The sequence below is a fragment of the Actinomycetospora sp. ABD4_176 genome (assembly GCF_056311855.1).
Genome location: NZ_CM149974.1, coordinates 4,462,364 through 4,912,200, shown reverse-complemented (window position 1 = coordinate 4,912,200; position 449,837 = coordinate 4,462,364). Strand labels below are relative to the sequence as shown.

The window sequence follows — 449,837 nt, the reverse complement described above, 5'->3', positions numbered from 1 at the left end:
CCCACCCGCAGCGTGCCGCCGATGCCCGACAGGTTCGACCCCCCATGGCAGCCCGCGATCCCCGGCCCGCGCAGCGACAGCGGGTCCCAGGTGTGCTCGTAGGACGGGTCACCGCCCGCCTCCAGGCGCAGCGGCTGCCCCTGCACGACGGTCGCGCGGTCCGGGGAGTCGACGAGGAACGTGGCGCAGTGGTTGTACGACCCGTCGGCGGTCAGGTCCGGGTCGACGTGCACCCGGTAGTCCCGCCCGCCGTGGTCGAGGGTGCGCACCGGGAAGGACGGATCGACGCTGATGTCCTCGATGTCGAGGTAGGTCTTGCGCGCCCGCGTGTCGAACGGCTGGTAGCGCGCGGACGCCGCGAGCGGCAGGTTCCACGGCGAGTCCCACGCGAAGGGCGCCCGGTGGAGGTCACGCGGGGCGCGCTCCGTCTCCGGGCTCGTCGGGAGCGCCGTCGCCGGCACGGCGAGCCCCACCAGCGCGACCACCACCAGCACGAGCACACCCCGGCCGCGACCGCGACCCCGGCCCCAGCCCCGCCGCCGTCCGCGTCCCCACCAGCGCATCACCGTGACCGCTCCCCGCATCGTGACCATCAGTGCGATCGCTCGTCCGATCGAGCGCACCGCTGAGCGACGCGAGACAACCACTCGGCGCAGTTGTCCGACAACTACCGAGACGGATGAGATGGATGAGAAACGTGTGACGCGTGGGGCAGAACCGAACGGGTCAGTCTTCCCGCGGCGGGATCACCCGGACGCCGGGGTCGACGACGACCCAACGACCCCCGCCCGCCTCCACTGCGGGCAGGCGGGTGCGCATCTCGTCGAGCAGGTCGGTGACGAAGAGGACGACCTCGTCCGGCGAGCGCCGCTCGACCTCCTCGGGCCCGACGATCGGCACGGCGACGCCGGGGACGCGCCGGCCCCACTTGCCCGGCGAGCCGTCGGCGACCGCCGGCAGGAGCTCGGGCCCGACGCCCGCGCGGTTGAGCAGCGGCACCGCGCGCGACGCGGCGGCGTAGCCGAGGACGGTGCGGCCGGCCTCGCGCCGGCCGGCGAGGTGCTCGCGCAGGGTGTCGGCGCTGGCGGCCGCGGCCGCCTCGAGCCCGCCGACCACGGCCGGGTCGCGCACGCCGACACGCTCCTCGCGATCGGTCTGGACGCGCACCGAGACGTCGTCGCGCGGGCCCGCCACGCCGCGGCGCCGGGCCGCGAGCAGCACCGTGCCGCCGTAGAGGTCGAACAGGAGGGCGTGAGTGACCTCGAAGCCCACCTCGGCGAGCATCGCGGTGAGCACGGGCGTCGAGTAGTAGGCGAAGTGCCCGTGGCGCAGCGCGTTCCAGCCGCCGTCGCCGACGATGGCGGCGAGCGTGTGGAACTGGACCACGAGCACGCCCTCGGGGGCCACGGCCCCGGCGCGCACGGCGAGGCCGGCGCGCTGGTCCTCCTCGTGCATCAGGCCGAAGCAGTCGACGACCACGTCGGCCGGCTGCCCGGGCGCCGCCTCGGCGAGCCCGGCGCCCGCGAGCAGGTCGAGCCAGGAGCCGCCGTGCGGGCTGCCGAACTCGGTCACCGTGCCGCCGCCCGCCGGCAGGAGGCCCGCGGCCTCGACCCGGGCGACGGCGTCGCGCGCCTGGTCGACGAGCGCCTGCGGCTCGGCGCCGCGCGGCTCGTCGGGCGTCGTCGGGTCCTCGGCGAGCTGGGCGAGCCCGCAGGCGCGGCAGAGCCACATGCGCAGCGGGTGCACCGGGTCCGGGCCCGGGTCGTCGGCCGCCGGGAAGAGGTCCGCGGGCGGCTGGTCGCCGAGGTCGAGGACGACGTCGCCCTCCCCCGACCCGCACCACCGGCAGGTCGGGTCGGCGCGGTGGGTGTCGGACATCGGGGTGGCCACGGTGCCTCTTCTATCCGGGTGCCCGCCGGCGCCCGCGCGCGGGGTGGGAAGGTGCGGCGGTGGAGGTCATCACGAGCACGATCGACGGGGTCCTGCTGTTCGTCCCCACCCCCCACCGCGACGACCGGGGGCTGTTCGTCCGCACCTTCGACACCGCGATCGCGCGCGAGCACGGCGTGGACCTCGGCCCCGAGGCCCAGGACAGCCAGTCGCGCTCGCGGCAGGGGACGATCCGCGGGATGCACGGCCGGCGCGGGCGGGGCGAGGCGAAGCTGGTGCGCGTCGCCCACGGCGCGGTCCAGGACGTCCTCGTCGACGCGCGCCCCGACTCCCCGACGTTCGGCACGGTCGCCTCCTACCGCCTCGACGACGAGGAGTTCCGGCACCTCTACGTCCCGCGCGGGCTGCTGCACGGTTTCCAGGCGCTCACCGGGGTCGCCGACGTCTGCTACCGCATCGACCGCCCCCACGCGCCCGGCGAGGACGTCGCCGTCGCCCACGACGACCCGGATCTCGCCATCTCGTGGCCCCTCCCGGTCACCGCGATCTCGGAGCGCGACCGCACAGCGGGTACATGGCGCGACCTGATCGAGGCGACGTGATCACTCGCACCGTGCGTGCTCGCCGTGTCTTGTTTGCGCTACCGTGACCGAACCGTGGCGAGATGTCGCCGAACGGAGCAACCCCACACTGCCGAACGGTCCGCCCCAGGGTCTAACATCCGCGCCGTGACCAGTCCGGTGGAACGCGCTGCGGAGGCCCGCGAGGGCGCGGGCGCCACGAGCCCGCGGCGAGCTGCGACCGCGCCGGTGAGAACGCACCCGAGGACCCCCTCAGCGATGACCCCGCCGCCGGCCTCCGCCACACCCGCCCCGCGCGCGCCCTCGCCCTCGGAGAACGACCCGGCCCCCACGCGGACCGTGGTCGTCGCGGCGTCCACGCCCGCGCCGACGTTCAGCTTCCTCACCACGGCCTACCGCACCGAGGACGTCCTCGGGCGGATGATCGAGTCGGTGTTCGCCCAGACGTCGGCGGACTGGGAGCTCGTCGTGGTCGACAACGGGTGGTCCGACCCGATCGCCGACGTCGTGCGGCCCTACCTGTCCGACGGGCGCATCACGTTCGTCCGCCAGGAGAACCGCGGCGCGGCCGGCGGCACGATGTCCGCCGCCGCCGAGGCCCGCGGCCGCTTCCTCGTGCCGCTGAACTCTGACGACGGCATCGAGCCCGAGTTCTGCCGCCGGATGGCCGACGTCCTCGAGCACGACCCGGACGTCGCCGCCGTCACCTGCGACGCCCACCTGTTCGTCGACCCCGGCGAGCAGCGGATGGTGCGCACCTACCTGCGCAGCTCCGGCCTGCGCCGCCGCCCCGACCCGACGCGCCCGCTCACCGTCGCCGACGTCATCGGCGGGCCGAGCCCCTACTACGGCGCCGCGATCCGCCGCGACGTGTGGGAGAGCCTCGGCGGGCTGGCATCGGACACGCCGATGGTCGACGACCTCGCGTTCTGGCTGCGGGCCCTCGTCGCGGGCCACGACGTCCGGATGATCCCGGACGTCCTCGGCCGCTTCCGGATCGAGCGGAACTCGGTGAGCCGCCCGACCGAGGCCGACCGCGCCGAGGAGTTCGAGGTGCAGCGCGAGCGCGCCCTCATCCGCGCGGTGGAGATGTCCGGCGACCCCGAGGCCCAGGCGGCGCTCGACCGCGTGCTGCGCAAGCTGCGCTACGTCCAGGCGCTGCGCCGGGCGCGCTTCGCGTTCCGGGCCGGCGACGTCGAGGAGGCCCGCGGGCACGTCGGCGAGGCGTTCGCCCAGCAGCGCACCGCCCGCAGCGGGGGGCTCCTCCTCGCGCTGCGCCTCGCGCCCGGCCTGCTGCGTCGCCTGCACCCCGCCAAGCAGGCCGTGACGGCGCGGCTCGACGAGGTCCGCCGGCTCGGGCTGCGCAAGGCCTCCCGGGCGCGCCGCGACCGCAAGGCCCCATGAGGTTCCTGGTCCTGACCAACCGGCGTCTGGACTCCCGCCAGAGCGGCTACGACCTGCGTGTCGTCAACCTCTGCGCGCACCTCCCCGGCGACGTGCACCTCGTCGTGGCGCCGTACCAGGCGGCCGGCACCGCGCGGAGCGGGCTGCCCGTCGAGGGCGTGTTCAGCTCCGTGGAGGAGCTGCCGCCCCTCCAGGGACGCGTGACGGGCTGGCGCCGGCACCTGCGGCTGTCCAACGCCCACTTCCTGGCGACGACCCGTCCCGCGGCCTTCGCCGCCGCCCGCGCGCGGCTGGCCGAGATCGTGCGGGAGAAGGAGATCACGCACCTGCTGGTGTTCGGCGGCGACGTCGCCGAGATCGCCGACGGGATCGACGTGCCGCGCACGGTGCTCGACGTCTGCGACAGCACCGGGCTGACCGCCCGCCGCGCGCTGGCGGGCGTGGCGCGCCGGGCCCGCCGGCTGCAGGGGCGCCTCGACGTCGCCCGCAAGAGCCGCACCGAGGCACGCTTCCCCGACCGGTTCGGCCTGGTCACGGCCATCAGCGACGCCGACGCCCGCGCCGTCGAGGGCGGCCGGCACCCCGCGGGGACCGTGCGCACGGTGCCCAACGGCATCGACGACGGCTACGTCGGCGAGGTGCCGCCCGCCGGCGACCGCCGCGCCGTCGTGTTCTGGGGCAACCTCGCGTTCGGCCCCAACCACGAGGCGCTGTGGTTCTTCGTGCACGACGTCTTCCTGCCCCACCTGCAGCACCGCGGCGTGGAGCTCGTCATCGCCGGCGGCGGCCCGCCGTCCTGGCTCACAGAGCTCGCGCAGCGCGAGGCGGGGATCCGCCTGCTCGGCTACGTCGAGGACCTGCCGGCGGCGATCGCGCCGTACCCGGTGATGGTCAACCCGATGCGGACCGGCAGCGGGCTGAAGAACAAGGTGCTCGAGGCGTTCGCGCTGGGCCGGGTCGTGGTCACCACGCACCGCGGCGTCGAGGCCATGCCGGAGGTGCGTGACGGCGAGCACGTCGTGTGCGCCGAGGACGCCGCGGGCTTCGCGCAGGCCGTGCTGGACGTCCTCGACGACCCCGAGCGCGCGGAGAAGCTGCGCCGCGCCGCTCACGACCTCGTCCTCCGGCACTACCGCTGGAGCGCCGTCGGCGCCCGGTGGCGCGCCCTCGTCACCGGCGAGCCGACCGCCCGCTGACGCCCCTCGACGAGCGGGCTCCGGCGCGGTGGCGCCGGAGCCCGCTCCCGGGGTCAGCTGGGGCGGAGGCTCTCGTCGAGGGAGCCGGCGGCCTGGCGGTCCCGGAGCACGGCGAGGCGGGTGAAGCGCCGGTCGAACGCCTCCTGGGTGAGCCCGCGGGCGCGGTACTCGCGGACGAGCTCCTCGGCGCCGTCGGCCACCGACCACGCGGGGCGGAAGTCGGGGAGGAACTTGCCGATCTTGGTGAAGTCGACGCGGTAGGAGCGCGGGTCACCGCCGGTCTCGCCGGTGATGACGAGCTCGGCCTCGGGCACCGCGACCTTGACGGCGTCGGCGATGTCGCGGACCTGCACGTTGTTCTCCGTCGAGCCCACGTTGAACGCCTGCGCGCGCACGGTGTCGGCCGGGGCCGCCAGGGCCGCGACGACGGCGCCGCCGATGTCGCGGGCGTGGGCCAGCGGACGCCAGGGCGTGCCGTCGCTCATGACGAGGATGCGGTTCGACAGCAGCGCGTGGCCGACGAGGTTGTTGAGCACGATGTCGGCCCGCAGCCGCGGCGAGAACCCGAACGCGGTGGCGTTGCGCATCGAGACCGGCACGAAGTCCTCGTCGGCCATGTCGACGAGGTCGGCCTCGACGCGGACCTTCGACTCGGCGTAGGGGGTCACCGGCCGCATCGGCGCCTCCTCGTCGAGCACGTCCTCGGTGCCCGACGCGCCGTACACCGAGCAGGTCGAGGCGTAGACGAAGCGGCCCACCCCGGCCTCCTTGGCCAGGCGCGCGAGGCGGGTGGAGGCGTGGTGGTTGATGTCGTAGGTGTGCTGGGGCGCCAGCGCGCCCAGCGGGTCGTTCGACAGCGCCGCGAGGTGCACGACGGCGTCGAACCCGGCGAGCTGCTCGGCGGTGACGTCGCGCAGGTCGACGGCCAGCGCCGGCGGCTCGGGGACGGGCAGCTCGCCGAGCACGCAGTCGGCGTAGAGGCCCGAGTCGAGGCCGGTGACCTCGTGCCCCGCCTCGGTGAGCTGCGGCGCCATGAGGGTGCCGAGGTAGCCCTGGTGGCCGGTGAGCAGGACGCGCATCGCGGCGGTCCCTCCTTCGTGTGACTTCTGGGGACGCTAGACAGACGGTACGGGTGCCCCGAGCAGCGCCCGCGTCAGGTGGAACCCCTCCGCGTAGCGCACGCCCGCCTGCACCCCGCGCACGCGCGCGAGGCCCCGGAACGTCTCCTCGTCGAACCAGGCGCGGACCACCTGGGACGGGTAGTGCTCGTGCAGCAGGCGGACCTTCTCCGCGACCACGTCGGCCTCGAGGGGCATGAGCAGCGCCGGCTGTACCAGGTCCGGCTCGGCTTTGAGGATCTCGTAGCCGAGCGTCAGGTGGTCGCGGAACACGGTGGGCACGAGGCGGGCGAGCTCGCGGTGGTCCTGGTGGTCGTCACCGCGATGCCCGGCGAGCACGAGGTCGGGCTCGCAGGTGCGCCGGAACGCCTCGAGCTGCTCCTTGCACCACTCCCAGTGCGTCGGGAGCCGGCCGTCGGGCATGTCGAGGACGGTGACGGCGAGGTCCGCGCCCGGGCAGAACGCCGCCAGCGCGGCACGCTCCTCGTCCTCGCGGGGCGTGCCGCCGCCGGACAGGACGAGCGCGCGCACCCGCAGCCCGGGTCGGGCCCGGCAGAGGGTCAGGACGGTGCCGCCCGCGCCGATCGGGACGTCGTCGCAGTGCGCGGCGAGCAGGACCAGCTCGTCGAGCGCCCCGGGGAGCAGCGCGCGCACGGCTCAGCGGCCGAGGACCTCGTCGACGAGGCCCTCCAGCGGCGTGCGCTCCGGCTCGCGCTCCCACACCATCCACGGCCGGGTGCCGGCGCGGTACGCGGCCTCGAGGGCGTTGCGCTCCTTGAGGGTGTCCGCGGGCTGCCAGAAGCCGTCGTAGGTGTAGGAGAGCAGCTTGCCCTCCTTCGCCAGCGTCGTGCAGGCGTCGCCGACGAGGTCGCCGTTCTCCGGGATGTAGTCGATCGTCTCGGGCCGCAGCGCGAAGTACCCGCCGTTCTCGCGGATCCGCATGTCGGTCACCGGGTAGATCGAGTTGACCCGCTCGCTCCCGTCGATGTCGACGATGTGGAACACCGCCTGCGGCGGTACGGCGAGCAGCGACGCCGTCGCGTCCGAGGCCTTGAACCGGTCGATCATGTCGTCGAGCGGGGCGTCGGTGAGCACGTCGGCGTAGTTGGCGAGGAACATCTCCTCGTCCGCCACCAGGTGGCGCACCCGGCGAAGGCGCTCGCCGATCGGCGACTCCAGCCCGGTGTGGACGAAGTGGATCGTCCAGTCGGCGATGTCCGAGCCGAGCAGCTCGACCTCGCCCTGCCGCATGACGAAGTCGTTCGACTCGGTCTCGTGGTAGTCGAGGAAGTAGTTCTTGACGTGGTGGGCTCCGTAGCCCAGGCAGAGGATGAACTCCTTGTGCCCGAAGTGCGCGTAGTAGCGCATCACGTGCCAGATGAGCGGGCGGGGCCCGACCATCTGCATCGGCTTCGGCGCATCGGAGTCACCGTTGCGCATCCGCATGCCGTAGCCACCGCAGAAGAGGACGACCTTCACGATCGGAGGACCTTGCCAGACCCGGGCTCGACCACCTGCAGCGAGGGGATGGGGAAGACGAGTGAACCGCCCCAGTCCGCCACGTGGGCCAGCTGGGCGGTGATCTCCTCGCGGAGGTTCCACGGCAGCACCAGCACGTGGTCCGGGCGGTCGGCGTCGATCCGCTCCGGCGCGTGGATCGGGATGCGCGTGCCCGGCGTGTACCGGCCGTGCTTGTAGGGGTTGCGGTCGACGGTGTACGCGAGCAGGTCCGGGCGGATGCCGCAGTAGTTCAGCAGCGTGTTGCCCTTGCCCGGCGCGCCGTAGCCGACGACCGACTTCCCGGCGTCCGCGGCGTCGATGAGGAACCGCACGAGGTCGTTGCGGATGCGCGAGACCTCCCCGGCGAAGCCGGCGTGGCCCTCGACCGTGTCGAGCCCGGCCGCGGTCTCCTCGGCGAGCACGTCGGCGACGGCCGCCGAGGGCCCCTGACCCAGCTCGGTGGGCCGCGCCCAGCACCGGATCGACCCGCCGTGGGTCGGCAGCAGCTCGACGTCGACGAGCTCGAGCCCGCCCGAGCGCAGCGCCTTCTGCGCGGTCGCGAGCGTGTAGTACTGGAAGTGCTCGTGGTAGATCGTGTCGAACTGCCGGTACCGCATCAGCGTGAGCAGGTGCTGCACCTCGATCGACACCCAGCCGTCGTCGGCGACCATCGCCCGCAGGCCGCGGGTGAAGCCCACGACGTCGGGGATGTGCGCGTAGACGTTGTTCGCGACGACGAGCGCGGCCGGGCCGTGCTCGGCGCGGACCGCCGCCCCCGTCTCCGGGGAGAGGAACGCGGTGATCGTCGGCACGCCCTTCTCCCGGGCGGCCTGGCCGACGTTGGCGCTGGGCTCCACGCCGACGGCGCGCATCCCGTCGGCGACGACGTGCGCGAGCAGGTAGCCGTCGTTGCTCGCCGCCTCGACCACCAGCGAGTCGCGCGTCAGACCCGCGCGCTCGGTGGCGGCGGTGACGAAGCGGCGCGCGTGCTCGACCCACGACGTCGAGAACGACGAGAAGTACGCGTACTCGGTGAACGTCTCGTCCGGGTCGATCAGGGGCGGGATCTGCACGAGCAGGCACGAGCGACAGACCCGCGGGTGGAGCGGGAACGTCGGCTCGGGGGCCTCGAGCGCCTCCTCGGTGAGGAAGAGCTCGCAGGGCGGGGTGGCCCCGAGGTCGACGAAGCTCGCCAGGTCGGCGGATCCGCAGAGCCGACAGATGATCTTGTCCAAGGCTTCCGTCTCAGTAGGCGCCGTCGCCGCGGAACACCGCGGAGACCGTCTTCCACATGATCACCAGGTCCATCGCCGGCGACCAGTTCTCCACGTAGCGCAGGTCCAGCCGGACCGACTCCTCCCAGGACAGGTCGGAGCGTCCGCTGACCTGCCAGAGCCCGGTCATGCCGGGGCGCACGAGGAACTTGCGCTTCGCCGCGTCGGTGTACGACTCGATCTCGCCGGGCAGCGGCGGGCGCGGCCCGACCAGCGACATCGAGCCACCGAGGACGTTGAGCAGCTGCGGGAGCTCGTCGAGCGAGTAGCGGCGCAGCAGCTGCCCGATACGGGTGACGCGGGGGTCCCGGCGCAGCTTGAACAGCGGCCCGGAGCCGTCGTTCGTGCCGGCGAGCAGCGCGTCGCGCATCTTGTCCGCGTCCGGCACCATCGACCGGAACTTGATCATCTTGAAGGTCTTGCCGCGCTGCCCGACGCGGGTCTGGCGGTAGAACACCGGGCCGCCGTCGAGCTTGACGACGAACGCGATGACGGCGAAGACCGGGAGCAGGACCAGCAGGATCGCCGCGGTGGTGACGCGGTCGAACATGAGCTTGAAGACCCGCGGCACGCCCGAGAGGCGCGGCTCGGTCAGGCGCAGCAGCGGCAGGCCGTCGACGGGCGCGACGTGCAGGCGCGGCCCGGCGACCTCCATGAGGCCCGGGTCGACGACCAGCTCGGAGCCGGTGCCCTCGAGGTCCCACGCGAGGCGCTGCAGGCGCTTCGGGCTCCAGCCGGGCGTCGGGGCGACGGCGACGACGCCGTAGCGCCCGCTGCCCACGCTGGTCGACAGGTCGTCGAGGTCGCCGATGACGGGCACGCCGGCGACGTGGCCCTGGCCCTCCTCGCCGAGACCGGTCGGCGTGCAGGCCGCCACGACGACCCAGCCCATGTGCGGCACGCGGCGGGTGCGCTCGATGAGGTCGCGCAGGGCCTGCTCGGTGCCGACCGCGAGGACCGGCAGCATCCCGCGGCCGCGCTTGCGGGCCTGGTGCAGCCAGCGGCGCAGCAGGTAGCGGCCGGCCATGGCGCCGAGGCCCGCGACCGGCAGCACGCCGAACACCCAGGGGCGCACGCCCAGACGCTCGACCGCGAGGCCGCCGAGGCCCAGCACGATCGCCGCGGAGACGAACGCGCGGATCAGGCGGCTCCACTCCTCGGCGCCCTGGCCGAGGGTGCGGGGGTCCCAGGCCCGGCAGGCCACCAGCGCGAGCGGCACGAGGACCGCCGTGCCGGCCGCCAGGTTCCAGGGGTCCGAGGCCTGCGGGCCCGTGCCGTCACCGAAGCCGATGAGCGCGCCCAGCAGGATGCAGACGGCCAGGGTGGCGAGGTCGGAGGCGGCCACGGCGAGCGCGAACTTGCGCTGCCAGCTGGTGGCCGTCGCGACGCTGCCCGGCTGGCCCGGGCCCTCGTCCTCCCAGATGCGGACGAAGCCGGGCGCGGTCGGGGCCGGCTCGACGAAGACGTCGCGGCCCTGCGCGGCCAGCTCGGCGTCCCGCGCGGCGGCGGCCTCGCGGGCGATCGCGTCGCGGGTGGCCGCGTCCGTCACCGGGTCCATCGCCGTCCCCGGGTGCATCTCCGCGGGCGGTAGCCCGCCCAACGGCACCTCGCTCCGTGCGACGTCCGGCATCGGCGGGTCGGTGGGCACGGGCCCCCCGGCGGGCACGTCGGCCCGCTCCGCCTCGACTCGTCCGTTCCTCACGTGGTCGCCCCCGCGTCGTCGATCGCGCGGGGAGAACGCTCTCCCCGCGACACCTCGTCGGCCATGGACACCTCTCCGAGACGTGGGACGTCCCGGAACCGATCCGGTTGCCTCCGTGACCGCGCGGATTCCGGGACCCCGCTCGGACCCCCCGCCGTGCAGCGATCAACGAGGGCGTCGCCGCGGAGGTCACGCTCCGGACCCTTTCGTGGCTCGGCCGGACGGGTCGGCAGCGTGGCTACCGATCCGCCCGCGAGCACGGTACGTGCCGAGCTCCGCGGCCCGGACGGCGGCCGAGGGCCGCGGGACCGGCGCCGGTGGGCCGAACGGGATCGGGGCCTCGCCGGGCGCCGTCGCTGGCCGTGATGACGCAGCTCACGACCCCGCGGGCCTCGACACCAACGCGGGGCTCACCGTGGCGATCGGTATCGTCGGTGACGACGAGCCGACGACGAGTCGCAGCACCGGGCCCCTCGGGGCCCTCCCCGCACGGCACCGCGGTGCCCGCCGGCCCCGCCGGCTCCGGGGCCTGTCGGACCATCCAGGACGAGGAGAGCAGTCGATGCCCAACGACGTCGTCAGCCGACGACCGCACCGTCCGCGGCGCGGTGGTCCGGCCGTCGTCCTGGCGCTCGTGTCGCTGCTGATCCCGCTGCTCGTGGCGCCGGCCGCCTCGGCGGAGACGGCGCCTGCGGCCCCGCCCCCGACCTCGGACCGCCCGCTCTGGGTGCTGCCCGAGACCGGGAACATGCTCGCCGCGTTCAACCGCAACGACTACGACGAGCAGGACGGCGAGCCCGAGCAGGTCGCCGCACCCGGCGAGCCCGGCCGCCAGGCCATCGAGTTCACCCTCGAGGGCGGTGACCAGCGCTCGGAGATGCGGCCGCGCATCCCCGACCAGCGCGAGGGCGACGTGCAGTACTACACGTACGGGGCGCGTCTCGCCGAGGACTTCCCGGTCGACGCGCGCACCTGGCAGCTGCTCTTCCAGTGGCACCACTTCGGCGACTCCGGCTCGCCGCCGGTGGCGGTCGAGGTCCGGGAGGGCCGGCTCATGCTCGCCGCCGAGGGCGAGGACCTGCAGGACCTCGGGCCGGTGCGCGGCGGGGACCGCGTCGACCTCACCATGCGGATCGCGTTCTCCCGCGACCCCGATCGCGGCACCGTCGACGTCTGGCGCGACGGCCGCCCGGTGCTGCAGGACTACCGCCCGCCGGGCGGCACCCTGCTCGACGAGGGCAACTACATGAAGGTCGGCCTGTACCGGGACACCGACGTCGACGAGGAGGGCCGGGTCTACGTCGACGACCTGCGCATCGGCCCGACCCTGGCCTCGGTGCAGCGGCCCGGCTCGGCGTCGTCGGCGATCCCGAGCGGGTCGGACCCGACCGACCGCCCGACGTCGTCGACGTCCGGCACCTCGGACGTCGCGCCGTGGCTGGCGGGCGTGCTGCTGGTCGTCGTCGGCGGGGCGGCCCTGCTCGCGATGACGCGGGGACGCGCCCGGCGCTGAGCGCGGCGCGGACCGCGAGGCCCCGCCCAGGTCCGCGTGTCACCATGGTCACCGTCGCCGCTGCGGTGACGGTCCGCCGTGGTGTAAGGGCAACACCTCGGATTTTGGTTCCGATGATCCTGGTTCGAATCCAGGCGGCGGAGCAGTCCTCCCGGCCGTTCCCGGGTCGCTCGGCCGTGTCACCGGGCCGTCTCTACGCTTGCTCGCCATGAGCACGCACAGGACCGGGGATGCGGCCGCCGCCGACCCCGGGGCCGTTCCCGCCTACGTCCTCGGCGGGTACGAGGCCGGGCTGGCCGTGGTCGGGTCGCTGGGCCGCGCGGGGGTGCCCGTGGTGTCGGTGGTCACCTCGCCGCGCGAGTCGACCCGGCACTCCCGGTACACCTCCGCCTGCGTCACCGTCCCCGACCCCGCCGACCGGACCGCCGACCACGTCGAGGCCCTCCTGCGGCTCGCCGACACCCACGGTCCGGGCGTCGTCGTGCCGACCACCGACGAGGGTCTCGAGGCCGTCGCCGCCCACCGTGACGTGCTCGCCGCGCGGCACACCGTGGCGTGCGCGGACGACGTCGTCGCCCAGCGCTTCCTCGACAAGCGCCTCACCAGCGAGATCGCCGACCGCGTCGGCGTCGAGGCGCCGCGCACCGTCTCGCCGGGCACGCCCGACGAGCTCGACGCGCTCGCCGACCACCTGCGCTTCCCCTGCCTGGTCAAGCCGGCCGAGAGCTACCGCTACAACCGCGCCTTCGGCGTCAAGATGAAGCGCGTCCACACCACCGACGAGCTGCGCGTCGCGTGGGGCGAGGCGCACGCGCTGGGCATCGGCACGATGGTCCAGGAGCTCATCCCGGGCCCGGAGACCGGCGGCGTCAACTACAACGCCTACGTCGTCGACGGCGAGGTCCGCGTCGACATGACCTCCCGCAAGCTGCGCCTGTCCCCGCCCGAGTTCGGCTACCCGTGCGCGGTCGTCAGCGCCCGCGTCCCCGAGGTCGTCGAGCCGGGCCGCGCGATCCTCGCCGCGATGGGCGTCGAGGGCTTCGCCAACGTCGAGTTCAAGCAGGACGAGCGCGACGGGCGCTACAAGCTCATGGAGGTCAACGGGCGGCCGAACATGTCGGGCCGCCTCGCGCCGCGCTGCGGTGTCGACTTCCCGCTGCTGACCTACCGCCACCTCGTGTACGGCGAGCTGCCCGTCGCGACGCCGTGGCGCGAGGGGGTGCACTGGGTCAACGAGTTCAAGGACCCGTCGATCCTGCTCGAGCGCTGGCGCGGCGGCCGGCTGCGGTGGCTCGGCGGCACGAGGCCGTACGTCTCGTCGCGGGTGTTCGCGACGTTCGACGCCCGCGACCCCGGGCCGTTCGTGGCGCGCACCCGCCGGCGCCTCGGGCCGGACGCCGCGCCCGCACGGCCGGGCGCCGGGGTGCACTGAGGTCGCGCCGGGACCCTCAGCGCTCCGAGGCCCGCGGCAGGACGTCGGTCGGCCGCTCGCGGGGGTCGAACGCGCGCGGGTCGGGCCCCGGGTCGGCGAGGACGTCGGCCCACGCGTCCACGGCCAGGGCGACGCCGAGCACGACGGCCACCGCGACGCCGAGGGCGCCCAGGGTGTCGGTCGGGTAGTGGTAGCCGCGCACCACGAGCCCGGTGCAGACGGCGACGACGAGGCCCGCGAGCCCGGTGACGGCGAGCAGGCGCACCGCCCGGGGCAGCGCGCGGAGGCCCAGCACCAGCACCCCGCACGTCACCGCCAGCGAGGCGACCGAGGTCGTGTGGCCGCTGGGGAAGGCGAGCTCGCCCCCGCGCGTGCGCTCGACCAGCGGCTTGAGCACCAGCGACGTCGTGACCATCGCCGTCGGCGGGCCGGCGAGCACCAGCCCGAGGCCGCGCCCGCCCCGCAGCACCCACGCCAGCGGCGCGAGGACGAGCAGGGCGACGGCCACCGGCAGCGGCCCGCCCAGGGCGGCGAAGGCCTGCGCGAGCAGCCGCCACGCCCCGTGCTGGGCGTCGACCAGGCCCGCGAGCGAGCGGTCGGTGCGCCCGCCGGTCGTGGCCCCGGCGTAGCGCCACGCGAGGACGGCGGTGACCAGCGCCGCCGCCAGCGCGATCACCGCCACGCGGCCGCGGGCGCCGAGCCGCACGAGGCGGGAGCACCGGTCGGGGAGGGTCGTGGGCCCCGCGAGGGCGGGGGTCAGCACGGGAGTCGTGCCCGTCGTCGAGCGCGCCATGGCGGGACAGGATGCCCGATGATGTCGACCGGCCCGGGCCGGGTCCGGGGGGGCTCCCCGGGACGGGGCAGACTGACGTCCCGACGATCGGCGCTCCGTCAACCCCGTGGCCGCGCCAACCGCTCGATCGTCCGAACCGGCTCCCCGCGGGAGGGAGCCGGTGCGGCGCCGGAGGTGGGTCATGCCCGCGGATCACGGTCGAGCACGCACCCAGGTGCTCCCGCTGGCGCACGACGCCCACGCGGAGGCCCACGCGGAGGCCCGCGCCGCCCTCCTCGAACGGACGTCCGCCGCGGTCCGGACGGCCGGCCTCGTCCCCTCCCCCGACCCCGCCGGCAGCACGCGGGAGCTCGCCGCGGTGCTCGACACCCCCGCCGCCCGCGCCGCCGCGCCGGGCACGCGCGCGCTCCTGCTGCGCCAGAGCCTCGTCGCCCGGGTGCTGCTCGCCGCCGCGCCGGGCTCCGCGCCCGTCCCGCCGGCGGTTCTCGATGAGCAGCTCGACGAGCTCCTCGCCCTGGTCACCGAGCACGGGCTGTCGCTGTTCGGGGCCGACGCGCAGATGCTGCGGGCCCGGCGCGCCCTGCTCGTCGACGACGAGGACGCGGCGCTCACCGCGGTGGCCACGGGCCTCGCCCACCTCGAGGAGCCGGTCCTCGTCGACCACGCCCCGACCGCCGCCGAGCACCGCCACAACGTGCGCTGCGCCCGTCGCCTCGCCGCGGGCACGCTGGTCACGCTCGGCCTGCACGACCTCGCGGGCACGCTCGTCGACCAGGCCTGGGGGCCCGCGGCGACCGACGGCGACGGCACCTCCCCGTGCGGCTACGACCGCGTACGCCTGGGCGTGTCGTGGGGCCTGCGCCTCGAGCGCGCCGGGCGTCCCGGCGGCGACCGCCTCGCCGCGGCGGCGGCCGTCGCGGCCGGCCTGCGCCCCGCGGCGCCCGAGCAACAGCCCCTGCTCGTCGCGGCCGCGGTGCTCGCCGACCCCGCCCGCGGGCCCGCCGCCGCCGGCGCCGATCGCGACCGCGCCCGCCGCGACGCCGCGGTGCTCGGGCGCGGGGATCCGGTGCCCTCCCAGCACGACCGGCTGCTCGTCGAGCTCGCCCGCTCGCGGGCCCTGGAGCGCGCCGGCGAGGACGACGCCGCGGTCGGGGTGCTCGCCGCCCGCCGGGCCCGCCCGCCGCGGGGCGAGGCGAGCCTCATGCTGTCGGTGACCCGGGAGCTCGCGCGGCTGCGCACCCGCGTCGCGGTCGACGGGCGGGCCCGCCGGGCGGCCGAGGCGGCGCTGGGCGACTACGTCGCCGACCTCGAGGCCGAGCTGTGGGCCCTGCACCGGGCCCGCGCGCTGTCGCTGCGCACGGGCCTGGCCCACGACCGGCTGCGCCGCGAGCACGGCCAGGTCACCGCCCTCGCCCTCGCCGACCCGCTGACCGGCCTGCCCAACCGCCGCGCGCTGGACCGGCACCTGGAGGAGGTGCTGGGGAGGCGCGGCGGCGAGGCGACGCCGGTGGGGGTCGCGGTCGCCATGGTCGACGTCGACCGCTTCAAGCAGATCAACGACACGGCGTCCCACGCCCGCGGCGACGAGGTGCTGCGCGGCGTGGCGACGGCGCTGCGGTCGTCGCTGCGCGCCCCGGACCTGGTGGCGCGCTACGGCGGCGACGAGTTCGTCGTCGTGCTGCCCGACACCGCGGTCGGCGACGCGGCCGCCGCGCTGGGCCGGGCCCGCGCGGCGGTGACGGCGCTGCCGGACGCCGGCGCGGTGGGCGGGCCGGTGACGCTGTCGATCGGCGTGGTCGCGGCCCGCGACGGCGAGGGCCCCGCCGACGTCCTCGCCCGCGCCGACGCCGCGATGTACGCGGCCAAGCGCGCGGGGGGCGACGCCGTGCGCACCCACGACGCCTCCGGCGCGGGTGCCCGTCCGTGAGCCGCCCACCGGCACCCGTGGGGAGGCCCGCCCGGACCCGTCCCGTTGCACGCCCCGCCCGGGCGCCCGGAGCGCGGTCGTAGGATCAGGGCCGACGAGCCCCGGACCCGGGGCCGACCCGCCACCCGAGTGGGAGTCACGCCAGCGATGCCGCCGAGCCCGACCGCGAGCCCGACCGCCGTCGTCGTCCTCGCCGCCGGTGAGGGCACCCGGATGCACTCCGCGACGCCGAAGGTGCTCCACCCCGTGGGCGGGCGCAGCCTGCTCGGCCACGCGGTCCACGCGGCCGCGGGCGCGACGCCCGAGCACCTGGTCGTCGTCGTCGGGCACGAGCGCGAGCAGGTCGGCACCCACACCCTCGGGCTCGCCGCCGAGCTCGACCGCGAGGTCCTCACCGCCGTCCAGGACCGCCGCCGCGGCACCGGCCACGCCGTGTCCTGCGGCATCGGGCGGCTACCCGCCGACCTCACCGGCACGGTGCTGGTCTCCTACGGCGACGTCCCGCTGCTCGACGCCGCGACGCTGCGCGCCCTGGTCGCCGAGCACGCCGACGGCGGCTACGCGGTCACCCTGCTGACCGCCGAGCTCGACGACCCCCGGGGCTACGGCCGAGTGGTCCGCCACGACGGCCAGGTCACCGCGATCGTCGAGCACCGCGACGCCACGCTCGACCAGCTCGCGATCAACGAGGTCAACTCCGGGGTCTACGCCTTCGACCTGGCCTTCCTGCGCGAGGCGCTCCGCCGGCTGACCACCCACAACGCCCAGGGCGAGCTCTACCTCACCGACGTCGTGGAGATCGCCGCCGGCGAGGGCCGCGGGGTCGGCGCGGTCGAGACCGCCGACCCGTGGCTCGTCGCGGGCGTCAACGACCGGGTCCAGATGGCCGACCTCGGCGCCGAGCTCAACCGCCGCCTGCTGGAGCGCTGGATGCGCGCGGGCGTCACGGTGGTCGACCCGCGCTCAACCTGGGTCGACGTCGGCGTCCGCCTCGAGCGCGACGTCACGCTGCACCCCGGCACCCAGCTGCACGGCTCGACGACCGTCGCCGAGGGCGCCGCGATCGGCCCGGACACCACGCTGACCGACGTGATCGTCGGCGCGCGGGCCACCGTCGTGCGCACGCACGGGTCGTCGTCGCGCGTCGGCCCCGAGACGTCGGTGGGGCCGTTCGCCTACCTGCGCCCCGGCGTGGAGCTCGACGCCCGCGGCAAGATCGGCACGTTCGTCGAGGTGAAGAACGCCCACATCGGCGAGGGCAGCAAGGTCCCGCACCTGACCTACGTCGGCGACGCCGAGATCGGCGAGGGCAGCAACATCGGGGCGTCGTCGGTGTTCGTCAACTACGACGGCGTCACCAAGCACCGTACGGTCGTGGGGTCCCACGTCCGCACCGGCTCGGACAACACGTTCGTCGCGCCGGTGTCGGTCGGGGACGGCGCCTACACCGGAGCGGGCACCGTGGTGCGCGAGGACGTCCCGCCCGGGGCGCTCGCCGTGTCCTCGGGCCCGCAGCGCAACGTCGAGGGCTGGGTGGCGCGCAAGCGGCCCGGGACGGCGGCGGCCCAGGCGGCCGAGGCCGCGCAGAAGGCGGCGGACGCCGAGGAGCAGACCATGCAGGAGGACCCGTGACCGTGAGCATGTCGTCGACGCCGAAGAAGAGCCTCATGCTCTTCTCGGGACGGGCCCACCCCGAGCTCGCCGAGGAGATCGCCAAGGAGCTCGACGTCACGATCACCCCGCAGCAGGCGTACGACTTCGCCAACGGGGAGATCTTCGTCCGCTTCGAGGAGTCGGTCCGCGGCTCCGACGCGTTCGTGATCCAGAGCCACACCTCCCCGATCAACCAGTGGATCGTGGAGCAGCTCATCATGATCGACGCCCTCAAGCGGGCGTCGGCCAAGCGGATCACCGCCGTCGTGCCGTTCTACGGCTACGCCCGCCAGGACAAGAAGCACCGCGGCCGCGAGCCCATCTCGGCCCGGCTCGTCGCGGACATGCTCAAAACCGCCGGCGCGCACCGGATCATGACGATCGACCTGCACACCGACCAGATCCAGGGCTTCTTCGACGGCCCCGTCGACCACCTGCTGGCCAACAAGGTCCTCGCCGAGCACCTGCGCGACACCTACGCCGACCACGACCTCGCCGTCGTCGCCCCGGACTCCGGTCGCGTGCGCGTCGCGGAGAAGTGGGCGGACATGATGGGCGGCGTCCCGCTGGCCTTCATCCACAAGACGCGCGACAAGACGCGGCCCAACGAGGTCGCCGCCAACCGGGTGGTCGGCGACGTCGCCGGCCGCTGCTGCATCCTCGTCGACGACATGATCGACACCGGTGGCACGATCGCCAAGGCCACCGAGGCGCTGCTCGCCGACGGCGCGTCGGACGTCGTCATCGCCGCCACCCACGGGGTGCTGTCGGGCCCGGCGGTCGAGCGGCTCTCGACCTGCGGGGCGCGCGAGGTGATCATCACCAACACGCTGCCCATCCCGGACGAGAAGCGGTTCCCCCAGCTCACGGTGCTCTCCATCGCGCCGGTCATCGCCCGGGCCGTGCGCGAGGTCTTCGAGGACGGGTCGGTGACGAACCTCTTCGACGGCAACGCCTAGGGCGGCGGCGCGTAGCGTGCCGGCGTGGCGTTCTGGACCGAGCACGTCGTCCCGCGGATCGTCGACATCGCACTCGGCGGCGAGGAGGTCCGCGCCCTGCGCGAGCGCGCCGTCGCCCGAGCCCGCGGCGAGGTCGTCGAGCTCGGCTTCGGCAGCGGGCCGACGCTGCCGCTCTACCCCGCGGCCGTGACGTCGGTGCGCGCGGTCGAGCCGTCGGCCGTGGCCCGCCGGCGCAGTGCCGGGCGGATCGCGGCGGCGGGGATCCCGGTCGAGTACGTGGGCCTCGACGCGTCCGACCCCTCGGCCCACCTCGATCTCCCCGACGGCTCCGCCGACACCGTCGTCAGCACCTTCACGCTGTGCACCATCCCCGACGTCGACCGCGCGCTGCGCGAGGTCCGCCGGGTCCTGCGCCCGGGCGGGCAGATGCTCTTCCTCGAGCACGGCCTGTCCCCCGAGCCCCGCACCGCCCGCTGGCAGCACCGGCTCGACGGGCTGCAGCAGCGCCCGCCGGCGGGTGCCACCTGACCCGGCCCGTCGACGTCCTCGTCCGCGACGCCGGCCTGACGGTGACCGACGTCGCGCACCCGAGCCTGCGCGCGCCGGGCCCGATGTCCTACCTGTACCTCGGCGCCGCGACCCCGTGATCGGCCCCCGACCGCGGTGATCACCAGGCGGAAACGCACCTCCGCAGGCCCTCTACGCGGGCGTTTCCGCCTGGTGATCACCCGCAGCGGGCCGGCGGGCGAGGATCGCCGCCTGCGGCAGGGCGGCGGCGCGGCTGTCGGGCACGGGCTCGCGGACGAGGCGGGCGGTGACCGCGAACCCCGCCTCCTCGAGCAGCGTGGCGAGGGCGTCGGGGCGCAGGCGGCGGAAGTCGAGGTCGACGCGGTGGCCGAAGGCCTCGTCGTGGTGCGAGACGTCGTCGCCGACCTGGAACCCGATCAGCAGGTGCCCGCCGGGGCGCAGCGCCCGGTGGAACCCGGCGAGGACACCGGGCAGCTGGTCGGGCGGCACGTGGATGAGCGAGTACCAGGCGACGATGCCGCCGAGGTCGGCGAGGCCCCTGACGTCCAGGTCCGCGAGGTCGCCGACGTCGAAGACGAGCTCGGGGTGCTCGCGGCGGGCGAGGGCGACCATGCCCGGCGACAGGTCGATCCCGCGGACGTGCAGGCCCAGGTCGCGCAGGTGGGCGGTGACGCCGCCGGGCCCGCTCCCGGCGTCGACGACGTCGGCGTCGGGACCGACGAGCTCGGCGAAGGCGGCGAGCAGCGCGCGGTCGAGGGGCGCGCGGGCGAGCTCGTCCGAGAAGGTCGCGGTGTAGGGCTCGGCGATGGCGTCGTAGCCGGCCCGCGTCGCCGCCCGGTCCGCCGGCTCACCCACGACCCCGCCCACGATCCGGCAGCGTAGGGCCGCCCGGTATCGTGGACCGCGCACTTCGGCGAGGGCCGGTCACGACGACCGGCCGTGATCGACGCGGTGCGGCCTCCCGGTCGTCCGGGTCCCGGCCGCGCGCGGCGCGCCGACCAGGAACGACAGCAGGAGAGATCAGCATGGCCGACGAGATCCGCATCGCCGCCGAGGCCCGCACCGAGTTCGGCAAGGGCGCCGCGCGCCGGACGCGTCGTGCCGGCAAGGTCCCCGGTGTGCTCTACGGGCACGGCACCGACCCCGTGCACCTCGCCTTCGACACCGTCGAGTTCGCCGCGGTGATGCGCGAGAACGGTCGCAACGCGCTGCTCACCGTCACCGGGCTCGGCGGGCAGCCGCAGCTGGCGCTGACCAAGAGCATCGCCCGCGACCCCATCAAGGGCTTCTTCGAGCACGTCGACCTCGTGCTCGTCCGCCGCGGCGAGAAGGTCCAGGTCGACGTCCCCGTCGTCACGATGGGCGAGCCCGCCGCCGGCACGCTGGTGTTCCAGAACGAGGACACGCTCACCGTCGAGGCCGACGCGACCAACATCCCCGAGGAGATCACGGTCGTCATCGAGGACGCCGAGATGAACACCCAGTTCCTCGCCGGCGAGATCCGCCTCCCCGACGGCTCCGAGCTGGTCTCCGACCCCGAGCTCCTCGTCGTCAACGTCACCGAGGCCCCCACCGAGGACGCCATGGAGGAGGAGATCGACACCGAGGGCGCCGGCGTCGAGGAGGACACCCCCGAGGCGGAGGCCGCCGAGACCGGCGAGTCCTCCGAGGCCGCCTCCGGCGACCAGCCCGCCGAGGGCTCCACCGGGTCCTCCGACGAGAGCTGACGCGCGTCCGTGAGCTCCCCCGCTGCCCGGCCCGACGGCCCCCTGCTGGTCGTCGGGCTGGGCAACCCGGGCCCCGACTACGAGGGCACCCGCCACAACGTCGGGTTCCTGGTGGCCGACGTCCTCGCGGGGCGGGTCGGCGCCCGGTTCTCGGCGCACAAGCGCTCCGGCGCCGACGTCGCCGAGGGCCGGCTGGCCGGCCGCCGCCTCGTGCTCGCCAAGCCCCGCGGCTACATGAACCTCTCGGGCGGGCCGGTCGCCGGCGCTGCCCGCTTCTTCTCCGTCGCGCCGACCGACGTGATCGTCGTCCACGACGACCTCGACCTCGAGTTCGGCGTCGTGCGCCTCAAGCGCGGCGGCGGCGAGGGCGGCCACAACGGGCTGCGCTCGATCTCGAAGTCGCTCGCGACCAAGGACTACCTGCGGGTCCGCTTCGGCATCGGCCGCCCGCCGGGGCGTCAGGACCCCGCCGACTACGTGCTCAAGCGCTGGTCGTCGGCCGAGCGCAAGGAGCTCGACGTCTCCGTCGAGCTGGCCGCCGACGCCGTCGAGGCGCTGGCCGCCGAGGGCCTGGAACCGGCGCAGAACCGCTTCCACTAGCCCTCCGCCGGCGGCGTCGACGGCAGGCTAGTCGACGGCGTTCTCCAGCCACGCCTCCTCCAGCTGCTCGCGCTCGCTGACCAGCGCGCGCAGCTCGGCGTCGAGGGCGAGGAGCCGGTCGGGGTCGGTGGCCGCGGCGGCGAGCTTCTCGTGCAGCGTCGTCTCCTCGGTGGCGATGCGCTCCAGGCGCCGCTCGATGCGCGCGACCTCCTTGCGCGCGGCCCGCCGGTCGGCCTCGGAGGGCCCGGCCGGTTCCGAGCGAAGGGGCCCCTCGCTCGATCTCCTCGAGCGAGGGTGCCCTTCGCTCGACTCCTCGAGCGCCGCCCGCCGCCGCAGGTACTCCTCGATCCCGCCCGGCAGGTCGGTGATGCGCCCGTCACCGAAGAGCGCGACGACGCGGTCGCAGACCCGCTCGGTGAGGTAGCGGTCGTGGCTGACGACGACGAGCGTGCCGGGCCAGCCGTCGAGGAGGTCCTCGAGCTGCTGGAGGGTGTCGACGTCGAGGTCGTTGGTGGGCTCGTCGAGCAGCAGGACGTTCGGCTCGGTCATGAGCAGGCGCACGAGCTGCAACCGGCGCCGCTCGCCGCCGGAGAGCTCGGAGACCGGGGTCCACTGCCGCGACGCCGGGAAGCCGAAGCGCTCGGCGAGCTGGGAGGCGGTCTGCTCGTACCTGCCGATCGTCACGCGCTCGGCGATGTCCTCGACGGCCTGGAGCACGCGACGGTGCAGCGGCAGATCGGCCAGGTCCTGCGACAGGTGCGCGAGCCGCACGGTGGTGCCCTGGACGCGCTGCCCGCCGTCGAGGGGACGCTCGCCGCCGACCGCGCGCAGCAGCGTCGTCTTCCCCGAGCCGTTGATCCCGACGATGCCGACGCGCTCGCCGGGCGCGATGCGCCAGGTCTGCCGGTCGACGAGCGTGCGGTCGCCGACGCGCAGGGTCGCGTCCTCGAGCTCGACGACCGTGCGGCCCATCCGGTGCTTGGCCATCGTCACGAGCTCGACGGTGTCGCGCGGCTCGGGGACGTCGGCGATCAGCGCCTCGGCGGCCTCGACGCGGTAGCGCGGCTTCGACGTGCGCGCCTGCGGGCCGCGGCGCAGCCACGCGAGCTCCTTGCGGGCGAGGTTGCGGCGGCGCTGCTCGGCGGCGTCGGCGAGGCGGGCACGCTCGGCGCGGGCGAAGATCCAGTCGCCGTAGCCGCCCTCGTACTGCTCGACGTGCCCGTCGACGACCTCCCAGGTCCGCGAGGCGACGGTGTCGAGGAACCAGCGGTCGTGGGTGACGACGACGAGCGCGGTGCGCCGGGCGAGCAGGTGCTCGGCCAGCCAGCCGACGCCCTCGACGTCGAGGTGGTTGGTGGGCTCGTCGAGCACGAGGAGGTCGAGGTCCTGCACGAGCGCCGCGCACAGCGCGATCCGCTGCCGCTCGCCGCCGGACAGCCCGTCGACCGGGGCGTCGAGGCCGCGGTCGCCGCCGGGACGTAGGCCCTCGACGACGGCGCGGCTGCGCGGGTCGGCGGCCCACTCGTGGTCGGGCACAGACCTCGCCCCGAACGCCGGCCCGAGCACGGCCTCCCGCACCGTCTCTCCGGACAGCCGCGTCTGCTGGCTGACCAGCGCCATCCGCAGCCCGCCGACCGGGCTGCGGCGCCCGCTGTCGGGCGCCAGCACCCCGCCCAGCACCGACACCAGCGTCGACTTCCCGCCGCCGTTGCGGCCGACGACGCCGATCCGGTCGCCGGTGTCGACGCCGAGGGACACGCCGTCGAGCACCGGCTTCGGGCCGCCGAAGCCGATCGACACCGACTCGAGGTTGACGAGGTTGGGCACGTTTCCAGTCTCCCGGGGACGCGAACGGGGTGTTCGCGCGCATAGAAGCAGCGAGATACCCGTTCGCTGCGGACAGGGCGGGGGCGGGGCGGGTCAGGCGTAGGCGCCGGGACCGGGGTCGACGGGGCGCGGGGGCGGGCCGGTGGAGCCCCCGTTGCCGTCGACCACCCGGGCGCCGGGGACGGGCCCGTGGGCGACGCGCACGGTGCGGCACACCCCGGCACCGGCGAGCTCGGCGGCCACGCGCACCGCGGCGTCGTGACCGTCGCACAGGAACACGCACGTCGGCCCGGAGCCGGACACGACGCCCGCGAGCGCGCCCGCGTCCACCCCGGCACGCAGGGTGCGACGCAGGCCCGGGTCGAGGCTGACGGCCGCCGCCTGCAGGTCGTTGCCGAGCAGCAGCGCCAGCGAGCGGGCCTCCCCCGACGCGAGCGCCTCGAGGACCGGCTCGACGTCGCCCACCCGCCGCGGCGCCTCGGGGCGGGCGCGCAGCCGGTCGAGCTCGCCGAACACGGTCGGCGTGGACAGGCCGTGGTCGGCGACCGCGACGACCCAGTGGAACGTGTGCCGCGAGAGCACCGGCACGAGGCGCTCGCCGCGCCCGGTGCCCAGCGCCGTCCCGCCGTGCAGGGCGAACGCGACGTCCGAGCCGACCTCGGCGGCGACCTCCATGAGCGCCTCCCGGCCGAGGTCGAGGCGCCAGAGCCCGGCCGTCGCCAGCAGGGCGCCCGCGGCGTCCGCGCTGCCGCCGGCCATGCCGCCCGCGACCGGGATCGCCTTGCGCAGCCCGACGCGGACGTCGGGGGTGCGGTCGACCCGCCGGCCCAGGGCCTCGACGGCGCGCCACGCGAGGTTGGTGGTGTCGGCGGGGACCTCGGAGACGTCGACGCCGTCGATGGCGCTGACCGAGACCCCGGGCTCGATGGCACCGGGCACCGCGGAGGTCACCGTGACCTCGTCGGTCATGCTCAGCGCCTGGAAGACGGTGACGAGGTCGTGGTAGCCGTCGGCGCGCAGGTCGCCGACGGCCAGGTGAAGATTGATCTTGGCCGGGACGCGGGCGGTGACCGGCGGTCCGACGGCGGAGAGCACCCGTCCAGCGTACGGATCGGGGCCGCGCGCTCAGGGCGCCGGCACCTCGGGGCGGGCGCGCGCGATCGCGGTGAACGCGGTCACGTCGAGCGACTCCCCGCGCGCGCCCGGGTCCACCCCGGCCGCCCGGAGCACCGCCTCCGCGGCCGGCGCCGACCCCGCCCATCCGGCGAGCGCGGCCCGCAGCGACTTCCGGCGCTGGGCGAACGCGGCGTCCACGACGGCGAACACCGCGCGGCGCTCGACGTCGCCCGCGGCCTCCTCGGCGTGCCGGGTGAACGCCACGAGCCCCGAGTCGACGCCCGGCACCGGCCAGAACACCGCGCGCGGGACCGGGCCGGCGCGCCGCGCGTCGGCGTACCAGGCGAGCTTGACCGACGGCGCGCCGTAGGCCTTCTCCCCCGGCCGCGCGGCGAGGCGCTCGGCGACCTCGGCCTGGACCATGACCAGCCCCCGGCGCAGGCCCGGCAGCGCGGCGAGCAGGTGCAGCACGACGGGCACGGCGACGTTGTAGGGCAGGTTCGCGACGAGCACGTCCGGGGCGAGCGGCAGGTCGCCGGGCCCGAGCCGCAGCGCGTCGGCGGTGACGACGCGCAGGTCCCGGCCGGGCGCGCGCTCGGCGGCCGTCGCCGGGAGCCGGTCCGCGAGGACCGGGTCGATCTCCACCGCGACGACGCCGGCCGCCGCCTCGAGCAGCGGCAGCGTCAGCGACCCGAGGCCCGGGCCGACCTCGAGCACGACGTCGTCCGGGCCCACCCCCGCGAGGCGGACGATGCGGCGCACGGTGTTGGCGTCGTGCACGAAGTTCTGGCCCAGGCGCTTGGTCGGGCGCAGGTCCAGCTCGGCCGCCAGGGCCCGCACGTCGGCGGGCCCGAGCAGGCGGGCCGGGGTCGTCACGGGTCCATCCTGACGCCCGGGCACGTGCCCGGGGGCGGCGGGCGCTACTTGCGGCCGCAGACGGGCCAGGCGCCGTAGCCGCCGCGGTCGGCGCGGACGCGCTCGGCGACGGCGATCTGCTCCTCGCGGCTGGCCTGGTGCGGCAGCGAGGCGAACTCGTCGCCGTCGTACGCGCGCCAGGTCGAGCGGTCGAACTGCAGGCCGCCGTAGTAGCCGTTCCCGGTGTTGATCGACCAGTCGCCGGTCGACTCGCACTGGGCGATGCGGTCCCACTTGCCGCGGCCGACCGACGGCGCCGAGCTCTCCGGCTTGGTGCCGCGGCGGACGACGCCGCCGACGGGCTGGCGGGTCACCTGCGACTCGCCGATCTGCGTCCGGCCGGTCTCCTGGCCGTTGGTCGCGTTGACCGACCAGGTGACGATCTCCTCGCCGGCCTGGCCGGGCTCCTCGACGCGGGTCTCGCCCTGCTCGAGGTCCGGGTCGTCGACCGTGCGCATCGGCGGCGCGATCGGGCGGGTCTCGGTGACCTGGTTGACCGTGTTGCGCGTGACCGTGACCGTCGAGCCGTTGGCGAGGCCGTCGCCGCCCGCGAGCACGTCGGTGGGGCTCAGCGCGAGGCCGTTCTGCGCGAGCAGCTCGGGGCCGGTGAGCGCGGTGGTCGTGATCTGACGGGGGGCGTTGCCGCCGTCGACGAGTGTGACCGTCTTCGGCGTGCGCACGTCCAGGTTCATCCCGTTGACGGGGATGTTCGCCGTCAGCGGCGCGGAGCTCGCGAGGCCGTCGGTCGGCAGGCCCAGCTGCGCGAGCGCGTCGGCGACGGTGCGGGCGGTGGTCGTGATGGTCTGGGGGCGACCGTCGACCATCAGCGCGACGTCGCGCGAGCGGTTGATGACGAGCCGGTCGCCGTCGTTGACCTCGGCGTTCGGGCCGGGGGCGAGCTGGTCGCCCGGGCCGAGCTCGATGTCGCCGCTGTCGAGGGCGCCGGCGACGTCGGAGGAGAAGGTGTGCACGACCTGGTCGACACCGTCGACCGTGACCGTCACCTCCTTGTCCAGCGCCACCGCGGTGCTGCCGCCGGCCGCGACCGCGAGCAGGGCGACGGCCACGCCGCCCTTGACCGCGACGGCGCGGCGCCGGGTGTCGGTGCCCAGGCGCTCCGGGTCGTCGAGCGCGGTGAGCCCGGCGGGCGCGGCGTCGCGCAGGCCCGCCTGCTCGGCCGAGCCATCCGTGTCCTGCTCGCCGGTGAACGACTCGAGGTCGCTCCACTCGTCGGGGTCGCCGAGGGCGATGGGGCCGCTCGCGGGGGACTGCACCGGCAGCGGTCCGGTGATGGCGTCGAACCAGCCCGGGGTCCGGTCCCCGTACGCGCCGTACGCCGAGTGGTAGCCCGTGTCGTGCCCGAGCTCGTGGGCGGCGTCGTAGCCGTAGTCCGGGGCGTACTCGGGGGTGTACTCCGAGCCCTGGTCCCAGCCCTGGTCCCAGCCCTGGTCGTACCAGCCCTGGTCGTAGCCGTCGACGATCGGCAGCCCGGCGGTGTCCGACTCGCCGATGTCCGCGTGGCCGGAGTGGCCGCGGCCGCGGGTCGTGGTGTCCGCGCTCATCGGGCGTCCGCCACGGCGGTCGCGAGCGGGCTGCACGAGGAGGACCTCAGGGCGAGCAGGCAGTGCACAGGCACAGGGGGAGTCCACTTCGTCCGTACATCCGGGCAGGAGCCGCGCCCTGGGGAAGCCGCCACGACCTCGTGGCGCCCTCCCTGTGGTGGCGACCTGGGGAAGTCCCCACCACGCGGGCCTCGGGGGTGGCTCCACCCCGGCGAGTCACAGCACGGTAACGAGTTGGGTGTCGCCACCATCAAGCCGACACGACCGTGTTGCGCCGAACGGCACGTCGACGACGACGAGCGTGGCTACTCGGTGCTCTCTCGTGCGACGGAGCGTGAAGGTTGAGGCTGTTCGGCCAACCGGAAGGCCCGCCTGGCGTTGTCGGCGCTGATCCGGGCCAACCGCTCCGCCGGCTCGTCACGCAGCTCCGCGAGCGCGCGCACCGTGTGGGGGACGACGTAGGGCTCGTTCGGCCGACCGCGGTACGGGTGCGGAGTCAGGAACGGGGCGTCGGTCTCGACGAGCACCAGCTCGACGGGCATCCACTGCGCCGCTCGGCGCAGCTCGGCGGCGTTCGCGTTCCGGAAGGTCGCCGTGCCCGACAGCGACGCGTACCAGCCCTCGTCGGCGCAGACGCGGGCCAGTTCCGGGCCGCCGGAGAAGCAGTGGAAGACGGTGACGGGCGGCGCCCCTTCGGCGCGCAGGACGTCGAGGATCGGGTCGTGCGCGTCGCGGTCGTGCACCACCAGCGGGAGCCCGGTGCGCTTGGCGAGGTCGATGTGCCAGGCGAAGGCCTCGCGCTGGACGTCGAGCGGGGCGCAGTCCTCGCGGCGCGTCGTCCAGTAGTCGTCCATCCCGGACTCGCCGACCGCGACGACGCGCGGGCGCGCCGTCAGCTCCGACAGGGCGCGGCGCGCGTCGTCGGTGAGGTCGTTCGAGCGCGTGGGGTGCAGGCCGACGGCGGCGAACACGCGCGGGTCGGTGTCGGCCGCCCACGCCGCCCAGCGCGCCGAGTCGAGGTCGTCGGCCGTGGTGACCATCGCCTCGACCCCGGCGGCCGTGGCGCGGTCGAGGACCTGCGCGAGGACCTCGGGCTCGGTCGCTCCGCACGCGTCGAGGTGCGTGTGGGCGTCGACCACCCCGGGCCCGATCGGCTCGGGCACCGGCGGCGGGACGCGGTCCTTACTCACTCGTCCCGATCGGCGCCCACGAGGGACCGGTCTCACCGAGGCTCGGGTCGAGCTTGGCGAACAGCGGCGTCGGGCGGGCCAGCGGCCGGCCGACCGGGATCGGCGTCGACGCCCAGCGCGCCTGCTCGCGCGCGTAGTCGCCGGTGAGCACCGAATGGCTCGTGCCGAGCTCCCCGGACGTCCCCGCGTCCTCGCGGTGCGGCTGCTCCGCCCACACCCCGGTGCCGCCGAGGGCCTCGTGGACCTTCTGCGCCGCGTGCGGCAGGAACGGCGTGAGCAGCGTGTTCGCGTCCTGCACGACCTGCAGCGCGGTGTGCAGGATCGTGTCGCGGCGTGCCGGGTCGTCCTTGCGCTTCCAGGGCTCCTGGTGGCTGAGGTAGGCGTTGGCCTCCCCCACCACGCGCATCGCCTCGCTGATCGCCTGCTTGAACCGCGAGTGCGCGAGGTGCCCCCCGACGACGTCGAACGCGGCCCGCGACTGCGCGAGCAGCGCCTCGTCGGCCGGGTCCGGCGACGTCGGCTCCGGGACCGCGCCGACGTTCTTCGCCGCCATCGACACCGAGCGGTTGACGAGGTTGCCCCACTCGTTGGCGAGCTCGAAGTTGGTGCGCCGGACGAACTCGTCCCAGGTGAAGTCGGCGTCCTGGTTCTCCGGGCCCGCGACCGCGATGAAGTAGCGCAGCGCGTCGGGGCCGAACTCGCGCAGGAAGTCGCCGACGTAGATGACGGTGCCGCGGCTGGTGGAGAACTTCGAGCCGCTCATCGTCAGGAACTCGGAGCTGACGACCTCGGTGGGCAGGTTCAGGTGCCCGAACGAGCCGACCTGGCCGCCTCGTCCATCGGCAGGGTCGCCCTCGCCGTTGTGGCCGAGCAGGATCGCGGGCCACATCACCGAGTGGAAGGTGATGTTGTCCTTGCCCATGAAGTAGTAGGCCTGCGCGTCGGGGTCGCACCACCACTGCTTCCACGCGTCCGGGTCGCCGGTGCGCTGGGCCCACTCGACCGACGCCGACAGGTAGCCGATGACGGCGTCGAACCAGACGTAGAAGCGCTTCATCGGCGCGTCGTGCCAGCCCTCGAGCGGGATGCGCACGCCCCAGTCGAGGTCGCGGCTGATCGCGCGGGGCTTGAGGTCCTCGGCGAGCCGGCGGCTGAAGTTCAGGACGTTGGGCCGCCAGTGCGTGCGGGTGTCGAGCCAGGACGCGAGCGACTTCGAGAACGCCGGCAGGTCGAACAGCAGGTGCTCGGTCTCGACGAACTGCGGGGTCTCGCCGTTGATCCGGCTGCGCGGGTTGATGAGGTCGGCGGGGTCGAGCTGGTTGCCGCAGTTGTCGCACTGGTCGCCGCGCGCGCTCGGGTAGCCGCAGATCGGGCAGGTGCCCTCGATGTACCGGTCGGGCAGCGTGCGGCCGGTGGACGGGCTGAGCGCGCCGAGCGTGGACTCGGTGCGCACGTAGCCGTTGTTGCACAGCGCGGTGAAGAGGTCCTGGGTGACGCGGTGGTGGTTGTCGGTGCTCGTGCGCGTGAACAGGTCGTACGACAGGCCGAGCCCGACGAGGTCGTCCTGGATCACCCGCGAGTACCGGTCGACGAGCTCCCGCGGGGTCGTGCCCTCGGCGTCGGCCTGCACCTGGATCGGCGTGCCGTGCTCGTCGGTGCCCGAGACCATGAGCACCCGGTTGCCGACCATCCGCTGGTAGCGCGAGAAGACGTCGGAGGGCACACCGAACCCGGACACGTGGCCGATGTGCCGGGGGCCGTTGGCGTAGGGCCACGCCACGGCGGTCAGCACGGGGACGCTCATGTCTCCATCCTCCACGGGGCCGCCACCGCGATGGTCACCGGTGCGCTGCGCGCAGGTGAGCACAGCCAAGTGCTCGAGCACTTCTTTCTGCTCACGAGCGCGGAGCGCACCTAGCTAGGGCATCGCCCCGAACTGCCGGTCCCCGGCGTCGCCGAGGCCCGGGACGATGTAGCCGTGCTCGTTGAGCCGCTCGTCGATCGCGGCGGTGTGGACGGGCACGGTCGGGTGCGCCCGCGCCAGGCGCTCGACGCCCTCGGGCGCGGCGAGCAGGCAGATGGCGCGGACGGCGTCGGCGCCGCGGGCGGCGAGCAGGTCGATCGTGTAGGCCATCGACCCGCCGGTCGCGAGCATCGGGTCGAGCACGAACACCGGGCGCCCGGCGAGGCTCGCGGGCAGCGACTCCATGTACGGCGTCGGGCGCAGCGTCTGCTCGTCGCGCGCGACGCCCACGAACCCCATGACCGCGCCGGGCACCTGGGCGTGCGCCGCCTCGGCCATGCCCAGCCCGGCGCGCAGCACCGGGACGAGGACCGGCGGGTTCGCGAGCTGGGCGCCGGTCGTCGTCGCCACCGGGGTCCGCACCTCGAGCGGCGTCGTCGCGGCGTCGCGCATCGCCTCGTAGACCACCATCGCGGTCAGCTCGCGCACCGCGGCGCGGAACGTGGCGCGGTCGGTGGTCTCGTCGCGCAGGGTCGTCATCCGGACGTCGACGAGCGGGTGGCGCAGGACCTGCGGCTCAGCCATGGGCGCGCAGGCTAGCGACGAGCTCGGCGACCACCCGGCCCAGCTCCGCGCCCGCGTCCTCCTGCAGGAAGTGGCCCGCGTCGGCGATCAGCGGGTGCTCGCGGCCGGCGGCCCCGGGCACGTGGCGCTGCAGGATCGGCGACATCGCGCCGGTGATCGGGTCCGAGTCGCCGAACGCGCACACGAACGGGCGCTCGTAGCGCCCGAGGGCGTCCCAGGCCTCGCGGTTGGGGCCGTTCTCGGGGTCGTCGGGACGGGTCGGGACGAGCAGCGGCATCGCGCGCGGCCCCGCCTTGTAGCTCTCGTCGGGGAACGGGGCGTCGTACGCGGCGCGCTCGGCGTCCCCCAGCCCCCGCGCGCAGCCCGACGCGACGAGGCGCCCGACGTCGAGCTGCTCGGCCGTCTCCACCGCGCGCCGGAACCGCCACCACACCTCGGGCATGTCGCGGTCGCCGGTCGGCAGGCCGGTGTTCGCGGCGACGACGGCGGCCCAGCGCTCGGGCTGCGCGGCCACCAGCCGCAGCCCGATCAGCCCGCCCCAGTCCTGCCCGAGCAGCACGGCGTCGCGCAGGCCCAGCGCGTCGACGGCCTGCTGCGTCCAGGCGACGTGGCGGGCGTAGCTGTGGTCGGCGACGCGCGCGGGCTTGTCGGAGCGCCCGAACCCCACCAGGTCGATCGCGACGGCGCGTGCACCCGCGGCGGCCACCGTGGCCATGACGTCGCGGTAGAGGAACGACCACGACGGCTCGCCGTGCAGCATCAGCACGACCGGGCCGTCGTCCGGCCCGCCCGCGTAGGTCGCGACGCGCACCGCCGCGCCGCCGTCGGGGTCGTCGACCTCGACGTAGCTCGGGGCGGGCAGGGCCGTGAGGTCGGCGAAGCGGTCGTCCGGGGTGCGGAGCAGGTCCATGCCCGGCAGGGTGTCACGCGGTCGACCGGTACGAGCAGGTCACAGCCGTCGTCATAGGGTGCGCCGCGCACCCCCCACACCCCCGCTCGCGGAGGCCGCCGGCATGGCGCAGGACATCATCCCGATCACGCTGGCGCTCACCGCGGGCGACCTCGTCACGCTCTGGGCTCCGCGGTGGCGCCAGGACGGCGAGGAGTGGGAGGCGTTCCTCGGCGACGACGACGCGCTCTTCGCGTTCGCCGACGCCGCCGACCTCGCCGCGTGGGTCGCGGGCGCCGAGGAGTCCGGCCAGGAGCACGACCTGGCCGACCACCCGGCCTGGCCCGTGGTCGTCAAGCTCTCGGTCGACGAGCTGACCCCCGAGGACGTGCAGCGCTACGACGTCGTCGGCGTCCCCGAGCTGGTGGCCGGCGACCCCGACACCTGGACCCTCGACGACCTCGCCGAGGTCGCCGCGATGTGCCGGTCGCTGGCCGACGTCTGCGACCTCGAGGTCGTGCACGAGGTGCTCGACGCGACACCGGCCTTCGCCGCGCTGACCGCCGGTACGCCCGCCTTCGCCGGCCGCGACGGGCAGGCGCTGTGGGCCGAGCTGGCCGAGGTCGTCGACGAGCGCTGGGACGAGGTCGTCGACGCGCTCGACGCCATGGTCACCACGCCCGAGGTCGACGAGGAGCGCGCCGCCCGCCTGCGCGCGACCGCCACGCCGGTGGCCACCGAGGGCGGGGATCTCGACCCCGACGACACCGACGGCGAGGAGGCCGCGCCGGCGGAGAACGCGGAGGGCGACGCCGCGGACCCGGCGGCCGTCGCCGACGACCCGAAGGACGCCCCGGACGACGCCCCCTCCGATCTGCGCGAGGACACCACGGGCGAGTCGCTGCGCACCGACCTCGTCGACGCCGCCGAGGAGCCCGAGGAGGGCTTCTGGGAGGAGGTCGGCATCGACCCGATCGGCATCACCACGCCCGACGGCGAGGTGATCACGCTGCGGTGCTACCTCGACGACGAGCCGGTGTTCCTCGGCCGCGCCGGGACGATCGAGGCCTTCTCCTCCGCGCGCGCCCTGCGGACCTGGATCGCCGGCGAGGGCGCCGACGACCACGACCTCGCCGCCGTCGCGACCTGGGAGGAGGTCGTGTCCGCCGCGACCGGTGGGGACCTCGAGATCGAGGTGGCGCCGGAGAACCGCTACGTGCTCGCCGGGCTCGCCGACGACATCGGCGAGGGCCCCGACGTCGTCGACGCCGAGCAGCTCGAGCTCGCCGTCGAGCTCATCACCGACGCCGCGTACTGGGCCGGCGACAGCCGCACCCGCGAGGCGCTCGCGCCGTCGGAGAGCCTGGGCTGGCTCGTGTCGTTCGTCGTGCGCCCGGACCCGACCCGTCTGACGCCCTCGCCGCCCTTCGACCGCGAGGCCGCGGCGTGGCGCGCCCTGGAGGACCGCTTCCTGGGACGTCTGCGGCGGCACTGAACCCCAGCGCACCCCTGGTGCTCGTGTGGTGGACGGCAGCCTGCCTGTCCATCACCCGGATGGGGTGGCCCCTCGGGGGGTGTTTACGCTTCGGCGCTGCCGAGTCCGGCCGTCCCCGGGGCCGGAACCGACGCAGAGAGTGGGCGCCGTGATCGACAACAGCCAGACCATGTCCTTCGACCGCATGCGCAGCATGCTGGTGCGGGCGGCCGAGGTCCGGGACAGCGAGCAGCAGCAGATCTTCGACTCGCTGGACGAGATCCACGGCCGCCTCGCGGCCCTCGACGGGCTGGGCGCGATCCGCAAGCGCCTCTCCGACGTGCCCGACCGCACCGAGATGAGCGTGCTCGCCGAGCGTCTCGACGAGACCGTCGCGAAGCTCGACAGCCAGGAGTCCTCGGTGGCCTCGCTGGCCCGCCTGGTGGAGGGCCTCGTCGACCGGGTGGCCGACCGCCTCGCCACCCCCTTCGCCCAGCTCGACGGCCGTCTGGACGGCGTCACCGGCCGCTTCGAGGGCGTCGCGGGCCGCATGGACGGGCTCGAGGACCGCATCTCCGGGCTGCACAAGCGCCTCGACGACCTCGACAACCGCCTCGACCGCCACGAGATGCGCCTCGACGGGCTGCCCGCCGCGGTGACCGGCCCGGTGCGCGAGCGCGTCGACGCCGTCGACGCCGGCCTGCGCGACCGTCTCGAGGACCTCGCCAAGGGCGTGTCCGAGGAGCTCACCGGCACCCGCGAGGCCGCGCGCACCGACGCCACGACCACCCGCACCGAGACCGCGGAGCAGGTCGGCGAGGTCACCCGCCGCCTCGAGCAGCTGACCAGCCGCCTCGACCAGGTCGGCACCCGCATCGACGGCGTCGAGTCCGGCCTCGGCGACCGCGTCGGCGCCCTGTCGACGTCGGTGGAGAACGGCCTCGACCGCCTCGACGGGACCCTGGTCAACCGCCCGGACCACGAGGCCGTCGTCGCCCTGGTCCGCCAGGCCAACGAGGAGTCCGAGCGCCGCAACGCCGGGCACCTCGACGAGGCCATGGCCACCTTCGCCGAGATCATCCTCGGCCCGGGCGGCGGCTCATCCGGCTCGATGCCCGCCCCGCGACCGACCACCCGCCGCGGCAGCCGCAAGCCGGCCGCGCGCGACACCCAGGTCAACGGCGCCGAGCTGCCGACGGAGAACACCGGCGCCGAGGGCTGAACGCCCGTCCGGGTGTCCTGCCCGGCCCGTCGCCCGCGGGCCGGGCGGGACCGGCGTCTACTGTCGCCCCGGTGCGTTCCCGACGGCCGCTCGCGCTCCTGACGGTGCTGGCGGCGCTCCTCCTCGGCGCCCTGCCGGGCCTGGCCGGCACCGCGAGCCCGGCGAACGCCGCCCCGGCGGGCGTCGACTGCCCGTTCGGCACCGCGCCCGGTCCGCCGGTCGACGACTCGGAGGTCCCGCAGCCCGGGCAGGCCGAGCCCGCCCCGCTCCCCGTCCCCGACCCGCCCGTCGGCGGCCCGGCGATGGGCGCCTGCGGCGACGTGGTCGCCCCGGGCGCCCCGGCCGCGCCCGCGGTCGGCGTCGAGTCCTACGTGCTCGCCGACCTCGACTCCGGCGCCGTCCTCGCCGCCCGCAACCCGCACGCGCGGCTGCGCCCGGCGTCGCTCATGAAGACGCTCACCGGCCTGCTCGTGGCCCGGCGTCTCCCGCTCGACGAGACGATCACCGGGACGCAGGAGGACGCCGACCAGGAGGGCACGCGGGTCGGCATCGGCGCCGGCGGGCAGTACACGATCCGCCAGGTCTTCGACGCGATGATGATGGCGTCGGGCAACGACGCCGCCCACGCGCTGGCGGTCCGGCTGACCGGCAGCGTCCCGGCCACCGTCGACCTCATGAACGCCACCGCCCGCGAGATCGGCGCGCTCGACACCCGTGCGGCCACGCCGTCGGGGCTCGACGGCCCGGGGATGCAGACCTCGGCCTACGACCTCGCCTCGATCTTCCGCGTCGCCATGCGCGAGGAGCCGTTCGCCCAGGCCGTCGCCACCCGGCGCATCCCGTTCCCGGGCTACGCCGACAACCCGGCGTTCGAGGTCGTCAACGACAACAAGCTCCTGACCACCGGCTACCCCGGCTACATCGGCGGGAAGACCGGGTTCACCGACGACGCCCGGCACACGTTCATCGGCGCCGCGGAGCAGAACGGGCGGCGGCTGGTGGTGGTGCTCATGCGCGGCGAGCAGCGCCCGGTGCCGATGTACGAGCAGGCGCAGGTCCTGCTCGACCACGGCTTCGCGCTGCCCGATCCCCGCGGCATCGGCACGCTGACCGACGAGCAGGCGGCCGACCCGGAGCTCGCGTCACCGCCGGACGGGCAGGACGGCGACGAGGACACCGTCGCGCCCTCGTCCGGTGCGGCCTCGTCGTCCTGGGGCACGCCGCTGCTGCTGGTCGCGGTCGTCGCCGGTGTCGGGGGGCTCGTCGCGCTGCGCGCCGGACGCCGATGAGCACCGGCGCGGACGGGCCGCCGGACGAGCCCCTCGGCGAGGCGTTCACGCGGATGGCGCGCGGGCGCCCCGACCGGCCGGCGGTCACCGACGACACCGCGACGTGGACGTTCGCGGGGCTCGAGGCCCACGCCGACCGGTGGGCGCACGAGCTCGCCGGTCGCGGCGTGGGCCCCGGCGACTTCGTCTCGATCGCGCTGCCCAACGTCGCCGAGCACTACGCCCTGACGCTCGCGGCGTGGAAGCTCGGCGCGGTCCCGCAGCCCGTGTCGCACCGCCTCGCGCCCGGCGAGCTCGCCGCCGTGCTCGACGTCGTGCGCCCGCCGGTCGTGGTCGGCCTCGCCCCCGGCACCGACGTCGCCGCGCCGGAGGGCACCGACGTCCTCCCGCTCGGGCACCGCCCCGAGGGTCCCGGCACCCCGCCGCCGCCCGCGCTCGCCCCGCCCGCGTGGAAGGCGCCGACGTCGGGCGGGTCCACCGGGCGACCCAAGGTCATCGTCGCCGGCGAGCCGGGCACGACCGGGTCCGTCACCACCCGCGCGCCGGTCTACCGCATCGAGCCCGACGGCGTGCTGCTGTGCACGGCGCCGCTGTTCCACAACGCGCCGTACCTGTTCTCGCTGCTCGGGCTCATGACCGGCAACCACGTCGTGCTCATGGGCCGCTTCGACGCCGCCCGGGCCCTGGAGCTGGCCGAGCAGCACGCCGCGACCTGGATCTACGCGGTGCCCACGATGATGGGGCGCATGGTGCGCCGGCCCCACCTCCCGGAGCTGCCCGCCCTGCGCACCCTCTTCCACATCGGCGCGCCGTGCCCGCCCGCGGTGAAGCGCGCGGTGATCGACTGGCTCGGCCCCGACCGCGTGCTCGAGGGCTACGCCGCCAGGGAGGCGCAGGCGCGCACGACGATCACGGGCCGGGAGTGGCTCGCGCACCCCGGCTCCGTCGGGCGGGTCAGCGGCGGCGAGATCGAGGCCCGCACCCTCGACGGGACGCGGCGCTGCGCGGTCGACGAGGTCGGCGAGCTGTGGCTGCGCCCCGAGCCCGGCCCGGTGACCTACCGCTACGTCGGCGCGGAGCCCCGCACCCGGCCGGGCGGGTGGGAGTCGCTCGGCGACATGGGCCGGTTCGACGCCGAGGGCTACCTCTACCTGGCCGACCGGGCCGGCGACATGATCGTCGTCGGCGGGCAGAACGTGTACCCCGCCGAGGTCGAGGCCGCGGTCCTCGAGCACCCGGCGGTGGTGTCGTGCGTCGTCGTCGCCGCGCCCGACGACGACCTGGGCTCGGTGCCCCACGCGGTCGTGCAGACCGATCGGGAGGTCACCGACGCCGACCTCGACGCCCACGCCGCCGCGCGGCTGTCCCGGGCCAAGCGGCCACGGGTGTGGCGACGCTCGGAGGGACCGCTGCGCGACGACGCGGGCAAGGTACGGCGGTCGTCCTACCAGCAGTGATCAGCGGTACTCGAGCGACCCGTCGTCGAGATCGGCCGCGGGCAGCGTGTGCCGCTCCTCGGCGTACTCGTGCATGTGCGTCCACGGCGCGCGGTCGCCCTGCTTGAACATCTTGTGCTGGCTGCGCATGACGTACCCGGAGTTGAAGTTCTCCGGGTCCGACCACGGCCGGATCTCCATGTCGGCGTCCTCGGGCCGCAGCCTCGGCGTCACCGTCGTCGCCCCCTTGGCCTCCATGTGGGCCATCAGGCGGCACACCAGGTCGGAGACGAGGTCGGCGCGCAGCGTCCAGCTGTGCCGGAAGTAGCCGAAGACGTAGGCCATGTTCGGGATGCCCGAGATCATGATCCCGCGCCAGGTGATCTGCTGCGAGACGTCGACCGGCTCGTCGTCGACGGTGAAGGGGATGTCGCCCAGCGCACTGAGGTTGAACCCGGTGGCGGACACGACGATGTCGGCCTCGAGCTCCTCGCCCGACGAGGTCCGGATGCCGGTCTCGGTGAAGGTGTCGATGGTGTCGGTGACCACCGACGCCCGACCCTCCTTGATGGCGGTGAAGATGTCGCCGTCGGGCACGACCGCGATCCGCTGCTGCCACGGGCGGTAGCCCGGGTTGAAGTCCTTCTCGACGTCGTAGCCCTCGGGGAGGTACGGCCGCATCTCCCCGAGCAGGAACTGCCGCGCCTCCTCCGGGGTCTCCAGGCACATCCGGGTCAGCTCGTTGAACTGCTCGATGTAGGCCCGGCGGAGGATCTCGTGCGTCCAGTCCTCGGGGATGTCGAGCGCCCGCAGCTGCACCGCGAGCTCGTGGGTCTTCGGCACCGCGGCCACGAACGTCGGCGTGCGCTGCAGCATCGTCACGTGCGCGGCCTTCTCGGCCATCGCCGGGACGACCGTCGCCGCCGTCGCGCCGCTGCCGATGACGACGACGCGCTTGCCCTCCCAGTCGAGGTCCTCGGGCCAGGTCTGGGGGTGGACGATGACCCCCCCGTTGGCGACGAAGTCCTCCGTCCCCGGCCACTCGGGGCGGTAGGGGTCCTGGTGGTTGTAGTAGCCCTGGCACATCCACAGGAAGCCGCAGGTCATCCGGACGCTCTCGCCGGTGTCGTCGCGGTACACGTCGAGGGTCCAGCGGTGCTCGGACGACGACCAGGACGCCGCGGTCACCTCGTGCCGGTAGCGGATCGCGGCCTTGAGGTCGTCCTCCTCGATGACCTCGTCGAGGTAGTTGGTGATCTCCTCGGAGGTGGCGATGGACGGGCCGCGCCACGGCTTGTGGGCGTAGCCGTAGGTGAACAGGTCGGAGTCCGACCGGGCGCCGGGGAAGCGGTGGGTCCACCACGTCCCGCCCCGTCCGGGCATCTTCTCGAGGATGGCGAAGGTCTTGTCGGGGAAGCGCTCGCGCAGGTGGTGGCCGGCGTCGATGCCGGAGACGCCGGCCCCGATGACGAGGACGTCGACGTGCTCGACGCCGTCGGCCCCGGTGGCCGCGCCCGCGGGCGCGTTCTCGGTGATGGTCACGGGTGCTCCTCTCAGGCGCTGACGGTGGTGCTCAGGACGGGACGCATGGCGGCGACGGCGTCGTCGACCATCCGGGCGCCCGACGGCGTGGCGCCGAGCGTCCAGAGGAAGCCGTGGATCATGCCGTCGTAGCGGATGGCGGTGACGTCGTTGCCGGCCTCGCGCAGGCGGCGGGAGTAGGCCTCGCCCTCGTCGCGCAGCGGGTCGAACTCGGCGGTCGCGACGAACGCCGGCGGCAGGTTGCTCAGGTCCTGCGCGCGCAGCGGGAAGGTGTAGGGGTCGTCGCTGGGATCGGTGGCGCCGAGGTAGTGCGCCCAGAACCACTGCATCGTGGCGCGGCCGAGCAGGTAGCCCTCGCCGTTGTCGGTGATCGAGGGGCTCGTCCAGTCGAAGTCGACGACGGGGTAGATGAGCAGCTGGAAGGCGATCGCCGGGCCGCCGCGGTCGCGCGCGGCGAGGCTGACCGCCGCGGCGAGGTGACCGCCGGCGGAGTCGCCGCCGACCGCGAGGCGCGACGCGTCGACGCCCAGCTCGTCGGCGTGCTCGGCGACCCACTGCGTGGCCGCGTAGCAGTCCTCGAACGCCGCGGGCTGCACGTGCTCGGGGGCGAGGCGGTAGTCGACCGACACCACCGTGACGCCCGCGGCGTTGGCGATCTGCCGGCACGGGCGGTCGACGGTCTCGATGTCGCCGATGACCCAGCCGCCGCCGTGGAAGTACACGAGCACCCCGTGCGGCAGGTCCCCGTGCGGCGTGTAGATCCGCACCGGGATGTCGCCGGCCGGGCCCGGGATGGCGCGGTCGCTGACCGTCGCGACGTCCTCGGCCGGCGGCTGGAGGTCGACGAACGCGGCCGTCGCCTGGCGCGCCTGGGGCACGGTCATGCACTCGATCGGCGGCATGCCCTGCTCGACGAGGGCGTCGAGCAGTGCTTGGGCCTCGGGATGGACGGGCACGGGGGCCTCCTGGGGGATCGACGACGTCGGCCCCCTCACCGTGACGGAGCACACACGCGCCGCGCCTCGTCCCCGGGGCACGAAGGCCGCGCGCGGATTTGTCCCCGCCCGGTCGGTCGCCGTCGGCCACCCCGCGTGTGCTGGTCGCCACTCTCCCGGACGGCTACCGTCGCGCGGGAGGGCCGACAGCGGCGGTCGGGACTCCGGGTACTGATCGCAGGGTGGTGGTCGCGGAGTGGTGACGATCGAGCCGTCGGCGAGCCCGGCCCGTGCCGGCGCCGCGGCAGACGTCACGGACGTCGCAGGCGAGGTCGCCGAGGTGGCGGCCGCGCTCGCCCCGCGCCGCGGCGAGGTCAGCGACTCGATCAGCGACGTGCTCGCCACCCGGATCGACGACCTGCGCGGCGACCCCGCCCTGCGCGACCTGCTCGGCGCGAGCGTCGAGGGCAACGTCGAGACGATCCTGCACCTTCTGCGCCACGATCTCGACCCGCGCGCCGTCGAGCCGCCGGCCGCGGCCGTCGCGTACGCGCAGCGGCTCGCGCAGCACGAGGTACCGGTCAACGCGCTGATCCGCGCCTACCGCGTCGGGCAGTCGCACCTCATGGAGTGGGCGTTCGCCGAGGCCACCCGCCGGGCCGGGGACGTGGCCGCCGCCGCCTCGCAGCGCATCGTGCTCGTGGTCATGGAGTACGTCGACCACGTCACCCAGCACGTCGTCGCGGCCTACGAGGCCGAGCGCGAGCGCGGGCGTCGCAGCCGGCACGCGCTGCGGGTGGCGCGGGTGCGCGACGTGCTCGCCGGCCGGGCCGCGAGCTCTCCCGACGACCGGCTCGCGGTGGAGTCGACGCTGGGCTACCGCTTCTCGGCGGTGCACCTGGGGCTCGTGGTGTGGCGCGACCCGGGCGAGCGCGCCGGGGCCGACGGCGCCGGCTTCGGGACGTTCGAGCGCGTGGCGCTGGACGTCGGCACCGCGCTGGGTGCCGCGGGCCGCCCGCTCGTGGTGCCGTGGGACGCCGACAGCGCCTGGGCGTGGCTGCCGTGCCGGGACGACGCGGCGCCGTCGCGGGAGCTCGTCGCCGGGGTCCTCGCCCGCCACGATCCCGGGCTGCGCGTCGCGGCCGGGTCGCCGGCGGGCGGCGTCGATGGCTTCCGCACCACCCACGAGCAGGCACGACGGGCCCGCGACGTCGCGCTCGCCGGCGGCGGGGAGCCGCCGGCGGTCACGGTGTTCGACGAGGTCGGCGCAGTGGCCCTGCTCTGCGCCGACCGCGACGGCGCCCTGGCCTGGGTGCGCCGGGTGCTCGGCCCGCTCGCCGACCCGGACCCGGGGGTGGAGCGGCTGCGCGAGACGCTGCGGGTGTTCCTCGCGACCGGGGGCAGCCTCGCGAGCACCGCCAAGCGCCTGCAGGTGCACCGGAACACCGTCAAGTACCGCGTGGGGCGCGCCCACGAGGTCCGCGGCCGGCCCCTGGGCGACGACCGCATCGACGTCGAGCTCGCGCTGCTCGCCTGCGCGTGGCTGGGGCCGGCAGCGCCGGCGGAGTAGGCACGAGCCCCTTCCGGGCCCGCGTGACCTTGCCTCTCCTCAGCCGACGACGCCGCGATACTCGTCCTGAGTGTCGGATCGGCGTGTCAGACTGCGCTCATGCCGACGGTGCTCGAGCGCGAGATGTACTCGGAGGCCGAGGCTGCTCGGCTGCTCCGGGTGTCGCAGAGCACGCTCAACTACTGGCTCGAGGGCGGCGAGCGTCGAGGCCGCACCTACCAGCCCGTGATCCGGCTCGAGCCTCGCGGTGGTCGTGCCCCGGTCACGTGGGCCGAGTTCGTCGAGGCGGGCCTCCTACGGATGTACCGGGTCGAGCAGCGCGTCCCGATGGCCGAACTCCGCGCCTTCATCGACGTGCTCCGGCAGGAGTACGGGGTGCCGTACCCGCTGGCGGACAGACGCCCGTTCGTCAACGAGCGTCAGCTCGTCATCGAGGCGCAGGACCGGGCGAACCTGGCTCCCGAGTTCTGTCTCGTCGCGGTCGTCCGCAACCAGACGCTTCTCACGCCTCCGGCCGAGGAGTTCTTCGCGCGAGTGGGATGGGACGGCGACGTCGCGTCATCGTGGCGGCCGCACGCCGACCGTCGCTCGCCGGTCAGGATGGATCCGGCACTGCGCTTCGGGAAACCTGCCGTCGGCGGCGTCAGCACGCAGGTGCTCTGGGAGCACGTCGATGCAGGTGAGAGCCTCGATGACGTCGCCGACAGCTTCGACCTGTCCATCGACGAGGTGCGGTGGGCACTGAGCTACGAGACGGCCGACCGAGCGTCGTAGGTGACCGACAAGCCGGCGAGCATCCGTTACTACTTGGATGCCGACGTGCTCGGTCTGGCCAAGGTGTTGGTCCGGTTGCGGTCGGACGTCACGTTTCCGGGTGACCCTGGTGGCACGGTGCACCGGCGACAGCGGCCGCCCTGCCCGATCACGGCGCCGGCGGCCCCGGACGATGTGTGGATACCTGAGGTAGCGCGGCACGGGTGGCTCATCATCACTCGCGACAGCGCGATCCAGGACAACCGGCGAGAGATCGACGCAGTCCGCGACAACGCAGCTCGCATGGTGGCGTTGGGTGGGAAGGAGGCCCGAGACACCTTCACCCAGCTCGAGGTGGTCATGTGCCAGTGGCGTCGGATCGAGGCGTTGATCGCCGAGCCGGGACCGTTCATCTACATAGCCACCAGGACGAGTCTCAGGGCCGTCGGCCTGGCTTGATCGTCGACAGAGGGCAGCCCTACTGCTCGTCGCGGCGGCGCCGTCCCCCGTAACCGAGGCCCAGCACCCCGAGCAGCGCGCCCGCCCCGAGCAGGCCGACCGCGGCCCGCGGGCCGGGCGTGCGCCCGACCGTCACCGCCGGCCGGACGACGAACGGGGCCGGCTCGGGCAGCTCCTCGCGCTCGTTCTCCTTGAGCGTCGCGGCCCAGGCGGTGACGAAGAGGATGAACCGCGAGACGAAGTTCGCGAACACCAGCAGACCGATGATCGGGCCGAACGCCGCGCCCGCGGGCGAGCTGGTGACGCTCGAGATGTAGACCGTCATGACCTGCTGCAGGATCACGAACCCGACCGCGGCGAGCAGGGCCGCCCGCGCGGCCGAGCGCAGCGTGACCGGCTCGCGGGGCAGGCGGGCGATCACCCAGAGGAAGACCAGCCAGTTCGCCGCCAGGGTGATGGCGAGACCGGCGAGGAAGAACAGGACGCTCGCCCAGGTCTCGTCGGCCAGCCCGAGGAACTCCAGGATCGTGGTCGACAGGCCCGTCCCGATCGCGGTGATGGCGAACGACAGGGCGAACGCGAGCCCGAGGCCGATCATGGCGAACAGGTCGCCGAGGTACTTCTTGACGATCGTCGGCGGCTCGCCGCGCTGGTCCCACTGCTCGGAGAGGGCCTCGCGCAGATTGCCCATCCACCCGAGCCCGGAGAACAGGGCACCGAGCAGACCGATGATGCCGACCGCGTTGCGCTGGGCGATGGCCTGCTCGATGACGTCGTTGATCAGGTCGTTGAGCCCCGGCGGGACGGCGTCGGTGATGCTCTGCTGGATCTGCGTCAGCAGCGCCTCGTTGTTGGCCAGCACGAACGCCGCGGCGGCGAAGGCCACCATGAGGATCGGGACGAGCGCGAGGATCGAGAAGAACGTGATGGCCGCGGCGTAGTGGTCGCCGTGCTTCTCGGTGTAGCGGCTCGCGGCGCGGACGAGGTGGTCGAGCCAGGGGTAGCGGGCGCGCAGCTTCTCCAGCTGTGTGGGCTCGCTCGACGTGTCCGTGTCGGCCGTACCGGCCGTGCTGGCGGTGCTGCTCATCGCGCGCGCGTCCCCTCGCGGTCCCCGACTGGCCGCGGACCGGCGGGCCCGCGCGCGGGATAGCTACCCCGGGTGGCGGCCCCCCACGCGCGGTCACGTGCCCCTGGCGGGCGGTTGTCCGTACGGCCGCGGGTCGAACTGCCCGTTGCGGGCCCGGAAGGAGCGGGCGGTGCCGGGCCAGAGCAGGGTGAGCCGCCCGCTGGCCTCGTCGACGTACCAGCTGCGGCACCCGCCCTGCAGCCACACGGTCTCGGCGCCCATCGCGTCGATCTCGCGGGTGTAGGCCTCCTCGGCGGCCGCGGTGACCTCGAGCGGCGTGCCGTCGCCGGCGGCGAGGTGGTCGAGCGCGCCGAGGACGTGGTCGATCTGGGTCTCGATCATGTAGACGGCGGAGTTGTGCCCGAGGCTCGCGTTCGGGCCGTTGAGCACGAACATGTTGGGGAAGCCGTGCACGGCGGTGGAGGCGTGCGCGGTCATGCCGTCGGCCCAGCGGTCGGCGAGAAGCCCGTGGCGGCCCTCGATGCGCTGCGCGAAGGGCAGCCGGGTCGTCCAGAAGCCGGTGGCGAGCACGAGGGCGTCGAGCGGGTGGTGGGCGCCGGACGCGGCGATCGCGGTCGACTTCTCGACGCGCTGCAGGGCGCTGGGCTCGAGGGTCACGTCGTCGCGGCCGAGTGCCGGGTAGAGGTCGTCGGAGATGACGATGCGCTTGCACCCGATCTCGTACTCGGGGCGCAGCCGGGCGCGCAGCCGCTCGTCCGGGACCTGCGCGGTCAGGTGCGCGAGGGCGCGGTCGCGCAGCCGGTCGATGTCGGGACGCACGCGGCGGCGGGCGCCGATGGCGCGCTCGGCCTCGTCGAACAGCTCCTCGCGCAGCGCCCGCTCGGCGCCCGGATCGAGGGCGAAGGTGCGGCGCTCCTGGGCGGAGTAGGCGCGGTCGCCGCGCGGCACCACCCAGGGCGGGGTGCGCTGGAAGACGACGAGGTGGGAGGCGCTGCCGGCCAGCGCGGGCACGATCTGCGCGGCCGAGGCACCAGTGCCGACCACGCCGACGCGGCGCCCGGTCAGCGCGGCGGCGCCGTCCCAGCGCGCGGAGTGGAACACCGGCCCGTCGAACGCCGAGAGCCCCGGGATCTCGGGGATGCGGGGCTCGGACAGGCGCCCGGCCGCGACGACCAGCACCCGGGCGCGGTAGGTCCCCGCCGACGTCGCGATCCGCCAGCGGCTGCCGTCCCATCGGGCGCGCTGCATGTCGGTGCCGAGGCGCAGGTGCGGGTCGAGGCCCTCGTCGCGGGCGCACTCCCGCAGGTAGGAGTGGATCTCCGCGCCGGGCGCGAACACCCGCGACCAGTCGGGCTTGGGCCGGAACGAGAACGAGTAGAGGTGCGAGGGGACGTCGCAGGCGACGCCGGGGTAGCGGTTGTCGCGCCACGTGCCGCCGACGCCGTGGGCCCGCTCGAGGACGACGAACGACTCGCGCCGCCGCCGGGCGAGGCGGATGCCCAGGCCGATCCCGGCGAACCCGGCCCCGACCACCGCGACGTCGACGTCGACGTCGACCGTTCCGGTCACGGCGTCACGGGGTGGTCGGCCACGCCCCGAACGTACGCCGCAGCGTCGCGGGCGTCAGAGCAGGACGATGAGCCCGAGCACCAGGAGGGCGGCCAGGACGACCAGCGCGAACCACAGCCGCGCCCGGCTCGTCGCGCGCTCCACCTCGGCGGCGACCGCCGACCGGCGTCCGGCCTGCGGCGACCCCACGCCGTGCTGCGTGCCGCTCGCGGCGTCGTGGAACGACTCCCCCGCCATGCCCGTGCCCCCGACCATGCTTCGACGCTAGCCGGGGATCCCCGCGCGCAACACCGCCTGCCGGTCGGCGGGCGCGTCGTCGTAGAGGGTCGTGCGCTGGCGCGGCGTGCGTCCGAGCGCGGCGGCGAGCTCCTCGACCTGCGCCAGAGTGAGCTGGCGGCCCGCCTCCGCCCCGGCCGCGGGGTCGAGGGCGCCGTCGAGCAGCAGCCCGCCGGCGTCGTCGGCACCCCCGCGCAGCACGGCGGTCGTGAGCTCGGGCCCGAGCTTGGGCCAGGCCGCCTGCACGTGGTCGATCCGCCCGTGCAGCACCAGCCGCGCCACCGCGTAGAGCGCGCGGGTCTCCCGCGCATCGGGGTTGTTCCGCGTGCGAGCGATGCGGCTTCGCTGGCGTTCAACGCCAGGATCGCCACATCCTCGATCCGCGACACGCCGCAGCTCGGGTGGCAGCAGCTCCAGCGGCAGCGCCTCCGGCTGGATCGGCATGGGGATGAACTCGGTGAACCCGCCGGTCCGGTCCTGGATCGCGGCGAGCGCGCGCAGGTGCGCGACCTGCTGCGCCGGGGTCTCGACGTGCCCGTAGACCATCGTCGCCGTGGAGCGCAGCCCGACCGCGTGCGCGGTGGTGACGAGCTCGGTCCAGCGCGCGGCGGGGATGTCGGTGCCGCCGGTGAGCAGGGCCCGGACGTCGTCGTCGAGGATGCGCGCCGCAGTGCCCGGCACCGACCCGAGCCCGGCCTCGCGCGCGGCGAAGAGGAAGTCGCGGGCGTCGAGCCGCAGGCGCGCCGCGCCGTCGGCGACCTCCGCGGGCCGGAACGCGTGCAGGTGCAGCGGCACCCGGCCGGTGATCAGCGCGACGAGGTCGAGCGGCGCGCGGTGCGGCACGTCCGGCGGCAGCGGGCCCTGGACGCAGATCTCCGTGGCCCCGAGCGTCCAGGCCTCGTCGACGAGCGCGGAGGCGTGGGCGGGGTCGCGGACGACGGCGGTGTCGAGGTTGCGGTTCGCGACGAAGGTCAGCTGGTCGCCGACGACGTCGCGCCGCACGCCGTCGGCGAGCGCGCACAGCGCCTCGAGCTCCTCGCCGTCGGCACCGAGCAGGTCGACGTAGGCGTCGTCGGACAGGCCGGCGGGGGTCGCCTCGGCGCGCGCGAGGTGCGGGCGCAGGCTCACCGTGCCGCTGCCGGCCGGCGCACCCGGGCCAGGCCGTCGGGGTCGGCGAGTGCGATCACGGGGTCGACGAGGTCGGGGTGCAGCCAGCGGTCGGGGTCGCGGGCGTAGCGCGGGTAGACGGTCAACCTCGGGGTGAGGGTGAACCCCGCCGCGGCGGTGACGTCGCGCAGCGCGTCGAGCCCGGGCCAGGGGCGCTCGGGGTTGACGTGGTCGGGCGTCACCGGGGAGACGCCGCCCCAGTCGTCGATGCCCGCGCGCAGCAGCAGCGCCTGGTCCTGGGCCGCGCTCGCGCTGTCGTCCAGGTCGCCCGCGAGGTTCGGCGGCGCCTGGACACTGACACCGAGTGGCATGATCAGCCGGGCCACGGCGACCGCCGCGACGAACGCGTCGAACTCGGCGTCGGGCTCTCCGCGCATGGCCGTGTCGGGCTTGGCGCGGAAGTTCTGGACGATCACCTCCTGCAGGTGCTCGCCCCGCCGTGCCGACTCCGCGAGCACGAGCAGCGACTGCGCCCGCTCGGCCCGGTGCTCGCCGATGCCGACGAGGATCCCGCTGGTGAAGGGCACGCGCGCGCGACCGGCGTCGTCGACGACGCGGCGGCGCAGCGCGGGCTCCTTGTCCGGCGAGCCGTAGTGCGCGCCGCCCGGCCGCGACCACAGCCGCGTCGCCGTCGTCTCGAGCATCATCCCCATCGACGGCGAGACCGCGCGGAGGCGCTGCAGCTCGACGAGGTCCATGACGCCGGGGTTGAGGTGCGGGAGCATGCCGGTCTCGTGCAGGACGGCCCGGGCGGACTGCTCGACGTGCTCGAGCGTCGTGCCCAGTCCCCGCGCGCCGAGCCACTCGCGAGCCGCCGACCAGCGCCCCTCGGGCCGGTCGCCGAGGGTGAACAGCACCTCGGTGCAGCCCTGCGCGGCGCCGGCGCGGGCGATGTCGAGCACCTCGTCGCGCTCGAGGTAGGCCGCGGGCAGGCGCCCCGGGACCGTCGCGAACGTGCAGTAGTGACAGCGGTCGCGGCACAGCCGGGTCAGCGGCACGAAGACCTTGGGGCTGTAGGTGACGACGCCCGGACGGCCCTCGGCGAGGAGGTGCGCATCGCGGCGGGCGGCGGCGAGCCCGAGCAGCGCATCGAGCTCCTCGCCCCGCGCCGCGAGCAGCGTCGTCGCGTCGAGGAGCGTGGCGGGGTCCTGCGGGTCGTCGGCGAGCGCGCCGTCCGCGGCCCGTCCGAGCGCGACCCGGACGTCGGTGCGCGACGGCTCCGCCGGCTCCGGCAGCTCCACCAGCCCGCGCGGCAGCGGCGCGGGTTCCGGGAGATCGGCGAGGAAGACCACGTCCCGAACCTACGCGTGCGAGCGATGCGGCATCGCCCGCACGGGACGCCAGGATCGCCACATTGTCGCCCGTGCGACACGCCGGCCGGCGGCCCCGCTGGTCCAGGGTGGGCGTCGTGGAGCCCCGGAGCCGCGCGCTGGCCGCGCTGTGCGTCACCGAGGTCGTGAGCTGGGGCGTCCTCTACTACGCGTTCCCGGTGCTCGTGGGGTCCATCAGCGCCGACACCGGCTGGTCGGTCGCGGCCGCCACGGGCGCGTTCTCGGTCGGCGCCCTCGTGTCGGCCGGCGCCGGCATCGTCGTCGGGCGGCTGATCGACCGCCGCGGCCCGCGTGTGGTGATGACCACCGGCTCCGTCGTCGGCGTCCTCGCGACCGTCGCCGTCGCCACGGCCCCGACCCTGCCGCTGTTCTACGCGGCCTGGGCGCTCGCGGGTCTCGCCCAGGCCGCGACGTTCTACCCGCCGGCCTTCGCCGCGCTCACCGGCTGGTACGGCGACGAGCGGGTGCGCGCGCTGACGACAGTGACCCTCGTCGCCGGCTTCTCGAGCACGGTCTTCGCGCCCCTGACCGCCGTCCTGCTCGACCCGCTCGGCTGGCGCGGGGTGTTCGGAGTGCTCGCCGTGGTGCTCGCCGTCGTCGCCGTCCCCCTGCACGCCGCCTTCCTCACCCCGCCGTGGCGGGCGCACGACCGGGCCGCCGGCGGGCCGAGCGACGCCGACCACGCCCGCGACGTCCTGCGCAGCCCGCGCTTCGCCGTCGTCACGACGGTGATGACGGTCGGCGCGTTCGGCCTCTACGCGACCACGATCAACCTCGTCGCGCTGCTCGTCGGGCGTGGCCTGGACCTGGGCACGGCGGCGCTCGCGCTGGGGCTCACCGGCGTCGGGCAGGTGGCGGGGCGGCTGGCGTTCGTCCCGCTGGTCCGGCACTCGACGGCGCGCACGCGCGTCGCGGGCGTCCTGCTGCTGGGCAGTGCCGGTGTGCTGGCGCTGGCGATGGTGCCCGGGCCGACGGTGCTGCTCGCCGCGCTCGCGGTCGTCGCCGGCGCGGGGCGCGGGCTGCACACGCTGCTGCAGGCCTCGACCGTCGCCGACCGCTGGGGCACCCGCGCGTTCGGCCGGGTCAACGGCGTCTTCTCCGCGCCCGTGACGCTCGCGGTCGCGCTGGCCCCGGCCGGCGGGGTGGCCGTCGCGACGGCCGTCGGCGGCTTCCCGGCGGCGTTCCTCGTGCTCGGGCTCGCGACGGTGCTGGCCGCGCTGGTCGGGCTCGCCGCCTGACCGCGCCGGGTCACAGCGTCGCGAGGTGGGCGGCGACGGCGGCGTCGAGGCGCTCGGCGTCGCCGGTGGCGAGGAGGTCGAGCAGGGCCCCGCGCAGCACGGCGAGCAGCAGCACGCGCCGGGCCGGGTCGTCGACGGCCTGGTGCGCGGCGAGCAGGGCGTCCCAGTCGGCGACGGTCTGCGCGGCGAACCCCGCCCACGGGCCGTCGCCGGTGTCGGTCACCGAGTGCGTGTAGGCCTCGAGCCACAGCCGCAGGAGCGCGCGGTGCTCCGGCGCGGCGAGCCACGCCCACACCCGCGCCCCGACCTCGGCGAGCTCCCCGCCCTCGCCGACGGCGTCGACGACCGCGAGCTGGTCGGTGCGCGAGCGCGCGAGCAGGGCGCGGACCAGCCCGTCCTTGCTGCCGAAGAGGAACAGCAGCACGCGGGGGCTCGACCCGATGGCCTCGGCCAGCGGGCGCAGGCTCATCCCCGCCCACCCGTGCTCGAGCACCCACGCGTACGCGGCCTCGAGCAGCTCCTGTTGCCGTGCCGAACCGTTCCCCGTCACCCCGGCAGTGTGCTTCACTGAAACAGTCGTTTCAGTGAGGAGGTCGTGATGGGCGAGGTGGCGATCCGGGAGCTGGGCCGGCCCGGGGACCTGGGCTGGGTGCTCATGGCCCACGGCGAGCTCTACGCCTCCGAGTACGGGTGGGCGATCGACGCGGTGACGGCGCCGATCGTCGCCCGGTTCGCCACCGGTGCCGTGCCGGGGCGCGACGCCGGGTGGATCGCGGAGCTCGACGGCGTGCGCGTCGGCAGCGTGCTGTGCGTGCGCGACGACGAGGCAACGGCGCGCCTGCGGCTGCTGCTGGTCGACCCCGCCGCGCGCGGGCACGGCGTCGGGCGCCGGCTCGTGGCGCGGTGCGTCGACTTCGCCCGCGACAGCGGCGCCGCCCGCCTGGTGCTGTGGACCAACGAGCCCCTCGCGGCCGCGCGGCACCTCTACCTCGAGGCCGGCTTCGTCCTGACCGGCGAGGAGGTCCACACGGAGTTCGGGGGCGAGGTGCGGGGCCAGTCGTACGAGCTCGCACTCGTCTGACCCCTTGACCGGACTCTCCAGTCCTGTTCTTATATCAAACCGATGGGTTGAACAGACTGGAGGACTCCACCATGAACGCCGCGACCGTCACCACCGCCACCGCGCGCCCCCGCGCCGTCCGCTGGGCCCTCGGCGTGCTCCAGGTCCTGCTGGCCGCCGTCTACCTCTTCTCCGCGGCTGGCAAGATCTCGCTCGAGCCGACGGTCGTCGCCGGCTTCGCGATGATGGGGATCGGCGGGGCCGGCACCGTCGCCCTCGGCGTCGTCGAGCTCGCGGCGGCCATCGGTTTGCTCGTCCCCCGGCTCGCCGGCCTCGCCGCCACCGGGTGCGTCGCCCTGATGACCGGTGCCGTGATCATCACCGCCATCACGCTGGGCGGCGCGATGATCCTCGTCCCGGCGGTCGTGCTCGTGCTCGTCGCGGTCGTCGCCTGGGTGCGCCGCCACGAGACCGTCGCCCTGCTCCGGAACCCGCGCGCGGTCCTGTTCGCACGGTGATCCCGCCGGTCCTCGGCGCCCGACCTCGCTCGCGGGGCGGGCACTGCGGCGTGTCGTCCTCGCGAGGATGTGGCGATCCTGGTGACCAGCGCCAGCGATGCCGCATCGCTGGTACGGGGGGCGAGGTCAGGGCCGCAGCGACGACCCCGACCCGCCCCGGCTCTCCGGCACGCCGTCGTGCGACGGGACGTCCGCGTCGGTCCGGGTGTCGGTCGGGGTGTCGGCGGGGCTGTCGGTGGGGCTGTCGGCCGGCGGGTCCGACCCGTTGCCGAGCGCGTCCTCGACCGGCCGCACCCCGGTCGGCTCCTCGTGGTGCTCCAGCGTCTCGTCCTCGGCGACCTCGTCCGGCGCCTCCGCGCGCTCCCCGGTCCGGACGTCGATCTGCTGGCCGATGTAGCGCAGGATCTCCGCGATCACGGCTGCCACCGGCACCGCGAGGAACGCTCCGGCGATGCCGGCGAGGCTCGAGCCCGCGGTCACGGCGAGGATGACCAGCGCCGCGTTGAGCCCGAGGCCCCGGCCCTGCACGAGCGGCTGGAGCAGGTTCCCCTCGATCTGCTGCACGGCGAGGATGAGGATCAGCACCCCGATGGCGGTGCCGAGACCCTGCACGACCAGCGCGATGAGCACGGACAGCGCACCGGCCACGAGGGCGCCGACGATCGGGATGAACGCGCCGAAGAACGTCAGCACGGCGAGCGGCAGCGCCAGCGGCACCCCGAAGATGACCAGACCGATGCCGATGAACACGGCGTCGACGAGGCCGATGAGCGCCTGGCTGCGGATGAACCCGCCGAGGCTGCGCCAGCTGCGGCGGCCGACCTCGGCGAGGTGCCCGCCCGACGTCGGGCCCGCCACGCGCTGCAGCCAGGGCAGGAACTTCGGGCCGTCCTTGACGAACAGGAACGCGAGGACGACCGCCAGCACCGCGTTGATGACGCCGTTGGCGACCGTGGTGACGCCGGTGAGGACGCCGGTGGCGATCTGGCCGGCGCTCTGCTGCAGACGGTCGGTCGCCATCTGCACGTAGCCACCGATCTGGCTCGCGCCCAGGTTGAACGGCGGGCCCTGCAGCCAGCTCTGGATCTGCTGGATGCCCTGCGACGCGCCCTGGACGATCGCCGGTGCCTGCCCCGCCACGGCCGGCGCGATGAGCGCGACGATCCCGCCGAGGACGCCGAGCCCCAGCACGAGCACCAGCGCGGTGGCCAGCGCGGCCGGCACCCGGCGGCGGCGCAGGAACGTCACCGGCGGCTCGATCACGGTCGCGATGACGAGCCCGAGGAACACCGGGAAGACGATCGACCAGAGCCAGATCGCCATCAGCCCGAGCAGCGTCAGGGCGGCCGCGACCAGCAGGAACCGCAGGCTCCACCGCGCGGTCCAGGCGAGGCCCTCCCCGATGACGTGACCGCGCGTGGGCTGGTGCCCTCGCGCGATGTCCCGCGACGCGGGTGCCTCGTCCATGGACGTGAGTCTCCCAGCGATCGAGGTCCTCCGGGGATGCGGTGACGTCGCGCGGCGGCGCAGGGTCGTGGTCGGCGCCGGGGTGCCCAGCCGCCGCTCGCCCTACCCGTCGGTGGTCGTCCCGCCCGCCCTGCACGGCCGCGGAGACACGTCGGGCCCCTCCCCGACGTGCGGGGAGGGGCCCGAGCGGGCTGTCTGCGGGCGCTAGTTCGCGACGGCCTTCTGGAGGCCCTCGTCGATGGCGTCGAGGAAGTCCTGGGTGTTGAGGTAGTCGGCGTCCTTGCCGACGAGCAGCGCCAGGTCCTTGGTCATCTTGCCGCTCTCGATGGTGTTCACGCAGACGTCCTCCATCTTCTGCGCGAAGTCGACGAGGGCGTCGTTGCCGTCCAGCTTGCCCCGCTGCGACAGCCCGCGGCTCCAGGCGAAGATCGACGCGACCGGGTTGGTCGAGGTCTCCTTGCCCTGCTGGTGCTGGCGGAAGTGGCGGGTCACGGTGCCGTGGGCGGCCTCGGCCTCGACCGTGCCGTCGGGCGTCATGAGCACCGAGGTCATGAGGCCGAGCGAGCCGAAGCCCTGCGCGACGATGTCGGACTGCACGTCGCCGTCGTAGTTCTTGCAGGCCCAGACGTACCCGCCCTCCCACTTCAGGGCGGCGGCGACCATGTCGTCGATGAGGCGGTGCTCGTAGGTGAGGCCGGCCTTCTCGAAGTCGGCCTTGAACTCCGACTCGAAGATCTCCTCGAAGGTGTCGCGGAACATGCCGTCGTACGCCTTGAGGATGGTGTTCTTGGTCGACATGTAGACCGGGTAGTTGCGGTCCAGCCCGTAGCGCAGGGAGGCGCGGGCGAAGTCGACGATCGAGTCCTTGTAGTTGTACATGCCCAGCGCGACGCCCCCGTCCTCCGGGAACTTCGCGACCTGGAACTCCATCGGCTCGCCCTCGCCGTCGGGCGTGTAGCTGATGGTGACCGTGCCGGGACCGGGGACCTTGAAGTCCTGGGCCAGGTACTGGTCGCCGTGGGCGTGACGGCCGACGACGATCGGCTTCGTCCAGTGCGGGACGTAGCGCGGGATGTTCTGGCAGACGATCGGCTCGCGGAAGATGACGCCGCCGAGGATGTTGCGGATCGTGCCGTTGGGCGAGCGGTACATCCGCTTGAGGCCGAACTCCTCGACCCGCGCCTCGTCCGGCGTGATCGTCGCGCACTTGACGCCGACGCCGTGCTTCTTGATCGCGTTGGCCGCGTCGACGGTGACCTGGTCGTCGGTCTCGTCGCGGTGCTCGATGCCCAGGTCGTAGTACTCGAGGTCGATGTCGAGGTACGGGTGGATCAGCTTGTCCTTGATGAACTGCCAGATGATCCGGGTCATCTCGTCACCGTCGAGCTCGACGACGGTGCCCTCTACCTTGATCTTCGCCACGACTCGGGAGACCTCCTCCTGGGGCACCGACCACCGGCGCCCGGCTGACCTGACCGCACGCTATCAACGCGTCCGGCGACGACGACGGGTGAGGAATACCCCGGTGGGCGGTGTCACCGGCACGTCACCGGTAGGCCAGCGGGCCCCCGCTGATCGTCAGGGAGACGGCGATCATGACCAGCCCGAACAGCACGTAGGTGACGATGTCGACGCGCCGGCTGCGGACCGCGAGCAGGCCCGCCGCGGTGCGGGTGAGGCTCGCGCGCAGGACCCCGGCGAGCAGCAGCGCGAGGCCCAGCTCGGTGGTCCCCTCGCGCCAGTGCTGCAGGCCGATCCGGCCGAACGCGACGGCCACGACGACCATCACCGCGAGGAACGGCAGGTGCCCGCGGATCTTGCGCAGGGTCTCGGCGCGGGTGCGGCGCGGCCGCGCGTGACGGCCCGCCGGGAGCATCTCGGTGGGGCTCTCGTCGGGCGGGGGCGCCGGGGCGACGGGGGCGGGCAGCGGGGCCGGCTCCGACATCGACGTCGACGCGGCCGGACGCGCCGCCGGCGGCCCCTGCGGCGGCGGCGTGGGGGGCGCGGGCGTCTGCGGCGGCGGGCCCGGGCGGGGTGTCACGAAGGTCATCCGGTGCTCATCCGGTGCTCACCCGCTCACCCGCTCCGCGCGCTCGACGACGTTGGTGAGCAGCATCCCGCGCGTCATCGGGCCGACGCCGCCGGGGACCGGCGCGAGGAACGAGGCCACCTCGCCGACCTCGGGGGCGACGTCACCGACCAGCCCGTTCTCGCCGCGCGTGATGCCGACGTCGAGCACCGCCGCGCCGGGCTTGACCATGTCCGCGGTGACGAGCCCGGGCACCCCGGCCGCCGCGACGACGACGTCGGCGGCCCGCAGCTCCGCGGCGACGTCCTTGGTGCCGGTGTGGCACAGGGTCACGGTGGCGTTGACCGAGCGCAGCGTCAGCAGCAGCCCCAACGGGCGCCCGACCGTCACGCCGCGGCCGAGGACGGTGACCTTCGCGCCGTCGAGCGGCACGTCGTAGCGGCGCAGCAGCTCCACCACGCCGCGCGGGGTGCACGGCAGCGGGCCCGGCTCCTGGAGGACGAGCCGACCGAGGTTGGTGGGGTGGAGCCCGTCGGCGTCCTTGTCGGGGTCGATGCGCTCGAGCACCGCACCCGAGTCCAGGCCCCGGGGCAGCGGGAGCTGGACGATGTAACCGGTGCACGCCGGGTCGGCGTTGAGCTCGTCGATCGCGCGCTCGACGTCGGCCTGGGTGGCGTCGGCGGGCAGGTCGCGACGGATCGAGTCGATGCCGACCTTCGCGCAGTCGCTGTGCTTGGCCTTGACGTAGGAGTGCGACCCCGGGTCGTCGCCGACCAGCACGGTGCCGAGGCCGGGTGTGCGGCCCGCGGCCGTGAGCTTCTCCACCCGTCCGCGCAGGTCCTCGAGGATCGCGGCGAGGGTGGCCTTCCCGTCCAGCTTGGTCGCGGTCACGACCTCATGATGGCAGGCCGGACCCCGTGCCCCGCGGAGCCGACCGCCCCGCCGGCCCGGACCGTCGCCGCGACCCCGGCCGAAACAGCGGCCACGGCGCCGACGCCACCCCCGCCGCGACCAGCGTGAGCACCGCGCCGAGGATCGTCGTGGCCCCCGGGGTGCCCGCCGACGACGGGATCGCGAGGTCGATCGCCAGCGAGCCCACGATCTGCCCCGCGACCGCGCCGAGCGAGAGCAGCAGGACCCCGATCTGCCCGACGATCCACGCGCTCAGCCCGATGAAGACCGCCCCGAACGGCCCGCCGAGGTAGAGGTACCAGGCGCTCGGGAAGGGGTGCGGCGGGCCGAGCAGCAGCACCGCGACGATCCCGGCGACCACCAGCGCGGCGAGCCCGACGACGAAGTTGATCGTGGCGGCGGGCAGCACCGACGCGACGACGGAATCGCGCTCGCCCGGCGGGACGGGGTCCTCGGCAGGGTCCTCGCCGGGGTCCTCGGCGGTCCCGCGCACCCCGCTCGCCGCGGCGGCGACCTGCCCGTTCAGCGCCTGCTGCGTGGCGATCGCGACCCCGGCGGCGAGCGGGAGCAGCGCCAGCACCACCGGCGCCTCGGTACTGACCGACGGCGCCACCGACAGCGCGACCGCCCCGAGCATGAGGACCGCGCCGAGCACGCGCGGCGGCGTCGTGCGCCGGGGGCCCGCCGGGCCGAGCCCGGCGCGGTCGACGACGAGGCCGCCGCTGGACTGGCCGGCGACGACGGCGATGGTGAACAGCGCGGTGCCGAGCACGTGCGCGGTGAGGCCCTGCCCGGCGACGAGCAGCGCCCCGCCCAGCCCGCCGAGCAGCTGCCAGGGCCGCAGCGTGCCGCGGCGCCGGGCGGCCCGGACCCGCCGGAGCCCGCGCCGCCCCGCGGGCAGCAGCGCGAGGAGGACGAGCAGCAGGACCAGGCCGAGACCGAACGACACGACCGCGGCGAGCACCCCGTCGCCGAGGGCCACGCCGAGCTCGGCGTTGATCCGCGCCTGGGCGACGATGAACCCGCCCGTGACGAAGGCACCGGCGAGCCCGAGGGCGGTGCGAGGAGCGGCCACGGTCCCGGGAACCTAGCGCCTGGTGATCATCCGGGTGGTCGCCGAGTTCGCCGCGGCGACCGCGCCGGCGTAGATGCCGTGCTGGACGAAGCTCGTCACCAGCAGCCGGCGCTCCCATCGCCAGGGCGGCGGGGTGTCGCCGAGCACCGGGAACAGGCCGAGGGCCATCACCTGGCTGCCGGCGAAGAACGCCAGTCCCGGGCCCGGCTCGCGGGCCAGGAGGTGCTGGAGGCCGACGTGGGCCGTGCCGACCGCCGAGCCGTAGCCCCAGTGCACGACCCAGAACAGCGCCCGGCGGCCCTCCGCCGTCCGCGGGGCCCAGCCGATGGCGTGGCGCAGCAGCGTCGACGCCGCGATGACGACGTGCTCGCTGTCGTCGTAGTCGAGGATGATCTCGATCTCGGACGGGTCGATGCCCTGCCGGCGGGCGTATCGCCGCCGCCGGAGCGCGGCCGCGGCGGCCATCGCCCCGGTGCCGGCGGCGCCCCCGAGCACGCCCCGGGCGATCTCGCGCAGCACCGGCGCGCCCCTCCGTCGACCCATGGACGCCCATCGTGCCCTGGATCGGTTCACGATGCGGTCGGGCAGGCGCCCCCTCCGGTCGTGCCCGTCCGTTCGACCGGTGCCCCTCGTGACGTGTCCCACAGCAGACTCGACCGCGCACCGGGTCCACGACGTTGCGCTCCGTGGCGCATCGAGGGGGGCGAGTCCCGATCGCGCGGTCCCGGGCGGACACGGAGGAGCTGGGGATGAGCACGATCGACGAGCGACCCACCGCCGCCCACGCGGCACCCGACACCGACGCCGACGAGGCGGCCGCGGCGGCCGCCGCCAACCCGGCGCTGGTGGGCGTACCCACCTTCGTCATCGGGTCGGTGGCCCTCGGCCTCTACCTCGTCGGGTTCACCGGGGCTTCGAGCACGGCGCTCGTGGGCATGCTCCCGATCCTGTTCATGTGCACCGGCATCGGGCAGCTCATCGCGACGTTCTGGGCGATCCGCACCGGGGCCGGGCCCGTCGCCGCGATCTTCGGCATCTTCGCGGGCTTCTGGTTGAGCTTCGCCGTGCTGGCGACGTCGCTGGGCGCCGACTGGTTCGGGCCGACGTCCACCGACACCGCCGTCGCCACCGGGGCCCAGGAGACCTTCCTGCTGTCGTGGCTGGTCGGCATCGTCGTGCTCACCCTCGCCTCGCTGCGCCTGCCGTCGATCTTCACGCTGCTGTTCGTGCTGGTCGACGCCGCGCTGCTGCTCGTGCTGCTGGGCACGGCCAACGGCTCGACCGGGCTGCTCTTCGGCGGCGGGATCGCGGTGTTCGCGTTCGCCCTGGTCGGCGTCTACCTCTTCGTCGACGCCCTCGGCCAGGCCACCGGCGGCGAGGCCCTCCCGATGGGCAAGCCGCTCATCGGCGGCTGACCGCGGCCCGCGGGTCACCGGAAGTCCCGCGAGCTCGAGGGGACGCGCAGGTCGAGGCGTTCGACGCGGTCGGCGATGAGGTTGACCACGCTCGGGGCGTCGTGGGCCCGCTCGACGCGCCCGCGGATCACGAGCGCGGCGCTGGTGCGGGCCACCACCCGGTGGCGCGCCCACAGGCCCTCCGAGCAGACGACGTTGAGCATGCCCGTCTCGTCCTCGAGGTTGAGGAACGTGGTGCCGCCCGCGGTGGCGGGGCGCTGGCGGTGGGTCACGACCCCGCCGACCTCGATGCGCTCGCCCTCGGGCACGCGGGCGACGGCGGCCACCGACAGCGCGCCGCGCTCGTCGAGCGCGGCGCGCAGGTGGGTCACCGGGTGGCTGTCGGGGGTCAGCCCGGTGGCCCACACGTCGGCGACGGTGAGCTCGACCGCGCTCATGCCCGGCAGCGCGGGCGCCTCGATCCCGACGGCGGTGTCGGGCAGGCGGTCGTGGCGCACGCCGTCGCGCACGACCCCGACCCCGGCCGCCGCGGCGCCGGCCGCCCAGAGCGCCTCGCGGCGGTCGAGCCCGAAGCACCCCAGGGCCCCGGCCGTCGCGAGGGCCTCGACGTGGGCGGTGGTGAGCTCGGCGCGCCGGGCGAGGTCGGCGACGTCGCGGTAGGGACCCCGCTCCCGGCGCTCGGCCACGATGCGGGCGGCCACCTCGTCGCCGAGCCCACGCACCCCGGCCAGCCCGAGGCGCACGGCGACCCCGCCGGTGCTGTCGGGGTGCGGCTCGAGACCGGGGGTGTCGGCGGCGACGAGGACGTCCGGGCCGAGCACCACCACCCCGTGCCGGCGGGCGTCGGCGGTGAGCGACTGTGGCGAGTAGAAGCCCATCGGCTGGGCGCGCAGCAGCGCCGCGCAGAAGGCGGCCGGGTAGTAGAGCTTGTACCAGGCGCTGACGTAGACCAGCGACGCGAAGCTGATCGAGTGGCTCTCCGGGAAGCCGAAGTTCGCGAACGCCTTGGTCTTGGAGAAGATCGTGTCCGCGAGGTCGCCGGTGATCCCGTTGGCCGCCATGCCCTCGTAGAACCGCGCGCGCATCCGCTCGATCCGCTCGCTGGAGCGCTTGGCCGACAGCGCCCGGCGCAGCTCGTCGGCCTCGGCGGCGGAGAAGCCGGCGACGTCGACCGCGAGCTGCATGAGCTGCTCCTGGAACAGCGGCACCCCGAGGGTCTTCTCCAGCGCGGGCTCGCAGAGCGGGTGGTCGTAGACGATGCGCTCCAGCCCGTTGCGGCGCCGGATGTAGGGGTGCACCGACCCGCCCTGGATCGGCCCGGGGCGGATGAGCGCGACCTCGACGACCAGGTCGTAGAACTCGCGGGGCCGCAGCCGCGGCAGCGTCGCCATCTGCGCCCGGGACTCGACCTGGAACACGCCCACCGAGTCGCCCTCGGCGAGCATGGCGAACACCGCCGGGTCGGTGGCCTGCAGGTCGTGCAGCTTCACCCGCACCCCGTGGTGCTCGGCGACGAGGTCCGCGGCGTAGTGCAGCACCGAGAGCATCCCGAGCCCCAGCAGGTCGATCTTGACCAGGCCCACCGCCGCCGCGTCGTCCTTGTCCCACTGGATGACGCTGCGCCCCGGCATCCGCCCCCACTCGACGGGCACCACCTGGTCGACGGGCCGGTCGCAGATGACCATGCCGCCGGAGTGGATGCCGAGGTGGCGCGGGAAGCCCGCGATCTGCTCGGCGAGCGACGCCACCGCCGGCGGCATCTCGGGCACCTGCCCGGCGAGCTCGGCGCCTGGGCCCCACCGGTCGATCTGCTTGCTCCACGCGTCCTGCTGGCCCTGCGCGAACCCGAGCGCGCGGGCCGCGTCGCGCACCGCCGAGCGCGGCCGGTAGGTGATGACGTTGGCGACCTGCGCGGCCCGGTCGCGCCCGTAGCGCGCGTAGACGTACTGGATGGCCTCCTCGCGGCGGTCGGACTCGATGTCGAGGTCGATGTCGGGGTAGCCGTCGCGCTCCGGGGACAGGAAGCGCTCGAACAGCAGGTTCATCGCGACGGCGTCGACGTGGGTGATGCCCAGCGCGAAGCAGACCGCCGAGTTGGCCGCCGACCCCCGGCCCTGGCAGTAGATGTCGTGGTCGACGCAGAACTGGACGATGTCGGCGACGATGAGGAAGTAGCCGGGGAAGCCCTGGCGCTCGATGACGTCGAGCTCGTGGTCGATCACCTCGAACGCCCGGGGCGAGCGCAGCCGGTCGCCGTAGCGGACCGCCGCCCCCATCCACGTCAGCCGGCGCAGCCAGCTCGCCTCCGTCTCGCCCTCGGGCACCGCGAACGGCGGCAGCTCGGGCGCCAGCAGCTCGAGGCCGAACGCGCACTCGCGGCCCAGCCGCGCGGCGTGGGCGACGGCCTGCGGGTGGCGGGCGAACCGCTGCGCCATCTCCGCCCCGGAGCGCAGGTGCGCCGGGCCCGGCGGCAGCCAGCCCTCGGCGTCGTCGAGGCTGCGCCGCGCCCGCACCGCGCCGAGCGCGGCCGCGAGCCGCGCGCGGTCCGGCGTCGCGTAGTGGGCGCCGGTGGTGGCCACGGTGTGCAGCCCCCGCCCCCGGTCGGCGCGCCCGGCGAGCTCGGCGAGCGCCGCGTTGCGCTCGGTGTCGTCCGGGAGGCCCTGGTCGGTGAGCTCGACCGCGACGTTCTCGGCCCCGAACAGCGCGACCAGCCGGTCGATCTCGCGGGCCGCGCCGCCGGCGCCCTCGGCGGCCAGGGCCCGGCGCACCGACCCCTTGCGGCAGCCCGTCAGCACCTGGACGTGGCCGCCGAGCGTCGCCGCGACCCGCTCCGGGTCGTAGACCGGGCGGCCCTTCTCGCCGTGGGTGTGCATCTGCCCCTCGGTGATCGCCCGCGAGATCGCCCGGTAGCCGTCGGGGTCGCGGGCGAGGACGAGCAGGTGGTCGCCCTCGGGATCGGGCACGCCGTTCTGCGGGGCGGTCAGGCCCAGCGAGAGCTCCGCGCCGTAGACCGTCGGGACCCCCAGCTCCTGGGCGGCCTCGGCGAAGCGGACCACGCCGTACATGCCGTCGTGGTCGGTGAGCGCGATCGCCTCGAGCCCCAGCCGCGCGGCCTCCTCGACCAGCTCCTCGGGGTGCGACGCCCCGTCGAGGAAGCTGAAGTTGGAGTGCACGTGCAGCTCGGCGTAGGGGACGGTCAGGCCCGCGTCCCCGCCCCGCGACCGCGGCGGCGGGCGGTAGGGCGCGCGGTGGCGCGACCAGGCCGGGCTGTCGCCCCCGTCGCCGAGGAACTGCTCGTCGCGCGGCGGGCGGATCCGTCCCGGGCCGTCGACCCGCTCGCCGTCGTCGAACGCCAGCGGGTCGCGGACGAACCCGTCCGGGACCTCCCATTCCGACGGCCGCTCCGGCGGCCAGGGGCCGACGTGCCCCTCGTGCGACTCGTCCCGGTGGCTCCCCCGACCCCGCGGACCGGCACTGCCCCCCTGACCGGCACTGCCTCCCCGGCCCTGGATCGCGTCGCGCGAGCCGTTGCCCCGCCCCTGCATGCTGGGGTTGTCGGCCGGGCGCCCGGACAGCAGGCGCTCCATCTCCGACCAGTCGACCGGTGGGTTACTCCAGCCCACGACCGCTCCTCCCCGCACCTGAGCGAGCAGCCGTAGCACCTCTACCCGAAGTGCTACGTTGCTCGACTGTGGAGCACATCGGACAGCGTGAGCTACGGAACGACAGCGGTGAGGTGATGCGCCGGGTCGAACAGGGCGAGAGCTTCACCATCACCCGCCACGGGCGTCCCGTCGCCGACCTCGTCCCGCACGCCCGCTCGGAGCCCGGTCCCGACCGGACCCTGGACGACCTCCAGGAGGTGTTCCGATCGCTCCCGGCGATCGACCGGCAGCGGTGGGAGGCCGAGCGGACCGAGGCCGACGGCGTCCTCGGTGACGACGCCATCGACGCCGGGGCGGGCGGGACGGGAGGGCGATGACGCGGCGGGTCGTTCTCGACACGTCCGCGGTCATCGACCTGGGGCGGTGGGAAGCGGCCGAGCTCGGGTCTGCCGTCCCGGTGGTCACCGCCGTCACCGTCGCCGAGATGGCCTTCGGTCTCGACGTCGACGACCTCGTGGAGCGCCGGGCCCGCTCCGACCGCTTCTACGCCGTGCTGCGCGAGATGGCGGTGCTCCCCTTCGACCTCGCCGGCGCACGGCTCTACGGCACGCTCGCCGCCACCGTGCGTCGAGCGGGCCGCAACCCCCGGCCGCGCCGGATGGATCTGCAGATCGCGGCGTCCGCCGGCGCCCACGACATCCCCCTCGTCACGCGGAACCCCGCCGACTTCGCCGGTCTCGAACGCCTCGTCGAGGTCGTCGCGGTGTGAGCGGTCAGTCATCAGATCCCCTCCACCGCCCAGCGGCCGTCGCGGTGGACCAGCAGCAGGCCCCGGCCGACCGCGTCGGCGCCGGAGGCGACCGGGTCGGGCGCCAGGTCGGCCGCCGGGTCGGGCTCGGGCTCGCGGCCGGCGGCGAGCTCGTCGGCGTCGGTGCTGCAGACCACCTGGATGCGCACGCTGCCCTCGGCCCCGACCTCGGCCACGGCACGCGGGTCCCACCAGCGTCCGGGGTCGGGCCACGGGCCGCCCCAGGCGCGGACCGGCGCGGTGGGGGCGGCCGGGTCGGCGCCGAGCGCCACGTGCGCGGGCGGCGCGGTGAGCCGGCCACGGGCGGCGCGGCGCACCGGCGCACCGTCGGCGTCGAACACCCGCGCCGGCAGCGGCTCGGGCGGGACCCGGGCCGGCGAGGGCGCGGGGAGCGCGCCGGGCCAGGGCGCCTCCGTGTCGGTCGCCGGGGTGCGCTCGTCGCCCCAGGGGACCAGCCGGACCCGCTCCCCCGGCCCGCGCCCGCCACCGGCGACCCCGGTGAGCACCTCCTCGGGACCGAGCAGGCCCTGGACCCGCACGAGCGCACGCCCGGCCCGCTCGTCGGCGACCCCGACCTCGCCCCAGAGCCCGAGCTGCAGGCGCCCGGCCTCGACGACCTCCTCGGGCACCAGGCGCAGCACGACGAGTCCGCCGTCGGGACCGCCCGGACCGCCCTGGCCCGGACCGCCCCGCCCCCGCCGCGACAGCCAGCCCTCGAGCTGCCAGCGCACGCGGTCGGCGGTGCCGTGCGGGGTCAGCGGCTCGGCGCAGCGCCACACCCGGGCCAGCTCCTCGCCCTCGGTGGTGCGTGCCTGCACCCCGAGACGCGTGCACGCGAGCCCCGCCCGCCCCAGCGCCTCGTGCAGCCGCTCGGCCAGCGAGCGGGCGGCGAAGGCGGCGGCGTCGACCCGGTCGACCGGGGGGTCGAGCGGGAGCTCCACGGTGAGCTCGTCGGGGATGCGCCGCCGTGAGGGCGGGCGCTCGTCGAGCCCGCGGGCCAGCCGGTGGGCCCGCACCGCGCCCGCGTCGAAGCGCGAGGCCACGTCGGTGGCCGACAGGTCGGCGAAGGCCCCGAGCGTGCGCAGCCCGAGCCGGCGCAGCAGCCCGATCAGCTCCGCGCGGGCGGCGCTGGCGTCGTCGTCGGCGCCGGCGGTATCGGGCTCGACCCCCGGTTCGAGCTCGAGCTCGGTGACCGGGAGGGGCGCGAGGAACCCCGGGCTCTCCCCCGGCGGCACGAGCAGCGAGCGGCGCGCGGCGAGCCCCGCCGCGAACAGGCCGTCGGCCACCCCGACCTGGCACTCGACGCGGGTGCGCCCCGCCACGTGGTCGACCAGGCGCTCGGCCACCACCTCCTCGCCGCCGAAGTACCGTGCCGGCCCGCGCGCCGAGAGCGCGACCAGCCCCGGGCGGACCACCTCGACCCCGGGCGCCAGCTCCTCGACCGCCGCCGCGACCGGCTCGAAGCAGCGGGCGTCGCGCTCGGGATCGCGGGCGAGGACCGCGAGGTCCGGGCAGCGGGCCTGGGCCTCGCGCCGCCGCAGCCCCCGGCGGACCCCCTGGGCGCGCGCCGTCGCCGAGCAGGCCACCACCCGGTGCGCCGCGAGGACCGCCGCGGGCCGGGCGGGCGGCAGCCCCGCGTCGGCGGCACCCGCCACCACCGGCCAGTCGGGACACCACAGCGCGAGCACCCGCGCCGGCGCGCTCACCCCGCTCACCCCGCAGCCCCGATGCGGGCGGGCGTCGGGAGGGGCTCGTCGATCCGCTCGCCCGCCCGTCGCGGCGGGCCGGTGAGCGGCGCCCCGATCGGCAGCTCGCCGTCCGGCAGGCACGTCCCGGCCGGCCCGGGCAGCAGCAGCGGCTCCTCCTGCTCGCCGGGGCGGCCCCGGGCGGCGCAGCGGACGCGGACCCGCCGCGAGCGCAGGCGTCCCGTGCCGTCGCCCCCGAGCCCGGCCCAGGCACTGCCCTCGGCGCGCAGCTCGACCTCCGCCCCCGGCCACGCGCCCGCCGCCCCGACCGGCACCAGCACCGCGCCCCGCTGACGGACCCGGGCCCCGAGCCGCTGCCGCTCGCCCGCCGGCCACCGCACACCGGGCAGCGTGGTGTCGAGCACGACCACGTCGACCCCGTCGACCAGCGCCGCCACCACCGCCGCCGGACGGAGGCCGGGCCGGGGCACCAGTGCCGTGCGCGCCAGGTCGAGCCCCGCCTCCGCGGCCGCCTGGACCCCCAGGTCCGGCAGCCCGACCACCGCGCACCACGACCCCGCCCGCGACGCCTCGGCCAGCAGCGCGAGGAGCAACGACGTCGACCCGCACACCGCGACCGCCGACCCGCGCCGCAGCCCGCCGTGGGGCAGCAGCCCGGCCAGCGGGGCGCTCACCGGCAGCACCGCGCTGCCCTCACGGTCGACACGGTCGACCGGCACCGGCTCCACCGGTGGCGGGACCGGCCCCGGGCTCGGCTCCGGACGCTCCTCCACCGGCGCCGGGCCCCCACGTCCGGACCGCCGCCCCCGCAGCTCCGAGGCCCGCACCACCCCGAGGTCGGACCACCGCCGCGACGGGGAACCCTGTTCGTCGAGCAACGACGACGCACCGCCCATGAGCGCCCTCCTCGAACACGTGTTCGAACGACGAAGAGAACGCTAACCCACACCCCCGACAACCGCCGAGTCCCCGGGCGAGGGTCACCCCGGCGCGGGCAACCGCAGCGGACCGAGCTCCCAGCGCCCGTCGCCCTGGAGCTCGAGGCGGGTGTCGTGGAAGGCCTCGAGGCTGCTGCGGTGGCCCACGCTGACCACGATCAGCTCCGGCAGCTCCCGGCGCAGCAGCGTGTAGAGCTCGTGCTCCAGCCCCTCGTCGAGCGCCGCCGTGGCCTCGTCGAGGAACACGACGTCCGGACGGGCGAGCAACAGCCGGGCGAAGCCGAGACGCTGCTGCTCACCGGGCGAGAGCTCGCGCCACCACACGCGCTCCTCGCCGAGCCGGTCGACCAGCTGGCCCAGGGCCACCTCGCGCAGCACGGCCGCGACCCGGTCGTCGTCGACGTCCTCGGGTCGCTCCGGATAGGCCACGCCGGTGCGCAGGTCGCCGAGGGGCACGTAGGGCTGCTGCGAGAGGAACACGGCGCCGGGACCCCTCGGCCGGGCGACGTCGCCGGCCGCGAACGGCCACAGACCGGCCAGACTGCGCAGCAGGGTCGTCTTCCCGGACCCGGACCGTCCGGTGACGAGGAGCCGGTCGCCCGGACCGAGGTCGAGGTCCAGGCCCTCGACGAGGACCTCTCCGTCGGGCCGGCGCACGGTCAGGTCGCGCACGACGACCCCGTCCCGCCGCTCGGTCACGCCGACCTCGGGGAGCTCGCGCGCGTCGGCGTCCGCGTCGAGCAGGCCGGTCAGGCGATCGAGCACCGCGCGGTAGGCCGCGAACTCGTCGTAGGCGTTGCGGAAGAACGACAACCCGTCGTGCACCTGACCGAAGGCGCTCGCGGTCTGCTGCACGTCGCCGAGGGTGATGGCCTGGGCGAAGAAGCGCGGCGCCTGGATGATGATCGGGAAGACCTGCGAGATCTGGGTGACCGCCAGGTTGAAGCCCTGGAACCGCAGGTTCCGCCGCACGATCCGCCAGAAGTTGGCGATGACGGCGGCGAAGCGGGCGTCGAGCGTGCGCTTCTCCGGCTCCTCGCCGCGCAGGAAGGCGATGTTCTCGGCGTTGTCGCGCACCCGCACGAGGCCGTACCGGTAGTTCGCGCCGAGCCCCTCGTTGAGGAAGTTGAGCCTGATCAGCGGCCTGCCGATGCGGAACGCGATGACCGTCGCGACGATCACGTACAGGAACGCGAGGAAGGTCATCGCCCGCGGGATCTCCACCCCCGCGATCGACAGCGGGCCGGACAGTTCCCAGAGCACGAACGTGAACGACGCGACCGAGAGCACCGCGTTCACCGCGCCCGACGACCCCACGGAGAGGGAGACCGAGGTGCTGGCGAAGGAGGTGATGTCCTCCTGGATGCGCTGGTCGGGGTTGTCGACCTGGTGGGACGTGAACCGCGACCGGTGATAGGCCCGCCCGGCGAGCCAGTCGCCCAGCAGCCGCTCGTTGAGCCACTCCCGCAGCCGGATGACGAAGGTCTGGCCCAGGTAGTAGGCCACCAGGACCTGCGCCACGAAGACGGTGGCGAGGACCGCGAAGACGCCCACGGCGGCCCAGAAGCTGCCGGCGTCGAGCTCCTGCAGCGCGGTGTAGAGCGCGTTGCTGTTGTAGGAGAGCAGGACGTTGAGCCGCACCGAGACGACGACCAGCGCCAGGAGCGCGAGCGCGAGCAGGGTCGGGCGCCACCCGTCCTCTCCGCCGGGCCGCAGCCACGGCCCCACGAGGCGCCGGACCTGCCGTCCCCACGTGGTCGTCCGGCCGAGGACCACGCCCACGATCGCGACGACCACGACGGTCGCCACGAAGACCGCGGCGATCCAGATCAAGGAGCCGAGCCACTCCTGGCCCCAGTCGATCCCGCCCACCCGCGCCCCCTCGCCAGCCGGAAGATCGGCGCAGCGTAGCGACGGTGCCGAGTGGTCCCCGGAGCGGTCCGCCCCGGTCGCCGACGGATCATCGGACGGGCAGAGTCGCCCCCATGACCGAGCGCATCCTCGTCACCGGAGCCGCCGGGCAGATCGGCGGCTACCTGCGCGCACGCCTCGCCCGACCCGGCCGGATCCTGCGCCTGCTCGACGTGCAGGAGCTCCGGGACCCGGGCGACGCCGAGGAGGTCGTCACCGCGTCGGTCACCGACCTCGACGCGGTGGCCGCGGCCTGTCGGGACGTCGACGCCGTCGTCCACCTCGGCGGGTACGCGGGCGAGGAGGCGTGGGAGGACATCCTCGCGGTCAACGTCCACGGCACCTACGCGGTGTTCGAGGCCGCGCGCCGGGCCGGGGTGCCGCGGGTGGTCTTCGCGAGCAGCAACCACGCCGTCGGCTTCCACCACGCCGTCGGCTTCCACCCCGCCGTCGACCCCGTCCCCGACGACCTCCCGCCCCGGCCCGACACCTTCTACGGCGTGAGCAAGGTGGCCGGGGAGGCGCTCGGCAGCCTCTACCACGACCGGCACGGCCTCGACGTGGTCTGCCTGCGGATCGGGACGTGCCGTGAGGCCCCGACCGACGCCCGTGCGCTCGCGACCTGGCTCTCCCCCGACGACTGCGGCCGGCTCGTCGAGGCCGCGCTGACCTGCCGCGCGCCCGGGTTCCGCGTGGTGTGGGGCGTCTCGGCCAACACCCGCCGGCGGTGGGCGCTCGCGGGCGCGCACGAGATCGGGTACCGCCCACAGGACGACGCCGAGGTGTTCGCGGCGGAGGTCGGCGACCGCGTCGCCGACACGGACGGCTACGTCGGCGGCGAGTTCTGCGGCCCCGCCGACGCCCCCGCCTGAGCCACGATCTCCTCCTCGACCCGGATCGCCTCCGCCATCAGCAGGTCGGCCAGCCGCACGAGGAAGCCCTCGTCGAGGCCGTGCTCCCGCGCCCGCGCCGCGGCCTGGCGCTCCACCTCGGCCGCCCGCCCGGGCTGGAACACGGCCATGCCGGCCCGCGCCTTGACCGCGCCGACGCGCTCGATGCACCGCATCCGCGCGCGGACGAGGTCGTAGAGGGCGGCGTCGATCCCGTCGAGCTCCGCTCGCAGCGACCCGAGCTCGTCCGCAGCGGTCACGGTTCCCACCCTTCTCGACGCAGAGTGATGACGACTGGCGCGGAGCGCCCTACGGTACCTCTCATGGCCCTGTCAACGGCTACGTTGCGTGCCGCGACGCCGTTCCTCCCCGTCGCCGCGGGCCTGTTCTGCATCCAGCTCGACTTCTTCTCGCTGGGGCTGGCGCTCCCGACCATGGCCGACGACCTGGGCACGACGGTCACCGACCTGCAGTGGCTGCTCAGCGGCTACATGATCGCTCTCGGCGCCCTGCTGATCCCGGCGGGACGGCTCGGCGAGATGCTCGGGCGCCGCGAGGTCGTGCTCACCGGGATCGCGGTGTTCGGGCTGAGCTCGCTGGTGTGCGGCCTGACGAGCTCGGTGCCGGTGCTCATCGGCGCCCGCGTGGCCCAGGGCGTCGGCGCGGCCCTGATCATGCCGTCGAGCTTCGCGCTGGTCACCAACGCCACGAGCGAGCGGGAGCGGCCCGGGGGTCACCGGGGTGCTGCTCGGCATCTCCGGTGTGGGCACGGCTCTCGGGCCCGTCGTCGGCGGCGTCCTGTCCTCCACGGTGGGCTGGCGCTGGGTGTTCCTCGTCAACGTGCCGGTGGCGCTGGTGGCGCTCTGGGGCGGGCGCCGGATGCGCACCTCGCGCGACGAGGAGGCCGGGCGCGACCTGCGCACCCTCGACTGGTGGGGCGTCGTCACCGTCGTCGGCGGGCTGGTCGCGGTCAGCGTGGCCATCGACGACGTCGGCGCCGAGGGCTGGACGAACCCGGCGACGTGGGGACCGCTGCTCGGCGGCGCGGTGCTCCTCGTCGCCTTCGCGGTCCGCGAGCGCCACGCCCCCGCCCCGCTCGTGCGGCCCTCGCTCGTGCGCCACCGGGTGTTCGTGCTGCTCTGCGCGGCCGGGACCCTGGCCAACGTCGGCACCGTGGCCTACGTCGTCGCCGCGACCATCGACCTGCAGACGCTGCGGGGTCTGTCCGCGGCCGCGGCCGGGCTCGTGTTCGTGGCGTCGTCGATCGGGCTCGCCGTGACCGGGCCGCTGTCCGGTTGGCTGACGACGAAGGTCCCGCCCGGCCTCGTCATGGCGGTCTCGGTGCTGGCGGGCGCGCCCGCGCTCGTGCTGCTCGCCCTCGCCGAGCCGCTACCGCTCGTCGTCGTCGCGCTCGGCCTGTGCGGGCTGACCACCGGCATGGGCTACGGGCTCGGCCCCCTGGCGGTGCAGAACGTCCTGCCCCCGCAGCGCTCGGCCGAGGGCACCGGCGTCGTGCTCACCTCGCTGATCTGCGTCGGCGGCATCGGCATCGTCGCGGTCACGGCGGTCATCGAGGCCGTGGGACCGCATCCCCCGACGCCCGCCGGCCTGGCGCTCACCCTCGTGGCGGTCGCGGCGCTCCTGCTCGTCGCCGGGGTGGCGACGCTCATCAGCCAGTGGCCGCGCCGCCACGCCGCCACGCCCACCGATCCCGTACCCGCCTGAGGAGGACGCCCGTGGCCAGTGTCGAGGCCGAGCGCTTCGCCGACATGCTGCGGCAGGCGCCGCGCATGGCCGAGATGCCGCTGGACCAGCAACGACAGGCCGGCGAGCACGCCGAGGACCTGAGCGCGGCGCCGACGGACGTCACCTACGAGACCGTCGCCGGGGACGGCGTCGCCGGGGTGTGGGCGACGGGCCCGACGCACACCGGCACCGTGCTCTACCTGTTCGGCGGCGGGCACGTCATCACCTCGCCCGCGGCGCGCCACAAGTTCGCCGGCCACCTCGCCCGCGCCCTCGACGCCCGCGTCCTGCTGCTCGACTACCCCCTCGCACCCGAACACCCGTACCCGCAGGACGTGGACGCCGCGGTCGGGGCCGCCCGGTGGCTGCTGGAGCGCCACGGCGTCGCGGCCGACCGGCTCGTCCTCGCCGGGGAGTCGTCGGGGGGCGGGCTCGTGCTCGAGACGCTCCTCGCCGCCGCCCGCGCCGGGCTCCCGCGCCCCGCCGCGGCCTACCTGATGTCGCCCTGGGCGGATCTTCGGTGCCGGTCCGCCTCCTTCGACCAGCGCAGCGAGGTCGACCTCGAGTGCAGCCGCGGCAGCCTGCGCCGGATGGCCGGGCAGTACCTCGCCGGCCACGACCCCGCCGACCCGGCCGCATCGCCCGCCCTGGCGCCGCCCGCCGAGGTCGCCGCGGCGTGGCCGCCGCTGCTCGTTCAGGTCGGCAGCCACGAGGTGCTGCTCGACGACGCGCTGGCCGTGGCGCGCGCCGCGGCGCTGGGCGACGTCCCGGTGACGCTGGACGTCTGGCCGGAGATGCAGCACTTCTTCCAGCTCGGCGTCGGCGTCTACCCCGAGGCGGCCGCGGCGCTCGACCGGGCCGGGGCCTGGCTGCGGGAGCTGCTCGCGCGCTAGTGGGCGAAGTGGCGCGTGCCGGTGAGGTACATGGTCACGCCGGCCCGCTGCGCCGCCTCGACCACCTGCTCGTCGCGCACCGACCCGCCGGGCTGGACGACGGCCGCGACGCCCGCCTCGGCGAGCACCTCGAACCCGTCCGGGAACGGGAAGAACGCGTCCGAGGCGGCCACGGCGCCGCGCACGCGGTCGCCGGCGCGGGTGACCGCGAGCCGGGCGGCGTCGACGCGGTTGACCTGGCCCATGCCGACGCCGACGGTGGCGCCGTCGTGGGCCAGCAGGATCGCGTTCGACTTCACCGCGCGGCAGGCCCGCCACGCGAACGCGAGGTCGGCGAGCACGGCCTCGGAGGCCGGCTCCCCGCACGCCAGCGTCCAGGCCGCCGGGTCGTCGCCGGGCGCGTCGACCGCGTCGCGCTGCTGGACGAGCAGGCCCCCGGAGATCGGGCGCTGCTCGACCGGCGAGGGCGCCCACGTGGCGGTCAGCACGCGGATGTTCTTCTTGCGGGTGAGCAAGTCGACCGCGCCGTCGGCGTAGGACGGGGCGACGATCACCTCGGTGAAGATCTCCGCGACGGTCTCGGCCATCGCCACGCTGACCTCGGTGTTCGCGGCGATGACGCCCCCGAACGCGCTGGTGGGGTCGCAGGCGTGGGCCTTGCGGTGCACCGCGGCCACGTCGTCATCGCCCGTCGCCACCGCGATCCCGCACGGGTTGGCGTGCTTGATGACGGCCACGCACACCCCGTCGTGGTCGTGCGCGGCGCGCCAGGCGGCGTCGGTGTCGACGTAGTTGTTGTACGACATCTCCTTGCCGTGCAGCTGCGTCGCGCCGGCGACGCCGGAGGCCACCTCCGGGTCGCCGTAGAGCGCGGCGGCCTGGTGCGGGTTCTCGCCGTAGCGCAGCACGGCGCGGCGCCGGGCGGTGGTGCCCACCCAGCCCGGGAACGGCGAGCCCGGCACCGACGGGTCCGGGTCGGAGGTCAGCACGTTGCCCATCCACGACGCCACCGCGACGTCGTAGGACGCGGTGTGGCGGAACGCCTCGGCGGCCAGAACGCGCCGGTCGGCCAGCGTCACCCCACCCGCCGCGACCTGCTCGAGCACCCACGTGTAGCGCGTCGGGTCGGTGACGACGGCGACCGACTCGTGGTTCTTCGCGGCCGCGCGGATCATCGCCGGGCCGCCGATGTCGATCTGCTCGACGCAGTCGTCGGGCGAGGCGCCGGATGCGACGGTCTGGGTGAACGGGTAGAGGTTGACCACGAGCAGGTCGAACGGCGCGATGTCCAGCGACTCGAGCGCCTCGGTGTGCGTGGGCAGCCGCATGTCGGCGAGCAGGCCCGCGTGCACGCGCGGGTGCAGCGTCTTGACCCGCCCGTCGAGGACCTCCGGGAACCCGGTGACCTCCTCCACCCGCGTCACCGGCACGCCCGCGTCCTCGATGCGACCGGCCGTCGACCCGGTGGAGACCACCTCGACGCCCGCCGCGTGCAGCCCGGTGGCGAGGTCGAGCAGGCCCGCCTTGTCGAACACGCTGACCAGCGCGCGACGGACGGGACGCCGGCCCTCGACGCCGGCGGTGGGCTGGGCCTCGGTGGCAGTGGCGGTGGCGGTCGCCGAGTTCATGGCATCCTCACTCCTCGTCCGGTGACGGTGGCGCCGTGGCGGGCGAGCGCGGCCACGGTCTCGACGAGCATCCGGCGCTCGACCACCTTGATGCGCTCGTGCAGCGTGTCCTCGGTGTCGTCCGGCTCGACCCCGACGGCCTCCTGGGCCAGGACCGGCCCGGTGTCGACACCGGCGTCGACCAGGTGCACGGTCGCACCGGTGACCTTCACCCCGTAGTCGACGGTGTCGCGCACGGGGTGGGCGCCGGGGAACGCCGGCAGCAGGGCCGGGTGCGTGTTGATGGTGCGGCCGCCGAAGCGGGCCAGGAAGGCCTCGCCGAGCAGCCGGGCGAAGCCCGCGGAGACGACGAGGTCGGGCTCGGCGGCCGCGACGGCGTCGGCCAGCGCGGCGTCCCAGACGACGCGGTCGCCGTACTCGGCCGGCCGGACCACGGCGATGTCCACGCCCGCGGCCGTCGCCCGGTCCAGCGCGCCGACGCCGGCGCGGTCGGAGACGACGGCGACGACCCGCGCCGGGTAGTCCGGGCCCTCGCACGCGTCGAGCAGGGCCTGCAGCAGGCTCCCCGACCCGGAGGCGAGGACGACGACGCGGGCGGGCACGGGCAGTCGCAGCCGGTGCGGCTCGGTGGTGGTCAGCGCTGCTCCCGGGCCGATGCGGATGTCCCGCCCAGGTTAGCGGCGGCCGTCGTCACCAGCAGCAATGCCCTCGGTGCGTCCGGACCCGCCCTCGGTCCCGCCCGCCGGCTCCTCCTCGGACGCCGGGTCCGGCTCCTCGTCCGGCTCCTCGTCCGGGGTCTCGTCCGGGGTTCCATCCGTGGTCGCCTCCGGGGTCGCCCGCGGCTGCCGTCGCGCCTGCGGGCGCGACCGCCGCCCGGTGCTCGGCGCCGTCCCGACCGGCACCGCGAGCAGGGCGACGACGAGCCCGGGCACGAGCACCCACGCCAGCACCGCCAGCGCGACCGGGCCGGCGGGCACGGTGACCGGGTCGAACGGGCCCGCCCCGAGCCGCCCGCCGGACAAGGCCGCGGCCAGCCCGAGCAGCAGCGCCGCGGAGAGGGCCGCGACGACCACCGAGCGCACCCGCGTCGCGACGTCTGGGGCCGTCGGCGCGAGGCGCCAGCCGACGAGGCTCCCGACGGCGAGCGGGACGGCGAACGCGAGCCCGGCCCAGGTCGGCGGCGGGCTCTGCGGGAGGACGGCGGCCAGCGGGATCGGGGGGAGCAGGCCCGAGCTGATCGCCGTCGGCGTCGCCGAGGCGGCCCCGATCGACACCCCGGGCCCGATCAGCCAGGACACCGCCCCGACGACCGCGTTCGGCACGTAGGCGAGCGTGAGCAGCGTCAGCCCGGCGCCGCTGCCCGCCTCCGGCGCGACGTCGGCGAACACGTCGGCCACCGCGGCCGCGTCCGCGAGCAGGGCCGCGAGCAGGAGCCCGGCGCCGGCGGTGACCAGGGCCGCCGCGGCGAGGAGCCCGCCACAGAGCCCGTGACGAGCCCAGTGCGGCAGCCGGCGCGGCAGGGCGAGCAGGCCGCACGGGCGCGCCACCCCGGCGACGGCCGCGAGCCCGGCGAGCACCCCGCACACCACGCCGGCGAGCCCGGGCGAGGCGTCGACCACCGTCTCCGGCGTGAGCAGCGCGGCCGCCAGCACCCCGATGACCGCGTGCGCCGCGGCGGCCGTCGCCACGACCGGCACCCCGACCCCGTGCAGCAGGCCGGCGGGCCGCCCGCCGCCGTCGAGGCGCGCCACCGCGCCCCGCGCGACGGCGGCCACCAGGACCGCGAGCAGCGCCGCGGGCGCCAGGGGCAGCACGCCCAGCGGGACGCCGGTGACCTGCAGCGGGACCAGGTGCGCGACCAGCCACAACGGGATCCCGACGGCCAGCGCCTGGCCCAGGCCGGGCTCGCCGCCCGGGGTGGTGCCCGACGCGAGCGCGGCGACGACGCCGGCCACCACCACGGCGATGCCGTAGCAGGTCAGCGGCGGCAGGAGCGCCACGCGCGCGAGGACCGGCACCCAGGCGGGGGCGCCCTTCGCGTCGCTCTCCGTCCCGCCGGCACCGGCGGCGTCACGCCGGCCGCCGGGCCGGCCCCCGCGCCGCGAGGGGCTGGTCCGCACGGTCACGACCCGACCCTGTCAGGCGACGCGTCCCGCCCGGCGCTCCCACGCCGGGCGCGGCGCGGTCAGCGCGGGGAGCCCCACTCACCGCGCCGGTCGTCGGACGACGGGCCCTCGGCGCCCTCGCGGGGACGGCCGGGGTCCTCGCCGGACTGGTGGGCGCCTCGCTGTTCGCCTCGCTGTTCGCCACGGTGCTCGGCACGGTGCTCGCCGCCCGGCGCCGGGGCCACCGGACCGTTCGACGGGCTCGACGAGGCGCCGCCCGACGGGGCGCCCCAGCCCGTGGACGGGATGCCGTAACCGGGCGTCGACGACCCGCCCGGCGCGCCCGCGGCACTCGCGGGGGAACCCTGCGGCGGGGTGCTCGGCCCGGCGTCGGCCGAGGACGCGCCGGGCGTCCCCGACGGCGCGCCCTCGGTCGTGCTGGTCACGGCGTCGTCGCCCCCCGGCCGGTCCGGGCGGGAGGTCCCGGCTCCGCCGTCACCACCCTGACCGGCGGCCGTGGCGCCCGGCACGACCTGCGTCGTGGCCGCCGCGGACCCGTAGCCGGCGCCGAAGGGACCGGCCTGCTGGCCCGGTCCCTGCTGACCACCGGGACCCGGCTGACCCTGCCCGCCGCCGAGCCCGCCCTGGCCCCGCGGGGCGGCGAACGGCCCGGAGCCGGGTCCCGGAGTGCCCGCGCCGGGGGCGCCCGCGCCCGGAGTGCCGTAGCCCGGCTGCTGGTGCGCGCCCGGCGAGGACATGCCACCCGACGGCGGGCCGGCCGGACCGCCCCACGGGCCGGCCGCGCCCGGCGGGTTCCCCGGCGAGCCGGCCGCCGCGCCGTGCTGCGCCACCGCTCCCTGACCGGCCGGCGCGCCGAAGCCCGACGACGCGGGCCGGCCGGCCGGGGCGGCGACGACGCCCGTGCTGAACAGCACCGCCACGACCGCCGCGATCGCGGCGAGCACCGCGAGGACCACCTGCACGATGAGCAGGGAGTCGGCGTACGCGAGCAGCGGGAGCATCGCCAGCGCCCCGGTGACGGCGACGACCGCGCCGGGCACGAGCGTCTGCGGTCCCCGCGGGAGCAGCGAGGCCGCGGTGAGCAGGCCGCCGGCGACCACCAGCGGCATGTAGAACAGCGACCCGAAGGCCGCGCTGAGATCGGAGGCCACGCCCGACGCCTCGGCGGAGCCGAAGAACCCGAGGATGTAGGCCAGCAGCGCGAGCGCGCCCGCGGCGAGCGCGACCCCTCGCTCGGCCCCGGAGGCCCCGGAGGTCCCGCGGGGCGCGCCGCCCCGGGACGTCGGACCGGTGCCGGCGTCGCCGCCCTGGCCACCGAGGTCGTGCGCCGGCGTCACCGTCGTCGCGGCGGCGGGGAAGCCCCCGGTGCCCGGTCCGCCCTGGCCCCAGCCCGCCTGCTGACCCGGGCCGTAGCCCTGGCCGGCGCCCTGGCCGTAGCCCTGCCCGGCGCCCTGGCCGTAGCCCTGCCCCGGTGCCTGGCCCGGCCCCTGTCCCTGGCCCGGCGCCGGGCCGCCGTAGCCGGAGTACCCGCCCTGACCCGGCGCGCCGTGGGGCTGCTGGCCGGCGCCGGCCCAGGAGGACCCCCCGTAGGGCGAGCCGCCGCCGGCGCCCCAGCCGCCGGGGCCGGTCTGGCCCGGCCACTGGCCGGACGGGCCGCCCGGGGGCGGGCCCTGCGTCGGTGAGCTCATGAGGTGTCCTCCCGGGACGACGGCGTCGGCGGTGGCGCGGTGGGGTCGGCCGGGTCGTCAGCCCCGGTCGACCAGCGAGCGCGCGAGGTCCGCGGTCTCGGTCGGCGTCTTGCCCACCTTGACGCCCGCGGCCTCGAGTGCGGACTTCTTGGCCTGCGCGGTCCCCGCGGAGCCGGAGACGATGGCGCCGGCGTGGCCCATCGTCTTGCCCTCGGGAGCCGTGAACCCCGCAACGTAGCCGACGACGGGCTTGGTCACGTTGGCCTTCACGTAGTCGGCCGCACGCTCCTCGGCGTCGCCGCCGATCTCGCCGATCATGACGATGGCCTCGGTCTCGGGGTCCGCCTCGAACGCCTCGAGGGCGTCGATGTGCGTGGTGCCGATGATCGGGTCGCCGCCGATGCCGATGGCGGACGAGAAGCCGATGTCCCGCAGCTCGTACATCATCTGGTAGGTCAGCGTGCCCGACTTCGACACGAGGCCCATCTTCCCGGCGCCGCTGATGTTGGCGGGGATGATGCCCGCGTTCGACTTCCCGGGGCTGATGATGCCGGGGCAGTTCGGGCCGATGATCCGCGTGCGGTTGCCGTTGGCGCAGGCGTGCGCCCAGAACCAGGCGGAGTCGTGCACCGGGATGCCCTCGGTGATGACCACGGCGAGCCCGATGCCGGCGTCGATGGCCTCGACCGCGGCGTCCTTGGCGAACTTCGGGGGCACGAAGAGCACCGAGACGTCCGCCCCGGTCTCCTTCATGGCCTCCTCGACCGCGCCGAAGACCGGCACGTCCCGGCCCGTGACCTCGACCGTCGTGCCCGCCTTGCGTGCGTTGACGCCGCCGACGATGTTCGTGCCGGACGCCAGCATCTTCGTGGCGTGCTTCATGCCCTCGGAGCCGGTGAGCCCCTGGACGATGACCTTGCTGTTCTCGTCGAGGAAGATCGACATCGCTCTACGCCCCTGCCGCCAGCTCGGCGGCCTTCGCGGCCGCGTCGTCCATCGTGTCCACCACCGTGACCAGCGGGTGGTTCGCCTCGGCGAGGATCCGGCGGCCCTCGTCGACGTTGTTGCCGTCCAAGCGGACGACGAGCTGCTTCGTCGCGTTGTCGCCGAGGATCTTCAGCGCCTCGACGATGCCGTTGGCCACCGCGTCGCAGGCGGTGATGCCGCCGAAGACGTTGACGAAGACGCTCTTGACGTCGTCGTCGCCGAGGATGACGTCGAGCCCGGCCGCCATGACCTCGGCCGACGCGCCGCCGCCGATGTCGAGGAAGTTGGCGGGCTTCATGCCGCCGTACTGCTCCCCCGCGTACGCGACGACGTCGAGGGTTGACATGACGAGGCCGGCACCGTTGCCGATGATCCCGACCTGGCCGCCCTCCAGCTTGACGTAGTTGAGGCCCTTCTCCTTGGCCTTGGCCTCGAGCGGGTTCTGGCTGCGCTCGTCCACCAGCTCGGCGTGGGCCTCGTGCCGGAAGTCGGCGTTCTCGTCGAGGGTGACCTTCCCGTCGAGCGCGAGGACCCGGTCCTGGGGGTCGCGCACCAGCGGGTTGATCTCGACCAGCGTCGCGTCCTCGCCGACGAAGGTGTCCCAGAGCTTGACGATGACCTGCGCGGCCTCGTCGGCGACCTCGGCGGGGAGGTTCCCCCGCTGGACGATCTCGTCGGCCTTCGCGCGGTCGACGCCGGCGATCGGGTCGATCGGCACCCGGGCCAGCGCCTCGGGCCGCTCGACCGCGAGCTCCTCGATCTCCATGCCGCCCTCGGCCGAGCACATGGCGAGGAAGGTGCGGTTGGACCGGTCGAGGAGGAAGGAGAAGTAGTACTCCTGCGCGATGTCGCTGGCCTCGGTGACCAGGACCCGGTGGACGATGTGGCCCTTGATGTCGAGCCCGAGGATGGCCTCGGCCTTCTCCTTGGCCTCGGCGGGGGTCTCGGCGAGCTTGACGCCGCCGGCCTTGCCGCGGCCGCCCGTCTTCACCTGCGCCTTGACGACGACGGCGGTGCCGATCTCCTGCGCGGCCCGCTCGGCCTCGGAGGCGGTGTCGACGGTGCGACCGGGCAGCACCGGCACCCCGTGGGCGGCGAAAAGGTCCTTCGCCTGGTACTCGTACAGGTCCACTCGTGAACTCTCCTCACCAACTCCCCGGTGCGCCGCCCGTGGCGGCGTTCGGGCGAGGTCGCGTGGCGCCCACCGTCCAGCGGCGCGCCCACGTCCCGACGGATGCGCGGCGACCCTATCGACGCGACGGGTACCCGGGCGGGGCGACGGGGGCGACACCGGACACACGCGCCGGTCAGCGCGGTGCTGAATCGTTCCGGCGTGCGATCGGGTGCGCCCGATCGGGGTCGTTCTTGATCGGTCCGGGCACGTCCTACCGCGACTGTTCGCGTGAACAACCCTTAACGTCCACCTCATGGACGTGACGGGCGTCATGTCCCCGGCCGGGGAGCCGGGGACCGAGCCGGCGGGCCTCGCCGCGCCCGTCGAGCGGCCGCTGGCGACCGTCGCGGGCGCGGTCTGGCGGGGGCTGGGGTACGCGGCGCGCACCGTCGGGGTGCCGGCGGGCGTGCGCGGGCTGGCCGTCGAGATCGCGTGGACCGCGGTCCACGTCTCCCTCTATCCCTGGGGGCTCGTCGACGAGGTGCTGCGCCCCGCGGGCACCTTCGTCCACCACCGCACCGCGTCGCTCTCCCCCGCGCAGCGCAGCCTGGTCGTCTCGGACATGGAGTCCTCGACGACGCCGGTGCTGCTCGTGCACGGGATCGTCGACAACCGTTCGATCTTCGCGCTGCTCTCCCGCGCGCTGCGCCGCCGCGGCTTCGGCGTGGTGCACGCGGTGAACTTCAGCGTCCTCACCGCGTTCACCGGCGACATCCGGGCCGCCGCCCGCGAGCTCGGCCACCACGTGGAGCGGCTCTGCGCCAGCACGGGCGCCGACCGGGTGCACATCGTCGGGCACTCGCTGGGCGGGCTGATGGCGCGCTACTACGTGCAGCGGCTCGGGGGCGACGCGCGCGTCGACACCCTCGTGACGCTCGGGACCCCGCACCGCGGCAGCCTCATCGCCCACTTCCTGCCGCCGACGCGGGTGCCCCAGCAGCTGCAGCCCGGCTCGGACCTCCTGCGCGAGCTCGAGGAGCCGGCCCCGGAGTGCCGCACGCGGTTCCTCGCGGTGTGGAGCCGCCAGGACCAGTTGATCGTTCCGCAGTCGGCGGCGCGGCTGACCCACCCCGACCTCGCGGTCACCGAGGTCGAGCTCGAGCACGTCGGGCACCTGTCGATGACGATCGACCCGGAGGTCGTGCACGTCGTGACCCGCCTGCTGGCCCGCCGGCCGGTGCGCGGCCGGGAGCGGGCGGGCCCGGCGCGCGCCGTGGCGGGCTGACCCGGCCTTTTCGGGCATCCCGGGCGATCGGGACACCGGCGGGGTCGGCGCCGCCGGGTGAGTGGTCGACCGCGCGTGACGGCCCGCCGCGGGCGCGCGCCGAACGGGGAGGACGCGTCCGACCGAGCGACGAGGGGTCACCCGACACGGTGACGACCGCTCGGCGCGCACGCCCGCACGCACGGCGTAGCGACCGGCTCGGGGCACTCCTGTCGTTTGCCCAGCGCGTGACCGCGTCGCTACGTTCTCGCCGTCCTCATCACGGTCAGGTCACGAACGACATACGGAACGACCCCGAACGTTCCGTCAGGGCACTCCCCGAAATTCCCGCCCTGGATGTCGCCGGGACCGACCCCGATCCGCGGGAAGGATGGTCTTGGCGAACAGCTCCCCACGCCCGCCGTCCGCGCCCCTCTTCGGTTCCCTCGGCCTCACCCCCGCCCTCGCCGGCGGCTTCGGTGGCGGCCCCGCGGGACCGCGCTTCCCCGACCTGTCCGGCCTCGGTGCCGGACTGCCCGGTCTCGGCGCCCGGGGCGGGCGCCGCGGCGGTGACGCCGCCGGGTTCGTCAGCGGCACCGGCCGCGCACCGGAGGCGCCCGCCCGTCCCGTCGGGCTGCGCCCCGGCCCCGTGCCCCCGGCGCCGGCGCGGCCCGCGGGCCCGACCACCGGGGGCCACCGGCGGCCCGTGCACCGCGACGTCCCCCGCGAGGAGACGCTGCGCGAGCTGCCGCGCGAGCACCGGGGCCCCCGGGACCACCGCGCGCCCCGCCCGCCGCAGGGCGCTCCCCGGCGCCGCGACCTCGACCCCGGCCCCCCGCCGCGTTCCGCGCCGCCCGCCGGCCGCGGACCCTCGCCGCTGCGCGGGCGCCTCGCCGTCGCCGCCGTGGCCGCCGGCGCGCTCGCGACCGCGGGGCACAGCCTCGCCGGCCTCGACGCGCTGTCCGACGCGCCGACGACCGCCGAGCTGGCCCTGGCCTCCGACCGCGCGACGACGACGAGCGACGCGACCTCGTCCCGCGCCACCGGCCTCGACGCGGCCACCTCGGGCGTCCTGCCGGTGACCTCACCGGCCGCCACCGCGTCGACCGGGTCCGCGGACACCGCGACCGCCGACGAGGGGCACCAGGTCGGCTCGCTGAGCAAGGCCGCCGACCGCGCGGCCGCCGCCGCCCGCGCCGCCGCCGAGGCCGCGCGCCCCGACTACGTCAAGCCGGCCGAGGGCCGCTTCACCTCGGGCTTCGGCGCCCGCTGGGGCTCGTCGCACCGCGGCATCGACATCGCGGGCCCGATCGGCACCCCGATCGTCTCCGTCGCGGACGGCACGGTCGTCGAGTCCGGGCCGGCCAGCGGCTTCGGCATGTGGGTCAAGGTCGAGCTGGACGACGGCACGATCAACGTCTACGGCCACGTCAACCGCTCCTACGTCGAGGAGGGCCAGCGGGTCCGGGCCGGCGAGGAGATCGCCGAGATCGGCAACCGCGGCCGCTCCACCGGCCCCCACCTGCATTTCGAGGTGTGGGAGGACGGCTCCCGCAAGATCAACCCGCTGCCGTGGCTCGCCGACCGCGGCATCTCGTTGGGTTCCCCCCAGGACTAGTCCGCTCCCCGCAGGACGGCCAGGGCCCCGGAGCACGCGCTCCGGGGCCCTCGTCGTTCTCGGGGGTGTGTCAGCGAAGTGCCGTTGCGGACGTTGAGTGTCCGTATCGGTACGTCGATCACCGGGGCCGGGCGACCGGCACCTGGCGCATGATCGACAAGCTCGCGAGCGTGCGGCCGTGCCGCTCGCTCCACGTCGCCAGCGACGGTGCCCTTCGCTCGGTACCGATCGGCGCGCTCCCGGGCCTCGCGTCCGGGCGAAGGACGCCCTTCGCCCGTCTATCCGAACGAAGGTGCCCTTCGCTCAGTACCTACCGGCGCGCACAGCCCGAGTCGGCGCGGCCCGGGCCGGCGGGGCTACAGCTTCGTGAGCGGCACGCCGCCGATGAGCATCAGCCGCACCGTGCCCGAGGAGCCGAAGTCGATGGTGGCCGTGGCCCGCGAGCCGACGCCGTCGACGGTGACCACCGTGCCGAGGCCGTACTTGTCGTGGCTCACCCGGTCGCCGACGTCGAGCGAAACCGTCGGCGCCTCCTTCCAGTCCGGGCGCATCGGCGAGGGCCGCGAGGCCCGGCCGGACAGGTCGGTGCCGGGGCTCGCCCAGCGTCCGGAGCCGAAGCGGGTGCGCCCCACCGGCGAGGAGCGCTCGGAGCTGGGTTCGACGCGGCGCCACTCCCACACGTCGGCGGGGACCTCGTCGAGGAACCGCGACGGCGGGTTGGCCTGCGGCTGGCCGTACGCCGAGCGCATCACCGCGCGCGAGAGGTAGAGCCGCTGCTGGGCGCGCGTGATGCCGACGTAGGCGAGCCGGCGCTCCTCGGAGAGCTCGGCGGGGTCGGCGAGCGCCCGCGAGTGCGGGAACACGCCGTCCTCCCAGCCGGTGGTGAACACGACCGGGAACTCGAGGCCCTTCGCGGTGTGCAGCGTCATCAGCGTGACCACGCCGTCGCCGCCGTCGGGGATCGAGTCGGCGTCGGCCACGAGCGACACCCGCTCGAGGAACGCCTCGAGCGAGCCCGGGACGGCCTGGCCGTCGGTGTCCTGCCCGGTGTCCTGCGCGGTGCCCTCCGCCTGCTCGGCCGTCTGCTCCGCGGCGACCTCGACCGACTCGTCCAGTCCCTCCGCGTTGAGCGCGTCCTGCACGAACTCGCGCGCGACGCTGACGAGCTCCTGCAGGTTCTCCAGCCGCGACTGCTCCTGCGGGTCCTCCGAGCCCTCGAGCTCCGCCCGGTAGCCGGAGCGGTCGAGGATCGCCTCGAGCACCTCGTCGACCGACGTGCCCTCGGCCACCAGTCCGGCGAGCCCGTCGAGCATCTCGACGAAGTCGGCGATGCTGCGCTGCGAGCGCGTCGCCAGCCCGTGGACCTCGCCCGCCGCGGCCCGGCGCAGGGCGGCCGCGAAGGTGATGCGCTCGCGGTCGGCGGCGTCGGCGACCACGGACTCCGCGCGGTCACCGATGCCGCGCTTGGGCACGTTGAGGATGCGCCGCAGCGAGACGGTGTCCTCGGGGTTCGAGAGCACCTTGAGGTAGGCCATGGCGTCGCGGACCTCGCGGCGCTCGTAGAAGCGCACCCCGCCGACGATCCGGTACGGCAGCCCCAGGCGGATGAACACGTCCTCGAACACCCGCGACTGTCCGTTGGTCCGGTAGAACACCGCGACCTCGCCGAAGCGGGCCTCCCCCGCGTCGACCAGCCGGTCGATCTCGGCGGCGACGAACGCGGCCTCGTCGTGCTCGTTGTCGGCGACGTAGCCGACCACCAGCTCGCCGTCGCCGGCGTCGGTCCACAGCCGCTTGTCGCGACGGTCCGGGTTGCGGCTGATGACGGCGTTGGCCGCGGTGAGGATGCGCTGGGTGGAGCGGTAGTTCTGCTCGAGCAGGATGGTGCGCGCCTCGGGGTAGTCGCGCTCGAACTCCACGATGTTGCGGATGGTCGCGCCGCGGAAGGCGTAGATCGACTGGTCGGCGTCGCCCACCACGCACAGCTCGGCCGGGGGCACCGAGCCGTCCTCGCTGCCCGCCGCCAGGGCCCGGACCAGCATGTACTGCGCGTGGTTGGTGTCCTGGTACTCGTCGACCAGGATGTGCCGGAACCGGCGCCGGTAGTACTCGGCGACGTCGGGGAACCGGGTCAGCAGGTCGACGGTGCGGCCGATGAGGTCGTCGAAGTCGAGCGAGTTCGACTGCTGCAGCCGCTGCTGGTAGACGGCGTAGACCTCGGCCGTGCGCTTCTCCGCCTCGGTCGCCGCGGCGTCGGCGGCCTCGACCGGCGGGACGAGCTCGTTCTTCAACGCCGAGATCCGCGCGAGCAGCCCGCGCGGCGAGTACTTCTTCGCGTCGAGGTCCAGCCCGCGGGCCACCGACGCGACGAGCCGCCGCGAGTCGTCGGCGTCGTAGATGGAGAACGTGGAGCTCAGCTCGAGGTGGCGGTACTCCCGGCGCAGGATGCGCACGCACATCGAGTGGAACGTCGACACCCACATCGCGTTCGCCCGCCGACCCACCAGCGCGGCCACGCGCTCGCGCATCTCCGCGGCGGCCTTGTTGGTGAACGTGATGGCCATGACCTGGCCCGGCCCGACGCCCTGGTGGCGCATCTGCCAGGCGATCCGGTGGGTGAGCACCCGCGTCTTGCCCGACCCGGCGCCGGCGACGATGAGCAGCGGCGACCCCGTGTGCACCACCGCCTCCCGCTGCGGGGGGTTCATGCCCTCGAGCAGCGGGTCGTCCGCCGGATCGGGACGGTCGGTGCCGCGACGCAGGGCGGCGCCGGCCCCCGCGTCGTCGCCGCCCGCGGCCGCGGCGGCCAGCCGGCGCGAGAGGGCGGAGGCCGCCGAGCGCGCGGGCGGGCCCGACCCGACGTCTGACGTGGTGTCGGACGCGGCGCGGCGGGTGGCGGGACCGGTGCTCATCGTCGGTCCACGCTACCGGGGCCCTCCGACAGCGGTGGTGCCGTGGCGCCCGGGGCGCCCGCCGGGTGGCCGTTTGGCCGCGCGGCGCGCCGATGGCATGATGACCGCCGTGCGCGCGCAGTCCCGGCGATTTTTCTACGGGTACCGGACCCCGGTGCCCGTGGTCACCTGACGCGCCCGCCGCGCTGCCACGCCGCCCCGGAGTCCACGGACCCCGGGGCGTTCTCGTGTCCGGGGTCGCGAGGGCCCACCGACCCGGGAACCACCCGGACACACCCTGGAGGCCGATCCCCGTGAGTGCCGCGACCAGCTCCACTGACAGCCCCGCCGGCGCCGGACCCGACGCCGGCTCCGACGCCGGGTCCGACGCCGGGGACGCGTCCACCCCGTCCCCCGCCTCCACCGACGCGCGGGCGCCGCTCGCCCCGGCCACCGCCGACGAGATCCCCTCCCTGCGCGAGGAGATCGACGCGATCGACGCCGAGCTGCTGCGGCTCGTGCAGCGCCGCTCGGAGATCTCCCAGCGGATCGGGCTGGCGCGGATGGCCGCCGGCGGGCCCCGGATCGTCTACAACCGCGAGATGCAGGTCCTCGCCCGGTTCCGCGACCTCGGCGCCGAGGGCCGCGAGCTCGCCATGTTGCTGCTGCGCCTGGGGCGCGGGCGGCTCGGCGGGCGGGCCTGACGCCCCCGGGACGGCGCTAGCACCCCGCGCGGGACCGGACCCCGAGCCGACACCCTGAGGTGTTCCGGGGTCCGACCAGCGCCGACCACACGCCGGTGGTGGCACGCTGGTGGCATGGGAACGGTCATCGACCTGATCGCCACGATCGTCACCGTGCTGAGCCTGCTCGCCGCGGTCGGCTACGGCGGCTACCTGCTCATGATCTCGTCGGTGGCCTCCAAACGCCCCGGGGCCGCGCACCTGGCGACCGACGCGCGCAAGCGGCTGCCCGCCGCGGGCGGCCTCGCCCTGGGCGCGCTCGTCGCGCTGCTCCTCACGGGTGGCGGCATCCCGCTCGACGTCATCGGGCTGCTCGTCGGCGGTGGCGTGGGCCTCGTCGCGACGAACCAGCTCCAGGGCGCCCGCAAGCGGCTCGCCGCCCCGCCGCGCTGAGCCGAGCGGTCACGTTCCGGCGCCCGGCGGTGCATGGTTCTGAGCTGTCCGGACTGCGACCGTCCGTGATCGGCCCAACCTGCTGACACGCCCGCTGGGCGCCCGGACACGAACGGTGGCACCTCGTCCCCTGGACGGCTCTCCCCGTCCGGGTGATGCCCCGAGTAGCTATTCCCCTACGGGGAGTGGACACGGGACGAGGAGCAGAGGGACATGGACGAGCGTGGTGGCCGGCACGCCTGGTTCGACGAGCCCGCCGAGGTCACGGGCGGCCTGGTCGCCCCGCCGACGGTCCCTCCGCCCGCCCTGCCCGGGGACGTTCCGGACGCCGACGACCGTGTCGCCGAGGGCGTAACGCCGGGCGAGGTCCCGATCGATCTCGTTCCCGTGCCCCGACGTCCGGTCGACGACCTGCCGCCCGTGCCGCACCAGGACGAAGCCCGTCACACCGACGGCGTCCCGGTGACCGAGCTCCTCGCGCGCCTCACCGCCTCCGCCCGCCGCGTCCGCGAGGCCGAGCGCGGCGAGGCCGTGCCGGAGCCGCGGTCCGCCGCCTCAACCGCCGCCGCGATGCGCGACGCCCCGCGTCCCACCGTGGCCCCGGTCGCGACCCCGGGCCGGGCCGACGCGACCGCCACCGGCTCCACCGAGCTCGACGCGGCGCTGGCCTTCGCCGCGGCGCTCGAGGCGGCCGAGGCCGCCGAGGCGGCCGGCGCCACCACGGCGGGTCCCGCCGACCCCCGGCCCGACGGCCCTGTCCCGGACCGCGGCGCGGCGCGGGCCGCGGCGGCCGCCGACCTGCGCGCGTTCGTCCGCCGGGGCGACACAGGGCCGGCCCTCGTGCGCCCGCTGCCCACCCCCGGGCGTTCGGCGCGGCGGCGCACCAACCCGTTCCGCCGCCCCGACACCCGGGCGTTCGGCGCCACCACGGGCGCGCTGCTCGTGGCCGGCACGGTCGCGAGCGTCGCCGGGCTGCCCCTGCCGGGCCTGCCGGTCGAGGAGGCACCGTCGCCCGGCGGCCCGGTCGCGCTCCCGCCCGGCGCGAGCAGCGTCCCGGGCCTCCCGGGCGCGCCCGGCACGGTTCCCGGTGCCCTGGGTCCCGACGGCCTGCCCCTCGGCACCGGGATCGCCCTGAGCGCCGCCGTCTCCGACCTGGGCCTCGGGCTCGACGGGGTCGGTGGGCTCGGCGCGCCCGGCGCGCCCGGGGGCCCGGCCCTCGCGGGCGGCGGGCTCGCCGGCGCCGACGGCCCCCTCACCGGGGCGCCGGGCGGTGCCAGCGGCGTGGTCCCGCCCGGCGGCGGAGGCAGCGCCCTCCCCGGGGTCCCCGGCATCCCGGGTTCCCCCGGCGGCCCCGGCGCCCCGGGCGCCCCCGGCGACGGGGGTGGCGGCGGGGGTGGCGGCGTCATCGGTCCGGTGACCGGCGGGGTCGGCGGGGTCATCGGCGGGACCGGCGACGTGGTCGGCGGTGCCGTGGGCGGCGTCGGCGACACGGTCGGCAACGCGACCGACGGCCTCGGCTCCACCGTCTCCGGCGCCGGTCGCACCGTCGAGACGCTGACCGACGGGCTCGACACGACCGTCACCGGCGTCACCGACGGCCTCGGCACCACCGTGGGCGGGGTCGGCGGGGTGCTCGACGGCCTGCTCGGCGGCGAGACGCCGGCTCCCACGCGCGACCCGGGCCTCGTCGGCTCCGTCGGCACCGTCGTCGGCGACACCACCGGCACGCTCGGCGGGACCCTGCCCGGCCCCGTCGGCGGCACGGTCACCGGCCTGGGCGGCACGGTGAACAGCACGCTGCGCTCGCTCGAGTCGCAGGTCGTGGACCCGGCGGTCGGCACGGTCACCGGCGCCGTCCGCGACACCGGCGGCACCGTGGGCAGCACGGTGCGCTCGGCGAACCACGACGTCGTGGGCCCCCTGGCCGGCACCGTCTCCGGCGCCGTGGGCGACACCGGCACGACCGCCGGCACCACCCTGCGCGCCACCGCGACCGGCGTCGTCGAGCCCGCCGGTGAGACCGTCACCGACACCCTCGACGCGGTCGGGGGCGCGGCCGGCGGGTCGACCTCGCGGCTGGTCGAGGACACCGTCGACACCGCCTCCTCGAGCGTCGAGCAGACCGGCGACGCGGTGGAGGACACCACGGACGCGGTCGAGGAGACCGTCGAGGACACCGCGGACACCGTCGGGTCGGTCGTCGACACGACCGGCGACACCGTCGAGGACACCACCGACGCGGTCGGCGACACCGTCGGCGGGCTGCTCGGGCTCGGTGGGGACGACGACAGCGGCGACGACAGCGGCGACGACAGCAGCGACGACAGCAGCGACGACGGGGCCACCAGCGCCAGCAGCGACGACAGCGGCAGCGATGGCAGCAGTGCCGACAGCGGTGGCAGTGCCGACAGCGGTGGCAGTGCCGACAGCGGCAGCGACGACGCCTCGGACGGCAGCAGCAGCGCCGGCAGCGACGACGGCAGCGCCGACGACAGCGCCGACGGCAGCAGCTCCGGCGGCGACGACTGAGCGGGCCGGCGGTGATCTGGTCCGCCGCCGGGCGCGTGGTCGTCACCCGGTCGGGACCTCTACTGTGACCCCCGTGGACCCGCGGACCCGGAGCAGCCGGTGAGCTCTCCCCGCGTGGTCGCCGGGCGGTACCGCCTCGAGGAGCGCATCGGGTCCGGGGCGATGGGCGTGGTCTGGCGCGGGACCGACGAGCGCCTGGGCCGGGTCGTCGCCGTCAAGCAGGTGTTCCTGCACGCGGGGCTGGACGACCGCGAGGCCGAGGAGGTCCGCCAGCGCACGCTGCGCGAGGGTCGTATCGCGGCGCGCCTGCAGCACCCGCACGCCATCTCGGTGTTCGACGCCTCCATCGAGGGCGACGAGCCGTGGCTGGTCATGGAGTACCTGCCCTCGCGCAGCCTCGCGAACGTGCTCGGCGAGCAGGGCACCCTCGAGCCGCGGACGGTGGCGCGCATCGGGCGGCAGGTCGCCGACGCCCTCGACGCCGCCCACCAGGCCGGCATCGTCCACCGCGACGTCAAGCCCGGGAACGTCCTGCTCGGCGCGGACGGCACCGTCAAGATCACCGACTTCGGCATCTCCCGCGCCACGGGCGACCTCACGCTCACGCGGACCGGGATGCTCGCCGGCACCCCCGCCTACCTCGCCCCCGAGGTGGCCCGCGGCGAGGACTCCACCTCGGCGTCCGACGTCTTCTCCCTCGGCGCGACCCTCTACGCCGCGGTCGAGGGCATGCCGCCGTTCGGTGCCGACGACAACGCCCTCGCGCTGCTGCACAACGTCGCCGCCGGCAAGGTCGTGCCGCCCGCGCAGGCCGGGCCCCTGACCGCGCTGCTCATGCGTCTGCTGCGCGACGACCCCGCCGAGCGCCCCAGCGCCGCGCAGGCGCGCCAGGAGCTGGGCCGCATCGCGCACGCGGGCGGACGCACCGAGGAGCCGCTGGCCGACCTCGTCGCCCCGGGCCCGCCCGCCCCGTCGGTCCCCGAGGCCCGGCACTCCTCGGACCCGTGGCCGGCGAGCCCGGCCGCGCGCGCCACCGGCCCCGGCAGCGATCCCCGTCCGGTCGGCCCGCCGACCCGCCAGGGGCTGCCCGCGCCCGACGCCCCCGCCCGCCGCCGCACGCCGCGCCGCCCGACCGCGGCGATCGTCGTCCTCGTCCTGCTCGTCGCCCTCGCGGCGGGCGGGATCGTCGGCGTCGCCCTGCTGTCGGGCAACGGGTCCGACTCGACCGGGGCCACCGTCGCGTCACCCGACCCCGCGAGCACCGACCCGGCGGCCGCCATGGTCGCCGCCGTCCGCGACTACTACACCGTCGTCACCGCCGACGAGGCCGCGGGCTGGGCCCGCCTCGGCCCGGGTCTGCAGGGCCAGACCGGCGGGTTCGCCCGGTACCAGGCGTTCTGGTCGACGATCGCGTCGGTGCAGGTCGTCGACGCGACCGCGGTCGACGGCGACACCGTGCGCGCCACGCTCGACTTCGTGCCCCAGGGTCGCGACCCCATCCGCGAGGTCCACGAGCTCGGGATGGTCCGCGGCCCCGACGGCCGGTGGCTCATCGACACCGACGAGAGCGTCGACGGGGCGAGCCCGCGCGCCGCCGCGACGGGCCTGCGCCTCGACCCGCCGCTCGCGGAGGGCCCGACCACCTCGGCGTCACCGTCCCGCGCCGCCGAGTCGGGCGGGGACGACGGTGACCACGGGGACGACGACGAGCACGGCGACGACGACGCGGGCCACGGCTCCGACCACGGCTCCGACCACGACTCCGACGACCGCTCCGACGACGGCGGGCACGACGGCTGAGCCCGCCCGGCTCAGACGAGCCGGCGGTCGCTCGCCCAGCGCGAGAGCTCGTGGCGGTTCGACGACTGCGTCTTGCGCAGCACGCTCGACACGTGGGTCTCGACGGTCTTCACCGAGATGACGAGCTCGGCGGCGATCTCCTTGTACGACCAGCCGCGCGCGAGCAGCCGCAGCACGTCGCGCTCGCGGCGGGTGAGCTGGTCGAGCTCGGGGTCGACGACGCCGGTGGCGCCCGGGCGGTCGGCGAACGCGTCGAGCACGAAGCCCGCCAGCCGCGGGGAGAACACGGCGTCCCCGGCGCGGACGCGCACGACGGCGTCGGCGAGCTCACGGCCCGAGATCGTCTTGGTGACGTAGCCGCGGGCGCCGGCGCGGATGACGGAGATGACGTCCTCGGCGGCGTCGGACACCGACAGCGCGAGGAACACGACGTCGGGGTGCTCGGGGCGCGTGCGGGAGAGCACCGCGGCCCCGCCGCCGTCGGGCATGTGGACGTCGAGCAGCACGACGTCGGGCTTGCGGTGGCCGATGACCGCGACGGCCTCGTCGACCGACCCGGCCTCGCCGACGACGCTGACGGTGCGCCGCGCCAGCGACTCGAGCTCGGCGCGCACCCCGCGGCGGAAGAGGGCGTGGTCGTCGACGACCACGACGGTGACCGGCTCGTCGGGAGTCGCGGACGTCGCTGTGCCGGACGGCTCGGTCATGGAACCTCCTCCTCGAGGGGCGTCTCGGCGGCGGTGGTGCCGTTGCCGGTGGCGCCGTTCGTACCGGTACCCGTGCCGTTCGCGCCGCGCCGGGCCCGGGGCAGCACCAGGCCGACCTCGGTGCCCTCGCCGGGGGCGGTGCGCAGCCGCACGCGCCCGCCGTGGCGGGTCATGCGGTCGCGGACCGAGCCGGCGAGGCCGCGGCGGTCCTCACCGACGGCGTCGGGGTCGAAGCCGCAGCCGCGGTCGCGGACGAACACCTCGACGGTCTCGGGCTCCACCTCGGCGTAGACGTCGACCTCGTCGACGCCCGCGTGCTTGGCCGCGTTGACCATGGCCTCACGGGCGGCGGCGACGAGCGCGGTGGTGTCGGGATCGAGCGGGGCGTCGCCGACGACGACCGGCGCCACCCGCAGCCCGTAGTCGTCCTCGACCTCGCCGGCCGTCGACGCCAGCGCCGCGGCGAAGGTCGCGTCCCCGGCGCCCGCGCGGCGTCCCGCGTCGCCGCCGGGCGGGCCGTAGAGCCAGGCGCGCAGCTCGCGCTCCTGGCCGCGGGCCAGGCGGCGCACCTCGCGGCCGGCGGCGTCGTCGCCGGCCTGCTTCTGGATCAGCGCCAGGGTCTGGAGCACCGAGTCGTGCAGGTGCGCGGCGATGTCGGCGCGCTCCTGGCCGCGGATGCGCTCGCGGCGCTCGGCGCCGAGCTCGCGCACCAGCCGCATCCACCACGGCACGGTGAGCACCACGACCCCGGCCAGCGTCGCGAACGCCGCGAGCAGGCCGAACTGCACCTGCGAGAGGTCGACGTTGCCCAGCAGGAACGCCGCGATCCCGGCCGTCACCAGCACCGCGCCCGCGAGCAGCCGCAGGAGGCCCAGCCGGCCCCCGACCAGCCGGCGCGAGCGCTGCGCGAGGCCCGTCTCCGCGTCCGGGGTGTCGGCCTCGCGCCACACCAGCGCGACGCCGGTGAGCACCACGGCCAGCGGCCCGACGACCCAGCCGGAGAGCTGGCCGCCGATCCCGGAGAGCACGAGCGCGAGGAGCACGCCGAGGGTCGCGAGCCCGAATCCCTGCCGGCGCTCGCGGGGCGGCACGGCGCGGCGCACCCCGCGCGGCTCGATGGGGCAGAACAGCCAGAGGAGCGCGTACGCGGCGAACCCGGCGCCGGCGGCCGCGACGAGCAGCACGAACACGAGCCGGACGCGCAGCACGTCGACACCGAGGTGATCGGCGACGCCGCCGGTGACGCCGGCGATGACCGCGCCCTCCCGCCGGCGCCGGACGCGGCGGGTCCCGGGAACGGTCGCCGCGGGCGGGGATGCGGGCGGGGATGCGGGCGCCGCAGCCGGGTCGGACGCAGCGGCAACCGTGCCGCCGCCCGGGCCGTCGACGGCCTCGTCGGCAGCGGGGGCGACGGCAGGGTCGGCGGCAGGGTCGGCGGCACGGTCGACGGCAGGGTCGACGGCGGGGCCGACGGCAGGGCCGACCCGGTCGGTCCGGGGTGCCACGTCCTCCACGTCACCCATCGTCACACGTCACCGGCCCGGGGTGGTTCCGGTGCGACCCCCGGGGTCCTCGGGGTCGCCTCGGGGTGGGGACCGGGGTCGCTCCCGGATTCCGCGGGGCCCCCGCTCACCCAGTCTCGGTGGGGCGAGCCGGCCCGGGACGTGGCCGGCGGGACACGCGCCGCGGAGTCCGGCTCCGGCGGTCGACGAGGGAGGATGAGGACGATGAGCAGTCCGGGGCAGGGGTCGCGGGCGCCGGCCGGCGCCGACGTCGGCACGACCCTGCGCGAGATGTGGGCCACGCGCCCCGCCCGCCTCAAGGAGGACCGCAAGGTCGCGGGCGTCGCGGCCGCCATCGCGCGCCGCTACGCGATCGACCCGACGATCGTGCGGGTCGCCTTCGTCGTGGCGGCGTTCTACGGCATCGGCCTGCTGGTCTACCTCGCGGGCATCCTCGTGCTGCCGCGCGTCGACGAGCGCGGACGCCGCGAGACCCCGATGTGGGCGATCGTCCTCGGGAGCATCCTCGGCGTCGTCGCCGTCACCGGGGCGTTCTCCGGCGACCTCGGCACCGTCATCGGCGTCGTCACCGTGGTCGGCCTGTTCTACGCGCTGCACCGCACCCGCGGTCACCTGCGCGACCCGCAGCGCCCGATCGCGCCGGCCGACAGCGCCACCACCACGGAGGGAGCCGCGACGGCGGGCGACACCGCGGACACCCCGCGCCCGCCGTCGTGGGACCCGCTGGGTGCCGCGCCGTTCGCGTGGGACCTGCCCGAGCCCGCCGAGCCGCCCGCACCGAAGCCGCCGCGCTCGCGGCTGGTCCCCGTGACGCTCGCCGCGGCCCTGCTCGCCGCCGCGGTGGTCGCCGGGCTGGGCCTGCTCGGCCTCCTGCCGCTCGGGGTGACCGCGGTGGTCGCCGCCGCGCTCGGCGTCGTCGGCGCCGGCCTCGTCGTCGGGGCGTTCCTCCACCGCGGCCGCGGCCTGGTCGTGGCCGCCGTGCCGCTCGCGCTGATCCTGGTGGCCGCCGCCAACGGCGGGCCCGGCCGCGGCGGGCCGTGGGACGACGGGGTCGCGCCGTGGACCGACGACCGCACCGGTGCGGTCCAGGCCCTCGGCGACGCGACCTGGGCACCCGCCCCGGGCGCCGTGGCGCCGGCCTACGAGACGGCGTACGGCGACATCACCCTCGACCTGCGTGCGCTCGCCGCGGTCCCGCCCGGCTCCCCGCCGGTGCGCACCCAGGCGCAGAGCGGCGCCGGCGACGTCACCGTCATCGTGCCGGCGAACGCCGACGTGGCCGCGACCTGCGAGTCCGGCGGCGGCGACGCGCGGTGCCTGGGTGCCGGACCTCTGCGTGACCTCGGACCCGACGGACCGGGCGGACCGGTCATCGACCTGCAGGCCGTCAGTGGCGGCGGGGACGTGGAGGTGCGCCGTGGCTGAGCACTCGCCCCGCGACCCGTACACCATCCACGAGGACGTGGACGCGATCGAGACGACCACCGGCGCGCAGACCGGGGTCCGCGAGGAGGACGCCGGCACGGCCCCGGCCCGGCGTCCCGGCCCGGACCCCCTGGCCCTGGTGGCGGGGCTGACCGCGATCGTCGTCGCGCTCCTCGCCGTCACCGGCACGCTGGTCAGCGTCGACCCGCGCTGGGTCCTCGTCCTCGCCGCCGTCGGCGTCGGGGTCTCCGTTCTCTGGGTGACGGTGCGCCGCCGCTCCTGACCCCCGGACACGCCACCGGCCGGTTCCGCACGTCGCGGTACCGGCCGGTGTCGTCTGTGCCCTAGTGGCAGTGCCCGTTCGACGACGGCGGCACGTCCAGCGTGGGGTTGCGGTCGAAGAACCCGACGGGCATCAGCCGGAACCGGGCGTGGTCGACGGGCATGATCGGCCAGTCCTCGGGCCGCGGCACGTGCGTCAGGCCGAAGGTGTGCCAGACGACGACGTCGGCGCCGCGGCCGTCCTCGTCGAGGCTCCGGTCGGCCGCGGTCCAGGCCGGGAGGCCGGCCCCGCCCGGGTGCTGGTTCACGTGGTCACCGGCGGGGTAGCGCTCGTCGGCGTCGTAGGCCGTGACCCACAGGTGCCGCGTCGCGAAGGCCGCCCGGCCCGCGACCACGGAGGTGGGGTCCGACAGCAGCGTCGGGGTCCCCTCCGCGTGCAGCGCGTACGCCACGGGGCGGCCGAACCGGTTGGTCGAGCCCGGGTTGACCACCTGCCAGCTCCGGTTGCTCGCCGGGTTCGCCAGGCGTGCGGCCTGCGACTCGCGGGTCAGGCGCGTGCGCGACTCGACGAACGCGTTGCCCCAGGGGTTGTCCTCGCCGACCGGCAGCGCGACCGCCTCGACCTCCTCCACCGCGTTCGCGGTGCCGTCGACGGTCATGTCGAGGCGGGCCGAGAACAGGTGCTGGTGGAACGGCAGCCCGAGACCGGGCGCGGCCTCGGTGGCGAACCGGTGCTCGCCCGACGGCATCCCCGAGGTGAACGGGATGCCGGTCAGCTTGGCCTCGCACTCGATGGTGCCGTCGAGGTAGAGGTACCAGTAGAAGCCGTAGTCGTAGTTGCCGATGGTGGTGAAGAACGAGACCACCATGCGGCGCTGGCGGCGGGTCTCCTGCGCCTCGGTGAAGAGGTCGGTGTGCTTCCAGAGCACCCCGTGGTCCTCCTCGTGCAGGCAGATCGCGTTGGTGATGGTGCGCGGCTCCCCGAGGTCGTCGGCCACCACGACGTCCATGTACCGGATCTCGCCGAGGCAGTCGCAGCCGAGCTCGAGGGAGTTCGCGTAGCGGGCGAACATGTACTCGCCGGCGTCGAAGTAGTTCTGCCAGAAGCGCACGGGCGACGGGTCGCCGTAGGGCACGACCATCTCGGCGATCGACGCCCGGTAGACCACCGGGCGGCCGTGGATGCCGATCTGGTGCAGGGTCAGGCCCTCGCGCTCGTTGAACCCGATGCGCAGGTCCCAGCCCTCCCACCGCAGGCGGTTGCCCTCGAGGGTGAAGCTGACGCCCTCGGGCTGGGTGATCTCGATCGGCTTGAGGGTCGTGCGCTGCGGGCCGACCTGCTCGGGGTCGTCGAAGTTGCCGGGCTCGTCGGGGACGGGGATCTCGGCGTGGTCGATGACCCGGGTGACCTCGCGGCGGGTCAGGTCGATGTAGGCGACCAGGCCGTCCACGGGGTGCGCCCAGGGCGAGTCCTTCTCATGGTCCTGGCGGAAGCCGAGCACGCGCGCCATGCGGTGCCCGACCTCCTCGGGGTAGTAGGCGCCGGCCGAGAGCGGCACGGCGCGCACCGTGTCCGGGTCGATGCCGCGACGGCTCAGGGCGTCGCGCCACTCGGCAGAGGTGTTGACGATCCCCTCGATGATCTCGAACTCGGCGTCGATGATCGGGAGCTGGCCGCTCGTGGCGGGGTCCAGCTCGACGGTCGAGTCGACCTCGCGGCGGGTGGCGGAGACGACGACGTCGCGCGACGGCGCGCCGCTCATGTCGAGCAGCAGCGCGCGGAAGCGCCGGTCGACCGGGTCGCCGTCGGCGTGGGCGAGCACGGCGGCCTTGTCGGGCTCCTCGAGCCCGGCGAAGCAGAACCGCACGGCCTCGCCGAGCAGCCCGGCGTCGGCCAGCACCTCGCGGACCGTGCGGAACTCCTCCGAGGTGGCCATGTCCAACGGGTGCGTGGCGGCGCCGGGGGCGACGCCGGTGGACGTGGGGGCGGTGGCGGTCACGGGCACTCCTCCTGGTCGTGGGTGGGGTCGGGTCGGGCGTCAGACGTTCTCGTGCGGGGCGCGGCGCGCGACGCCGTCCGAGATGTCCGGATCGGCTCCGCCAGTCTCGGCCGTCGTCGGGCGCCGCACCAGGGCGACGACGACGCCCGCGAGGAACACGGCGACGAGCACCGCGGCGATGCCGACGGCCAGGGCGGTCGAGCCGCCGATGAGCGTCGCGAAGTTGTTGATCGTCAGCGCGAGGCAGACCAGCAGCCCGACGAGGCCGAGCGCGGGCGCCACGCGCGTGTGCCAGAGCCGCCGGTCGACGCGGCTGCGGGCGAAGAAGGCGAGCACGGCGACGCAGGTCAGGACCATGAGCACGAGCACGCCGAGCGTCGCGGTGCCCGCCATCCACGCGAAGACCTGGGCGACGGGGTCGAGGCCCGCGACCGCGAAGACCACGACGAGCAGGGCCGCGAGCACGGTCTGGGCGAGCGAGGCCACGTGCGGCGAGCCGTGGCGGGAGTGGGTGCGGGCGCACGCGCCGGGGAAGGCGCCGTGCACGCCGAGCGCGAACCAGTAGCGCGCGGCGACGTTGTGGAACGACAGGATCGCCGCGAACAGGCTGGTGACCAGCAGGACCGTCACGAGGTGCAGGCCGACCGGACCCAGCCAGTTCTCGAACGTCGTGAGCAGGAACGTCGCCGGGTTCGCGCCGGCCTCGGCGACCGCCGCCTCGTCGCCCCACGCGGACACGATCGCCCAGGTCGACAGGGCGTAGAAGACGCCGACGACGACGAGGGCGAGGTAGGTGGCGCGCGGGATGGTGCGCTGCGGGTCGCGGGCCTCGTCGCGGAACACCGCGGTGGCCTCGAAGCCGATGAAGCTCGCGATGGCGAACATGATGGCGATGCCGACCTCGCCGGAGGTGACCTGCGCGGGGTCGAGCAGGGCGGTCGAGAAGCCCTCGGCCCCGCCGCCGCGGGCGATGACGACGGCGTCGAGCACGAGCACGATGGCGATCTCGGCGATGAGCAGCACCCCGAGCACGCGGCTCGAGAGCTCGATGTGGCGGTAGCCGAGCACGCCGACGATCGCGACGACGAGCAGCGTCCAGGCCCACCACGGCACGCTCGGGCCACCGAAGCTGGTGACGAGCTCGTCGAGCGCCGCGCCGATGTAGCCGTAGACCGCGGCCTGCACGGCGGTGTACGTGGCGAGGGCGAGGAACGCGGCGCCGAGCCCGAGGGGCCGGCCGAGCCCGTGGCGGATATAGGTGAAGAAGGCGCCGGCGTCGGGGACGTGCGGGCTCATCGCGCAGAAGCCGACGGCGAAGAGCAGCAGGACGACCGCGCACAGCACGAAGGTCATCGGGAAGGCCGCGCCGTTCCCGGCGCCGACCCCCAGCGGGATCGTGCCCGCGATGACGGTCAGCGGCGCCGCGGCGGCGATGACCATGAAGACGATCGACCCCACACCGAGCGCCCCCGAGAGGCGGGTGGGCGGTGCGGGGGATTCGACGGGTGCGGCCATGGCGACTCCCGGGAGAATGGTGAGCAGGGGCTGTGCGGGAACAGGGAGAATGTCGCGCGTCACGTTTGCGGAGGCGTTCCCGCGGGGTCAACCCCTCGTTGAGCTGCGCGGTCATCGGTGCGACCCGCTCTCTCGTTCCCCGCCGGAAGGAATCGTGGCGTTCTCCGAACGGAGAATCGAGGCACCGTTGTCGGGCCCGAACGAGAAATGGTGCGGCGTGCTTTCTCGTTCGGGCCGCGGACCCTTCGCTCCGGGCGATGCGGGCTCTACGGTGACGGCGTGACACGGATCCCCGGCTTGCGTGCGCGGTCGCCCGTGGCCGGCCTGCACCGGCGCACGCTGCGCCCGCTCGGGGTGTTCGCGCAGTCCGTGGCCACGACGGCGCCGGCGGGCGCGATGGCCTCGACGCCGCTGCTCGTCATCGCCGTCGCCGGGCGGGGCGCGCCGTGGTCGTTCGCCGTGGCCGCCGTGCTCGTCGGACTCGTCGCCGCCTGCATCGCGGTGTTCGCGCGCCGGATGGCGGCGGCCGGCGGGCTGTACAGCTTCACGGCCAAGGGCCTCGGCGCGGGCGGCGCCTACGCGTGCGCGGTGGCGATGGTCGTGGGCTACGGCCTGCTCGTCGCGGCCGCGTTCTCCGGGGTGTCCTGGTACGGCGGCGCGCTGGTGGCGCGCCTGCTCCCGGGCGTGCCGGCCGTGGGGTCGGGCGTCGCGCTCGTCGTGGTGCTGGCGGTGACGGTGGCCGTGTGCGCGGTCCGCGGCGTGCGGCTCGCGGGCCGGGTGATGCTGGTGATCGAGGCGGCGTCGATCGGGCTGATCCTCGTCGTGCTCGTGGCGCTCGCGGTGACGACGGCGCCGGCGGGGGTGCTCGCCGGCGCCGGGGTCGGCGCGACGGGCGGGGTCGGCGCGGCCGGCGGGGTCGGCGGCATCGCCGTGGGTGTGCTGCCGGCGCTGGCCGCGTTCATCGGCTTCGACAGCGCGGCGACGCTCGGCGTCGAGGCGCGGCGCCCGTACGCGTCGGTGCCGCGGGCGATCGGGGCGACCGCGGCGGTCACCGCGGTGCTCTACCTCGTCGCCACGCTGGTGCTGCTCGGCGCGCCCGGGGCGGCGTCGTCCGGGGTGACGAGCCCGCCGTCCGGGGACCTCAGCTGGGCCTCGGTGCTCATGGACGCCGGCATCGTCGCCTCGTTCGGCGCGTGCGCCCTGGCCGCCCTGAACACGCTGGTCCGGGTGCTGTTCTCGCTGGCCCGCGAGGGGCTCGCGCCGGCGGCCCTGGGGCGCACGCACCGCCGGCACCTCACCCCGGCGGTGGCCGTCGGGGTCACGGTGCCGGTGCTCGCGGCGGTCGTGGTCGTCGGCACCCTCGCCGGGATCGCGCCGGGCGCGGTGTTCGGCGGGCTCCTCTCGGTCGGCACGCTGGCCTTCCTCGCCGCCTACCTGCTGGTCTGCGTGGCCGCGCCCCGGTTCCTCGCGCGGATCGGGGAGCTGACCCGCGGGGTGGTCGTCACCGCGGGGCTCGCCTCCGTCGCGCTCGCCGCCACCGCGGTCGTCGTCGTGCTGCACGCGGGCACCGGGCTGGTGGTGACCCTCGCCGCGCTCGTCGTCGCCGGCGCGGGCGGGTGGCTGCTGTTGCGGCGGCTGCGGGGGCCGGCGCTGCGCGCGATGGGCGTCTACGACGAGACGACGACCGCCGACGTCCTGGCCGTGCGGGCGCGGTGACGCCGGTGACCTCGGGCTCGATCAGCGGCCGGCAGCCACAGGCCGTCCGCAGCGCGCTGGCGATCCTCGAGGAGGTGGCCGCGGCGGGGGTCGGGATCACGGCGAAGGAGATCTCGACGGCGCTGCGCATCCCGCCGGCGACGACCTACCGGCTGCTCAACCTGCTCGTCGCCGAGGAGTACCTCGTGCGCCTGCCCGACCTCGGCGGCTTCGCCCTCGGTCGGCGCAGCGCGAACCTCGCCCCGTCGCCGGTGGCGGCGCCGACCGCCGCTCGCCGGGTCATGCGCCGCCTGCGCGACCGCGTCCGGTGGGGCGCGCACCTCGTCGCGTTCGACCGGCACCGGCTGACGTTCCTCGACCCGGACCCCGACCACCCGCCCACCGACGCCGACGAGCTCTCCCGCCACCCCCACGCCACCGGCCTCGGACGCCTGCTGCTCGCCGAGCACGGCCTGCCCGACGGCCCGCTGACGCGCCTCACCCCGCACACCGTCGTCGACCGCGACGAGCTCGCCCGGCGCCTCGACGAGGTCCGCGCGACGGGGCTGGCGCGCCAGTGCGGGGAGTTCCACGCGACGCTCGGCTGCCTCGCCGTCCCCGTCCGGGGTCCCGACGACGGGCGCCTCGTCGCCGGCCTCGCCCTCACGGGCCCCGCCGAGCGCGTCGCGGCCCCGAACACCGAGCTCGTCGACCTCCTCCACACCCACGCCGGCGACCTTGCCCCGCTCCTGGCGTGAGACTCCCGGTCCGAGCGATTCCGAGCGATGCGGCATCGCTGGCACTCATCGCCAGGATCGCCACATCCTCGCCCGCACGACACGCCGCGCCCCGCCCCGCGACGTCCGCGCCGTCGCGGAGGCACGGGTGTCTCAGCCCGGCGTCCAGCTGACACTCGACGTCAGGAAGGCCCCACGATCACGGCGCGCCGGCGGCGATCACCGGCACCGGCGCCGGCACCTCGACCCGCGAGCGCCGCCCCGCCAGGCGCGGGAACCCCGGCACGCGGGCCAGCGCGCGCAGCGCCTCCGGCGGCCCGGCGTGCCCCTGCGCGATCCTCTGCACCGCCAGGCGCTCCGTGCGCACCTGCCCCCGCTGCTCGCGCTCCACCGCCGGCCGGCGCGCCACCTCGAGCCCCGCCGCCGCGTCGTCGAGCTGCGCCGGGTCGGGCGGGGTGCGGCGCAGGGGGCCGATCAGCCGGTTGGCGAGGTCCGCGGCGTCGGCGAGCGCGAGGTTGATCCCGTTGCCGCCGACCGGCGACACGACGTGCGCCGCGTCCCCGAGCAGCACGAGCCCCGGCCGCGTCCAGCGCTCGACGGTCGTGATGCGCACGGGCAGGAGGGTCAGGTCGGCGACGTCGTCGAGGTCGTCGAGTCGGCCCGCGAGCCACGGCAGCGCCCCGACCGCGGCGTCGCGCAGCGCGCCGACCCCCCGCGCGCGGACCTCCGCCAGCGAGCCGGCGCGGATCGTCCACCCGAGCTGCCAGTCCCGCCCCTGGTCGAGCAGTGCGACGCTGCCGGTGGGCGTGCCGAAGAGGTCGAGCCCCGAGTACGACGGGTCGTCGGCGCGGCGCGGGAAGGCGTGCCAGAGGATGTCGAGGCTCGCGCCCAGCTCGGTCGCGGCGAGCCCGGACGCGGCGCGGACCTTGGAGTTCCGCCCGTCGGCGCCGACGACGAGCGCCGCTCCCAGCTCGTGCTTGACGGCGTCGACGGTGTACTCGACCCCGCAGACGCGGCCCGAGTCGTCGTGCCGCAGCGCGGAGAACCGCGCGCCCATGTGGATCCGCGCGCCGTGGGCCCGCGCCCGCTCCGCGAGCCACGGCAGGAAGGACGCCTGCGGGATCAGCGCGTAGAAGGGGAAGCGCCGGCTGGCGCCGCGGTAGTCGACGAGGGTCCAGGTGCGCTCGGCGGTGTGCCAGCGGAAGGCGTCCGAGCGCGTGTGCGGGACCTCGTCGAGCAGCGGCCGCGCCAGCCCGAGCGTGTCGAGGTACTCGAGCACGCCCGGCGCGAGCGTGTCGCCGCGGAAGCGCCGGGCGAAGTCGTGCCGCGACTCCAGCAGGGTGACCGACGTCCCGCCGCGGGCGAGCAGGTAGGTCAGCAGGACGCCGCCGGGCCCGCCACCGACGACCACGATGTCCGTCACTCCACGACCGTACCTCTCGATCGTCGAACTATCTCGCCCACGGCGGGGCGAGGCGCGAGCCGTCGGCCAGCTCCGCCTCCAGTCCCGGCGACGTCGTGACCCACACCGACGCGGGCCCCTGCCCGCCGTCGACCCGGAGCTCGGCGCCGGCCGGCACGAGGACCACGTCGCCGGCGACGACCGGCGCCGTCGTGCCGTCGAGGGTCACCCGCAGGTCGCCGTCGAGGACGAGCAGTACCTCCTCGCGGGTCGGGCGGTGCGGGGCGCCGACCTGGCCGGCGGGCACCTCGAGGCGCCAGGCGCAGAGCTCGGCGCTGCCGCGCGACGGGGCGACGAGGGCGTGGAACGCGGCGCCGTGGGCCTCGTGGCGGACGGCGTCGGCGGGACGGAGGACGGGCATCGGAGGACTCCTTCTGGTCAAGACGATTGACGATATGGTCAGTCTGCTTGACCACCGTGTCAAGCTCGACCCGTGGAGGACCGTGCCGCGACCGACCTGGCGATGCTCGTCCTGCGGGCGGCGACGGAGGTGGTCGACGGCGTGCAGGAGGGCCTCGCCGCACGTGGCTATGACGACCTGCGCCCCGCCCACGGCTTCGCGTTCGCGCGGATCGCGGCGGCGGACACCACGGTCGTCGACCTCGCCGAGCACCTCGGCACGACGAAGCAGGCCGCGAGCCAGCTCGTCGCCGGGCTCGTGGCGCGGGGCTACGTCGTGCGCGAGCCCGATCCCCGCGACGCCCGGGCCCGGCTGCTGCGCCTGACACCCGCCGGCGAGGCGTGCACGCGCGCGGCGGAGGAGGCGGCGGCCGAGGTGGTCGCGGGCTGGAGCGACGTGCTGCCCGGCGCGTCGCTGGGCGCCCTGCACGCGATGCTGCGGCGCCTCGTCACCCCGGGGCCGCTGCGGCCGGCGTGGTGACCCGCATCCGGGACGACCAGCGCCGAGTGATCGAAGTACCGATACGGACACTCAACGTCAGCGACGGCACTTCGCTGACACCCGGCGAGCCGGCACCCCGACGCCTTCCCCCGGCCGTCGTCACAGGGCACGCTGGGCCGCTCACGCACGGTTCACACCGCCCACCCCACCGCTGCCGCCCCGGGAGACCGCCGTTGCACCTCACCCCGCGCGAGGAGGAGAGGGTGCTGCTGCACGGCGCGGCGGAGCTCGCCCGCCGGCGGCTGGCCCGCGGCGCGCGGCTCGGGGCGACCGAGGCGATCGCGCTGGTGTGCGACGAGGTCTGCGAGCTCGCCTGGGACGGACACGACCTCGACGACGTGGTGCGCCGGGCCCGCGAGCTCGTCGGGCCGCAGCAGCTGCTCGACGGCGTCGCGACGGCCGTGCCGTCCCTGCAGGTCGAGGCGCTCTTCCCGCACGGCACGAGCCTGGTCCACGTCGACCGTCCCTTCGGCCCGCCCGACGCCGACGGGCCCGGCGCGGTCCGCCCCGCGCCCGGCACCGTCGCGCTCGCCCCCGGCCGTCCGCGCTCCGGGGTCGTCCTGCGCAACGACGGCGAGCAGGCGGTCTGGGTGACCTCGCACATCCCCCTCGACCGGCTCAACCGCCGGCTGCACGTCGATGTCGACGACGGCACCGACCCCGCGCAGCTGCGCCTCGACCTCCCCGCCGGGACGGCGCTGCGCGTCGAGGCCGGCGCCTCGCGAGACGCGACCGCCGTCCACCTCGGCGGTGCCCGGTGAGCCGTCTCGAGCGGGGCGCCTACGCGCGGGTCTACGGGCCGACCACCGGCGACCGCGTCCGCCTCGGCGACACCGACCTGTGGGTGGAGGTCGAGGCCGACGACACCGAGCCGGGCGAGGAGATGCTCGGCGGCTGCGGGAAGACCGCGCGCCAGGGCGCGCTGGTCGCCGACCGGGCCCCGCGCGACAGCGCCCTCGACCTCGTCGTCCTCGGGGTCCTGCTGCTCGACCCCGTCCTCGGCGTCCGCAAGACGTCGATCGGGGTGGCCGACGGGCGCGTCGTCGGCGTGGGACGGGCCGGCAACCCCGACGTCCAGGACGGCGTCGAGCTCGTCGTCGACGCCCACACGGCGATGGTGCCCGGCGAGGGCCTCATCGCCACGCCGGGCGTCGTGGACTCCCACGTCCACCTGTCCAACGCCGACCTCGCGCCGGCCGCGCTCGCGACCGGCGTGACGACGATGGTGGGGATGGGGATCGGCGGGGTGTGGGACGTCGGCGCCAACCCCGCGCCCAACCTGCACACGCTCATGGCGTCGTGGACCGGCGCCCCGGTGAACGCCGCGTTCCTCGCCCGCGGGTCCTCGGGCTCGGCGGACCTGCTCGAGCGGGCGGTGCTCGCCGGCGCGGGCGGGTTCAAGGTCCACGAGGACTGGGGCGCGGGCCCGGACGCCGTCGACACCTGCCTGGGCGTCGCCGAGCAGGCCGACCTCCCCGTCGCCCTGCACACCGACACCCTCAACGAGTCCGGCTACCTCGACGACACCCTCGACGCGATCGGCGGGCGGACCGTCCACGCGTACCACGTCGAGGGCGGCGGCGGGCACCCCGACCTGCTGCGCATCGTCGGCGACCCGGCGGTCCTGACGTCCTCGACGACACCGACCCTGCCCCTGACGCCGGCGACGGTCCGCGAGCTCGGTCCGATGACGATGACCGTGCACCGCGGGCACCCCGACCTGCCCAGCGACCGCAGCATCGCCGCCGGCCGCATCCGCGAGCACGCGATCGCCGCGGAGAACCGCCTGCACGACGACGGCGCGATCGCCATCGTCAACTCCGACGCGCTCGGCATGGGCCGCATCGGCGAGACCGTGCGCCGCACCTGGCAGCTCGCCCACGTCCAGGCCCACCTCGCCGGCGAGACCGGCCCGGACGTCGCGAACAACGCCCGCGTGCTGCGCTACCTCGCCAAGCTCACGCACAACCCGGCAGTCGCCCACGGTCTCGCCGCCCACGTGGGCTCGCTGCGCGCGGGTCGGCTCGCCGACATCGTGCTGTGGTCGCCCGCATGGTTCGGCGCGACGCCCGAGCTGGTGATCAAATCGGGGTTCGTCGCCTGGGGCGCCGCGGGCTCGGGATCGGGGTCGACGCGGCTCACCCAGCCCCGGCGGATGCGTGGGTTCCACGGCGCCCGCGGCGGCGCTCCGGCCCGCCTCGCGCACCAGTTCGTCGCCGCGGCCTGCCTCGACGACCCGGCCGCCCGCGCCGCGCTGCCGTCCGGACCGCGCTACCTGCCCGTCGCCGGCAGCCGCGGGCTCGGCGCCGCGGACATGCTCCACAACACCGCGACGCCGCGGGTGGAGATCCCCGGCGAGCCGTCCCCGGTGCGCGTCGACGGCCGCGAGGTGCCGCTGCACCGCGCCGTCGCCCTGCCCCTGACCCGCCTGCACCACCTGGGGTGAGACCGCCGGTGACGATCGACATCGACCTGCTGCTGAGGAACGCCGACGTCCGCACCCTGGACGACGCGCACCCCCGGGCGCGGGCGCTCGCCGTACACCACGGGCGCGTGCTCGCCGTGCTCGACGACGACGCGCTGCCCGCCGGGGTGCGGGCGCGCCGCAGCGTCGACGCCGCCGGCGCGACCGTCGTGCCCGGCTTCGACGACGCCCACCAGCACGCGGCCTGGTTCGGGCAGTCGCTCGCCGAGGTGCCGCTCGCGGGCCTGAGCGACCTCGACGCCCTGTACGACGCCGTCGCCGCCCGCGCCGCGGAGCTGCCCGCGGACGCCTTCGTCATCGGCAGCGGCTACGACGACGTCGCGCTCGGCGGCTCGCCCGACCGGCACGTGCTCGACCGCGTCGGGGGCGGGCGGCCGGTGTGGCTCAAGCACCGCTCCGCGCACGTCGGCGCCGTCTCCAGCGAGGTGCTGCGCCGGGCCGGGGTCCTCGACGGGAAGGCCACGGTGCCCGCCGGCGGCGTCGTGGTCCGCGACGAGGCGGGCGAGCCGACCGGCGTCCTGCTCGAGGCCGCCCAGGCGCTGGCCGGCGACCTGCTGCGGCCCTACCCGGTGGCGGAGCTGGCGGACGCGGTCGGCGCGGCGACCGCGGTGTTCGCGCGCCAGGGCCTCACGCACGTCACCGAGGCCGGTATCGGCGGCGGCTGGATCGGGCGCTCCCCCCGCGAGCTCGCCGCCTACCAGCTCGCCCGCGAGCGGGGACACCTCGCGGTGCGCGTCGACCTCATGCCCGAGACCTCGGTGCTGCGCGCGACGCCCGGCGAGCCCGGTCGGGGCCTCGACCTGGGCTTGCGCCCCGGGCTCGGCGACCTCGACCTGCGCATCGGGCCCATGAAGATCTTCTTCGACGGCGCGCTGAGCTCCCGCACCGCGGCGATGCGCGAGCCCTACGCCGACCGTGACGAGTCCGGCTACCTCGGCGACGACCCCGAGGTCCTGCACGCCGCCGTCGTCGAGGCCGTCGCCGGCGGGTGGACGGTCGCCGCGCACGCGATCGGCGACCGCGCCGTCGACGCCGCGCTCGACGCCTTCGCCGACGCGGCACGCACACCCTGGCCCGGCGTGCGCCCGCCCCGGCACCGCCTCGAGCACGCCGGCGTCGTCGACGACGCCGCCCTGGCCCGGCTGGCCGCCCTCGGGATCACCCCGGTCCCCCAGGCCCGGTTCCTGTACGAGATCGGTGACTCGATGATCGCCGCCGTCGGCGAGCACCGCGCCGACCTGCTCTACCGCCACGCGTCCTTCCTGCGCGCGGGCGTGCGGGTGCCGGCGAGCTCCGACCGCCCGTGCGTCGCCGACGGGCACCCGCTGCGCGGGATGCAGGCGATGGTCCAGCGGCGGACGTCGTCGGGTCGGACGCTCGCCGCGGACGAGGCCGTCGACGTCGACACCGCCCTGCGCGCCTACACGGTGGACGCCGCCTGGATCGCCGGCGACGAGGACGTCCGCGGGCGCCTCGCGCCCGGCCTCGTCGCCGACCTCGTGCTCCTGGGCGACGACCCCCTCCGCGTCGACCCCGACCGTCTCGGCGACATCGACGTCGTCGCCACCCTGCGAGGCGGGCGCGCCACCCACGGCGCCGACGTCCTGGACCTGCCGCCGGACGGGGACACACCATGACCACACCGCAACCCGTCGCCGCCGACGCCCGCCGCGTCGCCGTCGGGGCCTTCGTCGGCACGGCGCTCGAGTGGTACGACTTCTTCCTCTACGGCACCGCCGCGTCGCTGGTGTTCAACCGCCTGTTCTTCGCCACCGACGACGCCGTCGTCGCGACGCTCGCCGCGTTCGCGTCGTTCGCGGTCGGCTTCGTGGCCCGGCCGCTGGGCGGCATCGTCTTCGGCCACCTCGGCGACCGGATCGGCCGGCGCGCGTGCCTGCTCATCACCGTCGTCATGATCGGCGCAGTCACCGGCCTCATCGGGGTGCTCCCGGGGTTCGCCGACATCGGCGTCGCGGCGCCCGTGCTGCTGACGCTGCTGCGCCTGCTGCAGGGCGTCGCGGTGGGCGGCGAGTGGGGCGGGGCGATCACGCTCGCCGTCGAGCACGCCCCGCCGGAGAAGCGCGGCCGGTACGCGGCGATGCCGCAGATCGGGTCGCCGGTCGGGACGCTGCTGTCGTCCGGGGCGTTCCTGCTGGTCGCGCTGCTGCCGCCCGACGACTTCGACGCCTGGGGCTGGCGCATCCCGTTCCTCGTCGCGTTCCCGCTGCTCGGGGTGGCGCTGTGGCTGCGCCGGCGCGTCGAGGAGTCGCCGCTGTTCGACCGCCTGCTCGCCGAGGACGCCCGCGCCTCGGCGCCGGTCAAGCAGGTGGTCACCGGGGCGTGGCCCGCGCTGCTCGTCGGGGCCGGGTCGGCGCTGCTCGGGGTCGGCGGCTTCTACCTCGCCACCACGTTCGTCATCAGCTACGCCACCGGCGACCTCGACCTGCCGCGCCCGCTCGTCCTGGGCGCGACGCTCGTCGCCGCCGTCGTGGAGATCGGCGTGCTCGTGCTGGGCGGGCGGCTCGCGGAACGCTTCGGCGCCGCCCGGGTCACCGTCGCGGGCGGGATCGCCTCGGCGCTCGTGGCGCTGCCGATGTTCTGGCTGCTCGACACCCGCAACGGCGTCGCGGTCGTGCTCGGTGTGACGGTCGGGGTCGCGATGCTCTCGATCCCCTACGCCGTGTCCGGGGACCTGCTCGCGCGGCTCTTCCCGGCGCGCCTGCGCTACAGCGGCATCGCGCTCGCGGCCAACCTCGCCGGGATCGTGTCGGGCTTCGTGCCGCTGGTGGCCACCGCCGTGCTCGCGGCGGCGGGCGGCAGATCGTGGGCGCCGGGGCTGCTGCTGGTCGGCATCGCGCTCGTCACCGTCGTCAGCGGCCTGCTCGCCCCGCGGCTCTACGTCCCCGATGAGGAGATGACCGCCGAGGGCGTCGCAGCACCGCGGTGATCGGAGTGGAGTTGCGGACACTGGGTGTCAGCGGAGCCACTCCGCTGACACGAGCACTCAGAGCTTGCGCAGCCGCAGCAGGGCGTCGGCGAGGATCTCGTCGCGCTTGCAGCAGGCGAAGCGGACCTGGGTCTCGACGCCCTCGGGCGAGGCGTGGAACACCTGGTTCGGCACCGCGGCCACGCCCACGCGCTCGGGCAGGGAGCGGCAGAACTCCAGCGAGTCGGTGACGCCGAGCGGCGCGACGTCGGCGGTGACGAAGTAGGTCGCCTTGGACCCGAACACCTCGAGTCCCAGCTCGCGCAGACCGTCGGTGAGCAGGTCGCGCTTGCGGGCGAGGTCGTCGCCGAGGTGCGCGAGCCGCTCGTCGGGCAGCGCGAGCCCCGCGGCGATCCCGTGCTGCAGCGGCGTGCCGGCGGCGAACGAGAACCACTGCTTGACGCCCAGCACCTTGCCCACGAGGTCCGCCGGCCCCGTCGCCCAGCCGATCTTCCAGCCGGTGACCGAGAACGTCTTCCCGCCCGACCCGACGGTGACGGTCCGCTCGAACATGCCCGGCAGCGAGGCGATCGGGACGTGGCGGTGGTCGTCGAAGACGAGGTGCTCGTAGACCTCGTCGGACAGGACCACCAGGTCGTGCTCGATCGCCACGTCGGCGATCGACTGCAGCTCGTCGCGCGAGAGCACCGCGCCCGTCGGGTTGTGCGGGGTGTTGAGGATGATCATGCGGGTGCGGTCGGTGACCGCCGCCCGCAGCGCGCCGGCGTCCAGCGCGTAGTCCGGCGCGTGGATGCGCACCGGCACGAGGCGCGCGCCGAGCAGCGCCGCGGTCGCCCCGTAGAGGTCGTAGTACGGCTCGAGCGCGATCACCTCGTCCCCCGGCGAGAGCAGCGCGGTCATCGCCGACGACAGCGCCTCCGACGCGCCGGAGCACACGACGACCCCGCCGTCCGCGGCGACGTCCAGGCCGTACCAGCGCCGCTGGTGGTCGGCGATCGCCCGGCGCAGCGACGGGATGCCGACGGCCGGCGGGTACTGGTTCCAGCCCTTGTGCATCGCGGCCACGGCGACGTCGACGACCTCCCGCGGCCCCGGCGTGTCCGGGAAGCCCTGACCGAGGTTGATCGCGTCGTGCTCGGCCGCCAGCCGCGACATCTCGCTGAAGATCGTCTCAGCCATGCGACCTCCGGTCTCGTGAGCACTTTCCGGGGCTATAGCACCAGAAAGTGCTCACATGTGCGCAGCGCACCTACTCCCACTCGATCGTCCCCGGCGGCTTGCTGGTGACGTCGAGGACGACGCGGTTGATCTCGGCGCACTCGTTGGTGATGCGCGTGGAGATGCGTTCGAGCACGTCGTAGGGCAGGCGGGTCCAGTCCGCGGTCATGGCGTCCTCGCTGGAGACCGGGCGCAGGACCACCGGGTGGCCGTAGGTGCGCCCGTCGCCCTGGACGCCGACCGACCGCACGTCGGCGAGCAGCACCACCGGGCACTGCCAGATGACCTCGTCGAGCCCGGCCGAGGTCAGCTCCTCGCGCGCGATGGCGTCGGCGCGGCGCAGGGTCGCGAGGCGATCGGCGTCGACCGCCCCGATGATCCGGATCGCGAGCCCGGGGCCCGGGAAGGGCTGGCGCCGCACGATCGTCTCGGGCAGCCCGAGCTCGGCGCCGACGCGGCGGACCTCGTCCTTGAACAGCGCCCGTAGCGGCTCGACCAGCGAGAACTGCAGGTCGTCGGGCAGGCCGCCGACGTTGTGGTGCGACTTGATCGTCGCGGCCCCGGAACCGCCGCCGGACTCGACGACGTCGGGGTAGAGCGTGCCCTGGACGAGGAAGTCCGCGCCCTTCCCCTCCGCCACCGAGCGGGCCGCGCCCTCGAACGCGCGGATGAACTCCCGCCCGATGATCTTGCGCTTCTCCTCCGGGTCGACGACGCCGTCGAGCTCGCGCAGGAACGTCTCCGCCGCGTCGACGGTGACGAGGTCGACGCCGGTGGCGGCGACGAAGTCGCGCTCGACCTGACCCCGCTCGCCCTCGCGCAGCAGGCCGTGGTCGACGAAGACGCACGTCAGGCGGTCGCCGATCGCGCGCTGGACGAGCGCCGCGGCCACCGCGGAGTCCACGCCGCCCGACAGCCCGCAGATCGCGCGGCCCTCGGGACCGACCTGCTCGCGCACCGCGGCGACGGTCTCCTCGATGATGTTCGCGGTGTTCCAGTCGGCGTCGACGCCCGCGACGTCGCGCAGGAACCGGCGCAGCACCTCCTGGCCGTGCGGCGAGTGCCCGACCTCCGGGTGGTACTGCACGCCGGCGAAGCGCCGCTCCACGTCCTCGAACGCGGCCACCGGGGCGCCGGGCGAGGACGCGGTGACCGTGAAGCCCTCGGGCGCCTTCGTCACGCCGTCGCCGTGGCTCATCCACACCGGGTGGGCGTCGGGCAGGTCGTCGTGCAGCCGCCCGGGTGTGGTCACCGCGAGCTCGGTACGCCCGTACTCGCGCGCCCCCGTGTGCTCGACGACGCCGCCGAGCGCGCCGGCCATGAGCTGGAAGCCGTAGCAGATGCCGAACACCGGCACGCCGGCGTCGAACAGCGCCGCGTCGATGCTCGGCGCGCCGTCGGCGTACACGCTCGCGGGCCCGCCGGAGAGCACGATCGCGGCCGGGTCCCGGGCGAGCATCTCGTCCACCGGCGTCGTGTGCGGCACGACCTCCGAGTAGACCTGCGCCTCCCGCACCCGACGGGCGATGAGCTGCGCGTACTGCGCGCCGTAGTCGACGACGAGGACGGGGCGATCACCGCTGGCGGTCACGCCCACCATTGTCCAGATCCCCGACCGGCGGCGACCCTTGCCGTCGTAGTGTCGATGACACTATTCTGGCTGACACCATGACCCAACGCTCCGGACTCGCCCTCGCCGTCCTCGCCCTCGCCGCGGAGGAGCCCATGCACCCGTACCGCATGGCGCAGCTCATCCGGGAGCGCGGCAAGGACCAGGTGGTCAACGTCGGCCAGCGCTCGCAGCTCTACAAGACGATCGACCGGCTCGTCCGGGACGGGCTGCTGGTCGCGCAGGCCACCGAGCGGGAGTCCACGCGCCCGGAGCGCACCGTCTACGCGGTGACCGACGCCGGCCGCGAGCTCGCCATCACCTGGACCCTCGACATGCTCACCGCACCCCGCCACGAGTTCGCCGAGTTCACCGCCGCGCTCGCCTACCTCCCGCTGCTCGAGCCCGAGGTCGCCGCCGACGCGCTGGCCCTGCGCCTGTCCGACCGCCGCGGCGAGCTCGACCGGGTGTGCCGCGAGCTGGAGCACGCCCCCGGGTTCCTGCCGCGGATCGTCGTCATCGAGGCCGAGTACGCCATCGCCCACCTCGAGACCGACGTCGCCTGGATCGCCGCCCTGCTCGACGACCTCCGCTCCGGCGCCCTGTCCTGGGACCGCGCCGACCTGACCGACATCGCACGCCGCGCGCACGCCGGCGGAGAGGACCCGGCATGAAGGTGATCATCATCGGGGCCGGCACCGGCGGGATGTGCCTCGCTCACGGCCTGCGCCGCGCCGGCATCGACGTCGCCGTCCACGAGCGCGACCGCACCCGGACCAGCGGCCTGCACGGCTACCGCGTCGGCATCTCGCCGAACGGGGCGCGGGCCCTCAAGGCGTGCCTGGACCCGGAGCTCTTCGCGACGTTCGTCGCGACCACCGCGGCGCCCTACACGCGACTCGCGATGCTCACCGAGCGGTACCGCCCGCTGATCAGCATCGACTTCGCCGACCTCCCGCACACCAGCGGTGATCCCGAGGACACCGAGCACAACGTCAGCCGCATGACGTTGCGCCAGGTGCTGTTCACGGGCATGGAGGACGTCATCACGTTCGACCGCCGCTTCACCCACTACACCCGGCACCCGGACGGTCGCGTGACCGCGCACTTCGCCGACGGCAGCAGCGACACCGGTGACCTGCTCGTCGGCGCCGACGGGGCGAGCTCGCGGGTCCGGCAGCAGTACCTGCCGCACGCGACCCACACCGAGACCGGGCTGGTCGCGATCGGCGGCAAGACGGCGCTCACCGACCGGTCCGAGCGCCTCCTCCCGGAGCAGGTGCGCCACGGCTTCGGCATGTACTTCGACCGGCGGGGACAGTTCGGGATCACGCACGTCATGCGGATGCCGTGGGGCAGCCGGAGTGACGAGGAACTGGTCGCGCGCCACCCGGGCCTGCGCTTCGACAACACCGCCGACCACATCTCCTGGGCGATCACGACCTCGCGCAGCATCGCGCCGCCGGACCTCCTCGAACGCTCCGGCGCCGACGCCCTCGCGCTGGCCGGTGAGCTGAGCGAGGGCTGGGACCCCCGCTGGCTCGACCTGCTCGCGACCGCCGACCCGGGCGCGACGGTCACGCTCGCGATCCGCACCTCCGACCCGGTCCCGGCGTGGACGCCGAGCCCGGTGACGATGGTCGGCGACGCGATCCACACCATGACCCCGGGCCGCGGGGCCGGCGCGAACACCGCGCTGCGCGACGCCCGCGAGCTGCGCGACCGGCTCGTGCGCGTGCGCGACGGCGAGCTCTCGCTGCTCGCGGGCGTCGGCGAGTACGAGGAGCTCATGCGCCGCTACGCCGCCCTCGCCGTGCGCGAGTCGCTGGAGTTCATGAACGACGACGGCACCGCGCGGCGCCCGGTGATCGGGCCGCTGTCGGTGCTGGCCCAGCGCACGGGCATGCGCATCGTCGACCGCATCCCGGCGGCCAAGCGCCGCATGGCGCGCGGGATGCAGAAGGTCCGGGACTCCGAGCTGGTGTGACGGCGTCCGATATGTGAGCACTTTCCGGGCCTATAGGCCCGGAAAGTGCTCACGAGCGCGGAGCGCACCGGACGTCCGGGGCGGCTGGTACGCCGCCTCGAGCAGCGCGGTGAGGCTCGCGCGCGTCACCGGCGCGGGGTTCGCGTAGGGCTGGGCGAGCACCCGGTCGACGACCTGCGCCAACCCGTCGCCGGGCATCCCGATCGCGGCCAGCGAGGTCGGCGCCCCGAGCTCGCGGGCCCGGTCGGCGAGCGTCGCTGCCACCGTGTCCGCCTCCCCCACCACGCCGAGCGCCCGGCCAAGCGCGGCCACGGCCGCGGGCGCCGACGGCCCGTTGTGGGCGACGACGTGCGGCAGCACGACCGCGTGGGTCTCGGCGTGCGGCAGGTCGAACGAGCCGCCGAGCACGTGGCAGAGCTTGTGGTGCAGCGACATCGTCGTCGCTCCGAGCACCGCACCGCACAGCCACGCCCCCTGCAGCGCCCCGGAGCGGGCGTCGACGTCGTCGGGCCGCTCGACGATCGTGGGCAGCGCGGCGAGCAGCGACCGGGTGCCCTCCTCGGCCATCAGCGCGGTGATCGGCGTGCCGTCCGGCGCCCACAGCCCCTCGACGGCGTGCGCGACGGCGTTGAGCCCGCTGGTCACCGACAGCCCGACGGGCAGCGAGCGGGTCAGCTCGGGGTCGTAGACGACGGTGCGCGGCAGCACGGCACGGTCGCGGCCGGTGCGCTTCTCGCCGTCCTCGGTCAGGCCCCAGATCGGGGTCATCTCCGAGCCGGCGTAGGTCGTCGGGACGGCGACCACCGGCAGTCCGTGGCGCAGGGCGACGGCCTTGCCCAGCCCGACCGACGACCCGCCTCCGACCGCGACGCACCCGTCGGCGCCCAGCTCGCGAGCCCGGTCCGCCGCCGCGGTCGCGACCGCGACCGGCACGTGCTGGCGCGCCCCGGGGAAGATCCCGGCGGCGCGCCCTTCGAGCCCGTCGGCGGTCGCCCGCAGCGTCGCCTCCTGCTCGGGCGTGCCGAGCACGAGCACCCGGCGCAGGCCGAGGCGCTCCACCTCCGCGCCGAGGTCGGCGAGGCGGCCGGGACCGAAGACCACGCGCATCGGGAGCGCGTCGTGGACGAACGAGAGGCTCACGATGCCGACGCTAGCCCGGCGGGGACCAGGACGACCTCGACGTCGGCGTGCCGGTACGGGCGGTCCAGGCCGTCCTCCGTGATCGCGCCCTGAGGCGTCCCGTCCCGCGCGGTGTCGGCGTCCACCTCGGCGAAGTCCACCACCAGCCCCTCCTTCACCGCGAACACCGCGTCGGCGTCGAGGTACGGACTGCCCCGGACGAACAGGTGGGTTGTCAGCGTCGTGAAGCCGGGGGCGCCCACGAGGAGGTGGACGTGGGCGGGCCGGTAGGGGTGGCGACGGGTCGCCGCCAGCAGCGCGCCGACCGGTCCGTCGGTGGGGATCGGGTAGTGGCCCGGCACGACGGTCCGGAAGCGGAACCGACCGTCGGCGTCGGCGCGGAAGAACCCGCGTCCGTTGCCGGCCGGCTGCCGCTCGGGCTGCTGGACGTCGTAGAACCCGTCCTCGGTGCACTGCCAGACGTCGATCTCCGCGCCCGGCACCGGGTCGCCCGACGGGTCGACGACCCGGCCGGTGACGAGCGCCCGCCGCCCGCCCCCGAGGTCGTCGATGCTGTCGCCGAGCTCGCGCGGCGGGGACGCCGTGAGGTGGAACGGGCCGAGGACGGTGCTCTCCGTCCCGTCCACCGAGCCGTTCAGCGTCTCCACCAGCGACGACACCCCGAGCACGTCGGAGAGCAGGATGAACTCCTGGCGGGTGTCGTCGCACGCGGCGCCGACCGCGGTGAGGAACCCGATCGCGGCCTCCCACTCCGCGGTCGTCGGCTCCACCTCGCGGACCAGCTCGTGCAGGTGCACGACGACGCGCTCGAGGATCGTGCGGAGCCGCGCGTCGGGCGTGGCCGCGAAGCTCGCGAGGACCTCCTCGGTGTGGCTCACAGCCGCAGCAGCCGCTCGGCGTTCCCGTGCGCGATCTTCTCCCGGTCGGCCTCGCTGATCGGGGCGGTGCGCAGGAACTCGGTGGCGACGTCCATCTCCTCGAAGGGGTAGTCGGTGCCGAAGAGGATGTGGTCGGACCCGAGCGCGAGCAGCGAGCACAGCAGCGGCGCGGCGGAGCACACCCCGCTGGTCGTGATGTAGAGGTTGTGCCGCAGGTACTCCGACGGGCGGCTGCGGGCGAGCTCGATGCCGTGGTGGGCGTGGAAGTCCCACCGCGAGTCGAGGCGCCACAGCGTGAACGGCAGCGCCTCGCCCATGTGTCCGAGAAGGAGCTTCGCCTCGGGGAAGTCGTCGAACACGCCGCCGAAGATCAGCCGCAGCGCGTGCGAGGCGGTGTCGGTGCCCCAGCTCCACATCGGCCCGATCAGCTCGGGGTGCCCGGAGAGCACGTGGGCGGCGTCGACGCCGTTCGCCGGGTGCAGGTACAGCGGCACGTCGAGGCCCTGCGCGTACTCCCAGACGACCCGCAGCTCGGGGTCGTCGAGGTAGCGACCGTGGGTGTGCGCGTTGACCAGGGCGCCGCGCAGCCCGAGCTGGGTCACCGAGCGCTCGAGCTCCTTCGCCGCCGCCTGCGGGTCCTGCAGCGGCAGCGCGGCGAACCCCGCGAAGCGGCCGGGGTGCGCCTCGATCGTGCCGGCGAGCAGGTCGTTGACCGCCGCGGCGCGGGAGACGGCGAGCGCGGCGTCCGGCTCGGCCTGCAGGCCCGGCGAGTTCAGCGACAGGACCTGGACGTCGAGCCCGGCGGCTTCCATGCGCGCGAGCCGGGCGCCCGTGAGGTCGAGGAGCCGGCGCGACATCTCCTCCCACACGTGGGGCTCGGCGATCGTCGCCGTCCCCGCCCCGTAGGGCGCGAGCTCCGGGGTCACGAAGTGCTCTTCCAGGCCGATCGTCCGCATCCTGCCCTCGATCCGTTTCACCATCGTGCATTGACTTGCTCAATGATGAATCCTACGGTTCGGCGGTGTCAAACCTCACAGGGGGAGCCCGCATGATCGAGACCGACGCCGTCGACGAGCTGGTCGACGTGGCCGTCGTGGGCTACGGGCCGGTCGGGATGGTGACCGCGGCGCTGCTCGGCGCCGCCGGGCACCGGGTCGTCGTGCTGGAGCGCTACGCCGGGCTCTACCACCTGCCGCGCGCGGCGATCTTCGACGACGAGACGATGCGGACCTTCGCGCGCGTCGGGATCGCCGAGGAGCTGCTGCCGACGCTCCACGTGCAGCGCAACTACGAGTGGCGCAACGCGGCGGGCGAGCTGCTCATCGAGCACCACTTCGCCGAGACCGGCCGGAGCGGCTGGGCCGAGTGGTACATGATGTACCAGCCCCACCTGGAGACGGCGCTGGACGAGCGCGTGCGTGCCCTGGGCGTCGAGGTCCGGCTCTCCAGCCCGGTCACAGGGCTGGTCGAACGCGCCGACCACGTCGAGCTGCAGGTCGCCGGTGCGCCGGCCCTCCGCGCGCGCTGGGTCATCGCGTGCGACGGCGGTAACAGCTTCGTCCGCTCCGCGCTCGGGCGCACGATGGACGACTACGGGTTCTCCGAGCCGTGGATGGTCTGCGACTTCCGCTTCCGCGGCCCCGCCGCGCCACCCGCCGTGCCGACGGCGCGCCAGGTCGGCGACCCGGCCGGCCCGACCTCGATCATCTCGCTCGGACCGGAGCACCACCGGTTCAGCTACATGCTCGACTCGGTCGACGACTTCGCCGCGGAGCGCGACCCCGAGAAGGTCTGGGCCCGCACCCGGCGCTGGCTCTCCCCCGACGACGCCGAGCTCATCCGCGTCGCCACGTACACCTTCCGCTCGCTGGTCACCGACCGCTGGCGGGTCGGGCGCACGCTGCTCGCCGGCGACGCCGCCCACCAGATGCCGCCGTTCCTGGGGCAGGGCATGTGCTCGGGCATCCGGGACGCCCAGAACATCGCCTTCAAGCTCGACGCGGTCCTGCGCGGGCGCCTCGGCGACGAGGTGCTCGACACCTACCAGCAGGAACGCGAGCCCCACGTCCGCGCGGTGATCGAGAAGGGCATCGAGCTGGGCCGCCAGCAGACGGTGCGCGACCCGGCGCGAGCCGCCGAGCGCGACCGCGTGCTGCTCGAGCGCCGGGCGGCGGACCAGCACCCCGAGTCGATCCGCTTCCCGGGCCTGGTCGACGGTCTGCTGGCCCGTGGGTCGGGGCCCGGGCGCGGCGAGCTGATGGCGCAGGGCGTCGTCGACGACGGCACGCGACGCGACCGGCTCGACCAGGTCGTCGGGGCCGGCGCGCACCTGCTGCTCGACGCCCGCCGGGTGACGCTCGACGACGCCCTGGCCGACGCCCTCGCCGAGGCCGGGGTCCGCGTCGTGCCGCTGCACCCGGACGGACCGGCGTCCGCCGACCACCTCGTCGACGTCGAGGGCACCCACCTCGCCTGGCTCGCGTCCCACGACGCGGTCGCCGCCGCGGTCCGGCCCGACTTCTACGTCTACGGCACGGCCGCTGACCCGGCCGACGCCGACGCCCTCGCCCGCGCGTTCGCCGCCGCCCTCGGCGCGCCCGCGCTCGTCCTCGCCACTCCCTGATCCGCCGCCGACGCCGCCAGGAGCCCCGCATGACCGCCCCACCCACTCGCGCCACCGAGCGCGTCGTCCTGACCCTGTCCGCGGGCTTCGCCGCCCTCGAGGGCTACGATCTCGCCTGCTACGGCGTCACCGTCCCGTCCCTGCTGCAGGACCCGGGCATCGGCGCCGACAAGGCCTCCGCCGGCACCGTGGGCTCGCTCGTGGCCATCGGGATGCTGGTCGGCGCCGCGACCTGTGCCGCGACGATCCGGCGCGCCGGCAGCCGGCGGCTGCTCATCGGCGGCGCGGCCCTGTTCTCGGTGGGCATGCTCGTGTGCGCGATCGCGCCGACCTTCGCGCTGCTCGGCGCCGCCCGTTTCGGGGTCGGCGTCGGGCTGGGGATCGTGCTCCCGACGGTGACCGCCTACGTCGCCGACCTCTCCGCGCCGGGGCGCCGGGCCCGCAACGTCGGGATCATGATGTCCGGCTACGCCGTCGGTGCCCTGCTCGCTCCGCTGCTCGGCGCCGCGCTGCTGACCGGCGGGAGCTGGCGTTGGATCTACGTGATCGGCGCGGCACCGGCCGTCGTGCTGCTGCCGCTGGCGATCCGGATGCTGCCCGAGAGCCCGGTGCACGAGGAGTCCGGCGGCGGCTCGTCCCGCGGCGAGCTGCTGGGCCTGCGCCCGCTGCTCGCGCGCGGCGTGCGGGGGGCGACGCTGCTGTTCTGGGCGATGTCGTTCTGCGGCCTGCTGCTCGTGTTCGGCATCAGCACCTGGCTCCCGACGATCATGCAGACCGCGGGCTACTCGCTCGGCTCGTCGCTGCTGCAGACAGCGGCCATGTGGGTCGGCGCCGGCGTGGGCATGGTCCTGGGCGGAAAGATCGCCGACCGCGTCGGCATCAAGCCCGTCGTCGCCGTCGCGTTCCTCGCGGGCGCCGCGAGCCTGGTGGTCATGAGCGCCCGCCCGGCGCTGGGCCTGCTGTTCCTGCTGATGTTCGTCAGCGGCCTCGGGCTCATCGGATCCCAGGTGCTGACCAACGCCTTCATCGTCGGGCACCACCCGCCGGAGCTGCGCGGACGCGCCATCGGCTGGGCGCTGTCGATCGGTCGCCTCGGCGCGATCGCCGGGCCGCTGATGGGTGCGGCGATCCTGTCCTCCGGGCTGGGCGTCGAGTGGAACTTCTACCTGTTCGCCGTCCCCGGCGTCCTCGGCGCGCTGCTGGCCGCGGCCGTGCCCGCGATCCGGTCCCGCGCCGCCGACCCGGACACCCCCCGGGTCAGCGCGTGACCGGCGGGGGCCGCGCCGCCGTCGCTAGGGTCGACGGCGTGGCCCCCGCCGGCACGGACGACGACACCGACCCACCCGGCTCGTCGGGCTCCGCACGCCAGGGCATCCAGTCGGTCGAGATCGCGATGACCGTGCTCGACGCCCTCGAGCGCGGCGGTGGCCCGATGAGCCTCACGCAGATCGCCCACGCCAGCGGCATGGGCGCGAGCAAGGCCCACCGCTACCTGGTGAGCCTCGGCCGGGCCGGGATGGTGGCGCAGTCGCGCAGCTCGGGGCTCTACGACATGGGGCCGGCGCTCCGCCGGCTCGGCGCGGAGTCGCTGCGGCGCATGGACGAGGTCGGCCTGGTCTCGCAGTACATCCCCGGGCTGCGCGACCGGACCGGGCACGCGGTCAACCTCGCGGTCTGGGGCGACCACGGCCCCGTCATCGTCCGCTGGGACTACGGCGCCTACGCGCTCCCCATCACCGTGCGGGTCGGCGCGACGATGCCGCTGCTGACGTCGTCGGTCGGGCGCGTGTACCTCGCGCACCTCCCCCGGACCCTGACCGAGCCCGTCCTGCGGGCGCAGGGCGCGGAACCGGCGCCCGCGGAGATCGACCGGATCACCGAGGAGGTGTGCCGGCGGGGCTGTGCGCTGACGTCGGGCGGCGTCATCCCCGGCATCGCGTCGGTGGCGGCGCCCGTGCTCACCACCGGCGACTCGCTGCCGCTCGTCGTGGCCCTGGCCCTGCCGGAACGCGCGGCGTCGCCGGAGGTCCTCGAGGACGTCACGGCGGCGCTGCTCGAGGCGACGGCGGCGATGTCCACCGAGCTCGGGGTCGCGTAAACCGGAGGTGTCCGACCGGTCCCCGTGGTTACCGTCCCCTCGACCGCCGGCACCCGAGCCGGGGAGGGGGGAACGGACCGTGAAGAAGATCAACGAGCGTCTGCTCAACTGGGCGTCGATCCTCGACGACGGCACGGTGGCCCAGGCCGAGCGCACGGCGGCCATGCCCTTCATCCACCCGCACGTCGCGCTCATGCCCGACGCCCACCTGGGCCGGGGTGCCACGGTGGGGTCGGTGATCCCGACGCTGCGGGCGATCATGCCGGCGGCCGTCGGCGTCGACATCGGCTGCGGGATGGCCGCGGTGCGGACGCGGTTCGACGTGTCGGAGCTGCGGGCCAAGGGGTCGCTCGCACCGCTGCGGGAGGCGATCGAGCGGGCGATCCCGCTGGGCGCCGGGCACCACAACCGCAAGGTCGTGGCCACCGCCGAGCCACGGATCGAGGAGCTCACGAAGCTCGCCGAGGAGGCCGGGTTCGACCCGGCGGGCGACAAGAAGGGCTGGGAGCTGCAGCTCGGCACGCTGGGCAGCGGCAACCACTTCATCGAGGTCACCGTCGACGAGGCCGCCCGGGTGTGGCTGTTCCTGCACTCCGGCTCCCGGGGCGTCGGCAACAAGATCGCGCAGCGGCACACCGCCGTGGCCCGCGCGGCGTGCGCCGGCGTCGACCTGCCCGACCAGGACCTCGCGTACCTCACCGAGGACACCGACGAGTTCTGGGCCTACATCCGCGAGCTGCGGTGGGCGCAGCACTACGCGCTGCAGAACCGCGAGGAGATGATGGACCGGGTGGTCCGGCAGACCGCGGAGTTCGTCGGCGCCGAGGTGGTGGAGGAGGAGCGGATCTCCTGCCACCACAACTACACGACGCAGGAGACCCACGCGGGCGAGGAGGTCTGGGTCTCGCGCAAGGGCGCCATCGACGCCGCGGAGGGCCGGGCCGGCCTCATCCCGGGGTCGATGGGCACGGCGTCGTACGTGGTCACCGGCAAGGGCGAGCCGCAGTCGCTGCACAGCTCGCCCCACGGGGCGGGCCGGGCGTACTCGCGGACGAAGGCCCGCAAGACCTTCACCCACGAGCAGCTGCGGGAGGCCATGGCGGGCATCGAGTTCCGGGACACCGAGGCGTTCCTGGACGAGATCCCGGCGGCGTACAAGGACGTCGACGTGGTGATGGCCGACGCGGCCGACCTCGTCGAGGTCCGGCACACCCTGCGGCAGGTGGTGAACGTCAAGGGCACCTGACGGCGTTCCCGTGACCCGGGACGGGAACGCTCCCCCAGCACGCCGTGACTCTCCGGGAGGCCCTCGTGATCCGTCGCCAGGTCGTCGTCGCCACGCCCCGCGGGCTCGATGAGGAGGCCGCCGGTCGGTTCTGCACGACCGCCCGCGCGCAGCCGGCCCGGGTCCGCCTCGTCGCCGACGACGGGCGCGAGGCCGACGCGCGCAGCGTGCTCGGGGTGGTCGAGCTCGGCGTCGCCGCCGGCCAGGAGATCACGCTGACCGCCGACGAGCACGAGGCCGGCGCGCGGACCAGCATCGACGTCCTCGCCGGCGAGCTGGCCCGCGACCTCGAGCCCGACGACGAGCCGGCCGCCGGGCAGGAGGCCTGACCGGTCGGGCGACGGCTGCACCACTGCGGTCTCGCCCCAGATGTCCTTGAGGTAGCGCCCGACGGCGCAGCCCCGCGAGCGCCGCCGCGCCGTCGGCATCCCGCGGCGCGGTCGCCGCGAAGCAGCGGGGGCGTTCGACGAGCTCCGGGGGCAGGTCCCCGGCGTGTCCTCATGGTCCGAGACGACAGTGCAGGTCAGCGCGTGTGTCCAGGACCACTTCCGAGGGAGACCGGACGGTCGCAGCCGGTCAGCGACCCCTCAGCGGCCTCTCACCGCCGCACCGAGAGCCCCACCCGCTGGAACTCCTTGAGGTCCGAGTAGCCCGTCTTGGCCATCGCCCGCCGCAGCGCCCCGAAGAGGTTCATCGTCCCGGCACCGGAGCGGGCGGGGCCGGTGAGCACGGTCGCGAGGTCGGGCGCGACCGTCGGCACCCGGCTGATGCCGCTGCGGGGCAGCGAGGGGTGGGCCGCCGCCGGCGTCCAGTACCAGCCGCCGCCCGGCGCCTCCTCGGCCGCGGCGAGCTGCTCGCCGAGCATCACCGCGTCGGCGCCGCAGGCGATGGCCTTGGCGATGTCGCCCGACGTGCTCATGGCGCCGTCGGCGATGACGTGGACGTAGCGCCCGCCGGTCTCGTCGAGGTGGTCGCGGCGCGCGGCCGCGGCGTCCACGAGCGCGGTGGCCATCGGAACCCCGATGCCCAGCACGTCGTCGGTGGACGTCGCCGCCGACTGCCCGTAGCCGACGATGACGCCGGCCGCGCCGGTGCGCATGAGGTGCATCGCCGTGCGGTAGTCGCCCACCCCGCCCGCGACGACGGGGATGTCGAGCGACTCGATGAAGTCCTCGAGGTCCAGCGGGCCCTCGACGGCCTCGTCGCCGCCGACGTGCTCCGCCGAGATGATCGTCCCCTGCACCACCAGCACCTCGACGCCGGCGGCGAGCAGGGTCGGCGTCAGCTCGCGGGCGTGCTGCGGGCTCACGCGGGCGGCGACGGTGGCGCCGGCCGCGCGCACGCGGTCGAGCGCCTCGGTGACGAGCGAGGTCTGGACCGGCGCGGCGTGCAGTCGCTGCAGCTCGGCGACGGCCTCCGCCGGGTCGACCGCGGCGCGCGCCACGACCTCGGCCAGCGCCTTCTCGGCCTCGGCGTGCCGCGCCCACAGGCCCTCGGCGTTGAGCACCCCGAGCCCGCCGAGCTCGCCGACCCGCGCCGCGGTGGCGGGGCTGACCACGGCGTCGGTGGGGTGGGTCAGCAGCGGCAGCTCGAAGCGGTAGGCGTCGAGCTGCCAGGCCGTCGACACCGCCGACGACGACCGGGTCCGCCGGGACGGGACGATGTCGAGGTCGTCGAAGACGTAGCTGCGCTGGGCGCTGCGGCCCCGCCCGATCTCGACCTGCTCGCGCACGGCGGGCTCTCCTGACTAGCGCGCGCCGTAGTTCGGCGCCTCGGCGGTCATCGTCACGTGGTGCGGGTGCGACTCGGCGAGCCCCGCAGCCGTGATCCGGACGAGGTGCGCGCGCTGCAGCTCCGCGGTGGTCCGCGCGCCCGTGTAGCCCATCGCCGCCCGCAGACCGCCGACGAGCTGGTGGGCCACCTGGGCGAGGGGCCCCCGGAAGGGTACGCGGCCCTCGACGCCCTCGGGCACCAGCTTGTCGTCGGAGAGGACGTCGTCCTGGAAGTAGCGGTCCTTCGAGTACGAGCCCTGCTGCCCGCGGCTGCGCATCGCGCCCAGCGAGCCCATGCCGCGGTAGGTCTTGAACTGCTTGCCGTCGAGCAGGACGAGGTCGCCCGGCGTCTCGGCCGTGCCCGCGAGCAGCGAGCCGAGCATGACCGTGTTCGCGCCCGTGGCGAGCGCCTTGGCGATGTCGCCCGACGACTGCAGCCCGCCGTCGCCGATCACCGGCACGCCCGCCGGCGCCGCCGCGGCCGCCGCCTCGTGGATCGCCGTGATCTGCGGGACGCCGACGCCCGCGATGACGCGCGTGGTGCAGATCGAGCCCGGTCCGACGCCGACCTTCACCGCGTCCGCGCCCGCGTCGACCAGCGCCTGGGCGCCCGCCCGCGTGGCGACGTTGCCGCCGACGACCTCGACGCGCTCGCCGAGCTCCTGCTTGAGCTTCGCCACCATCGCGGTGACCGCGCGGGAGTGGCCGTGGGCGGTGTCGACGACGAGCACGTCGACCCCGGCGTCGACCAGGGCCATGGCGCGCGACCACGCGTCGTCGCCGACGCCCACCGCGGCACCGCAGAGCAGGCGGCCGTCCGGGTCCTTCGTCGCCATCGGGTACTGCTCGGTCTTGACGAAGTCCTTGACCGTGATGAGGCCGCGCAGGATGCCGGCCCCGTCCACCAGGGGCAGCTTCTCGATCTTGCGGCGGCGCAGCAGCCCCAGCGCGGCCTCCGCGGTGACGCCGACCTGCGCGGTGACGAGGTCCTCGGCCGTCATGACGTCGCGGACACGGCGCGAGTGGTCGACCTCGAAGCGCATGTCACGGTTGGTGATGATGCCCACGAGGCGCCCCACCTCGTCGACGACCGGCAGCCCGGAGATGCGGAACTTCGCGCACAGGGCGTCGACGTCGGCGAGCGTGTCGTCGGGCGAGCACGTGACCGGGTCGGTGACCATGCCGGCCTCCGACCGCTTCACCACCTCGACCTGCGCCGCCTGCTCCTCGGCCGGGAGGTTGCGGTGCAGCACGCCCATCCCGCCCTGGCGCGCCATGGCGATGGCCATCCGCGACTCGGTGACGGTGTCCATGGCGGAGCTGACCAGCGGCACCCGCAGGGTGACCCGGCGCGTCAGCCGCGCCGACGTGTCCGCCTCGGAGGGGACGACGTCCGACTCGCCCGGCAGGAGCATGACGTCGTCGAAGGTGAGTCCGAGCAACGCGAACTTCTCGGGCAGACCGGGGTCCGTCAGCACCATGCCCCCGATGGTAGTCCGCACCCCGACGGGGTCCCCCGGGCGCGCACACCGCCGCTGGGTGACGCGCTCGGCGGGACGGGTAAATTGCTGGTCGTGGCCTACGAAGCGCTGCCGCCCGACCCGTTCGCGGGAGATCCGGCGGACCCCGCACGCGCGCTCGGGGGGCAGGACGCCGACGCCCTGGACGACGCGCCCCTCGACGACGCCGAACGCGACGAGGTGGTCGCCGACCTCGGCGACCTCGCGGTGTTCGAGGCGCTGCTCGCCCCGCGCGGCATCCGCGGCGTGGTCGTCGACTGCGAGGACTGCTCCGAGCAGCACTACCACGACTGGGACCTGCTGCGGGCGAGCCTGCAGCAGCTGCTCGACGAGGGGCACATGCGCCCCCACGAGCCCCCGTTCGACCCGGACCCGGCGTCCTACGTCACCTGGGAGTACTGCCGTGGCTTCGCGGACGCCACCCTGGCCGAGTAGCTGGCCGAGCAGCCCCCTCGACACACACGAACGGCCCGGTCCCCTCGCGGGGGCCGGGCCGTTCGGCGTGACGGGTCGGTGGGCGTCAGTTCGGCGTCGAGGACGTGGCGCCCGAACTCGTAGGGGCGGGTGAGGCGGGAGGCTCCTCGGAGTTGCGGGTGTCCGGCGTCGCCGGGTCCTCCGCCGCCGGCGAGGACGGGTCCTCCGGCTGGGGCCCCGCGGGCTCCTCCGGGCTCGGGGTGGCCGCATCCTCCGGCGTCTGACCCGCGCCCGCCGCCGGGGCCTCCGGCGAGGGCTCCGTCGAACTCGACGAGGGCTCACGGACCGACGGCGACGGGTCGGCCGACAGCGAGCTCTGCACCCGGTCGCGCTCGACCACCAGCGGGGCGCGCTGCTCGGGCGCGACCTGCGGGATGACGATGTCGACCTGGGCGAGCTCGTTGCGGGCCGACTGGGTGTCGCCACGGGCGAGGGCACCGTTGGCGGCCTCGATCCGCGTGCGGACCTCCTCGACGCGCTCGACGCTCTGCGCGCGCTCGGAGAAGAAGACCTTGGAGACGCCCCACAGCGTGTCGCCGGGCATGGCGCCGTGGACCGCGACCGTCAGGCCCGCGCAGGCCACGGCCGCGGCGACCGCCGCGATCGCGAACGGCATGCGCCGCCGTCCGCGCGAGCGCAGCCGGTCGCGGCTCTCCTGGCCGGCCGCGACGGCCTCGGCCGCCTCGTCCAGCGTCACGAGCTCCGGCATCGGGTCGGCCTCGATGTCGGCCCGCCACGCGGCCAGGATCGCCGCGAGACGGTCGTCATCGGCGCCGCCGAAGCCGTACGCCCCGGTGTCACCCGCTCCGCCGGCGCCGCCGGCGAGCGCGTCGATCAGGGCGTCGTCGGCCCGGACCGCCGCGAGGTCGACGGGGCCGTCGACGAGGTCACCCTCGGACCCGCCCGACGCCCGGTGGCCGCCCACTCAACTCACCTCTTCCGAGATCGCGGACACGGCGGTCCGCAGTTTCGACAACGCCCGGTGCTGGGCCACCCGCACCGCCCCGGGGGTGGACTCGACCGCTTCCGCGGTTTCCTCCGCCGACAATCCAACGACGACACGCAGCACGAGGATTTCCCTCTGTTTGGGCGGCAGTGTGTCGAGGAGTTGACCCATCTGGACGGACAACGCTCCGTTCAGTGCCCGCTGCTCGGGGCCGTCCCGGGGATCGAGCTCCTCGGGGAGCTCCTCCACGGGCTCGGAGCGGCTGCGCGCGACCGACCGGTGGGCGTCGACGACCTTGTGGGCCGCGATGCCGTAGACGAAGGCGAGGAACGGGCGGCCCTGGTCGCGGTATCCCGGCAGCGCGGTGAGCACGGCGAGACACACCTCCTGGGCCACGTCGTCGGCGGAGACCGCCGACCGTTCCTGCCGGCCGATGCGCGCACGGCAGTACCGCACGACCAGCGGCCGGATGATCGCGAGAACGCGGTTGAGGGCCGAGCGGTCGCCGTCGTTGGCGGCGGCCACCAGTCCCTCGAGATCGTTCCCTGCGTCAGTCATCGCTGCACGTGGCCCCGGTGTTACGCGGGGCGGTGACTCCGGGCGCAACGGCACTGCCGTCGACGCGGGAGCCCCCGCCGGACGGTCCGGCGGTCCGGCCGAGGTGAGCGGGCCGGGCGCCGACATGGTCCGGTCAGCGTAGCGGGCCGTCGGCGGACCCGGCGCGGGCCAGGACGGGGGTGGTGGGCCCGGAGGCGCGGCGTTCCCCCGATCCGGGGAACGCCACCGGTCCGCGGCGCGGTGGACCGCCCGCGGGACACCGATCACCGGCGTCGGGACGTCGTCGGCGTGCACCCCGCGTGTCACGCCTCCCGGACCTCCCGAGCGACCGTCGTTCCGGGAGGCGGTCAGGAGACCAGGCCCCGTCGGAAGCCGTGCGCCACGGCCTGCGCGCGGTCGCGCACGCCGAGCTTGCGGAACAGGCGCCGCGCGTGGGTCTTGACTGTGTCCTCGGACAGGTAGAGCTCGCGCCCGATCTGGCCGTTGCTCTTGCCCTGGGCCATGCCGCGCAGGACCTGGAGCTCGCGCTCGGTGAGCTGGACGCCGGTGTCGGCCGGGGTGCGGGGAGCGGGGACCGACGTGCTGGCGAGGGTGTGGGCGAGGGCGGCGACGAGCTCGGGCCGGGATGCGTCCCAACGCAGGTAGCCCCGTGCGCCGCCGGCGATGGCCGCGGCGATGCTGCCGGAGTCGTCGGGCGCGCCGAAGACGATGACGTTGGCCTGCGGGTGGGCGGCCACGAGCCGGCGGGTGGCCTCCACGCCGGTGGGCACCGCCCGCTGGGTACCGACCAGCACCACGTCGACCGTCTGCCGGGAGAAGCGGGTGAGCAGTTCGTCGCCGTGGGCGACGCAGTCGATGCGGTGGACACCCGGGACCGCGGACATCACCCTGGTGAGGCCTTCACGGACGCTGCGACGGTCGTCGCAGATCAGCACCGTGGTCACGGGAGCTCCTTTCTGCAGCGACCCTGCAGCCGATGAGCGAGCACTCTCCCCCATCGGCGTAGCGGCCACCGAGCTTGACCCGCCGTTCGGAGCGAATTCGGTCCGCCGTCCGGCCGGTCCGCGTGCGCGGTCGGGTCCCCGATCGGCCTGCCGGTCCATGCGCTCTCCTCGTTCGACGGGCGCAGGACGGTCCACGCCTCGATGGGGCCGAGGGCCTCCACGACCGATCGGCGCCGGTCCGGACGTCGACCGGCCGGTGTGGCGACCCTCCCCCTGTTCAACGTGCGGGCGACCCTACGGTGACGACCGGAGATCCACCGGATACGACCGTCGGGCGACACCGTCGTGTACTCCGCGTGCGGGGAATGATCACGGATCGGAGCCGGTTCGGCAAGCACCTCGACATGTAGGCGACCGCTCACCGACGCGTGGGTCGTGGAATGGCGCACGTCGCATGCCCTGGACGGGTCGTGCACAACCGCCATAGGGTCCATCACGGTGGTCGCGGCGCGCGCCGACGTGCGTACGCAGGGTGATCGCCGGGCACGGCACGGTGTGGAGCCCCGGCACCGCGACGGCCGTGCCGCCCAGTTGGACTCAGTCGGAACCAGCAGGACCCGCGGGTCCCCGACGTGGAGGTGGCCCATGGCCGACGTCCGCCGGCTTCCCGGACCCAACGCCGACATCTGGGACTGGCAGCGCCTGGGGGCCTGCCGAGGCATGGACAGCGCGTTCTTCTTCCACCCCGACGGCGAGCGCGGGCCCGCCCGCGCCCACCGCGAGCGCCGTGCCAAGGCCGTGTGCCGCAGCTGCCCGGTCCTCGAGCCCTGCCGCCGCCACGCGATCGCGGCGGGCGAGCCCTACGGCATCTGGGGCGGCATGTCGGAGTCCGAGCGCGTCGCGGCCGTCACCGGCCGCCCCCGCCGCCTGAACTGAGCCCTCGGGCACCGCAGACACGACGGGCCCCCACCGCCTCGCGGCGGTGGGGGCCCGTCGTCGTCCGTGCCCGGGTGTCCCCGCGACGGCTAGTGGCCGTGGCCGTGGCCGTGCCCGTGGCCACCGGCGGCGGCCGCCGGCTCCTCTTCCTCGGGCTTGTCCACGACGGCGCTCTCCGTGGTGAGCACCATGCGGGCGATGGAGGTGGCGTTCTCCAGGGCGGAGCGGGTGACCTTCACCGGGTCGATGATCCCGGCGGCCATGAGGTCGCCGTAGGTCTCGCCCGCGGCGTCGTAGCCGGTCTCCCAGCCCCCGTCCGCGACCTTGGCCGCGACGACCGAGCCCTCGAGGCCCGCGTTGCGGGCGATCGCCTTGAGCGGCGCCGAGAGCGCCCGGCGCACGAGCGCCACACCGGTGGCCTCGTCGCCGGTACGGCCGAGTCCGCCCTCGAGCTCGGCCGCGGCGTGCAGCAGCGCGCTGCCGCCGCCGGGCACGATGCCCTCCTCCACCGCGGCGCGGGTGGCCGCGATGGCGTCCTCGATGCGGTGCTTGCGCTCCTTCATCTCGGTCTCGGTGGCCGCGCCGACCTTGATGACCGCGACGCCGCCGGCGAGCTTCGCCAGCCGCTCCTGGAGCTTCTCGCGGTCCCAGTCGGAGTCGGTCTCGTCGATCTCGCGACGGATCAGGGCGACGCGGGCGTCGACGGTCTCGCGGCGTCCGCCGCCCTCGACGAGGGTGGTCGTGTCCTTGGTGACGACCGCGCGGCGCGCGGTGCCGAGCACCTCGGGGCCGACCTCGGACAGCTTGATGCCGACCTCGGGGTTGACGACGGTCGCGCCCAGGGCGGCCGCGAGGTCGTCGAGGAACGCCTTGCGACGGTCGCCGAAGAACGGCGCCTTGACCGCGGCGACGCGCACGGTCTTGCGGATGGAGTTGACGACGAGGGTCGAGAGCGCCTCGGCCTCGACGTCCTCGGCGATGATCAGCAGCGGCTTGCCGCCCTCGACGACCTTCTCCAGCAGCGGCAGGAGGTCCGAGATGGCGCTGATCTTCTCGCGGTGCAGCAGGACCTGGACGTCCTCGAGCACCGCCTCCATCGAGTCGTTGTCGGTGACGAAGTAGGGCGAGATGTAGCCCTTGTCGAACTGGAGGCCCTCGGTGATCTCCAGCTCGGTCGCCAGCGTCGAGGCCTCCTCGACGGTGATGACGCCGTCCTCGCCGACGGACTCCATGGCCTCGCCGATGAGGTCGCCGATCGCCTGGTCGCGGCTCGCGACCGCGCCGACGGCGGCGATGCCCTGGCGCCCGTTCACCGGGGTGGCCCGGGAGCGCAGGACCTCGGTGACCTTCTCGGTGGCGGCGAGCATGCCGGCACCGAGCGCCGAGGGGTTCGCCCCGGCGGCGAGGTTGCGCAGGCCCTCGTGCACGAGCGCCTGGGCGAGCACCGTCGCCGTCGTGGTCCCGTCGCCCGCGACGTCGTTGGTCTTGGTGGCGACGTTCTTGGCCAGCTGCGCGCCGAGGTTCTCGAACGGGTCGTCGAGCTCGATCTCGCGGGCGATGGTGACGCCGTCGTTGGTGATCGTCGGACCACCGAACTTCTTCTCCAGGACGACGTGGCGACCCCGGGGTCCGAGGGTCACCGTCACCGCCCCGGCGAGCTGGTCGACGCCGCGCTCGAGCGCGCGGCGGGCCGTCTCGTCGAACGTGATCTGCTTGGGCACTGAATCCCTTCCTGTCCCGCGGAACGACGCCGCCCCGGTGCCCCGTGGGGCCACCGGGGCGGCGATCGACGTGTGCGCGCGGGGGTCCTAGTTGACGACCGCCAGCACGTCACGCGAGGAGAGGATCAGGTAGTCCTCGCCGTTGTACTTGACCTCGGTTCCGCCGTACTTCGAGAAGATGACGACGTCGCCGACGGCGACGTCGAGCGGGATGCGGTTCCCGTTGTCGTCGACGCGGCCCGGGCCGACGGCCAGGACCTTGCCCTCCTGGGGCTTCTCCTTGGCGGTGTCGGGGATGACGATGCCGGACGCGGTCGTGGTCTCGGCCTCGCTGGCCTGCACCACGAGCTTGTCCTCGAGCGGCTTGATGTTCACGCTGGCCACAGCGGTGACCTCCACCTGTCCTGGGGTCGGGATGGCGTTCCTCTGCCATCACGGCGCCGGCTGGCCGTCCCGCCGTCGCGGGTGCCGGAACGGCTCCGACGCCGTGCTGATTGGCACTCTAGCGCCGAGAGTGCCAAGGCATCAACGAGGGTCGTGCGCGGGCGGGTCGCCGGCCGGTCCACGCCGCATGGTGAAGGCGTCCGCGCCCGAGGCGTAGTAGCGCCGCCGCGTGCCGAGGACGGCGAAGCCGGTGCTGCGGTAGAGGCCGAGAGCGGCCTCGTTGTCGACGCGGACCTCGAGGAACGTGGTCGCGCCGATCGCGTCGGCGGCGGCGAGCAGGCCCGCGAGCAAGGCGCGCCCGATCCCCCGGCCCTGGTGGGCGGGGTCGACCCCGATCGTGTGGATCTCCGCCTCCGCCTGCTGGCCGAGGCGCGCGGGCATGAGGGCGACACCGCCGTAACCGACCAGCTCGCCGGCGTCCCGCGCCGCGAGGTAGTGGTGGCCCGCGCGCAGCTCGGTGCGGAACGCCCGGGCGCTCCAGGGGTCGTCGCCGGGGAAGAGGATCGCCTCGAGCTCGGCGCAGCGGTCGGCGTCGTCGGGGGTCAGCGCGTCGACGACGACGGCGCTCACGGGCGTGTCATCCACGGGTCACCCGCGGGTCACGGCCTTCGGGGCGCCGGGCGGGACGGCGTCGGGGCGGCGCAGGTAGAGCGGCACCAGCGGGCCCGGGTCGGTGCCCGCGCGCAGCGCCGGCGCGGCGACGGTCACGAGGCCCTCCGGGGTGGGGCCGGGCGAGGAGGTCTCGGCGCCCACCTGGGCGGCGGCGTCGCCGAGGACCCGGTCGACCGGGCGCAGGTCGCCGTCGGGGCCGAGGCGCGCGGCGAGCTCGGCGGGCGCGACGACCTCGGGGCCGTGGGTGCGCACGCCGTCGACCAGCAGGCTCCAGTAGACCTCGCGGCGGCGGGCGTCGGTGACGACCAGGACGCGGAGCGGAGCGGACCCGTCACCACCGTCGCGCCCGCTCGTGCCCGCGGCCAGCGCGTCGTGGGTCGGCACGCCGTGCACGGGGATGCCCAGCCCGTCACCCATCGCCGCCGCGGTGACCAGCCCGACCCGCAGGCCGGTGAACGGCCCGGGCCCGACGCCGGCGACGACCGCGTCGAGGTCGGCGCGCGTGCGCCCCGCCGCGGCGAGGGCGTCGGCGACGGCGGGCGCCAGCAGCTCGGCGTGGGCGCGGGCGCCCTCGGCGTCGCGGGCGGCGAGGGTCCGCGGCGCCCCCGTGGCGTCGAGCTCGACCACGCCGGCGGTGATGCGGGCGGTGGCGGTGTCGAGGGCCAGGACGAGCACGGCAGCAGACCCTACGGAGCGACCAGCCGCGCCGGTCCCTGCAGGTGCGCCTCGCGGGTCTCGTCGGCGCCGGACCGGTCCAGCCGGACGAGCAGGTGCTCGCTCGCGAGGTGCTCGGCCACGCCCTCGCCCCACTCGACGACCACCGCGGCGCGGGTCAGGTCGGTGTCCAGGTCGAGGTCGTCGAGCTGGGCGGCGACCTCGCGCGGGTCCGGTTCGCCGGTGCCGACGCCGAGCCGGTAGGCGTCGACGTGCACGAGCACGACCCCGCGCCCGCCGAGGGGGTCGGGCAGGGGCGGGTGCTCGCGGGCGATGACGAAGGTCGGCGAGGTGATCGGCCCCTCGACCCCGAGGCCCTCGCCGATGCCGGCCGCGAGGCAGGTCTTGCCGGCACCGAGCGGGCCGGCGAGCACCACCAGGTCGCCGGGCCCGAGCCGCGCGCCGACCATCCGCCCGAGCTCGGCGGTGTCGGCGGCGGTGGGCAGCTGGATGCGCCGCTCGACGGCCACGTCGGCCGCCATCACGCCCGCCGCCGCGGCCGGCGCAGCCCGCGGCGGGGCCGGTCGGTGGTCGCGCCCCGGCCGGGCCGCAGCCGGCGCAGGACCTGGCTGCGGTGGGTGCAACGGCGCAGCAGCTCGAGCAGCGCCGCGTCGAACTCGCCGGGCTGCTCGAGCATCGCCATGTGCCCGGCGCCCTCGAGGGGCAGGAGCTCGGCGTGCGGCATCTCCGCGGCGATGAGCTCGGAGTGCTCGTAGGGGATCATCCGGTCCCGCGTGCCGCCCGCGACCAGCACCTCGCACTGCGACAGCCCCGCCAGCGCGGCGCGGCGGTCGTGCGTGGACAGGGTGGTGGCGAACGAGGTCAGCGCGTCCAGCGGGGTCGCGGCGATCGTCCGGTCGACGAGGTCGACCAGCGCCGGGTCGGTGGCGCGGTCGCCGAACGACAGCGCCTGCACGAACGCCCAGATGACGTTGCCGGCCGCGCGGCGCACGCGGTCGGCGAACGCCGGCTGCGCGTGCGCGATGCGGCCCAGGACGTTGACCGTCGGGTTGCGGTGCGAGAGCACGGCCTGCTTCAGCCCGCCGGCCATGACGTCACCGGCCGAGGTGCACAGCAGGGAGACGCCGACGATCCGCTCGCGGAAGAGCTTCGGGTTGCGCTCGGCCAGCGCCATGATCGTCATGCCGCCCATGGAGTGCCCGACGAGCACGACCGGCCCCTCGGGGACGACGGCGCGCAGCACCGCGTCGAGATCGGCGCCGAGCTGGGCGATGGTGCACGACCGCGCGCTCGCCTGCCCCGAGCGCCCGTGGCGGCGCTGGTCGTACAGCACGGTGCGCACCGCCGGCTCGGTGAGCTCGGAGAGCATGCGGCGCTGGAAGTGCCAGCACTTGCGGTCGAGGGCGAAGCCGTGGACGAGCACGACGGTCAGCTCGGCCTTCGCGCCCGGCGTGACCGGGTCGACCTCCTCGACCGACAGCCGCACGCCGTCGTCCGCGGCCACCGACGACTCCCGCCCGGGCGGGAGCAGGCCGAGCTGCGACGGGTGGGCCCTCTCCTCCTCGGAGAGCCGCTCGCGCTGGCGCAGGATGCGCGAGCGTGCCCGGCCGGCCCCGACGGCACCGGCCGCGGCCGCGCCGCCGAGCACGGTGCCCGCCACGGCGCCGGCGACGGCACCGGGCGAGAGGTGGTGGGGGCGGTCCTCGTCGCTCACGGGGCCGTCCCGTGCGTGCGGGTCACCCGCGGACGGCAGCCGACGCCGGTGACGACCTCGTAGTGGATCGTGTCGAGCCACCGCGCCCACTCGAGCGCCGTCGGCTCGCCGGCGTCACCGGGCCCGAAGAGCACGACCTCGTCGCCGGGCGCCACGCCGGGCGGCTCGCCGTCGGCCGGGCCGAGGTCGACCACGACCTGGTCCATGCACACGCGGCCCACGACCGGTCGGCGCCGACCGGCGAGCTGCACCGTCATCGTCCCTCCGAGCCGTCGCGGCACGCCGTCCGCGTACCCCGTCGGCACCAGTGCCAGCACCCGGTCGTCGGGGGCGATCCACTCGTGGCCGTAGGACACACCCTCCCCGGCCGCGACCCGTTTGACCAGTGCCACCCGGGTGCGGAACGTCATGGCCGGGCGCAGACCGTGATGGTCCGGGGCCTCGAGCGGGTCCAGCCCGTACACGGCGATCCCGGGCCGGACGAGGTCGAGGTGCAGGTCGGGACGGGTCAGGGTGGCGGCGGAGTTCGCGAGGTGCCGCCACGGCCGCGGGCCGCCGAGCCGCTCGCCCGCCGCGCGCCAGGCCTCGTCGAAGCGCCGCGCCTGGACGTCGATCGTCGAGTGGTCGGGGGCGTCGGCGTGCGCCAGGTGCGACCACACCGCGGCCACCTCGACGTCGCCGGAGGCCCGCGCCGCCTCGGTGGCGGCGAGCAGGTCGCCCCAGGCAGCGGGCGGGCAGCCGTTGCGGCTCAACCCCGTGTCGATCTTGAGGTGGATGCGGGCGGGCCGCCCGGCCCGGCCCGCGCCGGCGACGACGCCCGCGAGCTCCGCGCGTGACGAGACCCCGAGGTCGACGCCGTCGGCGACGGCGGGGGCGAAGTCCTCGTCGGGCAGGTGCAGCCACGACAGCACCGGGGCGCGGATGCCGGCCGCGCGCAGCTCGGCAGCCTCGTCGAGGGTGCAGACGCCGAGCCAGGTGGCGCCGCCGGCCAGGGCGGTGCGGGCGACCTCGGGGGCGCCGTGGCCGTAGCCGTCGGCCTTGACCACGACCATCGTCGCGGCACCCGAGCCCCGCGCGAGACTCGCGAGGAGCCGGACGTTGTGCGCCACGGCGTCGTGGTCGATGCGGGCCTCGACGCGGGGGGACGTCCGCGTGCTCGTGGTCGTGCTGGTGCTCACCGGACCTCCCGGACCTGACGGATCGCGGCCGGCAGGGCCCGCTGGACGTGCGAGGCGGGCACGGGCGAGCCGGGCCCCTCCTGCGCGCCGGCGCCGATCTCCGCCGCGCGCGCGTGGACGAACGCCGCGCAGCCGCCCGCCCACCACGGGTCGAGGCCGGCGGCGAGCAGCGCGCCGGCGACGCCGGACAGGACGTCGCCGGACCCGGCGGTGGCGAGCCACGCGCTGCCGGCGGGGTGGACGAGCACGCGGCCGTCGGGGGCGGCGACGACCGTGGCGTTGCCCTTGAGCAGGACGGTGAGGCCGAGGTCGGCGGCCGCCCGCCGGGCGGAGTCGACGCGGTCGTCGGTGAGCTCCGCGATGCGGCCGAACTCGCCCGCGTGGGGGGTGACGAGCACCGGGGTGTCCCGCGCGCGCTCCCGCAGCTCCGCGTGCTGCCCGAGCAGCGTCACCGCGTCGGCGTCGGCGAGCACCGGCAGGCCCGCGTCGAGGACGTCGGCGAGGGTCTGCGCGCCGGCGTCGTCGGTGCCGAGACCCGGGCCGACGACCCATGCCTGCACGCGCCCGGCCCCGCCGACGGTGTCGGTGGCGACGATCTCCGGCCAGGCGGCGCGGACCTCGTCGGCGGCGCTCCCGGCGTAGCGGACCATGCCGCTGGTGGCCAGGGCGGCGGCGCCGGAGGCGAGCACCGCGGCGCCGGGGTAGGTCCGCGAGCCGGCGGCGACGCCGACGACGCCCTGGGTGTACTTGTCGTCGAGGGGCCCGGGCACCGGCCAGCGCGCGGCGACGTCGGCGTCCTCGAGCACGGTGACCGGCGCGGGCGGCAGCTCGGGGCCCAGGCCGATGTCGACCAGCGTCACCGGGCCGCAGCGGGGCGCGGCGAGGACGTGGACGGGCTTGCGCGCGCCGAAGGTGACGGTGCAGGCCGCCCGCACGGCCTCGTCGGCGGCGACGCCGGTGAGGGGGTCGACGCCGCTGGGGGTGTCGACGGCGAGGACGGGCACGCCGGCGGTGGCGGCCGCGTCCGCGAGCGTCGCCGCCTCCGGTCGGAGCCCGCCCCGCGCGCCGGTGCCGACGACGGCGTCGAGGACGAGGTCGGCGCGGTCGACGGCCGCGACCCCGTGCTCGACGGCGGTGATGACACGGCCCTTCTGCCGTCGCAGGGCCGCGAGGCCCGCGGGGTGCGCCTTGTCCGGGCTGAGCAGGACCGCGGTGACCGCGACCCCGCGGCGTCGGAGCTCGTAGCCGGCCCAGAGCCCGTCGCCGCCGTTGTTGCCCGCGCCGGCGAGGACGACGACCCGGCGCCCGACGACCCCGCCGGTGCGGCGCTCGAGCTCCTCGAGGGCCACCTGCGCGACGCCCCGGGCCGCCCGGCGCATGAGCGCGCCCTCCGGCGTGCGCGCCAGCACGGGCTCCTCGGCCGCGCGCACCTGCTCGGGCGTCCAGACGCCGTACATGTGGCTCCTTCGTCGCCATGTGAGCACTTTCCGGGCCTATAGCCCCGGAAAGTGCTCACATACCCCGCTACTCCACCGTGACCGACTTCGCGAGGTTGCGGGGCTTGTCGACGTCGTAGCCGCGAGCGCGGGCGACCTCGGCGGCGAAGACCTGCAGCGGGACGCTCGCGACCAGCGGCTGGAGCAGCGTCGGCACGGCCGGCACCTCGATGAGGTGCTCCGCGAACGGGCGCACGGTCTCGTCGCCCTCCTCGGCCACCACGATCGTCCGGGCGCCGCGGGCCTGGATCTCGCGGATGTTCGAGAGCAGCTTCTGGTGCAGGATCGCGCGGCCCTTGGGCGAGGGCATGACGACCACCACCGGCAGGTCCTGCTCGATCAGCGCGATCGGCCCGTGCTTGAGCTCGCCCGCCGCGAAGCCCTCGGCGTGCATGTAGGCGAGCTCCTTGAGCTTGAGCGCGCCCTCGAGGGCCACCGGGAACCCGACGTGGCGGCCCAGGAACAGCACCGCCTTCGACGGCGCGAGGTCGCGGGCCAGCGCCCGGGTGGGCTCGACGACGGCCTCCAGCACCCGGGCCACGGCGTCGGCGCTCGACTCCAGCTCCGCGTACTCGCGGGCGACCTCGTCGGCGTACTTCGTGCCGAACGTCTGCGCCAGCGCCAGGCCCACCAGGTAGCAGGCGATCACCTGCGCGGTGAACGTCTTCGTCGCCGCGACCCCGACCTCGGGGCCGGCGTGGGTGTAGAGCACCGCATCGGACTCGCGCGGGATCTGGGCGCCGTTGGTGTTGCAGATCGCCAGCACCCGGGCCTTCTGCTCGCGGGCGTGGCGCACGGCCTCGAGGGTGTCCGCGGTCTCGCCGGACTGGGAGATCGCGACGACGAGCGTGGAGCGGTCGAGCACGGGGTCGCGGTAGCGGAACTCGCTCGCGACCTCCACCTCGACCGGGATGCGGCACCAGTGCTCGATCGCGTACTTCGCGAGGAGCCCCGCGTGGTAGGCGGTCCCGCAGGCGACGACGAACACCTTGTCGATGTCGCGCAGCTCCTGGTCGGACAGGCGCTGCTCGTCGAGCACCACGCGGCCGTCGACGAGGTGCCCGCGCAGCGTGTCCGCGAGCGACGCCGGCTGCTCCTCGATCTCCTTGAGCATGAAGAAGTCGTGGCCGCCCTTCTCCGCGGCGGCGATGTCCCAGTCGACGTGGAAGGGACGGGTGCGGGCGGTCTCGCCGTGGAAGTCGGTGACGACCGCGCCGTCGGCGGTGAGGGTGACGATCTGGTCCTGGCCGAGCTCGACCGCGTCGCGCGTGTGGTCGATGAACGCCGCGACGTCCGACGCCACGAACATCTCGCCCTGGCCCACGCCGACCACCAGTGGCGACGACCGGCGCGCCGCGACGATCTCGTCGGGGCGGTCGGCGTGGGTGAAGACCAGCGTGAACGCGCCCTCGAGCCGCGCCACCACCGCGCGCACGGCGGCGGTCAGCCCGGCGTCCGGATCGGTGTCGAACGCCCGCGCGACGAGGTGCGCGGCGACCTCCGAGTCGGTGTCGCTCGCGAGCTCGACGCCCTCGGCCTCGAGCTCGGCGCGCAGCGCGGCGAAGTTCTCGATGATGCCGTTGTGGACGACGGCCACCTTGCCGGTCACGTCACGGTGCGGGTGGGCGTTGCGGTCGGTCGGCGGGCCGTGCGTGGCCCAGCGCGTGTGCCCCATCCCGGTGGTACCCGCCGCACCGTCCTCGGGGAGGACCGCGACGAGGTTGTCGAGCGGACCGGCCGCTCGGTGCACCTCGAGCCCGCCCGTGCCGTCGACCACGGCGACGCCCGCGGAGTCGTACCCGCGGTACTCCAGACGCCGCAGTCCGTTGACGAGGACCTCCTGGGCACCGCGCCGGCCGACGTATCCCACGATCCCGCACACGGGCCTCAGGGTAACGACGGCGTTCGCCGGCCCTCCCCGCCCGTGGGGCCGGGGGTCGCGCCGGGCGGGTCACGACGGGCCGTCACCGGCCCGCTCCGCTAGGTTCCCGGGCCATGGCGAGCGTGATCGGAGGCGGCGTGATCGGAGGCAAGGCCCTCGCGCCCAAGGCGCTGGTCGCCGAGCTCTCCCGCCCCGGCCCCTACCCGGTGCTGCGCGGGGAGCTGGCGCTCGTCGGGCTGCCGGGCGTGGTGTTCACGCCCGCCACCGGAACGGGGCTGCCGGCCGTGGCGTTCGGCCACGACTGGTTGCAGCCCGCCGCGCGCTACCTCGGCCTGCTGCGCCACCTCGCGTCCTGGGGCATCGTCGCCGCGGCGCCCGACACCCAGCGCGGCCCCGTCGGCTCCCACCGCGGGCTCGCCCACGACCTGCGCACCGCGCTCGGCGTGTGCGCCGGCGTGCGCCTCGGCGGCTCCGCCCGCGGCGCCGCCGTCAGCGTCGACCCCCACAAGCTCGGCCTCGCCGGCCACGGGATGGGCGCGGGCTCGGCGGTGCTCGCCGCCGCGGTGCCCGCCGCCGACACCCGGGTGCAGGCCGTCGGCGAGCCCTACTGGGAGGTCGGGCACGGCGTCGCGATCCAGGCGGTGGCCACGATCGCCGTCACGGACACCCGCCCCTCGGCCGTCGAGGCCGCCCGCGCCGTGCACCTGCCCGGCATGCACCTCGCCTACGGCCGCGACCTCGTCTCGCCCCCCGCCGCCGGCGCCGAGCTCCTCGACGACGCCTGGGCCGGCGAGTCGTCGCTGCGCACGCTGAAGAAGGCGACCCACCTGGGGCTGCTCGAGGGCCGGCACTGGAGCGACGTCCTGCTCGACGGCAAGGGCGAGGCCGCGACGCGCACCCTGACCCGCGCGCTGCTGACCGGCTTCCTGCTCCACCGCCTCGGCGGCGACGACCGCTACGCGGCCGCGTTCGACGGCGCGGTCAAGGGGACGGAGCTCCGCTCGGCCTGAGCGGATCGCCTCCGCCCGCGGCGAGGCGCTCGCGGACCCGGGCCCCGGCCTCGCGGCCCACGGCGCGGCTGCGCGCCGCGGCGGCGAGGAACGCGCCCGCGCGTTCCTCGAGGTCCGCGGCCCACGCGCGCAGCGGGGCCTCGACCGACGGATCGGTGCGCACCCGCGCGAGCAGCGCGTCGACCTGCGCGGGCAGCAGGCCGCCCACCGGGTCGGCGGGACGGACCGCGGCCGCGCCCGCCGCGAGGTCGCGCACCCCGGCCGCCACGCGCGCCGCGGCGACCTCGAACACGTCGGCGGTGTCGCCGAGCTCGGTGACCAGGCCGTGCGCCGAGCGCGCCAGCGCCGAGACCCGGCGCTGGACGGCGTCCGCCGACGGGCCCGCCCACGTGTCCCACAGCGGCCCGAGGTCCTCGGCGGTGTCGACGTGCTGGCGGCGGACCAGGGTCACGGCCTCGCGCAGGGCGTCGGCCTGCGCCGCGAGCGCCACCGGGTCGGGCAGCTCGCGGGCCTCGGCGCCGGCGCGCCGGATCGTGGCGGGGTCGGTGTCCGGGCCGGCGGGCACACCGCGCCAGCGCGGGGGCAGGGCCGACCAGCGCGCGAGGTGGGTGGCGAGCACGCCGACCGCGGCGTCCACGGCGGCCAGGAGGGCAGGACGGTCCGGCCCCGCGAGGTCGACCGGGCCGGCGGCGGGGGCGAGCCGGAGCGGGCGGTCCGGCCGGTTCACCCGACGCTGCGCGGCACGCCGCGCGCCGCCGCGGGATGCGGGCCCGGGGCGGCGTCCTCGGGACCGTCGGCGTCCGCCGCCGTGGTGGTGGCCGTGCCGTCCGCGTGCTCGCCTCCCGCGGCGAGGAGGTGCTCGGCGAGGTCGCCCACCGCGCCGGCGTGGGCGCGGAGCAGCGCCACCGCGGAGAGCCCGCCCGTGGTCGCGTCGTCGCCGCCCAGCCGGTCGGCGAGACGGTGGAGGTCGCGGGCGCGCCCGCTGACCGCCTCGACGACCTCGGGCAGGTCGGGAGGCGGGCCGTCGTCGGCGCCGGTGGTGTCGGCCAGGTCGTCGGCGAGACCGTCCGCCGTCGTGGCGGCCGTGGTGTCGGCTCTGGCGTCGGCCAGGTCGTCGGCAGCGGCGTCGGCAGTGGCGTCGGCAGTGGCGTCGGAAGTGGCGTCGCCGGTCCCGGGGGTGTCGGTCCCGTCGTCGGGGCCGCCGCCCAGCTCGGCGAGCACGTCGTCGAGACCGCGGACCGGGCCGTGAACGGGCGGGACCGAGTCCATCCGCGTCCTCCGCGTCCGGCCCGCGCTGCCGCGGGGTGTGCCGACGTCCGCGTCCCGCGCGCCCGGCGCCGGGTCCGCGGGACCACCGCCAGGTTAACGCGTGGCGGCACACCGGTGGGCGGGAACCCGGGACCGGCGGGACCGCATGGGTGACCTGCGTGGCCGCACCCGGCCCGCATCGGCACCGTGCGTGCCCGGCCGACCGGTGCGGCCGCGGGCGACCGGCGCCGGTACGGCGCCGGCTCAGCGCCGTTTCGGCGCCGGCTCAGCGCACCGCCGAGACGAGCCCCGCGAGGCGGTCGGCGACCTCACCGGCCACGACCTGCGTCGGCGCCTCGACCATGACCCGCACGAGCTGCTCGGTGCCCGACGGGCGCAGCAGCACCCGGCCCTTGCCGCCGAGCTCGGCCTCGGCGGCCGCGACGGCGTCGGCGACCTCGGACGACGAGCCCACCGCGGCCTTGTCGGCGACCGGCACGTTGACCAGCACCTGGGGCAGCCGCGTCATCACCGACGCCAGGTCCCCGAGCGCGCGCCCGCTCTGCGCCATGCGCGCCATGAGCCGCAGCGCCGTGAGCAGGCCGTCGCCGGTGGTGGCGTGCGCGGGGAGCACCACGTGCCCCGACTGCTCGCCGCCGAGCGCGAACCCGCCGGCCCGCAGCTCCTCGAGCACGTAGCGGTCGCCGACGGCCGTGGTGCGCAGGGCCACGCCGGCGTCGGCCATCGCGAGGTGCAGGCCGAGGTTGCTCATCACGGTGACGACGAGCGTGGCGTCGGTGAGCTCGCCGCGCTCGAGCAGGTCGAGGGCGAGCACCGCGAGGATCTGGTCGCCGTCGACGACACTCCCGTCGGCGGCCACCGCGAGGCAGCGGTCGGCGTCGCCGTCGTGCGCGATGCCGAGGTCCGCACCCTGCTCCACCACGGCCCGGGCGAGCGCGTCGATGTGCGTGGAGCCGACGCCCTCGTTGATGTTCCAGCCGTCCGGCTGCGCATGCAGCGCGGTGACCCGGGCACCCGCGGCAGCGTACGCGCGCGGGGCCGCCGCCGACGCCGCACCGTGGGCGCAGTCGACGACGACGTGCAGGCCGTCCAGCCGGGTCGGCGTCGCACCCGCGAGGTGCTCGACGTAGCGGTCGAGGGCGTGCGCCACGTCCCGGACGCGGCCGATGTCGCGGCCCGTGGGACGCGGCGCGGCACCGCGGGGCGGGCCGTCGCCGTTCTCGCGGACGTGCGCCTCGATCTCGTCCTCGACGACGTCGGGCAGCTTGTGCCCGCCGGCGGCGAAGAGCTTGATGCCGTTGTCGGGCATCGGGTTGTGCGACGCCGAGATCATGACGCCGAGGTCGGCATCGAGCACCCCGGTCAGGTACGCGACGGCCGGCGTCGGCAGCACGCCGACACGCAGCACGTCGGCACCCGCCGCGCTCAGGCCCGCGGTGACCGCGGCCTCGAGCATCTCGCCGCTGGCCCGCGGGTCGCGACCCACGACCGCCACCGGCCGGGAGGCCGCGCCACGGCGACCGTCGGCGCGGGCGTGCTCCGCGAGCACGCCCGCCGCCGCGGCCGAGACGGCGGTCGCCAGCTCGGGCGAGAGGTCGCCGTTGGCCAGGCCGCGGACACCGTCGGTGCCGAACAGACGGGGAGCGTGGCCCCCCATCAGCGCTTCGAGTACTGGGGCGCCTTCCGGGCCTTCTTCAGGCCGTACTTCTTGCGCTCCGTGGCCCGCGGGTCGCGGGTGAGGAACCCGGCCTTCTTGAGGCCCGGACGGTCGTCGGGGTCGACCTCGGTGAGCGCACGGGCGAGCCCGAGGCGCAGGGCGCCCGCCTGCCCGGAGGTCCCGCCGCCGTGGAGGGTGGCGTAGACGTCGAACTGCTCGGTGCGCTCGGTGACGACCAGCGGCTCACGGATGAGCTGCTGGTGCACCTTGTTCGGGAAGTACTCCTCGAAGGCCTTCCCGTTGCACACGATGCGCCCGCTGCCGGACACGAGGCGCACGCGGACGATGGCCTTCTTGCGACGGCCCACGGTCTGGACGGGGCGGTCGATCCCGGCGAACACCGGAGCGGCGGTCTCGCCGAAGACGTCGGTCCCGGCGTCCTCGCCGTCCTCGCCGTCGACGTCGTCGCCGTCGGTCACGACGTCGACGAGGACCTCGTCGTCTCCGGGCTCGTCGGTGGCGGAGGCGGGTGTGCCGCCGACGGCGGCCTCGGCGCCCTCGGGGAGGTCCGCGGCCTCCGCGAGCGTCTGCGCCGCGTCGTTGTCGGCGACCTCGGGCAGGTCGGCTGCGTCGTCGGGGGTGGTCACTGGCTCACCTGTCGAATCTCGTACGGCACCGGCTTCTGCGCGGCGTGCGGGTGCTCGGGGCCCGCGTACACCTTGAGCTTGCTGGCCATCGCCCGGCCCAGCCGGTTCTTCGGGAGCATGCCCTTGACGGCCTTCTCGACCAGCCGCGCCGGGAAGCGCTCGAGCTCGTCACCCACGGTGCGGGCCTTGAGGCCGCCCGGGAAACCACTGTGGTGGTAGACGAAGCGGTCGTCGCGCTTGCCGCCCGTGAGGGCGATCTTCTCCGCGTTCACGATGATCACGAAGTCACCGGTGTCGACGTGCGGTGCGTACGTGGGCTTGTGCTTGCCCCGCAGCAGCTGGGCGCTCTGGCTGGCCAGGCGCCCGAGGACGACGTCGGACGCGTCGATGACGTGCCAGGCGCGATCGATGTCGCCGGGCTTCGGACTGAACGTGCGCACGGAAGCTACCTCGTCACGGACGGCTGGGCGGGCTCGGCGCAGAGGCCGATGTGTGGTCGAGCGGGCGCGGGACGTACACCGCGCAACGATCCTCCAGGGTACGCGTCGCTCCTCCGAGCACGCCGACCACCCCCCGGAGGGCCGATCACGGCTCAGCCGCGGAACATCATGCCGACCCGGCGCTCCGCGTCCTCGTAGCCCTCACCGGCCTGCTGGGTGTTCGCCGCGATCTTGTTCAGCAGCAGGTTCAGGTCCTGCCACGCGGTGTCGATCTCGTGCTGCTGGGTGCGGTAGAAGTCCGACGACGCGCCGTCCCACACGGCGAGCCGGCCCACCGCGGCGCGGATGTCCGCGAGCTCCTGCTCGATCTGCGCCTGCGTGGTGCGGATGTCCTGGGCGGCCTGGGCGATGGCGCCGAAGCGCACCTTGATGTTGTCGGGGCTGGTCATCTCGTCCTCGTCTCCGTCGTCTCGGGAGGGTGTCTCGGGAGGGTGTCTCGGGTGGAGTGGGCGCCGGGCTCAGCGGCCGTCGAGGGCGCTGCTGATGGTTCCGGGGGACGACGCGGTCGGGGCGCCACCGCCGCTGCCACCGGCACCGGCACCGCCACCGTCGCCCAGGACACCGAGCAGGCGGCTCATGTCGTCCTCCGTCGCCTGGTACTGCACGCCACCGGCGCGCACCCGCCCGGCGATGCCCAGGAGCGCGTCGTTGATGCGCTTCGCGTCCGTGGACCAGTTCGCCATCGTCCCCTGGAACGCGGTGGAGCCCCGGCCCTGCCACTCGGCGACGAGTGGCTCGACGCGTCCGCGCAGCGACTGGAGCCGGCCCTGCAGCTCCCCGTTGATGGTCTCCAGCCGGTTGGCCACCTCGGTCATGACGCCGGTCTGGGTGCCGAATCCTCCAGCCACGCCACACCTCCTCTCCTCGCGGGGGCGCGCACCCCCTGTGCTCGCCTGCGGATCGAGCATGACGACCGCGCGGGCGGCGTGGTGGCCGTTTCGGAGAAGTCAGCCGGCGGGTTCGAGGGTCTCGACGACCTGCTCGCAGGCGGCGAGGACGCGGCGCGCGTCGGCCTCGTCGGCGCCGTGCCGGCAGCCGACGCTCACCATCGACGGCGACGAGAGCACCACGAACCAGTCGACCCGCACCCCCGGCGCCGGGTCCTGGCGGTAGCGCGCCACGTCGCGCCCGCCGAACTGCGCGCGCGGCTCGTAGTCGGCCACCGGGTCGCCCGCTGCGCGCGCCGCGTCGAACTGGCCGGCCAGCTGGTCGCGGGCGCGGTCCGGGTCGGTCGCGGCGACCGGGTCGAGCGGGTTCTCCTGCACCGCGACGAGGTCGGTGCCGCGCGGCGCGTCGGCGGGGCGCAGCAGCACCCGGCGGGCCGCGGGGTCGCCGCCCGCGGTGACCCAGCCCAGCGGCGCGACGAACGCCTGACCGCCGACGACCGTCGTCGTACCCGTCGGTCCCCGCAGCGCGCGGGCCCCGAGCACCACCCCCGTGACCAGCGCGACCACCGCCAGCAGGGCGACGACCACGGCGCCGACGCCCACCCGTGCCCGCGCCGGATGCCGGGTGGGCGGCGGCCGCCGCGCGGGCAGGCGCCGCGATGCGACGGGGCCGTCGGGCTCGAGGGGCGGCACCGGGTCGGCGCGGCCCGTGCGGTCGGTGGGGTCGGCGTCGTCGCGGTCGAGCCGGCGCACGGGCAGCAGGGCGTCGCGGCGGCCCGGTGACGTCGGGGTCAGCCAGTCCGGGGTCCCGTCGACCCCGGCCTCCCCGTCCAGCCCGTCCTCCCCGTCGACCCGCCCGCCCAGGTCGTCGGTGACCTCGCCCCCGCGCGGCGCGGGCGCCCGGCCCCGCTCGACCGGCGGCAGCTCGACCGTCGGCGGGTCCAGCAGGGGCCCCGGAGCTCCGGCCCACGCCCCCGCGGGTTCAGCGGGCCCCGACGACGCGGCGCCCACGGCCGCCCCCACCGGCGCCGCGGCCGCCGGGACACGCGGCCGTGGCGGGCCCGACCCCGAGCCCGACCCCGAGCCCGACACCGACACCGGGCCCCCCGGCCGCGCGCCCTCCTCCTCGCGCGCCACCACCAGCGCGCCCCGCGCGACGACCAGCCGGGGCTCGGGCGCGACGGTCGCGGGCACCCCCAGCTCGCGGTGCACGAGGGCCGCGAGCAGCGGGATCCGCGCGCCACCGCCGGTGAGCCACACGCCGTCGAGGTGCTCGGGGCCCGTGCCCGCGGCGGCGAGGGTGTCCGCGAGCAGGTCGACGACCCCGCGCAGCGCCGGGCGCAGCACCTCGGTCAGCTCGCCGCGCGAGAGCCACGACGCCGTGACCCGCCCGGGCAGCGGGACCGCGGCCTGCTCGGCGTCGGAGAGCTGCTCCTTCGCGGCGCGCACGTCGTCGAGGAGCACCTGGCGGTGCCGGCGGTCGGCGAGCGTGGTGCCGGCGACGACCTCGCGGACCCGGTCGACGTCGGCGTCGGGCTCGTCGCCCAGCGTCGCGAGCAGGTGGCCCAGGAGCAGGTCGTCGGCGTCGTCGCCCCCGAAGCGGTCGTCGTCGCGGTGGGCCAGCACCGCCGCGCCGCCGCAGCGTCCGGGCTCCGGGGCGAGCACGGCCGCCGACGCCCCCCGGGTGCCGAGGTCGAGCACCGCGAGCGGCTGCGGGCGCGGGGTGTCGCGGGGCCGCATCCACGCCGCGTGGGCCGCCGCCGCGACCGGCTCCGCGACGAGGGTGAGCTCCTCGGCCAGCCCCGACCCGGCCCGGCGCAGCACCTCGCGGCGCCCGCCGTCCCAGCCGGCCGGGTGGGTGAGCACGAGCCGGCGCGGGCGCCCGCCGCGCAGCAGCGGCCCGGCGCGGTCGAGCACCCCGGCGAGCACCGCGCCCCACGCCTCGGACACGCCGACCACCCGCGTGCCGAGCAGCAGGTCGGGCTCGTCGACGCGCAGCCGCGGCGTCGACTCGTAGCGCGACGGGTCCGTGACCGCCAGGCGCCGGGCCTCGGCGCCGACCGCCAGCGCGGTGCCGTCGGCGGGCGCGAACACCGCCGCGAGCTCGACCGGCGAGCCGTCGCCCGCGAGGACGTCGGCGGGGTCGGCGGTCTCGACGGGTCCACCCGGGGGCGCGGCGTCGACGGCGGCCGCCACCGTCGTGACCCCCAGGTCGACCGCGACCGTCGGGCCGTCGCTCACGGGTCGGGACCGTCGGTGCCGGCGGGGACCGGGCCGGTGATCGGCGGGTCGGGCGCGCGCCACCCCACCTGCACGAGGCGCTCGCCGTGCCGGCGGCCGACGAGCCAGCCCCGCCCCGGCGGCTGCGGTCCCGGGCGCACCGAGCCGAGCAGGACGCCCTCGTCGCGGCTGCCGCTCATGACGATGCCCGGCGAGGAGAGCTCGCGGAGCCGGGCGAGGACCGGCTCGAACACCGCCCGCGACGCCCCGCCGGTCCGGCGGGCGACGACGAGGTGCAGGCCGACGTCGCGCGCCTGGGGCAGGAGGTCGAGCAGCGCCGCGAGGGGGTTGGTGGCGGCGCCGGCGACGAGGTCGTAGTCGTCGACGAGGACGAAGACGTCCGGCCCGGTCCACCACGAGCGCGCCCGCAGCTGCTCGGGCGTGACGTCGGGTCCCGGGAGGCGGCGCTGCAGCGACCCGACGAGCTCGCCCATCGCGTCGGTGAGGGCCGCCGCCGACGACGTGTAGGAGATGAGGTGGTCGCTCGCCACGGCCCCGAGCAGTGAGCGCCGGTAGTCGACGATCATGAGGCGCGCCTGGTCGGGGCGGTAGCGGGTGACGATCTGGTGCGCGAGCCCCCGCAGCAGCGCCGTCTTCCCGGACTCGGCGTCGGCGTAGCAGACGAAGTGCGGGTCGGCGGCGACGTCGAGGCGCACCGGGGCCAGGCGGTCCTCCGAGAGGCCCAGCGGCAGCAGGTGCGGCGGGCCGTCGTCGGCCCCCGGCAGCGCCTCGACCCCGACGAGCTCGGGCAGCAGCCGCACCCGCGGCGCGCCCGGCCCCTTCCAGGCGGCGGCGACCCGGGCGACGAGCTCGGCGGTCGCGCGGCCCAGGTCGGCGGCGTCGGCGACCCCGTCGAGACGGGGCAGGGCGGTGAGCACGTGCAGCTTGTCCGGCGACAGCCCGCGCCCCGGGCGCCCGGCGGGCACGACGGCCGCGGTGCGCCGGTCGACCTCGGACTCCGACGGGTCGCCGAGGCGCAGCTCGAACCGCGTCCCGAGCAGGTCCTTGAGGGCCGGCCGCAGCTCCGCCCACCGGCTCGCGGTGATGACGACGTGCACCCCGTACGACAGGCCGGCCGTCGCCAGCGAGATCACCGTCTGCTCGAGCTGCTCGTGCTCGCTGCGGAACGCGTGCCACCCGTCGACGACGAGGAAGACGTCGCCGAGCTCGTCGCTGCCGCCGGTGCCGGGCGCGAGCTCGCCGCGTCGCCGGCGGGCGCGCAGGTCGGCCATCGACTCCACCCCCGCGTCGCGGAACCACCGCTCCCGGCCCGCGAGCAGCGCGGCCACCTCGGCCACGGTGCGGCGCACGAGGTCGGGCTCCCCGCGTCCCGCGACGGCGCCGACGTGCGGCAGCCCGGCCAGTCCCGCGAGCGTGCCGCCGCCGAGGTCGACCGCGTAGAACTGCACCTCGGCCGGGGTGTGCGTGAGCGCGGCGCCCGCGACGAGCGTGCGCAGCAGCGTCGACTTCCCCGACTGCGGCCCGCCGGCCACGACGACGTGACCCGCCGACCCGGCGAGCTCGGCCCACAGCACGTCGCGGCGCTGGTCGTACGGGCGGTCGACGATGCCCACCGGCACCGCGAGCGCGCCGTTCGCGGGGAAGCCGGGCGCGCTCAGGCCGCGGTCCGGGGTCTCGGTCAGGGGCGGGAGCAGGGCGTCGAGGGTGGCCGGGTCGGCCAGCGGCGGCAGCCAGACCTCGTGCGCCGGCGGGCCCTGGCCGCGCAGCCGTTCGACGACGACGTCGAGCACCGAGGGCGCCCCGCCGCCGGCGCCGCGCGGGGTCGACGGGCCGTGGGGGCCGATGACCGCGGGCGCGCGGTCGTCGGGCCGGGGCGCGCCCTCGAGCACCGTCGGCGCGGCCGGCTCGACCCACCGCGCCGAGAACGGACGGGGCGAGGACTCGCCGGAGACCGGGGAGGGGTCCGGGGCGGCGCGCTCGGCGGCGCGGTGCGGCGCCGACACGTACCCGGCCGTGAACCGGACCATCGTCGACGACTCGACCTTGAGGTAGCCCGAGCCCGGCACCGGCGGCAGCTCCGCCGCGTCGGGGACCCCGAGGACCGCGCGGGAGTCCGACGCCGAGAACGTCTTGAGGCCGATCCGGTAGGACAGGTGCGAGTCCAGACCCCGCAGCCGCCCCTCCTCGAGGCGCTGCGAGGCGAGCAGCAGGTGCATCTGCAGCGACCGCCCGAGCCGCCCGATCGCGACGAACAGCTCGGCGAAGTCGGGCTTCTGGCTCAGCAGCTCGGAGAACTCGTCGACGACGACGAACAGCGTCGGCAGCGGCTCGAGCGGCGCGCCGTTCTCCCGCGCCCGCTCGTACTCGGTGACGTTCGCGAGGTTGCCCGCGGCGCGCAGCAGCTCCTGGCGCCGCTGCATCTCCCCCGCGAGCGCGTCCTGCATGCGGTCGACGAGGCTCAGGTCGTCGGTGAGGTTGGTGATGACGGCCGCGACGTGCGGGGCCGGCGCGAGCCCCGCGAACGTCGACAGACGCCGCACGTCGGTCGCGATTAACCATCACGCTGGCTTCAGGCAACCGGCGGCGCCCGACCTTGCCCGCCCGTCGTGCGCCTGTTGCCAGACGACCGGGCTGAAGCGGCCCAACTGATCGTTAGCTCTAAGGAAGACCAAGCCAGCGCAAGAACCCTCGGCGAGCCCGCCCCGACCTCACCTCGCCCGAGGTAGTGGACGCCTCAGCAGCTGCGACGTCACCCACGGTTCCATTGACGGTGAAGCTCTCTACCTTGCCATCTCTCCCGTGCACGACGACCTTGCCGCCGCCGCCCTGCGACACAAGCTCCGCCGCCTGCACGATGGCCTCGGCCTGCGTCGCCGCCTTCGCGCTCACGCGCCGGGCGCCCTTCGGCCGCACCACCCGGTAACCGCCCTCTTCAGGGGCAACGACATAGCGGTCGGGGTCCACCTTGTGTCTACCGGCGCGCTGGGACCCCTCCTTCAGCACGCGCCAGCCGCCGTCGGTAGGCACCACATCCATGGTGCTGTCAGCATCGTCTCCGCTGGTGCGCCTCCGACCGTTGTGCACACGACGGCGCGCACTCCGCTCCAAGACGGCGCGCAGCGAGGACGATTGATCGGCGGGCTCCTCGCTCCGCCCCCCGCCCGCGTCCTGGGCGGACCTGGGCGACCTGACCGCCTCCGCGATCGCCTGGATGGAGCCATCTACAGGCTCGCCGGTCTCCTTAGCTCGCTCGACCAGGAGCTTGGCCGCCTCGACCTGAGCCCGAGTGACCGCGATCTCCCGTGGCATCCGGTTCACCCCGTCTCTTCGTCCTCGACCGTTACGACGACGTCCTGGTTACTCTCCAGGGCCTCCACGATATCCGCTGCCGGGCCACTTGTGACGGCCCTGAGAACGACGTCTATGAGAGGCTCGTCCTCCGGTTGGAGCAGCTCGGAGTCCCTCAACGCACGCAGCGTCGCTACTCCGACCTCAGCGAGCTTCTCGTCCTTCGACACCGCCTGCTCACTAGCCCAGCGCAACAAGCGCATCGTCTCCTCCCGACGCCTCCACTTGTCCAGTTCGACGGCCGCGATTCGAGCGTCGATCTGCTGCGCCAGAGCGTTGATGTTCGCAACCGCTGCGTTGATGTTCGCCTCGCTGCCGGTGCGTCGAGCCAAGATCGCCGTGAGAACAACACCGGCCAGCGCGATGAGGCCGACGACCAGGGTTAGCCACCACGGTGTCCCGCCCCCTTGGGTCACCGTCGATGTCACCCCCGGGTCGGCTGGGACCGAAGTCGGCGCTATTGGAGCGACCGAGCTCGGCGGGACGGGACTCGAGGGATCAGGAGGCAGCGTTGGGCCAGGTGGGACCAGCATGGCGCCTCTCACTACAGCGACTGCGCCCTCCAACCAGACCACCTGCTCGTCCCCACTTCCCAAGAGGCCCAATGCCCGCAACGTCCTACCAGGTAGTAGGTCGATCGAGGCGCTCCGCTGCCCTCAAGGGCGAAAGTTGCGTGATTGAGCGAAGATGAGGCGCGCCGATCGAGGACAGCGCGCGCCTCGCGCCGGCTCTGACGCGAACGGGCAGGGCCCAGGGCCGGCCGAGCCGGACGCCCTGGGCGCGCTTCGCGGCGAGGCCTTCGCGGGTGCGCTGCCCGATGAGCCGGCGCTCGTACTGCGCGGAGTTGGCAATGGTGTTGGCGACGAACTCCCCGGCCGGGGTCGAGGTGTCGACGCCGAGGTCGAGGAGGACGACCCGCCACCCGCGGGTGCTCGCGCGCTCGAGCAGGCGAGCGAAGTCGGCGACCGACCGGGAGACCCGGTCAAGCTTCGCGGCGACCAGGGCATCCGCTCCGCCGGCGTCGAGGCAGGCCAGGGCCGCGACGAGCTCGGGGCGGTCGTCGACGGTCTTGGCCGAGAGGCCCTCGTCGGCGACGAGCTCGAGGTCCCAGCCCTCCCGGTCGGCTCGCTCGACGACCGCGGCGCGTTGGGCGTCGAGGCCGGCGCCCGACTCGACCTGCCCGCCGGTCGACACCCGGAGGTAGCCGATCGCGCGGACGGGGGCGTCGGTGCGGCGGCTGCGTCGAGGGCGGCGCGGGGCGGCCACACCCACTACATCGCGACCTACCCTGACATCAGCTCGGCTGCTCGCTCCGCCGCACTCCGCTGATGAAAGTCGGGGTCGACCTGGCACATGGTGATCGCCCGGAACTGCGCTGCAGCGAAGAGCATGCTCCGGGGGTCCACGACGCCCGCGAGTGATCGCTGGACGCAGAGTTGGGAACGGACTAGTCGGGGCTGCAGCCGCACTGCCGGGTGGTCACGACAGTTCGCGGCCCACCTCGTCCACTTTGAAGCGCACATCCGGCCCTCGATCGCGTCGTCGATGATGCCGCCCCCGCGGTCGGTCGTGACGATGGAGGGGGCCCCGCCGGTGACAGCTGGGGAGGCGCCGGCCGAGGGCGCCGCTCCAACGCTGAGCGCGAGCACCGCCCCACCGCATGCCGCAGCTGCGCCGATAGATCGCAGTAGTCCTCGAACCTGATGCACCTGGCCCCCCTACGCAGCGTGAGTCCGCTGTTGCGGTGATGGAACACGATCGAGGGGCTTCTTCACAAGGGCGCTTTCACCTATCGAGCCTTCAACGGACGTACACCGGCTCGGGCATCCGGGGTAGATCGCGTCTCTGACGCAGGCGGGGGCGGTGTGGCGTGGTGGGCGGCGGCGTCCTGGCCGTGCAGGACGGCCCGGACGGTCGAGGGGTACCAGCGGGCGCCGCCCTGGGCGGTCGGGACGCCCTCAGCGGTCAGGGCGGTCGCGAGGCCGCGCAGGGAGGCGCCGTCGGCGTGCTCGCGGACGATGCGGGCGACGACGTCGGAGGGCAGCGAGGAGGGCCGGCCGAGCCGGACGCCCTGGGCGCGCTTCGCGGCGAGGCCTTCGCGGGTGCGCTGCCCGATGAGCCGGCGCTCGTACTGCGCGGAGTTGGCAATGGTGTTGGCGACGAACTCCCCGGCCGGGGTCGAGGTGTCGACGCCGAGGTCGAGGAGGACGACCCGCCACCCGCGGGTGCTCGCGCGCTCGAGCAGGCGAGCGAAGTCGGCGACCGACCGGGAGACCCGGTCAAGCTTCGCGGCGACCAGGACGTCCGCTCCGCCGGCGTCGAGGCGGGCCAGGGCCGCGACGAGCTCGGGGCGGTCGTCGACGGTCTTGGCCGAGAGGCCCTCGTCGGCGACGAGCTCGAGGTCCCAGCCCTCCCGGTCGGCTCGCTCGACGACCGCGGCGCGTTGGGCGTCGAGGCCGGCGCCCGACTCGACCTGCCCGCCGGTCGACACCCGGAGGTAGCCGATCGCGCGGACGGGGGCGTCGGTGCGGCGGCTGCGTCGAGGGCGGCGCGGGGCGGTCACACCCACTACATCGCTCCCGGACGCTAGGTGTTACAGCAAACGGTCGGATGCTGTACAGGCGAGCCGAAGAAGCTCTGGCGTAGCCGAGGATTGGATCGGGAGAACAGTGCAGCGCCAGGCAGGATGGCTGCGTGCCGCTTGATCCCACGATCGCAGGGCTGGTCGGCGCGGGGATTGGCGCGGTCGCGACGGCGGCGGGTGCCCTGGTTTCAGCTCTGGTGGCGCGCGCGAACGTGCACCGTCAGTTGCTCTACGCGAAGCGGCTCGAGACCTACGAGGCCCTTACGCGGCATCTCCGCACGGTCCTGGATGACGACCCGCTCAACTACAAGCGCGACGATGACGTGTGGGCGCACGTCCACCTGTACGCATCCCAGCGCGTGATAGACGAGTTCCACAAGCTGGCGCTCGCCCTGCTCGAGCTGGACAACCTGCGTGAGGTCGGGCTCTGGGACGAGATCGACGACGGTCGACGGAAAGCCCGGCGCGCCGCTGGTGAAGTGGGCGATGCGGCGATGTCCGACGCGCAGCGGGTGCCGACGCGGAGCAGCCGCGTCCTCGGCGTCAGGTTCAGTCGGCGCTGATTGGGCGCGATGGCGACGACTCATCATTGCGACCCGGAGGCCGGGTCGAGGACGTCGGCGACGCCGAGGAGGTAGCCGCGCGCGAACGTGTCGCCCTCGACCTCGTCGCGCTCGACGGCCTCGACTATGCGCCGCAGCGACGCTGCGGCCGCGTGCCGCTCCTCCGGCGAGAGGTCGGTCATGGTGCTCCCTTCGTCGCGAGCGCAAGGCCGGCGCGACGGCGACGTCGCGAGGACCGGGCCTCGAGGGGTGTCGACCAGGCCCCGGGCGACCGTAGCGGCGAGCCCGGCCCGCCCGACGAGTTCGTCGACCCGCGCCGGGTCGAGATCGACGACTCGCCGCGCCGACGCCCTCGAGCTGCTCGTCGGTCATCTCGGCGAACAGCGACGCCGCCTCCGGGTTCCGGCCCAGGTCGCGCAGCGTTTCCCACTCGACGGCCTCGCCGGTGAACGCCCGGCTCTTCGGCCCCCGCGCGCCCGGTAGAGGAGTGCCCCTGCGGGTCGACCCGCACCCGGCCCACGATCACCGCCGGCACGATCACCACAGACCGGGCCTCTTCGACTCTGGGGACACACCGTCGCTGAGGCTGCCGCCAGCGGTCGGTGCGACTATTGCCGGGCGGTATAAGGCCATCCGTCTAGCTGGCGGTGCTAGCGGGTAGCGCAGAGAGCGGCTCCTACGAGCCTCTTAAGCCTGGAATGCCATGCCCGCTTCTCTTTGCTCTAGCGCATGTGCTTAGACTCTAGTCAGCAAGTCGGCCACGTGGCCGAGACACGTGGCCGAAGCAAGAGACGACGATGACGTGGGACCCAAGACCTCGGGCCCCACGCCACCGTGGTGAGGGTGTAGCGGCGCTAGCGCTGCTGAGAGTGGATCACTGGCCGGTCAACCAACGGATCATCTCAGCGAGCGCGTGGAGCGCACCGCCGAGAACCGGGGGCCACAACGGCCTCCGGTTCTCCCCCTCGGGCTCGTCGATCTTCCTGTGACGGCCCATGGCGGACCTCCTTCCGCCGGGACCTTCCCGGCCCCCGGGGAGCCGGCACGGTGTCCCCGACGGGGGTGTCCACCACCACGCACTGTAGTGCGGCGATTCGCCAGGGTTCGACGCCACCCCCGTGCCCCCGCCGCTCGGCACCGCCCGACGCAGTCTGCCCAGGCCAGACTGCGTGCCGGGCACCGACGACTAGGTCAACAAGCGGTCGGTCCGGTCGAGCTCGAGCCTGTCGGTCTCCCGCCGGCGCCGGCCCCATGGGGCCCCGTCCGCGGTCGTTCCGTCGTGGGCAGGGCCGGCGGCGGGGTCGTGATCACCAGGTGGTCACCGACCCTGATGGGCCTGCGGAGCCGGCGCCCGCCGCAGGAGCGTCGACCGGTCCGACGTCCCGGCGTCGAGCGAGGCCAGGACCGCCGCGCCGTCCCGCGCGCGCTCGTCCGCGTCGACCCGGGCGAACACGTCCGCGCAGTCGATCGACGCCAGCAACGCCGCGCCCTGCCGGGCCCGCTCGTCGGCGTCGGACGGTGCCCGCGGCACGACACCGGCCGCGACGAGCGCCCCGACGGCTCCCGAGGCGGTGAGGGTCGCGCGCGGCATCGGGAACCCGCCGACGTTGACCACGTGCACGGCGACGAGCTCGAGGTTCCGGCCGACCGGTCGCCAGTCCCCCGACCACACCGACGCCCGCAGCGTCCGGAGCTGCTCGTCGGTGATCCCCGGCCGGAGCGCGCCCGAAAGCCAGATGCCGTGCGCGTCCTCCCCCACCACGGCGTCAGCGACCGCCGCCGAGACGTTGTCGTAGTGCTCGACAGCGGCCGCTACACCGCCCGTGAGGTCGGCGTGCCCACCGCCCATCGTCACCCGCCCGGTCGCGACGAGCCGGCCCGACTCGGTCTCCACCTGCCCGGTCAAGTAGTAGCGGTACGCCGACGCCGACCGGGGCGCCGTCACGTGGCCGGGGAGCCCGATGTGGCGCGTCGACCAGTCCGCGACGTGGCCGAGGATGCGGCCCTCCCTCGTCACGGTCAGCGGCGTCGGACCGAGGAGGCCCGGGTCGTCGAACCACGCGTCGGGCGGCCGGACCGGGATCGTCGTCATGGTGATCACTGTTCTCCGTTCGGGTCGTGCGGTGAGGTAGAGCTCGGGTCGGGCCCGGGGCCGGTGCGGGGCTCGAGGGAGGCGGCGAGGTCGACGGTCGCCGCGGCCAGGTCGACGAGGTCGGGGTCGGCGGAGTCGTACGGGCCGATCACCTCGAACACGTCGAGGACCTCGGCGGGCAGCGGGACGCCGTCCTCGTTCCTGCTCCACGTGAAGCCGGACGGGTGCGCGGCCGCGGCCCGGATCACCGCGAGGGCGTCGGTCACCTCGCTCGGCCATGTCGACCCGTCGAGCCGGTCCGCCACGGCCTCGAGCACCGTGTACCGCCGGCCGGTCACGCCGACGCTCCCTCGTTCACGACGCGGAGGTGACTCGCCGCCGCCCGCCGCGCCTCGCCGGCCCGCTCCCCGGTCACGCCGGCGGCGGCGAGCCCGGCTTGCAGGGCCTCGATCACCGTCTCCGCCTGCTGCTCGGTGATCCGCGCGAGCCGGGCGTCGAGGTCGAGCCGCGCGATCAGGCCGAGGACCTTGCCGCACCGGTCCATCGCCCGCTCGAAGAGGAGGACCTCGCCGCGGACCTGCTCGCCGTAGCCCTCGCTGTCGTACCGCAGGGTCCGCAGGTCGGCGACGAGGCGGCCGAGGGCGTCCTTCCATGCGAGGACCTCCCCGGCGAGCTGGGCGAGCGCCTCGAGCGGGTTGTCACACGGTGCGGCGTCGAGCCGGCCCACGGCGCGCCGGACCTGCTCGTCGACCTCGCGCTCGGCGGCCGCGGCCCGAACCTGCGGCGCGGCGCCGCCGTGCATCCGGCACACGACCGCGCCCCGCACCGGCGCCAGCCTGCACCGATGGCCGTCCCGCCGGCGGGCCGTGCACCGCTCTCGCTCCGCGGTCACGACGCGCTCCGGTCCATGGGGTGCGGGTGCTCCCCGTCGGTGCATGGGGTGGTGTCGAGCCATGCCCGCATCTGGCCGGCGAGGGTGACCTGCGTGCGGTTCGGGGTGCCGGTGGGGTGTGACGAGGCGGCGTCGAGCGCGAGGGCGAGCCGCTCGGCGGTGATCGGGCAGCCCTGACCCGGTGTGGGTCGCGGCCTACTCATGGTCGCTTCCCTCGGCGGCCAGCTGGTCGGTGCGGTACACGCCGAGCCGCAGGTACGGCGGCAGGCCCCCGCGCTTGAACTCCGGTCCGGCGATGGTCATCCCGGCGACGTCCTGGAGCTCGGCGCGCGCGACGGCGTTTCGGGCATGGCACCACTGGTCCATCTCGCGGGTGACCACGCGGCGGGCGTTCTCGCCGTCGCCGACCTCGCGGGCGAACGCCTGGATCGCCGCGAGCCATCCTTCGATCGTCTGGCGGGGCCTCGGCTGGGTCGGCTTCCGTGAGGCGCCCTCGTCCCAGGTGCCGTGCCGGATGACGAACTCCCATGCCGGGCCTCGCGGCTTGGCCCGGGTGAGCATGCTGACCGCCCTGGGGTGGTCGACGGCGATGAGCCCCCAGGTCTCGAGGTCACGGAGCTGGGTCTCGATCTCGACGGTGCGCCGCTGACGCTGGTCGGCCCTGGTGTGCCATGCGCTCACGTCGGCTGCGGCACGGAGGGGGTCGTCGATTCCGTCGAGCTCGAGCTGGGCGAGCTCGGCGCGGAGGGCGGCGATCCGCTCGTCGGCGGTGCGGGGGTCGGCGTCGGTGGCCGGCGTGGTGGTCACGGGGGTCTCCTGGCGGGGTCGGGGGGTGAAGAGGTCGCGGAGCTTCATGGCCGGCGGTGTTGCGTCGCGGCGAGCCACATGTCGGCGCGCACGGCGCCCTCCGCCGCGAGCTGGTCGGCGAACTGATCGACGGCGTCGGCGAGGCCGTGGGGATGGAGCTCGGCCTCGTTGACGAGGTCGCGGAGGGCCTCGACGAACGCTGTGAGGTCGGCGAGGCCGTCGCCTGCCGCGATGCCCGCGCGGGCGAGGTCGTGGACGAGGGTGGCGTGGTCGCAGCCCGCTCGGATGGAGGCGAGCGCGTTGCATCTCGCGTGCCAGCGGTCGCCGTAGTGGCTCGTGCTGTCGGTGCTCACTGGTCGTCCTCCTCGATCCCTGTGGGGTAGGCGTGGCGCAGGCACAGCCGGCGGCCGGTGTCGTCGGGTGGCCGGCTGGTCGGGACGCCGCAGCGGTCGCACTCGGCCTCGAGTGCCGGAGGACGCTGCTCGTGGGGAGGGACGGTCATGCGACTTGCCTCCGAGCTAGACCGGCACGCGCGTCGTGGGAGTGCTTCTTGCTGCCGCCCTTCTTGCGGCAGGCGTATCCGGGCGGCACGCGGCACGTCGGGCACTCGTAAGCCAGCGGGTCGTCGTCTGGCGCGGTCTCGTCCTGCTCGTCGGAGCGCTCGTCGTCGAGCTCGTCAGAGGCGCGTGCAGGAGACCCCGGAGAGATTTCAGGAGAGGAAGAGATATGTGTCCGGGAGCTGGACGGGATGTAGTCCGTGTCCTGGACTAGAGCCGGGCCGTCTCCTGGACCCCTCTCGTCTATCTCCTGGACCGGTTCGTCTCCTGGACCCGGTCCATGTGTTGGACGGGGATCGGATGTCGGGGTCCCCCGCCTCGCCTCCCGGATCCCCTCACGTTCTGCCTTGGAGCACCCCGGCGGGATACGAAGCTCGTAGTTGGTCCGCGCGTGAGTGCGCATCGCCTCGCTCGTCGACGGTGGATGCCTGATGATCCATCCGTGCGTCTCCAGCTCCGCGAGGCTTGCGGCCACCGTCGATCGGCCCAGCCGCGTGTCGAGCACCAAGCGCCGCAAGCTCGGTGAGAACCTCGGCGGGATGACCGCAGTTTCGGTGTCGGCCCGAGCGATCAGCACATGCATCACGTGACGCACCGGCGCCGACAGTTCGCAGTCCTCATCCATGATCGCGTCGCTGACGTCCCACCGGCTTGTCTCTGACACTGCCGCCACCTCCCCCGCGGAGGAAGGCGACGCGCGCGGTCACGAGGACGTCGGGACGGACGGCCAGCGCGGTACGCTGCGGGACAGACTCAGCACGCTGGCGGCGGCGGGTCGTGGACGGCGCCCCTCCGTGACGGACGGGGCGCCGTTCCGCTGTTGGAGGGCTCACGACGCGCCGTCCTGCCGGTCGCCGGCGCTGGTCGTGGCCGGGCGCAGGAGCGTCGCCAGCCTGTCGCGCTGGGCTGTTGAGAGAGCAGGGGCGGCCGCGACGATGCGGGCGATGTGCTCGTCGAGCTCGGGGTCACGGCATGCCTGGGCCGGCCGCCGCTGACGCGTGGTGGTCATGCGCTCGTCGCGGTCGACGGTTCGCGGGACGCTTCGATCCAGGCGCGGACCTCGGCGGGCACGTACCTCACGGCGCCGCCGATCCGGATTCGTGGCGGCCCCTTCCCCGCCGAGTCGAGGTACTCGAGGGTGCGGACACTGATGCCGACCGCGGCCGCGACACGGCGGCGGTCCCACAGCGGCTCCTGCGCGTTCTTCATGCACGGAGCGTCTGAAATGATCTTGTGCCAACCGCGGGAATCTCGGGGCATCTGCGCCGCTATCGGCCGCTGACCAGGGGGAACAGGCGTGAAGAAAAAGTTCTACGTGATTCCCGCAGAGACCCGAGAACTGTCCGTAATCGGTGTGGTGGCTATCTGTGTCCGCCGCTCAACTGCGGGATGATCGCATCGCTCCCGGCGCGTGCCCTCCCGGGCCTCGGCGCCGCCCTTCGCCCGATGGGGTGGGAGACGCGCAGCAGCGGCGCTCGCACCGGGAGCCACCAGGCCCATGGTGGGAGGTGCCGCGGTCCCCGCCGTCGGAGGTGCGTGATGAGGTTGAGCCATGCCGAGACGGGAGCGGCTTGCGGAAGGTGCGTTCTCGCATCCGCCGTGCCCGGGCTGCACGGGTGAGCCGGCGACGAAGGTCAAGGTCGACACCGACAAGCGGTGGGTCGTCCGGCTGCGATTCTGCAGGTCCGAGGACGGCGCCCTGGTCGACTTCTCCATCGGCCTGCAGATCGACACCCCGACCGGGTGGCGACCCGTGGCCCGGTGGAGCGTCGCCCACGCCAACTTCCACATCAACCAATGGTCATGGCGAGGACCGCGCCGGATCAGCCATGTCTACGGCCCGGTCAACGAGGTAGCCGACGTCGCGTGGGCCTACCGGCAAGCCGTCCAGGACGCATACCCTGACTTGGAGAAGCTGATCGGCAAGTGGCGGAAGGGGCTGCGGTCATGACCCCGCTCGCAACTCGCCGCGCCGAGGTCGCCCAGGCGGTCGCTACTCACCTCGTCGACCCGAGCCTCCGCCAGTACCTCGCTGCGCACCCTCAGACCCGGGACGCTGACGGCGAACCGGTGATCCTCGCTCACGACCCCGACGAGGGCATGGACGAGGTGATCACGGCCAAGGGTCCGCACGACCACCCGGTGATGCTCGCGACGCTCGTCGACGGCAACGTTTTCGTGTGCATCCTCGGCGCCACGGCCGCACCAGGGACGGCGGTCCCGACGAGCGCCACGCCGATCCACACGGACGCGTCGACCACAGTCGCCGAGCTCGCCCGGATGATCATTCCTCTCCCCGAGGGCGCGGAGTTCGTCGTCACCTACCAGGCTGCGGCGCAGGAACAGCACCTTCTCGTCGGATCGGTGTAGCCGGCCGACACGCCGCGAGGGCGTTACCGCGGCTCCTCCGGGTGCCGTGGCGCATCGGCAAGGCCGGGTGCGAACGGAGGCCCAGCGTCGTCGCGCTCTGCAGTCCGGAGTTGTTCCTCGAGCTCGTCAAGGTCCCAGCGGTACTGGCCGCCGATGGTCCGTCTGCTCGGCTTGACGTAGCCCGCCGCGACCCAACGCCCGAGCGTGCTGCGGTCGACGCCGATGTGGCGCGCAGCCTCGCCTGTCGACACCAATCGTCTCTCCTCGGGCACGGGCGCATGTTCGCAGCGCGGTTGACACGATCCCACTGATTGCCCTACTTGCACCAGATTCCACGTTTCCCCTACTCTCGTGTTGCCCCCGATGCATCAGTTGCACCGGACGAACCGACAGGACTGGACAGCCATGCCCCTCCGGACCATCCCCGTCGCCCTCGACCAGCTCCCGCTCGTCGCCGCCGGCCCCTGCGAGCCCCAGAACGTCTGGGAGGAGCAGAACGGCCGCCGCGTCCTGACCGACCGCCAGGAGACCGACCCCGACACCGGCGAGCGCCTCTGGACCGGCTACGTCATGCCCGTCGGCGTCGACCGTCCCGAGGTCCTGCAGGTCCGCGTCCGCGCCGAGCACCAGCCGGTCGTGACGCAGTTCGGCCCGGTCACCTTCGACTCCCTCGAGGTCAACGTCCGCGTCGGGAAGGACGGCCGCCTCGCGCAGTACTTCTCCGGCCGCGGGCTCCGCGACGCCGCCCAGCCCGGCAAGCGCAACGGTCAGGAGCACAAGCAGCACGAGGGACAGCCGGCGTGACTGCCTCGCTGAGCGCCTCGACGACAACGCCATGAGCGCCCGGCCCGTCCTGCGCGACTCCGGCCGCGGCGCGATGGCCGGCGGCGGCACCGTCTCCCACGAGGTCTACCTCGAGGGCCGCTGGATCGGCTGGGTCGGCGACGAGCGCGCCTGGCTCGGCCACCGCCACGGCGGCCGCCGCTGGTGGGCGTGCTGGCGCGAGGACGGCGACCGCACCGCGCGGTGGAACACCGAGGGCCACCGCACACGCGCCGCCGCCGCGGACGCTCTCGTCTCCCAGGTCCGCGGCTTCCGCGGCTGATCGACACACCACCTCGCCCGACGGGCCCGGCCGCCCTTCCTTCCCCTGCGGCCGGGCCCGTCCCGTCTCCGGAGGCTCCACCGTGGCCCTGTTCGCGCCCCACCGCCGACGGCTGATCGGCGCACGGTCCGGCGCCTATCGCCGCGAGGTCGACGCCCTCGCCGCCCGGCACCGCTGGACCGCGACGTGGCGCCAGGCCGCCGAGGGCGCCGGGATCACCCGCGCCGTCCGCGTCGCCGCCGGCCAGACCGTGATCCTCCCCCCGCTCGTGTCCGTCTCCGCCGGCGCGCCGCTGGTGCTGATCGTCCGGCTCCTGCCCGGCCAGCTCCCCGCCGACGTCCGTGCCGTCGCCGACCGCCTCGCCCCCGCCCTCGGTGCCGTTCGGCTCCGGGTGGCCGGCCTCTCCGACGGCGTCCACGTCCGCCTCGAGCTCCTCGACGCCGACCCGCTCGAGACGCCGTTCGTCCTCCCCCCGCCCGGCGAGCTGCCCGACGGGTTCCTCGGCGTCGACGAGGGCGCCGCCAACCTCGGCGTCCCGTGGGTCCGCCGCCCGCACGCGGTTGTCCAGGGCTCGACTGGAACCGGGAAGTCCTGGTGGCTCTACGGCGCCCTCTCCGCCCTCGCCGGCGACCCGCTCGTAACCGTCGCGGGCGTCGACCCCTCCGGCCTGCTCTGGCGGCCCTGGACCGCGCTCCCTGGCGCCGAACTGCGCGTGTCGGGCCTCGCCGGCGACCTCACTGAGCACGTCGCCGCCCTCGAGGCCCTCTGCGCCCGCATGGACGAGCGCCTCGCCGTGCTGCCCGACGACCGCGACCAGCTCGACCCCACCCCCAACCTCCCGCTCGTCGTCGTCGTGCTCGAGGAGCTCCCCGGCTTCTACGCGGCTGCCGACCTCGTCGACCGCAAGCTCGGCCAGCGCGTCCGCGGCCTCGTGGGCCGGCTGCTCGCCGAAGGCCGCAAGGTCGCCTACCGCGTCGTCATCGTCTGCCAGCGCGCCGACGCCGCGATCGTCGGAGGCGCCGTCCGCGCCCAGGCGCAGCTCCGGCTCTCGTTCCGCGTCGAGCCCGACGGGTTCCGGATGCTGCACCCGACCGACGTCGTCGACCCCGACGAGCACGAGTGGGCACCGTCCGGCGTCGCCGTGCTCTCCGCCCCGGGCCTGGGCACGCTGCGGCTCCGCGCTGGCGCCCTGCCCTACGACCAGTACGTCGCGCGCGTCCGGCGGACCGCCGCATGACCCCGCCGCCTGTCCCGCTGTCCTCCGCCCTCGAGGACTACATCGCCGAACTCGTCGCTGCCGCCCCGCCGCTGACGCCGGCCCAGCGCGACCGCCTGGCTGTCCTGCTGCGGCCTCAGCCCCACACCCCGGCGCCTGGCCCCTCCTCCCCGGTCGCGTCGGCGAGCACCGCCTCGCACGGGTTGTCGGCCGGGGCAAGGCCCCACGACGCCGCCACGACGCCGCACGTGCCCTCCCAGGGCTCCGCCTGGGCCTTGCCGCGGCCGGCGTTCCGTGCGACCCCTGAGGCGTCGTCGTGACCGGGGAGGAGGGGCGCCCCTCCTACACCCCCGGGAGCGAGGCCCCCGCCGGAGGCGTCCCTCGTCCGTTGCCCAGCGCGCCGCCCGCGGCCGCCGCCGCTCCCCTCCCCGGGGCGGGGCGGGTCGCGGAGGCCGGAGGCCGTAGCGGCCCGCCCTCGCCCACCCCTCCCCCCTCTTCTCTCTCTGCTGCTGCCTCCACGTCCTCCCACCTCTACGCCCCTCGCGCGCCCCAGGAGGGGCGCGCAGCGCCCGCAGGGCCCGCTCTTGGTAACTACGCAGACAACCCGTCCGGCCGGGCCCGCGCCGCCCGGAGCGAGGGGGTTGACGAGGCAATCTCCGCCCGGTTCCGTCGCGCTGAGCGGTGGTGGATGCTCGCGGGCACCCGGAAGATCACCGGCCTGGACCGGCTGCGGAAGTGCCGGAAGGTCACCGTGACCGGCACCGGTGGGCCGACGATGCGCGCTGGTACTCGACGCGGCGCCGGGTACGCCGGGCTGTCGACGTGCGCGAGCGTGTGGGCCTGTCCGTGCTGCGCGGGGAAGATCGCCGCGCGCCGTGCCGCCGAGCTCGTCGCCGTGATGGCCGCGGTCCGGCTCATGGGCGGCTGCGCGTACCTCGTCACCTTCACCGTCCGGCACAATCGCGGGCATCGGCTAGGCGAGCTGTGGGATGCGGTCACGAAGGGCTGGTCCGGGGTCGTGGACGGCGGCAAGCTGTACGCCGACGCGCCCGGCCTGCTCGGGTGGTGCCGGGTCGTCGAGGCCACGCATACGCCCCGCTCCGGCTGGCACCTGCACGTTCACGCATTGTGGTGCTGGTCCGGCGAGGTCAACGACATCGAGGCCCAGCGGGTCGCGTTCCGGGCGTGGGCCCGTTGGGATCGGGCGCTGCGACGCTCCGGGTTCGACTCCACCCCGGTCCGCGGCGTGGATGCCCGTCGAGTGCGGTTCGCCGCGGACGGCTCCGACGACGCCCTTGGTGGCTATTTCACGAAGATCGCGGCGGAGGTCACGGCCCAGCACGCGAAAGACTCGCGTTCCGGGCGGTCGCCTTTCGCGATCCTTCGCGACGCCGTCGAGACCTACCGCGCCGACGACCTTGAGCTGTGGTGGGAGTGGGAACGCGCCTCCTACGGCCGCAAGCAACTCACCTGGTCCCTGCGAGATCGGGACCTTCGCAAGCTCGCCGAAGTGCGCGAGGAGACCGACGAGGAGATCGCCGCCGAGGACGTCGGCTCCGAAGATATCATCGCCCTATCCCTCGACGCGTGGGTGCACATCTCCCGCGGTGGGCACGAGACCGAGCTGCTCGACATCGCCGAGACTGACGGCATTGCCGCCGTCGTTGCCTGGCTCGATACCCGCGGACTGGCGTGGGAGCCGGCGCGGACGGCTCCTCGGCGGGATGGGCCCCAGCGTCTGTCGCGCTACACGCAGTGTGAGAACACGGCTGTCCTCCGGCCGCTACCTCCGTGAGCTGCACCGGAGCAGGAGGTCCGACGCGGAAGCCTTCAGCGCCACATCGGCCACATTCCTCTTCTTGGGCCCTGCAATTGGTAGTAGCCGTCTCGGTCGGCCACTTCCGCCAGCTTCCAAGAGCCCGGCCATACAATACTCCCAACGCGGGCCTTCGCACCTTCAAACGAAGCTCCCCGAGCGAAGCTCGCCCTGCTAGACTTCGCATCGCCGGCGAAGCTCGCCCCATCGGAAGACGCATCGCCGGCGAAGCTCGCCCCATCGAAAGACGCATCGCCGGCGAAGCTCGCCCCATCGAAAGACGCGCCGTCGGCGCAGTCCGCTCTATCAAAAGACGCGTCGTCGGCGAAGCTCGCCCCATCGAAAGACGCACGGCCGGCGAAGCTCGCGTCATCGAAAAACGCACCGCCAGCGAAGCTCGCGCTTCTGAAAGACGTACCGGGGCCGAAGCTCGCCCCCTCAAACCACGCCTTGCGGTCGAAGCTCGCTCCGTCGAACCACGCCCAGCGACCGAAGCTTGTCCCGCCGAAATCCGCGTCGCCGGCGAAGTTCGCTCCTTTAAACGAGGTCTGGGGTGGGAGTGTGCAGCTATTCAGCTTGAGGTCCTGCAGATGGGCGCCGGCGAGGTCAAGCTGTTCAACCTCTGGCCAATGGGAGGCTCGAAGTTGGTCTGAGCGCTTTTTGAAGCGCAGGTGGGTTTCGAGTAGGCGTTGAGCGGTGAGCCGGACCTCTCGTTCCTCACGGGCCTGCTTGCTCGCCACGCCCTGTGATGCGGGGCCTACGCCCATGTCGCCGCCGTTGTTTGGCTTCTCTTCGGGTGGCGCATAGGGCATGCGCAAGTAGGCGCACCAGACGTTGACAATGGTCTGCCTCTGGTTAGGGTTGCTCTGCGCGAGGCGCTCCAAGGCGTAAAGGCCCGCCAGCCGCACCGGCGCCTTCTCCGATCCCAGTTGCTCTGATGCTGCCGTGTAAAGCTCGGTCACCCGCCGCTCGCGAGCATCGTCAGCCACATCCCGAGCTGCGGCCTCCCGCTGCTCGTAGTCATCCCGTGCGATCTGGTAGTTGATCTGAGTGGCCTGCTCAGAATGCCTTTGGCGGCGGAAGGCCAACAGTAACGCCATCGCCCCGCCGGTTCCCGCCCCCGCCGTGAGAGCGGTGCGGATCGCGTCGATCTGCACCGACGCCGATGGTGCAGAGGGCGCCCCGGGCGCTGGCAGGGGCATTGGCTCGCGCGCGATGCCGACGAGAACCCACAGCAGCACCGCGGTGACGGCAGCGACGAGCAGCGCCGCCACGGCGATCATCCAGTTCGAGATCGGCGGGGAAGGCGCCACTCGAGCTTGCCTTCTCAGTACCGAGCCGCTGCGATCATTGCTGGAGCTGTCCTCCGAGGCCACCACGCTCCCGATAATCGTGCGGTGCCTCGCGAGCGCTACATCGCAAGGCAGCAGGACAGCCCTCCCGCCTGGCCTAGTGTTCCCCGCCGCAAGTCTGGCGAGCGTTCGACCTCAAGCCGCACGGCGAGGACGCACCTCGCCGCCTTCACCGCGCTGACCACCCTGGCTGGGCACCCGGTAGCTGGTGCCCGAGCGGGCCATAATCTCCATGACCACGAGGCGGGGCCCGTCGGCGGTGGCCAGTTGCGATCGAGGACGACTAGGCCTCGGGCCGCGAGATGCTCGGCGGCGACGTCCTCCCCGCCCCCGCTGCCCCCAGCGCGAACCTGTCCGGCGTCCGGCAGGGGTGCCTGCGGTCGTGCCTGGGGGTGGCTGTCAGGTGGCCGTACCCGGCCCCATCGTCCTCGCCGGACGGCGGGGCCCGGACCGGCCGGGCTGTCCGGCGGCGGGATCGAGCGTGCGGAACGGTGCCCCTCCGGCGCGAGCGCCGCGTCACGACCGGGATAGCCCCCGGGGCCCTGGACGGAGAAAGATCGCGCCGAGCGCGATCAGCCGCCGCCCGACCCGGGATCAGCCGCCGAATGGACCCTCGTCCAGGCGCAAGTCCGGCTTGTCGAGCGCCTCGACCTTGACGTCGGCGGTCGTCGCCGCGAGATTCGACTGCGCCGCGAGCTACGACTGCGCCGCGCTGTCCAGGGCGGCCTGATACTGCGCTGCGGCGGCGGGCGGGAGCTTTCCGGACACCCGTAGGAGGATCGCGCCCACCTGGTAGTCGTACTCGACGCCGAGAGGCGAGGCTTGCGCGATCTGGCCGATGTAGTTCGCTCGCGCTCGCGCCTCGCTCTCGTCGCTGAACACCTCGACCTTGGCGCCGGCGTCGACACTGGTCGGATCGCCGCGCAGCTCCTCTGGGATGCGCTGGTCGACGATCGAGGCCGCCGAGGTGTACTGCCCTGGTCGGCCGAGCAGGCGGTTCGGGTCGCTCTCGGCAGTCAAGGTTCCGCCCGGCTTTGCCTCGGCGATCGCCGCTGCGAGCCGGTCGGCGACCTGGTTGGCCGGCGGCCGTGGGGCCGACGAGCAACCAACCAGGACGAGTAGGAGGAGCGCAGCGAAGGTCGCGAGACGGAGAGGCACGCTGGACGAAACCGCGTTCGGCGGCGCGCTCGTTACTTGGTGCTGGTCGGTGGTCTGCGCCTCTGCCGTGGCGCACCAGCCTTGGCAGGAGCCCCGCTCGGGCGCCTGACATGTCCTTGATCAAGAAACAGGAGTCTCACCTGTAACACTCGCCTCCGTCTAGTCGATCTCGCTCGCACGCGAACACGGGCGGGGGGCTCGAGTGGCCGACAGGCGTATCGGTGGTCCCGGAGGTGGCAGTGACCCGGGGCCCGGCAAGGTTAAGGCTGGTGGCGTCATCGCCGCGGTCGGTCTCGCTGTCGTGCTCGGCGTCGGCGGCACCACGAGTACCGGAGGTGCTACCGCTTCCGGCCCTAGCGGCAGCGGCTCGTCCTCATCGAGCAGCCGAAGCTCGAATCGCAACAGCGACGACGACGCGCGAGCCGCCGTCGCGCGGCTCTCGAGCCAAGGTGTTCGCGCCACCGCTCGCCTGACCGACGACGGCGAGGACTGCGCGGCCAACTCCTACGGCGATGTCCGTGAGTACTTTGAGCACCATCCGTGTACGGCCCTGCACCGGTCGGTCCTGGAGGTCAGGAACCGCCGAGGCGACGTCGTCCTCGTCGCCATCGCCTCCGTGGAGATGCCCGACGCGGACGAGGCGACCAACCTCAAGGCCCTGCTCGACACCCCTGGCAGTGGCAACATCACCGAGCTCTCTCGCGAGCAGGGCCGCTACCAATACGTCAGGTACACGGGCGATGCCTACGCCTCCCGGCAGGACGGCACTCTCGTCACCAACGCCCAGGCCCAACCCGTGGCCCGGGGCTGGTCGGGACTGGCGCTCACGAGCATCGCGACCAACGCCGTCGAGTAGCGCCGCTGAGCCAGACCCCCGAGTGGCAACGCCGGATTGCTGACATGCGGTGGTAGGACGAGCGGCACGGACTGGGCTCGCGCTCAGCGGCGCCACTCAATCTCGACGGACTCCGGGTCGAAGCGCCGCGCACCGCGGCCCGGCCGGTGCAGCGCGACCGTCATGAGGGTGTCGACGACGGTCCGCTGCTGATCAAGCGGGAGCGGCTTCCACGCGCCCGCGACGTCTGGAGCGTCGACCAGCGGGCCGAGGGTGCTGACCTTGCCCGCGTCGGCGATCCTGCCCTCAACGTCGGCCAGCTTCGCGCGTAGACGTTCGGTGGCGGTGCGGAGCTGGGTGCTGGTGAGCGAGCCGTCGGCGAACTCCACGGCGAGGGTGTCGAGCCGGGCGCGGAGGCCTGCCGCTTCGTCGGTGAGCGCGACGGCGTCGGGCCGGTCGTGGCTGATGAGGAGCGCGCGGGCATCGTCCTGCGAGAGTCGGGCGACGACGAGCCGTCTGATGTAGTCGTCGACCTCGCCGGCCCGGCGGTGCACGTGCCGGCCCTCGGCGCAGCGGTACGACGGGTAGTCGCGGCCGGGGCGGCGGGTGCCCTCGATCCGTCCGCGGCAGGCTGCGCAGAGCGCGAGGCCTCCGAGCAGCGTGTGGCCGTAGGGCGTCCTGGCGCGCTCGGGGTCGGTGAGCACGCTGCATGCTGCCCGCCAGGTCTCCTCGGGCACCAGGGCGGGCCAGCCTGCGGGGCCGACGACCTCGCCGCGGTGCTCGCGGAGGCCGGCGTAGCGCGGTGATCGCAGCACGCGGGCTACCGCGCTCGTATTCGTCCACTGGGCTGGGTGCGTTCCGAGCTCGCGCCAACGTCGCCCGATCCCGCTGAGGGTGCCGCCGGCGAGGAGGCTGGTGTAGGCGTCGTGCACCGCCCGGGCCTCCGCCGGGTGCGGAGTGACCCGGTCGGCGAGGTAGCCGAACGGGCGTGACCGGCCGCCGGAGTGCGGTAGCCCGCGCTGCGCACGTTGCGCGAACTCCGAGAGCTGCCGGGCGCTCTTGCGCTCGACCTCGCCGCGGGCCACCGACGCAAGGATGCGCGCGACGAGCCGGCCTTGGTCGGTCGACAGGTCGAGATCGCCGGAGACCGTCGCAAGCTTGACCCCGGAGCGCTCGCACCGGGTGATGACGTCCTCGAGGTCGACGAGCCGGCGCACGAGCCGGTCGGCCGCCCACACGACGACGACGTCCATCGCCGCGGCGTCGATCAGGCCGAGTAGACGTGCGAACCCGGGACGCGTGCCCTTGGTGGCGGACACATCGTTCTCGACAATGGTGTCCTGGACGTCCCAGCCGCGGGCCGAGGCCAGGGCTGCGCAGTCATGACGTTGGCGCTCGACGCCGAGTGCCTCGCCGGTGGAGTCGCGGGAGATGCGGACGTAGAGGACGGCGCGCACGTCGGCACGCTAGCGCACGTGCGGGGTCGCACCGCTTTCGGGCCGGCGAACGTCGCGCCGCCCTTGAAGTCGACGAGCACGAGGTTGAGCGCCTCGGACGAGTGCGTGGTGATGAGGCCCAGCACGAGGGTCCGGAGCAGCTCCGACTTGCCCGAGCCGGTCGCGCCGACGCACAGCCCGTGCGGGCCCATGCCCTCCTGCGCGGCCTCCTTGATGTCGAGCTCGACCGGCTCTCCCTCGGCCGACACCCCGAACGGGACGCGCAGCCGGTCGCGCAGCGGGCGCGGGCGCCACGCGGCGGCGACGTCGAACGTGTCGGGCTCCCCGTCGACGCCGAGCAGCTCGAGGATGCCGGGGCTGGTCAGCAGCGGCTCGTCCTCGCCGCCCGCCGCCACCGGCGTGCGACACGGCGCGAGCCGGCGGGCCAGCGCCTCGGCCTCCGCGGCGCCGAGGACGTCGGGCCGGCCGAACCACTCGACGCCCTGCCGCCCGACGGCGCCGATCCGGCCGTCCCCCTCCACGTCGAGGACGAGCCCCAGCCCCCGCCGCGCGGTGAGCGTGCCGAGCGAGTCCGACAGGTCGATCACCGTGACCGCGCTCAGTCCCTCCTCGAGCAGGAGCGTCTCGGTGCCGGTGACCTCGGCGTCCTCGAGCACGACCACCAGGTGGCGCGTGTCGGCCGCGGGCGCGGCGCCGCGGGCGAAGCGGGTGCGGCCGGCGAGCTCCGGGGCCAGCCACGACTCGATCGCCGCCAGCGACGACGTCACCATCCGCACCGGCCCGGCGCCGTCGACGAGGCGCGGGTGCGCGACGTGGGGCAGCCACTTCACCCACTCCCACTCCGCGCGCGCGGGACCGGTCGCCGCGACGGCGACGACGAGGTCGTCCGGGCTGTGGAACGTGACGAGCTGGGCGACCAGCGCCCGCACGAGCCCGCGGCGGGCCGCGGCGTCCGCGCCGCCCACACCGCCCACCGCCACCGACGCGAAGGCGCGCAGCGACACGGCCGTCGGCAGGTCCGGGACGATCGAGTGCGTGCGCACGAACCGGCGCAGCGCCACCGTCGACACGGGCTCGAGGTCGTCGACGGGACCGGTCTGCGGGGGCACCAGCGCCGTGGCGAGGCGCTGCGAGCCGCGCCCGACGCGGACGTGCGCGAAGTCGGCGTCCGCGGGCCGGCGCTCCCACATCCGCGGGCCCCGGGCGAGCCCGACGAGCGCCGAGGGGTCGGGGTGGGTCCACTCGAGGGCGCGCCGCTGCTCCTCCGCGGTCTCGCGGGCGCGGCGGCGCATCTGCGCGAGGTAGCGCAGGTAGTCCTTGCGGTCCTCGTCGGCCTCGGCGCGGCGCTGGCCCCCGCCGCGCGTCACCCCACCCGCGACCATCCCCAGCGTCGAGAGCGCGAACATCCCGCCGAAGAGCCACGACGTGGGGTTGTCGACGCCGATGACGACGATGAAGCCGAGCGAGCCGACCACCATGAGCAGCGGCAACAGGCGCAGCAGCGGCGAGGTGGGCACAGCGCGGGGGATCTCCGGGGGCGCCTCGAGGTGCACCTCGCCCGACGGCACCTCCGGGGGCGCCAGGCGCGCGGCGCGCCGGAAGACCCGTGTGCCCACCCGTTCCCCCGTTCGCACCACCCCGCCTGCTCGGTCCGGCCATACTAGGGAGCCGCGGGCCGCCCCGGGTCCGACTCGAGCAACAGCACACCCGCACCCCGAGCGGGGAGGAGCGCATGACAGGCACGGCCCGGAACGGTCGCGGTGGCGGTCCCGGTGGTGCCGGCGCGGCAGCACTGCCCGGGACGCGGGGCCCGGCGGTCACCGGTGCGCAGCGGGCCACGCCCGTCGAGCAGCGGGCGTCGCTGCCCGCCGGGCCGGGCGCGGCCGCTGCCGCGAGCCGGGTCTCGGTGCTCGCGCCCCGCACCCGCGTCGACGTGGCGCTCCCGCCCGACGTCCCGCTCGCGGACCTCCTGCCCGTCCTGCTGGACATGACCGGCGAGTCCGCGGCCGGCGCCCGCGGCGGTGCGAGCGGTGGCTGGACGCTCGCCCCGCTCGGCCAGGGCCCGGTCGACCCGTCGCGCACCCTCGCCGCGCTCGGCGTCCTCGACGGCGACCAGCTGGTCCTGCGCCGCCGCGCCGACGCCGCGCCGCCGCCGCTGTTCGACGACGTCGTCGACGCCGTGGCCGAGGCGACGCCGGCGAGCTACCGGGCCTGGGGGCCGGGGCTCGCGCGCGTGCTCGGGCTGTGCGGGCTCGCGCTGGGCCTCGCGGTGGCGGTGCTCGCCCTCGTCGTGGCCGGGCGGGCGCCGGGCACCGCGGGCGGGCTCGGCACCGCCGCGGTCGCCGGGGTCGCGGCGCTCGGGGCGTTCGCCGCGGCGGTCGTCGGCACGCGGGTGCTCGAGGACGCCGGAGCCGGGTCGGTGCTCGCGGTCGGCGCGGTCGCGCTGGCCGGGGTGGCGGGCGTCGCCGCCGTGCCGTGGGCCGCGCCGGGGCCGCTGACCGCCACGTCGGGAGCGCCCCAGCTGCTGCTCGGCGCCGCGCTCGCCGGCGTCACCGCCGCGACGTGCCTGCTCGCCCTGGGCAGCGCCGGGCGCACCGGCGTGGCCGCGCTGCTCGGCGTCCTCACCGCCGCCGTGCTGCTGGTCCTCGCCGCGGGGGTCGCCACCGTCGTCGACGCGGGCGACGCCGCCGGGATCGCGGCCGGGGCGGGGGCGCTGGCGCTGGTCGCCTCCGCGCTGCTGCCCCGCACCGGCATCGCGCTCGCCCGCCTCCCGCTGCCGCGGGTCCCCGGGTCGGCCGAGGAGCTCGCCGACGATCCCGGGGTCGCCGAGCACGCCGACATCGAGCGCCGCGCCGACCGCGCGCACGCCGCCCTGTCGGGCCTGGTGGTGGGGTGCGGGGCGGTGACGGCGGGCGCGGTCGCGGTCGTCGCCCTCGCACCGGCGAGCGGCTGGCGCGGGGTCGCCGGCTGGGTCCTCGCCGCCCTGCTCACCGCGCTGCTGGGGCTGCGCTCGCGCACCTACGCCAACGGCGTGCAGGCGGTCGCGCTGCTCGTCTGCGCCCTGCTCGCCGGCGCCGGGCTGCTCGTCGGCTGGCTGCTCGTCGCGCCGCCGCCGGTCGCGGTGCTCGCGGTGCCGGCCACGGCCCTCGCGGCGGGCGCGCTGGCCCTGGTGCTCGGCGTCGTCGTGCCCCGCCGGCGGTTCTCGCCGGTCGCGCGCCGGGCCGTCGACATCGCCGAGGCCGTCGGGATCGCCGCGGTGCTGCCGATCGCGCTGGCGGTGATGGACCTGTACACGGCGATGCGGCTCCTGTGACGTCCCGCGCCCCGCTCGCCGTGACGACGCTGCTGGTGCTGGCCCTCGCCGCGCCCGCGCACGCCGCCCCGGCGCCGAGCACCGCCCCCACCCCGCCCCCCGCCGACCCCGCGGCGCTGGCCGCGCTCGACCCGGAGCCCGACGCCGTCCCCGGCGCGCGCCGCCTCGCGCCGTGCCCCGAGCCCCTCGCCCCGGCCGCCACCGGGCTCGCCGTCGGCGACCTCCCGCCCGGTCCCGACCCGGCCGCCGCCTGGACCGCGGGACGCGGCGAGGGCCAGGTCGTCGCCGTGGTCGACACCGGCGTGGCCGCGGTGCCCCGGCTCGACGTGGAGGACGGCGGCGACTTCGTCGCGGGCGAGTCCGGCCTCGACGACTGCGACGGCCACGGCACCGCGGTCGCCGGGGTGATCGCCGCCGCCCCGGCCCCCGACGACCTCCTCGTCGGCGTCGCCCCCGGCGCCCGCGTCCTCGCCGTGCGCCAGACCAGCACCTTCTGGGGCGGCCCCGACGGCCCCGGCGCCGGCGACGTCACCACCCTCGCCCGTGCCGTCCGCCACGCCACCGAGACCCCGGGGGTCGGGGTGCTCGCGCTCGCCCTCACCGCGTGCCGCACGCCGGCCGAGGCCACCGACCCCGCCGCCGCGCCCGCCCTCGGCGCGCTGCGGGCGGCGCTGCGCCGGGCCGCGGACCGGGGCGTCGTGGTGGTCGCGGCCGCCGGCAACACCGGGCCCGGCTGCGCGCCCAACACCGGCGGCGAGGTGCGCAGCGTGCCGGTGCCGGCCTGGTTCGGCGAGGACGTCCTGGCGGTCGGCGCGGTCGACGACGCCGGCGCGCCCGACCCCTCGTCGCTCGCCGGGCCGTGGGTCGACATCGCCGCCCCCGGCCGCGCCCCGGCCTCGCTGGCGGCGCGCGGCGGGCTCACCACCGGCCTCGCGGGCCCCGACGGTGCGACGGCCCCGCTGGTCGGCACGAGCTTCGCCGCCGCGCGGGTCGCGGGCGCCGCGGCCCTGCTGCGCGCGCAGGAGCCCGAGACCCCCGCCCGCGAGATCGCCGCGGCCCTCGTCCGCTCGGCCGCCCCACCGCCCGGCCTCGCTCCCGGCACCCGCGACGACGCCGTCGGCTACGGCGTCCTGGACGCGGCCGCCGCGGTCCGGGGCGACCCGCCGCGCACCGGCCCCGAGGTGACCCCGGAGACCGCCACCGCCCCGCCGGCACCGAGCGGGCCGCCGTACCTCCTCGTGGTGGGGGGCGCGGTCCTCCTCGTGGCCCTCGGCGCGGCCGCGGTGGTCGTCCGACGTCGGAGGGGCGCGCCGTGAGCAGTGCCGGCGAGGTCGTCGCCCCCACCCGCGCGCCGGTCACCCCGCAGCGCCGGCCGTCGGGTCCCTCGCTCGGACCGGTGCCCCTGGCCGCGATCGTCGTCGTCGAGGCCGGCCTGGCCCTCGCGGTGGCGCTGGTCGCGGTGGACCGCCGGTTCCTGCCGCTCGCCGGGGTCCTCCTGTCCGCGGGGCTGCTGGTCGGCCTGCTGCGGGTGCGCCGGCGCTGGCTCGTGCAGTGGGTCGGGCTCGCGCTGCGCTTCCGGCTGCGGGTCCGGCAGCGCGAGGCGGAGCCCGCACGCGCCGGGGACCACGCCGACCTGCGCCTGCGGGTGCTGCGCCTGCTCACCGGCGACCTCACCGTCGCCACCACCCGCGACCACGACGGCCGCGAGGTCGGCCTGCTCGGCCACGGCGGGGGCTGGAGCGCCGTGCTCGCCGTCGACGCCGCGGGGCCCGACGGCACCGCGCTCGTCCCCGCCGACGCCGCCGCCGGCGCCGCGTCGTTCCCGCTCGCGGCGCTCGCCGGCTGCCTCGCCGACCGGGGTGTGGTGCTCGACGCGGTGAGCGCCGTCTGGCACTGCCGCCCCGTCCCCGAGGACACGCCCGCCGCCGCGGCCTACCGCGAGGTGCTCGGCGCCCTGCCGCCCCTGGCCCGGCGCGAGGCGTGGCTGGTCGTGCGCCTGGACCCGGCACGCTGCCCCGACGCGGTCGCCGAACGCGGCGGGGGCGTCCTCGGCGCCCACCGCGCCGTCGTCGGGGCGCTCGCGCGGATCGGCCGGGTGCTCGCCGACCACGGCACGCCGGTGCGCCCGCTCTCCGCCGACGAGGTCCTCGACGCCGCCACCCTGGCCGCCGACACCGCCGACACCGCAGACACCGCCGACACCGCCGACACCGTGCCCGCGCGCCGGACCGAGTACTGGCGGGCGGTGGTCGTCGGCGAGGTCGGCCACGCCGCCTACGCCGTCACCGGCTGGCCCACCGGCGGGCGCGCCGGCACAGTCCCCGAGCGGCTCACCGGCCTCACGGCCACCGCCGGCCGCACCTGCACGCTCGCCCTCACCCTCGAACCCGACCCGCGCGCCGGCCGCGAGGGCAGCCGTGACGACGACGCCGTCGGGCTGCGGGGCACCGTGCGCCTCACCGCCGACACCCCCGACGCCCTCGAGGAGTGCGGCCGCGAGCTGGTCGCCCGCGGGCACGGGCTCGGGGTGGCCCTCGACGCCCTCGACGGCCAGCAGGCCGCGGCCCTTGCCGCGACGCTCCCGCTCGGGGCGCTGCCGTGACCACCCCCGAACCGCCCGGTGCCGTCGGCCGCACCGCGCCCACCCGCGCCGAGCCCGAGCTCGCCCCGACCTTCTCGGTCCCGCCCGCCCTCGTCGACGCCCTCGGCCCGCCCGTGCGCCCCGCGGGCGTGGTGCTCGGCGCCGACCCGGACGGCGAGCCGGTCGCCGTGTCCCTCGTGCGGCCCGAGCCGACGCGTGTCGTGCTGCTCGGCGGGCTCTACCTCGCCCGCCAGGTCACGCTGCGCGCCGTCGCCTCCGGAACGCGGGCGGTCGTCGTCACCGGCCGCCCCCCGGCGTGGGAGGCGGTCCGCCGGGCCGGTGAGCACGACGGCGGCGACAGCGGCGACGACGGCCACGGCGGCGACGAGCGCGTGCGCGTCGTGGGCGAGCCCCCGCCCGACCTCGCCGTCCCCGACGGCCCGCCGCTGCTCCTCGTGCACGACCGGGGGGCGACAGCGCGCGGCCCCTCCCCCGCGAGGCGCTCGTGGCAGACGACGCTCGTCGTGCTCCCGTCGCTGGTCCCGGCCGTGTCCGACCTCGCCGACGACGCCGACCTCGTGCTGCTCCAGCGCCTGCCCCCGCACGAGGCCGAGCTCGCCGGGCGCCTCTGGCGGCTCACCGCAGCGATGACCGAGACCCTGCGGACCCTGCCCGACCGCGGCGCCGTCCTCCTCGGCCGCAACCTCTGGCGCCGCGTCGACCTCGTGACCGGCCCCCGCGAGACCGCGATCCTGGGACCGGTGCGCCGCGGCGACTAGCGTGACCGGCGTCACCGCTCGCCGGAGGTCGCGATGCCCGTCGACACGCCCGTCCTGTCCCTGACCGAGCTGCGGGACCGCGGCATGGCGGCGGTCATGGTCGGCGGACGGCGGGTGCTGCTCGTCGCCGTGCACGACGGAGCCGACGGGGTGCGGGCCTACGACAACCGCTGCCCGCACCGCGCCTGGCCGCTCGAGCGCGGCACCCTCGCCGACGGCGTCCTGACCTGCGCCAACCACCGCTTCGCGTTCGACGTCGCCACCGGCCGCGGCGTCGACCCCGCCGGCTGCGACCTCGTCGCGATCCCCTGCCGGGTCGACGGGGACGGCACGGTCACGGTCAGCGTGACCTGAACCCTTGACCTCGACCTTGCTCGAGGTCGGACCCTCGGGCCATGCCCATCGAGCTGAACCACACCATCGTCGAGTCCCGGGACCCGGACGCCGGCGCGGCGTTCCTCACCGAGGTCCTCGGGTTGCCCGCCGCTACGCACTACGGGCCGTTCACGGTCGTCGAGGTCGCGCACGGGACGAACCTCGACCACATGCACGTCGAGGACCCCCATCCCCAGCACTACGCGTTCCTGGTCCCCGACGACGAGTTCGACGTCATCGCCGGGCGCCTGCGCGACCGCGGCGTGCCGACGTTCGCCGACCCGGGTCGTCGCCGGCCGGGGCAGAACACGAACGACGGCGGGCGGGGCACCTACTTCGACTCCCCCGACGGCCACGTCCTCGAGATCCTCACCCGCCCCTACGGCAGCGGCGGCTGAGCACCCGGCGGTGTCAGCGAAGTGGCGTCACGGACACTCAACGTCCGCAACGGTACTTCGATCACGGGAGCCGGCACCGCACCAGCAGCGCGAAAGATCGAAGTACCGATACGGACACTCAACGTCCGTCACGGCACTTCGCTGACTCACGGCTCGTCGCGCCGCCGGCGGGTGGCGACCGCTCGGGCCGCCAGGGAGGCGGGGTCGGAGAGGTCCGGGTAGTCGACGCCGACCAGCCGCAGACCCCGCGCGGCGACGACCGTCACCTCGCTGGACCGCTCGCCCGCGCCCAGCAGCGCCGCGGGCCAGGACACCGGCCGGCGCCCCTCGCCGACCGCGAGCAGCGCGCCCACCACCGAGCGGACCATCGAGTGGCAGAACGCGTCGGCGGACAGCCGCGCGACCAGCACGTGTGGCTCGTCGGGAGCGGCCGTCCACGCGAGGCGCTGGAGCTCGCGCACCGTCGTCGCCCCCGGCCGCGGGCGGCAGTACGCGGCGAAGTCGTGCTCGCCCAGCAGCCCCCGGCCGGCCTCGTTCATCGCGTCGACGTCGAGCGGCCGGGGCCAGCGCAGGGTGTCGCGGGCACGCAGCGGCTCGGGCCCCCAGGGCGCGGTACTGACGCGGTACTCGTAGTGGCGGCGCAGCGCGGAGAAGCGCGCGTCGAACCCGTCCGGCGCCGGCGTGACCGCCCGGACCCTGACATCGGGCGGCAGCATCCGCGCCAGCCGCCCGACGACGCCGGGGTGCGGCTCGACCTCGGGGGGCAGGTCGACGTGGCACACCTGCGCGTCGGCGTGGACGCCGGCGTCGGTGCGCCCGGCCACGGTGAGCGCCACGGGCACCCGCCAGATCGTCGCCAGCGTCTCCTCGAGCACGCCCTGCACGGTGCGCAGCCCGGGCTGGCGCGCCCAGCCCGAGAAGTCGGTGCCGTCGTAGGCCAGCTCGAGGCGGTACCGACGCGCAGACGCCGCGAGCCCGCCCCCGGTGTCGGGAGCGGGCTCGCGGTGCGTGGTGCGGTCGGTCAGGACTTCTCGCCGTCCGTGGTCGCCGACGAGTCGGCGTCCTCGGACGGGTCGAGACCGGCGGCGGACGCGGCGTTGTCGGCCATGCCCTCGGGCACACCGGAGGTCGCCGCCGAGTCGGCGTCCTCCGAAGCCGACTCCGAGGACGCTGCCGCCTCGGCCTCCGGCACCTCGGGGGCGTCGTCGTCGGTCCCGACACCCTCGGCCGCCGAGGCATCCGAGGCATTCGAGGCGTCCGAGGCGTCCGAGGCGTCCGAGGCGTCCGTGGGCTCGGCCGGCTCCGGCGAGGCATCCGACTCCGCGGCCGCGATCGTCGCGGCCGTGGCGGCCGCCCCGGTCGCGGTGCCGCCGACCTCGGCGCCCGGGCCCGAGGAGGTCTGCGGGGCCGCGGTGCGGGTGGCCTGCGAGGCCTCCGCGGACGCGGTCCGCTCGTTGACCAGCTCGATGACGGCCATCGGCGCGTTGTCACCCTTACGGGGCAGGGTCTTGACGATGCGCGTGTAGCCGCCGGGACGGTCGGCGAAGAACGGGCCGATCTCCGCCGTGAGGCGGTGCACGACGTCCTTGTCGCGGATCTGCTCCGCGATGAGACGACGGTTGTGCAGGCCGCCCTTCTTCGCCTTGGTGATCAGCCGCTCCGCGTACGGGCGCAGGCGCTCGGCCTTGGCCCGCGTGGTGTGGATGCGGCCGTGCGTGAAGAGCGACGTGGCCAGGTTGGCCAGCATCAGCTTCTGGTGGTCGGGGGAACCCCCGAGCCGCGGGCCCTTGCTGGGCTGGGGCATGTCACTGCTCCTGTCTCGTGACGCCTTTCCGTCCGGCCCGCGAGCGGGCCGGACGGGGGCAGCACGTCAGAGTCGCTGGATGAGGGGAACTACAGCTGCTCGGTCTCGGCGTAGTCCTGGCCGTCGTCGTCCGACACGCCGTAGCCGCCGAAGCCGCCGTCCGAGCCGTAGGACTCGAAGCCCTCCGACGGGTAGTCGGCCGCCGCGGCGGACGGGTCGAACCCGGGCGGGCTGTCCTTGAGGGCCAGCCCGAGACCGGCGAGCTTCATCTTGACCTCGTCGATGGACTTCGCACCGAAGTTGCGGATGTCCAGCAGGTCGGCCTCCGAGCGGCCGACGAGCTCGCCGACCGTATGGATGCCCTCCCGCTTGAGGCAGTTGTAGGACCGGACCGTGAGGTCGAGGTCCTCGATGGGCATCGCGAACGCGGCGATCGAGTCGGCCTCGGCGGGCGAGGGACCGATCTCGATGCCCTCGGCGTCGACGTTGAGCTCGCGCGCCAGGCCGAACAGCTCGACGAGCGTGCGCCCGGCGGACGCGATCGCGTCGCGCGGGGTCATCGACGGCTTGGTCTCGACGTCGAGGATCAGCTTGTCGAAGTCGGTGCGCTGCTCGACGCGGGTCGCCTCGACCTTGTAGCTGACCTTGAGCACCGGCGAGTAGATCGAGTCGACCGGGATGCGGCCGATCTCGGCGCCGGACGCCTTGTTCTGCGCGGCCGGGACGTACCCGCGGCCACGCTCGACGACGAGCTCGACCTCGAGGCGGCCCTGGTCGTTCAGGGTCGCGATGTGGAGGTCGGGGTTGTGCACGGTCACGCCGGCCGGCGGGACGATGTCGCCCGCCGTCACGGTGCCGGGGCCCTGCTTGCGCAGGTACATCGTGGCCGGCTCGTCCTCCTCGGAGCTGACGACCAGCTCCTTGAGGTTGAGGATGATGTCGGTGACGTCCTCCTTCACCCCCGGGACAGTGGTGAACTCGTGGAGGACCCCGTCGACGCGGATGCTGGTCACGGCCGCGCCCGGGATGGACGACAGCAGGGTGCGACGCAGCGAGTTGCCGAGGGTGTAGCCGAAGCCCGGCTCCAGCGGCTCGATGACGAACCGGGAGCGGGTGTCGTCGATGGCGTCCTCGGAGAGGGCAGGACGCTGGGAGATCAGCACGTGCGCGTTTCCTTCCGATGCGGCGTCCGCTATTTGACGCCGAACCCGACCCCGTGCCCGTGGGGACCACGGGCCGGGGGGTTCACGGGGGCGGAGCCCCCGTGGGTGCTTACTTCGAGTAGAACTCGACGATCAGCTGCTCCGACACCGGGGTGTCGATCTGCGACCGCTCCGGCAGGGAGTGGACGAAGATGCGCAGCGAGTCCGGGACGACCTGGAGCCAGCCCGGGACGGGCCGGTCGCCGAAGTTCTCCTTCGCCACCACGAAGGGCAGCATGTTCCGGGACTTCTCCCGGACGTCGATGATGTCGTACTGCGTCACCCGGTAGCTGGGGACGTCGACCTTCTGGCCGTTGACCAGGAAGTGGCCGTGGCCCACGAGCTGACGGGCCTGGCGGCGGGTCTGCGCGAGCCCGGCGCGGTAGACGACCGAGTCGAGGCGCGACTCGAGCAGGCGGAGGAACTCGTCGCCGGTCTTGCCCTCGCGACGGTTCGCCTCCTCGTAGTAGGCGCGCATCTGCTTCTCGAGCAGGCCGTAGGTGAAGCGGGCCTTCTGCTTCTCCTGCAGCTGCAGCAGGTACTCGGACTCCTTGATACGGATCCGGCCGTGCTGCCCCGGCGGGTACGGGCGGCGCTCGAAGGACTTGTCGCCGCCGATCAGGTCGACCTTGAGCCGGCGGGACTTGCGGGTGGCGGGGCCGGTGTAGCGAGCCATGTGGTGTTCTCCTCCCTGTTCCGGCCGGCCTAGACCCGGCGACGCTTCGGCGGACGGCAGCCGTTGTGCGGCTGCGGGGTGACGTCGGAGATCGTCCCGACCTCGAGGCCCGCGGCCTGCAGCGAACGGATGGCGGTCTCGCGGCCCGAGCCCGGGCCCTTGACGAAGACGTCGACCTTCTTCATCCCGTGCTCGGCGGCCTTGCGGGCGCAGTTCTCCGCGGCCATCTGCGCGGCGAACGGCGTCGACTTACGCGAGCCCTTGAAGCCCACGTGGCCGGCCGACGCCCAGCTGATGACGTTGCCGGTCGGGTCGGTGATGGAGACGATCGTGTTGTTGAACGTGCTCTTGATGTGCGCGTGGCCGTGGGAGACGTTCTTCTTCTCCCGGCGCCGGACCTTCTTGGCCCCGGCCGCGCCCTGGCGAGTCCTGGGTGGCATTCACATACTCCTGATCGAGGGGGCGCGCTCTACTTGCGCGTGGCCTTCTTCTTGCCGGCAACCGTCTTCTTGGGGCCCTTGCGCGACCGGGCGTTGGTCTTCGTCCGCTGCCCGTGCACCGGGAGATTGCGGCGGTGCCGCAGCCCCTGGTAGCTGCCGATCTCGACCTTGCGCCGGATGTCCGCCTGGACCTCGCGGCGCAGGTCGCCCTCGACCCGGAAGTGGTTCTCGATGTACGCGCGCAGCGTGGCGGCGTCGGCGTCCGACAGGTCCTTGGACCGCAGGTCGGGGTCGATGCCGGTCTCGGTGAGGATCTCCTTGGATCGGCTGCGGCCGATCCCGAAGATGTAGGTCAGCGCGATCTCCATCCGCTTCTCGCGGGGGAGGTCGACGCCGGCGAGTCGTGCCATGGGGCGACGTGCTCCTCGTGTCGTCCGGGAGGTCTGGCTCCCCGCCCGTCCCGCAGCGCTGGCGCCGTGGGCCCCGGCCTCCCGTGCCGGGGGTGCTCCGCCGAGTCGGTGTCGACGTAGGTGCGGGGAGGTTCTGTGGTGCGGTCGCGCGCGACCGCGGAGGTGCTCGGTGGTACCGGTGAGCGGCGGCGTCAGCCCTGGCGCTGCTTGTGGCGCAGGTTGTCGCAGATCACCATGACCCGCCCGTGACGGCGGACCACCTGGCACTTCGCGCAGATGCGCTTGACGCTCGGCTGGACCTTCACGTCCTTCTCTTTCTTCGAGGGGCTCACGGGGGGCCGGAGCCCCCCGTGGGTCACTTGTAGCGGTAGACGATCCGGCCACGCGAGAGGTCGTAGGGCGACAGCTCGACGACGACCTTGTCCTCGGGAAGGATCCGGATGTAGTGCTGGCGCATCTTGCCGCTGATGTGCGCCAGGACCTTGTGCCCGTTCTCGAGCTCCACCCGGAACATCGCGTTGGGCAGGGGCTCGATGACCCGGCCCTCGACCTCGATGGCGCCGTCCTTCTTCGCCATGTCCTCCGCATTCCTATCGACGTACGCTGGCGTCCCCGGTGTCCGGCGCTGCTCGCGACGGCGAACGGCGGACGCGGTGTGCGCGACGCGAACGGCGTCCACGCACGAGCGCGCGCGGCCACCGGCACGACACGCGCACCAGCCGTCAAGTGTACGCGCGGCGTGTCGAGTGCCCCGTCACCGGGGTGCTGCGCGCGACCACCTGCGCCGTCGTGCGGCCCTGCTCAGCGCCGCAGCGCGCGGGGCCCGGTGCAGCCGAGCGGGACCGGCGGCGCGTACCCGGCCCGCGCGGCGAGGGCCTGCAGCGCGAGCACCGCGCCCCACGGGCCGGCGACCCAGATCCACCACGGCGCGACGACCCCGCCCGTCCCGACCGACACGGCCACCCAGATCACCAGGTTGATCACCGACACCGCCGCCCACACCGCGACCGCCGCCCGCAGCGGCGTCACGCGCACCCGGCGCGGCGGGTCCTCCGCCGTGCGGGCCGCCGCGGGAGCCGGCACCGGCAGGTCCGCCGTCAGCGGCGCGAGGTCCGCGGCCACCACCGCCCCGTGCGCGGCCCGCACGCGCTCGTCGTACTCGGCGAGCGTCAGCCGCCCCTCGGCGTGCGCGCGCCCGAGCACCGACGCCACGCGCTCGCGGTCGGCGTCCGCCACCCGCAGCCCGCCGGGCCCGATCCCCGATCCCGTCACTGCTCCGGTCATCCCGACCACCCCGCTCCTCGACTCCCCCGGAGCCTAGCAGCGAGCGGATAGTTCCGCTATCCAGTCGTCAGGACGCGGGTGCGGTGAGCACGCGCGGGCCGTCGTCGGTGACCGCGACGGAGTGCTCCCAGTGCGCGGCGCGGCTGCCGTCGGCGGTGACGACGGTCCAGCCGTCCGCGAGCTCCTCGGTCTCGTCGGTGCCGCCGGTGAGCATCGGCTCGATGGCGAGCACCATCCCGGTCCGCAGCCGCATGCCCGTCCCGGCGCGGCCGAGGTTGGGCACGAACGGCTCCATGTGCATCGAGGTACCGATGCCGTGCCCGCCGTAGTCGGCGACGATCCCGTACTCGCGGCCGTCCGCCGCCGCGCGCCGCCGCGCCTCCTCCTCGACCGCGTGCCCGACGTCGCCGAGCCGCCCGCCCGGCACGAGCTGGGCGATCCCGGCCTCCATCGCCGACCGGCAGGCCGCCGAGAGCGCCTCGTCCTCGGCACGCGGGGTGCCCACCAGCAGCGTCACCGCGGCGTCGCCGTGCCAGCCCTCGAGGATCGCCCCGCAGTCGACCGAGACGAGGTCGCCGTCGGCGAGGACCTGGTCGGCCGACGGGATGCCGTGCACCACCTGCTCGTTCACCGACGCGCAGATCGAGGCCGGGAAGCCCTGGTAGCCGAGGAAGGACGGCGCACCGCCGGCCTCACGGATGGCGGCGTCGGCGATCCCGTCGAGGTCCGCGGTGCTCGTCCCGGGGCGCGCGGCGTCGGTGACCGCGGCGAGCGCCGACGCCACCACGAGCCCGGCGGCGCGCATCGCCTCGACCTGCCCCGGTGTCTTCATCTCCACGAGGCGCCCCCGGACGCGGTCGGCGATGCCGCCCACCCCCGCGGACACGACCTCGGTGAGGCGGCTGGGACGGCCCACTCAGTCGTCGGGCTCGTCGGCGAGGGCGTCCATGGCGCGGTCGGTGATCTCCTCGACCGACCCGACGGCGTCCACCCGCACCGCGATGTCCCGGTAGTGCTCGATCAGCGGCTCGGTCTCCGAGCGGTAGACCTCCTGGCGGTGCCGGATCGTCTCCTCGGTGTCGTCCGAGCGGCCGCGCGAGGTGAGGCGCTTGACGAGCTCCTCGTCGTCGACCTCGAAGACGAGCACGGCGTCGAGACGCTGGCCGAGCTCGCCCAGGACGTCCTCGAGCTCGCGGGCCTGCGCGGCGTTGCGGGGGAAGCCGTCGAGGAGGAAGCCCTCCTGCGCGTCGGGCTGCGCGAGACGGTCCTTGACCATCTTGACGGTCACCTCGTCGGGCACCAGGTCGCCCGCGTCGACGTAGCGCTGGGCCTCCTTGCCGAGGTCCGTCTCGTTCTTCATGTTCTCGCGGAAGATGTCGCCGGTGGAGATGTGGGGCGCGTCGAGACGCTCGGACAGCCGCGCCGCCTGCGTTCCCTTGCCCGCTCCCGGCGGGCCCACCAGCACGATCCTCACGACGTCACTCCCTCGACCCACACCGGTGCTGTCCCTCGCTGTGCTGCGCCGACGAAGCGGTCAGCGCAGGAAACCCTCGTAGTTGCGCTGCATCAGCTGGCTCTCGATCTGCTTCACCGTGTCCAGCCCGACGCCCACCATGATCAGAACAGCCGTGCCCCCGAAGGGGAAGTTCTGGTTCTGTCCTTGACCGGTCAGGCCCAGGAAGAAGTTCGGCAGGACGGCGATGATGCCGAGGTAGATCGAGCCCGGCAAGGTGATCCGCGACAGCACGTAGCTCAGGTACTCGGCCGTCGGCCGCCCGGGCCGGATGCCGGGGATGAACCCGCCGAACTTCTTCATCTCGTCGGCACGTTCCTCGGTGTTGAACGTGATCGACACGTAGAAGTACGTGAAGAAGATGATGAGGGCGAAGTACAGGAGGATGTGCAGCCAGTTGGACTGGTTGGCCAGGTACGTCTGCACGAACCGGGAGAAGCCCGAGTCCTGGTTGCCCGTGATCCGCGAGAGCAGGTCGGGCAGGTAGAGCAGCGACGAGCCGAAGATGACCGGGATGACGCCGGCCTGGTTGACCTTCAGCGGCAGGTACGTCGAGGTCCCGCCGTACATCCGGCGCCCGACCATCCGTTTCGCGTACTGCACCGGGATGCGCCGCTGGCCCTGCTCGACGAACACGACGCTCGCGATGATGACGAGGCCGAACGCGCAGACCACGGTGAAGGCGAGGCCGCCGGCGTTCTGGAGGATCGTGTTGCCCTCGGCGGGGATGCGGGCCGCGATCGAGGTGAAGATCAGCAGCGACATGCCGTTGCCGACCCCGCGCTCGGTGACGAGCTCGCCGAACCACATGATCACCGCGGTGCCGGCCGTCATGACGATGACGATGACCGCGAGGTCGAAGATGTCGGCGTCGGGCAGGATCGGGAACTGCGCGGGGTCGCAGTCCTGGAAGAGCTGGTTGCGGTCGGCCAGGGCCACGATGCCGGTCGACTGCAGGACCGCCAGGGCGATGGTCAGGTAGCGCGTGTACTGCGTGAGCTTGCCCTGACCGCTCTGCCCCTCCTTCTTGAGCTGCTCGAAGCGGGGGATCACGACCGTCAGCAGCTGGACGATGATGCTCGCCGTGATGTAGGGCATGATGCCCAACGCGAAGATCGACAGCTGGAGCAGCGCCCCGCCGGAGAACAGGTTGATCAGCGAGTAGACGCTCGCCGCGTCACTGCCCTGGACCTGCCGCAGGCACTCCTGCACGTTCGAGTAGGAGACGCCGGGCGCCGGGAGGGTGGCCCCCAGGCGGTAGACGGCGACGATGCCGAGCGTGAACAGGATCTTCTTGCGCAGGTCCGGTGTGGCCAGGGCTGACCGCACGGCGCCGAGCACTCGGACCTCCAGATGTCGTTCGGCCACGGAGCGCGCTCTGGGCCGCGCCGGCCGGGTGTCCAGGCCCCGCGCCGCGAACGGGCGCCGGGAGCCGGGGCGGGCCGGTCGAACCGGCCCGGGGCGAGACTACACGGGGACACACGACCGGCCCCGGGCCGCTCCTGGTGCGGAGCGGCCACGGGGCCGGCGGGCGTCGGGAGTACTGCTACTCGACGACGGTGGCGCTGCCGCCCGCGGCGGACAGCTTCTCGCTCGCCGAGCCCGAGAAGGCGTGCGCGCTGACGCGCAGCGCCACCGAGCCGACCTCGCCGGTGCCGAGCACCTTGACGGGGTGGCCCGGACGCACGGCGCCGGCCGCGACGAGCTCGGCCGGACCGACCTCGCCGCCGTCGGGGAACAGACGCGCCAGGTCGCCGACGTTGACGACCTGCGAGACCACCTTGTTGCGGTTGCGGAAGCCCTTGAGCTTCGGCAGGCGCATCTGCAGCGGCATCTGGCCGCCCTCGAACGACGAGGGGACGGTCTTGCGGGCGCCGGTGCCCTTCGTGCCGCGACCGGCGGTCTTGCCCTTCGAGGCCTCACCGCGACCCACGCGGGTCTTCGCGGTCCTGGCCCCGGGCGCCGGACGCAGGTGGTGCAGCTTGATGGGCGAGTCACCCATTGCCGGACACCTCCTCCACCGTCACCAGGTGACGGACAGTGTTGATCAGTCCGCGGTTCTGGGGCGTGTCGGGACGGACGACGCTCGCGCCGATCCGTCGCAGTCCCAGCGACCGCAGGGTCTCGCGCTGGTTGCGCTTCCCACCGATCTCCGAGCGGGTCTGCGTGACCTTGAGGTCGGCCATCACGCCCCCTGCCCGGCACGGGCACGCAGCATGCGCGCCGGCGCCACGTCCTCGATCGGCAGGCCGCGACGGGCGGCGACGGCCTCGGGCACCTGGAGGGCCTTCAGCGCCGCCACGGTGGCGTGCACGATGTTGATCGCGTTCTGGCTGCCCAGGGACTTGGACAGCACGTCCGCGATCCCCGCGCACTCCAGCACCGCGCGCACCGGGCCACCGGCGATGACACCGGTACCGGGGCTGGCCGGACGCAGCAGGACCACGCCCGCCGCCTCCTCGCCCTGCACGGGGTGGGTGATGGTGCCGCCGACACGGGGGACGCGGAAGAAGTTCTTCTTCGCCTCCTCCACGCCCTTCGCGATCGCGGCGGGCACCTCCTTGGCCTTGCCGTAGCCGACACCGACCATGCCGTCGCCGTCACCGACGACGACCAGGGCGGTGAAGCTGAAGCGCCGGCCGCCCTTGACGACCTTGGCCACGCGGTTGATGGCGACGACCCGCTCGAGGTGCGGGGTGCGGTCCTGCGACCGGTCGCGGCCGCCCTGCTGGCGGTCCCGGCCGGCGCTCCCGCCCTGGCGCTCGCCGCCCTGCTGGTTGGAGCCGGCCGGTCCGTCGCGCCGAGTGCGTCCCGGCATCAGGGGTTCCTTCCGTTGCTGTTCACGGGGGTCGCGGTCATCAGAACTGCAGACCCCCCTCGCGGGCCGCATCCGCGAGCTGCGCGATGCGGCCGTGGTACCGGCGACCGCCGCGGTCGAAGACGACCGCGTCGATGCCCTGCTCCTTGGCGCGGGACGCGACGAGCTCCCCGACCTTGGCGGCCTGGGCCTTCTTGTCGCCCTCCATCCCGCGGACGTCGGCCTCCAGGGTGGAGGCGTGCGCGAGCGTGTGGCCGGCGATGTCGTCGACCACCTGCGCGGTGATGTGCCGCGTGGAGCGGGTGACGACCAGGCGCGGGCGCGACGGCGTGCCGGCGATCTTCTTGCGCAGCCGGACGTGGCGCCGGGTGCGACCCGCGCGGCGGGTCTCCGAGACGTTCTTGCCCAGGTGGCCCCGGGCCTTGCTCGTCGGCGCGGCCGTCGTCGTGGTGCCGTTGTTCTCAGCCATCACTTGCCCGTCTTCCCGACCTTGCGGCGGATCTGCTCGCCGGCGTAGCGGACGCCCTTGCCCTTGTAGGGGTCGGGGCGGCGCAGCCACCGGATGTTCGCGGCGACCTGGCCGACGAGCTGCTTGTCGATGCCCTGGACCGAGAACCGCGTGGGGCTCTCGACCGCGAACGTGATCCCGTCCGGCGGCGTGATCTTCACCGGGTGGCTGAAGCCCAGCGCGAACTCGAGGTCCGAGCCGCGGAGCTGCACGCGGTAGCCGACGCCGTGGATCTCGAGCTTGCGCTCGAAGCCCTGCGACACGCCCTGCACCAGGTTGTTGAGCAGGGAGCGGGACAGGCCGTGCAGCGCGCGGCTCTCCCGCTCGTCGTCGGGACGCTGGACGGAGAGCACGCCGTCGTCGAGCGAGACCGTGATGGGCTCGTCGACGACGTGGCTCAGGGTGCCCTTGGGCCCCTTCACGGTGACCTCACGACCGTCGACGTTGACGTCGACGCCCGACGGCACGGTGATCGGGGCCTTGCCGATGCGTGACATGGTTCGGTTCCCCTTCCCGCTACCAGACGAAGGCGAGGACTTCCCCGCCCATCCGTCGCTGGTGGGCCTGCCGGTCGGTCAGGAGCCCGGACGACGTCGAGATGATCGCGACGCCGAGGCCGCCGAGCACCCGCGGGAGCTCGTTCGACTTCGCGTAGACGCGCAGGCCGGGCTTGGAGACCCGCTTGATGCCGGCGATGCTGCGCTCGCGGTTCGGCCCGTACTTGAGGTCGACCACGAGGGACTGGCCCACGGTGGCGGCCTCGGTGCGGTAGCCGGCGATGTAGCCCTGGTCCAGCAGGACCTGCGCCACGTGCGCCTTGAGCTTGCTGTGCGGCATGGTCGCGCTCTCGTGGAACGCCGAGTTGGCGTTGCGGATGCGCGTGAGCATGTCCGCGATCGGGTCGGTCATCGTCATGACCAGGTCACCTTCCTCGCCGTGGTTCCCCGGGTGGCGCGCGAGCGCGCGCTCCCGATGGCGGGCCTGCGGCGTGCGGAGCTTCTGTCAGCGGTCGTACGGACGCGCGGCGCCGTGGGATTCACCGTGCCGTCGAGCAGGTGCTCGCGGTGGGCGACGCGCTGGATGAGGCGCAGGAGCGCGGGGTCGATCGCACCCTCGCGCGGGGCGTCCTCGTCGAGGTCCCGGGAGTCGTGCACCGACCTCACCAGGAGGCCTTGCTCACGCCCGGGAGCTCGCCCCGGTGCGCCATCTCGCGCAGGCAGACCCGGCAGAGCCCGAACTTGCGCAGCACCGCGCGGGCACGCCCGCACCGGTTGCAGCGGGTGTAGCCGCGCACCGCGAACTTCGGCTTGCGCGCGGCCTTGTTGACCAGTGCCTTCTTCGCCATCTCAGTTCTCCCTGAACGGGAAGCCGAGCTGACGGAGCAGCGCCCGGCCCTCCTCGTCGGTCGTCGCGGAGGTGACCACGGTGATGTCCATCCCCCGCGGCCGGTCGATCGAGTCCTGGTCGATCTCGTGGAACATGGTCTGGTCCGAGAGACCGAACGTGTAGTTGCCCGACCCGTCGAACTGCTTCGGCGAGAGGCCGCGGAAGTCGCGGATGCGCGGCAGGCCGATGGTCAGCAGCCGGTCCAGGAACTCCCACATGCGCGCACCGCGGAGGGTGGCGCGGGCGCCGATCGGCATGCCCTCGCGCAGCTTGAACTGCGCGATGGACTTGCGGGCCCGGCGGATCTCCGGCTTCTGGCCGGCGATGAGGGTGAGGTCGCGGACCGCGCCCTCCATCAGCTTCGAGTCGCGCGCGGCCTCGCCGACACCCATGTTGACGACGACCTTGACGACGCCGGGGATCAGCATCGGGTTCGCGTACCCGAACTGCTCCTGCAGCGCCTGCTTGATCGCGTCGTGGTAGCGCTGCTGCAGCCGCGGACGGGTCGTCTCGGGAGCTTCGGTACTGGTCACGAGAGGTCCTTCCCGCTGCGCCGCGAGACGCGCACGCGCTTGGGCTCGCCCTCGCCACCGGCGCGGGTGCCGACGCGGGTCGGCTTGCCGTCGGCGTCGACGACCATCACGTTCGACGCGTGGATCGGCGCCTCCTGCGTGACGATCCCGCCGCTCTGGGCACCGCGCTGGTTGGCCGACTGGGCGGTGTGCTTCTTGATCCGGTTGACGCCCTCCACGAGCACGCGCTCGCGGTCCGGGTAGGCCTGGATGACCTTGCCCTTGGCGCCCTTGTCCTTGCCGGCGATGACGACGACCGTGTCGCCCTTCTTCACCTTCATCTGCTACAGCACCTCCGGCGCGAGCGAGATGATCCGCATGAACCTCTTGTCGCGCAGCTCGCGGCCCACCGGGCCGAAGATGCGGGTCCCGCGGGGCTCACGGTCGTTCTTGATGATGACGGCGGCGTTCTCGTCGAATTTGATGTACGAGCCGTCCGGGCGGCGCTTCTCCTTGCGGGTGCGCACGACGACGGCCTTCACGACGTCGCCGCGCTTGACGCCCGAGGCCGGGATGGCCTCCTTGACCGTCGCCACGATGACGTCGCCGATGCCCGCGTACCGCCGGGAGGACCCGCCGAGCACACGGATGCACAGGATCTCCCGTGCACCGGTGTTGTCGGCGACCCGGAGTCGCGACTCCTGCTGGATCACTTCGTCTCTCCTGACCTACCCGCACGCGGCGGATGGTTTCGGGTTGCTACTTGGCCTTCTCGAGGATCTCGACGAGACGCCAGCGCTTCGTGGCCGACAGCGGCCGGGTCTCCATGAGGAGCACGCGGTCGCCGGGGCCGGCGGTGTTGTCCTCGTCGTGCGCCTTGACCTTCTTCGTGCGCCGGATGACCTTCGAGTAGCGCGGGTGCTTCACCCGGTCCTCGAGGCTGACGACGATGGTCTTGGCCATCTTGTCCGAGACGACCAGGCCCTCGCGCACCTTGCGCAGGCCGCGGTCGTCGTTGCGGGCCTGCGCCGGGCTCTGCTGGGCGTTCTCGCCCTGCTTCACCTCGGAGCGGACCTGCTGCTCCTCGTCACGCTCCGGGGCCGACGCCCCCGAGCTGGTCTGAGTGGATCCCTGGGGCTGCTCGCTCATGCCGCTCCCTCCTCATCGGGGGCGACCGACAGGCCGAGCTCACGCTCGCGCATCACCGTGTAGATGCGCGCGATGTCGTGGCGCACGGTCCGCAGTCGACGGTTGTTGTCCAGCTGCCCGGTCGCCATCTGGAAGCGCAGGTTGAACAGCTCGGCCTTGGCCTCGCGGGCGCGGGCCACGAGCTCCTCGCTCGTGAGCTCGCGCAGCTCGGCGGCGGGGGTTCCGGCGGCCATCAGAAGGTCTCCTCACGGCTCACGATGCGGCAGCGCATCGGCAGCTTGTGCTGCGCGCGGCGCAGGGCCTCGCGGGCCGTCGCCTCGTTGGGGTAGCTCATCTCGAACATGACCCGGCCCGGCTTCACGTTCGCCACCCACTTCTCGGGCGAGCCCTTCCCGGAACCCATGCGGGTCTCGGCCGGCTTCTTGGTCAGCGGCCGGTCCGGGAAGATGTTGATCCACACCTTGCCGCCACGGCGGATGTGCCGCGTGATGGCGATACGGGCGGACTCGATCTGCCGGTTGGTGACGTAGGCGTGCTCCAGGGCCTGGATGCCGTAGTCGCCGAAGGACATCTGGGTGCCGCCCTTGGCGGCGCCCGTCCGGTCCGGCCGGTGCTGCTTGCGGTACTTGACCTTGCGGGGGATCAGCATGGCGTCAGGACTCCGTCTGCGTGCTGGCCTCGGGGGCGGCGCCCGCGGGGGCCCCGCCCGTGCTGGCACCGGCGGTCTCGTTGGCCTGCTCGGCGGCGGCGCGCCCGGCCTCGGTGCTCGTGCCCGTCGTGCCCGAGGAGCCGGAGCGACGCCCGCGGGGACGGTCACCGCGGTCGCCGCGGTTGCCGCGGCCACCGCGCGGGTCGCGCTGCGCGGCGTCGAGCGCGGCCTGGCGCTCCGACTCGCGCTTCCCGCCGACGACGTCGCCCTTGTAGATCCAGACCTTCACGCCGATGCGGCCGAAGTTGGTCCGGGCCTCGAACAGGCCGTAGTCGATCTCCGCGCGCAGCGTGTGCAGCGGCACGCGCCCCTCGCGGTAGAACTCCGAGCGGGACATCTCGGCGCCGCCGAGACGGCCGGAGCACTGCACCCGGATGCCCTTGACGCCCGGGCTGCGCATGGCCGACTGCATGGCCTTGCGCATCGCGCGCCGGAACGACACGCGGTTGGACAGCTGCTCGGCCACGCCCTGCGCGACGAGCTGCGCGTCCGCCTCGGCGCCCTTGACCTCGAGGATGTTGAGCTGGACCTGCTTGCCGGTCAGCTTCTCGAGGTTGCCGCGCAGGCGGTCGGCCTCGGCGCCGCGGCGGCCGATGACGATGCCGGGGCGCGCGGTGTGGATGTCGACGCGGACGCGGTCGCGAGTGCGCTCGATCTCGACCTTGGAGATGCCGGCGCGCTCCATGCCCTTCGAGAGCATGCGGCGGATCTTGACGTCCTCGGCGACGTAGTCGGCGTACTGCTTGTCGGCGTACCAGCGCGACTTCCAGTCGGTGGTGATGCCGAGGCGGAAGCCGTGCGGGTTGATCTTCTGGCCCATCAGCGGCCACTCCTCTTCGCGCGCGGACGGCCGCCCTGCGCCGCGGCGACCTCGGTCACCTCGACGTAGATGTGGCTGGTCCGCTTCCGGATGCGGTACGCCCGGCCCTGCGCGCGGGGCTGGAACCGCTTCATGGTCGGACCCTCGTCGACCGTGATCGTCGAGATCACGAGCTTCGCCGGGTCCAGGTCGAAGTTGTTCTCGGCGTTGGCCACCGCGCTCGCGACGACCTTGGCCACCGGGCCGGCCGCCTTCATCTCGGCGAACTCCAGCACCGAGGCGGCCTGGCCGACGGGCATGCCGCGGACGAGGTCCACCACGCGGCGGACCTTCATCGGCGACATGCGCACGTAGCGCGCCCGCGCGACGGCCCCGCGGGGGTCCGTGGCGGTGTCGGCTGCTGCGGTCATTCGGACGTACCTTCCTTGTCTCGGGCCATGGGGAATCCCGCGCTCGCCCGTCGTCTAGCGACGACGGGAGCGGCGGTCCTCCTTGACGTGCCCGCGGAACGTGCGGGTCGGGGCGAACTCGCCGAGCTTGTGCCCGACCATGGACTCCGAGACGAACACCGGGACGTGCTTGCGCCCGTCGTGGACGGCCAGCGTGTGGCCGATCATGTCCGGGATGATCGTCGACCGCCGGGACCAGGTCCGGATGACGGTCTTGCGGTTGGCCTCGTTGAGCGCGTCCACCTTCTTGAGCAGGTGGTCGTCGACGAACGGGCCCTTCTTGAGACTGCGTGGCATCGCTTCGCTCCCTCCTGCTCTCGTCAGCGCTTCTTGCGGTTCTTGCCGGTCTTGCGGCGGCGCACGATCATGCGGTCGCTCGCCTTCCGGGTCCGGGTGCGGCCCTCGGGGGTGCCGGCGGGGTTGACCGGGTGGCGACCACCGGAGGTCTTGCCCTCACCACCACCGTGCGGGTGGTCGACCGGGTTCATCGCGACACCGCGGACCTGCGGGCGCTTGCCGCGCCAGCGGTTGCGGCCCGCCTTGCCCCAGTTGATGTTCGAGTGCTCGGCGTTGCCGACCTCGCCGATGGTGGCGCGGCAGCGGACGTCGACGTTGCGGATCTCGCCCGAGGGCATCCGCAGCTGGGCGTACGGCCCGTCCTTCGCGACCAGCTGGACGCGGGCGCCGGCCGAGCGGGCGATCTTCGCGCCGCCGCCGGGGCGGAGCTCGATCGCGTGGATCACCGTGCCGGTGGGGATGTTGCGCATCGGCAGGTTGTTGCCCGGCTTGATGTCGGCCCTGGGGCCGGCCTCGACCGTGTCGCCCTGCCCGAGGCGCTCGGGCGCGATGATGTAGCGCTTCTCGCCGTCCAGGTAGTGCAGGAGGGCGATGCGCGCGCTGCGGTTCGGGTCGTACTCGATGTGCGCGACCTTCGCCGGCACGCCGTCCTTGTCGTGGCGACGGAAGTCGATGACGCGGTAGGCCCGCTTGTGGCCGCCGCCCTGGTGCCGGGTGGTGATGCGCCCGGTGACGTTGCGGCCGCCCTTGTTGTGCAGCGGGCGGATCAGCGACTTCTCCGGGTGGTCGCGCGTGATCTCGGCGAAGTCCGAGACGCTCGCGCCGCGCCGCCCGGCGGTCGTCGGCTTGTACCTGCGGATTCCCATGGTCAGCTCCCTGCCCCGGGCGCGCCGAACACGTCGATGGTCCGGCTCTCGGGCGTCACCGTCACGACCGCGCGCTTGGTGTCCTTGCGCTTGCCGAAGCCGCGGCGGGAGCGCTTGCGCTTGCCCTCGCGGTTCAGCGTGTTCACGCTGGCCACCTGCACGTCGAAGATCTCCTGGACGGCGATCTTGATCTGCGTCTTGTTCGCGTCCGGCTTCACCAGGAAGGTGTACTGGCGCTCCTCCAGGAGGCCGTAGCTCTTCTCGGAGATGACCGGCGCGATGATCACGTCTCGCGGGTCGGCGATCACTTCTCGACCTCCTGTCCACCCGCGGTGCGGGCGGCCACGAACGCCTCGAGCGCGGCGGTCGTGAAGACCACGTCGTCGGCGCGCAGGACGTCGTAGGTGTTCAGCTGGTCCGGCGCGAGCTGGTGGACCGCCGGCAGGTTGGCCACGCTGCGGCGCGCGGCCTCGTCGTCGCGGGCGATGACCGCGAGGACCGTGCGGTGCTCCCGGCTCGGCGTCACGACCGCCTCGAGCGCGCTGCGCGCACCCTTGGTGGACGGGGCCGTGCCGTCGACGAGCGCCGAGAAGACGTGGATGCGCTCGTGACGGGCGCGGTCCGACAGCGCGCCGCGCAGGGCCGCCGCCTTCATCTTCTTCGGGGTCCGCTGGTCGTAGTCGCGCGGCGTCGGTCCGTGGACGGTGCCGCCGCCGGTGAACTGCGGCGCGCGCACCGAGCCCTGGCGGGCGCGGCCGGTGCCCTTCTGGCGGTACGGCTTCTTGCCGCCGCCGCGGACCTCGCCGCGCGTCTTGGTGTCGTGCGTGCCCTGGCGGGCCGCCGCGAGCTGCGCGGTGACGACCTGGTGCATCAGCGCGGTGCTGGCCGGGGCGTCGAACAGCTCGCCCGGGAGCTCCGCGGTGCCGTCGGTGCCGCCCGCGGGGGTGTGCACCGGGACCGAGCGGGTCTCGCCGGCGGCCTGCGCGTGGCGGTCGCGGCGGGCGAGGCGGCGGGCCTCACCGGCCGAGTAGCCCGACCGGCGCGCGGTCCGCAGGGTCGCGGTGGCGGCCGTCGTGGTCGAGCCGGTGCCGGCGTCGACCTGCTCGGCCGCGTCGGGGCCCTCGGCCTCGGTCGGGCCGGGGGTGTGGCCGTCGGCGGCCCGGGAGGAATCAGGCGAGGTCACTGGGCACCGCCCTTCGCGGGATCGACCTTGCTGGCCGTCGTGACGAGGACCAGGCCGCCGCGCGGGCCCGGAACGGCGCCGCGGATCAGCAGCAGGCCGGCGTCGGCGTCGACACCGTGCACGGTCAGGTTCTGGGTCGTGGTCTTGACGTGGCCCATGCGGCCGGCCATCCGCGTGCCCTTGAAGACGCGCGCGGGGGTGGCGCAACCGCCGATGGCGCCGGGCGAGCGGTGCTTGCGCTGCGTGCCGTGGCTGGCCCCGAGGCCGCCGAAGCCGTGGCGCTTCATGACACCGGCGGTGCCCTTGCCCTTGCTCGTGCCCGAGATGTCGACGACGGCGCCGGCGGAGAACACCTCGGCGGTGACCTCCTGGCCGACCTCGTAGTCGCTCGCGTCGCTCGTGCGGAGCTCGGCGAGGTGGCGCCGCGGGGTCACGCCGGCCTTGGAGAAGTGGCCCGTCTCGGGCTTGTTCACCTTGCGCGGGTCGATCGCGCCGTAGGCGATCTGGACGGCGTTGTAGCCGTCCACCGAGGGGGTGCGGACCTGCGTCACGACGCAGGGACCGGCCTTCACGACGGTCACGGGGACGACGCGGTTGGCCTCGTCGAAGACCTGGGTCATCCCGACCTTGGTGCCGAGGACGCCGCTCATCTTCCGCTCCGGCTTGGCCGGGTGGGTGTGTGCTGCAGCTGCGTTGGTCACGGCCGGCCTCACTGGATGTTCACGTCGACGCTCGCCGGCAGGTCGATGCGCATGAGCGCGTCCACCGTCTTCGGCGTCGGGTCGACGATGTCGATCAGTCGCTTGTGCGTGCGCATCTCGAAGTGCTCGCGCGAGTCCTTGTACTTGTGCGGCGAGCGGATGACGCAGTAGATGTTCTTCTCGGTGGGCAGCGGCACGGGCCCGACCACGGAGGCGCCGGTGCGCGTCACGGTCTCGACGATCTTCCGAGCCGACGCGTCGATCGCTTCGTGGTCGTAGGCCTTGAGCCGGATGCGGATCTTCTGTCCCGCCATGGTGGCTTTGCCGTTCCTCTTCTCGTCCCACCCGGGGCATGCGCCCCCGGTGGCTGGCCAGGTTCTCGAGACGCCCCGGTGCGTGCCGGCCGGAATCGCCTTCCCGACCGGGACCGTCGCCGGTCCACGCGGTCGGGCGTGTCGAATCCGTCGCCGGGCTCCGCCCCGCGCTCGCGCGCGCTGCGGGCCCGCGGACCTCGCGCTGTTCAACGTGTGTCCGTCCCGCGCCCCCGTCGGGGACCGGCACGGTGGCTCTCCCGGCGCGTGGCTGGCACGGCCGGGCGACCCGGATCCAGTGGTGTGGCTCTCGGACCCCTGCTCACAACAGGGCGGCCGGCTCGATACCGCATGAGCCGGCCGCCCCGTGCGAACTAGGACTCCAGTGTCGCACGGCCGCTGTCGCGGCCACGCACCGGGGGTCCCGGAGAGAGACCTACTTGTGGATCTTCGTGACCTGACCGGCGCCGACCGTCCGACCACCCTCACGGATGGCGAACTGGAGGCCCTCCTCCATGGCGATCGGCTGGATCAGCTGGACGGACATCTCGGTGTTGTCACCGGGCATGACCATCTCGGTGCCCTCCGGCAGCGTCACCACGCCGGTGACGTCGGTGGTCCGGAAGTAGAACTGCGGGCGGTAGTTGTTGAAGAACGGCGTGTGCCGCCCGCCCTCGTCCTTGCCCAGGATGTAGACCTGGCCCTCGAACTCCGTGTGCGGCGTGATCGAGCCGGGCTTGCCGATGACCATGCCGCGCTCGACGTCCTCGCGCTTGATGCCGCGCAGGAGCAGGCCGACGTTGTCGCCGGCACGCCCCTCGTCGAGGAGCTTGCGGAACATCTCGATGCCCGTGGTGGTGGTCTTCGTCGACTTCGCGCGGATGCCGATGATCTCCACCTCCTCGTTCACCTTGACGATGCCGCGCTCGACGCGGCCGGTGACGACGGTGCCGCGGCCGGTGATCGTGAAGACGTCCTCGACGGGCATGAGGAACGGCTTGTCGGTGTCACGCTCCGGCGACGGGATGCTGTCGTCGACGGCGTCCATCAGCGACATGATCGCGTTGCCCCACTCGGCGTCGCCCTCGAGCGCCTTGAGCGCCGAGACGCGGACGACGGGGAGGTCGTCGCCGGGGAAGTCCTGCGAGGACAGGAGCTCGCGGACCTCCATCTCGACGAGCTCCATGATCTCCTCGTCGTCGACCATGTCCGCCTTGTTCAGCGCCACCACGATGTAGGGGACGCCGACCTGGCGGGCGAGCAGCACGTGCTCGCGGGTCTGCGGCATGGGGCCGTCGGTGGCGGCCACCACGAGGATGGCGCCGTCCATCTGGGCCGCGCCGGTGATCATGTTCTTGACGTAGTCGGCGTGCCCGGGGCAGTCGACGTGCGCGTAGTGACGCTTCTCGGTCTGGTACTCGACGTGCGCGATCGAGATGGTGATGCCGCGCTGCCGCTCCTCGGGGGCCTTGTCGATCATGTCGAACGCCGAGGCCTGGTTGAGGTCGGGGTACTTGTCGTGCAGCACCTTGGTAATCGCCGCGGTGAGCGTCGTCTTCCCGTGGTCGATGTGACCGATGGTGCCGATGTTGACGTGCGGCTTGGTCCGCTCGAACTTGGCCTTCGCCACTGCTCTCGTCCTCCTGGACTGTTCTTTCCTGACCCGTCCCTCGTGTGGTGGGCCCGGGTCGGGTGGTGCTCGTCGGTGTGGGTCCTGCCGTGTCTCGGAGGACCGAGAGGGCCGTCACGAGGCTAGCGAAGCCCGTGTGACGGCCCGCGACCTGGTCCGCGGCCCGGGACGCACCCGGGCCGCGGACCCGCGTCACTCGCCGGTCGCCTTGGCGATGATCTCCTTGGCCACGTTGGCCGGGACCTCCGCGTAGGAGTCGAACTGCATGGAGTAGTTCGCCCGGCCCTGGGTCCGCGACCGCAGGTCGCCGACGTAGCCGAACATCTCCGAGAGCGGGACGATCGCGCGCACGATGCGCCCGCCGCCGGTCCGCTCCTCCATGGCCTGGATCTGGCCACGGCGGGAGTTGAGGTCGCCGATGACGTCGCCCATGTAGTCCTCGGGCGTCGACACCTCGACGGCCATGACGGGCTCGAGCAGCGCGGGGTCGGCCTTGCGGGCCGCCTCCTTGAGCGCCATCGACCCGGCCACCTTGAACGCCATCTCCGACGAGTCCACCTCGTGGTACTGGCCGTCGAGCAGCGTCAGCTTCAGGCCCACCAGCGGGTAGCCGGCCAGGACGCCGTACTGCATGGCGTCCTGCGCACCCTCGTCCACCGACGGGATGTACTCCCGCGGCACACGGCCACCGGTCACCTTGTTGTCGAACTCGTAGAGCGGGCCGTCGGCCGTCTTCTCCAGCGGCTCGAGCTTGATGATGACGCGGGCGAACTGCCCCGAGCCACCGGTCTGCTTCTTGTGCGTGTACTCGTGCTTGTCGACCGTGCGCCGGATGGTCTCGCGGTAGGCCACCTGCGGCTTGCCGATGTTGGCCTCGACCTTGTAGTCGGACTTCATCCGGTTGACCAGCACCTCGAGGTGGAGCTCGCCCATCCCCGAGATGATCGTCTGTCCGGTCTCCTCGTCGAGGTTGACGCGGAACGTGGGGTCCTCGTCGGCGAGACGCTGGATCGCGGTCGAGAGCTTCTCCTGGTCGGCCTTCGACTTCGGCTCGACCGCCACGGAGATGACCGGCTCCGGGAAGGTCATCGACTCGAGGATCACCGGGTTCTGCGGGTCGCAGAGGGTGTCACCCGTCGTCGTGTCCTTGAGGCCCACCACCGCGTAGATGTGGCCGGCACGGGCCTCGTCGACCGGGTTCTCCTTGTTGGAGTGCATCTGCAGCAGCTTGCCGATGCGCTCCTTGCGGTCCTTGGTCGAGTTGATGATCTGCGTGCCCTGGGCGAGCTTGCCCGAGTACACGCGGACGTAGGTCAGCTTCCCGTAGAACGGGTGCGCGGCGATCTTGAACGCGAGGGCCGAGAACGGCTCGTCCGTGGTCGCGTGGCGCTGCACCTGGGTCTCGCCGTCGAGCAGCGTGCCGTTGACGGCCGGGACGTCGGTCGGCGCCGGCAGGTAGGCGATGACGGCGTCGAGCATGGGCTGCACGCCCTTGTTCTTGAACGCCGAGCCGCAGATGATCGGGTAGTAGTCGCCGGTGACCGTCACGGCGCGGATGCCGTGCTCGATCTCCTCGACCGAGAGCTCCTCGCCGGCGAAGTAGCGCTCCATGAGCGCCTCGTCGTTCTCGGCGATCGACTCGATCAGCGCGGTGCGGTACTCCTCGACCTGGTCGGCCATCTCGGCCGGGATCTCCTCGACGGCGTAGTCCTCGCCCTTGGAGACCTCGCCGCGCCAGGTCAGCGCACGCATGCGGACCAGGTCGACGACCCCGTAGAAGTCCGACTCCGACCCCATCGGCAGCTGCAGGACCAGCGGCTTGGCGCCGAGGCGGTCCTTGATCGTCTGCACGGTGAAGTAGAAGTCCGCGCCCAGCTTGTCCATCTTGTTGACGAAGCAGATGCGCGGGACGTTGTAGGTGTCGGCCTGACGCCACACCGTCTCGGACTGCGGCTCGACGCCCTCCTTGCCGTCGAAGACGGCGACCGCGCCGTCCAGGACGCGCAGGGAGCGCTCGACCTCGACCGTGAAGTCGACGTGACCGGGCGTGTCGATGATGTTGATCTGGTGGTCTTTCCAGAAGCAGGTCGTCGCGGCGGACGTGATCGTGATGCCGCGCTTCTGCTCCTCCTCCATCCAGTCCATCGTGGCCGCGCCGTCGTGGACCTCACCGATCTTGTAGTTGATGCCGGTGTAGAACAGGACGCGCTCGGTCGTCGTGGTCTTGCCCGCGTCGATGTGGGCCATGATCCCGATGTTGCGGACCTTGCCCAGATCGTTCAGCACCTCGCGTGCCACGGAATTCCTCTTCCCGTCGGTTCGTCGCCGCGGGTCCCGCGGCGGGTGTTCTCGGACCGAGCGGGCCCGGTGGGTGGGTCGCACCCCCGGGCCCTGCCGGTCACCAGCGGTAGTGCGCGAACGCCTTGTTCGACTCCGCCATCTTGTGCGTGTCCTCGCGGCGCTTGACGCTGGCGCCGAGACCGTTCGACGCGTCGAGCAGCTCGTTCGTGAGCCGCTCGATCATCGTCTTCTCCCGGCGCGCCCGGGAGTAGGTGATCAGCCAGCGCAGGCCGAGCGTGGTCGAGCGGCCGGCGCGGACCTCGATCGGCACCTGGTAGGTCGCGCCACCGACGCGGCGGCTGCGGACCTCGAGGGCCGGCTTGACGTTGTCCAGCGCCCGCTTGAGCGTGACGACGGGGTCGGCGCCGTTGCGCTCGCGGCAGCCCTCCATCGCCCCGTAGACGATGCGCTCGGCCAGCGAGCGCTTGCCGTCGACGAGCACCTTGTTCACGAGCTGCGTCACGAGCGGCGACCCGTAGACCGGGTCGGCGACGAGCGGACGCTTCGGAGCGGGTCCCTTGCGCGGCATGTCAGCTCTTGTCCTTCTTCGTCCCGTAGCGGCTGCGGGCCTGCTTGCGGTTCTTGACCGCCTGCGTGTCCAGTGCACCGCGGATGATCTTGTAGCGGACGCCCGGCAGGTCCTTCACACGACCGCCGCGCACGAGCACGATCGAGTGCTCCTGCAGGTTGTGGCCCTCACCGGGGATGTAGGCCGTGACCTCGATGCCGTTCGAGAGCCGGACGCGCGCGACCTTGCGCAGCGCGGAGTTCGGCTTCTTCGGCGTGGTGGTGTAGACGCGCGTGCAGACGCCGCGGCGCTGCGGGCTCCCCTTGAGAGCCGCGGTCTTGGTCTTCTCGACCTTGTCCTCGCGGCCCCGGCGGACCAACTGCTGGATGGTGGGCATCGACCGGCTGTTTCCGTTCCTCTGCTGCGCTCTATTCGGGCTCGCTTGCCCCGCGACACGGCACGCCGGCGGCGGACCGCCCCGTCATCGGGGGCGCCAGGGTCCTCGAGACTCTTCGGACCGGCGCACCGCACATCCGGGGCACGCGGAGCGACCCGACCACGTCGGGCACTGTGCACCAGGGTACGCGCGTGCGTCAGGGCACGTCGCAGCGGGTCGGATCAGGGTGCCGGACGCCGCTCGCAGCGGCCCGGCGACGCCGTCGGTGTCCTGCGCCGCGACCCCTCGGACGTCCTCGACCCCCGCCAGCGACGGGAGCCATGCCGACGCGGGTGGCTGCACCGCACCGACCGGACTGGGCAAGGATACCCGCGCGTCCCGTCGCTGCAAGCGATACCCGCGCCCACCAGCTCGAGATCAGCAGGTCGAGAGGCACCGCGCGGACCCCTCCCGGGGTGCGTTGCGGCCTGGTGATCAGTCGCGGACGGCGAACGGCGGAGCTGCCCGCACACGACGGAGGGCGCCCCCGCCAGCAGCGGGGACGCCCTCCGGTGTCGTGCGGACTCCTCAGGTCAGCGGAACTGACCGAAGTCGTAGTCGTCGAGCGGCACGGCCGCACCGGTGCCGGAGCCGAAGACGTCCGGGGCGTAGTACCCGTCGTCGTAGCTCGGCAGGGCGTAGGCGGCCGCGCGGGCCTCCTCGGTGGGCTGGACCTGGATGTTCCGGTACCGGTTGATGCCGGTGCCGGCCGGGATCAGCTTGCCGATGATCACGTTCTCCTTCAGCCCCACGAGGCTGTCGGACTTCCCCTCGATCGCCGCGTTGGTCAGGATGCGCGTCGTCTCCTGGAAGGAGGCGGCGGACAGCCACGACTCGGTGGCGAGCGAGGCCTTCGTGATGCCCATGAGCACCGGACGGCCGGCGGCGGGGTCGCCGCCCTCGGAGACGACGCGGCGGTTGGCCGCCTCGAACTCGGCGCGGTCCACGACACCACCGGGCAGGAACTCGGTGGCGCCCGAGTCGATGATCGTCACCCGGCGCAGCATCTGCCGGACGATGACCTCGATGTGCTTGTCGTGGATGGACACACCCTGCGACCGGTACACCTTCTGCACCTGGTCGACGAGGTGCAGCTGCACCTCGCGCGGGCCCATCACGCGCAGCACCTCGTGCGGGTCGGCCGTGCCCTCGAGCAGCTGCTGACCGACGCCGACGTGGTCGCCGTCCTGCAGCGGGCGCTCGGAGCCGTCGACCTCGATGGTCGCGAGCCGCTGGCGCTTGGACAGCTTGTCGTAGACGACCTCCTCGCTCCCGTCGTCCGGGATGAGGGTGATCTTCCAGAACTTGTCGCCGTCCTCGAGCTGGATGCGGCCGTCGACGTCCGCGATGGGCGCCTTGCCCTTCGGGACGCGGGCCTCGAAGAGCTCCTGCACACGCGGCAGACCCGTGGTGATGTCCTCACCCGCGACGCCACCGGTGTGGAAGGTGCGCATCGTCAGCTGCGTGCCGGGCTCACCGATCGACTGCGCGGCGACGATGCCGACCGCCTCGCCGACGTCGACGAGCTTGCCGGTGGCCAGCGAGCGGCCGTAGCAGCGGGCGCAGACGCCCTGGGCCGAGTCGCAGGTCAGGACGCTGCGGACGCGGACCTTGCCGACGCCGGCGGCCAGGAGGGCGTCGATCGCCTGCTGGCCGATGTCGGCGCCGCGGGCGAGCAGCTCGTTGCCGTCGGCGTCGGTGACGGCCGAGGCCGCCGTGCGCGTGTACACGCTGGTGTCGACGTGCACGTCGCGGACGAGCCCGGTCCCCGCTGCGTCCTCCGAGCCGATGGGCATCGGGATGCCGCGCTCGGTGCCGCAGTCGACCTCGCGGACGATGACGTCCTGCGACACGTCGACCAGGCGCCGGGTCAGGTAGCCCGAGTCGGCGGTGCGCAGCGCGGTGTCGGCGAGGCCCTTGCGCGTGCCGTGGGTCGAGATGAAGTACTCGACCACCGAGAAGCCCTCGCGGAAGTTGGACTTGATCGGCCGCGGGATGAACTCACCCTTGGGGTTCGCGACCAGGCCCTTCATGCCCGCGAGCTGGCGCACCTGGGTCATGTTGCCGGCGGCGCCGGAGGCGACGATCCGCGAGATCGAGTTGTCCGCGGGGAAGTTGTCCTCCATCGCCTTGGCCACCTCCTCGGTGGCCTGGCCCCAGATGCGCACCATCTCGTCGTTGCGCTCCTGGTAGGAGAGCGCACCGCGCTGGTAGCGCTTGTTGACCTGCTCGGCCCGCGCCTCGTACTCGTCGAGGATCTCCTGCTTGCGCGGGGGCACGACGACGTCGTCGATGGCGATGGTGACCCCGGAGCGCGTGGCCCAGTGGAAGCCGGCGTCCTTGAGCCGGTCCAGGGTCATCGCGACCTCGGTCATCGAGTACCGCTCGGCCAGGTCGTTGATGATCGCGGCCTGGCGCTTCTTCGGGAGCTGGTCGTTGACGAAGGGGTAGTCCTCCGGCAGCAGCTCGTTGAAGAGCACCCGGCCCAGCGTGGTCTCCGCGAGCCACGGCCGGCCCGGCTCGTACTCGCCGTTCGTCATCCCCGGCCCGGGCATCGTGGTGCCGTTCAGCCGGATCCGGATCGGCGCCTGGAGGTCGAGCGACCCCAGGTCGTACGCCATGATCGCCTCGGCGGCCGACGAGAAGGCCTGGCCCTCGCCGGTGGCGCCGTCGCGCCGCTGGGTCAGGTAGTACAGGCCGGTCACCATGTCGAGGCGGGGCATGGCCAACGGCTTGCCCGACGCCGGCGACAGGATGTTGTTCGCCGACAGCATGAGGATGCGGGCCTCGGCCTGCGCCTCGGCCGACAGCGGCAGGTGGACCGCCATCTGGTCACCGTCGAAGTCGGCGTTGAACGCCTCGCAGACGAGCGGGTGCAGCTGGATCGCCTTGCCCTCGACCAGCTGCGGCTCGAAGGCCTGGATGCCGAGGCGGTGCAGCGTGGGCGCCCGGTTCAGCATCACCGGGTGCTCGTTGATGACCTCCTCGAGCACGTCCCAGACCTGGCCGCGCTGACGCTCGACCATCCGCTTCGCGGACTTGATGTTCTGGGCGTGGTTGAGGTCGACCAGCCGCTTCATGACGAACGGCTTGAACAGCTCGAGCGCCATCTGCTTGGGCAGGCCGCACTGGTGCAGCTTGAGCTGCGGGCCGACGACGATGACCGAGCGGCCGGAGTAGTCGACACGCTTGCCGAGCAGGTTCTGGCGGAACCGGCCCTGCTTGCCCTTGAGCAGGTCGGACAGCGACTTGAGCGGGCGGTTGCCCGGCCCGGTCACCGGCCGGCCGCGGCGGCCGTTGTCGAACAGCGCGTCGACGGCCTCCTGCAGCATCCGCTTCTCGTTGTTGACGATGATCTCGGGCGCGCCGAGGTCGATCAGTCGCTTGAGGCGGTTGTTGCGGTTGATGACCCGGCGGTACAGGTCGTTGAGGTCCGACGTCGCGAAGCGGCCACCGTCGAGCTGCACCATCGGGCGCAGGTCCGGCGGGATGACCGGGACACAGTCGAGCACCATGCCGGTGGGCCGGTTGCCGGTGGCCTGGAAGGCCGCGACGACCTTGAGCCGCTTGAGCGCGCGCAGCTTGCGCTGCCCCTTGCCGCTGCGGATGGTCTCGCGGAGGTTCTCGGCCTCGGCCTCGATGTCGAAGGTCTCCAGGAGCTTCTGGATCGCCTCGGCACCCATGGCGCCGGTGAAGTAGTCGGCGTAGCGGTCGTAGAGCTCGCGGTAGAGCGTCTCGTCCGAGATCAGCTGGCCACGGTCGAGCTTGGTGAAGGTGGTCCAGACCTCGTCGAGGCGGTCGAGCTCGCGCTGCGCACGGTCGCGCAGCTGGCGCATCTCGCGCTCGCCGCCCTCCTTGACCTTGCGGCGCACGTCCGACTTCGCGCCCTCGGCCTCGAGCTCGGCGACGTCGCTCTCGAGCTTCTGGGCGCGGGCCTCGAGGTCGTTGTCGCGCTGCGTCTCGAGACGCTTGCGCTCGCCGGCGATCTCGTTCTCGAGCGTCGACTGGTCGTTGTGCCGCTGCTCCGTGTTCACCTCGGTGATCACGTAGGCCGCGAAGTAGATGATCTTCTCGAGGTCCTTGGGCGCCAGGTCCAGCAGGTAGCCCAGGCGCGAGGGGACGCCCTTGAAGTACCAGATGTGCGTGACCGGCGCGGCCAGCTCGATGTGGCCCATGCGCTCACGGCGCACCTTGGCCCGGGTCACCTCGACGCCGCAGCGCTCACAGATGATGCCCTTGAACCGGACGCGCTTGTACTTGCCGCAGTAGCACTCCCAGTCCCGAGTGGGGCCGAAGATCTTCTCGCAGAAGAGGCCGTCCTTCTCGGGCTTGAGCGTGCGGTAGTTGATGGTCTCGGGCTTCTTGACCTCGCCGAAGGACCACTGGCGGATGTCGTCGGCGGTGGCCAGACCGATCCGCAGCTCGTCGAAGAAGTTGACGTCGAGCAAAGGTTCTCCCCTGGATGGGTGAGCTGTTTTCTAGAGAGGGTCCGCGGTCCCCGGGCCGGGAGCGGTGACTCCCGACCCGGGGCAGCGAGGTGCTAGTTGACGACGTCGTCGACGGACGGCGACTCGTTGCGCGAGAGGTTGATGCCGAGGTTCGCCGCGGCGCGCTCGAGGTCCTCGTCGTCGCCGTCGCGCATCTCGATGGCGGCGCCGTCCGAGGACAGCACCTCCACGTTGAGGCACAGCGACTGGAGCTCCTTGAGCAGCACCTTGAACGACTCCGGGATGCCCGGCTCGGGGATGTTCTCGCCCTTGACGATGGCCTCGTAGACCTTCACGCGGCCGAGCACGTCGTCCGACTTGATGGTCAGCAGCTCCTGCAGCGTGTAGGCCGCGCCGTAGGCCTGCATGGCCCAGCACTCCATCTCGCCGAAGCGCTGACCGCCGAACTGCGCCTTCCCGCCCAGCGGCTGCTGGGTGATCATCGAGTACGGCCCCGTCGAGCGGGCGTGGATCTTGTCGTCCACCAGGTGCAGCAGCTTGAGGATGTACATGTAGCCCACCGCGATCTGGTGCGGGTAGGGCTCACCGGTACGTCCGTCGAAGATCTGCGCCTTGCCGTCCTCGCCGACCAGCCGCACGCCGTCGCGGTTGGGCAGCGTCGACGAGAGCAGGCCCTGGATCTCGGCCTGGCGCGCACCGTCGAACACCGGCGTCGCAGTGTTGGTGTCCGGCTCCACCCGACGCATGTCGTCGGGCATGTTCACCGCCCACTCCTCGGTGTTGTCCGGGTCGACCTCCCAGCCGCTCTTGGCGATCCACCCGAGGTGGGTCTCCAGGACCTGGCCGATGTTCATGCGTCGCGGGACACCGTGGGTGTTGAGGACGATGTCCACCGGCGTCCCGTCGGCGAGGAACGGCATGTCCTCGACCGGCAGGATCTTGCCGATGACGCCCTTGTTGCCGTGGCGGCCGGCGAGCTTGTCGCCCTCGGAGATCTTGCGCTTCTGGGCCACGTAGACGCGGACCAGCTCGTTGACCCCGGGCGGCAGCTCGTCGTCGTCCTCGCGGGAGAACACGCGGATGCCGATGACCTTGCCGGTCTCGCCGTGCGGGACCTTCAGCGAGGTGTCGCGCACCTCGCGGGCCTTCTCACCGAAGATGGCGCGCAGCAGGCGCTCCTCGGGGGTCAGCTCGGTCTCGCCCTTGGGGGTCACCTTGCCGACGAGGATGTCGCCGTCCGCGACCTCGGCACCGATGCGGATGATGCCGCGCTCGTCGAGGTCGGCCAGGACCTCCTCGGAGACGTTCGGGATGTCCCGCGTGATCTCCTCGGCGCCCAGCTTGGTGTCGCGGGCGTCGATCTCGTGCTCCTCGATGTGGATCGAGGTCAGGACGTCGTCCTGCACGAGACGCTGCGACAGGATGATCGCGTCCTCGTAGTTGTGGCCCTCCCACGGCATGATCGCCACGAGCAGGTTCTTCCCGAGGGCCATCTCGCCGTCCTCGGTGCACGGCCCGTCGGCGAGGACCTGGCGGGCCTCGACGCGGTCGCCCTCCGAGACGATCGGCTTCTGGTTGATGCAGGTGCCCTGGTTGGACCGCGTGAACTTGTGGAGACGGTGGGTCGTGCGCTGACCCTCGTCGTCCATGATCGTGATGTAGTCCGCGGAGAGCTCCTCGACCACGCCGGCGCGGTCGGTGGCGATGACGTCACCGGCGTCGACGGCGGCCCGCAGCTCCATGCCTGTGCCCACCAGCGGCGACTCCGAGCGCAGCAGCGGCACCGACTGGCGCTGCATGTTGGCGCCCATCAGCGCGCGGTTGGCGTCGTCGTGCTCGAGGAACGGGATCATGGCCGTCGCGACCGACACCATCTGGCGCGGCGAGACGTCCATGTAGTCGACGCGGGTGGGCGCGATGAGGTCGACGTCGCCGCCCTTGCGCCGCACCAGGACGCGGTCCTCGGTGAAGTGGCCGTCCTCGTCGAGCGGCGCGTTGGCCTGCGCGACGACGAAGCGGTCCTCCTCGTCGGCGGTCAGGTAGTCGATCTGGTCGATGACGACCCCGTCGACGACCTTGCGGTACGGCGTCTCGATGAAGCCGAACGGGTTGACCCGCGCGAAGCTCGACAGCGACCCGATCAGGCCGATGTTCGGACCTTCCGGGGTCTCGATCGGGCACATGCGGCCGTAGTGCGACGGGTGGACGTCGCGGACCTCCATGCCCGCGCGCTCCCGGGACAGACCGCCCGGACCCAGCGCCGAGAGCCGGCGCTTGTGGGTCAGGCCCGCGAGCGGGTTGGTCTGGTCCATGAACTGCGAGAGCTGCGAGGTGCCGAAGAACTCCTTGATCGCGGCCACGACCGGCCGGATGTTGATCAGGGTCTGCGGCGTGATGGCCTCGACGTCCTGGGTCGTCATGCGCTCGCGCACGACGCGCTCCATGCGGGACAGGCCCACCCGGATCTGGTTCTGGATGAGCTCGCCGACGGTGCGCAGGCGACGGTTGCCGAAGTGGTCGATGTCGTCGGTCTCGACCGGGATCGTCCCGGTCTCCGTCTCGACCTCGGTCTCCCCCGCGTGCAGGCGCACGAGGTAGGAGATCGTGTTGATGATGTCGTCCTCGGAGAGCGTCCCGACCGACGGGTCGACCGCGGAGCCCAGCTTCTTGTTGACCTTGTAGCGGCCGACCTTCGCCAGGTCGTAGCGCTTGTCCTTGAAGAAGAGGTTCTCCAGCAGCGTCTGGGCGCTCTCACGCGTCGGCGGCTCGCCCGGACGCAGCTTGCGGTAGATGTCGAGCAGCGCCTCGTCCTGGCCGGCCGTGGAGTCCTTCTCCAGGGTGGCCAGCAGCGTCTCGGAGAAGGAGAACTTCTCCTGGATCTGCTCGGCGGTCCACCCCAGCGCCTTCAGCAGCACGGTGACCGGCTGGCGGCGCTTGCGGTCGATGCGCACCCCGACGGTGTCGCGCTTGTCGACGTCGAACTCGAGCCAGGCACCACGGCTCGGGATGATCTTGACGCTGAAGACGTCCTTGTCGGTGGTCTTGTCGACCGTGCGGTCGAAGTACACACCCGGCGAGCGGACGAGCTGCGACACGACGACGCGCTCGGTGCCGTTGATGATGAACGTGCCCTTGTCGGTCATCACGGGGAAGTCACCCATGAAGACCGTCTGGGACTTGATCTCACCAGTGGTGTTGTTGGTGAACTCGGCCGTGACGAACAGCGGGGCCGAGTACGTCATGTCCTTGTCCTTGCACTCCTCGACCGAGGCCTTGACCTCGTCGAAGCGCGGGTCGGAGAAGGACAGGCTCATGGAGCCGGAGAAGTCCTCGATGGGGGAGATCTCGGAGAGGACCTCCTCCAGGCCACCGGCGGGGAGCTCCTCACCCGCCTCCACGCGACGCTCGAACCACTCCTCGCTGCCGACCAGCCACTCGAACGACTGGGTCTGCAGGGCGAGCAGGTCGGGAACCTCGAGGGGCTGGTCCAGCTTGGCGAAGGAGACCCGGGTGGGTGCCCCGGGGAACGACGCGTGGTGGTTCGAGACCTTGGTGGCGCGGGTAACTGCCAAGATGCGTCCTTCCGGAACAACGCTGTCTGAACGCTGTCAGTAGCTTCACCGTCCGGGGACGCGGCGCAGCGCACCGGGCGGCGTGGACGCGGCCCGGGCGTCGGCACACGAAGAGGCGAACAGACGTAGGGCAGCGCGATCCGACAGTCTAGCCACGCACGGCGGCACCTGTCGAACGGCCCCCCTCGTGACGCGCCGGGAGGGACCTCCGCCAGCGGCGGATTCGACCTCCGGGGTCGGACGCGGGGGCGCCGCGCTGCGAACAGAGTGACCGCCCGTGCCCCCGGAGTCAAGTGGGGCGCGCCCGGTGTCGCCCGCGCGGAACAGCGGGCCCGGTGCAGGTCAGGGTGCAGGTCAGGCCACACATGACGACGCCGGGCGCGCCACGCTCTGCGCGTGGCGCGCCCGGCGCGTCGTGCTCGTGATCAGCGCTGCGCGGTGAGGGGCGTCAGCTCGGCGAGCTTCCAGCGCCCGTCGACCCGCTCCATCTCGAGACGCAGCAGGCCCGGGGCGTTGGTGGACTGCCCGGTGGTGGTGCGCTGCGCGGAGAACTGCGTCAGCGCCATGACCGTGGCCCGGTCGTCGCTCATCTGCGTCACGCCGATGTTCACGACCGTCGCCGTCTGCCTGAGCTGCTGCTGCTGCGCCGGCTGGCGGATCGTCTGGTCGAACACCGACAGGTAGCGCTGCGCGAACTGGCCGGTCGACATGGTCCGTGCGGCGTCGGCCGAGTCGTCGAGGCGGGAGAAGTCGTAGGAGAAGATCTTCTCGATCGCCTCGCGGCTCTGCCCGACGAGCTCGGCGGTGCCGCCGACGTCGACGACGGCCTGGTTGCTGACGGGCCCGCTCGTCCAGGCCTGCCTGCCCTGCCAGAAGGCGAGACCGCCGAGGGCCAGGCACACCACGGTGACGACGACGAGCACGACCGGCAGGGCCCGCGAGGCGCCGAACCGGGTCAGGGCCGCCCGCTGGCGCTCGAAGCGGCTCGGGGCGCCCGCGCCCTTCCCGCCGGTGCGCGTGGGCTTCGCCGTGCGCGTGGGGGCCGCGGCGTCGCCGTCGCGGGCCGGGCGCTCCTTCGTGGCCGCCTCCGCGCGCGGCGTCATGCGCGTGGTGCCCCGGCGGGTCTTGGGGCGCGGCGTCGTGACCGTCGTCCCGGCGGCCCTGCCGGGCTCGCCGGTCTCGCTCGTCCCGGTGGCCGTCCCGGTCGGCCCGGCGTCGGTGGCCTCGCCGGCCGCGGTCACCGCGGTCGCGCCGGCCGGCGCGGTGCCGGTCGCCGGGTCCTGCTCGGTGCCGACCGTGGCCTCGTCGGTGGCCGGCGCCGGCAGCGCGGTCGTCTCGGCGGACGCGACGGGGTCGGACTCGGTACCGGGCTCGGGCCCGGTGTCGGACTCGGGCTCCGGCTCGGTGGCCGACCCGGCGTCGGTCTCCGGCTCAGCGGCCGGTGCGTCGGCGACGTCCCGGGTCGAGGTCGCCGTCGTGCCCTCCGCCGGGCGCGACACCGCGTCGTCCGGGGCCGTCTCCGGCTCGGGCGCGACCCGGTCGTCGACCGCGGGCGCGTCGAGGCGGTCATCGAGGTCGGGCGCGTCGACCGGGTCGACGGTGCCGGCGCCGGCGCCCGCGTGGGCGTGCTGGCGCAGGCCGGCGACCTTGGGTCGGCGGGCGGTGGAGCCGGGCTTGGTGCGGGAGCGGGGTGGCACGGTCACTCCCCCTTTCTGGTGTCGGCCGCGGCTACTGCTGTCCGGTCGAGGGCGTCGCCTTGGCGGCCTTCCAGCCCTCCGGCGTGCGGATCATCTCGACGAGGAACAGCTGCTGCTTGGACTGGGGCTGCGCGGTGGCGCTGCGGGCGTCGACGTCGATCGCCACGATCGCCGAGGCCGTCGGCGGCTCGTGGAGGGGATCGAAGGCCGTCAGGGCCGCGGAGACCGGCGTCGCGATGACCTCGGCCTGCGACTGGCGCAGGTTCTCGGCGAACTGCTGCCGGACCCGCTGGTACTCGCCGAGCATCGGCTCGGTCAGGGACGTCTGCGCGGCGTCGAGGTCCGCGTCGAGCGTCGCCGGCCGCACCGTGTTGATGTTGACGACGATCTGCTCGGCGGCGTCGATCGCCTCGTCGCGCATCGCCGCGGCGTTCGCGTCGCTGCTCTGGGTCCCGGTCCACCAGTAGACGCCGCTCGCGACGGCGGCCGCCAGGGCCAGGACGGTCAGGACCGCCAGCACGGTCACGAGGCGCCGCCGGCGCTGCTCGGGGGTCGCGGCGGGCCTGTCGGTGGCCTCGTCGGTCTCGGGGGCCTCCTGGGCCGTCGTCGGGGACGTGGCGCTCAGCTCCTCAGGTCGTCCGCCGGGCACGTCGGGGAGCGCCGGCGGGGTCGTGCTCGGGGTCAGTTGGCACCAAGCCCCGGGATGATCACTGGCGGTGCCCCACCTGTACTGCCTTCGAGGACACCGTCCATCGGGAGAGACGCCAACGTCGGGAGGTCATTCTGCGACTCGGTGTTAGGGGAACCGCCACCGCCCCCGAGAAGAGGGTCGCCACCTCCCGGAGGGGACCGGCGTTCGTCGGTCGGACTGCCGTCAGTGTTGGGGTGCCACTGCGAGCCGCGCGGGTTCACCGGCAGGTCCTCGTTGCAGAACACTCGGGTGTTCATGTCGAAGTAGCCCTCCGGGCCACCCCCACCAGAAGGCGGGGCATCGGCACGTTGCCAGGTCGTTTCGGGATCACCGTTTCCAGTCGCCTGCAGATACCCATTTCGGCAGTACGGAGGGTCTGCGATGTTGAGCACGAGCCCGAAATGCACCCGCCCGTCGCCGGGCACAACGGTCGGGGCAGCGGCGGACAACGCTGGGTAGGTGACGAGGACCTGCTGGATGCCCGCCTGACGTGGCTCAAGGATGCGGCTAACCGTGAGCAGGTTGGCCAAGACACGACTGAGATCCGGGCCGACCTCTCGGATGAGTCCCTCAAGCTGGGCAGCCGCTGGCGGGGCCGAGTTGACCAACCGCCGGAGGTTCGGGTCGTCGGCCTTGAGCTGAGCGGTGAACAGCTGCAGGTCCCGGCTCAGCGAGATGATCTGCGGGCCGAGGTCGACCTGGGTGTTGAGGACGACCCGGCCGTCTCGCAGCAGTTGACGGAACGTGGGCAGGTTGGCGATGGCGTCGGGGACCAGCGCGTTGGTGCCGTCAAGCAGGCGCTGGAGGTCCGGGCCGGCCCGGTCGAACGCGTTGAACAGCTCGTCGACGGTGGTGCGCAGCTCCGGCAGCGGCACCGACGTGGCGAGGGCGTTGACGTCGGCGAGGAGCTGGTCGACGGGCACGGGAGTCCGCGTCCGCTCCATCGGGATGACCGACCCGTCCTCGAGGTACGGGCCCGCGTTGTTCGGCGGCTGCAGGTCGACGTACTGCTCACCGACCGCCGAGCGGTTCGCGATCACCGCTGTAGCGGACGTCGGCACGTCCGGCGAGTCCTTCTCGATCTCGAGATCGACCTCCAGGCCGCGCGGGGTGACCCGCATGTCGCCGACCTTGCCGATCTCTACCCCGCGGTAGCTCACCGAGGCGTCGGGGAAGATCCCGCCCGACTCCGCGAGCTGGACGCGCACGGTGTACGGCCCAAGCCCGATGAGCGAGTCCGCGCCGACGTAGCGCAGCCCCACGTAGACGATGCCGACGATCGAGATGACCGCGAACAGCGCCACCAGGCGCAACGTCTTCGTGCCGATCATCCGCCGTTCCCTCCGCCGAGACCCGGTAGCTGAGGTACGAGCCCCGCCGTGGTCTGAGCTCCGGTGTCGCCGGGAGCGCCAGAACCCTCAGTCGCGGTGGTGCCTTGCTGCGGTGTCGTCCCGGGCGACTGCAGCAAGTCGAAGATCGTCCCGACGCCAGGGACTTCTGGCGCGTTCAGGATGTTGGTCAAGAGCGCTTGGAGGTCCAGATCGAGCGTCACGTCGATGTTCGCGAAGTCGCCCTTGATGACGTTGAGCGAGTTGTCTGCGAACGGGATCGTCACGAGGATCTGCAGCGAGCCGGGCAATGCGTCTCCAGCCTCGACGAGGTTGCGCAGGATCGGCTGGAGCGCCCGCAGGTCGGCCACCGTGTTGGCCTGGCTGCGGCGGATGACGTCGACGCCGACGTCGGAGAGCCGGTTCAGCGCCTGCAGCGTCTCCACCAGCAGTCCACGCTGCTGGTTGAGCACGTCGAGGCCCGGCCCGAGGTTGTCGATGACATTGGCGAGCCGTGCGCGCTGGTCGACCAGCGTGCGGGTGAGCCGTTCGAGCGAGTCGATGGCCCGCACGATGTCGGCCTTCTGCTGGTCGAGGGTGCCTACGAGCGTGTCGAGGTTCGTCAGCAGCGAGCGCAGCTGCTCCTCGTTGCCCGTCGTCGCGGCGTTGAGCTCCCGGGCGATGGTCTGGACCTTCTCGACACCACCGCCGTTGAGCAGCAGCGACAGCGCGCCGAGGACCTCCTCGACCTGGGCGCCGACGTCGGTCTGGTCGACCGGGATGACGGCGCCGTCGGCTAGGCGCCCCTGCGGCGGGGCGCCGGGCGCGGGGAGCAGCTCGACGAACTTCTCGCCGAGGAGGCTGGTCTGGCGCAGCCGCGCGGTCGCGTTCGCCGGCAGGACGACCGCGCCGTTGACCTCGACCCGGACCTCCGCGGTCCAGCCGTCGGGAGCCAGCGAGACCTCGCGGACGACGCCGACGGGCACGTCGTTGACGCGCACGCTGTTGTTCGGCACGAGATCGACGACGTTCGTGAACTGCGCCGTAACCGTGTAGGGCTCGGGGCCGAGCGCAGCGCCGCCCGGCAGCGGGATCTCCTGCAAGGTCTGGATCCCGCAGCCGGTGAGAACGAACATGGCGACCATCAGCAGAGTGGTAAAGCGTGTCTTGCTGGGCGTGGCCCTCGTGCCCTCTCGCGGCTCGCTCACTGACCACCCCCGAGAGTTTCGAAGCCGAGGATGCCGGCTCCAGGCTGGACCGGCTCTGCCCCCGGGGCACCGCCACCACTCTCGTCAGCCGAATCCGTGCCCTCGCCGGGTGTGTCCCCCTGCTGTCCGGACGGAAGCAGCGGGTTCAGCGCAGTGACCGGAACGAGGGCATCGAGCGACGGCTGCTGGTTGAGCAGACCGAGCACATCTAGGACTGGGGCAAGAGAAAGCCCAAGAGGCGTCTCAGGCCCTGTTCCTTCCCCCAGAATCGCTCCACAGACCACGGACGCCCGAGCCACCTGGGTCACCAGTTCGCTCGGCGGGGACTGTTGGAGGAAGCCCGGCAGTCCGGGCTGGTTCGCCAACAAGTTACATATCAGAGCACGTGGGTCGAGCCCGTCGCCGATGAGCTGGGGGGCGATCACCGGGCGGACGTCGAGCGTGCCTGACTTGGCGTTGTAAGAGTTGGTGAGGTTGCCGAGTGCCAGTGGCGCGACGTCGGCGAACTCGGTCAGCGCTGTTCGCTGCCGAACAAGGATGTCGGTGATGTTCGCGAGCCGGCGGACATCGGTGCGCAAGATGTCGCGGTTGTCCCGGATAAAGCGGGACACGTCGTCGAGCGCAGGCGGGAGTGTGGCGAGGACGGTGGAGAGGTTGCCGCGCTCCGAAGCCAAGAACGCCGCGATGTCGGCGAGCTGCGTGTTGAGGTCGCGGACCGCCCCGTCGTTGCGGGCCAGCATATTCGTGAACTGGCCCAGGTTGTCGACGGTCGCGAACAGGTTGTCGCGGTTGTCGGCGAGCGTGCCGACCGCGCCTCCGAGCTCGGTGATCGTGCTCTTGAGTAGCTCACCGTTGCCGCCCAGAGCTCCAGCCGAAGACTGGAGCAGTCGGTTGAGGGCTCCGGTCTGGTTCGCGCCGTTAGGTCCCAGGGACCGAGCGATGGTGTCGAGGCTCTGGTAGACGCGGTCGAGCTCGACCGGCGTACCGGTCCGCTCGACGGGAATCACCGCGCCGTCCGCCAGTTGCGGGCCGCCCTCGTAGGTCGGACCGAGCTGGACGTACCGGTCGCTGACCAGCGTCGGGGCGACGATCACCGCCTGCGCATCCGCCCGGACCGGGGCCTCGTTGTCGACCTTGAGCACAACCCGGACGACGTCGCCCTGCGGAACGATCTCGTCGACCGAACCCACCGGGATGCCCTGGACCGTGACCTCGTTGGCGACATAGAGGCCAACGGTGTTGGCGAAGTACGCCGTGACCGTGCGCTGGCTCCCGCGTTGCAGGACGTACCAGAGCCCGGCCGTGGCGAGCAGCGCAATGACGAGCGCTGCCGCGAGCGTGCGCGATGCACTCTCGAAGAAGTCGACCATCCGGTTCGACATCAGTTGCCTCCGCCTTCACCGCTAGCGCTCTCCGCCGGCCCCGCACCCCCGCCGGGCAGCAGACCGCCCATGGGCGCGGCTGGGGTCAGGGCGGCGTTCAACGCACTCACGTCGGGCACCCCGTTCGGGAAGAGAATCTGCAACTGCTCGGGGGTTAGGCCAGCTGGCTGACCCTCGCTGCCGGCGAGCAATTCTTGGAGCTGGCCGAGTTGGTCTGAGCTCAAACCGGCCAGCACGTCGGGCAACTGGTCGAGGGTCGGGACCGAGGGTGCACCGAGTTGAGCAAGAGCGTTCTGCAAGAGACTCGTGAGGTTTGCCGGGTCGACTGCGCCGATGAGCCCCGCAGGGTCGAGACTCGACCCCGGGTCGCAGATCGGATCAATTGGTGGGTCGATGTTGCAGATGTAGGCGTCGAACCACCGACCGTTCCCGACAACATTACCGAAAACCCGGATGAACGGCGCAAGCAGCCGAAGCCCGTTGTCGAGGTTCGCCGAGTTCTCCTCAAGGGTGGCGAGCACACCATCGAGCTGCTCGAGAGTCGGCCGCAGGGTTGCCTCGTTGTCGGCGACCAGCCCGCGCAGCTGCGCCGCAAGGGCGATGGTGCCGTTGAGCAGGTTGTCGATGGCGGCCTTGCGCGCCCGCAGCTCGGAGAGCAGGAGGTTGCCGTCGTTGATCAGGCGCTCGACCTCGCGGTCCCGGTCGGCGAGCACCTGTGTGGTGGTACGTGTGTTCGCCAACAGGCGGGCGAGCTCCTGGTCGCGCGACGAGATCGTCCGCGAGAGCCGGGAGAGACCGTCGAGTGCGCCCCGCACCGGTCCGGCCGCGCCGTCGAGCGTGTCGGAGAGGACGCCGAGGCTCTGCGCGAGCTGGTCGGTGTTGAGGTCCTCGACCGTCGTCGAGAGTTGCGAAAAGGCCTGGATGACGTCGAACGGCGCCCGGGTGCGCTGCCGCGGGATGGCCTGATCCGGGTCGAGCGGCTGGTCACCCGCGGGCTCGAGCGCGATGTACTTCTGCCCGAGCACCGTCTTGATCTCGATGGACGCCGACGTCCGGTTCCCGATCCAGGCGTCCGGCGCCTTGAAGGAGATCACGACGTCCTCGCCCTCGAGGGTGAGGTCGGTGACCGTCCCGACGCGGATGCCCGCGACGCGGACGTCGTCGTCGGGCAGCACGCCGGCCGCCTCGCTGAACCGCGCTGAGTACGTGGAGCCCTGTCCGATGAGCGGCAGGTCCCTGATGTTCAGCGAGGCGGCTACCAGCAACAGGATGATCACGATGCTCGCCGCGCCGATGGGGAGGGGGTTCCGCTTGCGGAACGGCTTCATCCGTTGCATCGGTACCCCGCACCCAGGAGCTCAGGCGGCAGGCTGATCTCATCGGGCAACCCCAGAACCCCGAGAGGGGTCTCAGAAAGAGGCGCTCCGCCAATGCCGAGCGAGACTCCTGCCGAACAAAGGTAGAAGTTGAACCAGGAGCCGTAACTGCCGGCGCGTCCGAAGTTGTTGGCCTTCTGCGGGGTGAGGCGCAGGAAGTTCTCCACGAGCCCTCGGTTGTCGTTGAGGTTCTCGGACAGCCGCCCGAGCTGGACGATGTCGTCCCGCAGCGGTGGGCGGGCCTCGTCGAGGAGACCGGCCGTCGCCGTCGTGAGGTCGGCGATCGGCTGCAGCGTCTCCCCGATCCGCACGCGGTCGGCCGCCAGCCCACTGACGAGCTGCTGCAAGGACACGATGAGCCCCGACAACCGCTCGTCGCGCGCGTTGACGGTGTCGAGCACCAGGTTCAGGTTGTTGATGAGCGAGCCGATCACGGCATCGCGGTCGGCGATCGTGGCAGTCAGCGACGCGGTCCGCGCGAGCAGTGAATTCACCGTGCCGCCCTGTCCCTGCAGAACCTGGATGATCTCGAACGAGAGCTGGTTGATGTCGTTCGGGCTCAGGGCCTGGAACAGCGGCTTGAAGCCGTTGAACACGACGGTGAGGTTGAGCGGGGGACGCGTCTGGCTCTCAGGCACCGTCGCGCCGGGACGCAACATGGCGTTCATCGCGCCGTTCCCGCGGGCGATCTCGAGATAGCGCTGGCCGACGAGGTTCTGGTACTTGATCGAGAAGATCGACCCCATCGGAAGCCGTCGGGTCTCGTCCACCTTGAAGGTCACCTCGGCGACGTTGCGGTCGACGAGCTGCACGTCGGTCACCGAGCCGACCCGCACACCGGCGATGCGGACGTCGCTGCCCGCAATGAGGCCCGAGGCGTCTACGAAGCGCGCCTTGTAGTCCTCGGTGCTGCCGAAGTAGGTGTTCTGGATGGCGGTGAGCAGCACCGCCACGGACAGCACCGTGACGATCGTGAAGATCCCCAGCTTGATCAAGGGGGCGGCGAGACCCCTCACCGGACCACCGCCGGCGCCCCGCGCAGCGTCGCCGCGGTCAGGTAGGGCGCGAAGGAGGGCACGTCCGACGGGCGCTCGCCCATCTGCATCGCCGTCACCTCGGTCACCAGCCGGCGCTCCTCGGGCGAGTTGGGGGTGTTGGGCAGGCCGATGTTGGCGCCGTCGACGCGCCCCGGGGCCGCCTGGCCCTCGGTACGGCCACCACCGGTGCGGGCGGTGCTGGCCGCCTCGTTGCCGGTCTCGGAGTCCTCGTCGATCTCTCCGGCCTGGCCGCCTGCATAAGCGTCCTGCGTGCTACGCGAGGGGTCAGGTGGAGTAGACCCATCCTGGATGGGCCCGCCTGGCGGGAACTGCGGCGCCTGGCCTTCGATCTGGTAGCAGCGGGGCCCACGGTCATCGCGGTACGCGGGCCGGTCGTCGCCTGTGTACTTGCCGTTGTCGATCGTGATCTCGGCGTCGATCTGAATGCCGGTGTCCGGCTTCAACACATCGTTGATCTTTGGCGTGAGGTCGGTGAGCTGCCGGAACAGGCACGGGAACTCCGAGCTGTAGCGGGCGAGGGTCTCCAGCGTCGGCCGGGCCGAGGCCGCCAGGGCGATGATGTTGTCGCGATTGGCTACAAGGAAGGACGTCGTCACATTCGACGCCGAGGTCACCGACCGGAACGTCGACTCGAAGGCGGCCCGCTGCTCGACGAGCGTCCGGCTCGTCGTCACGAGATTGTCGAGCGCCAGGATGAGGTCCGGCGCGGCGACGTTGTAGATGTCCGCGGTCGGGGCCAGCGCCCGCAGGTTGGCTTGCAGATCGGGCAGCGCCGGGATGACGCCCTCGACGTACTGGTTGAGCAGCACGAGCGTGTCGCCGAGCTCCTCGCCGCGGCCCGACAGGGCCTGCGAGACCGCGCCGAGCGTGTCCGAGAGCTTCTGCGGCTGCACCGCGGTGAGCACCGGGAGCAGGTTGTTGAGCACCTGCTCGGTCTCGGTGGCGTTCTCCGACCGGTCCTGGGCGATCGTGTCGCCCTCCTGCAGCGGCCGGGCGCTCCCGTTCGGCGGGATCGACAGCGACACGTAGCGCTCACCGAACAGCGTCTTCGGGATGAGCATCGCGGTCGTGTTGCTCGGGATGGTCGGCAGGAAATCCGGGTCCATCGCCATCTCGACGACCGCACCCGAGCCGTCGCTGTCGATGGAGCGGATCTCGCCGACGATCACGCCCCGAACCTTGACGTCGCCCTGCTTGGAGAGCTGGTTGCCCGCGGTGTCGGTCCGGAGCGTGACCATCTCGACCGGCTTGAACAGCTTGTTGAAGTTGGCCAGGCAGAACGCCACGACCAGCAGCATGAGCAGCACGAGGCCCAGGCCCATGAGACGGCGGCGCAGCGGGCTCAACGGCGGCCGCTTGTCCTTGACGGGCGGCGCGTAGTCCTCGCGCTCCTGCGTGGGTGCGCTCATCCGGCGATCCTGATCGAGGTCGTGGTGCCCCAGATGGCCAGGGTCAACAGGTTGTCCAGGACGGTGAACAGCACGATCGAGTTGCGCACCGCGTTGCCCACGGCGACGCCCACGCCGGCGGGGCCGCCGCTGGCGTTGTAGCCGTAGAAGCAGTGCACAAGAATGATCACGAAGGCGAATATCAGCACCTTCATGAACGAGTAGATGACGTCCTGTGGTGGCAGGAACAGGTTGAAGTAGTGGTCGTACGTACCTGGCGACTGCGTGTAGAAGTTCGTGACCAGCAGCCGCGAGGCGAGGTACGAGGCCACCAGGCCGATGACGTAGAGCGGGATGACGGCGATGAAGCCCGCCACCACGCGCGTGGTGACCAGGAACGGCAGCGAGGGCACCGCCATGACCTCGAGTGCGTCGATCTCCTCCGACACGCGCTGAGCGCCGAGCTGGGCGGTGAAGCCGGCGCCGACCGTCGCGGACAGCGCCAGCGCCGAGACCAGCGGCGCGACCTCACGGGTGTTGAAGTAGGCGGTGACGAAGCCGGCGAACGCCGAGGTGCCGATCTGGTTCAGGGCCGAGTAGCTCTGCAGACCGACCACCGAGCCCGTGAAGAACGTCAGTGTCGCGACGATGACGACCGTGCCGCCGATGAGCGCGAGGGCACCTGATCCGAAGGCCACCTCGGTCAGCAGGCGCAGGACCTCCCGCTGGTACCGAGTGATCGACTTGGGGATCCAGCCGATGGTGCGCGTGTAGAAGGACGCCTGGTCGCCGAGGGTGTCGAGGACACCGAGCGGCGCATCGACAGCCCGTCGTACGCGAGAAGTGATCGTCATCGAATCCTGGCCTGGGGAGCGGCGGTCAGAACTGGAGAGCTACTGATTCAGAACTTGGTTGGGGGAACGAGATTGAGATAGACGGCCGTCACGATCACGTTGATCGCGAACAGCAGGATGAACGTGATGACCACGGCCTGGTTGACCGCGTCGCCCACGCCCTTCGGTCCGCCGGCGGGGTTGAGGCCGCGGTACGCGGCGACGATCCCGGCGGCGAGGCCGAACAGTGCTGCCTTGATGAACCCGACGAGCAGGTCCGAGGGCTTGGACAGGGCCGAGAAGCCCTGGACGTAGGCGCCCGGGGTGACGCCCTGCAGCACGACGTTGAAGTAGTAGCCGCCGGCGACGCCGACGATGGAAACCAGGCCGAACAGCAGCGCCGAGACGAGGATCGACGCGAGCACGCGGGGCACCACGAGCCGCTGGATCGGGTTGACGCCCAGGACCTCCATGGCGTCGATCTCCTCGCGGATGGTCCGGGCACCGAGGTCGGCGCAGATCGCCGACCCGCCGGCCCCGGCCACCAGGAGCGCGCAGATCACGGGCGCCGCCTGCTGGATCACCGCCAGCGTGCTCGCCGCGCCGGAGAACGACTGGGCGCCGAACTGCCGGATCAGCGACCCGAGCTGCAGCGAGATGACCGAGCCGAACGAGATCGACACCAGCGCCGCGGGGAGGATGCAGACCCGCGAGATGAACCAGCACTGGTCGATGAACTCGCGCGTCTGGAACGGGCGCTGGAAGATCCCGACGACGACGTCGAGGCCGAGGGCGAACAGCTTGCCGGTCGCCGACAGAGCGCCGGCGCCGGGGAAGTTGCCGGCGGCGAGACGGGAGCTCACGAGTCACCCCGGCGGAACATGCGCCGCAGGCCGCCCATGAGGCCCTGGTCGTCGTCCTCGCGGCCGCGCGGCACACCGGTGTCCTGCGACTGCGGGCGCGCCGTGCCGTCGTCGGCCGGCGCGGTCTGCTCCGTCGAGCCCGGTCCACCTTCGGCGGGCGGGTCGGCGGCGGCCTCGCCCTGCGGGTCCGGCGCGGCGTCCTGGCCGGGGTTGGGCTGCGCCCACCCCGCGTGCCCGGAGTCGCGGCCGGACCGCTGCTGGCTCTGCTGGTCCTGCTGGCCCTGGCCCTGCTGCTGGCCCTGGCTCTGCTGCTGCTGGCCCTGGCTCTGCTGCTGGCCCTGGCTCTGCTGCTGGTCCTGCTGGCCCTGGCCCTGGCCCGCGGGCCGGGCCGCCATGGGCACGAGGCCGGCGACGCCCTGGTCACCGGTGCGGGCGGCCTGGTCGGGGTCACCGCGCCAGTGGTGGCGACCGGTCGGCTGGTCGTCGGACGACGAGGCCGCGGCGGCACCGGCGGCGGCACCGGCCGCGCCCGCCGCGCCGGCGGTCGCGACCTGCTGCGTCGTCTGCTGGCCCTGGTCCTGCTGGCCCTGGTCCTGCTGGCCCTGGTCCTGCTGGCCCTGGTCCTGCTGGCCCTGGTCCTGCTGGCCCTGGTCCTGCTGGCCCTGATCTCCGCCCTGCGCCTGGAACTGCTCGGTCGGCGGATCGTCACGGTGGCCCTGCTCGGTGTCCTGCGGGTCCTGGTCGCCCTGACCGTCCGAGCCGCCCGAGCCGTCGGAGCCCTGCTGCTCGGGCGGGTTCCCGGCCTCGTCGGACTGCTCGTCCTCGCTCTTGGTGTGCTCGCCGGCCTGCGGGAGCACGACCGTGCCGCCGGCGTCCTCGTCGGCGGGGACGCCGACCAGGGGCTCGTCGGACTCGGGCGGCGCCGGCGGGGCCTTGCGGGCCTCCGCGTCGGCGTCCGGGTCGCCGCTGCCGGCCTGGTCGCCCTCGCCCTCGCCCTCGCCGGCCGGGGAGTCCTCGACCATCGAGTTGTCCGCGGCCTCCTGCATGGCCTGGTAGCCGAACGGGTCGGCGTCCTCGGGCGGGTTGTTGCGGGTGACCTCGATGAGCTCGGTGCGGTCCTGGTCCCGCGAGATGCCGTAGCGCTCCTGGTCCTCCTCGGTCAGCTGCTCGAGGATCGCCGTCTGCGCCTTCGGCGGCAGGGTGTGCAGCACCTGCATGACGCGGTCCTTGCGCCGCTGCACCGCCTTGCGCTCCGGGACGCCCTCGCTGACCTCGAGCTGCGGGTCGATGAACGACTCCTCGGACTCCGCCGAGCCGCCCTTCTTCTTCAGCTCCTCCATCTCGGCCTCCATCTGGGAGGTGTCCTTCTCCTCGGACATCCCGATGGGCCCGATGCGACGGCCCTGGAGGAACTGCTGGACGACGGGCTCCTCGGAGGTCAGCAGGACCTCGCGCGGGCCGAACATCACCAGGTTCTTGCGGAACAGCATGCCGATGTTGTCCGGCAGCGACCGCGCCGTCCCGAGGTGGTGGGTGACGATGAGGATCGTCGCGTCGAGCTGGGCGTTGAGGTCGACGATCAGCTGGTTCAGGTAGGCCGTGCGCACCGGGTCCAGGCCCGAGTCGGGCTCGTCGACCAGGATGATCTCGGGGTCGAGCACCAGCGCGCGGGCCAGGCCGGCGCGCTTCTTCATGCCGCCCGAGATCTCGCCGGGCAGCTTGTCCTCGGCGCCGGAGAGCCCGACCATGTCGAGCTTCTCCATGACGATGTCCGAGATCTCCTTCTCGCCCTTGCGGGTGTGCTCACGCAGGGGGAAGGCGATGTTGTCGAACAGGTTCATCGACCCGAACAGCGCGCCGTCCTGGAACAGCACGCCGAACAGCTTGCGGATCTCGTAGAGCTTCGACTCCGAGCACCGCACGAGGTCGGTGTCGTGGATGAAGATCGAGCCCTTCTCGGGCTTGAGCAGGCCGATGATCGACTTGAGGAGCACCGACTTGCCCGTGCCCGACGGGCCCAGCAGCACGCTCACCTCGCCCGCGGGGAGGGTCAACGTCACGTCGGACCAGATGTTGGAGCTGCCGAAGGACTTCGACAGGTTCTTGATCCCGACCTCGACGCCGGCCATGCAGTTCCTCCTGCGGTCACCGTGGTGTCGACGCGTGAAACGCCCTGTTACCGACGCCATCGAGCCGGCACCCCGGGAGAGGGGCGTCACGTCTACAACGACGGATGACAGGGGAGGTTACTGAGCCGGAAAGCAACGCAGCCGCGGGGTCCCTCTCCGCCGGTCACCGGGGCGTGCTGCGCCGACCGGGTGGCGACGAGCGGTTGCTGCCACGCGATCGGTGGAGCACGACCGACCGCTCGGCACGGCGAATGCCGCCCCGCTGCCGGGTCGGGGGACACCCGGACGCGTCGCGACGGGCGTGACCGGGACCACACGGCTTTCGGGAACTCCACCGACCGACCCCGCGCACGACGACGGGGCGGGGACCTGTCGGTCCCCGCCCCGTACGTGCGGTCCTGCTGCGCTCGCGCGCGTCGATCAGGTCAGGCTGATCTTCGCGCCGGCCTCCTCGAGCTTGGCCTTGGCCGCGTCGGCGGCCTCCTTGTTGACGCCCTCGAGGATCGGCTTCGGGGCACTCTCGACGAGCTCCTTGGCCTCCTTGAGGCCCAGGCCCGAGACGACCTCGCGGACGACCTTGATGACCTGGATCTTCTTGTCGCCGGCGCCCTCGAGGACGACGTTGAACTCGTCCTTCTCCTCCTCGGCGGGCGCGCCGGCGGCGGCACCCGCGGCGGCCGGGGCGGCGGCCGCGACCGGCGCCGCCGCGGTGACCTCGAAGGTGTCCTCGAACTTCTTCACGAACTCGGAGAGCTCGATCAGGGTCATGTCCTTGAAGGCGTCGAGCAGCTCGTCGGTGGACAGCTTCGCCATGGTGGCGTTCCTTCCTGGTACTGCGCCCGGAGCGGACCGGGCGGGTCTGGGGTGGGGAGTGGGCCCGTGGGTGCGGGCCCGGGTCGGGCTCGGGTCAGGCCCGGATCAGGCCTCGGATCAGACCTCGGCGTCCGCGGACTCGACCGCGGCGACGGCCTCCTCCGTGCTGGAGCTGCCCTCGGCCGCACGCTTGTCCTGCAGGGCCTGCGCGAGGCGGGCGATCTGCGAGGCCGGGGCGTTGAACAGGCCGGCGGCCTTCGCGAGGTTGCCCTTCATGGCGCCGGCGAGCTTGCCGAGCAGCACCTCGCGCGACTCGAGGTCGGCGAGCTGCTCGACCTCGGTGGCCGAGAGCGCGCGGCCCTCCATGTAGCCGCCCTTGACGACCAGGGCCCTGTTGTCGCGCTGGAAGTCGCGGAGCGCCTTGGCGGCGTCCACGGGCTCCCCGGCGATGAAGGCGATGGCCGTCGGGCCGACGAGCAGGTCGTCGAGGCCCTCGACGCCGGCGTCCGCAGCGGCCCGCTTGACCAGCGTGTTCTTGGCGACGGCGTACGTGACGTCCGAGCCCAGCGAGCGGCGCAGCTGCGAGAGCTGCTTCATCGACAGGCCGCGGTACTCCGTGACGACCATGGCCGAGGCGTCGCGGAACTCCGCGGCGATCTCGGCGACGGCCGCGACCTTGTCGGCGGCCGGAGCTCGCGTCGGGTCAGGCATCCGCGCCTCCTTCCTCTGTCCTGGGGCGACCGCCTGGTCGAGCCCGGAACGACGAAACGCCCCGTGCGCAGGCGCACGGGGCGTCGGACGGCGCGGGCCGGGGCCCGGCGGGCGTCGCGAGCCTCGTCCTCCTGCGCGGGCCGCCCCGTCGCGGGGCTCTTCGTCCTGCACCGGGCGAGCCCGGCGAGGAGACCAGCGGTCTTCGGTGGATCGGGGATCGATCTGCTGTCGAGTCTACGCGGCGGCCCCGGCACCCTCCGCAGCAGGGCACCGGGACCGGTTGCTCACGCCTCGGCGGCGAGCAGGTTGCGCGTGCGGTTCGGGTCGACGGGGATGCCGGGACCCATCGTCGTCGTGACGGTGATCTTCTTGATGTAGCGGCCCTTCGCGGCCGACGGCTTGGCGCGCAGGATCTCGTCCAGCGCCGCGCCGTAGTTCTCGACGAGCTTCTCGGTGTCGAAGCTCGCCTTGCCGATGATCAGGTGCAGGTTGGCCTGCTTGTCGACGCGGAAGTTCACCTTGCCGCCCTTGATGTCGGCGACGGCACGGGCGACGTCCGGGGTGACGGTGCCGGTCTTCGGGTTCGGCATGAGCCCGCGCGGGCCGAGGATGCGCGCGACGCGGCCGACCTTGGCCATCTGGTCGGGCGCGGCGACGGCGGCGTCGAACTCGAGCCAGCCGCCCTGGATGCGCTCGATGAGGTCGTCGGAACCCACGACGTCGGCACCCGCCGACTCGGCGGCCGCGGCGGTGTCGCCGGTGGCGAACACGATGACGCGGGCGGTCTTGCCGGTGCCGTGCGGCAGGTTCACGGTGCCGCGGACCATCTGGTCGGCCTTGCGCGGGTCGACGCCCAGGCGCATGGCGACCTCGACGGTGGCGTCCATCGACGTCGTCGACGTCTCCTTGGCGAGGTTCACGCCGTCGAGCGGGCTGTAGAGCTTGTCGAAGTCCACCTTCTCGGCGGCCTGCAGGTACTTCTTGCTGCGCTTCATGACTGTCCTTCGTGGATCAGGTGTGGTGGGGGCTGCGCGGCCCTCCCACGGAACGCCGGCCGGACGGCCGGCGGGTGTCTACTCGGAGACCGTGAGACCCATCGACCGGGCGGTGCCGGCGATGATCTTCGCGGCCTGGTCGAGGTCGTTGGCGTTGAGGTCCTGCATCTTGGTCTGCGCGATCTCGCGGACCTGGTCCTGCGTCACCGAGCCGACCTTCTTGCTGTGCGGCGTCGCGCTGCCGGACTTCACGCCGGCCGCGGCGAGCAGCAGCTTGGCCGCCGGCGGGGTCTTGAGCTCGAAGGTGAAGGACCGGTCCTCGTAGACCGAGATCTCCACCGGCACGACCTGACCGCGCTGCGCCTCGGTGGCGGCGTTGTAGGCCTTGCAGAACTCCATGATGTTGACGCCGTGCTGACCCAGGGCCGGGCCGACCGGCGGGGCCGGCGTCGCCGCGCCGGCGCTGATCTGCAGCTTGACGACCGCGGAGAGCCGTCGCTTCTTCGGGGGCATACTTCCCTGTTCCTGTTCTGTCCGTGTCCCGGGCTCTAGATCTTGGAGACCTGGTTGAACCCGAGCTCGACCGGGGTCTCCCGGCCGAAGATCGAGACGAGCACCTTGAGCTTCTGGGCGTCGACGTTGACCTCGGAGATGCTCGCCGGGAGCGTCGCGAACGGGCCGTCCATGACGGTCACCGACTCGCCCACCTCGAAGTCGACCTCGACCGCGGGCTTGCCGCCGAAGTCCTCGGCACCGGTCTTCTCCGCGCCCTTCGCCTTCTTCGGCGTCTCCTGGCGCGGCAGGAGGAACTTCACGACCTCGTCGAGCGTCAGCGGCGACGGCCGCGAGGTGGCGCCGACGAAGCCGGTGACGCCCGGGGTGTTGCGCACCGCGCTCCACGAGGCGTCGTTGAGGTCCATCCGCACGAGGATGTAGCCGGGCAGCACCTTGCGCTGGACCTGCTTGCGCTGCCCGTTCTTGATCTCGGTGACCTCCTCGGTGGGCACCTCGACCTGGAAGATGAAGTCCTCGACGTCCAGCGTCTGCACGCGGGTCTCGAGGTTCGCCTTCACCTTGTTCTCGTAGCCGGCGTAGGAGTGCACGACGTACCAGTCGCCGGGCGCAAGGCGCAGCGAGTCCTTGAGGGCCTGCGCCGGGTCGACCTCCTCCTCCTCGACCTCGGCGGCCTCGGCGGAGACCGGGGCCTCGTCGACCTGCAGGTCGTCCTCGGTGTCGCCGCGGGCGGCGACGTCGCCGGTGCCCGCCGACTCCTCGGGGAGGTCCGAGTCGGCCTCGTCGGCCGGCGCACCCAGGGCGGCACGCGCCGTGCGCAGATCGGCCTCGGGGTCGACCTCGGTGTCCTCGGCGTCGTCCGCGGTGTCCTCGGCGTCGTCCGCGGCGGTGTCCTCGGCGTCGGCCTCCTCGCGCGCCTCCCGGGCGGCGCGGGCGACCTCGCCGTCGTCGAGGGTGGCCGGGTTCTCCTCGGTGCTGAGGTCCCCGTACGTGCCGCTGCCCTCGCGCACCATGACGCCGCGCGTGCGCGACTCGCCGACGAGCTCGGGCTCGCCGCCGTCGGGGGTGCCGTTCTCGGACTCTGCGCCGGATCCTGCGGAGGTCACTTCTGTCTCACTTCCTTTGCACGGCGGGCACCGGGCGCGGTGCCCGGCCGGCCGCTCGGCGGAACGGTCAGCCGAAGAGGGCGAACACGGCCTTGGCGAAGACCCAGTCGAGCCCGGCGATCAGGGCGACCATGAACGACACGAACACGAGGACGACGAACGTGTAGACCACGACCTGGCGCCGGGTGGGCCAGTGCACCTTGCGGAGCTCGGCCACCACCTCGCGCAGGAACCGCTGGAGGCGGGCGAACACCGACCCCTGCGGCGCGGCCTGCGCGCGGTCGCGCGTCGGGGTGGCCGTGCCCTTGCCGGCCCGTCCGCTCGCGGTGTCCGCGTCCCCGCCGCTGCCGTCCCCGTCCGCCCCGGCGCGCCGTCGACGGCCGGCAGCGGTGACCGGACGCGCGTCGTCGTCGTCGCTCGCGCGCCGACGCCGGCTGCTGTCCTCGCTCACTGCGCCGTCCTCACCGTCCTCGTCCACCACACCGCCGGTCGGCGGGCGTCACCGTCGTGGGTGCAGGGGCGACAGGACTTGAACCTGCAACCTGCGGTTTTGGAGACCGCTGCTCTGCCAATTGAGCTACGCCCCTGTGGCGGCCCCGGAGGACCGCCGCGGGCCGGTGCGTGCCGCCTCCGCACCGTCGACGAGCGCGCGGGAGCGACGGACGAACCGTCCCGGAAACCATGGTACGCACGTGCTCCGGGACCTCCGTGCCCCGGCCCCGGCTCGGGCCGGGCGGGAGGCCGGAGGGTCCTCCTCCCGGTGGCCGGACGCCGCGGGCCGGTCTGCCAGAATTCTCGGACATGGCATCGGTCACGTCGTCCTCGTCGGTCTCCCTGCAGCCCTCCGCGACCGACCGCCGCATCTCCGCCCGTGTCGGCGGGATCGCGGAGTCGGCGACGCTGGCGGTCGACGCGAAGGCGAAGGCCCTCAAGGCGGCCGGGCGTCCCGTGATCGGCTTCGGTGCCGGCGAGCCCGACTTCCCGACGCCCCAGCCGGTGGTCGACGCCGCGATCGCGGCCTGCTCGGACCCGAAGAACCACCGCTACTCCCCCGCCGCCGGCCTGCCCGAGCTGCGCGACGCCGTCGCGGCCAAGACCGCCCGCGACTCGGGGTGGCAGGTCGAGGCCCGCCAGGTCCTGGTGACCAACGGCGGCAAGCAGGCCGTGTTCGAGGCGTTCGCGACGCTCATCGACCCGGGCGACGAGGTGCTCCTGCCCGCCCCGTACTGGACGACCTACCCCGAGGCCGTGCGGATGGCCGGCGGGGACCCGGTCCAGATCGACACCGACGAGTCGACCGACTTCCTGCCGACCGTCGAGGCCCTCGAGGCCGCGCGCACGCCGAACACCAAGGCGCTGCTGTGGTGCTCGCCGTCGAACCCGACCGGCGCCGTCGCCCCGCGCGAGCTCGTCGAGGCCGTCGGCCGCTGGGCCGCCGAGCACGGCGTCTGGGTCATCGCCGACGAGATCTACGAGCACCTCGTCTACGACGGCGCCGAGCACGTCTCGATGCCGGTCGCCGTGCCCGAGATCGCCGACCGCTGCGTGGTGCTCAACGGCGTCGCCAAGACGTTCGCCATGACCGGCTGGCGGGTCGGCTGGATGATCGGGCCCGCCGACGTGGTCGCGGCCGGGGTCAACATGCAGTCGCACCTGACCTCGAACGTCTGCAACGTCGCCCAGCGCGCGGCGCTCGCGGCCGTCACCGGCCCCCTAGACGCGGTCGCGCAGATGCGCGAGGCGTTCGACCGCCGCCGTCGTCTCATCGTCGAACTGCTCTCGGGGATCGACGGCGTCACCTGCCCGACGCCCCGCGGCGCGTTCTACGCCTACCCGTCGGTGGCCGGGCTGCTCGGCAAGGAGATCCGCGGCGAGCGCCCGCGGACGAGCGTCGACCTCGCCGCGCTCGTGCTCGAGCACGCCGAGGTGGCCGTGGTGCCCGGCGAGGCGTTCGGCACCCCCGGGTACTTCCGGCTCTCCTACGCCCTCGGGGACGACGACCTGCGCACGGGCGTCACCCGCATGGCCGACCTGCTGGCCGAGGCCCGCTGAGACCGGCGATCATGGGCCGACGGTCCCGCCGGGGACCGGGGAACGAGGGGGAACCGGTGGGCCGTCGGCCGATCCTGTCCGTGGCCGTCCTCGTGGGGCTGGTCGCCCTGCTGCTGACGCCGACGGCGTCGGCGGCACCGGCGCCGCTGCCGGCCGGGCAGGTCTACGTCGCGCTCGGCGACTCGTACACCAGCTCGCCGCTGACCGGCGCGCCCGCCGGGCCCCCGCCGGGCTGCCAGCGGTCGGTCAACAACTACCCGCACCTCGTCGCCGGGCGCACCGGCGCGCAGCTCACCGACGTCAGCTGCAGCGGCGCGCAGACCCGCGACCTCGCCACCGCACAGACGGTGGACGGCGGCCAGAACCCGCCGCAGTACGACGCCCTCGGCGCCGGCACCCAGCTCGTCACCGTCGGGATCGGCGGCAACGACATCGGCTTCGGCGAGATCGTGCGCAGCTGCGTGAGCGCGTCCCCGGTCGGCACGCCCTGCCGCGACCGCTGGACCGAGGCGAGCCACGACGAGCTCGAGGCGCGGGTCGACGCCCTCGGCGACCGTCTCGACGACGTCCTCACCGAGGTCCACCAGCGCGCCCCGGCCGCGCGGATCCTGCTCGTCGGCTACCCGTCGGTGCTGCCCGCCGAGGGCCCGGGCTGCTACCCGGTGGTGCCGTACACGCCCGGCGACGTCGCGTACCTGCGGGGCGTGCTCGGCCACCTCGACACCGAGATCGCCGACGCGGCGGCCGGCGGCGGGGCGACCTACGTCGACACCGCGACGCCGACCGTGGGTCACGACGTGTGCGCCCCGCCCGGCGAGCGGTGGATCGAGGGCCTGCTGCCGACGGCGCACGCGGCCCCGGTGCACCCCAACGCGCTGGGCGCCGCGGCCATGGCCCGGGCGGTGCTCGCCACCCTGGGCGTGCCCGCGGCCGCCTGAGCTCCCCGCCGTGGCAGCGAACGGGTATCTCGCTGCTTCTTGGCGTCCGAACTCCTCGTTCGCGGCCGCGGCACGCGCCTCGTTCGTTCGCGAACGGGGACATCGCGCGCGTAGAAGCAGCGAACGTCCAGTTGAGCACGCCGATAGGGCGTTCGCTGCGGGAGGAGGGACTAGCGGGGGCGGACGGTGGCGACGGCCTTGCCGAGGACGCCCTTGCCCTGGTGCGTGGCCGTCACGCCGACCGTGCGGGAGCCGTCGTCGGCGACGTCGGTGACCGTGGCGCCGAGCTCGACGGTGGCGCCGGCGTCGTCGTCGGGCACGACGACCGGGCGGGTGAAGCGGGTGGAGAAGGCCACCACGGCCGTGGGGTCGCCCGCGAGGTCGGCGACGTAGCGCGCGGCGAGCGACATCGTGAACATGCCGTGGGCGATGATGCCGGGCAGCCCGACCTCGACCGCGACGCGCTCGTTCCAGTGGATCGGGTTGAGGTCGCCCGACGCGCCGGCGTAGGCGACGAGGTCGGCACGGGTGATCGTCACCGTGCGCGGCTCGAGCCGGTCGCCGGCGCCGGCGTCGCCGACCGCGCTCATCCCTGCCCGCCCTCGGGTTCGGCGCGCCCCACGAGGGTCGCGCGGGTGGTCAGCACCGCGGCGCCGTCGGCGTCGGTGACGTCGACGCGGAACGTGATGACGTCGTTGCCCGCGAGGTCGCGGATCTCGTCGACGACCACCACGGAGGTGACGACGTCGCCGGCGTAGAGGGGCCGTGCGACCTCGATGGACTGGTCGCGATGCACGACGCGCGAGAAGTCGAGGCCGAGCGCCGGGTCGTCGACGACGCGCCGGGTGGCGGGCCAGGTGAACACCACCGGGAACGTCGTCGGGGCGACGACGTCGGGGTGGCCCGCCGCCCGCGCGGCGTCACGGTCGTGGTGCACGGGGTCGTCGGCGCCGATGGCGACCGCGAACTCCCGGACCTTCTCCAGCGAGACCTCGTAGGTCTCCGCGGGCCACGAACGGCCCGCGAACGACGCGTCGAGCGGCACGGGGCGAGGAGGTCAGCGCGTCTCGCGGTGACCGCGGTGGGTGCCGCAGTGCGGGCAGAACTTCTTGATCGTCAGGCGATCGGGGTCGTTCCGCCGGTTCTTCCGCGTGATGTAGTTGCGGTTCTTGCACTCCTCGCAGGCCAGCGTGATCTTCGGACGGATGTCGGTGGTGGCCACGGAGGTTCCTCTCGCTGTCGATGCTGCAGCCGCGGGCCGGGGCCCGCGGGGCCTGGGTGGTAGCGGTGGCCGGACTTGAACCGGCGACACAACGATTATGAGCCGTTTGCTCTACCGACTGAGCTACACCGCCGCGGTGAGCACCAGCGTACGGGGTGTCCCCTCGCACGACGAAGCCGGCGAACCCTGGTCCGCCGGCTGCTCACCGAGAGCCCCTTTACGGAATCGAACCGTAGACCTTCTCCTTACCATGGAGACGCTCTGCCGACTGAGCTAAAGGGGCCTGCCCCGGAGGGCGTGGACCAGTCTAGACCCCGCATCACGCGATCAGCGTCCGGGGTCCCGGTGCGGCGCCGGGCTCGCCCGGGAGCACGTCGAGCGAGTCCAGCCAGGTGTCGAAGCAGCGCGCGGGCAGCGGCCGCGAGACCAGGTAGCCCTGCGCGACGTCGCAGCCCATCTCGGCCAGGGCGGCGCGCACGGCGGCCTGCTCGACGCCCTCGGCGACCACCGTCAGGCCCAGCGTGTGGCCCATCTCGACGATGGCGCGGACGACGGCGACGTCGCCGTACTCGGTGCCCATGCCGAGGACGAAGCTCTTGTCGATCTTGACCTGGTCGACGGGGAGCCGGCGCAGGTGGGCCAGTGACGACTGGCCGGTGCCGAAGTCGTCGACGGCGAGGTGGCAGCCCAGGGCGTGCAGGCGGCGCAGCACGGGCAGCGCGACCTCGCGCTCGGAGGAGACGCCGGACTCGGTGAGCTCGAGGGTGAGCAGCTCGGCGGGCACCCGGTGGGCGGCGAGCAACGTCGCCACCTCGTCGGGGAAGCCCGGGGTGCCGAGGTTGCCGACCGAGACGTTGACCGCGACCGAGAGCCGCATCCCGCGGTCGAGCCAGCGCCGGGCCGCGGCGAGCGACTCGTCGAGCACGAACGAGGTCAGCTCGGCGATCTGGCCGGTGGCCTCGAGCACCGGGACGAACTCGTCGGGCAGCAGCAGGCCGAGCTCGGGGTGGTCCCAGCGCGCCAGCGCCTCGACCCCGACGACGGTGCGCTCGCCGAGGGAGACGACGGGCTGGAAGTCGACGCGGACGTCGCGGCGCCCGAGCGCCGCCGAGAAGCCGCGGATGAGGCGCAGGCGACGAGCCGCCCGCTCGCCCATGCTCGGCTCGTAGCAGCGCACCGGGTCGCCGCCGTCGCGCGTGGCGGCCAGCGCGACGTCGGCGCGGCGCAGCAGCGCGGCGGTGCGCTCGGGGCCCTGGGGGACGTCGGCGAGCCAGGGCCCGTCGGCGGCGACCCCGACGACCACCGGGGGCTCGAACCGCACGCCCTCCACGAGGTACGGCGCGAGCAGGCGCTCGCGCAGGTCCTCGGCGGCGCGGTGGGCCTCGTGGCCGTCGACGTCGGGCAGGAGCACGGCGAAGGTGTCGCCCTCGAGGCGGGCCGCGACGGGAACCGCCCCGTGCAGGACGGGCAGCCGTACCCCGAGGAGGCGCTCGGTGGCGAGGCGGACGAACACCTCGCCGCGCGCGTGGCCCAGGGTGTCGTTGACCTGCCCGAGCAGGGCGAGGTCGACCACGGCGACCGCCCCGCCCGACCCGGTCACCGCGTGCAGGAAGCCCTCGCGGTTGAGCAGGCCGGTCAGCGCGTCGCGGTGGGCATCGCGGCGCAGTCGCTCGGCGAGCGCGCTGGTGGCGGCGTCGTGCCGGCGGCGGCGCGCCCGCGTGACGAGCAGGCCGACCACGGCCGCCGCGAGGACGAGCACGAGCAGGGCGCCGAGCACGAGCACCGCCGGCGGGGCCCCGGGAGCGCCGGGGGCGACGAGGGCGACGGGGGCGTGGCTCATGGCACCACTCCCCTTCCCGGTCGTTCCCCGGCGTGCGCCGACCCCGGCTCGCGACTCGTACGCGCTCGGATCACATCTTCGCCGCGTTCACGGTACGCAACAAACGGTGATCACCTGACCGCCGGGTAGTTCACTCGCCCGGCCCATCATGCACCGTGTACCCCACCCGGCGATGACCCACCGGTACAGATACGCCGGACGACCCACCCCGTCCGTGTCGGCGCCGTGCGGCGACCCTGCCGATCCGCTCCGCTGCGGGCCGCCGTCGGGCTCTGGTGGGATGACACGGACCAGGGCGGGACCAGGGCGGGACCGGGGACGGAGTGCGACGTGGCCGACGAGGGGCACGACGAGGGGCACGGCGAGGGACACGGCGAGGGACACGGCGCCGCCGGCGCCGGCGGGGGTGTGCGGGCGGGGATCGTGGCGACCGGCAGCGAGCTGCTGACCGGGCGTGTCACCGACCGCAACGGGCCCTGGGTGGCCGAGCAGCTCGGCGAGCTCGGCGTCGAGGTCTCCCACCTCGTGCTCGTCGGCGACCGCGGCGAGGACATGGCCGCGGCGCTGCGCTTCCTCGCCGCCGACGGCGTCGACCTCGTCGTCACGACCGGCGGGCTCGGGCCCACCGCCGACGACCTGACCGCCGAGGTCGTCGCCGCCGAGACCGACCGCCCGCTCGAGCTCGACGAGCACATGGAGAAGGTCGTCGGCGACATCATCGCGAAGTTCGCCGACCGGCTGCGCTGGGACGCCGACGCGCTCGCCGCCGCGAACCGCAAGCAGGCGATGGTGCCGCGCGGCGCGACCCCGATCCGCCCCGCCGGCACCGCGCCGGGCCTCGCCGTCCCGCCCGACCCCGAGCGCGGGGGCCCGACGGTGCTCGTGCTGCCCGGGCCGCCGCGCGAGGTCCGCGCGATGTGGGACGAGGCGCTCGCGACGGAGCCGCTGCGCGCGGTCCTCGCCCGCACCGCGCCCTACACCGAGACCCACCTGCGCCTGTTCGGCGTGCCCGAGTCCGAGATCGCCGCGACCCTGCGCGACGTCGGCGAGCACACCGACCTCGACCCGCTCGAGATCACGACCTGCCTGCGCGACTTCACCCTCGAGGTCGACCTGCGCCATGCCCCCGCCTCGGCACCGGCCGCCACGGCGCGCGACGCGGTGGTCGCCGAGATCGACCGCCGCCACGGCCGCGCCGTCTTCTCCCGCACCGGCCAGACGATCGACGAGCTGCTCTTCGAGCTGTTCGACGGCCAGGTCGTGGCCACCGCCGAGTCGTGCACCGGGGGCCTGCTCGCGGGCCGGCTCACCGCGCCGGCCGGGGCGTCGGCCCACGTCGCGGGCGGTGTCGTGTCGTACTCGAACGACGCGAAGGCCGACCTGCTCGGCGTGCCGCCCGAGCTCATCGAGGCCCACGGAGCGGTGTCGCCGGAGGTCGCCGAGGCCATGGCCGACGGCGCCCTGGCCCGCTTCGGCGCGACGATCGCCGTGGCGATCACCGGCGTCGCCGGGCCGGGCGGGGGCACCGAGGCCAAGCCCGTCGGCTACGTCTGCTTCTGCGTGCGCACCGCCGACGGGCGCACCCTCGCCCGCGACCCCGTCCTGCCCGGCGAGCGGGGCGACATCCGCGAGCGCTCGGTCGTGCTCGCCATGCACCTGTTGCGCCGCGTGCTCACCGGTGCCTGACGGCATGTGAGCAGAAACGAGTGCTCCAGCACTCGTTTCTGCTCACGTGCGCGCGGCGCACCGGGCGACGAAGGCGGCGACGTCGTCGAGGACCTCGTCGCGGTGGGTCTCGTTGAGGATCTCGTGGCGGGCGCCGGGGTCGATCCGCGTGGTCTGGTCGCTGCCGGCGAGCTTCTCCATGACCGGGCGGGTGGACGCGAGCGGCACGAGCTGGTCGTCCTCGCCGTGGACCCACAGCACGGGCAGCTCGCCGAAGCCCGGGCCGGCCGATACCGCCTCCACCGCGGCGACGAACGCCTCGAGCGTCGGGCGCTTGAACGGCCCGTGCCAGACGAGGGGGTCGGCCGCGTAGGCCTCGCCGACCGCCGGGTCGCGGGAGAGCACCGCGGGGTCGATGGGGACGTCGGGGATCGGGTCGTGCTCGAGCAGCCCGAAGATGCCGGGGCTGCCGCCGACGACGGGCCCGGTGAGCACGAGGCCCGCGAGGACGTCGGGGAAGCGCTGGGCGTAGCGGGCGGCGATCAGGCCGCCCATCGAGTGCCCGAGCAGCACGATCGGCAGGTCGGGGTGCTCGTTGCGGGCGGTGCGCCGGACCTGGTCGAGGTCCTCCACGACGTCCTCGAGGTCGGCGACGAGGACCGGCTCGCCCGCGGAGCGCCCGTGGCCGAGGTGGTCGGGCGCGTAGACGACGGCGCCGTCGCCGGCGAGGCGGTCCAGGACGTGGGCGTAGCGCCCGGAGTGCTCGCCGTAGCCGTGCGCCAGGAGCACGATCCACCGCGGAGCGCCGTCGGGGTCGCGGCGGCGCACGACCACCCGCCCGCCCTTGCCGTCGATCTCGAGGTCGCTCTCGGTGCCGATCATGCCGGTCTCTCCAGGGCTCGGTGGGCGGCGGTGACGCCGAGCACGGCGTCGACCACCAGGTCGGGGTCGTCCCACATCGGCACGTGGCCGACGCGGGGCAGGCGCACGAACTCGGCGCCGGGCAGGCGCTCGCGCAGCGCGACGCCGTGGCGCCGCCAGGGGATGAGGCGGTCGCGGCCGGACCACGCGACGCGCACCGGGCAGGGCAGGACGTCGAACGGGGCGACGCCCCCGTGCTCGGCGGCCCCGTCGAGCAGCTCGTGGAGGATCACGCAGCCGGCGAGGTCGTCGAAGAGCTCGCCGACGTCGTCGGTCGGCACCCGGTCGCCGCGCTCCAGCACCCGCCCGAGCAGCACGCGGCGCACCCACGGCCGGCGGGCCGCCGCGCGCAGGGTCGACGACCCGGCGAGCGCGGAGCCCAGCCGGAACGACCACACGAGCCGGCGCAGGTCCCGTCCCGAGCCCCACCCGCCGGCCGGCGACAGGGCGACGACCGACCGGGCGCGCCCGCGCCGCGCGAGCTCCAGGGCCACCCAGCCGCCCAGGGAGTTGCCGACGAGGTGCGCGGTCGGCATGCCGGCGCCGTCCATGAGCGTCTCGACGTCGTCGACGATGCCCGCGACGCCGACGGGGGTGCCGTCGGGCCAGGCCGCCCCGCCGCGGTGCCCGGCCATCGTCGGGACGAGGACCTCGTGGTGCGCCTCGAGCGCGCTGCGCACCGGGTCCCAGGCGCGCGCCGACATGCTCGCGCCGTGCAGGAGGACCAGCGGCTCGCCGCTCACGGGCGCGGTCCCAGCGCCAGCACCTCGGCGAATCCGTCGGCGAGGTCCTGCTCGAAGCCGTCGAGGTCGGCGAACGACGCCGCGTCGAGGTTGGCCGCGACGCAGCACGTGTCGCCGTGGGTGACCATCGCGATCATCGCCGCGCACCCGGGCAGCGGGGCGAACGGGTAGCTGCGCTCGATGCGCGCGCCGGCGAGGAAGGCGTCGGCGCGCAGGCCGGGGATGTTGCTGGCCTGCAGGTCGTTGCTCCGCGTGGCGCCGCCGCCGAAGCGCGCGACGACCGCGCCCGGCAACCGCGCGAGCCCCGCGCTGACGATCTCCACGCTCTCCAGCGCCGGCTCGGCGAGCGCGGCCTTCATCCGCCGCCGGACCTCCGTGACCCGCACGCCCGGGTCGACGATCCCGACCGGCGCCGAGAGCCGCGCCGGCGCGAAGTGGTTGCCGCCGGGCTCGTGCTCCTCGCGGCGGATCGACACCGGCAGCGTCACGGGCATGAGCCGGTCCGGCGGGAGCGGGTCCCCGCGCCGCGCCGAGTACCGCCGGAACGCGCCGAGCAGCGACGCGACGTAGGCGTCGTTGACCGACCCGCCGACCGACTTGCCCGCCGCGCGCAGCTCGGCGAAGGGCACGTCGAGGGTGCGGAAGCGCCACGACGGGCTGCGGTCGGCGAGCACCGGCAGCGCCGGCGCGGGCGGCGGCGAGAGCACCCGCGCCGCGGAGACGAGGTAGGCGGTGGCGTCGCGGACCGCCCGGTCGGGCCGGACCAGCGACGCGGCCATGCCGAGCAGGCCCTTCGCAGCGCCGCCGACCAGCCCGAGGTCGCTGCGGACCTGGCGCACGACCTCGTGCGACAGCGTCGCCGGCGGCCCGGACGGGGGCGGCGGCTGGGGCTTGTCCGACATCGGCTCCCGGCTGCGCGAGTGCAGGCCGGCGAGCAGCTGCGCGAGGCCCATGCCGTCGGACAGGACGTGGCTAAGCTTGAACAGCAGGGCCGCCCCGCCGTCGGGCAGCCCGCCCACGAGCGTCGCCTCCCACAGCGGCCGCGACGGGTCGAGCGGCGTCATCGCGATCTGCTCGGCGAGGGTGAACAGGCCGTCGCGGCCCGTGCCGTCGGGCAGCCGGAGGCGGCGCACGTGGTAGTGCAGGTCGAAGTCGGGGTCGAGCGCCCAGTGCGGTGTCCCGGCGCCGAGGAACGGGGTGACGATCCGCTCCCGGAAGCGCGGGACGACCCGCGAGGCCCAGTCGGTGGCCGCGACGAAGCGGTCCCAGTCGGGCTCGAGGTCGAGGGTCTCGACGAGCACGACCGTCGAGCGCATCCGCGGGTCGGCCTCGACGCGCCACATCAGCGCCTCGAAGCCGGTCAGCTCCTCGGAGCGCGACCACAGCAGGCGGCCGTCGTCGCTGCGCGGTGGTGTCGGGTCGAGACTCATCGGGCGCCCTCCAGGACCACGACGAACCGCTCGCGGACGTCCTCGACGTGCTGGGCGAGGGTGTCGGCGGACCAGTCCGCGGTGTCGATCGGCGGCAGCACGTCGACGTGGACCGTGCCGCCCCGCAGCGTCTGGTGCCCGCGCCACATGACCTCGCCGGCGTCGTGGATGACGATCGGCACCATCGGCACGCCCGCCTGCAGCGCGATGTGGAACGCGCCCTTCTTGAACCGCCCGAGCCGCGGGGTGGGCGAGCGGGTGCCCTCCGGCGCGATCGCCAGCGACCAGCCCTCGTCGCGCAGCTTGCGCACCGCCGGCTCGAGCGCCTCGCGCGCCTGCCGGGTGTTGCCGCGGTCGACGAACGCGACGCCGGCGAGCTTGAACATCGCGCCCCACAGCGGGATCTGCGCGGCCTCGGCCTTCGCGACGCCGGTGAACCCGCCGCGCAGCAGCTTCATGAGCAGGGCGACGTCGATCTTCGACTGGTGGTTGAAGACGAAGACGCACGGGCGCGCCGACCAGAGGTGCTCCGCGCCCCGCACCTCGACGTCGATGCCCGCGAGCGCGAGGCCGAGGTCGCCGGTGACCGAGCAGGTCAGGTCGACCATCTGCCGCCGCGACCGGCGCGCGAGCCCGACGGCGGCCGCGGTGCCCGCCGCGCCGAGCAGGGCGCCGTAGAAGCCGGCGGTGCGCAGGACGTCCCCCGGGGTGGCGAGGGTGCCGCCGCGGGGCGCGACGACGAGGGTGGGCCGGCCGGTCTCGCCGGGGGTCTCGCTCACGACCACCGGGCGCTCGCCGGCAGCCAGCAGCGCCTCGGAGCACGGGCCGGCGTAGACGAACGCGAGCCGTCGCCCCGCCAGCGCGTCGGCCGTGGCCCGGCCGTCGAGCAGCACCCGGCCCGCGACCTCGCCGGTCAGGGTCCCGTCGCGCACCTCGACCTCGGTGGCGACCAGCTCGTCGGCCCCGAGGTCCTCGGCCAGCGGGGCGAGCACGGGACGCGGCGCGTGCCCGGTGAGCACGACGTGGTGGCCCGCGCGGCGGTGCTCCCCCACCAGCGACCACATCTCCGGGCGCAGCGAGGCGCCGAGCTCGTCGCGCAGGACCGTGCGTGCGCGCCGCGCGACGGCCTCCTCGTCCTGACCGGCCCAGCCCGCGACGAGACGGCGCACCGCGGCCTCGTCGTCGCCCGCGCCCGCGATCAGCGCGACGTCGCCGGGCAGCGCGCGCCAGGCCGTCCGCCCCGCGCGCAGCGCCTCGCCGGCGTGCGCGGCGACCGCGGACGTCGCCAGCAGGGCGGTCTCGTCGACGACGACCACGCTGCCCGACGGGGCCGCGCGGATCGCGGCGCGCCGGGCGTCCGCGTCCTGCGCACCGCTCACCCGTACACCTCCGCCCGCAGTGCGTGCTCCCGCTCGTCGGCGCGGCGCAGTCGGGAGCGGACGGCAGCGACCTCGTCCCGCCAGGCCGCGCGCGCCCCCGGGTCGGCGTCCGCACCGGACAGCGCCCGATTCTCCGCCACCCGCAGCGCCGAGGTGAACAGCTCGCGGGACACGACGTCGGCGCCGAGCAGCAATTGCTGGCGCCACCACTGCTGGCCCAGGCCGGTGCAGGCCGCGAGGAAGGCGTCCCGGTCCTCGACGGCACCACCGTGGTCGGCGAGCACCGTCGCCACCACCCACTGCGCCTCGACGAAGGGCAGCAGGGTGCCGGGGGCGACGAGCAGCTCGGCGCGCCCGAGCAGCTCCGCGGCCCCGTCGGCCGACGCCGCCGTTGACCGGTAGCCCGGCGCGAGGCGGTCGAGCTCGGCGAGCAGCTCGTCGCGGAAGTCGCGCTTGCGGGGGAAGAAGAACTCGTACTTGAGCAGGTCGCGCAGCGCCAGCGCCGCCTCCCAGCACGCCTCGAGGACCTGGTCGTGGGCGAGGTCGTGCCCCTCGTCGGCCACCGTGAACAGCGCCGTCTCCAGCACCGCGCGGGTCAGCAGGTGGTGCAGCAGGCCGTTGCGGTAGAACGCCGCGACGTGGTGCCGGTCGGGGCCGATGGACCACACGGGCTCCGGCCCGCCCTCGAAGCACTCGACCACGCCCACCGACACCAGCCGGCAGAGCGTGTCGACGACGCCGTCGGGGGTGTCGAGGGCGCGGATCGCCGGCTCGTCGCCGAGCAGGCCCCGCACCGGCGCCACCACGGCCCGCACCTGCTCGAGGGTCAGCGCGCGCCCGCCCGCCCCGAGCAGGGCGAACGTCACCACCCCGGTCGGTGTCGGCGGCGTGGCGCGATTGATGCCGACCGCGACCCGGAAGGCCACCTTCTCCAGTTGCGACCGGCCCTCGCCGGCCTCGGCCAGGGCGTCGCGCAGGCTGAGCGGCTCGCCGAAGCGGATGCGCGCCGAGCCGATGCGCCGCTGCTGGTCGCGCATGTAGCCGGCGAGCCACGCCAGGCCCTCGGCCTTCTTGCCCGCGCCGCCCTGCTCCGCGGCCAGCGCGCCCACCTCGTGGAGCTGGTCGTAGTGCAGTGACACCGGCACGAGCAGCGGGTCGCGGCCCGGCGAGTCCTCTCCCAGCTGGTCGGCGGCGTCGACGAGGTAGCGCAGCAGCCCGTACCTCGGCGGGCGCAGCTTCCCGGTGCGCGTCCGCCCGCCCTCGATGTACCACTCGAGGTTGAAGCGCTTGTCGAGCAGATGGCCGAAGTACTCGCGCACCGCGAACTTGTAGACCGCGTCGTCCCCGAAGCTGCGGCGGATGAACACGATGCCCGCCCGGCGCCCGAGTGTGCCGAGCGGCCAGAACGCGAGGTTGTTGCCGCCGAGCACGTGGTTGCGGGGGAAGTCGTGCGCGTGCAGCACCTCGGCGAGCACGAGCGGGTCGGCGTAGCTGCGGTGCGACGGCAGGAACACCAGCGGCCGGCGACGTCCCTGCTCGCGCAGGTCGCCGAGGCTCTCGGTGTCGACGTCGAGGTCCCACGCCCGGCGGTGCAGGGGGCTCATCACCGAGCGGAACGCCTCGATGGCCGGCGGGCTCTGCACCGCGGCCATCTCCTCCAGGCAGTGCGCGGTGCGCGCGAGCACCTCGTCGACCGGGAGGTCGAGCTCGCCCGCCAGCCCCGCGGCCCGCTCCCGGACCGCGGCCGACGCGACGATCTGCTCGGCCATGAGCCGCGGCACCTTGTAGCGGTCGCCGGTGAGGCGGCGCTCGGCGCGGTCGCACGCGAGCGTCGCCCGGCGGCGGACGAACGCCGCGAAACCGGCGTCGTCGGGGGTGCCGAGCTCGCGGTCGCCCTCGCGGCGCAGCTGCGCCAGCGACGCCTCGTCGCCCGCCACCACCCGTCCGCGCGCCGTCGACCAGCCCCGCACGCGGGCGTGCAGGTGGCGCAGCCCGCGGCGCCGGGCGCTCAGCGACAGCAGGTCGGTCAGCGCCGGCGCGTCGGACGAGCCGCGCTCGGCGGGCGGCCACACGACGCGCACGGGCACGACGGTGGTGTCCGGGCCCGCGCCGTCGAGGGCGCCGGCGAGCTCGCGGGCGTCGTCGGGCACCACCCGCACCGCACCGTCGACACCGTCGCCGTAGGTCGACGAGGTCCACCGGCGGACGAGCTCGCGCTCGGCCCGGGACCGGGCGCCGGAGAGCACCAGGGTCGGGGGTCGCACCACGTCGTGCTCCCTGCGTGAGGTCCCGGGACGGGACGGGGCCGGCCCCTACAGCGAGCAGGGCATCGTCTTCACCGCGTGCACGAAGTTGCTGCGCAGCATCTCCGGCTCGCCGACCTCCAGGCCGGGGGCCCGGCTCAGGAGCTGCGAGAAGATCTGCCGCAACTGGGTGCGCGCGAGCATGTTGCCCAGGCAGAAGTGAGGTCCGCCACCCCCGAAGCCGACGTGCGGGTTGGGATCGCGGGAGAGGTCGAAGCGCTGCGGGTCGGCGAACACCGACTCGTCCCGGTTGCCCGACTCGTAGAACATGACGACCTTGTCGCCGGCCGCGATCCGCTGCCCGCCGAGCTCGGTGTCCTCGGTGGCGGTCCGCCGGAACGTCAGCACCGGCGAGGCGTGCCGGACGAACTCCTCCACCGCGCCGCGCAGCCGCCCGTCGAGGTCGTCGGCGAGCCAGGCGCGCTGGTCGGGGTGCACGGTGAGCTGGCGCATCGCGTGGGAGATGGTGTTGCGGGTGGTGTCGTTGCCCGCCACCGACAGCAGGACGAAGAACGCGCCGATCTCGGGGTCGGTGAGGCTCTCGCCGTCCACCTCGGCCGAGACGAGGTTGGTCATGAGGTCGTCGCGGGGCTCCCGGCGCCGGGCCTCGACCAGCTCCATCGCCGGGCCGAGCAGCGCCATGATGGCCTGGCCGGCGGCCGCGATCGGGTCCTCGAGGCCCAGGTTCTCCAGCACGTCGGGGTCGTTGGTCGCGACGAGCAGGTCGGCGGCCTCGGCGAGCGCGTCCTGGTGCTCCTCGGGCGCGCCCATGAGGTCGTAGATCGTGCCCATTGGCAGCTTCTTGGCCACGAGCTGAACGAAGTCGCCGGAGCCGTGCTCCAGGAGATCGTCGACGATCGTCCGCGCCCGCTGCGCGATCCGGTCCTCGACACGCGCCACCTGCTTCGGCGTGAACGCGGAGCTCACGATCTTGCGCAGCTTCGTGTGCCGGGGCGCGTCCATGGCGAGGAACGACTGCGTCGCCTCCAGGATCTCCGGCGGTGCGTCCTGGAACTGCACGCCCTGCCCGGAGCAGAACACCTTCGGGTTCTTGCTGACGTGGCCGATGTCGGCGTGGCGCACGACGGCCCAGAAGCCCGGGTCGGTCGGGCTGGGCATGAGCATGCCCTCGGCCGGGCGGTGCCAGGTGACGGGCCGCTCACGACGCAGCTCGGCGAACGTCGCGTCGCGCTCCGCCATCGGGCGGCCCCAGAAGTCGAGGGACGACAGGTCGAGGGGATCGAGGCCGGGCCCCGTGGCGGTGGTGGTCACGTGCTGGCTCCCTCGGCTCGCTGTCGGGCCTTCTCCTCGCGCTGCACCCGGCGCTGCTCGGCCAGCTCCAGGGCGTCGTCCCACGTCCTGCGCGCGCCGATGAGCCGGCGGTACTTCATGACCTCCGCGGGCATGTCGACCGCCAGCGCGCCGACGATCCGGTCGCCCGCGCGGTAGATCGCCGTGAACGGGCCGCCCTGCGCGTCGTCGCCCGCCACGACCTCGATCTGCTCGTCGGCGCCGGCCGGGGCGATGCCCACGAACTGGACGCGGCCGTCGTACCAGTCCGACCAGAAGTAGGGGACGGTCTCGTAGGGCTTCGCGGCCGCCGGGTCGACGGCGTGCCGCGCGGCCCGCCCGCCCTGGTCGGCCGCCGAGGTCCAGTGCTCCAGGCGCATGGTGCCGCCGGCGACGTCGCTGAACAGCGCGTTCGGCCAGCGCGCGACGTCGCCCGCGACGTAGACGCCGTCCGCGGCGGCCAGCGTCTCGTCGGCCACCACCCCGTCGTCGACCGTCAGCCCGGAGCCCTCCAGCCAGTCCGTCGCCGGGCTCGCCCCGATGCCGACGACGAGGACGTCGGTGTCGACCTCGGTGCCGTCGCCGAGGCGCACGCCGGTCACCCGGCCGTCCGCCGCCAGCACCTCGTCCACCGCGACGCCCGTGCGCACCTCGGTGCCGTGCCGGCGGTGCAGGTGGGTCAGCGCGCGGCCCATCCGCTCGCCGACCGCGCGGGCCAGCGGGGTCTCGAGCGCCTCGAGGATGGTCACCTCGAGCCCGAGCTTTCGCCCGACCGCGGCGACCTCGGAGCCGATGAAGCCCGCCCCGACGACGGTGAGCCGCCGGGCGCCGCCGCGCAGGGCCGCGCGCAGGGCGATGGCGTCGTCGAGCGTGCGCACGGTGTGCACGCCCTCGAGGTGCTCGGTGCCCGGCAGGGTGCGCGCGTGCGCCCCCGTCGCGATCACCAGGCCGTCGTACGACACCGCGCGGTCCCCGACGGTGACCGTCCGCGCCGCCGTGTCGAGCGCGCTCGCGGGCGTGCCCAGCAGCAGCTCGACGTCCAGGTCGCCGGCGAACGTCTCCTCCTCGCGGTAGCGCGGGTCGGGACACTCCTCGGCGGACAGGTACTCCTTCGACAGCGGCGGGCGGTCGTAGGGCAGGTGCTCCTCGGCCCCGACCAGCGTCACCTCGCCGTCGAACCCGTCGCGCCGGACCGCCTCGACGGCGCGGAGCCCGGCCAGGGACGCGCCGACCACGACGAGGTGCGTCACGCGTCGATGGGCCCTTCGAGCGAGAGCGCCTCGGTCGGGCAGGCGGCGACGGCCTCGCGGACCTCGGCCTCCTGGTCGGCCGAGACCTCCTCGGTGTGCAGGATCAGCGACCCGTCGTCGTCGACCTCGAAGACGTCCGGCGCGAGGGACTCGCACATCCCCATGCCGGTGCACCTGTCCCAGTCAACGTGGATCCTCACGGTGCCTCCCCTGCTCGTCGGTGGTGTCGACGGAAGGACCGTAACGTACGTGATGCTACGGGTGCGAGACCTGCGTCACCATTCGATCACACGGGGTGAGACGCCCGCGAGCCGCGCCACGAGAGCCAGCCACGGGTCAGGACGTAGGCCACCGCGGTCGTGACGACGAGCACGGCGTCGACGCCCAGCGCCGTCACCGCACCCGGCGCGTCGACCACGACGAGCGTGAACACGACCATGGCGACCTTGTGCAGGAACACCAGCTCCCACACGCCGGGCGCGCCGCGCGGGCGCAGCACGAGCATGGTCCACAGGCCCACGAAGACGAGGTAGCCGAACGTCCGCCACCCCTCGACGACGAGCAGGGCGGGGGGCGCGGTCGCGATGGCGGCGAGGCCGCCGGCGAACGCGGCGAGCGCGGCGAGGGCGTCGAGGACGAGCAGGCCGCGACCGATCCGGTCGGCCGTGCGGCCCGGGGCGCCGGGGTGGGTGGTCGGTGCACCGGTGGGGTTGCTGGTGGGAAGGGCGGTGGACACGGCGGGCTCCTCGGGCTCAGGAGACGGGCGGCGTGGCGGCCGTCCTGCTCCGCCAACAACCGGGCGGGCCCGGACGTTCCGGACGTGAGAGCGTCGACCCCGGCAGGCCCAGGGAAGGGAGCACGGGACGTGAGCACGCGGGATGCGCCGGACACGACGGCGCTGTCGGTCACCCACGACGGCGGGGTGGCGACGGTGCGCCTCGAGCGCCCGCAGGCGGCGAACGCGCTGGACCGCACGCTGTGGCAGGAGATGTGCGCGACGTTCCGGGCCCTCGACGAGGACCCCCGGGTGCGTGCGGTCGTGCTCACCGGGTCCGGCCGGCACTTCTGCGCCGGGATCGACCTGTCGATGCTGGCCGAGATCCAGGCCATGGCCCCGGCCGGCGCCGACCCCGGCCGCGCCCGCGAGGGCCTGCGCCGGCTGATCCTCGACCTCCAGGACGTGCTCACCACCGTCGAGCGCTGCCGCGTGCCCGTGCTGGCGGCGATCCAGGGCGCGTGCGTGGGCGCCGGACTGGACCTCGCGGTGGCCTGCGACCTGCGCTACGCGACGCCGCGCACGACGTTCTCGCTCAAGGAGGTCGACATGGGCCTCGCCGCCGACGTCGGCGTGCTCCAGCGCCTGCCGCGGATCGTCGGCGAGGGCCGGGCCCGCGAGATGGCCTACACCTGCCGCGACGTGCGCGGGGAGGAGGCCGCGACCACCGGCCTGGTCAACGCGTGCCTCGACACCGACGACCCCGAGGCGCTCCTGGCGCACGTCACCGAGGTCGCCCGCGGGCTCGCCGCCAAGTCGCCGCTCGCCCTGCGCGGCACCAAGCACGCGATCACCTACGCACGCGACCACTCGATCGCCGACGGCCTCGACCAGATCGCGACCTGGAACGCCTCCGCGCTGATCTCCGACGACCTCACCGAGGCCGTCACCGCCGTCGCCGAGAGCCGCGCCCCCCGCTACGCCGACTAGGAGCAGGACGAGCGATGCGGCATCGCCGGCGTCTGACACCAGGATCGCCACATCCTCACCGCTCCTCGCGCGCCTCGGCCCGGTTGTCGGCCCGGCCGTCGCCACGCCACGGATCGGCCTCGACGACCGGCGACTCCCAGGTCCCGTCGGCCCGGGCGCGCACGGCCACCTCGAACTCGTCGAGCAGGTCGCCCAGGTCGACGTCGACCACCCCGGCGATCTGCTGGTGCCCGGCGAGCACCGCCACGCCCAGCGCCGCCAGCCTCGCGCGCTCCCCCTCGTCGCCGACCACCGGCGCGAGGACGTCGGCGAGCGCCCGCACCCGTCCGCGGTCGACGGCGCGCTGGGCCTCCCCGACGCGCGGGTCGACGGTGGCCCACGCCCGGATCGCGGTCTCGGCCTCGTGCGGCACGGTCAGGGCCAGGTACTTCATCCGCGTCACCCGCTCGACGGGGTCGTCGCTGGCGTTGACCATCTCGACGATGCGCCCGACCTCCTCGCGCTCCCAGTGCTCGAGCAGCGCGGCGACGAAGCCCTCCCAGCTGCCGAAGTGGTGGTAGAAGGACCCGCTGGTGACGCCGACGGCGGCGCACAGCCGCCCGATGCGCAGGGCGTTGCGGCCCTCGCGCGCGAGGAGGCGCAGCGCCTGCTCGAAGTAGGACTGCCGGGTGGCCGTGGGCATCAGCGTCGTCCTCCCGCGGCGTCGGTTCCCCTCGAACAGAACGTAAATTACTCTACGGCGGCCGCCCACCGTGATCTCCGGGAGGAGACGACGATGTATCCCGGGACGTTCGCCGCCACCCACCCCGACCGCCCCGCGGTGATCATGGCCGAGACCGGCGAGGGCCTGACCTACCGCCAGCTCGAGGACGGCTCGGTACGCCTGGCCCGCACGTTGCACGAGCACGGGCTGCGCCGCGGCGACGTCGTCGCGCTGCTGTCGGACAACCACCCGCGCGTCTTCGAGGTCTACTGGGCCGCGCAGCGCGCCGGCCTGCTCGTCACGGCGATCAACCACCACCTCTCCGCCGACGAGGCCGCCTACATCGTCGACGACTGCGGCGCCCGCGCCCTCGTCGTCTCCGCCGCGAAGGCCGACCTGGCGCAGGCCGTCGTCGAGCACACGCCGCGCGTCACGCTGCGCCTCGCGTTCGGCGGCACCGTCCCCGGCCACGACGACTACGACACCGTCGTCGGCGCGCGCAGCGCCGAGCCGATGAGCGACCAGCCCCGCGGCGGCGACATGCTCTACAGCTCCGGCACCACCGGGCGCCCCAAGGGCATCAAGCCCAACCTGCCCGACCGCCGGATCGACGAGCCCGGCGACCTCTACATCGCGGTGTTCAAGCCCATGTACGGCTTCGGCGAGGACACCGTCTACCTCTCACCGGCGCCGGTGTACCACGCGGCGCCGCTGCGCTTCGGCGCCACGATCCAGTCGACCGGCGGCACCGTGGTGATGATGCACCGCTTCGATCCCGAGCAGGCGCTCGCGGCGATCGAGCGGTTCCGCGTCACCCACAGCCAGTGGGTGCCGACGATGTTCGTGCGGATGCTCAAGCTCCCCGAGGAGACGAAGCGCCGCTACGACGTCTCCAGCCTGCGGGTGGCGATCCACGCCGCGGCGCCGTGCCCGGTCGAGGTCAAGCGGGCGATGATCGACTGGTGGGGCCCGGTGCTCCACGAGTACTACAGCTCGAGCGAGGCCAACGGGATCACGTTCATCAACTCGCAGCAGTGGCTCGAGCACCCGGGCTCGGTCGGGCTCGCGGGGCTGGGCACGATCCACATCTGCGACGACGAGGGCCGCGAGCTCGCCCCCGACGAGGTCGGCACCGTCTACTTCGAGCGCGACGTGGTGCCGTTCCGGTACCACAACGACCCGGAGAAGACCCGCGGCGCGCAGCACCCCGAGCACGAGACGTGGACGACCACCGGCGACCTCGGCTACGTCGACGCCGACGGCTACCTCTACCTCACCGACCGCAAGAGCTTCATGATCATCTCGGGTGGCGTGAACATCTACCCGCAGGAGATCGAGGACGTCCTCACACTGCACGACGCCGTGCTCGACGTCGCGGTGATCGGGGTGCCGGACGAGGAGATGGGCGAGTCGGTGTTCGCGGTCGTCGAGCCCGCGCCCGGCCACGAGCCCTCGGACGCGCTGGCCGAGGAGCTGCTCGAGCACGTCCGCGGCCGCATCGCGCGCTACAAGACGCCCCGGCGCCTGGTGTTCACCGACGACCTGCCCCGCACGCCCACCGGCAAGCTCGTCAAGCACCGCCTCCGCGAGCGCCACGCCGCCGGCGAGTTCGCTCCGGCCTAGAACAGGGAGCGGAAGAACTGCGCGATCGAGGACAGCGCCTGGCCGATGATCGCGACGATGGAGCGGACGACGTCGGCCGCGCCCTCCGGCTGCGAGATCACGAAGAACAGCAGGACGGCGACGACGACGAGGATCAGGAACCGCCTCAAGCCCTTGGACATGCGCTGCCGCCGCTCCCGTCGTCCCGGACCCCCGCGTCGCGCCCACGGACGGGCACGGTGCGTACCGACCGTAACGGAACGGCTGCGCCGACACGTGCCACTTCGACCGACGTGTCGCGCGCGTCGCGGAGATCGGCGGCGTCGGGCCGGGGCGGGCACGATCACGGACGTGGACTCCTTCACCCGCGGCGCGCTGCGCTTCGACGTCACCGAGTACGGCCCCGCGGACGGCGTGCCCGTGCTGCTGCTGCACGGCTTCCCGCAGACCGCGGCGAGCTGGGAGCCGGTCGCGCGCCGGCTCGCCGCCGCCGGGCACCGGGTCCTCGCCCCCGACCAGCGCGGCTACTCGCCGGGCGCGCGGCCCGCGGGCCGGCGGGCGTACCGCGTCGAGGAACTGGTCGACGACGTCGTCGCGCTGGCCGACGCGGCGGGCGCGGACACCGTGCACGTGGTGGGCCACGACTGGGGCGCGATCGTCGCGTGGGCGCTCGCGGCGCTGCGCCCGGAGCGCGTCCGCACGCTGACCGCCGTCTCGGTGCCCCACCCCGCGGCGTTCATGGCGGCGCTGGTGTCGAGCCGCCAGTTCGCGCTGTCCTGGTACGTCTACGTCTTCCAGGTCCCCGCCCTCGCGGAGCGGTTCCTGGGACGCCCCGGCGGCCTCGCGGCCGCGGTGCGGCGCACGGGTCAGACCCCGGAGCGCGCGCGGCGCGACGAGGCGGCGCTCGCCGCGAAGGGCGGGCTGCGACCGGCCCTCACCGGGGCCGTCAACTGGTACCGCGCGACCCCGCTCTGGGAGCACCGCGGGCTGCGGGTGACGGTCGCGACGCCGACGCTGATGGTCTGGAGCGACGGGGACAGGGCCGTCTCGCGCGCGTCGGTGGAACGCAACCCGCGGTGGGTGACCGGCCCCTACCGGCTCGAGGTGTTCGCCGGGGTGAGCCACTGGATTCCCGACGAGGCCCCCGACCGGCTCGCGGACCTCGTGCTGGAGCACGTCGCCGGCCGGTGAAGCTGGGGGTTCCGGGAGCGCGGGGGGATGCGCTCCCGGAACCATGGTCGGCCGAGGGGGGCGCGGCCGACACAATCCATGTTACGGCGCCGGCGTCAGGCGCGCGTTGCGATCCGTGCCATAGGTGGAGGATTTCTCCGCCGGGGACGGCAGGGACGGCACGGTCGGCCCGGACCGCGCAGGCGTTGCCGGTGCGCTCCCCGCTGCGCGACGGGCGATGACCGGAGGGAGCGCGCGGTCAGCGCCGACGGGGAAAGGATGCTCGCCCCGACCGTGTCGCAGCAGCGAGTTGCGGTGCGCCACGATCGCGGTGGCCAGCGCCTGCGCGTGCGTCTCGGCACCCACCGCGGGTTCGCCCGTCACGTTCTCCACCGCGCGCCCCAGCAGGTCGGCCAGTCGCGCGAGCTCGTCGAGCACGTCCGCGGACCAGGTGAAGTGGTCGACGCCGTCGGGCCGCAGCGTCCGTCCTTCGTCGTCGAGGCGACGCAGCGCCTCGACCGCCTGCCGAGCGAGCGCGACGCCTGTGTTCTCAACCGTCACGACACGGCTGTACCCGCCCGCTCGGCGGGCGACGCACCCGATCGGCGGGCCGCAGGGACCGGACGGGCCTGGAGGGGACCGGAAGGGTCCGGAGGAAGAAGGTGGGCCGGTCCCCACTCCTGACTGCTCCCCAGCGTCAGGAGCGGGACCGGCCCGGGACGGCCTGTCGTCGAGCCCCCGAAGCCCGACGCGGCCTGTTGCAGGAAACGTGCCCGGGTCCCGGGGACCGGAAACCGGGGCTCCGGGATTGGATCGGTTCAGCAGGGCCGGTCCGGCAGGGCCGGCCGAGCGGCCCTCATCCGATGTGGCGCCCCTCGGCGTTCTCCCAGTAGGGCTTGCGGAGGTCCTTCTTGAGGATCTTGCCCGAGGGGTTGCGCGGCAGGGCGTCGACGACGTCGACCGAGCGCGGGCGTTTGAACCCGGCGATGCGCTCCCTGCACCACTCGAGCAGCGCGTCGGTGTCGATCTCGGAACCCTCGTTCGCGACGACGACGGCCTTGACCGCCTCGCCCCACTTCTCGTCCGGGACGCCGATGACGGCCACGTCGGCGACGTCGGGGTGGCCGGACAGGACGTTCTCGACCTCGATGGGGTACACGTTCTCGGCCCCGGTGACGATCATGTCCTTGATCCGGTCGGTGAGGAACAGGTAGCCCTCCTCGTCGAGGTAGCCCGCGTCCCCGGTGTGGAACCAGCCGTCGGACAGCGCCGCGGCCGTCTCCTCGGGCCGCGCCCAGTAGCCCGGCGTGACCTGCGACGAGCGGATCCAGATCTCGCCGACGGTGTTCGGCGCGACGTCCTCGCCGGTCGCCGGGTCGACGGCCTTGAGCTCGACCCACGGGTAGGCCTTGCCCGCCGAGCGCATGAGGTGGGCGCGCGGGCCGTCGGGGTCGTGGTCGTCGGGGTCGAGCTGGCTGATCGCGCCCGTGGTCTCGGTCGACCCGTAGACCTGGAACAGCGGGGCCCGGAACGTCGTCAGCACCCGCTTGAGCACGGTGCTCGTGATCGGCGAGGCGCCGTAGGCGATGGCGCGCAGCTTCGACCAGTCGCGGTCGGCGGCGCCCGGCACCTGCGTGAGGAACTGCAGCACCGCGGGCACGAGGAAGGCGTTCGTGACGCCCTCGTCGGCCATCGTCGCGAGGAGCTGGTCGGGGACGATGTCGGCGATCAGCACGCAGCGCGCGCCGAACGACAGGCAGACCAGAGCGAAGCCCGAGCCGCCGATGTGGAACAGCGGCATGGCGACGAGGCCGACCGACTCGGTGTCGAAGCTCCAGTGGTCGCCCACCGAGAGCAGCGCGGCGAACTGGACGTGGGTGAGCACGACGCCCTTGGGCAGGCCGGTGGTGCCCGAGGTGTAGAGCTGCAGCACGCAGTCGTCGTCCTGCGCGTCGTCCGGCGGGTCGAGCACCTCGTCGGAGGCCGTCAGCCAGCCGTCGTAGTCCTCGCCGACGACGAGCACGCGCCGCACCGCGCCGATGCCCTCGACGCGGCCGCGCAGGTCGGCGAAGTCGGGGCCGAGGACGACCAGCGGCGCCGCCGAGTCCTCGATGATCGCGATCAGCTCGTCGTGGGTGAGCCGGTTGTTCAGCGGCGCGGTGCCGGCGCGCACGCGGGGGGCGCCGAAGAGCAGGTCGAAGAACTCCGGGCGGTTCTTCCCCAGCCACACCACGCGGTCCCCCGCGCCCACGCCGTCCGCGGCCATCGCGCGGGCGGCGAGGCCCCCGCGACGGTCGAGCTCGGCGTACGTCGTGTTCTCCCCCTCGAACGTCATCGCCACCAGGTCGGTGGCGCCGGCGTGCTGGCGCACGACGTCGGTCAGCCGGAACGGCACGGGGGACCTCCACGGGAAAGGGACGAAACGGGGCAGTGGTGACGCCGACCACAGGGCAGGCGCGACCGTAACCGGTCATACGGAGTCCCGGAAGAGTCAGGCTTGACTGTTACCGGCCGGTGCAGCCAGGCTGGTCCCACCTGCACGGTCACGGGCCCGCCGGACTCACGGTGGGCGTCCGCACGTCCCCGAAGGAGGGGCCACCCGGTGGAGCGCACGATCTTCTCCGACGAGCACAACGACTTCCGCGAGATGGTGCGGGACTTCCTCGAGAAGGAAGCGGCCCCGCACCACGCGGAGTGGGAGAAGCAGGGGCACGTCAGCCGCGACGTGTGGCTGGCCGCCGGGAAGACCGGCCTGCTCGCGATGGACGTCCCCGAGCAGTACGGCGGCGGCGGCACGTCGGACCTGCGCTTCCAGTGGATCGTCACCGAGGAGGTCGCGCGCGCCGGCACGAGCGGGCTCGGCTTCTCGCTGCACAACGACGTCGTCGCTCCCTACCTCATCGAGCTCGCGGACGAGGAGCAGAAGCAGCGCTGGCTGCCGCGCTTCAGCAACGGCGAGATGATCACTGCGATCGCCATGACCGAGCCCGGCACCGGCTCGGACCTGCAGGGCATCCAGACCCGCGCCGTCCGGGAGGGCGACGAGTGGGTGATCAACGGCCAGAAGACCTTCATCACCAACGGCATCATGTCCGACCTCGTCGTCGTCGTCGCCAAGACCGACCCCGACGCCGGCGCCCACGGCTTCAGCCTCATCGTCGTCGAGCGCGACACGCCGGGCTTCGAGCGCGGCCGCAACCTCGAGAAGATCGGGATGTCCGCCCAGGACACCGCCGAGCTGTCGTTCACCGACGTGCGCGTGCCCGCCACCAACCTCCTGGGCGAGGAGGGCAAGGGCTTCATCTACCTGATGCAGAACCTGCCCCGCGAGCGGCTCTCGATCGCCGTGGGCGCGATCGCCGGGGCCGAGCGCGTCCTCGAGGACACGGTCACCTACGTCAAGGAGCGCACCGCGTTCGGCAAGCCGCTCGCCAAGCTGCAGACGGTGCGGTTCTCGGCCGCCGAGATGGCCACGAAGCTCGCCGTCACGCGCACCTTCGTCGACCGCTGCATCACCGAGCTGAACGAGGGCAAGCTGGGTCCGGCCGACGCGTCGATGGCGAAGTACTGGGCGAGCGAGACCGCCAAGGAGGTCATCGACGGCTGCCTGCAGCTGCACGGTGGCTACGGCTACATGAAGGAGTACCCGGTCGCGAAGGCGTACCTGGACACCCGCGTGCAGACGATCTACGGCGGCACCACCGAGATCATGAAGGAGATCATCGGCCGGGTGGTGCTGGGGTGAGCGCCATGAGGATCGGGATGGGCCTCGCCTACGCGCAGGGCGGGTTCCGCGAGACGGTGGAGAAGCTCGTCGAGCTCGAGGAGGTCGGCCTCGACGCGGTGAGCGTGGCCGAGCTCTACAGCTTCGACGCGGTCAGTCAGCTGGGCTACCTCGCGGCCCGCACGTCGCGGGTGCACATCGAGTCCGGGATCGTGCAGATCTACACGCGGACGCCGTCGCTGACGGCGATGACGGCGGCCGGGCTGGACTACGTCTCCGACGGCCGCTTCGTCCTCGGCATGGGAGCCTCGGGCCCGCAGGTCATCGAGGGCTTCCACGGCGTGCGCTACGACGCCCCGGTGGGCCGCACGCGCGAGATCGTCGAGATCTGCCGCCAGGTCTGGCGCCGCGAGCGCGTCGAGTACTCCGGCAAGCACTACACGATCCCGCTGCCGGCCGACCAGGGCACGGGCCTGGGCAAGCCGCTGAAGATCATCAACCACCCGGTGCGGGCACAGATCCCGATCATGCTGGCCGCGCTGGGCCCGAAGAACGTCGAGATGGCCGCGGAGCTCGCCGAGGTCTGGGAGCCGATCTGGTTCCACCCGGGCAAGGCGGCCGAGGTGTGGGGCCCGTCGCTCGAGGCCGGGAAGGCCCGGCGGGACCCGGCGCTGGGCGAGCTCGAGGTCGCCGTCGGCGTCCCGTTCGCCGTCGGGCCCGGGGCGGGCAAGCTGCGGGAGCACGTACGTCCCCAGCTCGCCCTCTACGTCGGCGGGATGGGCGCCAAGGACAAGAACTTCTACGCCCAGCTCGCGGGCCGCTACGGGTTCGCCGACGAGGCGTCGGAGATCCAGGACCTCTACCTGTCCGGGCGCAAGGAGGAGGCCGCGGAGAAGGTGCCGGAGGAGCTCGTCCACGCGGTGTCGCTGATCGGCACCGAGGACGAGGTCGCCGAGCAGGTGCGCGAGTTCGCGGCCGCGGGGGTCACGCAGCTCAACATCGCCCCGCTCGAGCCGGACCACGACACCGTGAAGTCGTCGCTGGAGACCCTGAAGTCCCTGGTCTAGGAGCCGGACCCGCCCTCGGGCAGCAGGAGCATGCGGGCGAGCTGCTTCCACTGCTCGAGGTGCGGGTCGGTCCGCGGGTCGCGCGGGTCGAAGCCGTAGGTCAGCGCGACCCCGCGCATGCTGGTCAGCAGCGTCTCGCGCAGCAGGGCCGCGCGGGCCGGGTCGGCGTAGTCCTCGAAGAACGCGTCCACGGTCTGGCGGATCGCCGCGCCCAGGCGCCGCTCCGCGGGCAGGAGCGCGGCCGCGAGCGCCTCGTCGGTGCGCGCCGCGGTCCACAGCTCGACCGAGGCCCAGAAGTAGGCCTGCTGGTAGGTGAACCACATGACGTCGACGGCCCGGTCGAGGCGGGCGTCGGCGTCGACGTCGGCCGCGGGCAGGTCGGCGCGGGCCAGCCCGTCCGCGGCGAACCGGCTGGTCGCGAGATGCTGCGCCGCGGCGACGAGCAGGTTCTCCTTCGACGGGAAGTGGTGCAGCAGCCGGCCGCGGGACACCCCGGCGCGGTTCTGGATCGTCAGCGTCGTCGTGCCCGCGTAGCCCGACTCGACGAGGCAGGCGACGGCCGCGTCGAGGATGCGGGTGCGGCTGTCGGACGTCCGCTGCTCGCGGGACCGCCGCTCCGGTTCGGCGGCCGCCCGGGTGCTCACCATCGGTGTCCCCTCCCGTCCGCGTCGTCGTCACCGTCTCGAGACGATCGTGCCGTCAGGACCGCGAACGGTCAAACCTGACTGTCGCGGTCGAGCACCGCGAGGAGGACGTCGACGAGCAGCGCGCGGGTGCCGGCGCGGTCGAGCGTGCCGCGGACCAACCACTCCCGGGACGCCGAGCGAACCAGGCCGAAGAACGAGCGCACGCGCGCCCGGTAAGGGTCGTCGGGCGCGTCGGGCGCGAGCGCGGCGAGGACGCGGTCGGCGGCGATCTCGTCGGCCTCGGCGAGGATCGCGTCGACGTCGATGTCCCCGGCCGCCCCCGTGCCGACGGAGAGCCAGAGGCCGCGGTGACGGTCGACGGCGTCGAGGAACCAGTCCACGGCCGCGCCGGCGCGCTCCTCGACCGTGCCGGGCGGGAGCTCGGAGACCGCGACCTCGGGGATCGTCGTCAGGCGCCGCACGACCTCGAGGTAGAGCGCCCGCTTGGTGCCGAAGTAGTGGTTGATCAGCCCGCGCGCGACGCCGGCCTCGCGGGCGAGGTCGGTGGTCGAGACCGCGGCGTACGGGTGCTCGGCGAACAGGCGCAGGGCGCCGGCGACGATCTCCTCGCGGCGCGCGTCGGGGTCGAGACGCCGGCCGCGAGCGGGGGCGGTCATCGGCGTGTCGCCGACCCGAGCGTGTGGCGATCCTGGCGACTGTTGCCAGCGATGCCGCATCGCTCGCGGTCGTGGGGCGTCATCCCGAAGGACATGGCGAAGTCGTGGAGGGTCGCCGAGAGCAGCGGGCGGTGGCCGGCGAGGAAGCCCAGGGGGCCGTCGGGGTCGAACGTCCAGTCGGCGCGGAGCAGGCCGATGCCGTTGCGGCTCGTCACCGGGCTCTGCCAGAGCCGCCCGTGGAGGTCCTGGGCCAGCGTGAACCCGACGCGCGGGCGGCCGGGCAGGCGCGTCCCGCGGCGCAGGACGGCCCGGGCGGCGGGGCGCTCGGCGCCCTCGACGGTGATGCTCGGCGTGCCCTCGTCGACGCCCGTGAAGCTCGCGAGCCCCTTCGGGATGCCCCAGAGCTCGCGCCCCCCGTCGCGCGACGCCGGGCTGTCGACCCAGATCGCGACGATGTGCGGGCGCACGCGCACCCCCACGCGACCGGCGACCGCGACCAGCAGCTCGCGGTAGCTCATGACCCCGCCTGGCGCGTAGTCGACCCAGGCCGCCCCGACCGGCGTGCGGCCGCCGAGCGCGAGCGGCGACCAGCCGTCGGGCCAGGTCGCGGTGGGCAGGGTGTCCGTCGGCACGAGGAAGGTCGACAGGTCCATCCGGCCGACGAGGGTCCAGGGCTCGGGCGGGTAGGAGGTCATGTCGGTGCTCCGATCCTCGGGCTGGGCAGGTCGGTGGTGGTGCTCCCGCTCCACAGGGCCCCGGGGGCGTCGGCGGGCACGGCAGGGCGGTGCGGCGCGACGGGCGCAACGCGGCGGTAGGACTCGCCCGGGGCGGGCCGCGGGTCGGGCTCGCCGCGGTTGGGCCACAGCGACATCGCGCGCTCGGCGAGCGCGGTGATGGTCAGCGACGGGTTCACCCCGAGGTTCGCCGGCACGCTCGACCCGTCGACGACGTGGACGCCGGGGTGCCCGTGCAGCCGGTGGTAGGGGTCGACCACGCCCGTGTCGGCGGTCGCGGAGATCACCGCGCCGCCGAGGAAGTGGCCGGTCACCGGCAGGTTCACCAGCGTCGAGCTCGCGCCGACCGGGAAGCCGCCCATCCGCCGGGCCACACGGCGCGCGACCTCGTGGCCCGCCGGGATCCACGCCGGGTTCGGGGTGCCCTCGCCCGGCCGCGAGCGCAAGCCGCGCAGGAACCGGCGCGGGCGCAGCGTCAGCGAGTTGTCCAGCGTCTGCATCACCAGCAGCACGATCGACTGCTCGGCCCAGCGCCGCGGCCGGTGCAGCGCGGCCAGCTCGCGCCGCGAGCGCACCAGCGCGCGGGCGATGCGCCGCAGCGACGGACCGCGCTCGCCGAGCGTCGCGTCGCCCGCCGCGGTGGTGCCGTCGACGAGGACGGCCGAGAGCAGCGAGAGCAGGTTGGAGCCTCGCCCGTAGCGCACGGGCTCGACGTGGGTGTGCGCGTCGGGGTGGATCGACGAGGTGATCGAGACGCCGGTGGTGTAGTCGGCGACGTCGCTCGCGGTCCGCGCGGCGAGGATCGCCTCGGAGTTGGTGCGCGAGAGCTCGCCCAGCCGCGGGGAGATGCGGGGCAGGTCGCCGCGCCGGCGCAGCCGGTGCAGCAGCCGCTGGCTGCCGAGCGCCGAGGCGGCGACGACCACCTGCTGCGCCCGCAGCGTGCGCCGCCCGCCCGGACGCCCGGTGGCGCGCACCTCGACCTCGTAGCCCGACGCCCCGGACAGGTCGCCGCCGCGCGGGCGGATGCGCGTCACCGTCGTCATCGGCAGCACCTGCGCCCCGGCGGCCTCGGCGAGGTGCAGGTAGTTCTTCACCAGCGTGTTCTTGGCGTCGTGGCGGCAGCCCGTCATGCACTCGCCGCAGTGGAGGCAGCCGTGGCGCGAGGGGCCGGCGCCGCCGAAGTAGGGGTCGGGCACCTCCTGCCCGGGCGGCGCGCCGAAGAAGACGCCCACGTCGGCGGCCCGGTAGGTGTGCCCGACGCCCATCTCCTCAGCGACGTCGCGCATGACGGCGTCCGACGGCGAGACCCGCGGGTAGGTGGTGGCGCCGAGCATCCGGGACGCCTGGTCGTAGGGGGCGTCGAGCTCGTCGGCCCAGTCGGTGATGCCGCCCCACTGCGGGTCGTCGTAGAAGGAGCGCGGCGGGCGGTAGAGCGTGTTGGCGTAGACCAGCGAGCCGCCGCCCACGCCCGCGCCGGACAGGACGAGCACGTCGCGCAGCGGGTCGGCCCGGAAGATCCCGAAGCAGCGGGCCCAGGGCGCCCACAGGTAGTCGCGCAGCTGCCACGACGTGGCGGGGAAGTCCCGGTCGGCGAAGCGGCGGCCGGCCTCGAGCACGCCGACGCGGTAGCCCTTCTCGGTGAGGCGCAGCGCGGTGACCGAGCCGCCGAAGCCGGAGCCCACCACGATCACGTCGTAGTCCGGGTCGACCTGCGGATCCGCCGTCTGCGCCACGGCGTTCACCATCGCGAGCCGTTGGCAGCGTGTCAACGAGACCCGGGCCTCCCTACTGGCCAGTAGGGCACGTTGACAGCAGCACAAAACAGTCCATGATGACTGTTGAGAGCAGTCGGCTCGCACCTGCGAAGGGACACACCCGTGACCACCTCCCGCTCAGAGGCATACATCTACGACGCCCTCCGCACCCCGCGCGGCCGGGGCAAGGCCACCGGTTCGCTGCACGCGACCAAGCCGGTGTCGCTGGTCGTCGGCCTGATCGACGAGCTGCGCAAGCGCAACCCGGAGCTCGACCCCGACAAGATCGAGGACGTCGTCCTCGGCTGCGTCACCCCCGTCGGCGACCAGGGCGGCGACATCGCGAAGACCGCCGCGATCGCCGCGGGCCTGCCCGACCACGTGGGCGGCGTCCAGCTCAACCGCTTCTGCGCGTCGGGCCTCGAGGCCGTGAACCAGGCCGGCCAGCGCGTGCGCTCCGGCTTCGAGGACCTCATCGTCGCCGGCGGCGTCGAGTCGATGTCCCGCGTCCCGATGGCCTCCGACGGCGGCGCCTGGGCGATGGACCCGGAGACCAACTTCACGACCTCGTTCGTCCCGCAGGGCATCGGCGCCGACCTCATCGCCACCCTCGAGGGCTTCGCCCGCGAGGACGTCGACGCCTACGCGCTCGAGTCGCAGACCCGTGCCGCCAAGTCGTGGGCCGACGGCGCGTTCGACCGCTCGATCGTCCCCGTCGTCGACCGCAACGGCCTCACCGTGCTCGACCACGACGAGCACGTCCGCGAGACCACGATGGAGGGCCTGTCCGGCCTCAAGCCGTCGTTCGCCGGCATCGGCGACATGGGCGGCTTCGACGCGGTGGCGCTGCAGAAGTACCACTGGGTCGAGGCGATCAACCACGTGCACCACCCGGGCAACAGCTCGGGCATCGTCGACGGCGCCGCGCTCGTGCTGCTCGGCACCGAGGAGGCCGGCAAGCAGAACGGCCTCACCCCGCGCGCCCGCATCGTCGCCACCGCCGTCTCCGGCGCCGACCCGACGATCATGCTGACCGGCCCGACGCCGGCCTGCGAGAAGGTCCTGGCCAAGGCCGGCATGACCGTCGACGACATCGACCTCCTCGAGATCAACGAGGCGTTCGCGGCCGTGCCGATGAAGCTGATGCGCGACCTCGGCTTCCCGCACGAGCGCACCAACGTCGCCGGCGGCGCGATCGCGCTCGGCCACCCGCTGGGCGCCACCGGCGCGATGCTCGTCGGGACCATGGTCGACGAGCTCGAGCGCCGCGACCTGCGCCGCGCGCTCGTGACGCTGTGCATCGGCGGCGGCATGGGCGTCGCGACCATCATCGAGCGGGTCTGACCCACCCCTCCGGAACCCCGACCAGCGAACAGGAGCCAGGAGCGCAGTGTCCGAGAACATGTTCCGGTGGGAGGCCGACGGGGACGGCATCGTCACGCTGACGATGGACGACCCGGACGCCTCGGCCAACACGATGAACCAGCGCTTCGGCGAGGACCTCGCCGCGACGCTGGACCGCCTCGAGGCCGAGAAGGAGTCGATCACCGGCGTCGTGCTGACCTCGGCGAAGAAGACCTTCTTCGCGGGCGGCAACCTCGACGACCTCGTCAAGTACACCCGCGCCGACGCGCAGAAGGTCTTCGACCAGACCCAGGCCATCAAGGCGCTGCTGCGCCGCCTGGAGACCCTGGGGCGGCCGGTGGTGTCCGCGATCAACGGCGCCGCCCTCGGCGGCGGCCTCGAGATCGCCCTGGCCACCCACCACCGCATCGCCCTCGACGCCAAGGGCTCGAAGATCGGCCTGCCCGAGGTCACCCTCGGCCTGCTGCCCGGCGGCGGCGGCGTCGTGCGCGTCGTGCGCCTGCTCGGTCTGGCCGACGGCCTGATGAACGTGCTGCTGCAGGGTCAGCAGCGCAACCCGAAGGCCGCGCTCGAGGCGGGCCTCGTGCACGAGGTCGTCGACAGCCCCGACCAGCTGATCTCCCGCGCCAAGCAGTGGGTCAAGGACAACCCCGAGGCCGCGCAGCCGTGGGACGTCAAGGGCTACAAGATTCCCGGCGGCACGCCGTCGACGCCGAAGTTCGCGGCGAACCTGCCCGCGTTCCCGGCCAACCTGCGCAAGCAGCTCAAGAACGCCCCGATGCCCGCGCCGTACAACATCATGTGCGCGGCCGTCGAGGGCTCGCAGGTGGACATCGACAACGCCGCGAAGATCGAGTCGCGCTACTTCGCCGACCTCGCCTGCGGCCAGGTGTCGACGAACATGACCCGCGCGTTCTTCTTCGACCTGCAGGCCATCAACAAGGGCGCCTCGCGCCCCGACGGCTACGAGAAGCACACGGCGCGCAAGGTCGTCGTGCTCGGCGCCGGGATGATGGGTGCGGGCATCGCGTACACCTGCGCCATGGCGGGGCTGGAGGTCGTCCTCAAGGACGTCAGCCAGGAGAACGCCGACAAGGGCAAGGGCTACTCGCAGAAGCTCCTGGAGAAGGCCGTCTCGCGCGGCAAGTCCACCCAGGAGAAGGCCGACGAGGTGCTCGGGCGCATCACGGCGACCGCCGACGCGTCCGCCGCCCAGGGCGCCGACCTCGTCATCGAGGCCGTCTTCGAGAGCCCCGATCTCAAGAAGCAGGTCTTCGCCGAGATCCTGCCGCACCTCGCGCCCGACGCCGTCCTGGGCTCGAACACCTCGACGCTGCCGATCACCGGCCTCGCCGAGGGCGTCGACCGCCCCGAGGACTTCATCGGCCTGCACTTCTTCTCGCCGGTCGACAAGATGCCGCTCCTGGAGATCATCAAGGGCGAGCGCACCAGCGACGCGACGCTCGCCAAGGCGATCGACATCGCGCTGCAGATCAAGAAGACGCCGATCGTCGTCTCCGACAGCCGCGGGTTCTTCACCAGCCGCGTCATCGGCACGTTCATCAACGAGGCCGTGGCGATGCTCGGCGAGGGCGCCGCGCCGTCGTCGATCGAGCAGGCCGGGTCGCAGGCCGGCTACCCGGCCCCGCCGCTGCAGCTGATGGACGAGCTGACCCTGACGCTGCCGCAGAAGATCCGCCAGGAGACCCGGCGCGGCGTCGAGGAGTCCGGCGGCACCTGGAACGAGCACCCCTCCGAGGCGATCATCGACCGGATGGTCGAGCTCGGCCGCAAGGGCCGCTCCTCGGGCGCCGGGTTTTACGAGTACGACGAGTCGGGCAAGCGCACGCGCCTGTGGCCCGGCCTGGTCGAGGAGTTCGGCGCCGCCCAGGGCGACCTGCCGTTCGAGGACATGCAGGAGCGCATGCTCTTCGCCGAGGCCCTCGAGACCGTGAAGTGCTTCGACGAGGGTGTCCTGCACACCATCGCCGACGCCAACATCGGCTCGATCATGGGCATCGGCTTCCCGGCCTGGACCGGCGGCGTGGCGCAGTACATCGACGGCTACCCCGGCGGCCTGCCCGGGTTCGTCGAGCGGGCCCGCATCCTGGCCAAGGCCTACGGCGACCGCTTCAACCCGCCGGCCTCGCTGGTCGAGAAGGCGGAGAAGGGCCAATCCCTGCGCGGGGAGTGAGGCCCGACCGGGGTGGCCCCGGGTGACGTACCGACCGAAGGGCACCTTCGCTCGACTCTTGCGAGCGAGGGTGCCCTTCGGTCGTACTCGGGGTCGGGGCCACGACCGGCTCGCCGCTGGCGAAGGGCGCCCCTCGCCCATCTATACGAGCCAAGGTGCCCTTCGCTCACATCGGGCGCGCACCCATACCGTCAGTCCTGACTGTCTCGTACGCTCGGCCCCGATCGCCCCACGACGAGGAGGACGAGGGCCCCATGGGTGTGCTGGACGGCGTCAAGGTCATCGAGGTCGCGGGGATCGGGCCCGGCCCGTTCGCGGCAATGATGCTCGCGGACATGGGCGCCGACGTGCTGCGCATCGACCGCCCCGCCGGGGGGCGCGGGCTCTCGCTCGGCAACACCGACAAGGACGTCCTCGCCCGCGGGCGGCGGTCGGTGGCCCTGGACCTCAAGTCGCCCGACGGCCTCGCCGTGCTCCTCGACCTCGTCGAGACCGCCGACGTGCTGCTCGAGGGCTACCGCCCCGGCGTCGCCGAGCGCCTCGGCTTCGGTCCCGACGACTGCCACGCCCGCAACGAGCGCCTCGTCTACGGCCGCATGACCGGCTGGGGCCAGGACGGCCCGCAGGCCTCGCGCGCCGGGCACGACCTGACGTACCTCTCGACGGCCGGCGTCGTCGCGCACATGGCGGGTCGGGACGGGGCGCCGGCGGTCCCGATCAACCTCGTCGGCGACTTCGGCGGCGGCGGGATGCTGCTGGTCGTCGGCGTGCTCGGGGCACTGGTGGAGCGCGGGACGTCGGGACGCGGGCAGGTCGTCGACGCCGCGATCGTCGACGGGGCCGCGCTGCAGATGGCGATGGTCTACGGGATGCGCGCGGGCGGGCTGTGGCCGAACGAGCGCGGCGCCAACCTCCTCGACGGCGGCGCGCCGTTCTACGACCACTACCGCTGCGCGGACGGCGGCTACGTCGCCGTCGGGGCCCTCGAGCCGCAGTTCTACGCCGCGCTGATGCAGGGCCTGGGGCTGGAGGGCGAGGAGATCGCCACCAACCAGTGGGACATGCGCCGCTGGCCGGAGTGGCGGGCGCGCATCGCCGAGGTGTTCGCGACCCGCACCCGCGACGAGTGGGCCGCCGACCTCGAGTCGACCGACGCCTGCGTCGCGGCCGTGCTCACGATGGAGGAGTCCGTCGAGCACCCGCACAACAAGACGCGGGGCCTGCACGTCGAGGCGTTCGGGGTCACGCAGCCCGCGCCCGCCCCGCGCTTCAGCCGCACCCCGAGCGGCACGCCGACCCCGCCCGCGGCGCCCGGCGAGCACTCGACGGAGGCGCTCGCGGACTGGGGCGTCGACCGGGACCGGATCGCGAAGCTGCAGGAGGCGGGGGTCGTCCACCAGACCCCGAGCTGACGCCGGACGGGGCGGACGCACCTCGTGTCCCCGCGCGGCGACCGATCGTCTGTTGTCATCGCCTGGTGAGAGCCACCCTGTCGCGACGCCCCGACCGGACCTTCTGGATACGCCCCGCGGGGTGCGGGCTCGCCGCCCTGGTGGCCGCCTTCGCTCTCGTCCGCGTCGACCGGCTGGCCGGGGACGAGCCCACACGGCTCCTGTTCCCCGGTCCGCCCGAGGGGGCGCGGAGCTTCCTCGGCGCCGTCATCACCGCGATGATCTCCTTCACCGGTCTGGTCTTCTCGATCACGGTCGTGGTGCTCGTGCTGACCAGCGGGCAGTTCTCGCCCCGGGTGCTGCGCCAGTTCCTGCGCGACCACGCCATCCAGTGGTCGCTGGGGCTGTTCATCGCGACGTTCGTCTACGCCCTGTTCGTCCTGCGCGAGGTCCAGGGCACCAACACCGCGGACGCCTTCGTCCCCCGCATCGCCGTCACCGGCTCGTTCCTGCTGATCCTGGCCGCGGTCGCGCAGTTCATCTACTACATCCACCACGTCGTCCACTTCATCCAGGTCTCGTCGATCATCCGCCGGATCGCCGACGAGGCCCGGCGCCTCATCGAGGCCCGCGTCCCGCGCGAGCCCGCGACCCCGCTCGCCCCCCTGTCCCGCAAGGGCCAGGAGCAGCTGATCACGGCGTCGCGCGCCGGGCCCCTGCTGCGGGTGGACGAGGACGCGGTGGCCGGTCGTGCCGCCGCCGACGGTGTCCGGGTGGCGGTGGCCGTCCGCGTCGGCGACTTCGTGCCCGCCGGCGCTCCCCTGATGACGGTGTATCGCGACGCCTCCGCCCCCGCGGCCGATCCGGCGGCGTACGCGCGCGGCGCCGTGCAGGGCATCGAGCGGTCGATGGACCAGGACGTCGCCTTCGGCTTCCGCCAGCTGGTCGACATCGCGATCAAGGCTCTCTCGCCGAGCATCAACGACCCGACGACCTGCGCCCAGGCGATCGACGCGATCCACGACCTGCTGCGCCACCTGGTCACACGCCCGTGGCGCCCCGACCGTCACGGCGACCGGGACGGGGTGACCCGGCTCGAGGTGCCCAGCTGGTCGGTCGCCGAGCTGACCGAGCTCGCCGTGCGGGAGATCGCGTTCTTCGGGCGCGACCTGCCCCAGATCCCCGAGCGCCTGGACCGGATGCTCGGCGACCTCGCCCGGGCGGCTCTGCCGGAGCACGCCGACGCCGTCGCCGCGGGACGGCGGGCGCTCCGGCCCGCCGAGTGAGCCGGCCGCTCCCGCGCCCCCGCGAGCGATCATGCTGCTCGGGCGGGGTCCGGCGCCTAGGCTCGCACGGGTAGGCGGTGTCCGCGCCGGGGCGCTCCCGGTGCGCACGAGCGCGGAGCACAACGGGGAGGCAGCGTGATCCTGACCCCGGCCGGGGCGTGGCGCGCCGTGGGCAACATGCGCGCGCGGGTGCTCGAGGGCCCGTTCGCGGACCTGCGCCGCATGCCCCGCACCGCGTTCGACACCGGGCCGGGCGAGGCCGGCCTCGAGGGCGTCGGTCGCGCGCACGGGCTGGCGCGCGCGGGCTCGGTGAGCACCTACCGCTACGCCGTGCACCCCACGGCGCGGCTGCGGGGCGCGCCGGTGGTGCTGGTGTCGCCACTGGGCGCCTGCGGGGTGGCGTTCGACCTGCGGCGCGGCAACAGCCTCGTCGAGCACCTCGTCGGTGAGGGACGGTCGGTGTACCAGGTCGACGACGAGGACCTCGTCGGCCACGGCGGGGCGATCACCCCCGGCCCCGCCGACCTCGAACGCTGGGTGGACGAGATCCTCCCCCACGTCGTACGGACGGTGAGCGCCGCGCACGGGGGTGCCCCGGTGCACCTGGTCGGCTGGTCGATCGGCGGTCTGCACGCGGTGCTCTCCGCGGCCGGGCACCCCGACCTCCCGCTCGCCTCGGTCACGGGGATCGCGACGCCGTTCGTGCTCGATGAGGTGCCCCCGGTGGTCCGGGCGCGCCCGCTGGCGATCGCCGCGGGCGGGCCGGTGCTGGCGACCCTGCAGACGCTGCTGGCGCTCATGCCGCTGCCGCGCCTGCTGCGCGCGCTCGGGCTGGGCTCGCTCGACGAGCTGCTCACGGCGCCGCTGACGATGATCACCCGTCTCGACGACCGCGACTTCCTCGCACAGATCGAGGCCGTCGACGACGTGCGGGCCCTCATCGGCGAGCAGGCCCGGTACGTCGGCACCTACTTCCGCGCGATGGTCGACCCCGAGGACCTGGAGGCCGGCCGCGTCCCGGTCGGGCACCGCGTCGTCGACCTGCGCGACCTGCACCGCCCCGTGCTGCTTGTCGCCGGCGAGACCGACCGGGTCGTCCCGCCCCGCGCCGTCCGGGCCGGCGCCCGCCGGCTGCTCGGCGCCGGCACCCGGCTCACGACGGCGCCCGGCGGCCATCTCGGCGTGCTCACCGGCCGGGCGGCGAAGGACACGACGTGGGCGCGCCTGTGCGCCTTCCTGGGCCGTCACGACCCGCCCGACGCGGTCGAGGGCGGCAGCCCGACCGGCCGGCGGGTGCTGCGTCCGGCGCGCTCGCGGTCGCGGTCCGGGGCGGAGACGTTGCGGCCGGCACCGCGCGAGGAGCCCGCGCCGGCCGCGCCGTCGGAGGCGCCGGAGGGCGGCGGGGGTAACGGGACGGCGGCGGAGGGCACGACGAACACGGAGAACACTGATAACTCGGAGAACTCGGACCCCACGAAGAACGCGGGGAGCACGAGGCGGTCGTCGCGGCTGCCGGCCCCCAAGCGAGCGACGCGCTCGCCCCGTCGCGGGCCGTCCTAGACGGTTCCTGGACAGCTCCAGCCTCACCGACCCCCGCCGGACCGGTCGTCTACTGTGACCGCGTGGTCTCGTTGCGCGATGCCCGCCGTGATCGAGGGTGGTCGCAGACCACGGCCGTGGCCCGACTGCGCGAGCTCGCCGAGCAGGGCCGGATCGACGTCGCGAGCGCCGCGAGCCTGAAGACCCAGCTCTCGCGCTGGGAGAACGGCACCGTTCCCGACGAGCCGTACCGCACGCTGCTCGCGGAGCTCTACGAGCGCGAGCTCGGCGAGCTCGGGATCGACGTCACCCCGCACTGGGAGCGCAGCCACGAGATCCCCGGGCTGCTCACCGAGATCCGCGACGAGCTGCGCACGCTCAACGAGCTGCTGCGCGACCGGAAGGACTCGGCCCCCCAGGCGTGAGCCCTGCTCAGGTCTGCGGGTGACGGGCCCGGACGGCCTGCAGGCGCGGCGACTCGTCCGACGGCTCGAGCCGCGTCAGCACCAGCCCGAGGGCGGCCACCGACACGGTGCCCACGGCGGCGACGGCCTCCGCGGTCAGGTCGAGGACATCGGCCAGAGGGCGCAACGGCGCCAGCAACACGTTCACGAAACCCCTACGACGTTCGGTGGAGCGAGGACCCGGGCTGTGCTCCGGGGGCGACCTGCACGACGTCGTGGCATCGGTGCCGTCCGGCGTCGGGGCCGCTCGCGAGCTCGTGCGTCCCATCGTGCCAGTCGGGCCCGGGCGCGGAACCCGCTGTCGCGCCAATTCACACGTCGGCCACAGCGGACTGCGTCAGGCGGTCGATCTCGTGCGCCGATCGGCGGAGTATTTCCGGCGACCAGTCGTGTCGATCTCTGCGCAGGCCGCGACCGGCATGCGGACCTACGGTACGGGTCGTGCGCCATCGCCAGCTCGGTTCGAGCGACCTGCAGGTGTCCGAGATCTCCCTCGGCTCCTGGCTGACCTACTCCGGCGGCGTCGAGGCCGACGCGACGGCGGCCTGCACGCGGGCCGCGTTCGACGCGGGCATCACGTTCTTCGACACCGCCAACGTCTACGGCCGCGGGGCGGCCGAGGAGGCCTGGGGTCGGATCCTCGCGGACTACCGGCGCGAGGACTACGTGCTCGCCACCAAGGTCTACTTCCCGATGTCGAGCACCGACCGGGGACTCTCGCCCGCCCAGATCCACCGGCAGATCGACGCCTCGCTGCAGCGGCTCGCCACCGACCACGTCGACCTCTACCAGTGCCACCGCTTCGACGCCGAGACGCCGATCGAGGACACCATGGAAGCGCTCGCCGAGGTCGTGCGCGCGGGCAAGGCGCGCTACCTCGGAATCAGCGAGTGGACGCCCGACCAGATCCGCGCGGGCCTCGCGGCGTGCCCGGACGACGTGACGATCGTGTCCTCGCAGCCGCAGTACTCGATGCTGTGGCGCGCCCCGGAGGCCGAGGTCTTCCCGACGACCGCCGAGCACGGCATCTCGAACATCGTCTGGTCGCCGATGGCCGAGGGCGTGCTCACCGGCAAGTACCGACCCGGCGAGCCGGTGCCCGTCGACTCGCGGGCGGCGAGCGACGAGATGAACGGGTTCATCCGCCAGAAGCTGACCGACCGCACGCTCGAGGCCGTGCAGCGCCTGGTCCCGATCGCCGAGGGCGCGGGGCTGTCGATGGCCGAGATGGCGCTGGCCTGGGTCCTGCGCCGCCCCGAGCTGGCGTCGGCGATCGTGGGCGCCTCGCGGCCCGAGCAGGTCCACGCCAACGCCGCGGCCGCCGGGATCGAGCTGACCGCCGACACCCTCACCGCCATCGACGAGGCCCTCGGCGACGTCCCCGTCACCGGCCAGCAGCTCGGCCCCGGCGCCTCCGCCGAGATCACCCACCGCTGAGGTGCGCCTCCGGCGTTCGTGAGCAGCGCACCTAGCGTGGAAGGCGGCGCCAGGCCCAGCGGGGCAGCAGGCGCATCGCGGTGAAGAGCAGGCGGAGCGCGCCCGGCACCCAGACCACGTCGCGCCCGTCGGTCAGGGCGTCGGCGGTGGCGTCGGCGACCTGGCCCGGTGTCGAGGACAGCGGTGCCGGGTCGAGGCCGCTGTCGGCCGTCATGCGCCCGATGACGAAGCCCGGGCGCACGAGCGTGAGGTGCACGCCGCTGCCGTGCAGCGCGTCCGCGAGGCCCGACGCGAAGCCGTCGAGGCCGGCCTTCGCGCTGCCGTACACGTAGTTCGCGCGCCGGACCCGCACCCCGGCCACGGACGAGAACACGACGATCTCGCCCGATCCGCGCGCCCGCATCCGCGCCGCGACCTCGGTGAGCACCGCGACCTGCGCGACGTAGTCGGTGTGCACGACGGCGGCCGCGTGCGCGGCGTCGCGCTCGGCGCGGGCCTGGTCGCCGAGGATCCCGAACGCGAGGACCACGGTGTCCGGCAGGCCGTGCGCCGCCTCGACGGCGTCGAGCACCCCGGCCTGCGCGGCGAGGTCGTCGGCGTCGAACTCCACGGACGCGACCTCGGCGCCGGCGCTGCGGACCGCCGCCTCCTCGGCCGCCAGCTCGCCCGCGCGGCGGGCGGCCAGCACGACCGTGCCGGCGCGGCCGGACGCGGCGAGGCGGCACGCGAGCGCCACCCCGATCTCGCTGCGGCCACCGAGGACGAGGACGACCGGGCGGGTCTGCGCGGGCACCGCGGCAGCCTAGGGAGAGGCTCTCGCACCCGGGCCCGGGGGCCCGTAGCGTCACGGCGACCGACGGGAGGACGCGCGGTGAAGACGGTGCACGCCATGATCCCGCCCCACGCGCTCGAGGACGTCCGTCGCGCCCTGGAACGGCACGCGGTGCTGGGGATGACGATCGCGGAGGTCAGCACCCTCGGCGCGTCCGGGCCGCGCAGCTTGCGGCGCGGGCAGGTCGTCGAGGACGGGCTCGCGCCGTGCCTGCGCATCGAGGCGATCGTCCACGAGGAGCTGGTCGACCGGGTCGTCGACGAGATCGCCGCCGTCGTGCACCCCGACGGGCGGCTCTGGGTGACACCGCTGGATCTCGTCCTGCGGGTCCGGACCGGGGAGCGGGGCGAGGACGCGGTGTAGGCGCCGGCGACCCGTTGTGACCGCCCCGTGACGACGCGGTCACGCGACCGCGACGACCGTCCGCCGCAGGACCCCGCCCGCTGGGCGGAACTCGCTGTGCCGGCGCACGCGGTGCGGCGAGGATCGTCCTGCCGGGGGACGACGCCATCGATCGAGTGATGGTGTGGGGGTGGTGACGTGTCGGACGCCGTCGGGCGTCATCGCCGCACCGGCGCATCCGGGTTCGAGCACGCGGCCCTCTTCTACGACGACCAGGCCCGCTTCGTGTCCGACGTGGTCGACCACGTGCGCGCGGGCCTCGAGGCCGACGAGGCCGTCGTGATCGCGCTACCCGCCGAGGACCTGGGGCCGATCCGCGACGCGCTGGGCGCGGACGCCGCGGCCGTGGTCCTGCAGGACGTCCGGCGCCTCGGGCGCAATCCGGCGCGGCTGGTCCCGGCGCTGCACGAGTTCGTCGACGGCCACCCGGGGCGGCGCGCCCGCGTGGTCGGGCAGGGCCTGTGGGCCGACCGCCCCGCGGACGAGCGCGCCGCCTACCTGCAGCACGACGCGCTGACCAACCTCGCGTTCGCCGCGCGGCCCGTGACGATGCTCTGCCCGTACGACCTGCGCCGGCTCGACGCGGACACCGCCGCCGACGCGCGCGCCGCGCACCCGTTGCTCGTCGAGGACGGGTTGCCGGTGGAGAACGCGACGTACGGCGACCCCCTCAAGCTCGCCGAGGCCGTGCTCGGCGCGCTGCCCGAGCCGCCCGAGCTCGGCGAGACGCTGGTGTTCGGCGCCCCGGACGGCCCGCGTGCCGTGCGCCGCGCGGTGGCCGAGCACGCGGCGGGCACGGGCATGGCGCCCGACCGCGTCGCCGACCTGTGCCTCGCCGTCCACGAGGTCGCCGTCAACACCGTCGTGCACACCGCGGGCCGCGGCATCCTCTCGCTCTGGCACACCGACGACCGGGTGGTCGCCGAGGTCCAGGACGGCGGCTGGATCGAGGACCCGCTGGTCGGGCGCTACCCGCCGGACCCCGAGGACGGGCGCGGGTACGGCCTGTTCCTGACCCACCGCCTCTGCGACCTCGTGCGCGTGTCGAGCACCCGCGACGGCGGCACGACGGTGCGGATGACGATGTACCGCGACGGGGGCCCGCGCTAGCGTCTGCCTCCCGCCGACGAGGGAGCGCGCCGTGGACGCCGCCGACCTGCACGCCGTGATCTCCGCCGAACGTCTGCGTCTCGCCGACGTGATCGACGCGCTCACCCCCGAGCAGTGGACGCAGCCGACGCTGTGCGCCGGCTGGACGGTGAAGACCCTCGTCGCCCACCTCACGCTGACCTCGCGGATCACCCCGCTCGGGGCCGTGCGCGCGATGGTCGCGGCGCGCTTCGACATAGATCGGATGATCGACCGGACGTCCCGGGCGCGGGCCGCGGAGTACTCGCCGGCGGAGCTCGCGGCCCAGTACCGCGAGTCGGCGACCTGGACCGGCCGGCCGCTCGGCACCAAGCCCCCGGACCCGCTCGTCGACGCCCTCGTGCACGGGCAGGACCTCACGCGGCCCCTGGCCGTCCCGCACCCGATGCCGGCGGAGCACGTGGTCCCGGCGCTCGACCACGCCCTCGGCGCCTCGTTCTACGGCGCCTCGAAGCGCCTCGCCGGCCTGCGGCTGGTGGCGTCGGACGCCGACTGGTCCCACGGCGCGGGCGCCGACGAGGTGCGCGGACCGTCCGGGGACCTGCTGCTCGTCGCCACGGGCCGCCGCACCGGCCTCGACGCCCTCGACGGCCCCGGCATCGACGAGCTCGCGGCGCGCCTCTGACCGGTGTCAGCGAAGTGCCGTTGCTGACGTCCAGTGTCCGTACCGGTACTTCGATCACGGACGCTCGCGGCCGACGTCGATCCGACGGCCGAGGACGACGGTGTCCTGACGGACGAAGCCGAGCCGCTGGTAGAAGGCGACGGCGGCGGCGTTGTCGTCGCGCACCATCAGCTGGACCTTCGGCACGGAGGCCGCGAGCCACTGCTCGGCCGCGGTGACCAGTTCCCGGCCCACGCCCTGCCCGCGCCGGTCATCGGCGACCGCGAGGTAGTAGAGCCATCCCCGGTGCCCGTCGTGCCCGACCATCACCGTCCCGACGACCCGCTCGCCGTCCAGCGCCGCCAGCACCGTCGACGACGGCCCGGCGACCGCGCGCCGCAGGCCGGCGTCCGGGTGGACCGCGGCCCGGTGCCCTACCCCGTGATCGCTTTCCTGGTCACGGACACACGAGATCGTCGGCTGAGGGTCTTGCGACCCCGAGGACGCTGGGGCCGTGGAGGGACGACTCATGGGCTTCGTCGGCGTCTCCGACCTCGAGGCCGCCCAGCAGTTCTACGGCGACGTGCTCGGGCTGGAGCTCGCCGACGAGCGGCCGTTCGCGCTCGTCGCCGACGTCGGCGGGACGATGTTGCGGATCACCGAGGTGCCCGTTCCGGCGCCCGCTCCGTACACGGTGCTCGGCTGGCGCGTCGACGACCTCGCGGCCGCCGTCGACGAGCTCGCCGGGCGCGGCGTGGTCTTCACGCGCTACGAGGGCATGGGCCAGGACGAGCGCGGCATCTGGACCGCGCCGGGCGGGACGAGGATCGCGTGGTTCCTCGACCCCGACCGCAACAACCTCTCCCTCGCCGAGATGTAGGGGCGGGCATCGGGAGGACGAGGATCCTGCACGGCGGGCCATCGGTGGACCGGAGATGAGGGTGCCCCGCCGTCGCTGATCAGCGATCGACGAGTTTCGATGTCGCGGGTCTCAGGATGCGAACCCTCGGAGCTTTCGCGACATCGAGGGTGTGCGCTCGCAACGGCCATGTCCCGCGACGGTGTCTGCGATCGTGGCTCTCGCCTGTGAATGGGCCGCGTACGTCCCGCCGGGTTCCTGGTCCCCTGGAGGTCGCCTGGGGTGTGGGGCGGCGAGCGCCCCGCTCATTCCTGCTCGCGTGAGGTCTGACGGCGGGTGCACGCTGAGGCCATGGCCGATCACGTGGTGGCGATGCCGATCCTCCCGGCGCGGGACATGGCCGAGGCCGTCGAGTTCTGGTCCCGCGTCCCGCACCTCACGGTCGACGAGTACGCCGGAGGCGGCTACGCGTTCGTTCGTCACCAGGGCGCCGAGGTGATCCACCTGGGACACTTTCCGGACGTCGATCCGTCGACGAACCGGGCCGGCTGCTACCTGCACGTCGCCGCGGTCGACGAGCTCCGGTGGGAGTTCGCGCGCGCCGGCCTCCCCGCCTCCGAGGTCAGGGACGAACCGTGGGGCATGCGCGAGTTCCGCGTCACCGACCCGAGCGGCAACCTCGTCCGACTGGGCCGCGAGTCCGTCGGCTGAATCGTCCTCCCGGAGATCGCACGCGCCCACGGCGGCGCCGGCGCTCCGGACCGGCGGCGGTCGCCGGGACACAGCGTGCTGCTTGCGCGTCGACGCGAAGCGCATCGGCCAGGAGGACGTCGCCCGGCGACGGATCGAGGACGCGCTCCGCGGGAACGACCCCGAGTGACCGACCACGATCGGCCCGCGGACAGGCCGTGTACTCGCGCGCAGGGCCGGTCACAGCCGACACGGCCCTGATCATGAGTCAGCCCCGTCGTCGCTGGTCAGCGAGGCAACGGGGCTGGTGGTGGCGGGTGAAGGATTCGAACCTTCGAAGCTTTCGCGACGGATTTACAGTCCGCTCCCATTGGCCGCTCGGGCAACCCGCCAGGGTGTGCCATCCCGTGGACAGCGTCAGGAAGACTACAGGCCGGGGCCCGGCCGCCGCGCAGCCGGGGCCCCGTGCCGCACCCGGCCGACACGTCAGGGAGGACGACGATGGCCAACCCCTCGTTCGACGTCGTGAGCAAGGTCGACCGCCAGGAGGTGGACAACGCGCTCAACCAGGCGAGCAAGGAGCTCTCGCAGCGCTTCGACTTCCGCGGCACCGGCGCCGACGTGTCGTGGGCCGGGGAGGAGGCGATCACCATCAGCGCGGAGACCGAGGAGCGCTGCACCGCGGCGATCGACGTCTTCAAGGAGAAGCTGATCAAGCGCGGTATCTCGATGAAGGCGTTCGACGTCGGGGAGCCCTCGCTGTCGGGCAAGACCTACAAGGTCACCGGCTCGCTGGTGCAGGGCATCAGCAAGGACAAGGGCAAGGAGATCTCCAAGGTCATCCGCGACGAGGGCCCCAAGGGCATCCAGGCGCAGATGCAGGACGACCAGCTCCGCGTCACCGGCAAGAAGAAGGACGACCTGCAGGCCGTGATCTCGCTGCTCAAGGAGCGCGACTTCGACATCGCCCTGCAGTTCACGAACTACCGCTGACGCTGCCCCCTGACCTGGGTTTTCACCGGCCGAGCCCTACTCGGGTACGGGCCCGGTGTCGCGAGCGCCCCGCAGAGGTCCCGGCACTCCTGTTCGTCCACCGGTCGAGCAGGCCTGACCGCGCCTATCCGAGGAAGCTGACCCCGTGGCGATGCTGCACGTCGTCGAAGTCGACATCCTCGCGGTCCATGTCCCGGAAGAACTCCTCCACCCCTGCGGGGACGGCGATGATGAGCTTCTCCCCCTGCTCGTCCCCCACCTGATAGGCGTGGGGGACACCCATCGGCAAGTAGACGAAGCTCCCGGGACCCGCATCGAAGGTCTCCTCGCCGCACGTCACCGTGTACGACCCCGCGAACACGTAGAAGCACTCGTCCGCCCCGTGGTGCACGTGCAGCGGCACCACATCACCCGGCGGAGCGGAGCTACGGATCGCCGCGAGCCGCCCGCCAGTCTGCGCGCCGCCGACCACGAGCCGCCCGCCGGTGAACGGCAGCGCTTCCCCCTCCGACGGCCCGACACACGCACCCCGCGCCAACTCGTCCCCCATCCCCGCATCCTGCACGAGACGGGGGCTCGGATCGGTGCGGCGAGGTGCCGTCCCGATGACCTCCTCGAGGGCCGCCGTGAGCAAGAACATCGACACGGTGGAGCGCTACCTCGACGGCTTCCGCGCCTCCGAGCACGAGAAGATCCTCTCCTGCGTGACCCACGACATCCGGTGGACCCTGTTCGGCGGGTACCAGCTGCACGGCAAGGAGGCGTCCGACACGGTCGGACAGTCATCACCATGCGGGTCGTCCGTCTTCATGGAGCGAACCCGCAGGTGCCGCCGGGTCCACCAACTACCGCTGACGCCCCCGGGCCCCGGGCGGCGCGACGCCGTACCGTGCGTGCACCGTCCGCGCGGCCTCCTCGACCGCCCGCGCCACGCTCGCCGCGTCCGGGTCCCAGTCGAGCAGCAGCATCCGGGGCCAGAGGACGTAGTTGGCGATCATGCCGAGGAACTGGGTGGCCACGAGGTCGGCGTCCTCGAACTGCAGGGTGCCGGCGCGCTGCTCGGCGAGCAGGTGGTCGCGCACCGAGTCGAAGAACGGCATCTTGCCCAGGTCGAAGTGCGTGCGCCCGAGCTCGGGGAAGCGCGGGAGCTCGGCGATGACGATGCGGAACAGGTCGGCCATCCCGGAGCGGGTCAGCAGGTCCGCGTACCGGGTGCCGAGCGTCGTCAGGGCGACCAGGGGATCGCCGGGCACGGGAGGGGCCTGCTCGTCCCCGGTCGCCCACGACGTGGTCACCATCGCGCTGAACAGCTCGGCCTTGGTCGGGAACTGCTTGAACAGCGTGGCCCGCGAGACCCCGGCCTCGGCAGCGACCTTCGCCAGCGACGTGCCGTCGTAGCCGAGATCGAGGAAGAGCCGGCGAGCAGCATCCAGGATCGCCGCCCGGTTCCTCAGGGCCAGGTCACGGTGGTAGCGCGCCGCCCCCGACGGTCCTGCCGGCGCCGCCTCGTCCCCGTCCATGACGACCATCATGCCGGAGATCAGTTCACGAGGCGATCCGCTTGACTCACCTCGTCGGCAGTGGTCTTCTCGTTGTGAGGTGAGCGGAGCGACTCACCTCAAGGGAACGAGGAGGCACGATGGGACGGTTCGACGGCCGGACGGTGCTGGTGACCGGAGCCACCGGCGGGATGGGGCAAAGCCACGTGCAGGCGTTCCACCGCGAGGGTGCCGCCGTGGTCGTCGCCGCCCGTGACGAGGCGGCCGGGGCCGCGCTGGCCGACCAGCTCGGTGCGCGGGCGCTGGCGGTCCGGCTCGACGTCACCGACGAGCAGCAGTGGGCGGCCGTGGTCGCGACGGCCGAGCAGCGGTTCGGGCCGATCTCGGTCCTGGTCGCCAACGCCGGCGTGCAGCACCCGCCGACGCTGCTCGAGGACGCCGACCGGAGCCTGTGGGACACCGTCACCGCCGTGAACGTCACGGGCACCGCGCTCGGCATCCGAGCGGTCACACCCTCGATGCGCCGGGCCGGCGGCGGCGTCATCGTCACCGTCGCCTCGACGATGGCCCACGGGGGCACCGCTGCGTTCGGGCCGTACGTCGCCGCGAAGTGGGCGGTGCGCGGACTGACACGGACCGCAGCGCTCGAGCTGGGTCGCGACGACATCCGGGTCGTGTCGCTGACCCCGGGGGTGGTGGCCACACCGTTGATCACCGAGCCACTCGCCGAGGGAGTGCCGGCCATCGCCGAGGCCTTCGACCCCGGGCCCTTCGCCGTCCCGCGGATGGGTGAGCCGGACGAGATCAGCCGCGCCCTGCTGTTCCTCGCCTCCCCCGACGCCGCCTTCGTCACCGGGTCGGAGCTCGTCATCGACGGCGGGCTCCTCCTCGGCCCGGCACTGTCGGCCTGACCGTCCTCGGGCGGAGCGCCACCACCACGCACCACCGCGCAGCGGCCCGCCGAGGGCTCAGGCGTCGACCCGGCGGTGGCGGCCGGGGCGGGCGTGGCGGGCCAGGACCGCGCCGGCGAGCGCGGCGGCGCCCGTGAGGCCGTAGGCCAGGGCATCGGCGCCGCCGGACGGGCTCGAGCCGTCGCCGGCCTCGACTCCCCCGACGGGGTACTGCGGCGCGTCGTCCCCGGCCCGGTCGGCGTCGTGGGCGGGGTCGTGGTCGTCGTCGTGGTCGTCGGAGCCCGACGTCACGGCGGCCGGCTGGGTCTCGACGTCCTCGCCGTAGGCGTACGACTCGCAGGCGACGCCGTCGTCGTCGGCGTCGAGGCGCTCGGGGTCGCTCGGGTCGTCGTCGAGGACGGCCTGGGCCTCGGCCTGTGAGTCGAAGTCGGCGCAGTCGCGGTCCTGGGCCGCGGAGGTCCGGGCCGGGGCGTCGGTGGACGCCCGGTGCGACGAGCCGGCCGAGTGCGAGGAGCCCGACGACCCGGACGAGGTCTCGGTGAGACCCAGCTCCTCGCTCACTGTCCGGGACGGCCCCCGCCGAGGCAGCGTCTCGCAGGCCTCGTTGTCGCCGTCGGCGTCGAGGCGGTGCGGGTCGGACGTGTCCTGGTCGTAGACCGCCTGCGCGTCCTCCTGAGAGGCGAAGTCGGAGCAGTCCTTGTCCGGCCCGGCGGCGAACGCCATCCCCGCACCCGGACCGACGACGCTCACCAGCGTCAGCCCGCCGAGGGCGGCGGCGCGGGCACGGCGGGTGCGGCGGGGGGCGCGGTGAGCGGGCACGGGGGTTCTCCTCGACGGTGACGGGGCGTAGCGCGGTCGCTGCGCTCGGGAGAGGAGTCGCCGGGGGATCTGCGTTCGTTAGGCGGAATCGCGCAGACCACTCGCGCGGAGTCATTCCCGACGTTCGGGGCAACCCGCCGCTCGGCAACGCGTCCTGGAACGTCGACCTCAGGGTGGAACTCGGGGCCATCCCGGAGCCGGGGCCGCGCACGATCGACGACGGTCGTGGTCATGCGCACCAGGACACCGGGCTCCGCGAGGACGTGGGCGCTCGTGGCCGCCGTGCTCGTCTTCCTCCTGCTCGCGGCGGGCTGGGTCGCGACGCGGGTGTCGACACCGCCGCCCGCCGACGGCCCGGTCGAGCTCGTCACGGGTCCCGCGGGCCCGGCCTGCTGGGTGGTCGGGCACGTCGGGCACGGGAGCGTCGAGGCCGGACCGTGCATCGATCCGGCGGAGTTCCGCGGGGACGTCCTGCGTCGAGGGAGCGTCGACCGGACGGCGTGACCGGGGTGCGGTAGGCAGGGTCCGTGACCGATCGCATCGTCGTGGTGGGCGGCGGGTTCGCCGGCGCGGCCGTCGCCCGGCGGCTGGAGAAGCTCGTCCCCGGCGCCGACGTCCGCCTCGTCGCCCCCGACGACTACATGCTCTACCTGCCGCTGCTGCCGCAGGTCGCGGCCGGTCTGCTCCCGGCGCCGGCGACGACGGTGGCGCTGTCGACGTGGCTGCGGCGCACGGTGCTGGTCCCCGGGCGGGCGGTCGGGGTCGACCTCGACGCGCGCCGGGTCCTCGTCGAGAGCATCACGGGCAACCAGGAGGCGCTCCCCTACGACCGCCTCGTGCTCGCCCCGGGCAGCGTCACGCGCGTCGCGGACATCCCGGGGCTGCGCGAGCACGGCCGGGGGTGCAAGACGCTCGCCGAGGCCGCGTTCCTGCGCGACCACGTGCTGGCCCAGCTCGAGATCGCCAACACCTCGACCGACCCCGAGGAGCGGGACCGGCGCTGCCGGTTCGTCGTCGTCGGCGGCGGCTACGCCGGCGTGGAGACCGCGGCGAACCTCCAGCTCATGACCACCGACCTGGCCCGGCGGTTCCCCCGCCTCGACCCGTCGCTCGTGTCGTGGCACGTCGTGCAGCACCACGACGCGCTGATGCCCGGCCTCGGGCGGCGGCTGAGCGAGGACACGCGGCGGGTCCTGGTCTCGCGGGGCGTGCACGTCGACCTGTCCACGGGCCTGACCGCCGCCGACGAGGGGTCGGTGACGCTGTCCGACGGCCGGCGGCTCCCGACCCGGACGCTCATCTGGGCGGCGGGAATCGCGCCCAGCCCGCTGATGGCGCACCTCGGCGCCGAGACCGACCACGGCCGGCTCGTCGTGCGGGCCGACCTGTCGGTGCCCGACCGGCCCGAGGTGCTGGCCCTCGGCGACGCCGCCGCGGTCCCCGACCTCGCCACCGGCGGCGGGGCGGTCTGCCCGCCCACGGCCCAGCACGCCTCGCGCCAGGCGCCCGTCGCCGCGGACAACGTCGCGGCGGGTCTGGCCGGGCGCCCCACGAAGGACTACCGCCACCGCGACCTCGGGATGGTCGTCGACCTCGGCGGCTCCGACGCCGTCGCCAAGCCCTTCGGCGTCGACCTCAGCGGGCTCCCCGGCGCCGCCGTCACCCGCGCCTACCACCTCTGGGCGCTGCGCGCCCCGGCCGCGATGACCCGCGTCGCCGCGAACTGGGCGCTCGGCGCCCTGCACGGCACGAGCGCGGTCCGGCTCGGCTTCCTGCACGGCACCAGCGGCCGGCTCGCCGAGTTCGAGCACACCGACGACTACCTCGACGTCGACGCCACCCGGACGGCGCTCGCGGCGCTGCCCTGACCGGCGCCGGCCTCGAGCGCGTCGAGACCTCGGTCGAGGCGCCGGAGGAGCTCGACGACACGGTCGAGCTGCGACATCACCGGCTCCGCGGCGGCGTAGGGGCGGGCGCTGCGGTCGGCGAGCAGGTCGCGCCGGGCGTCGGCGACCACCCTCTCGACGTCGACACCGAGCGCGCGCAGGACCGCAGCGGCGTCCTCGGCGTCGTCGGCGAGCACGCCGAGCAGCAGGTGCCGCACGCCGAGCACCGGGTCGGCCGCGGCGTCGGCGACCCGGACCGCGGCGTCGAGCGCGGCGACCGCGCCGGGCGTGTGCGGGCGGTGCGCGGCGCGGGGGTCGCCCGCGCCGGTGCGTCGGCGGGCGACCTCGTCGCGGGCCGCGTCGAGGTCGACCGCGGCGAGGACGCGGTCGCCGTGGTCGCCGTGGTCGCGCTCGTCGAGCGCGAGGGCGAGCAGGAGGTGGGCGGTGCCGAGCCGGGCGTCGCCGGCGCGCAGCGCCTCCCGGTCGGCGAGGAGGAGGACGCGGATGACCCGCTCGGTCTGGCGTGCGGTGAGGCTCATCCGTCCACGGTGGTGGGCCGAGCGCCCCGGCACCTCGGGGTCGGTCCCCGGTCCGCGTCGGGGTCTCACCACTCCTTGACGTAGTAGTAGCTCGGCTCGCTCGCCCCGGGCTCGACGTCGAGGTAGCCGTGCGCGGCGTAGAAGCGCCGTGCGTCGGTGTCCTCCCCGTCGACGTTGACCTCGACGATCCGCCCGCCCCGCCCGTCCACCAGGGCCTCGACGGCCTCGAGCAGCGCGTGCCCGATCCGCTGTCCGCGCCGGTCCGGGCGCACGTAGAGCTCGTCGAGCAGCGCCACCGGCGCGTCGAACCAGACGTTGGGCCGGAACGAGACGAGGGCGAGCGCGTCGGCGGGCCCGCCGTGGACCAGGGCGACGAGGTCGTCGCCGGCCAGGTGCTGCTGCAGCCGCGCGGTCAGCACCGCGACGCCGGGGGTCTCCGTGGAGAACTCGGTGTTGAAGTCGTGGAGCAGGCCGGCGACGGCCGCGGCGTCGTCGACGGCGGCCCGCCGGACCTCACCCACCGGAGCCGTACCGGCGGGTGATGACCTCGAGGTGATGGCCCCCGGGGTCGTCGACGTACAGCCCGCGGCCGCCGTCGTGGGTGTTGTACTGCCCGACCCAGCGCTGCTGCGGGTCGGCCCAGTAGGGGATCCCCCGGTACTGGAGCGTCGCCAGCACGACATCGAAGTCGTCCTCGCCGACGAGGAAGGCGACGTGCTGGCCGGGGAAGTCGAACGGCGGGACGGCGTAGTCGATCGTGAAGGTCTCGTCGATGTCGACGGCGATGAACGGCCCGGCCTCGTAGGGCGCGGGCAGGCCGAGGACGTCGGCGAGGAACTGGGCCGACTCGCGGGCGTCGTGCGCGGCGAGGGCGAGGTGGTCGATGCGGACGGGCATGGGGTGGGGCACTCCGGTGCTCCGGCGCCTCCATCCGCCGATCTGGCACCGGCCCGGACGCGACGCTGGTCGAGACCATGGCCCGGCGGTGGCCCGCGGTCAAGCCGCGGGTGTCAGCCCACGAGGCGGGCGAAGACGACGGTGTTGTCCTCGTAGTGCCCGACGGCGGGGTCGAAGTCCCCGCCGCAGGTGATGAGCCGCAGCTCCGGGCCGGCGGTCAGGCCGTAGACCTCGAGGGTGGGGAACCCGTCCTTGGGCACCGTGCGGGAGCGCTCCACGACGAACGTCGACCGCGTGCCGTCGGCGAGCGTCACGACGGCCCGGTCACCGGGTCGCAGCCGGCCCAGGTCGTAGAACACCGAGGGGCCGTCCGCGGCGGAGTCGACGTGCCCGATGATCACCGACGGGCCCCTCCGCCCCGGGGCCGGCGATCCGCGGTACCAGGCGGCCTCGTCGAAACGTGGGCCCGGTGCCGGCACCTCGAGGGTGCCGTCCGGCTCGAGCCCGACCTGGTTCACGGGCGTGGAGACCCTGATCGCCGGGATCTCCAGACCAACGGGCGGCGACTCGGGACGGGACGGGGGCGCGCTCGGGGCGGGGGCCGACGGCGTAAGCCGGGGCGCGACGGCGGCCGTCGCGTCCGGACCGGGCGGCGCGCCCGCACGCGGGGGGCCGTGGTCGGTGGCCAGCCCCATCAGGCCGAGCAGGACACCCACCGCAGCGAGCGCGACGGCGACGGCCGACAGGCCGCGCCGGGTCGCGGGGGTCATCCGTCCTCCCTGGACACGAGGGACGTCCGGCCGCCGTGGGCCGACCCGCTGGTGGGCCGGCCCACGGCGTCCGGCGGGATCAGCGCCGGGTGCTCGCGGTCCGACGGCGAGCCACGAGGCCGAGGCCCGCGGCGGCCGCCAGCGCGAGGGCGCCGGCGGAGACCAGCGCCCCGTCGGCACCGCCCGCGGTCGACCCGCCACCGGTGTCGACACCGCCCTGCGGCGTCGCCGACATCTGCCCCGGCAGGTCGACCACGATCGTCGCGGTGCCGACGGTCAGGCCGCCCTGGATCGCGTCGGTGCCGAACGCCTGGTTCAGCGTGTCGGCCGCGGCGCTCGACAGGCGCACCGTCGTCCCCGTGAGGGTCGCGGTGCCGGCCGCGGCGTCGGTCTGGATGGGCTGCAGGGTGGAGCCGTCGAGGTCGAACAGGACGGCCGACTCCGCGACCGTCTCACCGTTCGCGCTCACCGTCCCCGACAGCGTCGCCGGGTTGCCCGGGTCGATGACGAAGTCGGTGAGCTCGACGCGGGTGTCGCCCTTGGTCAGGCTCAGCCCGCTGCCCTCGTGCTCGATGCGGCCCTGGACGTAGGGGTCGACCGTCCCGGGCTCGTACACGGTGACGTTGCCGCCGGTGATCGGGAACGAGACGCTGCCGTCCTGGAGGGACGCGCCGCCGATGGTGCCCGGCGTGACCTCGAGGGACTCGAGGGCGCCCGTGAAGCCCTCGTCGAGCGCGACCGACGACGACTGCCCGGTCAGCTCGGGGATCTCGGCGATCGGCTCGGCCGCGGTCGCGACCCCTGCGGTGAACCCGCTCAGCGCGAGCGCGGCGACGCCGGACACGACGAGCCCGGCGATCTTCCTGGATGTCCTCATCGGAGGCCTTTCCACACGACGCCGGCCTCGCCGCCGGCATCTCCCACCCCGTTCTCCGCCCGCCGATCGGGGACGGTTCGCCCTTTTCCGAAAAGGCGGGAAATCCGAACCGAGGTGGCTTTCCGTGCGAATACCGCCCCCTCCGGGCCGGGCGGGAGAATTCGTCAGGGAATCGTCCGGCGAAACTCACGCGGACCCCACACCCGGTTCTCCCGACGGCGTCAGCCGCCGCGGCGGGCCATGGCCTCGAGGCGCGCGATCCGGTCGTCCAGCGGCGGGTGCGTGGAGAACATCCGGGAGAGGCCCTCGCCCGCCCGGAACGGGTTGGCGATCATCAGGTGCGACTGGCTGACCAGCTGCGGGTCGGGCGGCAGGGGCGCCACGGCCGTGCCGTACTGCAGCTTGCGCAGCGCCGAGGCCAGGGCCAGCGGGTCGTGGGTGAGCGTCGCGCCGCTGGCGTCGGCCTGGTACTCCCGCGACCGGCTGATCGACATCTGGATGATCGCGGCCGCGAACGGCCCGATGATGGCGACGGCCAGGGTCGCGAGGAGGTTCCGGTTCCCGCCGAAGAGCTGCGCGGCCAGGACCAGGTACGACACGACGCTCGACAGCGCGCCCGCCACCGACGAGATGAGGATGTCGCGGTTGTAGACGTGGGAGAGCTCGTGGCCGAGGACGCCGCGCAGCTCGCGCTCGTCCAGGAGCGTGAGGATGCCCGTCGTCGCACAGACGGCCGCGTTGCGCGGGTTGCGGCCGGTGGCGAACGCGTTCGGCGCCTCGGTGGGGCTGACGTACAGGCGCGGCATCGGCTGGTGGGCATCGGTCGCGAGCTCGCGCACGATCCGGTACATCGCCGGCTGCTCGGCCTCGCCGACGGGGCGGGCGTGCATGGCGCGCAAGGCGATCCGGTCGGAGAAGAAGTACGAGTACCCGTTGACGCCGAGGGCCACGACGAGCGCGACGAGCAGCCCGGTGCGGCCGAACAGCGAGCCGATCACCAGCACGATCGCGCTCATCAGACCGAGCAGCACGGCCGTCTTCAGCCCGTTGCGCACCGGTACCTCCCCTCGGACGGTCTCCCGCCCAGCTCAACGCCGGTGCGCGCCCGCCCGTTCCCGCGCTCAGCCCGCGCCGCGCGCCGCCTCGATCACCTCGCGGGAGGCACCGAGCGCCTCGAGGTCCTCGGGGCGGCCGTGGCGCAGGAAGTGCTCGACCCCGACCTTGAGGAAGAGCGCCCGGGCGGTGCCGACGACCTCCCCGTCGAGGGCACCGAGGCGCGCCTCGCCGGAGACGTAGATCTTGCGACCCTGACGGGCGTCGACCCGCGAGCGCAGCCACACCGTGGCGCCGACGGGCACCGGCCGGCGGAAGTCGGTCTCCAGCCGCGCCGTCACCGCCGACCGCGTGACCTGCGTGTACGCCGTGCCGAGGGCGTCGTCGAACGCCGTCATGAGCATCCCGCCGTGCAGGATCCCCGGCGCCCCCTGGTGCTCGGCGAGGACGTCGAAGCGGCTGATCACCGACACCCCGTCGTCGCCGACCCACGACCGGACGCGCAGGCTTCCGGGCACGTCGCCGCAGCCACGGCAGCCCTCGTAGTGCGACGTGGTGCGCTCGCCCGGGGCGGGCGCCTTGGGGTTGCGCTGCGGCGCCTCGGCGTCCGCCGGCGGCTCGATCGACATCGGCACGCGCCGCACGTTACCGATGCGAACGACTCCCGGGCCGCGAGCCGCGTCACGCCCCGGCATGCTGACCGCCATGGCCGACCCCGATGTCCGCGTGGAGCACACCGACCACGTCGCCCTCCTCACCGTCTCCGACCCGAAGCGGCGCAACGCGATGACCGCGGCGCTCTCGGAGCGCCTGGTCGCGGTGCTGGGAGAGGTCGCGGCCGACGCGTCGGTGCACGCCGTCGTCGTCACCGGTGACGACGACCCCAAGCCCGCCTTCTGCGCCGGCGGCGACCTCGACGAGCTCGCGGCCGCCGGCGAGGCGGGCCCGGACGCGCTCGAGCACATCTACGCCGGGTTCCTGGCGCTGGCGGAGTGCCCGCTGCCGACGTTCGCGGCGGTCGACGGGCCGGCGGTCGGCGCGGGGCTCAACCTGGCGCTCGCCGCGGACGTGCGCATCGCCGGCGAGACCGCCCGGTTCGAGCCCGGCTTCCTGCGCCTCGGCGTGCACCCCGGCGGCGGGATGACGTGGATGGCGCAGCGCCTCATGGGCCCGCAGGTGACGACGGCGATGCTGCTCGGCGGCGAGGGCCTCGACGCGGCGCGCGCCGCGGAGGTGGGGCTGGTGCTGCGGGTGGCGACCGGCGAGGGGTCCGGTGGGCGGTCCGCCGCGGTCACCGAGGCGCTGCGCATGGCCGCGGTCGCGGGGGCGGCGCCGCGCGAGCTGGTCGTCGCCACCAAGGCGAGCCTGCGCGCCACCGGGCGGCTCGACCGGCACCGCGACGCCGTCGCCGTCGAGGTCGGCCCGCAGCTGGAGTCGCTGCGCTCGGAGGGCTTCCGCGACGGGCTCGCGCGCGTGCGGGAGGCCACCGGGAAGAAGTAGCGCTTCCCCCGGACGGGGCAGGGACGGTTCGACCGGCGGACCTTGCACGGTCCAGCGTGTGACCCGCGACCTGCCGCCGGAGATCGCGTGTGCGGTGAGGTTAGCCTGGGTGGTCAGCTCCTACACAGGGACCGACCCACGTCACGTGAAGGGACGGGAAGAGCTCGATGAGCACTGACGCCGCCGTCGGGCCGGCCGGTCGGGAGGTGCGCCAGACCCACCGCGTGGTCATCCGCTTCGCGGGTGACTCGGGTGACGGCATGCAGCTGACCGGCGACCGGTTCACCTCGGAGGCCGCGGCCTTCGGCAACGACCTCGCGACGCTGCCGAACTTCCCCGCCGAGATCCGCGCCCCGGCCGGGACGCTCCCCGGGGTGTCGAGCTTCCAGCTCCACTTCGCGGACTACGACATCCTCACGCCGGGCGACCGCCCCGACGTGCTGGTGGCGATGAACCCGGCGGCGCTCAAGGCGAACCTGGAGGACCTGCCGCACGGCGGGATCCTCATCGTCAACACCGACGAGTTCACCAAGCGGAACCTCGCCAAGGTGGGCTACGAGTCGAACCCGCTCGAGGACGACTCGCTGGAGCCCTACACCGTGCACCAGGTCGCGATGGCGACCCTGACGCGCGGCGCGCTCGAGCCGACCGGGATGAGCAAGAAGGACGCCGAGCGCGCGAAGAACATGTTCGCGCTCGGCCTGCTCTCCTGGATGTACCACCGCGGCACCGAGGGCACCGAGCAGTTCCTGCGCGAGAAGTTCGCGAAGAAGCCCGACCTGGCCGAGGCCAACATCCTCGCCTTCCGGGCGGGCTGGAACTACGGCGAGACCACCGAGAGCTTCGCGGTCACCTACGAGGTCGCGCCCGCGCGCCTCGCCGAGGGCACCTACCGCCAGATCACCGGCAACCTCGCGCTCGCCTACGGCGTGGTCGCCGCCGGGCAGCAGTCGGGGCTGCCGGTGTTCCTCGGTACCTACCCGATCACGCCGGCCTCGGACGTCCTGCACGAGCTCTCCAAGCACAAGGGCATGGGCGTCACGACGTTCCAGGCCGAGGACGAGATCGCGGGCATCGGCGCCGCGCTGGGCGCGTCGTTCGGCGGCGCGCTGGGCGTCACGTCGACGTCGGGCCCGGGCGTGGCGCTGAAGTCGGAGACGATCGGCCTCGCGGTGGCCCTCGAGCTGCCGCTGCTGATCCTCGACGTGCAGCGCGGTGGGCCGTCGACCGGCCTGCCGACCAAGACCGAGCAGGCCGACCTGCTGCAGGCGATGTACGGGCGCAACGGCGAGGCGCCGGTGCCCATCATCGCCCCGCAGTCGCCGGCGGACTGCTTCGACGCCGCGCTCGACGCCGTGCGGATGGCGCTGACCTACCGCACCCCGGTGTTCCTGCTCTCCGACGGCGCGATCGCCAACGGCTCCGAGCCCTGGCGCATCCCCGACGTCGCCGACCTGCCCGACCTGTCGGTCACCTTCGCCACCGAGGCGAACGCGCCCGACGGCTCCGGGGAGTTCTGGCCCTACCTGCGCGACGCCGACACCCTCGCGCGGCCCTGGGCCATCCCGGGCACCGCCGGGCTGGAGCACCGCATCGGCGGCCTCGAGAAGGCCGACGGGCGCGGCACGATCTCCTACGACCCGGACAACCACGACCGCATGGTCCGGCTGCGCCAGGCCAAGATCGACGGCATCGAGGTCCCCGACCTCACCGTCGACGACCCCACCGGGGACGCCGAGGTGCTCGTCATCGGCTGGGGCTCGTCGTACGGGCCGATCGGTGCCGCGTGCCGCCGCGTGCGCGCCGCCGGGCTGTCGGTCGCCCAGGCGCACCTGCGCCACCTCAACCCGCTGCCGCGCAACGTCGGCGACGTGCTGCGCTCGTACCGGCGGGTGGTCGTGCCGGAGATGAACCTCGGCCAGCTGGCGATGCTGCTGCGCGCGAAGTTCCTCGTCGACGCCCACTCCTACACCAAGGTCGCCGGCCTGCCGTTCCAGGCCGAGGAGCTCGCCGGCGTCCTCACCGACGCCGTGAAGGGGGATCTGCCCGCATGACGGCCACGGATTTGCCGACCCCTGGGGTCGGCGGCCTCGACCTCGTCCCGACCACCGACGAGCCGCAGAAGGCCAAGGACTACACCTCCGACCAGGAGGTGCGCTGGTGCCCGGGCTGCGGCGACTACGCCGTGCTCGCGTCGGTGCGCTCGTTCCTGCCGGAGCTGGGCCTGCGGCGCGAGAACATCGTGTTCGTCTCGGGCATCGGCTGCTCGTCGCGCTTCCCGTACTACCTCGACACCTACGGCATGCACTCGATCCACGGGCGCGCGCCGACGATCGCCACCGGCCTCGCGGTCACGCGCCCGGACCTGTCGGTCTGGGTCGTGACCGGCGACGGCGACGCGCTGTCGATCGGGGGCAACCACCTGATCCACGCGCTGCGCCGCAACATGAACATCACGATCCTGCTGTTCAACAACAGGATCTACGGGCTGACCAAGGGCCAGTACTCGCCGACGTCGGAGACCGGGAAGGTCACCAAGTCGACGCCGATGGGCTCGATCGACGCCCCGTTCAACCCGGTGTCGCTGGCGCTCGGCGCCGAGGCGACGTTCGTCGGCCGCGCGCTGGACTCCGACCGCAAGGGCCTCACCGAGGTCCTGCGCCAGGCCGCCGCCCACCGCGGCGCGTCGCTGGTCGAGATCTTCCAGGACTGCCCGATCTTCAACGACGGCTCGTTCGACGTCCTGCGCAAGGGCGACGACGTGGCCGAGCGGCTGATCAAGCTCGTCGACGGCGAGCCCATCACGTTCGGCAACGACGGCGAGTACGGCGTCGTGCGCTCGGCGTCCGGCGGTCTCGAGGTGGCGAAGGTGGGCGGACCCGATGGCGTCGGGCAGGACGCCGTCGTCGTCCACCGCGCCGGCGAGGAGGACCCGACCCAGTCCTTCGCGCTCTCGCGGCTGTCGGACCAGGACCTCACCCACACCGTCACCGGCATCTTCCGCAAGGTCGACCGGCCGACCTACGACGACGGCGCCCGCGCCCAGGTCGCCGCGGCCACCGAGCAGGCGCAGCAGCGGGGCGACGGCCTGCAGGCGCTGCTGTCCGGCCGGGACACCTGGGCGGTCCTGCCGGAGCCCGAGAACGAGCAGTAGCACCGCGCCCGACACCGCGCCCCGCATCGGGGCGCCGGGGTCGGGCGCGGGGCGGGGGTACGCCGCGGCGCTCGCGGCGTACTCGCTGTGGGGGCTCTCGCCGGCGTTCTGGCCGCTGCTCGCGCCCGCCGACGCCGTCGAGTCGGTGGCGCACCGCGTCGCGTGGACGCTCATCGGGATGCTCGGCGTCATCACCGTCGCCCGGCGGTGGGCGGACCTGCGCGGGCTCGCGTGGCGGACGTGGGCGCTGATCCTCGCCGGGTCGGTGCTCATCGCCGTCAACTGGGGCGTCTACATCTGGGCGACGACGAACGGGCACGTCGTCGACGCCGCGCTGGGCTATTACGCGACGCCGCTGGTCTCGGTGCTGCTCGCGGTGCTGGTGCTGCGCGAGCGGTTGCGGCCGGTGCAGTGGGTGGCGATCGGGCTGGCCGTGCTCGCGGTGGCCGTGCTGACGGCCGGTACGGGGCGGCTGCCCTGGATCACGCTCGTGCTCGCGGTGAGCTTCGGGGTCTACGGGCTCGTGAAGAAGCGCGTCCCGCTCGACCCGGTGCCCGGCCTGACCGCCGAGGGCTTCCTGCTCGGCCCGCTCGCGATCGTGTTCATCGTGTGGCTGCAGGCGACCGGGGCCGGCACCTTCACCGGCCACGGCGTCGGGCACGCGCTGCTGCTCGTGGCGGCCGGGCCGGTCACCGCCCTGCCGCTGCTGCTCTTCGCCGCCGGCGCGAAGCGGCTGACGCTGGCCACGCTCGGCGTGCTGCAGTACGTCAACCCGACGCTGCAGTTCCTGTGGGGCGTGTTCGTCGCGGGCGAGCCGATGCCGGTGTCCCGCTGGGTCGGCGTCTCGCTGGTCTGGGCCGCGCTCGTCGTGTTCACCGCCGACGCCCTGCGCGCCCGCCCGGCCCGTATGTGAGCACTTTCCGGGCCTATAGGCCCGGAAAGTGCTCACATAGGGGTCAGCTCGTGCGGGCGACGGTGTAGTCGAGGAGGGCGGCGAGGGCCTGGCGGGCGGGGCCGTCGGGCAGGGTCGCGAGCTCGGCGCGGGCGGCGTCGGCGCGCTCGTCGAGGGCCCGGCGCGCCTCGTCGAGGCCCTGCGAGCCGCGCAGCAGCTCCAGCGCCTCGCCCACCTCGTCGTCCGCCAGCTCGCGGCTGCCGACGCCGAGCTCGCGCAGCCGCGGCACCTCGGGCCCGTCGCCGGCGAGCGCGTAGAGCACCGGCAGCGTCGGCACCCCCTCGCGCAGGTCGGTGCCCGGGGTCTTGCCCGAGGCCCCGGACGGCGAGGCGATGTCGATGATGTCGTCGGAGACCTGGAAGACGGTCCCGATGATCTCCCCGAACCGCCGCATCGCCGTCACGTGCTCGTCGGGCGCGCCCGCGAACATCGCCCCGAAGCGCCCCGAGGTCGCGATCAGCGAGCCGGTCTTCTCGGCCACCACCGCCAGGTAGTGCTCGATGGCGTCCTCGCCGTCGCGGGGCCCGCGCGTCTCGCGCATCTGGCCCGTGACGAGCTCGGCGAACGTCTCGGCGATGATCCGCACCGCGTCCGGCCCGAGCTGCGAGACGAGCCGCGAGGCGTGGGCGAACAGGTAGTCGCCGGTGAGGATCGCGACGGAGTTGTCCCAGCGCGCGTTGGCGCTCTCCGCGCCCCGGCGCATGACGGCCTCGTCCATGACGTCGTCGTGGTACAGCGTCGCCAGGTGCACGAGCTCCACCGACGTCGCCGCCACCACGACGTCCTCCGACGTGCCGCCGGCCAGCTGCGCGGCGAGCAGCGTCAGCAGCGGGCGGAAGCGCTTCCCGCCGGCGTCGATGAGGTGCAGCGACGTCTCGGCGACGAACCGGTAGTCACTGTGCACCTCGCGGTGCAGCAGCTCCTCGACGCGGTCGAGGCCCTCGCTGACCGCGACGGCGAGGTCGGGGTCCGCGATCGGCAGGCCGGCGACCTGGGTCAGGGCGGGGTTGGGTCCGGACACGGGCCTCAGCCCAGGAAGGACAGGCCGTCGGCCCATCCGAGGACGGCGGTCGGCACGACACCGAGCAGCAGGGTCACCACGACCCCCAGTGTGATCGCCACCGTCGTGAACGGGCCAGGCACGCTGACGGTCGGACCGTCCGCGGCGGGCTCCGAGAAGTACATGAGCACGATCAGCCGGAGGTAGAAGAACGCCGCCACCGCGCTGACCACCAGGGCCACGATGACCAGCGGCGTCATGCCGTCGGCCAGGGCCGCGGAGAACACGGCGAACTTGGCGGTGAAGCCGCTGGTCAGCGGGATCCCGGCGAGGGCCAGCATGAGGAACGTCACCGCCGCGGCGACCACCGGCGACCGCCTCCCGAGCCCCGCCCACGCCGAGAGGTGCGTCGCCTCGCCCTCGGGCCCGCGCACCAGCGACACCAGCCCGAAGAGCGCGACCGTCGTGAAGCCGTAGGCGAGCAGGTAGAACAGCGTCGCCGACAGGCCCGCCGGCGTGATCGCCATCGCGCCCAGCAGCAGGAAGCCGGCGTGCGCCACCGACGAGTAGGCGATCATCCGCTTGACGTCGGTCTGCGTGAGGCCGAGCACCGCACCGACCACCATCGACACGATCGCGACGACCCACAGCACCCCGCGCCACTCCCACACCGTGGAGCCGAACGCGACCGTGAACACCCGCAGGATCGCGCCGAACGCGGCGACCTTGGTGCAGGCGGCCATGAAGGCGGTCACCGAGGTCGGCGCACCCTGGTAGACGTCCGGGGTCCACGTGTGGAACGGGCCCACCGAGCCCTTGAACATCAGCCCGACCACCAGCAGCGCGAGCCCGCCGAACAGCAGCGAGTCCGGGCGCAGCGAGCCCGCGGCGGCCAGCGAGATGTCCGAGAGCTTCACCGAGTCCGCGTAGCCGTAGAGCAGCGCGAGCCCGTAGAGGAAGAACGCCGAGGAGAACGCGCCGAGCAGGAAGTACTTGACCGCCGACTCCTGGCTCATCAGGCGCTTGCGCCGGGCCAGCCCGCAGAGCATGTACAGCGGCAGGCTCAGCACCTCGAGCGCCACGAACATCGTCAGCAGGTCGTCGGCGGCGCAGAAGGCGAGCATGCCGCCGAGCGCGAAGAGCACCAGCGGGTAGACCTCGGTGAGGCCCTCGGGGGGCCGGCCGCTCCGCCCGGTCGATCGCTCGCCGGAGCCACCGGCCCGGCCCGCCGACCCCGACGAGCCGCCGCGCGCGCCCACCGTCGCCTTCTCGCGGGCACGCTGCTCGGCCTCGGCCTCCCCCAGGGCGACCGGGTCGGCGAGGAACGCGCCGCCGGGCTCGACCGAGCGGTCGGCGAGCAGCAGCACGCTGGGCACCGCGAGGGCGAGCAGCGTGCCCCACAGGAACAGCGACGGCCCGTCGACCGCGATCGCACCGGCGAGGGTCGACACCGCGGGCGCCCCCGACGTCGCCCGCACGATCACCGCGAGCAGGGCCACGACGACGGCGCCGAGCGTGAGCCCGAGCTGCACCCGCCCGCGCACCCGCAGCGGCAGCAGCGCCTCGAGGAGCACGGCGAGGCAGGCCGCGCCGAAGATGATCAGCAGGGGCGCCAGCGCGCCGTAGTCGACCGTCGGGAACGTCGGCGCCAGGGGACCCGTCATCGGGGCACTCCGTTCGGGCTCACGGGGTCGGCCACGCCGACCTCGCTCAGGGTCGCCGACACCGTCGGGTCGAGGACCTCGAGGACCGGGCCCGGGAAGAAGCCGAGCACGAGGATCAGGGCGACCAGCGGGGCGAGCACCGCCACCTCGCCGCGGGTCAGGTCGCCGAAGCGGGCCGTGGTGCGGCGCATCCAGGACTCGTCGGCGTCGCTCCCGGTGCCACCGAACGTCGCCGCCGACGCCGCGCCCGGCCCGTCACCGACGACGGCGGCACCGCGCAGCGGACCGGTCATCGTGCGCTGGATGACCCAGAGCATGTAGAGCGCGGCGAACACGATGCCGACGGTGGCGATCACCGAGAACACCGGCTCGCGCGGGAACGCGCCCAGGAGCACGAGGAACTCGCTGACGAACGAGTTCGTGCCCGGCAGCGCGATCGTCGAGAGGCCGGCGACGAGGAACATCCCGGCCAGCAGCGGCGCGACCCGCCCGACGCCCCCGTACTCGGTCATCGCGGCCGTGCCGCCGCGCCGGATGAGCAGCCCGACGACGAGGAAGAGCATCGCGGTCGAGATGCCGTGGTTGACCATGTAGAGCGCCGACCCGGCCAGCGACTGCGACGAGAACGCGAAGATGCCCAGCGCGATGAAGCCGAAGTGGGCGATCGAGGTGTAGGCGACGAAGCGCTTGAGGTCGGTCTGCGCCGCGGCGAGCAGCGACCCGTAGAGCACACCGATCACCGCGAGCGTCAGCACCAGCGGCGCGAGCTCCTGCGACGCCGCCGGGAACAGCGGCAGGGTGTAGCGCAGGAAGCCGAACGTGCCGACCTTGTCCAGCAGACCGAGCAGGATGATGCCGCCCGCGATCGGGGCCTCGGCACCGGCGTCGGGCAGCCAGGTGTGGAACGGCACGAGCGGGGCCTTGATGGCGAACGCCGCGAAGAACCCGAGGAAGAGCCAGATCTGGGTCTCGAGCGGCAGCTGCGCGGCCATCCCCTGCAGCGCGGTCCAGTCGAACGTGCCCTCGCCGAGACGGGTGTCGCTGGCCACGAAGAGCCCGATGACCGACGCGAGCATGATCAGCCCGCCGAGGAACGAGTACAGGAAGAACTTCACGGCCGCGTACTGCCGTCGCGGACCGCCGAAGCGCCCGATGACGAAGTACATCGGGATGAGCATCGCCTCGAACAGCACGTAGAACAGGAAGACGTCGGTCGCGGCGAAGACGCCGACGAGCACGCCCTGGGTCGCCAGCAGCAACGCGGTGAAGCCGGCCCCGGTGCGTCCGGGCGGGAGCTTCTCCGCCCAGGCGAACGCGAGCACGATCGGGATCAGCACGGCCAGCAGCGCGATCATCGTCAGGGCGATGCCGTCGAGGCCGAGGGCGAAGCGTGTCCCGAACGCGGGGATCCAGTCCACCGACAGCGCGAACTGGAAGCGCGGGGTGCCGGGCCCGGTCGCGAACTGCGACCAGACGATCACCACGAGCACCAGCGAGACCGCGGCGAACGCGAGGCCGACGATCCGGCCGGCGCGGTCGAGGTCCTCGCGGGTCGCCATCGCGCCGCACACGGCGGCACCGACCAGCGGGACCAGCAGCAGGGCCAGGAGCAGCGCGCTCATCCGCCGAGACCGCCGACGGTGAGGAGGGCCGCGACGAGCACGACGGAACCTCCGAGGATGGTCAGGGCGTAGGAGCGGACGAAGCCGGTCTGCGTGCGCCGCAGCCGGCCCGACGTGCCGCCGAGCATGGCGGCGGTGCCGTTGACGACCCCGTCGACGCCGCGGTTGTCGAGGTAGACCAGCGCACGGGAGAGCCAGATGCCCGGGCGGGCGATGAGGCCCTCGTTGATCGCGTTGGCGAACAGGTCGGCGCGGGCGGCCCGCACCGGCAGGCTGACCCGCTGGGGTCGCTCGACCGGCACCTCGCGGCGCCCGACGAGCAGGTACGCCGCGCCCGCGCCGACGAGCATCAGCGCGGTGGCGAGGTAGGGCACCAGGCCGACGTAGAACACGGCCGGGACGTCGTAGGGCTCGACGGGGACGCCGAGCGACGGCTCGAGGTAGAGCCCGAGACGCTCGCCGCCGACGAGGAACGCCCCGGCCCCGACCGACCCGATGGCCAGCAGGATCATCGGCACCGTCATCGACGCCGCCGACTCGTGCGGGTGGTAGTGCTCCGGCGGGTCCTCGAGGTCGGCCGGGTCGACGCGGCGCGGGCGCAGGTCACGCCAGCGCTCCGGGCCGAAGAAGGTCATGAGCATCAGACGCGTCATGTAGAACGCCGTCAGCCCGGCCGCGACCAGCGCCGCCCCGCCGAGGATCCAGCCGGCCACCGGCCCCGCGGTCAGCGACGCCTCGATGATCAGGTCCTTGGTGTAGAAGCCGGACAGGAACGGGAAGCCGATCAGGGCGAGGAAACCCGCGGTGAACGTCGCGAACGTCACCGGCATGTGCCGCCACAGGCCCCCGAAGCGGCGCATGTCCGTCTCGTCGGCCATCCCGTGCATCACCGAGCCGGCCCCGAGGAACAGGCCCGCCTTGAAGAAGCCGTGGGTGAGCAGGTGCGCGATCGCCGCGGCGTAGCCGACCGGCCCGAGCCCGACGGCGAGCATCATGTAGCCGATCTGGCTCACCGTGGAGTAGGCCAGCACCTTCTTGATGTCGTCGTAGGCGCAGCCGACGATCGCCCCGATCATGAGGGTGATCGCGCCGATGATGGTGACCACGAGCTGGCCCACCGGCGCCAGGTCGTAGAGCGGGTTCGACCGGGCGATGAGGTAGACGCCGGCGGTGACCATGGTGGCCGCGTGGATGAGCGCCGACACCGGGGTCGGGCCCTCCATGGCGTCGGGGAGCCAGGCCTGCAGCGGGAACTGGCCGGACTTGCCGCAGGCACCGAGCAGCAGGAGCAGCGTGATCGCCGTCAGCGCGCCGGGCGAGATCTCCCCGGCCCGGGCGAACACCTCGGCGTACTGCGTGGTGCCCAGCTCGACGAACAGCAGGAAGATCGCGAGCGCGAGCCCGACGTCACCGACCCGGTTCATGAGGAACGCCTTCTTGGCCGCGCTGCCCGCCGACCGGCGTCCCGTGTAGAAGCCGATGAGCAGGTAGGACGCCAGACCGACGCCCTCCCACCCGAGGTAGAGCGTCACGAACCCGTTGCCGAGGACGAGCACGAGCATCGACGCGACGAACAGGTTGAGCTGCGCGAAGAACGTCCGGCGGTTGGGGTCGTGGGACATGTAGCCCACGGAGTAGATGTGGATCAGCGACCCGACGCCGGTGATGAGCAGCGCGAACGTCAGCGACAGCGGGTCGATGCGCAGGCCGAACTCGACGTCCAGCGACCCGACGGCGATCCACTCGTAGAGCCCGAGCTCGCGCACCCGCTCCTCGGCGGGCAGCGCGAGCGAGCCCGCGAACAGCACGGCGGCGACGACGAAGGACGCGACGACGGTCGCGACGCCGAGGAGGTGGCCCCAGCGGTCGGTGCGGCGCCCGCCGACGAACAGCACCAGCGCGCCGAGCGCGGGCAGCGCGACGAGCAGCCAGGCCGCGCCCGCGACTCCCTCGGCGGGGAGCACCTCGGGGAGCGGGGCGGCGGCGGTCACGAGCGACACGACGCTCCCCCTAATACTTGAGCAGGTTGGCGTCGTCGACCGAGGTCGTCCGGCGCGTACGGAAGATGGCCATGATGATCGAGAGGCCGACGACGACCTCCGCCGCGGCCACCACGATCACGAAGAACGCCATGATCTGGCCGTCGAGCGACCCGTTGATCCGGGAGAAGGTCACCAGCGTCAGGTTCACCGCGTTGAGCATGAGCTCGACGCACATGAACACGACGATCGCGTTGCGCCGGACGAGAACGCCGACCGCGCCCACGGCGAACAGCAGCGCGGACAGCAGCAGGTACACCGTGGGGCTCATCGCGCGCCCTCGCCCTCGTCCGCACCGGGGTGGGAGCCCTCGCTGAGCCGGTCGTGGGTGCTGCCGACGTCGGTGCCGCCGTGCCCGTCCCGGCCGTCACCGCCGCGCAGTGCCCGCGCGTCGACCTCGCCGGCCGGGCCGCTCTCGGACTGGACGTCGGCCATGTCGGCGTCGAGGCGCTCCCGGCGGGTCGCCTCGATGATGTTCGACAGCGAGGCCGGGGCGACCGACCCGTCGGGCAGCAGGGCCGGCGTCGCGACGGAGTCGGCCGTGGCGAACACGCCGGGCCCGGACCGTGACCCGTAGCCGGCGAGCGGGCCGCGCAGACGCTCGGTCACCCGCTCGCGCTGGGACGCCGCCGCCTTGTGCGGGCGGCCCGCGAAGGTCAGCACCAGCGCCCCGATCGCGGCCGCCGTGAGCAGGAACGACCCCAGGGCGATGGCGGCGGGATAGTCGAGGAAGACGCTGGACCCGAGCAGCTGCACGTTGCCCCGCGCCTCCGGCCCGTAGGCCGGGCCGAGCCCGGCGGGCTGGACCGCGGTGAGGGTCTCGGCCACCGCGGAGACGGCCAGGCCCGCCAGCCCGACGCCGAGCACGGCCGCGGTCAGCCGCTGGCCGCGCAGCACCTCCACGACCGAGTCCGACGCGTCGCGCCCGACCATCATCAGCACGAACACGAACAGCATCATGATCGCGCCGGTGTAGACGATGATCTGGGTGAAGCCCAGGAACGGCGCCTGCTGGACCATGTAGAGCACGCCCAGCGAGAGCATCGTCATGACGAGCCACAGCGCCGAGTGCACCGCGTTGCGGGAGAACACCATCCCCAGCCCGCCGGCCAGCGCCAGCGGGCCGAGGATCCAGAACGCGACCGACTCGCCGGTGGTCATCTCGCCGCCGCCGGTGACCGGGGCGGCGGTCACGACCGCGTCCGCTGCGCCCGCCAGGCCCACGGCGCTCACCGCTTCTCCCCGGTGCTCGTCACCGAGCTCTGCTCCACGGCCTCGGTGGGGACGCCGTCCTGCGGCGCCGGCTCGCGGGGCGGCGCCATCATGACCTCGTCGCGCACCGCGTCCTGGACGTCGGAGCGCCGGGCCATCTCCGGGCCCTGCACGTAGTAGTCCTGCTCGTCGGTACCGAGGCGCATCGGGTGCGGCGGCTGCTCCATGCCCGGCAGCAGCGGCGCGAGCAGGCGCTCCTTGTCGTAGATCAGGTCCTGGCGGTCGTCGTCGGCGAGCTCGTACTCGTTGGTCATCGTCAGCGACCGCGTCGGGCACGCCTCGATGCACAGCCCGCAGCCGATGCAGCGCAGGTAGTTGATCTGGTAGATCGCGCCGTAGCGCTCGCCCGGCGAGTAACGCTCCTCGTCGGTGTTGTCGCCGCCCTCGACGTAGATGGCGTCGGCCGGGCAGGCCCAGGCGCACAGCTCGCAGCCGACGCACTTCTCCAGGCCGTCCGGGTGGCGGTTGAGCTGGTGCCGCCCGTGGTAGCGGGGGGCGGTCACCTTCTTCACCCGCGGGTAGTCCTCGGTGACGACCTTGCGGAACATCGTCGAGAAGGTGACGCCGAAGCCGGCGACCCCGTCGAACAGGCCCATCAGGGCTCTCCTTCCCGGCTGGCGCCGGCGGACACGGTCTCGCCGCTCGGGTCCTTCTCCCGCGACCCGGCGACGGCCCGCCGGCGACGCTTCGGCGTCGGCGGGACGGCCAGGTCGAGCGGCGGGACGGGGTAGTCGGTGACGATCGGCGGCTCGGGGTCGGAGTCCGGCGGCGCCTGGTCGGGGATGAGCAGGGCCGCGCCGACCAGCAGCACGAGGGCCACGCCGCCGACGATGAGGATCTGGCCGGTGGTGAGCTCCGTGCGCAGCACCCGCAGCGCCGCGACCAGCACGAGCCAGAGCAGCCCGACCGGGATGAGCAGCTTCCAGCCCAGCCGCATGAACTGGTCGTAGCGCTGACGGGGCAGCGTGCCGCGCAGCCAGACGTAGACGAACAGGAACGCCAGCGTCTTGCCGAAGAACCACAGCAGCGGCCACCAGCCCTCGTTCACCCCGGGGATGAGCGACAGCGGCCACGGGGCCATCCAGCCGCCGAGGAACAGGGTCGTCGCCACCGCCGAGAGCGTCACCATGTTGACGTACTCGGCGAGGAAGAACAGGGCGAACTTCAGCGACGAGTACTCGGTGTGGAAGCCGCCGACCAGCTCCGACTCCGCCTCGGGCAGGTCGAACGGGGCCCGGTTGGTCTCGCCGACCATCGACACCGCGAAGATCACGAAGCTGACCGGCAGCAGCCAGACGTACCACCCGGTGGACTGCGCGGCGACGATGTCGGCCATCGACAGCGACCCCGCGTAGAGCACCACCGCGATGATCGACAGGCCGAGCGCGAGCTCGTAGGAGATCACCTGGGCGGCGCTGCGCAGGCTGCCGAGCAGCGGGTAGGGCGACCCGGACGCCCAGCCCGCGAGCACGATCCCGTAGACGCCGATGGACGACGTGGCCAGCACGACGAGGATGCCCACGGGCAGGTCGGTCAGCTGGAGGGCGGTGCGCTCGCCGAAGATCGACACCTCGGGGCCGAGCGGGATCACCGACCACGCGACGAACGCGGGGACGACCGAGAGCACCGGCGCGATGAAGAAGACCGCCTTGTCCGCGAGGACCGGGCGGATGTCCTCCTTGAACGCGAGCTTCAGCCCGTCGGCCAGCGACTGGAGCAGCCCGAACGGGCCGTTCCAGTTCGGGCCCGGCCGCTGCTGCATCCGACCCACGACCCGGCGCTCGAACCAGATCATGAACAGCGTGACCAGCATGAGGCCGGCGAAGACCACGAGGACCTTGATCGCCGTGAGCCAGAACGGGTCGTCGGCGATGAGCGTCTGCGTATACCCCGGCGGGGGGATCGGGTTCACGAGGGGCTCCCGTCGGACAGGGGGCTCCCGCCGCCGAGGCGCACGGGTCCGCCGTGGCCCAGGCCGAGACCGGCGAGGGTGACGACGTCGACGGCGCCGCCCTCGCCCGGCACCCGCGCGGGCACCCAGACGACGTCGTCGGGGAGGTCGGCGACCTCCACCGGGAGGATCAGCGACCCGCGCGGGCCCTCGACCTCGGCGGGGTCGTCCTCGGCGAACCCGAGCCGCCGTGCCGTGGTCGCCGAGAGCCGGATCCGCGGCGGGCGCGCGGTGCCGGCGAGGTCGGGCTCGTCGGCCAGGAGCACGCCCCCGTCGAGGAGCTGACGCCAGGAGGCGAGGCGGAGCTCGGGGCCCTCGTCGATCGGGCCGGCGGCCCCCGGCCGGTCGGGCGCGCGGACCTTGCCCGGCGTGGCGGGTCGGCCGGTGCCGAGGCGGGCGAGCTCGGCGCCCGCCACCTCCGGGGTCTGGGTGAACAGGTCGACGTCCATCTCGACGGCGAGGGTGTCGAGCACCCGGCAGTCGGGCAGGGTCGTCACCGCCGTGCCGCCGACGCGGCCGGACGAGCCGCCGGACGGGTCGATCGTGGTGGCGAAGCGCCGGTCGCGGCCCTCCCAGTTGCGGAAGGTCCCCGCCTTGTGGATCACCGGGGCCACCGGCAGGACGACGTCGGCGTACGCGGTGACCTCGGAGTGCGCCAGCTCGAGGCTGACGACCACGTCGGCCGCGGCGAGCGCCGCCCGCGCGAGGTCGGGGTCGGGCAGGTCGGCGAGCTCGACGCCGCCGACCACGAGGCCCGCGAGCTCGCCGTCCGCGGCCGCGCGCAGGATCGCCGCGGTGTCACGGCCGGGCTCCGCGGGCAGCTCCGAGACGCCCCACGACGAGGCGAGCGCCGCGCGCGCGTCGTCGTCGGCGACCGGGCGGCCGCCGGGCAGCAGCGTCGGCAGCAGGCCGGTGTCCACCGCGCCGCGCTCGCCGGCCCGCCGCGGCACCCAGGCCACGCGGGCCCCGGTCCGCGCGACCAGGTCGGACACCGCGGCGTAGAGGCCGGGGACCTCCGCCGCCCGCTCCCCCACCAGCACCACGGCACCGGGCTGCGCGAGCGCGTCGGCGACGGGGTCGGGCAGGGTCGCCAGCGCCGCGGGCTCCTGGCCGGGCGCGCAGCGCACCAGCCGCCCGCCGGTCTTCACGACGGCGGGGCTCGACCACGGGCCGAGGTGGTGCACCGCCGTGCCCGTCCGCGCGGCCTTGCGCAGCCGCAGGAAGACGATCGGCGCCTCCTCCTCGACCTCGAGGGCCACGGTGAGGACGGCCGGCGCCTCCTCGAGGTCGCCGTAGGTGACCCCGAGCCCGGTGCCGGCGACGTGCGCGGCGAGGAAGTCGAGCTCCTCGCTCGAGTGCGCCCGCGCCCGGGCGTCCACGTCGTTGGTGCCCAGGGCCAGGCGCGCGAACTTCGCGTAGGCGTAGGCGTCCTCGAGGGTCAGGCGGCCGCCGGGCAGGACGCCGACGCCCCGCTTGGGCGCGAGCGCCTCGCCGTCGGGGTCGGCCGGGTCGACCGGCGCCGGGCCCGTACCGTCACGGGCCGCGACCAGCAGGCCGGCCGCACGCTCGAGCGCCTCGGTCCACGACGCCTCGGCGAGCGTGCCGTCCTCGCCCCGGACCATCGGTCGCGTGATCCGCTGCGCGGACTGCGTGTACCGGAACGCGAAGCGGGTCTTGTCGTCGATCCACTCCTCGTTGACCTCGGGGTCGTCCCCGGCGAGCACGCGGGTGACCCCGCCACGCCGCCAGTCGCGACGCACCGCGGCGCCCGAGCTGTCGTGCTCGGCGACGCCGGGCGTCGACACCAGGTCGAACGGCCGCGAGCGGAAGCGGTAGGACGCCGAGGTCAGCGCGCCGACCGGGCAGATCTGGATGGTGTTGCCGGAGAAGTAGGACTGGAAGTCCTCGCCCTCGCCGAAGGCGGTCTCCTCGGTGCCGATCTGCTGGTGCGCGCCGCGCTCGAGCAGCTCGATGAACTGGTCGCCCGCGATCTGCCGAGAGAACCGGGTGCAGCGCTGGCAGAGCACGCAGCGCTCGCGGTCGAGCAGCACCTCGTCGGAGATCGGCAGCGGCTTCGCGAACGTCCGCTTCTCCTCGACGAACCGCGACTCCGCCCGCCCCGACGACATCGCCTGGTTCTGCAGCGGGCACTCGCCGCCCTTGTCGCAGACCGGGCAGTCCAGCGGGTGGTTGATGAGCAGGAGCTCCATGACGCCCTGCTGCGCCTTGTCGGCCACCGCCGAGGTCATCTGGGTGTTGACGACCATGTCCTGGGCCACGGTCATGGTGCAGCTGGCCTGCGGCTTGGGCATCTTGCGCCCGCCCATCTCCACCTCGACCAGGCACTGGCGGCAGGCGCCGGCCGGGTCGAGCAGGGGGTGGTCGCAGAAGCGGGGGACGACGATGCCGAGCCGCTCGCAGGTGCGGATGAGCAGCTCGCCCTGGGGCGCGTCGACGATCCGGTCGTCGATGGTCAGCCGGACGTGCCCCTCGGGCACGGGCGGCAGGTCGTCCCGCTCCGACGGCTTCGCCGGGGCCTGTTCCGATGCCTTCTCCGAGGCCTTCTCCGACGCGGCGGTCACGCGCTGGCTCCGCTCAGTTCGACGATCCGGTCCACCTCGGGGTGGCGCTGCTGGGCGCGGCAGAGCGCCACGAACTCCTCGCGGAAGTACTTGATGCCGCTGGTGATCGGCGAGACCGCGCCGTCGCCGAGGGCGCAGAACGAGCGCCCGAGGACGTTGTCGCAGACGTCGAGCAGCGTGTCGATGTCGGCCTCGGTGCCCTCGCCGTCGACCATGCGGCGCAGGATGCCGGCGAGCCAGTAGCAGCCCTCGCGGCACGGCGTGCACTTGCCGCACGACTCGTGCTCGTAGAACTCCGTCCACTTCATGACCGCCCACGGGACCGACACGGTCTCGTTGAAGATCATGAGCGCGGTGGTACCGAGCATCGAGCCCGCCTCGGTGGCGCCCTCGAAGTCCAGCGGGACGTCGAGGTGCTCGGCGGTCAGCAGCGGGGTGGACGAGCCCCCCGGCGTCCAGAACTTCAGCGGGATGCCGTCCTTCATGCCCCCGGCGAGGTCGAGCAGCTCGCGCAGCGTCGTGCCCAGCGGCGCCTCGTACTGCCCGGGACGCTCCACGTGCCCGGACAGCGAGTAGATCTTCGGACCGGGCGAGCGCTCGCGGCCCATCGTCCGGAACCAGTCCTTGCCGCCGGTCACGATCGACGGGACGGTCGCGATCGTCTCGACGTTGTTGACGACGGTCGGCGCGGCGTACAGCCCGGCGGTCGCGGGGAACGGCGGCTTGAGGCGCGGCTGGCCGCGACGGCCCTCCAGCGAGTCGAGCAGCGCGGTCTCCTCGCCGCAGATGTACGCCCCGGCCCCGGCGTGCACGACGATGTCGAGGTCGAAGCCGCTGCCGTGGATGTCCTTGCCGAGGTGGCCGGCGTCGTACGCCTCGCGCACCGCGGCGTGCAGGCGCCGGATGCAGTGCACGATCTCGCCGCGCACGTAGATGACGCAGAAGTGGGCGCGGATCGCCCAGCTCGTGATGATGCAGCCCTCGATGAGCGAGTGCGGGTCCGCCATCATCAGCGGCGTGTCCTTGCAGGTCCCGGGCTCGCCCTCGTCGGCGTTGATGACGAGGTACTTGGGCTTCGCCGCCGGGCCCGTGGGCTCCTCGCCGGGCTTGGGCTGCGGGATGAAGCTCCACTTCATGCCGGTCGGGAAGCCGGCGCCGCCGCGCCCGCGCAGGCCGGCGTCCTTGACCAGCGCGACGAGGTCGTCGGGCGGGGTGGCGAGCGCCTTGTCCAGCGCCTCGTAGCCGCCGAGCTCGGTGTAGTGGCGCAGCGTCCAGGACTCCGGTCCCAGCCAGCGCTTCGTGAGGACGGGGGTGAGGGGATCGGGCATGTCAGTTCGCTCCCTCGTCGGGCACCGCAGGGGCGGTCCAGCCGCGCTCCTCGGCGAGCCGGGCGCCGGCCAGGGTCTCCGGGGCCGCCGACGGCCCGCCGACGGCCTCGAGGCCACCGACGGCCGGGTCGTCGTAGAAGCCGGCGAGCAGCAGCTCGACCGACCGGAAGTCGGTCAGCGGCGCGCCGCGCGTCGGGTGCGGCTTCTCGCCGCGGCGCAGCGCGTCGACGATCTCGAGCGCGGACTCGACGGTCTGGTTGTCGAAGAACTCGTAGTCGACGGTGAGCACGGGGGCGAGGTCGCAGGCCGCGAGGCACTCGGCGTGCTCGACGGTCGCCGTGCCGTCGGCGCTGGTCTGCTCGTGCCCCAGTGGTCGCCCCGGTCCGCCGAGGCGCTCGCCGACCGCCCGGTAGATCGCGTCGCCGCCCAGGGCCGCGCACAGCGTGTTGGTGCACACGCTGACGAGGTGCCGCCCGACGGGCTCGCGCTTGTACATCGTGTAGAAGGTCGCGACGGCCGAGACCTCGGCGGTCGTGATCTCCAGGGCCTCCGCGCAGAACGCGATGCCGGCGCGGGAGACGTGGCCCTCGACGTGCTGGACGAGGTGCAGCAGCGGCAGCAGCGCCGACCGCGGCTCCGGGTAGCGGGCGATGATCGCCGCCGCCCGGTCGCGCACGCCGTCGAACACCGTCGTGTCGACCGCGCTCAGCGCGGCGTGCTGCGCGGTGGTGCCGCCCGCCTCGTCGATCGCGTGCCCGGGGTCCTGCGGCGGTGCCGCCGGGGCCTCCGGCCCGAGAGCACGGCTCATCGGTCACAACCCCCCATCACAGGATCCAGGCTCGCCAGCGCGGCGATGACGTCCGAGACCATCCCGCCCTCGGACATCGCGGGCGCGGCCTGCAGGTTGACGAAGCTGGGGTCGCGGAGGTGGACCCGCAGCGGGCGGGTGCCGCCGTCGGAGACCAGGTGCGCGCCGAGCTCGCCGCGCGGCGACTCGATCGGCACGTACGCCTGGCCCGCGGGCACCTTGAAGCCCTCGGTGACCAGCTTGAAGTGGTGGATCAGGGACTCCATCGACTGGCCCATGATCCGGCGGACGTGCTCGAGCGAGTTGCCCATGCCGTCGGCCCCGATCGACAGGCGCGCCGGCCAGGCGATCTTGGCGTCCTCGACCATGACCGGGCCCGGCTCGAGACGCTCCAGGGCCTGCTCGATGATCTTCAGCGACTCGCTCATCTCCTCCACCCGCAGCAGGTAGCGGGCGAAGCTGTCGGCGGCGGTGTCGGTGGGGACCTCGAAGTCGTAGTGCTCGTAGCCCAGGTACGGGTCGACCTCGCGCAGGTCCCACGCGAGGCCCGCCGAGCGCAGGATCGGGCCGGTGACGCCGAGCGCCAGGCAGCCGTCGAGCGGCAGGTAGCCGACGCCCTCGAGGCGCTGGCGCCAGATGCGGTTGCCGGTGAGCAGCTTGTGGAAGCCGGGCAGTCGCTCGCGCATGACCTTGACGAACGACCGGATGCGGTCCTCGTAGCCCTCGGGCAGGTCCTGCACGACGCCGCCGGGGCGGACGAACGCGTGGTTCATGCGCAGGCCGGTGAGGAACTCGAGCAGGTGCAGGACCTCCTCGCGCTCGCGGAAGCCGTTGGTCATGCCGGTGAGCGCGCCGAGCTCCATGCCGCCGGTGGCGAGCGCGACGAGGTGCGAGCCGATCCGGTTGATCTCCATGAGGAGCACGCGGATCGTCGCGGCGCGCTCGGGGACCTCCACGCCGAGCAGGCGCTCGGTCGACAGGCAGTACGCCGTCTCGTTGAAGATCGGCGCGAGGTAGTCCGCGCGCGTCACGAACGTGACGCCCTGGGTCCAGGTGCGGTACTCGCAGTTCTTCTCGATGCCGGTGTGCAGGTAGCCGATGACCAGGCGGGCGTCGGTGACCGTCTCGCCGGACAGCTCCAGCACGAGCCGCAGCACGCCATGGGTCGACGGGTGCTGCGGACCCATGTTGATGACGATGCGCTCGTCGCCGGCGGTCTGGTCGACCATCTCGTCCCAGTCGCCGCCGGTGACCGTGTAGACGGTGCCCTCGGTGGTCTCGCGGCTGGTGGCGGCGTACGGGTCGGTGTGCGTGTGGTCGGTGGTGCTCATGTGTACGCCCTGCGCTGGTCGGGCGGCGGGATCTCCGCGTCGTGGTACTCCACGGGGATGCCGCCGAGCGGGTAGCTCTTGAGCTGCGGGTGGCCGTTCCAGTCGTCCGGCATGAGGATCCGGGTCAGGCTCGGGTGGCCCTCGAAGACCACGCCGAACATGTCCCAGGTCTCGCGCTCGTGCCAGTCGGCCGTCGGGTACACGTCGACCAGCGACGGGCAGCGCGCGTCGTGGAGGTCGAGGGCGATCTCGAGGCGCAGCCGGCGCCGGTAGGTCATCGACAGCAGGTGGACGACGACGTGCAGCTGCTGCGGCACGCCCTCGCCGTAGTCGACCCCGGAGACGCCCGAGCAGAACTCGAAGCGCAGCGCCGGGTCGTCGCGCAGGGTGCGGGCGAGGCGCACCAGGTGCTCTCGCTCGACGTACCAGGTCATCTCGCCGCGGTCGACGGTCACCCGGTGCACGCAGGTGTCGAGGTCCGCCCCACCGTCGTCGGCCAGTGCCGCGGCCGCCTCGTCGGCGACCTCGTCGAACCAGCCGCCGTAGGGCCGCTCGGCGGGCGCCGGGGCGTAGCCGGGCAGGCGCAGGCCGCCGAAGCCGGACGTGTCGCCGGAGCCCTGGATACCGAACATGCCCTCGCGGGCCCTGCCGGCGGTGGAGCCGCTGACGTCGCGGCGGGCGATCTCCTGCGGGCCGAAGGCGGTGCCGGCCGTCCCGGGGTTCGACGCCCCCGTCGGGCCGCTCGCCCCGCCGGCGCCGGTGCCCGGGGTCTCCGGCGTGCCCTGCGGCTTCTCGTCACCAGACATGCTCGGCCTTCACCTCCCCCGTCTTGCGGTCCTTCTTGGCGTACTTCTCCGAGGACGGCAGCAGCTCGAGCTTCTCGCCCTGGGCGCGGCGCTCGGCGGCGAGCTCGGCACGGACCGGTCCCAGCGGCTCGTTCTGGATCTTCTGGTGCAGCTTGAGGATCGCGTCGATGAGCATCTCGGGTCGCGGCGGGCAGCCCGGGAGGTACATGTCGACCGGCACGACGTGGTCGACGCCCTGGACGACCGCGTAGTTGTTGAACATGCCGCCCGACGAGGCGCAGACGCCCATGGCGAGCACCCAGCGGGGCTCGGCCATCTGGTCGTAGATCTGGCGCAGGACCGGGGCCATCTTGTTGGTGACGCGGCCCGCGACGATCATCAGGTCGGCCTGGCGGGGGCTCGGGCGGAACACCTCCATGCCGAAGCGGCCGAGGTCGTAGCGCGGGGCGCCCGAGGTCATCATCTCGATCGCGCAGCAGGCCAGCCCGAAGGTGGCGGGCCACAGCGAGGCCTTGCGGGTCCAGTTGACCAGGCTCTCGACGCTGGCCAGCACGATCCCGTTCGGGAGCTTCTCTTCCAGTCCCATGCTTCTAGCTCCAGTCCAGCCCGCCGCGCCGCCACTCGTAGGCGTAGGCGAACACGATGGGCGCGAGGAAGACCAGCACGACCGCGAGCCCGTACAGCCCGAGCGCGTCGATGTTCACCGCGTACGGGTAGAGGAAGACGATCTCGACGTCGAACAGGATGAACATCATCGCCGTGAGGTAGTACGCCACCGGGATGCGGCCGCCGCCGGCGACCGGCTGCGGCGAGGGCTCGATGCCGCACTCGTACGAGTCGAGCTTCGCGCGGTTGTAGCGACGGGGCCCGACGAAGGGCGCGACCGCCACGGAGAACAGCCCGAACGCGGCCGCGAGCCCGAACATGACGATGAGCGGGACGTAGGGGTCCAGCATCGTCGTCTCCTTCCTCCCGGGTGCTGCGCGCCGGGAGTGTCGCGTGGTGGGGCCCACGTGCGGGGCCGTGTGGTGGAACACGCTCGCCGGGCCACCGGGACCCTAATGAGGACGACCGGGCCGTCCGCCGATCAGGGCGCCCTAACCCGTCGAGGTCAGGCGGCGCGTCCGGCCGCCGGGGCCCCCTTCCGCGCGGGGGTGTCGGGCCGGTCGGTCAGGGGCGGCACCAGGCGCAGGGCGAGCTCGAGGGCGCGGTCGGCCGCGTCCCCGTCCCGCCCGTCGGTGAGCCCGGCGAAGAGCTTCAGGGCCGCGCCCATGACCCGGCGCCGCGGCAGGCCGAGGCGCAGGGCGTGGTGCATGAACCGCGGGCGCCCGAGGGCGTGCGCGGCGCGGTTGCCGACGCGGTAGTAGCGGCCCAGCGCGTGGCGGACCGCGGCCGGGTAGGCGCCGAGCGCCCGTTCGCGGCCCGGGCCCGCGGGGCGCGCCATCGCCTGCACGACGCACTCGGCGGCGAGCGCGGCGGACTCCATGGCGTACGCGATGCCCTCGCCGCTGAACGGGTTGACCATGCCGCCGGCGTCGCCGACCAGCACCAGCCCGTCGCGGTAGACCGGCGTGCGGGACAGGCCCATCGGCAGGGCGGCGCCGCCGATGGGGCCGGTGGCGTTCTCCTCGGTGAGGCCCCAGGTGCCGGGCAGGCCCTCGAGCCAGGAGCGCAGCAGGGCCCGGTAGTCGCGCTTGTCGCCGTGCCGGGTGGCCAGCACGCCGAGCCCGACGTTGGCGGTGCCGTCCCCCATGCCGAAGACCCAGCCGTAGCCGCCGTGCAGGTCCGGGCCGACCCCGGGACCGTCGAGCAGGCCGAGGTGGGTCTCCAGGTAGCGGTCGTCGTGGCGCGGGCTCGTGTAGTAGCGGCGCACGGCGACGCCGAGCGGGCGGTCGTCGCGCTTGGCGATCCCCAGGCTCAGCGCGGTGCGGGCGCCGACGCCGTCGCAGGCCACGACCAGCGGCGCGCTGTACGCCGCGGGCGCGCGCTCGGGGCCGCGGCGGGCCTCGACGCCGGTGACGCGCCCGGTGCGCTCGTCGCGCGTGGTGCCGGTGACCGAGACGCCCTCCTCGACGCGGGCGCCGGCGGCGCGGGCGTGGTCGGCGAGCATCCGGTCGAAGTCGCGGCGCGGGCGCACGAGGCCGTAGGCGGGGTAGCTCGCGAGCTCCGGCCAGTCGAGCTCGACGCTCGCGCCGCCGCCGATGACGCGCAGGCCGCGCTGGTGGCGCCAGCCGGCCTCCTCACGGGTGTCGACGCCGAGGTCGACCAGCTGCTTGACCCCGCGCGGGGTGACGCCGTCGCCGCAGACCTTCTCGCGTGGGAACGTGGCCTTCTCGAGCACGAGGACGTCGAGGCCCGCGCGCGCCAGGTACGTCGCGACCGTGGAGCCCGCAGGACCGGCACCCACGACCACGACGTCGGCGTCGCTGTCGGGGCTGCGGCGCGCTCCGGTGGTGGCGGACACGGCGTCTGGCTCCCTTGTGAATCCGTTCACTAGCTCGGCAGGGGCAGTCTAGGAGCCGTGTGGCGTGATCGCCCGCCGAGGGTGGTTTGGCGTCGGCGGCGAGCGGTCACGGCGGGGCCCGGCGGGCGGAGGGCCTCGGGGACACCGCGTGTCGCGCCCGCGAGGATGTGGCGATCCTGGCGATGGTCACCAGCCATGCCGCATCGCTCGTGGGGACTACTCGGGGCGGGTGGCGGTGTGGAGGGCGACGATGCCGCCGGTGAGGTCGCGCCAGGCCACCGAGCGCCAGCCCGCCGCGGCGATCCGCTGCGCGAGGGCGGCCTGGTCGGGCCAGGCGCGGATCGACTCGGCGAGGTAGACGTACGCGTCGGGGTTGGAGCTCACCGCCGTCGCGACGCGGGGCAGCGCGCGCATGAGGTAGTCGGTGTAGACCCGGCGGAACGGCGCCCAGGTCGGCCGGGAGAACTCGCAGACCGCGAGCGTGCCGCCGGGGCGGGTGACGCGGGCGAACTCCGCGAGCGCGGCGTCGGGGTCGACGGTGTTGCGCAGGCCGAACGAGATGACCACCGCGTCGACCGAGGCGTCGGGGAACGGCAGGTGGAGCGCGTCCGCGGCCACGAAGGGCAGGCCGCGGGTCGCGGGGCGCGAGCGGCCGGTGCGCAGCATGCCCAGCGAGAAGTCGGTGGCGAGGCAGCGCGCGCCGGTGCGGGCGAGCTCGACCGTCGACACCCCGGTGCCCGCGGCGACGTCGAGGACCGTGTCGCCCGGCCCGACCGCGAGCGCGGCGCGCGTGGCCCGGCGCCAGCGGACGTCCTGGGCGAACGACAGCACGGTGTTGGTGAGGTCGTAGCGCGCCGCGACCCCGTCGAACATGCGGGCCACGGCGTGCGGGTCGCGGTCCAGGTCCGCGCGGGTGCCGCTCACCGCCGCGCCGTCCCGGCCATCTCGGGCTCCTCGCCGGCGCCGCCGGCCTCACCGCCGGTCGCGTCGGGGCCCTGCTCCTCGCCCCGCCGCCACGCCGCCGCCGCTTCCGCGGCCTCGCGGCGGCGGCGACGCCGGCGCCCGAGCGCCCACGCCGAGGGCCCGACCACGGCCCACAGCCCGAGCAGGCCGAGCAGGACGGGCACCAGGCCCTCGGTCCACGCGCGGCCCGCGACGCGGACGAGCTCCGGGTCGGTGCGGTCGTACTCGACCTCGACGAGCTGGCCCGGCTCGAGGCCCCGCGGGTAGAACACGCCCTTCTCGGGCGTCAGCACCGCGCCCTCGACCGTGGTGAAGCGGACGTAGGTGTGCGGGCGCGAGCCGCCCTCGAGCACCTCGGCCACGGCCTGCGCGCGGTTGGCGTCGATGTGCGCGTCGTTGCGGGCGGCGCCGACCAGCACGAGCGCCAGCAGCACGCTGATGACGACGCCGACGACGACCACGATCTCGGGGGCCCGCCGGCCCGCGGGGCGCACGAGCGCCACGGCGTCCGCCAGCACCGGCGCGGCCCGGTCCCGGGCCCGCCGCAGCTGCGCCCGCAGCAGCTCCCACAGTCGGGTCACCGGACCGATTCTAGGGAGCACCGTCGTGCTCCCTCCGCCCGCCCGTGCCGTCGCCGTCGGGACGGCGGCCGCCCCCGTCACCACCGCCGCCCCGACCGCGTCCCCGCGTCGCCGGCTCGGGCTCCTCCGGCTCGGGCTCGTCGGGCTCGGACCCGTCGGGGCCCGGGTCGGTGGCGTCGGCGCGATCGGCGAGCTCGTCGACGTGGAGCAGGTCGCGGCGCACCCCGTCGCCGCGGTGCGCGAGCCGGCCCACGACGTGCGCGGTCACCGGCGCCGTGACCAGCTGGAACGCACCGACGAGCACGAGCATCCACACGTCGACGCTGGTGCGCAGGTGCAGCGCGCCCCCGACGACGACCAGGAGCAGGCCGACCACCTGCGGCTTGGTGGCCGCGTGCATGCGGCTCAGGACGTCGGGCAGCGACAGCAGGCCGACCGAGGCGACGAGGGTCAGCAGCACCCCGAGCACGATCGCCACCGTGCCCGCCGCGTCGAGCGCGACCTCGAGCCCGCTCCCGCTCGGGGGCGGCACCGAGGGGGACCCCGGCGCGCTCACCGGCCCGTCCCCCGGCGCACGAAGCGCGCGACCGTCGTCGAGCCCAGGAAGCCGACGAGGCTGATCGCCACTACCACCGGGACGAGCGCGGAGGTGCCGGTGAGCGCGGCGTACACGACGAGGCCGACGAGGAACTCGGCGACGAGGACGTCGAGGGCCACGAGGCGGTCGAGCCCCGTCGGGCCCCGCAGCAGGCGCACGACGACGAGCACGGCCGAGATCCCCAGCAGCGCGAGGCAGACGACGAGGACGCCGTCGAGCAGGGCGGGCAGTCCGGTCACGATCGCTCCCCGTCGGTGTCGGCGCCGGTCCCCGGCGCGTACGTCACCGGCGCGGCGGGCCGGCCGAGCGCGGCGACCACGTCGGCCTCGATCCGGGCGACCTGCTCGCGGTAGGCGTCGACGGCCGCGTCGTCGTCCGCGCCGAGCACGTGCGCCCAGATCGTGCGCTCCTCGGGCCGGGCCTCGATGACCACGCTGCCCGGCACCAGCGAGAGGATCTCCACGACCATCGCCATGACGAACTCCGACGACGACGCCAGCCGCACCGCGACCACCGAGCTGTGGATCGGCTCGCCGGGGCGCAGGGCCTGCAGCGACTGCCACGCCACCTGCAGGCTCGACACGGCGAGGTCGGCGACGAACCGGCGAAGGGTCCGCAGCGTCGCGAGGGGGCGCAGCCAGCCCCGGCCGGGCGCCGGCGGCAGCGGGAACACCGTCAGCACCACCAGCGCGACGACGAGCCCGCCGAGCACGTTGGCCCACGAGAAGGTCCCCCACAACAGGACCCATACCAGCACCAGCCACGCCACCGGCGCCGCACGACGCAGCAGGCCGGCGGTGTCGGGCGGGACGGGCCCCTGGCCCCGGGGCTCGTCTCGGTGCCGGTCACGGTCCGCGCTGCCGGTCACCGCGCCACCCGGTCGTCGACGGTCTGCGCGAACACCGCGTCGACATACGGCGTGCGGGCGACGAGGTCGTCCGCGGCCTTGTCGGCGACGGCGTAGAGCGGGCCGGCCACCACCGTGAGCGACAGGCCGAGCGCGACGAGCGCGCCCGTGGCGCCCGCCATGACCTTGGGCAGGCGGCGGGAGACCCGGTCGCCGGGCGCGCCGAGCAGCCGCCCGCTCAGCAGCGGCACACCGTCGGCCGGGACCGTGCGGGCCACCGGCCAGTCGACCTCCGCGCCGGTGTTGGCCTCGGCCCCCGCGATCGTGCGGGCGGTGCCGGGCCGCACGCCGGTCAGCGTGCCGGTCCGCGGCGCCGGGGCGCCCGGCAGGCCGCCGTCCGACGAGGGGCGCGCGACCTCCTCCCCGTCCCCGTCCCCGTCCCCGTCCTCGTCACCGTCCCCGTCCCGGTCGGCCGCGGGGTCCGGCTCGGCGGGAACCGGGATCTGGTCGGCCGGGCGCCAGAACGCGAGCACCCACACCTTGGTGACCGCGTAGAGCGTGAGCAGGCTCGTCAGCACCGAGACCGCGACCAGCACCCACGCGAGCACCGAGCCGTCGGCGACGCCGGCCTGCACCAGCCCGAGCTTGCCCACGAACCCCGACAGCGGCGGGATGCCGCCGAGGTTGATCGCCGGCACGAACCACAGCACCGCGAGGATCGGCGAGGCGCGCATCAGCCCGCCCAGGCGTGTCACCGACGTCGAGCCGCCCACGCCCTCGATGAGCCCGACCACGCAGAAGAGCGTCGCCTGGACGGTGATGTGGTGGACGACGTAGAACACCGCGCCGGCCACGCCGAGCGGGGTCGCCAGCGCGATCCCGAAGATCATGTAGCCGATGTGGCTGACGAGCGTGAACGACAGGACCCGCTTGATGTCGGCCTGCGCGATCGCGCCCAGGGCGCCCACGAGCATCGTCAGCCCCGCCGCGACCAGCAGGATGGTCTGAGTGACCGCCGAGTCCGGGAAGATCAGCGTCTCGGTGCGGATGATCGAGTAGACGCCGACCTTGGTGAGCAGGCCGGCGAACACCGCGGTGACCGGGGCGGCGGCGGTCGGGTAGCTGTCGGGCAGCCACGCCGAGAGCGGGAACACCGCGGCCTTGATGCCGAACGCGGTGAGCAGCACCAGGTGGATGGCGAGCGCCGTGCCCGGCGGCACCGCCTCCATGCGCGTCGAGATCTGCGCGAGGTTCAGCGTCCCCACCGCGGCGTAGACGAGCGCGATGCCGACGAGGAAGACCAGCGAGGAGACCACGTTGACGACGACGTAGGTGATGCCCGCGCGCACCCGGGAGCGGGTGCCGCCGAGGGTGAGCAGCACGTAGCTCGCCATCAGCAGGACCTCGAACCCCACGTACAGGTTGAACAGGTCCCCCGACAGGAAGGCGTTGGCGACGCCCGCCGCGAGCACCAGGTAGGTCGGGTGGAAGATCGTGATCGGCGTGGACTCGTCGCGGTCGTAGACGCCCTGGCCGATCGCGTAGACCAGCACGGCGAGCGTCACCGTCATCGACGTCAGCAGCATCAGCGCCGACAGCGGGTCGGCGACCAGGGTGATCCCCAGCGGCACCGGCCAGGACCCGACGGTGACGACGATCGGGCCGTTCTCCACCGCCGCCACGAGCAGCAGCGCGGAGATGACCACGACGACCGTGAGCACGGCCACCGACAGCGCGCGCTGCAGCGTCGGACGCCGGGAGAGCACGAGCGTCGCGCCCGCCCCGAGCAGCGGCAGCAGCACGGGCAGCGGCATCAGCGTGGCGAGCATGCTGGAGCCGGGGTTCACGTCGCCCCCTCCCGCCCGGTGCCGGCGGTGGCCGGCGCGGGGTCGGGCTGCGACTCGGTGTCGTCCGGGTCGGTGTCGGCGGTGCTCTCGCAGCCGGTGGTGTCGAACTCCTCCTCGTCCTCCTGCTCGCCGCGGGCGAGGCGGCGGCGCACCGAGCGGTCCTCGACGTCCTCGGTGAGGTCGTCCTCGCTCTCGAGGGTCCAGGTGCGGTGGATGAGCGCGAGCAGGAACGCGGTGATGCCGAGCGTGATGACGATGGCCGTGAGCACCAGGGCCTGGACCAGGGCGTCGCTCATCGCGGTGTCCGGCGCGGAGCCGACGAGCGGCGGGGCGCCGGCGCGCCCGCCCGCGACGATGACGAGCACGTTCGTGGCGTTGCCGAGCACGAGGATGCCGAGCAGCACGCGGGTCAGGCTGCGCTCGAGGATGAGGTAGACCCCGGCGGTGTAGAGCACGCCGACGAGCGCGAGCAGGGCGATCGGTGAGGTCACGACGGCACCTCCTGCCGGCGGCCCGGGCGGGCCCGCTGCCCCGACCCCCCGCCCACCCGGCGGCGGTCGAGCTCGGCGCCGAGGCTGCGCAGCACGTCGAGCACGAGCCCGACGACGACGAGGTAGACGCCGATGTCGAAGATCAGCGAGGTCACGAACTTGACGTTCCCGAGGACCGGGAGGTCGCCGGAGAGCACGGCGGTCTGCAGGACCTCGCCGCCGAGCAGCAGCGCGCCCACCCCGGTGCCGCCGGCGCAGAGCAGGCCGAGCCCGAGCAGCAGGCCGGCGTCGACGGGCACCGCCTCGCCGAGCTCGTAGCGCCCGCCCGCGACGTAGCGCACCGTCAGCGCGAGGCCCGCGACCAGGCCGCCGGCGAAGCCGCCGCCCGGGGAGTTGTGGCCGGCGAACAGGAAGTACACCGAGACCACCATCATCGTCGGGAAGACGAGGCGGGTGATCACCTCGAGGAGCAGCACGCGGTCGGCGTCGCCGCGGCGCGCCGAGCGCAGCCACCCGCCCGCGCGCGTGGTCGGGGTGACGACCGGCTGCGCCTCGGCACGCGGCGGCGCCCCCGACCGGCGGTGCAGGAAGACGAGGCTCGCGACGCCGGTGGCCGCGGCGACGATGACCGAGAGCTCGCCCATGGTGTCCCAGGCGCGGATGTCGACCAGGGTCACGTTGACGACGTTCGCGCCCGCGCCGAAGCCGTAGGCCTGCGCGGGGTAGGCCGCCGACACCGGGGAGGCGCTGCGGGCGGCGAGCGCCACCGCGCCCAGCCCGGTCATGAGCAGCCCCACCGGCACGGCGACGAGCAGGCGCCGGACCCGCTGGCGCGGGGTGTGCCGGTCGGCGATGTCGCGGGGCAGCGTGCGCAGCACGAGCACGACGACCACGAGCGTCGCCGTCTCGACGAGCGCCTGGGTGAGCGCGACGTCGGGCGCCCCGGCCAGCGCGAAGATCAGCGCGGTCGCGTACCCGAGCCCGCCGACCACCAGGACCGCCCCGAGGCGCCGGCGCACGCGGGTGGCGACGATCGCGCAGGCGCCGCCGATGACGGCCGCGAGCACCTGGAACGGGGAGTCGGCGAGCCGGTCGACGCGGACCTCCTCGCGCCCGGCGCCGAGGAGCATCGCCAGTCCCGGGCCGAGGACGAGCACCACGAAGATCGTCGAGAGGATCCACGACAGCGAGCCGCGCTGGGTGAGCGCCGTGACCCGCAGCGAGGCGTTCTCCAGCGCGTGGACCACCCCGCGCCACGTGATCTCGGCGCGCACCGACGCCAGGGGGTGCCGGGCGGTGAGGCGCGCGCTGACCCGGGGCAGGCCGACGACGAAGCCGACGGCCACGGCGAGCACCGAGAGCCCGAGCGCGGTCCCGATCGACGGGATCACCGCCAGCTCGAGCAGCACCGGGTAGCTCGGCGGCAGCGTGTCGGCGTAGGCGACGAGGAGCGGCGACAGCGCGCTCACGCCGACGCCGGCGGCGAGCCCGGCCCCGCCGAGCACGACGGGGGCGGTCGCGAACAGCGGCCCCGGCGCGTCCCAGGTGACCTCCTCGACGCCCGGCTTGCGCCAGAACGCGCCCCACACGAACCGCGTGCTGTAGGCGACGGTGAGCACCGATCCGAGCACGACGAGCGCCAGCAGCGGGACCGCCGCGTCGCCGTAGGCGTCGTGCAGGAAGGCCTCGAACGAGCCCTCCTTGGTGACGAACCCGAGCGTCGGGGGCAGTCCCGCCATCGACGCGGCGCCCAGGATCGCCGCCGTCGCGAGCACCGGCGCGCGGCGTCCGAGCCCGGACAGCTCGCGCAGGTCGCGGGTGCCGGCCCGCCGGTCGATGATGCCGACGACGAGGAACAGGCACGCCTTGAACATCGCGTGGCCCACGACCAGCCCGATCGCCGCGAGCGCGCCGTCACGGGTCCCCGCGCCGGCGAGCAGGACCATGAACCCGAGCTGGGACACCGTGCCGTGGGCGAGGACCAGCTTGAGGTCGTGCTGGCGCAGCGCCTGCAGCCCGCCCAGCAGCATCGTCGTCACCGCGAGCGCCGCCACCAGCGGGCGCCAGGGCTCGACGTCGGCGAGCCCGGGCGCGAGGCGCAGGACGAGGTAGACGCCCGCCTTCACCATCGCCGCCGCGTGCAGGTAGGCGCTGACCGGCGTCGGCGCCGCCATCGCCGAGGGCAACCAGAAGTGGAACGGCACCAGCGCGGACTTCGTGATCGCGCCGACGAGCACGCACACGACCCCGGCCGCGACCGCCGCCGACACCGGAGCCGGCCCGGCGAAGGACGCGACGAGCGCCGAGATCCGGGTGGTGCCCGCGGCCTGCGAGAGCACGACGAGCCCGACCAGCATCGTCAGCCCGCCCGCCGCGGTGACGACGAGCGCCTGCACCGCCGCCGCGCGGCTCGCCCGCTTGTGCGCGTCGTGGCCGACGAGCAGGAACGAGAAGACGGTCGTGAGCTCCCAGCAGACGTAGAGCACGAACACGTCGTCGGACCAGACGAGCGCGAGCATCGCGCCGGCGAACGCCGTGAGCACGCCCGCGAACCGCCCCAGCCCGCGGGCGTCGACGGGGAAGTAGCGGGCGCAGTAGAGGAGCACCAGCGCCCCGATGCCGGTGACCAGCAGGGAGAAGGTGGCGGAGAGCGCGTCGAGGCGCAGCGCGATGTCGACGCCGAGGGCCGGGATCCAACCGACGACCTGCTCGGGCACGGGCCCGGCGAGCACCGCGGGCAGCTGGGCGAGGATCCACGCGAAGGCCGCCGCGGGCACGAGCGCGAGCACCGGGAAGGCGCGCCGGTCGAGGACCCGGACGAGCGCGGGTGCGGCCAGTGCCGCCACCGCGTGCGCCACCACCAGCACCAGCACGCCTGCCCCGCTCCCTCCGTCGCCCCGCTCGGGGGCCGCCGCATTGTCGCGGATCGTCCGTCGTGACCGCGTGCGGGAACGAACGCGTCACTCCCCGGGCTCACCTCCGGCTCGTACCGGGCCGGGGTCAGTCGTGGGGCTCCCCGATGACGGCCTCGCGCACCGCGGCGGCGGTCCGCTCCGCCGACGCGCGGCGCGTGCTCCGGTCGATGCGCACCTCGACGACCCGCGTCCCCGCCCGCCCGGTGGGCGCGAGCAGCGCCGGGAGGTCGCCGGGCCCGGCGCGCCGGTGCGGCACCCGGTGCGCGGCACAGAGCGCGGCGAGGTCGGTGCCGTGCGGCGTGCCGAACACGCGCTCGAAGGCCGTCGTGTAGCGCGGCGCGCCCTGCTCGAGGGTGGTGAAGATCCCGCCGCCGTCGTCGTTCGCGACGACGACGACCAGCTCGCCGCGCGGCTCGTCGGGCCCCACGAGCAGGCCGTTGGTGTCGTGCAGGAACGTCAGGTCGCCGAGCAGCGCGTACGTCGGCCCGCGGTGCCCGAGCGCGACCCCGACCGCCAGCGAGACGGAGCCGTCGATGCCCGAGACACCGCGCGCCGAGTGCACGGTGACGTCGGGGCGCGGGGTCGCGGCGAGCGAGACGTCGCGGATCGGGGCGGACGCGCCGACCACGAGGTGCGCGCCGGACGGCAGGGCGGCGACGGTCGCCGCGGCCAGCGCCGGCCCGTCGCCGGGGATGCCGGGCTGCTGCGGCGCGGGCACGCCGGCCGGGGTGCGGCCGAGCGCGCCCACCGCGCGGTCGTCGGCGTCGGCCCAGGCGGCGGCGAACGCGGCGTCGGGCTTCCAGTCGTCGGGGTCGGGGAGCCCACCGACGGCGCTCACCGCGCCGGCGACGTCGGTCCAGCCCGGCCGGGGCCGCCCACCGGTCGGGGCGACGGCGGGCACGGCGAGGACCTCGACACCGGGGTCGGCGAGCAGCCGGGACACGGCACGGTGCAGCGTCGGGCGCCCGAGGACGACGACCTGCTCGGGGCGCAGGTCGTCGCGCACGCCGTCGAGCGCGGCGGGCAGCACCCAGGTGCCGGCGTGCAGCGCGCGGCCGCCCCGCGGGTCCGTCCACAGCGGCGAGGTGGGCTCGGCGAGCACCGGGACGCCCTCGGGCAGGCGGGTGCCGGCGGGCACGGTGGCGCCGCCGAACCCGGCGACCACCAGCGTGCGCACCCCGGCTCGCAGCGGCAGCGGCGCGAGCGCGGACGCGGGCGGCGCGGCGATCGTGCGGGTCCAGGGCGCCCCGTCGGGACGGCCCGCGAGCGCGGGGTCGGGCTCGCCGGGGGCCGGATCGGCGGGGTCGGCGGGGTCGAGCAGGGGCTCGCGCAGCGGGACGTCGAGCTGGACCGGGCCGGGGTCGCCGCCCGTGGTGCCGGCCGCGCGGTCGAGGGCGCGGGCGACGACGGCGCGCCACGTGCGGGCGGCGCCGGGGCGGTCCTCGGCGAGCGGCATGACCACCGAGGCGCGCGCGGCGACCCCGAAGAGCCCGACCTGGTCGACGGTCTGGTTGGCGCCGCTGCCGACGAGCTCGACGGGCCGGTCGGCGCTGACCGCGAGCAGCCCCACCCCGGCGCGGGACGCCTCGAGCACCGCGGGGTGCAGGTTGGCCACGGCCGTGCCGGAGGTGACGACGACCGGCACGACCCGCCCGGTCACCGTGCCGAGGCCGACGGCGAGGAACCCCGCGCCGCGCTCGTCGACGCGCACGTGCAGGCGCAGCCGGCCGGCACGGTCGGCGGCGTCGAGGGCGACGAGCAGCGGCGCGTTGCGCGAGCCGGGGCACGCGACGGCGTCCGTCACCCCGGCACGGACCCACTCGTCGACGACCACGTGGGCCTGCGCCGTCGAGGGGTACACGGTTCCACGGTAATGACGCGGGGGCCGGCGCACCCGCTGACCGACGGGTGATCCCCACCCCTCCGCCGGGCGCTCACCCACAGGCGCCCCGGAGGTCCCGGACGTCTGCACCACGTACGCGGCGACGTCGAGGCGGCGCGCCGGACGGGTGGCGAAACGCTCGACCGGATGACACGCCATCGAGCGGATCCCCGTCGCTGTCGGCACCCGGGCCCCCGACCGCGCCGTTCACTGCACCGTGCGCACCGACACGACGCGACCCCAGGCCCCTGCCGGGCGCGTCGTCGGCGCCCCGCGGACGCGACGGACGGGACTCGTCGTGGCCGCCGGGGTCCTGACGACCGCCCTGACCCTCGCGACCGCGCTCGGCGCGCCCGTCGCGCGGGCCGACCCCCCGCCGCCCGTCGGCGCCCCCGCGCCCCGCGACGACCGCGCGCCCGCCGACGAGGGCCCGCAGCGCTGGGCCCCGCCGCTGGCCGGGACGACGACCGGCGTCGAGGTCGCCCAGGGCACCGCCCGCCTGAGCACCACCCGCGACGGCACCGAGACCGGCCCCGCCGCGCTGCGCGGCGCCCAGCGCCAGGGGCTGCTCGACCTCGGCGCGCACCAGTTCGCCACCCCGGTCAACCGCATCGACGCCCCCGTCCGCGGCGACGTGCCGGCCGGCACCGAGGTCACCGTGGACGTCCGCGGCCAGGACGCCGACGGCCGGTGGAGCGAGTGGATCCCGGTCACCCCCGGCGCGCCGGCGATCCTCCCGGAGCCGACGCGCACCGTCGCCGCGCGCCTGGCGCTGCTCGCCCCGGCCGGCGTGCCCGGGCCGGTGGTGCGCAGCCTCGAGGTGCTCGCCGACCAGGTGCCGACCGACCCGCGCGCGATCACCCCGCGGGCGAGCTACCGGGTCTTCGCCACCCGGGAGGGCCTCGTCGGCGGGACCACCGCCAACGGGCACCGCATCGTCGCCAACGACCAGTTCGCCGCGCTGCCCTCGCGCCGCGCCCTGTCGCCGAAGGGCCGCGGGGACTACAGCGTGCGGGTGTGCACCGACGCCGGACGCTGCGCGACCGTGCCCGTCTGGGACGTCGGGCCGTGGAACACCAAGGACGACTACTGGAACCCGACCGCGCGGCGGGAGCAGTGGCGGGACCTCCCCCAGGGCCGCCCGCAGGCCCAGGCGGCGTACGAGGACAAGCACAACGGCGGGCGCGACGGCTTCGGGCGCCAGGTGAAGAACCCGGCGGGCATCGACCTCGCCGACGGCACCTTCTGGGGCCTCGGGCTGCGCAACAACGCCTTCGTCACGGTCGACTACCTGTGGACGGCGAAGTCCGCCGCCATCGGGCGGGCCGTGACCGACGGCGCCGGCCCGGTGGTCGAGCGCGCCGGCGCGGACGCGGCGGCCGCGGACAGCGGCCTGATCGGTGACGGCGCGCAGGTCGAGGTGCAGTGCCAGGTCGCGGGCAGCACCGTCGCCGGCACGCAGGGCACCAGCAACCTGTGGCTGCGCACCCGTCCGGACCGCTACGTGCCCGCCGCCTGGATCCAGGGCGCGCCGCCGGTGCCGCCCTGCGCCTAGCTGACCCGCCCGGCGGCGGCCAGTAAGGTCGCCCGGCGTGGCGACCGTCGCGGAATGGGTGGAGGGAGCCCGGCCGCGCACGCTGCCCACGGCGATCGCGCCGGTGCTCGCGGGGAGCGGGGCGGCGGCCGGCGTGGCCGGGTTCGACCCGCTGGCCGCGGTGCTGGCGCTGGTCGTCTCGGTGGCGCTCGTCATCGGCGTGAACTACGCCAACGACTACTCCGACGGCGTGCGCGGCACCGACGACGACCGCGTGGGCCCCCTGCGTCTCGTCGGCTCCGGGGCCGCCCAGCCCTACAAGGTCAAGCGCGCCGCCTTCACCTGCTTCGCGATCGGGGCGGCCGCCGGCGTCGCGGTCTCGCTCTACAGCGGGCACTGGTGGCTCATCGTCGTCGGCGCCGTGTGCCTGCTCGGCGCGTGGTTCTACACCGGCGGCTCGCGGCCCTACGGCTACCGCGGGCTCGGCGAGGTCGCGGTGTTCGTGTTCTTCGGGCCGGTCGCGGTGCTCGGCACCGAGTTCGTCCAGACCGGGCGGGCGAGCGGGCTCGGGATCGGCGCCTCGGTGGGGGTCGGGCTGCTCGCCTGCGCGGTGCTGGTCGCCAACAACCTCCGCGACATCGGCTCGGACGTCGACACCGGCAAGCGCACGCTCGCGGTGGTCCTCGGCGACCGCGACACCCGCGTGCTCTACGCCGCGCTCGTCGTGGTGCCGCTGGGCATGACCCTGGTGCTCAGCCTGCGCGCCTGGGGCGCGCTCGCCGGGCTCCTGGCGCTCGTGCTGCTCGGCCCGGCGCTGCGCCGCGTGCTGGCGGGCTCCGTCGGCCCCCAGCTGATCCCGGTGCTGCGCGACACCGCCCTCGGCCTGCTCGTGTGGTCGGCGGCCACGGCGCTGGGGCTGGCGCTGACCTGAGCCCGGCCGAACGTGCCCCTCGGCACCACGAGCCGGCGAGCTCGCTACTCCCGGCCCTCCGCGTCCAGGTCCCCGCGGAGCTCGGCGCGCAGGCGGTCGCGGCGCTCCCGGCGGGAGGCGGTGGCCGCGTCGACCTCGGCGGCGAGGCGGGTGCGCAGGCCCCGGAACAGGAACAACGACAGCGGCAGGGCGACGACGAACCCGATGAGCAGCGCCACGAGCAGCGGCAGGCCCACGGCCACGAGGACGCCGGCGAGGACCGCCACGACCAGCAGCCGCGCGCCCACGTAGAGGACGACCGCCAGGGCCACGCTCGCGGCGGTGCCCGCGGCGGCCGGCGGGGTCGACCCGTGCTCGCCGCTCACGGCGCCGTCCGCCCCGGTGGACCCGGTGGACCGGGTGGGCCGGGGTTCCTGGGAGCTCACCCCACCAGGGTAGGCAGCCGCATGCGACGCGCACGGGGAGACCGCGGCCCGCCGGAGGTGTCCCTTTTTGCCCTTTATGGTCCCTTTACCTGGATACAAGCGTTCGAGTACGTACGGGGTCCGGTGTCACGATTCGCTCTGTTACGTCCGCTCCGCCCCCGGCCCGGCACTCCGGGCCCGACGGCGCGGGCACGGTGAAGCGATAGGGAAGGTGGAGTGACATGACCATCGCTCACGACGCCAGCGAGCGGCTCATGACCCCGGGCGAGGTCGCGGCGATGTTCCGCGTCGACCCCAAGACCGTCACCCGGTGGGCGTCCGCCGGCCGCATCGGCTCCATCCGCACCCCGGGCGGGCACCGCCGCTTCCGCGAGTCCGAGGTCCGCACGCTGCTCGACGGTCTCACCAGCGAGGCACGCCCCTAGCACCACGAGGACCGCTCGACGACCCGGGGCGACCGGCGGCCGTGGTGCCGCCGGTCGCGCCCGTCGCTCCCCCGCCCGGTGCGCTGCGCCGTCCGGGGAACCCGTGCGCCCCACCCGCCCCGTTCGACCCGAGCACCCGACCGTCACCCGACGGCTACCTCCCGCACGCCACGCGGACTCCCGGCGCGACCGGTAGCGTGGTGCACGACCGGTCCGCGGAGCCGTCCGCGAGCCGGAGACGTCGAGATGCTGGAGGCGTCCGAGTGATCCCGTTCCTCGTGGCCGTGCTGGTCCTGGTCGTCGTGGGGACGTTGCTGTGGAAGGTGATGGCCGCCCAGGCGGCGCAGGCCGGAAACGACGGCGGACCCGGTGGCATGGTCGAGGACGCGCCGACCGGCCCGACCCGTCAGGCCTCCCCGCGTCGCCCGCAGCGGCGGCCCGTCGCCCCGGACGACGACCCGGAGTTCCTCCGGTCGCTCGACGAGAAGATCCAGCGCGAGGACCCGCCCTCCAGCTGAGATCGACCCCACCGCGCACCGACGAGGGGCGCCCCGGACGACCGGGGCGCCCCTCGTCGTCCGTGCTCAGCGCGGCAGGACCGGGCGCCGCACGCGGGACCCGGCGCGGCCGAAGTCGTCGGCGACGGTCGCGGCGAGCTCGAGCAGGGCCGCGCGGGTGCGGGAGGCGAGCTTGTCGAGCTCGATCTCGGCGCCCTCCTCCAGGTGCGGGTCGAAGGGCAGGCGCACGACGGCGCGGCAGCGGGCCGCGAAGTGGTCGGACACGCGGTCGAGGTCGACGTTGCCCGACGAGCGGCGCACGTAGTTGATGACGGCCACCGACCGGGACACGAGGTCGCGGTAACCGTGGGCGTCGAGCCAGTCGAGGGTCGCCGACGCGCTGCGGGCGCCGTCGATCGAGGCCGACGAGACGATGAGCAGGGAGTCGGCGACGTCGAGCACGCCCTTCATCGCCGAGTGCATGAGGCCGGTGCCGCAGTCGGTGAGCACGACGTTGTAGAAGTGCTCGAGCAGGGTCACCGTGCGCCGGTAGTCGACCTCGCTGAACGCCTCGGACACCGCCGGGTCCTGCTCGCTGGCGAGGATCTCCAGCCGTGACGGGCCCTGCGAGGTGTAGGCGCGCACGTCGGAGTACCGCCGCACCCGGTTGGCGTCGCGCAGCAGGTGGCGCACGGTCGCCGTGGTCTCGAGCGGGATCTTCTGGCTCAGCGTGCCGCGGTCGGGGTTCGCGTCGACGGCGACGACCCGGTCGCCGCGCAGGGACGCGAACGTCGAGCCCAGCGTGGTGGTCATCGTCGTCTTGCCGACGCCGCCCTTGAGGCTCAGCATCGCGATCTTGTAGCAGCCGTGCAGCGGCTGGTTGACGCGCGCGATCAGCTCCCGGCGCTCGGCGTCGCCCTGGCTCTCGCCGGGGTTGACCAGCCCGCCCGTGCCGACGAACAGGGCGCGCCGCCACCCCGTCTGCGGCGGGCGCTTGCTGGGGCGCAGCAGCTGGGCCGACGACAGGTCGTACGGCCCGCCGCCGGGGCCACCGTTCGCCGGCGCCGAGGCACCGCGCCCGGGCGTCGTGAAACGGCCGGCCACGGGCGCGCGGTCCGCGGGCGGGCCGGCGACCCGGCCGGTGGGGCCGGCGCCGACGCGCGGATCGAAGCCCGGGTGCCGCGGCTGGGCGGCATCGCCCCGGGCGGCCTCGGCGGTGTCGACGCGGCGCGTGGTCTCGGGCGAGTCGGACGGGGCCGCCGCCACCCCGGGCGCCTCCGCCACCGGGCCGGACGAGGCCCCGGACGACGCCCCGGACGTGGTGGAGGCGCCGGGGTCGGCCGGCGCGCCGGCGACGGGCTCCGCGCCGGCCGTGCCCGCCGCCTCGGGCGGGGAGGCCCCGGCCGCCGGGTCGCGGGGCGGGCCGCCCTCGCGCTCGGCGCCGGCGTCGTCCCTGGATTCCATCGCCACGGTCCTCCCTCGTCACGTGCGCGCCGCACCGTATCCCGTCGGGGAGATCCGAACGACCGGAACGGCGCAGCCGGGGCTGCGCCGCATGGCCCCTCCGGCTCAGCCGACCCCGGCGTAGGAGTGCAGGCCGGTGACGACGAGGTTGACGAAGAAGAGGTTGAAGACCATGACCGCGAAGCCGACCACGTTGATCGCGGCCGCGCGGCGCCCGCGCCAGCCGGCCGTCGACCGGGCGTGCAGGTAGCAGGCGTAGACGATCCAGGCGATGAACGCCGTCGTCTCCTTGGGGTCCCAGCCCCAGTAGCGGCCCCACGCCGCCTCGGCCCAGATCGCCCCGGTGATCACCGCGAACGTCCAGATCGGGAAGGCGATCGCGGTGGCGCGGTAGGCGACGCGGTCGAGCACGTCGGCCGCGGGCAGCCGCGAGGTCCAGGCGAAGCGCCCGCTCGACTCGTGCGCGGAGCGCAGCAGGTAAAGGCAGCTGGCCACGCCGGCGAGCAGGAGGATGCCCGAGGCGATCACGGCCGCGGACACGTGCACCACGAGCCAGTACGAGCGCAGCGCGGGCACCACCGGCGCGGTCTGGGTGTAGAGCACCGTGCCGGCGAGGAACATCAGGACGATCACCGGCAGCAGCACGAACGCGCCGAGGCGGCGCAGCTCGGGCCGGCGGCGCAGCACCACGAGCCAGGCGCCCACCGCGACGAGCGAGATCGCCGCGGTGAACTCGTACATGTTGCCCCAGGGCACGCGCTGGGCGGCGAACCCGCGCACGACGAGCATCGCGAGGTGCAGGGCGAAGCCCAGCACGGTCAGCGAGACCCCGGTGCGCCCGAACCGCTCGGCGCGGCTGCGGGGCGGGCGGGTCGGCGGCTGGGCCTCGCGGGCCTCGCGGTCCTCGAGCTCGGCGGCCAGCGCCGCCCCCTCGGCGGACAGACCCGCGCCGGCGGACCGGGCGGACCCGACGGACCCGGCGGTGACCGTGGCCGCCACCGGCTCGGGCGCGGTGTCCCCCTCGGCCCCCTCGCTCTCCTGCTCGGTACCCGTACGCCGCAGCAGCGCGTGCTCGACGGCGTGCAGGATCATCGCGAGCACGTAGATCGCGAGCGCGGAGCCGAACAGCAGGTCACCGAACTGGCCCAGCTGGGCGTCAACGACCATCGTCGTCCTTCCGGTCGGGCACGGGGCGCTCGGGCACCTCGCTGTCGTGGAGCTCGTCGAACTCGTCCGCGGAGACCGTCGGGTCGGGTCGCTCCCGGCCCCGCTCGCCGTCCCCGGCGCCGGCTCGCGGCGGGACCAGGTCGGCGGCGAGCCGGCCGAACTCCTCGCCGTACCCCGCCCGGTCGGTCCGGGCCAGGCCCCCGAGCACCACCAAGGTACGACCATCTGTCGTAGACGGCAGCGCCGGGCTCGCGCGCACCCAGAACCGGCGCCGGCGCACCGTCAGCGACAGCGTCAGCCCGCCGAGCAGCGCGATCGCCGCCAGGAGCACGGCGGTCTGGGCGGGGTCGTGGGAGACCTGCAGCGACACCCAGTTCTCGACGCCGTCGAAGCGGACGCGGGTGCCGTCGTCGAGCGCGATCTCGCCGCCGGGCCGGATGTTCTCGCGGGCCACGCGCACCAGCCGGCCCTGCTCGACCATGCCCTGGTCCACCTCGAAGATCGACTGGGCGCGGCCCGAGTCGAGGCCGAGGTCGCCGCGCAGCACGTCGACGGCGACCTCCGGGTTGTTCAGTGCGGGGAACACCGAGGTCACGAGCCCGCCGCCCGACGAGGTCGGCGCGAACAGACCCGTGATCGCGAGCTGGGAGCGGCGGCGTTCGGCTTCGTCGGTGACGCCCGGCGGGTCGATCTTCGTCGCGCCCTCGGAGAGCAGGGTGGCCTGGTCGACGGGTCGCCACTGGACGAGCCCGACGCGCTGCTCGCCGTTCGGGAAGGTCACGGTGAACCGCGGCGCGTAGCCGTGCCCGAGCAGGTAGACCCGCTCGCCGTCGACGCGCAGCGGGGCGTTGACCGCGAGGTCGTGCCGCTGCCACGTCCCGTCGCCGCGCTCGACGGCCTCGGTGTCCTGGTAGCGCACGGTCGCGTCGAAGGAGTCGGGCTGGCCGTCGGGGCGGAAGGCGGCGCGGAAGTCGTCGACGGCGAGACAGAACGGGTCGAGGCCGGTGCCGTCGATCTGCAGGCCGGGGCGGAACGAGTCGTAGGCGTAGATGCCGCTGTTGCAGAACTCGCTGCCGTCGGCCATGACGATGACCTGGCCCTCGTAGCCGAACAGCTTGCCGACGGCGATGCCGCCGAGCAGCGCGACGAGGCTGAGGTGGAAGACGAGGTTGCCGACCTCGCGCAGCGCGCCCTTCTCCGCCGACAGGGTCCGCACACCGCCCGGCTCGGTCCGCACCGCGACCTTCCAGCCCCGCAGCCGGCGGCGCGCGGTGTCGATCACCGCGTCCGGGTCGTCGTCGGACGTGCCCCGCGCGTGGTGGGGCAGGCGGGCGAGATTGCGGGGCGTCGACACCGGCTCGGCGCGCAGGCCGCGGACGTGCTCGAACGACCGCGGCACGAGGCAGCCGATGAGCGAGACGAACAGCAGCAGGTAGATCGCCGCGAACCACGGGGTCGCGAAGACGTCGAAGAAGCCGAGGTCGTCGAGGAACGGGCCGAGGGACGGGTTCGCGACGAGGTAGTCGTCGACGGCGTTCGGGCTCGGCGTGCGCTGGGGCAGCAGCGCGCCGGGCAGGGCGGCCACGGCGAGCAGGAACAGCAGGATGAGCGCCGTGCGCATGCTCGTCAGCCCGCGCCAGGTGTTGCGCACGAGCGCGAGGGCGCGCCGGCCCGGGCCCGGCCGGGTGGGCGGCGGGCCCGCGTCGCCCGGGGGTGCCTGGAGGGTGGAGGTCATGGTGGGGCCTACAGAGGGGTCGTGAAGCCGGCGACGGGGCCGCGCAGGAGGGCGACGATCTCGGCCCACAGGCCGGTGGCGAGCAGCAGCCCGACGACGACGAGCGCGACCCCGCCGACGATCTGGATGCGGCGGCTGTGGTTGCGCAGCCAGGCCTGGGCCCGCACGGCGCGCCCGGCGCCCAGCGCGATGAGCACGAAGGGCACGCCGAGCCCGACGCAGTAGGCGAGCAGCAGGACGATCCCGCGGACCCCCGCGGAGCCGGCGTCGGTGCCGCTCGCGAGGGCGACGACCCCGGCGAGCGTCGGGCCGAGGCACGGCGTCCACCCGAGCCCGAAGGTCGCGCCGAGCAGCGGGGCGCCGAGCAGGCCGGTGCGGGGGACCCAGTGCGGGCGGCTGTCGCGCTGGAGCGCGGGCACGAGGCCCAGGAACACCAGGCCCATCGCGACGGTGACGACGCCGCCGATGCGCTGCAGCAGGGCCTCGTTGGCGAGCAGGGCGTCGGCGAGCCACACGACCGAGCCGAGGCCGAGCACGAACACCACGGTGAAGCCCAGCACGAACAGCGCCGCGGCCCCGGCCACCCGGAGGCGTCGCGAGCGGCGGGGCGTGGCGGTGGCGGTGCCGGCCGTCGAGATCTCGCCGGTCACCGCCGCGCGCCGCTCGGCGGCCTGGAGGCGGGCCTCGTCCTCGGTGACGGCCGGGGCGTCGGCGCCCACGAGACCGGCGAGGTAGGCGAGGTAGCCCGGTACCAGCGGCACGACGCAGGGCGAGGCGAAGCTGACCGCGCCCGCGGCCACCGAGAGCAGCACCGCGAGCAGGACGGGGCCGGACGTGGCCACCTCGGTCAGGTTCATGACCCGTCCAGGGTAGGACGCGCCGGTCGTGCGCGCGTGAGCACGGGGGCCGATCTCCGACGATGTGTCGTAGGAGACGGGGAGCGCCCGGTCGTCAGCGCGGGAAATCCGGTGGCGCCGGGTGCCGGCGGCTCTCTACCGTCCCGACTCGTGGACATCGACTCCTGAGCGCCGGGCCCGTCCGCGGCCCGCGCCCCTCCGCTGCCCTCCCGCCGCCCGCGTCCCGGGCGTTGATCAGGGAGCCCGTGCGGTCGATGTCGATCTCCCTCGTGACCGTGAGGGCTGTCCGATCTCCCCCGGCGCCGGCGGTGTCCGCCGACCACACCAGGAGGCCCCATGCGCAACGACGCCCCACCCCAGCCCGCACCCGCCAACCGCGCCGAGCGCCGGGCCGCCGCCCGCGGCCGCGCGGCGGGCACCGGCGGCCGCCCGGCCGCCCCGCGCCGCACCGGCCCGCGGACGGACAGCCGGCCGGCGCGGGCCCGGGCCGACTTCGTCGCCCGGCGCGGCGGGTAGCGGCCGCCGCTAGGTGTTCCGCGCCGCGTGGCCGTTCGTGCCGCCGTCGTGGGGCGCGGCCCAGGGGGCGGCGCCGGGCATGCCCGGCGCCGCCCCCTGCTGCGGGTCCTGCTGCTGGCCGTACTGCTGCTGGCCGTACTGCTGCTGGTACTGCTGCTGGTACTGCCCCGCCTGGTACTGCCCGGGCAGCGGCGGCGGGCCCGCGGGACCGGCCGGCGGTGCCTGCCGGAGCTGCTCCGCCCGGCCCTTGTCGATCCACATGAGGAACCCGCAGGCCGTGCACTGCGTCGCGTACCGGGTGCGGACCGGGAAGAGCGGGACGAAGAACAGCGTGAACTTCGTGACCACCCTGATCACCGCGTTGGCGGCCGAGCGGTGACAGTTCCCGCACGTCAGCACGACCATGGCGAGCTGGGTGACGGTGCGGCGGGTGCCGAAGATGATCACAGATGTCCCCCGGGGAGCGGTCCTGCGGCGAGCCTTCCAGATCGGGTGACGCCGCGGGAGGCGATCGGCTCGCCGTCAGCTCACCGGCGCCGGCTCCGCGGCGACCCGGTCGACCACGGGCTGCAGATCCGAGGCCAGGACCGCGGTGAGGAAGACCGCCGCGACCCGGTGCTGGCGGTCCAGCACGATCGTCGACGGCACCGCGTTGCGCGGGTAGCCGCGCAGCACGAGCAGCGACCGGCCCGGCGGGTCGAAGATCGACGGGTAGACGACGCCGCGGTCGCGGACGAAGTCGGCGGCGGCGCTGCGCTGGTCGCGCACGTCGATCCCGAGGAACTGCACGCCCTGCGGCGCCGACGCGACGGCGACCTGGTCGAGGGCGTCGGCCTCCGCCCGGCACGGCCCGCACCACGAGCCCCACACGTTGAGCACGACCACCTGGCCCCGCCAGTCCTCGGTCGAGAGCTGCCGGCCGGGCTCGAGCAGGCTCTCCCCGCTCACCGGCGGCAGCACCCCGCGGGTCTCGGGCGGGTCGTAGACGACGGTGGTCCGCCCGCCGGTGCCGCCGAAGGTGAACTCGCCCTCCGGGGCGTCCGACGACGAGCACCCGGCGACGAGCAGCAGCGCCGTCAGGGCCAGCAGGAGCACGCGCACGTCAGGCCCCCGTGGCCGTCGGGTCGGTGACGCCGCCGGGCTCGGCGTAGGCGATGTCGGCGAGGCTCTCGTCGTCGAAGACGAAGCTCGTCACCGAGCCCAGCGAGCACTGCCGGCGGCGCGGGTCGTGCCAGAGGCGCTCGCCGGCCAGGAAGCGGCGCAGCGTCCAGATCGGCAGCTGGTGGGACACGCACACCGCCTCGTGCCCGGCCGCCGCCGTCCGCGCGCGATGGACGACGCCGAGCATGCGGTGCGCGATCTCCAGGTAGGGCTCGCCCCACGACGGGCGGAACGGGTTGCGCAGCAGCGGCCAGTACTCGGGGCTGCGCAGCGCGCCGTCGCCGACCCCGACCGTGAGGCCCTCGAAGGCGTTGCCCGCCTCGATGAGCCGCTCGTCGGTCACCGGCGTCAGGTCCAGCGCCTCGGCGATCGGGACCGCGGTCTCCTGCGCGCGCTGCATCGGCGACACGAGCAGCGCCGTGACGTCGTGGCCCCCGAGGTGCGCGGCGGCACACAGGGCCTGCTCGCGGCCCCGGTCGGAGAGGCCGTAGCCGGGCAGGCGCCCGTAGAGGATCTTCTCGGGGTTGTGGACCTCGCCGTGCCGGACCAGGTGGACGGTGGTGCGGACGGGGGTCACGAACCCTCCGGCGCGGTGGCCGCGGCCGCCGCCCGCGCCGCGGACGGCAGCGCGTCGGCGATCACCGAGAACGCGTCGTCGTCGAGCGCCGCGGAGATGAAGCAGGCCTCGAACGCGCTCGGCGGGGCGTAGACGCCGCGGTCGAGCAGGGCGTGGAAGAACGGCGGGAAGCGCCAGGTCTGCGCCGCGCGCATGTCGTCGAAGTTCCGCCCCTCCCCCTCGGCGAAGCGGATCGAGATCAGCGAGCCCGCGCGCTGGATCGTGTGGACGACCCCGGCCTCGGACAGGGCGTCGGTGAACATCCCGTGCAGCCGGTCGGCGTTCGCGTCCAGCGCCGCGTAGACCTCCGGGGTGGCGTGGCGCAGCGTCGTGAGCCCGGCGGCGACGGCCACGGGGTTCCCGGCCAGCGTGCCCGCCTGGTAGACGGGGCCGGCCGGGGCGAGCTGCGCCATGACGTCGGCACGCCCGCCGAACGCCGCGGCCGGCAGCCCCCCGGACATGACCTTGCCGAAGCAGTACAGGTCGCCGGCGACGCCCTCGAGGCCGTACCAGCCCGCGGACGAGACGCGGAACCCCGTCATCACCTCGTCGACGACCAGCAGCGCGCCGTGCGCCCCGCACAGGCGCTTGAGGCCGGCGTTGAAGCCGTCGTGCGGGGCGACCGCGCCCATGTTCCCCGCGGCCGCCTCGGTGATGACACAGGCGATGTCCTGGCCACGCTCGGCGAACACCTGCGCGACGCCGTCGAGGTCGTTGTAGGGCAGGACGATCGTGTCGGTCGCCTGCGCGCCGGTGACCCCGGGCGTCGAGGGCAGCCCGAAGGTGGCGACGCCCGAGCCCGCCTCGGCGAGCAGGGCGTCGACGTGGCCGTGGTAGCAGCCGGCGAACTTCACGACGACGGTGCGCCCGGTGAAGCCGCGCGCGAGGCGCACCGCGCTCATCGTCGCCTCGGTGCCCGAGTTGACCAGCCGGACCTGCTCGACGGGCTCGACGCGACGCACGAGCTCCTCGGCGAGCTCGACCTCCCCGCCGGTCGGCGTCCCGAACGACAGGCCCGCCGACGCCGCCTCGCGCACCGCCTCGACGACGGCGGGGTGGGCGTGCCCGAGGATCATCGGACCCCAGGAGCTGACCAGGTCGACGTAGCGGTTCCCGTCGGCGTCGGTGAGCCACGGACCCGCGCCGGACACCATGAACCGCGGGGTGCCCCCGACCGACCGGAAGGCGCGGACCGGGGAGTTGACCCCGCCCGGGACCACCTGCTCGGCGCGCGCGAAGAGCTCGGCGCTGCGCTCGACGCTGCCGGTGCCCGTCATCGCTGTACTGGTCACGGGACCAGTCTCCCAGCCGCGCGCGGGGGCCGCCGTGGCCGGGACCGTGAGCCGCGTCAGCCGGGCAGGGCCGCGCCGGCCGGGGGCAGGAGCCCGGTGACGGCGCGCTCGACGACGGTGCAGTCCGGGCCGACGACCTCGGCGGCGTAGGGCGCGGCGTCCCACCCGAGCAGGCCCAGGCAGGTGCCGCCGTCCTCGGCGAGGAGGTAGGGACCCTGGCGCGGCCCGTCCGGCGCGTTCCAGGAGCTCACGGTCTCGCCGGTGCGCGAGCCGCGCGCGTTGACCTCCGCCGCGACGTCGCCGGCGCCGTTCCAGCGCGACCAGCTCACCGTGGTGCCCTCGGGACCGGTGCAGCTGCGCACCTCGCGCGGGACGATCCCCGACGTGCCGGCGGTCGGCGTCGCCGCCCCGCAGCCGGCGCGCGCGGCCGCCGGGATCGTGCGCTCGACCGCCCGCAGCTCCTCGCCCGACGGCCACACGGTGGTCGTGAACGTCGCGCCGACGGCGGCGCAGCGGTCCTGCGGCGCGTAGACCTGCAGCATGGTGGCCAGGCCCTCGTAGGCGGCGAGCAGCGTGCAGTCGCCGCTGAAGGTCGTCTGCCAGTAGGGGCCCTGCACCACGCCGCCCCGCGACCAGCTCCGCGAGCCGTCGATCGAGGGCACCGTGGTGTACGACAGCACGCGGTTCGCGGCCTCGGCGGGCGTGCTCCAGCGGGCGTAGGCGGCCGTCGCCTCGCCCCGGGCGCACTGCACCACCTCGGCCGGGCGCACGCCCGCGGGCCGCTGCTCGTAGAAGCTGGGGTCGCCGGGCACGCAGCCGCCCGCCGCGCTGTCCGGGAAGCTCTGCGCGAGGGTCGCCGGGGCACCGGTCGCGATGGTCACCGGGCCGGACGTGCCGCGGTCGACGACCACGAGCAGCGTCACCACCACGGCCGCGACCAGCACGAGCGCGCCCACGACGATCGCGATCGTGCGGCCGCGCCGGCGCCCGCCGCCGGGCCCACCCGCTCCGCCGGGCGGCGGCGTCGCCGGCGGGAGCGACCAGGGGCCCGGCCCGCCCCACCCGGTCGGGCCCCCGGACGCGGCCGGCGACCACGCCTGCGGCGGCGCGCCGCCCGGCGCGCCCACCGCGCCCGCCGACTGCGGCCCGCTGTCCCAGCGGATGCCGCCCGGCGGTGGCGAGGCGGGCACCGCGCGGCCCTCGAGCGCGGCGCGGGCGGCGTCGGCCAGCTCGCCCGCCGAGCCGAACCGCTCCTCAGGGCGCTTGGCCAGGCCGCGCAGCACCACGGCGTCGAGTGCCGGCGGCAGGCCCGGGCGTCGCGACGACGGCGGCGCCGGGGTGACGGTGAGGTGCTGGTGCAGCATCGCGGGCATGTCGCCGGCGAACGGCGGCGCGCCCACGAGGCACTCGTGGAGCACGACGGCCAGGGCGTAGACGTCGGCACGCCGGTCGACCGCGGCGCCCTCGAACTGCTCGGGCGCCATGTAGGCCAGGGTGCCGAGGGTGGTGCCCGTGCCGGTGAGCGCGCGCCCCGCCGTCGACGACTGCGCGAGGCGCACGATGCCGAAGTCCACGAGGTGCACGAAGTCCCGCCCGGGGCTGACGAGCACGTTGCCGGGCTTGACGTCGCGGTGCACGAGGTCGTGGGCGTGGGCGTCGTCGAGGGCGTCGGCGACCTGCCCGACGATCGCCACCGCGCGGGAGGGGTCGAGCGGGCCCTCGTCGGCCAGCAGGCGGGCGAGGTCGCGGCCCTCGACGAGGCGCATGTCGAGGAACAGGCGCCCGTCGATGACCCCGAAGTCGTGGATCGGGATGACGTGCGGCGACGACAGGCGGGCCGCGGTGCGGCACTCGCGCTCGAAGCGCTCGCGGATCTCGGGGTCGTCGGCGAGGTCGGGCGCCAGGCACTTCAGGGCGACCTCGCGGTCGCGTCGGGTGTCGTAGGCGCGGTGCACCTCGCCCATGCCGCCCCGGCCGAGACGGCCCTCCAGGCGGTAGGGGCCGAAGGTCGAGCCCGCTGCCGACCACCCCGACGGACCCGGCGGGCCCGGCGACCCCGTCATCCCGACCTCCCCCCCCGGCAGCGGACGGTGGTCGTCGCGGCGCCGGACGGAGGATACGGTCGCGAGCCCGGGTCAGGCGATCACGAGCCGGGCTCGGCTCCCGTCGCCGAGGTGGCGGGCTGGGGGGCGGGCCCGGTCGGCGGGGTGCCGGCGGTGTCGGCCGTCCCGGCGGTGCCGGCCGTCCTGGCGGTGCCGGCGGTGTCGGCCGCCTGCTCCCCGCGCCGCGCGGCGCCCAGCGCCGGCACCCCGACCAGCGCGACGAGCACCGCCGCGACACCCGCCACGGTGCCGCCGAGCAGGTAGCCGCCGACGAGGTGGAGCTGGCGGATCGGGGTGACGAGCAGCCCGCCGGTCGTCTCGCGGACCTCCACCCCGGCGATCAGCAGCACCACCGCGACGACGGCGAGCACCACGGCGACGCCGATGAGCAGGAGCGCGCGCCTCACGACGCCGCCCGCGCGCGCAGCAGGTCCTCGAGCGCCCGGCGCAGCGCCGCCCCGTCGCGCGCCCAGGCGACCGCGCGGGTCCCGTCGGACAGGCGCAGCACCACCGGCTGCAGGCGGCGCGGCACGACCGGGCCGTCGCCGAGGACCCGCACGCCGTGGTGCTCCTCGTCGGGCGGGCGCAGCGACGTCACCTGCGACATCGGCAGCCGGGTGGTGCCCTGCACGAGCACCGAGGAGGTCAGCTCGACGCGCAGGAAGCGCCGGCGGCTGCGCACGAGCACGAGGGTGTAGAAGAACACCAGCAGCCCGACGCCGAGCCACAGCGACACCGACACCCCGCCGGGCGCGAAGCTCTCCAGCCCGATCCCGGCGACCGCGAGCACCGGGCCGAACAGCAGGATCCAGGGCCGGGTGCCGGTCTCGGCGTAGAGCACCGGCTCGTCGCGGGTGCCGTCCGGCGCCGTCATGCCGACCGGCCGAACCAGGCCCGGGCCGCGGGCAGGTGCAGCAGGCCCGCGGCGACGACGAAGGCGACGAACCACGCGCCGCCGGCGCCCAGGAACGTGACCTGCACCAGGCCCGCCGTCGCGAGCACCGCGCCCAGCACCGTCAGCCCGGTCCGCGCGGTCCGCGACCGGTCACGCAGCCGCCGGGACGCGACGAGGGTGGCGACGCCCGCGGCCGCCAGCACGACCATCGCGCCGAGGACGGCGACCGGCCCGGTGCCCGGGTCGAGGTCGCCGAACGCCAGCCCCAGGCCGAACAGCAGCGCGGTCCCGGTCATGAGGACGCCGAGCACGCACCACAGCACGATCGCCGCGGTGACGACGCCGGGGCGGCCGGGCTCCTCCTCGGGCGGGGTCACCGGCCGGGACGCCGGCGCGTGGTCGGCCACCGTCACCGGTCCAGCCAGGCGGCGGCCTCGGTAGCCCAGTACGTGAGCACGATGTCTGCGCCGGCGCGGCGGATGCCCGTCAGCGACTCGAGGATCGTGCGCTCGCGGTCGAGCCAGCCCCGCTCGACCGCCGCGGAGATCATCGAGTACTCGCCGGAGACCTGGTAGGCCGCGACCGGCACGTCGGCGGCGTCGGCGACCCGGCGCAGGACGTCGAGGTAGCCCATCGCCGGCTTCACCATGACCATGTCGGCGCCCTCGTCGAGGTCGAGCGCCACCTCCCGCCCGGCCTCGCGGCCGTTGGCGGGGTCCTGCTGGTAGGTGCGCCGGTCGCCCTGCAGCTGCGAGTCGACGGCCTCGCGGAACGGGCCGTAGAACGCGCTCGCGTACTTCGCCGAGTAGGCGAGGATCGCGGTGTCGGTGAACCCGGCCTCGTCCAGCGCGGCCCGGATGACGCCGACCTGGCCGTCCATCATCCCGCTGGGCGCGACGACGTGGGCGCCGGCGCGGGCCTGGGCCACCGCCATCTCGCCGTAGACCGCCAGCGTGGCGTCGTTGTCGACGCCGCCGTCCGCGTCGAGGACCCCGCAGTGGCCGTGGTCGGTGAACTCGTCGAGGCAGGTGTCCGCCATGACGGGCAGGGCGTCACCGACCTCGGCGCGGACGTCGCCGAGCGCCACGTTGAGGATGCCCCCGGGGTCGACCGCACCGGACCCGACCGCGTCGTGGCGGGCGGGCACGCCGAAGAGCATGATCCCGCCGACGCCCGCGGCCGCCGCCTCCGCCGCCGCCTTGCGCACCGACTCGCGGGTGTGCTGCACGACGCCCGGCATCGAGGAGATCGGGCGCGGGGCGTCGAGCCCCTCGGCGACGAACACCGGCAGGACGAGGTGGCGCGGGCGCACCTCGGTCTCGGCGACGAGGCGCCGCATGCCGGGGTTGGCGCGCAGGCGGCGGGGACGGTCCGTCGGGAACATCAGCGCTTGCGGGCCTTCGTCTTGCGCGGCGGGGGCAGGGCGCCCTCGGCCCGCAGCTTGTTGGCGTGCGCGGCCAGCGCCTCGACCAGCGACGGCACGTCGGCGGTCTCGGGCTTGACGTCGACGCGCAGCCCGAACTCCACGGCGGTCTCCGCGGTCTTCGGGCCGATGCAGGCGACGATCGTGCGGGCGTGCGGCTTGCCCGCGATCCCGACGAGGTTGCGCACCGTGGACGACGAGGTGAAGCAGACCGCGTCGAACCCGCCGGTCTTGATCGCCTCGCGCACCGGGGCGGGCGGCGGCGCCGCGCGGACCGTGCGGTACGCGGTGATGTCGTCGATCTCCCAGCCGCGCTGCTGCAGGCCCTCGGCGAGGGTCTCGGTGGCGATGTCGGCGCGCGGGAGCAGGACGCGGTCGACCGGGTCGAGCACGTCGTCGTGCGGCGGGAAGACGTCGAGCAGGCCCTCGGACGACTGCTCGGTCTCCTCGCCCGGCACGAGCTCGGGGTGCACGCCGAACGAGCGCACGACGTCGGCCGTGGCCTCGCCGACGCAGGCGATCTTGACGCCGGAGAACGCGCGGGCGTCGAGCCCGAACTCGCCGAACTTCTCCCACACGGCGCGCACCGCGTTGGCCGACGTGAACACGACCCACTGGTAGCGCCCGTCGACCAGGCCCTTGACCGCGCGCTCCATCTGCGCCGGGCTGCGCGGCGGCTCCACCGCGATGGTGGGCACCTCCTCGGGCACCGCGCCGTGCACGCGCAGGCGGTCGCTCATCGCGCCGGCCTGGTCCTTGGTGCGCGGCACGAGGACCCGCCAGCCGTAGAGCGCGCGGGACTCCCACCACGACAGCGTCGCGCGGTCGGTGACGGCGTCGCCCAGGGTCACGACCAGCGTGCCCTCGAGCTCCGCGCCGTCCGCGGCGAGCTTGTCCAGGCTGGTCTCGACGGTGCGCTGGCGCGAGCCGGTGCCGGCCGTGGTGACCAGCGCGGGCGTGCCGGGCTTCCACCCGTTCTCGACCAGCTGCGCCGACGCGCCGGCGAGCTCCGCGGCCGTGGCCTGCAGGACCAGCGGGCCGGGCGCGACCGCGAGCGCGGCGTAGTCGACGGCCTCGCCCGCGGTGAGGTCCACCGTGGTGTGGGCCGGGCCGAGCGCGACGCCGGCGTAGGTCGGGACCGCGGTGTCGGCGGGCATGCCGGGCACGACGTCGAAGGGGACGCCCGCCGCGGCGACGGCGCGGACCTCGGTGACGACGTCGGGGCGCACGAGCGGGTCGCCCAGGCACAGGCGCACGACCGAGGCACCGCCCCGCGCCTCGGCCACGACCGTCTCGGCGAGCGCCGCCGGGTCGGCCGGCGCGGGGCCCGCCCCGGCGCCGGCGGGGTCGTCGGCGGCAAAGCCCGGCGCCACGACGGCGTCGGTGGCCGGACCGCCCGCTGCGGGGTCGTCGCCGGCGTGCCCGACCGGGCGCACCGTCACCGACGACGGCAGCAGGCCGAGGACGTCGGCGGGGACACCGCGGTCGGCGACGACCAGCGTGGCGGCGGCGAGGGCGTCGCGCGCCCGCACGGTCAGCAGGCCCGGGTCCCCGGGTCCGCTGCCGACGAAGGCGACCCGGCCGGCGGTCGTCGAGGGTGCTGTCATGTCTTCCGTTCCCATCGTGGTGTTCAGTCCGCGGGCGGCGGGACGGCGTCGGCTCCGCCGGCGACGGGCATCGCGTACCCCGACGGCTCCGCCCCGTCGGCGAGCAGTTCCTCGGCCAGTTCCCGGCCGATCCGCTCGGCGTCCTCGGTCTCTCCGGTGGCGGAACCGCGCACGAGCGCGCCGTCCGCCGTGGTGGCCACCGCGCGCAGCGACAGCCGTTCGATCACGTGCCCGTCGTCGTCGAGGTCCTCGACGACCTCGGCGAGCGCCCCGATCGGGGCGCTGCAGGGTGAGCCCAGGGCCGACAGGACGGCGCGCTCGGCCGTGACGGCCACGGCGACGCCCTCGTCGTGCAGGGTCGAGCGCAGGAGGTGCTCGAGCGCGGGGTCGTCGCTGCGGCACTCGCAGGCGAGCGCGCCCTGCGCCGGCGCGGGGAGCACCTGCAGGGGGTCGAGCACCTCGGTGGCCTCGCCGACCCGCCCGAGGCGGGCCAGCCCGGCGCGGGCGAGCACGACGCCGTCGAGCTCGCCGCGGGTCACCTTCCCGATCCGGGTGTCGACGTTGCCGCGGATCGGGACGAGCTGCAGGCCCAGCCCCAGCGCGGCGATCTGCGCGACCCGCCGCGGCGAGCCCGTGCCCACCACCGCGCCCGGCGGCAGCTCGCCCAGCACCATCCCGTCGCGGGCGATCAGCGCGTCCCGCGGGTCCTCGCGCGACGGCACGGCGGCGAGCGCGAGGCCGGGCACCGCCGCGGTCGGCAGGTCCTTGTAGGAGTGCACGGCGACGTCGATCTCGCCGGCGAGCAGCGCGTCGCGCAGCGCGGTGACGAACACGCCCACCCCGCTGCCCGCGATCGGCGTGCCCGCCGCCTGCGACCGGTCGCCCTCCGTGGAGATCGTGACGACCTCGACCGTGGCGCCCGCCGCGGTCAGCGCCGAGGCGACGATGTCGGTCTGGGTGCGGGCGAGCAGGCTCGCCCGGGTCCCGACGCGGATCGTGCGGGCGCCGTCGCCGGTGAGTGCCGCGGTGTCCGCGGTGTCGGTCACGGTCATCGCCGCCCCCCGCTGAGGGCCTGGTCCATCCCGTCGCCGGGCTCGACGCTGGTGGTGGCCGCGGGCACCGTGCCGGGGACCGTCTCCGTGGCCGCGAGCACCGCGGGCGTCTGCGGGTCGAGCTCGAAGAGCTCGCGCAGCGCCTCGGCGTAGGAATCGCCGCCCGGCGCCTGCGCCAGGCGCTTGACCTGCACGGTCGGCGTGTGCAGCAGCTTGTCGACGACGCGGCGGACGGTCTGGGTGACCTCGCCGCGGGCGTGCTCGTCGAGGTCGGGCAGGCGCCCGGCCAGGCGCAGCAGCTCGGCGTCGACGACCTCGGCGGCGCGCCGGCGCAGCGCGGTCACCGTGGGCGTGACCTCCGCGGTGCGCTGGGCGGCGAAGTAGGCGCGGACCTCCTCGGCGACGACGGTGCGGGCCTCCTCGACCGCGCGCCCGGCGCTCGCGGAGCGCAGCCGCTCGCCGAGGGCGGCGAGGTCCACGACGGTGACCCCGGCCAGGTCCGCGGCGCGCGGGTCGACGTCACGGGGCAGGCCGAGGTCGCAGACGACCAGCGGGCGGGCCGCGGCGTCACGCCCCGCGAGGGCGGCGCGCACGTCCTCCTCGCCGACGACGGTGCCGACGGCGCCGGTGCAGGCCACGACGACGTCCGCGGCGGCGATCTCGCGGCGCAGTGCGTCGAGCCCGGCGGCGCGGGCGGCCGCCCCCTCGGCGCGCAGCGACACCGCGAGCCGCTCGGCGTTGGCCTCGGAGCGGTTCGCGAGCACGGTCTCGGTGACGCCGGCGCGGCGCAGGTGCGCGGCCGACAGGGCCCCCATCGACCCGGCCCCGACGATCAGGGCGCGCCGCCCCTCGAGCGTCCCGAGCGCGGCCTCGGCGTCGGCCAGGGCCTCGGAGACCACCGAGGCGCCGGCCGCGTCGATCCCGGTCTCGGCGTGGGCGCGCTTGCCGACGCGCAGCGCCTGCTGGGCCAGCTCGTGCAGCACCCGGCCCGCCGACCCCAGCTCGCGGGCCTCGGCGTAGGAGGTGCGCAGCTGCCCGAGGATCTGGGCCTCGCCGACGACCATCGAGTCGAGCCCGGCGGCCACGGAGAACAGGTGCTCCACCGCGGAGCCGGCGTAGTGCACGTAGAGGTGGTCGGTGAGGTCGGAGACCTCGGCGTGCGCGTGGCGGGCGAGGACGTCGGTGACCTCGGTGAGGCCGCCGTGGAACGTCTCCACCACCGCGTAGATCTCGACGCGGTTGCACGTCGACACGAGCATGGCCTCGGTGACGTGCTCGCCGGTGAGCAGGTCGTCGAGCACCTTACGGGTGTCGTCTCCGGACACGGCGACGCGCTCGAGCACCGGCACCTCGGCGGTGCGGTGCGAGACGCCGACCAGGAGCAGGCTCATCGGGAGACCGCCTCTCGCGGGGTCGGGTGCGGGGCCGCTGCGGGCCCCGCGGCCGGCACCGTCCCGTGCCGGCGGGCGACGTGGAACGAGAGCACCTGCATCTCCACCGCCAGGTCGACCTTGCGCACCTCCACCCCCGCCGGCACGGCGAGCACGGTGGGCGCGAAGTTCAGGATGCTGCGCACGCCGGCGGCCACGAGGTGGTCGCAGACGCGCTGGGCGGCGGGCGCGGGTGTCGCGACCACGCCGATGGTCACGCCGCGCGCGGCGCACACCGCGCCGATCGCGTCCGCGTGCTGGACCTCGACGCCGCCGATGGTGGTGCCGACGAGCGCCGGGTCGACGTCGAAGAGGGCCGCGACGGGGAAGCCGCGCTGCGCGAAGCCCCCGTAGCCAGCCAGGGCGTGCCCGAGGTTGCCGACCCCGACCAGGGCCACCGCGTGCGGCCGGGTCAGCCCCAGGGTCGCCTCGACCTCGGCGGTGAGCCGCGCGACGTCGTAGCCGACCCCGCGCACGCCGGACGAGCCGATGTGCGAGAGGTCCTTGCGCAGCTTCGCCGAGTTGACGCCGGCGGCGGCGGCGAGCTCCTCGCTGGAGACGGTGCCGCGGCCCTCGTCGAGCAGCGTGGTGAGCACGCGCAGGTAGACCGCCAGCCGGGCCACGGTCGCCTCGGGCACGGGGCGGGTGGCGGGGTCGGCGGAGTCGGTCGCGGCGTCGGCGGCGTCGGTCACGTCGCCGGTGTCCTCGGCGTCGACCGGCGCGAGGGCGTCCTCGGGCGTCCGGGTCGACGGCACCGGGCGTCGGGAGGGCCGGGTGCCGCGGTCGACCGTCACTTCCGGGCGCCTCCTGTCATCCCTCGCTCGCGTGCCGCGCGGCGCGGCGTTCCTCCGCACCCCTCGCGCGGGCCCGCACCTCGCGGCACTGCACCACGTGGACGTCCCCGGATCGGTTCCGGACAACGCTAGCGCTCGTGAACGCACGCACAAAATCGCCGCGACCCGCGGACCAGGGGCTGGGACGCCCACCGCGCCGACGCGGACCGCGCCGTGTCGTACAGGCGTCGTGCTGGCGTCGTGCCGACCGGCGGAGGCCCCCAGTCTGCCACCGGTCGCGCTCCGACGCCGTGCCCGAACCCCGTCCGGAGCAGGACGGCGCGGTGCCCGGCGTCCCCCGTGCGCCGTCCGGTGGACGTCCGCGTCAGACCGTGAGCGCCTCGGGCGTCAGCGCCCCGGCGACGGGATCCGTGGGTGCGGTGGGCGGACGGCCCAGCAGGAAGTCGGCGGTGGCGCCGTGCATGGCCACGACGGGTCCGACGCCCGCCGCGAGCGTGACCGCGGACGCGTCCGTGACCTCGCCCACGATCCGGGTCACGGTGGCGGTGACGGTGCCGGTGAGGTCGGCGGCGAGGCCCAGGAGGTCGATCGGGGCGCGGGCCGCGTCGAGGCGGCCGCGCAGCGCGGGCTCGACGGTGAGCGGGTAGCCGGTGACCGTGGGACGCCCGCCCGCCTCGAGCAGCCGGTTCCACGCCTCCGCGTGCGCGACGTGTTGCGCGGCGGCCCCCGACAGGTATGCGGACACGACGCCCGGCACCGCACCGAAGCGCCCCTGGCCGGCGCCGGTGGCCGCCTGGCCGAGCAGGTCGCCGGCGAGCCCGGAGAGCGCGGCGCCGAGGGCGACCCAGGCCGCCTCACCGGCGTAGGCCGCCGGGGTGGTCGACGTCGTGGTCGTGGGCGACGGAGGGGCGCCCGGCGCGGGCGGGCCGGCCGGCGCCGCGTCCGAGCACGCGGCGAGGCCCGCCGTGCCCGCGAGCGCGCCGAGCCCGACGAGGAAGCCCCGCCGGGAGAGGGGGCGGGGCCGGTGACGGGGCTCGGGCCAGGGTGTCATCGCGGCGTCCCCTCGGTCGGCGGCGAGGCCTTCTCCGTGGGGAAGAGGACGTCGGGGAAGCCGACGGTGCCCGCACCCGGGGGCAGGGCGAGCAGGTCCGGGGGCGAGGCGACCAGCTCGGTCCGCCCGCTCGCGAGCAGCGTCTGCAGGGTCAGCAGCAGGGACTTGCGCCGCGCGGCCGCCGCCGCGTGCCCGGCGACGGTGGTGCGCACGGGCGGGGCGGAGAGCTCGACGACGTCGCTGACCAGCGTCTGGGCCAGGACGTCCTCGAGGGTCAGCGCGAGCCCGACCACGTCGCCCGTGCCCCGCACGGTCGGCAGGGCCTGCTCGACGATCGGCGCGTACTCGGGGTCGGGGTCGGTCTGCACCCGCCCGCCGGCCTCCCGCGTGGCCTCGGCGAGGTCGGTGCGCGCCCGCTCGAGGGCCGCGACGGCCGCCGCGAGCAGCTCGCGCACCGGCGCCGGCGCGGACGCCCCGCCGCCGAAGGCCAGGCGCTGCAGGCGGACGTAGGTGTCGAGCGTCAGCTCCACCAGCGACGAGGCGGTCTGCAGGATCGGCACGTCGGCCGGGGCGGGCGCGGTCACCGGGCCCCCAGCGCGCGCACGAGGTCGTCGGGCTCGAGGCGCCACGAGGCGACCTCGACGTCGTCGACGAGCACGACGGGGATGCGGTCGCCGTACTCGGCGCGCCACTCCGGGTCGGCGCCCGGCCCGTCGACGTCCACCACGGTGTGCTCCTCGCCGACGCGGCCGCAGATCTCGCGCACCACGCCCTCCATCCGGTCACAGGTCCGGCAGTCGGCGCGCACGAGCACGACCACCCGGACCGGCTCCTCCGCCTCCGTGGACGAGGTCCCGGGGAGAGTGTCGGGCAGACCGTCGGATCCGGTGCGGTCGGGCGACACGGACCCCGTCGACCCGGCGGAGCGACCGTCCGTCGTACCGCCCACCGACGTCATCGCCCGCTCGTCGGACCGCTCGTCCGTCACCGCCTCGTCGCCTCCGTCCCGGGCCGTCCCGGTGCACCGCCCGGCGGCAGTCTCCCACGGTCCCCGGGGCCCCACGCGGAGCCCCGGGATACGCCCGAATGGCCGCTCGTCGCACCGTCGGTGCAGGTCGGAGAGGGTCGGCACCCCCGCGGGCGCGCCGGTGTCCGGGCTACTCACGCCGCACGTATGCTCCCCCGTCGACGCCCCCTCGGGGGGATTCCGGTCGGGGAAGGTCGATCGAGGGGGAGGGCATGTCCGACGCTGCCGGTCACCTCGGCCGCGCCTGCGCGCGCCGCGACGGCCGTGCGATCCGGACCGTCGTCCGGGTCCTCGCGCTCCGGTCCCGCCCCGCCCTCGACACCTCCGGCGGTGTCCCCGTCGTTCACAACGCGCCCGCGGCCCGAGCGATGCGCCCGACTCCTCCCGGAGCGCCGTGAGGCGCGCCGCACCCGATCCCGCCGACGAGCCCGGCGCCGGCCACCTGCCGGCGCGGGGCGGCGCCCGGCGCGGCCACGGCGCGGGGTCCACCGGGGGGCCCGCGGCCGGCTCCCGGGGACGAGCCCGCGGCGCGACCGGCACCGACACCCCGCCCGAGCCGCTGCTCGACGCGCGCGCGGACGGGCAGTCCCCTGGGCACGGTCCCGCCGCCCCGCCGACCGCGCCCCTGGCCTACCCGGCGCAGCGCCGCCGCGAGGACACCTGGCCCCCGGCGGACCAGGCCCCCGCCGACGCCCCGCCACGCCGTCCCGGCCGCCCCGGTCGTCCCCCCGAGGGCCGCCCGACGCCACCGACCGGCCTGCCGCGCCCGGACACGCTGCCGCCGGCGGCCGGTCCGCCCGCCCCGCCGGTCCCGCCGGCGCCCCGCACCGGCACCGGCCCGCTGCCCCCGACGGCCGCGCCGCCGGACATCGCCGGCCCGCCCGCCGGCCCGTCCGTCGAGGCCGGCGTGCCCACGGCCGCCGTGCCGCTGCGCCCGCCGGGCGACCCGCACACCGGCGCGGTGCCCGAGGAGTCGGCGCCGGTCGGGACGGCCGTCGAGGAGGCCCTCCCCGACGAGCTCCCCGACGAGCTGGCGGACGACCTCCCCGACGACGGCGCCACCGCCGAGGGCTGGGCGCTCGTCCGGCTCGCGCAGGAGGGCGACACCCGGGCGTTCGGCGAGCTCTTCGACCGCTACCACGACACCGTCTTCCGGTTCGTGCTCTTCCGCCTGGGCGACCGCCCGGCCGCGGAGGACCTCACCCAGGAGACCTTCGTCCGCGCGTTCCGCCGGATCGCCTCGGTGAGCTACCAGGGCCGGGACATCGGCGCCTGGTTCGTGACGATCGCCCGCAACCTCGTGCTCGACCACGTCAAGTCCAGCCGCTACCGGCTCGAGCAGTCCACGGCCGAGGTCGCCGACGTCGCGCCGTCGAGCGTGCGCCCCAGCCCCGAGACCGAGGTCATCGCCGGGGCGACCCACGCCGAGCTGCTCCGCTGCGTCGCCCGTCTCGGTGACGACCAGCAGGAGTGCATCGCCCTGCGCTTCCTCCAGGGACTCTCCGTGGCCGAGACCGCGGAGATCATGGGACGCAACGAGGGCGCCGTGAAGGCACTGCAGCACCGGGCGGTCCGTCGCCTCGCTCAACTGTTGCCCGAGGGGCTGCGGTGAGTCACATCGTTGTGGTTCGAACCGCACACCGCATCGTCGTAACCGGTCGCCCGTCCCGTCGTTCAACCCAGCGACGGGCACGGCGCGCACGGAAAGTGACGCGTGGACGATGAGGACGGGCGGCATGTCGAGCGGGCACGACGAGGACGACGAGCTCTTCGCTCGCGTCTGGGAGCAGCGGGACGCCACGGGGCGTCCGCCGCAGCCCGGTCGTGCGGGCGGGCCCGATCGGACACGGGATCCCGACCTCGCCCGTGACCTCGAGCTCGCCGCCGCCCTGCGGGCCGCCGGACGCGACGCCATCGGCCCGGACGCCGACGCGAGCGCCCGCATGCGCGCCGCGGTCATGGGCGAGGTGATGGCCGAGATCGGCGGGGAGACCACCCGGGACCGCGGCCAGGATCGTGGGTCGCCGTCCCCCCGCGAGCGCACCCGCGTGCTGCGCTCCCCCGACTCCGGTCCGGTCGGCGGTCGGGGGGCCGGCCGGGCCGGTGCGACCACACGCCGCGGGAGCACCCGCCCCGGCGACGGTCGTCCCGGGAGGGCCGCGACCCGCCGGCGCTCGACCCGTCTCCTCTCCTCGCTGGTCGGCGGGGCGTGCGCGGTCATGCTCCTCGGCGCCCTGACGGTGCTGCTCAGCCGCGGCGCGCTGCCCGGCGAGATGCTCTACGGCATCAAGCGGGCGTCGGAGAGCGCCGAGATCGGGCTGACCAGCGGCCAGGAGGCCAAGGGGCAGCGCCACCTCGACTTCGCCGCGACCCGCCTCGAGGAGGTGTCCGACCTCATCGGCCGCGACGCCGCCACGGCGGCGGGCAGCGGGCCGGTCGCCGCGGGCCTCGGTCCCGAGGAGGCCGGGCTGGTGCTGGACAACCTGCGCGACTTCGACGAGCAGGCCCGCACGGGCTCGCGCCTCATCCTCCCGCTGGCCGGCCGGCCGACCGGGCCCTCGCCCGAGCAGCTCGCCGAGTGGGCCCGCGAGCAGTCGGCGCGGATCGACACGCTGAGCCCGTCGCTCGACACCGACGCGCGCGGCGCGGCGGCCCAGTCCCAGCAGATGCTGCAGCGCCTCGGCCAGCGCGCGAACGCCCTGGGCGGCCCCCAGCGCTGCGCGACCGGCGGGGAGAGCGACGACCTCGGCCCGCTGCCGATCCGCGAGTGCGACACCTCCACCTCGCCGTCGGTGGCGACACCGGAGCGCACCGACGTCTCGGCCACCGAGACCTCGAGCACGACGACCACCACCACGACGACGAGCCGCACGAGCACCAGCTCCAGCGAGTCGTCGACGCGGGACGGCGGGACCGACGAGGACACGGGGTCGACCGGGGAGTCGGACGACACCGGCGACGACGCGCCGCCGCCGGTGCAGGTCCCCCTGCCGGTGCCGCTGCTCCCGCAGGTCGACGTGCCGCCGCTGCTGCCCGGTCTGCCCGGTCTCAGCCTGGGCTGACGCCCAGCCCGGTGGCGGGGCCGGTCGCGGGGCACCCCGACCGTCGTGGCTCCCGTCTAGGGTGAGGTCGCACCGCCCCGGGGTCGATGTCGTTCCGTCCCGCCCCGGCAGGCACGGTCCGGGACGGACGACCACGGGGAGGGTCCGCCGGTGGGACGACGGCGCGAGCGCCGGATGCAGGCGGAGCGCGAGGCGGCGCGGCTCGCGGGCGAGGCGTCCGCCGAGGCCGCCCTCGCCGATCCGGCGATCGGTGGGCCCACCGCCTCCGAGCTCCTCGAGTCGGTGCCGGAGAGCGCCGGCCCGACCACCGACCCGACCGTGGGCGAGAGCCCCGCGGACGTCGCCCCCCGGGCCGCCGGGGGCGCCCCGGACGGCGAGCTGGCCGGCGGCGGGCCCGCGGCGGCCGCCGCCGCGGCCGAGGCGCCGGACATCCGCCTGTACCCGCCGTCGCCACGGGTGCCGCCGGACCTCACCGCCGCCGCGTTCTTCGACGTCGACAACACCATGATGATGGGCGCGTCGATCTTCCACTTCGCCCGCGGCCTGGCGGCGCGCAACTTCTTCTCGGGCTCGGACCTGCGCGGCTTCGTCTGGCAGCAGCTCAAGTTCCGGCTCGGCGGCGAGGGCACCCCCGACGACGTCCGCGCCCACCGCGAGCAGGCGCTGTCGTTCGTGGCCGGCCAGTCGGTCGCGGAGCTGGTGGAGCTCGGCGAGGAGATCTACGACGAGCTCATGGCCGACCGCATCTGGGAGGGCACGCGGGCGCTGGCCCAGATGCACCTCGACGCGGGGCAACGGGTCTGGCTGGTGACGGCGACGCCGCTCGAGCTCGCGCGCATCATCGCCCGCCGCCTCGGGCTCACCGGCGCGCTCGGCACCGTCGCCGAGAGCGAGGACGGCGTCTACACCGGGCGCCTGGTCGGCGAGCTGCTCCACGGCCCCGCGAAGGCGCACGCCGTGCGCGCGCTGGCCGCCCGCGAGGGCCTCGACCTGCGGCGCTGCGCGGCGTACTCCGACTCGGTCAACGACGCCCCGATGCTCTCGGTCGTCGGCACCGCCGTCGCGGTCAACCCGGACTCCGACCTGCGCCAGCTCGCGCGGCGCCGGGGCTGGGAGATCCGCGACTTCCGCTCCGGGCGCAAGGCCGCGCGCATCGGCGTGCCGTCGGTGCTCGGCGCGGGCGCCGTGGCCGGCGCCGTGGTCGGCGGCCTCGCCTACCGCCGCCGCTCGACCGCCGGCCGGCTGGCCGAGCGGCTGGTGGGCTAGCCGGCGGTCTACCCCAGGAAGGCGTTCCGCCGGCCCGCGAGCAGGCGGTAGAGCGTCTGCTGGATGTTCTCGCGCACCTGGTCGGTCAGGTTGAACACCAGCATCGGGTCGTCCGCCGCCCCGGGCTCGTAGGCGTCGGTGTGGATCGGCTCGCCGAACTCGATGTACCACTTCGACGGCAGCGGCACGAGGCCGAGCGGTCCGAGCAGCGGCCAGGTCGGCGTGATCGGGAAGTACGGGACGCCGAGCAGGCGCGCGATCGGGCCGAGGTCGGCGATCTTCGGGTAGATCTCCTCGGCGCCGACGATGGAGCACGGGATGATCGGCACCCCGCAGCGCAGCGCCGCCGAGACGAAGCCGCCGCGGCCGAAGCGCTGCAGCTTGTAGCGGTCCGCGAAGTCCTTGCCGATGCCCTTGAAGCCCTCGGGCCAGACGCCGACGAGCTCGCCGGCCGACAGCAGGGCCTCGGCGTCGGCGTTGCAGGCCAGCGTGTGCCCCGCCTTGCGCGCCGCGGCGCCGACCCCGGGCAGGCCGAAGACCAGGTCGGCGGCGAGCATCCGCAGGTGGCGCGGCACGGGCAGGTCGTCGTGCGCCGCCACCGTCGTCATCAGCGCGTCGAGGGGCAGCGTGCCGGAGTGGTTGGCGACGAGCAGCGCCCCGCCCGACGACGGCACGTTCTCGGTGCCGATCGTCTCGACGCGGAACCACTTCTCGTACAGCGGCCGCAGCAGCGGCATGACGACGTGCTCGGTGAGGTCGCGGTCGAAGCCGAAGTCGTCGACGGTGTAGCGGCCGGTCAGGCGGCGCTGCAGGAACTCGCCGACCTCGGCGACCCGCGCCTCGAGCTCGGTCGGACCGGGCGTCCGCAGCGCGGCGAGCTCGCCCGCCGGGGCGTCCGTCCCCTCCTCGGTGCCATCGGTGAGGCCACGGGCGGCCGCGGTGCGCTCCTGGAGCGACCCGACACCGGGTCGGCTCGCCCGGCGCGGCGCTGGACGCGAACGGTGTCGGGGACCGCCGCCGTCGGAACGCAGCGGGATCACCCGGGCCTCGGGCATGACGTCACCTTCCGGGAGACGGGCGGGCGGGGCGGAGGGGTCGCGCGGGGTGTCAGGCACCGGAGGGCAGCGCCCGGGCCACGGCCAGCGCCGCGTCCTGGGCCCGGCCGAACGTGGCCGGATCGATCACCGGGCGCAGGTTGCGCCCGGCCACGAAGTCGTCGAAGGCCTGGACGGTCGTCCAGCGCGGGGTGAAGCCGAACTCGGTGCGCAGCTTCGTCGTGTCGACGACGCGCCCGAAGTTCAGCAGCCGCATCTGCTCGGGCGAGAAGTCGACGAGACGCGCGCGGCGCGTGAACCGCCCGACCAGCGGCACCGCGGGCTGCGGGATCGGCAGCGAGAGGCGCCCGGCCCGCCGGATCGCCTGGGAGAGCATGAGCACCCCGGCGCCACCGACGTTGAACACCCCGGGGAGGTCCTGCGCGGCGGCGCGCTCGAGCACCGCGACCGCGTCCTCCTCGTGCAGGAGCTGGACACGCGCGTCGTAGCCGAGCACCACCGGGACCACCGGCAGCGAGAAGTACCGGACGAACGACGTGTCGATCCGCGGCCCGATGAGGTTGACGAACCGCAGCGTCGTGACCGGGATGTCGGGCCGGCGCCGGGAGAAGCTGCGGACGTAGCCCTCGATCTCGACCGCGTCCTTCGCGTAGCCGCCGGGCGGGATCGCCTTGGGCTCGGTGGTCTCGGTGAACGTCGCGGGGTCACGCCGGCTCGCGCCGTAGACCGCGCTCGTCGACTTCACGACGAGCCGCCGCACCGTCTCGGAGCGCTGGCAGGCCGCGAGCAGCTGCATCGTCCCGATGACGTTCATCTCCATCATCATCGAGCGGCCGCCGGAGGCGCCGGGGTTGCCCGAGAGGGACGCGTGGACGACGGTGTCGACCTTCGCGGTGGAGATGACCTTGCCGATCAGCGGGTTGCGGATGTCCACGCGCACGAACTCGGCGCGACCCATCCGCCGCCGCATCTCCCGCGACGGTGGCGTGGTGTCGACGCCGAGGACCCGCTCGATCGACGGGTCGGACGCCAGGCGCGCCGCCAGGTGGCCGCCCAGGAAGCGGCTCACCCCGGTGACGAGGACGACGGACGGCGCCTCGGACATGCCCTGGACAACTCCCCCGGATAGCTGGCGACGACCCGGCCGCCCCGACCCGAGCCCCGTGCGCGGGGCCCCGGGCCGACGTGAGCCCTACTTGCCGAGCTTGCGACGCTGCACGCGGGTCTTGCGCAGGAGCTTACGGTGCTTCTTCTTCGACATCCGCTTGCGACGCTTCTTGATGACCGAGCCCATAGGGAACCTCTCGTGAACCGCGGGTGGAGACAGGGGCGACCGAGGCGGTCGCAGACACACCACCGTACCGGCCGCCCCGCGGGCGACCGGTGGTGGAGGGGTGCGACGGAGCGCGGTCGGTCCGGCTAGCCGGCGTCGAAGTAGGAGCCGCGCAGGTACTCGTGGACCGCGTCCTCGGGCACCCGGAAGCTGCGGCCCACGCGGACCGCGGGCAGCTCTCCGTTGTGCACCAGCCGGTACACGGTCATCTTCGACACCCGCATGGCGGCGGCGACCTCGGCGACGGTCAGGAACTGCACCCTCGCCAGATTGTCCCCGTCCGCCCGTCGCGGGCCAGGGCCCGTCGTGTTGTTGGGCATGGGTCTCACGCCTTCCGTGCACAGGCCGTGCCGCCGGGCTTCCCCTCCCGGCGGTTCGACACGCCGTGCTGTGCAGGTGAGGGTAGCGGGACGCGTGTGACGTCTGGTTCGAGTACACCCTCTCGTGCGTCGGCCGCGCAGGCTCGCGCGTCAAGCGACCACGCCGCGCCGCCCGAACACGATCTCGTCACGACGAACGGTCGCCGGACCTCCGCCCGGCGCGCTCAGCCGTCCTGGCGGCCGAGCGCCGCCGAGCGGTCGCGGGCGGCCGTGACGGCGCGCGCGAGGGCGCTGCGCAGGCCCTCGGCCTCGAGCACGCCGAGCGCGGCGGCGGTGGTCCCGCCCGGCGACGTGACCGCCTCGCGCAGCAGGCCCGGGTGCGGCGCGGCGTCCTCGCGGCCGTCGCTGCCCGGGGTGGTGAGCAGGCCGCCCGCGCCCTCCACCGTGGCCGTGACCAGCTCGGTCGCCACCGGGCGCGGCAGGCCCAGCGCCACGCCCGCGTCGATCATGGCCTCGGCGAGCAGGAAGACGTAGGCCGGCCCGGAGCCCGACAGCGCCGTCGCGAGGTCCTGCTGCGCCTCGGGCACCCGGACCGTGCGTCCCACCGCCGCGAGCAGCTCCTCGGCCGCCGCGAGCTCGGCCGCACCCGCGGCCGACCCGGCCGAGAGCACGCACATCGCGCGGCCGACGAGCATGGGGGTGTTGGGCATGACCCGCACGACCGCCGTCTCCGCCGGCAGGCGCGCCTCGAGCGCCGACGTGGGGAGGCCCGCCGCCAGCGAGATCAGGGTGGGCCGGTCCTGCCCCGGCGCCCGGCCGGCGAGGACGTCGCGCACCGCGTCGAGCACCGTCGGCACGTCCGCGGGCTTGACGGCCACGACGAGCACGTCCGCCCGGCGGGCCGCCTCCGGGGCGTCGACCGGGCCGACGCCGTAGCGCGCGCCGAGCTCCTGCGCGCGCGCCGCGACGCTCTCGACGACGAGCAGCGAGCCCGGGTCGCGCCCGGCGGCCACGAGCCCGCCCAGCAGGGCCTCGCCGATCTTGCCGCCACCCAGGACCGCCACCGTGCTGCTCATGGGGCGATCCTCCCCCAGCCCCTCAGACCGGCGAGCGGGGCAGGTCGGTGCCCAGGTGCAGCCGCGCGAACAGCAGCGACTCGGCGAGCATGTCGAGGCGCTCGTTGCGCGATCGCGCGCGCCGCGTGCTGATCTCGACGACCACGGTGCCCGCGAACCCGGACGTCCCGAGCCGCCGGCACACCTCCGCGCACGGTTGCGTGCCGCGCCCGGGCACGAGGTGCTCGTCGCGCTCGAGGCCCGTGCCGTCGCCGAGGTGCAGGTGCACCAGGCGGTCACCCATGCGCTCGAGCAGGGCCAGGGCGTCGTCGCCGGCCGTCGCGGTGTGGGACAGGTCGAGGGTGTACCAGCGGGCGCCGGTGCCGGTCGGGTCGTGGCCCGGGGTGTAGCTCGACCACCGCAGCCGCCCCCGGCGCAGCGGGAACATGTTCTCCATCGCGATCTGCACGCCGTGCGCCCGCTCGAGCTCGTCGATCTGGCGGGACAGCCCGAGGGCGTAGCGGTGCTGCCACCGGAAGGGCGGGTGCAGGACGACGGTGGGCGCGCCGAGGCTCGCGGCGAGGACGGCGCTGCGGCGCAGGCGCTCGGCCGGGTCGGGCGTCCACACACGCTGGGTGATCGCGAGGCACGGGGCGTGGACGGCGAGCACCGGCATCCCGGTGCGCTCCGAGGCCCGGGCGACGGACGCGAGGCGCTGGCTGTCGGGGTCGGTCCACACCATGAGCTCGACGCCGTCGTAGCCGAGCTCGGCGGCCACCGCGAAGGCGGAGTCCATGTCCTCGGGGAACACCGAGGCCGTCGACATGGCGACCGGCGGGCCCCCGTGCGGGGGCGGCGGAGGGCGCACGGATCAGCGGCTCAGCAGCACGATCGCGGCCGGGGAGACGGTGACCACCAGCCCGACGACGACGGCGAGCACCGTCGTCTGCAGGTCGTCGGACCTGCGCAGCGCGCGCACGCCGAACACGAGGCCCGTGGTCGCGGCGGCGGCGAGCACGAGCGCCACGACCGGCTGCTCCTGCCAGAGGTAGGAGAAGACGGTCCACAGCACCGCGCCGAGCAGGGCGCCGAGCACCAGCTGGACGACCATGATCGCCCAGTCGCGCGCCGAGGTGGCGCGGGACTCCGGCTCGTCGTCCTCGAGGTCGTCCTCGTCGAACTCGTCGAACTCGTCGTCGAGGTCGTCCTCGACCCGGCCACGCCGCGGCGGGCGGCCCAGGCCGGCGGGGACGTCACGGGGGTCGCGCCCGTCCTCGTCCCCGTCCTCGTCGAAGTGGTCGTGGTCGTGGTCGTCCTCGTCGTACTCGTCGTCGTCGAGGTCCGGGTGGGCGAGCGGCGACGCCGCGGTGGAGGGACCGCCGTCGTCCATCGGCCCGCCGCGCTGCGGGGGCGCGCCGGGCGGGCGGACGGCGGGCGACGCGGCGGTCGCGGGCCCGGCGTCGCCGACGCGGGCGGCCGGCACCCCGGGGTGGCCCGACGCGCCGGACACGGGCCCGGCGGGACGGGCCGGCGGGGCGCCGAACGCCTGCGTGCCGGTGGCCGGCGGCGCGGGCTGTTGCGCGGCGGTCGGCGGCGGTCCGGGGGACGGGGCCGCCGCGGGCGGCGGGGCGGCGGGCGGTGGCCCGGGCGGGGCGGCCGCGGCGCTGCCCCACGGGTCGCGCGGCGCGGGGTGGTCGGGGGCGGGGTGGCCGTGGGGGCCGGCACCGAAGCCGTTGCGGCCGCCGTCGTACCCGGGACCGCCGTACCCCTGGCCACCGTGACCAGGTCCGCCCTGACCCGGGCCACCGGGGCCACCGGGGCCACCGGGGCCACCGGGGCCACCGCGACCGAAGCCGTTGGCGGGCTGACCCTGGCCCGCGTAGCCCTGACCGTCGTAGGGCGAGCCGCCGTAGCCCTGGCCGTCGTACCCGGAGCCGTATGCGGTGCCGGTGCCGTAGCCGCGGGTGCCGGTGTCGTACCCGGTGTCGTAGCCGCGGGTGCCGGTGTCGTACCCGGTGTCGTAGCCGCGGGTGCCGGTGTCGTACCCGGTGTCGTAGCCGCGGCTCCCGGTCTCGTACCCGCCCGTGTCGTACCCGCCGGTCTCGTAGCCGCGGTCGAACCGGCCGGTGTCGTAGCCGGTGTCGTAGCCCGTGTCGTGGCCCGTGTCGTGGCCGTAGCGGTCGTCGGCGGGGGGCTCGGGCGCGCGGTAGGCGTAGCCGGCCGGGTCCGGCGCGGCGCCGCGGGGCTCGTCCTCGGGCTCGCCGGAGCGGCGACGGCGGGGCTGCTGGGACTCCGCGCTGTAGGCGGCCAGGAGCTCGGCCACGCTGCGCTGGGTTCCCGGACGGGGCCCGTCGTCCCTGTTCACGACCCCTACCGTGCCTCGTGCAGTGTCGGGCGTCCAGTCGCGAGGGGGCCGCCGACCGACAGCATCCCACCGCCCGGCTGTAGCTGGTCGAGACGACCCAGGATGATCCCCTCGCGCAGCGCCCAGGGGCACACCTCGACCTGGTCGAGGCCGAGCGCGGTCATCGCCTCGTGGGCCACGACGGCCCCGGCGACGAGCTGGTGGCTGCGGCTCGCGGAGACCCCTTCGAGCTCGGCGAGGTCGGACGAGCTCATGCGGGAGATGAACGCCACCACCTGGCGCAGGCCGGTCGCGGTGAGCGTGCGGCGCACCCGCGGCCCCGCGCTGCGGGGGGCGGCCCCGGTGAGCCGGGCCAGCGAGCGGAAGGTCTTCGAGGTGACCACCGCCCGGTCCGGCGGGCCCTCCCCGAGCAGCGTCGTCGCGGGCGACGCGAGCACCTCGTGCGCGTAGTCGGCGAGCGCCTTGACCTCGCGGCGCTGGGGCGGGTCCGCGGTGAACCAGTCACGGGTCAGGCGTCCGGCCCCGAGCGGCACCGAGATCGCGTGCACGGGCGCCTCGTCCCGCCCGACCGCCATCTCCAGGGAGCCACCGCCGATGTCGAGCACCAGGAGGTGGCCCGCCGACCAGCCCAGCCAGCGGCGCACGGCGAGGAACGTCAGCGCCGCCTCGTCCGGGCCCGAGAGCACCTGCAGGTCGACGCCGGCCTCGTCCTGCACCCGCTCGAGCACCGCCGAGGAGTTGGAGGCGTCGCGCACCGCGGAGGTCGCGAACGCCAGGAGGTCCTCGCAGCCCAGCTCGAGGGCCTGCTTGCGGGCGTCGGCGACGGCCGCCACGAGCGCGTCGGCGCCCTCGGCCTCGAGCCGACCCTCGTGGACGTGCTCGGCGAGCCGCAGCGCGGTCTTCGTGGAGTGGGTCGGCGTCGGGTGGCCGCCCCGCTGGGCGTCGACCACCAGGAGGTGCACGGTGTTCGACCCCACGTCCAGCACCCCGAGTCGCACGGCCGTGAGTCTAACGGGGTCGGTCAGGCGTCGAGCTTGTAGCCCAGTCCCCGCACCGTGACGAGGTGCCGCGGCGCGGACGGCTCGGGCTCGAGCTTGGCGCGCAGCCGCTTGACGTGGACGTCGAGGGTCTTGGTGTCGCCGACGTAGTCGGCACCCCAGACCCGGTCGATGAGCTGGGCGCGCGTGAGCACGCGCCCGACGTTGCGCAGCAGGTACTCGAGGAGGTCGAACTCCTTGAGCGGCAACGGCACCTCGGTGGGCGCGCCGTCGACCCCCTCGCCGACGACGGTCACGACGTGCCGGTCGACGTCCATGCGGATCGGGCCGGCCTCGAGCAGCTGGCGCTCGCCGGCGGCGGGCGCGGGCGCGCCGTCGGTCTCGGCGTCCTGGCCGCGGCGCAGCACCGCCCGGACGCGGGCGATGAGCTCGCGCGCCGAGTACGGCTTGGTGACGTAGTCGTCGGCGCCGAGCTCCAGCCCGACCACCTTGTCGATCTCCGCGTCGCGGGCGGTCACCATGATCACGGGCACCGAGGAGCGCTGCCGGAGGGCCTTGCAGACGTCGGTGCCGCTCATGCCCGGGAGCATGAGGTCGAGCAGCACGATGTCCGCGCCGTGGCGCTCGAAGTCGTCGAGGGCGGCCGCGCCGGTGCCCGCCACGGAGGTCTCGAAGCCCTCCTTGCGCAGCAGGTAGGCCAGCGGGTCGGCGAAGGACTCCTCGTCCTCGACGATGAGCACGCGGGTCATGGGGTTCCTCCGGGGACGGACGGGGCCGGGTCGCGCCCGGCCGTCGCGCTGTACGCCAGGTCGGCGTCGAGGTCGTCGAGGTCCGCACCGGCCTCGGAGTCGTCGGGGTCGTCGGGGTCGTCGGCGGGTGCGGCGGGGACCCGGAGCGTGAACGTCGAGCCCACGCCGGGCTGGCTCCACAGCCGCACCTCGCCGCCGTGGTTGGCGGCGACGTGCTTGACGATCGCGAGACCCAGCCCGGTGCCGCCGGTGGCGCGCGAGCGGGCGGGGTCGACGCGGAAGAAGCGCTCGAACACCCGCTGCTGGTGCTCGGGGGCGATCCCGATGCCGCGGTCGGTCACCGAGATCTCGATGCGGTCGCCCTGGCGGCGGCGGCGCACCGAGACCGGCGTGCCCTCCGGGGAGTAGGCGACGGCGTTCTCGAGCAGGTTGGTCAGCGCGGTGACCAGCAGCGTCCGGTCGCCCGCGACCTCGAGGCCGCTGGGGGCGTCGAGCAGGAAGCGCTCGCGGGGGTCGGGGGCGTCCTCGGGCGCGGCGCTCGCCGTGGCCTCGGCCGGGACCCGTACCCGCTTGAGCGCCTCGCCGAGCACCTCGTCGACGTCGACCCGCACGAGCTCGGGCAGCCGCTCGGCGCCCTGCAGCCGGGAGAGCGAGATGAGCTCGGTGACGAGCGCGCCGAGTCGGTGGGACTCGTTGAGGATCCGGGTGGCGAAGTGCGCGACCTCGTCGGGGTCGTCGGCGTCGAGCACGGCCTCGGCGAGCACCGCGAGCGCGCCCACCGGGGTCTTGAGCTCGTGCCCGACGTTGGCGACGAAGTCCCGGCGCACGGCCTCGAGCCGCACCGCCGCGGAGGTGTCGGTCGCGTCGACGACGACGAAGCCGTCCCCGAGCGGGCGGACGTGCGCGACGATCGTGCGCGGGGTGGAGCCCGGGGGGTGGGTCGCCGGCGACAGGTCGACCTCGCACGGCTCGGCGCCGTTCGCCACCCGCTCGGCGGCCGCGGTGACCCGCGGGTCGGGCCGGGCGTCGACGACGGCTCCCAGCGCCTCGGCGCGCTCGTTGGCGAGGACGACGTCGCCGAACCGGTTGATGACCGCGATCCCGGACTGCGACCGGCGCACCAGCCGCGCCAGGAGCTCGGCGACCGTCGGGCCGCGCACCCCGCGGGCCCGCTCACGCCCGGGCTCGTCCCGCTTCCACCGCACGGCGGCGGCCCCGGCGACGGCGCCGAGCGCCGCGGCCAGGAGAGCCACGGCGACGGTCACCAGCACCGGGACGGTCACGTTTCCCGATGGTAAGGGCGCCGTGGCTCCCAGGGTGGTACTCGCGTGAGCTGTCCAACGCGTCCGGGGGACAGGGTTGGCCCGCCGTTCGGCTGCCGTTCACCGACAAGCGGGGGGCTCCGCCCCCGCGGGGTCACCGGCCCTGGTTCGCCACCGCCGCGATCGCGTCCTGCGCGGCGTCCGGGTCGAGGTAGGTCCCGCCCGGGTTGGTGGGCCGCAGCTCGCCGTCGCCGGTGCTCTCCAGGTCGTAGCGCAGCGGGATGCCCGTCGGGATGTTCAGGCCCGGGATCGTCTGCTCGTCGATGCCGTCGAGGTGCTTGACCAGCGCCCGCAGCGAGTTGCCGTGCGCCCCGACGAGCACCGTCCGGCCGGAGCGCAGGTCCGGAACGATCGAGGACTGCCAGTACGGCAGCAGCCGCTCGAGCACGTCGGCGAGGCACTCGGTGCGCGGCAGCGCGTCGCCGAGGTCGGCGTAGCGGGGGTCGCCGGTCTGGGCGTACTCGTCGTCGGGGTCGATCGGTGGCGGCGGGGTGTCGTAGGAGCGACGCCAGATCTGGAACTGCTCCTCGCCGTACTCCTCCAGCGTCTGCTTCTTGTCCTTGCCCTGGAGGGCCCCGTAGTGGCGCTCGTTCAGTCGCCAGTCCCGGCGCACCGGGATCCACCCGCGGTCGGCGACGTCGAGGGCGATGTTGACCGTGTTGATGGCGCGGCGCAGCAGCGAGGTGTGGACGAGGTCGGGCAGCAGCCCCGCCTCGGCGAGCAGCTCGCCGCCGCGTCGGGCCTCCTGCTCCCCCGTCGGTGACAACGGGACGTCCACCCACCCGGTGAAGAGGTTCTTCTCGTTCCAGTCGCTCTGGCCGTGGCGCAGCAGGACGAGCGTGCCGACGGTTCCCTCCGGGTTCATGACGCGAGACCCTGCCAGCGGCCCGCCGCACGCACCACGCCGCCGGGGTGACGCGCGCGTGAGACCACCCCGGGCCGGGTACGGCCTCCGTCGTCGGCGGGCGACCGCCGTGACCACCACAGCGACCCACGAGATCGACCCACGGGAACGGGGCCCGCACACCGCGCGGGCCGCCCGGGGTCGGCGACGACCCATCAGCGACGACTCAGGAGTCCGACGTGAACGACGACGACATCACCACCAGCGGCAGCGGAGGACACGGCCCCGCCGACGGCGGCGCGAGCGGCCAGGGTGCCGACGGCGGCGCGGACGGCGGCGCGGGCCACGGCCCGGCCGACGGCGGCGCCCGTGGCGGCGGCTCCGACGGCGGTGCGGACGGGGGCGCCGACGGCGGTGCCGACGGCGGCGCGGGCCACGGCCCGGCCGACGGCGGGGCGCGCGGCGGCGGCGCCGACGGTGGCGCGGACGGCGGTGCCGACGGCGGCGCGGACGGCGGCGCCCACGGCCCGGCCGACGGCGGCGCGTTCGGCAACTCGGCCGACGGCGGCGCGGACGGTTCCGCCGGGCACGGCCCGGCCGACGGCGGCGCCCGTGGCGGCGGCTCCGACGGCGGTGCCGACGGCGGGGCCGACGGCGGTGCCGACGGCGGTGCCGGCCACGGTCCGGCCGACGGCGGCGCCCGTGGCGGCGGCTCCGACGGTGGCGCCGACGGGGGAGCCTGAGGCCTCGTGACGACCGAGACGACCGTGGCGCCGGCGGGCGACCGGTCCCCGGATCCCGACCGCGGCGCCGGGCACCTCCGCCCGGCGCTGCGGCGTCTCGTCGCCGGTGACCTCGACGAGTTCGCCGCCGCGGCGTGGGGCCGCGAGGCCCGGCTCTCGCGCGCCGCGGACCTGGCGAAGCACGCCGGGACCGCCGAGCACCCCTCGGCGTTCGGCGACCTGTTCGACCTGGCCGCGGTGGACGAGCTGCTGAGCCGGCGCGGCCTGCGCACGCCGTTCCTGCGGATCGCCAAGCAGGGCACGGTGGTCGACTCCCGCCACTTCACCGGCGAGGGCGGTGTCGGGGCCGAGGTGTCCGACCAGGTGCAGGACGACCGCGTCGCGGCCCTGTTCGCCGAGGGCCACACCGTGGTGCTGCAGGGCGTGCACCGCACCTGGGGCCCGGTGGCCGACCTCGTCACCGAGCTCGCCGCCGAGCTCGGGCACCCGGCCCAGACCAACGCCTACATCACGCCGGCGTCGTCGCAGGGCTTCTCCGCGCACTACGACGTACACGACGTCTTCGTCCTGCAGGTCGCGGGCACCAAACGCTGGCACGTCCACGCCCCCGTGCACCCCGACCCGCTGCGCTCCCAGCCCTGGAACGACCACGCCGACGCCGTGGCCGCCCGGGCCGCCGAGGAGCCGCTGATCGACGAGGTCCTCGAGCCCGGCGACGCCCTCTACCTCCCGCGCGGCTACCTGCACTCGGCCACCGCGCAGGGCGAGGTCAGCGCGCACCTGACCATCGGCGTGCACGTGCTCACCCGCTGGGCGCTCGTGGACGCCCTGCTGGGCGCGCTGACGACCGACCCGGAGCTGCGCGCCTCGCTACCCCTGGGCATCGACGCGGCCGACCCGACCGCGCTCGCCCCGCACGTCGAGGCGGTCGCCGCCCGGCTCGCCGAGACCCTCGCCGCGCCGGACCCGCCGCGCACCGAGCGCGTCGCCCGCAGCGTCCGGCGGCGCGTCTGGCACGGCAACCGCCCGGAGCCGGTCGCCCCGCTGGTCCAGGCCGCGGCGGCGACCGGGGCCGACGTGTCGACGTCGGTGCGGCTGCGGCGCGGCCTGCGCCACCGGCTGCGCCCGGAGACCACCGACGGCTCGGACGACGCAGCCGCCGCCGTGGTCCTCGAGCTGCCCGACCGCACGCTGACCCTGCCCGCCGGCACCCGCGACGCGGTCGCACGCCTGCTCGACGGCGAGCCGGCGCGGGCCGGCGAGCTGCCCGGGCTGGCACCGGAGGACGGTGCCGTCGTCGTGCGCCGGCTGCTGCGCGAGGGCGTCCTCGTCCCCGTGTGACGCGCGGGGTGAGGTCGTCCTTACCTCAGTCTCCCGCCCGGGTGTCCATCGCCGCCCGGGCGGGGTATGACGGGGAGATGACCACGTCGGAGCCGGCCGCAAGCTTCCGCTGCTCGGAGGCCGCCCGCGAACGCGCCGACCCGTTCGTCGCGACCGCGCCCCCGGCCCGGTGCTGGCTGCTCGTCGAGCACCCCGGCCCCTGGGGGCACCAGGCGCTCGGCGACGCCGGCTACCCGGACGAGGTCATCGACGCGATCGACGCCTTCTGCCGGGCCCGCGGCGCCCGCTTCCAGCTCATCCGCCGCTCGCGTGCCCGTGGCGAGGCCGCGGCGGACCGGGGCCGGTTCGCCCTCGTCGACACCACGCCGGGCGCGGAGTCGGTGCGCTGGGGCCGGGTGGGCTCGCCCGCGGAGCTGCCCGCGGCGCTCGCGGACCTCGAGGCGGTGACGACGCCGTCGACCGAGCCGGTCTACCTCGTGTGCGCGCACGGCCGCCACGACGCCTGCTGCGCGATGCGCGGGCGCCCGGTCGCCGCCGCACTCGCGATGGAGTACCCCGACCGCACGTGGGAGACCACGCACACCGGCGGCGACCGGTTCGCCGCCAACGTCGTCCTGCTCCCCCACGGCCTGGTGCTCGGGCGGGTGCCGGCCACCGAGGCGGTCGAGGTCGTCCGGCGCTACGCCGCCGGCGAGGTCGACACCACCTGGGTGCGCGGGCGCACGTTCCTCTCCCCGCCCGCCCAGGCCGCGCAGCACCACGCCCGCCTGGCCTACGACGAGCACCACGTCGAGGCCCTGCGCGTGCTCGGCGTCGAGGTGCGCGAGCCGGGACTGACCGAGGTGCGCCTCGACGGCGGCGAGGATAGGGGTCCGGTCACCGTGCTCGTGCGTGAGCGGTGGGTCGCCTCGCCGACGCCGCTGACCTGTTCCGCGGGCCGCGCGGCGTCGATGCGGGTCTACGACCTGGAGTCCCTGACCGCGTCGTCCGGCGTGCCGGGGGTGGGGGCGCTCGGCGCGGTGGCCGGGGGGTGAAGACCGTGTGGGGCCGGCGCGCCGGGGCTGGTTGAGCGCGGTGATCCGCGGGAACGTGGGCGCTGCACGTCTCGTACTACCGGATCGGAGCAGGTCACATGACCATCCTCACCATCCTCGGCTGGATCGTCTTCGGGCTCATCGTCGGCTTCATCGCCCGCGCGCTGGTGCCCGGCAAGGACAACATCGGCATCTTCGCCACCATCGGCCTCGGCATCCTCGGCTCGGTCGTCGGCGGCCTGGTCTTCTCGCTCTTCACCGGACGCATCACCCTGTCCAACCCGATCGGCTGGATCGGGTCGGTGATCTTCGCGATCATCCTTCTGGTGATCTACAACAAGGTGACGGGGCGCAAGGCCACCCGCCGATAAATTGTGCACGATGAGATCGTGCGCTAGGTTTTTGGCGTGAGCACGGACGAGGGGGCGACGGACGACCTGCGGCTCTCGGAGCAGGCCTGTTTCGCGCTCTACTCGGCGTCCCGCGCGGTCACCGACGTCTACCGGCCCCTGCTCGCCGAGCTGGGCCTGACCTACCCGCAGTACCTCGTCCTCCTGACCCTCTGGGAGTCCGAGCCGCGGACGGTCCGGGACGTCGGTGGCGCCCTCGCGCTCGACTACGGCACCGTCTCGCCGCTGCTCAAGCGGCTGGAGGGTGCCGGGTTGGTCGAACGGCGTCGCGATCCCCGCGACGAGCGGACGGTCACGGTGCACCTCACCGACGCCGGCCGCGCGCTGCGGGGCCGCGTCACCCACGTCCCGCGGACGATCGGGTGCGCGCTCGGTCTGGACGACCGGGCCCGCCGGGACCTCGTCGTGCTCCTCCGGACGATCACCGCCTCGACGGTCGCGTTCCGCGGCGTCGACGGCGGGTCGTCCGTCGGCCGACCCCACCCGAGCTGACAGGAGACGACGATGCCGAGCCGCGACGCGACCACGCACTGGGAGGGCGGCCTCCAGGACGGCACGGGCCAGGTGACCCTCGACTCGTCCAACGCGGGACAGTTCGACGTCTCGTTCCCGACCCGCGCGGAGGACCCCAACGGCCAGACCAGCCCCGAGGAGCTCATCGCCGCGGCGCACTCGTCGTGCCTGGCCATGAACCTCTCCGGCGTGCTCGGCGGCGAGGGCCTGACCGCCAGGGCCATCGACGTGAGCGCGGAGGTGACGCTGTCGCCGGCCACGGGCGGCGGCTTCGAGATCAGCGGCATCGCGGTGACGCTGCGCGCCGACGTCGACGGTGTCGACGAGGCGAGGTTCGCCGAGCTCGCCGCCACCGCCGAGAAGACCTGCCCGGTCTCCAAGGCGCTCGCGGGCACCACGATCACGCTGGACGCCGCGCTGGGGAAGTGACCCGGCGCTGTCGGGGACCGCGGTTACGGTGACGCCGTGACCGAGGTCGGCCCGTCGCCGCGGTGCCCGCGCGCCGGTAGCCTGGGTGGTGAGCACACCACCCGGGAGACGCCATGGCGCGTGGTACGGACGACGGGCCGGCCCGCACGGGACGGCGACGCATCGTCGAGCCCGGTGAGCCGGCGGGCGACCTCGCCGCGCGGCTCCACCTCGACGACCCGGCCCTCCAGCAGCGCTACCGCGCGGACCTCGCGCGGGTCCGCGACGCCGAGCTGCGCGCGGAGGTCGACACCGAGGGCGTCCGCCTCCACTGAGCGCGGGCGGGCGCGGCCGTGACCTGGTCGTTCCTCTCCTGGTCGCCCGACGACGCCGCCGGCGCGGTCTACGACGTCACCGTGCCCGGGGCGTGGGAGGAGCTCGTCGACTTCTACGCCGGCGGCGCGGGGAGCCGCCCGCTCGAGCGGGTGGTCGAGCTGGCCCGCGAGCACGGGGTGGCGAGCGTCGTCGTCGAGCAGCGCCACCTCGACCACGACTGGCGCAGCGAGCACGGCGCCTTCCACGGGCAGCTGTTCCGCCGCCGCCCCTCGGTGTGCCACCGCTGGCACCTGTTCACCGACGACGTCCCCGACGACCTCTCCCGCCTGCGACCCGAGGCCTACCGCGGCTACGTCGTGCTCCGCCCCCTGCCCTCGACGCCGGTCGGGCGCACGATGATCGCCCCGCCGCCCGGCCTCGACGACGCCGTGCGCTGCGAGGCCACCGAGCGCGTGTCCCTGTTCGGGCACCCGCTGCGGATCACGGCGATGCCGTTCCTCAGCCAGGACGCCGAGTACCTGCGCTGCGCGCACGCGACGCTGTGGATGGTGCTGCGCCACGCCCACCTCGCCCACGGCCTGCCCCGCCGGCTCACCGCCGAGGTGCACGACGCCGCGCTCGGCGGGGTCATCGTCGGCCGGCAGGTCCCCAGCGAGGGCCTCTCGGTGCAGCAGATGCTCGCCGGCGCCACGCGCCTCGGCCTGTCGCCCGGGCTGATGCACCTCCCCGCGACGCGCGACGAGGACGCCGCGGCGGATGCCGTCCCCCCGTCCGCGCAGGCTCCCCCGACGGTCCCGGGCGGGCGCCCCGACCCGCAGGCCGGCCGACTCTCCCTGCGCGCGGTGCTCTGCCGCTACGTCAACAGCCAGCTCCCGCCCATCGTCATCTCCGCCAGCCACGCGTGGGTGGTCGTCGGATACCGGCGCGACCCCGAGGAGGACCGCCGGGTGACGCTGTGGCGCCATGACGACGCCCGCGGGCCCTACCTCGAGGTCCGGGATCCCTTCGCCGAGCCCGAGGACGCGCACCGCCCCTGGCAGACGGCGATCCTGCCGCTGCTGCCCGCGATCCACGTGACCGCCGAGCGCGCCGAGGCCGCCGGGCGGCTGTGGTTCGCGGGCTACCTGCGCCGGGCCGACGCCGACGAGCCGGTGGCCCGCGCCGCCGCGGCCGGCGAGCTGACCTTCCGCACCTACGTCGTGCGCAGCGACGACTTCCTCGAGGGCCTGCTCGCCCGCGGTGTCGACCCGGCGCTCGCGGACCTCTACCGTCTCGCCGCCCTGCCCGAGCACGTCTGGGTCGTCGAGGCGGTCGACAGCGCCGCCCGGCGGGCGGGCCGGCCCGACGTCGTCGGCGAGGCCCTGGTCGACGCCACGGCGTCCACCCACCACGAGCCGCTGCAGGAGGGCCTGGTCGCGCTGCACGGCGGGCGCCTCGCGCACCGCATCGGACCCGATCACCACACCCGCCGCGACCTGCGACTGAGCGACCCCGGGCACTACCGCACCGGGCGCGCCGGGCACCGCTGAGCGAGAGCCGGGTCAGCGCGCGTCCTCCGGCAGCGACCCGGCGATCGCCGGCCCGACGACGCCCGCCGCGGTCTCCCCGCCCGTCTCGGCGTCCGCCTCCCGGCCCGCGGCCCCGGTGCGCTCCTCGGCGTCGGGCAGCACGGGCCCGAGGGTGAGCGTGATGCGGTGGGTGTCGGACCGCTCGCGCTCGCCGCGGCCGGACACGTCGCCGGAGAGCACGAACCACTTCGCCCCCACCGAGCCCTCGGCCTCCCGCCGGCGGCGGACCTCGACGGCGAGCTCGATCTCGACCTCGCGGACCCCGAGGCCGTAGCCCTCGCCGGGGCGCCCGCGGGCGGCGACGAGGTCGCGCCGCAGCGCCAGCAGCACCTCGTCCAGGCCGAGCCCCTGGTCCTGACCCTGCTCCTGGTCCTCCCCCGTCCCGCTCATGGGCGCGACGGTAGCCGGACACCCCGACAGGCCCGTTGCGAATCCCTTGACACAACTGAGCAGTCCTCTTCTAGGATCGATAGATGGACCTCACCGCGCGCCCCGTCGTCTCCGCCGCCGAGTGGGAGCAGGCCCACCGGGAGATGCTCGTGCGCGAGAAGGAGCTCACCCGCGCGCGCGACGCGCTCGCCGCGGCCCGGCGCCGGATGCCGATGGTCGAGCTGGAGAAGGACTACGTGCTCCAAGGCCCCGACGGCCCGGTGCGGCTGGTCGACGTCTTCGAGGGGCGCCGCCAGCTCGTCGCCTACAAGTTCATGTGGCACGACCCGGAGAGCCCCTGCGAGGGCTGCTCGATGGTCGTCGACCAGTTCGGCCACCCCGCCCACCTCCACGCCCGCGACGTCACCCGCGCGGTGATCAGCTCCGGCCCGCTCGAGGAGACGCTGCCCTACCGCGAGCGGATGGGCTGGACGACGCCGTGGTACTCGTCGGCCGGCAGCGACCTGTACGCCGACCTGGGTCTCGGCGACGGCTTCGCCGTCAACGTCTTCCTGCGCGACGGCGACGACGTCTACCGCACGTACATGGTCGAGGGGCGCGGCGCCGAGGCGCTGGGCAGCGTGTGGTCCTTCCTCGACCTCACGCCGTTCGGTCGCCAGGAGATCTGGGAGGACGCGCCGGCCGGGACGCCCCAGTCCGACCCCTACGTCTGGTGGCGCCGTCACGACGAGTACGGGACGGCGGACGCCGCCCGCCGCTAGGCGTCCCGGTCGCCGTCCACCACCGGCAGCGGCGCCGTGTCGCCGCGACGCTCCCCGGGCTCGGGGTCGGTGCCCGGCGGCCAGAGCGCGAGACCCGCCACGACGATCCCCGCGAACACCACGCCCACCCCGAGGTAGACCAGCGCGGAGGCGGCGGTCGGGTCCCCGGCGACGAGGTGGGTCAGGCCCGCCTCCGCCGAGGCGGCCAGCAGGAACTGTCGCGTCCGGCGCGCGCCCTGCGGGAGGGCGAGCAGCAGCCCGCCCTGGGCGCCGACGAGCAGCAGGGTCAGCACTGCGGCCACCGCCGACGTCCCGGTCAGCAGCATCGTCGTCGCGACGCCCGCGGCGGCCATCGCCGCCGCCCCCGTCATGGCAGCGGTCACGCTCGGCGCCCTGCGATCCCCACCGCGGTCCACGCCCCCACGCTACGAGCGGCGCGGGACCCGGCGCGGACCCCGGCGAAGCCCGCCCGAGGCCCCGCCGGCCACATGGGGGGAGGGTGGCCGGCGGGGTCCGGGCGGACGACCGAGAACGGCCGCGCCGAGTCGCGAGGCGCAGCGTCGCGACTCGTCACCAACAGTCCTCCGACGGTCACTTTTACGTCAAGCGCTCATGCCCTTCGGTTTCGGTACAGATGATCACCAGTCGTCCCGCGCCGTCCCGGCGCCCTCGGCATGCGCGGCGCGACGGCCCGGCGGGCCGACCCGCCCACGTTCCGTCGCCTCGCCCTGCAGCCACCGGCCCTCGCCGGGTCCGTCGAGGTCGTCGGCGACGACGACGCCGTCGTTCGCGGGCCGCTCGATGGCGTCGACGCACGGGCCTTCGTGCCACTCGCCCTGGAGACGGTCGAGCTTGGCGATCGTCTCGGTGGTGGGGCCGCGGGAGCTGATCGTGTCGTCGTCGGTCACGGAGATGCCGCCGGCGTCGACGCCGGGCACGGTGTCCACCGCGGCACGGACGATCCCGGCCAGGGTCTTCTCGAGGTCGCGGATGCTGCGCCGGGCCACCAGGTCGCACGCCGCGCGGCGCAGGGCGACGACGAGCTGCTCGTTGTCGGAGATGGCGAGCCTCCTGCGGCCGGGCGGAGCACGCGCTCCGGCGGCGAGCACCGATCGGCCGCGGAGCGGACATCAGGGCCGGCAGCTCGACCTCTGTCCCGGCAGCGCATCCCCCCGCCGCCCCGGGGACGACGCGGCGACGGGCAGGCCCGCGCCCGAGCGGCCCTGCCCAGCCGGTCGCGCAGGATCGCCTCGGCGGCGGGGGCGAGGTCGACGGCGGTGTCCGGCGTGGTCGAGGTCGGCGCGCCACCGACGTCGTCCGGGCCCTCGACCCGCGGACCTTCCCCGGCTGCCGCCCGGGCCGGTCGGCCACGCACGAGCATGCGCGCGAGCGCCCGGCGCTTCCGCAGGTCGGCCGAGAGCTCCCGCGCCACCTCGGCGCCGGCCACGGTGTGGCGGGCCCGCTCGAGCGCTCTGTCGACACGTGCCGCCACCGCACTCGTCACGCCGGGTGATCCTTCCCCGGGCGCCGCTGCCTCGCGGTGGGACATGCGCGGCGGCCGGTCCGCGTCAGGCCCGGGACGGGCAGTGGTGGTCGGGGTGACGGAGGCGGTGGTCGTCGCCGGCATCGCTCATGGCTCGGTCTTACCACCGAGGTCGCCGGAGAGGCACGTCCTGGGCCCCGGTCCGCGATCGTGCTCCCTCCTCGACCGAGCGATCCGCGGGGTCGTCGACGGCCTCGTCGACGGCCTCGTCGACGGCCTCGTCGACGGTCTTGCCCGCCGCGGGTCGGTGCTCCCCGACGGGTGGTGCCGGCGCCCGCCGCTCGGGGGTCCGGTCCGCCGACGGGCCGAGCAGCATGTGCAGTCGAGCCTCCACCACGGGCGAGAGCCGCATCTCCTCGTGCCGGCGCCGCGCGAGCCGAGCCGACATCTGCGCCTGGAGCGCCACCTCGACGGCGCGCTCCGCCTCAGCCACCGCTGCCCGCGCGCGGGCCAGCACGGCTCGGGAATGTCGGACGGGTCGATCGTCGGACATCGGCGGCTCCTGTCCGTCGGCCGCTCGGGACTCGCGTCGAGGCCGGCGCCGTGGGTGGACCGCGACTCAAGAGTGCCCGACGGGTCCCGCGGGCGAAACGCTGGGCCCCGACCGTGCAGAGACCCGGACGCCGTCAGGAGCGCGGCGTGTCGCGCCGCTCGCCACCCGCCGGGGAATCGTCCCCGCGGGCGCTCCGCGGCCGGATCCGGCGCACCGTCGCACCCGGGCCGGCCTCCGTCCCGCCGACGTCCCGGTCGGGCGTCGACGCGACGTGGTCCGTCGTGGAGGGGAGCCGGGGGGCCTCCGTGCTGGTGTCGTCGGCGTCCGTGGTGGCCCGGACCGCCTCGGCGCTGGCGCGGTTGACCAGGCTCTGCTCGCGGCGTGCTCGAGCACGATCCATCGCCGCCCGCGAGCGCTCGAGACGGTCGCGTGACCTCGCGATCGCCTCCTGAGCGCGCTCGAGGGCCTGCTCAGCCCGGTCGAACGGACTCGCTGTCGGCACTCCGACGGTGCGTGCCAGGTCGTCGAGGTCGGCCTCGCGGTCGTCGGCTCGACGCTCCCGGTCGTCGGCCCGGTGCTCGCGCCGGTCGGCCTCGGCTTCCCTGCTGCCGGCCCGGGTCTCGCGGGCGTCGGCGCGCGCGTCCCGGTCGTCGGCGGCGGCGTCCCGCGCGTCACGCTCGTCCATCCCGCTCACCACGTCCCCAGGCCTCCGGAGAGGACTCACGTCGCCGAAACAACGACGAGTATGCGACTCCGGGGAGATCGTCGGGGTTCGCCCGGCGGGAAGACATCGAGCCGGGCCGGCGCCGGGCCTGGTGCGGCCCGCCCGCAGCAGGGATCTCCGCGGACCACGCCGGCCCCGGAGGCTGTGCGCTGGGGGGGAACGACGCAGAACCCGCGTGCGCGGGCATGCTTCCGGACGGTCGCGCAGCAACTCAGCAGGTCTCGGTCTGCGCAGCTCGCGCTTCCGGGTCGTCTCCGTTCTGGATTCCGTCCCGTCGTGGTGAACCGCCGTCCAGCCCGACGACCGCCTGTCGCCACACCGGCTGCGGACTCAGCCGCGGAGGGGGACCTCGGTGCCCACGGGGGCGCCGTACGAGTCGACGATCTTGCTCAGCTCGCTCTGGTAGTACAGCGAGACCAGCCCGAAGACGAAGCAGAGCAGCAGGCCGATGCCGGCGCTGCAGGTCGGGCGCAGGCCGGCGGCGCGCTGGGCGTCGGCGATGCGGTTCCCGGTGTTGTAGAGCGACACCAGCGGGGCCACGATCGTCCAGCTCAGGAGAAGCAGCACCAGCATCGGTCCGGCGACCGGGACGACGCGACGCCGGTCGAACTCGGCCATCTCACGGTGAATCTTGTAGTACCAGACGTAGGTGTAGATGCCGAAGGTGATCAGCGGCAGGCCGAGCCACACCCCGACCGGGTTGCGACGCTTCATCGCCCGTCCGAGGTGCCCGGGCTGGGCGATCCCCGCGCTGGGGCGCTGGACCAGCCCGGCACCGGCCGGCTGCGCACGAGGCTGCCGGTACTCCTGCGGGATGAACAGTCGGTCCGTCACGTCGGACGAGCCCGGGATGTCGTGAGCCGGGCCACGGGACCGCTGCGGCTGGACCTGCACAGCCACCTGCGGCGAGGGCGTCGGGGGACGGCCGCCGGCCATCGGACGCGGGCCGGACTCAGGCGCGACAGACATTCGTGGTTCCCCCGACGGGTTGGGCCGACTCGGACGGTGATCCGGCCTGTCCGGCCGCAGATGAACCAGTTGTCGCCGCGCGTAGCCGTGCCGTTACCCCGTCGACCGGACGAACCCTCGAGGCCTCCTGGAGCCGTCGTGACTGCGACCTTGTTCCGTGGTGGTTCCGCGGTTCACACCCTGGGGGTCACCGACGACCCGGCACGACGACGGAGAACTCCCCTATCCGTCCGTCGCGCTCAGCGGGTGCGCGGGGTTCGACGTCCAGCGCTGTGTCCGACGGCACGGCGGGGACAGGCGTGCCTGCTCCCGACGCGTGTGGCGGTGGCGGCCCCCGGCTCGCGGGGGGAGCGAGCGCGAGGACCGCCTCGGCTGACTGTTCCCGGGCCGCGAGCGGTCGAGTAGGGCCAGCAACTCCACGGTCGTCACGTCCGGCGCCGTGTCAATGCGCCTGTTCCGCTTTCCCGAACGCCGTGGCCCGGGAGCTCGAGTCCTCTCTCGCGGCGGCCTGGCGGGGGACATCCTTCCACGGTCGGTGGCGCCTCAGGGCTGGGGCCGAACAGGGGTGCGCGGGCTCAGGGCTCCTTCGGATCGGGCGCGGTGTCGTCGAGGAGCCACTGGGCGACGGCGGTGAGCTTGATGTTGGTGTCCTGGGAGGACTTGACCAGCATCTGGAAGGCGCCCTCGTCGTCGACCTTGAACCGCTCGCGCAGGATGCCCTTGGCCTGTCCGATGAGGTCGCGACTGTCGATGGCGTGCTGCAGGTGGGTGGCGGTGTTGGCCCCGTAGAGCAGCATCGCGGCCTGGATACCGAACAGCCCGGCCAAGGTCTGGGCGTGCTCGTCGAAGGCGTTCGGGGTGGCCGAGTACAGGTTCAGGGCGGCGCGAACGCCCCCGTCGACCGAGAGCTGGGTGGACATCAGGGCCCGGTAGCCGGCCTCGACCGCGTAGGGGGCGAATCGCGGCCAGCGCTCGGCGTCAGCGTCGGCGAAGTCGGTGGCGAGCACGATCCCGCTCGTAGGCGGTGCCTCGATCGCGGTGATACAGGGGCCCTCGTGCAGCTCGCTCTGGGTGTTGTCCAGCTTGCCGATGGCGTCACTGGTCGGACAGCGGGTCTCGATCCGTCCGTGCTCGGTCATCGAGATGCTGCCGGCGTCGACCCCCGGGATGGTCGCCACCGCCGAGGCGACGATCTGCTCGAGAGTCTGCTGGAGGTCGCGGATGCTGCGGCGCTGGGCCAGGTCGCGAGCGGCGGCGCGCAGGGCGACGACCAGGTCGTCGTGGGAGGTGGGGTCCATGGGTGTGCTCCCCGCTTCTTGAGGGGCGGTGGGCACAGGGAGCAGTACGTGGAGCGCACTGGCCAGGCAGAGCCGGAGCGACATGCGCTGCGATCTGCCCTCCCCACCGGCCGGCGGAGGTCGGGGATGCACATGAAGAACGGGACTGTCGGGAGCGTCGAGCGAGCGGCGCCCCGTGTCCGGGTCACGGCCGTGCGGTCGACCGTGGTTGAACCGTACCGCTCATCAGCCCCGACATCCGATCACGGTCACGCGGCCGAGCACGGCCCCGCTCCAGCCCCCACGCGTGGCAGGTGCGGAAGCGGGACCGGCTCCACCGGCTTCGCTGGTGAACCGGAAGCCGGTACCGCGCGCTGCGGTGCGACCACCGTCCCCGCCCGGTGAGCGGTCTGCAAGCGCCGTGCACTGCCGCGCTCAGTGGGCCGCTGTGTCGGTCGCGTTCTCGACCTTCGCCGCGGCTTCTCGACTCAGATTCAGCAGCAACCGCGCCTCCACGACCGGCGAGAGCGGCACGTTCTCGGCACTGACCTGCGTGATCAGCGCCCGGAGCTGTGCTCTGACCGCTCGCTCGGCGACCAGTTCGGCGCGTTCCTGGGCGTGATGCGGTCGGGAGTGCACGGCCAGCCGCTCCGCAGAGGTCGGGTCCTCGCCGACCGGAAGGGCGCGCAGGGTGGTGCCGGGGGTGCATCCGTAGCGGCGCCGATACGTCGCAGCGACCGGCCGTGGTTGGTGAACTGCCACCGGGTCGCGATCTTGACGACGCTGTCGCGCCGCCTGGGCGAGCTCGGTGGTGCTGATCGCGCGGTGCGCGTTGGCGTCGATGAACTCGACCGCACGTTCCACCGCCGCCGGTCCGCCGTTCGTCCGACCATCAACGCTGGTAGCGCGTGGCGTCATGACGTCCGTCGCGTACTCGGCGCGTCGTCACCGCTGGCGGCCCGCCCGTACGACCTCCGGCACGCGGCGCTGTCGTCCTGGCTCAACGCCGGGGTGCCGCCCACGGAGGTCGCCGAGCGGGCCGGCCACTCGGTCAAGGTCCTGCTGTCGGTCGACGCCGCGTGCCTCGACGGCGAACGGGCCGCCTACAACGCCCGCATCCAAGATCTACTCGGCGAGGAGTGAAGATCTGAAATGGAAGATCCGGTCCGTGACTGTTCCGTGGAATCTCCCGACGAACCGCCCACGCCCGCTGAGACTCACAGAGACTTCACATCGGACATTCGGCGTCGTCGCAGGTCAGAGTCCCGGAACACCGGGTCAGAGACCCTACGCGGGAGCCTGCTCACGAGCACGAAGATCCTTCCGCAGGATCTTCCCCGACGCCGACTTCGGGATCTGGTCGACGAACTCCACCACGCGGACCTTCTTGTGCGGCGCGATGCGCTCGGCGACGAAGGACATGACGTCGTCACCGGAGAGGTCGGCGCCCTGCTGCAGCACGACGAACGCCTTCGGGATCTCCTCGCCCTCGGCGTCCTTGACCCCGATGACCGCCGCGTCGGCGATGCCCTCGTTCGTCAGCAGCAGCGCCTCGAGCTCGGCCGGCGGAACCTGGTAGCCCTTGTACTTGATCAGCTCCTTGACCCGGTCGACGATGTGGAAGACGCCTTCGTCGGTGACGGTGGCAACGTCGCCGGTGTGGAGGAAGCCGTCGGCGTCCAGGGTCGCCGCGGTCGCCTCGGGGTTGTTGAGGTACTCGCGCATGACGTTCGGCCCGCGGACCCACAGCTCGCCGCGCTCGACGCCCTCCTGCCCGGTCTCCGGGTCGACGAGCTTGCACTCGATGTTGGGCAGCGCCACACCGATCGAGTTGAGGTCCATGTCGGGGCGGTCCTGCGGCATGGCGTGGCTGACCGGGCTCAGCTCGGTCATCCCGTAGCCCTGCAGGACCGTGCAGTTCAGCCGCTTGCCGACCGCGTGCCCGAGCTCGGCGTCGAGGGCGGCGGCGCCGGAGAACACGACGTCGACGCAGTCGATGTCGTACTGGTCGACCATCGGGTGCTTGGCCAGCGCCACGGCGATCGGCGGGGCGATGTAGACGCGGTCGATCCGGTGCTCGGAGATCGTCCGGAGGAAGTCGGCCAGGTCGAACTTGGGCATCGTCACGACGGTCGCCCGCACGTAGATGCCGTGGTTCATCATCACGGTCATGCCGTAGATGTGGAAGAACGGCAGCACGGCGAGGATCGTCGAGTCGGGCCCGGTGCTCGCGTTGACCGCCTGGAACTGGACGAGGTTCGCCACGAGGTTGCGGTGGGTCAGCACCACGCCCTTGGCGCGGCCGGTGGTGCCCGACGAGTAGGGCAGCGCGGCCACGTCGTCGCCCGTGACGGTGACCTGCGGGCGCTCGGCGGTCGTCGACAGCGCGTCGGCGAGCGTGCTCTCGGGCATCGGCGTGGTGGCGTCGTCGCGCGCGTCGTCGAGGAGGATCGTCTCCGCGACCACCACGCCCTCCTCACGCAGCGCCGCCCGCGCGCGGTCGAGGAAGGGCGAGACGGTGACCAGGATCTTCGCGCCGGAGTCGCGGAGCTGGAAGGCCAGCTCGTCGGGGGTGTAGAGCGAGTTCACGGTCGTGACGGCGAGGCCGGCGGCGAGGGCGCCGTGGAAGATCACCGGGTAGTACGGGTTGTTCGGCGCGAACAGGGCGAGGACGTCGCCGCGGCCGAGCCCGCGCTCGCCGAGCGCGGCGGCGAAACGGTCGACCGCCCCCGCCAGCTCGCCGAAGGTGACCTCGCGCCCGGACGGCCCGTCGATGACTGCCACCCGCTGCGCGGCGTCGCCCAGGTCGCCGAACAGGAACTCGGGCAGACCCACGTCCGGGACGTCGACGTCGTCGTACGGGCTGCGAACGATCATGGGGCGTCCTCCTCGAAGCCGGACCGCGGTGCGCGGCCAACCTACCTGCCGGTACTCGGTCGTGCCGATCCCTGCGTGATCGGGCGGATCGTCCGAGACGGTCCGTGTCACCCGTTCAGCCGCGTGACGACGCCTTGCCCTGTGTGTTCCGTGGTGGGACCCTCGAGTTCCAGCAGCCGATTCGACACACGGGGTCGGTCGGCGGCCACTCTCACGCGAGCGCCCCGAGTCGCCCGCCGCCGGCGTCGGATGCCCCCCGTCCCACGCCGGCGGCGTGGCCCTGCGGATCCCGCTCAGCGCCCCGTGCCGTCACCCGTGCTGCCGCCCGCACCGTCGCCGCCGTCGACGAGGTGCGCGAACGCCGAGAGGTTGGCCAGCGACTCGCCCCGCGACTCGCGCCACGCCCACTCGCGGCGGATCGACGTGACGAACCCGAGCTCGAGCAGGGTGTTGAAGTCGCCGTCGGCGGCCTCGAGCACCTGCCCGAGGATGCGGTCGACCTCGTCGTCGGTGACGGCGTGCAGCCCGACCCGGCCGACCAGGTGGATGTCGCCCGCACGGTCGATCGTGTAGTGCACGCCGTAGAGCCGGGCGTTGCGCTGCAGGAGGAAGCGGTAGACCTCCTCGAGGTTCTCGTCCGGGTGCCGGCAGACGAACGCCTCGACGAGCAGCGCGTGCGGCGTGAGCACCAGCCAGCAGTGCGTGGCGAGCTTCTTCGTGCCGGGCAGGGTGACGAACAGCCGCCCCGGCCCGCGGCGCAGGTAGGTCAGCTCGCGCTCCTCGAGCGCGGCGACCAGCACCTTCTCGATCTCCTCGAGATCGCTCACACGGCCACCTCCCGCGCCCGGTCACGCGCCTGGGCCCGCGACGCCTCGGCGTAGGTGGCGAGCAGCGCGTCGGCGGTGCGGTCCCACGAGAACATCGCGGCGTGCTCGACCGCGCCCGCGGCGAGCCGCTGGCGCTCGGCCTGGTCGAGCCCCACCCGCGCCAGCGCGTCGGCCCAGTGGTCGGGCTCGTGGTCGGTGACGAGCAGCCCGGAGCGCTCGTGCGCGACGGCCGTCGGCAGCCCGCCCACGGCCGCGGCGACCACCGGTGTCCCGCACGCCTGGGCCTCGAGCGCGACGAGGCCGAACGACTCGGAGTGGCTCGGGACCGCGACGACGTCGGCGGCCCGGTAGACCGCGGCGAGGTCGTCGCCGCCCCGGGGCGGCAGGAAACGCACGACGTCGGCGATACCCAGCTCCCGCGCGAGCGACACGAGCGACTCCGGCTCGGCGAGGCCGGTGCCCGAGGGCCCGCCGACGACGAGGACGACGAGCCGTCCCCGCAGCTCCGGGCGCCGCGCGAGCATCGCGGCGGCCGCGCGCAGGAGCACGTCGGGGGCCTTGAGCGGCTGGATGCGTCCCACGAACGCGAGCGTGACGGCGTCCGGCGCGAGCCCGAGCGCGGCGCGGGCGGCCTCGCGGTCGCGGGCGGGCGTGAAGGTGCGCAGGTCGACGCCGGGCGCGATGGTGCGCACGCGGTCGGGGTCGGCGCCGTAGGCGGCGACGAGGTCGTCGGCCTCCGCCTGCGTCGAGGCCACCAGGCGGTCCGCCTCCGCGACCACCTGCTCCTCGCCGACCGTCCGCGACAGCGGCTCGGGCCGGTCGCCCTCGGCCAGCGACGCGTTCTTGACCTTGGCCAGGGTGTGCGCGGTGTGCACGAGCGGCACGCCCCAGCGGTCGCGGAGCAGCCAGCCGACCTGCCCGGAGAGCCAGTAGTGGCTGTGCACGACGTCGTACCAGCCGGGCTCGTGGCGGGCCTCGTCGCGCAGCACCCCGGCGGTGAACGCGCAGAGCTGGCTCGGCAGGTCCTCCTTGCCCAGCCCGCCGTACGGACCGGCCGTGACGTGCCGGACCAGCACGCCGGGCGCGAGCTCGGCCACCGGCGGGAGGTCCGACGACGTCGCCCGCGTGAAGATTTCGACCTGGACGCCGCGCTGGGCCATGCGCCGGGCGGTCTCGACGACGTAGACGTTCATGCCGCCGGCGTCGCCCGTGCCGGGCTGGGCCAGGGGCGAGGTGTGCAGCGAGATGACGGCGACGCGACGCGGGCGCCCAGGATGGTGACGGATGACCGGATCCGTGCCCCGGGATCGCGGTACCGCGGGGGTGGCTGATGCCGCGCAGGCCGCCGATGCCGTCGTCGCCGCCGGGGTCACGGTGGTCAGCTTAGGTGCGCGGCCGCCGCGGAGCCGCGCCGAACCCGCTGCCCGGCCCGGGGCGTCCTAGGGTGCGGCGGTGTGACCACGCCTTCCGCGCCTCCCGGAACCGACCGCCCCCTCGCCGTCGTCACCGGTGCCAGCTCCGGCATCGGCGCGGCCACCGCCCGCGCGCTGGCCGCCGACGGCTGGCACCCCGTGCTCGGCGCGCGCCGCGTGGAGCGGTGCCGGGAGATCGCCGACGAGGTCGGCGGCACCGCCCTCGCCCTCGACGTCACCGACGCCGACTCGGTCGCGGCGTTCGCGGCGTCGGTGCGCGAGATGGTCGACGGCGGCGGGCGGCTGCGCGGCCTGGTCAACAACGCGGGCGGCGCGCAGGGCACCGAGACGGTGATGGAGGCCGACGAGGACAAGTGGCGCTGGATGTGGGAGTCCAACGTCCTCGGCACCATGCGCATCACGAAGGCGCTGCTGCCACTGCTGATCGACTCCGGCGACGGGCACGTCGTCACCATCACCTCGATCGCCGGCCTCGAGGTCTACGACGGCGGCTCGGGCTACACGTCGGCCAAGCACGCCGAGGGCGCCATGCACCGCACCCTGCGCGGCGAGCTGCTCGGGCAGCCGGTGCGCCTCACCGAGGTCGCGCCGGGCGCGGTGGAGACCGAGTTCTCGCTCGTGCGCTTCGGCGGCGACGAGGCCCGCGCGGCGAAGGTCTACGAGGGCCTGACGCCGCTGGTCGCGCAGGACGTGGCCGAGGTCGTCGCGTTCGCCATGGGCCGGCCGTCGCACGTCAACCTGGACACGATCGTCCTCAAGCCCCGCGACCAGGCCTCGGGGATGCGCTTCCACCGCACGTCGGAACGCTGATGTCACAGCGCTGATGTCACAGTGCTGACATCGACCGCCACCGGTCCCACGGCACCGTCCAGTCGTAGATGTCGCCGTCGCGCGCGGAGTAGTCCACGCCCGAGCCCGTGACCTCCACGGGGTCGCCGTAGAGGGCGGAGTCGAAGTAGGCCCGCGCGTCGGCCATCGAGAGGTTGACGCAGCCGTGGGTGACGTTGCTCGAGCCCTGGGCGCTCGTCGAGGCCGGGTTGGCGTGGATGAACTCGCCGTTGTTGGAGATCCGCACGGCCCAGTGCTCGACCAGGTCGTAGCCGTACTGCGCGCTGGTCATCCGCTTGTTGTCGAACTTCTCGGTGACGACGTGCGTGCCCGAGCGCGTGATGCGGTTCGGGTCGCTGCCGAGCCCGTAGCTCGCCGGCACGTCCATGACCCGTTGCCCGTCCCGGATGACGACCATGCGGTGGCTGCCGACGTCGGCGCGCACGATCTGGGAGCGGCCGATCGTGAGGTGGCTGGTGAGGTCCTCGCGGCCGTACGCCCCGTCGCCGAGATCGACGCCGTAGAGGTCGGCGCGCACATCGACGACGGTGCCGGGCTGCCAGTAGTCCTTCGGCCGCCAGTGCACCCGCGAGCCGTTCGCGTCGTCGGGGAGCCAGGCCCAGGAGCCCTCGGTGGGCACCGAGGTCCGGATCGACAGGGCCCGCTCGGCCGCGGCCTTGTCGGTCACCGGGCCGTCGAACTGGATGACGATCGGCGCCGCGACCCCGACCGTCGCGTCGTCGGGCTGGGTGAACTGCGCGCGCACGATCCGGTCCGGGGTCATCGTGGTGAAGCCGCCCGCGACCGGCGTGACCGCGCCGTCGGCGCACACCGCGCTGCCCGACCACGTGTAGCCCTTGCCGTAGCCCAGGGCCTCGCCGGCGGTCCAGCGGTGCCCGTCGGGGCTGGTCGTGCCGGCCACGGCCCGGCCGTCGGCGCCGGTCAGGGCGACGTCGCGCAGGGTCGCGTCGGGCGCCGAGACGCTGATCTCGCCGCCGGGGTCGACGTCGGTGCGGCCCGGGGCGGCGGTCGTCGTGACGCTCGGCGCGGCGGCCGCCGGCGGCGCGCCCGGGCCCGGGGGTGTCGCGCCCGCGGTCGCGCACCCCACGACGACCCCGGCGGCGGCGACCAGCGCCACCAGGAGGGCCAGCACACCCTGCACGCGTCCCCGCACCCGCGGAGCACCCCCTCGATATCGATCCACCGACCGCACGACGCGGCCGGCGCGGGGCCGGTGGTCAGGGTCGCGCCTCCCTCACACGGGCGGCGCAGCGATCGTGAGCGGGGTCTCGCCGCGAACCGGACAGGCGGCTCAGAGCGCGCAGGCGACGAGCACCGGCTCCGGGTGGAGGACGAGCCCGAACGCCCCGTCGACCCTGTCGCGGACGTCGCGGGCGAGCGCCAGGAGGTCGTCGGTGGTGCCGCCGCCGCGGTGGGTCAGGGCGAGCGTGTGCTTCGTCGACACGCGGACCGGGGCGTGCTCCCCGGGATGGCCGCGGGGCACGCCCGCACGCTCGATGAGGGCGGCGGCGGAGAGCTTCACGCGCCCGTCCGGCTGCGGCCACGCCGTGACCGGCTGCTGGCCCGCCGCCTCCGTGAGGGCCGCGACCCGGGCGGCGGTCTCCGCGTCGACCACGGGGTTCATGAAGAACGAGCCGGCGCTGCGGCTGTCGGCGTCGTCGGGGTCGAGCACCATGCCCTTGCGCCGGCGCAGCCCCAGCACCGCCTCGCGGGCCGCGGCCACCGGCACGCGGCTCCCGGGCTCGACGTCGAGGGCGCGCGCCAGCTCGGCGTAGCGGACCGGGGCGGAGAGCCCGTCGGTCGTCAACCGGAACCGCACGCCGAGCACGATCTCGCCGTCGACGTTGCGGTCGCCCTTGAGCCGGCTCGTGCGGTAGCCGAGGTCCAGGTCGGCGGCGGGCACGGGTCCCCGACGACCGGTGCGGCGCGCGTAGAGGTCGACGTCGACGAGCACGTCGGCGACCTCCACGCCGTAGGCGCCGACGTTCTGCACGGGCGTCGCCCCGGTGCGTCCCGGGATGCCCGAGAGGCACTCGAGCCCGCCGAGGCCCTCGGCGACGGTGTCGGCGACCAGCGCGTCCCAGTCGTGGCCGGCCTCGACGTGCACGACCACCGAGTCCGCGTCCCGGTGCACGACGTGGTGGCCCTGCGTGTCGACGACCAGCGCCGTGCCGGCGAACCCGGCGTCGCCGACGACGAGGTTCGACCCCCCGCCCACCAGCAGCAGCGGTTCGCCCGCCCCGTCGGCGGCGCGGGCCCGGGCGACGACCTCGTCGGCGGTCCGGGCGTGCACGAGCCGCCGCGCCGGGCCGCCGAGCCCGAGCGTCGTCTGGGGGGCGAGCAGCGTCGCGGGATCGACGTCGCCGCCCTCGGAGCGGGCCGACGCGGGGGCCCCTGCCGAGGAGGCTGCTGGCGTCGCTGGTGCGGTCGGACCGGGTGCCACGCCCTCCGACGGTAGCCTCCCGCGCGTGCCACGCCGCATCACCCACCGCGCCACCTGGGACGTCCCCGCCCGGGACGTCTACGCCGAGCTGGTCGACGCCGACCACCTCCGCGCCCGCCTGCAGGAGCTGGGCGGCAACGATCCGGCGCTGGTCGAGCACGCCGTCGACGACTCCGGGGCGCGGCTGAAGCTGCGCCAGGCGGTCCCCGCGGAGTTCCTCCCGTCGGTCATCCGCCGCTTCACCGGGGGCGACCTGGTCCTCGACCGGGTCGAGACCTGGCGGCCGCGGGACGCGGGCGGCTACGAGGGCACGTTCGAGGTGACGGTGCGCGGGCTGCCCGGGTCGATGACGGGAACGCAGCGCCTGGAGGACTCGGGCGGCGGGTCGGTGACCACGGTCGAGGGCGAGGCGGCCGTCAACGTGCCGATGGTCGGCGGGCGGGTCGAGGGCGTCGTCGTCGAACAGGTGGACCAGCTGCTCGACGCCGAGGACGACTTCACGCGCCGCCGACTGGCGCAGGACCGCTCGTGAGCCGCCGGCTCGTCATCACGCTCAGCTGCCCCGACCGCACCGGCATCGTCGCCACCATCACCGGGCGGCTCGCCGGCCTCGGCGCCTCGATCACCGAGGCGGCCTACCACGCCGACACCGCCGCCGGGTGGTTCGTGACCCGCCAGGTGGTCGACGCCGCCTCGGTGCCGGGCGGCGCCGACGTGCTGCGACCCGTGATCGGGCAGATCGCCGCCGAGCTCGAGGTGCCCGGCGGCGAGCCGGTGGCGTGGCGCGTCCGGGACACCAGCGAGTCGCCGCGCGTCGTGATCCTGGTCAGCAGGGAGTCGCACTGCCTGCACGACCTGCTCGGGCGGGTCTGGGGCGGCGAGCTCGACATGGACGTGCGGGCGGTCGTCGGCAACCACGAGGTGCTGCGCCCGGTCGCCGCGGCGCACGGCGTGCCGTTCCACCATGTGCCGTTCCCGTCGCGCGCCGACGACGACGAGGCGCGCACCGGCCGCGACGCCGCCTTCGCGCAGGTCGCCGAGATCGTCGACGCCCAGGAGCCCGCCGCGGTGGTGCTGGCGCGGTTCATGCAGGTCCTGACCCCGGCGCTGTGCGACCGCTGGGCGGGCCGTGCGATCAACATCCACCACAGTTTCCTGCCCTCGTTCATGGGTGCGCGGCCCTACCACCAGGCCCACGCCCGCGGGGTCAAGCTCGTCGGGGCGACCTGCCACTACGTGACGCCCGACCTCGACGCCGGCCCGATCATCGAGCAGGACGTCAGCCGCGTGGACCACGCCGACACCCCGGAGGACATGGTCCGCCGGGGCCGCGACGTCGAGAAGCTCGTGCTGGCGCGCGGGCTGCGCGCCCACCTCGAGGACCGCGTGCAGGTGCACGCGGGCCGGACGGTGGTGTTCCGCTAGGGCGGGTCACACGCGCTCGGCGGGGATCGCGCCGAGCCGGCCGGCGTGGAAGTCGACCATCGCCTCGCGGACCTCCTGCGCGGTGTTCATGACGAACGGGCCGCCCCACGCCACGGGCTCGCGGATCGGGCGCCCGCCGAGCAGGACCACCTCGAGCGTCGGGTGGCGTCCCTCCTGGCCGGGATCGGCGGCCACGCGCAGCGACTCGCCGGGGCCGAACACCGCGAGCTGCCCGGTGCGCACCGGGCGGCGCTCGGCGCCCACCGTGCCGTCGCCGGACAGGACGTAGACCAGCGCGTTCTGCTCGCGGTCCCAGGGCAGGCGCAGCTGCGCGCCGGGCTCCAGCGAGGCGTGCGCCATGGTCATCGGCGTGTGGGTCGAGCCCGGGCCGGCGTGCCCCGCGACCTCGCCGGCGATGACGCGCACGAGCGTCCCGGCGTCGGCGCTGGTCAGCAGCGCGGCCGCGCCCGAGTGCAGGTCCTGGTAGCGGGGCTGCGCCCACTTCTGCGCGCGCGGCAGGTTCACCCACAGCTGCAGGCCGTGGAACAGCCCACCCGACGCGACCAGCGCCTCCGGCGGCCGCTCGATGTGCAGGACGCCCCCGCCGGCGGTCATCCACTGCGTGTCGCCGTTGCTGATCGTCCCGCCGCCGCCGTGGTTGTCGGCGTGCTCGAAGGTGCCGTCGATGATGTAGGTGACGGTCTCGAACCCCCGGTGCGGGTGCCACGCCGTGCCCTTGGGCTCGCCCGGCGCGTACTCCACCTCGCCCATCTGGTCGAGGTGGATGAAGGGGTCGAGCAGGGCGAGGTCGACGCCCGCGAAGGCGCGGCGGACCGGGAAGCCCTCGCCCTCGTAGCCCTGCGGGGCGGTGGTGACCGAGCGGACCGTCCGCTCGGTCACGCCGACCCGGAGGCCGTCGGGCTCGGGGATGCGGGGCAGGACCGTCAGGTCGGCGACCGTCGGCGCGGGCATCGTCCCTCCTTTGGTTGACGTTTCAAATATAGCGTGCCGAACACCTCGATGCCTGCGCCGATTCCCGGAGCGACGAGGACGCGGATTCTGCGCTGAACGTCTCCTCAGTGGCCCACGATCGGGCTACGGTCCGCCTGGCGAGGCGCGGGTGGGTGGGGGAGGCCGACGTGACGGGCGACGACGAGACGCGGCACGACGGCCCGGCCGCCCCGCCGGACCCCGATCCGGGGGCGGAGGAGGTGCACCCCACCGCCGCGACCTCACCGGACACCGGGTCCGGGGCCGCGACGACGGTCCATCCCACGACGGTCCATCCCACGCCGGGCAGCGCCGGCACCGGCGCGACGGCGTCCGGCGACGCGACCCCGGGCGCCGCGGGAGCGCAGAGCGGGCAGGCGACCCGGAGCGCCCCGTCGACGCCGGGCCCGTGGGCGCCCGGTCCGGTCCCCACCGGCGACGGCCAGCAGGGCTGTCCGGGCTACGGCCACCAGGGCTACCCCGGCCAGCAGGCCTACCCCGGCCGGCAGGGCGGACCGGGCGGCCGGCCCGGGCCGTGGGGCCCGCCGCCCGGGGTTCCCGGGGGTCAGCAGGGCGGCTACCCCGGGCAGCAGGGCGGACCGGGCGGCTGGCCCGGGCAGTGGGGTCCGCCGCCGGGCGTTCCCGGGGGTCAGCAGGGCCAGCAGGGCGGGCCGGCGCGTCGCCGCCGCTGGGTCCTCCCGGTCGCGGCGGCCGTGGTGCTGCTGCTCGTCATCGGGACGGTGCTGGTCGTCGTCACGCGCCCGGCCTCGCCGTCGGCCACGCTCGAGGCCACCGTCGCCGACGTGCGCGGCTGGGAGGGCGCGACGTACGGCGGCCGCATCGACGACGAGGGCGGACCGGCGACGCTCGAGGTCGTCGTCGACCGCGCCGGCAATGCCACCGGCTCGATCACCCGCGACGCGGGTGGGCGCGCCGAGTTCGTCACCGTCGGCGGCGACCAGGCCCTGCGCGGCGACCGCGCGTGGTGGGAGGGGCGCACCGCCGGCCGTCCCGAACTCGCCGAGCGCCTCGACGGCGTGTGGCTCGCGGACGCCTACCCCGAGCTGCCCGCGGGGCTGCCGACCTGGGCGGTGGCGCCGGCCTCGCTCGCGGACCGGATCGCCGCCCCCGACGTCGGGGAGCAGGAGCAGGGCGCGGTGATCGACGGCCGGGAGGCGCGGGTCCTCACACCCGGCACCGACGGCCGCACGGTCACCGTCGTCGACGGCGAGCCGCCGGCGATGGTGGCCTTCGAGCTCCCCGGGTTCGGCGCGGACCGCGAGGGGCCGGTGACGGTGGCGCGCGCCGATCCGGCGGCGCTGCAGGACCTGCAGACGCTCGTCGGTCAGGTGCCGTCGATGAAGAGCTACCTCGTGGCCGTCACCGAGCGCCCGCAGATCGCGCTGACCCTCGAGGGCGGCGAGAACACCTGCCGCACCCCGACCTGCACGGTCACCGCCCGGCTGGTCAACAGCGGCACCCTCGCCACCAGCGGGACGATCGTCGTCACGCTCAACGACGTCGAGGTCGCCCGGCACCCGTTCCGCTCGGACCCCGGCTCGAACCTGGCCTTCCCGACCTCGGCGCCCAACCCCGTCTACGACCAGCCGGGCGCCTCGATCAGCGTGCTGTGGCGGGCGCGGGTCGAGGGCGGGCGGTAGCCGGGCTCAGCTCAGCGGGCCAGCCCCTCCACCGTCTCGGCGCCGGGCAGCGCGCCCAGCACCGCGCCCGGCACGAGGAGCTTGCTCGCCCGCAGCCCGCTGCCCACGACCACCGCGGGCGCCGCGGGGACGGCGGCGTCGACGAGCACCGGCCACCCGGCCGGCACGCCGAACGGGGTGATGCCGCCGTACGCCATGCCGGTGAGCTCCACCGCCTCGTCCATCGGCGCGAAGGACGCCTTGCGCACGTCGAGGCGCCGGCGGACGACGTTGTTGACGTCGGCGCGGGTGGTCGCGAGGACGACGCAGGCCGCGTAGCGGCGCTCGCCGGACCGCGCGCCGGCGACGACGACGCAGTTCGCCGAGGCCTCGAGCGGCGAGCCGTAGGCCTCGCAGAACGCGGCGGTGTCGGCGAGCTCGGGGTCGATCGCGGCGACCAGGCAGCCCGCGGCCTCCTCGGCGGGCAGCGCGCGCAGGGCGGCGGCGACGGGCGCGGCGAGCAGGTCGGGGCGGTCGAGGGCGGGCTCCGGCGCGAGCGACCCGGCGATCGCCCGGGCGGCCGCGGCCGTCACCAGCGCGGGCCCTGCTGGATCTCCGTGACCCGCGGCCGCACGTCGACGATGTAGATGAGCACGGCGATGATGCCGATCAGCCAGAGGAAGCTGTACGGGCCGCTGGTGGAGATGGCGAGGATCGCGAGGCCGACGCCGGTGATCGCGCACCAGACCGGCTTGGTCAGCTTGTCGGCGGCCGTGAAGGCGTCGGAGCGCTGCATGAGGGCGTGCACGAAGGCGTAGAGGCCTACGGGGATGCCCAGCAGCCACAGCACCAGCAGCACGTAGCCGTCGAGGTTGTAGAGCACCGACACGCCTCCACAGTACGTCCCCTCCTCGGACGGGCGACAGGCGCGCGGTCAGGTGCGCACACACGACGACCCCGGGACGGCGGAGCGTCCCGGGGTCGTGTGGACCAGCGGTGTCACCACGGCGTCACCGCCGGGTGCGGGGGGTTCAGCTCTTCGGGGCCTTCTTGGCGCCGCCCGCGGTGGCCGCGGACTTGGGGGCGTTCTTCGGGCCCTGCTTCTTCGGGGCGGTCCGGGACGCGGCCTTGCGGGTCGTGCTCCGGGTCTCGGAGGCGACCTCGTCACCGGCCTCCTTGATCTCCTCGGAGAGCTCGGAGCCGGCCTCGGCCACGGTCTCGGCGGCCTGGGCGCTGAGGCGCTGGGTCGCGCGGGCGGCGCGCTCGCCGACCGAGCGCGTCTGCTTGGTGACCTCGGCCAGACCGGCCTCACCGCGGACGCGGAAGCCCTCGACGGCGTCCTCGAGGTTCTTCTCGACGTCCTTGCCGACCTGGTCGACCGTGTCCAGGGCCTGCTTGACCTGCGGCTGCGCCTTGATGTCCTGGTAGGACTTCTCGCCGCGCCTGACGAGCTCGGCGTAGACGCTGCGGACCGCGGCGAGGTAGCTGTCGACGAGGCGACGGAAGTCCTCGGCGGTCAGCTTCGAGCGCAGCTCCTGCAGCTCGGTCGGGAGGTCCTCGACGCGGGCCTGCACCTCGGTGGCGCCGGCCTGCACGCGGCCGACGGCGTCGCGGGCGGCGACGACGGCGGCGTCGCCGAGACCCAGCACGGCCAGCGCCGGCTGGCGCAGCGGGTCGATGGCGTCCGAGACGACCTTGTTGGCCTGGTCGCGGGCCTCACGGACGTCGAACTTGGTCGGGAAAGTGACCGGCATGGGTCGTCTCCGTTCCTGTCTCGGGACTGCGATACGTGTTCTGGTGGCTCAGGACGAGCGGGGCACCACGTCGGTGGGGATGTCTCCCCCGACGTCGGTCCCGGCGTCCTCCGGCCCGGTGGCGGCGCTGCTCCCGGCCGCACTGCTGTCGGCGACGTTGCCGCGACGGAAGGACTCGTAGATGTCGGCGAGCACCTGCTTCTGGCGCTCGGACAGGTCCGGGTCCGCGGCCACGGCGTCCAGCACCGGCGAGGACTCCCGTGGCTCGAGAATCCCGGCGCGGACGTACAGCGCCTCGGCGGAGATCCGCAGGCCGGTCGCGATCTGGGCCAGGATCTCGGCAGACGGCTTGCGCAGCCCACGCTCGATCTGGCTCAGGTACGGGTTGCTGATCCCCGCAACCTTGGCGAGCTGACGGAGGCTGACCTCCGCGCCCTCGCGCTGCCGGCGGATGTAGGCCCCGATGTCCTCGACGGCCTGGCCGATCTTCTCGACCCCGTCCGTGCCCGACACCGGAACCATCCCCTCCGAACTCGCTGACAACCACGCTAACACATGTGCTAGCTCGTGCAAGCACCGTGCTTGCGCTGGTCACGTGGCCTATCGCACACACGGACGGGCGACGGGCTAGGTTCGGCGGGCAATGCCGGAGAGCCCCTTCACCCGCGGTCAGGGCCCCGTGACGGCCGCCGTCGCCGCCGGCGGCGTGGTCGGTTCGCTCGCCCGCTGGGGCGTCGCGCTGGCCCTGCCGAGCGCGGACGGCGGCTTCCCGTGGGCCACGTTCGGCGTCAACGTCCTGGGCAGCCTGCTCATGGGCGTGCTCGTCGTCGTGGCCGCGGCGCGCACGACGCACCCGCTCGCGCGCCCGTTCCTCGGGGTCGGCGTCCTCGGCGGGTTCACCACGTTCTCGACCTTCGCCGTCGACGCGGACCTCCTGGTCGCCGGCGGGCACGGGGCGACCGCCCTCGTCTACCTGGCCGGCACGATCGTCGCCGCCGTCGGGGCCGCGGCGCTCGGGTCGGCGCTGGCGCGCCGGGTGACCGCGTGACCGGGCTGCTGGTCGCGCTCGGCGCGGCGGTCGGGGCGCCGGTCCGCTACCTCGCCGGCCGCCTGCTGACGCCCATGCGGGAGGGCGCGGTGCCCTGGGGCACGGTCGCCGTCAACGTCTCCGCGTCGTTCGTCCTCGGCCTCGTCCTCGGCGGGCCCGCCCCGCTCGGCGTGGTGGCGCTGGTCGGCGTCGGGTTCTGCGGCGCGCTGTCGACGTGGTCGACGCTGGCCGTCGAGACCGTGCGCCTGGCCCAGGAGCGGGCCCGCGCCACCGGCGTCCTGTACGTCCTGGGCTCGACGCTCGCCGGGGTCGGGGCGGCGGCCGCGGGCCTCGCCGTCGGGTCCTAGACCAGCAGCTCGCCCACCGTGTAGATGACCAGCCCCGCGAGGGCGCCGACGAGCGTGCCGTTGATGCGAATGAACTGGAGGTCGCGCCCGACCTGCAGCTCCACCTTCCGCGAGGTCTCGGGGCCGTCCCAGCGCGCGACGGTGTCCGAGATCAGCGTGGAGATCTCGCTGGAGTAGCGGCCCACGACGTACGACGCAGCCTCGACGATCCAGCCGTCGATCTTGTCGCGGAGGTCCTCCTCGGTGTCGAGGCGCTGCCCGAAGCGGGCGATGCCGTCGGTGACCCGCAGGCGCAGCTGCGACGACGGGTCCTCGGCGGCGTCGAGCAGCATCGCCTTGCCGGTGGACCAGGCCCGCGAGATCAGCGCCTGGACGTCCGGGTGCTCGAGGAGCTGCTGCTTGATGGCCTCGACCCGCTCGCCGGTCTCCGGGTCGTCCTGGAGATCGGCGGCGAAGGAGACGAGGAAGCGGTCGATGGCCTTGCGCAGCGGGTGGTCCGGGTCGGACTTCACCGCCCACGCGAACGACAGCGCCTCGGCGTAGAGGCGGTCGGCGATGAGCCCGTCAACGAACCGCGGCGACCAGGTCGGCGCCTGCTTGCTGACCAGCGCCATCACGGTCTCGTGGTTGTTGCGCACCCAGTCGTAGGCGCGGTCGCAGATGAGGTCGACGAGCCGGCGGTGCGACCCGTCGGCGAGCACGCCCGCGAGCAGCCGGCCCAGCGGCGGACCCCACGGCTGCGCGACCACCCGGCGCGTCACGGCCTGGTCGACCACGGCCTGGATCTCCTCGTCGCGCAGCACCGTCACCGCGCCGCGCACGACGGTCGCGAGCTCGGCGGTGACCCGCGCGGCGTTGCCCGGCGCCGAGAGCCAGCTGCCGAGACGCGCGGAGATCCGGGCCGCGCGCAGCTTCTCGCCGACCACCGTCGGCGCGAGGAAGTTCCCGCCCACGAAGTCGGACAGCGCCGACCCGAGCTGGTCCTTCTTGCGCGGGATGAGCGCGGTGTGCGGGATCTTGATGCCGAGCGGGTGGCGGAAGAGCGCGGTGACCGCGAACCAGTCGGCGAGCCCGCCGACCATCCCGGCCTCGGCGGCGGCGCGCACGTAGCCGGTGAAGGCCGGCCCGCCGTTGCGCTCCCAGAGCAGGAAGACCACCCAGACCACCGCCGCCCCGAGCAGGAACGACAGCGCGACGGCCTTCATGCGGCGCAGGCGAGCGCGCTTCTCGGGGTCGTCGACGAAGCCGGTCGGCGTGCCGGCGCCCCCCGCCGGGCTCCCGGCCCCCGGGCGGCGGGCGGACGCGGCCGGCCCGTCATCATCGGTGCCGGTCGACGCGGGGCCGGTGGCCACGGCGGGCACCGGCCGGACGACGGGGTCGGTCGGCGGGTCGAGGTCCGCGCCCCTCCCTGTCGAGGGGTCCGGACCCTGAGCGGTCTGCACGTCCCCAGTGTCCCACCGGCCGGGCGCAGCGCCGCGCCCAGCGAGCCCCGCCGGGCAGGCGCGGACCGTCGGACGCGACGTGGGTCACGCCACATCCGTCCCCCGCCGGGGTGAACCGGGGCGCCGTCCGGCGCGAATCGCGGGCAGGACAGCGAGAGTGCGTATCGCTCGACCGACGTCGCTCGTTGGACTGGTGCCGTTGTCGCCGCAGTTCGCGCCGAGGTCGCCGTACGGCCGTCAGGGTCGTCGGCCCCCGGGTCGACCTCGTCGGCGACGGACCCTGCCGACCCCGAGCCGTCCCGTTGCGGACGACCCGGTCCCCCGTGCGACCGACCGCGCCCGGCCGCACGGGGTCTCGCGTCCCCCGGTCGCCGTGCTGCCCCACGGTGACCGGGGGACGCCCCTCCCGCGGCCCTCGGCGCGGCCCCTCGGTGCGGCCCCTCGCTTCAGAGCGCCAGCGTCGGCCGGTAGCGGCGCAGCCAGGCGTCGATCTGCAGGACCGACTCCATCCGCGCGCGGTCGGTGTCGATGCTCGGGCCGTCCTGGGGCGCGTCGACGGCCGTGCGCAGGGCCTCGGTGTCGACGAGCTCGCGGACCGGCGCGTCGCGGTCGTGGACCAGGTCGGCGACCGACGCCCGCAGCGCCTTCTCGTAGCCCGGGTCCTGCGTCGACGGGTAGGGGCTCTTCACCCGGTCGGCGATCGACGCCGGCAGCACGTCGCGCGTCGCGGCGCGCAGCAGGCTCTTCTCCCGGCCGTCGAACGTCTTCAGTGCCCACGGGGTGTTGAAGACGTACTGGACGAGGCGGTGGTCGCAGAACGGCACGCGGACCTCGAGCCCGCCGGCCATGCTCATGCGGTCCTTGCGGTCGAGCAGGATCTGCACGAAGCGCGTCAGGTGCAGGTAGCAGACCTCGCGCATCCGCCGCTCGTGCGCGCTCACCCCCTCGACGTGGGGCACCTCGGCCAGCGCGTCGCGGTACGACGCGTCGACGTAGCCCGCCAGGTCCAGCTCCGCCCGCAGCTGCGGGGCGAAGTGGGCGGTGGAGTGGTCGAGCGGGCCCTGCCGTGTCGCCGCCATCCACGGGAACGTGTCGGCGGCCACCGCGTCGGCGTCGTGGAACCAGCGGTAGCCGCCGAACACCTCGTCGGCGGACTCGCCCGACAGCGCCACCGTCGAGCGCCCGCGGATGGCCTTGAACAGCAGGTAGAGCGAGGTGTCCATGTCGCCGATCGACACCGGCACGTCCCGGGCCCGCAGCACCGCGGCGCGGGCCTCGGGGTCGGTGAGGTCCTCGTTGGCCAGCGTGATGGGGGTGTGGTCGGCGGCGACGTGCTCGGCGAGCTCGCGGACGTAGGGCCCGTCGGGGGTGTCGCGCATCGGGTCGGCGGTGAAGGAGTCCTCGTAGCCGACGAAGTCGACCGAGAACGAGCGCACCGGCCCGGCGTCCTGCGCGCGCAGCATCTCGGCGGCCAGGGCGGTGATGGCCGACGAGTCCAGGCCGCCGGAGAGCAGCGCGCAGAGCGGGACGTCGGCGATGAGCTGGCGGTCGACGATGTCGTCGAGCAGCTCGCGCACGTGCGCGACGGTGGTGTCGCGGTCGTCGGTGTGCTCGAGGGCCTCGAGCTGCCCGTACCGGTGCACGTCGGTGCCCTCGCGCCGCACGCGCACCCACGAGCCGGGGCGCACCTCGAACATGCCCCGGTAGATGCCGTGGCCCGGCGTCTTGACGTGGGCGAGCAGCTCGCGCAGGCCGTCGAGGTCGAGCACGGCCTCGCTGCGCGGGTGGGCGAGGATCGCCTTGGGCTCCGACCCGAACAGCACGCCGTCGGGCGTCGGGTACCAGGACAGCGGCTTGACGCCCATGCGGTCGCGGACGAGGAAGAGCTCCTCGCTGCGGTCGTCCCAGATCGCGAAGGCGAACATGCCGTTCAGGCGCTCGACGACGGCCGCGCCCCACTCCAGCCAGCCGACCAGCACGACCTCGGTGTCCGACTGCGTCCGGAACGCGTGCCCCCGCCCGGAGAGCTCGCGGCGCAGCTCGCGGAAGTTGTAGACCTCGCCGGAGAACACCAGCGTCAGCAGCGTCCGGCCGTCGCGCTCGAGCGTCATCGGCTGGTGCCCGCCCGGCACGTCCACGACGGCGAGCCGGCGGTGCCCCAGGGCGGCGTGCGCCCGGCCGTCCTCGCCCGAGAGCCACAGGCCCTCGTCGTCCGGACCGCGACAGCTCATCGTCTCGACCATCGGGGCGACCTCGGCGCGGTCGATCCCGCGCGCCAGGTCTACGGCTCCGGCGATGCCACACATGGCCACGACCTCCTCGTCGACGGTGACGAGGAGGGTGTGCCCCGATAGTTGGTTCGGCTAACTATCTAGCTGACCGCTCACACCTCGTCGTCGCCGTCGTCCGGCACGTCCTCGCGGGCGGGGCCGTCGAGGGGCAGGCAGACCTCGAACGTCGTGCCCTCCGGGCCGGTGCGCACGCGGATGTCGCCGTGGTGCTTCTTGACGACGATCCGCCAGGAGATGTCCAGTCCCAGGCCGGTGCCCTCGCCGACGTCCTTCGTGGTGAAGAACGGCTCGAAGATGCGCGGGCGCACGTCGTCGGGGATGCCGGGGCCGGTGTCGCCGATCTCGACGATGGCGTTGGTGCCGTCGCGCCGCGTGCGGATCGTCAGCGTCCCGGTGCCGTCGCCGTGACCGTGCATGGCGGCGACCGCGTTGTCGATGATGTTGGTCCAGACCTGGTTGAGCTCGGCGGCGTAGGCCGGGACCTTCGGCAGGTCCGGGTCGAGCTCCTTGACCAGCCGGATGCCCTCGAACTTGCGGCTCATCATCACCAGCGTCGACTTCAACAGGTCGCGCAGGTCGATCTCCTGGAACGGCGCGCGGTCGAGCTGCGAGTACTGGCGCGCGGCGCCGACGAGGTTCGCGATGCGGCCCGTGCTGTCGGTGATCTCGCCCATGAGCGTCTCGGTCTCGACGGCGTAGGCGATCCAGCGCACCGCCGCCTCCACCGACCCCTCGGGCACCGCGCGCTCGACCTTGTCGAGCCACTCGGCGTCCAGGCCGCCCGCGACCAGCACCGGGGCGAGGTCCCAGGCCCCACCGACGCCGCGCTCGTCGAGCCAGTCGCCCAGCTCGTCCTCGGCGTCCGACGCCTCGAGCGCGGAGAGCTCCGGCGCGGTCTCGGCGCGGTTGACGGCGTCCTCCTGCAGCTCGACGAGCTGCGCGACGGTCGCGCCGTCGAGCTTGCCGGCGGCGAGCATGCCCAACTTGTGCCGCATGCCCGCGACACGGCTGCGCAGCGACTCGGTGGCGCGCTGGGCGGCGGCCGCGGGGTTGTTCAGCTCGTGGGTCAGGCCGGCCGACAGCGACCCGAGCGCGAGCAGCCGCTCGCGCTCGCCCTGGATCGTCGAGGTGCGGCGCATCCCGTTGAACAGGCCCTCGAGCAGGTGCATCGGCAGGGGGAACCACGTGCGCAGCGCGTCGGCCCAGGCGACGGCGGGCAGGGCGTACACCGTCGAGTCGGCGGTGGCGCGCAGCGTGTGCTTGTAGCTCTGCTCGGCGTCGCGGATGTAGGCCTGGGTGGAGCCGCCGTAGGCGCCGCGCTGGGCGGTGCGGTTCACCTCGACCTCGTCGCCGCGCATCGTCTGCAGCATCGCCATCTCGCCGGTGAGCAGCACCCAGAAGCACTGGGCCTCGTCGCCCTCGCGGCAGATGGTCTCGCCGGCGGAGAAGGCGACCACGTCGCCGTGCCCGGCGAGCCAGTCGAGCTGGTCGTCGGTGAGCGACTCGAAGAGGAACAGCCCGCGCAGCTCGTCGCGCGTGAGCTTCTCGGGGGTCTGCTGGGTGGTGCTCATCGGTTCTCCAGCCATCGGTGCACCAGACTGACCGCCATCGCGCCCTCACCGACCGCGGACGCGACGCGCTTGACCGACTCGGCCCGGACGTCGCCGACGGCGAACACCCCGGGCACGGAGGTCTCCAGGTGGAACGGATCGCGCTCCGGTTCCCATCCCGCGGGGGCGCGGGAATCCGGCTCGCGCGGCAGGTCCGGCCCCGTGAGGACGAAGCCGCGCGCGTCGCGGGCCACGATGCCGTCGAGCCAGTCGGTGCGCGGGGCCGCGCCGATGAACACGAACAGCCAGGACGCCTCGACGGTCTCCTCGTCGCCGCTGTTCCTGTCACGCAACGTCAGCTTCTCGAGGTGGTCGGTGCCGGACGCGCCGACGACCTCGGTGCAGGTGCGCACCTCGATGCGCGGGTTCTGCTCGATCTGCTCGATGAGGTAGTGCGACATCGACGCCGTCAGGGACGGCCCGCGCACGAGCATGACGACCTTGCTGGCGTGCCGGGAGAAGTTCATGGCCGCCTGGCCCGCCGAGTTCGCCCCGCCGACGACGTAGACGTCCTGCGCCGCGCACGAGGCGGCCTCGGTGGCCGCGGCGCCGTAGAACACGCCCTGGCCGGTGTGCTCGTCGAGGCCCGGGCACTCGAGCATCCGGTAGGACACCCCGGTCGCCAGCACCACGGCGTGCGCGGTGATCTCCGAGCCGTCGTCGAAGCGGACGACGCGCGAGCGCCCCTTCGGCTCGAGCGCGGTGACCGAGCGGGTGGTGAGCACCTCGGTGCCGAACTTCTCGGCCTGCAGGCGCGCCCGCGTCGTCAGCTGGTCGCCGGAGACGCCGTTGGGAAAGCCGAGGTAGTTCTCGATGCGGCTCGACGTGCCGGCCTGGCCGCCGGTGGCCCGCTGCTCGACGAGCACGGTGCGCAGGCCCTCGGACCCGCCGTAGACGCTCGCGCCGAGCCCGGCGGGACCGCCCCCGACCACGACGAGGTCGTAGACGTCGGTGGACGCCGTGGTGGACAGCCCGGCGGCCTCGACGACCTCGCCGTCGGAGGGCGCCACCAGCGCGCGCCCGTCCTCGGTGATCACCACCGGCAGGCGCTCGGCGTCCACCCCGGCCGCCTCGAGCAGCCGGGCGCCCTCGGGCTCGTCGGCCCGCAGGAAGTCGTAGGAGAGCTGGTTGCGGGCCACGAGGTCGCGCAGCTCGTAGGAGCGCGCCGACCAGCGGTGCCCGACGATCCGGAGGGTCGCCGACGGGCGGTCCGGCGCCTCGCGCCAGGCGCTGAGCATCGCGTCGACCACCGGGTAGAGCTTCTCCTCCGGCGGGTCCCACGGCTTGAGCAGGTAGTGGTCCAGGTCGACGACGTTGATCGCCGTGATCGCGGCGTCGGTGTCCGCGTAGGCGGTGAGCAGGACCCGGCGCGCCCGCGGGAACAGGTCCATGGCCTGCTCGAGGAACTCGACGCCCGTCATCCGCGGCATCCGCTGGTCGGCGAGGATCACCGCCACCTGCTCGCCGCGCAGCGCGATCTCGCGCAGGGCCTCCAGGGCCGCGGGCCCCGACTCGGCCCGGACGATGCGGTGGTGCTCGCCGTACTCACGGCGCAGGTCGCGGGCGACCGCCCGGGACACCCCGGGGTCGTCGTCCACGGTCAGGATCACCGGACGTGTCACGTCCACGAGCGTAGGCCCTCGCCTCGCGCTTCTCGATCGATTGAGCCGACAGCGGACGCCATCAGTCGCCGCTGCTGCTGCTGTCGCCGCCGTCGATGCTGCTGTCGCCGTCGCTGCTGGACGAGCCGGTGTCCCACCAGCCCGAGTCGCCGCCGTCGGCCGCACCACCGCCGGTGAGCGGGGCGTCGCGGGCGGCACGGATCTTCGCGTCGAGCTCCGCGGCGAACCACACGACGAACGCCGCCGCGGCCGGCGAGAGGCCCTCGGGCACGCGGGCGGACGGGTGCACCTTCCCGCGCCGGGCGCGTCCGACCTGCACGAGCCAGGCGGTCCCGTCGTCGTCGACGAGCGTGCGCCGCGGCGCGGGCAGGGAGCCCCGCACCTCGCAGTGCAGCCGCCGGCCCTCCACCGCGATCTCCCAGCGCCGCCGGCCCGCCGGCCCGAAGCGGCGGGCCACGAACACCGGCCCGGCGCCCTCGCTCGCGGTCATGAGGCCCGAGCGCGCCCGCAGGCGCAGGCGGCGCTCGCCGTCGTCGAGCCAGGACGAGGGGCCGCCGCGCTCCGTGCGGTCGCGGACGGCGACGGCGCCGGGGCGGTGGTCGACGTCGACGAGGTAGCGCACGCGGTCGTCCGCCGTGCCCTCCGCCGTGCCCTCCGCCGTGCCGTCCCCGCTGTCCGGCGCCGGGCGCACCGCGACCGGCTGGCCGACGCCGTAGTGGCGCACGTCGTCGCGGGCGCGCCGCCGCACCGCCGAGATCAGCTGGTGGAGCAGGCCCCAGAGCAGGAACGGCGCGACGACGATGACCGCGGTCAGCACGTTCACCGCGCCGTCGTCGGCGATGCCGGGGTCCGGGGAGGAGTCGGCCCGGATCGCGATGGCGGCGGCGACGCCCGCGAGCACGAGCGCCCCGAGCCACCACAGGTAGCGGTGGTGACCGAGCCGGCGCGGGGACCAGCGCGGGGCCGGGCCGCCGTGCGCCGGGCGGGTGGGGTCGAGCGTGGCGGTCACGGCCGGGCCTCCTCGTGGCGGTCGCGGGGCGCCACGCCCGCCCAGGCGTCGGCGACCGGCTCGGGCTCGCTCGCCCCGTACTCCTGGCCGTAGCTGCGCGCGCGGTCCTGGTGCTCGGCCAGCTCGCAGAACAGCCAGAGGCAGAAGGCGACGGCGTCGGGCTCGAGGTCCTCGGGCAGGCGGCCGTGCGGGCGCAGGCGGGCGGCGCGCCCGCCGCGCAGCTGGTCGAGCAACGACGGCGTGCCGGTCCGCACGAGCCACGCGGTGCCGTCGGGCTCGAGCAGCGTGCGGCGGGGCACCTGCTGCAGGCCCCGGACCTCGCAGCTCAGACGTCGCCCGTCGAGCTCGAGGTCCCAGCGGGCGCGGTGGTGCCCGGGCAGCGGCACGCGGGTGGCGCGGTGGCGGACGAGGCCGTCCGGGCCGGTGGCGGTCAGGGTGCCCCGCCCGCTGCGCAGCCGCAGCTGCTCGCGGCCGGTCTCGACGACGCGGTGCCGCCCGCCCGGGACGGCACGCTCGACGACCCGCGCGGCGTCGGGCACGTGGTCGACGTCGACGTGGAGCAGGACCTCCTCGGCCGGCCGCGGCCAGGCGCGCTCGCCGGGCACGGCGGCCGGCGCGGCCCCGCGGGCGGGCTGCCCGGTGCCGTAGGCGCGGACGTCGTCGCGGGCGCGGCGGCGCACCGCGGTGACGAGCTCGTGGACGGTCATCCACAGCAGCACGGGGGCGAGCAGGCACACCGCGACCATGACCGCGAGCGCGCCGCCGTCGGTGAGGCCCGGGCCGGGCGAGGTGTCGAGACCGATGGCGATGGCCGCCGCGAGCGCCGCGAGCAGGAGCGCGCCGCCCCACCCCAGGTAGCGGTGGTGGCCCAGCCGCGCCGGGGACCAGCGGGGCGCCGGTCCGCCCCCCGCCGGGTGGCCGTCGCGCGTCGTCGTCGCGGTCATCGTTCCCTCCCGGCGGCCAGCTTGGTGGCTACGGAGAGACACGACAAGCCCAGACACTAGGCCGGACGAGTGGATGATCGTCCGCGGGCAGGGTGATCACGAACACGGCGGGCCACAGTGCGGCGGGTTCCGCCGAACGGCCCCGCCGCGTCGGCGCCGCGACCTACGATCCGCGACGTGCTGGCGATCCTCGGACGGCGGGTGGCCCGCGCGCTGCCCGGCGTCGTGGTGGCCCTGCTGCTCACGGTCGGGCTGACGGCGGGGCTCGCGATCCCGGTCGGCGCCGCCCCGGGCGACGTGCCCGCGCCTCCCCCGCCCGACCCCGCGGCACTCGCCCGGCTCGACCCCGACCCCCGCCCGCTGCCCGGCGTCGGCGCGCGCGTCGGGTGCGTGCGGCCGGCGGGTGGCGCGAGCACCGTGATCCCCGGCGCGCCGTGGTCGCAGCAGCGCCTGCGCTTCACCGACGCCTGGCGGTTCACCCGCGGCGCCGGGCAGACGGTCGCGGTGATCGACACGGGGGTGAACCGGCACCCGCGCCTGGCCGGGCGGCTCGTCGACGGCGGCGACTTCGTCGGGTCGCAGGACGGGCTGACCGACTGCGACGGCCACGGCACGCTGGTCGCCGGCATCATCGCGGCCGCCCCGGACCCGCGCACGGGGTTCGTCGGCGTCGCCCCGGACGCGCGGGTGCTCGCGATCCGCCAGTCCAGCGCGACCGTGACCACCCGGGCGCCCGACGGCTCGCTGCGCGACGGCGGCGGCAACGTCGAGACCCTCGCCGAGGCGGTGCTGCGCGCGGTCCGGCTCGGGGCGACGGTGATCAACATCTCCGAGGCGGCCTGCGTGCCCGCGGCGAGCGCCCCTGCGGCACTCGCGGGGTTGCGGGCGGCCGTGCGCGCGGCGGTCGACGCCGACGTCGTCGTCGTGGCCGCCGCCGGCAACGCGGGCTCGGGGGCGTGCACGCAGGCCGCGGACGGGCAGGCCGCCGGCCCGGGCGCGGCGCAGGTCGTGGCGCCGGCCTGGTTCGGCGACGACGTGCTCTCGGTCGGCTACACGCGCCGCGACGGGCTGCCCGCGCCTCAGAGTCTGCGCGGTCCGTGGGTCTCGCTCGCCGCGCCCGGCTCGGAGATCGTCTCGCTCGACCCCACCGGGCCCGGGGTGGTCGACCGGATCGTGCCGATCGGCGCCGACCGGGCGATCCCGATCGAGGGGACGAGCTTCGCCGCGCCGTACGTCGCCGGCGTCGTGGCGCTCGTGCGGGCCCGGTATCCGGGGCTCGACGCGCGCCAGGTGATGGCGCGGGTCACCTCGTCGGCCGACCGTCCCGGCGGCGCGTCGGCGGTGCCGGGCAGCCACGACGACGCGGTCGGGGCGGGCACGGTGGACCCGGTGGCGGCCGTCGCGGACGTCCGTCCCGACGAGTTCACCGGATCGGGAGCGGCCCCGATCTCGCCCGCCGGGGCGGGGCGGGTCGACCTGAGCGATGCCCGCGATGCACACTCCGGATCGCGCACCGTGGCGCTGGTCGGTTCCGCCGTCGCCGTGGTGCTGCTGGGCGGGGCCGGTCTCATCGTCCTCGTCGCGCGACGGGCACGCCGGTCGCGCTGAGGCGGCCCGGGGTCGCCCGGTGTGCCGTCCCGTCCCCACGCCGCGTGCGGCGCCGTCCCCGAGGAGCCCGCGTGCGCATCACCCTCGCTCAGACCGACGCGTCGCTCGGCGACCTCGACGGCAACCTCAAGCGCGCCGAGCGGGTGGTGAGCGAGGCCGTCGACGCCGAGGCCGACCTCGTCGTGTTCCCGGAGCTCTCGCTGTCCGGGTACCAGATCGGCGAGGTGCCCCAGGACCTGTCGCTGGCCCCCGACGACCCGCGCCTGCTGAAGATCTCCGAGCGCGCCGGCCACGCCGGGGTGCTGCTCGGGTTCCCGGAGGCCGGCGGGCACGGCCTGCACACCTACAACAGCGCGGGCTACTACGAGGACGGGCACCTCGTCCACACCCACCGCAAGCTCTACCTGCCGACCTACTCGACGTTCGAGGAGCGCAAGCACTTCCTGCCCGGCCAGCACTCCCGCGCCTACGGCGTGCGAGGTGGCCGGCACCGTGCGGCCACGCTGATCTGCAACGACGCCTGGCAGCCGCAGGTGGCGTTCCTGTCGGTGCAGGACGGCGCGCACCTGCTGCTGGTGCCGGCGAACTCGGCGCAGTCGATGTCGCCGGAGCGCTACGACTCCAAGGAGTACTGGCGCAACATCACCACGTTCTACGGGCGGCTCTACCAGCTCTTCGTGGTGTTCGTGAACCGCGTCGGCGTCGAGGGCGGGCTGACGTTCTGGGGCGGCAGCCACGTCGTCGACCCGTGGGGCGAGGTCGTCGGCGAGTGCGGCGAGGGCCCGGAGGCCGAGGAGACCTGCACGATCGACATCGACCTCGCCGACGTGCGCCGTCGTCGCCGCGACATCCCGCTGGTGCGCGAGGCCCGCCTGGGCCTGCTGCGCCGGGAGATCGACCGCCTGCTCGACGAGGGCGGGGACCTGTAGCTAGGTCACGAGGCCGGCCACCGTCAGCACGAGACCGATCACGGCGAGCGCCGTTCCGCCCCAGGCGAACCAGCGCTGCCGGCCGGCCGCGGCGTCCCGGAGCTCCTGCTCCGAGCGCGTCGAGATGATGAAGGGGTCCGACGACGACTCGGGCCTGCCGACGACGAGCGGGCCGATCCGGTCGTGCACCTCGCCGAGGACGTACAGCGGCTGGCCGGGCCGGATGACCCACTCGGTGTAGCGCATGCCGAGCGACTCCCGATCGTGGGAGAAGAAGCTGCGGACCGCTCCACCGAGGCCGCCGGGCCCGGGAGGTCCGGGCTCGAAGCGCTCGTGGATCTTCTCCGGGCGGTCGGGCGCGACGCCGTTCGGGTCGACGCCGATCGTCCCCGAGGCGTCGACCAGCGCGTAGCCCTGACGCGAGGTGTCGTCGAGCACGGTCTCGCTGCGCTCCCGGCGCTCCCAGTCGCCGTCGGACTCGCGGTGCCACTCGCTGAACTCGTGGACCACGGTCTGCCGGTACCAGACGCACTCCGTCCCGCTCTGCGGCGAGCGCAGCGGGCCGTCGGGGTGGGGGTGGGCCGTGCCGACGACCTCGCAGACCTTGCGGAAGCCGCCGACCGTCCCGAGGTCCGCGAGCACGCGGCGGTGCTCCTCGAGCTCGGCGATCGGCAGGGTCTCCGCCGCGATCATCGCGTGGCGCCGCTTCCGGGTGCTCTGTGCGGCCAGGAAGCCGGCGACCCCCAGCGCGACCAGGACGAGCCCGACGATCCACACGATGACGACTCCCGCCGCTCCCGGCCGGCGACGATCGCCGACCATGCACACGGAGAGTCACACAGATCGGGCCGAACCGCCAGCGCATGCGGCCGGAACGGTGGCGGCGACGACGGCTCGTCGCCCGTAGTGACGATTCAGATCTTCGTCGCCTCGGCCAGCAGCTCGCCGCGGCTGACCGTCACGGCGTCCCCGCGCAGGAGGACGCGCTCGCCGGCCAGCTCGACGCCGACCTCGCCGCCGCGTGGGGAGAGCTGGGCGCCGACGAGGCGCTCGCGCCCGAGCCGCTTGGCCCAGTACGGCGCGAGGCAGCAGTGCGCCGAGCCCGTCACCGGGTCCTCGTCGATCCCGACGGCCGGGGCGAAGAAGCGCGAGACGAAGTCCGGCGCGCCCGGTGCCGGGTCCTCCTCGGCGCGGGCGGTGACGATGACCCCGCGCCCGCTCGCCGCGCGGAGCACCGAGAGGTCGGGCTCGAGGTCGCGCACCTCCTCGGCCGACGGGATCTCGACGAGCACGTCGTAGCGGCAGCGGGCCAGCTCGACGACCGCGGCGCCCAGGGCGTCGGCGAACTCGTCGGCCAGGTGCCCGTCGGGCAGCGCCGAGACCGGCTCGTCGACCGGGAAGTCGAGCTGGATGCCGCCGCCGGGCAGCGCCTCGGCGCGCAGCACGCCCGCGGCGGTGCGGAAGGCGATCGGGGACGTCGTCAGCTCCTGCTCGAAGAGCACGTGGGCGCTCGCGAGGGTGGCGTGGCCGCAGATCTCCACCTCGACCTTGGGCGTGAACCAGCGCAGGCCCACCTCACCGGTGGCGGCGAGCGTCGAGAGGTCGACGAACGCGGTCTCGGACACGTTCACCTCGGCCGCGACGGCCTGCATCCACGCCGCGTCGTCGGCGTCGGTGAGGCACACCCCCGCCGGGTTGCCGGTGAAGGGCGAGGACGTGAAGGCGTCGACGACGTGGAGCTGCACGGCCTCCATGGTGCCGTGTGCGGCCCCGGCCGGGCAGCCGGGCGCCGGAGTCGGCGGATTTCCGCTGGGCCGTCCCGGGGCGTGGGCCGCCCCACCACGCCCCGGGAACGGGTTCCGGCGGGGACGCCGGGGGGTCAGCGGGAGCTCCCGACGAGCGCGGGGCGCGGCGTCGCGACGGTCATGACTGACCCCTGTGATCGGCTTCCGCCACTCACGGTCACATCGTTGGCGTTCGTATGCCAAGGATCGCCACCCCGACGGCGCAGCGTTGCCACGGTGAGCGACACCGGTGTCACGCGTCGTGGACGGGGTAGCCGACCCGGTGCGACTCCTCGTGCTCGGCGGCGGCGGGTTCCTCGGCTACCACGTGGCGGCGGAGGCGCTGCGCGCCGGCCACGACGTGACGGTGGCGAGCCGGTCGGGCGAGGCGCCGTTCGCGGGCGTCGAGGCGCTCGCCGTCGACCGGTACGGCGACCTCTCGGCCCTCGACGGCCGCACCTTCGACGCCGCGCTCGACACCTTCTCCGACCCCGATGCGGTCCGGTCGTCGACGGAGAAGCTGCGCGGGGCCGCCGGCGCGCTGGGCTACATCTCGGGCATGAGCGTCTACCACCCCGACGGGCCGACCGTCCCGTCCGCGGGCGACCCGGTGCGGCGGCCCGGCGAGGCATCGGACGACGACCCGCTGCAGGAGCGCTCGCTGGCCAAGCTCGCCGCCGAGGACGCGGTGACGTCGGGGTTCGACGGCCCGGTGACCGTGCTGCGGGTCGGGATCATGGTCGGGCCGCGCGACCCGTCCGACCGCTTCACGTGGTGGCCGGTGCGCCTCGCCCGCGCGCTGACCGGCGAGGCGTCCCGGACCGTCCTGGCGCCCGGCGACCCCGCGCGCGCGGTGCAGTACAGCGACGCCCGGGACATCGCCGCCTTCGCCGTACAGGCGCTCGCCGAGGGCCGCGCGGGGGTGTTCGACACCGTCGGGGCCGGGCGCGCGCAGCCGCTGTCGGCCGTTCTCGACGCCTGCCTTGCGGCCGCGGGCGGGGCGCCGGGCGAGGTCAGGTGGGCGTGGGCCGGCGAGGACGCGCTGCGCGCCGAGCTCACCGGGGTCGAGGAGGAGGCGCGCCCGCTGTGGTTTCCCGAGGACCAGATCCCCCAGGACGCGATCGACTCCTCGGCCGCGCTCGCCGCGGGCCTGCGCTTCCGGCCGGCGCTCGACACCGCCCGCGACGTCCTCGCGTGGCACCGCGAGCGCGGCGCGCCTGCGCTGGCCGCCGGGTTCGACCCCGCCGAGGAGACCAGGCTCGTGCAGCGATGCGTGGGTGGGGCTCCCCCGAAGGGGTGACACCGAGCGCCGCTACTGTGACCCCGACATGAGCACGGTCTTCCTGGTCAGCGGCGCCTCCTCGGGCGTGGGGCGCGCGCTCGCGCAGTTCCTCACCCGCCACGGCGTCACCGTGATCGGGCTCGACCGTCGCGAGCCGCCGGACCGCGAGATCGCGCACGTCGGCTGCGACCTCGCCGACCCGACCGCCATCGACGCCGCCGTCGACCGCCTCGACGGGCAGGTGGACGCGCTGGCCAACGTCGCCGGGGTGCCCGGCACCGCGCCGGTGGAGACGGTGCTGGCCGTCAACTTCCTCGGCATGCGCCACCTCACCGAGCGGGTGCTCGGTCGCATCCGCCGGGGCGGCTCGGTGGTCAACGTGTCGTCGGCGGAGGGTCGGCACTGGGTCGCGCACCTCGCCGAGCTGCGGCCCCTGCTCGCCACCCGGACCTTCGCCGAGGGCCTGCGCTGGTGCCGCGAGCAGCGGCCCGACCGGCCCGTCTACGACGTCGCGAAGGAGGCCGTCCTCGCGTACACGACGGCCTCGTCGACGCTGACCTGGAACGACGGGGTGCGCATGAACGCCGTCGCTCCGGGCACGGTCCGGACGCCGTCGCTGCCCGAGGTCGAGCGCTCCACCGACCCGCGGCGCCTGGCCCGCCAGCGGTCGGCGGCCGGGCGCGACGCCGAGGCGTCGGAGATCGCGTCGGTGGTCGCGTTCCTCATGTCGAACGAGAGCCGCTGGGTCAACGGCCAGACCCTCGCCGCGGACGGGGGCGTCTCCGCGGCGACGACCTGGGCGGCGCTGCAGTCGCGCTGACCGCCGAAGTCGTCACCCGATCGTGACCTCGCCGTTGAACACGGCGGAGTGACGGAGGCGGTTCGAGCACGGCCGGGGAGCGGACGCATGGCAGAGGGACGCACGGCGGGACTCGGGGCGGGACCCACCGCGGGACTCACAGCGGGACGCACGACCCGTCGCGGGATGGCCGCCCTCGCCGCGGGGGCGCTCGCCGCGGCCGCGTGGCTGGGCGGGGCGACGGCCATCGCGGCACCGGCGGCACCAGGGGCTCCGGTAGCGCCGTCTCCGACCGCCCCCGGCGTCCACCCCGGCGTGCAGACCCGCACCGACGGCGCCCAGTGCACCGCGAACTTCCTGTTCACCGACGGGTCGGCCACCTACCTCGGCCAGGCCGCGCACTGCTCGGGCACGGGCGGCTCCACCGAGGTCGACGGCTGCACGGCGGGCTCGCTGCCGCTCGGCACCGAGGTCGAGATCGGCGGCGCGACGCGGCCCGGGACGCTCGTCTACAACTCCTGGCTGGCGATGCAGGAGGCCGGCGAGACCGACCCCGACGCCTGCGCGTACAACGACTTCGCGCTGGTGCGGCTCGACCCCGCGGACGCCGCCGGCGCCTCCGGGACCGTGCCGTTCTTCGGCGGGCCGACCGGGGTCGACACCGACGGCGCGGCGGTCGGCGAGGTCGCGCGCAGCTACGGGAACTCCGAGCTGCGGGGCGGGGTGACGCTGCTCAGCCCGAAGGTCGGGACGGTCGCCGGCGGGCGGGGCGACGGGTGGAGCCACGACGTGCTGACCGTGACCCCGGGCATCCCCGGCGACTCGGGCAGCGCGTTCCTCTCGCCCGACGGCCGGGCGCTGGGGGTGCTCTCGACCCTGCAGTTCGCGCCGCTGCCCGCGAGCAACGGCGTCAGCGACCTGGCGAGGATGCTCGACTACGCCCGCGACCACGGGGTCGACGGCCTCCGCCTCGTGACGGGCTGAGACCTCCGCGGGCCGGCCGCTCAGGGCTGGAGGACGCGCCCCTTGCGGTTCGTCGGGGCCTGTGGGTGGGCGGAGGCGCGGCGCCGGGCCTCGGCGGCTTTCCGGTCGGCGCGCCCGGACCAGGACCGCATCGCCAGGTAGAGCGGCAGGCCGATCACCAGGACCGAGACCACCGCGAACACCGCCACCGCGAGAACCCACTCCACGTCGAACCCCCTGCCGCGCGCCCACGTCGCCGGGACGTCGCTCGATCGGGTGACGGCGTTACCGGCCCGGGTGGGTGGATTCGCCAGCGGTCGCGGTCGGCGCCGTCCGGCGCGCGGGGTGGGCCGAGCGGTCGGCGACCGCGAGCCCGGCGTCCCATCCCGGTGCCCGCGCGCCGCCCGGGGGTCGGAGGCCCGCCGTGGGGACGCCGGCCACGACGAGCAACCAGGCGACCAGGGAGTTGGAGTTCCACATGTCGCCGGTCGTGCCGACCGCGCGCCCCCAGGTCAGCGCCGGCACCTCGCCGACGTGGCGCAGCACGGCGCGGGCGGTCGCGTCGTCGCGGCTCACGACGACCGCTCGCGCCGGGTGCGGAGCTCGTCGCCGCGCTCGACCGCCTGTCGCCGGCGACGCTCACCGGCGAGGACCTGGCGGCCTACCTGCGGGCGTGTGCCCGCGTCCAGAACCGCGGTACCGCCCGGTTGCTGGACGCGATGCACCACCTCGGGCGAGCGCAGGCCGACCGGGTCGAACGGCGCGCCGACCTCGACGAGTTCTCGGGGGACGAGGTCGCCGCGGTGCTGGGCCTGGGGCGCACCATGGTGGCCCGCAAGCTCGACCTCGCCGACGACCCGCGCGATCGCCTCCCCGACGTCGGCGACGCGCTCTGGCACGGCGTCCTCGACGAGCACAAGGCCGCCCGGCTGTGCGAGTGGACCCGCGACCTGTGCGACGACCACGCCCGCCACGTCGCCCGGGTCCTGCTGCCCGAGGCCCCGACGCTGCCGCCGGCCGAGCTCATCCGGCGCATCGAGCAGACCGCCACCGAGCTCGATCCCGACTGGGCCGCCCGCCGCGCCGCCCGGGCGGAGAAGAACGCGCGGGTGGTCCTCTCGCCGAACCCGACCGGCACCGCCACGTTCTCGGTCTGCGACGTCGCCGCGCCCCGCGGGCTGGCGATGCGCGACCGCTGCGACGCCGTCGCCGCCCTCGTGCGCGGGCTCGGGGTGCTGACGCCGATCGGCTCGCTGCGGGCCGAGGTCGCGGGGCGGCTGCTCGACGGGTCGGTGGAGGGCATGACCGACCACCAGCTGGCCCTCCTCCTCGCCTCGGAGTACCACCGGCACGGCCGGACGGACGAGGGACCGAGCGACGGGCCGGGTGACGACGGCGGCCCTGGCGACGGGCCGGGCGACGGACCGCGTGGCGGCTCGCAGGGGCCGGCCGCGGGCGGGAGCGCCCGGCCCGACGACGACCAGGGCCTGCTGGACCTCCCCGGTCTGCCCGAGCAGCGGGCCGAGGAGGAGCCGAACCTGCCGGTCGAGCCCGCGACGGTCGACAGGCCCACTCCCGCAGGCCCGCGCAGCGGCACCTCGGAGCTCCGGCTCCGTCTCTCCACCGCGCTGGGCCTCGACGACAGCCCCGCCACCGTCCCCGGCTACGGCCCCGTGCTGGCCCACCACGCCCGCACGCTGCTCGACCGGTACGCGGCCGGCGAGTGGCGCGTCGTCCTCACCGACGACGACGGCCGCCTCCAGGGCCTGCTGCTCGCCCGACGACGACTACCACGCCCCCGTGGCCGCGAGCAGCGGTCACGGGGGCCGGGGTGCACCGCGATCGTCGAGCTCCAGGTCCCGACGACGCTGCTGGCTGCCCTGCGGCCCGCCGACCACCCGGCCTGGGCCGCGCTGCTCACCGAGCTCCAGCTCCGCCTCGCCGAGCTCCGCCCGCGCCTGGGCCGCCCGCCCGTCGAGACGGCCGCCGACCTCGCGCGCCGGCGGCCGCGGGCGGAGATGGACCGCTGGATCCGGGTGCGGGACCGCCACTGCGTCGTCCCCGGCTGCTACCGCCCCGCGCGGAGAGCCGACGTCGACCACACGCGCGACTGGGCGCTCGGCGGCCCGACCGCGGAGCACAACCTCGGCGTCTTCTGCCGGCACCACCACCGCGCCAAGCACCTCGCGGGGTGGCGGGTCCGCCAGCCGAGCCCGGGCCGCTTCACGTTCCGCACCCGCGCCGGCGTGCACCACACGAGCCGCCCGAAGCGCATCCTCGAGCCGCTCGTCCAGCCGCGGCCCGGGCCGCGCCCCCGGCCCCTGCCCGACGACGGCTTCGCGCCCGACGCCGCGCCCGACCCGGAGGCCGAGGCCGCCGACGACCTCGACTGGCGCCGACGATTCCTCCGTCGCACGACGGGCCACGCAGCACCGGCGCCCACTCCTGCGCCTGCCGCCACGATCGCGACCGGCGACGATCCGCCGCCGTTCTCGGTGTCAGTCCGGCAGCGCCTCGATGATCCTGATGTCCCGCTCCGCGCCGTCGCCGAGGGCACGCAGGGCCTCCTGGTAGGCCTCGCTCTCGTACGCCGCGACGGCCGCGTCGACGCTGTCGAAGGCGATGAGGGTGGTGCGTTCGGTGGTGCCGCTCTCGAAGGCGGCGGTCGGGTAGCCCCGCGCCAGGAACCGCCCGCCTGCGGCGCGCATCGCGGGGCCGGCGAGCGCGACATAGCGGTCGAGCTTGGCCTGATCGCGGATCTCGCGGAAGGTGTTGATCCAGTAGGCGCCCGTCACGGACCGATCGTCGCTGACGGGGGCCGGAGGTGGCCAGGGGCGGGGTCGAACCGCCGACCTATCGCTTTTCAGGCGATCGCTCGTACCAACTGAGCTACCTGGCCGGACGGCCGAGGGACCACCTCGACCGGAGAGCGACCCAGACGGGACTCGAACCCGCGACCTTCGCCGTGACAGGGCGACGCGCTAACCAACTGCGCCACTGGGCCTTGAATCGTGCGGTACCACCGTACCCCCAACGGGATTCGAACCCGCGTTGCCGCCTTGAAAGGGCGGAGTCCTAGGCCGCTGAACGATGGGGGCGCGACCCTCTGGCTGAGGACCTTACCCGCCAACGGCGTACCCGTTGGGAGCGGACCAAGCATAGGTGACGGGCCTCAGAGCCCCGGCACCCACCCCCTGCCCTCCGCGACCCCCAGCACGAGGTGCGGCCCGAGCACGGTGCGCATGCCCCCGTCGGCCCGCCAGTCGGCGAGCCACGCCGGCACCGCCACCGCGCCCAGCACCAGCTCCCAGTTCTCGCACACCCGCTGCGCGAGGTCGGTGAGCTCCGTGATCGCGAGCGACGCGGCGAAGGCCCCGCCGGACATGTCGACGACCGTGCGGGCCAGCGCCGACGGATCCACCGACGGCAGCAGGATCTCGGCCGCCGCGGCCCGCTCGAAGAGCCCGGTGAACGTCTCCTCCCAGAACCGGAAGGGCCACCCCGGCCGCTGGGGGCCGGCGAACCCCTCCGCGCAGAGACGCTGCCCGGCCCGCACCACCGGACCCTCGAGGGCGTCCTGCATCTCCCGCGCGATGTGGGCGGCGGTGCGCAGCGCGTCGAGGCCGAGCCCGTCGGCCCGCTCGACCATCGCGCGGCAGAGCACCTCCATCTCGTCGACCACGGCGAGCGCGATGCTCTCCTTGGAGACGAAGTGGAAGTACAGCGCGCCCTTGGTGACCTTGCTCCGCTCGAGGATCCGCGACAGCGACGCCTCGTGGTACGAGCCCGAGGCGAACTCCTCGGCGGCGGCGGCCAGGATCGCGCCACGGGTCGCCACCGCCCGCGCCTGGCGGGGCGCGTCGCCGCGGAGCCCGCCCGGGGGTCGCGGAGGATCAGCGGTGTCGGACATCGGCGGCCACGGTAGCGGTCGTGCCTTTCACCGACGGCCACCCACGCGGAAATCGTCCAGTGTCGGACGACCTACCCGCTCACCGCCGTACCGGCGGCGGATCGCCGCCCTCGCCGATGAGGCCGAGCATGTCCAGCAGCTCGCGGCAGTCGTCGGAGTCGAGGGAGTTGCGGGCGACGGCGATGCGCGCACGGTGCACCTGCTCGTCGGTGACCCCGTACACGTCGGCCGCGGTGCGCTGCGCGGGCACCGACGGCTCGTCGGCCGCCGTCCGCTCCGGATGGGGTCCGTTCGGTCGTCGGCGAGGTCCTGACGTCGCATTCATCTGCTGGCTCCCGGTGCCGCCTGGTCCCGACCCGCTGCCACACCTCACGCGGCGGGATGACCCGATGCGGGGACGTCTCCGGTCACGTTCTGTGCCCGTCGCCGTCCCTCGTCCGAGTCGCGACGACGCTACCCAGACGCCCGCGACGATGCAGCCCCCTTCCCGAGTGACGACCCCGGCGATCTCAATCCGCCCGCTTCGCCCGCCTTCAGGCACACGGAGTGACCGTCCACGGCCGGGACGGTCACGGCGCGGTGCCGTGACTCCCGACCGCGCACGCCGCCGCACGCGGGGTGGCTGAGAAGCTCTCAGCCGGAGATCGAATCTCAGTCGACGAGGGCCTGGTAGACCAGCCCGCGGAGCTGGGTCCGGATCGGATGGGCGCTCGACGGCAGCAACTGGGTGAAGAACATCGCGGTGACCCGCTCGACGGGGTCCACCCAGAACGCCGTGCTCGCCGCGCCGCCCCACGCCATCTCGCCGACGCTGGCCAGGGTCCGGTAGCGGACGGGGTCGGTCACCACCGAGACCCCGAGCCCGAAGCCCACCCCGTCGAACGGCATCTCGGCGAACAGCGGCCGCCCGACCTGCTCGAGGTCGAGGCCGCCGGGCAGGTGGTTGCGGCCCATGTAGTCGACGGTGCGGCTGCCCAGCACCCGCACCCCGTCGACCTCCCCGCGACCCAGCAGCATGCGCGTGAAGCGGTGGTAGTCGGCGGCCGTGGACACCAGCCCGCCCCCGCCGCCCAGCCAGGTCGGCTCGAGCGCCTCGCGGGCCATCGCCCCCATCCCGGCGGCGTCGGCGGACAGGAAGCGGCCCGACGCCGGGTTCTGGACGTACAGCGCGGCGAGGCGGTCGGGGTCGTCGACGACGAAGCGCGTGGCCGTCATCCCGAGCGGGCCGAGCAGGTGCTCGTCGAGGAACGCGTCCAGCGACTTTCCGGACACGACCTCGATCAGCCGGCCCAGCACGTCGGTGGCGTGGCTGTAGTTCCACTCCGCCCCGGGCTGGTGCACCAGCGGCAGCGAGGCCCACGCCTCGACGCAGCCGGCGAGGTCGAGCCCCTCCGGCACCGCCCACTCGAAGCCCTTCGCCCGGTAGAGCTCGTCGACCGGGTGCGCGTGGTGGAAGCCGTAGGTCAGGCCGGCGGTGTGGGTCAGCAGGTGCCAGACGCGGATGGGCTCGGTGGCGGCCCCGAGCAGCGGCTTGCCCGACGAGCCCTTGACGTAGACCTTCGGCTCGGCGAACTCGGGCAGCCAGCGACTGATCGGGTCGGTGAGCTCGAAGGCCCCCCGCTCCCAGAGCATGAGCGCCGCCACCGACGTGATCGGCTTCGACATCGAGTAGATGCGCCAACGGGTGTCGTCGGTGACCGGCAGACCGGCCTCGGCGTCACGCGAGCCGGCGGTCGACGAGTGCACCACCCGGCCGTCGCGCGCCACGACGACGTGCCAGCCGGCGAGCCTGCCGTCGTCGACGTAGCGGGCGAAGTGGTCGTCGATGCGGGCCAGACGGGCCGGGTCGAAGCCCAGCTCCTCGGGATCGGACTCGACCTTCAGGGGGCTGCTCACTTCCGCCACTATGCCTCCGTCAAGCCTGCGCAGCGAGGAAGGTCCGCAACTCCTCGACGACCTCCTCGGGACGCTCCTCGGGCACGAAGTGGGCGCACCGCTCGATCGCCCGGCCGCGCACGTCGTCGGCGTACTCGCGCCACAGGTCGAGCATCGGCAGAGTCTGCCCCATGACGCCCTCCGCGCCCCACAGCGCGAGCAGCGGCTGCGCGACGCGCCGACCGGCGGCGGCGTCGGCCTCGTCGTGCTCGGCGTCGACGGGGTCGGCGCGGTAGTCGTCGAACCCGCAGCGCAGCGCCCCGGGCTGCGAGAACGCCCGCACGTACTCGGTGATCGCCGCGGGCTCGAGACCCTCGCGGGCGTAGGTCCACTTCTCGAGGAAGTACCGCAGGTAGCCCTCGACGTCGGCGCCGGCGAGGCGCTCGGGCAGGTCGGGCTGGAGGTGGAAGAGCCAGTGCCAGTACTTGGCGCCGAGCGCGGCGTCCATGCGCTGCCAGGTGGCCCGCGTCGGCGCGATGTCGAGGACGGCGAGCCGCGTGACCTCCTCGGGCCGGTCCAGCGCCCAGCGGTGCGCGACCCGCCCGCCGCGGTCGTGGCCGACCACCGCGACCCGCTCGTGGCCCAGCGCCCGCACCAGCGCCGAGATGTCCGCGGCCATCGTGCGCTTGTCCATGCCGCCGGTGGGCTTGTCGCTCGCGCCGTAGCCGCGCAGGTCCGGGACGATCACCGTGTGGTGCGCGGCGAGCGGGCCCGCGACGTGCCGCCAGCAGTGGCCGGTCTGCGGCCACCCGTGCAGCAGCACCACCGGCGGGCCCGACCCGCCGACGCGGTGGTGCAGCCGGATCCCGTTGACGACGACGGTGTCGGGGGTCAGCGCAGCAGCGGTCACGAGCAGGCATCCTGCCGGGACTCAGCCGGCGATGGGCCCCGCCGGACCCCGCGGCCCCGGGCCGGTGGACGGGCCGAGCGTGTCGGGCTCCCGCGCGGAGCCCACCGCGAGCCCGGGCCGGTACCCCTCGCCCTCGGCGCCGGGCGGCCCCCCGCCGGACGGGCCTCGACCGGAGGCGCCGACGACGGCCGCGGTGGCGTCGATGCTCGCGGTGCGCCACAGCCGGTCGCGCATCCGGCGCACGAGGCCGTCGGCGTGACAGAGCGTCGCGAAGTCGGCGGCGCGCCGCGCGACCACGGCACGGGGCGCGTCCCGCACGGACGCGTACTCCTCCAGCGCCGGGACGATGCGCCCGTCGGCGTGGTCGAAGGCCCGCCCGAGCGTCGCCGCGTCGACGATCTCCAGTGCCACCGACTGCGCGGTGTGCGGCAGCATCGGCTGCGCCGCCCCGCCGACGACGGTGAGCCGGTGCCGCGTGCCGCGCTCGAGCGGGGCGTGGTGGCGGTGCACCCGCGAGGGCCCGGTGACGACCGCGTCGCCCACGGCCTCGCGGACCTCCGGCGCCGCGCGTGCCACGAGCCGGCGGACCACGACGGCCACCCCGTCGCGGTGCATGTCCTCGAGGGCGTCGACCCGCACCGTCACCGAGACCTCGCCCTCCGAGCCGTACCCGTCCGGGAGCGCCGACTGCGTGACGTGCAGCGTCGGCGACGACCACAGCCGCAGCAGCCCGTCGGGCGGCGCCGGCCCCGGCCCGCGGTGCACGAGGTACGGGCTGGAGATCACGTGCCCGCCGCCGAGGTGCGGGCGGACCGGGCTGCCCGGCCCATCGGCCCCGACGACGGCCTCGGCGCGGTACTGCGCGCCCGTGTCGTCGGTGACGAGGACGGCGTCGCCGAGGTCCTCGACGGACGCGGCGCCGCGCCCGTAGGTCACGGTCACCATCTCGTCGGCCTCGCAGGCCGCCACCAGCAGCGCGCGCAGGGCGGTGTGCGGGACCAGGAGGTACGGGCGGCCGAAGCGGGCGCGCACCACGGGGCCGAGCTCGGCCACCCGCAGCCCCGCGCCGGAGTCGGCGTCGGCGTGGGCGAGGCGGCGCGGCTCCCAGGCGTGGGCGGCCAGGCGGTCGGCGAGCCCGAGGGCCGCGAGCTCCCGCAGCGCCGCGGGCGTCAGGACCGCCAGGCCGCGGTCGACGTCCTCCGGGCGGTCGCGCTCGAGCACGTGCACGGGGAAGCCCTGGTGGGCGAGGAACAGGGCCGTCACCAGCCCCGCGAACCGGGAGCCCAGCACGAGCAGCGGTACGGCAACCACGGCTCACCTCGTTCACCCGCGCGGACGAGGCAAGCCTAGGCAGATCATCTCGGACGGAGCAATCGGGCGGCGGTCCGTGTCCGCCTGTCCGTCGATCCCCGAGCGGGCGTCACTCCGCGGGCTGAGGCACCACCGCCGCGCCGTCCCGGCCGTCACCGAGCCGGGCGCGGGCGTCGAGGACGCGGGCGAGGGTCACGCACGTCAGGGCGAGGGCGGACCCGAGCAGCCAGCCGGCGAGGACGTCGGTGGTCCAGTGCACCCCGAGGTACACCCGGCTCGCGCCGATCACCAGCGCCCCGAGGGCCGCCAGCGCGGCCCCGAGCAGGCGCACCGGGCGCTCGTGCGGCGTCCCGACGGCCAGCGCGATCACGGCGGCGGCCGTGAGCCCCAGCCCGAGCGCGGACATCAGGGCGTGCCCGGACGGCAGCGACGCCGTCGTCTCCTCGGCGAGGCGGGACACCTCCGGCGGGCGCGGGCGCTCGACGGCGAGCTTCACCAGCCGGATCGTCAGGGCCCCGACGGCGACGCCGACCACCCAGATGACCGCGGTCCGCCGCAGGCCCCGCGCGAACAGCACGACGGCCGACACGACCGCCAGCCCTCCGGTCCCGACGGTGCCGCCGACCAGCGACACGACCTCGGCCGTCGTCGTCAGCCCGGGCGTGCGGACGCCGAGGACCCACCCGAGCACCGGACCGTCCGCGGCGGCGAGCGCCTCGTCCGTCGCGACCAGCGCGAACACCAGGCCGGCGGCCACGACCAGCACCGCGACGACCGCGAGGTCGCGCAGCGCCCCCGGGACGGCGGCGAGCGCGCCACCCGCGAGACGGTCGGCGAGCACCGCCGCCGCGAGGAGCAGGCCGAGCACGATCAGCGACACGGCGGTGGCGTCGAGGGCCACGTGACCTCCTCCGGCGGGGCGACGCGCCGGGGGCGACGCCGCGAGCACCGAATCATCCCAAGGCAGACTGGGTGTGTGCTCCTCCTGGGGCTGCTCGCCGCGCTGGCGGCGGCGGGCGCCAACGCCGGCGCCGCGCTGCTCGAGGCGAGCGCGGCCCGCCGTGCCAGCCGCCCCGCGACCGTGGTGCTGCACCCCATGTACCTCGGCGGCCTCGCGCTCGACATCGGCGGCTGGGTGCTCACCGTCCTCGCGCTGCGGTTCATGCCGATCGTCGCCGTGCAGGCGATCGTCGCCGGCCAGGTCGCCATCACGGTCGTGGCGTCGCACTGGGTCTTCGACACGCCGCTGCGCCGCATCGACCTGGCCGCGGCCGCCGCGAACGTCGTGGGGCTGGCGCTGCTCGTCGCCAGCGCGCGCGTGGCCGACGAGACGGTGACGGCGTCGACCGCGGGCGTCGTCGCGCTGGTGGTGACGTTCGGGGTGCTGCTGGTCGTGTCGGTGCCGGTGGCGATCCGCAGCCGCCGGGCGATGCTCGTCTCGTTCCTCGCCGGGCTGGCCTTCGGCGGGACGGCGGTGGCCGTGCGGATGGTCGACCTGCAGGGCTCGGTCGGGGAGATGGCACGGACCGCGGTGACCGACCCGGTGGTGTGGACCCTGCTGGGGTTCGCGGTGCTGGGGCTCGGCCTCTACACGGTGGCGCTGGGCCGTGGCGCGGTCGGGCCCGTGGTGGCGGTGCTGGCGGTCACCGAGACCCTCGCGCCCGGCCTGCTGGGTCTCGTCGCGCTGGGCGACGGCGTGCGGCCGGGCGGCGTCCCGTGGTTCGTGCTGGGGCTCGTGCTCGCGCTGGGCGGGGTGGTCGTGCTGGCCCGCTCGCCGGCGCAGGCGTCGCTGTCGGGTGACGACGGCGTCGCGCCGCCGCCCCTCAAGAGGCTCTGAGCGCTCCGGGGGCGGCGGCGCGGGGCGCGTCAGTCGCGGAAGGCGTCCTTGACCTTCTCGCCGGCGTTCTTGAGGCTGCCGGCGGTCTGGTCCTTCTTGCCCTCGGCCTCGAGGCTCTCGTTGCCGACGGCCTTGCCCACCGACTCCTTGACCTTGCCCTTGTACTCCTGGATCTTGTTGTCGGTCTTCTTCTCCGTCGACATTGAGGCCTCCTCCCGGGCGCGCCGCTGCTGGGCGCCTCGCGCGGAGCCAGATACCCGCGGTACCGGGTTCTCAACCCGCCGTCGATCGTTCCGCCTGGCCCAGCACGACGTCCCGGACGACCTCGCCGGACGTGGGCACCGCGACCCACTCCACCTCGGGCCGCAGGCCCTCGGCGCGCGTGACCAGCTGGAACGTGCCCGCGCGGCCGGGGACGAGCTGGAAGCCGCCGTCGTCGTCGGTGGTGGCGACCGCGGCCTCCCGGCCGTCACCGACGAGCGTGACCGTCGCGCCCGGCAGCCCCCCGCCCCCGCCGTCGGTGACCCGGCCGCGCAGGGCGGGGGCCGCACCGTCGGGCGAGGCGTCGGCGTGCGGGACGTGGGCGACCGGGGGCACGTCGGCGTCGTCGGCCCCCTTCCGGCGGCGGTGACGGTCGAACAGCAGGTCGACCACCCCGAGCACGAGCGCGAGCACCACGAACGCGACCGCGCCGACCAGCCCGCGGCTGATCGCCAGGGCCCAGTCGCCGCCGGTGGCCGTGAGCTGGCCGAAGAACACCGCGCCGACCGCGGAGATGCCGATGGCCGAGCCGACGCGTTGCCCGGTCTGCAGGACACCGGCCGCGGTGCCGCCCTCGCGGGCGGGGACCTCCTCGAGCGCGAGGGTCTGGTTCGGCGCGATGACCAGCCCGCTGCCGACGCCGGCGAGCAGCAGCGGGCCGGCGATCGCCCAGCCGACCTGGGCGGGGTCGAGGCGCAGGACGACGTCGACCGCGACCAGCCCGAGCGCGACGGCGACGAGCCCGCCCACGACCAGCGGCTTGCCCAGCCGCGACACCAGCCGCCCGCCGACGGCCGACGACACCGCCGAGCCCAGTGCGAACGGCGTCAGCGCGAGGCCGGCCTCGAGCGGGGTGTAGCCGCGGCCGTTCTGCAGGAAGAGCGTGACGACGAAGAAGATCGCGGTGAAGCCCGCGAAGTAGAGCAGCCCGAGGGAGGTGCCCAGCGCGTAGCTGCGGGTGCGCAGCAGCGCGAAGTTCACCAGCGGGTGGCCGTGGGCCCGCCGGGCCCGGCGCTCCCAGAGCACGAAGACCACGAGCAGGACGGCGGCGACGCCCACGAGCCACCACGGCGCGCTCGCCGGGTCCCGCTCGGAGAGCACCAGCGGCACCATGATCGAGACCACCGCGCCGCCCAGCAGCAGCGCCCCGACCGCGTCGAGCGGCCGCTTCTCCTCCGCGGCGGCGGCGTCGCGCGGCAGCAGGCGGGCGCCGACGGCGAGGGCCGCGATGCCGATCGGCACGTTGACGTAGAAGACCCAGCGCCAGCCGTCGGTCTCCCCGCCCCACTCGAGCAGCAGGCCGCCGAGCAGCGGGCCGATCGCCGTCGAGACGCCGATGGCGGCGCCGAACAGACCGAACGCCCGGCCCCGCTCGCGACCCTGGAACAGCTGCTGGATGAAGCCGATGACCTGCGGGTTGAGCATCCCGCCGGCCGCGCCCTGCAGCAGGCGGAACACCACGAGCCACGTCGCGTCGGGCGCCAGACCGGCCGCGGCGCTGGTCAGCGTGAACAGCGCCAGCGCGATCATGAACATCTTCTTGCGGCCGCGGTCGTCGCCGAGGCGTCCGGACGCGACGAGCACCAGCCCGAACGTCAGCGCGTAGCCCGAGACCACCCACGACAGCTCCGCCGTCGACGCGCCGATCCCCCGCTGCATGGACGGGAGGGCGACGTTGACGATGCTGACGTCGAGCAGCGTCATGAACCCGGCGATGAGGCAGACCGAGAGGGCACGCCAGCGCCGGGGATCGGGCTCGGGGGAACTCACCCCTGCGAGTTGCCCGGAGCCCGTCCGGTCAATCGTGACCCCCGACGGAGGGACGAGCGTGGAGATCCTGTCGAGCCGCATCCTCGTACGCCCGCGCGACTGGGAGGTCTCGCGGCGCTTCTACGCCGAGGCGCTCGGCCTCGCGGTGGCGCGGGAGTTCCCCGGCGGCGTGGTGTTCTTCCTCGGCACCGGCTACCTGGAGCTCTCGAAGGCGGGCGCGGTGACGGTCGGCGACGACGCCCTGTGGCTGCAGGTGCGCTCGCTGCCGGACGCGGTCGCCGAGCTCCGCGGGCGCGGGGTGACGATCACCCGCGAGCCGCAGCGGGAGTTCTGGGGCCTCGACGAGTGCTGGATCGCCGACCCCGACGGCCGCGCGATCGTCCTCGTCGAGGTCCCCCCGGGCCACCCGATCCGCACCGACACCCGGACGTGAGCACTTTCCGCCCCTATAGGGGCGGAAAGTGCTCACAAGCCGAGGGCGCCCGCCAGCTCGCGCAGCGCCGGGCGGGGGTCGGCCATCGGGTCGTCGCCGAGGGCCTGGACCAACACGTGGTCGGCGCCGGCGTCGAGGTGCGCGGTCACCGACGCCGCGATCGTCGCGATGTCGCCCATCCCGACCAGCGCCTTCTTGAGCCGGTCGGAGCCCCCGCGCGGCATGTCGGACTCCTCGAAGCCCTGGCGCAGCCAGGAGTTCCGGTAGTTCGGCAGGCCCGAGTAGATCTCGAGGTGGGTGTGGGCGCGGCGCATCGCGTCCTCCTCGTCGCCCCCGACCGCCACCGCCTGCTCCGAGACGACCCACTTGTCGGGCCCGAGCGCCTCGCGCGTGACCCGCGTCTGCTCCGGCGTGACGAGGTAGGGGTGCACGCCGTCGGTCTCGGCGCCGGCGAGCTCGATCATCTTGGGGCCGAGCGCGGCCACGAGCCGCGCCGGGCGCCCGACGCCGGGCTCGATCTGCTCGGGCACCGCCGCCATGCGCTGCAGGTAGTCGCGCATCGTCGCCAACGGCTTGGAGTACGTGCCGCCCCGCCCGCGCTCGACCAGCGGCGCGTGGCTCACGCCGAGCCCGAGGACGAAGCGGCCCGGGTGCAGCGCGGTGAGCGTGCGCCCGCCGCTCTCCGCGGCGATGGGGTCGCGGGCGTGGATGTTGGCGATGCCGGTGCCGACGACGAGGCGGTCGGTGGCGGCGAGGAACGCGCCCGCCTGGGTCAGCGTCTCCTTGCCGTAGGCCTCGCCGTAGAACAGCGAGCCGTAGCCCATCGCCTCGATGTCGCGGGCGGCCTGCTGGGCGTCCCGGATCGACCACGTGTCGCTGGTCCACCAGACGCCGATGCGGGATGGGAAGTCGATCCGAGCAGCCATGATCGCGGACGCTAGACCGCCCCGGCGCCCGGCGCCGCCCCGGAGCCGTACCGGCGCGCCGAGGCCGACTGCTCGGCCATCCCCCGCAGCGCGGCGAGGAGGGCGCCGCCCAGCACAATGCCGGTGACCATGCGCTCGACCGACCGCTCGCGGTCCCCGGTGTCGACGACCGCCGCGACCTCGTGCGGCGCGACGGCCTCCAGCGCCTCGGCGTAGACGTCGAGCAGCCCGGCGACCCGCTCGCCCCCGAGCCGCTCGAGGGTCGCGAGGACGTCGACCGCGGTCCGCCATCCCGGGTTCTTCTCCGTCGTGAGCCAGCCCCGCCGCTCGACCATCTCCGCGACCGCCTTGCCGGCCCGCTCGGTGGCGTCGTCCTCGACGGGCTCGGTGCGCGTCATCACCGCGGCCTGGGCCCGCCCCAGCGCGTCGTGCAGCGGCACCCGGTCGTCGTCGACGGCGTCGAGCACGTCCCGCACGCCGGCGATGGACAGGCCCCCGACGTCGACGAGCGCGCGGATCAGCCGCAGCCGGCGGGCGTGCGCCTCCTCGTAGCGCGCCTGGTTCGGGCTGGTGAGCTCGCCCGCCGGCAGCAGCCCCTCCCGCAGGTAGTACTTGATCGACGCGACGCTCACGCCGGTCTCCCGGCTGAGCTCCCCGATCCGCATCCGGCTCCCCTCTGGACGGCCAACTCAGATAGTTCTACTCTCCATCCATGGACAGCGTCACTATCCGCTCGATGGCCCGCGGGTCGCGCGCCCTCTCCGTGTTCGGCGTGGCGATGGCCGCCCTCGCGGTCGTCTGCCTGGCGGGGCTCGTGCTCGACCCCCGCCTGCTGGGCGGCCAGCCGATCTGGGCCAAGCCGCTGAAGTTCTCGGTCAGCCTCGCCCTCTACGCCGCCACCCTCGTCTGGATGATCTCGCTGGTCAACGGCCCCCGCACCCGGCGCTGGGCCCGCCGCGGCGGCGCCGTCATCGCCGCCGCCGGCACCATCGAGATGATCGCCATCGTCGGCCAGGTGCTCCGTGGCCGCGCCAGCCACTTCAACGTCGCCACCCCGCTGGACACCGCGGTGTGGAGCGCCATGGGCACGTCCATCGTCGTGCTCTGGGTGGCGACGGCCGGCATCGGCGTCCTGCTGCTGCGCGAGCGGACCCTCGCCGCCGACACCGCGTGGGCCGTGCGTCTCGGGCTCGTGGTGACGCTGATCGGCATGGCCGTCGCCTTCCTCATGACCGGCCCGACGGGCGCCCAGATCGCGGCGGCGCAGGAGACGGGCCGGATGACGACGGCCGGCGCCCACGCGGTCGGGGTGCCCGACGGCGGGCCGGGCCTGCCGCTCGTCGGCTGGAGCACCACCGGCGGCGACCTGCGCGTCGCCCACTTCGTCGGCCTGCACGCGCTGCAGGGCCTACCGCTGCTCGCCCTCGCGCTGCTCCTCCTCGCCGCTCGGCGACCCGCGCTGCGCGACGTCGCCGTGCGCGCCCGGCTGGTCGGCGTCGCCGGCGCCGGCTGGGCGGGCCTCACCGCGTTGCTGACCTGGCAGGCCCTGCGCGGCCAGCCCCTCCTCGCCCCCGACCGTGCCACCCTCGCCGCCGCCACGGCCCTCGTCGCCGCGACGGCCGTCGGCACCCTGCTCGTCCTGCGCAGCGGCACCCGCCGCCGCGCCACCACCGACCGCGTCCAGGAGCCCCGGCCATGACCACGCTCGCGTCCCGCCACACGGGCAGCCCCGTCCTCGTCGCCGTCTACGCCGCGCTCTCGGTCGTCGGCCTCGTCGGGACCTGGTACTTCAACCTCGTGTCGATCAGTGCCGGCGAGGACTACCTCGGCGGCTGGTTCGCCAGCGCCGCGAGCAGCTCGGCGGCCGTCGACATCATCGTCATGGCCGTCGCGGCCTGCGTGGTGATGGTCGTCGAGGGCCGACGCCTCGGGTTCCGGCCGCTGGTGATCGGGTTGCTCGTGGTGCTGAGCTTCGTGGTCGCCGTGGCCTTCACGTTCCCGCTGTTCCTGGCCCTGCGGGAGGTGCGCCTCCGGCGTATGTGAGCACTTTCCGGGCCTATGGGCCCGGAAAGTGCTCACATACCGTCAGAGGCCGAGGTGCCGGGCGATGAGGATCTTCTGAACCTCGCTGGTGCCCTCGCCGATCTCCAGGATCTTCGAGTCGCGGTAGTGGCGGGCCACCGGGTACTCGTTCATGAAGCCGTAGCCACCGAAGATCTGGGTGGCGTCGCGGGCGTTGTCCATCGCGGCGTTCGAGCTCACCAGCTTCGCCACCGCCGCCTCCTTCTTGAACGGCAGCCCGGCGGCCATCTTCGCGGCCGCGTCGTGCCAGGCCAGGCGGGCGCAGACGGTGCGCGCCTCCATCTCGGCGATCTTGAACTGGATGCCCTGGTAGGTCCCGATCGCGGCGCCGAACGCCTCGCGCTCGCGGGCGTAGCGCACCGACTCGTCGACGCAGCCCTGCGCGGCGCCGGTGGAGAGCGCGGCGATCGCGACCCGGCCCTCGTCGAGGATCGAGAGGAACTGGGCGTACCCGCGGCCCCGCTGCCCGACGAGGTTCTCCGCGGGCACCCGGCAGTCGTCGAAGGCGAGCTCGTGGGTGTCCGAGGCGTTCCAGCCGACCTTCGAGTAGCTCGGGGCGACGGTGAAGCCCGGGGTCCCGGACGGGACCAGGATCGCCGAGATCTCCTTCTTGCCGTCCTCGCCGCGGTCAGTGACCGCCGTGACGGTGACGAGCGACGTGATGTCGGTGCCGGAGTTGGTGATGAACGCCTTCGTCCCGTTGATCACCCAGTGGTCCCCGTCGAGCCTCGCGGTGGTCCGCGTGGCGCCGGCGTCGGACCCGCCGCCGGCCTCGGTCAGGCCGAAGGCGCCGAGGCGGCGGCCGGTGGCGAGATCGGGCAGGTACTGCTGCCTCTGCTCGTCGGACCCGAACCGCAGGATCGGCATGATCCCCAGCGAGACCCCGGCCTCGAGGGTGATCGCGACCGACTGGTCGACCCGGCCGAGCTCCTCGAGGGCGACGCACAGCGCGACGTAGTCGCCGCCCATGCCCTCGTAGTCCTCGGGCACCGGCAGGCCGAACAGGCCCATCTCGCCCATCGACGCGACCAGGTCGTACGGGAACTTCTCGGCGATGTAGAGGTCGCCGATGACCGGGGCGACCTCCTTCTGCGCGAAGTCCTCGACGGTGGCGCGGAGGGCCTCGTGCTCGTCGGACAGCTGCATGATCATTCTCCCGGGTCGGGCACGACGGTGACCAGCGGTGCGTCGAGGGCGACGGCGGCGCCGGCCTTCGCGGCCAGGTCCTTGACGACGCCGTCGGTCGGCGCCGACACGACGTGCTCCATCTTCATGGCCTCGACGACGACGAGTCGTTGGCCGGCGGTGACGTGGTCGCCCTCGGCGACCTCGACGGCGGTGACGGTGCCGGGCATCGGCGCGGTGAGGGGCCCGTCCGCGCCGGCGCCGGCGGTGCGGGCGGCGCGCAGGCGCTCCTGCTCGCGCAGCGCCCAGACCCCGCCCTCGCGGCCGAGCCAGCGGATGCCGTCGGCTCCCCCGCCGGTCGCGACGCGGAAGCGGCGCGTGGTGCCGTCGAGGACCAGGACCAGCTCGGCGCCGTCGCGGCGGGCGGAGACGGGACGCGGGGAGCCGTCGGCACCGATCGTGACCGTGGCCCCGGTGGGCGGCCCGGCGACCGCGACCTCGACGGGGTCGCCGCTCGCCCCGGCGGCCGGGACGAGGCGCCAGCGCGCGGGCGCGGGGTCGGCGCCGAGGCGCCAGCCCCCGATGCGGTCGAACGGGGCGTCGCCGCCCGCCCGATCGGCCAGGTCGAGCAGCCCGGCCAGCGCCGCGGCGGCGAGGACGTCGTCGGGGAGGTCCTCGGCCGGCGTCGGCAGCCGCCCGATCAGCCCGGTGTCGAGCCGCCCGGCGCGCACGTCGTCGTCGGCGATCAGGGTGCGCAGCCAGGCGAGGTTGGTGCGCACGCCGAGCACGGTGGTGGCGGCGAGCGCGGCGTCGAGGCGGTCGAGGGCCGCGGCGCGCGTCGGACCGCTGGTGATGATCTTGGCGAGCATCGGGTCGTACCGGGACCCGACCTCGGTGCCGGCCGCGACGCCCGCGTCGACGCGCGCCTGCTCGGGCCACACCAGGTCCAGCACCGTCCCGCCCGTGGGCAGGAAGCCCCGCGCCGGGTCCTCGGCGTAGAGCCGGACCTCGACGGCGTGGCCCTCGAGGCGGATGTCGCCCTGGTCGTAGTCCAGGGGCTCGCCCGCGGCCACGCGCAGCTGCTCGGCGACGAGGTCGAGGCGCCGCCCGCGGATGCGCACGACCTCCTCGGTGACCGGGTGCTCGACCTGCAGCCGGGTGTTCATCTCGAGGAAGAAGAACTCGCTCGCGTCGGCGTTCGTGACGAACTCGACCGTGCCCGCGCCGACGTAGCCGCAGGCCTTCGCGGCCTCGACCGCCGCCTGCCCCATGGCGTGGCGCTGCCGGCCGTCGAGCACCGCCGACGGCGCCTCCTCGACCACCTTCTGGTGCCGGCGCTGCAGCGAGCACTCGCGCTCGCCGAGGTGCACGACGGTGCCGTGCGCGTCGGCCAGCACCTGGATCTCGACGTGGCGGGGGTCGGTGACGTAGCGCTCGACGAGCAGCGTGTCGTCGCCGAAGCTGCCCCGGGCCTCGCGGCGGGCCGCGGCGATCGCGTCGTCGAGGTCGGCGTCGCGCGTCACGACGTGCATGCCCTTGCCGCCCCCGCCCGCGCTGGGCTTGAGCAGCACCGGGAAGCCGATCCGCCGGGCCTCCGCGGCCACCTGCTCGTCGGACAGCCCCGCCCCGTCGGACCCGGGCACCAGCGGCACTCCGGCCGGCCCGACCGTCGCCTTCGCCCGGATCTTGTCGCCCATGGCCTCGATGGCCGCGGGCGGCGGGCCGATCCAGGTCAGGCCGGCGCTCTCGACGTCGCGCGCGAAGGCGGCGTTCTCGGCGAGGAAGCCGTAGCCGGGGTGCACGGCCTGCGCGCCCACCGAACGGCCGGCCTGGATGATCGCGGCGCCGTCGAGGTAGTCGGGCACGCGCACGGCGACGTCGGCGGCCGCGACGTGCGGCGCGCCCGCGTCGGGGTCGGTGTACACCGCGACGGCGCGCAGCCCCCGCGCGTGCAGGGTCCGCGTGATCCGCACGGCGATCTCGCCGCGATTGGCGATCAGCACACTGGTGAACACGCTGCTCACATCCGGAAGACGCCGAAGTGCGGCGGGTCGAGGGGGGCGTTGGCGCAGGCCGAGAGCGCGAGGCCGAGCACGGTGCGGGTGTCGGCGGGGTCGATGACGCCGTCGTCCCACAGGCGCGCGGTGGAGTAGTACGGGTGGCCCTGGCGCTCGTACTGGTCCCGCACACCCTCGGCGTCCGACGAGCCCACGGTGCCCAGCACCGTCGCGGCCTGCTCGGCGCCCATGACGCTGATCCGCGCGTTGGGCCACATCCACAGGAAGCGCGGCGAGTAGGCCCGGCCGCTCATCGCGTAGTTGCCGGCACCGTAGGAGCCGCCGATGACGACGGTCAGCTTCGGCACGCGGGTGGTGGCGACGGCGGTGACCATCTTCGCGCCGTCCTTGGCGATGCCGCCCGCCTCGTACTCGCGGCCGACCATGAACCCGGTGATGTTCTGCAGGAAGATCAGCGGGATGCCGCGCTGGTCGCAGAGCTCGACGAAGTGCGCGCCCTTGAGCGCCGACTCGCGGAAGAGCACGCCGTTGTTGGCGACGATGCCCACCGGGTGCCCGTGCAGGCGGGCGAAGCCGGTGACGAGCGTGGTGCCGTAGTCGGGCTTGAACGGGGTGAAGGCACTCCCGTCGACCAGCCGCGTGATCACCTCGTGCACGTCGTAGGCGGTGCGCCCGTCGACGGGGACGACGTCGTAGAGCTCGGCGGGGTCGTGCTCGGGCTCGACGGTCGGGCGGCGCTCCCACGGCGGGGGGACTCGCGGGCCGAACGTGTCGACGATGTCGCGCACCATCGACAGCGCGTGGGCGTCGTCGTCGGCGAGGTGGTCGACGACCCCGGAGGTGCGCGCGTGCAGGACGCCGCCACCCAGCTCCTCGGCCGTGACCTCCTCGCCCGTCGCGGCCTTCACCAGCGGCGGGCCGCCGAGGAAGATCGTGCCCTGGTCGCGCACGATGATCGCCTCGTCGCTCATCGCCGGGACGTAGGCGCCACCGGCGGTGCAGGAGCCGAGGACGGCCGCGATCTGCGGGATGCCGAGGCCGGACATCGTCGCCTGGTTGTAGAAGATGCGGCCGAAGTGCTCGCGGTCGGGGAAGACCTGGTCCTGCTCGGGCAGGAACGCGCCACCGGAGTCGACGAGGTAGACGCACGGCAGGCGGTTGTGCAGCGCCACCTCCTGCGCGCGCAGGTGCTTCTTCACCGTCATCGGGTAGTAGGTGCCGCCCTTGACGGTGGCGTCGTTGGCGACGACGACGCACTCGCGCCCGGCGACCCGCCCGATGCCGGTGATGATCCCGGCGCCCGGGGCGGCGTCGCCGTACATCCCGGTGGCCGCCAGCGGCGAGAGCTCGAGGAACGGGCTCGACGGGTCGAGCAGGGCGTCGACGCGGTCGCGCGGCAGCATCTTGCCGCGCTCGACGTGGCGCGCCCGCGAGCGCTCCGGACCACCGAGCCGCGCGACGGCGAGCCGCTCGCGCAGGTCGGCGACGAGGGCCTCATGTGAGTGATTCTCCCGGCCGTAGCCGGGAACTTCGCTCACGTGGTCGGTGCTCGGCGCGGCCACGCTCGACCTCCTCGTCGGTGCCGGCGGCCGGCTCCCCGCACCGCCCTGGTTAACGCTCATTCACGTTAGCGATCGTTCACACGACCTGGCAAGAGGCGTTAGTGTGCCGAGGGTGCCCGTCACCACGTCCCGCCGCGAGCAGATCCTCACCGAGGCCGCGCGGCTCTTCGCACGCCACGGCTTCCACGGCGTGTCCATCGACGGGATCGGCGCGGCCGTGGGGGTCAGCGGGCCGGCCCTCTACCGGCACTTCCCGTCCAAGGAGGGCCTGCTCGCCGAGATGCTCGTCGGCATCAGCGAGCACCTGCTCGCCGGCGGGCAGGAGCGGGCCGCCGAGCACGCCGACCCCGGTGCGCTGCTCGACGCGCTCGTCGCCTTCCACACCGACTTCGCCCTGCGCCAGCCCGAGCTGATCACCGTCCAGGACCGCGACCTGGCGAACCTCCCCGACCCCTCGCGCCGCCGCGTGCGCGGCCTGCAGCGCGCCTACGTGGAGATCTGGGTCGACGCCCTGCGGCGCGCCGACCTCGCGGTGGGCGAGGAGGCCGCGCGCGTCGCCGCGCACGCCGCGTTCGGGCTGATGAACTCGACGCCGCGCAGCGCCGGCCACACCCGTGCCGAGGTCGCCGCGCCCGTGCTCGTCGCGATGGCCCGCGCGGCGCTGCGCGCCTCGCCCGTCTGAACCAGGACGGGCCCGCGGGCCGCTACAGTCCGCGCCGTGCAGCCGCAGCAGCAGGGTCAGCAGCCGGGCCAGCCCCAGGGTCAGTTCCAGGGACAGCGGTACCCGATCCTGCTGTCGACGATGAACGACCTGCCCGGCTACGAGGTCGTGCGCGTGTTCGGCGAGGTCTTCGGACTGACGGTCCGCAGCCGGAACATGTTCTCGACCATGGGCGCGGGCTTCAAGTCCATGGCCGGCGGCGAGCTCAAGGGCCTGTCGAAGCTGCTCTCCGACTCGCGCCACGAGGCGCTCGGGCGGCTCTCGGAGGAGGCCATGGCGCACGGCGCCAACGCGGTGCTCGCGCTGCGCTTCGACTGCAACGAGATCGCCACCACCGCGAGCGAGATCGCCGCCTACGGCACCGCGGTCTACGTGGTGCCGCACACGCAGCGCTGACCCAGCGCCTGATCACCGCTGCCGCTGGTGCTCCTGCTCGGCCGCGAGCAGCCGGTTGCGGAGCAGCGTCGCCTCCTCCAGGCGCGCGCGGACGGCCTGCTGGCGGGAGAGCAGCTCGCGCACGTAGTCGGTGCGCTCGGCCTCCTGGGCCTCGTGGATCTGCGCCGAGAGCCTGGCGTCGAAGCGCTCGAACTCGGCGACCTGGTGGTCCGCCGACCGGCGCCGGCGCACCGCCTCCTCGTACGGCGTGCGCAAGGGCGTGCGCCCGTAGGGCGCGGTGCCGTGACCGGGCGCCCCGGACGGCGGCGCGTACTCGCGCGGCGCGCCCACCCCGGTGTAGGCGGGCGGCGCGGTGTCGGGCGCCCGGTCGCCCCCGCGTCCGAACAGCCGAGCCAGTCGTGAGGCCATGACGCACCCTCCTCACCCGCCGTGACGCCTCCAGGGTGCACCCGGCCGTCCCCGGACGGAAGCGGACATCGCCCGTGTCGGCCGCTCGGAAGTCCCCGCCTGCCCGGATCAGCCGACCTCGACCTCGACCGGCGCGATGTCCTCGCCCGGCGGCAGCGCGAAGCCGAACATCCGCGCGTAGAACGCCAGCTCCGCGTCCAGCGCCCGGCGGATGTTCTCGGCCCGGCGGAAGCCGTGCTGCTCGCCCCGGAGCAGCAGGTAGGCGACGGGCACCCCGCGGCGGCGCAGGGCGTCGACGATCATCTCCGACTGGTTCGGCGGGACGATCGCGTCCTCGTCGCCCTGCAGCACGATCAGCGGCGTCGCGAGCCGGTCGACGTGCGTGATCGGCGATCGCTCGACGTAGACGTCGCGCGCCTGCGGGTACGGCCCGACGAGACCGTCGAGGTAGCGCGACTCGAACTTGTGCGTCTCCTGCGCGAGGGCCTCCAGGTCGGCCACCCCGAAGTGGTCGGCGCCCGCCGAGAACGGGGTGTCCTCGCGCGCCAGCGCCGCCAGCGTCGTGAAGCCGCCCGCGGACCCGCCGCGGATGGCCAGGCGCGCCGGGTCGACCCGCCCCGCGTCGGCGAGCGCGCGGGCCGCGGCGAGGCAGTCGGCGACGTCGACGATCCCCCACGCGCCCGTCAGCTGCTCGCGGTAGGCGCGCCCGTACCCGGTGGAGCCGCCGTGGTCGACGTCGACGACCCCGAAGCCGCGGCTCGTCCAGTACTGCACGCCGAGACTCAGCACCGGGGCCGCGGACCCGGTCGGCCCGCCGTGGATGACGACGAGCAGCGGCGGCCGGTCGCCCGCCGGCCCGTCCCCGGCCGGCGGGTAGTAGAGCGCGTGCGCCTCCCGCGGCGCCCCGGCCGGGTCCACCGAGGGGAACGTCATCGGCTCCGGCACCGCGATCGTCGCCGGGTCGAGGCCGAGGTCGCGGGGCGGGCGCAGGGTGGTGACGGTGCCGTCGAGCGCGACCCGGTGCACCCCGGGCTCGGCGGTCGGCGAGCCGGCGACGCAGACGACGGCGTCCGGCCCCTCGGCGCGCACCGAGCGGATGGCCGTGAACGGGGTGTCCAGCTCGGTCACCCTCCCGTCCGCGTCCCGGACCGCCAGCGCGTCGAAGCCCTGCGACGACCGCGCGACGACCACGCGGCCCCCGACCGTCGCGTGCCGCGCGCCGGCCAGCTGCCAGGCCGGCAGGCCGATCTCCGCGTCGAGCACCACCAGCGGGGTGACGCCGTCGTCGACCGACCAGCGGTAGAGGTTCCACCAACCGGTGCGGTCGGAGAGGAAGTGCAGCCCACCGTCGTCCTGCCAGACGGGCTCGCCGACCGACTCGCCCGGTCCGCCCGCGACGACCGTCTCGGCGCCGGTCGCGAGGTCGCGCACGGTGAGCACCGAGTCGTCCCACGGCATCGACGGGTGGTCCCAGGAGATCCAGGCGAGGCGGGACGCGTCCGGTGACAGGCGGGGCGCGGCCACGAAGTCCGGGCCGGTGACCAGCACCTGCGGCGCGCTCGGTGCCCGGGCGTCGAGGCGCACGACCTCGTTGACGACCTCGGTCGCCGGGGCGTCCGCGCGCGGGTGGTGCTCGCGGACGCACACCAGCCACGTGCCGTCGGGCGCGACGTCGCCGTCGGCGTAGCGGTCACCCCGCGGGGCGGCGGGCTCGGGGGTGAGGACGACCGGCTCGCCGCCGGGGTCGAGGCGGCGCAGGCGCTGGTCGGCCCAGTCGACGTACCAGAGGACGCCCTCGTGCACCCACCACGCGCCGCCGCCGTACTCGTGGACCGCCGTGCGCGCGTTCGCGCCCTCGGGGAGCAGCTCGGTGACCGCGCCCGTATCGGCGTTCTCCCCCTCCGCCCGGTGGACGAGCTGGGTGCGCCCGCCCTCCGAGGCGCGCTGCTCGCCCCACACGACGCCCCCGCGGCCGTCCGGGCGCACGTCGTCGAGGCGCACCGCGGCGGCCACCACGAGCTCGGAGGTGATCGGCGTCGGCCAGGAGCCGTAGGGCAGCGGTGACGTCACGGCGCCACCGTAGGCGCCGGAGCGAGCGTGATCGAAGTACCGATACGGACGTTGAGTGTCAGCGACGGCACTTCGCTGACACTCACTCGCGAGCGCGGAGCACGTTCTTCTGGATCTTCCCGGTCGAGGTCTTGGGCAGCTCGCCGAACACGATCCGCTTCGGCGCCTTGAACCGGGCCAGGTGGACCCGGACGTGCTCGACCAGCTCGTCGGGGTCGACGTCCTGCGACACCGTCACGTACGCGACGGGGACCTCGCCCCACCGCTCGTCGGGCGCGCCGACGACGGCCGACTCGACCACCGCCGGGTGGCTGTCCAGCACGCGCTCGACCTCGACCGACGCGATGTTCTCGCCGCCCGAGATGATCACGTCCTTGCTCCGGTCGCGGATCTCGACGTAGCCGTCGGGGTGCACGACGCCCAGGTCGCCGGTGCGGAACCACCCGTCGGCGTCCACCTCCGCGGTGGCCTCGGGGTCGCGGTAGTAGCCGAGCATGACGTCGTTGCCGCGCAGCACGAGCTCGCCGAGCGTCTCGCCGTCGGAGGGGACCTCCCCGCCGGTCTGCTCGTCGATCACCCGCAGGCGCTGCGCGACGACGTTCCCGACGCCCTGGCGGGCCTTGAGCCGCGCCTGCTCGGCGGCGTCGAGGTCGTCCCACTCGGGGTGCCAGTCGTTGACGCTCGCGGGCCCGTAGGTCTCGGTGAGGCCGTAGAGGTGCGTGACGTCCATGCCGAGCTCGTCCATCCGCGCCAGCAGGGTCGGCGAGGGCGGCGCGCCCCCGGTCGCGACCGTGACCCGCTCCGGCGCCGGGCCCTCCTTCGCGGCCTCGGCGTGGGCGATCATCGTCAGCACCGTCGGCGCCGCGCAGTAGTGGGTGACGCCCTCGCCGCGGATCAGGCGCCAGATCTCCTCGGCGTCGATCGCGCGCAGGCACACGTGCAGCCCGCCCGCCGCGGTGACCGCCCAGGGGAAGCACCAGCCGTCGCAGTGGAACATCGGCAACGTCCACAGGTAGCGCGAGGCCGGCTGCAGGCGCAGGTGGAAGGCCATCGCGAGCGCCTGGAGGTTCGCGCCGCGGTGGTGGTACATGACGCCCTTGGGCCGCCCGGTGGTGCCCGACGTGTAGTTGATCGCGAGCAGGCCCCGCTCGTCGGCGACGGGCACGACGCGCTCGGGGGCGTCGGCGACCAGCGACTCGTAGCGCTCGCCCTCCTCGACGAGGTCGATGCCGGTCCGCTCGGCCACCGCGCGGGCGTTCTCGACGAGCTCGCGGGTCGCGACGAGCAGGCGCGCCCCGGAGTGCTCGACGATGTGGACCATCTCGTCGACCGAGAGCCGGGTGTTCAGCGGCACGAGCACCGCGCCGGCGTAGGGCACGCCGTGGTGGCACTCGAGCATGACGTGGCTGTTGGTGGCGAGCGCGGCGACGCGGTCGCCCGGTTCCACGCCCAGCTCGTGGAGGGCACCGGCGAGCCGCCGCGAGCGCGCGCCGAACTCGGCGTAGGTGAAGCGCCGGTCGCCGTCCACGATCGCGTCGCGGGTGGCGAAGGCGTGCGCGGACCGGTCGAGGAACGCCGTCGGCGTCAGTTCGGTGAAGCTGAACGGGGCGGGGGTCACCGGGGCCGTGCCTCTGTGCGGGGCGCTGTCCATGGGGCTTCTCTACCCGATCGACCTACACGACGCCCAGGCTCGTCATCGCCTCGGCGACCCGTAGGAAGCCCGCGGCGTTGGCGCCGTTCTCCAGGTCGCTGGGGTCACCGAAGTACCGCTCGCCGGCGTCGCGGACCCGGTCGTAGGCGTCGGACATGATCGCCGACAGGCGCGCGTCGACGTCCTCGGCGCTCCAGCGCTCGCGGCCCGCGTTCTGCTGCATCTCCAGCGCGGACACCGCGACGCCGCCGGAGTTCGCTGCCTTGCCGGGGCCGAAGCCGACGCCGGCCGCGCGCAGGACCTCGCGCGCCTCGGGGCGGACCGGGCCGTTGGCGCCCTCGGCGACCACCCAGCAGCCGGAGTCCACCAGCGCGCGTGCCTCGTCCGTGCCGATCTCGTTCTGCGTCGCGCACGGCAGCGCGACGTCGCACTCGAGCAGGAACGCCGAGGTCGACCCGGACGTCGCCCCGGAGCGCTTCTCGGCGTAGTCGGCGACCGAGCCGCGCTGTCCCTTGATCTCGCGCAGGAGGTCGACGTCGACACCGTCGGGCTCGGACACGGAGCCCCGCGAGTCCGAGCAGCCGACGACGGTGCCGCCCGCCGCGATGACCTTCTCCATCGCGAACAGCGCGACGTTGCCGCTGCCCGAGACGACGACGCGGGCGCCGTCGAGGTCCTTGCCCTGCTCGGCGAGCATGCGCTGGGTGAAGTAGACGGCGCCGTACCCGGTGGCCTCGGGCCGCAGCGCCGAGCCGCCGAGCACGGCCGGCTTGCCGGTGAACGCTCCGGGCTCGTGGTAGCCGATGAGGCGCTGGTACTGCCCGTAGATCCAGCCGATCTCGCGGGACCCGACGCCCATGTCCCCGGCGGGGACGTCCACCGAGGCGCCGACGTGGCTCGCGAGCTCCGAGGCGAACGACTGGCAGAACCGCATGAGCTCGCCCGTCGAGAGCGCCTTCGGGTCGACGTCGGCCCCGCCCTTGCCCCCGCCGATGTCCTGGCCGGTCAGGGCGTTCTTGAACACCTGCTCGAAGCCGAGGAACTTGATGACGTCGAGGTCGACCGTCGGCGCGAACCGCAGCCCGCCCTTGTACGGCCCGAGCGCGGAGTTGAACTGGACGCGGAACCCGCGGTTGACCCGCACGGTCCCCGCGTCGTCGACCCACGGGACCCGGAACACGATGACCCGCTCGGGCTCGCAGAGCCGCCCGACGACGTCGGTGTGCTCCGGGTGCTCGACGAGCACCGGGGCGATGCTGCGCAGCATCCCGCGGACGTCGGCGTGGAAGAACTCCTGGTGCGGGTCGCGGCGCAGCACGTCGCGCCACACGTCGCGTACCGCTTCCGGCATGTCCGGCTCGGCATCCTGATCGTGCGCCATCCGCCGTCCTCCCGTGACGTCGTCGTCCCGTGACGGTGAGGCTGGTACCCGGCGGTCGCCGGTGTCAGTCGGTGGACGGACGAGTGTCAGGTCACCGGGCGGACCTCCCAGAGACTCCAGGCGTAGGAGAACGGCGTCGCCGGGGCGACCGTCCCGAGCGGGCGGACCCACGGCGGCGCGGACGGCGTGCCGAACGACCCCCAGCGCTCCCGGACCGCGTCGACGCCGCCGGCCTCGCCGCGCAGCACCAGGCGGATGCCGTGGCCGGGCGGGTCGGCGAGCGCGGCGGCGAACCCGTCGTCGGAGGTGATGAGGAAACGCTCGGGGTGCCGGCTCGCCGCGACGACGGCGAAGCCGCTGCCGGCGTCGACGAGCACGCTCGCCGGCGGGAGGTCCATCGCGTCGACCCGGTCGGCGACCTCGCGGTCGGAGGCCCACATGCCCAGCGCGGACTCTCCCGCGGGCGCGCCGCCGAGCACCGGCGCGACGCGGTGGTACTCCTGCGTCGCGTCCACCGGCTCGGCGACCATCGCCCGCGCCGAGGTGGCGATGCCCGCGCCGAGCACCGCCACGACGACCAGCGCGCCCGCGCCGGCCCGCAGCACGGCCGACGCCCGGCTCGGCTCGCCGTCGCCCCGGCCGTCGCTCCCGCCGCTCCGGCCGTCGCGGGCCAGCAGCAGGCCGAGCAGCACGACCACCAGCGGGACGGCGGTGATCTGGTAGCGCAGGAAGCCGAAGAGGTTCCCGGACAGGTAGGTGGCCCACTCGAACGCCAGCACGGACCCGAACAGGGCCACGGGCACGGCCGCCAGGGCGAGGGCGCGCCCCCGGGGCGCCCGCCACAGCGCCCGGGCGAGGACGAGGGCCAGCAGGGGCAGGAGCGCCGGCGCGAGCCAGGTGAGCTGGCGGGCGGGGACGGCGATCGACACGGCGGCGTCGGCCCCCGCGAGCAGGGCCGCGTTGCCGTAGGCGGACGTGAACTGCTCGAACGGCGAGCCCACCACCAGCCAGCTCACGACGGCCCAGAGCGCGAACGCGGCGGCCGGCGGGCCGGCCACGAGCCCGACGTCGACCAGGACCGCGTCCCGGCGCCGGGCCGGGCGGCGCAGGGCGCCGGTGCGGCGGGCGGTGACGACGGCGACCAGCACGGCAGCGCCCACGGTGGCCACCAGCGCCTCGTAGCGGGCGAGGTAGCCCAGCGCGAGGTGGAGCCCCGCGGCCACCAGCGCGGTGGTCTCGCCGTCGCGCACCCACGCGAGCAGGCGGCGCGCCGCGGCGAGCAGGAACGCGACGAGCAGCGCCTCGGTCATCCCGTTGCCGGCGTAGAGCAGCACCATCGGCGACAGGGCGAACAGCAGCGTCGTCAGCGCGCGCGGGAGCGGGCGGACCCGCAGGTCGCCGAGGAGCCCCCAGGTCGTGGCGACGGCGGCGGCACTCGCGACGGCGGAGAGCAGCGCGGCGAGGTACCCCTGGGACACCAGCGCCGGCCACAGCGCGCGCAGCGGCGTGAACGGCACCATGAGCAGGGCCGGCAGCGGCGTCCACACGTAGCCGATGGCGGCCAGCTTGGGGTCGCTCGACGACCACACCGACGAGGCCGCGGAGACCCGCGCGAGCGCGTCCTCCATGACCCCGTCGTGGCGCAGGACGAGCACGGCACCCACGGCGACGTAGAGGGCGAGGGCGCCCAGGAACCAGGCGTGGCCGGCGGTCGGGCGCCGCCGGGGGCGGCGCGGCCGCGGGGCGGGGGGCAGGGCGCCGGGCAGCAGCGGGCGGGTCGCGACGTCGGTCACGCCGCCACCTCCTTCTCGGGCGTGACGTCGAGACCGTGGGTGGTCTTCTCCCAGTACGAGGGAGCGGCGACCAGCTGCACCCCGGCCTTGATCGCGGCGAGCGACATGAGGACCCAGTACAGGGGTGAGACGAGCGCGGCGGCCGCGAGGTGGGGCTTGCCGGCCGCCCGGGCGTTGGCGACGCCGGCGACGACGGCGGCCAGGCCGCCGACCATCCACACCGCGAGGCCAGGGTAGTAGACGAGCGGCGGGAACGCGGCGGCGACGGCGGGCGGCCGGGCGAGGATCCACAGGGCGGTCAGACCCCAGAACAGCGGGTTGACCATGGCCAGCACGGGCGTCGCGGCGACGAAGAGCACGAGGCCGACGACGCCGCGGGCTCCGATCTCGCGGGTCAGGGTGACGGGGTGCCGCACGTGCACCGCGAAGCTCTGCAGGTAGCCCTTGTACCAGCGGGAGCGCTGCTTGACCCAGTTGATGGCGTCGGAGTTGGCCTCCTCCTCGGTCGTGCTGCCGAGCATCGCCACCGCGTAGCCGCAGCGGGCCAGCCGCAGCCCGAGGTCGGCGTCCTCGGTGACGTTCCACGGGTCCCAGCCGCCGACCGCGACGAGCGCGTCGCGCCGGATGTGGTTGGACGTGCCGCCCAGCGGGATCGGGGCACCGGTGGCCATGAGCCCGGGGAGCAGCCAGCGGAACCAGGTGTCGTACTCCACGGTGAACCAGCGGGTCAGCAGGTTCTGCTCGGCGTTGTGGTAGGTCAGCCGGGCCTGCAGGCAGGCCACCCGGGGGCCGAGCCGCGTGAACGCCACGGCCGCGCGGCGCAGCTGCAGCGGCTCCGGCCGGTCCTCCGCGTCGAAGATCGTCACCAGCTCGCCGCGCGAGCGCAGCAGGCCGATGTTGCAGGCCTTCGGCTTCGTGCGCGGCTCGCCGGGCGGGACCTCGACGATCGCGATCGGTCCCCGCCGCTCGCCGCCGAGCGCGGCGCGGGCGGCCGCCAGGGTCTCGGTGTCGTCGGCCTCGAGCAGCAGCAGGACCTCCAGCCGGTCCGCGGGGTACTCCAGCGCGGCCATCCCCGCGACGACCCGGGCGATGACCTCGGGCTCGCGGTAGGCCGGCACCAGCACCGTGTACGTCGGCAGCGCCGCGTCCGGCACGGCTCTGGCGTCGGAGTCGGTGACCGTGACCGTCGGGTCGTCGGCCACGGCGCGACGGATGAGCTCGAGGCGGTGCAGCGTCGTGGCGCAGTGCAGCAGCACGAAGGCCCCGACGAACGTCGCGGCGGACGTCGCGGGCCACAGGACGAGGCACACCCCGACCACGGCCAGCACGGCGAGGGCCACGGCGCGGCCGCCGCGTCGCGACGGGCGGGGGCGGGCGGAGAGCTCGGGGTGGAGGTCGGCGAACCCGTCCGCGGCGAGCGCCAGCTGGTCGGCCGGGCTCGTGTGCCGCGCGACGGCGTACCGGGCGGCGATGCTCGGACCGGTCATGCCGCGGCCCTCGACGCCGCGGTCTCCGCGACGGTGACGGGCAGCGTGACGGTGACGGGCTCACCCGGGACCACGACGAGGGCGCGGGCGTCGCGGGCGGGGGCCGGCGGCGCGACCCGCACCGCCGGCGAGCGCCGGCGCGGCGCGACGAGCAGCGCGACGAGCAGCGCCACGACCAGCGCGGTGACCGCGACCGTCAGGTCCGCCCGCCCGACCCGCGCTGCCACCGGGGACAGCGCGGCCTCCCACGGCGCGGGCCACGCGAGCAGCAGCAGGAGCGGGGCGGCCCGCTGTTGCCAGAGCCGGCGCGTCCCGTGCAGCAGGGCGATGAGACCGACGGCGAGCAGCGGCGTGGCGAGCACGAGCGCGTCGCGCTGCGTCGTCCCGCCGGCGACGAGCCCGGCCGCGACGAGCGCGACCGCGGCGACGGCCACGAGGGCGGCGACGATGTGGTCGAGCTGGCGGTCGTGGATGTCCGGGCCCGCGGGGCGGCGGCGGAGGCGCTCGCCGCCGACGGCGACCGCGCCCGGCAGCAGCAGGGCGAGCCCGACCAGGGGGCTGCCGGGCAGCCAGGTCACGAGGAGCAGCACGGCGCCCGGGAGGGCCCCCAGGGCGAACGCTGCGGCCAGGGCGAGGTCCACCCGGGAGGCCCGCACGGTGCTCCGGAGGGTGGCGAGCGGCGACGGGCGGCGGTGCCGGGGCGCTTGGTTGTGCACGACAGGTGGACTGTTCAAGTACCTCTGCGTGATGGCACTGCGCGTACTGTCACCCGTTCAGGGTACCAAGGATGTCGTGGAGCTGTGACAACCCGTGAGATCACGCCTGCTCGACGGTGCACCACCAGGTGGTGCGTCCCCCGACCGTGCCCCGCGTCATCGGCGCGCCGCACCGGGGGCAGACCTCGTCCTTCGCGCGGTGGGCGATGACCTCGCCGGTGTGCACGCCGCCCTTCTCGATGGCGCTGCGGGTGGCCTTGCGCAGCTCCCGGCGCAGGGCGTCGAGCTCCTCGGTCGACAGGTCGCCCGCCGGACGGGACGGGCTCAGGCGCGCCTGCCACAGCGTCTGGTCGGCGAGCAGGTTGCCGACGCCGGCGAGCACCGACTGGTCGAGCAGGCGCGCCTTGAGCGGCGCGGTGCCCTTGCCGACGCGCGCGCGGAAGTCGTCGCGGGAGATCTCGGCGGCGTCGGGGCCGAGCGCGTCGACGTCGGGCTCGAGGTGCACGCGGCCCAGACGGCGCTTGTCGAACAGCCGCAGCTCGCCACCGTCGTCGAACCTGATCCGGACCCGGTCCCACTGTGGATTCTCCCGGACTGCTTTCCCGGGCCGCTCCCCCGCCTTCTCCGGCATGCCCCCGACGTGCGGGTCGCCGCCCGCGTAGAGGCTGGAGTCCTCGTCGCCGGTCGGGCCGGTGACGAAGATGCGCCCGCCCATGCCGAGGTGGATGCCCAGGTGCGGACCCTCCGCGCCGTCGGCGGTCACCGTGTCGCACCACATCGTCTTGCCGCGCCGGTGCGCCGCGACGAGGCGCCCGCCCTTGAGCGCCTGGTCGATCTCGCCGGGGTGGTGCGGGCGGCAGACGTAGGAGTCCGAGTCGTCGACGCCCGCGATCACCCGGTCCAGCGCCTTCTCGACGACCTGGCGCGCGTTCTCGACCTCGGGCAGCTCGGGCACCGGGCCATTCTGCGGCGTGGGAGCGTGGGCGGCGTGCGCAGCCCTGACGAGATGCTCGCCGTCGCCCTCGAGGAGGCCCGGGCCGGGGCCGCGGCGGGCGGTGTCCCCGTCGGCGCGGCCCTCTTCGGTCCCGACGGCGAGCTGCTCGGAAGGGGCCACAACCGCCGCGTGCAGGACGGCGACCCCGCCACCCACGGCGAGACGGCCGCCTTCCGCGCCGCCGGGCGCCGCCCGCACTACCGCGGCACGACGATGGTCACCACGCTCTCCCCGTGCTGGTTCTGCGCGGGGCTCGTCCGTCAGTTCCGCATCCCGCGCCTCGTCGTGGGCGAGGCCGAGAACTTCGGGGGCCAGCACGCCTGGCTCGCCGAGCAGGGCGTCGAGGTCACCGTGCTCGACGACCCGCACTGCGCGGCGCTCATGCAGCGCTTCGCCGCCGACCACCCCGAGGCGTGGCTGGAGGACATCGGCGGGCCCGAGTAGGCGATCCTCCGGCCACCTCCCGAGGGCACCGACGGGCCCGCGAGCGAACACGATCGAGTGGACCGCACCCGGGGAGACGTTAGGCCGTTCGTCGTAGTGACCACCATGCTCGGGTGAACGCTCCCGCCGACGTCGCCCCGCTGGGCGACCTGCTCGTGGCCGAGGGGTTCATCGATGACCGGCAACGGGCGTGGGCGCTCGACGTGCAGCACCGCACCGGCTCCCGCCTCGGGTCGATCCTGGTCGCGGCGGGCCTCGTGCGCCGGGCCGACCTCTACCGGCTGCTCGCGCGCTCCTGGGACACCGACTTCGTCGACCTCGGGGAGGTCACCCCGGACCCCGACCTGCTCGCCGGCCTGGACCCCGAGCACCTGGCGGTCCGGGGCTGGCTGCCGGTCCGTCGCGAGGGAGGCCGCATCGTGGTCGCGGTGGCCGACCGGCCCGACGACGGCCTGCGCGCCGAGATCGCGGACGCCCTCGGCCCGGACGTCGCCCTGCGCGTCACCACCGACTGGGACCTCGTGGCCGCCCTGCACCGCGGGTTCCGCGAGACCGTCGTGGACCGGGCGACGCTCGGGCTGTGGTCCCGCAGCCGGCGGCAGTCGGCACGCCAGGTGCTCACCCGCGGCCAGCAGGTGCTCGTCGTCGCACTGCTGGTGGCCGTCGTCCTCGGCCTGGTGCTCGCGCCGCGCGCCACCCTCGTCGCGCTCTCCGGCGCGGTGGGCCTGGGCTTCCTCGTCGCGGTGCTGTTCAAGTTCGTCGTGTGCATGGTCGGGGTGCACCGCGAGGCCCAGGAGGCGGTGACCCCCGAGGACCTGGCCGCCCTCGACGACCGCGACCTCCCGCGCTACACGGTGCTCGTCCCGGTGTTCCGCGAGGCCAACGTCGTCGCCGACCTCATCGCCAACCTGGGCGCCCTCGACTACCCGGCCGAGAAGCTCGAGATCCTCCTGCTGCTCGAGGAGAGCGACACCGAGACCATCGAGGCCGCCCGGGCGGCCGACCCGCCGGAGACCATCTCGTTCCTCGTCGTGCCCCCGGGCGCGCCGCAGACGAAGCCCAAGGCCTGCAACGTCGGGCTCTTCTTCGCCCGCGGCGAGCACCTGGTGATCTACGACGCCGAGGACAAGCCCGACCCCGACCAGCTGCGCAAGGCCGTCGTCGCGTTCCGCCGGGGCGGCGAGCGCCTGGTCTGCGTGCAGGCCGCGCTGAACTACTGGAACGCCGCCGACAACTGGCTGACCCGGATGTTCACCACCGAGTACTCGTTCTGGTTCGACTACATGCTGCCCGGCCTGGAGCGCCTGGGGCTGCCGATCCCGCTCGGCGGCACGTCGAACCACTTCCGCACCTCGGCGCTGCGCGCCCTCGGCGGCTGGGACCCCTTCAACGTCACCGAGGACGCCGACCTCGGGATCCGGGCGGCCGCCCTCGGCTGGCGGGTCGGCGTCATCAACAGCACGACCTACGAGGAGGCCAACCGGGCTCCCGGCAACTGGATCCGCCAGCGGTCGCGGTGGATCAAGGGCTACCTGCAGACGCTGCTCGTGCACCTGCGCAGCCCGCGCTCGCTCGTGCGCACGGCCGGGCTGCGCCAGAGCGTCGCGTTCGCGCTGCTCATCGGCGGCACCCCGGCCGCGTTCCTGTTCACCCCGCCGCTCTACGCGCTGTTCGTGCTCTCCCTGCTCGTCCCGCCCGAGGTGCTCTCGCCGTACTTCCCGGGCTGGGTGCTGTGGGTGAGCCTGTTCAACCTGATCATCGGGAACGGGCTGATGATCTACATCTCGATGATGGGCGCGTTCAAGCGGCGCCGGTACGCGCTGGTCATGTGGGCGCTGCTCAACCCGGCGTACTGGCTGCTGCACGCCGTCGCCTCGTACAAGGCGCTCTGGCAGCTCGTCACGCGTCCGCACTACTGGGAGAAGACGGTCCATGGTCTCAGCAGCCCCGCCGAGCACGCCGCCGAGCACGGCAGGGGCGCCGGGCCGCTCCCCGTGGCCGGGTGACGCCCGGGCGCGCTGGGCGCTGCGCGTCGGGCTCGCCCTCCCCCTGATCGGGCTCGCGGTGCTCGCCCAGAGCCGGGGCTTCGCGAGCACCTCCCACCTGCAGGCGGTCCGCCAGTCGGCGGCGACGGTGGCGGGCGGCGCGGACCTCGCCGGCATCCGGTACGCGTACCCGCCGCTGCCCACCCTCGTCGCCACCGTCGTGCCGGGCGGCACGCTCGGGCTCTGCGTCGTGGCCTCGCTCTTCGCCGGGTTCGCGCTGCACACGGTGTGGGAGCGGCTCACGGACCGGGACGTGCCGTGGTGGCTGGTCGGCCTGCTGCTCCTGCCGATCCTCGGCGTGCCGGCGGTGGCCTACCTGGCGAGCGAGAGCCTGCCCGGGATCGCGACGCTCTCGCTGCTCGCCGTGGCCGTCCAGGGCTTCGTGCGGTTCGCCCGCGAGCGCAGCACCGAGGGTGGCTTCGTCGCCGGCCTCGCCCTCGCCGTCGCGTTCTGCTTCAGCCCGATCACCGTGCCGTTCGCGCTGGCGCTGGGCGCCTCGACGGTGTTCCTGGCCCGGGAACGCTTCCGCGACGAACCGTCGGCGGTCCCCGCGACCGTGGGCGTCGTCGTCTTCCCGGTCGTCTTCGTCATCGGGGCGTGGACGTTCCTGCAGTGGCGGTTCTCGGGCGCGGCGTTCGCCACCCTCGCCGACACCCCCGGCTTCCTGGCCTTCCCCGGCGGGGCCTGGGCGTCGCTCGTGGCCGCCGTCGCCACCGTCTGCCTCGGCCTCCTCCACGCCCCGCTGTACCTGCTCATGGCGGTGTCCATGGCCCTCCGCGAGCCCCTCCCGCTGGTCGGCTACCTCATGCCGGTCGTCGGGTCGGTCGTCGCGGTCTGGACGGGGCTGGTGTTCACCCAGGTCAGCGCCACGGTGCTGTTCACCCTGCTCGCGCTCATCGCCGTGCCGCGGCGACCGCCGCGCGCGCTCGCGATCGCCCTGGCCGTCGTCGCCGTCGCCCAGCTCGCCCTCGGCTGGCTCTGGCCCCCGACCAGCCCGGGGTTCACCGAGTGGGTGGGTGTGCTGGTGGGCTGAAGCGCTCGGGCCCGCAGACCTCGGCGACGCAGCGGGCCACGGCGCCGTCGGGGTCGGCGACCGCACGCACACGCTCCTCGGCGACCCCGAGCCCGCGCAGCAGGGTGCGCGTGAACTCCGCGGCCACGTCGGCGGGGCGCAGCCGCCCGGCCGGGTCGAACCACGTCCACATCCAGTGCAGCGAGCCGAACATCTGCAGGCTGCGCAGCCGGGCGTCGCCGGGCACGAACACCCCGGCCGCGGCGCCGTCCTGCAGCACCGCGACCACCAGGTCGCGGTAGGCGTCGCGCTGGGCGCGGGCGGTCTCCATCCCCGGCTCGTCGGTCAGGCGCACGACCTCGCGCTGGAACGCCACCGTGGTCGCCGGCTCGTCGGTGGAGTAGCGCACGCCGGCGTGGACGAACGCCGCGATCCGCTCGTCCGGCGCGGCCAGGCGCCCGAGGAACGCGTGGGCCTCGTCGAGGCGGCGGCGCATGTAGCGCTCCTGCACCTCCGCGAGCAAGCGGGGTTTGGTGCCGAAGTGGTGGACGATCGTCCCCTTGCTCATCCCGAGCTCGGCCGCGACGTCACCGAAGTTGGCGCGGTCGTAGCCGCGCTCGGCGACGTGGCGGGTGAAGGTCACGAGGATCTCGTCCCGCCGCCCGCCGCGGGCGCGGCCCGGGGCCACCACCGGTTCGGTCACGACGCCCCCTTGTGAACTGACCGCACGTACGGGCAGAGTAGCGCAGGTCACGAGGACGTGGGGCGCGGCGAGGAGGACGGCGATGGACGGTGGGATCGCCGACTGGGTGGCCCGGCGGGCGGCGCGCCGGCCCGGAGCCACCGCGCTCGTCGACGTCGTCACCGGCGCCCGCCACACCTACGCCGAGCTCGACGCCCGCGTCTCCGCCCGGGCCGCGGCGCTCGCCGACCTCGGCGTCGGCGTCGGCGACCGCGTCGCCCTGCTCGGCGAGAACTCGGGCGCCTACCTCGAGTGGCTCTTCGGCGCGGCGCGCCTCGGCGCCGTGGCCGTGCCCGTCAACCACCGCCTCGCGCCCGCCGAGGTCGCGCACGTGCTGGGTGACTCCGGGGCGACGGTGCTGGTGCGCTCGACGACGTTCGCGGCGCTCGCCGAGGGGGCGCTCGCCGCGCTCGAGGGTCCCGCGCCCGCGATCGTGGAGCTGGGCGACGAGCCGGGCCTGCCCGGCATCGTCGACGCCCACCCCGCGGCCGGCGACGACCCCTGCGTGATCATGTACACCTCGGGCACCACCGGCGTCCCCAAGGGCGCTGTGCTCACGCACGACAACATGCTGTGGAACGCGATCAACATGGTCACCGCGGGCCCGGGCATCGGGAGCACCGACGTCACGATCGCCGCGGCACCGCTGTTCCACATCGGTGCGCTGGGACTCTCCGCGCTCCCCCTGATCTACGCCGGCGGCACGGTCGTCGTCGTGCCCACCTTCGACCCGGCCGCGTTCGCCGCGCTCATGGCCGACGAGGGCGTCACCACCCAGTTCCTCGTCCCCGCGATGTGGGCGGCGCTCACCCGGCTGCCGTCGCTGCCGCCCCAGCCCTCGCTGCGCTGGGCGATCTCGGGCGGCGCGCCCTGCCCGGTGACGGTGATCGAGCACTTCACGGCACTCGGCTGGACGTTCACCGAGGGCTTCGGGATGACCGAGCTCTCGCCCGCCGCGCTCTTCCTCGACGCCGCCGCCGTGCTCGACCACGCCGGCTCGGTGGGCCGGCCGTTCATGCACGTGGACGCGCGGCTGGTCTCCGCGACCGGGGAGGAGGTCGGCGTCGGCGAGGTCGGCGAGCTGGTGCTGCGCGGGCCGACGGTGTTCGCCGGCTACTGGAACCGCCCGGAGGCGACGGCCGAGGTGCTGCGCGAGGGCTGGTTCCACAGCGGCGACCTCGGCGTCCGCGACGCCGAGGGCTTCGTGACGCTGGTCGACCGGAAGAAGGACATGATCATCACGGGCGGGGAGAACGTCTACCCCGTCGAGGTCGAGCAGGTGCTCCACCGCCACCCCGCGGTCGCCGACGTCGCCGTCGTCGGGGTCGGGGACGCGACGTGGGGCGAGACGGTGCTCGCGGTGGTGGTCGCGTCCGGGCCGCTGGACCCGGACGAGGTGATCGCCTGGACGCGCGAGCGGATCGCGCACTTCAAGGCGCCGCGAGGCGTCGAGGTCGTCGACGAGCTGCCGCGCAACGCCACCGGCAAGCTCCTCAAGCGGGTCCTGCGCGAGCGGTACGCCGGGCACGCCGAGGCGGTCAGCCGGTGACGGCGTCGGGGGTGTCGAGCGAAGGGCACCTTCGGTCGGATCCGGGGCGGTCGCGTTCCGGCGAAGGGCGCCCTTCGGCCGGTAGTACGAGCGAAGGGCCCCTTCGCTCGGAACCGGTGAGCGCCCACGACGCCTGGGCGACCCCGGAGCGCCGGGCGCTGCGCGAGCTCGTCGCCGACTTCACGACCCGCGAGGTCGTGCCCCACCTCGCGCGGTGGGAGGACGACGGCGCCCTGCCGCGCGCGCTGCACGAGCGGGCCGGGGCGCTCGGCCTGCTCGAGCTGGGGTTCCCCGCGGGCGCGGGCGGGGTCGGCGAGCACCTCGACGCCTGCCTGGTCGCCGAGCAGCTGATCCTCTCCGGCGGGTCGAGCGGGGTCTGCGCCGGCCTGTTCACCCACGGCATCGGCGTCCCGCACATCGCCGCCGCCGGCGACCCCGACCAGATCGCGCGCTTCGTGGCCCCGACCCTGGCCGGGCGGATGATCGCCTCGCTCGGCGTTACCGAGCCCGGGGCCGGCTCCGACGTCGCGGCGATCACCACGCGCGCCCGGCGCGAGGGGGACGAGTACGTCGTCGACGGCGCCAAGACCTTCATCACCTCGGGCACGCGCGCCGACATCGTCACCACCGCCGTGCGCACCGGCGGCGAGGGGCACCGCGGCATCTCCCTGCTGGTGATCGAGACCGACCGCCCCGGGGTCTCCCGCTCGCCGCTGCGCAAGATGGGCTGGCACTGCAGCGACACCGCCGAGCTGCACCTCGACGGCGTGCGGGTGCCCGCGGCGAACCTCGTCGGCGCCGAGGGCACCGGCTTCCGCCAGATCATGGTCAACTTCGCGGCCGAGCGGCTGTCGATGGCCGTTCAGGCCTACGCCACCGCGCAGCGCTGCGTCGACCTGACCGTCGACTGGGCGCGCACTCGGCGGACGTTCGGCGCGCCGCTCGCGCAGCGCCAGGTCGTCCGCCACCAGATCGCCGAGATGGCGCGCACGACCATCGTCGCCCGCACCTACGTCCGCGACGTCCTCGCCCGGTGGCAGGCGGGCTCCCCCGACACCGACGTCGTCACCGAACTGGCCATGGCCAAGAACACCGCGGTGGCGGCGTGCGACGCCGTCGTCGACCGCGCGGTCCAGCTGCACGGAGGGATGGGCTACATGCACGGCGTGGAGGTCGAGCGCCACTACCGCGACGCGCGGATCCTCGGCATCGGCGGCGGGACGACCGAGATCATGGACGAGGTCGTGGCGGGCCGGTTGGGGCTGGACCGGTGAGCGCGCCGTCCGTGGCGTCGCTGCTGGACGACCTCGACGCCGAGCGCGCCGCGGTGATGGCGATCGTGCGCGAGCTCCCCCGCGCGTCGTGGACGCTGCCCACGCGCGCCGAGCCGTGGACCGTGCGCGATCAGGTCGCGCACCTCGGCTGGTTCGACGGCGCCTTCGCCCGGGCGATCTCGACGCCCGAGGAGTTCACCGCGGAGCGGGACGCCGTCACCGACCTCGACGGCTTCGTGGGGCGCACGCTCGCCGAGGTGCCCGAGGTCGGCCCGGCCGCGCTCGCCTACTGGCAGCACGCGGCGCGGGCGTTCGACCGCGCCGCCCGCGCGTGCGATCCGTCGGCCCGCCTGCCCTGGTACGGCCCGCCGATGTCGCTGCGCTCGGCGATCACCAGCCGGATCATGGAGACCTGGGCGCACGGCACCGACATCGCCGACGCCCTCGGCGCGCGCCTCGCCCCGACCGACCGGCTGCGCCACGTCGCCGACATCGCCGTCCGGGCCCGCGCGCAGGGCTACCGGGTGCGGGGCAGGGACGTGCCCGAGGCGCCCGTGCGCGTCGAGCTCACCGGGCCCTCGGGCGCGGTGTGGACGTGGGGTGATGTCAGCGGAGTGGCTCCGCAGACGATGAGTGTCCGTGACGCCGCTCCGTCGGACCTGATCGTCGGCGACGCCGAGGAGTTCTGCCTGGTGCTGGTGCGCCGGCGGCACGTCGACGACACGGCGCTGGTCGTCACCGGCGACGCCGCGCGCGAGTGGATGCTGGTCGGCCAGGCGTTCGCGGGGACGCCGGGGAAGGACCCGGTGCGGGCGTGACCATCGCCGACATCTCCCCCGCCGCCGTCCTGGGATCGCGGCTGGACCCCGCGTCGCCGGAGTACGCCGCCGACCGCGCGGCCATGCTCGACGCGCTGGCCGGCGTCGACGAGGTCGCCGCGACGGTCCTGGCCGCCGGCGGCGCCAAGTACGTCGACCGCCACCACGAGCGCGGCCGGCTCACCGCCCGCGAGCGCGTCGACCTGCTGCTCGACCCCGACGCCGCGTTCCTCGAGATCGGCGCGCTGGCCGGCGCCCACGAGCCCGACCTGACGACGCCGGGCGCGGGCCTGGTCGTCGGCATCGGGGCGGTCAGCGGCGTGGAGTCCCTCGTCGTCGCCAACGAGCCGACGGTCAAGGGCGGCTCGATCACCCCGATCGGCGTCACCAAGCAGCTGCGGGCGCTCGAGATCGCCGAGCGCAACCGGCTGCCGGTGATCGCGCTGGTCGAGTCGGGCGGCGCCGACCTGCCCCGCCAGGCCGACCTCTTCGTCCCCGGCGGGCGCACCTTCCGCGAGATGACCCGGCTCTCGGCGCAGGGCATCCCGACGGTCGCGCTGGTCTTCGGCTCGTCGACCGCCGGCGGGGCGTACATGCCGGGGATGAGCGAGTACACGGTGTTCGTCCGCGGCCAGGCCACCGTCTACCTGGGCGGGCCGCCGCTGGTGAAGATGGCCATCAACGAGGACGTCGACGACGAGACCCTCGGCGGCGCGGAGATGCACGCCCGCGAGTCCGGGCTCGCCGACCACCTCGCCGCCGACGAGCGCGACGCCCTGCGCATCGGGCGCCGGATCATCGCGGACCTCGGCTGGCGCAAGGCGGGCCCCGGGCCGTCGCTGCCCGCCGACCCGCCGCGGTTCGACGCCGAGGAGCTGCTGGCCTGCGCGGCGTCGGACCCGAAGCGGTCGGTCGAGGTCCGCGACGTGCTCGCCCGCGTGCTCGACGGCTCGCGGTTCGACGAGCACAAGCCGCTCTACGGCACCACGCTCGTGTGCGGCTGGGGCTCGATCGGCGGCTTCCCGGTCGGGGTGCTCGCGAACAACGGGATCCTGTTCTCCGAGGAGTCCCAGAAGGGCGCGCAGTTCGTCCAGCTCGCCAACGCGCGGTCGATCCCGCTGCTGTTCGTCCAGAACATCACCGGGTTCATGGTCGGCTCGGCCTACGAGCGCGGCGGGATCATCAAGGACGGCGCGAAGCTGATCAACGCGGTGTCGAACTCCGAGGTCCCGCACCTGACGCTCATGGTCGGCGCGTCCTACGGCGCCGGGAACTACGGCATGTCCGGGCGCGCCTACGACCCGCGCTTCGTCTTCACCTGGCCCAACCACCGCATCGCCGTCATGGGCGGGACGCAGCTCGCGGGCGTGATGTCGATGGTGCAGCGACGCTCGGCGCAGCGGGCCGGCCGTGAGTACTCCGAGGAGGCGGACGCCGCGACCCGGAAGGCCGTCGAGGACGCCGTGGAGGCGCAGTCGAACGCCGTCTACGCATCGGGGCGGATGTGGGACGACGGGGTCATCGACCCCCGCGACACCCGCACGGTCCTCGGCCTCGCCCTCTCGGCCGTCCATTCGGCCCCGATCACCGGCGCGACCCGCTTCGCGCCGTTCCGCATGTGAGCGGGGGTGTCAGCGAAGTGCCGTTGCTGACGTTGAGTGTCCGTATCGGTACTTCGATCACGGAGGGACGCCGGTGATCAACACGCTGCTCGTGGCCAACCGCGGCGAGATCGCGCGCCGGGTGATCCGCGCCGCGCGCTCGCTCGGCGTCCGCACGGTGGCGGTGTTCTCCGAGCCCGACGCCGACGCCCCGCACGTCGCCGAGGCCGACCGGGCCGTGGCGCTGCGCGGGTCGACCAGCACCGAGACCTACCTCGACGCCGAGCAGGTCCTCGCCGCCGCGCGGGCGACCGGCGCCGACGCCGTCCACCCCGGCTACGGCTTCCTGTCCGAGAACGCCGCGTTCGCCCGGGCCTGCGCCGACGCCGGGCTGACGTGGGTCGGCCCGGACCCGGCGTCGATCGAGGCGATGGGCGTCAAGCACACCGCCAAGGCGCTGGCCCGCGAGGCCGGCGTGCCGACGCTGCCCGACGCGCTGCTCGCGACCGACGACCCCGACGACTGGGCCCGGGCGGCCGCCGACGTCGGGTTCCCGCTGCTGGTGAAGGCCAGCGCGGGCGGCGGCGGCAGCGGGATGCGGGAGGTCCGGTCGCCCGACGCGCTCGCCGACGCCGTCCGCTCCGCCCGCGCCGAGGCCGCGCGCAGCTTCGGCGACGACACCGTCTTCCTCGAGCGCCTGCTCGTCGCGCCCCGCCACGTCGAGATCCAGGTGCTCGGCGACGCGCACGGGCACGTCGTGCACCTTGGCGAGCGCGAGTGCTCGATCCAGCGCCGGCACCAGAAGGTCGTCGAGGAGGCGCCGTCGCCGGTCGTGACGCCGGAGCTGCGCGAGCGGATGGGCGCCACGGCCGTCGCGCTGGCCGAGAAGCTGGGTTACGTGGGCGCGGGCACCGTGGAGTTCCTCCTCGAGGATGCGGAGATCCTGGCGACTGACGCCAGCGATGCCGCATCGCTCGCACCCCGCTTCCACTTCCTCGAGATGAACACGCGGCTGCAGGTCGAGCACCCGGTCACCGAGGAGGTCTACGGCGTCGACCTGGTCGCGCTGCAGCTCGCGGTCGCCGACGGGGAGCCGCTGCCGTTCACGCAGGACGAGCTCGTCCCCCGCGGGCACGCGATCGAGGTGCGCCTCTACGCCGAGGACCCCGCCGCCGGCGACCGCCCCAGCCCCGGCACGCTGCACCGCTACCGTCACACCCCTTCCGGCTACGACCGGCACCTGCGCTGGGAGGACGCCCTCGGTGAGCGGGGCGAGGTCAGCGCCTTCTACGACCCGATGATCGCCAAGGTCGTCGCCCACGCGCCGACCCGCACCGCGGCCGCCCGGCGACTCGCCGCCGGCCTCGCGCACGCCGAGATCCACGGCCCGGCCACCAACCGCGACCTGCTCGTCGCCCTCCTGCGCGACCCCGACTTCCTCGCCGGCGCCACGCGCACCGACTTCCTCGACCAGCACCCCGACCTGCGCACCCCGGCCCCGGCCACCCCGCGCGTCGTGCACCTCGCGGCGGCGATTGCCTGCACCTCCGCCGCCCGCCGGGCCCACGACCCGCTCGCCGGCCTCGCCCCGCCCGGGTGGCGCACGCTGCGGGGCGCCCCGCGCCCGACGATCACCTGGGAGGGCCCCGACGGCCCGGTCGACGTCGCCCACCGGCTGACGGCCGACGCGCTCGAGCTCGCCGACCACACCCTCGGCCTGCGCGACCTCACCCCCGACGGCGTCCGCGTCACCCACGACGGCGTCGCGTACGGCTGCCGCGTCACCCACCACGACGACACCGCGTACGTCGACGACGGCGAGGGTCACAGCGCCTGGCGGGAGAGGCCGCGCCTGCCCGCGCCCGACGCCGCCGCGGGCGGGGCGGGACCGGTCAGCGAGGTCCCGGGCACGGTCGTCGAGGTGCTGGTGAGCGAGGGCGAGCACGTGGTCGCCGGCCAGAAGCTCGTCGTCCTCGAGGCCATGAAGATGGAGCACCCGGCGCTCGCGGCCACCGACGGCGTCGTCGAGACCGTGCACGTCGCGGTCGGCCAGTACGTCGAGGCGCACGCCACGCTCGTGACGCTGGGGGTCGCCGAGTGATCGCCATCGCCAACGTCTCCGGCTTCTACGGCGACCGCCTGGCCGCCGCGCGCGAGATCGTCGACGCGCACCTCGAGGGCCGCGCGCACGTCGACGTCCTCACCGGCGACTGGCTCGCCGAGCTGACGATGGGCCTGCTCGCCAAGCAGCGCGACCGCGGCAAGGGTGGCTGGGCGACGACGTTCGTGCACCAGATGCGCGACGTCCTCGTCGACTGCCTCGACGCCGGCATCCTCGTCGTCGCCAACGCCGGCGGTCTCGACCCGGCGGGCTGCGCGGCCGAGATCGCGACGATCGACGACCGCGCGCGGGTCGCCTGGGTCGGGGGCGACGACGTCACCGAGCAGGTGCGCACCCTCGGCGACCGGGCGACGCACCTCGAGACCGGCGAGCCGATGCCCGAGAAGCCCGTGGTGGCCAACGCCTACCTGGGCTGCCGCGGCATCGTCGAGGCGCTCGCGGCGGGCGCGAACGTCGTGGTCACCGGGCGGGTCACCGACGCGGCCGTGGTCGTCGGGCCGGCCGCGTGGCGCCACGGGTGGGGCGCCGACGACCTCGACGCCCTCGCCGGCGCGGTCGCCGCCGGGCACGTCATCGAGTGCGGCGCCCAGGCCACGGGCGGCAACTACTCCTTCGCCGGCGAGCTGACCGGCACCGAGCACGTCGGCATGCCGATCGCCGAGATCGAGGCCGACGGGTCCGCGGTGATCACCAAGGCGTCGGGGACCGGCGGGGCGGTGACGGTCGAGACGGTCACCGCGCAGCTGCTCTACGAGGTCGACGGGCCGCGCTACCTCACCCCGGACGTCGTCGCGCGCCTCGACACGACGGTGCTCACGGCCGAGGGGCCCGACCGCGTCCGCCTCGCCGGCACCGTCGGGGAGCCGCCGCCGGCGACGGTCAAGGTCGGCGCGATCCTGCCCGCGGGCTGGCACAACGAGATGACGTTCGTGCTCACCGGCCTCGACGTCGAGGCCAAGGCGGACCACGCCCTCGCGGCGCTCTGGGCCGGCGTGCCGGGCGGGCGGGAGGCCTTCGAGCGCGTCGAGACCCGGTTGCTCCGGGCCGACCGGCCCGACCCCGCGCGCATGACCGACGCCGTCTCCCTGCTCACCGTCGCCGTCGCGGGCGGCAAGGAGGCCTGTGCGCGGCTCTCCCGGGCCGCCGTCGAGACGGCGCTCGCCGGCTACGCCGGCTTCTTCGCCACCACCCCGCCGGGCCCGGGCAGCGCCGCGAGCGTGTTCTGGCCGCTCCTGCTGCCCGCCGCCGACCTGCCCCAGCTCGTCGGCCTCGACGACCGCACGTGGACGGTGCCCGCGCCCTCCCCGGCCGCGAGCGAACGGGGAGTTCCGACGCCTGGAAGCAGCGAGATACCCGTTCGCTGCGACCCCGGCGCGCCCACCACCCGCGCACCCCTGGGGCGGCTGGTCGGCGCGCGCTCGGGCGACAAGGGCGGCAACGCGACGCTGGGGCTGTGGGCCCGCGACGACGCCGCGCACGACTGGCTGCGGGGCTGGTGGGACGAGGAGCACGTGGCCTGGCTGCTCGGCGAGGACGCCGCCGGCTGCCCGCTCCGGCTCTGGGCGTTCCCGCACCTGCGCGCGGTGGGCGTCACCGTCGTGGGCTTCCTCGGGCGCGGGGTGGCCGACAACCTCGCGCTCGACCCGCAGGCCAAGGGGCTCGGCGAGTTCGTCCGGGCCCGTCACGTCGACGTCCCCGAGGAGCTGCTGCGATGAAGGTCGACGCCACCGTCGTGACCGGGGGGCTGACGAGCTTCGCCGACGACGCGGTCACGGCGGAGAAGGCCGGCTACGACGCCGTGTGGGCGTCGGAGACCCAGCACGACCCGGCCGTGATGATCACGCTGGCGGCCACCCGGACCGAGCGCATCACCCTGGGTACCGCCATCACCGTCGCGTTCGCCCGCACCCCGATGACGACGGCGATGACCGCCAACGACCTGCACGGGGTCACCGGCGGCCGCTACGTCCTGGGGCTCGGCACGCAGATCAAGCCGCACGTCACCAAGCGGTTCTCGATGCCGTGGTCGCGGCCCGCCGACCGGATGCACGAGTACATCCGCGCCGTCCGCGCCATCTGGGACGCGTGGGCGACCGGCGAGCGCCTCGACTTCCGCGGCGAGTTCTACACGCACACGCTGATGACGCCGTTCTTCTCGCCGGGGCCGAACCCGCACGGCAACCCGCCGATCCACCTCGCCGGCGTCGGCCCGCGGATGACCGCGGTCGCGGGCGAGGTCGCCGACGGGTTCATGGCGCACGCCTTCTCCACCGAGCGCTACCTGCACGAGGTGACGCTGCCCGCGCTGCGCGAGGGCTTCGAGCGCGGCGGCAAGGACGGCACCGGCTTCGAGTTCTCGGGTACCGCGCTCATCGCCACCGGGAACACCGAGGAGGAGTTCGCGGAGTCGGTCCGCGACGTCCGCCGGCAGGTCGCCTTCTACGGCTCGACGCCCGCGTACCACCCGGTGCTCGAGCTGCACGGCTGGGGCGACCTGGCCCGCGAGCTCAACACCCTGTCGAAGCGCGGCGAGTGGGACGCGATGGGCGAGGCCGTCGACGACGAGGTCCTGCACACCATCGCGATCGTCGCCGAGCCGGACGAGGTCGGCCCCGCGCTGGAGCGGCGCTTCGGCGGCATCGCCCAGCGCATCCCGCTCTACGCGCCGACCGGGAGCCAGACCGATCGCTGGGGAGCGGCCCTGGCGCACCTGCAGGGGCGCGCGACGTGAGCCTCCCCGGCCTGCTGCGCACCGCCGCGCGGGAGCGACCGGACGCGGTCCTCCTCCGCGAGGCCGAGCCCGGCCGGCTCCGCTCGGCGGCGCGGCATCCCGGCGCGGTCACGCTCGCCGAGCTCGACGATCACGTCGACCGCCTCGCCGCGGGTCTCGCCGCCCGCGGTGTCGGGCCCGGCGACCGGGTCGGCGTCGCGCTCCCCAACGGCGCGGCGTGGGTCGGCCTGCTCTTCGCGGTCACCCGCCTGCGCGCCGTCCTCGTCACGCTGAACGTCCGCTACCGGGGCAGCGAGCTCGAGCACATGCTCGCCGACTCGGGCGCGCGGCTGGTCGTCACCGTCCCCGAGGCGAACGGCACCGATCTCGTCGCCCTCTACGACGAGCTGCGTCCGCGGCTGCCCCACCTCGAGCACGTGGAGGTCGACGTCGACGAGCTCGTCGGCGACGCGCCGGCCCCGAAGCGGGACGCCGACGACGCCGGCACCGATACCGACGACGCCGACCCGGCCGTCCTGCTCTACACGTCGGGCACCACGGGCACGCCGAAGGGCGCGGTCCTCACCCACGGCAGCCTGCTCGCGGCGGCCCGCGCCGAGGTCGATCACCTCGGGCTCGGGCCCGCCGACCGGTTCCTCGCGACCATGCCGTTCACGCACGTCGGGGGCCTGACGTGCACGCTGCTGGCGGCGCTCGTCGCGGGCAGCGAGGTCGTGCTCACGCCGGGCTTCTCCCCCGCGGGCGCGCTGCGCGACGTCACCACCCACGACGTCACCGTGTTCGCCGGGGTGCCGACGATGTGGACGCTGCTGCTCGCCGAGATGGCCCGGACGGGCGTCGACGCCCTGCCGTCACTGCGCTTCGCGGTCGCCGGGGGCTCGAACGTGGAGCCCGACCTGTGCGCGGCGATCACGCGGGCCGCGCCGCACGCGCGGGTCGTCAACCTCTACGGGCTCTCGGAGAGCTCGGGGGCGGCGGTGATGTCGGCGCTCGACGACGACGCGGCGACCGTCGCGTCGACGCTCGGGGTGCCGCTGCCCGGGATCGAGGTCCGGCTCGTCGACCCGGTCGGTGGCACGGAGGTCACCGGGGACGGGGCCGAGGGCGAGCTCTGGCTGCGCGGCCCGTCGGTGGCCGCGGGCTACCGGGGCATCGACGAGCCGACGACCTTCCGGCCACCGGAGGAGCAGGCCGGCAGGGGCTGGCTCGCCACCGGGGACATCGTCGCCCGGGTCGGGCGCGACCACCTGGCCCTGCGCGGACGGCTCAAGGAGATGTTCATCTCCGGGGGCTACAACGTCTATCCCGTCGAGGTCGAGAACGTCCTCGGCGCGCACCCGGGGGTCGCGATGGTCGCGGGCGTCGGCGCCCCCGACGACACCCACGGCGAGGTGGGCCACTACTTCGTCGTCCGGGCGGCGGGCAGCGACGTGACCGTCGACGAGCTCGTCACCCTGGCCGCCGAACGGCTGGCGAACTACAAGGTGCCGCGGATCGTCGAGTTCGTCGACGAGCTGCCGCTGACGCCGGCCGGGAAGATCCAGAAGGCCGTTCTCCGGCAACGTGTGCAGAAGGGGTCGTCGTAGATGGTCGCGTTCACCGAGGAGCACCAGGCCTTCCGCAAGACCGTGCGGGCGGTCGTGGAGCGGGAGATCGACCCGTACGTCGACGCGTGGGAGCGCGACGGGCGCATGCCCACCCACGAGCTGTTCGCCAAGCTCGGCGAGCTCGGCTTCCTGGGCCTCGAGTACGACCCGGCCTACGGCGGCGGCGGTGCCGACCACCTCTTCTCCGTCGTCCTCGCCGAGGAGATCGGGCGCGCGGACGCCGCCGGCGTCGGCATGGCGATCGCCGTGCAGACCGACATGGCCACGCCGTCGCTGGCCCGCTTCGGCAGCCACGAGCTCAAGGAGCGCTACCTCGCCCCGGCGATCCGCGGCGAGCACGTCACCGCCATCGCCGTCACCGAGCCCGACGCCGGCTCCGACGTCTCCGGGCTGAAGACCCGCGCGGCGCGCGACGGGGACCACTGGGTGATCCACGGGTCCAAGCTCTACATCACCAACGGCGTGCAGGCCGACTGGCTCTGCCTGCTCGCGCGCACCTCCGACGAGGGTGGGGCGCGGGGGATGTCGCAGATCGTCGTGCCGACGGACACGCCCGGGGTGTCGGTGTCGCGGACGCTCGACAAGCTCGGGAACCGCTGCTCGGACACCGCGGAGCTGTCGTTCGACGGGGCCCGGGTGCCGGTGTCGAACACCATCGGGCAGGCCGGGCGCGGGTTCCAGCAGCAGATGGCGCAGTTCCAGAACGAGCGCATGGTGGCCTGCTACGGCCGCGTCGGCGCCTGCGAGCGAGCCCTGGACCGCACGGCGGCGTACCTCCGCCAGCGCGAGGCGTTCGGCGGGCCGTTGATCGGTAACCAGTACCTGAGCTACCAGCTCGCCGAGCTCTACGCCCGCGTCGACATGTGCCGGCACTACAACTACGCCTGCGCCGAGGCGTACATGCGCGGCGAGGACACGTCCCGCTTCGCGACGATCGCGAAGCTCGCGATCGGCCGGCTCTGCGAGGACGTCGCCCGCACCTGCCTGCAGTACCACGGCGGCCTGGGCTACATCGAGGAGACGTGGACCGCGCGCTTCCTGCGGGACATGCGCATCACGTCGATCGGCGGCGGCGCGGACGAGGTCATGCTCCAGGTCATCGCAAAGATGCACGGCATGTGAGCAGTTACCTGCCCTATAGGGCGGTTAACTGCTCACGTGGGGATCGAGGTCGTGCCGCTGCAGCCGGAGCAGGCGGTCACGTTGCTGACCGAGCCGGAGGCGTTCACCGAGCGCTTCGGGCTGGTGCTCGTCGAGGGCTACCTCGCGTTCCCCGAGGCGCTGGAGCCGACGGTGACCGCGCTCGAGGGCGGGGTCGATCCCAGCTGGTTCACCCACCTCGTCGTCGACGGCACCGACGTCGTCGGCCTCGGCGGGTTCACCGGCCCGCCGACCGACGGCGAGATCGAGATCGGGTACTCGGTCGCCCCGTCGCGCCAGGGACGGGGCGTCGCGACGGCCGCGGTCGGGCAGTGGCTCGCGCGGGCCGAGCGCGGGGGTGTCCGCCGCGTCCGGGCGCACACGCTCCCGCACGAGAACGCCTCGACCACCGTGCTGCGCCGCCATGGTTTCGTCCTCGACGGCGAGGCCGTCGACCCGGACGAGGGCACGGTGTGGCGCTGGGTGCGGGATCTCCGCTCCGCCTCGGCCGACTAGGTTGCCCCCCGTGACGCCCCCGCCCTCCGTGCAGTGGTCCTTCCGGCTCTGGATCGCCGCGGTGGTCGTCGGCGTCCTCGGCAGCGCCCTCTCCCTCGCGACGGCCGCCACCGTGCCCAGCGGCTTCGCGGCGGGCAGCGGCATCATCGGCGCCGTCATCGGCCTGCTGTTCCTCGGGGCGCTGGTCTACCTCGCCCTGCGGATGCGCCAGGGCGACCACTGGGCACGCCTGGTGCTCACCGTCCTCGGCGGCGTCAGCGCGGTGTTCACCGTCGTGGGCGTGCTGCTCACCGCCGGGCTGGGGGTCAGCCTCGGCTGGCTGTCGACGGTGCTGAGCCTCGTGCAGGCCGCGCTGATCGTCGCGGCGATCCTGTTCTCCTACCAGACACCGGCGAACGCGTACTTCCGCTGACTCACGCGTGGTCCACCGTCGACGCGCCCGCGGCCGCCGACGCGCAGTGGGCGCAGCAGTAGAAGCTCCCGTCGACCTGGTGCCCGTGTCCCACGATCATCACGCCGCAGTGCTCGCAGCGCGGGGCCATCCGGTGCATCGCGCACTCGAAGCTGTCGAAGGTGTGTGTCGCGCCCTGGGCGCGGATCTCGAACGCCATCTCGTAGTCGTTGCCGCAGGTCTCGCAGACGGCCATCGGAGTACCCCTCTCCTCGGTGACGGACCGCTCAGGCCTTCCCACCCATGCACGTCGGGCAATCCCTCGCGGCGGGGCCGTTCGGTGTAGAACGGCGGGGTGGCAGGAGACGACCGCCCCTGGGGCTTCCGCACGCGCGCCGTCCACGCGGGCGCCGTGCCCGACGCGGCCACCGGCGCCCGGGCCGTGCCGATCTACCAGTCGACGAGCTTCGTCTTCGACGACACCGCCGACGCCGCGAACCTCTTCGCGCTGCAGAAGTACGGCAACATCTACAGCCGCATCGCGAACCCGACTGTCGCCGCGCTCGAGGAGCGCCTGGCCAGCCTCGAGGGCGCGCTCGGCGCCGTGGCCACCAGCTCCGGGCAGGCCGCGGAGTTCCTCACCTTCGCGACGCTCGCGGGCGCCGGCGACCACATCGTCGCGTCGTCCGCGCTCTACGGCGGCACGGTGACCCAGCTCGACGTCACCCTGCGCCGGTTCGGGGTCGACACGACGTTCGTCGCCGGCGACGACCCCGACGCCTTCCGCCGCGCGATCACCGAGAAGACCCGCTGCGTGTTCGCCGAGATCATCGCGAACCCGTCGGGAGAGGTCACCGATGTGGCTGCCCTGGCCGAGGTGGCCCACGAGCGCGGCCTGCCGCTGATCATCGACGCCACGATGGCGACGCCGTACCTGTGCCGGCCCATGGAGCACGGCGCCGACATCGTCATCCACTCGGCGACGAAGTTCCTCGGCGGGCACGGCACCACGCTCGGCGGCGTCATCCTCGAGTCGGGCCGGTTCGACTGGGGCAACGGGAACTTCCCCCAGATGACCGATCCGATCCCGTCCTACGGCGGGCTGACCTGGTGGGGCAACTTCCAGGAGTACGGCTTCCTCACCAAGATCCGATCTGAGCAGCTGCGCGACGTCGGCGCCACCCTGAGCGCGCACTCCGCGTTCCTCCTGCTCCAGGGCGTCGAGACGCTGCCCCAGCGGATGGAGGCCCACGTCGCGAACGCCCAGCGCGTCGCCGAGTGGCTCGAGGCCGACGAGCGCGTCGCGTGGGTCAGCTACGCGGGCCTGCCCGGTCACCCTCACCACGAGCGGTCAAGGAAGTACCTCCCGCAGGGCCCGGGGGCGGTGTTCAGCTTCGGCGTGTCGGGTGACGACGAGGATGCAGCGCGGGCCGCGGGCCGGCGGTTCATCGAGTCGGTGCAGCTGTGCAGCCACCTCGCCAACATCGGCGACGCCCGCACGCTCGTCCTGCACCCCGCGTCGACCACCCACCAGCAGCTGACCGCCGACCAGCTCCGCGAGGGCGGCGTGCGCCCGGACCTCATCCGCATCAGCGTCGGCATCGAGGACGCCGACGACATCCTGTGGGACCTCGACCAAGCGCTGACGGAGGCGACCAAATGACCTGGACCCCGCCGTCCGCCCTGGAACGCCAGGCGATCCTGCGCAGGACGAGGACCGTCGCCATGGTCGGCGCCTCGCCCAACCCGGCGCGGGCGTCGAACTTCGTCGCGACCTACCTGCTCGGCTCCACCGGCTTCGACGTCTGGTTCGTCAACCCGAACGCCGGCGAGATCCTCGGGCGTCCGGTGTACCCGTCGCTGGACGCGCTGCCGGTGACGCCCGACCTCGTCGACGTCTTCCGCCGCCCGGAGGACCTGCCCGACGTCCTCGACGCGACGATCGAGGCCGGCGCGCGGACGTTCTGGACCCAGTTCGGGCTCTACGACGAGGCGCTGGCCGAGCGCGGGGTCGAGGCCGGGCTGACCGTCGTCATGGACCGTTGCCTCAAGGTCGAGCACGCCCGCTTCCACGGCGGGCTGCACCTCGCGGGCTTCGACACCGGGGTGATCAGCGCCCGCAAGCGCTGAGGCTCACCGCCGCCCGGCGGCACCCAGGGTGAAGGCCCACGCGGCCACGAGCACGGCCCCGACGGTGAGCACCATGGCGCCCGGGACGTGGATCCACAGCGTCGCGCCCTCGCCGACATAGGCCTGGACGAAGCTCAGCACGAAGACCAGGGCGGCCACGACCAGGGGCCAGATCACCGCGCCGCCCCGCCAGACCAGCGCGGCCGCGATCATCGTCAGGCCGCTCACGACGTGCAGCACGATCGCGCCGGTGGCGTGCAGGGCCTCCGCGCCCTCCGCGCCGCCGGGGCCGACCAGCGACCCGGCGGTCAGGAACTGCCAGGCCAGCACGACGACGGTGAGCACCGCCAGGACGCGCAGGGCCGTGAGGACGGCCGGCGCGGTGCCGGTCCGGCCGGTCACGGTGTGGGTCATGGGGATCCCTTCGTGGTGGTCGTGCCCCGCTTACCCCTCGACGGGCCCCCTCACCCGGCGCGATCGGACCTCACAGCGCATCCACACGCTGGGCCACCTCGTCGAGACGGGTGAGGCACCGGCCCAGCGTCCCCAGCTCCGCGCGGCCCTCGCGCAGCACCTGCAGCGCGACCGCGGGCGGCAGCCCCGGGAACGGGGAGTGCCGGGTCCCGATCGCCGTACCCACACCCTCGAGAGCGACGACGAGCGGGCGGCGCAGCGCCTCCACCCCGTCGCCCGACCGCACCGTCGGGGCCATGGCCCCCACCAGGTCGGACACCCCCGCCGCCTCCGCGATCGCGGCGATCTTTCGGGCCAGCCGGTCGGCCGTCTCGCGGGGTCCCCCGTCGTCGGGGGGCGGGGCCGGCGCGTGGTGCCGGCCCCCGCGCGGCTCCGGGCTCCGCTCGGGGCGACGCGGCGTGCGCGCCACGGTCTCGGTCGCACCCTCGGGGGCGGGCGGAGGCGCGAACCCCGCCGGCGTCAGCGGCGGTGTGGGTCCGGCCGGAGGTGCCGCGGGCGGGCCGGCCCGACGGGCGCGCGGGGGCACGCGGACCTGCCGGGTGGCGCTCACCGACCCGGGCACGGTCGACAGCGCCCCGAGCACGACGACGGCCTTGGGGTCGTCGCGCATGCCGGGCACGTGCCCGAGGAGGTCGGCGAGCAGGGTGCTGATGCGGGGCGTCCGGCTCGTGCCGCCGGTGAGGTAGACGTCGACGAGCGCGCCGGGCGTGGTGCCGGCGCGCGCGACGGTGTCCGCCAGCTCGGCGACGCTGC

At 74.6% G+C, this 449,837-nt stretch carries 441 protein-coding genes, 8 tRNA genes and 5 pseudogenes (2 of these 454 running past the window's edge); 147 read left to right on the top strand and 307 right to left on the bottom strand.

What is annotated here, in order from left to right:
* Together ACYX4T_RS23805 and ACYX4T_RS23800 are read right to left on the bottom strand one after the other, a co-directional pair.
* Positions 1–494: the 5' portion of a hypothetical protein gene (locus ACYX4T_RS23805; protein WP_476011687.1), read on the bottom strand. 493 nt of this gene lie to the left of the window's left edge; 494 of the gene's 987 nt are visible here — the first part of the coding sequence; the start codon lies at positions 492–494; the stop codon falls past the left edge of the window.
* 232 nt (positions 495–726) lie between these two features.
* A complete protein-coding gene (locus ACYX4T_RS23800; RefSeq protein WP_476011686.1) occupies positions 727–1,890 on the bottom strand; it encodes a class I SAM-dependent methyltransferase in 1,164 nt (387 codons plus the stop codon).
* A 59-nt stretch (positions 1,891–1,949) separates the two neighbouring features.
* On the opposite strand from ACYX4T_RS23800, the gene ACYX4T_RS23795 reads away from it, so the two are divergent.
* From ACYX4T_RS23795 to ACYX4T_RS23785, 3 genes are all read left to right on the top strand, one after another.
* On the top strand, positions 1,950–2,492 hold the full coding sequence (locus ACYX4T_RS23795; RefSeq protein ID WP_476011685.1) for a dTDP-4-dehydrorhamnose 3,5-epimerase family protein: 543 nt from the start codon (positions 1,950–1,952) through the stop codon (positions 2,490–2,492).
* Between the two features lie 237 nt (positions 2,493–2,729).
* Complete coding sequence (locus tag ACYX4T_RS23790) at positions 2,730–3,875, top strand: glycosyltransferase family 2 protein (protein WP_476011684.1); 1,146 nt, start codon at positions 2,730–2,732, stop codon at positions 3,873–3,875.
* Entirely contained in the window at positions 3,872–5,071 is a 1,200-nt protein-coding gene (locus ACYX4T_RS23785; protein WP_476011683.1) for a glycosyltransferase family 4 protein, read from the top strand. The genes ACYX4T_RS23790 and ACYX4T_RS23785 overlap by 4 nt, the downstream gene beginning before the upstream one ends.
* Positions 5,072–5,124: 53 nt before the next feature.
* Here ACYX4T_RS23785 and ACYX4T_RS23780 read toward each other — a convergent pair whose 3' ends face one another.
* Genes ACYX4T_RS23780 through ACYX4T_RS23760 form a run of 5 tightly spaced genes read right to left on the bottom strand, consistent with a single transcriptional unit; the run spans position 5,125 to position 10,665 of the window.
* A complete protein-coding gene (locus ACYX4T_RS23780) occupies positions 5,125–6,150 on the bottom strand; it encodes an NAD-dependent epimerase/dehydratase family protein (protein ID WP_476011682.1) in 1,026 nt (341 codons plus the stop codon).
* Positions 6,151–6,186: 36 nt separating this feature from the next.
* On the bottom strand, positions 6,187–6,843 hold the full coding sequence (locus ACYX4T_RS23775) for a PIG-L deacetylase family protein (RefSeq protein ID WP_476011681.1): 657 nt from the start codon (positions 6,841–6,843) through the stop codon (positions 6,187–6,189).
* Positions 6,844–6,846: 3 nt separating this feature from the next.
* A complete protein-coding gene (locus ACYX4T_RS23770; protein WP_476011680.1) occupies positions 6,847–7,668 on the bottom strand; it encodes a glycosyltransferase family protein in 822 nt (273 codons plus the stop codon).
* Positions 7,665–8,924, bottom strand: coding sequence for a class I SAM-dependent methyltransferase (locus ACYX4T_RS23765; RefSeq protein WP_476011679.1), 1,260 nt, complete (start codon positions 8,922–8,924; stop codon positions 7,665–7,667). The genes ACYX4T_RS23770 and ACYX4T_RS23765 overlap by 4 nt, the downstream gene beginning before the upstream one ends.
* A gap of 10 nt (positions 8,925–8,934) precedes the next feature.
* Entirely contained in the window at positions 8,935–10,665 is a 1,731-nt protein-coding gene (locus tag ACYX4T_RS23760; RefSeq protein ID WP_476011678.1) for a sugar transferase, read from the bottom strand.
* Between the two features lie 562 nt (positions 10,666–11,227).
* Here ACYX4T_RS23760 and ACYX4T_RS23755 point away from each other — a divergent pair.
* The 3 genes from ACYX4T_RS23755 to ACYX4T_RS23745 all read left to right on the top strand — a co-directional run bounded on the left by ACYX4T_RS23755 (position 11,228) and on the right by ACYX4T_RS23745 (position 13,610).
* Positions 11,228–12,178, top strand: a complete 951-nt coding sequence (locus tag ACYX4T_RS23755) for a polysaccharide lyase family 20 protein (RefSeq protein ID WP_476011677.1) — start codon at positions 11,228–11,230, stop codon at positions 12,176–12,178.
* Positions 12,179–12,250: 72 nt separating this feature from the next.
* Positions 12,251–12,321 (top strand) — tRNA-Gln (locus tag ACYX4T_RS23750).
* 65 nt (positions 12,322–12,386) lie between these two features.
* Positions 12,387–13,610, top strand: a complete 1,224-nt coding sequence (locus tag ACYX4T_RS23745; protein WP_476011676.1) for a carboxylate--amine ligase — start codon at positions 12,387–12,389, stop codon at positions 13,608–13,610.
* Between the two features lie 16 nt (positions 13,611–13,626).
* Here the strand turns inward: ACYX4T_RS23745 and ACYX4T_RS23740 are convergent, their stop codons facing one another.
* The gene (locus ACYX4T_RS23740) at positions 13,627–14,403 is read right to left on the bottom strand and encodes a phosphatase PAP2 family protein (protein WP_476011675.1); all 777 of its coding nucleotides are present in this window, start codon (positions 14,401–14,403) and stop codon (positions 13,627–13,629) included.
* A gap of 181 nt (positions 14,404–14,584) precedes the next feature.
* Here ACYX4T_RS23740 and ACYX4T_RS23735 point away from each other — a divergent pair, with 181 nt between their 5' ends.
* The 4 genes from ACYX4T_RS23735 to ACYX4T_RS23720 all read left to right on the top strand — a co-directional run bounded on the left by ACYX4T_RS23735 (position 14,585) and on the right by ACYX4T_RS23720 (position 19,470).
* Positions 14,585–16,330 carry a GGDEF domain-containing protein gene (locus tag ACYX4T_RS23735; protein ID WP_476011674.1) on the top strand — a complete coding sequence of 582 codons (1,746 nt, stop codon included), beginning with the start codon at positions 14,585–14,587 and terminating at the stop codon, positions 16,328–16,330.
* A 147-nt stretch (positions 16,331–16,477) separates the two neighbouring features.
* Positions 16,478–17,962 (top strand): bifunctional UDP-N-acetylglucosamine diphosphorylase/glucosamine-1-phosphate N-acetyltransferase GlmU, encoded by a 1,485-nt coding sequence (glmU, locus tag ACYX4T_RS23730; RefSeq protein WP_476011673.1) that lies wholly within the window; start codon positions 16,478–16,480, stop codon positions 17,960–17,962.
* A gap of 8 nt (positions 17,963–17,970) precedes the next feature.
* Positions 17,971–18,942 carry a ribose-phosphate diphosphokinase gene (locus tag ACYX4T_RS23725; protein WP_476015362.1) on the top strand — a complete coding sequence of 324 codons (972 nt, stop codon included), beginning with the start codon at positions 17,971–17,973 and terminating at the stop codon, positions 18,940–18,942.
* 24 nt (positions 18,943–18,966) lie between these two features.
* Positions 18,967–19,470, top strand: a complete 504-nt coding sequence (locus ACYX4T_RS23720) for a class I SAM-dependent methyltransferase (RefSeq protein ID WP_476011672.1) — start codon at positions 18,967–18,969, stop codon at positions 19,468–19,470.
* 171 nt (positions 19,471–19,641) lie between these two features.
* Here the strand turns inward: ACYX4T_RS23720 and ACYX4T_RS23715 are convergent, their stop codons facing one another.
* Positions 19,642–20,337 carry a class I SAM-dependent DNA methyltransferase gene (locus ACYX4T_RS23715; protein ID WP_476011671.1) on the bottom strand — a complete coding sequence of 232 codons (696 nt, stop codon included), beginning with the start codon at positions 20,335–20,337 and terminating at the stop codon, positions 19,642–19,644.
* A gap of 158 nt (positions 20,338–20,495) precedes the next feature.
* On the opposite strand from ACYX4T_RS23715, the gene ACYX4T_RS23710 reads away from it, so the two are divergent.
* Both ACYX4T_RS23710 and pth read left to right on the top strand, forming a co-directional pair.
* Positions 20,496–21,197, top strand: a complete 702-nt coding sequence (locus tag ACYX4T_RS23710; RefSeq protein ID WP_476011670.1) for a 50S ribosomal protein L25/general stress protein Ctc — start codon at positions 20,496–20,498, stop codon at positions 21,195–21,197.
* 9 nt (positions 21,198–21,206) lie between these two features.
* Positions 21,207–21,797 (top strand): aminoacyl-tRNA hydrolase, encoded by a 591-nt coding sequence (gene pth, locus ACYX4T_RS23705; protein ID WP_476011669.1) that lies wholly within the window; start codon positions 21,207–21,209, stop codon positions 21,795–21,797.
* 27 nt (positions 21,798–21,824) lie between these two features.
* On the opposite strand, the gene ACYX4T_RS23700 is transcribed toward pth, so the two are convergent.
* The 8 genes from ACYX4T_RS23700 to ACYX4T_RS23665 all read right to left on the bottom strand — a co-directional run bounded on the left by ACYX4T_RS23700 (position 21,825) and on the right by ACYX4T_RS23665 (position 31,865).
* Positions 21,825–23,624, bottom strand: coding sequence for an ABC-F family ATP-binding cassette domain-containing protein (locus tag ACYX4T_RS23700; protein WP_476011668.1), 1,800 nt, complete (start codon positions 23,622–23,624; stop codon positions 21,825–21,827).
* A 93-nt stretch (positions 23,625–23,717) separates the two neighbouring features.
* Positions 23,718–24,719, bottom strand: a complete 1,002-nt coding sequence (locus ACYX4T_RS23695; RefSeq protein WP_476011667.1) for a 4-(cytidine 5'-diphospho)-2-C-methyl-D-erythritol kinase — start codon at positions 24,717–24,719, stop codon at positions 23,718–23,720.
* Between the two features lie 30 nt (positions 24,720–24,749).
* Complete coding sequence (rsmA, locus tag ACYX4T_RS23690) at positions 24,750–25,616, bottom strand: 16S rRNA (adenine(1518)-N(6)/adenine(1519)-N(6))-dimethyltransferase RsmA (protein WP_476011666.1); 867 nt, start codon at positions 25,614–25,616, stop codon at positions 24,750–24,752.
* Positions 25,617–25,660: 44 nt separating this feature from the next.
* Complete coding sequence (locus ACYX4T_RS23685) at positions 25,661–27,217, bottom strand: transglycosylase family protein (protein ID WP_476011665.1); 1,557 nt, start codon at positions 27,215–27,217, stop codon at positions 25,661–25,663.
* A 305-nt stretch (positions 27,218–27,522) separates the two neighbouring features.
* The gene (locus ACYX4T_RS23680; RefSeq protein ID WP_476011664.1) at positions 27,523–28,407 is read right to left on the bottom strand and encodes a TatD family hydrolase; all 885 of its coding nucleotides are present in this window, start codon (positions 28,405–28,407) and stop codon (positions 27,523–27,525) included.
* Positions 28,400–30,211: a methionine--tRNA ligase gene (gene metG, locus ACYX4T_RS23675; protein ID WP_476011663.1), complete on the bottom strand. Its 1,812-nt coding sequence runs from the start codon at positions 30,209–30,211 to the stop codon at positions 28,400–28,402. Before metG ends, ACYX4T_RS23680 begins: the two co-directional genes overlap by 8 nt.
* 114 nt (positions 30,212–30,325) lie before the next feature.
* Entirely contained in the window at positions 30,326–30,955 is a 630-nt protein-coding gene (gene upp / locus ACYX4T_RS23670) for a uracil phosphoribosyltransferase (protein ID WP_476011662.1), read from the bottom strand.
* Complete coding sequence (locus ACYX4T_RS23665) at positions 30,948–31,865, bottom strand: haloalkane dehalogenase (protein ID WP_476011661.1); 918 nt, start codon at positions 31,863–31,865, stop codon at positions 30,948–30,950. The genes upp and ACYX4T_RS23665 overlap by 8 nt, the downstream gene beginning before the upstream one ends.
* Before the next feature lie 103 nt (positions 31,866–31,968).
* On the opposite strand from ACYX4T_RS23665, the gene ACYX4T_RS23660 reads away from it, so the two are divergent.
* From ACYX4T_RS23660 to ACYX4T_RS23645, 4 genes are all read left to right on the top strand, one after another.
* Entirely contained in the window at positions 31,969–33,339 is a 1,371-nt protein-coding gene (locus ACYX4T_RS23660) for a primosomal protein (RefSeq protein ID WP_476011660.1), read from the top strand.
* A gap of 148 nt (positions 33,340–33,487) precedes the next feature.
* Positions 33,488–34,540 (top strand): PA containing protein, encoded by a 1,053-nt coding sequence (locus tag ACYX4T_RS23655; protein WP_476011659.1) that lies wholly within the window; start codon positions 33,488–33,490, stop codon positions 34,538–34,540.
* A 71-nt stretch (positions 34,541–34,611) separates the two neighbouring features.
* On the top strand, positions 34,612–35,829 hold the full coding sequence (locus ACYX4T_RS23650; RefSeq protein ID WP_476011658.1) for a D-alanyl-D-alanine carboxypeptidase family protein: 1,218 nt from the start codon (positions 34,612–34,614) through the stop codon (positions 35,827–35,829).
* Positions 35,826–37,286: an AMP-binding protein gene (locus tag ACYX4T_RS23645; RefSeq protein ID WP_476011657.1), complete on the top strand. Its 1,461-nt coding sequence runs from the start codon at positions 35,826–35,828 to the stop codon at positions 37,284–37,286. The genes ACYX4T_RS23650 and ACYX4T_RS23645 overlap by 4 nt, the downstream gene beginning before the upstream one ends.
* Here the strand turns inward: ACYX4T_RS23645 and ACYX4T_RS23640 are convergent, their stop codons facing one another.
* Positions 37,287–38,807, bottom strand: coding sequence for a flavin-containing monooxygenase (locus tag ACYX4T_RS23640; protein WP_476011656.1), 1,521 nt, complete (start codon positions 38,805–38,807; stop codon positions 37,287–37,289).
* 11 nt (positions 38,808–38,818) lie between these two features.
* On the bottom strand, positions 38,819–39,763 hold the full coding sequence (locus tag ACYX4T_RS23635) for an alpha/beta hydrolase (protein WP_476011655.1): 945 nt from the start codon (positions 39,761–39,763) through the stop codon (positions 38,819–38,821).
* 238 nt (positions 39,764–40,001) lie between these two features.
* Here ACYX4T_RS23635 and ACYX4T_RS23630 point away from each other — a divergent pair, with 238 nt between their 5' ends.
* From ACYX4T_RS23630 to ACYX4T_RS23620, 3 genes are all read left to right on the top strand, one after another.
* Positions 40,002–41,312, top strand: a complete 1,311-nt coding sequence (locus ACYX4T_RS23630) for a PucR family transcriptional regulator (protein ID WP_476011654.1) — start codon at positions 40,002–40,004, stop codon at positions 41,310–41,312.
* A gap of 108 nt (positions 41,313–41,420) precedes the next feature.
* Positions 41,421–42,086 (top strand): DUF433 domain-containing protein, encoded by a 666-nt coding sequence (locus tag ACYX4T_RS23625; RefSeq protein ID WP_476011653.1) that lies wholly within the window; start codon positions 41,421–41,423, stop codon positions 42,084–42,086.
* Positions 42,087–42,524, top strand: a complete 438-nt coding sequence (locus ACYX4T_RS23620; protein ID WP_476011652.1) for a PIN-like domain-containing protein — start codon at positions 42,087–42,089, stop codon at positions 42,522–42,524.
* 19 nt (positions 42,525–42,543) lie between these two features.
* Here the strand turns inward: ACYX4T_RS23620 and yhjD are convergent, their stop codons facing one another.
* From yhjD to cofG, 5 genes are all read right to left on the bottom strand, one after another.
* Positions 42,544–43,611 carry an inner membrane protein YhjD gene (gene yhjD, locus ACYX4T_RS23615; protein ID WP_476011651.1) on the bottom strand — a complete coding sequence of 356 codons (1,068 nt, stop codon included), beginning with the start codon at positions 43,609–43,611 and terminating at the stop codon, positions 42,544–42,546.
* A gap of 93 nt (positions 43,612–43,704) precedes the next feature.
* A complete protein-coding gene (locus tag ACYX4T_RS23610; protein ID WP_476011650.1) occupies positions 43,705–45,180 on the bottom strand; it encodes a flavin-containing monooxygenase in 1,476 nt (491 codons plus the stop codon).
* Between the two features lie 54 nt (positions 45,181–45,234).
* Entirely contained in the window at positions 45,235–45,435 is a 201-nt protein-coding gene (locus tag ACYX4T_RS23605) for a hypothetical protein (RefSeq protein WP_476011649.1), read from the bottom strand.
* A gap of 9 nt (positions 45,436–45,444) precedes the next feature.
* Positions 45,445–46,584, bottom strand: a complete 1,140-nt coding sequence (locus ACYX4T_RS23600; protein WP_476011648.1) for an FO synthase — start codon at positions 46,582–46,584, stop codon at positions 45,445–45,447.
* A complete protein-coding gene (gene cofG / locus ACYX4T_RS23595; protein ID WP_476011647.1) occupies positions 46,581–47,915 on the bottom strand; it encodes a 7,8-didemethyl-8-hydroxy-5-deazariboflavin synthase CofG in 1,335 nt (444 codons plus the stop codon). The genes ACYX4T_RS23600 and cofG overlap by 4 nt, the downstream gene beginning before the upstream one ends.
* 116 nt (positions 47,916–48,031) lie before the next feature.
* Between cofG and ACYX4T_RS23590 the strand changes: the two genes are divergently transcribed.
* Complete coding sequence (locus tag ACYX4T_RS23590) at positions 48,032–49,192, top strand: MFS transporter (protein ID WP_476011646.1); 1,161 nt, start codon at positions 48,032–48,034, stop codon at positions 49,190–49,192.
* A 10-nt stretch (positions 49,193–49,202) separates the two neighbouring features.
* Here ACYX4T_RS23590 and ACYX4T_RS23585 read toward each other — a convergent pair whose 3' ends face one another.
* Positions 49,203–49,742 (bottom strand): TetR family transcriptional regulator, encoded by a 540-nt coding sequence (locus ACYX4T_RS23585; protein ID WP_476011645.1) that lies wholly within the window; start codon positions 49,740–49,742, stop codon positions 49,203–49,205.
* Positions 49,743–49,790: 48 nt separating this feature from the next.
* Here ACYX4T_RS23585 and ACYX4T_RS23580 point away from each other — a divergent pair, with 48 nt between their 5' ends.
* Together ACYX4T_RS23580 and ACYX4T_RS23575 are read left to right on the top strand one after the other, a co-directional pair.
* Positions 49,791–50,273: a GNAT family N-acetyltransferase gene (locus ACYX4T_RS23580; protein WP_476011644.1), complete on the top strand. Its 483-nt coding sequence runs from the start codon at positions 49,791–49,793 to the stop codon at positions 50,271–50,273.
* 71 nt (positions 50,274–50,344) lie between these two features.
* Positions 50,345–50,770, top strand: coding sequence for a DoxX family protein (locus ACYX4T_RS23575; RefSeq protein ID WP_476011643.1), 426 nt, complete (start codon positions 50,345–50,347; stop codon positions 50,768–50,770).
* 126 nt (positions 50,771–50,896) lie between these two features.
* On the opposite strand, the gene ACYX4T_RS23570 is transcribed toward ACYX4T_RS23575, so the two are convergent.
* From ACYX4T_RS23570 to ACYX4T_RS23545, 6 genes are all read right to left on the bottom strand, one after another.
* Positions 50,897–52,237, bottom strand: a complete 1,341-nt coding sequence (locus ACYX4T_RS23570; protein ID WP_476011642.1) for an AI-2E family transporter — start codon at positions 52,235–52,237, stop codon at positions 50,897–50,899.
* Positions 52,238–52,441: 204 nt separating this feature from the next.
* A complete protein-coding gene (locus ACYX4T_RS23565) occupies positions 52,442–53,659 on the bottom strand; it encodes an NADP-dependent isocitrate dehydrogenase (RefSeq protein WP_476011641.1) in 1,218 nt (405 codons plus the stop codon).
* Between the two features lie 124 nt (positions 53,660–53,783).
* Positions 53,784–54,287 carry a DUF3017 domain-containing protein gene (locus tag ACYX4T_RS23560; protein WP_476011640.1) on the bottom strand — a complete coding sequence of 168 codons (504 nt, stop codon included), beginning with the start codon at positions 54,285–54,287 and terminating at the stop codon, positions 53,784–53,786.
* Positions 54,288–54,305: 18 nt separating this feature from the next.
* Positions 54,306–55,157 carry a bifunctional methylenetetrahydrofolate dehydrogenase/methenyltetrahydrofolate cyclohydrolase gene (locus ACYX4T_RS23555; RefSeq protein WP_476011639.1) on the bottom strand — a complete coding sequence of 284 codons (852 nt, stop codon included), beginning with the start codon at positions 55,155–55,157 and terminating at the stop codon, positions 54,306–54,308.
* Positions 55,158–55,161: 4 nt separating this feature from the next.
* The gene (locus ACYX4T_RS23550) at positions 55,162–56,253 is read right to left on the bottom strand and encodes a DMT family transporter (RefSeq protein WP_476011638.1); all 1,092 of its coding nucleotides are present in this window, start codon (positions 56,251–56,253) and stop codon (positions 55,162–55,164) included.
* A 12-nt stretch (positions 56,254–56,265) separates the two neighbouring features.
* On the bottom strand, positions 56,266–56,796 hold the full coding sequence (locus ACYX4T_RS23545) for a hypothetical protein (RefSeq protein WP_476011637.1): 531 nt from the start codon (positions 56,794–56,796) through the stop codon (positions 56,266–56,268).
* A gap of 206 nt (positions 56,797–57,002) precedes the next feature.
* Here ACYX4T_RS23545 and ACYX4T_RS23540 point away from each other — a divergent pair, with 206 nt between their 5' ends.
* Positions 57,003–57,668: a GPR1/FUN34/YaaH family transporter gene (locus ACYX4T_RS23540; protein WP_476011636.1), complete on the top strand. Its 666-nt coding sequence runs from the start codon at positions 57,003–57,005 to the stop codon at positions 57,666–57,668.
* A 14-nt stretch (positions 57,669–57,682) separates the two neighbouring features.
* Here the strand turns inward: ACYX4T_RS23540 and ACYX4T_RS23535 are convergent, their stop codons facing one another.
* On the bottom strand, positions 57,683–61,291 hold the full coding sequence (locus tag ACYX4T_RS23535; protein ID WP_476011635.1) for an error-prone DNA polymerase: 3,609 nt from the start codon (positions 61,289–61,291) through the stop codon (positions 57,683–57,685).
* A 50-nt stretch (positions 61,292–61,341) separates the two neighbouring features.
* Between ACYX4T_RS23535 and ACYX4T_RS23530 the strand changes: the two genes are divergently transcribed.
* Both ACYX4T_RS23530 and ACYX4T_RS23525 read left to right on the top strand, forming a co-directional pair.
* Positions 61,342–61,650, top strand: coding sequence for a type II toxin-antitoxin system Phd/YefM family antitoxin (locus tag ACYX4T_RS23530; RefSeq protein ID WP_476015361.1), 309 nt, complete (start codon positions 61,342–61,344; stop codon positions 61,648–61,650).
* Complete coding sequence (locus ACYX4T_RS23525; RefSeq protein ID WP_476011634.1) at positions 61,647–62,042, top strand: PIN domain-containing protein; 396 nt, start codon at positions 61,647–61,649, stop codon at positions 62,040–62,042. The genes ACYX4T_RS23530 and ACYX4T_RS23525 overlap by 4 nt, the downstream gene beginning before the upstream one ends.
* Before the next feature lie 11 nt (positions 62,043–62,053).
* Here ACYX4T_RS23525 and ACYX4T_RS23520 read toward each other — a convergent pair whose 3' ends face one another.
* From ACYX4T_RS23520 to ACYX4T_RS23510, 3 genes are all read right to left on the bottom strand, one after another.
* The gene (locus ACYX4T_RS23520; protein WP_476011633.1) at positions 62,054–63,796 is read right to left on the bottom strand and encodes a DNA polymerase Y family protein; all 1,743 of its coding nucleotides are present in this window, start codon (positions 63,794–63,796) and stop codon (positions 62,054–62,056) included.
* Complete coding sequence (locus ACYX4T_RS23515; protein WP_476011632.1) at positions 63,793–64,683, bottom strand: hypothetical protein; 891 nt, start codon at positions 64,681–64,683, stop codon at positions 63,793–63,795. The genes ACYX4T_RS23520 and ACYX4T_RS23515 overlap by 4 nt, the downstream gene beginning before the upstream one ends.
* An 84-nt stretch (positions 64,684–64,767) precedes the next feature.
* Positions 64,768–66,597: an ABC transporter ATP-binding protein/permease gene (locus ACYX4T_RS23510; RefSeq protein ID WP_476011631.1), complete on the bottom strand. Its 1,830-nt coding sequence runs from the start codon at positions 66,595–66,597 to the stop codon at positions 64,768–64,770.
* 113 nt (positions 66,598–66,710) lie between these two features.
* Here ACYX4T_RS23510 and ACYX4T_RS23505 point away from each other — a divergent pair, with 113 nt between their 5' ends.
* Positions 66,711–67,508 (top strand): NAD-dependent epimerase/dehydratase family protein, encoded by a 798-nt coding sequence (locus ACYX4T_RS23505; protein WP_476011630.1) that lies wholly within the window; start codon positions 66,711–66,713, stop codon positions 67,506–67,508.
* On the opposite strand, the gene ACYX4T_RS23500 is transcribed toward ACYX4T_RS23505, so the two are convergent.
* Entirely contained in the window at positions 67,463–67,786 is a 324-nt protein-coding gene (locus ACYX4T_RS23500) for a chorismate mutase (protein ID WP_476011629.1), read from the bottom strand. The genes ACYX4T_RS23505 and ACYX4T_RS23500 overlap by 46 nt on opposite strands.
* Positions 67,787–67,813: 27 nt before the next feature.
* Between ACYX4T_RS23500 and ACYX4T_RS23495 the strand changes: the two are divergent.
* From ACYX4T_RS23495 to ACYX4T_RS23485, 3 genes and pseudogenes are all read left to right on the top strand, one after another.
* Positions 67,814–68,194, top strand: a pseudogene (locus ACYX4T_RS23495) (MFS transporter); the annotation flags it as partial.
* A gap of 73 nt (positions 68,195–68,267) precedes the next feature.
* A complete protein-coding gene (locus tag ACYX4T_RS23490; protein ID WP_476011628.1) occupies positions 68,268–69,251 on the top strand; it encodes an MFS transporter in 984 nt (327 codons plus the stop codon).
* A gap of 11 nt (positions 69,252–69,262) precedes the next feature.
* A complete protein-coding gene (locus tag ACYX4T_RS23485) occupies positions 69,263–70,165 on the top strand; it encodes an alpha/beta hydrolase fold domain-containing protein (protein WP_476015360.1) in 903 nt (300 codons plus the stop codon).
* Here ACYX4T_RS23485 and purH read toward each other — a convergent pair.
* Genes purH through sucC form a run of 6 tightly spaced genes read right to left on the bottom strand, consistent with a single transcriptional unit; the run spans position 70,162 to position 77,726 of the window.
* Entirely contained in the window at positions 70,162–71,793 is a 1,632-nt protein-coding gene (gene purH, locus ACYX4T_RS23480) for a bifunctional phosphoribosylaminoimidazolecarboxamide formyltransferase/IMP cyclohydrolase (RefSeq protein WP_476011627.1), read from the bottom strand. The two genes, ACYX4T_RS23485 and purH, sit on opposite strands and share 4 nt — an antisense overlap.
* Complete coding sequence (purN, locus tag ACYX4T_RS23475) at positions 71,790–72,407, bottom strand: phosphoribosylglycinamide formyltransferase (RefSeq protein ID WP_476015359.1); 618 nt, start codon at positions 72,405–72,407, stop codon at positions 71,790–71,792. The genes purH and purN overlap by 4 nt, the downstream gene beginning before the upstream one ends.
* A 60-nt stretch (positions 72,408–72,467) precedes the next feature.
* Positions 72,468–73,919, bottom strand: a complete 1,452-nt coding sequence (locus ACYX4T_RS23470) for a cell division protein PerM (protein WP_476011626.1) — start codon at positions 73,917–73,919, stop codon at positions 72,468–72,470.
* Positions 73,920–73,978: 59 nt separating this feature from the next.
* On the bottom strand, positions 73,979–75,607 hold the full coding sequence (locus tag ACYX4T_RS23465) for a DUF5336 domain-containing protein (RefSeq protein ID WP_476011625.1): 1,629 nt from the start codon (positions 75,605–75,607) through the stop codon (positions 73,979–73,981).
* A 57-nt stretch (positions 75,608–75,664) separates the two neighbouring features.
* Complete coding sequence (sucD, locus tag ACYX4T_RS23460; protein WP_476011624.1) at positions 75,665–76,552, bottom strand: succinate--CoA ligase subunit alpha; 888 nt, start codon at positions 76,550–76,552, stop codon at positions 75,665–75,667.
* Positions 76,553–76,556: 4 nt separating this feature from the next.
* A complete protein-coding gene (sucC, locus tag ACYX4T_RS23455; protein ID WP_476011623.1) occupies positions 76,557–77,726 on the bottom strand; it encodes an ADP-forming succinate--CoA ligase subunit beta in 1,170 nt (389 codons plus the stop codon).
* Positions 77,727–78,021: 295 nt separating this feature from the next.
* Here sucC and ACYX4T_RS23450 point away from each other — a divergent pair, with 295 nt between their 5' ends.
* Positions 78,022–78,993 (top strand): esterase/lipase family protein, encoded by a 972-nt coding sequence (locus ACYX4T_RS23450; protein WP_476011622.1) that lies wholly within the window; start codon positions 78,022–78,024, stop codon positions 78,991–78,993.
* A 376-nt stretch (positions 78,994–79,369) separates the two neighbouring features.
* Positions 79,370–80,590, top strand: a complete 1,221-nt coding sequence (locus ACYX4T_RS23445; protein ID WP_476011621.1) for a M23 family metallopeptidase — start codon at positions 79,370–79,372, stop codon at positions 80,588–80,590.
* Positions 80,591–80,946: 356 nt separating this feature from the next.
* On the opposite strand, the gene ACYX4T_RS23440 is transcribed toward ACYX4T_RS23445, so the two are convergent.
* Positions 80,947–83,298, bottom strand: a complete 2,352-nt coding sequence (locus ACYX4T_RS23440) for a UvrD-helicase domain-containing protein (protein ID WP_476015358.1) — start codon at positions 83,296–83,298, stop codon at positions 80,947–80,949.
* Between the two features lie 497 nt (positions 83,299–83,795).
* On the opposite strand from ACYX4T_RS23440, the gene ACYX4T_RS23435 reads away from it, so the two are divergent.
* The 4 genes from ACYX4T_RS23435 to ACYX4T_RS23420 all read left to right on the top strand — a co-directional run bounded on the left by ACYX4T_RS23435 (position 83,796) and on the right by ACYX4T_RS23420 (position 88,946).
* Positions 83,796–84,185 carry a chorismate mutase gene (locus ACYX4T_RS23435; protein WP_476011620.1) on the top strand — a complete coding sequence of 130 codons (390 nt, stop codon included), beginning with the start codon at positions 83,796–83,798 and terminating at the stop codon, positions 84,183–84,185.
* A gap of 114 nt (positions 84,186–84,299) precedes the next feature.
* The gene (locus ACYX4T_RS23430) at positions 84,300–84,617 is read left to right on the top strand and encodes a hypothetical protein (RefSeq protein ID WP_274201177.1); all 318 of its coding nucleotides are present in this window, start codon (positions 84,300–84,302) and stop codon (positions 84,615–84,617) included.
* Between the two features lie 213 nt (positions 84,618–84,830).
* A complete protein-coding gene (locus tag ACYX4T_RS23425; protein ID WP_476011619.1) occupies positions 84,831–87,146 on the top strand; it encodes a hypothetical protein in 2,316 nt (771 codons plus the stop codon).
* A gap of 99 nt (positions 87,147–87,245) precedes the next feature.
* Positions 87,246–88,946, top strand: coding sequence for a serine/threonine-protein kinase (locus ACYX4T_RS23420; protein WP_476011618.1), 1,701 nt, complete (start codon positions 87,246–87,248; stop codon positions 88,944–88,946).
* Positions 88,947–88,957: 11 nt separating this feature from the next.
* Here ACYX4T_RS23420 and ACYX4T_RS23415 read toward each other — a convergent pair whose 3' ends face one another.
* A complete protein-coding gene (locus ACYX4T_RS23415; RefSeq protein ID WP_476011617.1) occupies positions 88,958–89,653 on the bottom strand; it encodes a response regulator in 696 nt (231 codons plus the stop codon).
* Positions 89,650–91,167 (bottom strand): PspC domain-containing protein, encoded by a 1,518-nt coding sequence (locus tag ACYX4T_RS23410; RefSeq protein WP_476011616.1) that lies wholly within the window; start codon positions 91,165–91,167, stop codon positions 89,650–89,652. The genes ACYX4T_RS23415 and ACYX4T_RS23410 overlap by 4 nt, the downstream gene beginning before the upstream one ends.
* A 213-nt stretch (positions 91,168–91,380) precedes the next feature.
* On the opposite strand from ACYX4T_RS23410, the gene ACYX4T_RS23405 reads away from it, so the two are divergent.
* Entirely contained in the window at positions 91,381–92,601 is a 1,221-nt protein-coding gene (locus ACYX4T_RS23405; RefSeq protein ID WP_476011615.1) for a PspC domain-containing protein, read from the top strand.
* Complete coding sequence (locus tag ACYX4T_RS23400) at positions 92,594–92,884, top strand: hypothetical protein (RefSeq protein ID WP_476011614.1); 291 nt, start codon at positions 92,594–92,596, stop codon at positions 92,882–92,884. Before ACYX4T_RS23405 ends, ACYX4T_RS23400 begins: the two co-directional genes overlap by 8 nt.
* Positions 92,885–92,945: 61 nt before the next feature.
* Here the strand turns inward: ACYX4T_RS23400 and ACYX4T_RS23395 are convergent, their stop codons facing one another.
* Entirely contained in the window at positions 92,946–94,820 is a 1,875-nt protein-coding gene (locus tag ACYX4T_RS23395; protein ID WP_476015357.1) for a primary-amine oxidase, read from the bottom strand.
* A gap of 102 nt (positions 94,821–94,922) precedes the next feature.
* Positions 94,923–96,398 carry an APC family permease gene (locus ACYX4T_RS23390; RefSeq protein WP_476011613.1) on the bottom strand — a complete coding sequence of 492 codons (1,476 nt, stop codon included), beginning with the start codon at positions 96,396–96,398 and terminating at the stop codon, positions 94,923–94,925.
* A gap of 279 nt (positions 96,399–96,677) precedes the next feature.
* Between ACYX4T_RS23390 and ACYX4T_RS23385 the strand changes: the two genes are divergently transcribed.
* Positions 96,678–98,114 (top strand): APC family permease, encoded by a 1,437-nt coding sequence (locus tag ACYX4T_RS23385; protein WP_476011612.1) that lies wholly within the window; start codon positions 96,678–96,680, stop codon positions 98,112–98,114.
* A 5-nt stretch (positions 98,115–98,119) separates the two neighbouring features.
* Entirely contained in the window at positions 98,120–98,851 is a 732-nt protein-coding gene (locus tag ACYX4T_RS23380) for an IclR family transcriptional regulator (protein ID WP_476011611.1), read from the top strand.
* Between the two features lie 178 nt (positions 98,852–99,029).
* Here ACYX4T_RS23380 and ACYX4T_RS23375 read toward each other — a convergent pair whose 3' ends face one another.
* On the bottom strand, positions 99,030–100,253 hold the full coding sequence (locus ACYX4T_RS23375; RefSeq protein WP_476011610.1) for an FAD-dependent monooxygenase: 1,224 nt from the start codon (positions 100,251–100,253) through the stop codon (positions 99,030–99,032).
* A 28-nt stretch (positions 100,254–100,281) separates the two neighbouring features.
* Positions 100,282–100,653 carry a cupin domain-containing protein gene (locus tag ACYX4T_RS23370; RefSeq protein WP_476011609.1) on the bottom strand — a complete coding sequence of 124 codons (372 nt, stop codon included), beginning with the start codon at positions 100,651–100,653 and terminating at the stop codon, positions 100,282–100,284.
* Between the two features lie 72 nt (positions 100,654–100,725).
* Here ACYX4T_RS23370 and ACYX4T_RS23365 point away from each other — a divergent pair, with 72 nt between their 5' ends.
* The 5 genes from ACYX4T_RS23365 (at position 100,726) to ACYX4T_RS23345 (ending at position 106,625) form a co-directional block, all read left to right on the top strand.
* The gene (locus ACYX4T_RS23365) at positions 100,726–101,172 is read left to right on the top strand and encodes a MarR family winged helix-turn-helix transcriptional regulator (protein ID WP_476011608.1); all 447 of its coding nucleotides are present in this window, start codon (positions 100,726–100,728) and stop codon (positions 101,170–101,172) included.
* 194 nt (positions 101,173–101,366) lie between these two features.
* A complete protein-coding gene (locus ACYX4T_RS23360; protein ID WP_476011607.1) occupies positions 101,367–101,954 on the top strand; it encodes an urease subunit gamma in 588 nt (195 codons plus the stop codon).
* On the top strand, positions 101,951–103,639 hold the full coding sequence (locus ACYX4T_RS23355; protein WP_476011606.1) for an urease subunit alpha: 1,689 nt from the start codon (positions 101,951–101,953) through the stop codon (positions 103,637–103,639). Before ACYX4T_RS23360 ends, ACYX4T_RS23355 begins: the two co-directional genes overlap by 4 nt.
* A gap of 8 nt (positions 103,640–103,647) precedes the next feature.
* Positions 103,648–105,315, top strand: coding sequence for an amidohydrolase (locus tag ACYX4T_RS23350; protein ID WP_476011605.1), 1,668 nt, complete (start codon positions 103,648–103,650; stop codon positions 105,313–105,315).
* On the top strand, positions 105,312–106,625 hold the full coding sequence (locus ACYX4T_RS23345) for an MFS transporter (RefSeq protein ID WP_476011604.1): 1,314 nt from the start codon (positions 105,312–105,314) through the stop codon (positions 106,623–106,625). The genes ACYX4T_RS23350 and ACYX4T_RS23345 overlap by 4 nt, the downstream gene beginning before the upstream one ends.
* 57 nt (positions 106,626–106,682) lie before the next feature.
* On the opposite strand, the gene ACYX4T_RS23340 is transcribed toward ACYX4T_RS23345, so the two are convergent.
* Together ACYX4T_RS23340 and guaA are read right to left on the bottom strand one after the other, a co-directional pair.
* A complete protein-coding gene (locus ACYX4T_RS23340) occupies positions 106,683–107,804 on the bottom strand; it encodes an aminotransferase class I/II-fold pyridoxal phosphate-dependent enzyme (RefSeq protein WP_476011603.1) in 1,122 nt (373 codons plus the stop codon).
* Positions 107,805–107,874: 70 nt separating this feature from the next.
* Complete coding sequence (guaA, locus tag ACYX4T_RS23335) at positions 107,875–109,434, bottom strand: glutamine-hydrolyzing GMP synthase (protein WP_476011602.1); 1,560 nt, start codon at positions 109,432–109,434, stop codon at positions 107,875–107,877.
* A 77-nt stretch (positions 109,435–109,511) separates the two neighbouring features.
* Here guaA and ACYX4T_RS23330 point away from each other — a divergent pair, with 77 nt between their 5' ends.
* Both ACYX4T_RS23330 and ACYX4T_RS23325 read left to right on the top strand, forming a co-directional pair.
* The gene (locus tag ACYX4T_RS23330; protein ID WP_476011601.1) at positions 109,512–110,126 is read left to right on the top strand and encodes a PadR family transcriptional regulator; all 615 of its coding nucleotides are present in this window, start codon (positions 109,512–109,514) and stop codon (positions 110,124–110,126) included.
* The gene (locus ACYX4T_RS23325) at positions 110,123–111,439 is read left to right on the top strand and encodes an FAD-dependent oxidoreductase (RefSeq protein ID WP_476011600.1); all 1,317 of its coding nucleotides are present in this window, start codon (positions 110,123–110,125) and stop codon (positions 111,437–111,439) included. The genes ACYX4T_RS23330 and ACYX4T_RS23325 overlap by 4 nt, the downstream gene beginning before the upstream one ends.
* A gap of 30 nt (positions 111,440–111,469) precedes the next feature.
* On the opposite strand, the gene ACYX4T_RS23320 is transcribed toward ACYX4T_RS23325, so the two are convergent.
* From ACYX4T_RS23320 to ACYX4T_RS23310, 3 genes are read right to left on the bottom strand one after another with little or no spacing between them, the layout of a single operon-like run.
* Positions 111,470–112,579, bottom strand: coding sequence for a maleylacetate reductase (locus tag ACYX4T_RS23320; RefSeq protein ID WP_476011599.1), 1,110 nt, complete (start codon positions 112,577–112,579; stop codon positions 111,470–111,472).
* A complete protein-coding gene (locus ACYX4T_RS23315) occupies positions 112,576–113,457 on the bottom strand; it encodes a dioxygenase family protein (protein ID WP_476011598.1) in 882 nt (293 codons plus the stop codon). The genes ACYX4T_RS23320 and ACYX4T_RS23315 overlap by 4 nt, the downstream gene beginning before the upstream one ends.
* Positions 113,454–114,413 carry an amidohydrolase family protein gene (locus ACYX4T_RS23310; RefSeq protein ID WP_476011597.1) on the bottom strand — a complete coding sequence of 320 codons (960 nt, stop codon included), beginning with the start codon at positions 114,411–114,413 and terminating at the stop codon, positions 113,454–113,456. The genes ACYX4T_RS23315 and ACYX4T_RS23310 overlap by 4 nt, the downstream gene beginning before the upstream one ends.
* Positions 114,414–114,505: 92 nt before the next feature.
* Here ACYX4T_RS23310 and ACYX4T_RS23305 point away from each other — a divergent pair, with 92 nt between their 5' ends.
* The 5 genes from ACYX4T_RS23305 (at position 114,506) to ACYX4T_RS23285 (ending at position 119,792) form a co-directional block, all read left to right on the top strand.
* Entirely contained in the window at positions 114,506–116,080 is a 1,575-nt protein-coding gene (locus tag ACYX4T_RS23305; protein ID WP_476011596.1) for a bifunctional 3-(3-hydroxy-phenyl)propionate/3-hydroxycinnamic acid hydroxylase, read from the top strand.
* Between the two features lie 29 nt (positions 116,081–116,109).
* Positions 116,110–117,348, top strand: a complete 1,239-nt coding sequence (locus tag ACYX4T_RS23300; protein ID WP_476011595.1) for an MFS transporter — start codon at positions 116,110–116,112, stop codon at positions 117,346–117,348.
* 38 nt (positions 117,349–117,386) lie between these two features.
* A complete protein-coding gene (locus tag ACYX4T_RS23295) occupies positions 117,387–118,178 on the top strand; it encodes an IclR family transcriptional regulator (protein WP_476011594.1) in 792 nt (263 codons plus the stop codon).
* 79 nt (positions 118,179–118,257) lie between these two features.
* A complete protein-coding gene (locus ACYX4T_RS23290; RefSeq protein ID WP_476011593.1) occupies positions 118,258–119,424 on the top strand; it encodes an RtcB family protein in 1,167 nt (388 codons plus the stop codon).
* Positions 119,425–119,489: 65 nt separating this feature from the next.
* Positions 119,490–119,792: an HPr family phosphocarrier protein gene (locus tag ACYX4T_RS23285; protein WP_476011592.1), complete on the top strand. Its 303-nt coding sequence runs from the start codon at positions 119,490–119,492 to the stop codon at positions 119,790–119,792.
* Positions 119,793–120,061: 269 nt separating this feature from the next.
* Here the strand turns inward: ACYX4T_RS23285 and ACYX4T_RS23280 are convergent, their stop codons facing one another.
* Together ACYX4T_RS23280 and guaB are read right to left on the bottom strand one after the other, a co-directional pair.
* Positions 120,062–121,195 (bottom strand): GuaB3 family IMP dehydrogenase-related protein, encoded by a 1,134-nt coding sequence (locus tag ACYX4T_RS23280; protein ID WP_476011591.1) that lies wholly within the window; start codon positions 121,193–121,195, stop codon positions 120,062–120,064.
* A gap of 15 nt (positions 121,196–121,210) precedes the next feature.
* Positions 121,211–122,716: an IMP dehydrogenase gene (gene guaB, locus ACYX4T_RS23275; protein ID WP_476011590.1), complete on the bottom strand. Its 1,506-nt coding sequence runs from the start codon at positions 122,714–122,716 to the stop codon at positions 121,211–121,213.
* A gap of 87 nt (positions 122,717–122,803) precedes the next feature.
* Here guaB and ACYX4T_RS23270 point away from each other — a divergent pair, with 87 nt between their 5' ends.
* Positions 122,804–123,190: a DUF5319 domain-containing protein gene (locus ACYX4T_RS23270; protein ID WP_274201484.1), complete on the top strand. Its 387-nt coding sequence runs from the start codon at positions 122,804–122,806 to the stop codon at positions 123,188–123,190.
* Positions 123,191–123,275: 85 nt separating this feature from the next.
* Here the strand turns inward: ACYX4T_RS23270 and ACYX4T_RS23265 are convergent, their stop codons facing one another.
* The 3 genes from ACYX4T_RS23265 to ACYX4T_RS23255 form a co-directional block, all read right to left on the bottom strand.
* A complete protein-coding gene (locus tag ACYX4T_RS23265) occupies positions 123,276–124,154 on the bottom strand; it encodes an anti-sigma-D factor RsdA (protein ID WP_476011589.1) in 879 nt (292 codons plus the stop codon).
* Positions 124,155–124,733: a sigma-70 family RNA polymerase sigma factor gene (locus tag ACYX4T_RS23260; RefSeq protein WP_274201134.1), complete on the bottom strand. Its 579-nt coding sequence runs from the start codon at positions 124,731–124,733 to the stop codon at positions 124,155–124,157.
* A 347-nt stretch (positions 124,734–125,080) separates the two neighbouring features.
* The gene (locus ACYX4T_RS23255; RefSeq protein ID WP_274201133.1) at positions 125,081–125,677 is read right to left on the bottom strand and encodes a response regulator transcription factor; all 597 of its coding nucleotides are present in this window, start codon (positions 125,675–125,677) and stop codon (positions 125,081–125,083) included.
* A gap of 645 nt (positions 125,678–126,322) precedes the next feature.
* Between ACYX4T_RS23255 and ACYX4T_RS23250 the strand changes: the two genes are divergently transcribed.
* Positions 126,323–126,613: a WhiB family transcriptional regulator gene (locus ACYX4T_RS23250; protein ID WP_476011588.1), complete on the top strand. Its 291-nt coding sequence runs from the start codon at positions 126,323–126,325 to the stop codon at positions 126,611–126,613.
* A gap of 89 nt (positions 126,614–126,702) precedes the next feature.
* Here the strand turns inward: ACYX4T_RS23250 and groL are convergent, their stop codons facing one another.
* The 9 genes from groL to glmS form a co-directional block, all read right to left on the bottom strand.
* On the bottom strand, positions 126,703–128,334 hold the full coding sequence (gene groL, locus ACYX4T_RS23245; RefSeq protein WP_476011587.1) for a chaperonin GroEL: 1,632 nt from the start codon (positions 128,332–128,334) through the stop codon (positions 126,703–126,705).
* 87 nt (positions 128,335–128,421) lie between these two features.
* Complete coding sequence (gene groES, locus ACYX4T_RS23240; RefSeq protein WP_274229859.1) at positions 128,422–128,733, bottom strand: co-chaperone GroES; 312 nt, start codon at positions 128,731–128,733, stop codon at positions 128,422–128,424.
* Positions 128,734–128,859: 126 nt separating this feature from the next.
* Positions 128,860–129,348 (bottom strand): ribosomal protein S18-alanine N-acetyltransferase, encoded by a 489-nt coding sequence (gene rimI / locus ACYX4T_RS23235; RefSeq protein ID WP_476011586.1) that lies wholly within the window; start codon positions 129,346–129,348, stop codon positions 128,860–128,862.
* Between the two features lie 18 nt (positions 129,349–129,366).
* Entirely contained in the window at positions 129,367–130,065 is a 699-nt protein-coding gene (gene tsaB, locus ACYX4T_RS23230; protein ID WP_476011585.1) for a tRNA (adenosine(37)-N6)-threonylcarbamoyltransferase complex dimerization subunit type 1 TsaB, read from the bottom strand.
* A gap of 11 nt (positions 130,066–130,076) precedes the next feature.
* On the bottom strand, positions 130,077–130,586 hold the full coding sequence (gene tsaE / locus ACYX4T_RS23225) for a tRNA (adenosine(37)-N6)-threonylcarbamoyltransferase complex ATPase subunit type 1 TsaE (RefSeq protein WP_476011584.1): 510 nt from the start codon (positions 130,584–130,586) through the stop codon (positions 130,077–130,079).
* Positions 130,586–131,779 (bottom strand): alpha/beta fold hydrolase, encoded by a 1,194-nt coding sequence (locus ACYX4T_RS23220; protein WP_476011583.1) that lies wholly within the window; start codon positions 131,777–131,779, stop codon positions 130,586–130,588. The genes tsaE and ACYX4T_RS23220 overlap by 1 nt, the downstream gene beginning before the upstream one ends.
* Positions 131,776–132,957 (bottom strand): alanine racemase, encoded by a 1,182-nt coding sequence (gene alr, locus ACYX4T_RS23215; protein ID WP_476011582.1) that lies wholly within the window; start codon positions 132,955–132,957, stop codon positions 131,776–131,778. The genes ACYX4T_RS23220 and alr overlap by 4 nt, the downstream gene beginning before the upstream one ends.
* Entirely contained in the window at positions 132,954–134,414 is a 1,461-nt protein-coding gene (locus tag ACYX4T_RS23210; RefSeq protein WP_476011581.1) for an NAD(P)H-hydrate dehydratase, read from the bottom strand. The genes alr and ACYX4T_RS23210 overlap by 4 nt, the downstream gene beginning before the upstream one ends.
* Before the next feature lie 67 nt (positions 134,415–134,481).
* Positions 134,482–136,335: a glutamine--fructose-6-phosphate transaminase (isomerizing) gene (gene glmS, locus ACYX4T_RS23205; protein WP_476011580.1), complete on the bottom strand. Its 1,854-nt coding sequence runs from the start codon at positions 136,333–136,335 to the stop codon at positions 134,482–134,484.
* Positions 136,336–136,472: 137 nt separating this feature from the next.
* On the opposite strand from glmS, the gene ACYX4T_RS23200 reads away from it, so the two are divergent.
* A complete protein-coding gene (locus ACYX4T_RS23200; protein ID WP_476011579.1) occupies positions 136,473–137,345 on the top strand; it encodes a dienelactone hydrolase family protein in 873 nt (290 codons plus the stop codon).
* Here the strand turns inward: ACYX4T_RS23200 and ACYX4T_RS23195 are convergent.
* The 13 genes and pseudogenes from ACYX4T_RS23195 to ACYX4T_RS23135 form a co-directional block, all read right to left on the bottom strand.
* Positions 137,317–138,072 (bottom strand): hypothetical protein, encoded by a 756-nt coding sequence (locus ACYX4T_RS23195; protein ID WP_476011578.1) that lies wholly within the window; start codon positions 138,070–138,072, stop codon positions 137,317–137,319. The two genes, ACYX4T_RS23200 and ACYX4T_RS23195, sit on opposite strands and share 29 nt — an antisense overlap.
* Positions 138,069–138,614 carry a hypothetical protein gene (locus ACYX4T_RS23190; protein WP_476011577.1) on the bottom strand — a complete coding sequence of 182 codons (546 nt, stop codon included), beginning with the start codon at positions 138,612–138,614 and terminating at the stop codon, positions 138,069–138,071. The genes ACYX4T_RS23195 and ACYX4T_RS23190 overlap by 4 nt, the downstream gene beginning before the upstream one ends.
* A gap of 265 nt (positions 138,615–138,879) precedes the next feature.
* Entirely contained in the window at positions 138,880–140,271 is a 1,392-nt protein-coding gene (glmM, locus tag ACYX4T_RS23185; protein WP_476011576.1) for a phosphoglucosamine mutase, read from the bottom strand.
* Entirely contained in the window at positions 140,271–140,918 is a 648-nt protein-coding gene (rpsI, locus tag ACYX4T_RS23180; RefSeq protein WP_476011575.1) for a 30S ribosomal protein S9, read from the bottom strand. The genes glmM and rpsI overlap by 1 nt, the downstream gene beginning before the upstream one ends.
* Positions 140,915–141,358 carry a 50S ribosomal protein L13 gene (rplM, locus tag ACYX4T_RS23175; protein ID WP_476011574.1) on the bottom strand — a complete coding sequence of 148 codons (444 nt, stop codon included), beginning with the start codon at positions 141,356–141,358 and terminating at the stop codon, positions 140,915–140,917. Before rplM ends, rpsI begins: the two co-directional genes overlap by 4 nt.
* 152 nt (positions 141,359–141,510) lie before the next feature.
* Entirely contained in the window at positions 141,511–141,807 is a 297-nt protein-coding gene (locus tag ACYX4T_RS23170) for a WXG100 family type VII secretion target (RefSeq protein WP_476011573.1), read from the bottom strand.
* Positions 141,808–141,876: 69 nt separating this feature from the next.
* Complete coding sequence (locus ACYX4T_RS23165; protein ID WP_476011572.1) at positions 141,877–142,266, bottom strand: WXG100 family type VII secretion target; 390 nt, start codon at positions 142,264–142,266, stop codon at positions 141,877–141,879.
* A gap of 99 nt (positions 142,267–142,365) precedes the next feature.
* The gene (locus tag ACYX4T_RS23160) at positions 142,366–144,546 is read right to left on the bottom strand and encodes a type VII secretion-associated protein (protein ID WP_476011571.1); all 2,181 of its coding nucleotides are present in this window, start codon (positions 144,544–144,546) and stop codon (positions 142,366–142,368) included.
* Positions 144,543–147,098 (bottom strand): annotated as a pseudogene (eccCb, locus tag ACYX4T_RS23155) (type VII secretion protein EccCb); the annotation flags it as partial. The pseudogene eccCb and the gene ACYX4T_RS23160, both read right to left, overlap by 4 nt.
* Positions 147,099–147,204: 106 nt before the next feature.
* Complete coding sequence (locus ACYX4T_RS23150) at positions 147,205–147,855, bottom strand: DUF2188 domain-containing protein (RefSeq protein ID WP_476011570.1); 651 nt, start codon at positions 147,853–147,855, stop codon at positions 147,205–147,207.
* Between the two features lie 5 nt (positions 147,856–147,860).
* Complete coding sequence (locus tag ACYX4T_RS23145) at positions 147,861–148,310, bottom strand: hypothetical protein (protein ID WP_476011569.1); 450 nt, start codon at positions 148,308–148,310, stop codon at positions 147,861–147,863.
* A 202-nt stretch (positions 148,311–148,512) separates the two neighbouring features.
* Positions 148,513–149,160 (bottom strand): recombinase family protein, encoded by a 648-nt coding sequence (locus ACYX4T_RS23140; protein WP_476011568.1) that lies wholly within the window; start codon positions 149,158–149,160, stop codon positions 148,513–148,515.
* Between the two features lie 523 nt (positions 149,161–149,683).
* Complete coding sequence (locus ACYX4T_RS23135) at positions 149,684–150,457, bottom strand: recombinase family protein (protein WP_476011567.1); 774 nt, start codon at positions 150,455–150,457, stop codon at positions 149,684–149,686.
* A gap of 131 nt (positions 150,458–150,588) precedes the next feature.
* Between ACYX4T_RS23135 and ACYX4T_RS23130 the strand changes: the two genes are divergently transcribed.
* On the top strand, positions 150,589–151,041 hold the full coding sequence (locus ACYX4T_RS23130; protein WP_476011566.1) for a hypothetical protein: 453 nt from the start codon (positions 150,589–150,591) through the stop codon (positions 151,039–151,041).
* Between the two features lie 23 nt (positions 151,042–151,064).
* Here ACYX4T_RS23130 and ACYX4T_RS23125 read toward each other — a convergent pair whose 3' ends face one another.
* The 11 genes from ACYX4T_RS23125 to ACYX4T_RS23075 all read right to left on the bottom strand — a co-directional run bounded on the left by ACYX4T_RS23125 (position 151,065) and on the right by ACYX4T_RS23075 (position 156,598).
* A complete protein-coding gene (locus ACYX4T_RS23125) occupies positions 151,065–151,223 on the bottom strand; it encodes a hypothetical protein (RefSeq protein WP_476011565.1) in 159 nt (52 codons plus the stop codon).
* Between the two features lie 1,136 nt (positions 151,224–152,359).
* Positions 152,360–153,133, bottom strand: coding sequence for a hypothetical protein (locus tag ACYX4T_RS23120; protein ID WP_476011564.1), 774 nt, complete (start codon positions 153,131–153,133; stop codon positions 152,360–152,362).
* 5 nt (positions 153,134–153,138) lie between these two features.
* Positions 153,139–153,471, bottom strand: a complete 333-nt coding sequence (locus tag ACYX4T_RS23115; protein ID WP_476011563.1) for a hypothetical protein — start codon at positions 153,469–153,471, stop codon at positions 153,139–153,141.
* Positions 153,468–153,959, bottom strand: a complete 492-nt coding sequence (locus tag ACYX4T_RS23110) for a hypothetical protein (protein WP_476011562.1) — start codon at positions 153,957–153,959, stop codon at positions 153,468–153,470. Before ACYX4T_RS23110 ends, ACYX4T_RS23115 begins: the two co-directional genes overlap by 4 nt.
* Positions 153,960–154,021: 62 nt before the next feature.
* Positions 154,022–154,228, bottom strand: coding sequence for a hypothetical protein (locus ACYX4T_RS23105; RefSeq protein ID WP_476011561.1), 207 nt, complete (start codon positions 154,226–154,228; stop codon positions 154,022–154,024).
* Positions 154,221–154,832, bottom strand: coding sequence for a hypothetical protein (locus tag ACYX4T_RS23100; RefSeq protein ID WP_476011560.1), 612 nt, complete (start codon positions 154,830–154,832; stop codon positions 154,221–154,223). Before ACYX4T_RS23100 ends, ACYX4T_RS23105 begins: the two co-directional genes overlap by 8 nt.
* Positions 154,833–154,876: 44 nt before the next feature.
* Entirely contained in the window at positions 154,877–155,185 is a 309-nt protein-coding gene (locus ACYX4T_RS23095; RefSeq protein WP_476011559.1) for a hypothetical protein, read from the bottom strand.
* Positions 155,182–155,334 carry a hypothetical protein gene (locus ACYX4T_RS23090; protein ID WP_476011558.1) on the bottom strand — a complete coding sequence of 51 codons (153 nt, stop codon included), beginning with the start codon at positions 155,332–155,334 and terminating at the stop codon, positions 155,182–155,184. The genes ACYX4T_RS23095 and ACYX4T_RS23090 overlap by 4 nt, the downstream gene beginning before the upstream one ends.
* Positions 155,331–155,792 (bottom strand): zinc finger domain-containing protein, encoded by a 462-nt coding sequence (locus tag ACYX4T_RS23085; RefSeq protein ID WP_476015356.1) that lies wholly within the window; start codon positions 155,790–155,792, stop codon positions 155,331–155,333. The genes ACYX4T_RS23090 and ACYX4T_RS23085 overlap by 4 nt, the downstream gene beginning before the upstream one ends.
* Positions 155,793–156,218: 426 nt before the next feature.
* Complete coding sequence (locus ACYX4T_RS23080) at positions 156,219–156,398, bottom strand: hypothetical protein (RefSeq protein WP_476011557.1); 180 nt, start codon at positions 156,396–156,398, stop codon at positions 156,219–156,221.
* A complete protein-coding gene (locus tag ACYX4T_RS23075) occupies positions 156,395–156,598 on the bottom strand; it encodes a helix-turn-helix transcriptional regulator (protein WP_476011556.1) in 204 nt (67 codons plus the stop codon). The genes ACYX4T_RS23080 and ACYX4T_RS23075 overlap by 4 nt, the downstream gene beginning before the upstream one ends.
* A 343-nt stretch (positions 156,599–156,941) precedes the next feature.
* On the opposite strand from ACYX4T_RS23075, the gene ACYX4T_RS23070 reads away from it, so the two are divergent.
* Together ACYX4T_RS23070 and ACYX4T_RS23065 are read left to right on the top strand one after the other, a co-directional pair.
* Entirely contained in the window at positions 156,942–157,340 is a 399-nt protein-coding gene (locus ACYX4T_RS23070) for a hypothetical protein (RefSeq protein ID WP_476011555.1), read from the top strand.
* Between the two features lie 119 nt (positions 157,341–157,459).
* Complete coding sequence (locus ACYX4T_RS23065) at positions 157,460–157,759, top strand: hypothetical protein (RefSeq protein ID WP_476011554.1); 300 nt, start codon at positions 157,460–157,462, stop codon at positions 157,757–157,759.
* Between the two features lie 23 nt (positions 157,760–157,782).
* On the opposite strand, the gene ACYX4T_RS23060 is transcribed toward ACYX4T_RS23065, so the two are convergent.
* Positions 157,783–158,010 (bottom strand): helix-turn-helix domain-containing protein, encoded by a 228-nt coding sequence (locus ACYX4T_RS23060; protein WP_476011553.1) that lies wholly within the window; start codon positions 158,008–158,010, stop codon positions 157,783–157,785.
* A 154-nt stretch (positions 158,011–158,164) separates the two neighbouring features.
* On the opposite strand from ACYX4T_RS23060, the gene ACYX4T_RS23055 reads away from it, so the two are divergent.
* The 4 genes from ACYX4T_RS23055 (at position 158,165) to ACYX4T_RS23040 (ending at position 161,875) form a co-directional block, all read left to right on the top strand.
* On the top strand, positions 158,165–158,563 hold the full coding sequence (locus ACYX4T_RS23055; protein WP_476011552.1) for a hypothetical protein: 399 nt from the start codon (positions 158,165–158,167) through the stop codon (positions 158,561–158,563).
* Positions 158,564–158,594: 31 nt separating this feature from the next.
* Positions 158,595–158,864 (top strand): hypothetical protein, encoded by a 270-nt coding sequence (locus ACYX4T_RS23050; protein WP_476011551.1) that lies wholly within the window; start codon positions 158,595–158,597, stop codon positions 158,862–158,864.
* Between the two features lie 82 nt (positions 158,865–158,946).
* The gene (locus ACYX4T_RS23045; RefSeq protein ID WP_476011550.1) at positions 158,947–160,101 is read left to right on the top strand and encodes a hypothetical protein; all 1,155 of its coding nucleotides are present in this window, start codon (positions 158,947–158,949) and stop codon (positions 160,099–160,101) included.
* Between the two features lie 667 nt (positions 160,102–160,768).
* Positions 160,769–161,875 (top strand): protein rep, encoded by a 1,107-nt coding sequence (locus ACYX4T_RS23040; protein WP_476011549.1) that lies wholly within the window; start codon positions 160,769–160,771, stop codon positions 161,873–161,875.
* Positions 161,876–161,910: 35 nt separating this feature from the next.
* Here ACYX4T_RS23040 and ACYX4T_RS23035 read toward each other — a convergent pair whose 3' ends face one another.
* Positions 161,911–163,275 (bottom strand): pentapeptide repeat-containing protein, encoded by a 1,365-nt coding sequence (locus tag ACYX4T_RS23035; RefSeq protein WP_476011548.1) that lies wholly within the window; start codon positions 163,273–163,275, stop codon positions 161,911–161,913.
* Positions 163,276–163,944: 669 nt separating this feature from the next.
* A complete protein-coding gene (locus tag ACYX4T_RS23030; protein WP_476011547.1) occupies positions 163,945–164,406 on the bottom strand; it encodes a hypothetical protein in 462 nt (153 codons plus the stop codon).
* Positions 164,407–164,707: 301 nt separating this feature from the next.
* On the opposite strand from ACYX4T_RS23030, the gene ACYX4T_RS23025 reads away from it, so the two are divergent.
* Positions 164,708–165,262 (top strand): hypothetical protein, encoded by a 555-nt coding sequence (locus tag ACYX4T_RS23025; protein ID WP_476011546.1) that lies wholly within the window; start codon positions 164,708–164,710, stop codon positions 165,260–165,262.
* An 83-nt stretch (positions 165,263–165,345) separates the two neighbouring features.
* On the opposite strand, the gene ACYX4T_RS23020 is transcribed toward ACYX4T_RS23025, so the two are convergent.
* Both ACYX4T_RS23020 and eccCa read right to left on the bottom strand, forming a co-directional pair.
* Positions 165,346–166,698 carry a recombinase family protein gene (locus ACYX4T_RS23020; RefSeq protein ID WP_476011545.1) on the bottom strand — a complete coding sequence of 451 codons (1,353 nt, stop codon included), beginning with the start codon at positions 166,696–166,698 and terminating at the stop codon, positions 165,346–165,348.
* 41 nt (positions 166,699–166,739) lie between these two features.
* A pseudogene (gene eccCa, locus ACYX4T_RS23015) lies at positions 166,740–168,314 on the bottom strand (type VII secretion protein EccCa); the annotation flags it as partial.
* Between the two features lie 116 nt (positions 168,315–168,430).
* Here eccCa and eccD point away from each other — a divergent pair.
* From eccD to ACYX4T_RS22985, 6 genes are read left to right on the top strand one after another with little or no spacing between them, the layout of a single operon-like run.
* The gene (gene eccD, locus ACYX4T_RS23010; protein ID WP_476011544.1) at positions 168,431–170,011 is read left to right on the top strand and encodes a type VII secretion integral membrane protein EccD; all 1,581 of its coding nucleotides are present in this window, start codon (positions 168,431–168,433) and stop codon (positions 170,009–170,011) included.
* Positions 170,008–171,327 carry a S8 family serine peptidase gene (locus ACYX4T_RS23005; protein WP_476011543.1) on the top strand — a complete coding sequence of 440 codons (1,320 nt, stop codon included), beginning with the start codon at positions 170,008–170,010 and terminating at the stop codon, positions 171,325–171,327. Before eccD ends, ACYX4T_RS23005 begins: the two co-directional genes overlap by 4 nt.
* Complete coding sequence (eccE, locus tag ACYX4T_RS23000; protein WP_476011542.1) at positions 171,324–172,613, top strand: type VII secretion protein EccE; 1,290 nt, start codon at positions 171,324–171,326, stop codon at positions 172,611–172,613. Before ACYX4T_RS23005 ends, eccE begins: the two co-directional genes overlap by 4 nt.
* Positions 172,610–173,371 carry a hypothetical protein gene (locus ACYX4T_RS22995; protein WP_476011541.1) on the top strand — a complete coding sequence of 254 codons (762 nt, stop codon included), beginning with the start codon at positions 172,610–172,612 and terminating at the stop codon, positions 173,369–173,371. Before eccE ends, ACYX4T_RS22995 begins: the two co-directional genes overlap by 4 nt.
* A 33-nt stretch (positions 173,372–173,404) precedes the next feature.
* Entirely contained in the window at positions 173,405–173,725 is a 321-nt protein-coding gene (locus ACYX4T_RS22990) for a Rieske (2Fe-2S) protein (protein ID WP_476011540.1), read from the top strand.
* A 41-nt stretch (positions 173,726–173,766) separates the two neighbouring features.
* Positions 173,767–174,144 carry a VOC family protein gene (locus ACYX4T_RS22985; protein ID WP_476011539.1) on the top strand — a complete coding sequence of 126 codons (378 nt, stop codon included), beginning with the start codon at positions 173,767–173,769 and terminating at the stop codon, positions 174,142–174,144.
* Positions 174,145–174,290: 146 nt separating this feature from the next.
* On the opposite strand, the gene truA is transcribed toward ACYX4T_RS22985, so the two are convergent.
* From truA to ACYX4T_RS22700, 57 genes and pseudogenes are all read right to left on the bottom strand, one after another.
* Positions 174,291–175,169 (bottom strand): tRNA pseudouridine(38-40) synthase TruA, encoded by an 879-nt coding sequence (gene truA / locus ACYX4T_RS22980; protein WP_476015355.1) that lies wholly within the window; start codon positions 175,167–175,169, stop codon positions 174,291–174,293.
* Entirely contained in the window at positions 175,166–175,948 is a 783-nt protein-coding gene (gene rplQ / locus ACYX4T_RS22975; protein ID WP_476011538.1) for a 50S ribosomal protein L17, read from the bottom strand. Before rplQ ends, truA begins: the two co-directional genes overlap by 4 nt.
* An 89-nt stretch (positions 175,949–176,037) precedes the next feature.
* Entirely contained in the window at positions 176,038–177,111 is a 1,074-nt protein-coding gene (locus ACYX4T_RS22970) for a DNA-directed RNA polymerase subunit alpha (protein ID WP_274200589.1), read from the bottom strand.
* Positions 177,112–177,220: 109 nt separating this feature from the next.
* Complete coding sequence (gene rpsD / locus ACYX4T_RS22965; RefSeq protein ID WP_274200588.1) at positions 177,221–177,826, bottom strand: 30S ribosomal protein S4; 606 nt, start codon at positions 177,824–177,826, stop codon at positions 177,221–177,223.
* A gap of 29 nt (positions 177,827–177,855) precedes the next feature.
* On the bottom strand, positions 177,856–178,266 hold the full coding sequence (gene rpsK / locus ACYX4T_RS22960; RefSeq protein ID WP_116708483.1) for a 30S ribosomal protein S11: 411 nt from the start codon (positions 178,264–178,266) through the stop codon (positions 177,856–177,858).
* 29 nt (positions 178,267–178,295) lie between these two features.
* On the bottom strand, positions 178,296–178,676 hold the full coding sequence (gene rpsM, locus ACYX4T_RS22955) for a 30S ribosomal protein S13 (RefSeq protein ID WP_274200587.1): 381 nt from the start codon (positions 178,674–178,676) through the stop codon (positions 178,296–178,298).
* 191 nt (positions 178,677–178,867) lie between these two features.
* Positions 178,868–178,981 carry a 50S ribosomal protein L36 gene (rpmJ, locus tag ACYX4T_RS22950; RefSeq protein ID WP_018330934.1) on the bottom strand — a complete coding sequence of 38 codons (114 nt, stop codon included), beginning with the start codon at positions 178,979–178,981 and terminating at the stop codon, positions 178,868–178,870.
* Between the two features lie 50 nt (positions 178,982–179,031).
* Positions 179,032–179,253: a translation initiation factor IF-1 gene (infA, locus tag ACYX4T_RS22945; protein ID WP_030532868.1), complete on the bottom strand. Its 222-nt coding sequence runs from the start codon at positions 179,251–179,253 to the stop codon at positions 179,032–179,034.
* Positions 179,254–179,477: 224 nt separating this feature from the next.
* Positions 179,478–179,960, bottom strand: a complete 483-nt coding sequence (locus tag ACYX4T_RS22940; RefSeq protein ID WP_476011537.1) for a DUF1707 SHOCT-like domain-containing protein — start codon at positions 179,958–179,960, stop codon at positions 179,478–179,480.
* 67 nt (positions 179,961–180,027) lie between these two features.
* Positions 180,028–180,792 (bottom strand): type I methionyl aminopeptidase, encoded by a 765-nt coding sequence (map, locus tag ACYX4T_RS22935; protein ID WP_476015354.1) that lies wholly within the window; start codon positions 180,790–180,792, stop codon positions 180,028–180,030.
* A gap of 84 nt (positions 180,793–180,876) precedes the next feature.
* The gene (locus tag ACYX4T_RS22930) at positions 180,877–181,434 is read right to left on the bottom strand and encodes an adenylate kinase (RefSeq protein ID WP_476011536.1); all 558 of its coding nucleotides are present in this window, start codon (positions 181,432–181,434) and stop codon (positions 180,877–180,879) included.
* 60 nt (positions 181,435–181,494) lie between these two features.
* Complete coding sequence (secY, locus tag ACYX4T_RS22925; protein ID WP_476015353.1) at positions 181,495–182,814, bottom strand: preprotein translocase subunit SecY; 1,320 nt, start codon at positions 182,812–182,814, stop codon at positions 181,495–181,497.
* 205 nt (positions 182,815–183,019) lie between these two features.
* The gene (rplO, locus tag ACYX4T_RS22920) at positions 183,020–183,475 is read right to left on the bottom strand and encodes a 50S ribosomal protein L15 (protein WP_476011535.1); all 456 of its coding nucleotides are present in this window, start codon (positions 183,473–183,475) and stop codon (positions 183,020–183,022) included.
* Entirely contained in the window at positions 183,468–183,659 is a 192-nt protein-coding gene (gene rpmD, locus ACYX4T_RS22915) for a 50S ribosomal protein L30 (protein ID WP_274200583.1), read from the bottom strand. Before rpmD ends, rplO begins: the two co-directional genes overlap by 8 nt.
* Positions 183,659–184,291, bottom strand: a complete 633-nt coding sequence (gene rpsE / locus ACYX4T_RS22910; RefSeq protein ID WP_274229886.1) for a 30S ribosomal protein S5 — start codon at positions 184,289–184,291, stop codon at positions 183,659–183,661. The genes rpmD and rpsE overlap by 1 nt, the downstream gene beginning before the upstream one ends.
* A gap of 40 nt (positions 184,292–184,331) precedes the next feature.
* Positions 184,332–184,760 (bottom strand): 50S ribosomal protein L18, encoded by a 429-nt coding sequence (gene rplR / locus ACYX4T_RS22905; protein WP_476011534.1) that lies wholly within the window; start codon positions 184,758–184,760, stop codon positions 184,332–184,334.
* Entirely contained in the window at positions 184,760–185,296 is a 537-nt protein-coding gene (rplF, locus tag ACYX4T_RS22900) for a 50S ribosomal protein L6 (RefSeq protein WP_476011533.1), read from the bottom strand. The genes rplR and rplF overlap by 1 nt, the downstream gene beginning before the upstream one ends.
* A gap of 19 nt (positions 185,297–185,315) precedes the next feature.
* Positions 185,316–185,714 (bottom strand): 30S ribosomal protein S8, encoded by a 399-nt coding sequence (gene rpsH / locus ACYX4T_RS22895; RefSeq protein WP_476011532.1) that lies wholly within the window; start codon positions 185,712–185,714, stop codon positions 185,316–185,318.
* A 244-nt stretch (positions 185,715–185,958) separates the two neighbouring features.
* Positions 185,959–186,144, bottom strand: a complete 186-nt coding sequence (locus ACYX4T_RS22890; RefSeq protein WP_116708473.1) for a type Z 30S ribosomal protein S14 — start codon at positions 186,142–186,144, stop codon at positions 185,959–185,961.
* 1 nt (position 186,145) lies between these two features.
* Entirely contained in the window at positions 186,146–186,718 is a 573-nt protein-coding gene (gene rplE, locus ACYX4T_RS22885; RefSeq protein ID WP_476011531.1) for a 50S ribosomal protein L5, read from the bottom strand.
* On the bottom strand, positions 186,715–187,038 hold the full coding sequence (rplX, locus tag ACYX4T_RS22880) for a 50S ribosomal protein L24 (RefSeq protein ID WP_274229892.1): 324 nt from the start codon (positions 187,036–187,038) through the stop codon (positions 186,715–186,717). Before rplX ends, rplE begins: the two co-directional genes overlap by 4 nt.
* Before the next feature lie 3 nt (positions 187,039–187,041).
* Positions 187,042–187,410, bottom strand: coding sequence for a 50S ribosomal protein L14 (rplN, locus tag ACYX4T_RS22875; RefSeq protein ID WP_116708470.1), 369 nt, complete (start codon positions 187,408–187,410; stop codon positions 187,042–187,044).
* A gap of 46 nt (positions 187,411–187,456) precedes the next feature.
* A complete protein-coding gene (gene rpsQ / locus ACYX4T_RS22870; protein ID WP_476015352.1) occupies positions 187,457–187,759 on the bottom strand; it encodes a 30S ribosomal protein S17 in 303 nt (100 codons plus the stop codon).
* Positions 187,760–187,842: 83 nt separating this feature from the next.
* Positions 187,843–188,079 (bottom strand): 50S ribosomal protein L29, encoded by a 237-nt coding sequence (gene rpmC, locus ACYX4T_RS22865; RefSeq protein WP_274229893.1) that lies wholly within the window; start codon positions 188,077–188,079, stop codon positions 187,843–187,845.
* Entirely contained in the window at positions 188,079–188,495 is a 417-nt protein-coding gene (gene rplP, locus ACYX4T_RS22860; RefSeq protein WP_133829614.1) for a 50S ribosomal protein L16, read from the bottom strand. Before rplP ends, rpmC begins: the two co-directional genes overlap by 1 nt.
* Before the next feature lie 4 nt (positions 188,496–188,499).
* Complete coding sequence (rpsC, locus tag ACYX4T_RS22855) at positions 188,500–189,375, bottom strand: 30S ribosomal protein S3 (protein ID WP_476011530.1); 876 nt, start codon at positions 189,373–189,375, stop codon at positions 188,500–188,502.
* On the bottom strand, positions 189,375–189,785 hold the full coding sequence (gene rplV / locus ACYX4T_RS22850; RefSeq protein WP_476011529.1) for a 50S ribosomal protein L22: 411 nt from the start codon (positions 189,783–189,785) through the stop codon (positions 189,375–189,377). The genes rpsC and rplV overlap by 1 nt, the downstream gene beginning before the upstream one ends.
* 54 nt (positions 189,786–189,839) lie before the next feature.
* Positions 189,840–190,121 (bottom strand): 30S ribosomal protein S19, encoded by a 282-nt coding sequence (gene rpsS, locus ACYX4T_RS22845; protein WP_116708465.1) that lies wholly within the window; start codon positions 190,119–190,121, stop codon positions 189,840–189,842.
* 23 nt (positions 190,122–190,144) lie between these two features.
* Positions 190,145–190,987, bottom strand: a complete 843-nt coding sequence (gene rplB, locus ACYX4T_RS22840) for a 50S ribosomal protein L2 (protein WP_476011528.1) — start codon at positions 190,985–190,987, stop codon at positions 190,145–190,147.
* Positions 190,988–190,989: 2 nt separating this feature from the next.
* Positions 190,990–191,295, bottom strand: a complete 306-nt coding sequence (gene rplW, locus ACYX4T_RS22835) for a 50S ribosomal protein L23 (RefSeq protein WP_274229896.1) — start codon at positions 191,293–191,295, stop codon at positions 190,990–190,992.
* A complete protein-coding gene (rplD, locus tag ACYX4T_RS22830; RefSeq protein WP_476015351.1) occupies positions 191,292–191,939 on the bottom strand; it encodes a 50S ribosomal protein L4 in 648 nt (215 codons plus the stop codon). Before rplD ends, rplW begins: the two co-directional genes overlap by 4 nt.
* Before the next feature lie 227 nt (positions 191,940–192,166).
* On the bottom strand, positions 192,167–192,820 hold the full coding sequence (gene rplC, locus ACYX4T_RS22825; RefSeq protein WP_476015350.1) for a 50S ribosomal protein L3: 654 nt from the start codon (positions 192,818–192,820) through the stop codon (positions 192,167–192,169).
* A gap of 59 nt (positions 192,821–192,879) precedes the next feature.
* On the bottom strand, positions 192,880–193,185 hold the full coding sequence (rpsJ, locus tag ACYX4T_RS22820; RefSeq protein ID WP_116708461.1) for a 30S ribosomal protein S10: 306 nt from the start codon (positions 193,183–193,185) through the stop codon (positions 192,880–192,882).
* A gap of 433 nt (positions 193,186–193,618) precedes the next feature.
* On the bottom strand, positions 193,619–194,812 hold the full coding sequence (tuf, locus tag ACYX4T_RS22815) for an elongation factor Tu (protein WP_476011527.1): 1,194 nt from the start codon (positions 194,810–194,812) through the stop codon (positions 193,619–193,621).
* 192 nt (positions 194,813–195,004) lie between these two features.
* Positions 195,005–197,110, bottom strand: coding sequence for an elongation factor G (gene fusA / locus ACYX4T_RS22810; protein WP_476011526.1), 2,106 nt, complete (start codon positions 197,108–197,110; stop codon positions 195,005–195,007).
* Between the two features lie 100 nt (positions 197,111–197,210).
* Positions 197,211–197,681 (bottom strand): 30S ribosomal protein S7, encoded by a 471-nt coding sequence (rpsG, locus tag ACYX4T_RS22805; RefSeq protein WP_274200568.1) that lies wholly within the window; start codon positions 197,679–197,681, stop codon positions 197,211–197,213.
* Between the two features lies 1 nt (position 197,682).
* Positions 197,683–198,057 (bottom strand): 30S ribosomal protein S12, encoded by a 375-nt coding sequence (gene rpsL / locus ACYX4T_RS22800; RefSeq protein WP_116708457.1) that lies wholly within the window; start codon positions 198,055–198,057, stop codon positions 197,683–197,685.
* Positions 198,058–198,629: 572 nt separating this feature from the next.
* On the bottom strand, positions 198,630–202,544 hold the full coding sequence (locus ACYX4T_RS22795; RefSeq protein ID WP_476011525.1) for a DNA-directed RNA polymerase subunit beta': 3,915 nt from the start codon (positions 202,542–202,544) through the stop codon (positions 198,630–198,632).
* A gap of 92 nt (positions 202,545–202,636) precedes the next feature.
* Positions 202,637–206,116: a DNA-directed RNA polymerase subunit beta gene (gene rpoB / locus ACYX4T_RS22790; RefSeq protein ID WP_476011524.1), complete on the bottom strand. Its 3,480-nt coding sequence runs from the start codon at positions 206,114–206,116 to the stop codon at positions 202,637–202,639.
* Positions 206,117–206,541: 425 nt separating this feature from the next.
* Entirely contained in the window at positions 206,542–207,813 is a 1,272-nt protein-coding gene (locus ACYX4T_RS22785; RefSeq protein WP_476011523.1) for a hypothetical protein, read from the bottom strand.
* A 31-nt stretch (positions 207,814–207,844) separates the two neighbouring features.
* A complete protein-coding gene (locus tag ACYX4T_RS22780; RefSeq protein WP_476011522.1) occupies positions 207,845–208,462 on the bottom strand; it encodes a hypothetical protein in 618 nt (205 codons plus the stop codon).
* A gap of 32 nt (positions 208,463–208,494) precedes the next feature.
* Positions 208,495–209,835, bottom strand: coding sequence for an MCE family protein (locus ACYX4T_RS22775; RefSeq protein ID WP_476011521.1), 1,341 nt, complete (start codon positions 209,833–209,835; stop codon positions 208,495–208,497).
* Positions 209,832–210,977: an MCE family protein gene (locus tag ACYX4T_RS22770; protein WP_476011520.1), complete on the bottom strand. Its 1,146-nt coding sequence runs from the start codon at positions 210,975–210,977 to the stop codon at positions 209,832–209,834. Before ACYX4T_RS22770 ends, ACYX4T_RS22775 begins: the two co-directional genes overlap by 4 nt.
* A 59-nt stretch (positions 210,978–211,036) precedes the next feature.
* Positions 211,037–212,422: an MCE family protein gene (locus ACYX4T_RS22765; RefSeq protein ID WP_476011519.1), complete on the bottom strand. Its 1,386-nt coding sequence runs from the start codon at positions 212,420–212,422 to the stop codon at positions 211,037–211,039.
* Entirely contained in the window at positions 212,422–213,750 is a 1,329-nt protein-coding gene (locus tag ACYX4T_RS22760; RefSeq protein ID WP_476011518.1) for an MCE family protein, read from the bottom strand. Before ACYX4T_RS22760 ends, ACYX4T_RS22765 begins: the two co-directional genes overlap by 1 nt.
* The gene (locus ACYX4T_RS22755) at positions 213,747–214,814 is read right to left on the bottom strand and encodes an MCE family protein (protein WP_476011517.1); all 1,068 of its coding nucleotides are present in this window, start codon (positions 214,812–214,814) and stop codon (positions 213,747–213,749) included. Before ACYX4T_RS22755 ends, ACYX4T_RS22760 begins: the two co-directional genes overlap by 4 nt.
* Positions 214,811–216,265 carry an MCE family protein gene (locus ACYX4T_RS22750; RefSeq protein ID WP_476011516.1) on the bottom strand — a complete coding sequence of 485 codons (1,455 nt, stop codon included), beginning with the start codon at positions 216,263–216,265 and terminating at the stop codon, positions 214,811–214,813. Before ACYX4T_RS22750 ends, ACYX4T_RS22755 begins: the two co-directional genes overlap by 4 nt.
* Entirely contained in the window at positions 216,262–217,098 is an 837-nt protein-coding gene (locus tag ACYX4T_RS22745; RefSeq protein WP_476011515.1) for an MlaE family ABC transporter permease, read from the bottom strand. Before ACYX4T_RS22745 ends, ACYX4T_RS22750 begins: the two co-directional genes overlap by 4 nt.
* Before the next feature lie 47 nt (positions 217,099–217,145).
* Positions 217,146–217,940, bottom strand: a complete 795-nt coding sequence (locus tag ACYX4T_RS22740) for an MlaE family ABC transporter permease (RefSeq protein ID WP_476011514.1) — start codon at positions 217,938–217,940, stop codon at positions 217,146–217,148.
* A 1,076-nt stretch (positions 217,941–219,016) separates the two neighbouring features.
* Positions 219,017–220,069 (bottom strand): annotated as a pseudogene (locus ACYX4T_RS22735) (ABC transporter ATP-binding protein); the annotation flags it as partial.
* Between the two features lie 420 nt (positions 220,070–220,489).
* Positions 220,490–220,882 (bottom strand): 50S ribosomal protein L7/L12, encoded by a 393-nt coding sequence (gene rplL, locus ACYX4T_RS22730; RefSeq protein WP_476011513.1) that lies wholly within the window; start codon positions 220,880–220,882, stop codon positions 220,490–220,492.
* A 117-nt stretch (positions 220,883–220,999) separates the two neighbouring features.
* A complete protein-coding gene (gene rplJ / locus ACYX4T_RS22725) occupies positions 221,000–221,593 on the bottom strand; it encodes a 50S ribosomal protein L10 (protein WP_476011512.1) in 594 nt (197 codons plus the stop codon).
* A 284-nt stretch (positions 221,594–221,877) separates the two neighbouring features.
* Positions 221,878–222,588 (bottom strand): 50S ribosomal protein L1, encoded by a 711-nt coding sequence (rplA, locus tag ACYX4T_RS22720; RefSeq protein WP_476011511.1) that lies wholly within the window; start codon positions 222,586–222,588, stop codon positions 221,878–221,880.
* A 78-nt stretch (positions 222,589–222,666) separates the two neighbouring features.
* Positions 222,667–223,101 (bottom strand): 50S ribosomal protein L11, encoded by a 435-nt coding sequence (rplK, locus tag ACYX4T_RS22715; protein ID WP_274200554.1) that lies wholly within the window; start codon positions 223,099–223,101, stop codon positions 222,667–222,669.
* 35 nt (positions 223,102–223,136) lie between these two features.
* Positions 223,137–224,207 carry a transcription termination/antitermination protein NusG gene (gene nusG, locus ACYX4T_RS22710; RefSeq protein WP_476011510.1) on the bottom strand — a complete coding sequence of 357 codons (1,071 nt, stop codon included), beginning with the start codon at positions 224,205–224,207 and terminating at the stop codon, positions 223,137–223,139.
* A 67-nt stretch (positions 224,208–224,274) separates the two neighbouring features.
* On the bottom strand, positions 224,275–224,658 hold the full coding sequence (gene secE, locus ACYX4T_RS22705; RefSeq protein ID WP_476011509.1) for a preprotein translocase subunit SecE: 384 nt from the start codon (positions 224,656–224,658) through the stop codon (positions 224,275–224,277).
* 63 nt (positions 224,659–224,721) lie between these two features.
* A tRNA-Trp gene (locus tag ACYX4T_RS22700) sits at positions 224,722–224,794 on the bottom strand.
* A 214-nt stretch (positions 224,795–225,008) separates the two neighbouring features.
* Here ACYX4T_RS22700 and ACYX4T_RS22695 point away from each other — a divergent pair.
* Complete coding sequence (locus ACYX4T_RS22695) at positions 225,009–226,259, top strand: pyridoxal phosphate-dependent aminotransferase (RefSeq protein ID WP_476011508.1); 1,251 nt, start codon at positions 225,009–225,011, stop codon at positions 226,257–226,259.
* An 80-nt stretch (positions 226,260–226,339) separates the two neighbouring features.
* Entirely contained in the window at positions 226,340–227,197 is an 858-nt protein-coding gene (locus ACYX4T_RS22690; protein WP_476011507.1) for an SGNH/GDSL hydrolase family protein, read from the top strand.
* 170 nt (positions 227,198–227,367) lie between these two features.
* Here ACYX4T_RS22690 and ACYX4T_RS22685 read toward each other — a convergent pair whose 3' ends face one another.
* The 6 genes from ACYX4T_RS22685 to ACYX4T_RS22660 all read right to left on the bottom strand — a co-directional run bounded on the left by ACYX4T_RS22685 (position 227,368) and on the right by ACYX4T_RS22660 (position 230,259).
* Complete coding sequence (locus ACYX4T_RS22685) at positions 227,368–227,787, bottom strand: MaoC/PaaZ C-terminal domain-containing protein (protein ID WP_476011506.1); 420 nt, start codon at positions 227,785–227,787, stop codon at positions 227,368–227,370.
* A complete protein-coding gene (locus ACYX4T_RS22680) occupies positions 227,784–228,242 on the bottom strand; it encodes an FAS1-like dehydratase domain-containing protein (protein WP_476011505.1) in 459 nt (152 codons plus the stop codon). Before ACYX4T_RS22680 ends, ACYX4T_RS22685 begins: the two co-directional genes overlap by 4 nt.
* Positions 228,243–228,254: 12 nt before the next feature.
* A complete protein-coding gene (rpmG, locus tag ACYX4T_RS22675) occupies positions 228,255–228,419 on the bottom strand; it encodes a 50S ribosomal protein L33 (protein ID WP_116708438.1) in 165 nt (54 codons plus the stop codon).
* Between the two features lie 57 nt (positions 228,420–228,476).
* Positions 228,477–228,552 (bottom strand) — tRNA-Met (locus ACYX4T_RS22670).
* Between the two features lie 77 nt (positions 228,553–228,629).
* Positions 228,630–228,702: transfer RNA gene (locus tag ACYX4T_RS22665), tRNA-Thr, on the bottom strand.
* A gap of 36 nt (positions 228,703–228,738) precedes the next feature.
* Entirely contained in the window at positions 228,739–230,259 is a 1,521-nt protein-coding gene (locus ACYX4T_RS22660; protein WP_476011504.1) for a putative bifunctional diguanylate cyclase/phosphodiesterase, read from the bottom strand.
* A gap of 330 nt (positions 230,260–230,589) precedes the next feature.
* Between ACYX4T_RS22660 and ACYX4T_RS22655 the strand changes: the two genes are divergently transcribed.
* Positions 230,590–231,945, top strand: coding sequence for a competence/damage-inducible protein A (locus ACYX4T_RS22655; protein ID WP_476011503.1), 1,356 nt, complete (start codon positions 230,590–230,592; stop codon positions 231,943–231,945).
* Positions 231,946–231,987: 42 nt separating this feature from the next.
* Here the strand turns inward: ACYX4T_RS22655 and ACYX4T_RS22650 are convergent, their stop codons facing one another.
* The 9 genes from ACYX4T_RS22650 to ACYX4T_RS22610 form a co-directional block, all read right to left on the bottom strand.
* Complete coding sequence (locus tag ACYX4T_RS22650) at positions 231,988–232,806, bottom strand: lysophospholipase (RefSeq protein WP_476011502.1); 819 nt, start codon at positions 232,804–232,806, stop codon at positions 231,988–231,990.
* On the bottom strand, positions 232,803–233,588 hold the full coding sequence (locus ACYX4T_RS22645; protein WP_476011501.1) for an alpha/beta fold hydrolase: 786 nt from the start codon (positions 233,586–233,588) through the stop codon (positions 232,803–232,805). Before ACYX4T_RS22645 ends, ACYX4T_RS22650 begins: the two co-directional genes overlap by 4 nt.
* Positions 233,585–235,018 (bottom strand): wax ester/triacylglycerol synthase domain-containing protein, encoded by a 1,434-nt coding sequence (locus tag ACYX4T_RS22640; protein WP_476011500.1) that lies wholly within the window; start codon positions 235,016–235,018, stop codon positions 233,585–233,587. Before ACYX4T_RS22640 ends, ACYX4T_RS22645 begins: the two co-directional genes overlap by 4 nt.
* Positions 235,015–236,397, bottom strand: a complete 1,383-nt coding sequence (locus tag ACYX4T_RS22635) for a 1-acylglycerol-3-phosphate O-acyltransferase (RefSeq protein WP_476011499.1) — start codon at positions 236,395–236,397, stop codon at positions 235,015–235,017. The genes ACYX4T_RS22640 and ACYX4T_RS22635 overlap by 4 nt, the downstream gene beginning before the upstream one ends.
* On the bottom strand, positions 236,394–238,664 hold the full coding sequence (locus ACYX4T_RS22630) for a glycerol-3-phosphate 1-O-acyltransferase (RefSeq protein WP_476011498.1): 2,271 nt from the start codon (positions 238,662–238,664) through the stop codon (positions 236,394–236,396). The genes ACYX4T_RS22635 and ACYX4T_RS22630 overlap by 4 nt, the downstream gene beginning before the upstream one ends.
* Before the next feature lie 45 nt (positions 238,665–238,709).
* Positions 238,710–239,972, bottom strand: coding sequence for a cytochrome P450 (locus tag ACYX4T_RS22625; protein ID WP_476011497.1), 1,263 nt, complete (start codon positions 239,970–239,972; stop codon positions 238,710–238,712).
* Positions 239,969–241,240, bottom strand: coding sequence for an NAD(P)/FAD-dependent oxidoreductase (locus ACYX4T_RS22620; RefSeq protein ID WP_476011496.1), 1,272 nt, complete (start codon positions 241,238–241,240; stop codon positions 239,969–239,971). The genes ACYX4T_RS22625 and ACYX4T_RS22620 overlap by 4 nt, the downstream gene beginning before the upstream one ends.
* Positions 241,237–241,440 carry a ferredoxin gene (locus ACYX4T_RS22615; RefSeq protein ID WP_476011495.1) on the bottom strand — a complete coding sequence of 68 codons (204 nt, stop codon included), beginning with the start codon at positions 241,438–241,440 and terminating at the stop codon, positions 241,237–241,239. Before ACYX4T_RS22615 ends, ACYX4T_RS22620 begins: the two co-directional genes overlap by 4 nt.
* Before the next feature lie 86 nt (positions 241,441–241,526).
* Complete coding sequence (locus tag ACYX4T_RS22610; RefSeq protein ID WP_476011494.1) at positions 241,527–241,976, bottom strand: hypothetical protein; 450 nt, start codon at positions 241,974–241,976, stop codon at positions 241,527–241,529.
* 129 nt (positions 241,977–242,105) lie between these two features.
* Between ACYX4T_RS22610 and ACYX4T_RS22605 the strand changes: the two genes are divergently transcribed.
* Positions 242,106–242,945, top strand: a complete 840-nt coding sequence (locus tag ACYX4T_RS22605) for a crotonase/enoyl-CoA hydratase family protein (RefSeq protein WP_476011493.1) — start codon at positions 242,106–242,108, stop codon at positions 242,943–242,945.
* Positions 242,946–243,000: 55 nt separating this feature from the next.
* Here ACYX4T_RS22605 and ACYX4T_RS22600 read toward each other — a convergent pair whose 3' ends face one another.
* Positions 243,001–243,627 carry a TetR/AcrR family transcriptional regulator gene (locus ACYX4T_RS22600; RefSeq protein WP_476011492.1) on the bottom strand — a complete coding sequence of 209 codons (627 nt, stop codon included), beginning with the start codon at positions 243,625–243,627 and terminating at the stop codon, positions 243,001–243,003.
* Between the two features lie 93 nt (positions 243,628–243,720).
* Here ACYX4T_RS22600 and ACYX4T_RS22595 point away from each other — a divergent pair, with 93 nt between their 5' ends.
* Positions 243,721–245,271: an acyl-CoA synthetase gene (locus tag ACYX4T_RS22595; RefSeq protein ID WP_476011491.1), complete on the top strand. Its 1,551-nt coding sequence runs from the start codon at positions 243,721–243,723 to the stop codon at positions 245,269–245,271.
* On the opposite strand, the gene ACYX4T_RS22590 is transcribed toward ACYX4T_RS22595, so the two are convergent.
* On the bottom strand, positions 245,268–245,432 hold the full coding sequence (locus ACYX4T_RS22590; RefSeq protein ID WP_476011490.1) for a hypothetical protein: 165 nt from the start codon (positions 245,430–245,432) through the stop codon (positions 245,268–245,270). The genes ACYX4T_RS22595 and ACYX4T_RS22590 overlap by 4 nt on opposite strands.
* 169 nt (positions 245,433–245,601) lie before the next feature.
* On the opposite strand from ACYX4T_RS22590, the gene ACYX4T_RS22585 reads away from it, so the two are divergent.
* Entirely contained in the window at positions 245,602–246,441 is an 840-nt protein-coding gene (locus ACYX4T_RS22585; protein WP_476011489.1) for an alpha/beta fold hydrolase, read from the top strand.
* A gap of 81 nt (positions 246,442–246,522) precedes the next feature.
* Here the strand turns inward: ACYX4T_RS22585 and ACYX4T_RS22580 are convergent, their stop codons facing one another.
* A complete protein-coding gene (locus tag ACYX4T_RS22580) occupies positions 246,523–246,981 on the bottom strand; it encodes a hypothetical protein (RefSeq protein WP_476011488.1) in 459 nt (152 codons plus the stop codon).
* Between the two features lie 295 nt (positions 246,982–247,276).
* Positions 247,277–248,815, bottom strand: coding sequence for a long-chain-fatty-acid--CoA ligase (locus ACYX4T_RS22575; RefSeq protein WP_476011487.1), 1,539 nt, complete (start codon positions 248,813–248,815; stop codon positions 247,277–247,279).
* 207 nt (positions 248,816–249,022) lie between these two features.
* Between ACYX4T_RS22575 and ACYX4T_RS22570 the strand changes: the two genes are divergently transcribed.
* Positions 249,023–250,165: an acyl-CoA dehydrogenase family protein gene (locus ACYX4T_RS22570; protein WP_476011486.1), complete on the top strand. Its 1,143-nt coding sequence runs from the start codon at positions 249,023–249,025 to the stop codon at positions 250,163–250,165.
* Positions 250,166–250,170: 5 nt separating this feature from the next.
* A complete protein-coding gene (locus tag ACYX4T_RS22565; RefSeq protein ID WP_476011485.1) occupies positions 250,171–251,211 on the top strand; it encodes an LLM class F420-dependent oxidoreductase in 1,041 nt (346 codons plus the stop codon).
* Here ACYX4T_RS22565 and ACYX4T_RS22560 read toward each other — a convergent pair.
* The 4 genes from ACYX4T_RS22560 to ACYX4T_RS22545 form a co-directional block, all read right to left on the bottom strand.
* Entirely contained in the window at positions 251,208–251,858 is a 651-nt protein-coding gene (locus ACYX4T_RS22560) for a TetR/AcrR family transcriptional regulator (protein WP_476011484.1), read from the bottom strand. The two genes, ACYX4T_RS22565 and ACYX4T_RS22560, sit on opposite strands and share 4 nt — an antisense overlap.
* A 68-nt stretch (positions 251,859–251,926) precedes the next feature.
* Positions 251,927–252,514: a TetR/AcrR family transcriptional regulator gene (locus ACYX4T_RS22555; RefSeq protein WP_476011483.1), complete on the bottom strand. Its 588-nt coding sequence runs from the start codon at positions 252,512–252,514 to the stop codon at positions 251,927–251,929.
* Positions 252,511–253,209, bottom strand: coding sequence for an acetoacetate decarboxylase family protein (locus ACYX4T_RS22550; protein WP_476011482.1), 699 nt, complete (start codon positions 253,207–253,209; stop codon positions 252,511–252,513). Before ACYX4T_RS22550 ends, ACYX4T_RS22555 begins: the two co-directional genes overlap by 4 nt.
* Positions 253,206–254,981, bottom strand: a complete 1,776-nt coding sequence (locus ACYX4T_RS22545; protein ID WP_476011481.1) for a GMC family oxidoreductase N-terminal domain-containing protein — start codon at positions 254,979–254,981, stop codon at positions 253,206–253,208. The genes ACYX4T_RS22550 and ACYX4T_RS22545 overlap by 4 nt, the downstream gene beginning before the upstream one ends.
* Positions 254,982–255,125: 144 nt before the next feature.
* Here ACYX4T_RS22545 and ACYX4T_RS22540 point away from each other — a divergent pair, with 144 nt between their 5' ends.
* The 6 genes from ACYX4T_RS22540 to ACYX4T_RS22515 all read left to right on the top strand — a co-directional run bounded on the left by ACYX4T_RS22540 (position 255,126) and on the right by ACYX4T_RS22515 (position 263,202).
* The gene (locus ACYX4T_RS22540) at positions 255,126–256,346 is read left to right on the top strand and encodes an acetyl-CoA C-acetyltransferase (protein ID WP_476011480.1); all 1,221 of its coding nucleotides are present in this window, start codon (positions 255,126–255,128) and stop codon (positions 256,344–256,346) included.
* 58 nt (positions 256,347–256,404) lie between these two features.
* Positions 256,405–258,561 (top strand): 3-hydroxyacyl-CoA dehydrogenase NAD-binding domain-containing protein, encoded by a 2,157-nt coding sequence (locus ACYX4T_RS22535; RefSeq protein ID WP_476015349.1) that lies wholly within the window; start codon positions 256,405–256,407, stop codon positions 258,559–258,561.
* A 254-nt stretch (positions 258,562–258,815) separates the two neighbouring features.
* Positions 258,816–259,973 carry a CaiB/BaiF CoA transferase family protein gene (locus ACYX4T_RS22530; RefSeq protein WP_476011479.1) on the top strand — a complete coding sequence of 386 codons (1,158 nt, stop codon included), beginning with the start codon at positions 258,816–258,818 and terminating at the stop codon, positions 259,971–259,973.
* A 65-nt stretch (positions 259,974–260,038) separates the two neighbouring features.
* Complete coding sequence (locus ACYX4T_RS22525; protein WP_476011478.1) at positions 260,039–261,238, top strand: DUF2254 domain-containing protein; 1,200 nt, start codon at positions 260,039–260,041, stop codon at positions 261,236–261,238.
* A gap of 135 nt (positions 261,239–261,373) precedes the next feature.
* A complete protein-coding gene (locus tag ACYX4T_RS22520) occupies positions 261,374–262,798 on the top strand; it encodes an alpha/beta hydrolase (RefSeq protein WP_476011477.1) in 1,425 nt (474 codons plus the stop codon).
* A 62-nt stretch (positions 262,799–262,860) separates the two neighbouring features.
* Positions 262,861–263,202, top strand: a complete 342-nt coding sequence (locus ACYX4T_RS22515; protein ID WP_476011476.1) for a helix-turn-helix domain-containing protein — start codon at positions 262,861–262,863, stop codon at positions 263,200–263,202.
* A 7-nt stretch (positions 263,203–263,209) separates the two neighbouring features.
* On the opposite strand, the gene ACYX4T_RS22510 is transcribed toward ACYX4T_RS22515, so the two are convergent.
* Positions 263,210–263,389 (bottom strand): hypothetical protein, encoded by a 180-nt coding sequence (locus ACYX4T_RS22510; protein WP_476011475.1) that lies wholly within the window; start codon positions 263,387–263,389, stop codon positions 263,210–263,212.
* 293 nt (positions 263,390–263,682) lie between these two features.
* Here ACYX4T_RS22510 and ACYX4T_RS22505 point away from each other — a divergent pair, with 293 nt between their 5' ends.
* Complete coding sequence (locus tag ACYX4T_RS22505) at positions 263,683–264,678, top strand: aldo/keto reductase family protein (RefSeq protein WP_476011474.1); 996 nt, start codon at positions 263,683–263,685, stop codon at positions 264,676–264,678.
* 31 nt (positions 264,679–264,709) lie between these two features.
* On the opposite strand, the gene ACYX4T_RS22500 is transcribed toward ACYX4T_RS22505, so the two are convergent.
* Positions 264,710–265,471, bottom strand: a complete 762-nt coding sequence (locus ACYX4T_RS22500) for an SDR family NAD(P)-dependent oxidoreductase (protein WP_476011473.1) — start codon at positions 265,469–265,471, stop codon at positions 264,710–264,712.
* Between the two features lie 78 nt (positions 265,472–265,549).
* On the opposite strand from ACYX4T_RS22500, the gene ACYX4T_RS22495 reads away from it, so the two are divergent.
* From ACYX4T_RS22495 to ACYX4T_RS22485, 3 genes are all read left to right on the top strand, one after another.
* Positions 265,550–265,873 carry a P-II family nitrogen regulator gene (locus ACYX4T_RS22495; protein ID WP_476011472.1) on the top strand — a complete coding sequence of 108 codons (324 nt, stop codon included), beginning with the start codon at positions 265,550–265,552 and terminating at the stop codon, positions 265,871–265,873.
* A gap of 177 nt (positions 265,874–266,050) precedes the next feature.
* Positions 266,051–267,022: an anti-sigma factor RsbA family regulatory protein gene (locus ACYX4T_RS22490; protein WP_476011471.1), complete on the top strand. Its 972-nt coding sequence runs from the start codon at positions 266,051–266,053 to the stop codon at positions 267,020–267,022.
* Positions 267,023–267,053: 31 nt separating this feature from the next.
* Positions 267,054–267,686: a maleylpyruvate isomerase family mycothiol-dependent enzyme gene (locus ACYX4T_RS22485; protein ID WP_476011470.1), complete on the top strand. Its 633-nt coding sequence runs from the start codon at positions 267,054–267,056 to the stop codon at positions 267,684–267,686.
* 54 nt (positions 267,687–267,740) lie between these two features.
* On the opposite strand, the gene ACYX4T_RS22480 is transcribed toward ACYX4T_RS22485, so the two are convergent.
* Entirely contained in the window at positions 267,741–268,196 is a 456-nt protein-coding gene (locus ACYX4T_RS22480; protein ID WP_476011469.1) for a GNAT family acetyltransferase, read from the bottom strand.
* Here ACYX4T_RS22480 and ACYX4T_RS22475 point away from each other — a divergent pair.
* Positions 268,180–268,545, top strand: a complete 366-nt coding sequence (locus ACYX4T_RS22475; RefSeq protein WP_476011468.1) for a VOC family protein — start codon at positions 268,180–268,182, stop codon at positions 268,543–268,545. The genes ACYX4T_RS22480 and ACYX4T_RS22475 overlap by 17 nt on opposite strands.
* Before the next feature lie 330 nt (positions 268,546–268,875).
* A complete protein-coding gene (locus ACYX4T_RS22470; RefSeq protein ID WP_476011467.1) occupies positions 268,876–269,235 on the top strand; it encodes a bleomycin resistance protein in 360 nt (119 codons plus the stop codon).
* A gap of 287 nt (positions 269,236–269,522) precedes the next feature.
* Here the strand turns inward: ACYX4T_RS22470 and ACYX4T_RS22465 are convergent.
* Positions 269,523–269,606: transfer RNA gene (locus ACYX4T_RS22465), tRNA-Tyr, on the bottom strand.
* Positions 269,607–269,715: 109 nt separating this feature from the next.
* Between ACYX4T_RS22465 and ACYX4T_RS22460 the strand changes: the two genes are divergently transcribed.
* Entirely contained in the window at positions 269,716–270,207 is a 492-nt protein-coding gene (locus ACYX4T_RS22460; RefSeq protein ID WP_476011466.1) for a YajQ family cyclic di-GMP-binding protein, read from the top strand.
* A gap of 124 nt (positions 270,208–270,331) precedes the next feature.
* Here ACYX4T_RS22460 and ACYX4T_RS22455 read toward each other — a convergent pair whose 3' ends face one another.
* A complete protein-coding gene (locus ACYX4T_RS22455; RefSeq protein ID WP_476011465.1) occupies positions 270,332–270,772 on the bottom strand; it encodes a cupin domain-containing protein in 441 nt (146 codons plus the stop codon).
* Between the two features lie 280 nt (positions 270,773–271,052).
* Positions 271,053–271,727, bottom strand: a complete 675-nt coding sequence (locus ACYX4T_RS22450; protein WP_476011464.1) for a TetR/AcrR family transcriptional regulator — start codon at positions 271,725–271,727, stop codon at positions 271,053–271,055.
* Positions 271,728–271,846: 119 nt separating this feature from the next.
* On the opposite strand from ACYX4T_RS22450, the gene ACYX4T_RS22445 reads away from it, so the two are divergent.
* Entirely contained in the window at positions 271,847–272,617 is a 771-nt protein-coding gene (locus tag ACYX4T_RS22445) for an SDR family NAD(P)-dependent oxidoreductase (RefSeq protein WP_476011463.1), read from the top strand.
* 57 nt (positions 272,618–272,674) lie between these two features.
* On the opposite strand, the gene ACYX4T_RS22440 is transcribed toward ACYX4T_RS22445, so the two are convergent.
* Entirely contained in the window at positions 272,675–273,436 is a 762-nt protein-coding gene (locus tag ACYX4T_RS22440) for an excalibur calcium-binding domain-containing protein (RefSeq protein ID WP_476011462.1), read from the bottom strand.
* A 231-nt stretch (positions 273,437–273,667) separates the two neighbouring features.
* Between ACYX4T_RS22440 and ACYX4T_RS22435 the strand changes: the two genes are divergently transcribed.
* Both ACYX4T_RS22435 and ACYX4T_RS22430 read left to right on the top strand, forming a co-directional pair.
* Complete coding sequence (locus ACYX4T_RS22435) at positions 273,668–273,940, top strand: hypothetical protein (protein WP_476011461.1); 273 nt, start codon at positions 273,668–273,670, stop codon at positions 273,938–273,940.
* 23 nt (positions 273,941–273,963) lie between these two features.
* A complete protein-coding gene (locus tag ACYX4T_RS22430) occupies positions 273,964–275,304 on the top strand; it encodes an NAD(P)/FAD-dependent oxidoreductase (protein WP_476011460.1) in 1,341 nt (446 codons plus the stop codon).
* Here the strand turns inward: ACYX4T_RS22430 and ACYX4T_RS22425 are convergent.
* The 7 genes from ACYX4T_RS22425 to ACYX4T_RS22395 all read right to left on the bottom strand — a co-directional run bounded on the left by ACYX4T_RS22425 (position 275,256) and on the right by ACYX4T_RS22395 (position 280,087).
* The gene (locus ACYX4T_RS22425) at positions 275,256–275,861 is read right to left on the bottom strand and encodes a hypothetical protein (protein ID WP_476011459.1); all 606 of its coding nucleotides are present in this window, start codon (positions 275,859–275,861) and stop codon (positions 275,256–275,258) included. The genes ACYX4T_RS22430 and ACYX4T_RS22425 overlap by 49 nt on opposite strands.
* A gap of 65 nt (positions 275,862–275,926) precedes the next feature.
* A complete protein-coding gene (locus ACYX4T_RS22420; RefSeq protein ID WP_476011458.1) occupies positions 275,927–276,382 on the bottom strand; it encodes a GNAT family N-acetyltransferase in 456 nt (151 codons plus the stop codon).
* Positions 276,375–276,758, bottom strand: coding sequence for a VOC family protein (locus ACYX4T_RS22415; protein ID WP_476011457.1), 384 nt, complete (start codon positions 276,756–276,758; stop codon positions 276,375–276,377). The genes ACYX4T_RS22420 and ACYX4T_RS22415 overlap by 8 nt, the downstream gene beginning before the upstream one ends.
* 113 nt (positions 276,759–276,871) lie before the next feature.
* Positions 276,872–277,528 (bottom strand): class F sortase, encoded by a 657-nt coding sequence (locus ACYX4T_RS22410; RefSeq protein ID WP_476011456.1) that lies wholly within the window; start codon positions 277,526–277,528, stop codon positions 276,872–276,874.
* A 79-nt stretch (positions 277,529–277,607) separates the two neighbouring features.
* Positions 277,608–278,405, bottom strand: coding sequence for a hypothetical protein (locus ACYX4T_RS22405; RefSeq protein WP_476011455.1), 798 nt, complete (start codon positions 278,403–278,405; stop codon positions 277,608–277,610).
* 221 nt (positions 278,406–278,626) lie between these two features.
* Positions 278,627–279,460 (bottom strand): zinc metalloprotease HtpX, encoded by an 834-nt coding sequence (htpX, locus tag ACYX4T_RS22400; protein WP_476011454.1) that lies wholly within the window; start codon positions 279,458–279,460, stop codon positions 278,627–278,629.
* Between the two features lie 66 nt (positions 279,461–279,526).
* Positions 279,527–280,087: a PaaI family thioesterase gene (locus ACYX4T_RS22395; protein WP_476015348.1), complete on the bottom strand. Its 561-nt coding sequence runs from the start codon at positions 280,085–280,087 to the stop codon at positions 279,527–279,529.
* Positions 280,088–280,163: 76 nt separating this feature from the next.
* Here ACYX4T_RS22395 and ACYX4T_RS22390 point away from each other — a divergent pair, with 76 nt between their 5' ends.
* From ACYX4T_RS22390 to rarD, 4 genes are all read left to right on the top strand, one after another.
* Positions 280,164–280,958: an enoyl-CoA hydratase-related protein gene (locus tag ACYX4T_RS22390; RefSeq protein ID WP_476011453.1), complete on the top strand. Its 795-nt coding sequence runs from the start codon at positions 280,164–280,166 to the stop codon at positions 280,956–280,958.
* A gap of 167 nt (positions 280,959–281,125) precedes the next feature.
* On the top strand, positions 281,126–283,012 hold the full coding sequence (locus tag ACYX4T_RS22385) for a 2-oxoacid:acceptor oxidoreductase subunit alpha (RefSeq protein WP_476011452.1): 1,887 nt from the start codon (positions 281,126–281,128) through the stop codon (positions 283,010–283,012).
* A complete protein-coding gene (locus ACYX4T_RS22380; RefSeq protein ID WP_476011451.1) occupies positions 283,009–284,112 on the top strand; it encodes a 2-oxoacid:ferredoxin oxidoreductase subunit beta in 1,104 nt (367 codons plus the stop codon). The genes ACYX4T_RS22385 and ACYX4T_RS22380 overlap by 4 nt, the downstream gene beginning before the upstream one ends.
* Positions 284,113–284,137: 25 nt before the next feature.
* Entirely contained in the window at positions 284,138–285,025 is an 888-nt protein-coding gene (gene rarD / locus ACYX4T_RS22375) for an EamA family transporter RarD (RefSeq protein WP_476015347.1), read from the top strand.
* Between the two features lie 43 nt (positions 285,026–285,068).
* Here the strand turns inward: rarD and ACYX4T_RS22370 are convergent, their stop codons facing one another.
* The 25 genes and pseudogenes from ACYX4T_RS22370 to menD all read right to left on the bottom strand — a co-directional run bounded on the left by ACYX4T_RS22370 (position 285,069) and on the right by menD (position 314,034).
* Positions 285,069–286,121 (bottom strand): polyprenyl synthetase family protein, encoded by a 1,053-nt coding sequence (locus ACYX4T_RS22370; protein WP_476011450.1) that lies wholly within the window; start codon positions 286,119–286,121, stop codon positions 285,069–285,071.
* Entirely contained in the window at positions 286,091–287,728 is a 1,638-nt protein-coding gene (gene nuoN, locus ACYX4T_RS22365; RefSeq protein ID WP_476011449.1) for an NADH-quinone oxidoreductase subunit NuoN, read from the bottom strand. The genes ACYX4T_RS22370 and nuoN overlap by 31 nt, the downstream gene beginning before the upstream one ends.
* A complete protein-coding gene (locus ACYX4T_RS22360; RefSeq protein ID WP_476011448.1) occupies positions 287,725–289,350 on the bottom strand; it encodes an NADH-quinone oxidoreductase subunit M in 1,626 nt (541 codons plus the stop codon). The genes nuoN and ACYX4T_RS22360 overlap by 4 nt, the downstream gene beginning before the upstream one ends.
* Positions 289,347–291,341, bottom strand: a complete 1,995-nt coding sequence (nuoL, locus tag ACYX4T_RS22355; RefSeq protein ID WP_476015346.1) for an NADH-quinone oxidoreductase subunit L — start codon at positions 291,339–291,341, stop codon at positions 289,347–289,349. The genes ACYX4T_RS22360 and nuoL overlap by 4 nt, the downstream gene beginning before the upstream one ends.
* Positions 291,342–291,360: 19 nt before the next feature.
* Positions 291,361–291,660 carry an NADH-quinone oxidoreductase subunit NuoK gene (nuoK, locus tag ACYX4T_RS22350; RefSeq protein WP_476011447.1) on the bottom strand — a complete coding sequence of 100 codons (300 nt, stop codon included), beginning with the start codon at positions 291,658–291,660 and terminating at the stop codon, positions 291,361–291,363.
* A complete protein-coding gene (locus ACYX4T_RS22345; RefSeq protein ID WP_476015345.1) occupies positions 291,657–292,550 on the bottom strand; it encodes an NADH-quinone oxidoreductase subunit J in 894 nt (297 codons plus the stop codon). The genes nuoK and ACYX4T_RS22345 overlap by 4 nt, the downstream gene beginning before the upstream one ends.
* Before the next feature lie 182 nt (positions 292,551–292,732).
* Positions 292,733–293,257 (bottom strand): annotated as a pseudogene (gene nuoI / locus ACYX4T_RS22340) (NADH-quinone oxidoreductase subunit NuoI); the annotation flags it as partial.
* Complete coding sequence (gene nuoH / locus ACYX4T_RS22335) at positions 293,257–294,573, bottom strand: NADH-quinone oxidoreductase subunit NuoH (RefSeq protein WP_476011446.1); 1,317 nt, start codon at positions 294,571–294,573, stop codon at positions 293,257–293,259. The pseudogene nuoI and the gene nuoH, both read right to left, overlap by 1 nt.
* Positions 294,570–297,119, bottom strand: coding sequence for an NADH-quinone oxidoreductase subunit G (locus tag ACYX4T_RS22330; protein ID WP_476015344.1), 2,550 nt, complete (start codon positions 297,117–297,119; stop codon positions 294,570–294,572). Before ACYX4T_RS22330 ends, nuoH begins: the two co-directional genes overlap by 4 nt.
* A 71-nt stretch (positions 297,120–297,190) precedes the next feature.
* Positions 297,191–298,522 (bottom strand): NADH-quinone oxidoreductase subunit NuoF, encoded by a 1,332-nt coding sequence (nuoF, locus tag ACYX4T_RS22325; protein WP_476011445.1) that lies wholly within the window; start codon positions 298,520–298,522, stop codon positions 297,191–297,193.
* A gap of 1 nt (position 298,523) precedes the next feature.
* On the bottom strand, positions 298,524–299,330 hold the full coding sequence (gene nuoE / locus ACYX4T_RS22320; RefSeq protein WP_476011444.1) for an NADH-quinone oxidoreductase subunit NuoE: 807 nt from the start codon (positions 299,328–299,330) through the stop codon (positions 298,524–298,526).
* The gene (locus tag ACYX4T_RS22315; protein ID WP_476011443.1) at positions 299,327–300,661 is read right to left on the bottom strand and encodes an NADH-quinone oxidoreductase subunit D; all 1,335 of its coding nucleotides are present in this window, start codon (positions 300,659–300,661) and stop codon (positions 299,327–299,329) included. Before ACYX4T_RS22315 ends, nuoE begins: the two co-directional genes overlap by 4 nt.
* Entirely contained in the window at positions 300,658–301,467 is an 810-nt protein-coding gene (locus tag ACYX4T_RS22310; RefSeq protein WP_476011442.1) for an NADH-quinone oxidoreductase subunit C, read from the bottom strand. Before ACYX4T_RS22310 ends, ACYX4T_RS22315 begins: the two co-directional genes overlap by 4 nt.
* The gene (locus ACYX4T_RS22305) at positions 301,457–302,053 is read right to left on the bottom strand and encodes a NuoB/complex I 20 kDa subunit family protein (RefSeq protein WP_274280270.1); all 597 of its coding nucleotides are present in this window, start codon (positions 302,051–302,053) and stop codon (positions 301,457–301,459) included. The genes ACYX4T_RS22310 and ACYX4T_RS22305 overlap by 11 nt, the downstream gene beginning before the upstream one ends.
* A 4-nt stretch (positions 302,054–302,057) precedes the next feature.
* Positions 302,058–302,423 (bottom strand): NADH-quinone oxidoreductase subunit A, encoded by a 366-nt coding sequence (locus ACYX4T_RS22300; protein ID WP_476011441.1) that lies wholly within the window; start codon positions 302,421–302,423, stop codon positions 302,058–302,060.
* Between the two features lie 155 nt (positions 302,424–302,578).
* Entirely contained in the window at positions 302,579–303,931 is a 1,353-nt protein-coding gene (locus ACYX4T_RS22295) for a geranylgeranyl reductase family protein (protein ID WP_476011440.1), read from the bottom strand.
* A gap of 216 nt (positions 303,932–304,147) precedes the next feature.
* Positions 304,148–304,855 (bottom strand): demethylmenaquinone methyltransferase, encoded by a 708-nt coding sequence (locus ACYX4T_RS22290; RefSeq protein WP_476011439.1) that lies wholly within the window; start codon positions 304,853–304,855, stop codon positions 304,148–304,150.
* On the bottom strand, positions 304,852–305,475 hold the full coding sequence (locus ACYX4T_RS22285; RefSeq protein WP_476011438.1) for a DUF3592 domain-containing protein: 624 nt from the start codon (positions 305,473–305,475) through the stop codon (positions 304,852–304,854). Before ACYX4T_RS22285 ends, ACYX4T_RS22290 begins: the two co-directional genes overlap by 4 nt.
* A 10-nt stretch (positions 305,476–305,485) precedes the next feature.
* On the bottom strand, positions 305,486–306,031 hold the full coding sequence (mnhG, locus tag ACYX4T_RS22280; RefSeq protein ID WP_476011437.1) for a monovalent cation/H(+) antiporter subunit G: 546 nt from the start codon (positions 306,029–306,031) through the stop codon (positions 305,486–305,488).
* Complete coding sequence (locus ACYX4T_RS22275; protein ID WP_476011436.1) at positions 306,028–306,312, bottom strand: monovalent cation/H+ antiporter complex subunit F; 285 nt, start codon at positions 306,310–306,312, stop codon at positions 306,028–306,030. The genes mnhG and ACYX4T_RS22275 overlap by 4 nt, the downstream gene beginning before the upstream one ends.
* On the bottom strand, positions 306,309–306,941 hold the full coding sequence (locus ACYX4T_RS22270) for a Na+/H+ antiporter subunit E (RefSeq protein WP_476011435.1): 633 nt from the start codon (positions 306,939–306,941) through the stop codon (positions 306,309–306,311). Before ACYX4T_RS22270 ends, ACYX4T_RS22275 begins: the two co-directional genes overlap by 4 nt.
* Positions 306,938–308,767 carry a Na+/H+ antiporter subunit D gene (locus tag ACYX4T_RS22265; protein ID WP_476011434.1) on the bottom strand — a complete coding sequence of 610 codons (1,830 nt, stop codon included), beginning with the start codon at positions 308,765–308,767 and terminating at the stop codon, positions 306,938–306,940. The genes ACYX4T_RS22270 and ACYX4T_RS22265 overlap by 4 nt, the downstream gene beginning before the upstream one ends.
* On the bottom strand, positions 308,764–309,258 hold the full coding sequence (locus ACYX4T_RS22260) for a Na(+)/H(+) antiporter subunit C (protein WP_476011433.1): 495 nt from the start codon (positions 309,256–309,258) through the stop codon (positions 308,764–308,766). Before ACYX4T_RS22260 ends, ACYX4T_RS22265 begins: the two co-directional genes overlap by 4 nt.
* The gene (locus ACYX4T_RS22255; protein ID WP_476011432.1) at positions 309,255–312,131 is read right to left on the bottom strand and encodes a Na+/H+ antiporter subunit A; all 2,877 of its coding nucleotides are present in this window, start codon (positions 312,129–312,131) and stop codon (positions 309,255–309,257) included. Before ACYX4T_RS22255 ends, ACYX4T_RS22260 begins: the two co-directional genes overlap by 4 nt.
* A gap of 127 nt (positions 312,132–312,258) precedes the next feature.
* Positions 312,259–314,034, bottom strand: coding sequence for a 2-succinyl-5-enolpyruvyl-6-hydroxy-3-cyclohexene-1-carboxylic-acid synthase (menD, locus tag ACYX4T_RS22250; protein ID WP_476011431.1), 1,776 nt, complete (start codon positions 314,032–314,034; stop codon positions 312,259–312,261).
* A gap of 319 nt (positions 314,035–314,353) precedes the next feature.
* On the opposite strand from menD, the gene ACYX4T_RS22245 reads away from it, so the two are divergent.
* A complete protein-coding gene (locus ACYX4T_RS22245; RefSeq protein WP_476011430.1) occupies positions 314,354–315,610 on the top strand; it encodes a hypothetical protein in 1,257 nt (418 codons plus the stop codon).
* A 37-nt stretch (positions 315,611–315,647) separates the two neighbouring features.
* Positions 315,648–316,520 (top strand): 1,4-dihydroxy-2-naphthoate polyprenyltransferase, encoded by an 873-nt coding sequence (locus tag ACYX4T_RS22240; protein WP_476011429.1) that lies wholly within the window; start codon positions 315,648–315,650, stop codon positions 316,518–316,520.
* Between the two features lie 44 nt (positions 316,521–316,564).
* Here ACYX4T_RS22240 and ACYX4T_RS22235 read toward each other — a convergent pair whose 3' ends face one another.
* Positions 316,565–316,945, bottom strand: a complete 381-nt coding sequence (locus ACYX4T_RS22235) for a DUF4229 domain-containing protein (RefSeq protein ID WP_476011428.1) — start codon at positions 316,943–316,945, stop codon at positions 316,565–316,567.
* A gap of 221 nt (positions 316,946–317,166) precedes the next feature.
* Between ACYX4T_RS22235 and ACYX4T_RS22230 the strand changes: the two genes are divergently transcribed.
* Together ACYX4T_RS22230 and ACYX4T_RS22225 are read left to right on the top strand one after the other, a co-directional pair.
* Positions 317,167–317,370 carry a BldC family transcriptional regulator gene (locus ACYX4T_RS22230; protein ID WP_274230010.1) on the top strand — a complete coding sequence of 68 codons (204 nt, stop codon included), beginning with the start codon at positions 317,167–317,169 and terminating at the stop codon, positions 317,368–317,370.
* Positions 317,371–317,633: 263 nt separating this feature from the next.
* A complete protein-coding gene (locus tag ACYX4T_RS22225; protein ID WP_476011427.1) occupies positions 317,634–317,888 on the top strand; it encodes a hypothetical protein in 255 nt (84 codons plus the stop codon).
* A gap of 66 nt (positions 317,889–317,954) precedes the next feature.
* Here ACYX4T_RS22225 and ACYX4T_RS22220 read toward each other — a convergent pair whose 3' ends face one another.
* The 4 genes from ACYX4T_RS22220 to ACYX4T_RS22205 form a co-directional block, all read right to left on the bottom strand.
* Entirely contained in the window at positions 317,955–319,331 is a 1,377-nt protein-coding gene (locus ACYX4T_RS22220; RefSeq protein ID WP_476011426.1) for a MinD/ParA family ATP-binding protein, read from the bottom strand.
* A 105-nt stretch (positions 319,332–319,436) separates the two neighbouring features.
* A complete protein-coding gene (gene ccsB, locus ACYX4T_RS22215) occupies positions 319,437–320,498 on the bottom strand; it encodes a c-type cytochrome biogenesis protein CcsB (RefSeq protein ID WP_476011425.1) in 1,062 nt (353 codons plus the stop codon).
* Positions 320,488–322,233 carry a cytochrome c biogenesis protein ResB gene (gene resB / locus ACYX4T_RS22210; RefSeq protein WP_476011424.1) on the bottom strand — a complete coding sequence of 582 codons (1,746 nt, stop codon included), beginning with the start codon at positions 322,231–322,233 and terminating at the stop codon, positions 320,488–320,490. Before resB ends, ccsB begins: the two co-directional genes overlap by 11 nt.
* An 8-nt stretch (positions 322,234–322,241) precedes the next feature.
* Positions 322,242–323,090 carry a cytochrome c biogenesis CcdA family protein gene (locus tag ACYX4T_RS22205; RefSeq protein WP_476011423.1) on the bottom strand — a complete coding sequence of 283 codons (849 nt, stop codon included), beginning with the start codon at positions 323,088–323,090 and terminating at the stop codon, positions 322,242–322,244.
* Between the two features lie 336 nt (positions 323,091–323,426).
* Between ACYX4T_RS22205 and ACYX4T_RS22200 the strand changes: the two genes are divergently transcribed.
* Positions 323,427–323,606, top strand: a complete 180-nt coding sequence (locus ACYX4T_RS22200; RefSeq protein WP_476011422.1) for a hypothetical protein — start codon at positions 323,427–323,429, stop codon at positions 323,604–323,606.
* A gap of 9 nt (positions 323,607–323,615) precedes the next feature.
* On the opposite strand, the gene ACYX4T_RS22195 is transcribed toward ACYX4T_RS22200, so the two are convergent.
* The 16 genes from ACYX4T_RS22195 to ACYX4T_RS22120 form a co-directional block, all read right to left on the bottom strand.
* Positions 323,616–324,053, bottom strand: a complete 438-nt coding sequence (locus tag ACYX4T_RS22195; protein ID WP_476011421.1) for a zinc-ribbon domain-containing protein — start codon at positions 324,051–324,053, stop codon at positions 323,616–323,618.
* A 75-nt stretch (positions 324,054–324,128) separates the two neighbouring features.
* Entirely contained in the window at positions 324,129–324,707 is a 579-nt protein-coding gene (locus tag ACYX4T_RS22190) for a TlpA family protein disulfide reductase (RefSeq protein ID WP_476011420.1), read from the bottom strand.
* A 1-nt stretch (position 324,708) separates the two neighbouring features.
* The gene (locus tag ACYX4T_RS22185; protein ID WP_476011419.1) at positions 324,709–325,344 is read right to left on the bottom strand and encodes a histidine phosphatase family protein; all 636 of its coding nucleotides are present in this window, start codon (positions 325,342–325,344) and stop codon (positions 324,709–324,711) included.
* Positions 325,341–326,660: a glutamate-1-semialdehyde 2,1-aminomutase gene (gene hemL / locus ACYX4T_RS22180; RefSeq protein ID WP_476015343.1), complete on the bottom strand. Its 1,320-nt coding sequence runs from the start codon at positions 326,658–326,660 to the stop codon at positions 325,341–325,343. The genes ACYX4T_RS22185 and hemL overlap by 4 nt, the downstream gene beginning before the upstream one ends.
* A gap of 71 nt (positions 326,661–326,731) precedes the next feature.
* Positions 326,732–328,738: a serine/threonine-protein kinase gene (locus ACYX4T_RS22175; RefSeq protein WP_476011418.1), complete on the bottom strand. Its 2,007-nt coding sequence runs from the start codon at positions 328,736–328,738 to the stop codon at positions 326,732–326,734.
* 80 nt (positions 328,739–328,818) lie between these two features.
* Positions 328,819–329,184, bottom strand: a complete 366-nt coding sequence (locus ACYX4T_RS22170) for a hypothetical protein (protein ID WP_476011417.1) — start codon at positions 329,182–329,184, stop codon at positions 328,819–328,821.
* Complete coding sequence (locus tag ACYX4T_RS22165) at positions 329,181–329,651, bottom strand: hypothetical protein (protein ID WP_476011416.1); 471 nt, start codon at positions 329,649–329,651, stop codon at positions 329,181–329,183. Before ACYX4T_RS22165 ends, ACYX4T_RS22170 begins: the two co-directional genes overlap by 4 nt.
* Positions 329,648–330,085 carry a DUF7937 domain-containing protein gene (locus tag ACYX4T_RS22160; protein WP_476011415.1) on the bottom strand — a complete coding sequence of 146 codons (438 nt, stop codon included), beginning with the start codon at positions 330,083–330,085 and terminating at the stop codon, positions 329,648–329,650. The genes ACYX4T_RS22165 and ACYX4T_RS22160 overlap by 4 nt, the downstream gene beginning before the upstream one ends.
* Positions 330,082–331,056 (bottom strand): porphobilinogen synthase, encoded by a 975-nt coding sequence (hemB, locus tag ACYX4T_RS22155; RefSeq protein ID WP_476011414.1) that lies wholly within the window; start codon positions 331,054–331,056, stop codon positions 330,082–330,084. The genes ACYX4T_RS22160 and hemB overlap by 4 nt, the downstream gene beginning before the upstream one ends.
* Positions 331,056–332,702 carry a bifunctional uroporphyrinogen-III C-methyltransferase/uroporphyrinogen-III synthase gene (locus tag ACYX4T_RS22150; protein ID WP_476011413.1) on the bottom strand — a complete coding sequence of 549 codons (1,647 nt, stop codon included), beginning with the start codon at positions 332,700–332,702 and terminating at the stop codon, positions 331,056–331,058. Before ACYX4T_RS22150 ends, hemB begins: the two co-directional genes overlap by 1 nt.
* A 23-nt stretch (positions 332,703–332,725) precedes the next feature.
* Complete coding sequence (gene hemC, locus ACYX4T_RS22145; RefSeq protein WP_476011412.1) at positions 332,726–333,754, bottom strand: hydroxymethylbilane synthase; 1,029 nt, start codon at positions 333,752–333,754, stop codon at positions 332,726–332,728.
* A complete protein-coding gene (locus tag ACYX4T_RS22140) occupies positions 333,751–335,145 on the bottom strand; it encodes a glutamyl-tRNA reductase (RefSeq protein ID WP_476011411.1) in 1,395 nt (464 codons plus the stop codon). Before ACYX4T_RS22140 ends, hemC begins: the two co-directional genes overlap by 4 nt.
* Positions 335,142–335,978, bottom strand: a complete 837-nt coding sequence (locus ACYX4T_RS22135; RefSeq protein ID WP_476011410.1) for a redox-sensing transcriptional repressor Rex — start codon at positions 335,976–335,978, stop codon at positions 335,142–335,144. Before ACYX4T_RS22135 ends, ACYX4T_RS22140 begins: the two co-directional genes overlap by 4 nt.
* Before the next feature lie 364 nt (positions 335,979–336,342).
* A complete protein-coding gene (locus ACYX4T_RS22130) occupies positions 336,343–337,029 on the bottom strand; it encodes a twin-arginine translocation signal domain-containing protein (RefSeq protein ID WP_476011409.1) in 687 nt (228 codons plus the stop codon).
* The gene (locus tag ACYX4T_RS22125; RefSeq protein WP_476011408.1) at positions 337,026–337,613 is read right to left on the bottom strand and encodes a hypothetical protein; all 588 of its coding nucleotides are present in this window, start codon (positions 337,611–337,613) and stop codon (positions 337,026–337,028) included. The genes ACYX4T_RS22130 and ACYX4T_RS22125 overlap by 4 nt, the downstream gene beginning before the upstream one ends.
* The gene (locus ACYX4T_RS22120; RefSeq protein WP_476011407.1) at positions 337,610–337,849 is read right to left on the bottom strand and encodes a glutaredoxin family protein; all 240 of its coding nucleotides are present in this window, start codon (positions 337,847–337,849) and stop codon (positions 337,610–337,612) included. The genes ACYX4T_RS22125 and ACYX4T_RS22120 overlap by 4 nt, the downstream gene beginning before the upstream one ends.
* A gap of 1,237 nt (positions 337,850–339,086) precedes the next feature.
* Here ACYX4T_RS22120 and ACYX4T_RS22115 point away from each other — a divergent pair.
* The 3 genes from ACYX4T_RS22115 to ACYX4T_RS22105 all read left to right on the top strand — a co-directional run bounded on the left by ACYX4T_RS22115 (position 339,087) and on the right by ACYX4T_RS22105 (position 342,384).
* On the top strand, positions 339,087–339,668 hold the full coding sequence (locus tag ACYX4T_RS22115) for a sigma-70 family RNA polymerase sigma factor (protein WP_476015342.1): 582 nt from the start codon (positions 339,087–339,089) through the stop codon (positions 339,666–339,668).
* A 124-nt stretch (positions 339,669–339,792) separates the two neighbouring features.
* The gene (locus tag ACYX4T_RS22110; RefSeq protein WP_476011406.1) at positions 339,793–341,118 is read left to right on the top strand and encodes a DUF5667 domain-containing protein; all 1,326 of its coding nucleotides are present in this window, start codon (positions 339,793–339,795) and stop codon (positions 341,116–341,118) included.
* 150 nt (positions 341,119–341,268) lie between these two features.
* Positions 341,269–342,384, top strand: coding sequence for an HAD family hydrolase (locus ACYX4T_RS22105; RefSeq protein ID WP_476011405.1), 1,116 nt, complete (start codon positions 341,269–341,271; stop codon positions 342,382–342,384).
* Between the two features lie 8 nt (positions 342,385–342,392).
* Here ACYX4T_RS22105 and ACYX4T_RS22100 read toward each other — a convergent pair whose 3' ends face one another.
* The 11 genes from ACYX4T_RS22100 to ACYX4T_RS22050 all read right to left on the bottom strand — a co-directional run bounded on the left by ACYX4T_RS22100 (position 342,393) and on the right by ACYX4T_RS22050 (position 352,446).
* Positions 342,393–343,439 carry a lysophospholipid acyltransferase family protein gene (locus tag ACYX4T_RS22100; protein ID WP_476011404.1) on the bottom strand — a complete coding sequence of 349 codons (1,047 nt, stop codon included), beginning with the start codon at positions 343,437–343,439 and terminating at the stop codon, positions 342,393–342,395.
* 52 nt (positions 343,440–343,491) lie between these two features.
* Positions 343,492–344,544, bottom strand: a complete 1,053-nt coding sequence (locus tag ACYX4T_RS22095) for an NAD-dependent epimerase/dehydratase family protein (protein WP_476011403.1) — start codon at positions 344,542–344,544, stop codon at positions 343,492–343,494.
* Between the two features lie 87 nt (positions 344,545–344,631).
* A complete protein-coding gene (locus ACYX4T_RS22090) occupies positions 344,632–344,733 on the bottom strand; it encodes a 30S ribosomal protein bS22 (protein ID WP_010241351.1) in 102 nt (33 codons plus the stop codon).
* Between the two features lie 125 nt (positions 344,734–344,858).
* The gene (locus ACYX4T_RS22085; protein WP_274234950.1) at positions 344,859–345,032 is read right to left on the bottom strand and encodes a helix-turn-helix domain-containing protein; all 174 of its coding nucleotides are present in this window, start codon (positions 345,030–345,032) and stop codon (positions 344,859–344,861) included.
* 284 nt (positions 345,033–345,316) lie between these two features.
* On the bottom strand, positions 345,317–346,168 hold the full coding sequence (gene proC / locus ACYX4T_RS22080) for a pyrroline-5-carboxylate reductase (RefSeq protein ID WP_476011402.1): 852 nt from the start codon (positions 346,166–346,168) through the stop codon (positions 345,317–345,319).
* A gap of 22 nt (positions 346,169–346,190) precedes the next feature.
* Positions 346,191–346,973, bottom strand: coding sequence for a sugar phosphate isomerase/epimerase family protein (locus ACYX4T_RS22075; protein ID WP_476011401.1), 783 nt, complete (start codon positions 346,971–346,973; stop codon positions 346,191–346,193).
* A gap of 45 nt (positions 346,974–347,018) precedes the next feature.
* Positions 347,019–348,512 carry a hypothetical protein gene (locus tag ACYX4T_RS22070; protein WP_476011400.1) on the bottom strand — a complete coding sequence of 498 codons (1,494 nt, stop codon included), beginning with the start codon at positions 348,510–348,512 and terminating at the stop codon, positions 347,019–347,021.
* Positions 348,513–348,517: 5 nt separating this feature from the next.
* Positions 348,518–349,510 carry a Ppx/GppA family phosphatase gene (locus ACYX4T_RS22065; protein ID WP_476011399.1) on the bottom strand — a complete coding sequence of 331 codons (993 nt, stop codon included), beginning with the start codon at positions 349,508–349,510 and terminating at the stop codon, positions 348,518–348,520.
* A 23-nt stretch (positions 349,511–349,533) separates the two neighbouring features.
* Positions 349,534–350,259 (bottom strand): response regulator, encoded by a 726-nt coding sequence (locus ACYX4T_RS22060; RefSeq protein WP_476011398.1) that lies wholly within the window; start codon positions 350,257–350,259, stop codon positions 349,534–349,536.
* Entirely contained in the window at positions 350,256–351,542 is a 1,287-nt protein-coding gene (locus tag ACYX4T_RS22055) for a sensor histidine kinase (protein WP_476011397.1), read from the bottom strand. The genes ACYX4T_RS22060 and ACYX4T_RS22055 overlap by 4 nt, the downstream gene beginning before the upstream one ends.
* Positions 351,543–351,675: 133 nt before the next feature.
* Positions 351,676–352,446, bottom strand: coding sequence for a phosphoglyceromutase (locus tag ACYX4T_RS22050; RefSeq protein WP_476011396.1), 771 nt, complete (start codon positions 352,444–352,446; stop codon positions 351,676–351,678).
* A 218-nt stretch (positions 352,447–352,664) separates the two neighbouring features.
* On the opposite strand from ACYX4T_RS22050, the gene ACYX4T_RS22045 reads away from it, so the two are divergent.
* The 8 genes from ACYX4T_RS22045 to ACYX4T_RS22010 all read left to right on the top strand — a co-directional run bounded on the left by ACYX4T_RS22045 (position 352,665) and on the right by ACYX4T_RS22010 (position 358,739).
* A complete protein-coding gene (locus ACYX4T_RS22045) occupies positions 352,665–353,168 on the top strand; it encodes a hypothetical protein (protein WP_476011395.1) in 504 nt (167 codons plus the stop codon).
* A gap of 6 nt (positions 353,169–353,174) precedes the next feature.
* On the top strand, positions 353,175–354,509 hold the full coding sequence (locus ACYX4T_RS22040) for a cupin domain-containing protein (protein WP_476011394.1): 1,335 nt from the start codon (positions 353,175–353,177) through the stop codon (positions 354,507–354,509).
* A gap of 77 nt (positions 354,510–354,586) precedes the next feature.
* Positions 354,587–355,543: a sucrase ferredoxin gene (locus ACYX4T_RS22035; protein ID WP_476011393.1), complete on the top strand. Its 957-nt coding sequence runs from the start codon at positions 354,587–354,589 to the stop codon at positions 355,541–355,543.
* A 98-nt stretch (positions 355,544–355,641) separates the two neighbouring features.
* A complete protein-coding gene (locus ACYX4T_RS22030; protein ID WP_476011392.1) occupies positions 355,642–355,914 on the top strand; it encodes a GlsB/YeaQ/YmgE family stress response membrane protein in 273 nt (90 codons plus the stop codon).
* Between the two features lie 36 nt (positions 355,915–355,950).
* Positions 355,951–356,445 (top strand): MarR family winged helix-turn-helix transcriptional regulator, encoded by a 495-nt coding sequence (locus ACYX4T_RS22025; RefSeq protein ID WP_476011391.1) that lies wholly within the window; start codon positions 355,951–355,953, stop codon positions 356,443–356,445.
* Between the two features lie 12 nt (positions 356,446–356,457).
* A complete protein-coding gene (locus ACYX4T_RS22020) occupies positions 356,458–356,895 on the top strand; it encodes an OsmC family peroxiredoxin (protein WP_476011390.1) in 438 nt (145 codons plus the stop codon).
* Between the two features lie 113 nt (positions 356,896–357,008).
* Positions 357,009–357,209: a hypothetical protein gene (locus ACYX4T_RS22015; RefSeq protein ID WP_274200442.1), complete on the top strand. Its 201-nt coding sequence runs from the start codon at positions 357,009–357,011 to the stop codon at positions 357,207–357,209.
* Positions 357,210–357,227: 18 nt separating this feature from the next.
* On the top strand, positions 357,228–358,739 hold the full coding sequence (locus ACYX4T_RS22010) for a hypothetical protein (RefSeq protein WP_476011389.1): 1,512 nt from the start codon (positions 357,228–357,230) through the stop codon (positions 358,737–358,739).
* 12 nt (positions 358,740–358,751) lie between these two features.
* Here the strand turns inward: ACYX4T_RS22010 and ACYX4T_RS22005 are convergent, their stop codons facing one another.
* Positions 358,752–359,168, bottom strand: coding sequence for a trypco2 family protein (locus ACYX4T_RS22005; protein ID WP_476011388.1), 417 nt, complete (start codon positions 359,166–359,168; stop codon positions 358,752–358,754).
* Between the two features lie 83 nt (positions 359,169–359,251).
* Here ACYX4T_RS22005 and ACYX4T_RS22000 point away from each other — a divergent pair, with 83 nt between their 5' ends.
* Complete coding sequence (locus ACYX4T_RS22000; RefSeq protein ID WP_476011387.1) at positions 359,252–359,929, top strand: DUF899 domain-containing protein; 678 nt, start codon at positions 359,252–359,254, stop codon at positions 359,927–359,929.
* Here ACYX4T_RS22000 and ACYX4T_RS21995 read toward each other — a convergent pair.
* From ACYX4T_RS21995 to ACYX4T_RS21965, 7 genes are all read right to left on the bottom strand, one after another.
* Positions 359,926–360,312 carry a hypothetical protein gene (locus ACYX4T_RS21995; RefSeq protein WP_476011386.1) on the bottom strand — a complete coding sequence of 129 codons (387 nt, stop codon included), beginning with the start codon at positions 360,310–360,312 and terminating at the stop codon, positions 359,926–359,928. The two genes, ACYX4T_RS22000 and ACYX4T_RS21995, sit on opposite strands and share 4 nt — an antisense overlap.
* A 255-nt stretch (positions 360,313–360,567) precedes the next feature.
* Entirely contained in the window at positions 360,568–361,038 is a 471-nt protein-coding gene (locus ACYX4T_RS21990) for a hypothetical protein (protein WP_476011385.1), read from the bottom strand.
* A 534-nt stretch (positions 361,039–361,572) separates the two neighbouring features.
* A complete protein-coding gene (locus ACYX4T_RS21985; RefSeq protein ID WP_476011384.1) occupies positions 361,573–361,905 on the bottom strand; it encodes a hypothetical protein in 333 nt (110 codons plus the stop codon).
* A 193-nt stretch (positions 361,906–362,098) separates the two neighbouring features.
* On the bottom strand, positions 362,099–362,650 hold the full coding sequence (locus tag ACYX4T_RS21980) for a hypothetical protein (protein WP_476011383.1): 552 nt from the start codon (positions 362,648–362,650) through the stop codon (positions 362,099–362,101).
* A 369-nt stretch (positions 362,651–363,019) separates the two neighbouring features.
* Positions 363,020–363,523, bottom strand: a complete 504-nt coding sequence (locus ACYX4T_RS21975; protein ID WP_476011382.1) for a DUF4234 domain-containing protein — start codon at positions 363,521–363,523, stop codon at positions 363,020–363,022.
* 710 nt (positions 363,524–364,233) lie between these two features.
* Positions 364,234–364,956 carry a GAF and ANTAR domain-containing protein gene (locus tag ACYX4T_RS21970; protein ID WP_476011381.1) on the bottom strand — a complete coding sequence of 241 codons (723 nt, stop codon included), beginning with the start codon at positions 364,954–364,956 and terminating at the stop codon, positions 364,234–364,236.
* 414 nt (positions 364,957–365,370) lie between these two features.
* A complete protein-coding gene (locus ACYX4T_RS21965; RefSeq protein ID WP_476011380.1) occupies positions 365,371–365,799 on the bottom strand; it encodes a hypothetical protein in 429 nt (142 codons plus the stop codon).
* Between the two features lie 147 nt (positions 365,800–365,946).
* On the opposite strand from ACYX4T_RS21965, the gene ACYX4T_RS21960 reads away from it, so the two are divergent.
* Entirely contained in the window at positions 365,947–366,078 is a 132-nt protein-coding gene (locus ACYX4T_RS21960) for a hypothetical protein (RefSeq protein ID WP_476011379.1), read from the top strand.
* 144 nt (positions 366,079–366,222) lie between these two features.
* On the opposite strand, the gene ACYX4T_RS21955 is transcribed toward ACYX4T_RS21960, so the two are convergent.
* The 3 genes from ACYX4T_RS21955 to mshA all read right to left on the bottom strand — a co-directional run bounded on the left by ACYX4T_RS21955 (position 366,223) and on the right by mshA (position 369,925).
* Positions 366,223–367,812 carry an AMP-binding protein gene (locus ACYX4T_RS21955; protein ID WP_476011378.1) on the bottom strand — a complete coding sequence of 530 codons (1,590 nt, stop codon included), beginning with the start codon at positions 367,810–367,812 and terminating at the stop codon, positions 366,223–366,225.
* 293 nt (positions 367,813–368,105) lie between these two features.
* Positions 368,106–368,639 carry a type III secretion system chaperone family protein gene (locus ACYX4T_RS21950; RefSeq protein ID WP_476011377.1) on the bottom strand — a complete coding sequence of 178 codons (534 nt, stop codon included), beginning with the start codon at positions 368,637–368,639 and terminating at the stop codon, positions 368,106–368,108.
* Positions 368,636–369,925 (bottom strand): D-inositol-3-phosphate glycosyltransferase, encoded by a 1,290-nt coding sequence (gene mshA, locus ACYX4T_RS21945; RefSeq protein ID WP_476015341.1) that lies wholly within the window; start codon positions 369,923–369,925, stop codon positions 368,636–368,638. The genes ACYX4T_RS21950 and mshA overlap by 4 nt, the downstream gene beginning before the upstream one ends.
* A gap of 168 nt (positions 369,926–370,093) precedes the next feature.
* Here mshA and ACYX4T_RS21940 point away from each other — a divergent pair, with 168 nt between their 5' ends.
* Positions 370,094–370,882, top strand: coding sequence for an SDR family NAD(P)-dependent oxidoreductase (locus ACYX4T_RS21940; protein ID WP_476011376.1), 789 nt, complete (start codon positions 370,094–370,096; stop codon positions 370,880–370,882).
* 16 nt (positions 370,883–370,898) lie between these two features.
* Here the strand turns inward: ACYX4T_RS21940 and ACYX4T_RS21935 are convergent, their stop codons facing one another.
* Entirely contained in the window at positions 370,899–372,062 is a 1,164-nt protein-coding gene (locus ACYX4T_RS21935) for a L,D-transpeptidase (protein ID WP_476011375.1), read from the bottom strand.
* Positions 372,063–372,212: 150 nt separating this feature from the next.
* Positions 372,213–373,364 carry a UDP-N-acetylmuramate dehydrogenase gene (locus ACYX4T_RS21930; RefSeq protein ID WP_476011374.1) on the bottom strand — a complete coding sequence of 384 codons (1,152 nt, stop codon included), beginning with the start codon at positions 373,362–373,364 and terminating at the stop codon, positions 372,213–372,215.
* Between the two features lie 25 nt (positions 373,365–373,389).
* Here ACYX4T_RS21930 and ACYX4T_RS21925 point away from each other — a divergent pair, with 25 nt between their 5' ends.
* Both ACYX4T_RS21925 and purU read left to right on the top strand, forming a co-directional pair.
* Positions 373,390–373,896, top strand: a complete 507-nt coding sequence (locus ACYX4T_RS21925) for a DUF2505 domain-containing protein (RefSeq protein WP_476011373.1) — start codon at positions 373,390–373,392, stop codon at positions 373,894–373,896.
* Positions 373,893–374,789: a formyltetrahydrofolate deformylase gene (gene purU / locus ACYX4T_RS21920; protein ID WP_476011372.1), complete on the top strand. Its 897-nt coding sequence runs from the start codon at positions 373,893–373,895 to the stop codon at positions 374,787–374,789. The genes ACYX4T_RS21925 and purU overlap by 4 nt, the downstream gene beginning before the upstream one ends.
* Positions 374,790–374,795: 6 nt before the next feature.
* On the opposite strand, the gene ACYX4T_RS21915 is transcribed toward purU, so the two are convergent.
* Positions 374,796–375,761: a pirin family protein gene (locus ACYX4T_RS21915; protein WP_476011371.1), complete on the bottom strand. Its 966-nt coding sequence runs from the start codon at positions 375,759–375,761 to the stop codon at positions 374,796–374,798.
* A 167-nt stretch (positions 375,762–375,928) separates the two neighbouring features.
* On the opposite strand from ACYX4T_RS21915, the gene ACYX4T_RS21910 reads away from it, so the two are divergent.
* Positions 375,929–377,440 carry a hypothetical protein gene (locus ACYX4T_RS21910; RefSeq protein WP_476011370.1) on the top strand — a complete coding sequence of 504 codons (1,512 nt, stop codon included), beginning with the start codon at positions 375,929–375,931 and terminating at the stop codon, positions 377,438–377,440.
* 11 nt (positions 377,441–377,451) lie between these two features.
* On the opposite strand, the gene ACYX4T_RS21905 is transcribed toward ACYX4T_RS21910, so the two are convergent.
* The 4 genes from ACYX4T_RS21905 to ACYX4T_RS21890 form a co-directional block, all read right to left on the bottom strand.
* Positions 377,452–378,012 (bottom strand): YbaK/EbsC family protein, encoded by a 561-nt coding sequence (locus ACYX4T_RS21905; protein WP_476011369.1) that lies wholly within the window; start codon positions 378,010–378,012, stop codon positions 377,452–377,454.
* Complete coding sequence (locus ACYX4T_RS21900) at positions 378,009–378,308, bottom strand: DUF2516 family protein (protein WP_476011368.1); 300 nt, start codon at positions 378,306–378,308, stop codon at positions 378,009–378,011. The genes ACYX4T_RS21905 and ACYX4T_RS21900 overlap by 4 nt, the downstream gene beginning before the upstream one ends.
* Positions 378,309–378,450: 142 nt before the next feature.
* Complete coding sequence (locus ACYX4T_RS21895; RefSeq protein ID WP_476011367.1) at positions 378,451–379,173, bottom strand: hypothetical protein; 723 nt, start codon at positions 379,171–379,173, stop codon at positions 378,451–378,453.
* A 48-nt stretch (positions 379,174–379,221) separates the two neighbouring features.
* A complete protein-coding gene (locus tag ACYX4T_RS21890; protein WP_476011366.1) occupies positions 379,222–379,695 on the bottom strand; it encodes a helix-turn-helix domain-containing protein in 474 nt (157 codons plus the stop codon).
* A 121-nt stretch (positions 379,696–379,816) separates the two neighbouring features.
* Between ACYX4T_RS21890 and ACYX4T_RS21885 the strand changes: the two genes are divergently transcribed.
* On the top strand, positions 379,817–380,221 hold the full coding sequence (locus ACYX4T_RS21885) for a FluC/FEX family fluoride channel (protein WP_476011365.1): 405 nt from the start codon (positions 379,817–379,819) through the stop codon (positions 380,219–380,221).
* On the top strand, positions 380,218–380,568 hold the full coding sequence (locus tag ACYX4T_RS21880) for a fluoride efflux transporter FluC (protein WP_476011364.1): 351 nt from the start codon (positions 380,218–380,220) through the stop codon (positions 380,566–380,568). The genes ACYX4T_RS21885 and ACYX4T_RS21880 overlap by 4 nt, the downstream gene beginning before the upstream one ends.
* Here ACYX4T_RS21880 and ACYX4T_RS21875 read toward each other — a convergent pair.
* The 6 genes from ACYX4T_RS21875 to ACYX4T_RS21850 all read right to left on the bottom strand — a co-directional run bounded on the left by ACYX4T_RS21875 (position 380,565) and on the right by ACYX4T_RS21850 (position 389,486).
* Positions 380,565–381,773, bottom strand: coding sequence for a DUF445 domain-containing protein (locus ACYX4T_RS21875; RefSeq protein WP_476015340.1), 1,209 nt, complete (start codon positions 381,771–381,773; stop codon positions 380,565–380,567). The two genes, ACYX4T_RS21880 and ACYX4T_RS21875, sit on opposite strands and share 4 nt — an antisense overlap.
* Positions 381,774–382,456: 683 nt before the next feature.
* Entirely contained in the window at positions 382,457–384,316 is a 1,860-nt protein-coding gene (gene asnB, locus ACYX4T_RS21870) for an asparagine synthase (glutamine-hydrolyzing) (RefSeq protein WP_476011363.1), read from the bottom strand.
* Positions 384,317–384,393: 77 nt separating this feature from the next.
* A complete protein-coding gene (locus tag ACYX4T_RS21865; RefSeq protein ID WP_476011362.1) occupies positions 384,394–385,872 on the bottom strand; it encodes an ATP-binding protein in 1,479 nt (492 codons plus the stop codon).
* Positions 385,869–387,533: an NAD(P)/FAD-dependent oxidoreductase gene (locus ACYX4T_RS21860; protein WP_476011361.1), complete on the bottom strand. Its 1,665-nt coding sequence runs from the start codon at positions 387,531–387,533 to the stop codon at positions 385,869–385,871. The genes ACYX4T_RS21865 and ACYX4T_RS21860 overlap by 4 nt, the downstream gene beginning before the upstream one ends.
* A gap of 61 nt (positions 387,534–387,594) precedes the next feature.
* A complete protein-coding gene (locus tag ACYX4T_RS21855) occupies positions 387,595–388,542 on the bottom strand; it encodes a hypothetical protein (protein WP_476011360.1) in 948 nt (315 codons plus the stop codon).
* The gene (locus tag ACYX4T_RS21850; protein WP_476011359.1) at positions 388,539–389,486 is read right to left on the bottom strand and encodes a hypothetical protein; all 948 of its coding nucleotides are present in this window, start codon (positions 389,484–389,486) and stop codon (positions 388,539–388,541) included. The genes ACYX4T_RS21855 and ACYX4T_RS21850 overlap by 4 nt, the downstream gene beginning before the upstream one ends.
* A 177-nt stretch (positions 389,487–389,663) precedes the next feature.
* On the opposite strand from ACYX4T_RS21850, the gene mycP reads away from it, so the two are divergent.
* Together mycP and ACYX4T_RS21840 are read left to right on the top strand one after the other, a co-directional pair.
* On the top strand, positions 389,664–391,094 hold the full coding sequence (gene mycP / locus ACYX4T_RS21845) for a type VII secretion-associated serine protease mycosin (RefSeq protein WP_476011358.1): 1,431 nt from the start codon (positions 389,664–389,666) through the stop codon (positions 391,092–391,094).
* A gap of 71 nt (positions 391,095–391,165) precedes the next feature.
* A complete protein-coding gene (locus tag ACYX4T_RS21840; RefSeq protein WP_476011357.1) occupies positions 391,166–392,023 on the top strand; it encodes a nitrilase-related carbon-nitrogen hydrolase in 858 nt (285 codons plus the stop codon).
* On the opposite strand, the gene ACYX4T_RS21835 is transcribed toward ACYX4T_RS21840, so the two are convergent.
* Positions 392,024–392,845: a GIDE domain-containing protein gene (locus tag ACYX4T_RS21835; protein WP_476011356.1), complete on the bottom strand. Its 822-nt coding sequence runs from the start codon at positions 392,843–392,845 to the stop codon at positions 392,024–392,026.
* A 92-nt stretch (positions 392,846–392,937) separates the two neighbouring features.
* Positions 392,938–393,777 carry a PhzF family phenazine biosynthesis protein gene (locus ACYX4T_RS21830; RefSeq protein ID WP_476011355.1) on the bottom strand — a complete coding sequence of 280 codons (840 nt, stop codon included), beginning with the start codon at positions 393,775–393,777 and terminating at the stop codon, positions 392,938–392,940.
* 313 nt (positions 393,778–394,090) lie between these two features.
* On the opposite strand from ACYX4T_RS21830, the gene ACYX4T_RS21825 reads away from it, so the two are divergent.
* From ACYX4T_RS21825 to ACYX4T_RS21815, 3 genes are all read left to right on the top strand, one after another.
* Positions 394,091–395,107 carry an NAD-dependent epimerase/dehydratase family protein gene (locus ACYX4T_RS21825; protein WP_476011354.1) on the top strand — a complete coding sequence of 339 codons (1,017 nt, stop codon included), beginning with the start codon at positions 394,091–394,093 and terminating at the stop codon, positions 395,105–395,107.
* A gap of 28 nt (positions 395,108–395,135) precedes the next feature.
* A complete protein-coding gene (locus ACYX4T_RS21820) occupies positions 395,136–395,909 on the top strand; it encodes a coniferyl-alcohol dehydrogenase (RefSeq protein WP_476011353.1) in 774 nt (257 codons plus the stop codon).
* 87 nt (positions 395,910–395,996) lie between these two features.
* Positions 395,997–396,872, top strand: coding sequence for a serine protease family protein (locus tag ACYX4T_RS21815; RefSeq protein WP_476011352.1), 876 nt, complete (start codon positions 395,997–395,999; stop codon positions 396,870–396,872).
* A gap of 20 nt (positions 396,873–396,892) precedes the next feature.
* On the opposite strand, the gene ACYX4T_RS21810 is transcribed toward ACYX4T_RS21815, so the two are convergent.
* The 14 genes from ACYX4T_RS21810 to ACYX4T_RS21745 form a co-directional block, all read right to left on the bottom strand.
* Positions 396,893–397,078 carry a hypothetical protein gene (locus ACYX4T_RS21810; RefSeq protein WP_476011351.1) on the bottom strand — a complete coding sequence of 62 codons (186 nt, stop codon included), beginning with the start codon at positions 397,076–397,078 and terminating at the stop codon, positions 396,893–396,895.
* A 58-nt stretch (positions 397,079–397,136) separates the two neighbouring features.
* Positions 397,137–397,427, bottom strand: a complete 291-nt coding sequence (locus ACYX4T_RS21805) for a hypothetical protein (RefSeq protein WP_476011350.1) — start codon at positions 397,425–397,427, stop codon at positions 397,137–397,139.
* Positions 397,424–398,164, bottom strand: coding sequence for a hypothetical protein (locus ACYX4T_RS21800; protein ID WP_476011349.1), 741 nt, complete (start codon positions 398,162–398,164; stop codon positions 397,424–397,426). Before ACYX4T_RS21800 ends, ACYX4T_RS21805 begins: the two co-directional genes overlap by 4 nt.
* A gap of 504 nt (positions 398,165–398,668) precedes the next feature.
* Positions 398,669–399,277 (bottom strand): hypothetical protein, encoded by a 609-nt coding sequence (locus ACYX4T_RS21795; RefSeq protein WP_476011348.1) that lies wholly within the window; start codon positions 399,275–399,277, stop codon positions 398,669–398,671.
* A 72-nt stretch (positions 399,278–399,349) separates the two neighbouring features.
* The gene (locus tag ACYX4T_RS21790; RefSeq protein ID WP_476011347.1) at positions 399,350–399,646 is read right to left on the bottom strand and encodes a DUF1330 domain-containing protein; all 297 of its coding nucleotides are present in this window, start codon (positions 399,644–399,646) and stop codon (positions 399,350–399,352) included.
* Positions 399,647–399,676: 30 nt separating this feature from the next.
* Positions 399,677–399,750: transfer RNA gene (locus tag ACYX4T_RS21785), tRNA-Phe, on the bottom strand.
* Between the two features lie 31 nt (positions 399,751–399,781).
* A tRNA-Asp gene (locus ACYX4T_RS21780) sits at positions 399,782–399,855 on the bottom strand.
* 21 nt (positions 399,856–399,876) lie between these two features.
* A tRNA-Glu gene (locus tag ACYX4T_RS21775) sits at positions 399,877–399,949 on the bottom strand.
* Positions 399,950–400,023: 74 nt separating this feature from the next.
* Positions 400,024–400,761 (bottom strand): TetR family transcriptional regulator, encoded by a 738-nt coding sequence (locus ACYX4T_RS21770; protein WP_476011346.1) that lies wholly within the window; start codon positions 400,759–400,761, stop codon positions 400,024–400,026.
* Positions 400,762–400,840: 79 nt separating this feature from the next.
* Positions 400,841–401,011: a hypothetical protein gene (locus ACYX4T_RS21765; RefSeq protein WP_274200382.1), complete on the bottom strand. Its 171-nt coding sequence runs from the start codon at positions 401,009–401,011 to the stop codon at positions 400,841–400,843.
* A gap of 401 nt (positions 401,012–401,412) precedes the next feature.
* The gene (locus ACYX4T_RS21760) at positions 401,413–402,657 is read right to left on the bottom strand and encodes a serine hydrolase domain-containing protein (protein WP_476011345.1); all 1,245 of its coding nucleotides are present in this window, start codon (positions 402,655–402,657) and stop codon (positions 401,413–401,415) included.
* A 19-nt stretch (positions 402,658–402,676) separates the two neighbouring features.
* Positions 402,677–403,546 (bottom strand): alpha/beta fold hydrolase, encoded by an 870-nt coding sequence (locus tag ACYX4T_RS21755; RefSeq protein WP_476011344.1) that lies wholly within the window; start codon positions 403,544–403,546, stop codon positions 402,677–402,679.
* A 21-nt stretch (positions 403,547–403,567) separates the two neighbouring features.
* Positions 403,568–404,857: an FAD-dependent monooxygenase gene (locus ACYX4T_RS21750; protein ID WP_476011343.1), complete on the bottom strand. Its 1,290-nt coding sequence runs from the start codon at positions 404,855–404,857 to the stop codon at positions 403,568–403,570.
* 109 nt (positions 404,858–404,966) lie between these two features.
* Positions 404,967–405,758, bottom strand: a complete 792-nt coding sequence (locus ACYX4T_RS21745; protein ID WP_476011342.1) for a phosphatase PAP2 family protein — start codon at positions 405,756–405,758, stop codon at positions 404,967–404,969.
* 75 nt (positions 405,759–405,833) lie between these two features.
* On the opposite strand from ACYX4T_RS21745, the gene ACYX4T_RS21740 reads away from it, so the two are divergent.
* Entirely contained in the window at positions 405,834–406,694 is an 861-nt protein-coding gene (locus ACYX4T_RS21740) for a hypothetical protein (RefSeq protein WP_476011341.1), read from the top strand.
* A gap of 29 nt (positions 406,695–406,723) precedes the next feature.
* On the opposite strand, the gene ACYX4T_RS21735 is transcribed toward ACYX4T_RS21740, so the two are convergent.
* Positions 406,724–406,897 carry a CsbD family protein gene (locus ACYX4T_RS21735; protein WP_274200376.1) on the bottom strand — a complete coding sequence of 58 codons (174 nt, stop codon included), beginning with the start codon at positions 406,895–406,897 and terminating at the stop codon, positions 406,724–406,726.
* A gap of 70 nt (positions 406,898–406,967) precedes the next feature.
* On the bottom strand, positions 406,968–408,725 hold the full coding sequence (locus ACYX4T_RS21730) for an MFS transporter (RefSeq protein ID WP_476011340.1): 1,758 nt from the start codon (positions 408,723–408,725) through the stop codon (positions 406,968–406,970).
* 58 nt (positions 408,726–408,783) lie between these two features.
* Between ACYX4T_RS21730 and ACYX4T_RS21725 the strand changes: the two genes are divergently transcribed.
* A complete protein-coding gene (locus ACYX4T_RS21725; RefSeq protein ID WP_476011339.1) occupies positions 408,784–409,158 on the top strand; it encodes a VOC family protein in 375 nt (124 codons plus the stop codon).
* 32 nt (positions 409,159–409,190) lie between these two features.
* Here the strand turns inward: ACYX4T_RS21725 and ACYX4T_RS21720 are convergent, their stop codons facing one another.
* A complete protein-coding gene (locus ACYX4T_RS21720; protein ID WP_476011338.1) occupies positions 409,191–410,084 on the bottom strand; it encodes an LLM class F420-dependent oxidoreductase in 894 nt (297 codons plus the stop codon).
* An 11-nt stretch (positions 410,085–410,095) separates the two neighbouring features.
* Entirely contained in the window at positions 410,096–410,749 is a 654-nt protein-coding gene (locus ACYX4T_RS21715; RefSeq protein WP_476011337.1) for a MerR family transcriptional regulator, read from the bottom strand.
* Positions 410,750–410,796: 47 nt separating this feature from the next.
* On the opposite strand from ACYX4T_RS21715, the gene ACYX4T_RS21710 reads away from it, so the two are divergent.
* Positions 410,797–411,783, top strand: coding sequence for a hypothetical protein (locus ACYX4T_RS21710; RefSeq protein WP_476011336.1), 987 nt, complete (start codon positions 410,797–410,799; stop codon positions 411,781–411,783).
* Positions 411,780–412,127, top strand: coding sequence for a DUF2834 domain-containing protein (locus tag ACYX4T_RS21705; protein WP_476011335.1), 348 nt, complete (start codon positions 411,780–411,782; stop codon positions 412,125–412,127). The genes ACYX4T_RS21710 and ACYX4T_RS21705 overlap by 4 nt, the downstream gene beginning before the upstream one ends.
* Before the next feature lie 42 nt (positions 412,128–412,169).
* Here the strand turns inward: ACYX4T_RS21705 and ACYX4T_RS21700 are convergent, their stop codons facing one another.
* Genes ACYX4T_RS21700 through ACYX4T_RS21690 form a run of 3 tightly spaced genes read right to left on the bottom strand, consistent with a single transcriptional unit; the run spans position 412,170 to position 416,931 of the window.
* Complete coding sequence (locus ACYX4T_RS21700) at positions 412,170–413,318, bottom strand: acyl-CoA dehydrogenase family protein (RefSeq protein ID WP_476011334.1); 1,149 nt, start codon at positions 413,316–413,318, stop codon at positions 412,170–412,172.
* Positions 413,315–415,306 (bottom strand): acetyl/propionyl/methylcrotonyl-CoA carboxylase subunit alpha, encoded by a 1,992-nt coding sequence (locus ACYX4T_RS21695; protein ID WP_476011333.1) that lies wholly within the window; start codon positions 415,304–415,306, stop codon positions 413,315–413,317. Before ACYX4T_RS21695 ends, ACYX4T_RS21700 begins: the two co-directional genes overlap by 4 nt.
* A gap of 5 nt (positions 415,307–415,311) precedes the next feature.
* Positions 415,312–416,931 (bottom strand): acyl-CoA carboxylase subunit beta, encoded by a 1,620-nt coding sequence (locus tag ACYX4T_RS21690; RefSeq protein WP_476011332.1) that lies wholly within the window; start codon positions 416,929–416,931, stop codon positions 415,312–415,314.
* Between the two features lie 52 nt (positions 416,932–416,983).
* Here ACYX4T_RS21690 and ACYX4T_RS21685 point away from each other — a divergent pair, with 52 nt between their 5' ends.
* On the top strand, positions 416,984–417,553 hold the full coding sequence (locus ACYX4T_RS21685; protein ID WP_476011331.1) for an SACE_7040 family transcriptional regulator: 570 nt from the start codon (positions 416,984–416,986) through the stop codon (positions 417,551–417,553).
* A 36-nt stretch (positions 417,554–417,589) separates the two neighbouring features.
* Positions 417,590–417,988 (top strand): YbjQ family protein, encoded by a 399-nt coding sequence (locus tag ACYX4T_RS21680; protein ID WP_476011330.1) that lies wholly within the window; start codon positions 417,590–417,592, stop codon positions 417,986–417,988.
* A gap of 12 nt (positions 417,989–418,000) precedes the next feature.
* Here ACYX4T_RS21680 and ACYX4T_RS21675 read toward each other — a convergent pair whose 3' ends face one another.
* From ACYX4T_RS21675 to ACYX4T_RS21640, 8 genes are all read right to left on the bottom strand, one after another.
* Positions 418,001–418,396 carry a hypothetical protein gene (locus ACYX4T_RS21675; protein ID WP_476011329.1) on the bottom strand — a complete coding sequence of 132 codons (396 nt, stop codon included), beginning with the start codon at positions 418,394–418,396 and terminating at the stop codon, positions 418,001–418,003.
* A 108-nt stretch (positions 418,397–418,504) separates the two neighbouring features.
* The gene (locus ACYX4T_RS21670) at positions 418,505–420,466 is read right to left on the bottom strand and encodes a S9 family peptidase (RefSeq protein WP_476011328.1); all 1,962 of its coding nucleotides are present in this window, start codon (positions 420,464–420,466) and stop codon (positions 418,505–418,507) included.
* An 82-nt stretch (positions 420,467–420,548) separates the two neighbouring features.
* The gene (locus ACYX4T_RS21665) at positions 420,549–422,117 is read right to left on the bottom strand and encodes an acyl--CoA ligase family protein (RefSeq protein WP_476011327.1); all 1,569 of its coding nucleotides are present in this window, start codon (positions 422,115–422,117) and stop codon (positions 420,549–420,551) included.
* Between the two features lie 22 nt (positions 422,118–422,139).
* Positions 422,140–423,498, bottom strand: a complete 1,359-nt coding sequence (gene gdhA, locus ACYX4T_RS21660) for an NADP-specific glutamate dehydrogenase (RefSeq protein ID WP_476011326.1) — start codon at positions 423,496–423,498, stop codon at positions 422,140–422,142.
* 86 nt (positions 423,499–423,584) lie between these two features.
* The gene (locus tag ACYX4T_RS21655) at positions 423,585–425,291 is read right to left on the bottom strand and encodes a hypothetical protein (RefSeq protein ID WP_476011325.1); all 1,707 of its coding nucleotides are present in this window, start codon (positions 425,289–425,291) and stop codon (positions 423,585–423,587) included.
* Positions 425,288–426,778 (bottom strand): glycosyltransferase, encoded by a 1,491-nt coding sequence (locus ACYX4T_RS21650; RefSeq protein WP_476011324.1) that lies wholly within the window; start codon positions 426,776–426,778, stop codon positions 425,288–425,290. Before ACYX4T_RS21650 ends, ACYX4T_RS21655 begins: the two co-directional genes overlap by 4 nt.
* Positions 426,775–427,434: a hypothetical protein gene (locus tag ACYX4T_RS21645; protein WP_476011323.1), complete on the bottom strand. Its 660-nt coding sequence runs from the start codon at positions 427,432–427,434 to the stop codon at positions 426,775–426,777. The genes ACYX4T_RS21650 and ACYX4T_RS21645 overlap by 4 nt, the downstream gene beginning before the upstream one ends.
* A 160-nt stretch (positions 427,435–427,594) precedes the next feature.
* The gene (locus tag ACYX4T_RS21640; protein ID WP_476011322.1) at positions 427,595–428,449 is read right to left on the bottom strand and encodes an Fpg/Nei family DNA glycosylase; all 855 of its coding nucleotides are present in this window, start codon (positions 428,447–428,449) and stop codon (positions 427,595–427,597) included.
* A 51-nt stretch (positions 428,450–428,500) separates the two neighbouring features.
* Here ACYX4T_RS21640 and ACYX4T_RS21635 point away from each other — a divergent pair, with 51 nt between their 5' ends.
* From ACYX4T_RS21635 to ACYX4T_RS21625, 3 genes are all read left to right on the top strand, one after another.
* Positions 428,501–428,932 carry a nucleoside deaminase gene (locus ACYX4T_RS21635; RefSeq protein ID WP_476015339.1) on the top strand — a complete coding sequence of 144 codons (432 nt, stop codon included), beginning with the start codon at positions 428,501–428,503 and terminating at the stop codon, positions 428,930–428,932.
* A 113-nt stretch (positions 428,933–429,045) separates the two neighbouring features.
* Positions 429,046–430,938, top strand: coding sequence for a glycosyltransferase (locus tag ACYX4T_RS21630; protein ID WP_476011321.1), 1,893 nt, complete (start codon positions 429,046–429,048; stop codon positions 430,936–430,938).
* Complete coding sequence (locus tag ACYX4T_RS21625; protein ID WP_476011320.1) at positions 430,865–432,010, top strand: hypothetical protein; 1,146 nt, start codon at positions 430,865–430,867, stop codon at positions 432,008–432,010. Before ACYX4T_RS21630 ends, ACYX4T_RS21625 begins: the two co-directional genes overlap by 74 nt.
* On the opposite strand, the gene ACYX4T_RS21620 is transcribed toward ACYX4T_RS21625, so the two are convergent.
* Complete coding sequence (locus ACYX4T_RS21620) at positions 431,979–432,692, bottom strand: TetR/AcrR family transcriptional regulator (RefSeq protein ID WP_476011319.1); 714 nt, start codon at positions 432,690–432,692, stop codon at positions 431,979–431,981. The two genes, ACYX4T_RS21625 and ACYX4T_RS21620, sit on opposite strands and share 32 nt — an antisense overlap.
* 82 nt (positions 432,693–432,774) lie before the next feature.
* On the opposite strand from ACYX4T_RS21620, the gene ACYX4T_RS21615 reads away from it, so the two are divergent.
* From ACYX4T_RS21615 to ACYX4T_RS21565, 11 genes are all read left to right on the top strand, one after another.
* Positions 432,775–434,280 (top strand): AMP-binding protein, encoded by a 1,506-nt coding sequence (locus ACYX4T_RS21615; RefSeq protein ID WP_476011318.1) that lies wholly within the window; start codon positions 432,775–432,777, stop codon positions 434,278–434,280.
* A gap of 116 nt (positions 434,281–434,396) precedes the next feature.
* On the top strand, positions 434,397–435,554 hold the full coding sequence (locus tag ACYX4T_RS21610; protein WP_476011317.1) for an acyl-CoA dehydrogenase family protein: 1,158 nt from the start codon (positions 434,397–434,399) through the stop codon (positions 435,552–435,554).
* Positions 435,551–436,372, top strand: a complete 822-nt coding sequence (locus ACYX4T_RS21605) for a TIGR03084 family metal-binding protein (protein WP_476011316.1) — start codon at positions 435,551–435,553, stop codon at positions 436,370–436,372. The genes ACYX4T_RS21610 and ACYX4T_RS21605 overlap by 4 nt, the downstream gene beginning before the upstream one ends.
* 83 nt (positions 436,373–436,455) lie before the next feature.
* Complete coding sequence (locus ACYX4T_RS21600; protein WP_476015338.1) at positions 436,456–437,994, top strand: acyl-CoA carboxylase subunit beta; 1,539 nt, start codon at positions 436,456–436,458, stop codon at positions 437,992–437,994.
* A gap of 73 nt (positions 437,995–438,067) precedes the next feature.
* Complete coding sequence (locus tag ACYX4T_RS21595; protein ID WP_476011315.1) at positions 438,068–440,074, top strand: acetyl/propionyl/methylcrotonyl-CoA carboxylase subunit alpha; 2,007 nt, start codon at positions 438,068–438,070, stop codon at positions 440,072–440,074.
* On the top strand, positions 440,071–441,810 hold the full coding sequence (locus ACYX4T_RS21590) for an acyclic terpene utilization AtuA family protein (RefSeq protein ID WP_476011314.1): 1,740 nt from the start codon (positions 440,071–440,073) through the stop codon (positions 441,808–441,810). The genes ACYX4T_RS21595 and ACYX4T_RS21590 overlap by 4 nt, the downstream gene beginning before the upstream one ends.
* Positions 441,807–442,826 (top strand): TIGR03617 family F420-dependent LLM class oxidoreductase, encoded by a 1,020-nt coding sequence (locus ACYX4T_RS21585; protein ID WP_476011313.1) that lies wholly within the window; start codon positions 441,807–441,809, stop codon positions 442,824–442,826. The genes ACYX4T_RS21590 and ACYX4T_RS21585 overlap by 4 nt, the downstream gene beginning before the upstream one ends.
* A complete protein-coding gene (locus ACYX4T_RS21580) occupies positions 442,823–444,412 on the top strand; it encodes a class I adenylate-forming enzyme family protein (RefSeq protein WP_476011312.1) in 1,590 nt (529 codons plus the stop codon). The genes ACYX4T_RS21585 and ACYX4T_RS21580 overlap by 4 nt, the downstream gene beginning before the upstream one ends.
* The gene (locus ACYX4T_RS21575) at positions 444,413–445,555 is read left to right on the top strand and encodes an acyl-CoA dehydrogenase family protein (RefSeq protein ID WP_476011311.1); all 1,143 of its coding nucleotides are present in this window, start codon (positions 444,413–444,415) and stop codon (positions 445,553–445,555) included.
* A 51-nt stretch (positions 445,556–445,606) separates the two neighbouring features.
* Entirely contained in the window at positions 445,607–446,089 is a 483-nt protein-coding gene (locus tag ACYX4T_RS21570) for a GNAT family N-acetyltransferase (protein ID WP_476011310.1), read from the top strand.
* Positions 446,090–446,099: 10 nt separating this feature from the next.
* Positions 446,100–446,501: a hypothetical protein gene (locus tag ACYX4T_RS21565; RefSeq protein ID WP_476011309.1), complete on the top strand. Its 402-nt coding sequence runs from the start codon at positions 446,100–446,102 to the stop codon at positions 446,499–446,501.
* 1 nt (position 446,502) lies between these two features.
* Here ACYX4T_RS21565 and ACYX4T_RS21560 read toward each other — a convergent pair whose 3' ends face one another.
* Positions 446,503–446,736, bottom strand: coding sequence for a hypothetical protein (locus ACYX4T_RS21560; RefSeq protein ID WP_476011308.1), 234 nt, complete (start codon positions 446,734–446,736; stop codon positions 446,503–446,505).
* 99 nt (positions 446,737–446,835) lie between these two features.
* Between ACYX4T_RS21560 and ACYX4T_RS21555 the strand changes: the two genes are divergently transcribed.
* Both ACYX4T_RS21555 and ACYX4T_RS21550 read left to right on the top strand, forming a co-directional pair.
* Positions 446,836–448,143 carry an O-acetylhomoserine aminocarboxypropyltransferase/cysteine synthase family protein gene (locus ACYX4T_RS21555; RefSeq protein WP_476011307.1) on the top strand — a complete coding sequence of 436 codons (1,308 nt, stop codon included), beginning with the start codon at positions 446,836–446,838 and terminating at the stop codon, positions 448,141–448,143.
* Positions 448,140–448,610, top strand: coding sequence for a CoA-binding protein (locus ACYX4T_RS21550; protein ID WP_476011306.1), 471 nt, complete (start codon positions 448,140–448,142; stop codon positions 448,608–448,610). The genes ACYX4T_RS21555 and ACYX4T_RS21550 overlap by 4 nt, the downstream gene beginning before the upstream one ends.
* A gap of 3 nt (positions 448,611–448,613) precedes the next feature.
* On the opposite strand, the gene ACYX4T_RS21545 is transcribed toward ACYX4T_RS21550, so the two are convergent.
* Complete coding sequence (locus ACYX4T_RS21545; RefSeq protein ID WP_476011305.1) at positions 448,614–449,024, bottom strand: hypothetical protein; 411 nt, start codon at positions 449,022–449,024, stop codon at positions 448,614–448,616.
* A gap of 70 nt (positions 449,025–449,094) precedes the next feature.
* Positions 449,095–449,837, bottom strand: the 3' portion of a protein-coding gene (locus tag ACYX4T_RS21540; protein WP_476011304.1) for an Hsp70 family protein. The gene runs 886 nt beyond the window's last position; the window shows 743 of its 1,629 coding nt (coding positions 887–1,629); its start codon lies off the right edge, out of view; the stop codon is at positions 449,095–449,097.

Bases quoted from the DNA above. Each gene is read 5' to 3' on its own strand.
- ACYX4T_RS23790 (WP_476011684.1), top strand. From the start codon at position 2,730: ATGACCCCGCCGCCGGCCTCCGCCACACCCGCCCCGCGCGCGCCCTCG.
- ACYX4T_RS23785 (WP_476011683.1), top strand. From the start codon at position 3,872: ATGAGGTTCCTGGTCCTGACCAACCGGCGTCTGGACTCCCGCCAGAGC.
- ACYX4T_RS23780 (WP_476011682.1), bottom strand. From the start codon at position 6,150: ATGCGCGTCCTGCTCACCGGCCACCAGGGCTACCTCGGCACCCTCATG.
- ACYX4T_RS23755 (WP_476011677.1), top strand. From the start codon at position 11,228: ATGCCCAACGACGTCGTCAGCCGACGACCGCACCGTCCGCGGCGCGGT.
- ACYX4T_RS23745 (WP_476011676.1), top strand. From the start codon at position 12,387: ATGAGCACGCACAGGACCGGGGATGCGGCCGCCGCCGACCCCGGGGCC.
- ACYX4T_RS23740 (WP_476011675.1), bottom strand. From the start codon at position 14,403: ATGGCGCGCTCGACGACGGGCACGACTCCCGTGCTGACCCCCGCCCTC.
- ACYX4T_RS23735 (WP_476011674.1), top strand. From the start codon at position 14,585: ATGCCCGCGGATCACGGTCGAGCACGCACCCAGGTGCTCCCGCTGGCG.
- glmU (WP_476011673.1), top strand. From the start codon at position 16,478: ATGCCGCCGAGCCCGACCGCGAGCCCGACCGCCGTCGTCGTCCTCGCC.
- ACYX4T_RS23725 (WP_476015362.1), top strand. From the start codon at position 17,971: ATGTCGTCGACGCCGAAGAAGAGCCTCATGCTCTTCTCGGGACGGGCC.
- ACYX4T_RS23710 (WP_476011670.1), top strand. From the start codon at position 20,496: ATGGCCGACGAGATCCGCATCGCCGCCGAGGCCCGCACCGAGTTCGGC.
- ACYX4T_RS23685 (WP_476011665.1), bottom strand. From the start codon at position 27,217: ATGAGCGCGGACACCACGACCCGCGGCCGCGGCCACTCCGGCCACGCG.
- metG (WP_476011663.1), bottom strand. From the start codon at position 30,211: ATGAGCGTCCCCGTGCTGACCGCCGTGGCGTGGCCCTACGCCAACGGC.
- upp (WP_476011662.1), bottom strand. From the start codon at position 30,955: ATGGCTGAGCCGCAGGTCCTGCGCCACCCGCTCGTCGACGTCCGGATG.
- ACYX4T_RS23665 (WP_476011661.1), bottom strand. From the start codon at position 31,865: ATGGACCTGCTCCGCACCCCGGACGACCGCTTCGCCGACCTCACGGCC.
- ACYX4T_RS23660 (WP_476011660.1), top strand. From the start codon at position 31,969: ATGGCGCAGGACATCATCCCGATCACGCTGGCGCTCACCGCGGGCGAC.
- ACYX4T_RS23645 (WP_476011657.1), top strand. From the start codon at position 35,826: ATGAGCACCGGCGCGGACGGGCCGCCGGACGAGCCCCTCGGCGAGGCG.
- yhjD (WP_476011651.1), bottom strand. From the start codon at position 43,611: ATGAGCAGCACCGCCAGCACGGCCGGTACGGCCGACACGGACACGTCG.
- ACYX4T_RS23605 (WP_476011649.1), bottom strand. From the start codon at position 45,435: ATGGTCGGGGGCACGGGCATGGCGGGGGAGTCGTTCCACGACGCCGCG.
- ACYX4T_RS23580 (WP_476011644.1), top strand. From the start codon at position 49,791: ATGGGCGAGGTGGCGATCCGGGAGCTGGGCCGGCCCGGGGACCTGGGC.
- ACYX4T_RS23575 (WP_476011643.1), top strand. From the start codon at position 50,345: ATGAACGCCGCGACCGTCACCACCGCCACCGCGCGCCCCCGCGCCGTC.
- ACYX4T_RS23570 (WP_476011642.1), bottom strand. From the start codon at position 52,237: ATGGACGAGGCACCCGCGTCGCGGGACATCGCGCGAGGGCACCAGCCC.
- ACYX4T_RS23560 (WP_476011640.1), bottom strand. From the start codon at position 54,287: ATGACCTTCGTGACACCCCGCCCGGGCCCGCCGCCGCAGACGCCCGCG.
- ACYX4T_RS23545 (WP_476011637.1), bottom strand. From the start codon at position 56,796: ATGGGTCGACGGAGGGGCGCGCCGGTGCTGCGCGAGATCGCCCGGGGC.
- ACYX4T_RS23540 (WP_476011636.1), top strand. From the start codon at position 57,003: ATGAGCACGATCGACGAGCGACCCACCGCCGCCCACGCGGCACCCGAC.
- ACYX4T_RS23525 (WP_476011634.1), top strand. From the start codon at position 61,647: ATGACGCGGCGGGTCGTTCTCGACACGTCCGCGGTCATCGACCTGGGG.
- ACYX4T_RS23515 (WP_476011632.1), bottom strand. From the start codon at position 64,683: ATGGGCGGTGCGTCGTCGTTGCTCGACGAACAGGGTTCCCCGTCGCGG.
- ACYX4T_RS23505 (WP_476011630.1), top strand. From the start codon at position 66,711: ATGACCGAGCGCATCCTCGTCACCGGAGCCGCCGGGCAGATCGGCGGC.
- purH (WP_476011627.1), bottom strand. From the start codon at position 71,793: ATGAACTCGGCGACCGCCACCGCCACTGCCACCGAGGCCCAGCCCACC.
- ACYX4T_RS23465 (WP_476011625.1), bottom strand. From the start codon at position 75,607: ATGAGCTCACCGACGCAGGGCCCGCCCCCGGGCGGCCCGTCCGGCCAG.
- sucD (WP_476011624.1), bottom strand. From the start codon at position 76,552: ATGTCGATCTTCCTCGACGAGAACAGCAAGGTCATCGTCCAGGGGCTC.
- ACYX4T_RS23450 (WP_476011622.1), top strand. From the start codon at position 78,022: ATGGACGTGACGGGCGTCATGTCCCCGGCCGGGGAGCCGGGGACCGAG.
- ACYX4T_RS23440 (WP_476015358.1), bottom strand. From the start codon at position 83,298: ATGAACCCCCCGCAGCGGGAGGCGGTGGTGCACACGGGGTCGCCGCTG.
- ACYX4T_RS23430 (WP_274201177.1), top strand. From the start codon at position 84,300: ATGGGAACGGTCATCGACCTGATCGCCACGATCGTCACCGTGCTGAGC.
- ACYX4T_RS23425 (WP_476011619.1), top strand. From the start codon at position 84,831: ATGGACGAGCGTGGTGGCCGGCACGCCTGGTTCGACGAGCCCGCCGAG.
- ACYX4T_RS23415 (WP_476011617.1), bottom strand. From the start codon at position 89,653: ATGACCGAGCCGTCCGGCACAGCGACGTCCGCGACTCCCGACGAGCCG.
- ACYX4T_RS23405 (WP_476011615.1), top strand. From the start codon at position 91,381: ATGAGCAGTCCGGGGCAGGGGTCGCGGGCGCCGGCCGGCGCCGACGTC.
- ACYX4T_RS23395 (WP_476015357.1), bottom strand. From the start codon at position 94,820: ATGGCCACCTCGGAGGAGTTCCGCACGGTCCGCGAGGTGCTGGCCGAC.
- ACYX4T_RS23390 (WP_476011613.1), bottom strand. From the start codon at position 96,398: ATGGCCGCACCCGTCGAATCCCCCGCACCGCCCACCCGCCTCTCGGGG.
- ACYX4T_RS23370 (WP_476011609.1), bottom strand. From the start codon at position 100,653: ATGCCCGTCCTCCGTCCCGCCGACGCCGTCCGCCACGAGGCCCACGGC.
- ACYX4T_RS23345 (WP_476011604.1), top strand. From the start codon at position 105,312: ATGACCACACCGCAACCCGTCGCCGCCGACGCCCGCCGCGTCGCCGTC.
- ACYX4T_RS23340 (WP_476011603.1), bottom strand. From the start codon at position 107,804: ATGGCTGAGACGATCTTCAGCGAGATGTCGCGGCTGGCGGCCGAGCAC.
- ACYX4T_RS23330 (WP_476011601.1), top strand. From the start codon at position 109,512: ATGACCCAACGCTCCGGACTCGCCCTCGCCGTCCTCGCCCTCGCCGCG.
- ACYX4T_RS23325 (WP_476011600.1), top strand. From the start codon at position 110,123: ATGAAGGTGATCATCATCGGGGCCGGCACCGGCGGGATGTGCCTCGCT.
- ACYX4T_RS23310 (WP_476011597.1), bottom strand. From the start codon at position 114,413: ATGCGGACGATCGGCCTGGAAGAGCACTTCGTGACCCCGGAGCTCGCG.
- ACYX4T_RS23305 (WP_476011596.1), top strand. From the start codon at position 114,506: ATGATCGAGACCGACGCCGTCGACGAGCTGGTCGACGTGGCCGTCGTG.
- ACYX4T_RS23300 (WP_476011595.1), top strand. From the start codon at position 116,110: ATGACCGCCCCACCCACTCGCGCCACCGAGCGCGTCGTCCTGACCCTG.
- guaB (WP_476011590.1), bottom strand. From the start codon at position 122,716: ATGGTGCTGACGGACCCCGGTCTGCCCGAGAAGTTCGCGTTGCTCGGA.
- ACYX4T_RS23260 (WP_274201134.1), bottom strand. From the start codon at position 124,733: ATGACTGACGCAGGGAACGATCTCGAGGGACTGGTGGCCGCCGCCAAC.
- ACYX4T_RS23250 (WP_476011588.1), top strand. From the start codon at position 126,323: ATGGCCGACGTCCGCCGGCTTCCCGGACCCAACGCCGACATCTGGGAC.
- tsaE (WP_476011584.1), bottom strand. From the start codon at position 130,586: ATGGCGGCCGACGTGGCCGTCGAGCGGCGCATCCAGCTGCCCACCGCC.
- ACYX4T_RS23210 (WP_476011581.1), bottom strand. From the start codon at position 134,414: ATGTACGGCGTCTGGACGCCCGAGCAGGTGCGCGCGGCCGAGGAGCCC.
- ACYX4T_RS23190 (WP_476011577.1), bottom strand. From the start codon at position 138,614: ATGGACTCGGTCCCGCCCGTTCACGGCCCGGTCCGCGGTCTCGACGAC.
- glmM (WP_476011576.1), bottom strand. From the start codon at position 140,271: ATGGGGGGCCACGCTCCCCGTCTGTTCGGCACCGACGGTGTCCGCGGC.
- ACYX4T_RS23170 (WP_476011573.1), bottom strand. From the start codon at position 141,807: ATGACCAGCCCCGACAACATCAAGGTGCGCTTCGGCGCCATCGCCCAG.
- ACYX4T_RS23150 (WP_476011570.1), bottom strand. From the start codon at position 147,855: ATGCCACGGGAGATCGCGGTCACTCGGGCTCAGGTCGAGGCGGCCAAG.
- ACYX4T_RS23125 (WP_476011565.1), bottom strand. From the start codon at position 151,223: ATGACCGACCTCTCGCCGGAGGAGCGGCACGCGGCCGCAGCGTCGCTG.
- ACYX4T_RS23120 (WP_476011564.1), bottom strand. From the start codon at position 153,133: ATGACGACGATCCCGGTCCGGCCGCCCGACGCGTGGTTCGACGACCCG.
- ACYX4T_RS23105 (WP_476011561.1), bottom strand. From the start codon at position 154,228: ATGAGTAGGCCGCGACCCACACCGGGTCAGGGCTGCCCGATCACCGCC.
- ACYX4T_RS23090 (WP_476011558.1), bottom strand. From the start codon at position 155,334: ATGACCGTCCCTCCCCACGAGCAGCGTCCTCCGGCACTCGAGGCCGAG.
- ACYX4T_RS23085 (WP_476015356.1), bottom strand. From the start codon at position 155,792: ATGCGCACTCACGCGCGGACCAACTACGAGCTTCGTATCCCGCCGGGG.
- ACYX4T_RS23080 (WP_476011557.1), bottom strand. From the start codon at position 156,398: ATGACCACCACGCGTCAGCGGCGGCCGGCCCAGGCATGCCGTGACCCC.
- ACYX4T_RS23075 (WP_476011556.1), bottom strand. From the start codon at position 156,598: ATGAAGAACGCGCAGGAGCCGCTGTGGGACCGCCGCCGTGTCGCGGCC.
- ACYX4T_RS23070 (WP_476011555.1), top strand. From the start codon at position 156,942: ATGCCGAGACGGGAGCGGCTTGCGGAAGGTGCGTTCTCGCATCCGCCG.
- ACYX4T_RS23055 (WP_476011552.1), top strand. From the start codon at position 158,165: ATGCCCCTCCGGACCATCCCCGTCGCCCTCGACCAGCTCCCGCTCGTC.
- ACYX4T_RS23050 (WP_476011551.1), top strand. From the start codon at position 158,595: ATGAGCGCCCGGCCCGTCCTGCGCGACTCCGGCCGCGGCGCGATGGCC.
- ACYX4T_RS23040 (WP_476011549.1), top strand. From the start codon at position 160,769: ATGCTCGCGGGCACCCGGAAGATCACCGGCCTGGACCGGCTGCGGAAG.
- eccD (WP_476011544.1), top strand. From the start codon at position 168,431: ATGACAGGCACGGCCCGGAACGGTCGCGGTGGCGGTCCCGGTGGTGCC.
- ACYX4T_RS22990 (WP_476011540.1), top strand. From the start codon at position 173,405: ATGCCCGTCGACACGCCCGTCCTGTCCCTGACCGAGCTGCGGGACCGC.
- ACYX4T_RS22985 (WP_476011539.1), top strand. From the start codon at position 173,767: ATGCCCATCGAGCTGAACCACACCATCGTCGAGTCCCGGGACCCGGAC.
- rplQ (WP_476011538.1), bottom strand. From the start codon at position 175,948: ATGCCCCAGCCCAGCAAGGGCCCGCGGCTCGGGGGTTCCCCCGACCAC.
- rpsD (WP_274200588.1), bottom strand. From the start codon at position 177,826: ATGGCTCGCTACACCGGCCCCGCCACCCGCAAGTCCCGCCGGCTCAAG.
- rpsK (WP_116708483.1), bottom strand. From the start codon at position 178,266: ATGCCACCCAGGACTCGCCAGGGCGCGGCCGGGGCCAAGAAGGTCCGG.
- rpsM (WP_274200587.1), bottom strand. From the start codon at position 178,676: ATGGCACGACTCGCCGGCGTCGACCTCCCCCGCGAGAAGCGGATGGAG.
- infA (WP_030532868.1), bottom strand. From the start codon at position 179,253: ATGGCGAAGAAGGACGGCGCCATCGAGGTCGAGGGCCGGGTCATCGAG.
- ACYX4T_RS22940 (WP_476011537.1), bottom strand. From the start codon at position 179,960: ATGACCGGAGCAGTGACGGGATCGGGGATCGGGCCCGGCGGGCTGCGG.
- map (WP_476015354.1), bottom strand. From the start codon at position 180,792: ATGAAGACACCGGGGCAGGTCGAGGCGATGCGCGCCGCCGGGCTCGTG.
- rplO (WP_476011535.1), bottom strand. From the start codon at position 183,475: ATGGGTGACTCGCCCATCAAGCTGCACCACCTGCGTCCGGCGCCCGGG.
- rpmD (WP_274200583.1), bottom strand. From the start codon at position 183,659: ATGGCCGACCTCAAGGTCACGCAGACCCGCTCGGAGATCGGTGGGAAG.
- rpsE (WP_274229886.1), bottom strand. From the start codon at position 184,291: ATGCCGGGACGCACTCGGCGCGACGGACCGGCCGGCTCCAACCAGCAG.
- rplR (WP_476011534.1), bottom strand. From the start codon at position 184,760: ATGGCTGAGAACAACGGCACCACGACGACGGCCGCGCCGACGAGCAAG.
- rplF (WP_476011533.1), bottom strand. From the start codon at position 185,296: ATGTCACGCATCGGCAAGGCCCCGATCACCGTGCCGTCGGGCGTCGAC.
- rpsH (WP_476011532.1), bottom strand. From the start codon at position 185,714: ATGACGATGACCGACCCGATCGCGGACATGCTCACGCGCATCCGCAAC.
- ACYX4T_RS22890 (WP_116708473.1), bottom strand. From the start codon at position 186,144: ATGGCGAAGAAGGCACTGGTCAACAAGGCCGCGCGCAAGCCGAAGTTC.
- rplX (WP_274229892.1), bottom strand. From the start codon at position 187,038: ATGAAGGTGAAGAAGGGCGACACGGTCGTCGTCATCGCCGGCAAGGAC.
- rpmC (WP_274229893.1), bottom strand. From the start codon at position 188,079: ATGGCCGCCGGAACCCCCGCCGCCGAGCTGCGCGAGCTCACGAGCGAG.
- rplP (WP_133829614.1), bottom strand. From the start codon at position 188,495: ATGCTGATCCCCCGCAAGGTCAAGTACCGCAAGCAGCACCGGCCGGAC.
- rpsC (WP_476011530.1), bottom strand. From the start codon at position 189,375: ATGGGCCAGAAGATCAACCCGCACGGCTTCCGCCTCGGCATCACCACC.
- rplV (WP_476011529.1), bottom strand. From the start codon at position 189,785: ATGACCGCAGCAGCCGACACCGCCACGGACCCCCGCGGGGCCGTCGCG.
- rpsS (WP_116708465.1), bottom strand. From the start codon at position 190,121: ATGCCACGCAGTCTCAAGAAGGGCCCGTTCGTCGACGACCACCTGCTC.
- rplB (WP_476011528.1), bottom strand. From the start codon at position 190,987: ATGGGAATCCGCAGGTACAAGCCGACGACCGCCGGGCGGCGCGGCGCG.
- rplC (WP_476015350.1), bottom strand. From the start codon at position 192,820: ATGAGCGGCGTCCTCGGCACCAAGGTCGGGATGACCCAGGTCTTCGAC.
- rpsJ (WP_116708461.1), bottom strand. From the start codon at position 193,185: ATGGCGGGACAGAAGATCCGCATCCGGCTCAAGGCCTACGACCACGAA.
- rpsG (WP_274200568.1), bottom strand. From the start codon at position 197,681: ATGCCGCGCAAGGGACCCGCTCCGAAGCGTCCGCTCGTCGCCGACCCG.
- rpsL (WP_116708457.1), bottom strand. From the start codon at position 198,057: ATGCCCACCATCCAGCAGTTGGTCCGCCGGGGCCGCGAGGACAAGGTC.
- ACYX4T_RS22775 (WP_476011521.1), bottom strand. From the start codon at position 209,835: ATGATCGGCACGAAGACGTTGCGCCTGGTGGCGCTGTTCGCGGTCATC.
- ACYX4T_RS22770 (WP_476011520.1), bottom strand. From the start codon at position 210,977: ATGGTCGCCATGTTCGTTCTCACCGGCTGCGGGATCCAGACCTTGCAG.
- ACYX4T_RS22765 (WP_476011519.1), bottom strand. From the start codon at position 212,422: ATGTCGAACCGGATGGTCGACTTCTTCGAGAGTGCATCGCGCACGCTC.
- ACYX4T_RS22760 (WP_476011518.1), bottom strand. From the start codon at position 213,750: ATGAAGCCGTTCCGCAAGCGGAACCCCCTCCCCATCGGCGCGGCGAGC.
- ACYX4T_RS22750 (WP_476011516.1), bottom strand. From the start codon at position 216,265: ATGAGCGCACCCACGCAGGAGCGCGAGGACTACGCGCCGCCCGTCAAG.
- ACYX4T_RS22745 (WP_476011515.1), bottom strand. From the start codon at position 217,098: ATGACGATCACTTCTCGCGTACGACGGGCTGTCGATGCGCCGCTCGGT.
- rplL (WP_476011513.1), bottom strand. From the start codon at position 220,882: ATGGCGAAGCTGTCCACCGACGAGCTGCTCGACGCCTTCAAGGACATG.
- rplJ (WP_476011512.1), bottom strand. From the start codon at position 221,593: ATGCCTGACCCGACGCGAGCTCCGGCCGCCGACAAGGTCGCGGCCGTC.
- rplA (WP_476011511.1), bottom strand. From the start codon at position 222,588: ATGAAGCGCAGCAAGAAGTACCTGCAGGCCGCCGAGAAGGTGGACTTC.
- rplK (WP_274200554.1), bottom strand. From the start codon at position 223,101: ATGCCCCCGAAGAAGCGACGGCTCTCCGCGGTCGTCAAGCTGCAGATC.
- ACYX4T_RS22695 (WP_476011508.1), top strand. From the start codon at position 225,009: ATGGCATCGGTCACGTCGTCCTCGTCGGTCTCCCTGCAGCCCTCCGCG.
- ACYX4T_RS22685 (WP_476011506.1), bottom strand. From the start codon at position 227,787: ATGAGCGCGGTCGGCGACGCCGGCGCCGGCGACCGGCTCGAGCCGCGC.
- ACYX4T_RS22660 (WP_476011504.1), bottom strand. From the start codon at position 230,259: ATGAGCCACGCCCCCGTCGCCCTCGTCGCCCCCGGCGCTCCCGGGGCC.
- ACYX4T_RS22650 (WP_476011502.1), bottom strand. From the start codon at position 232,806: ATGATCGGCACCGAGAGCGACCTCGAGATCGACGGCAAGGGCGGGCGG.
- ACYX4T_RS22640 (WP_476011500.1), bottom strand. From the start codon at position 235,018: ATGAGTCTCGACCCGACACCACCGCGCAGCGACGACGGCCGCCTGCTG.
- ACYX4T_RS22600 (WP_476011492.1), bottom strand. From the start codon at position 243,627: ATGCCCACGGCCACCCGGCAGTCCTACTTCGAGCAGGCGCTGCGCCTC.
- ACYX4T_RS22595 (WP_476011491.1), top strand. From the start codon at position 243,721: ATGTATCCCGGGACGTTCGCCGCCACCCACCCCGACCGCCCCGCGGTG.
- ACYX4T_RS22590 (WP_476011490.1), bottom strand. From the start codon at position 245,432: ATGTCCAAGGGCTTGAGGCGGTTCCTGATCCTCGTCGTCGTCGCCGTC.
- ACYX4T_RS22565 (WP_476011485.1), top strand. From the start codon at position 250,171: ATGAGGATCGGGATGGGCCTCGCCTACGCGCAGGGCGGGTTCCGCGAG.
- ACYX4T_RS22560 (WP_476011484.1), bottom strand. From the start codon at position 251,858: ATGGTGAGCACCCGGGCGGCCGCCGAACCGGAGCGGCGGTCCCGCGAG.
- ACYX4T_RS22555 (WP_476011483.1), bottom strand. From the start codon at position 252,514: ATGACCGCCCCCGCTCGCGGCCGGCGTCTCGACCCCGACGCGCGCCGC.
- ACYX4T_RS22550 (WP_476011482.1), bottom strand. From the start codon at position 253,209: ATGACCTCCTACCCGCCCGAGCCCTGGACCCTCGTCGGCCGGATGGAC.
- ACYX4T_RS22535 (WP_476015349.1), top strand. From the start codon at position 256,405: ATGTTCCGGTGGGAGGCCGACGGGGACGGCATCGTCACGCTGACGATG.
- ACYX4T_RS22530 (WP_476011479.1), top strand. From the start codon at position 258,816: ATGGGTGTGCTGGACGGCGTCAAGGTCATCGAGGTCGCGGGGATCGGG.
- ACYX4T_RS22480 (WP_476011469.1), bottom strand. From the start codon at position 268,196: ATGAGTCGTCCCTCCACGGCCCCAGCGTCCTCGGGGTCGCAAGACCCT.
- ACYX4T_RS22470 (WP_476011467.1), top strand. From the start codon at position 268,876: ATGGCCGATCACGTGGTGGCGATGCCGATCCTCCCGGCGCGGGACATG.
- ACYX4T_RS22460 (WP_476011466.1), top strand. From the start codon at position 269,716: ATGGCCAACCCCTCGTTCGACGTCGTGAGCAAGGTCGACCGCCAGGAG.
- ACYX4T_RS22450 (WP_476011464.1), bottom strand. From the start codon at position 271,727: ATGGACGGGGACGAGGCGGCGCCGGCAGGACCGTCGGGGGCGGCGCGC.
- ACYX4T_RS22445 (WP_476011463.1), top strand. From the start codon at position 271,847: ATGGGACGGTTCGACGGCCGGACGGTGCTGGTGACCGGAGCCACCGGC.
- ACYX4T_RS22435 (WP_476011461.1), top strand. From the start codon at position 273,668: ATGCGCACCAGGACACCGGGCTCCGCGAGGACGTGGGCGCTCGTGGCC.
- ACYX4T_RS22425 (WP_476011459.1), bottom strand. From the start codon at position 275,861: ATGAGCCTCACCGCACGCCAGACCGAGCGGGTCATCCGCGTCCTCCTC.
- ACYX4T_RS22415 (WP_476011457.1), bottom strand. From the start codon at position 276,758: ATGCCCGTCCGCATCGACCACCTCGCCCTCGCCGCGCACGACGCCCGC.
- ACYX4T_RS22410 (WP_476011456.1), bottom strand. From the start codon at position 277,528: ATGACCCCCGCGACCCGGCGCGGCCTGTCGGCCGTCGCCGTCGCGCTC.
- ACYX4T_RS22405 (WP_476011455.1), bottom strand. From the start codon at position 278,405: ATGAGGACATCCAGGAAGATCGCCGGGCTCGTCGTGTCCGGCGTCGCC.
- ACYX4T_RS22395 (WP_476015348.1), bottom strand. From the start codon at position 280,087: ATGTCGATCGAGCCGCCGGCGGACGCCGAGGCGCCGCAGCGCAACCCC.
- ACYX4T_RS22390 (WP_476011453.1), top strand. From the start codon at position 280,164: ATGGCCGACCCCGATGTCCGCGTGGAGCACACCGACCACGTCGCCCTC.
- ACYX4T_RS22385 (WP_476011452.1), top strand. From the start codon at position 281,126: ATGAGCACTGACGCCGCCGTCGGGCCGGCCGGTCGGGAGGTGCGCCAG.
- ACYX4T_RS22380 (WP_476011451.1), top strand. From the start codon at position 283,009: ATGACGGCCACGGATTTGCCGACCCCTGGGGTCGGCGGCCTCGACCTC.
- ACYX4T_RS22370 (WP_476011450.1), bottom strand. From the start codon at position 286,121: ATGGGCCGACGGCCTGTCCTTCCTGGGCTGAGGCCCGTGTCCGGACCC.
- nuoN (WP_476011449.1), bottom strand. From the start codon at position 287,728: ATGACGGGTCCCCTGGCGCCGACGTTCCCGACGGTCGACTACGGCGCG.
- ACYX4T_RS22360 (WP_476011448.1), bottom strand. From the start codon at position 289,350: ATGAGCGCGCTGCTCCTGGCCCTGCTGCTGGTCCCGCTGGTCGGTGCC.
- nuoK (WP_476011447.1), bottom strand. From the start codon at position 291,660: ATGAGCCCCACGGTGTACCTGCTGCTGTCCGCGCTGCTGTTCGCCGTG.
- ACYX4T_RS22345 (WP_476015345.1), bottom strand. From the start codon at position 292,550: ATGACCACCGGCGAGTCGGTCGCGTTCTGGATCCTCGGCCCGCTGGCG.
- nuoF (WP_476011445.1), bottom strand. From the start codon at position 298,522: ATGCCCGATCCCCTCACCCCCGTCCTCACGAAGCGCTGGCTGGGACCG.
- nuoE (WP_476011444.1), bottom strand. From the start codon at position 299,330: ATGAGCCGTGCTCTCGGGCCGGAGGCCCCGGCGGCACCGCCGCAGGAC.
- ACYX4T_RS22315 (WP_476011443.1), bottom strand. From the start codon at position 300,661: ATGAGCACCACCGACCACACGCACACCGACCCGTACGCCGCCACCAGC.
- ACYX4T_RS22310 (WP_476011442.1), bottom strand. From the start codon at position 301,467: ATGTCTGGTGACGAGAAGCCGCAGGGCACGCCGGAGACCCCGGGCACC.
- ACYX4T_RS22305 (WP_274280270.1), bottom strand. From the start codon at position 302,053: ATGGGACTGGAAGAGAAGCTCCCGAACGGGATCGTGCTGGCCAGCGTC.
- ACYX4T_RS22300 (WP_476011441.1), bottom strand. From the start codon at position 302,423: ATGCTGGACCCCTACGTCCCGCTCATCGTCATGTTCGGGCTCGCGGCC.
- ACYX4T_RS22230 (WP_274230010.1), top strand. From the start codon at position 317,167: ATGACCATCGCTCACGACGCCAGCGAGCGGCTCATGACCCCGGGCGAG.
- ACYX4T_RS22220 (WP_476011426.1), bottom strand. From the start codon at position 319,331: ATGGAATCCAGGGACGACGCCGGCGCCGAGCGCGAGGGCGGCCCGCCC.
- ccsB (WP_476011425.1), bottom strand. From the start codon at position 320,498: ATGGTCGTTGACGCCCAGCTGGGCCAGTTCGGTGACCTGCTGTTCGGC.
- resB (WP_476011424.1), bottom strand. From the start codon at position 322,233: ATGACCTCCACCCTCCAGGCACCCCCGGGCGACGCGGGCCCGCCGCCC.
- ACYX4T_RS22205 (WP_476011423.1), bottom strand. From the start codon at position 323,090: ATGAACCTGACCGAGGTGGCCACGTCCGGCCCCGTCCTGCTCGCGGTG.
- ACYX4T_RS22200 (WP_476011422.1), top strand. From the start codon at position 323,427: ATGCGCAACGACGCCCCACCCCAGCCCGCACCCGCCAACCGCGCCGAG.
- hemL (WP_476015343.1), bottom strand. From the start codon at position 326,660: ATGACGGGCACCGGCAGCGTCGAGCGCAGCGCCGAGCTCTTCGCGCGC.
- ACYX4T_RS22175 (WP_476011418.1), bottom strand. From the start codon at position 328,738: ATGACGGGGTCGCCGGGCCCGCCGGGTCCGTCGGGGTGGTCGGCAGCG.
- ACYX4T_RS22165 (WP_476011416.1), bottom strand. From the start codon at position 329,651: ATGACGGCGCCGGACGGCACCCGCGACGAGCCGGTGCTCTACGCCGAG.
- hemB (WP_476011414.1), bottom strand. From the start codon at position 331,056: ATGTTCCCGACGGACCGTCCCCGCCGCCTGCGCGCCAACCCCGGCATG.
- ACYX4T_RS22150 (WP_476011413.1), bottom strand. From the start codon at position 332,702: ATGACAGCACCCTCGACGACCGCCGGCCGGGTCGCCTTCGTCGGCAGC.
- hemC (WP_476011412.1), bottom strand. From the start codon at position 333,754: ATGACCGTGACCGACACCGCGGACACCGCGGCACTCACCGGCGACGGC.
- ACYX4T_RS22140 (WP_476011411.1), bottom strand. From the start codon at position 335,145: ATGAGCCTGCTCCTGGTCGGCGTCTCGCACCGCACCGCCGAGGTGCCG.
- ACYX4T_RS22130 (WP_476011409.1), bottom strand. From the start codon at position 337,029: ATGACACCCTGGCCCGAGCCCCGTCACCGGCCCCGCCCCCTCTCCCGG.
- ACYX4T_RS22110 (WP_476011406.1), top strand. From the start codon at position 339,793: ATGTCGAGCGGGCACGACGAGGACGACGAGCTCTTCGCTCGCGTCTGG.
- ACYX4T_RS22100 (WP_476011404.1), bottom strand. From the start codon at position 343,439: ATGCCCGAGGCCCGGGTGATCCCGCTGCGTTCCGACGGCGGCGGTCCC.
- ACYX4T_RS22095 (WP_476011403.1), bottom strand. From the start codon at position 344,544: ATGTCCGAGGCGCCGTCCGTCGTCCTCGTCACCGGGGTGAGCCGCTTC.
- ACYX4T_RS22090 (WP_010241351.1), bottom strand. From the start codon at position 344,733: ATGGGCTCGGTCATCAAGAAGCGTCGCAAGCGGATGTCGAAGAAGAAG.
- proC (WP_476011402.1), bottom strand. From the start codon at position 346,168: ATGAGCAGCACGGTGGCGGTCCTGGGTGGCGGCAAGATCGGCGAGGCC.
- ACYX4T_RS22075 (WP_476011401.1), bottom strand. From the start codon at position 346,973: ATGTCGACGGCCTCGGTGTTCCCCGAGGACATGGACTCCGCCTTCGCG.
- ACYX4T_RS22060 (WP_476011398.1), bottom strand. From the start codon at position 350,259: ATGACCCGCGTGCTCATCGTCGAGGACGAGGAGTCCTTCGCCGACCCG.
- ACYX4T_RS22050 (WP_476011396.1), bottom strand. From the start codon at position 352,446: ATGAACCCGGAGGGAACCGTCGGCACGCTCGTCCTGCTGCGCCACGGC.
- ACYX4T_RS22035 (WP_476011393.1), top strand. From the start codon at position 354,587: ATGACCACGTCGGAGCCGGCCGCAAGCTTCCGCTGCTCGGAGGCCGCC.
- ACYX4T_RS22030 (WP_476011392.1), top strand. From the start codon at position 355,642: ATGACCATCCTCACCATCCTCGGCTGGATCGTCTTCGGGCTCATCGTC.
- ACYX4T_RS22020 (WP_476011390.1), top strand. From the start codon at position 356,458: ATGCCGAGCCGCGACGCGACCACGCACTGGGAGGGCGGCCTCCAGGAC.
- ACYX4T_RS22015 (WP_274200442.1), top strand. From the start codon at position 357,009: ATGGCGCGTGGTACGGACGACGGGCCGGCCCGCACGGGACGGCGACGC.
- ACYX4T_RS22005 (WP_476011388.1), bottom strand. From the start codon at position 359,168: ATGAGCGGGACGGGGGAGGACCAGGAGCAGGGTCAGGACCAGGGGCTC.
- ACYX4T_RS22000 (WP_476011387.1), top strand. From the start codon at position 359,252: ATGGACCTCACCGCGCGCCCCGTCGTCTCCGCCGCCGAGTGGGAGCAG.
- ACYX4T_RS21980 (WP_476011383.1), bottom strand. From the start codon at position 362,650: ATGGACGAGCGTGACGCGCGGGACGCCGCCGCCGACGACCGGGACGCG.
- ACYX4T_RS21970 (WP_476011381.1), bottom strand. From the start codon at position 364,956: ATGGACCCCACCTCCCACGACGACCTGGTCGTCGCCCTGCGCGCCGCC.
- ACYX4T_RS21955 (WP_476011378.1), bottom strand. From the start codon at position 367,812: ATGATCGTTCGCAGCCCGTACGACGACGTCGACGTCCCGGACGTGGGT.
- ACYX4T_RS21915 (WP_476011371.1), bottom strand. From the start codon at position 375,761: ATGCCCGCGCCGACGGTCGCCGACCTGACGGTCCTGCCCCGCATCCCC.
- ACYX4T_RS21895 (WP_476011367.1), bottom strand. From the start codon at position 379,173: ATGCCGGTCACTTTCCCGACCAAGTTCGACGTCCGTGAGGCCCGCGAC.
- ACYX4T_RS21890 (WP_476011366.1), bottom strand. From the start codon at position 379,695: ATGGTTCCGGTGTCGGGCACGGACGGGGTCGAGAAGATCGGCCAGGCC.
- ACYX4T_RS21885 (WP_476011365.1), top strand. From the start codon at position 379,817: ATGCCGGAGAGCCCCTTCACCCGCGGTCAGGGCCCCGTGACGGCCGCC.
- ACYX4T_RS21875 (WP_476015340.1), bottom strand. From the start codon at position 381,773: ATGAAGGCCGTCGCGCTGTCGTTCCTGCTCGGGGCGGCGGTGGTCTGG.
- asnB (WP_476011363.1), bottom strand. From the start codon at position 384,316: ATGTGTGGCATCGCCGGAGCCGTAGACCTGGCGCGCGGGATCGACCGC.
- ACYX4T_RS21865 (WP_476011362.1), bottom strand. From the start codon at position 385,872: ATGAGCACCACCCAGCAGACCCCCGAGAAGCTCACGCGCGACGAGCTG.
- ACYX4T_RS21850 (WP_476011359.1), bottom strand. From the start codon at position 389,486: ATGACCGCGACGACGACGCGCGACGGCCACCCGGCGGGGGGCGGACCG.
- ACYX4T_RS21835 (WP_476011356.1), bottom strand. From the start codon at position 392,845: ATGGTCGGCGATCGTCGCCGGCCGGGAGCGGCGGGAGTCGTCATCGTG.
- ACYX4T_RS21830 (WP_476011355.1), bottom strand. From the start codon at position 393,777: ATGGAGGCCGTGCAGCTCCACGTCGTCGACGCCTTCACGTCCTCGCCC.
- ACYX4T_RS21820 (WP_476011353.1), top strand. From the start codon at position 395,136: ATGAGCACGGTCTTCCTGGTCAGCGGCGCCTCCTCGGGCGTGGGGCGC.
- ACYX4T_RS21815 (WP_476011352.1), top strand. From the start codon at position 395,997: ATGGCAGAGGGACGCACGGCGGGACTCGGGGCGGGACCCACCGCGGGA.
- ACYX4T_RS21770 (WP_476011346.1), bottom strand. From the start codon at position 400,761: ATGTCCGACACCGCTGATCCTCCGCGACCCCCGGGCGGGCTCCGCGGC.
- ACYX4T_RS21735 (WP_274200376.1), bottom strand. From the start codon at position 406,897: ATGTCGACGGAGAAGAAGACCGACAACAAGATCCAGGAGTACAAGGGC.
- ACYX4T_RS21720 (WP_476011338.1), bottom strand. From the start codon at position 410,084: ATGGCTGCTCGGATCGACTTCCCATCCCGCATCGGCGTCTGGTGGACC.
- ACYX4T_RS21715 (WP_476011337.1), bottom strand. From the start codon at position 410,749: ATGCGGATCGGGGAGCTCAGCCGGGAGACCGGCGTGAGCGTCGCGTCG.
- ACYX4T_RS21710 (WP_476011336.1), top strand. From the start codon at position 410,797: ATGGACAGCGTCACTATCCGCTCGATGGCCCGCGGGTCGCGCGCCCTC.
- ACYX4T_RS21705 (WP_476011335.1), top strand. From the start codon at position 411,780: ATGACCACGCTCGCGTCCCGCCACACGGGCAGCCCCGTCCTCGTCGCC.
- ACYX4T_RS21700 (WP_476011334.1), bottom strand. From the start codon at position 413,318: ATGATCATGCAGCTGTCCGACGAGCACGAGGCCCTCCGCGCCACCGTC.
- ACYX4T_RS21690 (WP_476011332.1), bottom strand. From the start codon at position 416,931: ATGAGCGTTAACCAGGGCGGTGCGGGGAGCCGGCCGCCGGCACCGACG.
- ACYX4T_RS21675 (WP_476011329.1), bottom strand. From the start codon at position 418,396: ATGGCCTCACGACTGGCTCGGCTGTTCGGACGCGGGGGCGACCGGGCG.
- ACYX4T_RS21665 (WP_476011327.1), bottom strand. From the start codon at position 422,117: ATGGACAGCGCCCCGCACAGAGGCACGGCCCCGGTGACCCCCGCCCCG.
- gdhA (WP_476011326.1), bottom strand. From the start codon at position 423,498: ATGGCGCACGATCAGGATGCCGAGCCGGACATGCCGGAAGCGGTACGC.
- ACYX4T_RS21650 (WP_476011324.1), bottom strand. From the start codon at position 426,778: ATGACCGGTCCGAGCATCGCCGCCCGGTACGCCGTCGCGCGGCACACG.
- ACYX4T_RS21635 (WP_476015339.1), top strand. From the start codon at position 428,501: ATGCTCGCCGTCGCCCTCGAGGAGGCCCGGGCCGGGGCCGCGGCGGGC.
- ACYX4T_RS21625 (WP_476011320.1), top strand. From the start codon at position 430,865: ATGGTCTCAGCAGCCCCGCCGAGCACGCCGCCGAGCACGGCAGGGGCG.
- ACYX4T_RS21615 (WP_476011318.1), top strand. From the start codon at position 432,775: ATGGACGGTGGGATCGCCGACTGGGTGGCCCGGCGGGCGGCGCGCCGG.
- ACYX4T_RS21600 (WP_476015338.1), top strand. From the start codon at position 436,456: ATGCTCGACGCGCTGGCCGGCGTCGACGAGGTCGCCGCGACGGTCCTG.
- ACYX4T_RS21585 (WP_476011313.1), top strand. From the start codon at position 441,807: ATGAAGGTCGACGCCACCGTCGTGACCGGGGGGCTGACGAGCTTCGCC.
- ACYX4T_RS21575 (WP_476011311.1), top strand. From the start codon at position 444,413: ATGGTCGCGTTCACCGAGGAGCACCAGGCCTTCCGCAAGACCGTGCGG.
- ACYX4T_RS21560 (WP_476011308.1), bottom strand. From the start codon at position 446,736: ATGGCCGTCTGCGAGACCTGCGGCAACGACTACGAGATGGCGTTCGAG.
- ACYX4T_RS21550 (WP_476011306.1), top strand. From the start codon at position 448,140: ATGACCTGGACCCCGCCGTCCGCCCTGGAACGCCAGGCGATCCTGCGC.
- ACYX4T_RS21545 (WP_476011305.1), bottom strand. From the start codon at position 449,024: ATGACCCACACCGTGACCGGCCGGACCGGCACCGCGCCGGCCGTCCTC.